This is a genomic window from Acinetobacter sp. FDAARGOS_494 (genome assembly GCF_003812225.1).
In the GTDB taxonomy this organism is placed as follows: Bacteria; Pseudomonadota; Gammaproteobacteria; order Pseudomonadales; family Moraxellaceae; genus Acinetobacter; species Acinetobacter baumannii.
Genome location: NZ_CP033866.1, coordinates 1092027 through 1553399, shown reverse-complemented (window position 1 = coordinate 1553399; position 461373 = coordinate 1092027). Strand labels below are relative to the sequence as shown.

427 protein-coding genes, 17 tRNA genes, 6 rRNA genes, 9 pseudogenes, 1 riboswitch and 1 other annotated feature (2 of these 461 running past the window's edge) are annotated in these 461373 nt (G+C 39.6%); of the genes and pseudogenes, 278 read left to right on the top strand and 181 right to left on the bottom strand.

The features are described 5' to 3' along the window. Nucleotides 1-272, bottom strand: the beginning of a protein-coding gene (locus tag EG365_RS07530; protein WP_000043211.1) for an AcfC family putative adhesin. Its footprint begins 487 nt before the window's first position; 272 of the gene's 759 nt are visible here — the first part of the coding sequence; the start codon lies at nucleotides 270-272; its stop codon lies off the left edge, out of view. A gap of 241 nt (nucleotides 273-513) precedes the next feature. On the opposite strand from EG365_RS07530, the gene EG365_RS07525 reads away from it, so the two are divergent. Beyond that, entirely contained in the window at nucleotides 514-1710 is a 1197-nt protein-coding gene (locus tag EG365_RS07525; RefSeq protein WP_000619893.1) for an alpha/beta fold hydrolase, read from the top strand. Nucleotides 1711-1779: 69 nt separating this feature from the next. Here the strand turns inward: EG365_RS07525 and phoR are convergent, their stop codons facing one another. From phoR to EG365_RS07510, 3 genes are all read right to left on the bottom strand, one after another. Beyond that, nucleotides 1780-3138 (bottom strand): phosphate regulon sensor histidine kinase PhoR, encoded by a 1359-nt coding sequence (gene phoR / locus EG365_RS07520; RefSeq protein ID WP_000273191.1) that lies wholly within the window; start codon nucleotides 3136-3138, stop codon nucleotides 1780-1782. Nucleotides 3139-3147: 9 nt separating this feature from the next. Further along, nucleotides 3148-3858, bottom strand: a complete 711-nt coding sequence (gene phoB, locus EG365_RS07515) for a phosphate regulon transcriptional regulator PhoB (RefSeq protein ID WP_000650776.1) — start codon at nucleotides 3856-3858, stop codon at nucleotides 3148-3150. Nucleotides 3859-4113: 255 nt separating this feature from the next. Beyond that, nucleotides 4114-4785: a TetR/AcrR family transcriptional regulator gene (locus tag EG365_RS07510; RefSeq protein WP_000224581.1), complete on the bottom strand. Its 672-nt coding sequence runs from the start codon at nucleotides 4783-4785 to the stop codon at nucleotides 4114-4116. Between the two features lie 196 nt (nucleotides 4786-4981). On the opposite strand from EG365_RS07510, the gene EG365_RS07505 reads away from it, so the two are divergent. Beyond that, nucleotides 4982-5815, top strand: coding sequence for an SDR family NAD(P)-dependent oxidoreductase (locus tag EG365_RS07505; RefSeq protein WP_000787758.1), 834 nt, complete (start codon nucleotides 4982-4984; stop codon nucleotides 5813-5815). A gap of 55 nt (nucleotides 5816-5870) precedes the next feature. Here EG365_RS07505 and EG365_RS07500 read toward each other — a convergent pair whose 3' ends face one another. The 5 genes from EG365_RS07500 to EG365_RS07480 form a co-directional block, all read right to left on the bottom strand. Then, complete coding sequence (locus tag EG365_RS07500) at nucleotides 5871-7238, bottom strand: MATE family efflux transporter (RefSeq protein ID WP_001135117.1); 1368 nt, start codon at nucleotides 7236-7238, stop codon at nucleotides 5871-5873. A gap of 106 nt (nucleotides 7239-7344) precedes the next feature. Next, entirely contained in the window at nucleotides 7345-8499 is a 1155-nt protein-coding gene (locus EG365_RS07495; protein WP_000939867.1) for a pyridoxal phosphate-dependent aminotransferase, read from the bottom strand. A gap of 27 nt (nucleotides 8500-8526) precedes the next feature. After that, nucleotides 8527-9837 carry a DUF445 domain-containing protein gene (locus EG365_RS07490; RefSeq protein WP_001055481.1) on the bottom strand — a complete coding sequence of 437 codons (1311 nt, stop codon included), beginning with the start codon at nucleotides 9835-9837 and terminating at the stop codon, nucleotides 8527-8529. A 13-nt stretch (nucleotides 9838-9850) separates the two neighbouring features. Further along, nucleotides 9851-10414 carry a CC0125/CC1285 family lipoprotein gene (locus EG365_RS07485; protein ID WP_000876371.1) on the bottom strand — a complete coding sequence of 188 codons (564 nt, stop codon included), beginning with the start codon at nucleotides 10412-10414 and terminating at the stop codon, nucleotides 9851-9853. 59 nt (nucleotides 10415-10473) lie between these two features. After that, entirely contained in the window at nucleotides 10474-11013 is a 540-nt protein-coding gene (locus EG365_RS07480; protein WP_000999587.1) for a DUF924 family protein, read from the bottom strand. A 168-nt stretch (nucleotides 11014-11181) separates the two neighbouring features. On the opposite strand from EG365_RS07480, the gene gshA reads away from it, so the two are divergent. The 7 genes from gshA to EG365_RS07445 all read left to right on the top strand — a co-directional run bounded on the left by gshA (nucleotide 11182) and on the right by EG365_RS07445 (nucleotide 21436). Next, complete coding sequence (gshA, locus tag EG365_RS07475; RefSeq protein WP_000082280.1) at nucleotides 11182-12759, top strand: glutamate--cysteine ligase; 1578 nt, start codon at nucleotides 11182-11184, stop codon at nucleotides 12757-12759. Between the two features lie 14 nt (nucleotides 12760-12773). Continuing rightward, nucleotides 12774-13289 carry a disulfide bond formation protein B gene (locus EG365_RS07470; protein WP_001240045.1) on the top strand — a complete coding sequence of 172 codons (516 nt, stop codon included), beginning with the start codon at nucleotides 12774-12776 and terminating at the stop codon, nucleotides 13287-13289. 165 nt (nucleotides 13290-13454) lie between these two features. After that, nucleotides 13455-16736, top strand: coding sequence for a type VI secretion system Vgr family protein (locus tag EG365_RS07465; protein WP_000898330.1), 3282 nt, complete (start codon nucleotides 13455-13457; stop codon nucleotides 16734-16736). Continuing rightward, nucleotides 16736-18772 (top strand): LysM peptidoglycan-binding domain-containing protein, encoded by a 2037-nt coding sequence (locus tag EG365_RS07460; RefSeq protein WP_062937580.1) that lies wholly within the window; start codon nucleotides 16736-16738, stop codon nucleotides 18770-18772. The genes EG365_RS07465 and EG365_RS07460 overlap by 1 nt, the downstream gene beginning before the upstream one ends. Next, entirely contained in the window at nucleotides 18769-19698 is a 930-nt protein-coding gene (locus EG365_RS07455; RefSeq protein WP_001256696.1) for a hypothetical protein, read from the top strand. The genes EG365_RS07460 and EG365_RS07455 overlap by 4 nt, the downstream gene beginning before the upstream one ends. A gap of 162 nt (nucleotides 19699-19860) precedes the next feature. Further along, nucleotides 19861-20598 (top strand): lysozyme inhibitor LprI family protein, encoded by a 738-nt coding sequence (locus EG365_RS07450; protein ID WP_001260543.1) that lies wholly within the window; start codon nucleotides 19861-19863, stop codon nucleotides 20596-20598. A 112-nt stretch (nucleotides 20599-20710) separates the two neighbouring features. Further along, nucleotides 20711-21436, top strand: coding sequence for an SH3 domain-containing protein (locus EG365_RS07445; protein WP_000410826.1), 726 nt, complete (start codon nucleotides 20711-20713; stop codon nucleotides 21434-21436). Nucleotides 21437-21501: 65 nt separating this feature from the next. Here EG365_RS07445 and EG365_RS07440 read toward each other — a convergent pair whose 3' ends face one another. Continuing rightward, nucleotides 21502-22845 carry an alpha/beta fold hydrolase gene (locus EG365_RS07440; RefSeq protein WP_001139636.1) on the bottom strand — a complete coding sequence of 448 codons (1344 nt, stop codon included), beginning with the start codon at nucleotides 22843-22845 and terminating at the stop codon, nucleotides 21502-21504. A 211-nt stretch (nucleotides 22846-23056) separates the two neighbouring features. On the opposite strand from EG365_RS07440, the gene EG365_RS07435 reads away from it, so the two are divergent. After that, a complete protein-coding gene (locus tag EG365_RS07435) occupies nucleotides 23057-23638 on the top strand; it encodes a YqiA/YcfP family alpha/beta fold hydrolase (protein WP_001021721.1) in 582 nt (193 codons plus the stop codon). Nucleotides 23639-23652: 14 nt separating this feature from the next. Then, nucleotides 23653-25536 (top strand): DNA topoisomerase IV subunit B, encoded by a 1884-nt coding sequence (gene parE / locus EG365_RS07430; RefSeq protein WP_000195974.1) that lies wholly within the window; start codon nucleotides 23653-23655, stop codon nucleotides 25534-25536. A gap of 122 nt (nucleotides 25537-25658) precedes the next feature. Here parE and EG365_RS07425 read toward each other — a convergent pair whose 3' ends face one another. Next, a complete protein-coding gene (locus EG365_RS07425; RefSeq protein WP_000605494.1) occupies nucleotides 25659-26162 on the bottom strand; it encodes an ureidoglycolate lyase in 504 nt (167 codons plus the stop codon). Further along, complete coding sequence (gene alc / locus EG365_RS07420) at nucleotides 26159-27169, bottom strand: allantoicase (RefSeq protein ID WP_000212399.1); 1011 nt, start codon at nucleotides 27167-27169, stop codon at nucleotides 26159-26161. Before alc ends, EG365_RS07425 begins: the two co-directional genes overlap by 4 nt. Before the next feature lie 199 nt (nucleotides 27170-27368). Between alc and hpxO the strand changes: the two genes are divergently transcribed. Further along, a complete protein-coding gene (gene hpxO / locus EG365_RS07415) occupies nucleotides 27369-28526 on the top strand; it encodes an FAD-dependent urate hydroxylase HpxO (RefSeq protein WP_001103543.1) in 1158 nt (385 codons plus the stop codon). Nucleotides 28527-28578: 52 nt separating this feature from the next. Here the strand turns inward: hpxO and EG365_RS07410 are convergent, their stop codons facing one another. The 5 genes from EG365_RS07410 to puuE all read right to left on the bottom strand — a co-directional run bounded on the left by EG365_RS07410 (nucleotide 28579) and on the right by puuE (nucleotide 32706). Then, a complete protein-coding gene (locus EG365_RS07410) occupies nucleotides 28579-29304 on the bottom strand; it encodes an outer membrane protein OmpK (protein WP_001176270.1) in 726 nt (241 codons plus the stop codon). A gap of 121 nt (nucleotides 29305-29425) precedes the next feature. Next, nucleotides 29426-30793, bottom strand: coding sequence for a nucleobase:cation symporter-2 family protein (locus EG365_RS07405; protein WP_001016457.1), 1368 nt, complete (start codon nucleotides 30791-30793; stop codon nucleotides 29426-29428). A 24-nt stretch (nucleotides 30794-30817) separates the two neighbouring features. Next, nucleotides 30818-31141, bottom strand: a complete 324-nt coding sequence (gene uraH / locus EG365_RS07400; protein WP_000626025.1) for a hydroxyisourate hydrolase — start codon at nucleotides 31139-31141, stop codon at nucleotides 30818-30820. Then, the gene (gene uraD, locus EG365_RS07395; RefSeq protein ID WP_000477675.1) at nucleotides 31138-31641 is read right to left on the bottom strand and encodes a 2-oxo-4-hydroxy-4-carboxy-5-ureidoimidazoline decarboxylase; all 504 of its coding nucleotides are present in this window, start codon (nucleotides 31639-31641) and stop codon (nucleotides 31138-31140) included. The genes uraH and uraD overlap by 4 nt, the downstream gene beginning before the upstream one ends. Before the next feature lie 99 nt (nucleotides 31642-31740). After that, entirely contained in the window at nucleotides 31741-32706 is a 966-nt protein-coding gene (gene puuE / locus EG365_RS07390) for an allantoinase PuuE (RefSeq protein WP_000004725.1), read from the bottom strand. Nucleotides 32707-32958: 252 nt separating this feature from the next. On the opposite strand from puuE, the gene EG365_RS07385 reads away from it, so the two are divergent. From EG365_RS07385 to dsbD, 4 genes are all read left to right on the top strand, one after another. Continuing rightward, complete coding sequence (locus tag EG365_RS07385) at nucleotides 32959-33309, top strand: HPF/RaiA family ribosome-associated protein (RefSeq protein ID WP_001019316.1); 351 nt, start codon at nucleotides 32959-32961, stop codon at nucleotides 33307-33309. Between the two features lie 158 nt (nucleotides 33310-33467). Next, nucleotides 33468-34013: an ankyrin repeat domain-containing protein gene (locus EG365_RS07380; protein ID WP_000958427.1), complete on the top strand. Its 546-nt coding sequence runs from the start codon at nucleotides 33468-33470 to the stop codon at nucleotides 34011-34013. 12 nt (nucleotides 34014-34025) lie between these two features. Further along, entirely contained in the window at nucleotides 34026-34793 is a 768-nt protein-coding gene (locus tag EG365_RS07375) for a transporter (protein ID WP_001218018.1), read from the top strand. Nucleotides 34794-34821: 28 nt separating this feature from the next. After that, nucleotides 34822-36636, top strand: coding sequence for a protein-disulfide reductase DsbD (gene dsbD / locus EG365_RS07370; protein ID WP_000733835.1), 1815 nt, complete (start codon nucleotides 34822-34824; stop codon nucleotides 36634-36636). On the opposite strand, the pseudogene EG365_RS07365 reads toward dsbD, so the two are convergent. Both EG365_RS07365 and EG365_RS07360 read right to left on the bottom strand, forming a co-directional pair. Then, nucleotides 36628-37829, bottom strand: a pseudogene (locus EG365_RS07365) (GGDEF domain-containing protein). The gene dsbD and the pseudogene EG365_RS07365 overlap by 9 nt on opposite strands. 175 nt (nucleotides 37830-38004) lie before the next feature. Beyond that, nucleotides 38005-38916, bottom strand: a complete 912-nt coding sequence (locus tag EG365_RS07360; RefSeq protein ID WP_001025106.1) for an alpha/beta hydrolase — start codon at nucleotides 38914-38916, stop codon at nucleotides 38005-38007. Between the two features lie 149 nt (nucleotides 38917-39065). Between EG365_RS07360 and EG365_RS07355 the strand changes: the two genes are divergently transcribed. Continuing rightward, entirely contained in the window at nucleotides 39066-39503 is a 438-nt protein-coding gene (locus EG365_RS07355) for a DUF2147 domain-containing protein (RefSeq protein WP_000717015.1), read from the top strand. 38 nt (nucleotides 39504-39541) lie between these two features. Here EG365_RS07355 and EG365_RS07350 read toward each other — a convergent pair whose 3' ends face one another. Together EG365_RS07350 and EG365_RS07345 are read right to left on the bottom strand one after the other, a co-directional pair. After that, nucleotides 39542-39892, bottom strand: a complete 351-nt coding sequence (locus tag EG365_RS07350) for an arsenate reductase (RefSeq protein ID WP_000913165.1) — start codon at nucleotides 39890-39892, stop codon at nucleotides 39542-39544. Between the two features lie 455 nt (nucleotides 39893-40347). After that, nucleotides 40348-41172, bottom strand: coding sequence for an exodeoxyribonuclease III (locus EG365_RS07345; protein ID WP_000612365.1), 825 nt, complete (start codon nucleotides 41170-41172; stop codon nucleotides 40348-40350). A 38-nt stretch (nucleotides 41173-41210) separates the two neighbouring features. On the opposite strand from EG365_RS07345, the gene pyrE reads away from it, so the two are divergent. Then, the gene (gene pyrE, locus EG365_RS07340; RefSeq protein WP_000211303.1) at nucleotides 41211-41861 is read left to right on the top strand and encodes an orotate phosphoribosyltransferase; all 651 of its coding nucleotides are present in this window, start codon (nucleotides 41211-41213) and stop codon (nucleotides 41859-41861) included. A 50-nt stretch (nucleotides 41862-41911) separates the two neighbouring features. On the opposite strand, the gene EG365_RS07335 is transcribed toward pyrE, so the two are convergent. Then, on the bottom strand, nucleotides 41912-44101 hold the full coding sequence (locus EG365_RS07335; RefSeq protein WP_004644127.1) for a TonB-dependent receptor: 2190 nt from the start codon (nucleotides 44099-44101) through the stop codon (nucleotides 41912-41914). A 229-nt stretch (nucleotides 44102-44330) separates the two neighbouring features. Then, nucleotides 44331-44543, bottom strand: coding sequence for a DUF1737 domain-containing protein (locus tag EG365_RS07330; protein ID WP_000781166.1), 213 nt, complete (start codon nucleotides 44541-44543; stop codon nucleotides 44331-44333). 160 nt (nucleotides 44544-44703) lie between these two features. Between EG365_RS07330 and gshB the strand changes: the two genes are divergently transcribed. The 8 genes from gshB (at nucleotide 44704) to lpxC (ending at nucleotide 53940) form a co-directional block, all read left to right on the top strand. Continuing rightward, a complete protein-coding gene (gshB, locus tag EG365_RS07325) occupies nucleotides 44704-45648 on the top strand; it encodes a glutathione synthase (RefSeq protein WP_001265488.1) in 945 nt (314 codons plus the stop codon). 237 nt (nucleotides 45649-45885) lie between these two features. After that, nucleotides 45886-46983, top strand: coding sequence for an undecaprenyldiphospho-muramoylpentapeptide beta-N-acetylglucosaminyltransferase (gene murG, locus EG365_RS07320; protein ID WP_000132431.1), 1098 nt, complete (start codon nucleotides 45886-45888; stop codon nucleotides 46981-46983). Between the two features lie 11 nt (nucleotides 46984-46994). After that, nucleotides 46995-48443, top strand: coding sequence for a UDP-N-acetylmuramate--L-alanine ligase (gene murC, locus EG365_RS07315; protein ID WP_000075472.1), 1449 nt, complete (start codon nucleotides 46995-46997; stop codon nucleotides 48441-48443). Nucleotides 48444-48480: 37 nt separating this feature from the next. Beyond that, nucleotides 48481-49407, top strand: a complete 927-nt coding sequence (locus EG365_RS07310; protein ID WP_000063661.1) for a D-alanine--D-alanine ligase — start codon at nucleotides 48481-48483, stop codon at nucleotides 49405-49407. 2 nt (nucleotides 49408-49409) lie between these two features. Continuing rightward, nucleotides 49410-50264 (top strand): cell division protein FtsQ/DivIB, encoded by an 855-nt coding sequence (locus tag EG365_RS07305; protein WP_000057903.1) that lies wholly within the window; start codon nucleotides 49410-49412, stop codon nucleotides 50262-50264. 60 nt (nucleotides 50265-50324) lie between these two features. Continuing rightward, a complete protein-coding gene (gene ftsA, locus EG365_RS07300) occupies nucleotides 50325-51587 on the top strand; it encodes a cell division protein FtsA (RefSeq protein WP_001287630.1) in 1263 nt (420 codons plus the stop codon). A gap of 164 nt (nucleotides 51588-51751) precedes the next feature. After that, entirely contained in the window at nucleotides 51752-52927 is a 1176-nt protein-coding gene (gene ftsZ / locus EG365_RS07295; RefSeq protein WP_000135734.1) for a cell division protein FtsZ, read from the top strand. Between the two features lie 110 nt (nucleotides 52928-53037). Beyond that, nucleotides 53038-53940 (top strand): UDP-3-O-acyl-N-acetylglucosamine deacetylase, encoded by a 903-nt coding sequence (lpxC, locus tag EG365_RS07290; protein ID WP_000240700.1) that lies wholly within the window; start codon nucleotides 53038-53040, stop codon nucleotides 53938-53940. Between the two features lie 97 nt (nucleotides 53941-54037). On the opposite strand, the gene EG365_RS07285 is transcribed toward lpxC, so the two are convergent. Then, the gene (locus EG365_RS07285; protein WP_000042455.1) at nucleotides 54038-54478 is read right to left on the bottom strand and encodes a DciA family protein; all 441 of its coding nucleotides are present in this window, start codon (nucleotides 54476-54478) and stop codon (nucleotides 54038-54040) included. A 107-nt stretch (nucleotides 54479-54585) separates the two neighbouring features. On the opposite strand from EG365_RS07285, the gene EG365_RS07280 reads away from it, so the two are divergent. The 5 genes from EG365_RS07280 (at nucleotide 54586) to EG365_RS07260 (ending at nucleotide 61473) form a co-directional block, all read left to right on the top strand. After that, nucleotides 54586-55278 carry a M23 family metallopeptidase gene (locus EG365_RS07280; protein WP_000557460.1) on the top strand — a complete coding sequence of 231 codons (693 nt, stop codon included), beginning with the start codon at nucleotides 54586-54588 and terminating at the stop codon, nucleotides 55276-55278. Nucleotides 55279-55528: 250 nt separating this feature from the next. Continuing rightward, nucleotides 55529-58246, top strand: coding sequence for a pyruvate dehydrogenase (acetyl-transferring), homodimeric type (gene aceE, locus EG365_RS07275; protein WP_000896433.1), 2718 nt, complete (start codon nucleotides 55529-55531; stop codon nucleotides 58244-58246). A 2-nt stretch (nucleotides 58247-58248) separates the two neighbouring features. After that, entirely contained in the window at nucleotides 58249-60228 is a 1980-nt protein-coding gene (locus EG365_RS07270; protein ID WP_001166121.1) for a 2-oxo acid dehydrogenase subunit E2, read from the top strand. 148 nt (nucleotides 60229-60376) lie between these two features. Continuing rightward, complete coding sequence (locus EG365_RS07265) at nucleotides 60377-60649, top strand: hypothetical protein (protein WP_000900286.1); 273 nt, start codon at nucleotides 60377-60379, stop codon at nucleotides 60647-60649. A 36-nt stretch (nucleotides 60650-60685) separates the two neighbouring features. Then, nucleotides 60686-60882: riboswitch (yybP-ykoY riboswitch) on the top strand. Between the two features lie 15 nt (nucleotides 60883-60897). Beyond that, on the top strand, nucleotides 60898-61473 hold the full coding sequence (locus tag EG365_RS07260) for a TMEM165/GDT1 family protein (RefSeq protein ID WP_001154984.1): 576 nt from the start codon (nucleotides 60898-60900) through the stop codon (nucleotides 61471-61473). A 59-nt stretch (nucleotides 61474-61532) separates the two neighbouring features. Here EG365_RS07260 and EG365_RS07255 read toward each other — a convergent pair whose 3' ends face one another. Continuing rightward, on the bottom strand, nucleotides 61533-63689 hold the full coding sequence (locus EG365_RS07255) for a TonB-dependent siderophore receptor (protein ID WP_000194066.1): 2157 nt from the start codon (nucleotides 63687-63689) through the stop codon (nucleotides 61533-61535). A 227-nt stretch (nucleotides 63690-63916) separates the two neighbouring features. Here EG365_RS07255 and EG365_RS07250 point away from each other — a divergent pair, with 227 nt between their 5' ends. The 6 genes from EG365_RS07250 (at nucleotide 63917) to recJ (ending at nucleotide 70628) form a co-directional block, all read left to right on the top strand. Next, nucleotides 63917-64714 carry an MBL fold metallo-hydrolase gene (locus EG365_RS07250; RefSeq protein WP_000505326.1) on the top strand — a complete coding sequence of 266 codons (798 nt, stop codon included), beginning with the start codon at nucleotides 63917-63919 and terminating at the stop codon, nucleotides 64712-64714. Nucleotides 64715-64805: 91 nt separating this feature from the next. Further along, complete coding sequence (locus tag EG365_RS07245; protein WP_000952249.1) at nucleotides 64806-65171, top strand: YkgJ family cysteine cluster protein; 366 nt, start codon at nucleotides 64806-64808, stop codon at nucleotides 65169-65171. A gap of 135 nt (nucleotides 65172-65306) precedes the next feature. Beyond that, the gene (gene guaB, locus EG365_RS07240) at nucleotides 65307-66773 is read left to right on the top strand and encodes an IMP dehydrogenase (protein WP_000956023.1); all 1467 of its coding nucleotides are present in this window, start codon (nucleotides 65307-65309) and stop codon (nucleotides 66771-66773) included. Nucleotides 66774-66922: 149 nt separating this feature from the next. Then, a complete protein-coding gene (glmM, locus tag EG365_RS07235) occupies nucleotides 66923-68260 on the top strand; it encodes a phosphoglucosamine mutase (RefSeq protein WP_000119873.1) in 1338 nt (445 codons plus the stop codon). Between the two features lie 10 nt (nucleotides 68261-68270). Next, a complete protein-coding gene (pdxH, locus tag EG365_RS07230) occupies nucleotides 68271-68927 on the top strand; it encodes a pyridoxamine 5'-phosphate oxidase (protein WP_001286115.1) in 657 nt (218 codons plus the stop codon). Continuing rightward, nucleotides 68928-70628 (top strand): single-stranded-DNA-specific exonuclease RecJ, encoded by a 1701-nt coding sequence (gene recJ / locus EG365_RS07225; RefSeq protein ID WP_000161615.1) that lies wholly within the window; start codon nucleotides 68928-68930, stop codon nucleotides 70626-70628. A gap of 44 nt (nucleotides 70629-70672) precedes the next feature. Here recJ and EG365_RS07220 read toward each other — a convergent pair whose 3' ends face one another. After that, entirely contained in the window at nucleotides 70673-71440 is a 768-nt protein-coding gene (locus EG365_RS07220; RefSeq protein ID WP_000731728.1) for a putative porin, read from the bottom strand. A 392-nt stretch (nucleotides 71441-71832) separates the two neighbouring features. Here EG365_RS07220 and prfB point away from each other — a divergent pair. The 5 genes from prfB (at nucleotide 71833) to EG365_RS07195 (ending at nucleotide 76683) form a co-directional block, all read left to right on the top strand. After that, nucleotides 71833-72928 (top strand): peptide chain release factor 2 gene (prfB, locus tag EG365_RS07215; protein ID WP_096640204.1). Its coding sequence is split into 2 segments (ribosomal slippage): nucleotides 71833-71904 and nucleotides 71906-72928, totalling 1095 coding nucleotides; the frame shifts between segments, so codons are not numbered across the junction. A gap of 199 nt (nucleotides 72929-73127) precedes the next feature. Then, nucleotides 73128-73430, top strand: a complete 303-nt coding sequence (locus tag EG365_RS07210; RefSeq protein ID WP_000350419.1) for an ArsR/SmtB family transcription factor — start codon at nucleotides 73128-73130, stop codon at nucleotides 73428-73430. Between the two features lie 28 nt (nucleotides 73431-73458). Beyond that, the gene (locus EG365_RS07205) at nucleotides 73459-74517 is read left to right on the top strand and encodes an alkene reductase (RefSeq protein WP_000819047.1); all 1059 of its coding nucleotides are present in this window, start codon (nucleotides 73459-73461) and stop codon (nucleotides 74515-74517) included. A gap of 169 nt (nucleotides 74518-74686) precedes the next feature. Then, nucleotides 74687-75979, top strand: a complete 1293-nt coding sequence (locus EG365_RS07200; protein WP_000224855.1) for a 3-deoxy-D-manno-octulosonic acid transferase — start codon at nucleotides 74687-74689, stop codon at nucleotides 75977-75979. Continuing rightward, nucleotides 75976-76683, top strand: a complete 708-nt coding sequence (locus EG365_RS07195; protein ID WP_001028413.1) for a 16S rRNA (uracil(1498)-N(3))-methyltransferase — start codon at nucleotides 75976-75978, stop codon at nucleotides 76681-76683. Before EG365_RS07200 ends, EG365_RS07195 begins: the two co-directional genes overlap by 4 nt. Here the strand turns inward: EG365_RS07195 and EG365_RS07190 are convergent. Together EG365_RS07190 and EG365_RS07185 are read right to left on the bottom strand one after the other, a co-directional pair. Next, the gene (locus EG365_RS07190; RefSeq protein ID WP_000752854.1) at nucleotides 76663-77643 is read right to left on the bottom strand and encodes a mechanosensitive ion channel family protein; all 981 of its coding nucleotides are present in this window, start codon (nucleotides 77641-77643) and stop codon (nucleotides 76663-76665) included. The two genes, EG365_RS07195 and EG365_RS07190, sit on opposite strands and share 21 nt — an antisense overlap. 112 nt (nucleotides 77644-77755) lie before the next feature. After that, nucleotides 77756-78331 carry a DUF805 domain-containing protein gene (locus EG365_RS07185; RefSeq protein WP_000457175.1) on the bottom strand — a complete coding sequence of 192 codons (576 nt, stop codon included), beginning with the start codon at nucleotides 78329-78331 and terminating at the stop codon, nucleotides 77756-77758. 294 nt (nucleotides 78332-78625) lie between these two features. Here EG365_RS07185 and acs point away from each other — a divergent pair, with 294 nt between their 5' ends. Further along, entirely contained in the window at nucleotides 78626-80575 is a 1950-nt protein-coding gene (gene acs / locus EG365_RS07180) for an acetate--CoA ligase (RefSeq protein ID WP_001002965.1), read from the top strand. 46 nt (nucleotides 80576-80621) lie between these two features. Here the strand turns inward: acs and EG365_RS07175 are convergent, their stop codons facing one another. After that, nucleotides 80622-81164: a cysteine hydrolase family protein gene (locus tag EG365_RS07175; protein ID WP_000806374.1), complete on the bottom strand. Its 543-nt coding sequence runs from the start codon at nucleotides 81162-81164 to the stop codon at nucleotides 80622-80624. A gap of 105 nt (nucleotides 81165-81269) precedes the next feature. Between EG365_RS07175 and EG365_RS07170 the strand changes: the two genes are divergently transcribed. Beyond that, on the top strand, nucleotides 81270-81683 hold the full coding sequence (locus EG365_RS07170) for an Lrp/AsnC family transcriptional regulator (protein ID WP_001019407.1): 414 nt from the start codon (nucleotides 81270-81272) through the stop codon (nucleotides 81681-81683). Between the two features lie 91 nt (nucleotides 81684-81774). Here the strand turns inward: EG365_RS07170 and sfnG are convergent, their stop codons facing one another. Both sfnG and msuE read right to left on the bottom strand, forming a co-directional pair. Further along, nucleotides 81775-82887, bottom strand: a complete 1113-nt coding sequence (gene sfnG / locus EG365_RS07165; RefSeq protein WP_000192759.1) for a dimethylsulfone monooxygenase SfnG — start codon at nucleotides 82885-82887, stop codon at nucleotides 81775-81777. Between the two features lie 44 nt (nucleotides 82888-82931). Continuing rightward, nucleotides 82932-83669: an FMN reductase gene (gene msuE / locus EG365_RS07160; protein WP_000145704.1), complete on the bottom strand. Its 738-nt coding sequence runs from the start codon at nucleotides 83667-83669 to the stop codon at nucleotides 82932-82934. A gap of 376 nt (nucleotides 83670-84045) precedes the next feature. Here msuE and EG365_RS07155 point away from each other — a divergent pair, with 376 nt between their 5' ends. Then, nucleotides 84046-84696: a response regulator gene (locus EG365_RS07155; protein ID WP_001023261.1), complete on the top strand. Its 651-nt coding sequence runs from the start codon at nucleotides 84046-84048 to the stop codon at nucleotides 84694-84696. 42 nt (nucleotides 84697-84738) lie between these two features. On the opposite strand, the gene EG365_RS07150 is transcribed toward EG365_RS07155, so the two are convergent. Together EG365_RS07150 and EG365_RS07145 are read right to left on the bottom strand one after the other, a co-directional pair. Next, nucleotides 84739-85506, bottom strand: coding sequence for a hypothetical protein (locus tag EG365_RS07150; protein WP_001026735.1), 768 nt, complete (start codon nucleotides 85504-85506; stop codon nucleotides 84739-84741). A gap of 394 nt (nucleotides 85507-85900) precedes the next feature. Continuing rightward, nucleotides 85901-89398, bottom strand: a complete 3498-nt coding sequence (locus EG365_RS07145) for a PAS domain-containing hybrid sensor histidine kinase/response regulator (RefSeq protein ID WP_001089744.1) — start codon at nucleotides 89396-89398, stop codon at nucleotides 85901-85903. Between the two features lie 183 nt (nucleotides 89399-89581). Here EG365_RS07145 and EG365_RS07140 point away from each other — a divergent pair, with 183 nt between their 5' ends. The 4 genes from EG365_RS07140 to EG365_RS07125 all read left to right on the top strand — a co-directional run bounded on the left by EG365_RS07140 (nucleotide 89582) and on the right by EG365_RS07125 (nucleotide 94626). Then, complete coding sequence (locus tag EG365_RS07140) at nucleotides 89582-89914, top strand: DUF485 domain-containing protein (RefSeq protein WP_000372818.1); 333 nt, start codon at nucleotides 89582-89584, stop codon at nucleotides 89912-89914. A gap of 1 nt (nucleotide 89915) precedes the next feature. After that, nucleotides 89916-91631 (top strand): cation acetate symporter, encoded by a 1716-nt coding sequence (locus EG365_RS07135; RefSeq protein ID WP_000871878.1) that lies wholly within the window; start codon nucleotides 89916-89918, stop codon nucleotides 91629-91631. A gap of 169 nt (nucleotides 91632-91800) precedes the next feature. Then, nucleotides 91801-92493, top strand: coding sequence for an ion channel (locus EG365_RS07130; protein ID WP_001256565.1), 693 nt, complete (start codon nucleotides 91801-91803; stop codon nucleotides 92491-92493). A 165-nt stretch (nucleotides 92494-92658) separates the two neighbouring features. After that, entirely contained in the window at nucleotides 92659-94626 is a 1968-nt protein-coding gene (locus EG365_RS07125) for a BCCT family transporter (protein ID WP_001139472.1), read from the top strand. A 58-nt stretch (nucleotides 94627-94684) separates the two neighbouring features. On the opposite strand, the gene omp33-36 is transcribed toward EG365_RS07125, so the two are convergent. Then, nucleotides 94685-95584, bottom strand: a complete 900-nt coding sequence (gene omp33-36 / locus EG365_RS07120; protein ID WP_000733005.1) for a porin Omp33-36 — start codon at nucleotides 95582-95584, stop codon at nucleotides 94685-94687. A gap of 992 nt (nucleotides 95585-96576) precedes the next feature. On the opposite strand from omp33-36, the gene EG365_RS07115 reads away from it, so the two are divergent. Next, a complete protein-coding gene (locus EG365_RS07115; RefSeq protein ID WP_000016109.1) occupies nucleotides 96577-98283 on the top strand; it encodes a GGDEF domain-containing protein in 1707 nt (568 codons plus the stop codon). 33 nt (nucleotides 98284-98316) lie between these two features. Here the strand turns inward: EG365_RS07115 and uvrA are convergent, their stop codons facing one another. Then, on the bottom strand, nucleotides 98317-101151 hold the full coding sequence (gene uvrA, locus EG365_RS07110; protein WP_000083355.1) for an excinuclease ABC subunit UvrA: 2835 nt from the start codon (nucleotides 101149-101151) through the stop codon (nucleotides 98317-98319). A 296-nt stretch (nucleotides 101152-101447) separates the two neighbouring features. Here uvrA and EG365_RS07105 point away from each other — a divergent pair, with 296 nt between their 5' ends. The 4 genes from EG365_RS07105 to EG365_RS07090 all read left to right on the top strand — a co-directional run bounded on the left by EG365_RS07105 (nucleotide 101448) and on the right by EG365_RS07090 (nucleotide 103844). After that, on the top strand, nucleotides 101448-102050 hold the full coding sequence (locus EG365_RS07105; RefSeq protein WP_000826320.1) for a TetR/AcrR family transcriptional regulator: 603 nt from the start codon (nucleotides 101448-101450) through the stop codon (nucleotides 102048-102050). A 3-nt stretch (nucleotides 102051-102053) separates the two neighbouring features. Beyond that, a complete protein-coding gene (locus EG365_RS07100; protein ID WP_001256575.1) occupies nucleotides 102054-103031 on the top strand; it encodes a zinc-binding dehydrogenase in 978 nt (325 codons plus the stop codon). Between the two features lie 65 nt (nucleotides 103032-103096). Further along, nucleotides 103097-103450: a DUF1304 domain-containing protein gene (locus EG365_RS07095; RefSeq protein ID WP_000580161.1), complete on the top strand. Its 354-nt coding sequence runs from the start codon at nucleotides 103097-103099 to the stop codon at nucleotides 103448-103450. Nucleotides 103451-103502: 52 nt separating this feature from the next. After that, nucleotides 103503-103844: a GlpM family protein gene (locus tag EG365_RS07090; protein ID WP_000263326.1), complete on the top strand. Its 342-nt coding sequence runs from the start codon at nucleotides 103503-103505 to the stop codon at nucleotides 103842-103844. A gap of 49 nt (nucleotides 103845-103893) precedes the next feature. Here EG365_RS07090 and tenA read toward each other — a convergent pair whose 3' ends face one another. Further along, nucleotides 103894-104568, bottom strand: a complete 675-nt coding sequence (gene tenA / locus EG365_RS07085) for a thiaminase II (protein ID WP_000899418.1) — start codon at nucleotides 104566-104568, stop codon at nucleotides 103894-103896. A gap of 262 nt (nucleotides 104569-104830) precedes the next feature. On the opposite strand from tenA, the gene EG365_RS07080 reads away from it, so the two are divergent. The 3 genes from EG365_RS07080 (at nucleotide 104831) to ssb (ending at nucleotide 108057) form a co-directional block, all read left to right on the top strand. After that, the gene (locus tag EG365_RS07080; protein WP_000680213.1) at nucleotides 104831-105913 is read left to right on the top strand and encodes a DUF475 domain-containing protein; all 1083 of its coding nucleotides are present in this window, start codon (nucleotides 104831-104833) and stop codon (nucleotides 105911-105913) included. Nucleotides 105914-106059: 146 nt separating this feature from the next. Then, nucleotides 106060-107424 carry an MFS transporter gene (locus EG365_RS07075; protein ID WP_000980460.1) on the top strand — a complete coding sequence of 455 codons (1365 nt, stop codon included), beginning with the start codon at nucleotides 106060-106062 and terminating at the stop codon, nucleotides 107422-107424. Between the two features lie 51 nt (nucleotides 107425-107475). Then, entirely contained in the window at nucleotides 107476-108057 is a 582-nt protein-coding gene (gene ssb / locus EG365_RS07070) for a single-stranded DNA-binding protein (protein WP_001215083.1), read from the top strand. 40 nt (nucleotides 108058-108097) lie between these two features. Here ssb and EG365_RS07065 read toward each other — a convergent pair whose 3' ends face one another. Next, nucleotides 108098-108421 (bottom strand): AzlD domain-containing protein, encoded by a 324-nt coding sequence (locus tag EG365_RS07065; protein ID WP_000082711.1) that lies wholly within the window; start codon nucleotides 108419-108421, stop codon nucleotides 108098-108100. After that, nucleotides 108418-109113, bottom strand: coding sequence for an AzlC family ABC transporter permease (locus EG365_RS07060; protein WP_000415575.1), 696 nt, complete (start codon nucleotides 109111-109113; stop codon nucleotides 108418-108420). The genes EG365_RS07065 and EG365_RS07060 overlap by 4 nt, the downstream gene beginning before the upstream one ends. A 68-nt stretch (nucleotides 109114-109181) precedes the next feature. On the opposite strand from EG365_RS07060, the gene EG365_RS07055 reads away from it, so the two are divergent. Both EG365_RS07055 and EG365_RS07050 read left to right on the top strand, forming a co-directional pair. Continuing rightward, the gene (locus EG365_RS07055) at nucleotides 109182-109730 is read left to right on the top strand and encodes a helix-turn-helix domain-containing protein (RefSeq protein WP_000081861.1); all 549 of its coding nucleotides are present in this window, start codon (nucleotides 109182-109184) and stop codon (nucleotides 109728-109730) included. A gap of 305 nt (nucleotides 109731-110035) precedes the next feature. Continuing rightward, a complete protein-coding gene (locus tag EG365_RS07050) occupies nucleotides 110036-111478 on the top strand; it encodes an amino acid permease (protein ID WP_000718861.1) in 1443 nt (480 codons plus the stop codon). A 60-nt stretch (nucleotides 111479-111538) separates the two neighbouring features. Here EG365_RS07050 and EG365_RS07045 read toward each other — a convergent pair whose 3' ends face one another. Next, a complete protein-coding gene (locus EG365_RS07045; RefSeq protein WP_001257169.1) occupies nucleotides 111539-113038 on the bottom strand; it encodes a PLP-dependent aminotransferase family protein in 1500 nt (499 codons plus the stop codon). Nucleotides 113039-113194: 156 nt separating this feature from the next. On the opposite strand from EG365_RS07045, the gene gabT reads away from it, so the two are divergent. Both gabT and EG365_RS07035 read left to right on the top strand, forming a co-directional pair. Further along, nucleotides 113195-114487, top strand: a complete 1293-nt coding sequence (gabT, locus tag EG365_RS07040; RefSeq protein ID WP_000369967.1) for a 4-aminobutyrate--2-oxoglutarate transaminase — start codon at nucleotides 113195-113197, stop codon at nucleotides 114485-114487. Beyond that, complete coding sequence (locus EG365_RS07035; RefSeq protein WP_000615682.1) at nucleotides 114484-115932, top strand: NAD-dependent succinate-semialdehyde dehydrogenase; 1449 nt, start codon at nucleotides 114484-114486, stop codon at nucleotides 115930-115932. Before gabT ends, EG365_RS07035 begins: the two co-directional genes overlap by 4 nt. A 104-nt stretch (nucleotides 115933-116036) precedes the next feature. On the opposite strand, the gene EG365_RS07030 is transcribed toward EG365_RS07035, so the two are convergent. Then, nucleotides 116037-117011, bottom strand: coding sequence for a LysR substrate-binding domain-containing protein (locus tag EG365_RS07030; protein ID WP_000912185.1), 975 nt, complete (start codon nucleotides 117009-117011; stop codon nucleotides 116037-116039). A 20-nt stretch (nucleotides 117012-117031) separates the two neighbouring features. Further along, nucleotides 117032-117658, bottom strand: a complete 627-nt coding sequence (gene ycaC / locus EG365_RS07025; RefSeq protein ID WP_000046156.1) for an isochorismate family cysteine hydrolase YcaC — start codon at nucleotides 117656-117658, stop codon at nucleotides 117032-117034. Between the two features lie 277 nt (nucleotides 117659-117935). On the opposite strand from ycaC, the gene EG365_RS07020 reads away from it, so the two are divergent. From EG365_RS07020 to EG365_RS07005, 4 genes are all read left to right on the top strand, one after another. Beyond that, nucleotides 117936-118808 (top strand): pirin family protein, encoded by an 873-nt coding sequence (locus EG365_RS07020; protein WP_000713965.1) that lies wholly within the window; start codon nucleotides 117936-117938, stop codon nucleotides 118806-118808. 439 nt (nucleotides 118809-119247) lie between these two features. Continuing rightward, nucleotides 119248-120546: an NAD(P)/FAD-dependent oxidoreductase gene (locus tag EG365_RS07015; protein WP_000350212.1), complete on the top strand. Its 1299-nt coding sequence runs from the start codon at nucleotides 119248-119250 to the stop codon at nucleotides 120544-120546. A gap of 4 nt (nucleotides 120547-120550) precedes the next feature. Beyond that, nucleotides 120551-121378, top strand: a complete 828-nt coding sequence (locus EG365_RS07010; RefSeq protein ID WP_000645077.1) for an SAM-dependent methyltransferase — start codon at nucleotides 120551-120553, stop codon at nucleotides 121376-121378. A gap of 8 nt (nucleotides 121379-121386) precedes the next feature. Next, nucleotides 121387-121809 (top strand): GFA family protein, encoded by a 423-nt coding sequence (locus EG365_RS07005; RefSeq protein ID WP_000114353.1) that lies wholly within the window; start codon nucleotides 121387-121389, stop codon nucleotides 121807-121809. 642 nt (nucleotides 121810-122451) lie between these two features. Here the strand turns inward: EG365_RS07005 and EG365_RS07000 are convergent. Together EG365_RS07000 and sxtP are read right to left on the bottom strand one after the other, a co-directional pair. Next, nucleotides 122452-122527 (bottom strand) — tRNA-Thr (locus EG365_RS07000). A gap of 124 nt (nucleotides 122528-122651) precedes the next feature. Then, nucleotides 122652-123896, bottom strand: coding sequence for a multidrug efflux MFS transporter SxtP (sxtP, locus tag EG365_RS06995; RefSeq protein ID WP_001089020.1), 1245 nt, complete (start codon nucleotides 123894-123896; stop codon nucleotides 122652-122654). A gap of 138 nt (nucleotides 123897-124034) precedes the next feature. On the opposite strand from sxtP, the gene sxtR reads away from it, so the two are divergent. Continuing rightward, on the top strand, nucleotides 124035-124955 hold the full coding sequence (gene sxtR, locus EG365_RS06990) for a multidrug efflux pump transcriptional activator SxtR (protein ID WP_000423155.1): 921 nt from the start codon (nucleotides 124035-124037) through the stop codon (nucleotides 124953-124955). Here sxtR and EG365_RS06985 read toward each other — a convergent pair. Further along, nucleotides 124952-125839: a DMT family transporter gene (locus EG365_RS06985; protein ID WP_001061068.1), complete on the bottom strand. Its 888-nt coding sequence runs from the start codon at nucleotides 125837-125839 to the stop codon at nucleotides 124952-124954. The genes sxtR and EG365_RS06985 overlap by 4 nt on opposite strands. A gap of 228 nt (nucleotides 125840-126067) precedes the next feature. On the opposite strand from EG365_RS06985, the gene EG365_RS06980 reads away from it, so the two are divergent. The 3 genes from EG365_RS06980 to EG365_RS06970 all read left to right on the top strand — a co-directional run bounded on the left by EG365_RS06980 (nucleotide 126068) and on the right by EG365_RS06970 (nucleotide 127524). Then, entirely contained in the window at nucleotides 126068-126811 is a 744-nt protein-coding gene (locus EG365_RS06980; RefSeq protein ID WP_000597383.1) for a hypothetical protein, read from the top strand. Between the two features lie 43 nt (nucleotides 126812-126854). Further along, the gene (locus EG365_RS06975; protein WP_000952854.1) at nucleotides 126855-127052 is read left to right on the top strand and encodes a hypothetical protein; all 198 of its coding nucleotides are present in this window, start codon (nucleotides 126855-126857) and stop codon (nucleotides 127050-127052) included. 76 nt (nucleotides 127053-127128) lie between these two features. Next, entirely contained in the window at nucleotides 127129-127524 is a 396-nt protein-coding gene (locus EG365_RS06970) for a hypothetical protein (RefSeq protein ID WP_000789143.1), read from the top strand. A 45-nt stretch (nucleotides 127525-127569) separates the two neighbouring features. Here EG365_RS06970 and EG365_RS06965 read toward each other — a convergent pair whose 3' ends face one another. Then, on the bottom strand, nucleotides 127570-128571 hold the full coding sequence (locus tag EG365_RS06965) for an aldo/keto reductase (RefSeq protein WP_000877475.1): 1002 nt from the start codon (nucleotides 128569-128571) through the stop codon (nucleotides 127570-127572). A gap of 111 nt (nucleotides 128572-128682) precedes the next feature. Next, nucleotides 128683-129585, bottom strand: a complete 903-nt coding sequence (locus tag EG365_RS06960) for a helix-turn-helix domain-containing protein (protein ID WP_000447716.1) — start codon at nucleotides 129583-129585, stop codon at nucleotides 128683-128685. Nucleotides 129586-130347: 762 nt separating this feature from the next. On the opposite strand from EG365_RS06960, the gene EG365_RS06950 reads away from it, so the two are divergent. Then, on the top strand, nucleotides 130348-130899 hold the full coding sequence (locus tag EG365_RS06950; protein ID WP_000792716.1) for a TetR/AcrR family transcriptional regulator: 552 nt from the start codon (nucleotides 130348-130350) through the stop codon (nucleotides 130897-130899). Between the two features lie 53 nt (nucleotides 130900-130952). Here the strand turns inward: EG365_RS06950 and EG365_RS06945 are convergent, their stop codons facing one another. Next, nucleotides 130953-131369, bottom strand: a complete 417-nt coding sequence (locus tag EG365_RS06945) for a carboxymuconolactone decarboxylase family protein (protein WP_000455802.1) — start codon at nucleotides 131367-131369, stop codon at nucleotides 130953-130955. 111 nt (nucleotides 131370-131480) lie between these two features. Between EG365_RS06945 and EG365_RS06940 the strand changes: the two genes are divergently transcribed. Both EG365_RS06940 and EG365_RS06935 read left to right on the top strand, forming a co-directional pair. Further along, a complete protein-coding gene (locus tag EG365_RS06940) occupies nucleotides 131481-131795 on the top strand; it encodes a winged helix-turn-helix transcriptional regulator (RefSeq protein ID WP_000654310.1) in 315 nt (104 codons plus the stop codon). Between the two features lie 185 nt (nucleotides 131796-131980). Then, nucleotides 131981-133354 (top strand): Shedu anti-phage system protein SduA domain-containing protein, encoded by a 1374-nt coding sequence (locus EG365_RS06935; RefSeq protein WP_000861932.1) that lies wholly within the window; start codon nucleotides 131981-131983, stop codon nucleotides 133352-133354. A gap of 135 nt (nucleotides 133355-133489) precedes the next feature. On the opposite strand, the gene EG365_RS06930 is transcribed toward EG365_RS06935, so the two are convergent. Together EG365_RS06930 and EG365_RS06925 are read right to left on the bottom strand one after the other, a co-directional pair. Continuing rightward, the gene (locus EG365_RS06930; RefSeq protein ID WP_001215532.1) at nucleotides 133490-133708 is read right to left on the bottom strand and encodes a DUF6500 family protein; all 219 of its coding nucleotides are present in this window, start codon (nucleotides 133706-133708) and stop codon (nucleotides 133490-133492) included. A gap of 27 nt (nucleotides 133709-133735) precedes the next feature. Beyond that, the gene (locus EG365_RS06925; protein ID WP_000128772.1) at nucleotides 133736-134071 is read right to left on the bottom strand and encodes a winged helix-turn-helix transcriptional regulator; all 336 of its coding nucleotides are present in this window, start codon (nucleotides 134069-134071) and stop codon (nucleotides 133736-133738) included. Nucleotides 134072-134187: 116 nt separating this feature from the next. Between EG365_RS06925 and EG365_RS06915 the strand changes: the two genes are divergently transcribed. Further along, the gene (locus EG365_RS06915; protein WP_000753358.1) at nucleotides 134188-134745 is read left to right on the top strand and encodes an NAD(P)H-dependent oxidoreductase; all 558 of its coding nucleotides are present in this window, start codon (nucleotides 134188-134190) and stop codon (nucleotides 134743-134745) included. Nucleotides 134746-134890: 145 nt separating this feature from the next. Then, nucleotides 134891-135073 (top strand): annotated as a pseudogene (locus EG365_RS19595) (hypothetical protein); the annotation flags it as partial. Nucleotides 135074-135104: 31 nt separating this feature from the next. Here EG365_RS19595 and EG365_RS06905 read toward each other — a convergent pair. After that, a protein-coding gene (locus EG365_RS06905) for an IS3-like element ISAba19 family transposase (RefSeq protein ID WP_087486619.1) occupies nucleotides 135105-136324 on the bottom strand; the annotation gives its coding sequence in 2 pieces (ribosomal slippage) (nucleotides 135105-136048 and nucleotides 136048-136324; 1221 coding nt in all). Further along, nucleotides 135933-136049, bottom strand: a sequence feature (AL1L pseudoknot). Its footprint overlaps the gene before it by 117 nt. A gap of 49 nt (nucleotides 136325-136373) precedes the next feature. Here EG365_RS06905 and EG365_RS06900 point away from each other — a divergent pair. Next, nucleotides 136374-136982, top strand: a pseudogene (locus EG365_RS06900) (hypothetical protein); the annotation flags it as partial. A gap of 133 nt (nucleotides 136983-137115) precedes the next feature. Beyond that, the gene (locus EG365_RS06895; protein WP_001017479.1) at nucleotides 137116-137457 is read left to right on the top strand and encodes a DHCW motif cupin fold protein; all 342 of its coding nucleotides are present in this window, start codon (nucleotides 137116-137118) and stop codon (nucleotides 137455-137457) included. Between the two features lie 58 nt (nucleotides 137458-137515). Here EG365_RS06895 and elbB read toward each other — a convergent pair whose 3' ends face one another. From elbB to EG365_RS06880, 3 genes are all read right to left on the bottom strand, one after another. Continuing rightward, the gene (elbB, locus tag EG365_RS06890; protein WP_000754785.1) at nucleotides 137516-138178 is read right to left on the bottom strand and encodes an isoprenoid biosynthesis glyoxalase ElbB; all 663 of its coding nucleotides are present in this window, start codon (nucleotides 138176-138178) and stop codon (nucleotides 137516-137518) included. A gap of 90 nt (nucleotides 138179-138268) precedes the next feature. Next, a complete protein-coding gene (locus EG365_RS06885) occupies nucleotides 138269-139081 on the bottom strand; it encodes a helix-turn-helix transcriptional regulator (RefSeq protein ID WP_000793079.1) in 813 nt (270 codons plus the stop codon). Between the two features lie 136 nt (nucleotides 139082-139217). Then, a tRNA-Ser gene (locus tag EG365_RS06880) sits at nucleotides 139218-139307 on the bottom strand. A gap of 118 nt (nucleotides 139308-139425) precedes the next feature. Between EG365_RS06880 and EG365_RS06875 the strand changes: the two genes are divergently transcribed. After that, a complete protein-coding gene (locus EG365_RS06875) occupies nucleotides 139426-141303 on the top strand; it encodes a potassium transporter Kup (protein ID WP_001181667.1) in 1878 nt (625 codons plus the stop codon). Between the two features lie 55 nt (nucleotides 141304-141358). Here the strand turns inward: EG365_RS06875 and EG365_RS06870 are convergent, their stop codons facing one another. Next, on the bottom strand, nucleotides 141359-141802 hold the full coding sequence (locus EG365_RS06870; protein WP_000581860.1) for a hypothetical protein: 444 nt from the start codon (nucleotides 141800-141802) through the stop codon (nucleotides 141359-141361). 255 nt (nucleotides 141803-142057) lie between these two features. On the opposite strand from EG365_RS06870, the gene EG365_RS06865 reads away from it, so the two are divergent. The 3 genes from EG365_RS06865 (at nucleotide 142058) to EG365_RS06855 (ending at nucleotide 144121) form a co-directional block, all read left to right on the top strand. Beyond that, nucleotides 142058-143137, top strand: a complete 1080-nt coding sequence (locus tag EG365_RS06865; RefSeq protein ID WP_000157128.1) for a DNA/RNA non-specific endonuclease — start codon at nucleotides 142058-142060, stop codon at nucleotides 143135-143137. 96 nt (nucleotides 143138-143233) lie between these two features. Beyond that, nucleotides 143234-143833, top strand: a complete 600-nt coding sequence (locus EG365_RS06860; RefSeq protein WP_000458293.1) for a LysE family translocator — start codon at nucleotides 143234-143236, stop codon at nucleotides 143831-143833. A 45-nt stretch (nucleotides 143834-143878) separates the two neighbouring features. Beyond that, nucleotides 143879-144121 carry a hypothetical protein gene (locus EG365_RS06855; protein ID WP_000476053.1) on the top strand — a complete coding sequence of 81 codons (243 nt, stop codon included), beginning with the start codon at nucleotides 143879-143881 and terminating at the stop codon, nucleotides 144119-144121. A 178-nt stretch (nucleotides 144122-144299) separates the two neighbouring features. Here the strand turns inward: EG365_RS06855 and aqpZ are convergent, their stop codons facing one another. Both aqpZ and EG365_RS06845 read right to left on the bottom strand, forming a co-directional pair. Then, the gene (aqpZ, locus tag EG365_RS06850) at nucleotides 144300-144989 is read right to left on the bottom strand and encodes an aquaporin Z (RefSeq protein WP_001045987.1); all 690 of its coding nucleotides are present in this window, start codon (nucleotides 144987-144989) and stop codon (nucleotides 144300-144302) included. Between the two features lie 132 nt (nucleotides 144990-145121). Next, a complete protein-coding gene (locus tag EG365_RS06845; protein ID WP_001135857.1) occupies nucleotides 145122-146126 on the bottom strand; it encodes an AraC family transcriptional regulator in 1005 nt (334 codons plus the stop codon). Between the two features lie 109 nt (nucleotides 146127-146235). Between EG365_RS06845 and EG365_RS06840 the strand changes: the two genes are divergently transcribed. Continuing rightward, nucleotides 146236-146874, top strand: coding sequence for a hypothetical protein (locus EG365_RS06840; RefSeq protein ID WP_000911628.1), 639 nt, complete (start codon nucleotides 146236-146238; stop codon nucleotides 146872-146874). Between the two features lie 41 nt (nucleotides 146875-146915). On the opposite strand, the gene hisF is transcribed toward EG365_RS06840, so the two are convergent. After that, nucleotides 146916-147674, bottom strand: a complete 759-nt coding sequence (gene hisF, locus EG365_RS06835) for an imidazole glycerol phosphate synthase subunit HisF (RefSeq protein WP_000880078.1) — start codon at nucleotides 147672-147674, stop codon at nucleotides 146916-146918. 112 nt (nucleotides 147675-147786) lie between these two features. On the opposite strand from hisF, the gene EG365_RS06830 reads away from it, so the two are divergent. The 3 genes from EG365_RS06830 to EG365_RS06820 are packed head-to-tail and all read left to right on the top strand — an operon-like array spanning nucleotide 147787 to nucleotide 149811. Next, nucleotides 147787-148737, top strand: a complete 951-nt coding sequence (locus EG365_RS06830; RefSeq protein WP_000118180.1) for a homoserine kinase — start codon at nucleotides 147787-147789, stop codon at nucleotides 148735-148737. 12 nt (nucleotides 148738-148749) lie between these two features. Then, nucleotides 148750-149379: a DUF1294 domain-containing protein gene (locus EG365_RS06825; protein WP_001205591.1), complete on the top strand. Its 630-nt coding sequence runs from the start codon at nucleotides 148750-148752 to the stop codon at nucleotides 149377-149379. Nucleotides 149380-149415: 36 nt separating this feature from the next. Then, nucleotides 149416-149811: a DUF4870 family protein gene (locus tag EG365_RS06820; protein ID WP_001088855.1), complete on the top strand. Its 396-nt coding sequence runs from the start codon at nucleotides 149416-149418 to the stop codon at nucleotides 149809-149811. Nucleotides 149812-149843: 32 nt separating this feature from the next. Here EG365_RS06820 and EG365_RS06815 read toward each other — a convergent pair whose 3' ends face one another. After that, on the bottom strand, nucleotides 149844-150746 hold the full coding sequence (locus tag EG365_RS06815; protein WP_000075487.1) for a DMT family transporter: 903 nt from the start codon (nucleotides 150744-150746) through the stop codon (nucleotides 149844-149846). 98 nt (nucleotides 150747-150844) lie between these two features. Here EG365_RS06815 and EG365_RS06810 point away from each other — a divergent pair, with 98 nt between their 5' ends. Beyond that, nucleotides 150845-151396 (top strand): helix-turn-helix domain-containing protein, encoded by a 552-nt coding sequence (locus EG365_RS06810; RefSeq protein ID WP_000083603.1) that lies wholly within the window; start codon nucleotides 150845-150847, stop codon nucleotides 151394-151396. A gap of 67 nt (nucleotides 151397-151463) precedes the next feature. Here EG365_RS06810 and hisA read toward each other — a convergent pair whose 3' ends face one another. The 5 genes from hisA to hisB all read right to left on the bottom strand — a co-directional run bounded on the left by hisA (nucleotide 151464) and on the right by hisB (nucleotide 154897). Next, nucleotides 151464-152195 (bottom strand): 1-(5-phosphoribosyl)-5-[(5-phosphoribosylamino)methylideneamino]imidazole-4-carboxamide isomerase, encoded by a 732-nt coding sequence (gene hisA, locus EG365_RS06805; protein WP_000905538.1) that lies wholly within the window; start codon nucleotides 152193-152195, stop codon nucleotides 151464-151466. Between the two features lie 94 nt (nucleotides 152196-152289). Continuing rightward, complete coding sequence (locus EG365_RS06800) at nucleotides 152290-152931, bottom strand: 3'-5' exonuclease (protein WP_001287554.1); 642 nt, start codon at nucleotides 152929-152931, stop codon at nucleotides 152290-152292. A gap of 86 nt (nucleotides 152932-153017) precedes the next feature. Beyond that, on the bottom strand, nucleotides 153018-153551 hold the full coding sequence (locus EG365_RS06795; RefSeq protein WP_029641963.1) for a DUF805 domain-containing protein: 534 nt from the start codon (nucleotides 153549-153551) through the stop codon (nucleotides 153018-153020). 135 nt (nucleotides 153552-153686) lie between these two features. Beyond that, complete coding sequence (gene hisH / locus EG365_RS06790; protein ID WP_000196734.1) at nucleotides 153687-154304, bottom strand: imidazole glycerol phosphate synthase subunit HisH; 618 nt, start codon at nucleotides 154302-154304, stop codon at nucleotides 153687-153689. After that, nucleotides 154304-154897 carry an imidazoleglycerol-phosphate dehydratase HisB gene (gene hisB, locus EG365_RS06785; RefSeq protein ID WP_000194096.1) on the bottom strand — a complete coding sequence of 198 codons (594 nt, stop codon included), beginning with the start codon at nucleotides 154895-154897 and terminating at the stop codon, nucleotides 154304-154306. Before hisB ends, hisH begins: the two co-directional genes overlap by 1 nt. A 102-nt stretch (nucleotides 154898-154999) precedes the next feature. On the opposite strand from hisB, the gene EG365_RS06780 reads away from it, so the two are divergent. From EG365_RS06780 to EG365_RS06770, 3 genes are all read left to right on the top strand, one after another. Then, a complete protein-coding gene (locus EG365_RS06780) occupies nucleotides 155000-155383 on the top strand; it encodes a GNAT family N-acetyltransferase (protein WP_001123235.1) in 384 nt (127 codons plus the stop codon). Nucleotides 155384-155488: 105 nt separating this feature from the next. Then, nucleotides 155489-155564 (top strand) — tRNA-Phe (locus EG365_RS06775). 126 nt (nucleotides 155565-155690) lie between these two features. After that, nucleotides 155691-155766 (top strand) — tRNA-Phe (locus EG365_RS06770). A gap of 169 nt (nucleotides 155767-155935) precedes the next feature. On the opposite strand, the gene EG365_RS06765 is transcribed toward EG365_RS06770, so the two are convergent. From EG365_RS06765 to ompR, 5 genes are all read right to left on the bottom strand, one after another. Further along, nucleotides 155936-156367 (bottom strand): GNAT family acetyltransferase, encoded by a 432-nt coding sequence (locus EG365_RS06765; RefSeq protein ID WP_000469965.1) that lies wholly within the window; start codon nucleotides 156365-156367, stop codon nucleotides 155936-155938. Nucleotides 156368-156497: 130 nt separating this feature from the next. Further along, a complete protein-coding gene (locus tag EG365_RS06760) occupies nucleotides 156498-158012 on the bottom strand; it encodes an acetyl-CoA hydrolase/transferase family protein (RefSeq protein ID WP_000059344.1) in 1515 nt (504 codons plus the stop codon). A 35-nt stretch (nucleotides 158013-158047) separates the two neighbouring features. Next, nucleotides 158048-158176, bottom strand: a complete 129-nt coding sequence (locus EG365_RS06755) for a hypothetical protein (RefSeq protein ID WP_085940424.1) — start codon at nucleotides 158174-158176, stop codon at nucleotides 158048-158050. Nucleotides 158177-158203: 27 nt separating this feature from the next. Then, nucleotides 158204-159661: an ATP-binding protein gene (locus EG365_RS06750; RefSeq protein WP_000051217.1), complete on the bottom strand. Its 1458-nt coding sequence runs from the start codon at nucleotides 159659-159661 to the stop codon at nucleotides 158204-158206. A 17-nt stretch (nucleotides 159662-159678) separates the two neighbouring features. Then, nucleotides 159679-160443 (bottom strand): two-component system response regulator OmpR, encoded by a 765-nt coding sequence (ompR, locus tag EG365_RS06745; protein ID WP_000060753.1) that lies wholly within the window; start codon nucleotides 160441-160443, stop codon nucleotides 159679-159681. A gap of 655 nt (nucleotides 160444-161098) precedes the next feature. Here ompR and EG365_RS06740 point away from each other — a divergent pair. Both EG365_RS06740 and EG365_RS06735 read left to right on the top strand, forming a co-directional pair. Beyond that, the gene (locus tag EG365_RS06740) at nucleotides 161099-163447 is read left to right on the top strand and encodes a Tex family protein (protein ID WP_000131196.1); all 2349 of its coding nucleotides are present in this window, start codon (nucleotides 161099-161101) and stop codon (nucleotides 163445-163447) included. Between the two features lie 302 nt (nucleotides 163448-163749). After that, nucleotides 163750-165939: a bifunctional SulP family inorganic anion transporter/carbonic anhydrase gene (locus EG365_RS06735; RefSeq protein ID WP_001111066.1), complete on the top strand. Its 2190-nt coding sequence runs from the start codon at nucleotides 163750-163752 to the stop codon at nucleotides 165937-165939. A 68-nt stretch (nucleotides 165940-166007) separates the two neighbouring features. Here the strand turns inward: EG365_RS06735 and EG365_RS06730 are convergent, their stop codons facing one another. Further along, complete coding sequence (locus EG365_RS06730) at nucleotides 166008-166898, bottom strand: SDR family NAD(P)-dependent oxidoreductase (RefSeq protein WP_001035486.1); 891 nt, start codon at nucleotides 166896-166898, stop codon at nucleotides 166008-166010. Between the two features lie 273 nt (nucleotides 166899-167171). Continuing rightward, nucleotides 167172-168449, bottom strand: coding sequence for an O-acetylhomoserine aminocarboxypropyltransferase/cysteine synthase family protein (locus tag EG365_RS06725; RefSeq protein ID WP_000221152.1), 1278 nt, complete (start codon nucleotides 168447-168449; stop codon nucleotides 167172-167174). Between the two features lie 297 nt (nucleotides 168450-168746). Between EG365_RS06725 and ettA the strand changes: the two genes are divergently transcribed. Beyond that, a complete protein-coding gene (gene ettA, locus EG365_RS06720; RefSeq protein ID WP_000090021.1) occupies nucleotides 168747-170408 on the top strand; it encodes an energy-dependent translational throttle protein EttA in 1662 nt (553 codons plus the stop codon). 42 nt (nucleotides 170409-170450) lie between these two features. Here the strand turns inward: ettA and EG365_RS06715 are convergent, their stop codons facing one another. Further along, entirely contained in the window at nucleotides 170451-170831 is a 381-nt protein-coding gene (locus EG365_RS06715) for a tetratricopeptide repeat protein (RefSeq protein WP_001056509.1), read from the bottom strand. A 342-nt stretch (nucleotides 170832-171173) separates the two neighbouring features. Next, nucleotides 171174-171866: a hypothetical protein gene (locus EG365_RS06710; protein ID WP_000278578.1), complete on the bottom strand. Its 693-nt coding sequence runs from the start codon at nucleotides 171864-171866 to the stop codon at nucleotides 171174-171176. A gap of 148 nt (nucleotides 171867-172014) precedes the next feature. Between EG365_RS06710 and EG365_RS06705 the strand changes: the two genes are divergently transcribed. The 5 genes from EG365_RS06705 to EG365_RS06685 all read left to right on the top strand — a co-directional run bounded on the left by EG365_RS06705 (nucleotide 172015) and on the right by EG365_RS06685 (nucleotide 179340). Then, complete coding sequence (locus EG365_RS06705) at nucleotides 172015-172413, top strand: cation efflux protein, CzcI-like (protein ID WP_001138085.1); 399 nt, start codon at nucleotides 172015-172017, stop codon at nucleotides 172411-172413. 54 nt (nucleotides 172414-172467) lie between these two features. Then, the gene (locus EG365_RS06700; RefSeq protein WP_004644142.1) at nucleotides 172468-173883 is read left to right on the top strand and encodes a TolC family protein; all 1416 of its coding nucleotides are present in this window, start codon (nucleotides 172468-172470) and stop codon (nucleotides 173881-173883) included. Nucleotides 173884-173885: 2 nt separating this feature from the next. Then, a complete protein-coding gene (locus EG365_RS06695) occupies nucleotides 173886-175103 on the top strand; it encodes an efflux RND transporter periplasmic adaptor subunit (protein WP_001275653.1) in 1218 nt (405 codons plus the stop codon). Continuing rightward, nucleotides 175093-178251, top strand: a complete 3159-nt coding sequence (locus EG365_RS06690) for an efflux RND transporter permease subunit (RefSeq protein WP_000353990.1) — start codon at nucleotides 175093-175095, stop codon at nucleotides 178249-178251. The genes EG365_RS06695 and EG365_RS06690 overlap by 11 nt, the downstream gene beginning before the upstream one ends. Nucleotides 178252-178383: 132 nt before the next feature. After that, complete coding sequence (locus EG365_RS06685; RefSeq protein WP_000508760.1) at nucleotides 178384-179340, top strand: cation diffusion facilitator family transporter; 957 nt, start codon at nucleotides 178384-178386, stop codon at nucleotides 179338-179340. An 18-nt stretch (nucleotides 179341-179358) separates the two neighbouring features. Here the strand turns inward: EG365_RS06685 and EG365_RS06680 are convergent, their stop codons facing one another. Beyond that, nucleotides 179359-179697, bottom strand: coding sequence for a hypothetical protein (locus tag EG365_RS06680; RefSeq protein ID WP_001200011.1), 339 nt, complete (start codon nucleotides 179695-179697; stop codon nucleotides 179359-179361). 273 nt (nucleotides 179698-179970) lie between these two features. On the opposite strand from EG365_RS06680, the gene EG365_RS06675 reads away from it, so the two are divergent. Beyond that, nucleotides 179971-180918: a hypothetical protein gene (locus tag EG365_RS06675; protein ID WP_000529524.1), complete on the top strand. Its 948-nt coding sequence runs from the start codon at nucleotides 179971-179973 to the stop codon at nucleotides 180916-180918. Nucleotides 180919-181010: 92 nt separating this feature from the next. On the opposite strand, the gene EG365_RS06670 is transcribed toward EG365_RS06675, so the two are convergent. From EG365_RS06670 to EG365_RS06635, 8 genes are all read right to left on the bottom strand, one after another. After that, nucleotides 181011-181086: transfer RNA gene (locus EG365_RS06670), tRNA-Glu, on the bottom strand. A 28-nt stretch (nucleotides 181087-181114) separates the two neighbouring features. Then, a tRNA-Glu gene (locus EG365_RS06665) sits at nucleotides 181115-181190 on the bottom strand. 134 nt (nucleotides 181191-181324) lie between these two features. Further along, a complete protein-coding gene (locus EG365_RS06660; RefSeq protein WP_004644145.1) occupies nucleotides 181325-182209 on the bottom strand; it encodes a hypothetical protein in 885 nt (294 codons plus the stop codon). Between the two features lie 118 nt (nucleotides 182210-182327). Further along, nucleotides 182328-183746 (bottom strand): amino acid permease, encoded by a 1419-nt coding sequence (locus EG365_RS06655; RefSeq protein WP_001183129.1) that lies wholly within the window; start codon nucleotides 183744-183746, stop codon nucleotides 182328-182330. A 131-nt stretch (nucleotides 183747-183877) separates the two neighbouring features. Then, nucleotides 183878-183953: transfer RNA gene (locus EG365_RS06650), tRNA-Glu, on the bottom strand. 25 nt (nucleotides 183954-183978) lie between these two features. Continuing rightward, nucleotides 183979-184054: transfer RNA gene (locus tag EG365_RS06645), tRNA-Ala, on the bottom strand. A gap of 57 nt (nucleotides 184055-184111) precedes the next feature. Next, complete coding sequence (gene gltX / locus EG365_RS06640; RefSeq protein ID WP_000868422.1) at nucleotides 184112-185620, bottom strand: glutamate--tRNA ligase; 1509 nt, start codon at nucleotides 185618-185620, stop codon at nucleotides 184112-184114. A gap of 116 nt (nucleotides 185621-185736) precedes the next feature. After that, entirely contained in the window at nucleotides 185737-186036 is a 300-nt protein-coding gene (locus EG365_RS06635) for a hypothetical protein (protein WP_000690905.1), read from the bottom strand. 395 nt (nucleotides 186037-186431) lie between these two features. Between EG365_RS06635 and EG365_RS06630 the strand changes: the two genes are divergently transcribed. The 9 genes from EG365_RS06630 (at nucleotide 186432) to EG365_RS06590 (ending at nucleotide 196006) form a co-directional block, all read left to right on the top strand. After that, complete coding sequence (locus EG365_RS06630; RefSeq protein WP_000820793.1) at nucleotides 186432-187433, top strand: sulfate ABC transporter substrate-binding protein; 1002 nt, start codon at nucleotides 186432-186434, stop codon at nucleotides 187431-187433. A gap of 222 nt (nucleotides 187434-187655) precedes the next feature. Continuing rightward, nucleotides 187656-188579 carry a 16S rRNA (cytosine(1402)-N(4))-methyltransferase RsmH gene (gene rsmH / locus EG365_RS06625; RefSeq protein WP_000018346.1) on the top strand — a complete coding sequence of 308 codons (924 nt, stop codon included), beginning with the start codon at nucleotides 187656-187658 and terminating at the stop codon, nucleotides 188577-188579. Then, on the top strand, nucleotides 188579-188911 hold the full coding sequence (ftsL, locus tag EG365_RS06620; RefSeq protein WP_000842465.1) for a cell division protein FtsL: 333 nt from the start codon (nucleotides 188579-188581) through the stop codon (nucleotides 188909-188911). The genes rsmH and ftsL overlap by 1 nt, the downstream gene beginning before the upstream one ends. Nucleotides 188912-188922: 11 nt before the next feature. Beyond that, the gene (gene ftsI, locus EG365_RS06615; RefSeq protein WP_000227936.1) at nucleotides 188923-190755 is read left to right on the top strand and encodes a penicillin-binding protein PBP3; all 1833 of its coding nucleotides are present in this window, start codon (nucleotides 188923-188925) and stop codon (nucleotides 190753-190755) included. A gap of 3 nt (nucleotides 190756-190758) precedes the next feature. Further along, on the top strand, nucleotides 190759-192258 hold the full coding sequence (locus EG365_RS06610; RefSeq protein ID WP_000218539.1) for a UDP-N-acetylmuramoyl-L-alanyl-D-glutamate--2,6-diaminopimelate ligase: 1500 nt from the start codon (nucleotides 190759-190761) through the stop codon (nucleotides 192256-192258). Between the two features lie 8 nt (nucleotides 192259-192266). Further along, nucleotides 192267-193667: a UDP-N-acetylmuramoyl-tripeptide--D-alanyl-D-alanine ligase gene (locus tag EG365_RS06605; RefSeq protein ID WP_000557517.1), complete on the top strand. Its 1401-nt coding sequence runs from the start codon at nucleotides 192267-192269 to the stop codon at nucleotides 193665-193667. Then, on the top strand, nucleotides 193668-194786 hold the full coding sequence (gene mraY, locus EG365_RS06600) for a phospho-N-acetylmuramoyl-pentapeptide-transferase (RefSeq protein ID WP_000928089.1): 1119 nt from the start codon (nucleotides 193668-193670) through the stop codon (nucleotides 194784-194786). Between the two features lie 60 nt (nucleotides 194787-194846). After that, nucleotides 194847-195179 carry a hypothetical protein gene (locus EG365_RS06595; RefSeq protein WP_000169602.1) on the top strand — a complete coding sequence of 111 codons (333 nt, stop codon included), beginning with the start codon at nucleotides 194847-194849 and terminating at the stop codon, nucleotides 195177-195179. Nucleotides 195180-195181: 2 nt separating this feature from the next. Then, nucleotides 195182-196006 (top strand): putative RNA methyltransferase, encoded by an 825-nt coding sequence (locus EG365_RS06590; RefSeq protein WP_002022249.1) that lies wholly within the window; start codon nucleotides 195182-195184, stop codon nucleotides 196004-196006. Between the two features lie 17 nt (nucleotides 196007-196023). Here EG365_RS06590 and ponA read toward each other — a convergent pair whose 3' ends face one another. Continuing rightward, the gene (gene ponA, locus EG365_RS06585; protein WP_000736667.1) at nucleotides 196024-198579 is read right to left on the bottom strand and encodes a penicillin-binding protein PBP1a; all 2556 of its coding nucleotides are present in this window, start codon (nucleotides 198577-198579) and stop codon (nucleotides 196024-196026) included. A gap of 161 nt (nucleotides 198580-198740) precedes the next feature. Here ponA and EG365_RS06580 point away from each other — a divergent pair, with 161 nt between their 5' ends. The 17 genes from EG365_RS06580 to EG365_RS06500 all read left to right on the top strand — a co-directional run bounded on the left by EG365_RS06580 (nucleotide 198741) and on the right by EG365_RS06500 (nucleotide 220275). Beyond that, a complete protein-coding gene (locus tag EG365_RS06580) occupies nucleotides 198741-199799 on the top strand; it encodes a pilus assembly protein PilM (RefSeq protein WP_004644147.1) in 1059 nt (352 codons plus the stop codon). Beyond that, nucleotides 199799-200440, top strand: coding sequence for a PilN domain-containing protein (locus tag EG365_RS06575; protein WP_000201227.1), 642 nt, complete (start codon nucleotides 199799-199801; stop codon nucleotides 200438-200440). Before EG365_RS06580 ends, EG365_RS06575 begins: the two co-directional genes overlap by 1 nt. Further along, nucleotides 200437-201177, top strand: a complete 741-nt coding sequence (locus tag EG365_RS06570) for a type 4a pilus biogenesis protein PilO (protein WP_000076099.1) — start codon at nucleotides 200437-200439, stop codon at nucleotides 201175-201177. Before EG365_RS06575 ends, EG365_RS06570 begins: the two co-directional genes overlap by 4 nt. Nucleotides 201178-201187: 10 nt before the next feature. Further along, nucleotides 201188-201715 carry a pilus assembly protein PilP gene (locus tag EG365_RS06565; protein ID WP_000695065.1) on the top strand — a complete coding sequence of 176 codons (528 nt, stop codon included), beginning with the start codon at nucleotides 201188-201190 and terminating at the stop codon, nucleotides 201713-201715. Between the two features lie 62 nt (nucleotides 201716-201777). Further along, the gene (gene pilQ / locus EG365_RS06560; protein WP_001017033.1) at nucleotides 201778-203943 is read left to right on the top strand and encodes a type IV pilus secretin PilQ family protein; all 2166 of its coding nucleotides are present in this window, start codon (nucleotides 201778-201780) and stop codon (nucleotides 203941-203943) included. An 11-nt stretch (nucleotides 203944-203954) separates the two neighbouring features. Continuing rightward, nucleotides 203955-204524, top strand: coding sequence for a shikimate kinase AroK (aroK, locus tag EG365_RS06555; RefSeq protein ID WP_000643712.1), 570 nt, complete (start codon nucleotides 203955-203957; stop codon nucleotides 204522-204524). A 28-nt stretch (nucleotides 204525-204552) separates the two neighbouring features. Continuing rightward, nucleotides 204553-205635: a 3-dehydroquinate synthase gene (gene aroB, locus EG365_RS06550; RefSeq protein ID WP_001193991.1), complete on the top strand. Its 1083-nt coding sequence runs from the start codon at nucleotides 204553-204555 to the stop codon at nucleotides 205633-205635. Nucleotides 205636-205650: 15 nt separating this feature from the next. Further along, complete coding sequence (locus EG365_RS06545; protein WP_000218808.1) at nucleotides 205651-206526, top strand: hypothetical protein; 876 nt, start codon at nucleotides 205651-205653, stop codon at nucleotides 206524-206526. A gap of 460 nt (nucleotides 206527-206986) precedes the next feature. Further along, nucleotides 206987-211462 carry a glutamate synthase large subunit gene (gltB, locus tag EG365_RS06540; RefSeq protein ID WP_001139953.1) on the top strand — a complete coding sequence of 1492 codons (4476 nt, stop codon included), beginning with the start codon at nucleotides 206987-206989 and terminating at the stop codon, nucleotides 211460-211462. Between the two features lie 69 nt (nucleotides 211463-211531). Continuing rightward, nucleotides 211532-212953 carry an FAD-dependent oxidoreductase gene (locus tag EG365_RS06535; protein ID WP_000840834.1) on the top strand — a complete coding sequence of 474 codons (1422 nt, stop codon included), beginning with the start codon at nucleotides 211532-211534 and terminating at the stop codon, nucleotides 212951-212953. Nucleotides 212954-213128: 175 nt separating this feature from the next. Then, a complete protein-coding gene (locus EG365_RS06530) occupies nucleotides 213129-214016 on the top strand; it encodes a metal-dependent hydrolase (RefSeq protein ID WP_001017314.1) in 888 nt (295 codons plus the stop codon). 130 nt (nucleotides 214017-214146) lie between these two features. Beyond that, entirely contained in the window at nucleotides 214147-214737 is a 591-nt protein-coding gene (locus EG365_RS06525; protein ID WP_000846931.1) for a LemA family protein, read from the top strand. Between the two features lie 21 nt (nucleotides 214738-214758). Next, the gene (locus tag EG365_RS06520) at nucleotides 214759-215841 is read left to right on the top strand and encodes a TPM domain-containing protein (protein WP_001246375.1); all 1083 of its coding nucleotides are present in this window, start codon (nucleotides 214759-214761) and stop codon (nucleotides 215839-215841) included. Further along, nucleotides 215835-216395 (top strand): TPM domain-containing protein, encoded by a 561-nt coding sequence (locus EG365_RS06515; protein ID WP_000258955.1) that lies wholly within the window; start codon nucleotides 215835-215837, stop codon nucleotides 216393-216395. Before EG365_RS06520 ends, EG365_RS06515 begins: the two co-directional genes overlap by 7 nt. A 341-nt stretch (nucleotides 216396-216736) precedes the next feature. Further along, a complete protein-coding gene (locus EG365_RS06510) occupies nucleotides 216737-217171 on the top strand; it encodes a pilin (protein WP_000993717.1) in 435 nt (144 codons plus the stop codon). Between the two features lie 57 nt (nucleotides 217172-217228). Continuing rightward, nucleotides 217229-218539, top strand: a complete 1311-nt coding sequence (locus EG365_RS06505) for an O-antigen ligase family protein (protein ID WP_000914629.1) — start codon at nucleotides 217229-217231, stop codon at nucleotides 218537-218539. Nucleotides 218540-218646: 107 nt separating this feature from the next. Continuing rightward, complete coding sequence (locus tag EG365_RS06500; RefSeq protein ID WP_001988049.1) at nucleotides 218647-220275, top strand: PglL family O-oligosaccharyltransferase; 1629 nt, start codon at nucleotides 218647-218649, stop codon at nucleotides 220273-220275. A 41-nt stretch (nucleotides 220276-220316) separates the two neighbouring features. On the opposite strand, the gene bfr is transcribed toward EG365_RS06500, so the two are convergent. The 7 genes and pseudogenes from bfr to gmk form a co-directional block, all read right to left on the bottom strand. Then, on the bottom strand, nucleotides 220317-220781 hold the full coding sequence (gene bfr / locus EG365_RS06495) for a heteropolymeric bacterioferritin subunit Bfr (protein ID WP_000678123.1): 465 nt from the start codon (nucleotides 220779-220781) through the stop codon (nucleotides 220317-220319). 244 nt (nucleotides 220782-221025) lie between these two features. Next, nucleotides 221026-221220, bottom strand: a complete 195-nt coding sequence (locus EG365_RS06490; RefSeq protein WP_000289091.1) for a bacterioferritin-associated ferredoxin — start codon at nucleotides 221218-221220, stop codon at nucleotides 221026-221028. A 209-nt stretch (nucleotides 221221-221429) separates the two neighbouring features. Beyond that, nucleotides 221430-221813: a RidA family protein gene (locus tag EG365_RS06485; RefSeq protein WP_000090000.1), complete on the bottom strand. Its 384-nt coding sequence runs from the start codon at nucleotides 221811-221813 to the stop codon at nucleotides 221430-221432. A gap of 120 nt (nucleotides 221814-221933) precedes the next feature. Next, a complete protein-coding gene (locus EG365_RS06480) occupies nucleotides 221934-224039 on the bottom strand; it encodes a RelA/SpoT family protein (protein ID WP_001117590.1) in 2106 nt (701 codons plus the stop codon). Nucleotides 224040-224078: 39 nt separating this feature from the next. Beyond that, nucleotides 224079-224208 (bottom strand): annotated as a pseudogene (locus EG365_RS06475) (hypothetical protein). A gap of 38 nt (nucleotides 224209-224246) precedes the next feature. Next, nucleotides 224247-224525, bottom strand: a complete 279-nt coding sequence (rpoZ, locus tag EG365_RS06470) for a DNA-directed RNA polymerase subunit omega (RefSeq protein ID WP_000135049.1) — start codon at nucleotides 224523-224525, stop codon at nucleotides 224247-224249. Between the two features lie 72 nt (nucleotides 224526-224597). Next, nucleotides 224598-225227 carry a guanylate kinase gene (gene gmk / locus EG365_RS06465; RefSeq protein WP_000015937.1) on the bottom strand — a complete coding sequence of 210 codons (630 nt, stop codon included), beginning with the start codon at nucleotides 225225-225227 and terminating at the stop codon, nucleotides 224598-224600. Nucleotides 225228-225349: 122 nt separating this feature from the next. Between gmk and ispH the strand changes: the two genes are divergently transcribed. The 12 genes from ispH to rplS all read left to right on the top strand — a co-directional run bounded on the left by ispH (nucleotide 225350) and on the right by rplS (nucleotide 236426). Then, nucleotides 225350-226300 carry a 4-hydroxy-3-methylbut-2-enyl diphosphate reductase gene (gene ispH / locus EG365_RS06460; protein WP_000407064.1) on the top strand — a complete coding sequence of 317 codons (951 nt, stop codon included), beginning with the start codon at nucleotides 225350-225352 and terminating at the stop codon, nucleotides 226298-226300. A gap of 169 nt (nucleotides 226301-226469) precedes the next feature. Continuing rightward, nucleotides 226470-226943 (top strand): pilus assembly FimT family protein, encoded by a 474-nt coding sequence (locus EG365_RS06455; RefSeq protein ID WP_001214061.1) that lies wholly within the window; start codon nucleotides 226470-226472, stop codon nucleotides 226941-226943. Next, nucleotides 226937-227497 carry a type IV pilus modification protein PilV gene (pilV, locus tag EG365_RS06450; protein ID WP_085916952.1) on the top strand — a complete coding sequence of 187 codons (561 nt, stop codon included), beginning with the start codon at nucleotides 226937-226939 and terminating at the stop codon, nucleotides 227495-227497. The genes EG365_RS06455 and pilV overlap by 7 nt, the downstream gene beginning before the upstream one ends. Then, entirely contained in the window at nucleotides 227498-228499 is a 1002-nt protein-coding gene (locus EG365_RS06445) for a PilW family protein (RefSeq protein ID WP_000079200.1), read from the top strand. After that, complete coding sequence (locus EG365_RS06440; RefSeq protein WP_000149374.1) at nucleotides 228496-229314, top strand: PilX N-terminal domain-containing pilus assembly protein; 819 nt, start codon at nucleotides 228496-228498, stop codon at nucleotides 229312-229314. The genes EG365_RS06445 and EG365_RS06440 overlap by 4 nt, the downstream gene beginning before the upstream one ends. 11 nt (nucleotides 229315-229325) lie before the next feature. Beyond that, entirely contained in the window at nucleotides 229326-233180 is a 3855-nt protein-coding gene (locus tag EG365_RS06435) for a PilC/PilY family type IV pilus protein (RefSeq protein ID WP_000768970.1), read from the top strand. A gap of 12 nt (nucleotides 233181-233192) precedes the next feature. Further along, a complete protein-coding gene (locus tag EG365_RS06430; protein WP_001046420.1) occupies nucleotides 233193-233675 on the top strand; it encodes a type IV pilin protein in 483 nt (160 codons plus the stop codon). Beyond that, entirely contained in the window at nucleotides 233672-234097 is a 426-nt protein-coding gene (locus tag EG365_RS06425; RefSeq protein WP_000788342.1) for a type IV pilin protein, read from the top strand. Before EG365_RS06430 ends, EG365_RS06425 begins: the two co-directional genes overlap by 4 nt. A 146-nt stretch (nucleotides 234098-234243) precedes the next feature. Further along, nucleotides 234244-234495 (top strand): 30S ribosomal protein S16, encoded by a 252-nt coding sequence (gene rpsP, locus EG365_RS06420; RefSeq protein WP_000260334.1) that lies wholly within the window; start codon nucleotides 234244-234246, stop codon nucleotides 234493-234495. Nucleotides 234496-234514: 19 nt separating this feature from the next. Further along, nucleotides 234515-235063 carry a ribosome maturation factor RimM gene (rimM, locus tag EG365_RS06415; protein WP_000189236.1) on the top strand — a complete coding sequence of 183 codons (549 nt, stop codon included), beginning with the start codon at nucleotides 234515-234517 and terminating at the stop codon, nucleotides 235061-235063. A gap of 45 nt (nucleotides 235064-235108) precedes the next feature. After that, the gene (gene trmD, locus EG365_RS06410) at nucleotides 235109-235849 is read left to right on the top strand and encodes a tRNA (guanosine(37)-N1)-methyltransferase TrmD (protein WP_000464598.1); all 741 of its coding nucleotides are present in this window, start codon (nucleotides 235109-235111) and stop codon (nucleotides 235847-235849) included. Nucleotides 235850-236057: 208 nt separating this feature from the next. Further along, nucleotides 236058-236426, top strand: coding sequence for a 50S ribosomal protein L19 (gene rplS / locus EG365_RS06405; RefSeq protein WP_000014562.1), 369 nt, complete (start codon nucleotides 236058-236060; stop codon nucleotides 236424-236426). A gap of 52 nt (nucleotides 236427-236478) precedes the next feature. Here rplS and EG365_RS06400 read toward each other — a convergent pair whose 3' ends face one another. Both EG365_RS06400 and EG365_RS06395 read right to left on the bottom strand, forming a co-directional pair. Next, entirely contained in the window at nucleotides 236479-237420 is a 942-nt protein-coding gene (locus EG365_RS06400) for a lipase family alpha/beta hydrolase (protein WP_085916958.1), read from the bottom strand. A gap of 114 nt (nucleotides 237421-237534) precedes the next feature. Further along, nucleotides 237535-238569 (bottom strand): lipase secretion chaperone, encoded by a 1035-nt coding sequence (locus EG365_RS06395; protein ID WP_001189447.1) that lies wholly within the window; start codon nucleotides 238567-238569, stop codon nucleotides 237535-237537. Between the two features lie 153 nt (nucleotides 238570-238722). On the opposite strand from EG365_RS06395, the gene truB reads away from it, so the two are divergent. The 3 genes from truB to EG365_RS06380 all read left to right on the top strand — a co-directional run bounded on the left by truB (nucleotide 238723) and on the right by EG365_RS06380 (nucleotide 241077). Next, nucleotides 238723-239628, top strand: coding sequence for a tRNA pseudouridine(55) synthase TruB (gene truB / locus EG365_RS06390; RefSeq protein WP_000208701.1), 906 nt, complete (start codon nucleotides 238723-238725; stop codon nucleotides 239626-239628). A 19-nt stretch (nucleotides 239629-239647) separates the two neighbouring features. After that, the gene (locus tag EG365_RS06385; protein WP_000525218.1) at nucleotides 239648-240424 is read left to right on the top strand and encodes a sulfite exporter TauE/SafE family protein; all 777 of its coding nucleotides are present in this window, start codon (nucleotides 239648-239650) and stop codon (nucleotides 240422-240424) included. Nucleotides 240425-240633: 209 nt separating this feature from the next. Then, nucleotides 240634-241077: a hemerythrin domain-containing protein gene (locus tag EG365_RS06380; RefSeq protein ID WP_001019905.1), complete on the top strand. Its 444-nt coding sequence runs from the start codon at nucleotides 240634-240636 to the stop codon at nucleotides 241075-241077. Between the two features lie 7 nt (nucleotides 241078-241084). Here the strand turns inward: EG365_RS06380 and EG365_RS06375 are convergent, their stop codons facing one another. From EG365_RS06375 to serA, 3 genes are all read right to left on the bottom strand, one after another. After that, the gene (locus EG365_RS06375) at nucleotides 241085-241945 is read right to left on the bottom strand and encodes an EamA family transporter (protein WP_001180510.1); all 861 of its coding nucleotides are present in this window, start codon (nucleotides 241943-241945) and stop codon (nucleotides 241085-241087) included. A 91-nt stretch (nucleotides 241946-242036) separates the two neighbouring features. Then, the gene (locus EG365_RS06370) at nucleotides 242037-242921 is read right to left on the bottom strand and encodes an EamA family transporter (protein WP_000098159.1); all 885 of its coding nucleotides are present in this window, start codon (nucleotides 242919-242921) and stop codon (nucleotides 242037-242039) included. Nucleotides 242922-243019: 98 nt separating this feature from the next. Next, nucleotides 243020-244252, bottom strand: coding sequence for a phosphoglycerate dehydrogenase (serA, locus tag EG365_RS06365; RefSeq protein ID WP_000077814.1), 1233 nt, complete (start codon nucleotides 244250-244252; stop codon nucleotides 243020-243022). A gap of 379 nt (nucleotides 244253-244631) precedes the next feature. On the opposite strand from serA, the gene EG365_RS06360 reads away from it, so the two are divergent. Both EG365_RS06360 and EG365_RS06355 read left to right on the top strand, forming a co-directional pair. Beyond that, complete coding sequence (locus tag EG365_RS06360; protein WP_000993504.1) at nucleotides 244632-246041, top strand: FAD-binding oxidoreductase; 1410 nt, start codon at nucleotides 244632-244634, stop codon at nucleotides 246039-246041. Nucleotides 246042-246135: 94 nt separating this feature from the next. Continuing rightward, nucleotides 246136-246504, top strand: a complete 369-nt coding sequence (locus EG365_RS06355) for a hypothetical protein (RefSeq protein WP_001189305.1) — start codon at nucleotides 246136-246138, stop codon at nucleotides 246502-246504. 45 nt (nucleotides 246505-246549) lie between these two features. Here EG365_RS06355 and EG365_RS06350 read toward each other — a convergent pair whose 3' ends face one another. Then, a complete protein-coding gene (locus tag EG365_RS06350) occupies nucleotides 246550-246864 on the bottom strand; it encodes a putative quinol monooxygenase (RefSeq protein ID WP_000955560.1) in 315 nt (104 codons plus the stop codon). Nucleotides 246865-246877: 13 nt separating this feature from the next. Next, the gene (locus EG365_RS06345) at nucleotides 246878-247465 is read right to left on the bottom strand and encodes an NAD(P)H-dependent oxidoreductase (protein ID WP_000065457.1); all 588 of its coding nucleotides are present in this window, start codon (nucleotides 247463-247465) and stop codon (nucleotides 246878-246880) included. 224 nt (nucleotides 247466-247689) lie between these two features. Between EG365_RS06345 and EG365_RS06340 the strand changes: the two genes are divergently transcribed. Beyond that, nucleotides 247690-248055 carry a hypothetical protein gene (locus EG365_RS06340; protein WP_000719498.1) on the top strand — a complete coding sequence of 122 codons (366 nt, stop codon included), beginning with the start codon at nucleotides 247690-247692 and terminating at the stop codon, nucleotides 248053-248055. Nucleotides 248056-248424: 369 nt separating this feature from the next. Continuing rightward, on the top strand, nucleotides 248425-249654 hold the full coding sequence (locus EG365_RS06335) for an MFS transporter (protein WP_000790119.1): 1230 nt from the start codon (nucleotides 248425-248427) through the stop codon (nucleotides 249652-249654). A 36-nt stretch (nucleotides 249655-249690) separates the two neighbouring features. Here EG365_RS06335 and yccS read toward each other — a convergent pair whose 3' ends face one another. From yccS to EG365_RS06315, 4 genes are all read right to left on the bottom strand, one after another. Then, a complete protein-coding gene (yccS, locus tag EG365_RS06330; RefSeq protein ID WP_001061828.1) occupies nucleotides 249691-251841 on the bottom strand; it encodes a YccS family putative transporter in 2151 nt (716 codons plus the stop codon). 193 nt (nucleotides 251842-252034) lie between these two features. Beyond that, nucleotides 252035-252610, bottom strand: coding sequence for a superoxide dismutase family protein (gene sodC, locus EG365_RS06325; RefSeq protein ID WP_001143890.1), 576 nt, complete (start codon nucleotides 252608-252610; stop codon nucleotides 252035-252037). Between the two features lie 115 nt (nucleotides 252611-252725). Next, entirely contained in the window at nucleotides 252726-253844 is a 1119-nt protein-coding gene (locus tag EG365_RS06320) for an AI-2E family transporter (protein WP_000553809.1), read from the bottom strand. Between the two features lie 122 nt (nucleotides 253845-253966). Then, complete coding sequence (locus EG365_RS06315) at nucleotides 253967-254611, bottom strand: ParA family protein (protein WP_000849145.1); 645 nt, start codon at nucleotides 254609-254611, stop codon at nucleotides 253967-253969. A gap of 158 nt (nucleotides 254612-254769) precedes the next feature. Between EG365_RS06315 and EG365_RS06310 the strand changes: the two genes are divergently transcribed. Beyond that, a complete protein-coding gene (locus EG365_RS06310; protein ID WP_000118035.1) occupies nucleotides 254770-255237 on the top strand; it encodes a Holliday junction resolvase-like protein in 468 nt (155 codons plus the stop codon). 139 nt (nucleotides 255238-255376) lie between these two features. Next, nucleotides 255377-255940, top strand: coding sequence for a hypothetical protein (locus tag EG365_RS06305; protein ID WP_000744752.1), 564 nt, complete (start codon nucleotides 255377-255379; stop codon nucleotides 255938-255940). A 49-nt stretch (nucleotides 255941-255989) separates the two neighbouring features. Here EG365_RS06305 and EG365_RS06300 read toward each other — a convergent pair whose 3' ends face one another. After that, nucleotides 255990-256523: a hypothetical protein gene (locus tag EG365_RS06300; RefSeq protein WP_000915013.1), complete on the bottom strand. Its 534-nt coding sequence runs from the start codon at nucleotides 256521-256523 to the stop codon at nucleotides 255990-255992. 15 nt (nucleotides 256524-256538) lie between these two features. Next, entirely contained in the window at nucleotides 256539-257333 is a 795-nt protein-coding gene (locus EG365_RS06295) for a class I SAM-dependent methyltransferase (RefSeq protein ID WP_000194473.1), read from the bottom strand. A 127-nt stretch (nucleotides 257334-257460) separates the two neighbouring features. Between EG365_RS06295 and EG365_RS06290 the strand changes: the two genes are divergently transcribed. The 8 genes from EG365_RS06290 to astE all read left to right on the top strand — a co-directional run bounded on the left by EG365_RS06290 (nucleotide 257461) and on the right by astE (nucleotide 269106). Beyond that, nucleotides 257461-258738 (top strand): hypothetical protein, encoded by a 1278-nt coding sequence (locus EG365_RS06290; protein ID WP_000360736.1) that lies wholly within the window; start codon nucleotides 257461-257463, stop codon nucleotides 258736-258738. Nucleotides 258739-259151: 413 nt separating this feature from the next. Continuing rightward, nucleotides 259152-260585, top strand: coding sequence for an amino acid permease (locus EG365_RS06285; protein WP_001191140.1), 1434 nt, complete (start codon nucleotides 259152-259154; stop codon nucleotides 260583-260585). Nucleotides 260586-261608: 1023 nt separating this feature from the next. Further along, nucleotides 261609-262880 (top strand): Glu/Leu/Phe/Val family dehydrogenase, encoded by a 1272-nt coding sequence (locus EG365_RS06280; RefSeq protein WP_001281781.1) that lies wholly within the window; start codon nucleotides 261609-261611, stop codon nucleotides 262878-262880. Nucleotides 262881-263024: 144 nt separating this feature from the next. Further along, nucleotides 263025-264239 carry an aspartate aminotransferase family protein gene (locus EG365_RS06275; protein WP_000437496.1) on the top strand — a complete coding sequence of 405 codons (1215 nt, stop codon included), beginning with the start codon at nucleotides 263025-263027 and terminating at the stop codon, nucleotides 264237-264239. An 18-nt stretch (nucleotides 264240-264257) separates the two neighbouring features. Next, complete coding sequence (gene astA / locus EG365_RS06270; RefSeq protein ID WP_000973732.1) at nucleotides 264258-265289, top strand: arginine N-succinyltransferase; 1032 nt, start codon at nucleotides 264258-264260, stop codon at nucleotides 265287-265289. Further along, nucleotides 265289-266758 carry a succinylglutamate-semialdehyde dehydrogenase gene (astD, locus tag EG365_RS06265; protein ID WP_000071649.1) on the top strand — a complete coding sequence of 490 codons (1470 nt, stop codon included), beginning with the start codon at nucleotides 265289-265291 and terminating at the stop codon, nucleotides 266756-266758. The genes astA and astD overlap by 1 nt, the downstream gene beginning before the upstream one ends. Before the next feature lie 17 nt (nucleotides 266759-266775). Next, nucleotides 266776-268119 carry an N-succinylarginine dihydrolase gene (gene astB / locus EG365_RS06260; RefSeq protein WP_000679445.1) on the top strand — a complete coding sequence of 448 codons (1344 nt, stop codon included), beginning with the start codon at nucleotides 266776-266778 and terminating at the stop codon, nucleotides 268117-268119. A 12-nt stretch (nucleotides 268120-268131) separates the two neighbouring features. Next, entirely contained in the window at nucleotides 268132-269106 is a 975-nt protein-coding gene (astE, locus tag EG365_RS06255; RefSeq protein ID WP_001150826.1) for a succinylglutamate desuccinylase, read from the top strand. Between the two features lie 63 nt (nucleotides 269107-269169). On the opposite strand, the gene EG365_RS06250 is transcribed toward astE, so the two are convergent. Continuing rightward, complete coding sequence (locus EG365_RS06250) at nucleotides 269170-269931, bottom strand: hypothetical protein (RefSeq protein ID WP_000783289.1); 762 nt, start codon at nucleotides 269929-269931, stop codon at nucleotides 269170-269172. 592 nt (nucleotides 269932-270523) lie between these two features. Between EG365_RS06250 and EG365_RS06245 the strand changes: the two genes are divergently transcribed. Further along, complete coding sequence (locus EG365_RS06245) at nucleotides 270524-270832, top strand: hypothetical protein (protein ID WP_000691035.1); 309 nt, start codon at nucleotides 270524-270526, stop codon at nucleotides 270830-270832. A 35-nt stretch (nucleotides 270833-270867) separates the two neighbouring features. Continuing rightward, nucleotides 270868-272223: a S8 family serine peptidase gene (locus tag EG365_RS06240; protein WP_001190932.1), complete on the top strand. Its 1356-nt coding sequence runs from the start codon at nucleotides 270868-270870 to the stop codon at nucleotides 272221-272223. 98 nt (nucleotides 272224-272321) lie between these two features. Here EG365_RS06240 and EG365_RS06235 read toward each other — a convergent pair whose 3' ends face one another. The 3 genes from EG365_RS06235 to EG365_RS06225 all read right to left on the bottom strand — a co-directional run bounded on the left by EG365_RS06235 (nucleotide 272322) and on the right by EG365_RS06225 (nucleotide 274282). Beyond that, on the bottom strand, nucleotides 272322-272753 hold the full coding sequence (locus tag EG365_RS06235; protein ID WP_001088069.1) for a hypothetical protein: 432 nt from the start codon (nucleotides 272751-272753) through the stop codon (nucleotides 272322-272324). Between the two features lie 94 nt (nucleotides 272754-272847). After that, nucleotides 272848-273267 carry a hypothetical protein gene (locus EG365_RS06230; RefSeq protein WP_000644155.1) on the bottom strand — a complete coding sequence of 140 codons (420 nt, stop codon included), beginning with the start codon at nucleotides 273265-273267 and terminating at the stop codon, nucleotides 272848-272850. Between the two features lie 148 nt (nucleotides 273268-273415). Next, complete coding sequence (locus EG365_RS06225) at nucleotides 273416-274282, bottom strand: LysR family transcriptional regulator (RefSeq protein ID WP_000350225.1); 867 nt, start codon at nucleotides 274280-274282, stop codon at nucleotides 273416-273418. A 108-nt stretch (nucleotides 274283-274390) separates the two neighbouring features. Between EG365_RS06225 and EG365_RS06220 the strand changes: the two genes are divergently transcribed. Continuing rightward, nucleotides 274391-275293 carry a DMT family transporter gene (locus EG365_RS06220; protein ID WP_001018299.1) on the top strand — a complete coding sequence of 301 codons (903 nt, stop codon included), beginning with the start codon at nucleotides 274391-274393 and terminating at the stop codon, nucleotides 275291-275293. A 35-nt stretch (nucleotides 275294-275328) separates the two neighbouring features. Beyond that, nucleotides 275329-275613, top strand: coding sequence for a YciI family protein (locus EG365_RS06215; protein ID WP_000637638.1), 285 nt, complete (start codon nucleotides 275329-275331; stop codon nucleotides 275611-275613). 52 nt (nucleotides 275614-275665) lie between these two features. Here the strand turns inward: EG365_RS06215 and glyS are convergent, their stop codons facing one another. The 3 genes from glyS to EG365_RS06200 all read right to left on the bottom strand — a co-directional run bounded on the left by glyS (nucleotide 275666) and on the right by EG365_RS06200 (nucleotide 279229). After that, entirely contained in the window at nucleotides 275666-277735 is a 2070-nt protein-coding gene (gene glyS / locus EG365_RS06210) for a glycine--tRNA ligase subunit beta (protein ID WP_000033889.1), read from the bottom strand. Continuing rightward, nucleotides 277735-278712: a glycine--tRNA ligase subunit alpha gene (glyQ, locus tag EG365_RS06205; RefSeq protein ID WP_000085212.1), complete on the bottom strand. Its 978-nt coding sequence runs from the start codon at nucleotides 278710-278712 to the stop codon at nucleotides 277735-277737. The genes glyS and glyQ overlap by 1 nt, the downstream gene beginning before the upstream one ends. Before the next feature lie 94 nt (nucleotides 278713-278806). Then, nucleotides 278807-279229 carry a hypothetical protein gene (locus tag EG365_RS06200; RefSeq protein WP_000942505.1) on the bottom strand — a complete coding sequence of 141 codons (423 nt, stop codon included), beginning with the start codon at nucleotides 279227-279229 and terminating at the stop codon, nucleotides 278807-278809. A 29-nt stretch (nucleotides 279230-279258) separates the two neighbouring features. Here EG365_RS06200 and EG365_RS06195 point away from each other — a divergent pair, with 29 nt between their 5' ends. The 4 genes from EG365_RS06195 to EG365_RS06180 all read left to right on the top strand — a co-directional run bounded on the left by EG365_RS06195 (nucleotide 279259) and on the right by EG365_RS06180 (nucleotide 283080). Beyond that, on the top strand, nucleotides 279259-279675 hold the full coding sequence (locus tag EG365_RS06195; RefSeq protein WP_000910996.1) for a lysozyme inhibitor LprI family protein: 417 nt from the start codon (nucleotides 279259-279261) through the stop codon (nucleotides 279673-279675). 109 nt (nucleotides 279676-279784) lie between these two features. Next, the gene (locus EG365_RS06190) at nucleotides 279785-281047 is read left to right on the top strand and encodes a putative DNA modification/repair radical SAM protein (RefSeq protein WP_001283774.1); all 1263 of its coding nucleotides are present in this window, start codon (nucleotides 279785-279787) and stop codon (nucleotides 281045-281047) included. Between the two features lie 2 nt (nucleotides 281048-281049). After that, nucleotides 281050-281847, top strand: coding sequence for a TIGR03915 family putative DNA repair protein (locus tag EG365_RS06185; RefSeq protein WP_000481385.1), 798 nt, complete (start codon nucleotides 281050-281052; stop codon nucleotides 281845-281847). A gap of 132 nt (nucleotides 281848-281979) precedes the next feature. Beyond that, nucleotides 281980-283080: an HPP family protein gene (locus tag EG365_RS06180; RefSeq protein WP_000111462.1), complete on the top strand. Its 1101-nt coding sequence runs from the start codon at nucleotides 281980-281982 to the stop codon at nucleotides 283078-283080. 69 nt (nucleotides 283081-283149) lie between these two features. Here EG365_RS06180 and EG365_RS06175 read toward each other — a convergent pair whose 3' ends face one another. Continuing rightward, nucleotides 283150-283404 carry a PspC domain-containing protein gene (locus tag EG365_RS06175; RefSeq protein ID WP_000013717.1) on the bottom strand — a complete coding sequence of 85 codons (255 nt, stop codon included), beginning with the start codon at nucleotides 283402-283404 and terminating at the stop codon, nucleotides 283150-283152. Between the two features lie 253 nt (nucleotides 283405-283657). Here EG365_RS06175 and EG365_RS06170 point away from each other — a divergent pair, with 253 nt between their 5' ends. Continuing rightward, nucleotides 283658-284305 (top strand): hypothetical protein, encoded by a 648-nt coding sequence (locus EG365_RS06170; RefSeq protein ID WP_000054114.1) that lies wholly within the window; start codon nucleotides 283658-283660, stop codon nucleotides 284303-284305. A gap of 72 nt (nucleotides 284306-284377) precedes the next feature. On the opposite strand, the gene EG365_RS06165 is transcribed toward EG365_RS06170, so the two are convergent. Then, entirely contained in the window at nucleotides 284378-286201 is a 1824-nt protein-coding gene (locus EG365_RS06165) for an acyl-CoA dehydrogenase C-terminal domain-containing protein (protein WP_001112081.1), read from the bottom strand. Between the two features lie 257 nt (nucleotides 286202-286458). Here EG365_RS06165 and EG365_RS06160 point away from each other — a divergent pair, with 257 nt between their 5' ends. Continuing rightward, nucleotides 286459-288762: a hypothetical protein gene (locus EG365_RS06160; RefSeq protein WP_000550355.1), complete on the top strand. Its 2304-nt coding sequence runs from the start codon at nucleotides 286459-286461 to the stop codon at nucleotides 288760-288762. Nucleotides 288763-288807: 45 nt separating this feature from the next. Here EG365_RS06160 and aroE read toward each other — a convergent pair whose 3' ends face one another. From aroE to ribA, 3 genes are all read right to left on the bottom strand, one after another. Next, complete coding sequence (gene aroE / locus EG365_RS06155; protein WP_000166019.1) at nucleotides 288808-289596, bottom strand: shikimate dehydrogenase; 789 nt, start codon at nucleotides 289594-289596, stop codon at nucleotides 288808-288810. Between the two features lie 173 nt (nucleotides 289597-289769). Continuing rightward, on the bottom strand, nucleotides 289770-290720 hold the full coding sequence (gene hemF, locus EG365_RS06150; RefSeq protein WP_001164613.1) for an oxygen-dependent coproporphyrinogen oxidase: 951 nt from the start codon (nucleotides 290718-290720) through the stop codon (nucleotides 289770-289772). A gap of 127 nt (nucleotides 290721-290847) precedes the next feature. Then, entirely contained in the window at nucleotides 290848-291450 is a 603-nt protein-coding gene (ribA, locus tag EG365_RS06145) for a GTP cyclohydrolase II (RefSeq protein ID WP_001121174.1), read from the bottom strand. A 303-nt stretch (nucleotides 291451-291753) separates the two neighbouring features. Between ribA and dxs the strand changes: the two genes are divergently transcribed. From dxs to EG365_RS06100, 9 genes are all read left to right on the top strand, one after another. Beyond that, nucleotides 291754-293658, top strand: a complete 1905-nt coding sequence (gene dxs / locus EG365_RS06140) for a 1-deoxy-D-xylulose-5-phosphate synthase (RefSeq protein ID WP_000967375.1) — start codon at nucleotides 291754-291756, stop codon at nucleotides 293656-293658. A 122-nt stretch (nucleotides 293659-293780) separates the two neighbouring features. Beyond that, nucleotides 293781-294611, top strand: coding sequence for an inositol monophosphatase family protein (locus EG365_RS06135; protein WP_000433619.1), 831 nt, complete (start codon nucleotides 293781-293783; stop codon nucleotides 294609-294611). A 409-nt stretch (nucleotides 294612-295020) separates the two neighbouring features. Beyond that, nucleotides 295021-296868 (top strand): DEAD/DEAH box helicase, encoded by a 1848-nt coding sequence (locus tag EG365_RS06130; protein ID WP_000047402.1) that lies wholly within the window; start codon nucleotides 295021-295023, stop codon nucleotides 296866-296868. A gap of 91 nt (nucleotides 296869-296959) precedes the next feature. Then, nucleotides 296960-297145: a hypothetical protein gene (locus EG365_RS06125; RefSeq protein WP_000471151.1), complete on the top strand. Its 186-nt coding sequence runs from the start codon at nucleotides 296960-296962 to the stop codon at nucleotides 297143-297145. A 126-nt stretch (nucleotides 297146-297271) separates the two neighbouring features. Further along, nucleotides 297272-298090, top strand: a complete 819-nt coding sequence (locus EG365_RS06120) for an ABC transporter ATP-binding protein (protein WP_002019647.1) — start codon at nucleotides 297272-297274, stop codon at nucleotides 298088-298090. Next, nucleotides 298087-298863, top strand: coding sequence for a lipid asymmetry maintenance ABC transporter permease subunit MlaE (gene mlaE, locus EG365_RS06115; protein WP_001091950.1), 777 nt, complete (start codon nucleotides 298087-298089; stop codon nucleotides 298861-298863). Before EG365_RS06120 ends, mlaE begins: the two co-directional genes overlap by 4 nt. Then, complete coding sequence (locus EG365_RS06110) at nucleotides 298863-299543, top strand: outer membrane lipid asymmetry maintenance protein MlaD (protein ID WP_000842362.1); 681 nt, start codon at nucleotides 298863-298865, stop codon at nucleotides 299541-299543. The genes mlaE and EG365_RS06110 overlap by 1 nt, the downstream gene beginning before the upstream one ends. A 26-nt stretch (nucleotides 299544-299569) precedes the next feature. Then, a complete protein-coding gene (locus EG365_RS06105; RefSeq protein WP_001093907.1) occupies nucleotides 299570-300211 on the top strand; it encodes an MlaC/ttg2D family ABC transporter substrate-binding protein in 642 nt (213 codons plus the stop codon). Between the two features lie 11 nt (nucleotides 300212-300222). Further along, nucleotides 300223-300510: an STAS domain-containing protein gene (locus tag EG365_RS06100; RefSeq protein ID WP_000250997.1), complete on the top strand. Its 288-nt coding sequence runs from the start codon at nucleotides 300223-300225 to the stop codon at nucleotides 300508-300510. Nucleotides 300511-300579: 69 nt separating this feature from the next. Here EG365_RS06100 and EG365_RS06095 read toward each other — a convergent pair whose 3' ends face one another. Beyond that, nucleotides 300580-301593 (bottom strand): CorA family divalent cation transporter, encoded by a 1014-nt coding sequence (locus tag EG365_RS06095; protein ID WP_000888321.1) that lies wholly within the window; start codon nucleotides 301591-301593, stop codon nucleotides 300580-300582. Nucleotides 301594-301750: 157 nt separating this feature from the next. Here EG365_RS06095 and EG365_RS06090 point away from each other — a divergent pair, with 157 nt between their 5' ends. Both EG365_RS06090 and EG365_RS06085 read left to right on the top strand, forming a co-directional pair. After that, on the top strand, nucleotides 301751-302332 hold the full coding sequence (locus EG365_RS06090) for a TIGR00730 family Rossman fold protein (RefSeq protein ID WP_001084310.1): 582 nt from the start codon (nucleotides 301751-301753) through the stop codon (nucleotides 302330-302332). Nucleotides 302333-302346: 14 nt separating this feature from the next. Continuing rightward, nucleotides 302347-302748: an NUDIX hydrolase gene (locus tag EG365_RS06085; RefSeq protein ID WP_000849701.1), complete on the top strand. Its 402-nt coding sequence runs from the start codon at nucleotides 302347-302349 to the stop codon at nucleotides 302746-302748. A 2-nt stretch (nucleotides 302749-302750) separates the two neighbouring features. On the opposite strand, the gene EG365_RS06080 is transcribed toward EG365_RS06085, so the two are convergent. After that, a complete protein-coding gene (locus EG365_RS06080; protein WP_000472273.1) occupies nucleotides 302751-303386 on the bottom strand; it encodes a ComF family protein in 636 nt (211 codons plus the stop codon). Continuing rightward, the gene (gene recG / locus EG365_RS06075; RefSeq protein WP_000204953.1) at nucleotides 303379-305424 is read right to left on the bottom strand and encodes an ATP-dependent DNA helicase RecG; all 2046 of its coding nucleotides are present in this window, start codon (nucleotides 305422-305424) and stop codon (nucleotides 303379-303381) included. The genes EG365_RS06080 and recG overlap by 8 nt, the downstream gene beginning before the upstream one ends. Nucleotides 305425-305444: 20 nt before the next feature. On the opposite strand from recG, the gene EG365_RS06070 reads away from it, so the two are divergent. Then, nucleotides 305445-306260 (top strand): NAD-dependent epimerase/dehydratase family protein, encoded by an 816-nt coding sequence (locus EG365_RS06070; protein WP_000547774.1) that lies wholly within the window; start codon nucleotides 305445-305447, stop codon nucleotides 306258-306260. 79 nt (nucleotides 306261-306339) lie between these two features. Further along, nucleotides 306340-307326: a putative multidrug efflux protein AdeT2 gene (adeT2, locus tag EG365_RS06065; protein WP_000712910.1), complete on the top strand. Its 987-nt coding sequence runs from the start codon at nucleotides 306340-306342 to the stop codon at nucleotides 307324-307326. A 43-nt stretch (nucleotides 307327-307369) separates the two neighbouring features. Here adeT2 and plsB read toward each other — a convergent pair whose 3' ends face one another. Further along, nucleotides 307370-309940, bottom strand: a complete 2571-nt coding sequence (plsB, locus tag EG365_RS06060) for a glycerol-3-phosphate 1-O-acyltransferase PlsB (protein WP_000045410.1) — start codon at nucleotides 309938-309940, stop codon at nucleotides 307370-307372. 275 nt (nucleotides 309941-310215) lie between these two features. Here plsB and EG365_RS06055 point away from each other — a divergent pair, with 275 nt between their 5' ends. Further along, on the top strand, nucleotides 310216-311088 hold the full coding sequence (locus EG365_RS06055; protein WP_000993136.1) for an acyl-CoA thioesterase: 873 nt from the start codon (nucleotides 310216-310218) through the stop codon (nucleotides 311086-311088). A gap of 106 nt (nucleotides 311089-311194) precedes the next feature. Then, nucleotides 311195-312460 carry a dicarboxylate/amino acid:cation symporter gene (locus EG365_RS06050; RefSeq protein WP_002000599.1) on the top strand — a complete coding sequence of 422 codons (1266 nt, stop codon included), beginning with the start codon at nucleotides 311195-311197 and terminating at the stop codon, nucleotides 312458-312460. A gap of 42 nt (nucleotides 312461-312502) precedes the next feature. Here the strand turns inward: EG365_RS06050 and EG365_RS06045 are convergent, their stop codons facing one another. The 6 genes from EG365_RS06045 to EG365_RS06020 all read right to left on the bottom strand — a co-directional run bounded on the left by EG365_RS06045 (nucleotide 312503) and on the right by EG365_RS06020 (nucleotide 318676). Continuing rightward, complete coding sequence (locus EG365_RS06045) at nucleotides 312503-313453, bottom strand: metal-dependent hydrolase (RefSeq protein ID WP_001989884.1); 951 nt, start codon at nucleotides 313451-313453, stop codon at nucleotides 312503-312505. A gap of 123 nt (nucleotides 313454-313576) precedes the next feature. After that, nucleotides 313577-314353: a ribosome biogenesis GTP-binding protein YihA/YsxC gene (gene yihA, locus EG365_RS06040; RefSeq protein ID WP_001254457.1), complete on the bottom strand. Its 777-nt coding sequence runs from the start codon at nucleotides 314351-314353 to the stop codon at nucleotides 313577-313579. 108 nt (nucleotides 314354-314461) lie between these two features. Further along, on the bottom strand, nucleotides 314462-314899 hold the full coding sequence (locus EG365_RS06035) for an RrF2 family transcriptional regulator (RefSeq protein ID WP_001176606.1): 438 nt from the start codon (nucleotides 314897-314899) through the stop codon (nucleotides 314462-314464). Between the two features lie 85 nt (nucleotides 314900-314984). Continuing rightward, nucleotides 314985-315749: a globin domain-containing protein gene (locus EG365_RS06030; protein WP_000188888.1), complete on the bottom strand. Its 765-nt coding sequence runs from the start codon at nucleotides 315747-315749 to the stop codon at nucleotides 314985-314987. Nucleotides 315750-315894: 145 nt separating this feature from the next. Then, on the bottom strand, nucleotides 315895-317442 hold the full coding sequence (locus EG365_RS06025; protein ID WP_000537113.1) for a helicase HerA-like domain-containing protein: 1548 nt from the start codon (nucleotides 317440-317442) through the stop codon (nucleotides 315895-315897). A 43-nt stretch (nucleotides 317443-317485) separates the two neighbouring features. Then, nucleotides 317486-318676 carry a PLP-dependent transferase gene (locus EG365_RS06020; RefSeq protein WP_000716517.1) on the bottom strand — a complete coding sequence of 397 codons (1191 nt, stop codon included), beginning with the start codon at nucleotides 318674-318676 and terminating at the stop codon, nucleotides 317486-317488. 167 nt (nucleotides 318677-318843) lie between these two features. Here EG365_RS06020 and EG365_RS06015 point away from each other — a divergent pair, with 167 nt between their 5' ends. The 30 genes and pseudogenes from EG365_RS06015 (at nucleotide 318844) to EG365_RS05870 (ending at nucleotide 335055) form a co-directional block, all read left to right on the top strand. Continuing rightward, a complete protein-coding gene (locus EG365_RS06015; RefSeq protein WP_000835293.1) occupies nucleotides 318844-319572 on the top strand; it encodes a type 1 glutamine amidotransferase in 729 nt (242 codons plus the stop codon). Between the two features lie 251 nt (nucleotides 319573-319823). Next, nucleotides 319824-320135 carry a 30S ribosomal protein S10 gene (gene rpsJ / locus EG365_RS06010; RefSeq protein WP_000070912.1) on the top strand — a complete coding sequence of 104 codons (312 nt, stop codon included), beginning with the start codon at nucleotides 319824-319826 and terminating at the stop codon, nucleotides 320133-320135. Nucleotides 320136-320192: 57 nt separating this feature from the next. Continuing rightward, complete coding sequence (gene rplC, locus EG365_RS06005; RefSeq protein ID WP_001982642.1) at nucleotides 320193-320831, top strand: 50S ribosomal protein L3; 639 nt, start codon at nucleotides 320193-320195, stop codon at nucleotides 320829-320831. A gap of 11 nt (nucleotides 320832-320842) precedes the next feature. Continuing rightward, nucleotides 320843-321445, top strand: a complete 603-nt coding sequence (gene rplD / locus EG365_RS06000) for a 50S ribosomal protein L4 (protein ID WP_001050255.1) — start codon at nucleotides 320843-320845, stop codon at nucleotides 321443-321445. After that, a complete protein-coding gene (gene rplW / locus EG365_RS05995) occupies nucleotides 321442-321762 on the top strand; it encodes a 50S ribosomal protein L23 (RefSeq protein ID WP_001058538.1) in 321 nt (106 codons plus the stop codon). The genes rplD and rplW overlap by 4 nt, the downstream gene beginning before the upstream one ends. An 11-nt stretch (nucleotides 321763-321773) precedes the next feature. After that, on the top strand, nucleotides 321774-322598 hold the full coding sequence (gene rplB, locus EG365_RS05990) for a 50S ribosomal protein L2 (protein WP_001122317.1): 825 nt from the start codon (nucleotides 321774-321776) through the stop codon (nucleotides 322596-322598). A 13-nt stretch (nucleotides 322599-322611) separates the two neighbouring features. Further along, nucleotides 322612-322887, top strand: coding sequence for a 30S ribosomal protein S19 (rpsS, locus tag EG365_RS05985; protein WP_001138119.1), 276 nt, complete (start codon nucleotides 322612-322614; stop codon nucleotides 322885-322887). 11 nt (nucleotides 322888-322898) lie between these two features. Continuing rightward, the gene (gene rplV, locus EG365_RS05980) at nucleotides 322899-323228 is read left to right on the top strand and encodes a 50S ribosomal protein L22 (RefSeq protein ID WP_001982638.1); all 330 of its coding nucleotides are present in this window, start codon (nucleotides 322899-322901) and stop codon (nucleotides 323226-323228) included. A gap of 1 nt (nucleotide 323229) precedes the next feature. Beyond that, a pseudogene (rpsC, locus tag EG365_RS05975) lies at nucleotides 323230-324046 on the top strand (30S ribosomal protein S3). Continuing rightward, the gene (gene rplP, locus EG365_RS05970) at nucleotides 323986-324399 is read left to right on the top strand and encodes a 50S ribosomal protein L16 (RefSeq protein ID WP_000941215.1); all 414 of its coding nucleotides are present in this window, start codon (nucleotides 323986-323988) and stop codon (nucleotides 324397-324399) included. Before rpsC ends, rplP begins: the two are co-directional and overlap by 61 nt. Continuing rightward, on the top strand, nucleotides 324399-324596 hold the full coding sequence (rpmC, locus tag EG365_RS05965; protein ID WP_000849928.1) for a 50S ribosomal protein L29: 198 nt from the start codon (nucleotides 324399-324401) through the stop codon (nucleotides 324594-324596). The genes rplP and rpmC overlap by 1 nt, the downstream gene beginning before the upstream one ends. Continuing rightward, a complete protein-coding gene (gene rpsQ / locus EG365_RS05960; RefSeq protein ID WP_001291845.1) occupies nucleotides 324593-324850 on the top strand; it encodes a 30S ribosomal protein S17 in 258 nt (85 codons plus the stop codon). Before rpmC ends, rpsQ begins: the two co-directional genes overlap by 4 nt. 92 nt (nucleotides 324851-324942) lie before the next feature. Continuing rightward, nucleotides 324943-325311 carry a 50S ribosomal protein L14 gene (rplN, locus tag EG365_RS05955; RefSeq protein WP_001982634.1) on the top strand — a complete coding sequence of 123 codons (369 nt, stop codon included), beginning with the start codon at nucleotides 324943-324945 and terminating at the stop codon, nucleotides 325309-325311. A gap of 9 nt (nucleotides 325312-325320) precedes the next feature. After that, entirely contained in the window at nucleotides 325321-325638 is a 318-nt protein-coding gene (gene rplX / locus EG365_RS05950) for a 50S ribosomal protein L24 (protein ID WP_001062685.1), read from the top strand. 15 nt (nucleotides 325639-325653) lie between these two features. After that, the gene (gene rplE / locus EG365_RS05945) at nucleotides 325654-326190 is read left to right on the top strand and encodes a 50S ribosomal protein L5 (protein WP_000113197.1); all 537 of its coding nucleotides are present in this window, start codon (nucleotides 325654-325656) and stop codon (nucleotides 326188-326190) included. 9 nt (nucleotides 326191-326199) lie between these two features. After that, nucleotides 326200-326505: a 30S ribosomal protein S14 gene (gene rpsN, locus EG365_RS05940; RefSeq protein ID WP_001074624.1), complete on the top strand. Its 306-nt coding sequence runs from the start codon at nucleotides 326200-326202 to the stop codon at nucleotides 326503-326505. Between the two features lie 11 nt (nucleotides 326506-326516). Further along, nucleotides 326517-326912 (top strand): 30S ribosomal protein S8, encoded by a 396-nt coding sequence (gene rpsH, locus EG365_RS05935; protein WP_000062616.1) that lies wholly within the window; start codon nucleotides 326517-326519, stop codon nucleotides 326910-326912. A gap of 13 nt (nucleotides 326913-326925) precedes the next feature. Beyond that, nucleotides 326926-327459: a 50S ribosomal protein L6 gene (gene rplF, locus EG365_RS05930; protein WP_000091932.1), complete on the top strand. Its 534-nt coding sequence runs from the start codon at nucleotides 326926-326928 to the stop codon at nucleotides 327457-327459. 14 nt (nucleotides 327460-327473) lie between these two features. Then, nucleotides 327474-327824 carry a 50S ribosomal protein L18 gene (gene rplR, locus EG365_RS05925; protein WP_001003194.1) on the top strand — a complete coding sequence of 117 codons (351 nt, stop codon included), beginning with the start codon at nucleotides 327474-327476 and terminating at the stop codon, nucleotides 327822-327824. A gap of 2 nt (nucleotides 327825-327826) precedes the next feature. Then, nucleotides 327827-328324 carry a 30S ribosomal protein S5 gene (rpsE, locus tag EG365_RS05920; protein ID WP_001141025.1) on the top strand — a complete coding sequence of 166 codons (498 nt, stop codon included), beginning with the start codon at nucleotides 327827-327829 and terminating at the stop codon, nucleotides 328322-328324. A 6-nt stretch (nucleotides 328325-328330) separates the two neighbouring features. Beyond that, a complete protein-coding gene (gene rpmD, locus EG365_RS05915) occupies nucleotides 328331-328507 on the top strand; it encodes a 50S ribosomal protein L30 (protein WP_000849088.1) in 177 nt (58 codons plus the stop codon). A gap of 3 nt (nucleotides 328508-328510) precedes the next feature. Further along, nucleotides 328511-328951: a 50S ribosomal protein L15 gene (gene rplO, locus EG365_RS05910; RefSeq protein WP_000175340.1), complete on the top strand. Its 441-nt coding sequence runs from the start codon at nucleotides 328511-328513 to the stop codon at nucleotides 328949-328951. A gap of 45 nt (nucleotides 328952-328996) precedes the next feature. After that, nucleotides 328997-330316, top strand: coding sequence for a preprotein translocase subunit SecY (gene secY / locus EG365_RS05905; RefSeq protein ID WP_002000592.1), 1320 nt, complete (start codon nucleotides 328997-328999; stop codon nucleotides 330314-330316). Nucleotides 330317-330336: 20 nt separating this feature from the next. Next, nucleotides 330337-330453 (top strand): 50S ribosomal protein L36, encoded by a 117-nt coding sequence (rpmJ, locus tag EG365_RS05900; RefSeq protein ID WP_000867907.1) that lies wholly within the window; start codon nucleotides 330337-330339, stop codon nucleotides 330451-330453. A gap of 107 nt (nucleotides 330454-330560) precedes the next feature. Further along, the gene (gene rpsM / locus EG365_RS05895; protein ID WP_000090815.1) at nucleotides 330561-330917 is read left to right on the top strand and encodes a 30S ribosomal protein S13; all 357 of its coding nucleotides are present in this window, start codon (nucleotides 330561-330563) and stop codon (nucleotides 330915-330917) included. A gap of 19 nt (nucleotides 330918-330936) precedes the next feature. Then, nucleotides 330937-331323, top strand: a complete 387-nt coding sequence (rpsK, locus tag EG365_RS05890) for a 30S ribosomal protein S11 (protein WP_001040166.1) — start codon at nucleotides 330937-330939, stop codon at nucleotides 331321-331323. 12 nt (nucleotides 331324-331335) lie between these two features. Continuing rightward, nucleotides 331336-331962, top strand: coding sequence for a 30S ribosomal protein S4 (gene rpsD, locus EG365_RS05885; protein ID WP_000135204.1), 627 nt, complete (start codon nucleotides 331336-331338; stop codon nucleotides 331960-331962). 17 nt (nucleotides 331963-331979) lie between these two features. Next, nucleotides 331980-332987, top strand: coding sequence for a DNA-directed RNA polymerase subunit alpha (locus EG365_RS05880; protein WP_000198631.1), 1008 nt, complete (start codon nucleotides 331980-331982; stop codon nucleotides 332985-332987). A gap of 18 nt (nucleotides 332988-333005) precedes the next feature. After that, entirely contained in the window at nucleotides 333006-333383 is a 378-nt protein-coding gene (gene rplQ, locus EG365_RS05875) for a 50S ribosomal protein L17 (RefSeq protein ID WP_001216380.1), read from the top strand. A gap of 181 nt (nucleotides 333384-333564) precedes the next feature. Further along, nucleotides 333565-335055: a flavin-containing monooxygenase gene (locus EG365_RS05870; RefSeq protein WP_000415125.1), complete on the top strand. Its 1491-nt coding sequence runs from the start codon at nucleotides 333565-333567 to the stop codon at nucleotides 335053-335055. 48 nt (nucleotides 335056-335103) lie between these two features. On the opposite strand, the gene EG365_RS05865 is transcribed toward EG365_RS05870, so the two are convergent. Further along, nucleotides 335104-336276: an acyl-CoA dehydrogenase family protein gene (locus tag EG365_RS05865; RefSeq protein ID WP_001190542.1), complete on the bottom strand. Its 1173-nt coding sequence runs from the start codon at nucleotides 336274-336276 to the stop codon at nucleotides 335104-335106. 187 nt (nucleotides 336277-336463) lie between these two features. Here EG365_RS05865 and EG365_RS05860 point away from each other — a divergent pair, with 187 nt between their 5' ends. The 5 genes from EG365_RS05860 to EG365_RS05840 all read left to right on the top strand — a co-directional run bounded on the left by EG365_RS05860 (nucleotide 336464) and on the right by EG365_RS05840 (nucleotide 341999). Next, nucleotides 336464-336721: a succinate dehydrogenase assembly factor 2 gene (locus EG365_RS05860; RefSeq protein WP_001288210.1), complete on the top strand. Its 258-nt coding sequence runs from the start codon at nucleotides 336464-336466 to the stop codon at nucleotides 336719-336721. Nucleotides 336722-336727: 6 nt separating this feature from the next. Next, nucleotides 336728-337117 (top strand): membrane protein, encoded by a 390-nt coding sequence (locus tag EG365_RS05855; protein WP_000607077.1) that lies wholly within the window; start codon nucleotides 336728-336730, stop codon nucleotides 337115-337117. Nucleotides 337118-337886: 769 nt separating this feature from the next. Continuing rightward, complete coding sequence (locus tag EG365_RS05850) at nucleotides 337887-338972, top strand: hypothetical protein (RefSeq protein ID WP_000049106.1); 1086 nt, start codon at nucleotides 337887-337889, stop codon at nucleotides 338970-338972. 77 nt (nucleotides 338973-339049) lie between these two features. After that, entirely contained in the window at nucleotides 339050-339616 is a 567-nt protein-coding gene (gene rrtA, locus EG365_RS05845) for a rhombosortase (RefSeq protein WP_000651538.1), read from the top strand. Nucleotides 339617-339803: 187 nt separating this feature from the next. After that, the gene (locus tag EG365_RS05840; RefSeq protein ID WP_001158906.1) at nucleotides 339804-341999 is read left to right on the top strand and encodes a TRAP transporter large permease subunit; all 2196 of its coding nucleotides are present in this window, start codon (nucleotides 339804-339806) and stop codon (nucleotides 341997-341999) included. Nucleotides 342000-342147: 148 nt separating this feature from the next. Here the strand turns inward: EG365_RS05840 and EG365_RS05835 are convergent, their stop codons facing one another. The 4 genes from EG365_RS05835 to rnr form a co-directional block, all read right to left on the bottom strand. Continuing rightward, nucleotides 342148-342579 carry a hypothetical protein gene (locus EG365_RS05835; protein ID WP_001130992.1) on the bottom strand — a complete coding sequence of 144 codons (432 nt, stop codon included), beginning with the start codon at nucleotides 342577-342579 and terminating at the stop codon, nucleotides 342148-342150. An 11-nt stretch (nucleotides 342580-342590) separates the two neighbouring features. Then, a complete protein-coding gene (locus EG365_RS05830) occupies nucleotides 342591-342800 on the bottom strand; it encodes a YheV family putative zinc ribbon protein (RefSeq protein WP_000745518.1) in 210 nt (69 codons plus the stop codon). 40 nt (nucleotides 342801-342840) lie between these two features. Then, nucleotides 342841-344895 (bottom strand): M3 family metallopeptidase, encoded by a 2055-nt coding sequence (locus EG365_RS05825; protein ID WP_000266465.1) that lies wholly within the window; start codon nucleotides 344893-344895, stop codon nucleotides 342841-342843. 133 nt (nucleotides 344896-345028) lie between these two features. Continuing rightward, on the bottom strand, nucleotides 345029-347446 hold the full coding sequence (gene rnr / locus EG365_RS05820) for a ribonuclease R (protein ID WP_000165355.1): 2418 nt from the start codon (nucleotides 347444-347446) through the stop codon (nucleotides 345029-345031). Between the two features lie 261 nt (nucleotides 347447-347707). Between rnr and EG365_RS05815 the strand changes: the two genes are divergently transcribed. From EG365_RS05815 to EG365_RS05800, 4 genes are all read left to right on the top strand, one after another. Beyond that, nucleotides 347708-347798 (top strand) — tRNA-Ser (locus EG365_RS05815). A 10-nt stretch (nucleotides 347799-347808) separates the two neighbouring features. Then, nucleotides 347809-347885: transfer RNA gene (locus EG365_RS05810), tRNA-Arg, on the top strand. Nucleotides 347886-347924: 39 nt separating this feature from the next. Beyond that, nucleotides 347925-348001 (top strand) — tRNA-Arg (locus EG365_RS05805). Between the two features lie 107 nt (nucleotides 348002-348108). After that, nucleotides 348109-348702, top strand: coding sequence for an HAD-IB family hydrolase (locus EG365_RS05800; protein WP_001046669.1), 594 nt, complete (start codon nucleotides 348109-348111; stop codon nucleotides 348700-348702). 59 nt (nucleotides 348703-348761) lie between these two features. Here EG365_RS05800 and EG365_RS05795 read toward each other — a convergent pair whose 3' ends face one another. Next, nucleotides 348762-351245: a beta strand repeat-containing protein gene (locus tag EG365_RS05795; RefSeq protein ID WP_000479338.1), complete on the bottom strand. Its 2484-nt coding sequence runs from the start codon at nucleotides 351243-351245 to the stop codon at nucleotides 348762-348764. A 591-nt stretch (nucleotides 351246-351836) separates the two neighbouring features. Between EG365_RS05795 and EG365_RS05790 the strand changes: the two genes are divergently transcribed. Then, nucleotides 351837-351913, top strand: a tRNA-Arg gene (locus EG365_RS05790). Between the two features lie 122 nt (nucleotides 351914-352035). Here the strand turns inward: EG365_RS05790 and EG365_RS05785 are convergent. Further along, nucleotides 352036-352728 carry a nitroreductase family protein gene (locus tag EG365_RS05785; protein WP_000007414.1) on the bottom strand — a complete coding sequence of 231 codons (693 nt, stop codon included), beginning with the start codon at nucleotides 352726-352728 and terminating at the stop codon, nucleotides 352036-352038. 224 nt (nucleotides 352729-352952) lie between these two features. Here EG365_RS05785 and EG365_RS05780 point away from each other — a divergent pair, with 224 nt between their 5' ends. Continuing rightward, entirely contained in the window at nucleotides 352953-353450 is a 498-nt protein-coding gene (locus EG365_RS05780) for a YcxB family protein (protein WP_000139385.1), read from the top strand. A gap of 39 nt (nucleotides 353451-353489) precedes the next feature. Next, entirely contained in the window at nucleotides 353490-354131 is a 642-nt protein-coding gene (locus tag EG365_RS05775) for a fumarylacetoacetate hydrolase family protein (protein WP_000857680.1), read from the top strand. Between the two features lie 76 nt (nucleotides 354132-354207). Here the strand turns inward: EG365_RS05775 and EG365_RS05770 are convergent, their stop codons facing one another. Next, nucleotides 354208-355002: a helix-turn-helix domain-containing protein gene (locus EG365_RS05770; protein ID WP_000747865.1), complete on the bottom strand. Its 795-nt coding sequence runs from the start codon at nucleotides 355000-355002 to the stop codon at nucleotides 354208-354210. Between the two features lie 105 nt (nucleotides 355003-355107). Between EG365_RS05770 and EG365_RS05765 the strand changes: the two genes are divergently transcribed. Next, nucleotides 355108-356022, top strand: a complete 915-nt coding sequence (locus tag EG365_RS05765; RefSeq protein ID WP_000392676.1) for a DMT family transporter — start codon at nucleotides 355108-355110, stop codon at nucleotides 356020-356022. Nucleotides 356023-356042: 20 nt separating this feature from the next. Here EG365_RS05765 and EG365_RS05760 read toward each other — a convergent pair whose 3' ends face one another. Beyond that, complete coding sequence (locus EG365_RS05760) at nucleotides 356043-357290, bottom strand: YihY family inner membrane protein (RefSeq protein WP_000893466.1); 1248 nt, start codon at nucleotides 357288-357290, stop codon at nucleotides 356043-356045. 287 nt (nucleotides 357291-357577) lie between these two features. On the opposite strand from EG365_RS05760, the gene wrbA reads away from it, so the two are divergent. After that, the gene (wrbA, locus tag EG365_RS05755; RefSeq protein WP_001183357.1) at nucleotides 357578-358171 is read left to right on the top strand and encodes an NAD(P)H:quinone oxidoreductase; all 594 of its coding nucleotides are present in this window, start codon (nucleotides 357578-357580) and stop codon (nucleotides 358169-358171) included. A 52-nt stretch (nucleotides 358172-358223) separates the two neighbouring features. Here wrbA and EG365_RS05750 read toward each other — a convergent pair whose 3' ends face one another. From EG365_RS05750 to EG365_RS05740, 3 genes are all read right to left on the bottom strand, one after another. Continuing rightward, complete coding sequence (locus EG365_RS05750; protein ID WP_000543071.1) at nucleotides 358224-358799, bottom strand: xanthine phosphoribosyltransferase; 576 nt, start codon at nucleotides 358797-358799, stop codon at nucleotides 358224-358226. A 72-nt stretch (nucleotides 358800-358871) separates the two neighbouring features. Beyond that, nucleotides 358872-359585: a DUF3108 domain-containing protein gene (locus EG365_RS05745; RefSeq protein WP_000201548.1), complete on the bottom strand. Its 714-nt coding sequence runs from the start codon at nucleotides 359583-359585 to the stop codon at nucleotides 358872-358874. 157 nt (nucleotides 359586-359742) lie between these two features. After that, complete coding sequence (locus tag EG365_RS05740; protein WP_001193958.1) at nucleotides 359743-360414, bottom strand: hypothetical protein; 672 nt, start codon at nucleotides 360412-360414, stop codon at nucleotides 359743-359745. Nucleotides 360415-360644: 230 nt separating this feature from the next. On the opposite strand from EG365_RS05740, the gene EG365_RS05735 reads away from it, so the two are divergent. After that, a complete protein-coding gene (locus EG365_RS05735; protein WP_000914776.1) occupies nucleotides 360645-361529 on the top strand; it encodes an energy transducer TonB in 885 nt (294 codons plus the stop codon). An 89-nt stretch (nucleotides 361530-361618) separates the two neighbouring features. On the opposite strand, the gene ybeY is transcribed toward EG365_RS05735, so the two are convergent. From ybeY to miaB, 3 genes are read right to left on the bottom strand one after another with little or no spacing between them, the layout of a single operon-like run. Further along, nucleotides 361619-362095: an rRNA maturation RNase YbeY gene (ybeY, locus tag EG365_RS05730; RefSeq protein WP_000703571.1), complete on the bottom strand. Its 477-nt coding sequence runs from the start codon at nucleotides 362093-362095 to the stop codon at nucleotides 361619-361621. A gap of 9 nt (nucleotides 362096-362104) precedes the next feature. Continuing rightward, nucleotides 362105-363193, bottom strand: coding sequence for a PhoH family protein (locus tag EG365_RS05725; protein WP_000122983.1), 1089 nt, complete (start codon nucleotides 363191-363193; stop codon nucleotides 362105-362107). Nucleotides 363194-363230: 37 nt separating this feature from the next. Then, nucleotides 363231-364682, bottom strand: a complete 1452-nt coding sequence (miaB, locus tag EG365_RS05720) for a tRNA (N6-isopentenyl adenosine(37)-C2)-methylthiotransferase MiaB (protein WP_000218140.1) — start codon at nucleotides 364680-364682, stop codon at nucleotides 363231-363233. A 288-nt stretch (nucleotides 364683-364970) separates the two neighbouring features. On the opposite strand from miaB, the gene EG365_RS05715 reads away from it, so the two are divergent. From EG365_RS05715 to EG365_RS05700, 4 genes are all read left to right on the top strand, one after another. Beyond that, a complete protein-coding gene (locus EG365_RS05715) occupies nucleotides 364971-366914 on the top strand; it encodes a lytic transglycosylase domain-containing protein (RefSeq protein ID WP_000792523.1) in 1944 nt (647 codons plus the stop codon). Nucleotides 366915-366971: 57 nt separating this feature from the next. After that, the gene (locus EG365_RS05710) at nucleotides 366972-367634 is read left to right on the top strand and encodes a hypothetical protein (RefSeq protein ID WP_000877281.1); all 663 of its coding nucleotides are present in this window, start codon (nucleotides 366972-366974) and stop codon (nucleotides 367632-367634) included. 211 nt (nucleotides 367635-367845) lie between these two features. Continuing rightward, entirely contained in the window at nucleotides 367846-368832 is a 987-nt protein-coding gene (locus EG365_RS05705; protein WP_000813006.1) for a malate dehydrogenase, read from the top strand. Between the two features lie 162 nt (nucleotides 368833-368994). Next, nucleotides 368995-369240, top strand: coding sequence for a DUF2789 family protein (locus EG365_RS05700; RefSeq protein WP_000462894.1), 246 nt, complete (start codon nucleotides 368995-368997; stop codon nucleotides 369238-369240). A 48-nt stretch (nucleotides 369241-369288) separates the two neighbouring features. Here the strand turns inward: EG365_RS05700 and EG365_RS05695 are convergent, their stop codons facing one another. After that, nucleotides 369289-369816, bottom strand: coding sequence for a hypothetical protein (locus EG365_RS05695; RefSeq protein ID WP_000021434.1), 528 nt, complete (start codon nucleotides 369814-369816; stop codon nucleotides 369289-369291). A 67-nt stretch (nucleotides 369817-369883) separates the two neighbouring features. Beyond that, nucleotides 369884-370489, bottom strand: coding sequence for a 2OG-Fe(II) oxygenase (locus EG365_RS05690; RefSeq protein WP_000556102.1), 606 nt, complete (start codon nucleotides 370487-370489; stop codon nucleotides 369884-369886). A gap of 117 nt (nucleotides 370490-370606) precedes the next feature. Here EG365_RS05690 and EG365_RS05685 point away from each other — a divergent pair, with 117 nt between their 5' ends. From EG365_RS05685 to EG365_RS05635, 11 genes and pseudogenes are all read left to right on the top strand, one after another. Continuing rightward, nucleotides 370607-371464 carry a 23S rRNA (adenine(2030)-N(6))-methyltransferase RlmJ gene (locus EG365_RS05685; protein WP_001109438.1) on the top strand — a complete coding sequence of 286 codons (858 nt, stop codon included), beginning with the start codon at nucleotides 370607-370609 and terminating at the stop codon, nucleotides 371462-371464. A 41-nt stretch (nucleotides 371465-371505) separates the two neighbouring features. Further along, nucleotides 371506-372339, top strand: a complete 834-nt coding sequence (gene pssA / locus EG365_RS05680; RefSeq protein WP_000180205.1) for a CDP-diacylglycerol--serine O-phosphatidyltransferase — start codon at nucleotides 371506-371508, stop codon at nucleotides 372337-372339. An 18-nt stretch (nucleotides 372340-372357) separates the two neighbouring features. Further along, nucleotides 372358-373468: pseudogene (locus tag EG365_RS05675) on the top strand (DUF6670 family protein). Nucleotides 373469-373887: 419 nt separating this feature from the next. Beyond that, nucleotides 373888-375424, top strand: a 16S ribosomal RNA gene (locus EG365_RS05670). Between the two features lie 59 nt (nucleotides 375425-375483). Next, a tRNA-Ile gene (locus tag EG365_RS05665) sits at nucleotides 375484-375560 on the top strand. 55 nt (nucleotides 375561-375615) lie between these two features. Beyond that, nucleotides 375616-375691 (top strand) — tRNA-Ala (locus EG365_RS05660). A 340-nt stretch (nucleotides 375692-376031) separates the two neighbouring features. Then, nucleotides 376032-378924, top strand: a 23S ribosomal RNA gene (locus EG365_RS05655). A gap of 185 nt (nucleotides 378925-379109) precedes the next feature. Further along, a 5S ribosomal RNA gene (gene rrf / locus EG365_RS05650) occupies nucleotides 379110-379224 on the top strand. Together the 16S, 23S and 5S rRNA genes with 2 tRNA genes alongside form the textbook arrangement of a ribosomal RNA operon. Nucleotides 379225-379397: 173 nt before the next feature. After that, nucleotides 379398-379793, top strand: a complete 396-nt coding sequence (locus EG365_RS05645; RefSeq protein WP_001198600.1) for a DUF2007 domain-containing protein — start codon at nucleotides 379398-379400, stop codon at nucleotides 379791-379793. A 170-nt stretch (nucleotides 379794-379963) separates the two neighbouring features. Beyond that, entirely contained in the window at nucleotides 379964-380527 is a 564-nt protein-coding gene (locus tag EG365_RS05640; RefSeq protein ID WP_000988422.1) for a DUF4256 domain-containing protein, read from the top strand. A 136-nt stretch (nucleotides 380528-380663) separates the two neighbouring features. Next, nucleotides 380664-381827, top strand: coding sequence for an acyl-CoA dehydrogenase family protein (locus EG365_RS05635; protein WP_001176662.1), 1164 nt, complete (start codon nucleotides 380664-380666; stop codon nucleotides 381825-381827). 31 nt (nucleotides 381828-381858) lie between these two features. On the opposite strand, the gene EG365_RS05630 is transcribed toward EG365_RS05635, so the two are convergent. Continuing rightward, a complete protein-coding gene (locus EG365_RS05630; RefSeq protein WP_000562187.1) occupies nucleotides 381859-382458 on the bottom strand; it encodes a TetR/AcrR family transcriptional regulator in 600 nt (199 codons plus the stop codon). A 186-nt stretch (nucleotides 382459-382644) separates the two neighbouring features. On the opposite strand from EG365_RS05630, the gene EG365_RS05625 reads away from it, so the two are divergent. The 6 genes from EG365_RS05625 to EG365_RS05600 are packed head-to-tail and all read left to right on the top strand — an operon-like array spanning nucleotide 382645 to nucleotide 390980. Beyond that, nucleotides 382645-384450 (top strand): acyclic terpene utilization AtuA family protein, encoded by a 1806-nt coding sequence (locus EG365_RS05625; protein ID WP_000002861.1) that lies wholly within the window; start codon nucleotides 382645-382647, stop codon nucleotides 384448-384450. 20 nt (nucleotides 384451-384470) lie between these two features. Next, a complete protein-coding gene (locus tag EG365_RS05620; RefSeq protein ID WP_000121943.1) occupies nucleotides 384471-385358 on the top strand; it encodes an SDR family oxidoreductase in 888 nt (295 codons plus the stop codon). A 2-nt stretch (nucleotides 385359-385360) separates the two neighbouring features. Beyond that, entirely contained in the window at nucleotides 385361-386974 is a 1614-nt protein-coding gene (locus tag EG365_RS05615; RefSeq protein WP_000154072.1) for an acyl-CoA carboxylase subunit beta, read from the top strand. Nucleotides 386975-387016: 42 nt separating this feature from the next. Then, on the top strand, nucleotides 387017-388174 hold the full coding sequence (locus EG365_RS05610; RefSeq protein ID WP_000673016.1) for an acyl-CoA dehydrogenase family protein: 1158 nt from the start codon (nucleotides 387017-387019) through the stop codon (nucleotides 388172-388174). Nucleotides 388175-388184: 10 nt separating this feature from the next. Then, nucleotides 388185-389021 (top strand): enoyl-CoA hydratase/isomerase family protein, encoded by an 837-nt coding sequence (locus EG365_RS05605; RefSeq protein WP_000175513.1) that lies wholly within the window; start codon nucleotides 388185-388187, stop codon nucleotides 389019-389021. Between the two features lie 18 nt (nucleotides 389022-389039). Next, a complete protein-coding gene (locus tag EG365_RS05600; protein WP_000672534.1) occupies nucleotides 389040-390980 on the top strand; it encodes an acetyl/propionyl/methylcrotonyl-CoA carboxylase subunit alpha in 1941 nt (646 codons plus the stop codon). A 102-nt stretch (nucleotides 390981-391082) separates the two neighbouring features. On the opposite strand, the gene EG365_RS05595 is transcribed toward EG365_RS05600, so the two are convergent. The 5 genes from EG365_RS05595 to rplM all read right to left on the bottom strand — a co-directional run bounded on the left by EG365_RS05595 (nucleotide 391083) and on the right by rplM (nucleotide 393843). Continuing rightward, nucleotides 391083-391739 (bottom strand): hypothetical protein, encoded by a 657-nt coding sequence (locus EG365_RS05595; protein WP_000863325.1) that lies wholly within the window; start codon nucleotides 391737-391739, stop codon nucleotides 391083-391085. A 17-nt stretch (nucleotides 391740-391756) separates the two neighbouring features. Continuing rightward, nucleotides 391757-392185 (bottom strand): ClpXP protease specificity-enhancing factor, encoded by a 429-nt coding sequence (locus EG365_RS05590; protein ID WP_000003709.1) that lies wholly within the window; start codon nucleotides 392183-392185, stop codon nucleotides 391757-391759. Between the two features lie 6 nt (nucleotides 392186-392191). Then, a complete protein-coding gene (locus EG365_RS05585; RefSeq protein ID WP_000110147.1) occupies nucleotides 392192-392845 on the bottom strand; it encodes a glutathione S-transferase N-terminal domain-containing protein in 654 nt (217 codons plus the stop codon). Nucleotides 392846-393015: 170 nt separating this feature from the next. Beyond that, nucleotides 393016-393402 (bottom strand): 30S ribosomal protein S9, encoded by a 387-nt coding sequence (rpsI, locus tag EG365_RS05580; protein ID WP_000224786.1) that lies wholly within the window; start codon nucleotides 393400-393402, stop codon nucleotides 393016-393018. Between the two features lie 12 nt (nucleotides 393403-393414). Next, entirely contained in the window at nucleotides 393415-393843 is a 429-nt protein-coding gene (gene rplM / locus EG365_RS05575) for a 50S ribosomal protein L13 (protein WP_000854895.1), read from the bottom strand. A 172-nt stretch (nucleotides 393844-394015) separates the two neighbouring features. Here rplM and pdxA point away from each other — a divergent pair, with 172 nt between their 5' ends. From pdxA to EG365_RS05560, 3 genes are read left to right on the top strand one after another with little or no spacing between them, the layout of a single operon-like run. Beyond that, on the top strand, nucleotides 394016-394999 hold the full coding sequence (pdxA, locus tag EG365_RS05570; RefSeq protein ID WP_000017232.1) for a 4-hydroxythreonine-4-phosphate dehydrogenase PdxA: 984 nt from the start codon (nucleotides 394016-394018) through the stop codon (nucleotides 394997-394999). Between the two features lie 23 nt (nucleotides 395000-395022). Beyond that, nucleotides 395023-395835, top strand: a complete 813-nt coding sequence (gene rsmA / locus EG365_RS05565) for a 16S rRNA (adenine(1518)-N(6)/adenine(1519)-N(6))-dimethyltransferase RsmA (protein WP_000284347.1) — start codon at nucleotides 395023-395025, stop codon at nucleotides 395833-395835. Beyond that, nucleotides 395836-396675: a symmetrical bis(5'-nucleosyl)-tetraphosphatase gene (locus tag EG365_RS05560; RefSeq protein ID WP_000167241.1), complete on the top strand. Its 840-nt coding sequence runs from the start codon at nucleotides 395836-395838 to the stop codon at nucleotides 396673-396675. A gap of 41 nt (nucleotides 396676-396716) precedes the next feature. Here the strand turns inward: EG365_RS05560 and EG365_RS05555 are convergent, their stop codons facing one another. The 4 genes from EG365_RS05555 to hflX all read right to left on the bottom strand — a co-directional run bounded on the left by EG365_RS05555 (nucleotide 396717) and on the right by hflX (nucleotide 399678). Continuing rightward, on the bottom strand, nucleotides 396717-397160 hold the full coding sequence (locus EG365_RS05555; RefSeq protein WP_000514366.1) for a DUF2147 domain-containing protein: 444 nt from the start codon (nucleotides 397158-397160) through the stop codon (nucleotides 396717-396719). Between the two features lie 84 nt (nucleotides 397161-397244). Further along, nucleotides 397245-397919 carry an LrgB family protein gene (locus tag EG365_RS05550; protein WP_000480818.1) on the bottom strand — a complete coding sequence of 225 codons (675 nt, stop codon included), beginning with the start codon at nucleotides 397917-397919 and terminating at the stop codon, nucleotides 397245-397247. Between the two features lie 10 nt (nucleotides 397920-397929). Further along, entirely contained in the window at nucleotides 397930-398301 is a 372-nt protein-coding gene (locus EG365_RS05545; RefSeq protein WP_000357904.1) for a hypothetical protein, read from the bottom strand. A 42-nt stretch (nucleotides 398302-398343) separates the two neighbouring features. Next, nucleotides 398344-399678: a ribosome rescue GTPase HflX gene (hflX, locus tag EG365_RS05540; RefSeq protein WP_000456884.1), complete on the bottom strand. Its 1335-nt coding sequence runs from the start codon at nucleotides 399676-399678 to the stop codon at nucleotides 398344-398346. 203 nt (nucleotides 399679-399881) lie between these two features. Between hflX and EG365_RS05535 the strand changes: the two genes are divergently transcribed. Continuing rightward, nucleotides 399882-400691 carry a lysophospholipid acyltransferase family protein gene (locus tag EG365_RS05535; protein WP_000195146.1) on the top strand — a complete coding sequence of 270 codons (810 nt, stop codon included), beginning with the start codon at nucleotides 399882-399884 and terminating at the stop codon, nucleotides 400689-400691. Here EG365_RS05535 and EG365_RS05530 read toward each other — a convergent pair whose 3' ends face one another. Further along, the gene (locus tag EG365_RS05530) at nucleotides 400692-402317 is read right to left on the bottom strand and encodes a phospholipase D family protein (protein ID WP_000079188.1); all 1626 of its coding nucleotides are present in this window, start codon (nucleotides 402315-402317) and stop codon (nucleotides 400692-400694) included. It lies immediately after the preceding gene. A gap of 106 nt (nucleotides 402318-402423) precedes the next feature. On the opposite strand from EG365_RS05530, the gene EG365_RS05525 reads away from it, so the two are divergent. Further along, nucleotides 402424-403434 carry a metallophosphoesterase gene (locus EG365_RS05525; protein WP_000267335.1) on the top strand — a complete coding sequence of 337 codons (1011 nt, stop codon included), beginning with the start codon at nucleotides 402424-402426 and terminating at the stop codon, nucleotides 403432-403434. Between the two features lie 47 nt (nucleotides 403435-403481). Here the strand turns inward: EG365_RS05525 and EG365_RS05520 are convergent, their stop codons facing one another. From EG365_RS05520 to EG365_RS05500, 5 genes and pseudogenes are all read right to left on the bottom strand, one after another. Beyond that, nucleotides 403482-403961, bottom strand: coding sequence for an OmpA family protein (locus EG365_RS05520; RefSeq protein ID WP_001097560.1), 480 nt, complete (start codon nucleotides 403959-403961; stop codon nucleotides 403482-403484). Nucleotides 403962-403975: 14 nt separating this feature from the next. Continuing rightward, a complete protein-coding gene (locus tag EG365_RS05515) occupies nucleotides 403976-405199 on the bottom strand; it encodes a diguanylate cyclase domain-containing protein (protein ID WP_002014284.1) in 1224 nt (407 codons plus the stop codon). A gap of 5 nt (nucleotides 405200-405204) precedes the next feature. Next, nucleotides 405205-405336: pseudogene (locus tag EG365_RS05510) on the bottom strand (YfiR/HmsC family protein); the annotation flags it as partial. Nucleotides 405337-405340: 4 nt separating this feature from the next. After that, a protein-coding gene (locus EG365_RS05505) for an IS4-like element ISAba1 family transposase (protein ID WP_085940413.1) occupies nucleotides 405341-406431 on the bottom strand; the annotation gives its coding sequence in 2 pieces (ribosomal slippage) (nucleotides 405341-405891 and nucleotides 405891-406431; 1092 coding nt in all). Between the two features lie 73 nt (nucleotides 406432-406504). Further along, nucleotides 406505-406897, bottom strand: a pseudogene (locus tag EG365_RS05500) (YfiR family protein); the annotation flags it as partial. Between the two features lie 542 nt (nucleotides 406898-407439). On the opposite strand from EG365_RS05500, the gene EG365_RS05495 reads away from it, so the two are divergent. The 5 genes from EG365_RS05495 (at nucleotide 407440) to rrf (EG365_RS05475) (ending at nucleotide 412776) form a co-directional block, all read left to right on the top strand. Further along, nucleotides 407440-408976, top strand: a 16S ribosomal RNA gene (locus EG365_RS05495). Nucleotides 408977-409035: 59 nt separating this feature from the next. Further along, nucleotides 409036-409112 (top strand) — tRNA-Ile (locus tag EG365_RS05490). Nucleotides 409113-409167: 55 nt separating this feature from the next. Beyond that, nucleotides 409168-409243 (top strand) — tRNA-Ala (locus EG365_RS05485). A gap of 340 nt (nucleotides 409244-409583) precedes the next feature. Further along, nucleotides 409584-412476 (top strand): 23S ribosomal RNA (locus EG365_RS05480). A 185-nt stretch (nucleotides 412477-412661) separates the two neighbouring features. Further along, a 5S ribosomal RNA gene (gene rrf, locus EG365_RS05475) occupies nucleotides 412662-412776 on the top strand. A 200-nt stretch (nucleotides 412777-412976) separates the two neighbouring features. On the opposite strand, the gene EG365_RS05470 is transcribed toward rrf (EG365_RS05475), so the two are convergent. Further along, complete coding sequence (locus tag EG365_RS05470; protein ID WP_000459659.1) at nucleotides 412977-414350, bottom strand: dihydrolipoyl dehydrogenase; 1374 nt, start codon at nucleotides 414348-414350, stop codon at nucleotides 412977-412979. Nucleotides 414351-414497: 147 nt separating this feature from the next. Here EG365_RS05470 and EG365_RS05465 point away from each other — a divergent pair, with 147 nt between their 5' ends. Further along, entirely contained in the window at nucleotides 414498-415973 is a 1476-nt protein-coding gene (locus tag EG365_RS05465; protein ID WP_000700035.1) for a hypothetical protein, read from the top strand. Nucleotides 415974-416254: 281 nt separating this feature from the next. On the opposite strand, the gene EG365_RS05460 is transcribed toward EG365_RS05465, so the two are convergent. Further along, entirely contained in the window at nucleotides 416255-416590 is a 336-nt protein-coding gene (locus EG365_RS05460) for a TIGR01244 family sulfur transferase (protein WP_001293924.1), read from the bottom strand. A gap of 192 nt (nucleotides 416591-416782) precedes the next feature. Between EG365_RS05460 and EG365_RS05455 the strand changes: the two genes are divergently transcribed. The 3 genes from EG365_RS05455 to EG365_RS05445 are packed head-to-tail and all read left to right on the top strand — an operon-like array spanning nucleotide 416783 to nucleotide 418541. Then, a complete protein-coding gene (locus EG365_RS05455) occupies nucleotides 416783-417679 on the top strand; it encodes an alpha/beta hydrolase (RefSeq protein ID WP_000543478.1) in 897 nt (298 codons plus the stop codon). Next, a complete protein-coding gene (trxC, locus tag EG365_RS05450; RefSeq protein WP_000587647.1) occupies nucleotides 417680-418117 on the top strand; it encodes a thioredoxin TrxC in 438 nt (145 codons plus the stop codon). It abuts the gene before it with no gap. Between the two features lies 1 nt (nucleotide 418118). Beyond that, nucleotides 418119-418541: an acyl-CoA thioesterase gene (locus tag EG365_RS05445; protein WP_001287657.1), complete on the top strand. Its 423-nt coding sequence runs from the start codon at nucleotides 418119-418121 to the stop codon at nucleotides 418539-418541. Between the two features lie 39 nt (nucleotides 418542-418580). Here EG365_RS05445 and EG365_RS05440 read toward each other — a convergent pair whose 3' ends face one another. Then, entirely contained in the window at nucleotides 418581-419075 is a 495-nt protein-coding gene (locus tag EG365_RS05440; protein WP_000083571.1) for a DUF4442 domain-containing protein, read from the bottom strand. A gap of 35 nt (nucleotides 419076-419110) precedes the next feature. After that, nucleotides 419111-419599 (bottom strand): YajQ family cyclic di-GMP-binding protein, encoded by a 489-nt coding sequence (locus tag EG365_RS05435; protein WP_001138893.1) that lies wholly within the window; start codon nucleotides 419597-419599, stop codon nucleotides 419111-419113. Between the two features lie 91 nt (nucleotides 419600-419690). Between EG365_RS05435 and EG365_RS05430 the strand changes: the two genes are divergently transcribed. Continuing rightward, nucleotides 419691-420005, top strand: a complete 315-nt coding sequence (locus EG365_RS05430; RefSeq protein WP_000619820.1) for a rhodanese-like domain-containing protein — start codon at nucleotides 419691-419693, stop codon at nucleotides 420003-420005. A 51-nt stretch (nucleotides 420006-420056) separates the two neighbouring features. Here the strand turns inward: EG365_RS05430 and EG365_RS05425 are convergent, their stop codons facing one another. From EG365_RS05425 to EG365_RS05410, 4 genes are read right to left on the bottom strand one after another with little or no spacing between them, the layout of a single operon-like run. Continuing rightward, the gene (locus tag EG365_RS05425; RefSeq protein WP_001043531.1) at nucleotides 420057-421928 is read right to left on the bottom strand and encodes a bifunctional tRNA (5-methylaminomethyl-2-thiouridine)(34)-methyltransferase MnmD/FAD-dependent 5-carboxymethylaminomethyl-2-thiouridine(34) oxidoreductase MnmC; all 1872 of its coding nucleotides are present in this window, start codon (nucleotides 421926-421928) and stop codon (nucleotides 420057-420059) included. Nucleotides 421929-421951: 23 nt separating this feature from the next. After that, entirely contained in the window at nucleotides 421952-422431 is a 480-nt protein-coding gene (locus EG365_RS05420; RefSeq protein ID WP_001175200.1) for a hypothetical protein, read from the bottom strand. A gap of 4 nt (nucleotides 422432-422435) precedes the next feature. Beyond that, complete coding sequence (locus EG365_RS05415; RefSeq protein WP_001115787.1) at nucleotides 422436-422738, bottom strand: YciI family protein; 303 nt, start codon at nucleotides 422736-422738, stop codon at nucleotides 422436-422438. A 34-nt stretch (nucleotides 422739-422772) separates the two neighbouring features. Further along, nucleotides 422773-423387: a septation protein IspZ gene (locus EG365_RS05410; RefSeq protein WP_000645707.1), complete on the bottom strand. Its 615-nt coding sequence runs from the start codon at nucleotides 423385-423387 to the stop codon at nucleotides 422773-422775. A 44-nt stretch (nucleotides 423388-423431) separates the two neighbouring features. Here EG365_RS05410 and EG365_RS05405 point away from each other — a divergent pair, with 44 nt between their 5' ends. Beyond that, complete coding sequence (locus tag EG365_RS05405) at nucleotides 423432-424283, top strand: PHP domain-containing protein (protein WP_001161523.1); 852 nt, start codon at nucleotides 423432-423434, stop codon at nucleotides 424281-424283. Between the two features lie 7 nt (nucleotides 424284-424290). On the opposite strand, the gene EG365_RS05400 is transcribed toward EG365_RS05405, so the two are convergent. After that, nucleotides 424291-425202: a bestrophin family protein gene (locus tag EG365_RS05400; RefSeq protein ID WP_000637023.1), complete on the bottom strand. Its 912-nt coding sequence runs from the start codon at nucleotides 425200-425202 to the stop codon at nucleotides 424291-424293. 61 nt (nucleotides 425203-425263) lie between these two features. Beyond that, nucleotides 425264-425983: a RadC family protein gene (gene radC / locus EG365_RS05395; RefSeq protein ID WP_012391988.1), complete on the bottom strand. Its 720-nt coding sequence runs from the start codon at nucleotides 425981-425983 to the stop codon at nucleotides 425264-425266. Between the two features lie 100 nt (nucleotides 425984-426083). Here radC and coaBC point away from each other — a divergent pair, with 100 nt between their 5' ends. Then, nucleotides 426084-427337: a bifunctional phosphopantothenoylcysteine decarboxylase/phosphopantothenate--cysteine ligase CoaBC gene (gene coaBC / locus EG365_RS05390; RefSeq protein ID WP_000006958.1), complete on the top strand. Its 1254-nt coding sequence runs from the start codon at nucleotides 426084-426086 to the stop codon at nucleotides 427335-427337. A 63-nt stretch (nucleotides 427338-427400) separates the two neighbouring features. Here coaBC and secF read toward each other — a convergent pair whose 3' ends face one another. From secF to queA, 7 genes are all read right to left on the bottom strand, one after another. Then, nucleotides 427401-428366 (bottom strand): protein translocase subunit SecF, encoded by a 966-nt coding sequence (gene secF, locus EG365_RS05385; RefSeq protein WP_001984787.1) that lies wholly within the window; start codon nucleotides 428364-428366, stop codon nucleotides 427401-427403. 8 nt (nucleotides 428367-428374) lie between these two features. Continuing rightward, the gene (secD, locus tag EG365_RS05380; RefSeq protein WP_001270222.1) at nucleotides 428375-430276 is read right to left on the bottom strand and encodes a protein translocase subunit SecD; all 1902 of its coding nucleotides are present in this window, start codon (nucleotides 430274-430276) and stop codon (nucleotides 428375-428377) included. Nucleotides 430277-430327: 51 nt separating this feature from the next. After that, nucleotides 430328-430657, bottom strand: coding sequence for a preprotein translocase subunit YajC (gene yajC / locus EG365_RS05375; protein ID WP_000051669.1), 330 nt, complete (start codon nucleotides 430655-430657; stop codon nucleotides 430328-430330). Between the two features lie 98 nt (nucleotides 430658-430755). Further along, nucleotides 430756-431889 carry a tRNA guanosine(34) transglycosylase Tgt gene (tgt, locus tag EG365_RS05370; protein WP_000667231.1) on the bottom strand — a complete coding sequence of 378 codons (1134 nt, stop codon included), beginning with the start codon at nucleotides 431887-431889 and terminating at the stop codon, nucleotides 430756-430758. A 175-nt stretch (nucleotides 431890-432064) separates the two neighbouring features. Continuing rightward, nucleotides 432065-432634, bottom strand: coding sequence for a LemA family protein (locus EG365_RS05365; RefSeq protein WP_000147156.1), 570 nt, complete (start codon nucleotides 432632-432634; stop codon nucleotides 432065-432067). Nucleotides 432635-432721: 87 nt separating this feature from the next. Beyond that, nucleotides 432722-433750 (bottom strand): hypothetical protein, encoded by a 1029-nt coding sequence (locus EG365_RS05360; RefSeq protein ID WP_001121095.1) that lies wholly within the window; start codon nucleotides 433748-433750, stop codon nucleotides 432722-432724. A gap of 153 nt (nucleotides 433751-433903) precedes the next feature. Further along, complete coding sequence (gene queA / locus EG365_RS05355) at nucleotides 433904-434941, bottom strand: tRNA preQ1(34) S-adenosylmethionine ribosyltransferase-isomerase QueA (RefSeq protein WP_001177145.1); 1038 nt, start codon at nucleotides 434939-434941, stop codon at nucleotides 433904-433906. A gap of 182 nt (nucleotides 434942-435123) precedes the next feature. On the opposite strand from queA, the gene EG365_RS05350 reads away from it, so the two are divergent. The 3 genes and pseudogenes from EG365_RS05350 (at nucleotide 435124) to EG365_RS05340 (ending at nucleotide 436496) form a co-directional block, all read left to right on the top strand. After that, nucleotides 435124-435210, top strand: a tRNA-Leu gene (locus EG365_RS05350). A gap of 87 nt (nucleotides 435211-435297) precedes the next feature. Further along, a pseudogene (locus tag EG365_RS19460) lies at nucleotides 435298-435438 on the top strand (phage portal protein); the annotation flags it as partial. A 122-nt stretch (nucleotides 435439-435560) separates the two neighbouring features. Beyond that, the gene (locus EG365_RS05340; RefSeq protein ID WP_000358318.1) at nucleotides 435561-436496 is read left to right on the top strand and encodes a hypothetical protein; all 936 of its coding nucleotides are present in this window, start codon (nucleotides 435561-435563) and stop codon (nucleotides 436494-436496) included. Nucleotides 436497-436686: 190 nt separating this feature from the next. Here the strand turns inward: EG365_RS05340 and EG365_RS05335 are convergent, their stop codons facing one another. Further along, nucleotides 436687-438099 carry a KAP family P-loop NTPase fold protein gene (locus EG365_RS05335; protein WP_001017213.1) on the bottom strand — a complete coding sequence of 471 codons (1413 nt, stop codon included), beginning with the start codon at nucleotides 438097-438099 and terminating at the stop codon, nucleotides 436687-436689. A 295-nt stretch (nucleotides 438100-438394) separates the two neighbouring features. On the opposite strand from EG365_RS05335, the gene EG365_RS05330 reads away from it, so the two are divergent. From EG365_RS05330 to EG365_RS05290, 9 genes are all read left to right on the top strand, one after another. After that, nucleotides 438395-438604, top strand: coding sequence for a hypothetical protein (locus tag EG365_RS05330; protein ID WP_000188210.1), 210 nt, complete (start codon nucleotides 438395-438397; stop codon nucleotides 438602-438604). A gap of 1251 nt (nucleotides 438605-439855) precedes the next feature. Then, nucleotides 439856-441124, top strand: a complete 1269-nt coding sequence (locus EG365_RS05325) for a sensor histidine kinase (protein ID WP_000194116.1) — start codon at nucleotides 439856-439858, stop codon at nucleotides 441122-441124. A gap of 68 nt (nucleotides 441125-441192) precedes the next feature. Continuing rightward, a complete protein-coding gene (gene glnE / locus EG365_RS05320; protein ID WP_000990828.1) occupies nucleotides 441193-443943 on the top strand; it encodes a bifunctional [glutamate--ammonia ligase]-adenylyl-L-tyrosine phosphorylase/[glutamate--ammonia-ligase] adenylyltransferase in 2751 nt (916 codons plus the stop codon). 24 nt (nucleotides 443944-443967) lie between these two features. Next, nucleotides 443968-444894, top strand: a complete 927-nt coding sequence (locus tag EG365_RS05315; protein WP_001046506.1) for a branched-chain amino acid transaminase — start codon at nucleotides 443968-443970, stop codon at nucleotides 444892-444894. A 67-nt stretch (nucleotides 444895-444961) separates the two neighbouring features. Further along, entirely contained in the window at nucleotides 444962-445852 is an 891-nt protein-coding gene (locus EG365_RS05310; protein ID WP_000548424.1) for a mitochondrial fission ELM1 family protein, read from the top strand. 22 nt (nucleotides 445853-445874) lie between these two features. Continuing rightward, nucleotides 445875-446903, top strand: a complete 1029-nt coding sequence (locus EG365_RS05305; RefSeq protein ID WP_000697433.1) for a glycosyltransferase — start codon at nucleotides 445875-445877, stop codon at nucleotides 446901-446903. After that, complete coding sequence (locus EG365_RS05300) at nucleotides 446900-447655, top strand: polysaccharide deacetylase family protein (protein ID WP_000989966.1); 756 nt, start codon at nucleotides 446900-446902, stop codon at nucleotides 447653-447655. The genes EG365_RS05305 and EG365_RS05300 overlap by 4 nt, the downstream gene beginning before the upstream one ends. After that, entirely contained in the window at nucleotides 447652-448416 is a 765-nt protein-coding gene (locus EG365_RS05295; protein ID WP_001033808.1) for a glycosyltransferase family 2 protein, read from the top strand. Before EG365_RS05300 ends, EG365_RS05295 begins: the two co-directional genes overlap by 4 nt. An 11-nt stretch (nucleotides 448417-448427) precedes the next feature. Further along, nucleotides 448428-449462, top strand: a complete 1035-nt coding sequence (locus EG365_RS05290) for a glycosyltransferase (protein ID WP_000706919.1) — start codon at nucleotides 448428-448430, stop codon at nucleotides 449460-449462. On the opposite strand, the gene ghy is transcribed toward EG365_RS05290, so the two are convergent. Continuing rightward, nucleotides 449459-450349 (bottom strand): glycosyl hydrolase Ghy, encoded by an 891-nt coding sequence (gene ghy, locus EG365_RS05285; RefSeq protein ID WP_000934711.1) that lies wholly within the window; start codon nucleotides 450347-450349, stop codon nucleotides 449459-449461. The two genes, EG365_RS05290 and ghy, sit on opposite strands and share 4 nt — an antisense overlap. A gap of 68 nt (nucleotides 450350-450417) precedes the next feature. Here ghy and EG365_RS05280 point away from each other — a divergent pair, with 68 nt between their 5' ends. Both EG365_RS05280 and EG365_RS05275 read left to right on the top strand, forming a co-directional pair. Continuing rightward, nucleotides 450418-451173, top strand: coding sequence for a glycosyltransferase family 25 protein (locus tag EG365_RS05280; RefSeq protein WP_000760356.1), 756 nt, complete (start codon nucleotides 450418-450420; stop codon nucleotides 451171-451173). A gap of 29 nt (nucleotides 451174-451202) precedes the next feature. Further along, the gene (locus EG365_RS05275) at nucleotides 451203-452132 is read left to right on the top strand and encodes a lipooligosaccharide outer core biosynthesis glycosyltransferase GtrOC6 (protein ID WP_000240630.1); all 930 of its coding nucleotides are present in this window, start codon (nucleotides 451203-451205) and stop codon (nucleotides 452130-452132) included. Between the two features lie 37 nt (nucleotides 452133-452169). Here EG365_RS05275 and EG365_RS05270 read toward each other — a convergent pair whose 3' ends face one another. Continuing rightward, nucleotides 452170-452388: a hypothetical protein gene (locus tag EG365_RS05270; RefSeq protein WP_001251492.1), complete on the bottom strand. Its 219-nt coding sequence runs from the start codon at nucleotides 452386-452388 to the stop codon at nucleotides 452170-452172. 202 nt (nucleotides 452389-452590) lie between these two features. Here EG365_RS05270 and EG365_RS05265 point away from each other — a divergent pair, with 202 nt between their 5' ends. Next, nucleotides 452591-453619, top strand: coding sequence for a stealth conserved region 3 domain-containing protein (locus EG365_RS05265; protein ID WP_001182449.1), 1029 nt, complete (start codon nucleotides 452591-452593; stop codon nucleotides 453617-453619). Between the two features lie 52 nt (nucleotides 453620-453671). On the opposite strand, the gene aspS is transcribed toward EG365_RS05265, so the two are convergent. Then, nucleotides 453672-455450, bottom strand: a complete 1779-nt coding sequence (gene aspS, locus EG365_RS05260) for an aspartate--tRNA ligase (protein ID WP_000986451.1) — start codon at nucleotides 455448-455450, stop codon at nucleotides 453672-453674. Nucleotides 455451-455619: 169 nt separating this feature from the next. Next, nucleotides 455620-456384, bottom strand: a complete 765-nt coding sequence (locus EG365_RS05255) for a DUF4184 family protein (protein ID WP_001116944.1) — start codon at nucleotides 456382-456384, stop codon at nucleotides 455620-455622. Nucleotides 456385-456519: 135 nt separating this feature from the next. Here EG365_RS05255 and znuD point away from each other — a divergent pair, with 135 nt between their 5' ends. After that, nucleotides 456520-458577: a zinc piracy TonB-dependent receptor ZnuD gene (gene znuD / locus EG365_RS05250; RefSeq protein ID WP_000899869.1), complete on the top strand. Its 2058-nt coding sequence runs from the start codon at nucleotides 456520-456522 to the stop codon at nucleotides 458575-458577. 75 nt (nucleotides 458578-458652) lie between these two features. Beyond that, the gene (locus EG365_RS05245) at nucleotides 458653-460116 is read left to right on the top strand and encodes a phospholipase D family protein (RefSeq protein ID WP_001218060.1); all 1464 of its coding nucleotides are present in this window, start codon (nucleotides 458653-458655) and stop codon (nucleotides 460114-460116) included. A gap of 194 nt (nucleotides 460117-460310) precedes the next feature. Here the strand turns inward: EG365_RS05245 and EG365_RS05240 are convergent, their stop codons facing one another. After that, complete coding sequence (locus EG365_RS05240; RefSeq protein ID WP_001290061.1) at nucleotides 460311-460757, bottom strand: hypothetical protein; 447 nt, start codon at nucleotides 460755-460757, stop codon at nucleotides 460311-460313. Nucleotides 460758-460921: 164 nt separating this feature from the next. Here EG365_RS05240 and EG365_RS05235 point away from each other — a divergent pair, with 164 nt between their 5' ends. Then, nucleotides 460922-461305 (top strand): RcnB family protein, encoded by a 384-nt coding sequence (locus tag EG365_RS05235; RefSeq protein ID WP_000743009.1) that lies wholly within the window; start codon nucleotides 460922-460924, stop codon nucleotides 461303-461305. 38 nt (nucleotides 461306-461343) lie between these two features. Here EG365_RS05235 and EG365_RS05230 read toward each other — a convergent pair whose 3' ends face one another. Beyond that, nucleotides 461344-461373, bottom strand: the 3' portion of a protein-coding gene (locus tag EG365_RS05230; protein ID WP_001113293.1) for a phosphate-starvation-inducible protein PsiE. The gene runs 453 nt beyond the window's last position; the window shows 30 of its 483 coding nt (coding positions 454-483); its start codon lies off the right edge, out of view; its stop codon occupies nucleotides 461344-461346.

Below are 461373 nucleotides of genomic sequence, written 5' to 3'. Positions count from 1 at the left end.
TCAGAAAAGGTATTTTCGAAATCAGACATCATGGCTTCTGAACCGCTATATATAACATCAGCATCTAGTTTCGCCTTTTCAGACCATTGAGCAGTAGGACCAGAAGTCACATGGACTGCTATACCTGTCTTATTAGTGAATTGTTTGGCAGCTTCTTTCATAGCGGGTGCTGGGCCACCCGGACCATATACATGTACGTCTGCAAAGCTATGGATGGATAGAGAACCGAGAATAAGAAAAATCAGGTAGGGTATAAATTTTTGTTTTGACATTTTAATCGCTATAGTAATTAAGAAAATATCAGCATATATTTTTTATCATTGAAATTGGATTAATTTTTGCAACGATATTTATAATACATTTCTTTAAAATATATTTTAATTAGATTTTAAGTGACTATATAAATGTAAATTATTTTGAGTTGAATATAAATATAGATAATTTTATGGTAATTTATATTTTATAAATTAATTATTTAAATAGATGTAATGTAAATAATAGAGGAGTAATCCCTTGATTAGAAAAAGTAATTCTTTATTAAAAATTTTATTTAGCAGTATTTGTTTGATATCTGGTTCTGCTATGGGTACTCCAATTACAGATTTGAGTAAGCAAATTGTGAGCGAAAAACCGGGTTCAATATTGTCTATAGCACAGCAAGATGTAACGAGCTTATTTCCTCATGCCGATCAGCATTTGTTGATCAATTATCGTAGTCGAGGTGTGAATAACGAGCCTATCGTTGCCTCAGCGTTTATTTTATTACCGAAAGGAACACCACCAAAAAATGGCTGGCCCGTACTAGCTTGGGCGCATGGTACAACAGGAGTAGCCGATACTTGTGCACCTTCGGGTGATTATGCCGGTGGACCAGTTCATTCATATCAGGAAGTTGCTTCAAAAGCGTTAGATGGTTGGCTTGCACGAGGCTATGCAGTAGTCGCACCTGATTATCAAGGTCTGGGCACTTTAGGCGCACATCCCTATATGAATGCAAAGAGCCAATTGCATACAGTAGTAGATGCAGTGCGGGCGTTACATATGCTTAAGCCAAAAGATTTTAATAAACAGTGGTTGGTGATGGGGCATAGCCAAGGCGGTGCTGCTGCTATTACCGTGGCGGCTTATGGTCAAAAAGATGCTCCCGAACTCGATTTAAAAGGGGCAATTGCTCTTGCGCCAGGTGGCTATCAATATGAAGGCATTGCAGAATATGTGTTGAGTCATCCAAACCCAGAACCAAGTGTGGCAGCATTTTTCCCGATTGTATTATTGGGAGCGCAAGCAGCAGAGCCAAGTATTATTCCTGAAAATTTAGTCAGTCCAGAAATGGGCAATGTGCTAACTCAAGCACGTAGCCGTTGCCTATCTGAACTTCAATCTGATTTGAAGAAATCTCCTTCTAACATATTTCGACCTAATACAGATTTAAAACCTCTTTTGACTTATCTTAAAGAACAGTCAATTGAAAACATGGTACCGACTGTACCGTTAATGATTGTTCAAGGTACTAAAGATCATTTAGTCGACCCTAGAGGAACATACGCTTATTACCAACAGCTATGTAAATTAAAAAAACCAACCATTTATCAAACAATTGATGGTGGAGATCATCGCGATGCACTACGTCAGAGTCATACTTTTGCCACTCACTTTTTAAATGTCATAGAGAAAAAACAGGCGAAATCTTATTGTTCAAATTTTAAATAAATAGGTTTAAATGCTACAAAAAAGCCGACTTTTCATAAGTCGGCTTTTTATATTTGAAAAAAGATGATTTTAAGTCATGTTATAGAGTCTTTCTTTTGGAAAAACTGCGGTAAAGGTTGATCCTTCATTTTCTTTAGATTGCACGTCTAAATAGGCGCCGTGTTGCATGAGTACGTGTTTTACAATCGCCAAGCCTAAACCTGTTCCACCGGTTTGACGACTACGGTCGCTGTCCACGCGGTAGAAGCGTTCAGTCAGACGCGGTAAATGTTTAGGGTTAATGCCGATACCGGTATCTTGTACGCTAAAGTAAGCATGCTCACCGTCATCGTGCCAACCAATGGTAATGGTTCCGCCTTTTGGTGTGTACTTAATGGCATTAGTAATTAAATTACTAAATGCGCTGGCAATTTCCATGTCAGAACCGATGAGGTCACAGTGGCTATCAATATGTAAATTGAGTGTATGCCCATAATCGGCATTGTAGGCCTGAGCATCATCAAATAATTGATTCATTAAGCTCGGCATTTCAATAATCTGATTTTTTGCGATTTTCTTATTATTTTCTAAATTTGATAACAGTAGTAAATCATTAACCAACGCATTCATACGTTTGGTTTGAGATTGCATCTGGTCAAATGCACGTTTCCAGCGCGGGTTAATATCTTCTTGGTCGGTAAATGTTTCGATATAACCACTCAGGACGGTTAATGGTGTGCGCAGTTCATGTGAAATATTATCGACGAAGTCTTTACGCATTTGCTCAAGATTATGCATACGAGTCACATCGTATGCCACAAGTAAGCGACTTTCCCCACCAAATCGTGTGAGCTTAACCTGTACATAACGGTCATCATCAAGATTTGAATGGAGTTTAATCCCATCGGGTGCCTGATCAATATTGTTAAAATATTCAATAAAAGTTGGCTGGCGCAAAATGGTTAATAAGTTGCGACCACGGTCAAGTGGACTAATTCCTAGTAAACGCTCTGCGGCTGGGTTCCACCATTCAATTTGATGTTGATCATCAATCAAGACTACCGCTTCGGCGAGTGCAACTAATGAAGATTGAGCGCGGTCAATAAGTCCTACCATTTCCGCTTGAACGATACGTTCTTGGCGCTGGGCACGGTAAACGTTAAATAATAATGCCCCCCAAATTCCGTTGAGGTTCGGAGGGACATCGTATGGATTATTGGCAATCCAGTCATTGACCAAATATAAAGAACGCAACTGAAGTGTAAAAAACACCACAAAGGCAATAAAAATACAGCTCCAGAAATACCCAATTCCTAAACCGACTAAACCTGCAATAATCAGGAAAAATAATAAAAGTCGTAAATCTTGTTTAGCAAACGTCCATAAACTACTGTAGCGGGAAAGCTTTTGTTCACGTACCTGTTCGGGGACGGGGTAGGGTTCATACATAAATTTTGGTTAACCTGCGGCTAAATCTGCACGTGTTGAGAAACGATAACCTGTACCACGTACAGTCTGAACAAATCGGTCTACACCAAAAGGTTCTAAGACTTTACGCAAACGACGGATATGCACATCGATGGTACGATCTTCGATGTATACATTACCGCCCCACACCTGATCGAGCAACTGGGCACGTGTATAGGCACGTTCCGGATGGGTCATAAAAAATGCAAGCAGACGGTATTCTGTTGGTCCCATATCTAAAATACTGTTACCAAAGCTTACGCGTTGGCTTACAGGATCAAGAATTAAACCATTGGCATCAATTGTTTTTTCACCGCTTAATGCATTTGCGCGGCGTAGAACAGCTTTAATACGAGAAACCAGTTCACGGGTTGAAAATGGTTTGGTCATATAGTCATCTGCACCAGCATCCAGACCTTGTACTTTGTGGTCTTCTTCACCGCGAGCGGTCAACATAATGACAGGAATTTCTGCTAAGTTTTCATCTCGTTTTAAACGGCGACATAAGTCGACCCCACTTACGCCCCCGGGTAACATCCAATCGAGCAAGATAAGCGCCGGACGTTGGTCGACGATAATTTGATGAGCCTGTTTGGCATCTTCTGCCTGTAAACACTGAAAGCCTGCCATGTCCAAAGAGGTATGGATCATTTCGCGGATAGGAAGCTCATCATCGACAATTAAAATATAGTCATCTTTCACAGCGTAATACCTTGTAGATTTTAACGGTGAACCGTTTTGTAGTTATGACAGGCTTATTACAAAGATTAATTATGACAATTTCATTGCAGAAAAGTCTATAAAAACGAATTTAGCAATAATTTGTGACAAAAATACGGCAAGCGCATGACCAAATGATGACAGGTAGGTATAAATTTTCTTAAAACCATTCAGTGTGTTACAAGCTTATCTCAAACGAGGTTTTTAAAATAAAAACAGTGTCAAAAAACTTTAATATTATTTTGAAACTTTCGCGAGCAAAGCTAAAAAAACGATACGGCAGGCCGCTAAAACTTGCTCTAGAGACTGCTTAAACCCGCCCATCACCCATCGAACGGCAATTTGTGTCACGTATCCATTTAAACCAGTAGCGATTAATGAGAGTTCATTTTCGTTATGCTGGATTTGCGGCATGGTTAGCATCACAAAAGCTTGAATCATACGATCAAACTGGGCGAGAGTTTCCTGAATGGTGGCCTGATTATGTAATTCTTGGACCAAAATTGCATCGACATATACAATACGAGCCAAACGAGGGTCGTCTTTTAAAGTACTCAGTAGAGCACGTAAACCAGCATCGACCATTTGCTCAGGGTCTGGAGCCGCTTTAATGACGGCTTGCATCAAGTTTTGCTGTAATTCTTCAATCATTTTTAAAAAGATAGTCTGGAATAAATCTTCACTCTTTTTAAATGATTCATAAAAATAACGTTCGGTGAGTTTTGCTTCTTGGCAGACATCTTTTACCGTCACGGAAAAAAAGCCAAGGGTTCCATAAGTTGCAATACCGGCTTCAATGAGTTTTTCGCGGCGTGCCTCTTTGCGCTCAGACAGAGATAACCCTTTGAACTGACGTTCTTTACTCACAGTTTTTGTTTTCTTTTTACTGGTTGAGTCGTTTGTCGCCATAAATAAATGGTTTCCTAATTTATCGGTTTTTCGGCAAATATGAGCCCTATGATAAAGCCGTCAGCAGAATTGTGCCAATCTATCTGAAATTACAGTGTACTATATTGACAATGTATATTGTCAAAATTATATTGAAAGAGTCTAAATTGCACATGCAATGAACCAGTTGTGCAAATCGAAAAACAAAGGATGGACAATGAAAAATTTTAAAAACAAAGTCGCTGCAATTACGGGTGCGGGTTCTGGCATTGGGCAACAATTAGCAATTCTTCTGGCAAAGCAGGGCTGCCATCTTTCATTAAGTGACATTAATGAAAAGGGCTTAGAGAAAACTGTTGAGCTATTAAAACCGTACAGTAACATTACTGTAACAACCAAGAAGTTAGATGTTTCTGACCGTGAGGCTGTAAGGCAGTGGGCACAGGAAACTGTTCAAGATCATGGCTGTGTTAACCTGATTTTTAACAATGCTGGTGTAGCTTTAGGCTCAACTGTAGAAGGCGCGACTTACGAAGATTTAGAGTGGATTGTGGGAATTAACTTCTGGGGCGTGGTTTATGGTACTAAAGAATTCTTACCGTTCATTAAGCAAACACAAGATGGCCATATTATTAACGTTTCCAGTTTATTTGGTTTAACAGCTCAGCCAACTCAGTCTGGCTATAATGCGACTAAATTTGCGGTACGTGGTTTTACTGAGTCATTGCGTCAAGAGTTAGATATTGAAAAATGCGGCGTAAGTTCGCTATGCGTACATCCGGGCGGTATTCGTACTAATATCGCTAAAGCTGCAAAAATGAGTGATAGCTTGAGTAGTTTGGGTATGGACCCAACTAAATCGATTCAAAACTTTGATAAGTTATTGCGTACCCCACCAGAGGAAGCAGCTCGTCAAATTTTAGATGCAGTTTTGAAAAATAAACGCCGTTTACTCATTGGTAGCGATGCAAAAATTCTGGATGCATTCCAGCGTTTATTCCCAACGGGATATCAACGTGCTTCAACCATTGTAACCAAATGGATGAAATAAGGTTTAAAAGAAAAAAGCCATCAATTGATGGCTTTTTTATAAGGTTTAATGCATTCTAAATAAGAACTTTGATCTTCTTTTTCTTCCAGATAAATTGATAATACAAGCCTTGAATAATACATAAACTGACAAATGCCAAGGCATAGGCGACCCAAATGCCTTTAAGTCCCCACATCGAACTAAACCAGTAAGCACATGGCATTTCAATAAATAAAATGGCAGAGATGTTAATCAGCATCGGTACGGTTACAGTCCCACTGGCACGCATAATTGATGCAAAAATGGCACCTGCACCAAAGAATAAAATTGCCCAAAGTACAATAAATAAAAGCTGTTGCCCTAACACCACCACAGTTGGATCTGTGATGAATAAAGCCATCAAATATTTTGAAAATAGATAGCCGAGTGCAATTAACGCACCTGTAAACAAAAAGTTCATACCTAAAGCGGTGCGTGTAACACGTGCGAGTAGGTCCGACTTACCAGCACCAATCGCTTGCGCTGCAAAGATTGAGGCCGCGATGGAGATCGAAATCGCTGGAAATTGAATATAGTTGAGTACCTGATTCACAGCACCATACGCAGCTGTGGCATGAGCTCCGAAACGGTTCACTAAACCCACAATGACTAAACCGGCCATTGAAGTGGTAATCATTTGAATACCGGTTGGAACACCTAGGTGTAAAATGATTTTACTTAATTCCGAATTATGACGAATATGTTGCAAAAGCTGACGGTTCGGCCGAAGTGGATGCTTTTTCTTGTTTAGATAAATCGCAAGAAAAATGAGAATAGCTACATAGCCAGTAATGGTCGCAATTGCCGGAGCAATAATTCCTAGAGCGGGTAAACCAAAATAACCTTTAAGCAATATCGGGGTAATGACCAAACCAATCACACTGGTTAAAGCCAGTGCAAGTAAAGGAGTAGTACTGTCTCCTACACCGCGTAAAATTGAGGTATAGATAATATAAACAAAGAGAAGAGGACTACCTGCCAACATCCATCGCACATAAGGCAAAGAGAGGTGCATCACCTTCGGATCCGTACCTAAAAGTTCTAAAATATCATGGGCAAAAAACACACCAATGATTGCGGTAATGATACCGCCAATGATGGTCATAAACAGGGTAGAACCGACCACACTTTGAACTTTTTCAATATTCTGCGCGCCCCATGCCTGCCCTACTAAAACAGTAGTACCCGTTGAAATGCCGATAATAAACGCAAGCAGTAAAAACAAAATGGGGAAAAAAACCGAGACGGCAGCAATCGCATCGACCCCCATCATTTGTCCAACAAAGATGGTGTTAATGGTACCGGACAGGTTTTGCAAGATATTGGTTGCAATCAGGGGCAATAAGAAAACAAAAAATGTTTTCCAAAGATTTTGCTGATGAATTAAAGACTGTCTTGGTGGCATGTATTCTCCATCGCCCATCTCTCTGATGAGCGGGTCGGATATTCAACTTAGCATAGTTGTAGGGAACTTCTTGTAGTATTTTTACTATGCTAAGTGACTAAATTTATTAACATTGATTCAGAATTTCTCCTGCTTTTTGCAGTGTTTCATCATTTTTTGCAAAGCAGAAACGAATTAGGCGTAAAGACTCTGGGGCTTGTTGGTAAAACACCGAAACAGGAATAGCCACAATCTTATGTTGCTCGGCAAGAAACTGGCACATTTCCACATCGTTTAAGTTAGGTCTAATCTGGCTGTAATCAAGGTTTTGGAAATAAGTTCCTTGCGATGGTTTAAGCAAAAAACGGCTATTGTGAATCGCCTGATTAAATCGGTCTCGTTTAGTCTGATAAAACTGTGAAAGTTCCTGAATATGTTCTGGGTGTTGCTGCATATATTGCGCAAGCGCAATCTGACAAGGTGTTGTGCCACAGAAATTAACATATTGATAAATCTGGCGGAACAAACGCATTAAATCAGTTGAAGCAACGCAGTAACCGGTTTTCCAACCTGTGACATGAAAGGTTTTTCCAAAAGAACCAATCACAAAACTACGTTCTCTAAGCTCAGGGAAATGCAACGCGCTAAAGTGTTGCTGACCATCAAAAACTAAGTGTTCGTAGACTTCATCAGATAAAACTACAATATTTTTATCCTGAATTAATTCAATGAGTTCTAACCAGTCTTGTTTGGACCAGATTGTACCTGTTGGATTGTGGGGAGTATTTACCACAATCATACGGGTTTTATCGTTAATTCGATCTTTAACTTGTTGCCAGTTCACCTTAAAGTCAGGTGCTTGCAAGGCAATATGTACCGCTTTACCACCTGCTAACTCGACAGAAGGTCCATAGCTGTCATAACTCGGGTCAAAAATAATGACTTCATCACCTGTGTTGATGCAGGCTTGTATGGCACAGAAAATTGCTATAGTTGCACCGGGCGTAATCGTGATTTGAGTTACAGGATCAAGTTGAAGCTGGTCACGCTGTTGAAATTGTAAAGCGAGCTGTTCACGCAGTGCGAGAATGCCATCACCAGGTGGATACTGATTGTGTCCAGCCAAAGTTGCCTGAGATAGGGCTTCGAGCAAAGCAGGGGGTGCAGGAAAATCCGGGAAACCCTGTGAAAGGTTAAGTGCACCCAAGCGCTGTGCCATTGCCGTCATCGTACTAAAAATAGTCACCCCTTGTGCGGGCAATTTGGACTGAAGCTGTAGCATATTGTTCTCTTAAGGAAATTATTAACGTTATAAAATTGATTCAATCGCTGCTCGTATTACACCTAGAGTTAAGCCGATAAATGCACCTACCACAACGCCATTCACACGAATCATGTGTAAGTCCCCACCGACTTCATTTTCAATTTTTCCAATCATTTCACGTGAGTCCCACTCATGAATGCGCTCACTCACATAGCGTATGATTTTATGGCTATATTGGTCCGTAAAGTTCATGGCAAGTCCTGTCATTTCTTTGTTGAGAACTTCACGTACTTTTACATTTTGGACAAGGTTTTCACCCAACTGCTGAATGGCAGCTCTGAGGTTCATTGCAATACCAGAGTCTTCTTTCATTAAATCTTCTTTAATGGCATCACATAAAATAGTGACAGCGCCACTAATGAAATTTAAGACTTGAGGACTATCTAGCAACGCATCTTTGCCACTATTTAGACGTTGGCTGGCAATACTCTCAGGGTTTGCCAACTCCAGCATGAGCGAGTGGGCAATAGTTTCAATTTCCTGTCGCCATGGGTGTTCATGGTCAGCCAGCATTGATTCTACTTTTTCAACCAGTGAATCAATGGTGCGCTGCTGAACATCAATACCGATCCAGCTTGCACCTTTTGCAAGAGACCAGACACCCAGCGCTTTAAACATTTTTCTTGTCAATTCGCGAGTTTTATCCGGATTTTGTACCACCCACTCATGCGCGATATCGAGACCACGTTGCAGTACATCTTGGTGGAAGTCATTTTCCAATACTGCACGCAGCATTTCACTCGCAAGTTTATTGACTTGAGTGTTACGCACCCATTGCACACTGTTGTTTTGCACGAAATTGGCAATTTGTTCTTGGCTCACAAATTCAAAAACTTTAGGTACAGTTTGCTGAATGAGTTGTACCACTTGAGTATTGTTTTGTGGACTGGCAAGCCATTGGCCAATGGCAAGACTTAAATCGGTTTTTTCTAGGCTTCGTTCGACCACCTGAGGCGACAGGAAGTTTTCCTGCACAAATCGACCCATTGATTCGGCAATACGTGCCTTATTACGTGGAATAATTTCGGTATGATCACGCAAAAACTTAGGGATGGGAAGCTTACCAAATGGGTTTCGAAACAGAACGGTAATCGCATACCAATCTGCTAGTCCACCCACTACACCAGCTTCGGCACCTAGCATTAAAATATGAATTAAGTCTGTATACTCTGGCAGAAAGCGATTGGCGATCAATAACCCAATCCACAGCACCACCACAATAATAAGTGCCATCGTAGCGAAATATTTGCTGCGCTTCAGATTGGGTGCATGGTGTACTTCTTCTGCCATATTCATACGGTCATCCTATTCATTTTTGTTTTACTGGCGGCTCAGGTGGCGGCAACAATTCTCCTGTCGGGCTTAAACCATATTTTTGTCCGATAGATTTGAGAATTAACGTTGCATCAAAGGCATCTTGAGGAGCCTGCTTTTGATCCCGATAACATTCAATAGTATACGACACTTGAACAGGGTCGATATTGACCACTTGCGGGAAATCATAGAACGGATCATGCCAGAAACCCGGATAGCGGCGGTAGTAACCATACGGGTAAAAGCTTGGTGCAGATGGGTAAACTACAGCTTGACGCGGTGGCTTTTGGCTTTGATTACTTGGGTCGTTCAGCACTTTAAAAAAGCGGAAACCTTTTTGTACTGTAGTCTGTGCTGATTTCACCAAAGTAATTTCTTCGGCTGCTCCATAGCTCATGTTTGGATCAGCCTGAAAGCTGATTCGAAACGTTTGAGCATTTAACGGATAGGCCGAAAACTGGCCAAGCTGATCGAAAGTTTTTGGTTTGCTGGGTACAGTTGAACAAGCACTTAAAGTTATGGCAGTGCCTAAAGCTAAACAAAGAGAGAGATATTTCATGGTGAACTCCCAGCTGAGCATAAAAGAATGGATGCCTCAGCATTAAAAATAGAGAAGTCTTAAAAACTACTGTTCGGTTCTAATAAAAATTCGGTTTCCTCTGGTGTTGAGACACGTCCAAGGATGGCATTGCGATGAGGATAACGTCCAAAGCGATCTATAATCACTTTATGTTTTTTCTCAAAGCTTAAATTAATTTCATTGCCGAGGCGTTGAAATAATTTTAAAGCAAACTCATGAATTAGCTTCGATTCACTATGCATAAATGGCATGTACAAAAACGAGCGCTGTTCTGGGTTAAGTTGTGCATCGAGTTGCAAGCTAATTGCTTCTTGTGACAAGGCTAAAGCAAGGCCGTCATAAGCAAAAGATTCGGGTTGATCACGATAAATGTTGCGAGAAAACTGATCTAGCACAATAATCTCTGCAAGACGACCTTCTGGTGTTTTCCGCCAAGACCAAAGTTCTGCTCGAGTTGCCTGCCGATGAACGTCTGCAAATTGATCACGAATTTTTGCGTCAAAATCCTCACTTTTTGCAAACCAGAGTGAACGGTGTTCAGGTGAAAACCAGAAGTTTAAAATGTCTTGATCGTTCATGATATTGACAACTCTTTAGCAATTATTCTTCAATAAAATCACAATTCTTTCGTGTCTTAAATAACAAGATTGTGATAAAAATTGCCAAACTGAAATGATGTGATCATATCAATAGCCGTATCATGTCACGATTTTGTATATAGTGATCTTTTATAAGCGAGCAAATGCATGAGTCAACCCACTACACCATCTCAATCAGTTATTCCTGCTTGGGTGGATTCGTCGCTACTACAAGGCATGTTACGTGGAATAGAACGTGAAAGCCTACGTATGCAAAGTAATGGGTTCTTATCACAAGAGTTACATCCAAAGGCATTAGGTTCAGCTTTAACACATCCGAAAATCACCACAGATTATTCTGAAGCGTTGATGGAGTTTATTACTTCACCACAGCCAACCATTGGTGATGCCTTGCATGAGCTCACCGATATTCATGCGGTTGTGCACCGTCATTTAGAAAATGGTGAAAAGCTCTGGCCGTTGTCTATGCCATGTATGCTAGATGACAATGAAGAACGTATTCGTCTAGCTCAATATGGCACTTCTAATATTGGCCGTTTCAAGACGCTTTATCGCCGTGGTTTAGGTATTCGTTATGGTCGCCGTATGCAGACGATTTCGGGCGTACACTATAATTTATCTTTCCCTGATTCTCTTTTTTCTGCTTTGCAGGCACATGAAACTGACGAAAAATTAAAAGCACTTAGTCTGCAAGATTATCGTAGTCATCGCTATTTTGGTTTGATTCGTAACTTTATTCGTTTAACGCCACTGGTTATGTTTTTGGTGGGTGCGAGCCCATCGGTTTGCCGTTGTTTTCTGACGGGTCATGAACATCATTTGTTGCCTTTAATCAAAGGGTCATATTATTTACCGTATGCTACAGCTCTGCGTATGGGGCGTTTAGGCTACCAAAACTCGGCACAAAAAAGTTTAGGCATTCACTATAACAATTTAACGGGTTATCTGGCCGGTTTACAAAAAGCAGTACATTCTCCATATCCGCCATTTAGCCGTTTAGGGTTAAATGATGCCTCTGGTGAACCATTGCAAATTAATGATCATGTTTTACAAATCGAGAATGAATATTACAGTCTCGTGCGTCCAAAACAAGTTCCTCAAGCGGGTGAAACACCGTCTCAAGCCTTGAAAAATCGAGGGGTGGGTTATGTTGAACTTCGTGCAGTGGACGTAAATCCATATTCGGCAATTGGCGTCAATGAAACAACAGCAGGTTTCCTTGAGGCATTAGCGCTTTATTGTTTATTAAGCGATAGTCCTGAACTGTTATGCCCTGAGCAAGATTTGATTGAGAAAAACCAGACAGAAGTGGTTAACCGTGGTCGAGCACCAAACGCAACCATTACTGATTTAAACGGGTCTTATCATATTGAAGATTGGGCACGTCAGCATATTTCTAAAATGCAGGATTGTGCTCGCTTACTCGATCAGACCTATGCAACAGATCTATACAGCTCGGCTTTGGCTGTGATGCAAGAACGTATTGATGAAGTAGATGAAACATTATCTGCTCATGTGATTGATGACACATTAAAGCATGGTGGAACCTGGAGCTTTGGTAGTCATATGGCACAGTTACATGCTGAAACTTATGAAAAGCATGAGATTAGTGCAGAGACTTTGCAATATTTTGAACAATTAGCTGTGCAATCTTTACAGCAGCAAGAACAACTTGAGCAAGATAGTCAGATCAGTTTTGATCAATATCTTGAACAATATAGATAAAAACGAGGTTTTACATGCGATTAAGTTACCGTTTGGTGAGTGGACTGCTTGTTCTGGCAAGCATTGTCGGCATGTCTTTTGCGTTGTATTTGGAACATGTAAAAGGGTTAGAGCCATGTCCGCTCTGTATTTTTCAACGTGTTGGCTTAATGGCAATGGGTTTTGTGGCTCTTATTACGTTTTTGCATAACCCGGTTTCCAATGCGATTAAACGCTTTTATGCATTTTTGGCAGGTATTGCAATTTTATGGTCAGTGGGGGTGGCGGGCCGACATGTTTGGCTACAGCATTTACCACCAGATCAAGTACCAAGCTGTGGTCCGGGTTTAAATTACCTCATTGATGCTTTACCAATGAAAACCGTTTTACAAGAGGTACTTTCTGGCTCAGGTGAGTGTGCGGCAATTGACTGGACTTTTTTAGGTCAGTCTTTACCAGTTTGGTCATTGGTCTATTTCCTTTTACTGTTATTGGTTTGTTTATGGCAGTTATTCCGTTTTTATCCAGTGTTTAAGACGGCTAAAAAGTAAGTTTAAAGTAATTAAAAAAGGCTCAACTTAAGTTGGGCTTTTTTTATAACTTTCGAATAAGTGAAAATATAAAAAAATTGATAGAAATAACGCATAATTTTGTAGACAGATAGTTCTGTTTTTTATAAAGTGCAGCCGTTTATATATCCTTATGATTATAAAAAAATGCTTTTTAATATATTTAGTGTCTTGGAAAAAATAGGGCTAAATGCTCAGAAACGTGCTATTCACGTACAATTTTCTAATGAACTACTCAATCATCAAGTATTCTTACAACGTATAGAAGGCCAACATCAGCTAAATGGTGGCCTAATGGCAGAGTTGATCTGCCTTTCAACAAATGCCCAAATTGCATTGAAGCAATTTATTGGTGTTCAAGTCGCTGTTGATCAGGTCACTGATTCGGGTCAATTGTTCCGAACTACAGGCATTGTGACTGAGGCCAGTTATGGACAAAGTGATGGCGCTTTAACGCTTTATAAGCTGACTATAGAAGATGCGACAAATTTATGGCACAAACGCCGTAATAGTCGTGTTTTTATGAATAAAAGTATCGTAGAAATTACCGAAGTTCTATTTAAAGAATGGCAAGAAAAAAGTCCACTGTTTGCTGCGAGTTTAAGTCTTGATTTGGGTGGGTTAAGTCAAAACTATGATATTCGTCCGTTCACTATGCAGCATAATGAGTCAGACTATGACTTTCTCACACGTTTGTGGCGAAGTGAGGGGGTTAGTTGGCTCATTGATGAATCAGAGCTTTTTGTCCCTCATTTTACTGCACCAATACAAGCTCAAAAACTAAAATTAATTGATGATAATAACCAATACCAAGCTTTAGCGCGTCGTAGTATTCGCTATCACAGAAGTAGCGCAACCGAATATCAAGATAGTATTACAGGCTTTGTTGCAGTGCGAAGTCTGCAACCGACTGCCGTACATGTACAGCGTTGGCAGCCCGATGCGTTAGCGCAAGAAGAGGGTAATGGTTCAGTTGTTACTACCCATACACACTCAGATAATTTTGATTCGGCCACTTTAAGTCTTGAGCAAGCATGGCACGTAAGTCCCGCCTGGATGCAAGATTTAAAAGGGGAAGATCAGGCAACCGCTTCAAGCAGTAGCCAATTAGAAAAATTAAATCAGCACTTCACCGACATGCATGCGAGTCGGGCCAAATACTTTAAAGCCTACAGTAGTGTGCGCGATACCCAAGTCGGCTATTGGTTTAATTTAAGAGAGCACCCTGAAATTGATCAGCATGAAGGAGCAGATCAAGAGTTCCTAATCATTGCTAAAAATTTCTATAACCAAAATAATTTACCTAAAGATTTACATCAGCAAGTTAGCCAGTTATTAACCCAAAGTCGTTGGGATCAACATGGGTATGATGAGATTGAGCGCCAGGGTAATGAGCTGACATTAATACGTCGTCAAATTAAAACTGCCCCTGAATATAATCCAGAACAGCATCGGCCAATAGCCTACCCACAAAGAGCGAAAGTCGTGGGACCTGAGGGAGAAACTATTCATGTCGATGAATGGGGACGCATTAAAGTACGTTTTCTATTTACTCGTAGTGATGATCATGGCCATGATGGTGGCGCAGGTAGTAATGACAATGATACCGACTCGGCTTGGGTGGATGTACTGACTCCTTGGGCAGGAGAAGGTTATGGTGCACGTTTCTTACCACGTATTGGTGAAGTGGTGGTCATTGACTTCTTTGATGGCAATATCGACCGTCCATTTGTGACGGGTCGAATCCATGAAGCACAGCGTTCGCCAACTAAATTCGATGTAAAAGGGCAGCTTCCTGATACTAAAAAGCTAAGTGGCATACGCAGTCAGGAGGTTAATGGCAGCGGGTTTAATCAATTACGCTTTGATGACACAACTGGGCAAATTAGTACCCAACTACAAAGTAGTCATGCAGCAACACAGCTGAATTTAGGTAATTTAAGCCATCCTAAAGAACAAGCGACAAGCCAAGGCCGTGGTGAAGGCTTTGAGCTTAGAACAGACGCTTGGGGAGCTGTGCGGGCGGGTAAAGGCATGCTCATTAGTACCTATGCACAAGAGCAAGCGATTGCAGACCATTTAGAGGCCGCACAAGCACAATCCTTACTTTCACAAGGCTATGAAAGCATGAAAATGCTCAGTGAAGTTGCAGCCAAGCAACAAACTGATGCTTTGAATGTAATTAATCGCTTACCCAAATTCATCCAGTCGCTTGAGTTAAAAACCACAGGGCAGGCATTAAATAGTACGGTAAACCTATTCAAAGAAGGAATTAATAACGATCCTATCCATGCCCTAAAAGACTGTGGTGGCTTTATTCAAGACATTGGTGCACTAGGAGGAAACGCAAAAGGCGTTGTAGATGAATTCAATTCTTTCTTTAGCGATGCCAAAGATGCGGTAGAAAATTTAAAAGCATTCATCGAAAACGTTGAAGAACATGGCCCTGATATTGTTAAAGGAAAACTCGCAAGTATTAAAGACCGAATTCATAAAAATCCATTTGAAAGTATTCAAGAGGTCGGGAAAGTCTTAGCAAATGTCGAGACTAAAGATTTTGATTTGATGAGTACGTGTGGAACTTTTAGTAAAGGCAGTAAATTGGAAGTATCACCTTCTAAAGCATTGAGTTCTTTACAAGGCTTTATGGAAGGTTATACCCAAGGTTTAGAAAGCAGTTCCGATACTAAACAACAAGAGCAAGGCAAGATCTTCAGACAAGCCCTTATGTTGTTAGCATCGCCAAATGGTATTGCTTTGACGACGCCTGAAAATATTATTTTGCAAGCTTCGCAAGATATTGCCGAAAGTGCCAGCGGTTCTATTAATTTAAGCGCGCAAAAAAATATTATTGGGCACGCACAAGACAAAATCAGTTTGTTTGCTGCGCAAAAGGGTTTGCGTGCTTATGCAGCGAAAGGAAAGCTCGAACTACAAGCACAAGATGACGCTATTGAAGCAATTGCGAAGAAGGTGATTAAGCTTATTTCTACTGAAGATAAAATCGAGCTTACGAGTCCAAAAGAAATTGTATTAACGGCAGGTGGTTCACAGCTCAAAATTAATGCCAATGGGGTATTTTCAACAACAGGTGGTAAATTTGAAAGTAAAGCTGGGCAGCATTTGTTTACGGGTGGGGCAAAGGTTTCAATGAAACTGCCTCATTTACCTGTTATACAAGAAGGTGGTTTTAGCCAATTATTTGACTTAAAGGATTTATCTAAAGATAATCCAAATTTAATAGGGGCACCTTATAAAATATTACTTAAGAAAACAGGTGATATATTAATGGTGGGAACAATAAATGATGACTTACAGACAGAACGAGTTTTTACTAAGGAAGAAGAAGAAATAGAGTTAATTTTATTTGAAACTAATTATACAGACTTTAATATTGAAAATTTAGATTATCTTTTTGGAGAAGAATAATGTACATAGTTAAAAAAGGAGATACATTAACATCTATTGCAAATAAAAATGGGTGCACAGTTGAGCAAATTATTAAGCTTAATAGTATAAAAAATAAAAATTTGATATTTGTAGGACAGAAATTAAAATTAAAAAATACGCCTACGCCTACGCCTACGCCTACGCCTACGCCTACGCCTACGCCTACGCCTACGCCTACGCCTACGCCTACGCCTATACAGAATTTAGGAGGTAAGGTTGGTATAGCTATAGTTAATAAAAAAGGAGAACCAATTTCAAATTTCAAATTAAAAATACAAGTAGGAAATAATATATATAGTAATCAGCTAACCAATGCGAGAGGTGTTGTAACCCTTCCAAGGCAAAAATCAGGAGAAAATATAATTATTCAAGGATGGTCTAAGACAAATAATAGCTATAAATTAATTAGTAATAGATTTATTACTGAGAATAGAAACCTTGGTATAGGTATTTCATTAGATACTATTAAATTTGAAGCAAAAACAGACAATCATAAAAAGCCTATAAATAATAATGTAAATAATAATGGCCAATCGACGACAACTAATGGAAGTAATAGTCAAAATAATCCTATAGCTAGAACTTCTGTAGAGGGATGTAGTAATTGCACAAAAATTACAGAAAATGAGCTGAAACAGATATTTACACAAGCTAATTCTAACGATATAAAAAAAATAATTGATGTTTATACGAATTTCTCAGAAAAATTTGGAATGAATAATTGTTTAAGTAAGGCACATTTTTTTGCTCAAGTTTTAGAAGAAGTGGGTAAAAAGATAGAAGTTAAGGATGGAGAAAGCTTAAATTATCACTCTGATATTCTTTTTTTGTCTTATACAAAAATAAAAAGAAAAGAGTATATAATAGAAAAAGGTAAGCGAGTTGAGAAAATGACTCATGGTGGGCCATTTTCAGCATTTAGAGGAAATAGACAGTTATGTGATAAATATGGAAGAAATGATAATCATCCTGCTGATCAAGTAATGATAGCTAATATTGCATATGCGAATAGAAATGGAAATGGTGATATTCAATCTGGTGATGGTTGGAAATATAGAGGTCGGGGAATTATACAGATAACTGGTAAAGATAAATATGATAAAATTAATAAAGCAATAAAAGATAATTATCCCAATGTAGGAATATCTATTGATGCAAATAATATTAATAATATTTATGAAGGGACATTGGCTTCAATGGCTTATTGGAAATCTTTTGGTCTATCAAAACTAGCTACACAAAAACAAGTAGATATTAGGACTCAATTAGAAGTTGTAGATTCTTTAATTGATATTATTAATCGAGATACAGCATCAAGATCAGATAGAAAAAAGAATTTTGAGTATATAACTGCGAAAGTCTTCAAGCTTAATGAATGTAAAAATTCAATTGTAGAAGCGAACTTACTAAGTAAATCTACACCTACACCTACACCTACACCTACACCTACACTGAGTAATGTTTTAAAGGAAATAAAGCAATTAGTAGATAGAAACATACCTTATTCGCAAACTGGTGCAAGAGGTGCTGGAAGTAATAAAAATGCTACCTCAGTAATTACTGCTAATGATTTAAAAGGATTAGACTGTTCAGAAACTGTTGCAATATATCTTTTAAAGTTAGGTGTTACTGATAAATTCTATTCTATACATACTGGTGTTATGCTCACTGAAAATGATTTTAGAAAGGCTATACGTTCAAATAAAATTGAGTATGTTGTTGGAAGTAAAGATCTTAATTTTATCCCTCAAATTGGGGATATATTTGTTTGGCGTAATGGTGGTGGGCACTGTGGTATAGTGTATGATGTTGATAGACAAAATGATACCGTTACTATTTTAGAGGCTATAGGTGACGTTGGAAGTGCTGATGAAAATTTTAATATAAATAATGGGGGCGAAAAAAAAGTAGGGTGTACGCGAACAGCTGTATATAGAAGATCTGGAAAAGCTTTAGCCCAGCATAGAGGATGGGTGGGATATTTTAGGCCAATTATTAGTGGAAAAAAAATATGAGAAGTAAGATATTTATTAGTGTTATTTTATTTGGCTTAAGTGCCTGTGCTGCGAAAGCAGATCAGAACCAATTAAAAGATAGAGAGTTAGATAAACTTGTTGCATGTAATGGAGGCAACACAGAATATACTAATATAGATGGTTATTTTACTATTCCAGATTTTGGTTGTCCATATGATGGTAAGAATAATAAAATTGGTAATGCTATGGTTTATCTAATTGCTCCAGATCATAATAATGATTATATACAGTTAAATAATATGAAAAATATAAAAGGAAAATATATTTATATAGTGCCTTTTAAATTTTTAAATCAAGATAAGAAATCTGGAAGTTTTTATATTGCAAAAGATAATTATAGCTACGAAGTTTATTTCAATGAAGGAGGTAAATGGGTTCGTAAACCAGATATAATTGTGAGTAATAATAAAGTTAGTGTACTTAGCGAGATAAATGGTTTTCTTAATGATAGAGCTAAATCTTTTTCAAAAAAAACAGAAAAAAAATTAAAAAAATATAAAATGGATATTAACCATGATGGAGTGGAAGATTTTATTGAAGTTGTAGGAAAAGATAATAAGCCAAGCTCAATACATATTTTAAATGGATTGGATAATTCTTTGATTTATAAGAATGATAAAATTTTTAACAACTCCTTTAATGAATGCAATTATAGTTCATTTGATAATATTTCTATTAGTAAAAATAATTTTACTTTAGAATATAGTACATGTGCAGATAGCTCCCAAATAGGATATAGATACGCCACTTTTAAAACAGATAAAAATAAAGAGCCGATACTTATACAAGATAATTACCTTGTTTCTCCTCGAGAAGAAACATCAGATAATTTTAAACCGAAGAAAGTAAATTGTCTTACAAGTTCAAAAATTACTTTTAACCAATTTAATGGTAGATGTGGTTAAATTTTAAATAAAAAGAACTATTTTTTTATCTATAATAAATAGTTCTTTTTTATTTAAACTAATTAATGATTTAATTGACAAGGTGTAGATCTGTTATGTTTAAGTAATATATGTAATTATAATAATATTTATAGGTTTTAATTTTTATTAAAAGTGTATATAGTGAGAACTAGTTTTATTAAATTTCATAATTTTTTATTGATTTTTAGCGTATGTATTACTTCAAATGCTACAGATTATAAACTAGAACAGTTAGATGAGAAAACAATATATAGTAATAGTGAGCATGAACTGAATAGTGTGTATTCAGATATAAAAGGCTATATCAGTGATAATAAAAATGAAGTTAAATATCTTGTTGATACTCAACGTTTTTGGTTGAAAAATAGAAATTTAAAATGTAATTTTAATGGAAAAGAAGCAAATAGTGGAAACTATAAATGTTTAAGTGATTTTAATAATTCTAAAATAAAAGATTTGAAAAATTCATATTTGGACCTTGATAATTTAGAAGGAAAGCTAATAAAACCATTTAGATATACAAATGGTATCATGAAAGAGTTGGAAACAGGTGGATGTTATTGTAGTGAAAGTACAATTAAGATTTTAAAAGATAAAATTTATATATATCAAGCTTGTGATCAAGGTTTAAAGGAGCCACGTATATATAATATTGTTGGTAAGAAAAAAGATAGTTTTTCTGTAGAATATCAAATTGACACTAATAATAAAGTTCCGGAATTTAATTTAGCATTTGTTACTAACGGTAAAAATGTTTGGAATATAGTTCCGAAAATTTTTAGAAAAGAAGATTTAATAAATTTAAATTTTGGAATTAATTATACAACTGATATGAATATAAAAAATAAGAAAAATGATTGTCATGATGATGAAGAGTAATTATTCTTTATTAAAATTTTGATTGCATTTGATAATGGTAATATCAGCTTAAAATTTGATATTATTAGTATTATAAAATAGAAATTCGAAGTGAATAATGAGTTTGTTCAAAATGGAAAAACATTTTAAATTTATAATTTCTACTGTTCTTATGATGGGGCCTGTAGGATCCTCCTATGCTGATTTTGGTTTTATTCAAGATAAAGATGGGTATGTGAATGTAAGGGAAAATTCAAGTTTAACTTCTAAAGTTACGTCCAAATTAAATAATAATGAAATTGTTTCTTGTGTGATGGATGAAAGAGTAAATAATTTTTGTTTAGTTAATGCAAGCAATGGTGTAACTGGATTTGTTTATAAAAATAGAATAAATAATTTTAGTGGTTACACTTCTATTAAACTATTTCAATATTCTAAAGAAAAAGCTGTTTATAATGATAAAAATATAATAGTAGAAGTGTATGCAAAAAAAGCTATTTTAGATCCTAAACTTTATAAAACTTTTAAAGGTGAATATAAGTATTTTAATAATAAAAAATTCTTTGGTACTGATGGTACTTTACCTAATAATGATTTTTTACAACTTGATAAAATCATTATTAAGAGTAAAGATAAGAAAATAGAAATTGGTAAAAATGATATAGAGCAATACTTTTTTCCTAAAAATGGTATATATGGTGACAAGAACGAGCTTGCTGATTTTAAAATATATTACTTAAATAATAATATTTTTATTTTAAATACTTTTAATAATGGTGGTGCAGCAGCATATAATATCGTTTTAAATATAAAAAATGGAAAACTAGTTGCCAATAAAGCTTGGAAGGTTGAAATTTAAAAATATTTTCTTTCTTCTACAAAAGCTAATTAATTAAAGAAGCCCAATATAAGTTGGGCCTTTTTTTACGTCTCTACAATTCCTTCTAAATCTTCGAGCGTATAGTTCGGCATATCAATAATATGGGTTTGAATACCATCTTGCACATAATCATTCACATGAGGATATAACCAGCGAGTAATCTGTTCGGCAACACTTGAGTGATACTGAATTTCAAAGTGATTTAAGCCATAAAACACCGCTTTATGTGAATCTGGAACTTTAAGCTGAAAACGTGGATTAGGATGTTCACCTAGTGCGCTTTTTACACTCACTAAGTAATCGCCAATCACGGTAAGCGCTTTATTACGCACCTTTTCAAACTCGAGTGTTCCTGCCACTAAAAAGGTATTGATATGGGAAGGTAGAGGAGCTGGAGCACGGTTGTCATCCATCATGCCAATACGGGCATCCATATATTCCCAGTCATCATCTCGAACACTACCATGGCGTAGGTCTAAAATCCCATTACTACGGATGTTAACCAGCTGACCAATTAGGCCAACAAATGGAAAAGCGCCTAGCCGATCTTGTAGTGCAAATCCAAAACGCTCAAGTACTGCACCGTGGTGGGGAGACCCAATACAGACGAGGTTTTCGACCATATGAATCCATTGGTACATATTTTGTTTACCGTAAAACAGTGCGCTACGGGAAACTAATCCACCCATGCTATGACCAATTAAATCAATGCTGGTAATTCTTGGATTACGCTGTACTAAATCTTCTAATAAATTTGAGAAACTGCGGCCATTGGCTGAAATGCGGCGGCCTGTATTGTAATTTAAATACAGCATCGTGTTGTGATCACGCTGCGCTAATAAACGCTCACCAATCCCGCCATAATGTGCATTTGACCAAGTAAGATGGTTCATGCACAAACCATGAACTAAAATTACAATACGGCCTGCAAGTTCGCCTTGTTGGATTGCACCGTAGTGGTCGTATAGAACCATTGGCAAGGCGAGGGGACTATGTTGTTTAAGTAGATAGTCTCCGAAAATACCATTTAACACTCCTACTAAAAAATGAAGGGTTGGTGTTAATGGCTTCTCATGAAGGGTTGGAAATTTTTCAATAATACGACGTAACCCTGGTGCTAAAAAACAACTACCATATTTTTGTAAGGCACCATAAGAAAACTGATATGCCTTTTGGACAGAGGGCCGTTTTTGGAAATTTTTAGCATTTTGGGCACTAATACCAAAAGCATTTTTTAATACTTCAATATTAATGACTTGTATTAATTCATGTACACCATTTAAGCTGGTACTGAACAGTTGAGCTAAACCTTCTAGTACGTCGGCCTGACTAGGTGGCGTACGATCCCATTTACAATAAGTTTCATGTAACGGTGTTAAGCTCGGCATATCTTTTCCCCATTTACGTTATAACCGACGTTTTAAGCTGTACTTTTTATGAACGGCAGCTAACGTTTCCATCTTAGTAGTTTAAATAACACATGTTTTTAAAATACTGATGAATGGTAAGTTGAGTGGTTTTTCTTGTCTGACAATAGTGTTTTTATATACAAACTGAGAACAAAAATGTGAGTTTATTCTCAATTTAGAGGGAAAATATATGAATATTATCTACCTCCATGGCTTTAATAGTAGCTCTTCTTCAATTAAAGGGCTCAGCCTTAAGCAGTATTGTAGCGAATTGGACATAAATGTGCATTTGCCAGATTTAAATAGATCTCCGGAACAGGTAGTAGCACAGGTTTCAGAGCTGATTGAGTCTTTACAAGAGGTGGCTTTAGTCGGCAGTAGTCTTGGTGGTTTTTTTGCGACATATTTTGTCGCGAAATATAATATTCCGGCTGTACTGATTAACCCTGCTATGCAACCATGGAAGCTGTTTGATGAGTTATTTCAAGTTGAAAGCATGCCTTATAAGGTGAATGATCAATGGTCAATTGATCATGTTCAGTTACGACAGTTAGAACAACTGGAACTGAAACAGCCTGTAAATGCTGACAAAATACTCGTCTTGTTGCAACAAGGCGACGAAATTTTGGATTATCGTCAAGCACAACGCTATTATAGTGCTGCAACACCATCCTCATTGATTTTGACGGATGCTCATGGCAATCATGCCATGGAAGATTTTGAAGAAAAATTACCCTTAGTGATCGAATTCTTTGCGCACACCATCAAATAAGGAAAACGTACAACGTGACACAATATACGGCTCAATCGCTTGAAGTTCTTTCCGGTTTAGACCCTGTTCGTCGTCGCCCGGGGATGTATACCGATACTTCTCGTCCTAACCATTTAGCCCAAGAAGTTATTGATAATGCTGTCGATGAAGCCTTAGCCGGTCATGCCGACAAAATCTGTGTCACGGTTTATAAAGATGGTTCATTGTCAGTTGAAGATAATGGCCGTGGTATGCCAGTCGATATTCACCCTGAATATGGCCAAAGTGGTATCGAAATCATTTTAACCAAGCTGCATGCTGGTGGTAAGTTTAGTACTGATAACTATCAGTTTTCAGGTGGTTTACATGGTGTGGGGATTTCGGTTGTAAATGCTTTATCTACACGTGTTGAAGTAGAAGTTCAGCGTCAGGGTAATTTATACCAGATGGCATTTGAGCAAGGTGAACCTGTTGCTCCTTTAGCGGTGTTAGAAGGTAAAGCACCTAAACGTGCGACAGGAACTACGGTACGTTTCTGGCCTGAAGCCAAATATTTTGATAGCCCAAAATTTGCTTTAAAAGCACTCAAACATAATTTAAAAGCCAAAGCTGTTTTAGCTGCTGGTTTAAAAATCACTTATATCGATCAAATTAATGATGAAAAAATCGAATGGCAATTTGAAAATGGCCTTGTCGATTATTTGATGGATGAATTGCAAGACCGTGAAATTCTACCAAACCCTGCATTTGTAAGCAGTGGGCAAGCAGACCGTGCTGCGTGTGAATTTGCGATTTGCTGGAATGTAGAAGGTGGTGAACAGGTTCAAGAAAGTTATGTCAACCTGATTCCAACTGCACAAGGTGGTACTCATGTGAACGGTTTGCGTTCAGGGGTGACCGAAGCGCTACGTGAATTCTGTGAGTTACGTAATTTATTACCACGTAATCTTAAACTTTCGGCTGAAGATGTTTGGGATGGCGTGAACTATATTTTATCGCTTAAGTTCCAAGAACCCCAGTTCTCTGGTCAAACCAAAGAGCGTCTTTCAAGTCGTGAAGCTGCCAATATAGTTTTAAACATTGCTAAAGATGCGTTTGCGCTCTGGCTCAACCAGCATGCTGAAATTGCCATGCAACTTGCTGAAATGGCAATTTCTAAAGCAGGGCGCCGTTTAAAAGCTGCAAAAAAAGTTGAGCGTAAAAAGATTGTTTCTGGCCCAGCTTTACCGGGTAAGTTGGCAGACTGCGTGGGCCAAACACGTGAAGAAAGTGAACTCTTTATTGTTGAGGGTGACTCAGCGGGCGGTAGTGCCAAGCAGGCGCGTGATAAGAACTTTCAAGCCATCATGCCAATTCGTGGAAAAATCTTAAATACATGGGAAGTTTCTTCAGATGAAGTACTTGCTTCTCAGGAAGTTCACGACATTGCCATTGCAATTGGTGTAGACCCGGGTAGTGATGATTTATCTGAATTACGTTACGGCAAAATCTGTATTTTGGCCGATGCCGATTCGGATGGTTTACACATTGCGACTTTGCTTTGTGCTTTATTCGTTAAACATTTTCCAGCATTGGTTGAAGAAGGGCATTTGTATGTAGCAATGCCACCATTGTTCCGTATCGACATTGGTAAAGATGTCCATTACGCGCTAGATGATGAAGAGCTTGAAACCATTTTGAAAAATGTTAAAGGCAATAAGAACCCGCAAATTACCCGATTCAAAGGGTTGGGCGAGATGAACGCAATTCAACTACGTGAAACAACAATGGATCCGAACACCCGTCGTTTGGTTCAGCTTGATCTAGATGATGCACATTTAACGGCAGGTTTACTCGACAAGCTCCTTGCAAAAAAACGTGCAGCAGACCGTAAGCAATGGCTTGAGCAGAAGGGCAACTTAGCTGATATTACTGTTTAAAAATGAATAAAAAATCCCCGCTCAATTGGCGGGGATTTTTTTGTGTAAATCTAAATTGTTGAAAATCACCACAACGGGTTCTACTATTAAATTAAAAAATAGACAGATTTGTCTATTTTAATTTAGACAGTAATTTTTATAGCTTCTGGAAATTGAAAAATATCGCAATTTGCACCGCCTCCAATTCGATCCACTACTGCAAAATCACTCGGTGCTTCAAAGGTAAGCAAAGGATGATGCCAAGTACCTGCCCGATAATTGATACTTTGCTTGCCATCCGAAACAAAAGCACATAGTTTTGAAATATCAGGAGTATTTTCATCTAAAGCAGGGGCCACAATAATTAAAAATTTTTGTTCCTGTAATGGAATGAATGCTTGAGAGCCTTTCGGATGGCGCTCTAGCATTGAAATTTCCATAGGTAACACACTGGCCTTAATATTTCGGAAAATACTAATTCCTGCCTTTGCTTCGCCTTCAATTTCAGTTTCGACGAGCGCATGGTAGCGCTCGGTGTGTGCATCATTAATATGAAAAAAATCATGCCCGTCACAACAAATGACTTCTCCGAAGGGCTGAAAGTTCTCAATGGTTAAAGGCTGAATTTGAATATTCTTCATGATCATGACTTGGCAATTTTTCCCCATAAACGGACACGGCTAATACCACCATCCGGAATCATATTAATACGGATATGCGAGACTTTTTCATGCTGTAAAATTTCATTCATATATTCATGAATATGGTCCATTTGCATAGGTTGGGCTTCAAGTAAGTAAGACCAAAACATACTTTGTGGAATCAGCTGTGCATCGGTTGCATTTTCAAGGTAGACAGCCTGAATAGAAACTTCAGCAGGAAAGTTACCTTTAAAATGCGCCGTATCAATTTCAATTTTTTCAATTTTTCCGCTTTTACCCAATGCAAGAATACACCAGTCATAACCTGGTGCACGGCGGCGTTTGGTTTCCCACCCATCGCCCATGTTGACGCCACGGCCTGGGTTAATCAAATTACGTGGATGTCCAAAGTGCGCATCGCTATAAGCAATTACACGACCGCCATTTTCTAAGGCCAATAAATCGAGAGTCTGCTCGTGGTCGGTCACCTGAATATGAACGTCACCATAAACGCGTAAACGGGCAATACCGCCATCTGGGAAAATATTGAGGCGTATATGCGTGAAAATTGCATCATTATTGACCATAAAAATATGATGTTGACTCGGCCCTAGCTCTGTATTTTCCAAAATACTCTGCCACGTTACCCCAGTAAGGTCACCATTTGGTGCATAACATGCCTCTAATGATGCAGATGCAGGATAATTTCCTGTAAAAAACGTGGTGTCGATATCAAGTGCACTGATTTTTCCACTCACACCTAGTTTCACAATACACCAGTCATAGCCTGCATGACGCTTACGGCGGGACTCCCAACCGTCCATCCATTTGCCATGATCATCAAATTTATCTTCAACAAAAATAGGTGCTTCAAATTGCAGCATACGCTTTGCTTCTGCAAAGAAATCATCTGAACACTCAATCACTTGTGCACCAATTCGGGCATCTGCCAAATTTGTTTTAGTATTCAAAATTTCAGGAAGTTCAAAAGCTGGAGCGTGCAATGTTGCCATAATGGAGTATCCGTATTTCTTGTTAAAAACATGATTTTTCATTTAAAACTGCACTCACACTGAGCGTGTTGAGATGAGTTTTATACATAAATATATAAGCATGGTGCATGCCAGTTTTGTGGAAAAGCTAAATAAATTTTGAACGATGGCATGTTTTTAGCATAAGCACCCTATAGGTGAATATCTATAGGAGCGTGTTATGAATGTGGTGATTATTGGTGCGGGAATGGGAGGTCTAACCACAGGCATTGCATTAAAGAAATTTGGTCACCAAGTTCGTATTTTTGAGCAAACTGAAAAGATTCTTCCGGTCGGCGCCGCAATTTCGCTGTGGTCGAATGGTGTGAAATGTCTAAATTATCTGGGATTAACCGAGAAAATCGCCAAACTTGGTGGACAAATGGATGACTTGGCCTATGTAGATGGTTTAACTGGAGATGTGATGACACAATTCAGTTTACGACCATTAATTGAAGAAGTAGGACAACGCCCTTATCCGGTTGCACGTGCCGATTTACAAAATATGTTAATGGATGAGTTTGGTCGAGATCAGATTTATTTAGGCAAAAAAATGGTCAGCCTTGAAGATAAAACTGATTTTGTAGAGGTTCATTTTGCTGATGGTAGCTCAACACAGGCTGATTTACTCATAGGGGCAGATGGTACGCATTCAATGACTCGGGCCTATGTGTTAGGTCAGCAGGTACAACGTCGCTATGCAGGTTATGTGAACTGGAATGGTCTGGTTGAAATATCCGAAGATTTAGCACCAGCTCAGCAATGGACGACTTATGTAGGAGAGGGTAAACGCGCGTCTCTGATGCCAGTTGCGGATGGACGTTTTTATTTCTTTTTAGATGTACCTTTACCAACAGGGTTAGAGAATAATCGAGATGAATATAAAAAACTTTTAAAACAATACTTTGCTGATTGGTGTCAACCAGTACAGCAGCTTATTGAGCGCTTAGACCCACAAAAAACCAATCGGGTAGAAATCCATGATATTGAACCGTTCACACAGTTTTATAAAGGTCGTGTGGTGATTTTGGGTGATGCTGCACATAGCACGACACCTGATATTGGGCAAGGCGGTTGCCAAGCTATGGAAGACGCGATTTATTTAGCGCGGTCTTTGCAAATTAACACCTTGGGACTAGAAGATGCTTTACGTCGCTATCAAAACAAGCGTAATGAACGTGCCAATGAATTGGTGCTTCGTGCGCGCAAACGCTGTGACGTAACGCATATGAAAGATGAAACGGTCACACAGGCATGGTATGCAGAACTACGCCGTGAACAAGGCGGACATATTATGCAGGGGATTATTAGCAATATTGTGGGTAATCCACTCGATTAAAAACAAAAACAGCAAGGATTTTCCTTGCTGTTTTATCTTCTAAATAAAAATTTTAGAAGTGGTATTTAACCAATGCACTAACGTTATTCTCGTCGGCACCTTTAATACCAAATTTGTTATTCCACACTGAATGCTCAATACCGAGGTATAGACGTGTATCAGGAGAAATGTGTTTACCTACATTCCATTTCCATTGAGTGGTCCAGTTCAACTCGCTTGCATGGTCATCTTCAGCGGTTGACCAGTCAAGGAAACCATCTACCAAGAAATCTTCAGATCCTAATTTTAATGGGATGCCGTAAACGAATGTCATTTGATAATCGTCGTCAGTTTTCTCATTATTCGCACGGTAGAAGTTTAAATTCGCATATTGGAAATATGGGATATCTAAATCAACTGCAAAACCATAAAGGAAGTTGTCGAAGTTATTGCCGTTTTGAGAGTTACTCTCCCAAGTGGTACTAATGAGCACATCTTTAATTGGGCCGTACGCCAGTTTTTTGCCAGAAACTTCACCTAAGCTTAAACGTGGTGATAACTCAAAGTAAGTACTTTTATAGTCATCTTCGCCACGCATGCGGTCCATAAAGAAAAATACATCAGCATATTTAACTTTTGCTGCATATTCCAAAGTAATCGTAGTTTCTTTGTCATCTACAACTTCATAGTTTTCACCATAAAGTCCAGTCACGCTAAAATCTTGCCAGATTGGTTTTGCCTGAACCATGGCAGTTGCAGATAACAAGGCACAAGTCGCCGCAAGTTGCTTTAATTGCATTTAAATGATCTCCCCCCAAATAAAGCACGCTAAGGATACAGGGTCTTAAGCAAAAATGAAGCCAAATTTGATCAACGATTAAAAAAAAGCCCACCGAAGTGGGGCGCTAAAAACTAACTCATTAATGTGTATTTCGTGTGTTTATTGTTTGGCTTAAATGAGGGGTACGCGAGCTGCGAAATGAAGGTAAGTGATTAAATAACAAATTCAATAAGATAGCAAAGATACAAGTCGAACTAATACCCGAATGGAACAAAGTTTGTACCCAAACTGGGAAATGAGCATAAAATTCATGGTTAATAATTGGAATCATCCCAGCTGATAAAGCAGTTGCTACAATAATCAAATTTTTCTGATCGTTATAATCAATTTTTGCCAAAGTGCGAATTCCACTTGCTGCAACCGACCCAAATAAGACCAAACCCGCACCACCAAGTACTGGCATAGGAATTGCCGCAATAAGGCGGCCCATAACAGGTAATAGACCTAAAATAATCAGAATGACTCCGCCTGCTGCCACGACAAAGCGGCTTTTGATACCTGTAATTGCCACCAGTCCAACATTTTGGGCAAAAGCACTTTGCATGAATGAACCAAAGATAGGAGCAATCGCACTTGAAAACATATCTGCACGTACACCATTGGCGATGCGTTTTGAATCGACTTGGGTTCCTACAATATCTCCGACAGCAATAATATCGGCTGTAGTTTCCGTCATAATCACCAAAGTAACGATTAGCATCGATAAAATTGCACTTAGCTCGAAAGTTGGTAAACCAAATGCAAATAAGTGTGGAAATTGCAGCCATGCGCCTGAGCTCACCTGACTAAAATCTCCAAAACCCATAAAGTAGGCAAGGGTAGTACCAGCAACAATAGCCAACAAAATTGATAAACGGCGAATACTTGCTTGTGGCAGCATATTTAGAATAATCACAATGCCTAAGGTCAGCAAAGCTAAAGAGATATTCTCGACGCTACCCCAATCAGGTGCTTTGTTGTTGCCACCCATCATCCAGCGAATCGCAACGGGTAACAGAGATAACCCAATAATCGTGATGACACATCCCGTCACAACAGGTGGGAAAAAACGAATAATTTTTGAAAAGTAAGGCGCAAGGCATAGTCCAATTAAAGATGCGGCAATAACCGCGCCGTAGACAGCAGGTAAACCACCGCCTGTAGTGATAATAGCAACCATGGTTGCCACACCAGCAAAAGACACACCTTGCACCAGAGGTAATTTTGCCCCTAGATATTTGGTTCCGATGGTTTGTATGAGAGTTGCCAACCCGCCTACAAATAAGGCTGCTGCAATGAGCATTCCGACTTGTGCTGCGCTTAAGCCAGCTGCCGTTCCAATAATCAGTGGCGGGGCTACAATGCCCCCATACATGGTGAGCACATGCTGTAAGCCGTAAGCAAAACTTTTGGAAATTCCTAAATATTCATGCTCTGGAGAAATCGCATTCTTTTGCTGATGATTCATATTTTTCTCCTATTTATATTTGAGTTAGCTGCCGCGATAAGTGGAGTAAGCAAACGGGCTGATCAGTAATGGAATGTGGTAATGCTGAGTGGTGTCTTCTATGAAAAATTGAATACAAACACGGGGAAAAAAGGTTTTGATTTGCTGTGATGAAAAATAAGGGGCAACTTCAAATTCAAGTTGATAAGCACCTTTACCTAAGTTTTTTATTCCAAAATCACTCACTCGCCCATCTTGGTTGGTAATTGCAGTCGCTATCAGTTCATGAGTGGCTGCATGAAACAACTTCACTTCGACCTGTTCCGCCGGTTTACCTAAATTCGTATCTAAAATATGAGTGCTGATCATGCTTGTACTTCCTGAGATAGACGTAATAGAGCAATTGCAGCGAGTTGCTCATGTACAATTGTTTTTTCAATAGCTAAGTTGTTTTGAAGACGTTGATGGAGTTTTTTTAAAATCTCGTTGCTACTGAGGCCTGCGGCTTTAATTAGAAAAATAAAACCAAACTTCTGCTCATACTCGATATTACCTTGCAGCAGGGCTTGTTGTGTTTGTTCATCTAAGGAAATGCCAGCTTGTTCTTGGGCTGAAAAATTTTGCTCTTTTGCATTGAGCTGTTTTTTTGCCTGTCTTTCACCAATTTTTGGATGGGTGGCTAATGCGGCCTGAATCTCTTGCCATGACCATGTGTGGCTTAATTGTTCTGCATACCCTAAAAGTACTGAAGTTGATGAGTAGGGACGTTCTGAAATAATTTTTTCGGCCCATACAGGAATATGGACGCAGTTGTTTAACAGAGTCTTGAGTTGGTCGGGTGGGGCTTGATTAAACTCGGCTAAAAACACTGTTATTCCTAAACTCATTGTCGTGATATAGAGTTTTAGCAATAACAGTGCCAAGAGTGATGTGAGATTTGCTTAAGAATTTGGAAAATTAATAATCAATTATTGATTTATGTGATTTTTATACCAATATTCTGCAATATCCTGACGGCGACATACCCAAACACGATCATGCATTTCAATATAGTCTAGGAATCTTTGTAATGCTTTAAAACGACCCGGACGCCCTAAAATACGGCAGTGCATTCCAATAGACATCATTTTTGGTGCAGTTTCTCCCTCGGCATACAACACATCAAAACTATCTTTTAAATATTGAAAAAACTGTTCTGAGCTATTAAATCCACCTGGTGAGCAGAACTTCATGTCGTTACATTCCAAAGTATAAGGAATAATCAGATGAGGTCGTGACGCACCCGCCGTATCGGTAAGTGTGGTCCAAAAAGGCAGGTCATCACCATAATAATCAGAGTCGTATTGTATTTGCGGGAACTCTGCAAGCAACTGACGCGTATTGGGGCTATCACGTCCGGTGTACCAACCTATAGTTTTATTTCCAAACAAGTTTTCTAAAACAGATAAGGCTTGTTCCATATGCTGTTTTTCGACTTCAAGATCAGTCTCTTGATAATGAAGCCAGCGATAGCCATGAGAAACCACATCGTAATCGGCCTGTTTAATTGCCTCTACAATATAAGGGTTGCGAACAAGCGCCATTGCTACTCCAAAAATGGTCATGGGGAGCTTGCGCCGTTGAAACTCATTATGAATGCGCCAAAAACCAGCACGTGAACCATATTCGTACATAGAGTCCATCGACATATGTTTGGCTGGGTAACTTGCAGCGCCAATAATCTCGGATAAAAACTGCTCTGAACCTTCGTCACCGTGTTCAATATGTTTTTCGCCACCTTCTTCATAATTCAGCACAAATTGCACGGCAACCTTAGCATTATTAGGCCATTTCACCTCTGGAGACTGTCCGTGATAACCGATTAAATCACGTGAATAAGGAGACTTTTGAATCTGCTCAATAAGTTCTGCTCCAGATAGATAAGATTCGGACACAATTGCTCTCCTTTTGTTCAATTTTTCATAAAAATTTAAAAAATCAGCTTGCATATTTTTATAGATGGACTGATATTGAAGGTATGAAGATCTTCAAAATAAATTAAAAGCAGTACGTTTAAGTCAGGAGATAACAAACCATTACACCATCAAAATGTACAATTGAAGTCAGTTCATGCATGCTTAAAACATGCCAACATAAAAAAGTTTTGCATAGAAAAGATCCACAGTAAGAAAGAGAGGATGGTATTTATGAATATTGAAATCCGCACAGATAAAAACATCCATAATAGTGAACGTTTAATTACTTATGTACGTGCAGAACTTACTCAAGAATTCCAACGTCATAGCGAACGTATTACACATTTCTCGGTTCATTTTAGTGATGAAAATGGGGACAAAGGTGGAGACAAAGATATCCACTGTATGATCGAAGCACGTCCTTCTGGCTTAAAACCAGTTGCAGTGCACCATAAAGCAGGAAATATTGACGCTTCAATTCATGGCGCGATTGAAAAGCTAAAACGTAGCCTTGAACATACCTTTGAGAAAAAAGAACACCCGAGAGGTGGTCAACCAGAATTCATTGATGATGAAGTTTAAAAAACACTAAAAAGCCCTTCGGGGCTTTTTTTATGAATACATAAAAAGTCCAATAAAAACTCTTCACAACTTTAGGTTTGCAATGCAATAGCGTTGACCTCTAAAATCTTCAGTAGAGATTAGGCATAATAGCGCTAATATATTTTTGAGAGATGGTCATGTTAACCACCCAACAGCAGGCTTTAATTAAAGCCATAGAAGAATTAGAACTCGCGCAAGTACAAAAATTACTTGCTGAGGGTCTTGATCCGAATTTCATTGATCCGGAACAAGGACCGCCAGTGTCCATTATTTGTGATGGAATTTTTAAATGGTGGGAAGACGTCTCTGAAGCGTATGAAGCGGGAACTCCATTATCACAAGAAGAAAAACAGCAAGCCCTGCAAGTTTATCTCGATATTCTTGAAGCCCTCATTCAGGCAAAGGCAAATGTTCATCTTTGGGATGCAGAAGAGTTTTATGGTCCACTATGGGATGCAGCAAGTTCAGCATGTGCACCAGCAGTTCAGCGCTTGCTAGATGAAAAAGTTGATCCAAACACACGTGATGAAGAAGGACTCACCATTTTATCTTCAATCAGTCAGTTGTTCTTTGATTGTGATTTTGATGAAATAGATTGGTCAGAAGCGCTTCAAGAAGAGCGTGAAACACTAGAGTTATTGCGCCGTCATGGAGCAAAAATGTCAAAAGAATTAACTACTTGATTGGATAATAGAATGAGAATATTTCAAATTTTAACTTTTGCTCTGACCGCCGTTGCTGCAGGAAGTACTTTTGCCGCAGAGTTCTCGTTTGATCGTCCGGGTTCAGGCTTTGGAACAGGCATTACGCCAGTTGGTAAATTAGCATGGGAACAAGGTTTACCAAGTGCAACCTATACAGAGACAACTGTTGATGGCGTTAAAGAAAAAACAGTTACTGTAAATGAGGATATGTTATTCCGTACAGGTTTAGCTGATGGTTTGGAATTGCAATTAGGCTGGCAAGGTCCGGCATGGACTCAAACTAAACGTGCTGGTAAAAAAACGGATAACTCAGGTTTTGGCGATGTAAGCATCGGCTTAAAAAAAGCGATTGATTTAAATGATGAAAATTTAACAATGGCTGTATTGGCTGAAGCTGTTATCGCAACAGGTAATGATGAGTTTACTGCCCATGACGATATATATAGTTTAAGTTCAGCAGTAGCTTATAAATATAATGATTTGTTGGATACTTCTATTACCATGCGTTATGAAGTACAAAACAGTAACTGGGCAGTGACTGCAATTCCAACCATCAATTATAAGATTGCGGGCAAACTTTCAGGATATTCTGAATTTGTTTATCGTAAAGCTGAAAGCCAAGACTACCAATATGGTTTAGGAACAGGTTTAGTTTACGCAGTAAATAACCGCACTCAACTTGATGCAAATATTGGTGTGGACTTAGAAGGTCAAGATAAGAGCTACAAAGGTGGCTTAGGCATGGCATTCTTATTCTGATCAGACTAACTTGAACTCATTATTATTGATGAAAAAGCTTATTTCTCAGGGAATTATTTATTTTCTAGTAGCCACTACTTTTGTATTAAGTCAGTTTGTCTTTGCAGAAGATAAGTTATTGTCACCCGAACAGGCTTTTTCATTTTCGGTTGAATCGCCACAACCGCATACCGCAAAGTTATCGTGGCAGATTCAGCCGAATTATTATTTATATCAGCATAAATTTACCGTACAACAGGGCAATCAGCCTTTAACTTTAAATTTGCCTAAAGCGGTTTCTCAATATGATGAGAACTATGGCCAAAGCCAAGTTTATTACCATCAAGTCAACTTCCAGATTAAAACCAAGCCTTCAGAGCACTACACAGTAACTTGGCAAGGCTGTGCCAAAGACCGTATTTGTTATCCGCCACAAACTATTAAGTTTCAAACTGACGCAGATGGTCTGGTCGGTCTGCAAAATCAGGCAGGTGCAGCACCAAAACGCTTATTAGATTTGGCAAATACACAAGCATCAAGCTCTACGGAGTCTTTAGAGAATCAGAGTTCAGCTACTCAAGCTGAAGGAGCTGCTCCAGAGATTGCCCAAGATCAGGTTTGGTCAGCAAAGTTAATTGAACACTCGCTTTGGTATGGTGTTTTATTATTTTTAGGTTTAGGCATGCTGCTTGCATTTACGCCATGCTCTTTACCAATGCTGCCGATTTTAACTTCATTAATTATCCGAGATCACAAAGGTTTAAAAGCTTGGACGATTGCACTTACTTTTGTGTGTAGTATGGCATTGGTCTATGCAGGTCTAGGCTTGATTGCTTCTTCAGCGGGTTTAAATTTCCAACGCTGGCTACAACAGCCTGCTACTCTTATTGCGTTTAGTTTGTTGTTTGTGGTTTTTGCGCTAAATCTGTTTGGGCTTTTTGAGCTTCGGTTACCGCAAACTTGGTTAAATCGCCTTGATCGTATTCAGTCTATGCAACAAGGCGGCACTTTAGTTGGTGCAGGCGTTATGGGCGTGGTTTCTGCGCTCTTGGTTGGCCCATGCATGACTGCGCCTTTGGCTGGAACTTTATTATTTATTTCTCAAACCCAGAGTCAATGGCAAGGTGCTTTGCTTTTATTCTGTCTCGGTTTTGGCATGGGAATACCTTTACTCATCGCGAGTGTTTTAGGTGCAAAGTTTTTACCTAAAGCGGGCGACTGGATGCATCAGATTAAAGTGATTTTTGCTTTTCTGATGTTGGGGTTAAGCCTTTATTTCATCCGTCCTTTATTACCAGATTGGGGGATGCAAGCACTTAGTTGTGTACTTGGGCTGGCTTTTATTATCTATGCGCTGTATCAGTTCTTTTGGAAAAAAGGGCAGTTACAGTGGCTTTATGCGCTCCTACTTTTATTGGTAACGCCATTTGTGGTTTATAACCAGTATCAACATATTCAAAATCGTAGCTTACAAAATTCTGAGCATATGGCTGAGTGGCATGTGGCGACCACGGCAGCAGACTTTCAAAAGATTTTAGCAGCAGCTCCTGCTGATCGGGCTATTGTTGTTGATGTCTATGCCGATTGGTGTGTGGCTTGTCAGCCTATTGAACATCGTATTTTAAAAGCACCTGAGGTTCAGGCGGCTCTTGCGCCTTACTATCTCATTAAGCTTGATTTGAGTCATTATGACCAATCACATGAAGCTCTACTCAAACAATGGAATATTCTTGGGCCTCCTACATATCTCTTTTTAAACAAGCAACAGCAAGAAATTCGTTCTTTACGTTTAACAGGCGCATTTAGTCAGCAAGAGCTTTTACAACAGCTGGGAAGCTTATCAAAAGCTAAAGATTCAAATTGATTTGATCTGAGGTAGTTGGTGAAAAGTGCGTACTTGATTACGCCCAGAGGCCTTTACCGCATAGAGCGCTTGATCGGCTTGTCTAATCACAAGATAGGGGTCATTTGCAAATGCGGAACTGCTGATGCCAAAGCTGGCACTTACATGAATTTGGATATTTTGATTATTGAAGATAGTCAATTCTTGTAAAGCTTGCCGGCAACGTTCGGCAATTTTTTCTGCTTGAATAATATCGGTATGAGGAAGTAATAAAATAAATTCTTCTCCACCAAATCGACCAATGATGTCTTCATTACGTAAATTTTCAGAAAGACATTGAGCAATTTCAATCAAAACCTGATCACCTTGGTGATGTCCGTATATATCATTAATTTTTTTAAAATGATCGATATCAAGAAGTATCACGGCATAATCAAATTGCTGTTCATGAAGTGCTTCAAGATGGGTGTTTAAGCTTCGTCTATTTAAGACATTAGTTAACGGGTCGATTTGGCTTAAACGTTGAATATAGGTTTCTCGTTGACGCCATTGGGTCAGCAATATTTCAAATAAAATAAAACACGCCACTAAAATGGGCATAATAAAAAACAGCATACTTCCTAGCCAAAATGGATTGGTTTGGGCATGCCGTATCGCTGTAAAATTAAATAGGGGAGCATATGAAATAACCCCCGTCATACTTAAATATGTACATACCGCTAGAATAATAGTTGCAGGTATAAAAGCGCTATAAACAATTTTTCTTTCAAATAAAACCAAACCTACAAACCTACGCCAATAGTGCCTACGTAACCCACCATTGTGGCAGGGCTGATACTACCAATTAAATATCCATCGTGGCACAACATCAACATAAAGGCTTGTACACTAATTAAAGGCACAATTTTTTGCGCCCAAGCTTGGTCTTTGTAGCGATAACAAGGAATAATGAGTACAGCTAATAAAAATAAGGTCAGTAAATTCAGCCAGATTTGTGATTCAACTAAAGATAGGTTTGCCCATTGCCAAACAGTAGGAGTAATTAAAATATAGCCTTTCCATAAAATCCAACTAAAATTCATTGCGCAGGCGAGGGTAAGCATTAATGCGCTTTTTTGTAATGGGGTCCAGTTAATAATGTGATTGTGATGGATGAAATCGAGAATCACCTGTTTTATTTTATTTATAGGACGAGTGATTAAACGAATTTTCATAATAATAAAGGAACTCCTAAATAGAGATGTCTCTTCGTCAGATCATCCTAAAGAGGGAGAGTTTGAAGGATTCATAACCTAAACATACCATGATTCATAAATTAAACCTCATGATTTGGATTGTGAAAAATAAGAAGAAGTGACAAATTTTAAATTTGTCACTTCTTCATTTTGATTACGTCTTATCAAGTTCATGAGCAAACTCAGCAATATCCGCCATCGCCTGTTTTGCTTCTTCGAACCAAGCATTAAACATTTGGAAGTTATGCCACATGCCTGTGTAAAGTTTAAAGTGTACTTTGATACCTGCTTCTTCAGCTTTCTCTCTAAAACGTTTGGCATCGTCTAATAAAATTTCTTTTGAACCAACCTGAACTAATGTTGGCGGTAAACCTTCTAAGTTATCGAAAATAGGTGAAACACGCGGGTCATCTGCCGCAATATGATTGCCAATATAATGTTGAATACCGATCTGAAGAGCTTCAAGAGAAAGTAGGGCATCATGTTTTTGGTTAAATCTTAAAGACTCACTGGTTAGGGTTAAATCTAGAAAAGGTGACAATAAAATCAGGCCACTTGGCATAAGTTCGGGTTGTTCTTTTAAACGTAAGCAAAGTGCCAAAGCCAAATTAGCTCCACAAGAGTCACCAGATAAAATAATATCTTTAGGCTGGATACCTTGAACTAATAACGATTGATAGACGTCATATAAGGCCTCAGTTGCCTCAGGATATGGATGCTCGGGTGCAAGTGGATAGTCCACATGAATAATTTGCATTTGGGTACGAGCAGCCAAATCTGTCATGAACGCATGATGTGTTTTTAAACTTCCTAAAAAAAAGGCGCCGCCGTGAATATGAAAAATAAGCTGGGTCGCTGAATCTTGAGCTTTAATTTCTTCACCCTTAATGCCAGCAAGTCGAATTGGTCGAACGGTTACATTTTTTTGTTTTGGGAATGCTCGGCAAAGTTGTTCAAGCATAGGGCGCAGAGCAGTTGGAGGTAAATTCAACTGACTTGGTTTGCGAATTGCTGTTTTAAGAAATGTTTCTGTGAAATAATATTTTAAAACATTAGGTATATTCATATAGTATCCGCTTATGTTAATTACTTGTTTCCCTATAAATTTTATTTTTCAAGGTTACAAGGTTACACGAAACAGTCACATTCAAAAATTGCAATATCGTTGCGAGTTTTGAATACTGAAGTCTTGGAAGACCCAAGGATATTACAAAAATGAAAAAGATTGCTTTAGCTTTAGGACTTGTTGGTATGGCTGCATTTGCCAATGCGGCTGACCCACTAAACGGAACGGTATGGAAAACGATTGATGACCAAACCAATAAGCCCAAAGCCGTAGTAAAATTTACGGAACAGAAGGATGGAACCTTAACTGCAACCATTCAAAACATTTTGACACCAGGTGAAGAAAACGCTTGTACAAAATGTGAAGGTCCGTATAAAAACAAACCGCTTAAAGGTGTGACCATTGTACATAATCTAAAAAATGTAGGTGGCAACAGTTATGAAAACGGTACAATTTTAGACCCGAAATCTGGCAAAACTTACAAATTAAAAGGTGAGTTGGCTGAGGGCGGTAAGAAGCTTAAATTACGTGGTTATATTGGCGTCTCAGCATTGGGCCGTAACCAAACTTGGATTCGTGCGAACTAAAAGCCTAAATAAAAAAACGAGCCATTGGGCTCGTTTTTTTATGCACTTAAGTTTTGATAGGCCGTTTCATCAAAGCCCACAAGAAACCCTTTAGAGGTCTGTAGAACTGGTCGCTTGATTAAGCTTGGCTGAGCAATTAGCGCTTCAATAAGATGATCTTCACTGCTTAAAGCACGCGTTTGTTCTTCTTCAGATAGTTTTTTCCACGTGGTACCTTTCTTGTTGAGCACCGTATCTTGTCCAATTTCTTTTAACCAGATTTTTAGAGTATCGGCATCGATCCCTTGTTTTTTATAATCGTGAAATTCGTAGCTCAAACCTTTTGCTTGTAAAGCATCAAATGCTTTTTTCATCGAGTTACAGTTTTTAATACCATAAATTTTTAACATTTTATCGGACCATGTCAAAAAGAAAGAACACACAGCCTAACCCAAAATGCATTTGAGCACTACTTTATACAGATACTTTTAAAACAAATGAAAAATAATGATTAAAACAATAAAGAATGTCATGTTATTGTCATAAGACAAGGTAATAATGAGCTTAATAAGAATAAATTAAAAACTAAAAGAACGTAGCGCAAAAAATAAGAGATAGAAAAGAGAAAACCCGCATTTAATCATCCTGATCATGCGGGTCTCATTTCAACGTCCATTGTCACATCCTTGCAAATAAACTTATCTTAAGTTTATTTTATCTTCCTACGGCGTCCTATCCTTTTGCGTCATCCTGACTGCTTCCCTGTGCCGTGGGGCTATAATGCCGTTAAACATGTGTAAGAAAAATACTCAAAAGCGACATGTGTTGTAAGCAAAAACGACAATGTAAGTGAACATGTGTTCACTTATTCTTGAATTTTATAGTCGATAATAACTGGAGCATGGTCACTAAACCATTGATCTTTATAGACCCATGCATTTACAGTGCGCGCTTTCCAGTCTGGTGAACATGCGTGATAGTCAATACGCCAACCTACATTTTTCGCACGCGCTTGTCCGCGATTTGACCACCATGAATACAATTCCGCTTCTGTTCTTACAACACGGAAAGTATCGACATAACCAAGTTCATCATAAATGTGGTCAAGCCAAGCACGCTCATGTGGTAAACAGCCAGACGACTTTTGGTTGCCAGACCAGTTTTTAATATCAATCCGTTTATGAACAATGTTGTAATCGCCACAAATAATGATGGACTTATTCTCATCACGCCATTGTTTCAAGATTTTGGCGTATTCACCTAAAAATAAATCTTTACGTGCTTGCGCTTCTTCACCACTTGAGCCTGAAGGTAAGTATAATGATGCAATATGTACGGGATGTGACAAACCTAAATCGAATTCGGCAGAAATGAAGCGGCCTTGACTATCGGCCAATTCAAACCCTAAACCATCTTTAATAGAGACAAAGGGTAAGCGGCTATAAATTGCAGTACCTGCGTAGCCTGCACGCTCTGCTGGAAAGAGATGGGTATGCCATCCCTCGGGTCTAAATTTCTCAGTCCATTGTTCATGGGTAATGCGGCTTTCCTGCATGCATACGACATCGGCATCTGATTGTTCTAACCATTCAAGTAAGCCTTTCGTCACTGAAGAACGTAAGCCATTTACGTTAATGGAAACGACTCGAAGAATTTTTACATCACTTGGATACTGATCCTTTGGTATCATGCGAAAATTTAACCTCAATTGTGAATTTGGAGCACCTCATGACAACGCCTGTGTCATTTCACCCGCAAGCATTTATCGAACTCGCATTATCACGCGGTGTGCTTAAATTTGGTGAGTTTACTTTAAAATCTGGACGCGTGAGTCCTTATTTTTTTAATGCAGGCCTACTCAACGATGGTGAAGCTTTATCTCTTTTAGCACAAGGCTATGCCGATAAATTAACACAATGTGAAAATGTTGATGTGATTTTTGGACCAGCTTACAAAGGTATTCCATTTGTAGCTGCGACTGCTGTTGCTTTATCGCAAACACATAACAAGAGCGTGCCATGGGGCTTTAACCGTAAAGAAGCAAAAGATCATGGTGAAGGCGGTGTTTTAGTCGGTGCTGCGGTTGAAGGTAAAAAAGTCTGGATCATTGATGACGTGATTACCGCAGGCACAGCGATTCGCGAAGTGGTAACGATTTTGAAAAATGCCGGTGCAACTATTGCGGGTGTGTTGGTTGCGCTAGATCGTCAAGAACGTGGGCAAGGTGAACTTTCTGCAATTCAAGAAGTTCAAAAAGAATTAGAAATACCTGTACATGCTCTTATTACCATGAAGGACTTAATGGATTATTTAGAAGCAAAAGGCGAAAAAGAAGCGCTAGCAAACATGCAAGCTTATCGCGAGAAATATGGTATCTAAAAATAAAAAAGCATACCTCTAAAATAGGGGTATGCCTTTTTAATACTTACTTAAAACTGATAATTTAAACGCAATAACACATTACGTGGTGTGCCTGGCATACTGTCCGAACGCCAGTACTCTTTATTGGTTAGGTTATTTACCGCAAGTGTGACATTCCAAGGGTCGGCACTATAGCCAATCGCTGCATCGACACGATTGAAGCCTTCCATTTTTACTTGATTATTAATATTTGGATAATAAGAACCCACATAGGTCACGCCCACCTCGGTATACCACTGCTCGGTTGGTAAATAACGAACAAATAAATTACCGGTGTTCTTAGATGTGTTTGCTAAATAGTTGCCTTCACGTTCAGGATTTTGCTTGTCTTCTTTTACTTTTGCATCGGTATAGCCATACCCACCGCGAACAAAGACATTATCAAGTACACGGCCAATAAAACTAAATTCGAGACCACGAGATTGATGTTGACCAGCAGTTGCCCATACCTCTGGTTCACTGTTAGGATTCGGTTTATAACGAATATTATTTTTACGAATATCAAAGACAGAAAATTGAGTATTTAAACGATTATCGAACCATTCACTTTTTACCCCAACTTCATATTGCTCGTTATATTGAGGCTCTTTATCCATTTTCGCGACATCGGTACTTCCAGTAACTTGGTTGACACCCATTTGTCCACCAAATGGTGCGAAGCTTTTAGAGTAAGACGTATAAAAGCTATGTTCAGGAACTGGTTGCCATACCAAGCCAACATTTGGGCTAAAAGTACTGTCTTTTACATTACGAAGTTCATTCTTAATTTTGTTAGTAGTTGAAAAGTCGAAGTAATCGTAGCGGAGTCCCATCATAAGTTTAAGTTGGTCATTTAGACCAATTAAATCTTGAATAAATACGCCGTAAGTTGTGCCTTCATTATAGTTATGCTGACTAATCTTTAATGGGCCATTGCCACGACTGTACTCTCGTTCACCAGTGATTGGATTAACGTAACCATAAATAGCTGACCCATTTTGAGTTTTATTGGCTAGACGTGGCTCTCGTTGTTCATAAGTCCAGTCTGTACCAACCATAATTTGGTGTTCAAGCTGGCCTGTCTTGAACTTTCCTTTAATATCAAATGTATTGGTGGTGGTCTTATTGCTGGTTTGTTGCCAGTAGTAAATTTGATCGATGTAACCTTTTTTTGTACAAGCCTCATTCTTTGAGTTTTTTTCATCTAAACCACAATAATTTCCAAAATAAAAGTGGTCAAAGTTCTGTTCTGCTTGTCGGTAACTTGCCGCCCAGTGGAAGTTCCAATCAGGCGCATATTCATAATTCACATCGGAGCGAACGACTTGCAAAATATCATCAACATAATCGCCGTCTTGAGCAAATCCCATTTTAATTGAAGTTCCCGCAGGCAAGTTGTCACGTGTTGGTCCACGGTCAGGAACTCGACCTAATTTGTCATAGGTATATTGTGTGGTCCAAGTCAGCTTTCCATCGTCATTTTTATAGGTAAAGCTTGGGGAAAACATCTCAATCTTATTTTCAATACCAGAGCGGAAGCTGCCTGCCTCACCATATTCTCCAGTCAAACGCACTGCTAAATTGTCATTAAGTACTTGGTTGATGTCAGCGGTTGTTCCGTAGTTATCGTATGAACCCGTATATGCGCCAACTGAACTTTTAGAGTCAAAATTGGCGAATTTACTCACCATATTTACAACCCCGCCGCCAGCACTACGGCCATATAAAACCGAAGCGGGGCCTTTTAAAATTTCTATACGTTCGATATTGGCTGTACTGCGGCGTACTTGTCCGCTTTCACGTATGCCATCACGGTAAATATCACCTGTATCAGCACCAAAACCACGAATCGTGATCCCATCACCACGCATATCGTAACTGGTTGATACACCTGGTGTACCTTGCAGCATGACGCTTAAGTCATTCGATCCATAAATTTTATATTTCTGCACATCAATGGTATCAATAGTTTGGGGAATATCTTTTTTGTCTAAACCATTACGTGTGACATTGGCTTTGTCATAGTCGATATAGCTTTTAATCGGGTCGAGCTCACTCATGGCCTCGATTTTTATGGTTGGCATGGTGGCTGCGGCTTTTGATGAGAATTCAATTAATTCCTCGGCGTTAGCACCTTGAATATTTAAAATCATTAAACTGAGTAAGCTGAGCGGGAATGAACCCTTAATTTGGGGAGATGATATAGAAATTCTTAACATAAAAATAAAATCAATTAACAAAAATAAAAGTATAAATGATAATTATAATCATTTAATTGTTTAGAATAAAAGAACTATTAACTTAAAAAATGGCATATTTATTTTTTATTAACTGATTTTTAGGAAGTTAATTAGCAAATTAAAGGACTTATTGAGTTGACTCATTAGTTTTTCTTGTTAATTAGGTTTTAGAGGGGGCTTTTTATTGATAAAAATGCCCCCTCTAAAATCACGCATTATTTTTGAGAACATCTAAAATATCCATTTCTGGATCATAATTTTCGTCAATTGTTTTGCAAATCGCTTGGCCTACAATGACTTGAGAGCCATTAAAAGTCATAGTAGGTGCTTCATAGAGCTCCCAACCATGATTAAGTGCTTTAGTCACTCGTGCACAAAAAGCAGAGTCATCAGGTCCAGTTAAATAGCGATAAAGTTTCATCTTTAGCCTTTAAAAATAATATTTTATGGGAGTAGTTTAACTGAATTTACCTTAATTCAAGATAAAGAAATAACCGATAAGGTTTTACTAAAATTAAGAAAAACGAGTGAAAAATCTCAGCTATACTCATGCTAATTTAAATTTTAAGAAGAGCTTGAGCATGCGTGTACTTGTCGTCATGGATCCGATTGAAACCGTAAATCTGAAAAAGGATTCAACCATGGCAATGTTGTGGGCGGCGAGCCGTCGTGGACATGAGTTAGGTTATGCATTACAACAAGATTTATATATCGATCAAGGTAAGGCTTACGGTCTCATCGCTCCGTTAAAAGTTTTCGAAGATTACAACCATTATTATGAGTTAGGCGAAAAGAAAAAAGAATCAATCGCGGCTTATGATGTTGTCCTCATGCGTAAAGACCCGCCTTTTGACATGAACTTTGTCTACACAACTTACGTGCTTGAACAAGCTGAACGTGAAGGTTCATGGATTATTAATAAGCCCCAATCACTGCGTGACTGCAATGAAAAATTGTTTGCTACGCAATTTCCTGAATTACAGGTGCCAACACTTGTAACATCGCAGCAGAGCTTGATTCGCGAATTTATTACCGAGCACGGTGATGTGATCGTTAAGCCACTTGATGGTATGGGTGGTATGGGTATTTTCCGTTTATACCAAGACGGTGTAAATATTGGTTCTACCTTAGAAATGCTTACGGAATTAGGCACCCGCCCAATTATGGCTCAGCGCTACATTCCTGAAATTGTAGAAGGGGATAAGCGTATTTTAATGGTAAATGGCGAGCCTATTCCTTATTGTCTGGCACGTATTCCGCAAAATGGTGAAGTGCGCGGGAATTTAGCAGCTGGTGGCTTAGGTCAAGCGCGTCCACTCACAGAAAATGACAAACTCATTGCTGCTAAAGTTGGTCCTTTCTTACGTGAAAAAGGTTTGGTATTTGTAGGTCTTGATGTAATTGGAAATTATGTCACTGAAATTAATGTGACAAGTCCAACCTGTATTCGTGAAATTGATGCGCAATTTGGTACATCAATTGCCGATGACCTATTTGATGTATTAGAAGCCAGTCGTCCAGCATAAGGGTCTAGTTCGGGTGGTTTCCTAAGCTTATTATTGGAAATCACCCGAAAATATATGTATTAATAAAATCACAATATGAAATACGCTAGCGCTTTGTAGGCATATTTTCAAAAAAGCACATCTTTCTGTTATAAACGAGTGAAATTCGCTTTTCGTTAATGAAGCTTTAGGATTAAAATAAACGGCTACAAAAATAGATGACAATTTCCATTGTTTTTTGAGTTGAAGAATTAGACCGTGACCGATTCACAGCAAAGCAAACCTAAACATGTCATGATGATGGCTGCCGGTACTGGTGGACATGTTTTTCCAGCCCTCGCCGTAGCCAAACAACTTCAACAACAAGGTTGTCAAGTTTCATGGTTAGCCACGCCAACAGGTATGGAAAATCGTTTATTAAAAGATCAAAATATTCCAATTTATCAAATTGATATTCAAGGTGTGCGTGGAAACGGAGTGATCCGTAAACTTGCTGCACCTTTTAAAATTTTAAAAGCAACTTTTAGTGCAATGCGCTATATGAAACAGCTTAAAGTGGATGCAGTTGCAGGTTTTGGGGGATATGTGGCAGGTCCGGGTGGGCTAGCAGCGCGTTTATTAGGTATTCCTGTTCTCATCCATGAGCAAAATGCGGTTGCAGGATTTACCAATGCACAGTTATCCCGTGTTGCTAAAGTGGTATGTGAAGCGTTTCCAAATACATTTCCTGCTAGCGAAAAAGTAGTAACAACCGGCAATCCGGTACGTCGTGAAATCACTGATATCTTAAGTCCAAAGTGGCGCTATGATGAACGCGAGCAAGCGGGTAAGCTGTTAAATATTTTAATTGTGGGCGGATCTTTAGGTGCAAAAGCACTGAATGAACGCTTACCTCCGGCATTAAAACAACTTGAAGTTCCACTGAATATTTTCCATCAATGTGGTCAGCAACAGGTTGAAGCAACTCAAGCTTTGTACGCAGACGCACCAGCAAATTTGACCGTACAGGTTTTGCCGTTTATTGAAGATATGGCGAAAGCTTATAGCGAAGCAGACCTGATTATTTGCCGTGCTGGTGCTTTAACTGTGACAGAAGTAGCAACAGCTGGTGTTGCAGCAGTTTTTGTACCGCTTCCTATTGCGGTGGATGACCACCAAACTGCAAATGCCAAATTTCTGGCCGATGTCGGTGCTGCAAAAATTTGCCAGCAATCGACTATGACACCAGAAGTTTTAAATCAATTGTTTACTACGCTGATGAATCGCCAATTACTTACAGAAATGGCAGTGAAAGCGCGTCAACATGCCCAACCAAATGCAACTCAGCATGTGGTTGATCTTATCCAAAAAATGTAATCGGATTTACTATGTCTCCAACAACAGCTGCGAACCAAGCAAAAAAACTGATTAAAGTGCCTGAAATGCGCCGTATCAAACACATTCATTTTGTGGGAATTGGCGGTGCAGGTATGTGTGGTATTGCTGAGGTGTTAGCTAACCAAGGATATAAAATTTCCGGTTCAGATATTAAGGCATCAAAAACCACACAACAATTAGAAGAAAATGGCATTAAGGTCTATATCGGACACGAAGCAGAAAATATTAAAAATGCAAATGTGCTTGTCGTGTCAACAGCAATTGACCCGGAAAATCCGGAAGTTAAAGCTGCCATTGAACAACGTATTCCGATTGTACGTCGTGCAGAAATGCTCGGTGAACTTATGCGTTACCGTCATGGTATTGCTGTGGCAGGTACACATGGTAAAACTACAACCACAAGTCTTTTGACGACAATGTTGGCGGAAGAAAACCTCGACCCAACTTATGTGATCGGTGGTTTACTTAACAGTACAGGTGTAAATGCAGCGCTTGGTGAAAGCCGCTTTATTGTTGCTGAAGCTGACGAATCGGACGCATCTTTCCTTTATTTACAGCCAATGGCAGCGATTGTAACCAATATCGATGCTGACCATATGGATACCTATGAAGGCAGTTTCGATAAATTAAAAGATACCTTCGTACAGTTCCTTCATAACTTACCATTCTACGGCTTGGCTGTGGTTTGTGGCGATGATGCGAACATCCGCGAGATTTTGCCACGTGTAGGCCGTCCGGTTATTACTTATGGTTTTAATGAAGATAATGACATCCGTGCGATTGATGTAGAGCAAGATGGTATGCGTTCGCACTTTACGGTATTACGTAAAGGACGTGAGCCGTTACGTCTAACCATTAATCAACCGGGTTTACATAACGTTTTAAATGCTTTGGCTGCAATTGGTGTTGCAACTGATGAAGGCGTTTCAGATGAAGCAATTAGCCGTGCATTAAAAGGTTTTAGTGGTGTTGGACGTCGCTTCCAAGTACAAGGTGAATTTGAACTTGGTGAAGGGAATGTAAAATTAGTCGATGACTATGGACACCATCCTAAAGAAGTGGAAGCTACGATTAAAGCTGCTCGTCAGAGCCATCCTGATCGTCGTTTAGTTATGCTTTTCCAACCACACCGTTACTCTCGTACACGTGATTGTTTTGATGACTTTATTGAAGTTTTATCTCAAGTCGACCAATTATTATTACTAGAAGTTTATCCGGCTGGGGAAAAACCAATTGTTGGCGCAGATAGCCGTACTTTGGCGCGTAGTATTCGCTTGCGTGGTCAGGTTGAACCGATTTTGATTGATCCGGTTGAAGGTAATTTGCAAAACATCATGCAAAATGTGTTACAACCAAATGACTTGTTATTAACGCAAGGTGCAGGTAACGTGGGAGCAATTTCAGTAGAACTTGCACAGCACCATTTGTATGTGAAATAAACAAAAAGTATTGAATTATCGGGTTAAGGATTTAAACGTGTCAAATGCTACAAAATTCGGCAAAGTTGCCGTGTTACTTGGTGGGAAATCGGCTGAGCGTGCTGTGTCTTTAGATAGTGGTCAGGCAGTTTTGGACGCTTTGTTACGTTCAGGTGTTCAGGCTGAGGCATTTGATCCGCAAGACCGTAGCGTGACTGAACTTGTAAACTATGACCGTGCATTTATTGTATTGCATGGTCGTGGTGGTGAAGACGGTCAAATCCAAGGTGTACTTGAGTGGTTGAACATCCCTTATACAGGAACGGGTGTACAAGGTTCTGCCATTGGTATGGATAAAGTCAAAACCAAGCAAATCTGGCAAGGTAGTGATTTACCAACCGCACCGTATCGCATTATTACTAAAGAAACTGACTTGGATTCAGTGATTGCTGAATTGGGGTTGCCTGTCATTATCAAGCCTGTACATGAAGGTTCAAGTGTAGGCATGAGTAAAGTTGAGAAAGCTGAAGATTTTGCGGCAGCAATTGAAAAGGCAACTCAGCATGATGCTGTAGTTATGGCAGAAAAATGGATTACAGGACGCGAATTTACGATTTCATTCTTAAATGGTCAGCCTTTACCAGTTATTCGTTTGCAGCCACCAGCAGATGTTGCTTTCTATGACTACGAAGCAAAATATCAACGTAATGATGTTGAGTATGGCATTCCTTGTGGTCTTAGCGAAACTGAAGAGAAAAAACTACAAGCTCTATGTTTACGCGCTTTCCAGGCCGTAGGTGCAGAAGGCTGGGGACGTATTGATGCAATGCAGGATGAGCAAGGTAACTTCTGGCTTTTAGAAGTAAATACTGTGCCAGGCATGACCAGTCATTCGCTTGTACCAAAGGCTGCTAAAGCAGTAGGTTATAGCTTTGATGAATTGTGTGTTGCAATTCTTGAGCAAACTTTGGAAGGTACGGCTTAAATATGGCACAACTTCCGGCATCCATGCGCCGTAAACGTGCGGCAATTACCTCCATTCATGAAAAACCGCCTACGCGCAAGCAAAAACTTGCCAATGCTGGCGGATGGGTGTTGCTGGTTATTGCCTTTTTAGTCTTGGCGGTCGGAATTTACGGACTATATAAAGTTATTACTGATGCAACTGTTGCAAAACTTGAAGTTGTAGGTTCAACAACTCCAGTTGAGACTCAGCAAGTGATGCGATATGTGCAGCCGATTGTAAAAGATAACTACTTTACATCTGATTTAGAGCAGATTCGTGATAAAGCATTAGAAATTTCATGGGTAGATCGAGTCGTCGTATCTCGTGCTTGGCCCAATGGTATTCGCGTTCGTGTTATGCCTCGACATGCTATCGCCCGTTGGGGAACAGGTCGCTTATTGAGCGATGGTGGCGATGTATTTAGTGAAGCAGAGCCGAGACTTCATCCTGAGCTTCCGTTACTACACGGTCCGGTAAGTCAGTCTAAAATGATGATGCGACGCTATAATGAAATTAATCAGTTATTCCATCCTGTTAATTTGCGTTTAAAAGAGTTATATCTAACAGAGCGAATGACTTGGTTTATGCAGTTTGACTCTGGTTTACGAATTATTGTTGACCAAGATCAAACAATGAATAAATTGCAACGTTTAAGTCATTTGGCACAATCTGACCTAAAACCTGTGTGGCCGAAAATCTCAGCCATTGATTTGCGATATCGTAATGGATTATCTATTCAATGGAAGAATGCAACCCCACCTAAAATCGTGAATGGTCAGTTTGTTGTAACGAGTGATGACACAAGCATTGCAGGTGGTACAAAAGCAAAGCCATAATACGTGGCTTTAAAATAGGCAATTTGCCTGGTATTAGACAACAAAGAAATGGTATGAGTGATGAGTGAAGCTGTTCCCTCAGTTGTTGCGATTGACATTGGGACGCATAAAGTTTCAGTTTTGATTGGAAAAATTCATGCGCCGGATAACATTCAGGTTATCGGTATGGCAACTGCTCGCAATCGAGGCATGAACAAAGGAAAAATTGTAAGTCTCGATAAAGTCATTGCTGCGATTAAAAACGCTGTTGCTGAAGCGGAAAATATGGCCGAATGTCGCATTCATAGTGCGTGGGTATCTATTCCGAGTACCGAGCTACAAAGTTTCTATGCTTCTGGACGCACACCTGTTGCTAACCCGGCACATGTGATTACAACCAATGAAGTTGTACGTGCATTAGAGTTGGCAAAAGCAAGCCATGTGACTTCTGACTATTATCTAGCGAGTGCAGTCCCATTAGGATTTGAATTAGGCGACTCATCTGAATGGGTTCAAAACCCAATCAATATGACCGCTCACAGCATGACTGGTCATTATCAGCTTATGATGATGCCGATTGCCACTATGCAAAACCTTGATCGTGCGATGAAAGGCGCGAACATTGGAGTTGAGAAAATGGTGGTTTCTTGCTTGGCTACGGCTGAGGCAAGTTTGCTTAAAGATGAAAAAGAATATGGTGTCTGTCTTGTCGATATTGGTGCAGGTATTACCAATCTGGCAGTTTATTTAGATGGCCGTTTGGCTTTAGCACGCACCTTACAGCGTGGTGGTGAGCATGTAACACGTGATATTGCTGCCGTGTTACAAACAACCACTGAAGAAGCTGAACGTATTAAGATTCTGCATGGCTGCGTTGATCTAAGTGCTGTTAAGCCTGACCATATGATTCAAGTACAGGGTATTGATGGTCCGCAAACGATTAGCCGAATTGAGTTGGCGGAAATTATTATTGCTCGTTATGAAGAGATTTTCAGCCAGATTCGCGAAGAACTCGAACAAAGCGGTGCAATCCATGGTCTATATCATGGTGTTGTATTGACTGGTGATGCTTGCCAGATTGAAGGTATGGTAAGTTTGGCGCGTCGTATGTTAGGTGTGTCTGCCCATCTAGGTAATCCTCCATTACAGGTGTATGCTGATGATCAGCATCAAGCTGCATTACGCCGCTCAATGTATGCAACAGCAGCTGGTTTACTTATGTTTAGCCAAAGTGAATTACAAGAAGCTGTTGAGGAGCCTGAAGAGGGAAATGACCGTTCGGTATGGGAACGAATGGTGAATGGCTGGAATGCTTTTAATAGCAAACTTAAAGCCATTTTTTAGGATGTATGTATTTATTGGTAGAATTGTTAGGAAGTTGTAAGAGAAAACCACTGTACTTGACAAGGTTGGTATTGCACAGCATTCTTAAAATTAGTTATTTTTGAAAATCAAGGCAGTATACGGGCTGAAGTGACTGCCATAATGTATTAGGAACCCTAAAGGTCATGGCCTCATTTGAATTTATAGAAGATGAACTAAACGATGGCAACGGTCAAGCCCGTTTCACTGTATTTGGTGTAGGTGGCGGTGGCGGTAATGCCGTTCAGCACATGGTACAGTCTGATATTCAGGGTGTTAAATTCGTTTGTGCTAATACAGATAAACAAGCACTTGACTGTATGAATGCCCCTTTCAAAATTCAGTTAGGTGAGCAAAGTACACGCGGTCTAGGTGCAGGTGCTAACCCTGAAGTAGGCCAGGTAGCAGCAGAAGAAAGCCGTGAAATTATTCGTCAGCACCTTGAAGGGACTGACATGGTGTTTGTAACCGCTGGTATGGGTGGTGGTACAGGTACTGGTGCAGCTCCGGTTGTTGCCGAAGTTGCTAAAGAAATGGGGATTTTGACTGTTGGTGTTGTAACAACTCCATTTAACTTTGAAGGCCGTCGTCGTCAAAAGTCTGCTGAGCGTGGTATTGAAGCGCTGGAAGCTCATGTTGATTCATTGATTATTATTCCTAACCAACGTTTATTAAGCGTTTATGGTGATATTTCAATGAAAGATGCCTATAAAAAGGCAGATGACGTATTGTTAAACGCTGTACGCAGTATTTTTGACCTTGTAGTTAACCGTGGTCATATTAACCTTGACTTCGCGGACTTGAAAACTGCAATGAGTACTCGTGGTTACGCAATGATGGGTGCTGGTTTGGGCCGTGGTGAAGACCGTGCGCGTCAAGCAGCTGAACAAGCTATCCGTAGCCCATTGCTTGATAATGTGAATATTATTAATGCGAAAGGCGTGTTAATTAACATTACTGGTGGTGATGACATCACATTACGTGAAACAGAAATCATTACTGACGTTGTTAACCAGATTGTTGACCTCGATGAAGGTGAAATCTTCTACGGTACAGTATTTGACCCAGATGCACGTGATGAATTACGCGTAACTGTGATTGCAACTGGTTTAACTCGTAATGCAGCTGATGCAGAGCCAAGAAAGCGTAATACAGTTAGTCATACATCAACTCAATCTGCTCAATCTGTAGATGAAGATGATGTTCCTGCAATTAATAAACGCCAAAATGCTGAAAATGACGTGAATAATGCGCCAAGTTCAACTCCGCGTTCTTCGCCAATGAGTATCCAAGATTACTTGAAAAATCAGCAACGTAAGTAATTTAGCGTATAATCTATCGAAAGGCAGTGTATAAACACTGCCTTTTTTTATTTTTGATCAATGACTAAATATGCTAACGTATAGCGGTTTTAAAAAAGAAGTTACAAAGCATGGTGAAACAGCGTACTCTCAATCGTGTGGTAAAAGCGAGTGGAATAGGTCTTCATAGCGGTCAAAAAGTGATGATCAATTTCATTCCACATACCGTGGATGGAGGTATTGTATTTCGCCGTATCGATTTGGATCCACCTGTCGATATTCCTGCTAATGCATTGCTGATTCAAGAAGCATTTATGTGTTCAAATCTTGTCACTGGCGATATTAAAGTCGGGACAATCGAACATGTGATGAGTGCGATTGCCGGTTTAGGAATCGATAACTTAATTGTGGAAGTGTCCGCATCCGAAGTTCCAATTATGGATGGTAGTGCTGGTCCATTTATTTATTTGCTCATGCAAGGTGGCTTGCGTGAACAAGATGCTCCTAAGAAATTTATAAAAATATTAAAGCCAGTTGAGGCTTTAATTGATGATAAAAAAGCAATATTCAGCCCGCATAATGGCTTTCAGCTTAACTTTACGATTGATTTTGATCATCCTGCATTTGCCAAAGAGTATCAGTCTGCAACTATCGATTTTTCTACTGAAACGTTTGTGTATGAAGTCAGTGAGGCACGAACTTTTGGTTTTATGAAAGACTTGGATTATCTCAAAGCAAATAATTTAGCTTTAGGAGCAAGTCTAGATAATGCAATTGGTGTAGATGATACGGGTGTTGTGAACGAAGAAGGATTACGATTTGCCGATGAGTTTGTTCGTCATAAAATTTTAGATGCAGTTGGTGATTTGTATTTACTTGGTCATCAAATTATTGCCAAGTTTGATGGCTATAAATCAGGACATGCCTTAAATAATCAGCTATTACGCAATGTTCAAAGCGATCCGAGTAATTATGAAATTGTAACATTTGATGACGAGAAAGACTGTCCAATTCCATACGTGAGTGTGACATAAGTCATTGTCTTTATTTGGCTATGTTATAATGTAACATTAGTAAGTGTGATTTTTATCACATATTAAGAACGATTCTAATTAAGAAATAGAAAGCTCATCATTTTTTATTGCTTGCCAAACGTAGTAAAGCTTGGCTAAGCTTAGGGTCGCTCACGAAGTCGGCGGCACTACGTAACATTTCTTGTGTTTCCGGGGGGATGGATTTAGAAGGCTCAGATGAGGTCGTTACAGGAATAGTTTTATTTCTTAAGCGAACTTGAATTCTTTGTAAGTCTTTTAATCCTTCAAGTTGAGATAATTTAGATACATATTGGCTCTGTAAATAGCTGAGTTGACTAATCATTGCCTGATTTTCACCAGTAATAATTAAAGAGCCATTTTGATAACACACGACTTGCCATTGTTCCGGTTGGGGCAATAAGGGTTGGATTATTTTCGTAAGTCTTTGCCATTGCGCGACTTGCGTTGTTAGAAACGTAAGGTTTCCTGTTTTTATGTGTTTTCCGGTTTGTTGAAAAACGTTATCGGGTTTAGACATTGATCATTCTCAAATGGTTTCTTGTCCTAATCTTAAGCGTTCATTTCAACCGATATCAAGGAAGAGATCATAAGGAACTTGAGTAAGAACAGTTTCAAGAGGTTTTTATGCACACGCGTCGTATTTTATTAGCGTTTTCACTTGCCGCTTCGGCAGCATCGGTTGCTTTTGCAGATTATCAAAATATTAACCAATCTACTGATTCAGATCGATTGGAACAGTTATCAAAAACACTATCTCAAGGCTCATATACTCATCCTGATGATTTAGATCTTCCGGCGAGTGCAAAAGTTTCAGTGACTTTACGTGAGAAAACAGTTGAACTCAACAATGATTCACTGGCAAAGAAATACGGCACTACGACAGCTAAAAACTCATTTAAAACCTCTTCTTCAAATCCTTATTCTTGGTTAGTTTCTCATCCTCTTCCTGATACAGTACGTGTTTCTTCTAACTTTGGTGGTCGTACCATGGGTGGTCGTGCAGAGCATCACGGTGGTTTAGATATGGCTGCACCAAGTGGTACACCAATCTATGCGACTGGCCCGGGTATTGTGACTAAATCAGGCTGGGGCACAGGTTATGGCCAATATGTTGAAATTAACCATGGTAATGGTTATTTAACGCGTTACGCACATGCTTCACGCTTAATGGTTCGAGTAGGTGATCAGGTTTCTGCTGGTGATCATATTGCTAATGTTGGTTGTACAGGTCGGTGTACTGGTCCACATTTACATTACGAAGTAGTTAAAGATGGTCAACGTAAGAATCCATCAACTTACTTGGCAATGTTGCCTTAATTACATTGCCTCCAAGGTCAAGGTTATTAAATTTATGAATTTGAAATTAACTTAAACCTTTTTTAACGTAATGATTGTATAAAAAAACGCCTTTATTGGCGTTTTTTTGTTATTTTGTTTACTGCTCGGTCAATGACTATTCATTCAGAAAATAATAGGCCCCCCCCACATTCACCCGTGGCAATAACTTGAAAGGGGTAAAACGTGGTAAAAATACAAAGTAGATTAGAGAACAAGGAACAGGTGAATTATGGCGTTTTACGGTGACTCCGACGCACAAGAAACCCAAGAATGGCAAGATGCATTCGATTCAGTTTTACAACACATGGGAACTGAGCGAGCGGCATTCTTGTTGGAAAAACTTTACCAACAAGCAATTGCTAAGCATGTTCCAATTCAACGTCTCAATACACCTTACTTAAATACAATTTCTGTTGAAGAGCAACCTGCAATGCCAGGCGACCAAGATATGGAACGCCGTATTCGTGCATTGATTCGTTGGAATGCCTTAGCAATGGTACTTCGCGCGAATAAAACAGGTGATGATTTAGGTGGTCACTTGGCGAGCTTCGCATCAAGTGCAACATTATATGACGTAGGTTTTAACCATTTCTTCCGCGCTAACAGTGATAACTTTGGCGGAGATATGATTTATTACCAAGGACACTGTGCTCCTGGTATTTATGCACGTTCATTCCTTGAAGGACGTTTAACTGAAGAACAGTTAAGTAATTTCCGCCGTGAAGTTGGCGGTAACGGTTTACCAAGCTATCCACATCCATATTTAATGCCTGACTATTGGCAATTCCCAACTGTATCAATGGGTCTTGGTCCAATCATGTCGATTTATCAAGCGCACATTCAAAAATATTTGATGAACCGTGGCTTGATCAAAGAAGAAGATCGTAAAGTTTGGGCATATCTCGGTGATGGCGAGATGGATGAGCCAGAAAGCTTAGGCGCGATCTCACTTGCTGGTCGTGAGAAGCTTGATAACTTAATTTGGGTAGTTAACTGTAACTTACAGCGTCTAGATGGTCCTGTACGTGGTAACGGTAAAATTATTCAAGAACTTGAATCAATCTTCCGTGGCGCAGGCTGGCGTGTCATTAAAGTAGTATGGGGTCGTCATTGGGATCCATTACTAGCTAAAGACACAAGCGGCGCATTAAAAGCACGTATGGAAGAAGCTGTTGATGGCGACTATCAACGCTATCAAGTAAAAGGCGGTGCATATACACGCGAAAAATTCTTTGGTAAGTACCCGGAAGCTGCGGAACTTGTAAAAGATTTAAGCGATGAAGATATCGATAATCTTAACCGTGGTGGTCATGACCCTTATAAAGTTTTTGCTGCATATGCAGAAGCGATGAAAGCAAAAGGTCAACCAACAGTAATCTTGGCGAAAACTATTAAAGGTTACGGTTTATCTGAAGAAATTGAAGCGGTGAACAAAACTCACCAAATCAAAAAGATGCAAATTGACTCTTTAAGATATGTACGTGACCGTTTCAATCTTCCATTCACAGATGAGCAATTAGAAGAGCTTCCATTCTATCGCCCAAGTGAAAACTCTCCAGAAATGAAATATATGAAAGCGCGTCGTGAAGCGTTAGGTGGTTACTTACCTGCACGTCGTCGTGAGAGTGAATCTTTAGCGATTCCTGATCTATCTGTATTTGATGCAGTGTTGAAAGGTTCGGGTGGCAAAGAGCAATCAACCACTATGGTGATGGTTCGTTTAATTGCTGCTTTACTTAAAGAAAAAGCAATTAAAGACCGCGTAGTGCCAATCGTTCCGGATGAAGCACGTACTTTTGGTTTAGAGGGTATGTTCCGTCAGCTTGGTATTTATGCCGCTCACGGTCAAAAATATACACCGGAAGACCAAGAGCAGTTAATGCATTACCGTGAAGCAAAAGACGGTCACATGTTACAAGAAGGGATTAACGAAGCAGGTGCGATGAGTGCATGGGCTGCGTTAGCGACAAGTTATTCAACCAATAACTTGCCAATGATTCCAATGTACATGTACTACTCAATGTTTGGTTTCCAACGTATTGGTGATATTGCATGGGCTGCGGGTGACGCACAAGCTCAAGGTTTCTTGTTAGGTGCGACTGCTGGCCGTACAACATTGAACGGTGAAGGCTTGCAGCACCAAGACGGTCATTCTCACATCTTGGCGAACACGATTCCAAACTGCGTATCTTATGACCCATGTTTTGGTTATGAGTTGGCTGTCATCGTACATGACGGTTTACAACGTATGTATGTGAACCAAGAGCGTGTGTTCTATTACTTAACGGTAATGAATGAAAACTACGAGCATCCTGCAATGCCAGAAGGCGTTGAAGAAGGCATTAAACGTGGTATGTATTTATTCGAGAAAGATGAAAAAGCAACTGTTCAGTTACTTGGTTCAGGTGTAATCCTTCGCGAAGTGATTAAAGCTGCGAAAATCTTACGTGATGAATACCAAATCCATTCAAACGTTTGGAGTGTAACAAGCTTCAATGAATTGGCACGTGATGGTATGGCATGTGAAGAATACAACCGCCTACACCCACTTGCTGAAGAAGTTAAAGAATCTTGGGTATCTAAACAATTACGTGGTACGGAAGGTATCGTAGTTTCTGCGACCGACCATATGCGTGCTTATAGTGAACAAATCCGTGCTTATCTTCCAGATGGTCGCCCATTTGTTGCATTGGGTACAGATGGTTACGGCCGTTCAGATACACGTGCGAACTTACGTAGTTTCTTTGGTGTTGATGCTGCGCACATCGTTGTTGCTACCTTGAAAAAATTAGCTGACGAAGGTGAAGTAGACGCACGTTTAGTGAAAGATGCAATTTCTAACTTTGAGCTAGATACTGACCGTCCGGTTGCATGGGCGCCGCAAGCACATCCGGAAGTTCAGCCAGTTGCTGAATACAATGAAACACAAACAGGTGAGGGGAACTAAGCATGCAAATTAAGACCCCTGATATTGGTGTAGATAAAGCAAACGTCGCTGAAATTTTAGTAAAAGTTGGCGACCGTGTTGAAGTTGACGACAGTATCGTTGTGCTTGAGTCTGATAAAGCAACTGTTGAAGTGCCTAGCACTTCAGCAGGTGTCGTAAAAAGTATCTTGATTAATCAAGGTGATGATGTGACTGAAGGTGTTGCTTTGATTGAGATCGAAGCAGAAGGTGCGGCACAAGCAGCACCGGAACCAACACCAGCTCCTGCGGCTGAAAAGCCAGCTGCTCCAGCACCGGCGCAACAAACTCAGGCTTCAGCTCAACCTGCTGCTACATCAACTGCAACTGTTGAAGTGACTGTACCTGACATCGGTGTTGAAAAAGCATTGGTTGGTGAAATCCTCGTTAAAGTGGGTGACCAGATCGATGTCGAACAAAGTATTGTGGTTGTAGAGTCGGATAAAGCGACTGTAGAAGTTCCAAGTAGTGTTGCTGGTACTGTAGAAAGTATTCAAGTGAAAGAAGGCGATACCGTTAAAGAAGGTGTTGTTCTTATTCAAGTGAAAACAGCAGCTGCATCTAATGCGCAAGCAGAAGCTCCTACTACTACACCAGCTCCAGCTGCGGTAGCAGAACCGGTTGCTGCAAAGCAAGAAACTGTGGCAGCGGCTCCAGCTCAGTCTGGTTCAGTTGATATCAATGTTCCTGACTTGGGTGTAGACAAAGCTGTTGTTGCTGAAATCTTGGTTCAAGTTGGCGATAAAGTTGATGTAGACCAAAGCCTTGTTGTTGTAGAGTCAGATAAAGCAACTGTGGAAGTTCCAAGTACCGTTGCTGGTGTTGTAAAAGCAATTCACTTGCAAGCAGGCCAACAAGTTTCACAAGGTGTATTGCTTGCAACAATTGAAGCTGAAGGCCAAGCACCTGCTGCTGCACCAGCGGCAAAAGCAGAAGCAGCCCCAGCTCCACAGGCAGCAGCACCTAAAGCAGCCGCTCCTGTTGCAACTCAGTCTGCACCTGCGGCGTCTACATCTGGTACTGATAAGTTAACGAAAGAGCAAGAAGCAGAAAACGCTAAAGTGTATGCTGGTCCTGCTGTTCGTAAGCTGGCTCGTGAACTTGGTGTAATCTTGTCACAAGTTAAAACTTCTGGTGAGCATGGCCGTGTTGTCAAAGAAGATATCTTTGCTTATGTGAAGAGTCGTTTAACTGCACCGCAAGCTGCACCAATAGCTCAAGCTACCGCTGCTCCGGCTGGATTGCCGTCATTACCTGACTTTACTGCTTTTGGTGGCGGTGAAGTGAAACCAATGACGCGTTTACAGCAAGTTTCTGTACCGCAGTTGTCTTTAAACAACTACATTCCACAAGTAACTCAGTTTGACCTTGCGGATATTACTGAGCTAGAAGCTTGGCGTGGTGAGTTGAAAGACGGCTTTAAGAAACAAGGTGTGAGCCTAACAATTTTAGCATTTATTGCAAAAGCAGTAGCTCACTTGTTGAAAGAAGAGCCTTATTTCGCGGGTCACTTAGCAGATGATCAGAAATCTGTATTGCTCCGTAATGAAATCCATATGGGTATTGCGGTTGCGACTCCAGATGGTTTGACAGTACCTGTACTACGTAATCCTGACCAAAAATCAATTAAGCAAATTGCTGTTGAATTAGGTGAGTTGAGTAAAAAAGCGCGTGATAAGAAATTAACACCGAAAGATTTACAAGGTGCTAACTTCACGATCACAAGCTTGGGCTCAATTGGCGGTACAGCATTTACGCCACTAGTTAACTGGCCACAAGTTGCAATTTTGGGTATTTCACCTGCAACGATGCAGCCTGTATGGAATGGTAAAGACTTTGATCCACGCTTAATGTTGCCGTTGTCATTGTCTTATGACCACCGTGTAATTAATGGTGCGGATGCAGCGCGCTTTACAAATAAACTTACGAAACTTCTTAAAGATATTCGTACTTTATTAATCTAATGCTTTGAAAGAACATACTAAAACCTCGCTTCGGCGGGGTTTTGTTTTAATGTCTATTTGACTTAATTTTAGGTTAATCTACAGATTAAGCAGGATTTATCGAGATTGAGGAGACATTTCTCGTTATTACATAAAGGAGAAATAGTAAATGTTGGGTTTTCTGAAAATTATGTTGCCCTTGTTGTTGGTTGTATTTTTATTGATGGGAATATGGGTCAGTATTTTGCACTTCCCTTGGGAGTGGATGACTTATGTTGTCATGGGGATTGAAGTGTTTGTCGCTACTCTGATTTTACCCCTTGAATATCAAACTGGAACAAGTAGCAGCCATATTGGTTTTATCAGTATAAGTGCTTGTCTTGCAGTGCTGTTAGGAATAGCCCGTTTATTCGTATGGACATGGGTAAAATTTTTTGCCTGAATATTTGAAAAATAGATTTAGTCGAATATAATAAGCCCATACTTCATTGGGGAGTAGCCGCTATTCACAGCAAATGTGAATAGGTGATGGTCAACATAATTGTTCAACAGAACATGGTCATCATAGCTTAAACGTCTCATCGTTCCTGAGTTGGCAAGACCTTTGATTTACCACTCTGCAATCATTTTATGATATTTGGCTAGCAGGAGGGGTAGGTCATAGGCATTTATGCTAGCCAGAGAACCGACATGCAAGAATTTCTGATTTCTACTTCGATTGTTGCCCTCGCTGAAATGGGCGATAAAACTCAATTGTTGGCACTTTTATTATCTGCTCGTTTTCGTAAGCCAATCCCTATTTTAATCGCGATTCTTTTAGCAACTTTAATTAACCATGGTATTTCTGCTGTGCTTGGGCAGTGGATTACAACGGTTTTAAGCCCTGAAATCTTAGTCTGGGTACTTGCAGTTGGTTTCATTGGTATGGCGTTCTGGATGCTTATTCCGGATGAGCTTGATGATGAAACAGCGAGTATTAATAAATGGCAAAAGTTTGGCGTTTTTGGCGCAACCTTTATTTTATTTTTCTTGGCGGAAATTGGCGATAAGACCCAAATTGCAACAGTCGCTTTAGCTGCACGTTATGACAGCATTTTCTGGGTAATGTTAGGCACAACTTTAGGAATGATGATTGCCAACGCACCAGCTGTATTTATTGGCAACAAATTGGCTGAACGTTTGTCTATTGCGCTCATTCATAAAATTGGCGCCGCTATTTTCTTCATTGTAGGTGTTTCTACGCTCGTACAGCATTATTTCTTCTAACGCATTTTAAGCTGCGAAAAAAACGCACTCGAATGGAGTGCGTTTTTTTATAGGTAATTTTAATAGTTAAATTTCACAGTAAAGTTAATTTGGCGTGGATTGCCTAGAGTTACCAAATTTTCGTTGAGAGCACCTGTATAGTAATCTTTATCAAATAAATTACGAATCGCAAGTTGGGCACCCCAACGCTCAGCATCATAACCCGCTTCGGTATCAAATACTGTATAGCCCGGAACATGCACATCTAAACCATCAACGGTTTTATAAGTTTCACCTCGGAAACCACCACCTACATACCAACCAAGTTTTGATGATGGATCAAATTTGTAACGAGCTGACAAGCTATAAGCGTGTTCAGGAATATTGTCGAGCGCTTTCCCTACATTGCTTGCATTTGCATCTTTACTAATTTCTGCATCAATTGTGTAGGTATATGCAGCCGTTAATTTTAATCCTTCTAAAATTTCTGCACTAAGTTCAGTTTCAATACCGCGAGTTAACTGTTCACCACGTTGTACTTTATAGCCACTATTCGCAGTATCAGTAACCAAAACATTCTGACGTTTTAGATCATACCAAGCGATAGCACCTTGAATTCGTTGATCGGGACTTTGTAATTTCATCCCGACCTCAACCTGTTTTCCTTTTTCTGGCTTAAATGGGTTGCTATTTACATCAGTACCACTATTTGGGGTAAATGAAGTAGCGTAGCTCACATAAGGTGCCACAATGTCATTGAGGGTATACATGACAGAAGCACTGCCCGTAAATGCATTATCTGATTGTTTACTCGCATTGCCAGTTACTAAACTTGTAGTTTGGGTTTGTGCCCAATCTTGACGTCCTGATAAGCTTAAAAGTAATTGATCATTAAGCTGAATACGGTCGCGTAAATAAAGCCCCAGATATTTGAGACGGTTGATATCACGTACATTTTGCTTCAATGTCACGTTCTGACCATAGACAGGGTTATAGATATTTAAATCACCAATATCATATTTATCATTGGTGTAATCACTTTTTTCCTGAAAAGCATCGACTCCAATATTAATGTCGTGCTGCATGCCATATAGATCAAACTGTTTATTTAAACGGTTATCGATGGCGAAGCTTAAGTTATCAATAACTTGGTGTCGGCTGTTATTTCTACGGCTGATAGTCGTGTAATCAATTTCACCTTGTTTATCTTTTGCCCAAAAGTTACTACCTGTACGAGCAAAGACTGCTTTGCCATCCATTTCGGTTTTTTGTACGGCAAAATTCTGGTTAAAGTTCCAGCCATTATCAAAAGTATGTTTAAACGTATAACCAGTGCGATAAACATCTGCCTCATATTTACCGAAATTAGGATCGCCAATATATAAACTACGATCTATAGATCCATTAGGGTTGTCTTTTAATGTACCAATTACAGGTAAACCTTGCTGACGAATATATTCGCGGTGTTGATAGCTTGCGATTACAGAGAGGTCAGTGTTATCACCGAGGTCAAAATTATAAGAAGGCGAGATATAAAAATTTTTAAAATAAACATAATCGGTTGGATCATCTTGATCAGAGATACGTCCATTTAAACGGAAAGCACCTTTTTCGCTATTGTTTGGGCTGTAGTTTAAATCGAATGTTCCTTCTTTAAGGCTGTAACTACCATAAGTCATGCTAGCACGTGCAAAGCTTTCTGCTTCCGGTCTTTTAGTCACTAAATTGACCATACCACCCGGAGCAACTAAACCGAAATTAATAGAAGCAGGACCTTTTAAAATTTGTACCTGATCCATACCAGATAGTTCGGTGGCAACATAAGTATTTTGGCCTACCCTTAAACCATCGACATACACCGAATCAGAAGAAGTTTGCCCACGGATAATGAAATCATCCCAACCGCGGCGACCAAGTTTCCCAGCTTCTACGCCTGCAACACCTTCAAGTGCATCTGCTAAAGTTCTTGCTTGTTTTTGGTCAAGTTGTTCGCGGGTGACGACAGAAACTGATTGAGCAGTTTTAAATAGAGGTGCATCTGATTTTAAAGCTGAATTTGCTTTTGTTGCGACATAAGAAGTGGGGTTTTCTTTTTGTGCTTGAATAGAAATAGTGGGTAACACATTGGTTGAATTTTGCTGTTCTGCCGGTTCTTCAGCATGACTTGTTGTCATTGAAGTAAAAATAGCAACTGCTAACAAAGTTTTTGAAGTTGAAAAAGCAAAGCGTTGAGTCATGGGAGGCCTAAACAGCACAAAAAGTAAATTTGATAATGAGAATTATTTTAATTTATTGCAGTTTAATTTTAAATAACATTATGATTCATTTATAAAATAAGAAAAGCAAAATCAATTTTAAAATATTATGAGAAAAATAGAGTAATTCATTGCATGAGTTATTGAATCCCATTATTTTATTATGGAAATAAAAATATCTAATATTTAAAGTTTTTTTGGGGAATTTTATGGGGTTTGAAAAAACAACATCACAGATATTATTTGATAATGGCGTACACAAATGTATTAGTTTTACCAGTTTGGTCAAAGGGGAAGGCATACAAGCCAATCAATTTTTAATTATTGATCATGAGCGTGCTGCCGTGATCGACCCGGGTGGTGATTTGACCTATGTTCCGCTGACAATGGAACTTAATAAATATACGCGCCTTAAAAATCTTGATTATGTGATGGCTTCGCATCAGGATCCAGACATTATCACCTCAATGCCCCGCTGGTTGGTTTATACCGATGCTAAAGTGGTGGCCTCAAGATTATGGGCACGGTTTTTACCTCACTTAAATTCATCATTTATGAGTGAGCGTATGAAAGGGAATTGGGAAGACCGTTTGATTGAGCTGCCTGATCGTGGTCAAGTGATTCAATTAGGTGAATCGAAACTTGTAATCATTCCAGCGCATTTCCTACATTCGGTGGGTAATTTTCAGTTTTATGATCCCGTGGCTAAAATTTTGTTTTCGGGCGATATGGGAGCATCCATCGTAGATGATGCAAGTCAGCCTCTAAAAGATTTTGATAGCCATGTGATGAAAATGAAAGCTTTTCATCAACGTTATATGTGTTCAAATAAAGTCATTCGCTTATGGGTCAACATGGTTCGTCAGATGGATATTGAAATGATTGTCCCTCAGCACGGTAGTCCATTTATTGGTAAAGAGATGATTAATCAGTTTTTAGACTGGATTGAAACATTGCCATGCGGTGTAGATTTAATGACAGAACAAATTTTTAGCTGTCCAACATAAAAAATAATGTTCGACATATTGAGTCCAATTTGAAATTTTTTTAGGATTTCGCGTCGCAGAAAAATTTTTGATGACGAGAATTTGAATAAAAATGTTATCTCAAGTTGCGACTCCAGATGAATGCCTACGCTGTGGGGCATGTTGTGCACATTTTCGGGTTTCATTTTACTGGGCTGAGGCCGAGTTAATGGAAGAACATCTAGTTGAACCTTTGACACCTGTCTATTCATGTATGCGTGGAACCAATCAGCCTGAGCCCCGATGTCAGGCTTTGACGGGTGAAATTGGTAAAGAGGTGGGTTGTTCTATCTATGCGGTGCGTAGTTCTACCTGTAGAGAAGTGCAGATTGCTGATGAGCAGTGTAATAAAGCTCGTTTAGCGCACCAGCTTATTCCTCTTATTCAAGTTAGCCCGGCAGATTCAGAGAATGATCACGACTATGATCAGGTGAGTTAAATATAAGCTAACACAATAATAAGTGGGAAATATTTAGAGTAGGCGAATATCTATTACTGAAAAAGGCAAAGATAATATGAAAATTGCATCGAAATTTGTTTATAATAGCTCACGGAATTTACCAGTGAGATTGTTATGCTGACCATCGTTCAAGAAGCGCTAACCTTCGATGATGTCTTATTACTTCCTGCCTACTCTACTGTTCTCCCAAAAGATGTCTCTCTAAAGACACGTTTAACTCGCGGCATTTATTTAAATATCCCATTAGTTTCAGCTGCAATGGATACAGTGACTGAGTCACGTATGGCGATTGCAATGGCGCAAAATGGTGGTATCGGGATTTTGCACAAAAACATGGATATTGCTGCTCAAGCTGCAGAAGTACGCCGTGTGAAAAAATTCGAAGCGGGTATGGTGAAAGACCCTATCACTGTAAGCCCTGAAACTACAGTACGTGAACTGATTGCAATTACCTCTGCTAATAACATTAGTGGTGTACCTGTTGTTAAAGACGGCAAGGTTGTTGGTATTGTGACAGGCCGTGATACGCGTTTTGAAACCAATTTAGAACAACCTGTTAGCAACATCATGACAGGCCAAGATCGTTTAGTCACTGTACGTGAAGGCGAGTCTAAAGAAAATATTCAAGCATTATTGCAAAAACACCGTATTGAAAAAGTCTTGGTTGTTGGCGAGAGCAACGAACTTAAAGGCTTAATTACAGTGACTGACTTCCGCAAAGCTGAGAGTTATCCAAACAGTTGTAAAGATGATCTTGGTCGTTTACGTGTTGGTGCTGCGGTAGGTACAGGTGCTGATACACCAAGTCGTGTGGAAGCATTGGTTGAAGCTGGTGTTGACGTCATTGTTGTTGATACAGCACATGGCCACTCTGCTGGTGTAATTGAACGTGTACGTTGGGTGAAACAAAACTTCCCTCAAGTACAAGTGATTGGTGGCAACATTGCAACTGGTGATGCTGCATTAGCATTATTAGATGCAGGTGCAGATGCTGTAAAAGTGGGTATTGGTCCTGGTTCTATCTGTACAACACGTATTGTGGCTGGTATCGGTATGCCACAAATTTCTGCAATTGACAGCGTTGCTAGCGCATTAAAAGATCAAATTCCTTTAATTGCAGATGGCGGTATCCGCTTCTCTGGCGATATGGCAAAAGCGATCGGTGCGGGTGCAAGTACGATCATGGTTGGTTCATTACTTGCAGGTACTGAAGAAGCGCCGGGCGAAGTTGAGTTTTTCCAAGGTCGTTACTACAAAGCATATCGTGGTATGGGTTCATTAGGTGCAATGGCGGGAGCAACTGGTTCTGCTGACCGTTATTTCCAAGATTCAAAAGCGGGTGCTGAGAAGTTAGTACCAGAAGGAATCGAAGGCCGCGTTCCATATAAAGGCCCAATGGGTAACATCGTTCATCAAATGATGGGTGGTTTACGTTCATCGATGGGTTATACAGGTTCAGCTGTGATTGAAGATCTTCGCCAAAATGCGAAATTTGTGAAAATTACTTCAGCAGGCATGTCAGAGTCACATGTTCATGATGTAACGATTACTAAAGAAGCTCCGAACTATCGTGTTGGTTAGATTTTGGTAACCAAAACAATCAAGAAAGCCGTCAGTACACTGACGGCTTTTTGTTTTTGGTGTAAAGTAAATCCGATGAAAAGAGATATGGCGGAATAGCCATATATGAAATGAGCCACGGCTGAAGTGGCGTAAAAATGAGATAAGCTATGAGTTATTTTGGAACGGATGGTATTCGTGGAAAATTTGGGCAAATGCCGATTACGCCAGAGTTTGCTTTAAAACTCGGTTTTGCTGCAGGGAAGGTATTAAAACGAACGAGTCCGAAAAATAAGCCACTTGTTGTATTAGGAAAAGATACTCGTTTATCCGGTTATATTTTAGAGTCTGCTTTGCAGGCGGGATTAAATGCTGCTGGTGTATATGTTCACTTACTTGGACCATTACCTACACCGGCTATTGCACATCTTACCCGTGCCTTACATGCACATGCAGGGATTGTTATTTCTGCATCACATAACCCATATTTTGATAACGGGATTAAGTTCTTCTCAAGTGAAGGTAAAAAATTACCAGATTCATTGCAGGAAGAAATTAATAAAGAATTAGAAAAAGATTTATTTATCGAAGACACTGCAAACTTAGGTAAAAGTGTTCGTGTGACCGATGCAAATGGTCGTTATATCGAATTTTGTAAATCTACATTCCCATATCATTTTGATTTAAATAATTTAAAAATTGTTGTGGATTGTGCTCACGGCGCTGCTTACAGCGTTGGCCCCTCGGTTTTCCGTGAACTCGGCGCTAAAGTTGTCGCTTTATACAATGAGCCAGATGGTTTAAATATTAATGAAAACTGTGGTTCAACTCATCCAGAGAGCTTACAAAAGGCGGTTGTGGAACATGGGGCTGACTTAGGTATTGCCTTTGATGGTGATGCTGACCGTGTAGTGATGGTTGATAAGTTCGGTAGCTTAATTGACGGTGACCACATCTTATATATTTTAGCGACTCAGGCAAAAAATAAGCCAGCAGGTGTTGTTGGTACGGTAATGAGTAACATGGCACTTGAAGTTGCACTTGAAAAAGCAAATGTTGGCTTTGTCCGTGCAAAAGTCGGTGACCGTTATGTGTTACAAGCCCTAGAAGAAAATGGATGGGTAACAGGTGGTGAGCCTTCTGGTCATATTCTGACTTTAGACAAGAGCACAACAGGCGATGCGATTATTGCAGCATTACAAGTGTTAACTGTGATGGTTGAGCAGAACAAAGCGCTGCACGAATTAGTTCACGACTTTAAACTGTACCCACAAGTTCTTGTAAATGTACGTTTGGAACAAATGCTTGATCCATATTCTATTCCTGCATTAGTTGCTGAGTTTAATAAAGCTGAAGAGCAGCTCAAAGGACGTGGACGTATTTTAATTCGTAAGTCTGGAACTGAGCCAGTCATTCGTGTCATGGTTGAAGGTGATAACGAGCAAGAAGTGAAAACTTTAGCTGAACATTTAGCAAATGCAGTTCGTTCACAGGCACAAGTCGCATAAGGTGTATGGCATGAGTGATGTCATTAAAGACTTAAGTGAATTGCGCTTAAGCTATGAACAAGGCGAGTTGTACGAGACTCAAGTTGCTAGCAATCCCCACGAGCAATTTCTAGGTTGGTTTAATCATGCCTTAGCAGCTAACTTGCATGAACCGTATGCAATGTCATTAGCAACTGCGAGTGCTAGTGGTCGTCCGCATGTCAGAACTGTGTTGTTACGCGGTGCGACAGAAGCAGGTTATGATTTCTATACCAACTATGACAGTCAAAAAGGTATAGATTTGGCAGAAAATCCATATGCTGAATTGTTATTTTATTGGCCAAGCTTAGAGCGTCAGGTACGAGTAGGTGGGCATGTTGTAAAAATTCCTGAACAGGAATCTACAGACTACTATCATAAACGTCCACGTGATAGCCAGATCGCAGCTCATATCAGTACCCCCCAAAGTGGCAAAATTGAAAGTCGCGAGTTGTTACAACAGCGTTTTCAAGACTTGCAACAACAAGTTCAAAGCCGTGAAGTACTCGATAAGCCGGAGTTCTGGGGCGGATATCGTCTACAGCCGGATTATTATGAGTTCTGGCAAGGGCGACCAAATCGTTTACATGACCGCTTGAGTTATGAAAAAATCGACGGTCAATGGACGTTGCACCGACTGATGCCTTAAATGACAAAAATACAAATTAAACAAAGACCTTTATTGACACGCCCTGAACAGTTTCAGGGCGTGCCTCCGTTTATTGCCGAAATTTTGGCAAGACGGGGCGTACAATCCGAGCAAGAACTAGAGTTAAAGCTTAAGAATTTACTGGCTCCTGAACTCAAGGGGTTGGATGCTGCTGTAGCATTAATGGATCAAGCCATCGATGAGCAGAAAAAAATAGTTATTGTGGGGGACTATGATGCTGATGGCGCAACCAGCACTGCTTTAATGATGCTCGTGCTTCGCGATATGGGAGCACAAGTCGACTATCTGGTACCGGATCGTTTTAAATATGGCTATGGACTTACTCCTGCCATTGCTGAGCTTGCTCATCACACCTATCAACCCGATCTATTAATTACGGTAGATAATGGAATTTCTAGCCATGCTGGTGTTGATGCAGCACATGCCCTAGGCATGCAAGTGATTATTACTGATCATCACTTAACGACTAAAGAAACACCACTTGCAGAAGCAGTTGTTAATCCAAATCAATTAGGCTGTGAGTTTCCAAGTAAGGCACTTGCCGGTGTTGGCGTTGCTTTTTATGTACTTGCCAATTTGGCGAGTCTACGCAATAGACAGGGTAAAAGCACAAGTAAAGTGACTCAATATTTAGATTTAGTCGCTTTGGGAACTTATGCCGATGTTGCTGTTTTGGATTATAACAACCGTATTTTGGTTGATGCCGGTGTAAAACGTATTCAGCAACATCAGTGTCGAGTGGGAATCTTAGCCTTACTCGATATCGCTGGTCGGGAAGCTACTTCAATACGTGCTCAAGATTTAGGTTTTGTGCTCGGACCGCGCATTAATGCTGCTGGACGTATGGAGAGTATGCGTATTGGGATCGAGTGTTTATTAGCTGACACGATGGAAACTGCATACCCCATTGCTCAGCAATTAAATCAGTTAAATATCGATCGCCGTCAAATTGAAGGGGAGATGAAGCAACAAGCTTTATCTGCTTTAGACAGTTTACAACTCTCACAACAAGATATTCCCGCGGCGCTTGTTCTGTTTGAAGAAAACTGGCACCAAGGTGTCATCGGGATTGTCGCGGGACGTTTAAAAGAACAGTTTCATCGCCCAACGATTGTGTTTGCTCCAGATGAAGATGGTATTCATATTAAAGGCTCAGCACGTTCCATTGATGGGGTGCATATTCGAGATACCATTGAACAAGTTGCCGAACAACATCCTGAGCTGGTGAGTCATTTTGGTGGACATGCGGCAGCGGCAGGCTTAACGATTCGTAAAGAAAACTTTGAAGCTTTTAAAACCGTATTTAATGATTGTGTAGCTGCTATGGATGAATCAATCTTTCAAGCGACATTATGGACCGATGGTGAGCTACCTGTCTCTGCTTTGCAATTAGATACCTTAAACTGGATTGAGCAATTAGGTCCGTGGGGACAAAAATTTCCACTGCCTCAATTTGAAGGATATTTTAAAGTTATCGATTTTCGTTGGCTCAAAGAGACACATTTAAAGCTTAGATTAGCGATAGACCAATATAGTTTCGATGCTATTGCTTTTAATGCAGCAGGTCGCTTCGAGTTTGATCCGATGCGAGACCATGTGCATTTGGTTTATGAAATAGACCGTAATGTCTTTAATGGTAATGTGAGCTTACAGCTACGCATTGTGCATTTAAATCAATAAAAAAATCCGCTCAATTGAGCGGATTTTTTTTAATCTAGGTTAGATTAGAAGCGGTATGCTGCACGAACACCATAAGTGTTGTCGTTATCACCGAATCCAACACGACCTTCAACACTTACTTGCTGATTTAAGAATTTTTTAGCATTGATACCAAATTCATCTTTATCAGTTAAGTCGTTGTTGTAGTAGTCCACACCTAAACTTAAAGTTTTATCGATGTAGTAGTCACCACGAACTTTATATTCGTCAAGGTCACCAAACGCACCATAAGCTTCAAGGTTTACGTCATGTTGACCAACTTGGGTTACATACTTAGCACGAACGGTAGGATCTGCACCGTCTTTACCGTCTTTCTCGTCGTAACCTTTAACACCTAGAGCAAGTAATAAACCAGGAGCTGGTAAATAACCTACTTCTGCAGCATAAGTAGTCACTTTACTGTCGATATTAGTGTTGTCGATTTCACGTTCGTTTCTGCCTACATCACCGCTAAGGTAAAAGTCAGAGTTAGGAACGAAGTACTCAACGCCTACGCCATATTGAGTGTCTTTTGTGCCGCTGTTATCGCCATAGTTAACATGTGCGTTAACGTTACTTGCACGGTTTAAGAATGCTGCTTCTGCAAGCGGTGCATTACGTGTTTGAACAGGGTTGAAATAATAAGTCCCATCAACACCGAATTTGCTTACGCTGCTGCCGTTATCTGGATCAAGATAATTGTAAGAACCACCAACTTCAGCTTGGTAAGCGTTTGCTGCGCCACTTACTGCAAGAGCAGATAAAAGAGCTGATGCAATTGCTAGTTTTTTCATGGAATCTCTCCCCTCTAAAAACGATTTTATAAATGTTTTGTTACAACTTTCAGTCTAGAGCAAAATCATTCACCGTCAATCTTGTCCAAGTAACTGGACTGTAACCATGTGCTTTTTATGTAACTAAATTTAATTTAATATATTGATTTTAAATAATAAAAAAACAATGTTTTATTTTATTAAAAATGAGGAGATTTTGTGTAGAAACTTAAAAATGCTGGAAAAGTACCCAATTTTGTATGGGGATGTTACGAGTTAAGCTTAAAATCTACTGAAAGAAAATTAGCAAACTTATTCATTGAAATAAGAGTTAGCGATTAAAGCAGGTTCGAAGATAACCGTAGCTATGATAAAATATTCGACTGTTTATCTGCTTTTATGGGAACACTCGCGTGGAAATTAATCCTTATCTAAACCAATTGAAAGACTTAACTGATCGTAGCCAAACACTACGGGGGTATCTTTGACTACGATCTAAAAAAAGAACGTTTAGAAGAAGTTTTACGTGAGTTAGAAGACCCTGCGATCTGGAATGATCAAAACCGTGCTCAGGCAATGGCGAAAGAAAAGGGCGAACTAGAAAACGTTATTAATGTATTAGATGGCTTATCTACACAGCTTGAAGATGCAAAAGCAATGTTGGATTTGGCTGTAGAAGCTGATGATGAAAGCTTGCTTGAAGATGTTCAGTCTGAACTGAGTACTGCTGAAGAAGAATTAGCAAAACTTGAATTCCGCCGTATGTTTAGCAATCCAATGGACCCGAATCCTTGCTATGTCGAGATTCAGGCGGGTTCAGGTGGTACAGAAGCACAAGATTGGGCTTCAATGCTATTACGTATGTATATGCGCTGGATTGAACGTCATGGTTTTAAAGCAGAACTTATGGAAGTCTCTGACGGTGACGTCGCAGGTATCAAATCTGCTACGATTCGTGTTGAAGGTGAATATGCGTATGGTTGGTTACGTACAGAATCTGGTGTACACCGTTTAGTACGTAAATCACCATTTGACAGTGGTAACCGTCGTCATACTTCTTTCTCTGCGGTATTTATTTCTCCAGAAGTTGATGACAATATCGAAATTGATATTAATCCTTCAGATGTTCGTACTGATACTTACCGTGCATCTGGTGCAGGTGGTCAGCACATTAACAAAACCGACTCGGCTGTGCGTTTGACGCATATTCCGACTGGTATTGTAGTGGCATGTCAGAACCAACGTTCACAGCATGCGAACCGTGATCATGCATGGAAACAGTTACGTGCAAAATTGTATGAATTAGAAATGCAAAAACGTAATGAAGCCGCTCAAGCACTTGAAGACTCGAAGTCTGATATTGGTTGGGGTAGCCAAATTCGTTCTTATGTACTTGATGACTCTCGAATCAAGGATTTGCGTACGGGTGTTGAAAATTCAAATACTGGTGCGGTTCTTGATGGTGACCTTGATCGTTTTATTGAAGCGAGTTTGAAACAGGGGTTATAAGAGTCTTTTGAACTTTTAATTCTGTATAACTCTTAAATTTTTAGCGATTAAAACGGCAAAGCAGTTCAGTGTTTGGAAGTTAATCGGAAAAACACGATATGAATATCGAAAAAAATAGATATGAATATCGTCAAAATACGATATTATGTTTTCGAAATGCTGAACAAAGCTTTGTTCGTTTACAAGACGTGTTGAGCCTATGGATATTGATGCAATTAGCAAAGCCCTAGCCAATCCTCTGCGTCGGCAGATTCTGCAATGGTTAAAAGAACCGGAGCATTATTTACCGGTAGAAGAGTGTGGTGGTAGTTTTGAAAAAGGGGTTTGCGCAGGTCATATTGAACGTTTGGGTAAAGTAGCTCAGTCTACAATGTCCAATCATTTGTCTGTATTACAGCAGGCGGGTCTCATTCAGGTCCAAAAATATGGACAATGGTCTTATTTTTCACGTAACGAAGCTTTGATTCAGCAATATATCGAACATTTAAAACAAACACTTTAAAACAAATAAAGTGTAAGTCGAGGCGATCATGGCTGAACTCAATACTCCCTTAACAGTTGGTGATTTTGAAATTAAAAATCGACTGGTAATGGCCCCATTAACACGTGCGCGTAGTGGCGAAAGCCGTGTTCCAAACGATTTAATGGTGGAATATTATCAGCAACGTGCAAATGCCGGTCTCATTCTCACTGAAGCAACAGTGATTGGTTCAAAAACCGTAGGTTATGCAGATACTCCGGGACTATGGTCACAAGAGCAAGCACAAGCATGGAATAAGATTATTGAAGCAGTTCATGCTCAAGGTTCAAAAATTGTAGTTCAACTGTGGCATGTGGGTCGTATTTCACATCCAGAGCTTTTAGATGGCGATATTCCTGTTGCACCGAGTGCGATTCAACCTGCGGGTGAAGTAAGTTTATTACGCCCTAAACGTCCATATGTAACGCCACGTGCGCTTTCAATTGAAGAAATTCAGGAAATTGTTGCTCAATATAAGCATTCAGCTGAATTGGCTAAAGCAGCAGGTTTTGATGGCGTTGAGCTACATGCAGCAAATGGTTATTTAATTGACCAGTTCCTTCAAAGTAATACTAACCAGCGTGATGATGAGTATGGTGGTCCGGTTGAAAACCGCGCTCGCTTGTTATTAGAAGTAGTTGATGCCTTTATTGAAGTGTGGGGCGCTGGCCGAGTAGGTGTGCATATTGCACCGCGTGGCGACTCGCATGATATGGGTGATGAAAACCCGCTAGCGACATTTGGTTATGTGGTTGAACAACTCGGCCAACGTAATGTGGCTTTCATTTTCTCTCGTGAATATGAAGCAGCTGATAGTATTAGCCCACAATTACGTAAAAAATTTAATGGTGTATGGATTGCCAATGAAAATCTGACACCAGAGTCAGCAAAACGTATCTTGCGTGAAGGTCAGGCAGATGCTGTATCTTTTGGTAAAGCATATATCGCTAACCCAGATCTATTACAGCGTTTAGAACAAGGCTTACCATTAAATGAACTTCAACCAACGACTTTATATGCTAAAGGCGCTGAAGGATATACAGACTATCCGGCTTTAGAAGCTTCATAAGTTCATAATATTATTTAAATTTACTATATGCTGAACTTGCTCTTTCGTGAGTTCAGTAAATAACTTTTCTTGTATATGGTAGAGTTTAGGTATCGAAACTCTGCCATTTTTTTTATCTATGTTATATTTTCCGCAGTTTTTTGAATTTTGACTATTTGAGGCAAACCGCTTGGCGACCCCATTTTGGTACAACACCGCACTTCATTTATTAAAACCGTTTTATCGTTGGCGGATAAAAAGACGTGCAGAAAGTCTAGAATTATATCAGCAGGAATGTCTGGAAAGATTTGGGCCGTTTGAAGCACCGAAGAATGTAAAAGCGATCTGGTTTCATGCTGTTTCAGTCGGGGAAACCAATGCTGCACAGCCCTTAATTGAATATTACCTAAAACTTGGGCAGCCAGTCTTAGTGACCAATACCACGAAAACAGGTCAGGCTCGTGCCAAGTCACTTTTTCTAAAAGAACCTTATTTAGATTTATTTCAAGCCGTTTATTTGCCTGTAGACCAGAAGCCTCTTTTAAAAAAATTTTTTGAGTTATATCAGCCAAAGCTTTTAGCACTGGTTGAAACTGAACTTTGGCCAAATTTAATCGATCAAGCCAAGTTACAGCATGTACCTTGTTTGCTGCTTAATGCTCGGTTGTCAGAAAAATCTGCAAAAGGATATGGCAAAGTCTCGGGTTTAACCGCAGGTATGTTAAAACAGCTGGACTGGGTGTTAGCGCAAGATAGTGCAACTCGTCAGCGTTATGTTGAGCTTGGTTTAGACGAACACAAAAGTCAGGTCGTTGGTAATATTAAGTTTGATATCCATGCACCAGAGGCTTTTGTTAAACAAGCTGCCCAATTGCATCAGCAATGGTATCTGGAAAATCGGCAGGTTGTGACGATTGCCAGTACACATGTACCCGAAGAACAACAAATTTTGGAAGCACTCGCACCTTATTTAAATTCAGATCGTAAGTTGGTGTGTATTGTGGTGCCTCGTCATCCTGAGCGTTTCGATGAAGTATTTGAAATTTGCCAAAATTTAAATTTAATTACGCATCGTAGAAGTATGGGCCAAAGTATTCATGCCAGCACGCAAGTTTATCTCGCTGACAGTATGGGTGAGCTCTGGTTATGGTATGCCTTAAGTCAGGTGTGTTTTGTAGGCGGTTCTTTAAATGAGCCGGGTGGTGGGCATAATATTTTAGAACCTATGGTTTTAAATGTACCTACTGTGGTTGGACCGCGTTATTTTAACTTTCAAACGATTGTCGATGAGTTCATTGATGAAAATGCTGTGCTTATTGCTCAAGATGCGCAGCAGGTCGTTGATATCTGGTTAGCATGTCTGGCAGAACCTGAGGCGACTGAAAAGTTAGTGGTACAGGCGCATAAAGTGTTGCAACGTAATCAAGGTTCCTTACAAAAACATATCGGGGTGATTAATCGCTATCTGGCCGAAAAATCATGAATATTGTTTTACTAGAGTCTGAAGATGTTCAATCGGATACATGGTCTATCCATTCAAAACGTCAATTACAGCATTTGCGTGAACATCTTGATATTACAGTCGGCCAGAATCTAAAAGTTGGTATTCGCAACGGCGCCCGTTATATCACTGAAATTGTTTCGATGAATGAGCATGAAGTCCGTATACGGCCTATTCGTGAAGAACCACTACCAGCAAAACTTCCGGTTCATTTAATTGTAGCTTTACCAAGACCTAAAGTTTTACGCCGTCTAATTATGGACAGTGTGACTTTAGGGGTTGAAAAGATAAGCCTGATTCATAGTTATCGTGTTGATAAAAGCTATTGGCAAACACCTTTTTTACAGCAAGTAGACAACTACGTTACGCTGGGACTTGAGCAAGCAGGCGATACAATTGTTCCTGAAATTCAACTCTATAAACGCTTTAAACCTTTTGTTGAAGACGTCTTGCCAAGTTTAATTACGCAGGAAACACCTGCCTATGTGGCTCATCCTTATGCTGAGCAACGTATGCCAATTAATATTAGCCATGCTTGTAGTGTAGTGGTCGGACCGGAAGGGGGATTTATTCCTTACGAAGTAGATTTGCTCATAAAAAACGGCTGCCAAGCTATGAGCTTAGGCAACCGTATTTTAAGAACCGAAACGTCTATTTCTTATATTTTAGGTCGTTTGTTTAGCTGATGTTTCAGGGTTTAAAGTTGGTGGATTAGATACCATTTTTAATTCCTGAATTGGGTAAGGAATATCAATATCATTTTCATTGAAAGCTTGTTTTACTTGAGCTTGAATATTACTAATAGATGAAGAGATATCAGTTTCAGTGGTATCAACCCACCAGCGTACAGTCAGGTTAACCGAGAAATCTGCTAAAGCTGTGACGTTAACCGAAAACGCAGGCTGACTCAGTACATTTCGGTCATTGTTAAGAATATCTAAAATAATCTGTTTTGCTTTTTGCTCATCATCGTCATAGCCAATTCCGACTACGAACTCACAGCGTCGTTGTTGATAAGCAGTATTAACAGTTAAGGCACTTGTATAAACCGTTGCATTTGGAATAACAATACGGCGACCATCCGGTGAGCGTAGGAAGGTTGCACGGATCTGGATGTCTTCTACAGTTCCTTCAAGTGAATTCACCACAATTGAATCGCCAATACGGAATGGCTCGCTCAATAAAATCAAAATACCTGAAAGTAGGTTTTGGAAAATATCTTTAAATGCAAAACCAATGGCGACCGAACCGATACCTAGCGCACTCATAAGCTGGCCTGGTGTGAACCCTGGAATCATAATGACAAGGGCTATTAAGAAACCAAAGAATAAGATCGCTGTACTACCGACACGGTTTAAAACTAAAACAAGATTTTGACGAGTATAAGAGCGATTTTCTAAGGTCTTACGAACAAAGAACTTAAATAATTTGGTCAGTAGCCAAAAAATAAGAAAAACAACAATTGCAATGCAGATATAAGGTACACGTTCCCAAAAACTATCTACGATTTTGTCGATAGTGGTATAGGCATCATGGTATTTCTCGGTATGCGCTAAAACTGTTTGAGTGGTTTTAGTACCTGCTTCTTGCAAAAGTTCGCCTGTATTTTTTGCAACATCCGTTAAGGATTTTTGTTCATCAGCCACGACAAGTCTCTAATTGAATAAATTCAGAAAGCCTTTTCAGCTTCCATCATAGTAGGAGATAAAATGTGCGCCTACTATAATGAGTTCATCTAAATAATAAAGTGTTTTTTAATTAAAAGTATTCCGTTCCCTTTTGTAAGATTTGTGTCGGGGTTTGAATAGTATCGGTACCAGAGAAGTAGTAAAAAAAGCCTGCTGTAGAAATAAGGCTAATTAAAATAGCGATTAAAATAAGCCAAGCCATCAGTTTTTCTATAAACGTTGAAGGCCGAACAGGACCATATTGATTAGTGCCCGCTGTACCAGAAGCAAGCAGTAAATAAAGCATAAAAAAGAACTGAACGACTGGAATAAATAACAGTAGTCCCATCCAGCCACTTTTATTTAAATCATGTAGGCGTCGAACGACCAAAATAATGTTGAGATAGATCAGAAATAGCCAGAAAGCCCAGACCATTAAAGCACTTATACCGGAGAGAGAGCTGTAAAACTCAAAATTAAATAGATCACTTGAAAGCTGAAAACTTCCAAGAAACGAAGCCAGTATAAAATAGCCCACGATTGTGACTAAATAAATCAGGCCATATCCACCCAAATAACTCATTCGGTTAAAGCGGCCATGAATTGAAAAAGGGCTGTCTTTAAACGGGAGTTGAGGTGGACGTGAAGAGGGAGTTTCGGCAAACATCTTATTTTATTCCTGCACTGCTTCTAAAAGCTAAAATAAACTTTGTTGATGGTCAAAACCATCAAAACTTAAAAAAATTATAAAAGTAAAAGCTATAGACAAATGTTTTAAATCAACTTAATTTTATAAAAATGTTCATAATTTCGTATGCTTGAGTAAGTGATTAATATATGACCAAAGTCGCATTGTCTAGGCTTTGAAAGAGTCATCATACTGAAAAGGCAAACAAATAAGATCCAGTAAAATAATAGCCACAGTCTCGAGATGGGATGCACAAGATCAAGGAAGTTGCGTATGAATGAGATCTATCCAGTACCAGAGGAATTTAAAAAAACTGCTCGTACTGTTGAAGCAGACTACTTTAAACGTTATCAACACTCTATCGAGAACCCAGATGAATTCTGGGCAGAGCAAGCTAAAATTGTCGATTGGATAAAGCCATTTACCCAAGTTAAAAATACCAGTTTTGACAAAGACAATTTCAAGATTGAATGGTTTGCTGATGGTGAGTTGAACGTATCAGCAAACTGCTTGGACAGGCATCTTAAAGAACACCCCCACAAACCTGCAATTATTTGGGAAGGTGACCATCCTTCTCGTCATAAAATCGTTTCTTATAAAGAGTTACACGACGAAGTCTGCCGTTTCGCCAACGTTTTAAAGAAATATGGCATTGGTAAAGGTGACCGCGTTGTGCTGTATATGCCAATGGTGACTGAGGCTGCAATTGCCATGTTAGCCTGTGCCCGTATTGGTGCGGTGCACTGCGTGGTATTTGGTGGTTTCTCACCAGACTCGTTGGCAAGTCGTATTGAAGATAGCCAAGCTAAACTTGTGATTACGGCTGACTCAAGCCTACGTGCCGGTAAGTTGTTACCACTTAAAGAAAATGTTGATTTGGCTCTAGCATTGCCGGGCACAGAGTGTGTTGAAAACGTGATTGTGGTTTACCGTAATGCAAACCCAATCGAGATGAAACCGGGTCGTGATTTGTGGTATCACCTTATTATTATGGAGGTGGATGCAAACTGTCCTCCAGAACCAATGAAGGCCGAAGACCCTTTATTTATTCTTTATACCTCTGGCTCGACAGGTAAACCTAAAGGAGTGTTGCATACTACAGGTGGTTATCTGGTGTATGTGGCGAGTACCTTTAAAGAAGTTTTTGATTTAAAACAAGATGATGTGTACTGGTGTACCGCTGATGTCGGCTGGATTACAGGCCATAGTTATCTAATCTATGGACCATTGGCAAATGGTACGACGACCTTAATGTTTGAAGGTGTGCCTCAGTATCCAACATGGGCACGTCTTGGTCATGTGGTCGATAAACATAAAGTCTCTATTTTATATACAGCGCCAACCGCGATTCGTGCCATGATGCGAGAGGGTGATTCGTATGTACGTGAAAGTAACCGTAGTAGTTTGCGTTTGTTAGGTTCAGTGGGTGAACCTATTAACCCAGAGGCTTGGAACTGGTACTACAACGTTGTTGGTGAAGGCCGCTGTCCAATTGTTGATACATGGTGGCAAACCGAAACAGGTGGTATTTTGATTGCGCCATTACCGGGGGCAACAGCTTTAAAACCCGGTTCGGCAACGCGTCCTTTATTTGGTATTCAACCAGCGATTGTCGATGGTGAAGGCAATGAACTAGAAGGCGCTGCCGAAGGTAACCTTGTGATTAAAGATTCATGGCCGGGCCAGATGCGTACCATTTGGGGTGACCCAGATCGCTTTATTGAAGCTTACTTCTCGACCTTTAAAAATACTTATTTTACAGGTGATGGCGCCCGCCGTGATGAAGATGGCTATTACTGGATCACGGGTCGTGTTGACGATGTCTTAAACGTTTCAGGCCACCGTCTAGGTACGGCTGAAATTGAAAGTGCTCTTGTATCGCATGAATCGGTGGCAGAGGCTGCTGTTGTGGGTATGCCGCATGATATTAAAGGGCAGGGTATTTGTACTTTTGTGACCCTGCAGGCGGGGGTTCCGGAATCGGAAGAACTGCGAAAAGAGTTAATTAGCTGGGTACGTAAAGTACTTGGACCAGTAGCTTCACCAGATGCACTGCACTGGGCGCCAGCATTACCTAAAACCCGTTCAGGTAAAATCATGCGCCGTATTTTAAGAAAAATTGCAGCGAATGAACTGGATAGTTTGGGCGATACCTCAACCCTAGCTGAACCTGCTGTGGTGGATCAACTGATTGCGACAGTTTATCCTGATAGACAAAAATAACGTTTTAATAAAAAAGCCCCGATAGGGGCTTTTTTATTAAGCCTGTTTAAGATTTTGCTAGAAATTCAGCAGTATTTTGTACGCTTGCAAACATACCAAGAGCAGCTAAAAAAGCAGTTTGTACATCTTCGGCTTTAACAGTTTTTCCGTTATGGCTTAAATCACGGGTCGCAGTGGCATCTCCAATCAAGATGGGTTGATAACCTAACTCTTTGGCTGCACGTGTGCCAGAATCAATACAAATATGTGTCATCATGCCTGTGATCACGAGTTGTTCAATTTGATGTGCTTTTAAAAGTTCTTTTAAATTGGTTTCTAAAAAACTGTTTGGATAATGCTTTGTCACGATTAATGAATTACTGCCAGCACTAAGTTCTGGATGAAGTAACACACCTTCAGTATTTTCTTGAAAGAAGCTGGCTTGTGGCGGGTTAATATGTTGCACATAAATAATCGGTAAACCTTTTTCATTAAAATATTGCTCGAGCTGTTTTATTTTATCGAGCGCTTGATCTGGTCCAACCAATTCCATTTTGCCATTTTTAAAATAATCATTTTGTACATCGATAACTAATAGTGCTTGTTTCATGAGAATACTCTTGTTGGTATAAGATAAAACAAGGTTATTCTCTGCCCGCAAAATCGGCTATAGTCATATGAAAGCATTATCGCCAGTTTTCTTTCGTTATGAAAAATGAATATTGAATTAGACCCTATTGATCTAAAAATTATTGCATTGCTTAAGCAAGATTCTCGCTTAACAAATAAAGAAATTGGGCAGCGTGTTCATCGGACAGGGCAGGCAGTAGGAGCGCGAATTGCTCAGTTAATAGATGCAGGCGTTATTAAAAATTACACCATTGCCGTGCAATACAGGCATAAACAATTTATTCATTTGCATTTAAATGAACTGCGCTCCTTTGAAGAAATAGAAAATTTAGTAAAGCAATATGAACAAATCGATGAGTGCTTTAAGGTTATGGGTAATGCCTGTTATATGATCGTTAGTCATTTCGAACCAGCAGAACTCAATGCTTTTATTGAAGTCCTCTCAAAATGGTGTCGTTACTCAGTTGAAACTGTTATTCGAGAAGTAGAGAAAGCTTAAAAAATAAAAGCTCCAAGCCGAGTCTTGGAGCCAATATGTCTTTATTTTTATTTATTGTTTTTATTGTCTTGCGCTGTTTTAACTGGAGGTTTTAGGCTGATTTAGCTTGAATTTCTACCTCCTTTTCCTGTTGTAGTTCTAACTGACGAACGAGCGGCAGAACTTTTTCACCAAAGTATTCCACCTCTTCAATAAAGTGTAAGAAACCTGAAAGAACCAAGTCGACACCTACATTTTTAAGCGCCACAATCCGCTCCGCAATTTGCTGAGGTGTACCAATTAAATTGGTTTTAAAGCCATCGTTATATTGAACTAAATCTTCAAAAGTTGATTTTGCCCAGTTGCCTTCTTGTTCTGGTGAAGCAGCACCCGCTTCGCGAGTTGCATCGCCAAACGCATTTACTGCTTCAGTGTTGGCTTTATCAATAATTTCTTGAAGTACCGCTTTTGCTTCTTCTTCGGTATCTCGAGCAATAATGAAAGCGTTCACCCCAATTTTAACTTGATGGTTATTGGCTTTTGCTTTGGCTCGGATATCTTCGACCTGTTTTTGAATTTCTTCGACAGTATTACCATTGGTAAAATACCAGTCAGACACACGAGAGGCCATGTCACGTGCGGCACGTGAACTACCACCTTGAAAGACTTCAATATGTGGTTTTTGCAGAGGTTTTGGTTTAAGAGTGTAGTTCTGAAATTGGTAATACTTACCATCGAAACTATAGTTATCGGTAGTCCAGATTCCTTTTAACGTGTGAATAAATTCTTCAGAGCGGACATAACGTTCATCATGCTCAGGCCATTCTTCGCCAATAGCATCAAACTCACCTCTGAACCAACCACTCACCACATTAATGGCAATACGGCCTTCGGTTAGATAATCAATCGTTGCGAGTTGTTTAGCTGCAAGTGCCGGTTTCCAAGGGCCGGGCAGAATAGCCGCAATCACTTTAAGTTTCTCAGTTTTTGCAAGTAATGCATGACTGAAACTCACAGATTCATGCTGGTTTTCTGCCCCGTACCCTGCCGTAAAACGAATTTGGGTGAGCGCATATTCAAAACCATTGTTTTCGGCAGCCTGTGCAAGTCGAACATTGTAATCATAACTCCAGTCTGTACGCTGTTCGATGTTACTTACGACAAGGCCACCGCTTACATTTGGTACCCAATAAGCAAATTTAATTGGTTGTTGTAATTGCGTCATGGTGCTCTCTCCCCATTCGTTATTTTTATTTAGCTATATTGCATTTAGGCAACATGCGTTAATGATTTACCGGACTTATGATGCAAACGAGATTCTGCTGCATCTAGATTTGGTACAGCTGCTGAAGGCAATACTTCTTCTTGCTCAATTTGCTTGTTAATACCGAGCTCTTGATTCGCTTGCTGAGATTTAGGTTTAACCACTTCAGCACGTTTACCTTTCGCTGGTGCCCATTCTAAAATTGGCAATGCACGCGCTACGGCTAGCGTAATACGGTCAGATAACTGTTCACTTTTCACCGTATATTCAGGAGTAAAGTCGCGATCTGTTGCGTATACGCCAATTGGTAAAGTTTGTGCCTGAAAGAAGCTAAACAATGGGCGAAGCTGATGCTCTAGTACGAGTGCATGACGATCACTACCACCTGATGCAGCTAAAAGTACAGGTACATCTACTAATGCAGTTTGTTCAACGAAGTCAAAAAAGTGTTTGAAAAGGCCTGTAAAAGAAGCACGGTAGACAGGCGTACCAACAATTAAGGCATCTGCTGCTTCAACCGCTGCAAGGTCATCTTGTACGCGCTGCGGAAGCTGGTTGCGATAAAATGCGCCGCCTAATAAGGGCCCGATTTCACTCAATTTAATAAAGTGAACTTTAATATCAATTGCTTCAGATAACTCATCAAGAATGGCCTGAACCAGACTTTCGGTTTTAGATGGCGTATTCAAACCACCAGAAACAGCAACAATATTTAAGGGTTTTGATGATGCGATACCAGTCATGATTTGGTTCCTAAGCCTAAAAAAGAAGATTGGACTTATTAATCAACAATGCTGGCGAACTGTAAAATAACGAAATTGGTCAACCTTATCAGTTTTAAATATAAAACCCGAATAGTTGATTTTTATTATTTAATAGCGAGTTAAATAACTGTTTTTATTTTATATAATTATTGATGATATATTTTTTAGAATAAAAATAAAGCTTATATAAAAAACAGATTAATTTTGATTAAAAGGTAAAAAACATCTGAAAATCGAAGCAAAGGTCTGTATTTAACAACATTTTGCATAAAAATGGATAAGATGAGCATATCTTTCATCTAAATAGTAGGGTTACAATAGGCCATACTTATGCTCAAGATTACTTTAATCGCTTATGAATATTTTAATCGTTGATGATCATCCTTTGTTTCGTCATGCTTTGATTCAAGCAGTACGTTATAGCCTGCCGCAGGCACAAATTCATGAAACAGCTTCGGTTGATGAGTTTTATGAGCGTTTGGAAAATGGGGCAGAACCTGATCTGGTATTACTCGATTTAAACTTACCGGGTGCTTCAGGCTTTTCGGCTCTAGTCTATGTAAGAGCACAATATCCATCTATTCCTATTATTGTGGTTTCTGCACACGAAGAAGCGTCAATTATTCAACGTGCAATTGCGCATGGTGCAATGGGTTATATTCCTAAATCGGCTCATCCAAGTCATATTGGCGAAGCAATCCGTCAAGTGTTAGATGGGGAAATCTGGCTACCGCCAAACTTGCCATCAAATATTAATCTTGATCCGAGAGCGGCAGATGAAACTGCTTTGGCTGAACGTATTCAGTCGTTAACGCCTCAGCAATTCCGAGTTTTGATGATGGTTGCAGAAGGTTTATTAAATAAACAAATTGCTTATGAACTCGATGTTTCAGAGGCTACCATTAAAGCGCATGTAACCGCTATTTTTAGAAAACTAGGCGTACAAAATCGTACACAGGCTGTATTGGCAATTAGTGCATTAAATATTGAAGATAAAAAAATCTAAAATAAAAAAGACCTCAATTGAGGTCTTTTTTATATGTTCCACTTAGGCAAGGCAATCTTGCTTAGGTGTTAGGCTGTCGCAGTACAGTGGGTTAAGAGCACATTGCAAATCATCAATTTGTTCTTGGGTCACATAGCCCTTGCTTTTTAAATATTCAGCTACACGGTCATCACGCAAGCTTAAGAAAGCCGCATCATAAACACCTAAATCAACAAAGAGAGCTGCAGTTTCTAGGCTATTGAACCGGTCAAGGAAAATATCATTGCCATACATTAAGAAGATATGGTCAAGTTTTGCTTTTTCATCTACATGCAAACGTTCAGCAAGTTGATGTGGAGGAGTCTTAATAAACAGCAAGTCAGAAAGCTCATCGAACTGAGTCATATCTAACTGGTTTTCTCCGAGTTTGACATGACCAAGCCAAGCCTTGAAAACCAGAACAGCACCACCGCGTAGAAGCATGCTCCAGATTTGATGGCGTGTTTCATGGTCAAGGTTTTCACTTTCAGCAGTAAGAACTTTTAAGAAGTTCTCTTCTTGTTGGGCTAATTTATCAAATAAACCTAAGCCTTGCGGATGATAAGCAGCAGGCGCAAATACATCAAAATTTAGATCATGAAATACATTAAGTGCGAGAGGTACAGCACACTGATAAATAGTATTGAGTGCTTTGATATGTGCTTCGCTAAGCTTGCTATGCGGAAAAATACTTTGCCAATCTAACTCAGGAAGTAAGGCATTGGCACTGTATTGACGATAAAATTGTTGAGACGAGAGTTGCCCTTGTGGGGTGTTATCAGAAATATTCATGGCAGTTATCCTTTGCATTCATTCTAGAGCAGTGAAGCTATATAGATTGGAAATCGATTTGATAATTCGTTATACAATTTAAAAATTCGTTTTGAATATTTATGTGTCATGAAGAATGCAAGTAGAATACTACTAAAGTCGTATAAGGTGATTTTTTGTAAATAATATATTATAAAAACAATGATTTATTAAATTGTAACTAAGTATACAAGTGTTCACTTACAAAAAAGGTGGGCTTTGCCATAGAAAAAAAGGTATTGGAAATTTTGGTCAATGATTTACTGGGTAAAAGTAGACTTTTTGAGCAGTTCTGCCTATTGGCTTAAATTCAGTCAAACATTTTTGCCAAGAACCGCTCCCCAAACTTATTAAAGGTTGGGGAAGCGATAAATGATTAGTCTGTCGTGCTGGCAATTTTAAGCCCAGATAACCATGCTCTTAATGAAGCAGGTTTTAACGGTTTTTTGAGTAAAACAATATTCAGTTCTTTTAATTGCTGCGGTAATTCAGGGTGCGAGTCCGCTGTAATTAAGGCAACAGGAACATCTTCTTGACGATTTTGAGTAATAAAATCAACGCCAAGTTGATTGTGGTTTAAGTGCTGGTCAATGAGCCAAACCTGAATATTCTCTTTTTGAATAATTTCTAGCGCCTGTTCAGGTTCAGTCGCTTTGAAAACTTGATAACCCCATCGTCCTAATAAACTACTCATTCCTTCAAGAATAGTTTCATCATTGTCTAGGCACAAAATACGGTAGGCTTTAGTTTTTAAAGGTACGGCTTGTACAGCTGGTGTTGCAACTTTTGGTGGCTCGACAATAGGTACTTCAATCATAAAGCATGAGCCTTTGCCCAACTCTGAGTAAACATGAACAGGGTAATTTAGCAAACCTGTCATACGTTGTACGATGGCAAGTCCTAGCCCTAAACCTTGTTCACCCCAAGGTGATAAATGCCCACAGCGCTCAAACTCTTGGAATAGCTTAATCCGTTGTTCTTCGGCAATACCAGGTCCAGTATCCCAAACCCCAATTCGAATATGTCCAGACTGCTGCGCAGAGCGGAGTACACCCACCACCACTCGACCTTTGGCGGTATAACGCAAAGCATTACTGACAAAGTTTTGGATAATACGACGAATCCACTGCGGGTCGGTATCAATCCAGAAAGACACATCGTGGACTTTCAGTGAGATATTTCGCTGAGCAGCGATCGATTTAAACTGCAACTCAAGATCACTGAGTAAATCATGCAACGGATAAGGTTGTCTCTTTGGCTGTATGGTGCCGCCTTCCAAACGCGCAATATCGAGTAGGGCAGAGAGCATACTTTCTGCTCCATAGAGTGCTCGGTCAAGTTGTTGTAGGGTCTGGCGGTCTTCTTCGGTCGAAATACTTTGCTCAAGAACGGTACTAAACAGACGAGCAGCATGCATAGGCTGTAATAGATCGTGACTTGCCGCGGCAATAAATCGACTCTTTGACATATTGGCCATATCGGCTTGTTCACGTGCAAGCTGTTGCTCAGTTAAGGCATCGGCAAGCTGTTGAGTTCTATCTTTTACGCGGGCTTCAAGCACGGCTTCGTTCGCACGGAAGGCCGTAATATCGGCAAATGTCGTTACAAAGCCTCCACCTGCGATTGGATTTCCTCGCATTTGAATTACACGGCCATCTTTACGAATACGTTCAAATTCGTGAGCACTTCCCACTTTCATCCAGTGAAGGCGTTTACGCACATGTTCTTCAACTGAACCGGGACCACATTCACCGCGTTCGGCGTTATAACGAATGAGGTCGGCAATTGGGCAGCCCACATAAACGAGGTCTTTTGGGTAACCAAACAGTTTTAAATATTGATTGTTCCATGCGACCAAACACATATTTTTATCAACCACGCTTACCCCTTGGGTCATGTGGTCAATCATGGTCATAAGAAGGTTCTGATTAAAACGTTGCCACTGCGATGCTTGGTCTAAAATATTAGCCACTTGCCCTAAAGCGAGGCCGTTATTAATCATTGCTGTTGTGAGCAACGTACGTGCAGAAGCGGCACCGATAATACCGGCCAGATATTGCTCGGTAAAACGCCACCACATGCCATTGGCAATACTATTTGGGTTGAGGGTGAGGTGATTTTGCTCACAAAAATTTTCGAACGCTTGCGTAGTGGGTTGCTCACCCGTAATTCTTTTGGCTAGGGCAAATAAATCACCCACTTTTAAGCGGGCCGCATCATGAGGAAGATAGGTTAAATCAGTAGATGTGTGCGGTGATGGTAAAGGCTTAGTTTCATAGTAGAAGAAGCTTTCTGCCTGAATTTGTTCAGCGACGCTTGGCCGATAAATTTTTGAAATCCAGATATATAAAACAATATTTAAGCCGAGTGACCAAATAACACCGTGAGTTAAAGGTGCAAATGACTCAAAACCAAATAAAGATTCCGGGCGTAGGGCATTAATGCCGAAAGGACCGAAAAGTAAAATACTTTGAGCAGTTTCCTGATAGGCTTCAGGCAAGCTACGCAAAATAGTTGGAAATAGTAATGTATAACTCCACATTAAAAATCCAATAATAAGTCCTGCATAGACGCCTTGACGGCTTCCGCCACGCCAATACAAACCACCAATCAGTGCAGGTGCAAACTGTGCTACAGCACTAAAGGCCAATAAGCCGAAAACTGAAAGTTGGTTAATGTCATTAAAGAAATGGAAGAATAAAAAGCCAAGTAGCATCACTGCAACAATACTAATACGGCGGCTAAATTTAAGAACTTTAGGTAAGTGCTTATCGTGACGTGACAGCAACTTAAATCGCCATAGAGCAGGCATAATCAAGTCGTTACTGAGCATAATAGACAATGCTACTGATGACACCAGTAACATGCCTGTTGAGGCAGAGAACCCGCCTAAAAAGGCCAGTAATGCCAGCCACTCTTGGTTATAACTTAAAGGCAATGACAGCACAGCCACATCAGGCACGGTCAGAAACTTCGGTGCAGCATGTAAAGCCCAGCTTGCAATCGGAATAATGGCAAGAATAGTTAAAATGAGATAAACCGCGAACCATTTACGGGCACCGCGAATATGCTTCTCATCGCGGAGTTCGACTACCGCCACGTGGAACTGACGTGGTAAGCAAATAATGGCTAAGCCCGCCAATAATGTTTGAATCCAGAAGGTTTCGGGTACACCAAAGAGCTGAACTTCCTGAAAAGTCTGGTTTACATCAGAGGTCATTTGGCTCAGGTTGGCCGGTGATTCAAAAATAAAAAATAAAGCGACACAAAGTAAGGCAAATAACTTCACAAATGACTCAAATGCAACTGCAAGCATGAGGCCGCCGTGTTGCTCCGTGTTTGCAATCTGCCTTGTACCAAAAATCATGGCTAAAATCGCAAGCACACTGGTGAGCAATAACACGCTGTTGGTCGTCGTATGAATATGCGAGCTTTGCTCCATAATGACCGAGGTACTTAAAGCAATCGCACGCAGCTGTAACGCGAGGTAGGGGATAATCGCAATAACGGCAAGAATAGTGACCAACGATGCGAGTACACCACTTTTACCATAGCGTGCCGCGACAAAGTCAGCGATTGACGAAATCGCATGATGCTGACGAACTCGACCTAGACGCCGCCAGATGTCATAACCAAACCAAACAAATAACAGTGGACCTAAATAAATAGGTAAGAAGATAACGCCTTCACGTACGGCAGCCCCAGTTGCGCCATAGAATGTCCAAGAGGAACAATAGACACCTAAAGTTAAGCTAAATAAAAACATACGGCCACGCGTGCTAAGACGACTGGCATGCTTCTCACCAAAAAAAGCACAGACAAATAAAAGCGCAATATAAAGAGTGAGCACCCCAATAATCAGCCAACTGTTCATATGACCTACATAAGTGAAACCTTATGCCTATCATAACCCAAGCCGAAACAAAGCTATAAATTGATTAAATTTTAACGACCAAAGTCTAAGTTACGACTGAGCTGGAATCTTGCTAACTTTAATAATGAAAAAATACATTAAAAAAAAGTGACCAAGGTTCGGCACTATGTAAGGAGTTTGGTTATGGATCAAAGCCAAGTAGAACAGATTCTACGTAATCCAAAGTTTCAAAAAATGGTCAAGAAAAAAAGTGCATTAAGCTGGACGCTCACAATCATCATGTTAGTGCTTTATGTGGGCTTTATGCTACTTGTGGGCTACAACAAAGAATTTTTGATGAGTTCCTTTAGTGGTGGTGTAACGACATGGGGGATCCCGCTAGGTTTAGGAATTATTGTTTTATCTTTCCTACTTTGTGGTGTGTATTCCTATATCGCAAATAATACCCTTGACCAATTGAGTGAAGAAGCGTTGAAGGAAGTTGAAGCCATCACGCATGAGAAAGGACTACACTAATATGAAATGGAATTCATTCAAAGCGAAAGCCTTATTGGCAGCAGCATCGCTATATTCAACTGTTGCTATGGCAAGCCCGGACTTAGGTGAAGCAGAACAGCAAGCTACCAACTGGCATGCCATTATCATGTTTATCATCTTTGTTGGCTTTACCTTGTTTATTACCAAATGGGCGGCTAAACAAACTCAATCGGCGCAAGACTTCTATACTGCTGGTGGTGGGATCAGTGGTTTCCAAAACGGTTTGGCGATTGCGGGTGACTATATGTCAGCAGCGTCATTTCTTGGTATTTCTGCAATGGTGTTTAGCTCAGGTTTTGACGGCTTGCTTTATTCACTCGGGTTCATGGTCGGTTGGCCAATCGTTTTATTCTTGGTGGCAGAACGCTTACGTAACCTTGGTAAATATAACCTTTCAGACGTAGTGTCATTCCGTCTTGAAGAAAAACCAGTTCGTACTTTAGCTGCTTTCAGCTCGCTTGTTGTAGTCGCGTTCTATTTGATTGCACAAATGGTAGGGGCAGGTCAGCTCATCAAACTATTATTTGGTTTGAACTATAACATTGCAGTTGTGATTGTCGGCTTGCTCATGATGGCATACGTGATTTTCGGCGGAATGCTAGCAACCACATGGGTACAAATCATTAAAGCAGTGATGTTATTAAGTGGTGCAACGTTCATGGCCTTTATGGTGATGAAAGCGGTTGGTTTCAGCTTTAGTAATATGTTCACCCAATCAATTGAAGTGTTCAGTAAAGTTCACGACGTAAGCTTTGAAGATGCTGCAAAAATTATGGGACCAGGTAAACTTGCCGCAAACCCGATTGATGCCTTATCTCTTGGCTTAGCACTCATGTTTGGTACAGCAGGTCTTCCACACATTCTTATGCGTTTCTTCACGGTAAAAGACGCAAAAGAAGCGCGTAAATCAGTTGTCGTTGCAACAGGTTTTATTGGTTACTTCTATCTTTTAACTTTCATTATTGGTTTCGGTGCGATCCTTTTCGTATCAAATAACCCGCAATTCCTTGATGTTGCGAAAATGGCAATGACCGGCAAACTTGAGCTTGTTGGTGGTAACAATATGGCAGCCGTGCATTTAAGTGACGCTTTAGGCGGTGACTTATTCATGGGCTTCATTTCAGCAGTAGCGTTCGCAACGATTCTTGCTGTTGTTGCTGGTTTAACGCTTTCAGGTGCATCTGCGATCTCACACGATTTATACGCTAACGTATTTAAAAAAGGTCAAACCACTCCAGCTTCAGAGCTTCGCATGTCAAAAATCGCGACGCTTGGTTTAGCAATCTTTGCCATGATTTTAGGTATTTTGTTTGAAAAGCAAAACGTAGCATTCATGGTAGGTTTAGCATTCTCTGTAGCGTGTTGTGCAAACTTCCCAATTCTTGTTCTTTCAATGTTCTGGAAAGGTTTAACAACTCGTGGTGCGGTCATTGGTGGCGTAGTTGGTCTTGTAACAGCGGTTGTACTCATTATTCTGTCTAAAGCAGTATGGGTAGATACTTTAAAAATCTCTGACACCCCAATTAACCCGTTCAATGGTCCTGCATTATTTGCAATGCCTTTGTCGTTCCTTTGCTGCTGGTTCTTCTCGGTAACTGACAGCTCAGCACGTGCGAAAAAAGAACGCGCTTCTTTCGATGCTCAATATGTTCGTTCAATGACAGGTATTGGTGCTTCTGGCGCATCAGACCACTAAAATCAAAACCACTTGAACATCTCAAAAAAGCCCTACGGGGCTTTTTTTATTTATCTTATAAAGTGTATTGAAAGAAGCTCCTTAATAAAGAACAACTTGTTTATCCTATTTTTTGTACAGTATGATTTTCTATAATCCAAAACATAATGAAAAAATGGAAAATAATTAAATGCGATCTATCATTGAATTCTGGTCGAGCTTTCGATTGTTGCCTTCTGCATGGCTGCTGTTGGTGCAATTCATTTTACTTATTCTGGCTATGCTGACTTTTGATAATGAGGCTTACAGGACCTTAACTTGGGCGCTAGGGGTACTTGCATTACTCATTATTGCTAAAGTTATTCGCCAAACACCCATGTTCACTTTTCTCGGTCTCGCATTTGTCAGTGGGGCAATTATAGCTTCGGTCTTTATTTTATTAGGCTATAGCAATTTAACCATCCAGATTTTTGCCCATAGCTGTGAAGCCTTAGCTTACTTTTCGGCTGCTTATGGTTTATTTCGCTATATGTTTGCCGACCGATATTTAACCCGCGATGAGTTGTTTGCAGCTGCCGCAGTTTTTACCTTGCTGGCTTGGGGATTTGCATTTTTATATAACATTTGTCAGTTACTCATTCCTAATAGCTTTCAAAATCCAAACCACATCCATCACTTACAAACTTGGTTAGATTTACTGTTTTTAAGCTTTAGTTTGCAGTCAGCTACGGGACTGTCTGACTTAATGCCCCTTAGTCCACCAGCACGTGTTTTAGCGATGTTACAGATGTTTTGTGGTGTGATGTATTTGGCCCTAATAGTTACGCGTTTAATCGCTTTACAATATATCAAGCACACGCCTAAAAAGAATTCTGATAAATAAAGAAGGAGGTGTTTTAATTTATTTACACCTTTGTAACTGCAATATTATTTAAGTTTATTTAAAGTATTATCGGCTTTCTCTATTGAAAGATAAAACTTTGTTCATTCCTGAATGTCTTTATTGGCTTTAAGCCTGTCATTTTCATTAAAATAACATGGAGGATTTATGCCTTCCAAACAAGCGAGTTGGTTCGCAAATGTTAATCCCAATGTCTTTTTGGGTACGGTCATTATTATTGCTTTGTTCTTAGCAGTTGTTGTGATCGCTCCGAGTTCTTTTGAACTTCTCACGCAACAGTTAAAGCAGTGGATCACTGATTCTTTTAGTTGGTTCTATGTCTTATCGGTTGCCTTCTTTCTTATCCTACTCATTTATATTGCCTGTTCTGCGATTGGACGTATTAAATTAGGCCCTGACCATAGCCAGCCCGAATATAGTAACGGATCATGGTTTGCCATGTTGTTTACTGCGGGTATGGGTATTGGCTTAATGTTCTTTGGTGTGGCTGAACCTGTCATGCACTATGTCAACCCACCAAGTGGTGAGCCACAGACAATTGAGGCAGCACAACAAGCTTTACGTGTAACCTTTTTCCACTGGGGCTTACATGCATGGGCAATTTACGCCGTGGTCGGTTTAGCATTAGCTTATTTTGCTTATCGGCATAATTTACCGCTCAAAACCCGTTCAGCACTGTATCCACTAATTGGTAAAAAGATTTATGGACCCTGGGGCGACAGCATCGATATATTTGCGACCATTGGTACAGTCTTTGGTGTAGCGACTTCTCTCGGATTTGGTGTTACCCAGATTAACTCTGGTTTACATTATCTATTTGGTATTGAGCAAAGCACCACTACTCAGGTTTTACTCATTATTTTTGTGAGTATTCTCGCTTCATTATCTGTGTTCTTAGGACTAGATAAAGGGGTCAAACGTTTATCAGAGCTAAACTTAGTATTAGCTTTAATATTATTAGTATTCGTTTTTATCGCTGGCCCTAGTATTTATTTACTTCAGACCACTATTCAAAACACTGGGCAGTATATCTCTAACCTTTTTACCATGACATTCAATTTATATGCTTATCAGCCGAATGGATGGATTGGGGGATGGACGATTTTATATTGGGCTTGGTGGATTTCTTGGTCGCCATTTGTAGGTATGTTTATCGCAAGGGTTTCACGTGGTCGTACCATTCGAGAATTTATTGTCGGGGTACTCCTCATTCCAACAGGCTTTACCATTATCTGGATGGGCTTTTTAGGAAATGCTGCGTTATTTAGCATTATCCATGAACATCAAACCACTTTGATTCAGGCTGTTCAGCAAGACTCGTCAGTTGCTCTATTTGAGTTTTTAGGACACTTGCCATGGTCAGGTGTCATGAATATTCTGGCGACTATTTTGGTGGTTTTATTCTTTGTGACTTCTGCTGACTCAGGGGCATTGGTTACTGACTACTTAACAGCAAAAACAGAAAATTCACCTACTTGGCAGCGCCTGTTCTGGACAGTACTTATGGCGGTGCTGGCTATTATTTTACTCTTGGTGGGCGGTCTTGCGGCGCTTCAGTCTTCAATCATTATGAGTGCGTTGCCTTTTACCGTAGTCATGCTGTTAATGAGTTGGGGCCTAATAAAAGCCTTGCATCTTGATGTCACTAAAATGATAGCAATTCAAGAGGCTCGCATTACACCACGCGCCATTCATAACCCTAGAAGCTGGCAGCAGCGTCTTGGTTTAATCATGCATTATCCTCATAGTGAAGAAGAGGTGAAGCAATATATTGAAAAGCAGGTTTCACGTGCTTTTGAAAATATTCAGCATGAGTTTAGACGCCGCCATCTTGAGGTGTCGATTAGTGAAGTGGAAGATGGTATGCAGCTTCGAGTCGATCATCATCATGAAATTAATTTTATTTATAAAGTTGTTTCACGTGAAACAGTACCCCCAAGTTTTTTAATTGGTCGTACAGAAGCAGAAGACGGTCAGTATTTTCAAGCCGAAGTGTTTTTAAGAGAAGGTGGACAGAACTATGATGTAATGGACTGGACTCAGGAAGATTTGATTCAGGATATTATTGATCAGTACGAACGTCATTTACATTTCTTAAATATCGTACGCAGTTAATAGCCATAAAAAAAGGACTCAATTGAGTCCTTTTTTTTAATTCAATTTCTAAATTAAATTAGAAACGGAATTTAGCATTTAAGCCGATAGTTTGTGTATCGTAGCTAGACTTTTTAACGTCAGCTTTCATGTAAGATGCACCAACTGCTAAAGCAGGAGTGATGAAGTAGTTTACGTTACCACCCCAAGCTTGGCGGAATTCACCAAGGTCATTACCTTTGATGTCAGCTTCGCCATCGTTACCAACGAAAGTAGCGCCAACACTTAACTTAGGAGTTAAGTAAAGGTCAGTTTTTAAACCGTATTGGTTTTCTTGACCGAATGCACCAGCAGCTTCAAAACCGATTGCCATGTTAGTTCCATCGATTGGACCAACATATTTAGCACGTGCTGTAACAGCATCTTGGTCGTTTTGGATAGCAGCAGTTTGGTTAACAGCAGAGTAGATACCGTTACCGATGATACCGAAGTTATCTAAAGCGAATTGGTTAGCAACACTTGTATAACCAACAGTCATTAAGAAGTTAGGTAACAACATAGCACCAACTTCTAATGCATAACGGTCACCGTTGTCATCTTTAGAGAAGTTGTTTTTACCATCAACATCAGTGTGGTTGTAAGTTGCGCTAGCATATACAGGAAGGTAAGGAGTTGGAACGTATGCCTCACCTTTAACACCGTATGTACCAATGTGGTAGTTTACGTTGTTTTGGTCATATTGTTGATAGCTATAACCTAAAGACACGCTAGAAGCTTGGTTTAAGAAAGCTGCTTCAGCTAAAGGACCCTTAGCTGTATCAACATTTTTCAAATAGAATGTACCAGCAACGTCACCAGTGAAGTTTTTATCATTTGCAGTTGTGTCAACATATTCAGATTGACCTTGAACTTCAAATTGATAAGCATGAGCACCGGTCATGGCTAATAATACAGCAGTGGCTAAACCAAGTTTTTTCATAATCATTTCCAGCATTAACAAGAGATAAAGCTGGGGTCATTGTATTGTAACAATTTATGAAGTCAATAATAGATGAAACGTAATGTTAAGGAAATTTGACACTTATGTTAAAAATGGTTAAAAAAACAACAATTGAAGTGTATTATGTCAACCTGCTAAAAAAATGAACATTAACAAGAGTCTAAACCTTAAGTTTCATAGGGAATTGACACTAAATAGTTTAAAAATAATTACATTTACAATTGGAAAAAGCGATTTTATTAATCGGTTTTAACGTTAATTTATTTGTCGACTTGTTTAATAAATAGCCACTCAAACATTATTCTTTTTTCAATTTTGCTGTATTTTGAGTAATAGTTAACACTATTTTGATAAGTTCATCTAAATAATCTATCTATTTTGAATTATTATATAATTGAATAAAGCAAAGAAAATATGTTTTTAAACTAAAAAAACGATTAAAAAATTAATTCTGATCAATTTAATCAACTTTACAAAATTAGAGATAAGTCACACAATTCAATTGCAAAGTTCACTATCTAACATTTTTAGAGTTGGAAGTGCTTTCCCAGATACGATGTGTTATCACATCAGACTTTACGAGCTCAGCTTTCCCCAAGGTTGAGCTTTTTTTTATCTATAAGAAAACATTAATATTTATTAAAAAAAATACATGAAATTTCTTCTATTGAGTGTGTATAAAAAAGAACCCAGCTGAGGGCTGGGTTTAGGATGCTGGGAGAAACATCCAAGAGGAAAAAGAAGCTAATTATAGGATTGCGAAATTTACATCATCTGTAAAATGGAGTTTTGCTATAGCCATCATTTGCTCTTTCGATCAAATTTTTAAGAAATAGAAAAGATGAAAGCGTATATTGCGTTAATCGAACTTTGTTGCTGAACTTCTGTTCAGTAAAGTGCTAGGATGCGGATTAATTACTTCATTCTATAGTAGTGATCATGGTAGGACATTTACGGAGTACCAGCTAGAAATGTCAGGATTACGTTCAGAACATATCAGTAATCGACTGTTTTTCTTCATGTTGGTCATTATTTTGTCCTTACTGTTTATGGCGGTTCCGCTTATTGTCAGCAGTTATCAAGAGTACTTAAAAACTAAACAGGCTTTGGTTGAAATTAAAAGCTTAAGATCAATTGCTGAAGTTGCAAATAAAGTCTCTAAAGAACGTGCGCCCGCAAATAAATTAATGTCGAGTAACGCTGCCGACTTTTTAAAAAATCAAAAAAACTTAAAAGAATATCGCCTCTCTGTTGATCGCCAACTTAATGAAACTATTCATATTTTAAAAGAAGAAGGTTATACCGATTTAGCAAATACTTTAGATACTAAATTTAGAGATGATTTAAAACAAGCTCGCGCTGTAGTTGACTATTATGTTGCAACTCCTGAACAAGCGAGAAGCTCTATACAATTCGATAATGCAATTTTGGCTATGTTTGGAGCTTGGGATAGCTGCCGAGAAGTTTTACAAAATTTGATGCTACAGTTAAAAAGTAAAGATAGCCAAATTAACAATTACTTTACTTTGATTGTGGTGTTGACCGATATGCGGGATCAAGCTGGTCGTACCGCATCTAATGTTATTGCGCCTGTGACCTTTAAAGAAACCATACCTAATGATAATCGGGCGCGGTCTTTGCAGACTCAGCAGCAAGCACGCTACTTATGGGCACTTGTAGACACACTACAGTCAGAGCAAGCTAAAACTCCGGAATATCATCGCCTTTACTCAAGGGTTAAAACTGAATTTTTAGATAAAGGCGTACCTATTGTGGGTCAGCTTTTAGATGAAAGCCAAAAGCACCAAGCCTATCATTTAAACGGAACAGAACTGACAGACCAAATCGTTGATAAATTTACCACGGTTATTGATTTGCAAAAGTTTTTACTTAATAAAAGCGTCTTGATTGCATCTCAAGAAAACTATTTGGCAAAAAAGAAGTTTTTCCTTACTTTGCTCATTTCAAGCATATCCTTAGCAGCTGCTTTACTTACACTAATTTATGCAAAGAGAAGGGTGTTTGAGCCTCTTATTCAGGCCCGTACCTTAATTCTTGATTTATCTCATAGCACAGATTACCCAATAGATGAGTTGAAACCTAAAAAAGGTGAATTTATTTCGTTGTTCGAAGCTATTGATCGTTTACAAAGGATGCTCAAACAGCGAGATGCTTTTGAATTCCAGCTTAAAAATATTGCTAATACAGATCCATTAACGGGTGTATCCAATCGTTTGGCTTTATCTGAGTATTTAAAAATTGTTGAGAGTTACCCTCAAAAATTTTCTCAAACTTGTTTGATGATTATTGATATTGATCGCTTTAAACACGTGAATGATCAATATGGTCATATTGTGGGTGACCAAGTGATTCGGCGTATCGCAGATCAATTAAAAGCAAATGTACGGGCTTCTGATTTAATTGTTCGTTATGGTGGTGATGAGTTTTTAATTTTGTTAGAACAAGTGCAGTTTTTAGATGCACGTCTCTTGGCCGAAAAAATTCGTATTGCGATTTCTTTAGAGGAAATTGATCTATCTGGTACACAAGAAAAATTGCATGTATCGGTCAGTATTGGGTTTGCGATTGGAGCGACAAGCTGGATGGAGTTATTAGAGAACGCTGATCGTTCACTCTTAAGAGCTAAAGCTCGGGGACGGAATGTAGTAGAGGGATAAAAAAAGCCGGAAAATAAATTCCGGCTTTTTGTTTTATTGTTTCAACATCGGTTTCAAGAAGCGGCCAGTATGGGAAATCTCGACCTCGGCTACTTGTTCAGGTGTCCCTTCAGCAATGATCATACCACCGCCCGAACCACCCTCTGGACCTAAGTCGACAACCCAGTCTGCTGTTTTAATGACATCAAGGTTATGTTCAATTACCACAATGGTATTACCCTTGTTGCGTAGCTCATGCAAAATATCGAGTAACTTGGCAATATCATGGAAATGCAGACCTGTTGTTGGTTCATCCAAGATATAAAGCGTTTTACCCGTATCACGTTTCGCTAACTCTCGAGCCAGTTTGACACGCTGTGCTTCACCACCAGATAAAGTAGTAGCCGCCTGACCTAAACGAATATAGCCTAGACCTACCTGAGTTAAGGTTTCTAAACGACGGTGAATAACTGGAATAGCACTAAAAAACTCAGCAGCATCTTCAACCGTCATTTCTAAAACATCAGAAATGTTTTTGCCTTTATAGCCGACTTCAAGTGTTTCACGGTTATAACGTTTGCCATGACAAGCATCGCAAGGTACATACATGTCTGGTAAGAAGTGCATTGCGACTTTAATCATACCGTCGCCTTCACACGCTTCGCAGCGTCCACCTTTTACGTTAAACGAGAAACGACCCGCACTATAACCACGCGCTTTCGCTTCTGGTGTTTGAGCAAATAATTCACGAATTGGCGTAAATAGACCCGTATAAGTCGCTGGATTAGAGCGCGGTGTACGGCCAATTGGGCTTTGGTCAATATCAACGACTTTATCCAGATGTTGTAGACCATCAATCGAGTCAAATTTTTCAGCTGTTAAAGTCGTTGCACCGTTGAGCTGTGTTGCAGCCAGTGGAAGTAACGTACGGTTAATCAGTGTTGATTTACCTGAACCTGAAACACCCGTAACACAAGTCATAATGCCAAGTGGGATGGTTAAATCGACATTTTTTAAGTTATGACCCGCTGCACCTGAAAGTTTAATTTTTTCTTCAGGTTTAGGTGGTTGAGTTCGTTGTTTTGGCACTTCAATTTTGAGTTTGCCTGAAAGATATTGACCTGTGAGTGAGTCGGCATGTTTAGCCAGCTCATCATACGTACCTTCAGCAATAACAACACCACCATGCACGCCAGCACCAGGGCCGATATCAATAATATGGTCAGCTGCACGGATTGCATCTTCATCATGTTCAACGACTAATACCGTATTGCCCAAATCACGTAAGCGAATTAGCGTTTGTAATAAACGGTCATTATCACGTTGATGGAGACCAATTGATGGTTCATCAAGGACGTACATGACACCCATCAAACCTGCACCAATTTGCGAAGCTAGACGGATACGCTGGGCTTCACCACCCGATAGTGTTTCGGCAGAACGAGCCAGACTTAAATAGTTCAGGCCAACACTCACCAAGAAATGTAAACGCTCACGAATCTCTTTAAAGATTTTATCTGCAATTTCACCTTTGGCACCTTCAAGGTTTATACCTTGATAGTAGCTTTCAGCATCACCAATCGACATGCGGGTAATGTCGGCAATGGTTTTATCTTTTACACGAACATGACGTGAAATTTCATTGAGACGTGAACCACCACATGCATCACAAGCTGCATTAGACAAATATTGTGCTAAATCATCACGTACATAGTTACTTTCAGTTTCACGATAGCGACGCTCAAGGTGTGGCAAAATTCCTTCAAAAGGTTGCACGCGTGTATGTTTACGGCCACGTTCATCGATATAACTTAAATCGATTTTTTCTTTGCCAGTACCTTGTAAGAATTTCTTTTGCGTGTCTTTATCTAACTGATTCCAAGGTGTATCAAGTTGAAAACCAAAATGGTCGGCAACTTTTTGCAGCATTGAATAGTAATAAGGACGTTGACGATCCCAACCACGAATAGCACCTTCACTAATTGCAAGTTCAGGGTTAGGAATGAGTTTTTCAGGGCTAAAATGGCTACGTGTACCTAAGCCATCACAGACAGGGCACGCACCAAACGGGTTGTTAAATGAAAATAAACGTGGCTCAAGCTCTGCGACTGCGCGATCACATTCAGGGCATGAGTGTTTTGCAGAAAAAACGCGATCTGGGTGTTCGCCATTCATCCACGATAAAACTGCAATATCGCCACCTAAACGTAGTGCAGTTTCAAATGATTCAGCAATACGGTTGCCTAAGTCATCACGTACTTTAAAGCGGTCAACAACGACTTCAATGGTATGTTTTTTCTTTTTGTCGAGTTCCGGTGGTGTATCAATATCAATGATTTCACCATCAACACGGGCACGAACAAAACCTTGACCTTGTAGTTGTTCGAACAAGTTGCTGTATTCACCTTTACGCTCACGAACAACAGGGGCAAGCAACATGAGTGCAGTGCCTTCCTCAAGGTTCTTTACCGCATCGACCATTTCAGAAACAGTTTGCGCAACCATAGGTAAGTCGTGTTCAGGGCAATAAGGCGTACCGACACGTGCATAAAGCAGACGCAAATAGTCGTAAATTTCGGTAATCGTACCAACCGTTGAACGTGGGTTATGGCTAGTAGACTTTTGCTCAATCGCAATGGCTGGTGATAAACCTTCAATCGAGTCGACTTCAGGTTTTTCCATTTGCGATAAAAACTGACGGGCATATGCCGAAAGTGATTCGACATAACGGCGCTGTCCTTCGGCATACAAGGTATCAAAGGCAAGAGAAGATTTTCCTGAACCTGATAGCCCCGTAATTACCACAAATTTGTCGCGTGGAATATCGAGTGACACATTTTTTAAGTTATGGGTGCGTGCGCCTCGAATACGGATATGACTTTGGCTCATAAAACATCTCAATTGTGTATTGATGAAAATTTAGGTGTTGAGTGATCAGCCGCAGGGAGGTGTGACTGGTTATAAACAACAGACCCTATATATGATAACGATTTAAAATTGTTCAAGTGGTATAAAATGATTTAAAGCGACAAATTGTGACGGTTAAACGACAAACGACAAAATTTGTTTAATTAAGCAGGTTGTATTTTTAACATTCCTCCTTCTACATTTCTACTCTAAGCAAATTTTAACCAGCAACATAATTTTACTAGACGACTGGTCTAATAGTTGTTTATGATGAATGCATGAAACGATTAAATAAAAGCGAAACTACACGACAACACATTTTAGATACCAGTTTTGAACTGGTACTACATAAAGGTTTTGTCGGTGTTGGTTTGCAAGAAATTTTAAAGGCTTGTGACGTACCTAAAGGTTCGTTCTATCACTACTTTGCTTCAAAAGAGGCGTTTGGCTGTGCGTTGCTCGAGCAATACATGGCCAATTATAAAGTCCGTATGGAACAGCTTTGGCAGCACAGTGAGCAAAGTGCCCATGCCCGTTTAATGGCTTTATGGCAGGCGTGGATTGATGATCCGGTACATGGTAGCTGGGCTGAAAACTGCTTGATTGTGAAATTGGCAGCCGAAGTTTCGGACTTGTCAGAAGATATGCGCCAAATTCTCAATGACGGTGTGCACAAACTAACCCAACGTTTGGCTTTACTACTCAAAGAAGGGCAACAAGAAGGATCAATTCCAAAACATATTGAACCTTTGAAAACTGCGCAAGTCATGTATCAGTTATGGTTAGGTGCTGCTTTACTCACAAAATTGTCGCAAGACAAAGCACATCTACATCTAGCCTTAGAAACCACCCAACAACTCTTAAAACCGATAGAGGAATAAAGCATGCGAAGTATTATCCATCGTAATTTTGGCGAACCTGTAGACGTTTTAGAGCAGGCGGATATGCCAAAGCCTGAGCCAAAAGCAGGCGAAGTGCGTATTAAAACCATCATGTCTCCGATCCATAATCATGATGTATGGACAGTACGAGGAAGTTATGGCTATAAACCAACCTTACCTGCGATTGGTGGCAGTGAGGCAGTTGGTATTGTAGATGCGTTGGGTGAAGGTGTTGAACATGTACAGGTAGGGCAACGTATTGCCGTTGCGGCTGTGCATGGCAGTTGGGCTGAATACTTTATTGCGCCAGCGCAAGGGATTATTCCACTCAATAATGAAATTGATGATGAAACAGCAGCGCAGCTGATTGGTATGCCAATTAGTGCACTCATGCTACTCGACTTTGTAAATGTTCAACCAGGCCAATGGCTCATTCAAAACACGGCGAATGGTGCAGTCGGTAAAACGGTGGCAATGATTGCACAGGCACGTGGTTTGCCTGTGATTAATCTGGTTCGTCGTAGTGATGCAATTGCCGAGATGCAAGCATTAGGTATTCAGCATGTTGTTGCAACCGATCAACCTAACTGGAAAGAGCAAGTTAAACAGATTCACGGTGACCAACCTCTAATTGCCGGTGTGGACTCGATTGGTGGAAGTGCAAGTGGTGAAATGCTGAATTTACTCAGTGAAAATAGCCTGCTCGTTTCGTTCGGTAGTATGACTGGCGAAACCATGCAGATTTCATCGGGTGATCTAATTTTCAAACAAGCGACAGTAAAAGGTTTCTGGGCGAGTGTGGTTAATAAAGAAATGCCAGCAGCTCGTAAAAAGGAACTGATCGTTGAGCTGCTAACATTAGCGACTCAGAAAAAATTAATCCTTCCTGTAGAAGGTGTATTTAGTTTTGATGAGATTAAAACTGCGGCTAAAAGAGCAACGCAAGGCGCTCGTCAAGGCAAAGTATTATTAAAGCCGTAAAACACTAAAAGATCAGTCGAGAGACTGATCTTTTTTCATGTCTTTAAAATAAAAAGGAAAATTGTATGATCGGACAAATATTCATTGCGCTTATCGCAATATTACATGTCTATATTTTAGTGTTAGAGATGTTTTTGTGGGACAAACCTTATGGCATGAAAGCCTTTGGAAATAATGCAGAAAAAGCAAAACTCACCAAAGTCATGGCACAGAATCAAGGTCTTTATAATGGCTTTTTAGCGGCGGGTTTATTTTGGTCTTTATTGGCTGATGCACCATTTGCAACATCAATTGCCAACTTCTTTTTAGGCTGTGTACTGATTGCTGGTATTTATGGTGGTCTAACTGCCAGTAAAAAGATTATTTATATTCAGGCGGTTCCTGCATTGATTGCTTTAGCCGCTGTTAATTTTCTTTAAAAAGCGCAAAATACAGCGTTTTGAAATGGAAATGACCAGATAGGATAGGCGCATGTGGGCGTTATTTTTAAAGTGTATGTTGGGGGCTGGGGTTGTCCTCATTATTTCGATTTTATCGAAAAGTAAGGCATTTTATATTGCAGGTTTAGTCCCGCTTTTTCCTACCTTCGCTTTGATTGCTCATGTTATTGTTTTTCAGCAAAAAGGGGCGGAGGCATTACAAAAAACGGCTCTGTTTGGCTTATGGTCACTGATTCCTTATGCCATTTATTTAGCTGCTGTTTATGTGCTGGCAACGCGTATGTCGATGTGGTCTTGTCTAGGAGTCGCAACGCTATGCTGGGTGGTGGCTGCGGCAGGTTTGATTTACGGCTGGCAATTGTTTCAAAGTTAAATTAAAGACTGACCATTTAATGAACTAAATGGTCAGAACTCATCTTATTTTAGATCTGATCTAAACCTAACCATTGTCTTTGATGGTAGGCACTATCCCAAAATAACCATTCAAGTTTTGCACCCATGGTATAGGCTGCATGCATTTTCTCTAAAGTATCTGCATCACAACGTGCGGCAACCTTGTCTACTGTGGCAATCACATTACGAACAGCGGTATGGAATTCTTCACCTGCGTAGGTATCAATCCATGCCTGATAAGGATTGTTCGGGACAGACTTACTCACGATGTCTTTACCGACTTCGGCATAAATCCAGAAGCAAGGTAAAAGTGCAGCAAGTACAACAGGGTAGCTTTCAGACCAAGCAGTCGCTGTCAAAAATGAAGTGTAATGATGGCCTGCCAAGGTCAATGGGGTATTTTTAAATTCTTCTTTGGTGACACCAAAGTTTTTCATAAAGTCGTCATGCAAACTGCGCTCGACCACAATTGCGATTTTCGCTGCATCTGAAAACTGCATAATATCGTCAGCATCAAAAGCTTTAGCTGCTGCAACAGCCAACACACGGCCATAGGCCACTAAATATTGAGCATCTTGAATAACATAATGACAAAAAGCTTCTTTATCTAAAGTACCGTTAGCAAGTTCCTGATTAAAAGGCAGGTCGAGAATTTTTTGATATAAATTTAAATTACGTTGCCAGAGTTCTTGAGAAAAAAGCATAAAAACATTCCATTTAAAATAAGATAGCTAAACCCGATTTTAAATCAATTTTAAAATACAAAAATAATAATGATAGATATATCGCAAGAAAATATTTAATACGATTAATAAGTTAATGAAATATTATAAATTTCTTTATTAAACAGTGAGATAAAGTAAAGTGAATAACGGCACAAAACAACATCGTTTTGTGGTTAATTATCGATATAATAGCCGCGGTTTTAAGAAAGATTAAATTTAGTTCTTGGTATAGGTCTGATCCATGAAGCATTTCCGATTTTCGATATTTTTTACGGTGGTGTGTTTAGCACTATCCGCTTACTGGGGTTTTACCCATGGACCTGAAGCGGGCGTGTCAACCATGCTTAAAGCTTTAACCATTACCGCGATTTTAGCTGTGATGGAAGTTTCTTTATCTTTTGACAATGCGGTCGTGAATGCATCGGTTCTACGTAATTGGGACCCGTTCTGGAAAATGATCTTTTTAACGGTAGGTATTTTAATCGCCGTTTTTGGTATGCGTCTGATTTTCCCAGTCGTGATTGTTGCAGTGACTGCTGATATGGGTGTTGTCGAAGTAGCCAAAATGGCACTTAATGATCCGAAAACCTACTCTGAACGTTTAATGGCACATCACGCTGAAATTTCGGCTTTTGGTGGAACCTTCCTATTACTGGTTTTCTTAAACTTCTTCTTTGATGACGAAAAAGAAACGCATTGGTTTAGATGGCTTGAATCTAAACTTGCAAGCTTGGCAAGCGTACCGGCAATGTCTGTATTTCTTGCTTTGATTGCCTTAATTGTGATGGCAGGTTATGTCGATGACCATCAACGTTTAGCTGTAACTATGGCCGGTATTTGGGGCATTGTGGTTTATATTGGCGTTGAAGTGCTCAGTCATTTGTTAGGTGGTGAGCCTGAAATTGATGAAAATGGTAATGCTGTATTACAAGATGGATCAGGCGCCGCTTCTGGTGTTGTAAAAGCCGGTTTAGGTGGTTTCTTATATCTTGAAGTGTTAGATGCATCATTTAGTTTTGATGGTGTAATTGGTGCATTTGCCATTACTAGCGATGTTGTCGTGATTATGCTCGGTCTTGCAATTGGTGCTATTTTTGTCCGTTCAATGACAGTTTACCTTGTAGAAAAAGGCACACTAGATGCCTACGTGTTCTTAGAACATGGCGCGCATTATGCGATCGGTGCTTTAGCATTCATTATGATTGCAAGTGGTACTGGCGTACATGTACCTGAAGTTGTTACAGGTTTAATTGGTGTAGCGTTCATTGTTTGGGCGGTTATCGCTTCAATTCAATATTCGAAGCGCGAGCAACAGTCGCCTTAAGCTAATTTTCAGCAAACTTCGATAAACTAAAGAGGCTAAATGCCTCTTTATTTTTTTAAGCCCAAATCGTTATTTTAAATAAGGTGTCCCGTATTTTTAGAAACGAATCGGCTTATAATTTACTTAGTTTGATAACGTGTATTGATATGATGAATGCTTTGGAACGTCGCTCAACTTTTGCCTTAAGTAGTATTTTTGCGCTACGCATGTTGGGCTTGTTCATGATTATTCCTGTCTTTTCTGTAGTTGGGCAGTCATATCAATATGCGACTCCAGCACTCATTGGTTTGGCTGTAGGTATTTATGGTTTAAGTCAGGCCATTTTACAAATTCCATTTAGCTTACTTGCTGACCGTTTTAGCCGTAAACCGCTTGTGGTCTTTGGTCTGTTACTCTTTGCTATTGGTGGTGCAATTGCCGGATTATCTGACACCATTTATGGCGTGATTATTGGCCGTGCTATCGCTGGGGCGGGTGCAGTTTCGGCAGTAGTTATGGCACTTTTAGCCGATGTGACGCGTGAAGAGCAGCGTACTAAAGCCATGGCTGCCATGGGTATGAGTATTGGCTTATCTTTTGTAGTCGCTTTTAGTCTTGGGCCTTGGCTCACAAGCCTTGTAGGTATTTCTGGTTTGTTCTTTGTGACAACCATCATGGGTTTGATCGCGATTGCGATGTTATTGCTGGTGCCTAAAGTTACTCGTCACCATCGTAATTACCAGCAAGGCTACATGGCACAGCTTAAACAAGTCATTCAAATGGGTGATTTAAACCGTTTACACGTTTCGGTTTTTGCATTGCATTTATTGCTGACCGCCATGTTTATTTATGTGCCGTCACAGCTTATTGAGTTTGCGCATATTCCTTTGGCGAGCCACGGTTTGGTGTATTTGCCACTCTTGGTTATTAGTCTGTTTTTTGCATTTCCTAGCATTATCATTGCTGAAAAATATCGCAAAATGCGCGGCATTTTCTTAACAGCTATTACAGGTATTATTGCAGGTTTACTATTACTGATATTTGGTTATCAGTCCAAATATGTCTTGCTTGCCGGCTTAGGAATTTTCTTTATTGCCTTTAATGTCATGGAGGCTTTATTACCTTCTTGGCTGTCAAAATCCGCTCCAATCCAGTCGAAAGCCACTGCTATGGGGGTAAATGCCAGTAGCCAGTTCTTAGGTGCCTTTTTTGGTGGCACACTAGGTGGTCAATTATTGATGTTACATAATACTGCGATTGGATGGAGTGTCTTAGCAGGGATTGCTATAATATGGCTGCTAATTAGTTTTGGTTTAGCTCAGCCGCGGTATTTGTCATCTATTGTGCTGCCATTGCCGCAAGTGCAACAGGTGAATGAGTGGACCACACAACTATTGGCAATTCGTGGTATCGAAGAAGTTGTGGTGATGCCTGACCAGCAAGTTGCTTATATTAAAGTCGATAAACAGTCTCTTGATGACGCTTCGCGACGTGATTTAACGCAGTTGTTCGGTAAAGAGGTAGCCATTTAAGCATAACTCTTATAAAGTAAAACATAGAAATGTATAGGATGAAGACAGCTAATGCGTGGTGTAAATAAGGTTATTTTGGTTGGTACTTTGGGTCGTGATCCTGAAACAAAAACTTTTCCAAATGGGGGCTCGTTGACCCAGTTTTCTATCGCAACAAGTGAAGTTTGGACCGATAAAAATACAGGTGAACGTAAAGAACAAACAGAATGGCACCGTATTGTTTTGCATAACCGTTTAGGGGAAATTGCTCAGCAGTTTTTACGTAAAGGTTCTAAAGTTTATATCGAAGGTTCATTACGTACACGTCAGTGGACAGACCAAAATGGTCAAGAACGTTACACTACAGAAATCCGTGGCGACCAGATGCAAATGTTAGATGCTCGTCAACAAGGTGAACAAGGTTTTGCTGGCGGTAATGATTTTAACCAACCACGTTTTAACGCGCCTCAACAAGGTGGCGGCTATCAAAATAACAACCAAGGTAGTGGCTACGGCCAAAACAATGGTGGTTATGGTGGCCAAGGTGGTTTCGGTAATGGTGGCAATAGCCCGCAAGGTGGTGGTTTCGCTCCTAAAGCGCCACAACAACCAGCATCTGCACCAGCTGATTTAGACGACGATTTACCGTTCTAATCAAAGTTTCAAAAAAGGCGAGTTTATCTCGCCTTTTTTATTATTCAATTCCAAGTAAACGTACCAGTGCCGTGCCGGCAGCTGCCAGACAAATCACCAATAAAAGCGGGGCTTTTTTCCAAACTAAGAAAAGTGCCAAACCCACCCCAAATATACGTGCGAAACCTGCGAAATGGTGACCTTCAAAAAATGTAGTGGTCACAGCAATGGCGCAGAGCAAAACGGTTGCGCCGTGTGAGAGTAAAACTTGGTATTTTTCAGAAAATGAAAACTTGGCACCTAAGTGGAAACCAGCAAAACGGATACTGTACGTACCCAGTGCGAGTAGAGCTATTCCTACAATAATCAGTAACTGTTGACTCATTTTTTTCTACTCCATATCAAGCCAAAAAGTGAAATCAGGATTGGAAGTCCTGAGGCTAAAAAAGGTGTGGTTATCAACGCTAAAGTTGATCCGGCAAATGCAGCTTTTCGAGTCACCTTATTCTTTAAAGCAGAAAAAGTAAGAGCAATTAAAATCGCTGGGAAAATCGCATCTAAGCCAAATGTTTTAGGGTCTGGAATAGCACTCCCAATAAAATAACCTGCAGTGACACCGAGCGGCCAACTGAGCATGATGCCTATACCACATAGCCAGTAAGCAGCCTTTTTGGTTTCGAAATCAGACTGTGCCATACCAAACAAAACGCTTTCATCGTTCATGATATGAGACCCAAAATATTGAGAGAATTTGCCTCGAATCAGTTCGTTGACCGCTATGCCAAAAGGCAGATGTCTTAAATTGACGAGTAGTCCTGCAATTGCAGCCGCAATCGGGCTACCACCTACCGCCAAGAATCCAATAAAAATAAATTCAGCAGTTCCCGCGAGCACAAATATGGACAGGCAAAGTGGGATCCAAAGTGCTAAGCCATAACTTGCGGCGAGTGAACCTAAGGACATACCAACGACACTCGTTGCTAAGCACACAAAGAAAATCGAGCGAGTAGTATCTTTACTAAGTTTTCTAATAAGAGCGTATGTAGTCATGGCATGATATAGCGAACGTTTTTCCATTATAATGAATAAGTCTGATTGTTTTGTCAAAACGAACGATCGTTTTTTTTATAGAACGGATAGAATGAATGTCTCAGCCAATCGAAATTATTGCCAAAGGTTTAACGCGTGAACGCCAAAGAGCAGGGCTTTCATTGGCAGAGGTTGCGCGCCGTGCAGGTGTTGCCAAATCTACACTTTCTCAATTAGAGGCAGGGCAAGGTAATCCAAGTATTGAAACCTTATGGGCACTTTGTGTTGCACTCAATATTCCATTTGCACGTTTGATGGAAGAACCGAGCAATCAAGTGCAAGTCATTCGCTGTGGCGAGGGGCCAACGGTGAGTTCGGAGATTGCCAATTACAAAGCAATTTTGTTGGCGACCTGTCCACCCCATGCGCGCCGAGATGTTTATTTATTGATTGTTGAACCGGGCGAAGATCGACTTTCAGAACCACATCCAGTTGGTTCTGTAGAACATATTATTGTAGTGGAAGGGCGAGCTTTAGTGGGTTTAATTGATGAAGCGGTTGAGCTGGGTGTTGGAGACTATATTTGTTATCCAGCCGATCAAAAACATATATTTAGAGCTTTGGAAACAGGCACAAAGGCGTTATTAATTTCTGAGCAAAACTAAAGAAATTCAATCTGATTAAAATAAAAACAAAGAGCCATTTACCAGCATCTTCTATAAAAAGGGCCAATTTTGCGTATAAATTTTGCAATTGGCTCTCTCTTTTATTACAAAAATGGCTCTCGTTTCTTGAGTGCCGAAACGACAAATTAAAGCCATTGGAAGTATGCATACGGAAGCGCCGGATAAGCTCAGTGAATTTTCTGTTTTAGGAATTGGGCAGAACGGCTAAATTTTTAGGGGATATTTTTTGGCTTCGGAGGATTTCCGAGACTAGCCGATATCCTCCATATATTAAGGAAAATGATATGGCAGCTCATCAAAATGGTTCTGAAGCCAATCACTCCCAAAGTTTAAAACATGGACTTAAATCACGCCACTTAACCATGATCTCGATTGCAGGGGTTATTGGTGGCTCTCTCTTTGTTGGCTCAGGCAGTATTATCTACAACACCGGCCCTGTAGTTTTTCTAACTTATGCTTTAGGTGGTCTACTCGTTTGGTTCATCATGCGTATGTTAGGCGAGATGGCCGTTTTAAATCCTGACAGTGGCTCTTTTTCAACTTATGCAGACCGTGCGATTGGCCGTTGGGCAGGGTTTTCAATTGGTTGGTTGTACTGGTGTACGCTGGCGATGCTCATGGGCTGGGAAGCTTATGTAGCAGGAAAAATTTTAAATAACTGGTTCCCGTTTATTCCGATCTGGGTTTATATGACCGTCGTCATTGTCGCACTGGTTGTTGTCAATTTACAAAACGTCAAAAACTATGGTGAATTCGAGTTCTGGTTTGCGCTCATCAAAGTTATCGCGATTGTTGTTTTCCTTGTGATTGGTATTTTAGCCATCATGCATTTGTGGCCTTGGGGCAATCCAGCTGCATCTGGTATAAGTAACTTAACCTCTCAAGGCTTTATGCCAAATGGTGGTTCATCAGTGATTACCGCCTTGCTTGGGGTGATGTTCGCCTATATTGGCGCTGAAATTGTTACTGTAGCAGCGGCAGAGTCTGCAAATCCATCTAAAGAAATTCGTAAGGCATCAAACTCGGTGGTTTGGCGTATTATTTTATTCTACGTTGGTTCAATGTTCGTTGCGGTATGTCTTATTCCTCACAACAATGAACTTTTGAAAGATTCAACTTGGGGAACCTATAGCGTGACTTTGTCTGCACTTGGTATTCCGGGCGCGCGCCATATCGTAAATTTTGTAGTTCTAACATCGGTATGTAGTTGCTTTAATTCAGCGCTTTACACGTGTTCACGGATGCTATTCTCGTTGTCTAAACGTGGTGATGCACCAAAAAGTTTTGGTTCTGTAAACAGTAAAAGCAGTCCTTGGGTGGGGGTGATTGTGTCATGCTTCTTCTCTGTAATTGCGGTAATTTTAACTGCAACAGAGAGTATGAATGTTTATGACTTCTTCATGCTAACAACAGGTGCAGCAACACTATATGTGTACCTGACCATTGCTTATTCTCAGCTTCGTATGCGTAAAAAATTAGAAGCTGAAGGCGTGAAGATTGACTTTAAAATGTGGATGTTCCCTTACCTAACCTATGTGGTGATCTTTGCAATTATTGGTGCAATTCTTACCATGTTGATTGAAGGTACTTATTTTAAAGAAGTGATTTACACTACAGCATTGTTCGGCATTATTGTGTTCTTCGGGTTATTGTCTGAAAAGCTAGGTTGGGGTAAAGAGCGTAGGGCGACTCATTTAACTCATAGCCATGAAGAAAAGTTAGTTTAAATTTTTAAACCAAAAGAGCCTCACAATGAGGCTCTTTTTTATTTTGCTCAGATAAAAAGATCAATTCAGTGTGGGTACACCTGCTTCACGTAAGCACTGGAGCAAGACACCAAAAGCCATCACCATGTCTTTTTCATTTACACAGGCAAAGCCCATCAGCAGTCCGCGCTCTGCATGTGCATGCGACTGCATGTAGTACTGAGACAGTGGACGAACTTTAACACCACGTTCAAGTGCAGTCGCCGCAATTGCGACATCATCGCAAGAGTTCGGTAGTTTTAAAACTAGATGTAACCCTGCCGCTTCGTCATATTCATGAATAAATTCGGGGCCAAGATAGCGTTGAATTAAGCTCACTAAGTAATCACGGCGTTTACCATAGAGCAGACGCATACGGCGAATATGAGCTTCATAATGGCCTTCACGAATAAATTCAGCAAGGGCTTTTTGCTCAAGCAAGTGCCCACCACGATAAAGCTCGGCCGCAACAATACGTAGCGGTGAAAATAACGGCTTAGGGACGACCAAATAGCCAATTCTTAAGGATGGATAAATAGTTTTACTAAACGTGCCCATATATAAAACAGGTGCGTTATTTTCTAAGCCTTGCAAAGATGGATAAGGCTGGCCCGAGAAACGGAACTCACTGTCATAGTCATCTTCTACAATCCAGCTATTGTGCTGACGTGCAATCTGAATCAATTGTCTGCGACGATCAAGGCTTAAATGTGAGCCAAGCGGATATTGATGTGATGGTGTGACAAAAATGAGTTTAGGCGGTACTGCCGGATTTTCTTCGGGAATAATGCCTTCAGCATCGACAGGCATGGGCTGAATATCGAGGCCATTAATCCGTAACGTATTACGCATTCCCCAATAAGCGGGATCTTCAATCCAGACTTTATCTCCCATATCACTCAGTGCACGTGAGACTAAATCAATGGCTTGATGAATGCCTTCGGTAATAATAATCTGGTCCGCATCGCACTGGACTGAACGCGCAACACGTAAGTAATCTGCCAACGCACTTCGAAGCTCTATGCATCCACCTGCGTTGCTATAAATCAGGCGGTTAATGTCCGGTTCGCGGCTTAAGCGTGCTTGAATACGACTAAAAATATGATGTGGAAACTCTGTAACATCGGGTGCTCCCGGAACAAAGGCTCCCCATTGATGTGGCGAGGCTGCGGCATAGCCTAATAAGTTTGAGCCACGCTGTGAGAGGGCGTAAGAACTTTGAACATTTGGGCTAGAAACTACTTTTTTCTTGTTTTGTGTATTTAAAAAACTCTCTGGTAACTTTTCGGCAACCCATGTGCCGTGTCCCGTACGGGCTTCTAAGTAGCCTTCAGCTTGTAGCTGCTCATAGGCAGTGAGCACTGTATTTCTTGAAACATGAATTTCACTGGCTAAATCGCGTGACGCAGGTAGACGAGTCTTGGGCTGGATGACTCCATCAATAATGGCACCACGCAGGCAACGGAAAAGGCGTTGATGTAGTTTCCCCTCAGTGTCCTGTTGGAGTCGTTGCAGCAAATGATCTCCAAGTAAACTACGCAATTGGCTCTCTCCTACAGTTAAAAAGTGGCTCTCGTCAGTTGGCATCAGACGAGCGAAATTACATGCATAGGCAGTCGTTGTAAAGCACCCTGAAAATTAAGCACAGGATGCAAGAAACCAAAGCTGCAACTGATGATGAAAATATGAGGGAATCAAATGGATAATCAACATTCTGCACTTAACGCACGTAAACAGCAAGCAACTCCACGTGGTGTAGGCGTGATGTGTCAGTGGTATGCGGAAAAAGCTGAAAATGCCACGCTTTGGGACAAGGAAGGCAACCAATTTATCGACTTTGCTGGTGGTATCGCGGTTTTAAACACAGGCCATCGCCATCCTAAAGTGATTGCAGCGGTGACTGAACAACTTACTAAATTTACGCATACTGCCTATCAAGTAACACCATATGAAAGCTATGTCGCTTTAGCTGAGCGTATTAATGAACGCGCGCCAATTGCTGGTCCTGCAAAGTCTGCTTTTTTCACAACAGGTGCAGAAGCAGTTGAAAATGCGGTGAAGATTGCTCGTTCTTACACAGGTCGTCACGGCATTATCACTTTTGGTAACGGTTTCCACGGTCGTTCATTTATGACCATGGCAATGACAGGTAAAACTGCACCTTACAAACGTGATTTCGGCGTAATGCCAGCGGGTGTGTTCCACGCACGTTACCCAGTACCTGCAAAAGGTATTTCAGTAGATGCGGCAATTGAAAGCGTTGAAGATATTTTCAGTGAAGATATTGCACCACATGACGTTGCAGCAATTGTGCTAGAGCCAGTACAAGGCGAAGGCGGTTTCAATGTGGTGCCAGCCGAGTTCTTAAAACGTTTACGCGCAATTTGTGATAAGCACGGTATTTTACTTGTCGCTGATGAAGTGCAATCAGGTTTTGCTCGTACTGGTAAGTTATTTGCGATGAACCATTATGAAACTAAAGCAGACCTCATCACGATGGCGAAAAGCTTGGGCGGCGGTTTCCCTATTTCGGGTGTTGTGGGCCGTGCAGAAGTGATGGATGCACCAAACCCGGGTGGTCTAGGCGGTACTTATGCAGGTAGCCCGATTGCAGTTGCAGCTGCGCATGCCGTGATTGACGCGATTGAAGAAGAAAACCTATGCGACCGTGCCAATGAATTAGGCGCTGAATTAGTTGCTACGCTTAAAGATATTCAGCAAACAACTAGCGATGTCGTAACTGATATTCGTGCATTGGGTTCAATGGTTGCAGTAGAACTTGAGACTGCTGAACAAGCAAAAGTTGTACAAAACTATGCAATGGAAAACGGGTTGTTACTTCTTACTTGTGGTAAATACGGTAATGTAATTCGTTTCTTATATCCATTAACCATTCCTGCTGAGCAATTCCGTCAAGGTCTTGATATCTTGAAACAAGGTTTTGCGACACTAAAAGCAGGTAGTGCAAAAGCAATGGAGCAATCTGCATGATTCAAAATAATTTGCAGTATTTATTAAAACATCCTGATATTTCATTAGAAGCACCTGCATCAAATGACTATATCGAGGTTAATGATGCTGCTACGGGTGAAACTTTGGCATGGGTAAAAACCTATGACCGTGCAGGAGTTGAAGCCGCAATTAACCGTTCAGCAAAAGCGCAGGCTGCTTGGAAAAAGCAAACTGCCTTGGCGCGTGCTGATGTGCTATTGGCATGGTACAACCTCATGCTTGAGCACAAAGAAAATCTGGCTCAAATCTTAACAGCTGAGCAAGGTAAACCATTGGCAGAAGCACGTGGTGAAATTGGTTATGCAGCATCATTCATTCGCTGGTTTGCCGAGCAAGCGCGTCGTATTGATGGTGAAGTCTTAACACCTACCTTGCCAAACCAACGTCTGCTCGTGATTAAACAAGCGATTGGTGTTACAGCTGCAATTACGCCGTGGAACTTCCCGGCTGCCATGATTACGCGTAAAGCAGGTCCAGCCATTGCTGCGGGTTGTTCAATGTTGGTTAAACCGGCAGAGCAAACACCGTTAACCGCCTATGCGCTTGAAGTTTTGGCGTTACAGGCAGGCTTACCAGCAGATGTTTTAATTAACATTAGTGGTGATGCAGTTGAAGTAGGTAAAACCCTGTGCGAAAGCGATATTGTTCGTAAGTTAAGCTTTACTGGTTCAACGCAAGTTGGCCGTATCTTGATGCAACAATGTGCGCCAACCATTAAAAAGCTTTCGCTTGAACTGGGTGGTAACGCACCGGTACTGGTATTTGATGATGCCAACCTTGAACAAGCAGTTCAGGGCATCATGGCAAGTAAATATCGTAACAGCGGTCAAACCTGTGTCTGCGCTAACCGTATTTATGTTCAAGATGGCATTTACGATGCATTGGCAGAGCGTTTGGTTGAAGCTGTGTCTAAGCTTAAAGTTGGCGATGGCCGTCAAGAAGGTTCAACACAAGGACCTTTAATTGATGAAGATGCAGTTGCAAAAGTTCAGTCTCATATTGCAGATGCAACTGAGAAAGGTGCAACAGTTCGTATTGGTGGTCAGCGTTCAGCACTTGGCGGTACATTCTTTGAACCGACTGTGTTAACAGGTGTAACGCAAGACATGAAAGTATCTAAAGAAGAAACTTTTGGTCCACTTGCCCCATTGTTCCGCTTTAAAACTGAAGATGAAGCAGTGGCAATGGCGAACGATACCGAGTTCGGTTTAGCTGCTTATTTGTTTACTCAAAGCACAGCTCGTCAATGGCGAGTGGGTGAGGCACTTGAGTACGGTATGGTCGGCATTAACACGGGCGCGATTTCAAACGAAGTTGCTCCGTTTGGTGGCGTAAAACAGTCAGGTCTAGGTCGTGAAGGTTCAAAATTCGGCATCGAAGAATATGTCGAAATGAAATATCTCTGCGTAGACTTATCTGAGTAAGGGATAAAGCGAGTTCGCTTTGTTCTGAACGAAAACATGCAGTTATACTGCATGTGATGTTTCACAAAAAAACCGGTCATGCCCATTCATGATCGGTTTTTTATTTAAGTCGGCAAATATCCTTCATGGCTTTCGGGTAAACGACGAAGCTCATCAATGAGGGTTTCAATGAGTTTTTCGACCACAAGGCGTTGGCCTTTTCGGGACACATAAACCAGTTGTAGCATGCCAATATTCGACTTCCAGTCAGGAAGTATATGGACCAGTGTTCCTTTACGAATTTCCGATTCAACGGTTAAAAAAGGAAGATCTGCAATACCTAAACCATCCATTACAGCATAGTAAACGCCAGCCAAGTCATTACTTTTAATTCGTGGTTGATAAGGCACATCAACCGATTCACCATTACGTATATTGCATAAATGCCAAATATAATTTTGCTTTTGTGTGCCTAAGCTAATACTTGGAAAGTCCTGTAATTCGGAATAATGCTTAATGGTGCGACCTTGCAGTAATTCAGGCGAAGCCACCAGACAATGATCGGTTTTAATCACATCACGAACAATCAAATTTGAATCTTCATTCGGTTCAAAATTGGTTCGAATCGCAAGGTCGATGTCATCATGCAAGATATCTACTCGACGGCTCGTTAGCTCAAGAGATATTTCAACTTTAGGGTAGGTTTTTAAAAACTGATTTAAAATTTTTCTAATTTGAAAATGCATCATTAAAGGCGGGCAGCTTACTTTTACCAAACCTTGAGGCTCACTTTTTTGCTTTAATAACACGTTCTCTGCACATTCAACTTGAGCAATGACTTTGCAGCATTCCTCGTAAAACTCTTGACCTAAATCGGTCACTTTAAAATGGCGGGTTGTTCTTTGAATCAGGCTGACATTAAATTTATTTTCAAGGTCAATAATGCGTCGGCTGAGCTTGGATTTACTAATATTTTCGGCCTCACTGGCAGCACTAAAGCCGCCGTGTTTCACGACCAAATAGAAATAATAAAAATCATCAAAAGAGCTTATCAATGTCCGTTCAACCCATTTAAATGTAAGATTAGAATGCTTAAGCATTCTAATCTTGGCAGTAGAACTTATTTTTGGCTAGTGTTGTGATTGTAACTTGAAATCAGGTTACGGTAGTCAGGGATATGATTTGAGAACAATGTACCCAAACCTTCAATATCATTACGCCAGTCACGGTGTAATTCACACGCCATACCGAACCAAGTCATCAGCTGAGCACCTGCTTTAGACATCCGGTCCCAAGCTGCATCACGTGTTAATTCGTTGAAAGTACCAGAAGCATCAGTAATCACGAATACTTCAAAGCCTTCTGCCAAAGCAGATAGTGCAGGGAAAGCCACACACACTTCAGTTACAACACCTGCAATAATTAGTTGTTTTTTACCAGTTGCTTTAACCGCTTTTACGAAATCTTCATTGTCCCACGCATTGATTTGGCCTGGACGTGGAATAAAAGGTGCATCTGGGTGAATTTCTTTTAACTCAGGAACTAAAGGACCGTTTGGACCAGTTTCAAAACTGGTTGTTAAAATTGTTGGAAGATTGAAGTATTTTGCTGCATTTGCAACAGCAAGTACGTTGTTTTTAAATTTATCCGGATCGATATCTCGAACTAAAGAAAGTAAACCTGCTTGATGGTCAACTAAAAGAACCGCAGCATTATCCTTGTCTAAGCGTACATAATCTTGAGCCATTTTTTATGTCCTCATGTTATCAAATTGAATAATCAAAAATTATTGAGTAGGTCATCAGTGCCTAAAATCATGCTAGATGAGTTTGTTGTCGTAATTAAGTCTAAAAAATAGGATTAAGAATTTTAAAAATAGGACGATCTCTTAAACAAAACATCAAAATTTATGATTGTCTCATAAATGCAATAATGTGTTGCTAATCCTGATCTATAAACTGCAATTATTGAGGCGTAAAATCAATCTCAGTTCAAGAAAATCCTACATATATAGGAGAGATCAGATGAAGAAATTTCTTGGTGCATATCAAAATAACCACATGCATTGGGTTGGTGATGGTTTCCCTGTATATAACCTGTTCTCTTATGACCGTTTAGGCCAAACCCTAAGCCCATTTTTGTTACTGGATTATGCAGCGCCTTATAACTTCTCACCAACCACTGAACAACAAGGTGTAGGTTCACATCCTCACCGTGGCTTCGAAACAGTTACTATTGCCTATCAAGGTGAAGTGACTCATAAAGACTCAAGTGGTGGTGGCGGAACCATTAAAACCGGTGACGTGCAATGGATGACTGCGGGTGCAGGGGTGTTACATGAAGAGTTCCATTCTCCTGAATTTGCAGAGCATGGCGGTCTTTTTGAAATGGTGCAATTGTGGGTAAATTTACCTTCGCATTCAAAAATGACCCCTGGAAAATATCAAGCCATTGAAGCTAAAGATATTCCGGACATTGCACTAGACGAGCACGGTAGTCATTTGCGTGTGATCGCAGGTGAATATGCAGATGCAAAAGGTGCAGCAACTACATTTAGTCCATTAAATGTATGGGACGGTAAATTGGTAAAAGGCCAAAAACATACCCTGTATGTACCTGAAGGGCATACTACCCTTGTTGTTGTGCTAGAGGGCGCGGTTGTGGTCAATGATACAAACCGTCTTGAAGGCAAAACCGTTGCGATTTTATCTCGTGAGGGCGTTGAGTTTAGCTTAAATGCTGAAGAAGACACTAAATTCTTGGTGTTGACTGGCCAACCACTAAATGAGCCAATCGAAGGTTATGGTCCATTTGTCATGAATACCAAAGCCGAGATTATGGAAGCGATTAACGATTTTAATCGTGGAAAATTCGGTTCAATCATGCAAGAAGGATAAATTGCTAAGCTGTACTTAATGATCTTTAAAAGCAAAGTAATAAAAAGCCCGCTATCAAGTGTGAATAGCGGGCTTTTTCGCTGTAAAGTTTCTGTTTTTATGATGGATATCATTATTGTGTCGGCATTGTTTTGTGTGATTTAGTTCTCATTATTATGCCACCATGATACCGCAAAAAATGATACTTGTAAAACGAATGATATAAATACAGTTAAATTATCTTATTTTATTTAAAAGAATTTTTTTAAATTTTTAAAAAATATAGATTTTTATACAGTCATCCTCTTTTGTAAAATTTTATGAAAAACTTTTGGGCTTACCTTTTAAAATTTTTCTATATAAATTGATGCAAAAAATAAAAATCTGGTAGTTTTTAATACGGTGTTTTTTTAGGGTATGAGTGATAATCAAAAAAATTCTCGAAAAATGGGACATCATTTTGGATATCGCAATTATTGGCAGTGGAATGGCAGGACTTGCAGCAGCAAGAATTCTGAAAGATGCAGGACATACAATCACGATATTTGAAGCACTTCCTGGCCGGGGAATGGACAGTCATAGCATTGAGTTCGATGGTGGGATTATTGATGCACCATTGCGTGTTATGAACCCGCATCTATGGAAAAATACACTCAGCCTTGCTGCACATTTAGGCATTAAAACTTTTCCGGTTCGTACCTATATGTCTTGTAGCTGGTTATTTGAAGATCGTACTGAAACATGGTTAACCACATCTCGTAGCCGTATTGGTAATTTCCCAATTATCAATAACCGTAAAGGTATCCAGCAATATGGCTGGCGTCTGGTAAAAGGGATGCTGCAATTAAAAACTGCGATTCACCAGTTCTTTAAATCTAAAAATCAAGATATTACTCTCGCTGAATTTATTAATCAGAACGATATTGAAGAAGTATTCTGGCATGGTGTAGTTATGCCGGTGCTTTATACGATTTGTACATGTAACCCAAAAACAATTGGTGATTGGCCTGCGAAAAACCTTCTTGAGTTTTTGCGTCATTTAACTGATGGTGACATGTTGTTGCGTATGAAAGGCGGTACACCTGCATTTGTAGACAGCTTAATTAAAGGCATTGATATCCATAGCGGTTCGGCAATTAAAAAAGTTGAGCTACAAGGTGAAAAAGTACTGGTCGAAAATGAAAAAGGTGACCAAGGTACATTTGACCGCGTTATTGTGGCGACGCCAACATCTAAACTTGAAGAGTTCTTAAACCCTGAACAGTTTGCAGAAGATATGAATCTGCTTAAACAGTTCCGCTTTGAACAAGGCGACTTGGTTATTCATACAGATGCAACAGTAATGCCACCACGCCGTAAAGACTGGTCAGTGCTGAGCTATATGATGGACCGTAAGTTTACTCGTCAGCAGTTTACAGTTTGGATGAATGCCGTTGAGCCATCACTAGTAGGTAAAAATCCTGTATTCCAAACTTGGCGTCCAGTAGTTGATATTGACCCTAAAAAAGTCATTTCAAAAGTGACCTTAACGCGTGCAGTTGTAGACTCGCAAACTATTGCTTTAAACAAAGAGCTACAACAACGTCACTTAGAACCAAACCGTAAAGTATTCTACTGTGGTTCATGGTCATGTGATGGTTTGCCAATTTTAGAGTCAGCAGTGACTTCTGCGATGCATATTGCTGAAATTTTGGGTGCACCTTTACCATTCGTGGGATTAAAGCCTAAGGTCGAAGTTGCCCCTGAACTCGGTTACTAAAATTGTGAAAGCAAAAGTTCGAGCAGCTCTTTCTCGACTTATCCCTCATAAATATGCAATTGATGCATCAAGTTTGGGGGATAGTGAAGAGCTTGCTTGGACAAACTTGGGTTTTTGGAAAAATACCCAAACCTACCGTGAAGCTTGTCGCCAATTGGCTGATCATTTGGCACAAGCTGTCAATTTAAATTCAAAAGATCATCTCTTAGATTTAGGTTGTGGGCAGGGTGCAAGTTTATTGCACTGGTTACAGCACTATCACCCCAAAAGCCTTAGGGCTGTTGAATTACAAGCCTCATGTGTTAATAAAATTCAAAAATTTATTCCTGAAATAAGTCAGATTTTCTGTGGTTCATTTTTAAATTTAAAACAATTTGAATTTAAACAACGCTTCGATGTGGTGCTCTGTATCGATGCGGCTTATCACAGTCATTTAAATTCATTTTTGGATTCGGTTACGCCAGTTTTAAATTCAAAAGGACGATTAGGTTTTCATTACTTGATGCGTGCCGACTCATGTCACAACATGACCATGCTACAAGAACAAAAGCATCGTTACTTACTTAAAGCCGCCGATGTAAATTGGGATGCCTTACTCACTGAAGAGATACTGAGAACTACCTTGGAACAACAAGGTTTTACAGATATTAAAATCGAAGATTTATCAGAACAGGTATTATTAGGTTTTTCACAGTATATTCAAAATCAACAAGCACAAAGCCATAACCGAGGGTTGGCAAATTTTAAAATCCAAATGACTGCAAAGTTATGCCAACAACTCTATCAAAATGGGTATGTACGTTATATTCAAATAACAGCAATAAAAAAATAGGGTGAGCCATGTCAGTTAAATATCAAGGATCATGTTTATGTGGAGCTGTGAGCTATCAAAGTGATGCAGAACCACGTTATAGTTTTAATTGCCATTGTCGAGATTGCCAAAAGGCAACAGGTTCGGCCTATGCACCAATCGCTTTTTTTCATCAATCTGAATTGAAAATAAGTGGCGAACTTAAATATTTTGAGACATTAGGTTCTTCTGGTCGTCCCATTAAAAGAGCCTTTTGCCCGACTTGTGGTTCTCAACTTTTTGGCTTACCTGAACTTGTTCCTGAAATGATTTCAATACGCGCAGGCACTTTGGATGATCCAAGTCTCTATCATCCTAAAGCGGAGGTTTTTGTGAGTCAGACCTATGCGTGGGACATGTTGAACCCAAACCTTAAACACTTTGAAAAAATGATAGAGAAGAGCAAGAAATAAGGCTTAATTAAAGAAGCCAAATATTGCCAAAGCACAGATTAAAGTAAGACTGCCAAGAGCTAAAAATAATATGGTTTTTCTAAATTTTAGCTGAGGCATTTTACTTACAAGGATAATAAGGCATGCAAGTATGATCACTAAAGGTTGAAAAAGATTTGATGGTAGATTAGACATGTCGTTCCTTGTTGTTTTTAAATTTATTTTAGAAATAAATTAATAAACTCATTATATCTTTTTCTTATTTAATTGAAGAACAGAACTTGTTTATAAATTCATATTTTTTATTTCAATGATGGGTAAATCAAGTTTTAAATTTAAAAGAACCATGTACGTTTTTTCCTACATCCATTCAGGAAATTGACGTCTTTCTATGACCTCATGAATTGCCTATGATGAACTCATCAGGAACAGGAAGTTCCAAAACGTAAAACAACAATAATAAGTTTAAGCACCAGGACGTGAGGTATTACAGGATGTATGCCTAGTAACGAAATACGAAAAAAGCCCAACAGGATGTTGGGCTTTTTTCATTTCTTATTAACGAATTTCTTTACTACCTAAGGCAGCACAGTCAAAAGGTCTATTCCAAAACCTACAGGCAACAAAAAACCCCATAAATCAAATATTCATGAGGTTTAATGATGGTGCCGGCACACGGATTCGAACTGTGGACCTACTGATTACAAGTCAGTTGCTCTACCAACTGAGCTATGCCGGCGATGTGGAGTGAATTTTACAGTTTCTTAAAAAAAATACAAGCCAAAAAATGAGCATTTAAATTTTTTCATATGATTTTTAAATACTCATCGGGTTTAGCTTAAAAAAGTTAAGGTTTTACTACATTAATGCGCTTTGGCATGTGAAGTATAAATCGCTAAAAATATTCCAATTAAAGACAAGACCACGGTTAAACCGACAATCGCACTCCAGCCACCGTGTAACCAGAACCAACCGCCCGCCGAGCCGACAATACTTGAACCCATATAGTAAAACAGTAAGTACAGCGAACTAGCATGAGCTTTCGCTTGTTTACTTTCGGTACCCACAGAACTACTCGTAAGTGAGTGGGTAATAAAGAAGCCTGTGGTAATAAATGCGATGCCAATAATAATGCCGAAAAGGGAGCTGAGCAGGGTCATGAGACTACCCATGATCATCAAGGCAAAGCCACTCATCATCATGGTTTTCTTGCCGAAGCGATCGGCTAAGCTACCTGCCAACGATGAAGACACCATACCAAAGCTATACGACAAGAAAATAAGGCTAATTTGTGTCTGGCTGAGTGAATAAGGTGCGCCGCTTAAGCGGAAGGTCGCATAGTTAAACAGGGTGACAAAAACACTGGTAAGCAAGAAACCAATGGCAAACAGGCGTAATAATTTAGTATTGCTTAAATGAGCACGCCACATTTGCATGTGAAAGCCTAAATTTAGCCCTTTTTTCTGCACAAAATTACGCGATGCGGGAAGTAGTTTTAAAAAAGCAATCGAACAAATAAAACAGGTTGCTCCAAGTAGGCCTAAGGCGGTGCGCCATGAAAAATATTCAACCAAAATACCCATACCGACACGGCCCATCATGCCACCAAAGGCCGTACCTGCAATATATAAACCCATGGTTTTACCGAGGTGTTCAGGTGCAATTTCTTCGGCAATCCAAGCCATAGTCACTGCGGGTACACCACCGAGTAATAAACCTTCTAACGCACGTGCCATGAGTAAACTGTGCCAGTTCGGTGTAAACATCGAGACAATATTTAAAATTGCTGCACACAGCATTGATGTAAAAATCACACCGCGACGGCCAATCGCTTGTGAAAAGGCACTCGATAGCACAATTGAAATTGCTAAAAAGGCAGTCGTTAATGACAGTGCTAGAGAGCTACTCGCAGGACTAATCTGGAAGCTTTGGCTAAATGCAGGTAAGAGTGGCTGTACACAATAAATTAGAGAGAAGCTAGCAAAACCTACGAGGAATAAAGCAAATCCTGCATGTTTATAAGCTTTAGTCCCTTTGTGAATCCACTCACGGGAAAGAACAGACGTTGCCTCAGTGTTTAAAGTACTGGGTGTAGATGAAGAGTTCATATCATGACCATGACAGAAAAAAGAGCAGTGCCTAAAGGCATGCTGAATCGAGAAAATTCGATAAATTAAAATTAGCAATTTAAAAGGTATTTTTCTAATATATTTAATAATGGGACACGATATGTTTTATATATAACAATGGAACTCAGGCATATACGCTACTTTTTGGCAGTAGCAGAAGAAAAAAACTTTACCAAAGCTGCGCAGCGCTTAAACATGAGTCAGCCGCCTTTAAGTATGCAAATACGAGACTTAGAAGAAGAGCTAGGTGCAGATTTATTTATTCGTTCGCCTCATGGGGTGGAGCTGACCGAAGCTGGGCTTGCCTTTTTAAATGCAATTCAGCCAGTACAGCAGCGTGTAGAAGATGCAGCAAACCTTGTTAAACAAGTGGCAAATGGCGAAGTGGGTCAATTACGGTTAGGCTTTACAGGTACTTCAATGTTGAACCCTTTAATTCCTAAATGCGTTCGCTATTTCCAGCAGCAATACCCGAAAGTAAATTTAAAGCTTGAAGAAGCCAATACCTTACTACTCATCGATTTATTGCTTGAAGACCGTTTAGATGTCGCAATTATTCGTTCGCCACGCAATATGCCGGATAGCCTCATTCTGCAAGAATTATTAGCTGAGCCGCTCATTGCTGCTTTACCTTCCGAGTCTTTTAATCTGGACGATGTATCACAAGAAATTGATTTAACTGCGCTGCGAGAGCTTGATTTTATTGTCTCGCCCCCTTCAGTGAGTGCAGGGCTTTTTGATGCGATTAAACAGGCCTGTCATGAGCATGGCTTTGAACCGAAAATTGGACAAAATGCCCCACAAATTGTGTCAATTTTATCGTTGGTGTCTGCAAATTTAGGGGTGTCTTTGGTTCCCGAGTCGACCAAACAATTGCAAATACAAGGTGTGGCTTATCGCTCTTTGAAAGCGCCTGTACCTAAGGTGGGTTTAGGGCTTGCTTATAAGAAACACGCCCCTTCACAGATGGCGATTAACTTTGCCAGTGTGGTGCAAGTGGCTTGTCACCACGCCAACGAAATAAATGAAATCAGCTAGTTTGATTTCGGCGCTCTGTTCATTAAAAAGATGCCTGAAATAATAAAAATCGCACCATATAAAAACGATAAAGTCGGCTGTTCATGAATGAAAACCCAAGCCATAAGCGCTGCAAAAATAGGTTCTGAAAGCTCGGTCACTTGTACCTTTGCGGCACTCATATAAGACAACGCTTTAGTGGTACAGAAAAAGCCGAGTATGGTTGGTAGAACAGCTAAACCAATCAAACCTAAAATGATGTCACTATTAAAAGTAATGCTATGCAAGTTTATTAAAAACGGAACTGCAAGATAAACACTACCAAACAGTAGTAAGTATTTAGTCAGAAACAGGCCGCCGTTTAATTTGAACTTTTTCACTAAAACCGAAAATAAGCCATAACCCGTACCGGCAATAGAAGCGTTGATCAGCATTAAAAGGCTATTTTCCCCTTTCCACGAAATAATGCTAATCCCAGCAACCGCCAATAATGTTCCAATAAGCGAATGAATGTAGATGCTTTCTTTTAAAATGAACCTCCCAAAAAATAGGGCAGAGATGGCAGCCGAAGCCATGAGTACCACCACCACATTGGCCGCAGCACCGTGGTTATAGGCAATAGTCTCGAAAAAGAATAGCGAGAAAATTCCTAAAAAAGCACAGATAGCAATTTGAGCGAAAACACTGAGTTTGCTTGGCGTGCTGCTAATAAATGCAATCTTTTGGCTAACAGGCACTTTAAATAAAAACACACTTAAAAAGAAAAAGGCGATAATGGTTTTTAAAAAGGCAATGTCTTGTGGGTTTAAACCACTGTGCATGAGTAATTTACTAATTACACCAATAGATGCATTTAAAGCCGCTGCACACAGTGCAAATAGGGTTCCAATAATTAAATTATTCACTCTTATAATTCTTCCTAATTTTTACGCATGCAGTCTACATTATTTTTTGGTTGAATATTCAATTAAAATAACCAGTTAAGGTTGAATATTGTCGACGGTTTATTCTGTATGGATTTAACTATTTTTATAAAAACATAAACTCTTCTAATAGACTTTTGTTTCAAATAATTGTGATTTATAGCGCCAGCTCATATTATATAATTAGTTAATTATTAAAGAATTTTAAAAATGATTAAATCGATTATTACAGGATGCGCGGTTCTTACACTTTCAGCTTTAACGATAACTCATGCAGAGTTTTCTTATGAACAAGAATTACAACAAGGCTGTAATAAAGTGAAGCAATATGCGAGCTTAGGTAAGAAAAACTACGACCAAAAACAATATAAAAAAGCGCTCGAAAACTTCCAAAACCAAGCCTCTTGGACTGCTTTTTGTAAAGCCAATGCAGACGAAACCATAGTTAAATTTACTGACCGTGATATTGAAGTTGCCAACAATAACGTGGGCTTAGCCTATGCCAAATTGGGTCAGCCACTTTGGGCAAGAGCATGGTTTATGCTTGATGAAAAATCAAAGTCTAGTCAATTTAACCTTAAGCAGTTGCCTCAACCTAAAGCATCAAATGATTTGTCGGGTGAATACGTACGTTACTCAGGTTTTGGTGAGTGGGATCACATCACGGTAAGTCGTAAACAGGGCCAATATGCCATTGGTTATTCGGGTGTTTATATGGGACTTAGAAGCTTAATTTATGGCCCAAATATGGGTGAGTTTGGCACTACAATGCCGACTAATGCCAAGCAAACCATTTATAAAGACCAAGATTGCCGTATTCAGCTCGATTTTAAATCTAATGCGAAATTAGGAAATTATATTCAGATCAAACAAAACGAGGGCAACTCGGGCTGTGGTTTTGGACATAACGTATATGCAGACGGTACTTATTTAAAAGTTGAGTCTGGAAAATAATAAATTTCTTAGTTTTATTTTTAAGATTTCAAAGGAAACTTAAATGTTAAGTTCGGCAAATATTGGCCATGGAATTATGATGGGCATTGTAATGCTCGTCAGTATCTTAGTAATTATAATTGCAGTAATTGTTGGGCTATACGGTAAAAAGCGTAAAAATAAGTCTGAGACAGAAAATATAACCTTTATCATTCTATTATGTATTGGTATAGCTGGTTTGCTCTATTCATATATGGGATAGCTGTATGTCTATACTGGAATAAATTAAAAAATATGAGTAGCGAAAAATCATAAGATTAATTTTTAGGAAGTAAATAATGAAAAACATATTTGCACCTTTACTGCTTGTTTCGACGGCTATTTTCTCTGCGCAGATTTATGCAGATGTGGAAAATACATCATGTAAAGAAGTGAAATTCCAAAAAGCCGATGAGGCGTGGAGTGGGCACTATTATTTACATGGTGTGATGGAAGTCGGTTCAGAGCTTTTACTTCAGCCAGATGGCAAGTTTCAATGGATGCTCGCTGTGGGTGCTTTAGACCAATATGCCGAAGGCACATGGTGGAAAAATGGTGGCTGTATTGGTTTAAAACCAGAGACTAAATTTAAAAAGGATTTAAGCATTTTCCCTGAAAGCCTAACGATTTCGGATAAATCCTTAGACGCGATCTGGCAGGGTGGGCGCCAGCAAGGCACATACAGCAAAGACTAAATTAAAAAGTCCGACACTGAGTCGGACTTTTTTATGGCTTATATTTTAGTGATTCACCGCAGCAAGTTGCTGAGCGTTATAGCGTGCGCCCATGTTTGGATATCTTGCAATAATCGCTTCGATTTCTGCTAAATCTGCTGGTGTTAAATGAAGGTCTACAGCACCCGCATTTTCTACAAGTCGCTCGATTTTACGCGTACCCGGAATTGGAATAATGTCGTCACCTTGCGCCAAAATCCAAGCCAAAGCCAGTTGAGCTGCTGTCGCATTTTTGCTTTGAGCAAATTCACTAAATGCTTGCGCCAAGCTTTGGTTATTTTTCCAGTTATCGCCCTGATAACGTGGTAACTGGCGACGGAAATCATTTTCGTCTAGGTTATTTACATCAAGCGTATTGGTAATTAAACCGCGCGAAAGTGGTGAATATGGCACAAGGCTAATACCTAACTCACGAATGGTTTGCAAATGGGTTTGCTCAAACTCACGGGTAAGTAGCGAATATTCATGTTGAACCGCTGCAATCGGGTGAATCGCATGTGCTTTACGAATAGTTTCAGCCGACGCTTCACTCAGTCCTAAATAACGAACTTTACCTTGTTTGACCAAGTCCGCCATTGCGCCAATGGTATCTTCAACTGGAACATTCGGGTCTATGCGGTGCGCATAATACAAATCAATCACATCTGTATTTAAGCGTCTTAAGCTGTTTTCGACCGCGACTTTAATCCACTCAGGTGAGCCGTCGATATAAGACTCTAAAGAGTTTTTCGGGTTAAGGTTATCTTCTTTATAGCGGAAGCCAAATTTGGTCGCCAAAAACACTTTGTCGCGGTGTTTTTCTAAAACTTTTGAGAGCAAGACTTCGTTTGCGCCGTTGCCGTACATGTCGGCAGTGTCCCAAAAGTTAATGCCGAGGTCTAAGGCCTTTTCTAGAGTTGCAATGCTTTGTGTGTCGTCTGAGGCACCATAGGCAAAGCTCATTCCCATGCAACCTAAACCAAGTGCTGATACTTTTTCGCCTGTTTGTCCTAAAGTTCTATATTTCATTTTTCACACTCTTTTTGCAAAATCACTTGAGTAGAAAAACTATAAAATGCTTTGGCTCAAACTGACGTATAACATTCAAACCAATAATTATAAAATTCAAACAATCTGTTTTTAGGCTACACAGTCTTCGCGGAATTTTTTAGGCGAAAAACCGGTATTTTTCTTAAAGAAATTGGTGAAATACGCTGAATATTCAAAGCCTAAGCTATAGGCAATTTCGGAAATATTCCAACTGGTGTGTTGTAACAGCGCTTTGGCTTCTTGCGTAATGCGCGAGCTAATATGCTCAGACGTAGTTTTACCTGTGGCTTCTTTTACAGCTCGATTTAAATGGTTCACATGCACAGAGAGGCCATAGGCAAAGTCATTTGCAGTTTTGAGTTTAAGCTGAAAATGGGGCGAGTCGATGGGGAACTGGCGCTCTAATAATTCAAAGAATAAATGGCAAATGCGCACCGAAGCATTACTATGTTTTTCAAACTGTTGGGTCGGTTGCATTTTCATGGCTTCATGCACAATCAGATGCAAATAATTTCTTAAAACATTGTATTTATGAATGTAGTCTGAATTTATTTCATTCATCATCTTTTTGAAAATAAATGAAATTTCTTCAACCTGTTGGTCGTTTAAAAAATATAGCGGGTCGCCATCGACTTTAAACAACGGTGAGTCCTTTAAAAAACTTTGTCGCGATTCTTGGTTTACAAACTCTTCGGTAAATAGACAAAACCAGCCTGCCTGTTCAGGCGAATTAATTTCCCATGCGTAGGGCACCATCGGGTTGGAAAACAGTAAAGCAGGGCGGTCAACTCGTATCCAGCGGTTAGCATAGTGAAGTTCACCTGTGCCTAAAACCAGTGAAATTTTATAATAATCGCGGCGGCTATAAGGCGTGAGGAACGAGCAGGCATCGCGCTGAAACACGTTAAAATGTCCAAACGAGGTTGATGGAACCGAGTAATCGCTATCTCTGGTTAAAGAAAAGCGGCGATAAAAATCATGTATGGTTTCCATGTCTTTGCCTGCGTGCGTTATCAATTTATTTAAAGTTATAAAATTCAAACTTTATTTACTGTAGCTTTTATTTATAGCGTGATCAATCGGTTCATTTAAGCGGTTTGAAAATGAACGATAAATTAACAATGAAATGACCAGACAAACTAAACTTTAAGCAAATATATTCTTAAAGCACTATGCCAATGAAAAATAAAAATAATCTTTATAAATGAATAGCCAATATCACATTGACACTCCAAAACACGCGGATTATCCTTTGCCTGCTGGCCACATTGTCAGTGGGTTTTAGCAGACCCTTTTACACAAGAGTACTAAAAGCTTGCTTTTCAGTACTGGATCCTTACGTCCCCCTTTTTTCTATGGTAGGACGGAGGGGGACGCGCTTGCGCGTGCTGGGTCCTTGTGTACCAGTCTGCTAACCCCCTTCGTTCTGCCACCATTATTTAGCAGTAATCGTGGTAGTTCTTCTTTAATACACAAGGAGTTCGCCATTATGCGTACTATTTCATCTCTCTCATTGGCAACCTTCGCCAAAATCTTTATGACTAGATCCAACTGGTCTTTAAAACGGTTTAACCGACTTTAGGTTTTAGCCCATAGGTCATTGCGACTAAAAAATCATAGCAACAATAAAACCCGAGATAGGCGAGCACACCATTTTTGTGCGGCTTTTGCATGCCTGTTTTTAGCGCTCAATTTAAGAGCGACGGCATTTCTATCTCTTTTATTTACAACAAAAAATTATTTTAAGCGATATACATGAAAAATTTAGAAGCTTCATTTAGAGCATTGCGAGTGCTCCACACGGCAAAAGATTTATTTAACCAATACGGGTTTCATAAGGTAGGGGTAGACCGAATTATTGCCGACTCCCAAATTCCCAAAGCCACCTTTTACAACTACTTCCACTCAAAAGAAAGACTCATTCAGATGAGCTTAACTTTTCAAACAGACGCTTTAAAAGAAGAGGTATTTTCTACGATCTATTCATACCGTGAACTGATGGTGTTCGATAAACTTAAGAGAATTTTCTTTTTACATGCTGACTCAGACGGGCTTTATCGTTTGCCTTTTAAGGCAATTTTTGAAATAGAAAAGCATTATCCTTCGGCTTATAAAGTGGTGGTTGATTATCGAAACTGGCTTATTCAGGAAATTCACAAACTACTTTTAACTGTAAAACCTGCCGCTACAGTTGAAGATGCGCATATGTTTTTGTTTGTGGTCGATGGCGCAATGGTGCAGCTTTTAGGCTCAAATCAAACTGATGAAAGGGAATATCTGATTGATTATTTTCTAAGTCGGGTTTGAGGGGGAAAGGCCTATAGCTAGGCCTTTTTTAAACTTAAAAATTTGTATGGGGCTTAATCGCCTAAGGTAATTCTTAATCTGTTTAATGCCCCCATTAAAGAAATACTTGCCGTTAAATCTACAATTTCTTTTTCACTAAAATGCTGAGCCAAACTTTCTCTGGTCGCTTCAATTTGTTTCGGGTCATTTAAAGAAGTAATTGCGGATGCAAACTCCAAAACGACTTTTTGTTTTTCATCGAAAGCTTTTGAATGTTTATACCCCGGTATTTGATCGATAACCTCTTGAGCTATGCCAAAGTCTCTTAACTCCTTGGAATGAAAAGCACAGCAATACGCACAACCATTGATTTGAGATACATACAACTCGGCTAAAGCAATCAGTTTTGGGTCTAAATCTGAAGATCTAATAGATGAATGAGCTGAATATAAATGCCCGATGGTTTTCTTTGAAATTTCTTTATATTCCACAGTAAATATCCGTGATTGGTTAGATAGAAGCATTATTTATAATTAGGTATAGGTTGTAAATTAGGCATTTTTTTGTTATGTAGGTATATTTATTATACTTAGTAATCATCTATGAAAGATAATATTTCTGGCTGTACAGTCGAAGAAGCCATGACTGTGTTAGGTGGTCGTTGGCGCATGCTCATTATTTCTTTTTTATTAGAAAGAACCATGCGTTTTAATGAGTTACGCAGAGCAATTCCTAATATTTCTCAGAGAATGCTAACTTTAGAGTTACGTTTTTTAGAAGAAGAAGGATTTATTTCAAGAGAAGTCTATGCAGAAGTGCCTGTTAAGGTTGAATATTCTTTAACTGAGGAAGGCCGAAAACTAGAAAAATTAGTAGATGTATTAAAAGAAATAGGTGGATGGCTTAAATCGAGATAGTTTTATTTGTTTTAAGAGGAGTTGTTTGATTATGTTAAGGGGGATTGGAGGGGAAGTTCCATTAGATTTGGGTCTAATAATGAAGGTCTTAATAATTTTAAAAATATATCTTTCATTTAATCTGTGGTTATTGTATTAAACTTAATATACATAGTGAAGAAATATAAATTTAAAGTGGTGCATATATGAAAGTTGAGTTAAAAGAATTAGGGGAGAATATTCGATTTTATATAGAAAAATATAGGGAAAACTATAAATTTTTTACATCAACACCACCTCATGGCGCTGGTTATCCAAAATTGTTAGTTTCTCCTTATTTAACGGCTAAAGAATTTGATATCTATTTGGCTGAGGATGGAGTAGTCATTAATGAAGTTGCTCCTGAACCAGATTATCAATGGTATATAGCAGGAGGTCCTGCCTTAAAAATAGATTATGAACCAACAAAAACTCCAAAACATATTATAGAATTATTAAAAAAAAATAATTTATATGGGAAACCTATTGGTATTTATAGAATAGTTTCAAAAAAATATATAAGTGCTCCTGTATGGAAAGGGATGTTTAAGAATATAGATGATCGTTTAGTTATAAAATGTGAGGAGTTAAATGTAAAACTTAATTTATTAAATATTAGTCTAAGTTTATCGCAAGTAATTTCGACTCTTACATTTGGTGCTTATGGGGAAGTACTTGATATAAAATTACCGACCTCAGCGGACTCATTTGGTATACCATTTATAATGGAGAAAATTGGTTTTTTCCCTGCTGATCTTAACAATAAAAGATTTTTTAATTATATTGAAATATATGGTCATGCCTCTTCATGTGCATGGGATGCACGTTTAATGAATCTTAGAGTTAAGAATGATTTAAGAAGAGATTTTGCTAAACATCTTGCTAATTTAGATGATAAAAAGGGAGGGGTTATTTCATTCGGTGAAAACATGGAGTGGGTTGAAAATTATACTAACAGACTATTGAATTTAGAAGTTGCAATTAATGAGTTCAGACAAGTTTTACATTTTCATTCACATGAGACAGAAGAAGTTTTTCATAAGCTTATGGAAAAGCATCCTTTATTACTTGATGTATATGGAAAAGTTGAAAGTAAACCTAAATTAGTTTATCCCGCTGGTGAGTTTTCTCCTATTGGAAAAACATATGTAGAGCCTGATTTTATAATTTCCTATTCAGATCAGTCCTATAAATTGATCGAATTAGAACGTGCTTCAAAAAATGTTGTTACAAGCCAAGGACAACCTAGAGCGGAAGTAGGACAAGCAGCTTTTCAGACAGCTGAATGGACACATTTTATTAGTGAACATTATAATTTAATTAGGAAGCAATACCCCAGTATCAATGTGAAGTGTAAAACATGTTTAATAATGAGCCGTTCGTCACAGCTCAGTTTTAAAAACTCAGTTGATATTAATCGATATAAAGAGCTAATTATTAAACAATATTCTTTAGATGAGTTTTTAACATATGACGATTTATTTGATAGAGCTTGCCAAGCTTATACATTCTTAACAGGTCTATCGCCACAAAATAATTAAATTGGACTAAATTTTTCTTGGCGCTGATTTAAGATAGTAGCTTTATATTGGATTATAAAATTCAAAAATCAACGTTTTATAATTCATGGGTCATATTTAATTAGGGCATTAACGATAATCTTTTAACTCTTTTTGTTACTGCTCGCTCAAAACTAACTGTTTAATCTTAACTGCCTTCTCGAAGTGATCTAGTTTATGCTCCATAATCCACCAATGCGCTGCTTCCATGAGTAGCTCAGGGTTATCATTCTTATTTTTAAAAAAAGCATAAAAAGACAGACCAACATTGTCTCCCTTCTTTTCAATTTTCTCGTCGCATCCCTTAATAAAAATTTCTCTTAATTCATGTCTCATATTGAGTATCACTTTCAGTCTATAAAACTAAGAATTCATATTCCGCTCGCCCCATTGGCACATCATATCCAATAAAGGAATTAAAGACTGTCCTCTTTCAGAAAGACGGTACTCAACCTTTGGGGGAATTTGAGGATATTCCTTACGAATAATCAGCTCATCTCTTTCTAACTCTTTAAGTGTATTGCTCAGCGTTCTAAATGAAATATTGCCAATACAGCGCTGCAACTCATTAAAACGCATAACAGTTTTTCCATACAGCCAATACATGATGATCATCTTATATTTGCCATTAATTAAAGAAAGGGTATAGCCAAATCCTGTTTCTTCTAATGGCGTATTTGATGGAAGGCAGTCAGTCATTTTTAAAATCTACACTATCTTTTAGTATAGTATATAACAAAAATTACCGTACTTATATTTAGGAAAGCACACTTCTATAATCGATTTATCTACTTTTCGATAAGAGTGTTTTTATAATGAAAAAGACATTAGTGATCGTTGCGCATCCTCACATAGACCAGTCTGTAATTAATAAAAGATGGGTAGAGGAGTTAGAAAAATATCCCGACCAATTTACCGTTCACCAGATTTATCAAGCCTATCCAGATGGCGTAATTGACGTTGCCAAAGAACAAGCACTTGTAGAAGAACACGAAAATTTAGTATTTCAATTTCCAGTGTATTGGTTTAACTGCCCGCCACTTTTGAAACAATGGCTTGATGAAGTTTTGGCGTATGGTTGGGCTTACGGCTCAACAGGTGACAAGCTTAAAAATAAAAAATTTATGTTGGCTGTGTCTGCAGGTGCTCAAGAAAAAGTTTATTCAGAGCAAGGCGAATATAAGCTTACGTTAGAGCAGATTTTTAGTTCTTTTGAACTCACCGCTTTATATGTTGGGGCGGTCTATCAACCGCTTTACGCATTGTATGGTTTAGACACAAACCCTTCACCAGATGATGCTATTCCAACTCACCAAGAAATAGATAACAGTGCCGTTCAGTATGTTCAGAAGTTATTAGCATTGTCTGAGTAAGTTTTAAAAGCAGGAGGCCTAAACGTAAGGGTTTGGGTCTTTTATATAGAAGATTTTTTAAAAAATTACATTAAGGTTTTAAGTTAAATATACAGTTTATTTATGATATAAATGTTCGTTAAATATAGATTAAATTTAAAAAATTATGACCGTTTTTCGCATTAAAGAAAAAGAAAATTCCCTTATAACTGAAGATGCTCATGAATTAATATGCTACGCAACAATCAGTGAAATAAACTCATGGAACGATATTGTTAACTTATATTCAGAAATTAAGCAGAAACATTTCCCTAAAAAAGTATTATTACTTTTAGAAGATATGAACCGTACCGGGTTTGTCGGAGACTTTTTTATTTAAGTTAAGCCACCTGACCTAACGGGTTAATCTTATCATAGTACATTGCTTCAAACTCAAAAGGCGATACATAACCCAGTGCACTGTGTACACGCTTTTTATTGAACCAATCTACCCAGTTTAGTGTCGCAAGTTGTACATCTGCTAAACCTTGCCAATCTGCTTTTAAATATTCAATCACCTCTGTTTTGTATAAGCCATTCACCGTTTCAGCCAGAGCATTATCGTATGAATCACCCGTTGTACCGACTGATGCTCGTAAATTTGCTGCTTCTAAACGATTGGTATAGCGAATGGAAAGATATTGCACACCTCTGTCGGAATGATGAATCACATTCTTTGGCATGCCTCGATCATGCAATGCTTGCTCTAATGCATCAAGCACCATATCTGTATTCATCCGTGTAGATACTTTCCATCCAACAATTGCTCGTGAGAACACATCAATAACAAATGCGGTATATACCCAGCCTGAATGAGTTTGAATATACGTAAAGTCACCCACCCATAGTTGGTTTGGATGATCAGCATTAAAATTACGTTTCACTAAATCATCTGCCCGTTTTTGGTCATCTCGGTTACGGGTGGTTTGTTTATTCTTACCACGCCAAACACCTTGTATACCTAGCTTTTGCATCAATCGAGCAACTGTACAACGTGCAATAACATAACCCTCACGTTTCAATTTTTGCCAAACTTTACGTACACCATATCGACCTGAACTTTCTTTCCAAATTCGTTTAATTTGTTCAGCATGATACTCATCATGTAGATCTCGTTTCGCTCGATGTTCTGGATTGTCAGTGAGATCTAAAGTTCGGTAATAGGTTGAAGGTGCAATCGGTAAAATTCTACAAATCGCTTCAACACCATATCGATCTTTATTGTTATGGATAAAATCCACCATTATTTGTGTGGGCGGTCGAGCTCCGCCTGGGCGAAAAAAGCGGCTGCTTTGCGTAGAATTTCATTGGCACGTTTTAATTCTTTAATTTCACGTTCCATTTGCTTCATTTTTTCTTGGTCAGATATCTGTTGTACTTTGGCAGGATTTAGTTGATCCAGATGCTTTAAATACCAAACACGCAATGTTTCAGGAGTACAACCGATTTTAGGAGCAATAGCTGTGATTGCTGCCCAAGTAGAAGGATAATCTTTTTCAGATTCAATTAGTAATTGAACCGCTCTTTCTCTAATTTCGGGGGTATAGTTTGGTTTTGTCATCGGGATAGTCTCTCAGAATATTGACTCTCCGACAAACCCGGTACGGTTCAATATAGGACAGTGCGAATACACGTCCATGCATGCTTCAATGGGAGAGGGGCTTTATTTTGATACCACAGAATTCGTTGAAGATGACAGTGCAGCAAGTTGGAAAAATACTCGACCTTTAGAGCTTCAATACCATATTGAACAATTATTAAAGCGAGAAAATTATATAGACTTTAATAAGTTGCCAAAAAAACTTAATTATTGTGATGAAGATCAGTCGACTCTGCTACAGATCAATGCTGAACCTGAAAAAATTTTAGATGAAGTTATTCAAGTAAAGCTAGTAAACAGTGAAACTGAAACTCAAAAATTTGCAGCATGCCTCAATGGATACTTTACTTGTGATTTGAATCCGTTTGAATCTTTTAGCCTAATTCAGCATTTAGATCAGAACTATGACTTAGAGTATGTTGGCTTAGGTGCAAGCTTATTATATTTTATTAAAACACCAGAATTTGATGCAAATAAAACTCCTCAATTGCTTAATGAGTTGAGCAACTTTTATCAATTCAACCAAACAACTCATAACCAACTAGAACAACATTTATCTAATCATGAATATCTTATTTTGCCTTATGTAGAGTCATTAGAAGTTTTTGATCTGGATTAAGGCTGATTAGAGAAATCTAATGAGTTTCTTTCTTAGGTGGGCGTTGGCTTTAAGAGATAATATTTTTAAATCGTTTGCAAAAACCAATTTTGTCTATAAGTTGAAAACACAATAAGACGTCTTTGGAAAAACTATGAATATCGCACCTTTTCCATTTCAAATTACAAATTGGGAAGAAATAGAAGTCACTGAATATAGCGGTGAAACAGGAAAAGCTTATTGGAAAACTCAATTTTTTGGTGAAGAAGGAAATAAAATAAGAGTAAGGCTTGTAGAGTACTCGGCAAATTACTTAGCTGATCATTGGTGTGAAAAAGGACACATATTATTTTGCCTAGAAGGCGAGCTAGAAAGTAGATTGAAAGACGGAAGAACATTTACTTTAACTTCAGGCATGAGTTATCAAGTAGGGGATAACTCGGAGCCACATCAGTCTTATAGCTTGAATGGTGCGAAGTTACTTATCGTTGATTAGACTTATACAAAGAACACATCAAATGAGGGATAGAAATTTCTATCCCTCATTAAACATTTTAATTTGCTAAAGCTGTCATTGTATTAACCAAGCTTGTAATACCTGCATAGATATCTTTTAAGTTAGCTTGATCATCCATATAGGCAGGGGTGGTAACAAATAAATTTTGTTTATCGACCACACAGCTTGAGGTTTGACAAACATGGTGAATTGAACCGGTTTTTTCAATTTCCTTAGCAATGTTAAGGTCAGATCCTAACGTAATAGTTGGGTGTAACTCTCCAAACGTAAGTGCCAAGAGTGCAGGGGAAATACAGATTGCCCCAATTGGTTTCTTGCTCTGATGAAACGCTTTTAAAATTGAAGCCACTGTACCATGTACTCTCGCTTCTGCTCCTTTAAAGGCAAAAGTTGATAAATTTTTAGCGACACCAAAACCACCCGGCAAAATAAGACCATCAAATTCATTTTCATTAAGTTGATCGAGTGAGGAAATTTTACCTCGGGCAATTCGTCCTGCTTCTTGCAAAATATTTCTCCGCTCAGTCATGTTTATTTCGCCACTCACATGGTCAATGACATGAAACAAAGGCTCATCAGGTGCAAAAATTTGATATTCAATATTGACTGTATCTAAAGCTAATAGGGTTAAAACAGACTCTCTAATTTCAGAACCATCTAAATAACCACAACCCGATAAAATTACTGCTACTTTTTTCATTTGCTTGCTTAAGAACCTTTTTTAAATGTGCAAAAGATCTTAAGTTTTCTTCTAAAAGTTTTTTATACGCAGATTTGCCATATATTCGCCCTAAGTGAGCATTTTGGTTTTACGTAGTTCACGTGGGGTAATTCCAAACAAATTTTTAAATTGTTCAGTAAATCGAGATTGGGATTGATAGCCACATTCAAAAGCAATATTTCCAATGCTGTTATTGGTGGTTTGAATAAGATGCAGTCCATGGCCTAGTCGAACTCTATTGCGAATATCTTGAATGCTATTTCCTTCACTTTTCAGTTTTCTTCTTAACGTTGATGAACTCATAAAAAGTTGAGCAGCGATAAATTCAGCGGTGAGTTCTGTAGACAAATGATAGGAAATCAAAGTCTGAACTCTTTCACTCAAGCTTTTATTCATGTTGAGTTTAGCGATGGCGGTATAGCCCGAATAATAAATAAGTTCTAAAAGCTCTCTTTTTCTAAATTTAAATGCAGAAGGTGGGGCAACTAAAGAGAAATCTATAAATTGATGCAGGGCACTTTCTAAAAGAGGATTCAGCTGGCCTTGAACATAGTTTTGAGAAGTACCCGTGTTTTGAGGCAAGTCATTAAAATCTTCAAAATCAAACTCGATAAGAAGAGCGAAATATTCTTCTTGATCTGGAATATTACGCATATCAATGCTGGAGCTGTTGGCTAAAAAAATAAAAGAACCAGCAACACACTTAATATTTTCAGTTTTTCCAAGTTCTTTAAATCCACTTAATACAATTATGAGTAAGGGTTTAGAAATCGGAACGTTTGTGATTTTTTGCTCTTGGTAAGCTGAATAGACGGCAAAAGGCAGGTTTAAGTTGCTATGCACGACTAGGCTTTTTTTAGCTAAAGAAATAAGATTCTTCATTGAATTTAAATATTTACTTAAATTTAGGTGTTGTGATGGATATAAAAATTATCAATATTTTTTTGGCTATTTTTAATATTTTAGCCAATAAAAAAGCTTAAACCCATTAAGTTTAAGCTTCTTTAAATTTGAATTCTGGCGGTGAGAGAGGGATTCGAACCCTCGATACGCGTAAACGTATACACACTTTCCAGGCGTGCTCCTTCAGCCACTCGGACACCTCACCAAGGCGTGCGATAGTAACTAAAAAAACGAGTCCTGCCAAGATTTAAGACGAGCTTTACAGAAAAAAAATAATAGAGGTGATAAGATTGCGCTAAAAATCATATTGGTTTAATTACACAATGCAAAATACGGCCAAAAAAGCGACCTTGCCTGCCACGGCTTTGGCAGCTCTTGGAGTGGTCTTTGGAGACATCGGAACAAGTCCGCTCTATGCCTTGAAAGAGTCCTTCCATGCAGCGCATGGGTTGGGAATTCAGCCTGAAAACGTATTAGGAATTTTATCCATTATTTTTTGGTGCTTAATGCTGATTATTAGCATCAAGTATGTCGCAATCGTGATGCGTGCAGACAACAATGGCGAAGGCGGTATCATGGCCTTACTCGCGTTGAATTTGCGTAAAGCGAAAATTGCCGACAACAAAAAAATCTACATGATTGCGATAGGCTTTATAGGGGCATCACTGTTCTTTGGTGACGGCATTATTACCCCAGCCATTTCGGTATTGTCTGCGGTCGAGGGGTTGTCTATTGCAACCGATGTGTTTGACCCGTTCATTATGCCTATTGCAATTGCCATTATCGTCACGCTGTTTTTGGTGCAAAAGCACGGTACGGCGTTTGTAGGTAAGTTTTTTGGTCCAATTACGCTTGTGTGGTTCTTATCTTTAGGAATCTTGGGTATTCACAGTGTCATCCAAACCCCTGTGGTACTAGGCATGTTTAGTCCGCATTGGGCGATCCAGTTTATCTATCACCATCCGATCATGACATTTTTTGTGATGGGTGCTGTGGTGTTAACAGTGACTGGTGGTGAAGCGCTATATGCCGATATGGGACATTTCGGACCAGTTCCGATTCGTCTGGCATGGTTCTTTGTGGTATTGCCATGCTTGGTTTTAAACTACGCAGGACAGGGCGCATTATTACTCAGAGACCCAGCGGCAATTGAAAACCCGTTCTATTTACTGGTGCCGCAGTGGGCCTTGTACCCAATGATTATTATGGCAACCATGGCAACTGTCATTGCCTCTCAAGCTGTAATTTCTGGGGTGTTTTCTCTTGCGCGCCAAGCGATTCAATTGGGTTATTTACCACGTTTAAGTATTAAACATACGTCTGAGTCCGAAGAAGGTCAGATTTATGTACCTTTCTTAAACTGGTTACTTTTAATCGCAATTATTATCTTAATTTTAATCTTCAAAACCAGCTCGAATTTGGCAAGTGCATACGGTTTGGCCGTAACTTTGACCATGCTCTGTGACACGATTTTGGTTGCCGTGTTTATCTACTCGGCGTGGAAGTGGAGTTTGCCAAAAGTGCTTCTCCTGATTATTCCGTTCTTTATTTTAGAGTCGGTATTGGTCGGTGCAACTTCACTTAAAATCTTGTCGGGCGGTTGGGTGCCATTATTGATTGGTGCGATTGCGGTGACTATTTTAATGACATGGAAACGTGGCCGTGAGCTTACTTTTGCTAAGCTTGAACACGATACTTTGTCACTCGATTTGTTTGTAAAAAGTATTGGTAATAGTGTGCACTGGGTGCCGGGCGATGCTGTATTTATGACGGGTACGCCAAATGTTGTGCCACATGCCATGCTGCATAATATTAAGCACAATAAGGTACTGCATCAGCGTAATATCTTGGTCACTGTAGTGATTGAAGATGTACCGTTTGTTGCACCTGAAGAGCGTATTACGACAGAAACCTTAGCCGAACATTTCTTCCGTATTAAAATTTTCTACGGCTTTAAAGATGAAATGAATGTGCCGAAAGCATTAATGCAAGCCTATGAACAATTAGGCCTTGAATATGACTTGATGCATATCAGCTTCTTTATTTCGCGTGATCGTATTGTTCATTCTGTGGGAGACGGCATGTCGCCATGGAGAGAAAAGCTGTTTATTTCAATGCAGCGTAATACCAGTCCGGTCAGTGATTTCTATCAAATTCCAACTAACCGTGTGGTTGAGTTAGGTAGCCAAATCGAAATATAAAATTTGATGTAATAAAAAAACCAAGACATATGTCTTGGTTTTTTTATGGCTTTGATTATTGAGCTTGTGGCATAGGTGCATCTGCTGGTAACGCCCCATCTTTTGCCATTGGGTCTGCTGACTGGTTCGGGTTAGCAGCTGGCGGTGGAGTGTTCGGATCTTGTGGCGCTGGAGCCGCTTGATTCGGTGCAGGTGGCACTGCATCAGTAGGTGCAGCTGGAGGAGCCATTTCACCGCCCGCTGGAGGTGCTGGTGGAACATCTGCCGGAATAGGAGCACCGGTAGGCGCTGCGCTTGTTGGTGCAGCAGAAACTTGCTGTACTTGTCCGCTATTGACCAAATCGCTAATAGAACCTGGTTGGCCGTTGACGGTTGTAGTCACTTTTACTTTAGATAAGCTTTCTAAAGTATCACCTGGCTGGACTGCTGGTTCAGCCAAAGCAGCCATACTACACAATCCTGTGATTACGCCAATACCAATAATCTTTGAATGGATCATTAAATGGACTCCGATTATATTTTTATCCAAATTTGTGGAGCTAACCATGTCATAAGCTATAAGTGCATTTCAACGAAAGATACGCAATTGGCGCAATTCAATAGCCAAAGGCTCTCATAATGCCAACAGACTGTTACGTAAAACCGATTAGAGTTACAAAAAAGATGACCACGTTTTAACCATTTGAAAGATAAGCGATATACTTAAAAAAGCAGGATTGTTAAGCTGCGTGTGGACAGTGGTATTGATAGAAACATGGCAAGTAAAAAACGTAGTAAAGGTACAAATTCATTTTCTCTAAGTGAGCATTTTGGCAAGATTATTCTTGCATGTATTGCAGCTGGAAGCTTTGCAATTGCTTTCGGCAGTGAAAAGATTTCACAGTGGTTTTCGCCTTTAAGTACTAACTCGACTTGTCTTAACCAGTTTTATCGTGAAGTTCCGCCTGCGTTAAATAAAGAAAGCTTAAAAAAAGACAGCTATCCGCTGTGCTTTAACGGTTTTAATGTCCTCTATTCAGGCATTTCTAAAACACCATTATGGTCGGCCGAGCATTTAGATGCAGAACGTTTAAGTGTCAAAATTAAACGTGAAGATAACTTCCATGAAGAAACGCGTGTTCCTCAAAAGCATCGGGCACTTTTAAGTGACTACCGTGGTTCAGGGTATGACCGTGGTCATATGGCACCGAATGGCGATATGCCAAATAAAGAATCACAGTCTGATAGTTTCTCGCTCAGCAACATGGTGCCGCAAGCGCCTAAAAATAACCAAGAAGTCTGGCGTAAACTTGAAGAAGCAACCCGTGCTATTGTCACCAAGCAAAAACAAGATGTATATGTCGTGACAGGACCTGTTTTTGAGGGTAAACGTCTCAAAACGATTGGGCAGGGTGTGATTGTACCTACCGCAGTTTATAAAGCGGTGTATATGCCAAAAACTGGCGCTATTGGGGCTTACTACGCACCTAACAATAACTCGCAGCAAGTGAAGGTAGTGAGTGTTTGTTATATAGAAGAAAAGCTTGGTATTAACTTATTTCCACAGCTTACAGAACAGCAAAAACGTAACGTTTATCGCTTACCGTTAACTGCTAGCCAAGTTAAACCTAACCAAAAGCTCGACTATTTGCATTGGGATGGTGAAAGCCAGTGCGAACAAGACCTAAGCGCAGAACAAATTCAAGCGTTACAAGACCAATTTAAAAAGCAAAAAACTGGTTCTTCTGAACCGATGGAAGCAAAAGTTCCAAGTATTGATGAAGAAACTAGAAATGCCATTGTGAAACAATTGGTTGAAGCCTTGGTGAACTATTTCTTGCAGATAATGAAATAAGACGCTTCTAGCACTGTTGTGAAGGCTGAAACGATACAATAAGATGAACAGACAGATCTGTCTGTTCATCTATTTATTCGAATAAGGATAATAATAATGTTTGCCTCGATGTTTCTTTTTTCTTTTGCAATGTCGATTACACCCGGTCCCGTCAATACAGTTATTTTATCGACCAGTTTAAATCATGGTTTAAAAAGATCACTTCCCTATATTTCAGGTGCCACCATTGGCTTTACCTTACTTTTGATTTTTATGGCCTTTGGTCTTCAAAGTGTATTAACTCAATTTCCAGTTGTCTTAAAAATTCTTGCAGTTTGTGGAACGCTCTTTGTGTGCTATATCGGCATAAAAATTATTCTTTCTGCTGCCAATATTTCAATTTCAAGTGCACCTGTAGGGCACATGCTTATTCCCAATTTTAAAGATGGTTTCTTATTACAGTGGCTTAACCCAAAAGCGTGGTTGGCTTGTGTGTCGGGTATTACCATGTTTACTAGCATTGAAAACCCGCAGTCGTTGCCGATCTTTATTATTATTTATTTCTTCACATGCTATGCATGCTTGTTCTTTTGGGGACTATGTGGCGATAAATTTTCAGTGGTACTGAATCAGGGCAACCGTTTGAAATATTTTAATATCCTGATGGGCGCCTTCTTAATTTTGTCGGCACTTTTAATTTTGATTGATTTTTTTTAAATTGGTCGTATTACACTGTGAAGATATAACAACGAGATAACAGCTATGTTTAAGCCATTTGAAAAGGGTACTGAGTCTTCTTCAATTGAAGATTTAACATTAGAAAATGATGTCGATTGCGTGAGTATTTATGGCAATTTGCAAATCACTAAAGACAAAGTCGGGTTAGAGCAGGCAAAGGCATTGCAGAGTTTTTTAAACGATATAGTTGCAGCTTTGGAAAAAGAAGAATTGCCTGAGAAAATTGAACGTCCAGCTGAACAAGAAATTAATAATCCGTTTTTGTAATAAATATATTTTACTCAATTTGCTATCGCGACGGCGGCACGGATGCCGCCTGTTTCACTGCGTTACATGGAAGTAACGTCAGTGAAACGAATGAGTTTTGTCACTTTTGCTCACTCAAAAGCGAGGCATTACCTATATAACTACAACTTGAGTGACCGTGGTATTTGCGGTTGTGCAGTTAATCCTTATCCCCAGCAACTACCTTATAAATAATCGCCCCAATCACAGCCCCTAAAATCGGTGCTACCCAGAACAACCACAACTGACTTAAAGCAGCCGTTTCAGCAAAGAACGCAACACCTGTACTACGTGCTGGGTTTACCGATGTGTTCGTAACCGGAATACTGATTAAGTGAATGAGTGTTAAGCCTAAACCAATCGCGATAGGAGCGAAGCCAGCAGGCGCACGGCGGTCAGTTGCTCCTAAAATAATGATTAAGAAGAAAGCAGTAAGAACCACTTCAATAATGAAAGCAGAACCTAAACCAAATTTATTTGGTGATAAGTCACCAAAACCATTGGTTGCAAACCCGCCAACACCACTAAAGCCTGCTTGGCCTTGAGCAATAATATAAAGAACAAATGCAGCAGCAGTCGCACCAACCACTTGCGCAACAATATACGGAATTAAATCTTTAACATCGAAGCGGCCACCGACCCAAAGGCCAACACTTACCGCGGGATTGAAATGTCCACCTGAGATATGCCCTAGAGCATAAGCACCTGTGAGTACGGTTAAACCAAAGGCAAGGGCTACACCTGCAAAGCCAATACCAAGTTCAGGGAAAGCTGCGGCTAAAACTGCGCTACCACAACCACCAAAGACTAGCCAAAACGTACCTAAGAATTCAGCAAAATATTTATTCATTGTGATTACTCATCTATTGATCTATTTTTTAATTAATGTGAAATACGTCACAAAAAATTAAGCATGTGACTATATGAAATTTTTGTTTTCAGTGTTGTTTTAATCAAGAAAAGATTTGTAAGTTTTGGTTGGTTATTCTTTGTTTAAAAATTGATCTCTCCACTGTTGTGGTGTTTGTTTGGTCCAATGTTTAAATGCTCTTTGGAAGGCACTTTGTTCTGAATAACAAAGTAAAAGCGCAATCTCTTGTAGGCTCAAATGCGGATCTTTTAAATATTCGGTTGCTAGCATAAACCGCACTTGTTGAACGCGCTCTTGAAAGGTGGTGTTTTGTTGTTGTAAATGTCTTTGGAGCTGTCGAACCGATAGGCCTAATTGAGCTGCAATATATTCAATTTGATACTGATTCTTTTGCAGACCAGTCAAAATTGAATGCTGTAAACGCTGATCGAGTTGGGTTGAATTGGGTAACTGTTCTAAAAGTGCTTGAGCCTGCTGAACTAATAGCTGCTGTAAGGTGTGGTCTGCACTACTAAGCGGCTTGTGAATTTCGGTAATGGGTATAAGTAACTCTGTACGGGGCTGGCTAAAACGAACGGGACATTGAAAGTACTGCTCGTAAACTCTGATATTTTTAGGGGCAGCATTTAAGAAACGTACTTCATGTAACTGCACATCTTCATGAGACATAAAAAGACGTAAGAATTGAATCACCAGTGCAATCGCGATTTCATCGGTAAGCTGGGTAGGGTGTAACTCTGGTGCCTCCCAACGAATAGAACCATATCTCCCTTGTAGCTCAACCACTAATGGGCTCCCGTCATAAATCAGACGGTGAAAGTCATGGTAACGAATTAAGGCTTCACCTAAGTTATCGCAAGAAAGAGCAAGGTAGGCAATAATGCCTAAATGTTTGGGTTGTACATATTTGGCAATTTCTAGCCCTAAACCCGGCTTCGGGTCTAGTTTATAAATCACTTCTAATAGGTCGCGCCAAACCACATAGTCAAAGCGTTCCAGATTTTGGATTTGTTCTAATTGTTCAGGAATAGCTAACTCATTGGCTTCGCAATAAGCTTTTAATAAGTGCCCCAGTCCTCCATATACCGAGCCTGTATAATTTTTTAATTGTGGCATCCTTGACCACCTCTTTCTTGTCGTGATTTGTCAATGAAACCATAAATTCTGGTCAATACCTAGCATAACGAATTTTATATGCTGAATAAAAAGAAAAAGGAGTAAAGCGATGTTAAAAGGGTTTATTGCCGGAATTGCAGTTGCCAATGCATTTGAATGGGTGGCACACAAATATATTTTGCATGGTGTGCACCGTGCCGGACAACCGCGCTATAGCCCAGTGCCGAAAAGTATGGAGTCGCATTGGGCACACCATCGTGAAGTCCGTAAACAACAGTTTCATGATGATTGTTATGTTGAGGGCGTTGGAAACTGGCGAACCAAAAATGAGTTAATTTCACTTGCCGTGGTGGCAACCGTTTCAAGTGCAATTTTCTACCCCTTTTCAAAAGGTATGGCACTTGCAGCTTGGTACAGTGCTGGTAATTATTACTATATTCATCGCCGTGCACATTTAGAGCCTGACTGGGCAAAGCGTAAAATTCCGTGGCATTACGACCACCATATGAACTCTAACCAAGATGCTAATTGGTGTGTGACCAAACCTTGGTTTGACTATGTAATGGGAACACGTGTGGTGTCTTCGGCAGATTTAAAAGAACAAAATCCTTTGGGGATACGGTTACCTACTGCGCTTGCTAGGCCACTCTCTCAAGCTGTAGAAAAAATCTTTCCAGCAAAATGGGTCGAGAAAAAAGAACAGCCTAAACTTGTTAGTGATGTAAATGCGATAGAAGGTGCTGCATAAAAAATTAAAGGGGCATATTGCCCCTTTAAATATAAATAAGCTTACAAGCGCATTTCGATACCTTGTTCAGCCAAATATTGTTTAGCTTCTGGAATCGTATATTGGCCAAAGTGGAAAATACTTGCTGCCAATACTGCATCGGCGCCACCCTGTAAAATACCATCTGCAAGGTGTTGTAAGTTACCTACACCGCCTGAGGCAATCGTTGGAATGGTCACGCGGTCATTAATAGCACGCATTAACGCAATATCGTAACCTGCTTTAGTACCGTCGGCATCCATACTGGTAATGAGTAACTCGCCCGCACCGTAGTCAGCCATTTTTACAGCCCATTCAATGGCATCAATACCCGTTGGTTTACGGCCACCGTGAGTAAAGATTTCCCATTTGTTGTCACCAGTTTTTTTGGCATCGATCGCAACCACAATACATTGTGCGCCAAAGTGCTGAGAAGCTTCTTGAACAAATTCAGGGTTAAATACGGCAGCCGAGTTAATACTCACTTTATCTGCACCTGCATTTAATAATGCGCGAATATCTTCAACCTTACGTACACCACCACCGACAGTTAATGGCACAAATACAGTCTCGGCCATACGTTCAACAGTACGGTAAGTGGTATCGCGTCCATGATGTGTAGCGGTAATGTCTAAGAAAGTAATTTCGTCTGCACCTTGTTCGTTATAGCGTCGTGCCACTTCAACAGGGTCGCCCGCATCACGAATATCGAGGAATTGAACGCCTTTAACTACGCGTCCGTTATCAACGTCTAGGCAAGGAATAATACGTTTAGCAAGCATAGCTTTTTCCAAAAATAATCGCCGTTGGTGAAAGTTCCTACACAGGCGCTACACCTTCATGGAGGGAAGAGGTATTCTATCAAACTTCACAGATGTTTTTTGCAGGTTTTCCATGTCGGTTTATACCCCGTTGAGTTTAGATGAAGTTCGCACCTTTGCTGCACCTTATGGATTAGAGGTGTTGGAGCTGAACCCAATTCAGGGAGGTATTCAAAACACCAATTATTTTCTGGTTGATGTAAACCGCAAACAATATGTACTCACCGTGTTTGAAGAGTTAGATGCACAAGGTGCAGGCGAGCTTATTCCTGTGCTTGAGCAATTAGGTACTCATGATGTACCCGTTGCTGTGCCATTAAAGCACAGCGGCCAAGCGGTTCACTTCATTGCGGGTAAGCCTGCACAAATTGCACCACGTTTAATGGGACACCATCCCATGCAAACGACAGTAGCCCAAGTTGCTGCAATTGCAGATGCACAGGCGAAGCTACATGTAGCTTTACAAGATTTTCCGCTTGAACGCGAATATCGCCGTGATCATCAATACTGGACAGGTGTTGCAGAGCAGCTTAAACCAAATATGACTCAAGATGACCAAACGTTACTTGAGCAGGTTTATCAAGCCTTTAATGCGAAAACAGCGCAGTATTCAAATCGACCGACAGGTTTTATTCACTCAGATTTGTTCCGTGACAATACTTTGTTTGAAGGCGAGCAACTACAAGGTATTCTAGATTTTTACGAGTTAAATCAAGATGAGTTGCTGTTTGATATTGCGATTACCATTAATGATTTTTGTACCGAATATCCAGCAGCGCATTTAAACTCAGACAAAGTCGACGCTTATTTAGAGGCATACCAAAAAGTTCGTGCGCTGACTTCAGATGAACTTGAATGTTTAGATGTATTCTTGGCAATGGCGGCTTGCCGTTTTTGGTCAATGCGTTTGCAAGTTGCTCAAAAAAATAAAGAAGAAGGACGTACTGGCGATGACATCTTGCAAAAAGACCCGCAAGAAATGCGAGCAATGATGCAAGACCGTTTAAGCCATGTAAAAGCATAAAAGGGAATAAAGATGCGAGATCAGGGGCGTTTAGTCGAATGGTTCGACGAAAAGGGTTATGGCTTTATTCAGCCGGATGATGCTGAAAAAGAGCGAGTCTTTTTGCATATCAAAGATTTTGCACGCCCCGGACCTCGGCCAATTATTGGTTGTGCACTGGAATATCTGGTAATCCTTGATGAACGAGGCCGTTTTCGTGCTCAGCAGGTCACTTATTTAAAGGCATCTCAAACCCGTAAGGCTTTAAAACCTGCAAAAACACAATCTTCTTTTCAGGCCAGCCCATGGTCTGCTATGCAAATGGGAATTGTGTTTTATTTCGTTTTAATGGGCATTATGAGTTTTATTCATATTTTGCCGGCTTATACCTTATTGTTTGTCTTAATGATGAATGTGTTGAGTTACTGGCTATATTCACAAGATAAAGAAGCAGCGCAATTGGGCAATCGCCGTGTTCCTGAGCAGACTTTGCACATTGTCAGTTTCTTAGGGGGATGGCCAGCTGCGTGGTGGGCACAACAAAAACTGAGACATAAAACACAAAAACAACCATTTCGTAAGATTTATTTTTGTACCATATTCTTTCATTTACTTTTGATTTTGTGGCTAATTTCTCCTTTAAACGTTTTGCGGGGATCATAAAAGTAAATTGTTTTATTAAACTTGAGAGGTATAAAAATGAATAGTTCTATCGACCAAGATCCAAATCGTACTTTAACACTTATTTTATATGTACTTTATATTGTTGCCATTTTTACAGGCGGCTTACTTGCGATTATTGCTTTAATTATTAACTATGTAAAACGCTCTGATGTGCAAGGTTCAATTTTTGCGAGCCACTTTACATGGCAAATCAGAACATTCTGGTGGTACTTGGCTTGGAATATTATTGCCTTTTTGCCGTTTATTTTCTTGTTCTTCACGGGTGAAAATACCGATTTATTTGCAGGCGTTGCTATTTCATCGACTGTATTCTGTGTGGGTGTTATCGCGGCAGCATGGATCTGGATTGTATATCGTGCAATTCGTGGCTTGATTGCGCTAAATGATAACCGTCCGATGTATCAACCTTAATAAATAAAAAAGAGAGCGTTAAGCTCTCTTTTTTATTCTCGAACTCTTTTGTTTTTCTTAATAGGCAGCTTAATTTTTAACTCACTGACTAAAACACCTAACACCACTAAAGCACCCCCAAAAAGGGCAATAACTGGTAAACGCTCACCTGCAATTCGACCAATAATGCCTGCCCAAACAGGTTCTCCTGCATAGATAATTGCAGCACGCGAAGGGTCAACCACACGTTGAGCCCAGTTCATTACAAATTGAATGAGTGCACTTGCTAAGCCTAATGCGACAGCAATGAGTACTAGAGGCCATGAAAATGCTGGAATTGTATGTTCACCTACTATAGGCATAATGGCAAAAGAAAGTAGAGAGGCGACACCAAGTTGAATAATGGTGACGCGACGCAAATTTACCTTTCCAGCAAAGTAGCTAATAAAAATAATTTCTAAGGCAATCGCAATGGCGCCGAGCACTGTTAAAAGCTGTCCAAAATTCAAGGAAATTTGCTTAAAACCATTACCCGTCAATAAAACAAGGCCAGTAAAAGCAAGAGCTGCTCCCACCCAAGTCATGATATGTGGAGTTTTTCTAAATATGAGCCACATTAAAATAGGAACAAGCGGAACATAAAGCGCCGTTAAAAAAGCTGATTCACTACTCGGAATAGTTTGCAGGCCGATTGTCTGCGTGCCATAGCCAGCTGCAATGACAAGGCCAATTACACTGCCAGCGCCCAAGTCTTTTAATGTAACGCCTTTCATGCTCTTTAATGAAATAAGTAATAGCGTTAAGGCAGCTACGGCAAAACGGCAGCCGACAAAAAACATAGGTGATGAAAAATTCAGTGCGTACTGCACAGTAAGAAATGTTCCACCCCAAATGACCGTAATCAAAATGAGAGCTAATTGAGGAACTTTGCTTGAACTCAGATAAGTTGGTGACATACTCAAACTAAAGGGAATTGTGCAATATACTGCACATATTGCGCTATTCTTCTGTTTTGTGCAATATATTGCTCAAATTTTCTTTATTCATCTATTTTATGAGCCAGTCGAGTAGCGTTTTACAACATGTAGGCACAAATATCCGTTCATTAAGAGATGAGCGCAGTTTAAGCCAACAGGACTTGGCTGATCGGGCAGGTGTAAGTAGACGTACCATTGCTGCTTTGGAAACAGGCCAAGTCAACATTAGCTTAGCTAAACTCGATGCGATTGCGGCAGTGTTGGGAGTAGATTTTAGAACAATTGTGAGTGCGCCTGAGCTAAAAGAACATGGCCTAGTAAATGCACTCGCTTGGCAAGGTGAAAAGGAAGAAAGCAAAGCAACTTTTCTTGCTTCAGTTCCTTCCCGTTCTCAAGTTGAACTTTGGACATGGTCTTTGGCTGTTGGGGAGTCTTATGTTGCCGAAGCCGATGCCGAAGGATGGCAAGAACTGATTTATGTGTTAGAAGGCGAATTGACCATACAATTTACAGACAGCTCAAAAACCATTGCGGCTGGTTCATCTTTTATTTTTGCCAGTTCAGTGACTTATACCTGTATCAATAGCGGTAGCCAAGTACTTAAATTTATTCGTAATGTGGTTTATTGATTCGAAATATATTTTCATATCAGCAATAAAAAAGAGCCTAAAGCGGCTCTTTTTTACATCTTAAAAATTAAAGACGGTTTTCATCTAACAAAAGCTGAGCTTCACGAAGGTTTAAAGTACCTTCATAAATTGCACGGCCTGTGATCGCGCCTAAAATGCCCGGTTGGCCTTTTAAGTTACGAACGTCATCAAGGTTGGTTACACCACCTGAAGCAATGACTGGTAAGCCTGAGTATTGAGCCAAGTTTACAGTTTGCTCAACATTTACACCTTGCATCATGCCGTCACGCGCAATGTCCGTGTAAACAATGCTAGACACGCCTGCATCTGCAAAGCGTTTTGCTAAATCAGTTGCTTTCACATCAGTAACGTTTGCCCAACCGTCAGTTGCAACCATGCCATTCATGGCATCAATACCGACAATGATGTGGCCTGCAAAACGTTTACAAGCTTCTTCTACAAATTCAGGCTCTTGAACGGCTTTAGTACCGATAATGACAAACGTCACACCAGCTTCCAAATAGTGTTCAATGGTTTCTAATGAGCGGATACCGCCACCAATTTGAATTGGTAATTCTGGCTGAGCTTTTGCAATCGCTTCAACAACAGGTTTATGAATAGGCGTACCTGCGAAAGCACCATTCAAATCGACCAAATGCAAACGTCGTGCGCCTTCATTTACCCAATGCTGGGCAGTTGCAACCGGATCGTCAGAGAAAACGGTATCGTCTTCCATACGCCCTTGTTTTAAACGCACACATTTACCATCTTTCAGGTCAATTGCTGGAATGATTAGCATGCTTTCGCTCCTTGCTTCATCATGTTTATGAAATTGTGCACATCTTAGCAAAGTATTGATCAATCGCTAAGCCTTAGAAAAGACTTTTATAACTTTACCCTTGAAGTGCGGTTTGAATTTTTTCAGAAATATGGATCGGTAATACTTTTCTTTTTTTAAGCTCGAGAAATACCAATAGGGCAGCATAGGCGTCAGCAGCTGCATAACTGATTTGTTGTGAAGTAAGCGGTTTTCGTGCCCAATTTGAAGTTCCAACTTTCTTCGACTTGGCAAGATACTGACCAAGTAATAGTGCTACGGCTTTTTGTACACCCATTTGTTGTTTAAAGCCAAAATGGCTAAAACCTTTAGCAAGGTCAATGCAGCTTTCAAGCTCTATGCCTTTTTTATGAAAAATATGCTTATCATTTTTAAGCCCAAACCCGACTTTAATTTGCTTCTGGTTAGATAAAATGGGCTGCAAGAATTTTAAAGTCGATGAATTGACATGAAATAAATAGGCTTTGTGTTCTGTAGCCAGCTGAATCAAATGCGGGCCAGTTGATACTTCACCTACCTGAAAAGTAGGTTTAGATTCAGAATCAAATCCTAAAAAGGTCGCTGCTTTTAATTCTTCTTCAATAGTTTTGCATTGCTCGCCATTTTCAATCACCACAATATTTTGATGGTTAAGATTTTCAAAAGGAGGGAGCTGCTGAATAGAAGTTTTATCAAGAAGGGCAGAGGCTTCAGACATATTTAACAGCGTACAAATGAATAGGGCTATTCACTTTATATATGAATAAAGCCTAGAGAACTAGGCTTTATGTACATCTTAAAAAATTATTCAGACTGAGATGGGCTACCAATTACAATACTTTCGCTTTTCTCGACATAACCTTCATAGGTTGGAGCCATAATTACGGCAATAACACCAAAAATTAATGCAAGCGGAATAAGCACAATATAAATCCAGCCTAAAACACGCTCCCAGCTTGGCGTTGGACGCTTAGGTCCATAATCATTAGGACCTTCAGTTCCTTTTGCACAGAATAAATAAATGGCAAGGCCAATATTCACGACTGGTACTAGCATCAGTAAAGAGAGCCACCCTGTATTATTGCGGTCATGCAAACGGCGGATGGTAAATACGAAGTTAATATAAATACCGACTATATAAAGAATTGCTATACAGATTAAGCCAGGCGTAGAAAAGTCTGGGGCACCTTCAGGGTTTGTAAAACCAAAAGTAAACATAATAAGTAGAATGGCGGTAACAAGGACTAGCGTAAATAAGAATGTCCAAGCTGCATAAGAGAGTCGTCCAAAACGACCATTTGCCTTAAACGGTGAATTCATTGTGTTTATCCTAATCATTTGATTTTATTTAAAAGTATAAATATTCAATATTTTGTTGAATAAAATATCATTCTATAAATGATTGGTTATTATTATAAATAAAAAAACAGATCAGGCTATCTTGACCTGATCTGTTTTAGTTTTTGAATCGAATTAAATATTCCATTCCACAAAGTTTTTCAGTAACTGCAAACCAGCAGTGTGACTTTTCTCTGGGTGGAATTGAGTCGCGAATAAATTATCTTTGTGAATTGCTGTGCAGAAGTTCACGCCATACTCACATGTAGCAGCCACAAGATTTTCATCTTTAGGTTCAACATAGTAGCTGTGTACAAAGTAGAAGCGAGCATCTTGTTCAATGTTGTTCCACATCGGGTGACTTGGGTCCATTTGATGAACTTGGTTCCAGCCCATGTGTGGGACTTTTAAACCTTCCATTTGAGGAAAGTGTTTTACTACCCCGTCAAAAATACCTAAGGCATCTACACCGCCGTTTTCTTCTGAGCTTTGTAGTAGTGCCTGCATGCCTACGCAAATTGCAAGAACAGGTTTATTAAAAGCTGCTTTGCGTACAACTTCATCAATACCTGCTTCACGCATGCCTTGCATACAGTCACGCATTGCCCCAACACCAGGGAAAACAATTTTATCGGCTTGTGCAATTAATGTTGGATCATTTGTCACATCGACGGTTGCACCTACATATTCAAGTGCTTTAGCGGCTGAGTGCAGATTACCCATGCCATAATCAAGCAATGCGATACGTGTCATTAGAGGCTACCTTTTGTCGATGCAATCGTGTTTTCAGCACGTGGATCAATTTCACATGCCATACGTAAAGCACGAGCTAGTGCTTTAAATACACTCTCGATTTGATGGTGGCTATTTTTACCTTTCAAGTTATCGATGTGTAAGGTCATAAGCGCATGGTTTACGAAACCTTGGAAAAACTCGGAAAATAAATCTACGTCAAAGGTACCAATGCGCGCACGAGTAAATGGAATATCCATAAATAAACCCGGACGACCAGACAAATCTACAACCACACGAGATAAAGCTTCGTCTAATGGCGCGTAAAAATGTCCATAACGACGTAAACCTTTTTTATCACCTAAAGCTTGTGCAAAAGCTTGTCCAAGCGTGATACCGCAGTCTTCTACGGTATGGTGATCATCAATCTCTAAGTCTCCATCACAATGAATATCGATATCAAATAAGCCATGTCGCTTGATTTGATCAATCATATGGTCTAAAAATGGAACTCCGGTGTTTAGTGTGCCTTGACCAGTACCATCGAGATTTAAACGAACTCGAATTTTGGTTTCATTGGTATTTCTAACCACTTCACTGATACGTTGCGTCATGGACACGTTCCTCAAAAAACGTCAAAAATGATTGGATGTTAACGACAATTTCGCTGTGACGAATTCGTGACAGTATCATAGTTTGCTCAGGAGGGTTAATCAATGCCTATTACCGTACATGCTTATAGTTCTCTAGATAATTCAGAGATCCGCGATCAGCTTGAGCGACTGTATGACACAAGTCCGGAGTTTGGTGACGGGCACGATGCGATTGAACAACTTGAACAAGATTTACAACAGTATACCACGCTATACACTGCCGAATTTAACACCAAAATTATAGGTGCAATCTGGTGTTCAGGACAAGGTGAAAGCAAGGTGCTTGAATATATAGTTGTACACCCTGCAAATCGTGGACGCGGAGTAGCAGAGCGTCTAGTTGAAGAAGCTTGTCGTATAGAAGAAGCAAAAGGCGTTAAAATTTTTGAGCCAGGTTGTGGTGCAATTCATCGCTGCTTAGCTCATATTGGTAAATTGCATAGCTAAAAATCTATTTTTACGACACTTGTGATTTAAAATTAAACACTTGTTACAAAAAATGCGGAAGTTGCTTGACGTCCTCCTATAAACATTGTTTAATACGCCCACTTCGGCGTGATAGCTCAGTTGGTAGAGCAACGGATTGAAAATCCGTGTGTCCCCAGTTCGATCCTGGGTCTCGCCACCATTATTTGTGTTTTCAATCCCTGATCCCATCAGGGATTTTTTTTGAGTATAAAAAATACTCATTTAAATCAAAAACTCAGGATAATTGTTGACTATTGTTCTGAGATACGGCTTAATACAGGCCATCGGCGTGATAGCTCAGTTGGTAGAGCAACGGATTGAAAATCCGTGTGTCCCCAGTTCGATCCTGGGTCTCGCCACCATATTCGAAAAAGCCCCATACATTATGTATGGGGCTTTTTTCATGCCTGTTTATTTAATAAAAATATTAAGACCTTACCTGTGTATAAATCTCATTTTATCCACAAGCAAAGAGGGTTATCCCCAATATTGCCTTAACTTTCTAAAAATGGCTCAACTGAAAACTTGTCTCTAATCGTGAGGGCTATCATTAATCAGCCGTTTTCCTAAACACACGGCTTCTACTTCGTCGTAACCGAGTTGTTCGTAAAAGTTCAACACATTCAAATTGTCTTTACGGACGAGTAATTGTAGTTTTGGGCAGCCACGAGCGATGAGGCGCTTCTCAAGCTGCTGAACAAGCGCTGTAGCGATTCCTAGGCGTTGTTGGTGGGGGTGAACAGCCAGATAATTAATCCAGCCTCTATGGCCGTCGTAGCCGCCCATAAGCGTGCCAATCAGTTGCTCATCCTTAATAGCAACGAGGAATAAATCGTCCTGCTGCGAAACTTTCCTGAAAATATCCGTTTCAGGGTTATTCCAAGGGCGAGTTAGGCCACAGCTTTCCCATAGATTGACCACATCATCCAGATCTGCATTTGTAAATTGGCGAATAATGAACATATGGATTTCTACTTTTTGTTTTGATGTATTGAAAAGATAAAATAAAAATTCGAACTTGAGCAGTAGTTTGTGAATAATTTACACAAATAAAAAAGCACCCCCGTAGGAGTGCTTAAATTAGAAGTATGGCTTAAGCTGATTTTGCAACTGGTGTTGGTTGAAGCATTTGGCCTGTTTCTTCGAAGTTTGCATGCCAAGACAATGCTTCACGAAGTAAGTGAGGTGTATGTCCGCCTTTAGCACATGCACGATCAAAGTAGTCATTTAATGCATCACGGTAAAGCGGGTGTACGCAGTTGTCGATAATAGCGCGAGCGCGTTCACGAGGTGCTAAACCACGTAAGTCTGCTAAACCTTGCTCTGTCACTAAAATATCAACGTCGTGTTCACTATGATCAACGTGACTCACCATTGGCACGATAGAAGAAATATCGCCGCCTTTAGCGATTGATTTGGTTACAAAGATTGCCAAGTGCGCATTACGAGCGAAGTCACCTGAACCACCAATACCGTTCATCATTTTAGTACCGCACACGTGAGTTGAGTTCACGTTACCGTAAATATCAAACTCAAGTGCAGTATTAATACCGATAATACCTAAACGACGTACAAGCTCAGGGTGATTAGAAATTTCTTGTGGACGAAGCACTAATTTGTCTTTGTAAGCTTCGATATTACCAAAAACTTTTTCACCACATTTTGCTGAAAGCGTAATTGAACTACCAGAAGCAAATTTCATTTTGCCTGCATCAATTAGTTCAAAAGTACAGTCTTGTAGTACTTCTGAGTACATGATGAGGTCTTCAAAATTAGAATCTTTTAAACCTGTTAGTACAGCGTTTGCAATTGAACCGATCCCTGCTTGGAGTGGACCAAGGTTCTTCGGTAAACGACCTTCAGCCACTTCTTTTTCAAAGAATGCGATAAGGTGATTGGCAATGCCTTGAGTCTCATCATCTGGAGGAGTGACTGTCGATGGAGAGTCATGTGTATCGTTAAAGACAATACCAACAATTTTCGAAGGATCGATTTGGATAGCTGTTGTACCAATACGTTCATCCACTTTTGTTAATGGAATTGGTGTGCGTGTTGGACGGTAAGTTGGAATATAGATATCGTGCAAACCTTCAAAGCTTTCGCTTAAAGAAGTGTTGATTTCAACAATTACTTTTTCGGCAAAAATCGCAAAACTTGCAGAGTTACCAACAGAAGTTGTTGGAATAATGCCACCATCTTCAGTAATCGCAATTGCTTCAATGACCGCAACATCTGGACGTTTAAGTTGCTGGTTACGCATTTGCTCAACAGTTTCTGACAAGTGTTGGTCAATAAACATGACTTCGCCGTTGTTAATTGCGCGGCGCAAAGTGTTATCCACTTGGAATGGCATACGACGAGATAAAACACCTGCTTCCGTGAGTTGTTTGTCTAAGTCATTACCTAAGCTAGCACCCGTAATTAACGTGATTTTTAACGGATTCTTTTTTGCAAGCTCTACAAGTGCTTGTGGAACAGCTTTAGCTTCACCGGCACGAGTAAAACCACTCATACCAACGGTCATTCCATTTTCGATGAATTGCGCAGCTTGTTCAGCACTGATGACCTTGTCATGAAGAGAAGCTAGGCGAATACGACTTAAAGACATTGGACATCCTCAATATTGTCAAAACATACCGGATTTTAGCTATGAAAAAATGAAAAGTGCATAGGTGTTAGGCTAAGGTCTAATTTTTTAAATAAATGTGGGTATAACTTATTTTTATGATTTTTAATATATTGATTATTATTAGCTTTTTTGAGGTTTAAAATAGCGCTTTAAATGTTCAATTGCTCAAATTAAAAGCGCTCACTTAAAGTTTGTTTGATTTTTTCTAAAGGATTGTGTGTTGTATTTTCTTCAGGGGCGGGTTTTGGAATTGGTAAAGAAATAATAACCTCTAAACCGCCTTGTTCACGATTGTGAATCTGTATTTCACCTTGGTGAATATCGACAATACGTTTAACAATGGCAAGACCCAAACCGCTTCCCTGAATCGTTCTAGCCGAGTTGCCTCTTACAAAAGGCTGCATTAATTCTTCAATTTGATCTTCTGGAATGCCTTCACCATGGTCAGCAACCGTAATTAAAATATGTTCATTTTCAACCTTTGCACTGAGTTCGATCGGTTCAGCACCATAACGCTTTGCGTTATTAATGAGGTTGGCAATAAGTCGTTTTAAAGAGAGACTGCGTGCAGGAATGATAGGAACATCCTGCATGTTAAAGCGAATATCAAGGGGTTTAAACTGAACCACCAATTCTTGTAAAAGAATATTGATATTAGTGTCTTTTAATTCCTCATCTGAACCATCGCGCATATATGAGATGAACTGATTTAGAATCGCATCCATATCATCTACGTCATAAACCAGACCTTCACGTAGAAACTCATCAGGTAGCATTTCTGCAGTTAAACGAATACGTGTAAGGGGAGTCCTTAAATCATGTGAAATTCCCGCTAGCATGATTCGTCTTTCACGCTCCGTTTGTTCAAGCGTATATACCATACGGTTAAATGCTTGGTTTACTTGGCGAATTTCTAAAGGGCCATGGTTAGTATCTAAATAAGGTGCAGTTCCAGACTTACTGTATTCGTTGGCAGCATTTTGCAAACGACGTAATGGTCGGTTCATTTGTCGAACCAAAATTAAAATAATGATGGCCGAAACTAATGGGACACCCACAACCCAGCCTACCAGTAGCTCGGGGCTATAGTTGGCATAGGTTTTTAAAGGTTCACGAACCCAGTTACCATGCATTTCTGGCGTTTGAATCCAGATACGTGGGCTAGGTTTAAATTGGAAATAGACAGTAACGTCTTTTGCGCCAATTTCATTTGCCAGTTTTTGCTCAACTTGGTTGGTAAAAAACTCGGCAATAATTTTATCGCGGACACTTGGATATTCTTTGGGGTTCGTGACATATTCAATGCCAACCCGATTGCGTAACCATGTGTCGACGTCAACTTCGCTATCGCGATGAAAAATACGAATATTAGGGTTATTTACCAGTTCTAGTTCAACTGCTAGATAGCGTGCATGTTGCTGAATTTCAGGTAAATAGAGGGTTCGCCAAAAAAACCACAATGACATAAATAAGCTAAAGAGTACCACCAGCAGTACCAAAATTGTGGTACGCATGGCCGCAGAACGTGGCTTAATCTTATCGAGAAAACGTTCCCATCGGGTCCGTTTACGCTCTGAGTACGCAACGTAGTCGGTAAAGGTTTGCGGTGGTATTGGCTCTAAACTCACTCTATTTTATCTCAAGCTTATTCAGCACCATCCGGAACAAACACATAGCCTACGCCCCATACAGTTTGAATGTAACGTGCGCGTGCCGGGTTATCTTCAATTAAGCGGCGTAGACGAGACACTTGAACATCAATAGAACGTTCCATTGCACCCCATTCACGGCCACGAGCCAAGTTCATGAGCTTGTCGCGTGTTAAAGGTTCACGTGGATGCTGTACCAAAGCTTTTAATACGGCAAATTCACCTGTAGTCAATGTAACGATTTGACCCTCACGAGTCAGTGTACGTGTAGATAAATCTAGAGACCATGGACCGAAGCTAACCACTTCAACTTGTTGGCTTGGCGCACCCGGAACTTCACGTACCTGACGACGCAATACTGCGCGAATACGTGCTAAGAGTTCATTTGGATTAAATGGTTTTGGTAAATAGTCATCTGCGCCGGCTTCAAGACCAGCAATACGGTCAGAGTCACTACCACGTGCAGTTAACATGATAATTGGAGTATCAATATTTGACTGACGTAAACGACGACAAATACTTAAACCATCTTCAACGGGCAACATAAAGTCGAGCACGATAAGTGAAAATAACTCACGTTGTAATAAACGATCCATTTGTGAGGCATCATGGGCAGTTTTTACAACAAAGCCTTTATCTTCCAAAAAACGTTGCAAGAGGGTACGTAAACGCACATCGTCATCGACCACTAAAATGCGCTCGACACGATCCGTTTCGTTATGTACGGTTTCAGGATGTTCAGCAGGTACAACTAAACTCATGATGTACTCCCTTTTAAAGTCATAATTTATATATTATTGGATCGGTTAGGCTTATTGCCAACAAGCCCTCAGTATAATGCCGATGTTCTTGTTAAGACTATGTATCAATTTGCTCAAAATTACAATTTTCGTAGGGGCTTGAAACCAAAAAACAACATCTTATGCCCATAATTTAGCAAAGCCTTAAAGAAAAACTCAAATATTTGGCTATTTACCTCTTTCTCATCGATTAAATTCTAATAAATATTTGTTTCAAATAAATTATTTTAAAAATGGGTTTTGGTTCTTAAGTTCTAACTTTTAATTTATTCATTCACGGTTTAAGTATGAGGACTTAATAATTTATTTGGAAAGATAAGAAAAACTATATTTTGAACGTCCTGGCAATGTATCAATATGTTCTTTTTCTCATAATTTATATTAAAAATTTTCTTTAATTAAAGAAGTATCTATAAATTTCATATTTTTTAAAAGGTAAAAGGCTAGCTTAAAGGCCCAAATGAGTCACAGAAAAAACTTTTTTACGGCCATAAGAATGTGAAAAATTCATAGTCAATACAAAAAAACGTTTTGAATACGCAAACAAGTGTGGATTTTATGGTCTTGGTCTTTATAATCAGTGCTTTTAAACTTTATCCTTGTGGGATCAAACACGATGACTGACTTAGTTCAGCAGTTGGCAAGTGAGCTTGCCGTACGTCCAAACCAAGTAGAAGCTGCCATCCGCTTAATTGATGAAGGTGCCAGTGTTCCATTCATTGCCCGTTACCGTAAAGAAGTAACACAAGGTTTAGATGATACGCAGTTACGCCAATTAGATACTCGTTTAGCGTATTTACGTGATTTATATGAGCGCCGTGAAAAGGTCATTCAGTCATTGCAAGAACAGAATAAATTGAATGATGACTTGTTGGCGCGGGTGAATGCAGCCGAAACAAAAAATGCTTTAGAAGAAATTTATGCGCCGTACCGTCCTAAACGTACGAGCAAATCTTTCAAGGCGAAAGAAGCGGGCCTTGGACCAATTGCCGAAAAAATTATTTCAGAACAAATTGATCCGACAGAAGCATTGGCTGGTTTTAGTCATGAAGACTATCCGGATGTTGAAAGTCAGTTAGACGCAATCCAGCATATTCTGATTGATGACTGGGCACAAAACATTCCTCTTACTACAGAATTAAAAGCGACTTTTGCAAAAACAGCAGTATTAAAAAGTACTGTTGCATCTGAAGAGAAGAAAGAAGTGGGCAAAAAGTTCCGCGATTACTTTGAATTCTCTGAAGGCCTAAACAAATTACCATCACATCGTTTATTGGCGATGTTACGTGGCCGCCAAGAAAACGTACTTGGTTTAAAAGTTGATGGTGAAGATGATGCACCACTGGCACGTATTGAAACTGAATACAACCTTGATCAGGTTCAGCCACAAACACGTCAAGATTTCTTAAAACAAACTGCAAAATTATTCTGGTTAGGTAAAGTTCGTCCTCAAATCGAGCATTCATTACTTACAGAAAAACGTCTTGCTGCTGAAGCAGAAGCAATGCAGGTGTTTGCTGAAAATCTTCGTCACTTATTGTTATCAGCGCCAGCTGGTAGCCGTACGACTTTGGGTGTTGACCCTGGTATTCGTACTGGTGTGAAACTAGCCGTAGTAAGCGAAGCTGGTGATGTACTTGCACATAGCACGATTTATCCATTTGCGCCTAAAGAAGATAAAGAAGGTTCAATTGCTGAGCTTGCACGTCTATGTCGTGAATACAATGTCGAGCTTATTGCTATTGGCAATGGTACTGCGAGCCGTGAAACAGAAGCTGTAGTAGCTGAAATGATGGCTGCAAATACAGATCTTAAATTAACTCGCGTAACCGTAAGTGAAGCAGGCGCCTCTGTTTACTCTGCAAGTGAACTTGCTGCGGCGGAACTGCCAGAGCTTGATGTTTCAATCCGTGGTGCAGTTTCTATTGCGCGCCGTTTACAAGACCCGTTGGCTGAGCTTGTTAAAATTGATCCGAAGTCGATTGGCGTAGGTCAATATCAACACGATGTGAACCAAACTGGTTTGGCAAAAACGCTTGATGCGGTTGTAGAAGACTGTGTGAATGCTGTCGGGGTAGATGTAAATACTGCTTCACCAGCAATCTTGGCTTATATTGCAGGTTTAAACAAAGCAATTGCACAGCAAATTGTTGAATACCGTAAAGAGCATGGCCGTTTTGACACACGTCAGGCACTTAAAAATGTACCGCGTCTTGGCGAACGTACTTTTGAACAGGCAGCTGGTTTCTTGCGTATCCAAAATGGTTCAGAGCCATTAGATGCATCTGCTGTTCACCCTGAAAGTTATGGTCTTGTTGAGAAAATTGTTGCAGCAAAAGCGACAACGGTAAAAGACATTATTGGCAATACCGAAATTATTCGTCAGGTTAAAGCAGAAGAGTTTGTTGATGACAAATTCGGTTTGCCAACCATTCAAGACGTTTTAGCAGAACTTGAAAAACCGGGCCGTGACCCTCGTCCAGAATTCCGCACAGCTAAATTCCGTGAAGACATTACTGAAGTTGCTCAGTTGACTGAAGGTATGCAGCTTGAAGGTGTTGTGACGAATGTGACGAATTTTGGTGCCTTTGTTGATATTGGTGTGCATCAAGATGGTTTGGTTCATATCTCTGAATTAGCCAATGAGTTCGTTTCTGACCCGCATAAAGTGGTAAAACCAGGTCAGATCGTACAAGTGCGTGTTATGCAGGTTGATGTTGAACGTAACCGTGTGAACTTGAGTATGCGTGCAGAAGGTGCGGCACCTGTGAAAGCACAGCGTCCACCGCGTCGTGAACAAAATAACGAACAGCGGTCTGAGCGTAAACCACAAGGTAAACGTCCACAACCGCGTAAAGATCAAGTTGAACGTCCGCAGCGTAGTAAGCAAGAAAAACCACAAGAGCAAAAAATTGGTGGTTTTGGTGCATTATTATTGCAAGCAGGAATTAAGGGTTCTAAATAAGAGCCTTTAGAGAACTTAAAAAAGCCTCCTAAACGGGAGGCTTTTTTATTGTTTCTAAATCGTCTTCTAAATGGCTAGTGCTATGTTTTATTAAAACCTCACGCTCATAAAGATGAGGTGAATCTTAAGATCAACAAAAACGTCGTGAAATCTACAATCAACTATACAACGTTATAGCATAACTCAACTTTAACCAGATTCAGTTGTCAGACAATATCGATAAAGCCTTGAAGTAAGTTCCTCACTTTCAGGCAGTTACATTAAAAATTGATTGTTTTTTTATATTATAAATGGTTGTTTTTATGCCGGCTTTAGAACTGAAAAATAGATTTCACGTAAACGACCTCCTTTCGGGAGTGGTCGTATTTCTCGTGGCTTTACCCTTATGTTTGGGTATTGCCTTAGCCTCAGGTGCTCCAATTATTTCTGGCATTATTGCTGGAATAGTGGGTGGAATTATTGTTGGCCTGCTGAGTGGCTCTCATATCAGCGTTTCTGGCCCAGCAGCAGGGTTGACTGCGGTCATCCTTGTACAACTCGATCAATTAGGCGGCAATTATGCCGCCTTTTTATTGTGTATTGTATTTGCAGGAATTTTACAAATTCTGTTTGGTGTATTTAAGTTGGGTTTCTTTGCCAATTTTATTCCAAACAATGTCATTTTAGGATTGTTGGCAGCCATTGGTGCCATTCTGATTGTGACACAGTTACCTTATTTATTTGGGTTGACTGATTTTTCATGGAAAGAAGTTTGGACTGCTACACCGGATACGTTTATCCAAAAATTTGATGCTGGAGCAGCATTGATTGGACTGCTGAGCTTATTTTTAATTTTAGCTTGGGACAGTAGCCCACTTAAAAAGTTAGCGTTGCCTTCTGCCTTAATTGCCGTGGTACTCGCAGCAGTTTTTAACTTTGTTTTAATAAGTATCGGTTCTTCATGGGCTGTGCAAAGTAATAATTTGATTCAACTACCAAATATATTGCAAGCACCAGAAGAGGTATTGGTTTTTCCTGACTTTAGCTATTTAGCTGAACCATTAATTTATACCGGAGCCATTACACTTGCGATCGTGGCATCTTTAGAAACATTACTAAATTTAGAAGCAGCAGATAAACTTGATCCTCAAAAGCGTTCATCTCCACCTAATCGTGAGTTATGGGCGCAAGGAGCAGGTAATATTGTGTCGGGTTTAATTGGCGGAATGCCAGTGACCTCAGTGATTGTCCGTAGTTCTGTAAATGCCAATACAGGTGCACGTAGTAAATGCTCAACCATTATTCACGGTGTGTTGTTACTGCTTGCCATTCTATTTTTTGTCCCACTCATGAACATGATTCCTTTGTCTGCACTTGCAGCAATTTTGATCGTGACTGGTTTTAAACTGACTCATCCAAAGTTATTCAAACAGCTTTACCAAAAAGGTTGGAGACAGTTTTTACCATTCATTATTACCTTGGTTGCAATCTTGCTGACAGATTTATTAACCGGAATCTTGGTGGGGCTATTTACCAGTAGTGCATTTATTTTATATGGCAACTTCAATAAAGGCGTTCGTGTTTATAAAGAAAAGCATTTACATGGAATCGTGACGCGTATTGAACTTCCTTCACAAGTGACTTTTCTGAATCGTTCCGCACTCATTTCTGCCTTGGAACATGTTCATAAAGATCAACAGTTGATTATTGATGCCACTCAATGTGATTCGATTGATCCGGATATTTATCAAGTTATTCAAGACTATCAAAATGAGACGGCAGTTAAACGCCAAGTCGACCTTAAGCTTATTGGATTTAAGCAGCACTATGAGGAGGTAGATGATGCAGTACTGGATATCTACATTAGTACGAGAGATCTACAACGTAAATTAAGTCCACAGCAAGTCATTACTTTACTTAAAGAAGGAAATGAACGTTTCGTAAAAAATGAGCGCTTGCAACGTGATATTTATCGCCAAATTCGTGTTACTGCAGATGAAGGCCAGCACCCAATTGCTGCCGTTTTGGGCTGTATGGACTCACGTGCTCCAACTGAAATGATTTTTGATGTGGGTATTGGTGATCTATTTAGTTTAAGGATTGCAGGAAATATTGCAGGTCAAAAGGTATTAGGCTCGCTTGAGTTTGCTTGTCAGGCCAAAGGCTCAAAAGTCATTTTAGTTTTAGGCCATACTGACTGTGGTGCAGTGACTAGTGCATGTCAGTTACGCTTACAGCAAAAGCAAATCTCCGATGTCAAAGAGATGCCGCATATTCAATATGTGCTTGGTCCGCTCATGCATTCGGTAGAAAGCGTATATGACATTATGCAACCCCGTGAATTAAACAAGACCTTCGTAAATCAGGTAACTGCTATGAATGTTCACTACAATATCCAATATATTATTAATAACAGTACGGTACTTAAAGACTTGCTGGATCGTGGTGAAATAGCGATTGTTGGCGCGATTTACGATGTTAAAACAGGGCATGTCGAGTTTTTAGATACGTAAATAGAACCAAATAAAAAAAGCGCCTTTCATGAGGCGCTTTTTTATTTAAGTTCGCTGAATATTTTAAATTACCAATGCTCACCTGGGAAAATGCGTGCATATGCTTTTTGCACCCAGTTAAGTTTTTCAGCTTTTTTGCCTTTTGCGGCGTCTGAACTTGGAAACAGACGGAAACCAATCGACATAAACATATTGTTAATGCCAGGGGCCACTGAATAGGTCATAGAAGCCAAACGGCCTAAGTTAGTTGCAATACGTTTTGGACGTTTCACAATTGCATAAGCAATTAAATCGGCTGCTTGCTCAGGTGAGAGAGTCGGTACATATTTATAAATCTTGGTTGGCGCAATCATTGGTGTACGCACTAAAGGCATGTAAATTGAAGTAATTGCAATTTTATGTGCATGAACTTCTGCCGATAGACAACGGCTAAATGCATCAAGCGCAGCTTTAGAAGCAACATAAGCCGAGAAGCGGGTTGCATTTGCTAATACACCAATCGAACTAATATTAATAATTTGCCCATCTTTGCGTTGAATCATGTGAGGCAAAATATTGAGCACTAAACGTACAGCGCCAAAGTAGTTCAATTGCATAGTACGTTCAAAGTCGTGGAAACGGTCATAAGACTCATGTACGGCACGGCGAATAGAGCGACCTGCGTTATTAATTAAAATATCAATATGGTCAACAGAAGCTAAAATCTCTTTAGAAACCTGATCAATCATTTCCATGTCATTCAGATCACATGGGAAAATTGATGCCTGACCGCCACGGCTTTCAATATCTGCTTTGACTTCTTCTAATGTTTCTTGAGTACGGGCAACCAGTAAAACATGCGCACCAGCGTCAGCAAGTTTATTGGAAATCGTTAAACCGATTCCACTTGAGGCGCCTGTCACTAAGATGACTTTACCTTGTACCTTTTCCTGGAACAGAGCTTCTAATTTTTTATTCACAGCATTTTACCTAAGTAGGGGCAGGGGCTATTTATTCCGGTATGTAATTTTTATTTTTACAACCGTTGGTTCATCCTGATGAACTCCTAAATATTGCCTTATCTTAATAGATGTTTAAAAATTGTCTAGTGTGTAAATATATGAAATTTAACAATTTATTTAGAGTAAAAACTCTAAATTATTACCCTAATCCATTAATTATTCTTAATAGTTAAATCACTTGAAAATAAAAAAGCCTCTATATTCCAGAGGCTTGTTAGATGAGTTTAAAATTTATACGGATGAAAGTGCTTGTTCTAAATCGGCAATGAGGTCATCAACATGCTCGATACCAATTGAAAGACGTACCATATCTTCACTTACACCAGCAGCTTTTAGTTCTTGTTCGTTGAGTTGGCGGTGAGTTGTGGTTGCAGGGTGACACGCCAGACTTTTCGCATCACCAATGTTCACAAGGCGGGTAAATAGCTGGAGGGCATCAATGAAGCGAGTACCGCCTTCACGGCCATCTTGAACCCCAAAAGATAAAATTGCAGAAGGTTTACCTTTTACATATTTTTGCGCAAGTTGATGTTGTGGATGATCTTTTAAGCCTGCGTAATTGACCCATTTTACTTTCGGATGATTTTGCAAATATTCCGCAATTCTTTGTGCATTTTCAGTATGGCGTTCCATCCGTAAATTAAGCGTTTCTAGACCCTGTAAAATTAAGAAAACACTGAGCGGGCTAATAGCTGCGCCTGTATTACGTAATGGTACAACGCGAGCCCTTGCTATATAGGCAGCTTCACCTAATGCCTCTACATAGTTCACACCATGATAGCTTGGGTCTGGCGTGTTCAATACTTTAAAACGCTCCGGATATTTACCCCAAGGAAACTTACCGCTATCGATAATCGCACCACCAATACTATTGCCATGACCACCAATATATTTAGTCAAAGAATGTATGACGATATCGGCGCCATATTGGAATGGTTTTAATAAAGCAGGGGTAGCGACTGTATTATCAACAACGACAGGTACGCCATATTCATGGGCGATTTTCGAAATTTCTTCTAGATCGATGATATTTCCAAGCGGATTGCCGATTGACTCAACAAAAACAAGTTTAGTTTTATCATCAATTAAGTTACGTAAGCTTTCAGGCTTTTGATAATCAAAAAAGCGAACTTCAATGCCTTGTTTTGGCAGGGTATGAGCAAATAAGTTGTACGTTCCACCATATAAAGTTGAGACTGAGGCAATATTATCTCCAGCTTCAGTAATGGTCTGAATTGCGTAAGTAATAGCTGCCATTCCCGATGCCAAAGCTAATGCCCCAATACCGCCTTCTAACGCAGCAAGGCGCTGCTCAAGTACGGCTGTGGTTGGATTCATAATACGGGTATAGATATTGCCTTGAACTTTTAAATCGAAAAGGTCGGCACCGTGTTGTGTGTTATCAAATGCATACGAAGTTGTTTGATAGATAGGGACTGCAACAGCTTTAGTGGTTGCTTCTGGAGTGTAGCCTGCGTGAATGGCTAAGGTTTCATCTTTATAAGTCATGATTACTTCATCTTCGTGAGTTAAATATTGAGCGAGTCTAGCTTAAAATTTATATAGAAAATTGCAGAAATTCTGGTTTGTTATCCAATTTTAGGAATATAGATAGAAAAATATACGCTGAAACGTTGTATAAATCTTATACATAAACATTTTGCAACTTATTGAAAAAGAAAATTGTTTGATAAATCCGTACGATGGAAATCATAACTTCAAGTCATTAGTGTTTTCATCGTATAATACGCGCGATTATTTTGTCGCGTCTTGCGATGTATTGGTTTTTCAATTGAGGAGTCCTGCGTGGCCCAATATATTTATACGATGAACCGAGTGTCTAAGATGGTTCCGCCAAAGCGCGAAATCTTAAAAGACATCTCTTTATCATTTTTCCCGGGTGCCAAAATTGGTGTTCTCGGTTTGAACGGTGCGGGTAAGTCTACCTTGCTTCGTATTATGGCTGGCGTAGATAAAGATTTCTCTGGTGAAGCTCGTGCACAACCTGGAATTAAAATCGGCTATTTAGAGCAAGAACCGCCACTTGATCCGACTAAAGACGTTCGTGGTAACGTTGAAGATGGTGTGCGTGAAGCTTTAGATGCTTTAGAGCGTCTTGATCAGGTATTTGCAGAATATGCAGACCCAGATGCTGATTTTGATGCGCTTGCGAAAGAGCAGGAAAAATTAGAATCAATTATCCATGCTTGGGATGCACATAACCTAAATAACCAGCTTGAAATCGCGGCAGATGCCTTGAACCTTCCAGCTTGGGATGCAGATGTAACTAAGCTTTCTGGTGGTGAACGCCGTCGTGTAGCACTTTGCCGTTTATTGCTCTCTAAACCAGATATGTTGCTTCTTGACGAACCAACGAACCATTTGGATGCAGAGTCTGTATCTTGGTTAGAGCGATTCTTAAAAGATTTCCCTGGCACAATCGTGGCGATTACGCACGACCGTTATTTCTTAGATAACGTTGCCGAGTGGATCTTGGAGCTTGACCGTGGACACGGTATTCCTTACCAAGGTAACTACACTTCTTGGTTGGAGCAAAAAAATGCTCGTTTAGAACAAGAGCAGAAACAAGAAGAATCTTTTGCTAAAGCATTGAAAAAAGAACTTGAATGGGTTCGTCAAAATGCGAAAGGTCAGCAAAAGAAAAACAAAGCGCGTATGGAGCGTTTTGAAGAGCTTAACTCACGCGAATTCCAACAGCGTAATGAGACCTCTGAAATCTATATTCCACCTGGTCCACGTTTAGGTAACAAGGTTGTTGAAGTAGAAAATATCAGCAAGTCATTTGGTGATCGTTTACTTTACGAAAACTTGTCATTTACCGTACCACCAGCAGCAATTGTAGGTATTGTTGGTCCTAATGGTGCCGGTAAAACGACTTTATTCCGTATGATGACAGGTGAGCAAAAACCTGACACCGGTACTGTAACACTTGGTGATTCAGTTAAAGTTGCTTATGTTGGTCAGATTCGTGACACTTTAGATGATAACAAAACGGTTTGGGAAGAAGTTTCTGGCGGTTTAGACATCTTGAAAGTGGGCGATTATGAAATTGCATCACGTGCTTATATTGGTCGTTTTAACTTTAAAGGCCAAGATCAGCAAAAACGCGTAGGTGAATTGTCAGGTGGTGAGCGTAACCGTTTACAACTTGCGAAAATTTTACAGCAAGGTGCAAACGTTATCTTACTGGATGAGCCATCAAACGACTTGGACGTAGAAACTTTACGTGCACTTGAAGATGCAATTTTGGTATTCCCGGGTACAGTCATGGTTGTATCGCATGACCGTTGGTTCCTTGACCGTATTGCGACTCATATCTTGTCATTTGAAGATGAACAACCAGAGTTCTATACAGGTAACTATACCGAGTTTGAAGCTTATCGCCGTGCTAAGCTAGGTGATGACGCTCAGCCTCATCGCAAGAAATACAAAAAAATTAGCGGTTAATTACTGCTAAATTTAAAAACCAGCCTAAGGGCTGGTTTTTTGTTAGAAGGCAAGTTTACTAAAAGCTTCTTGTAAGCAACGTTCAGCATCAGGATGTCCCTGACTTGCTGCTTTGTTTAACCACTTTTCAGCTTCAGTGTAGTTTTTATCTAAACCAAATTGACCATTTAAATAGCCAATACCAAGTTTAAAGGAAGCGTCAGCATTACCTCTTAAAGCTGCACGGAGGTAGCACCACATCGCATTGCGGTCATTTGGGGTAATATCTAACCAATTCTGCATACGTTCATGATCTTGTATGGCTAACTCTTCAAAGCGTAAGCCTTGTTCAATTTCATCCTCAGCTTGTGAATGCATATCGGCTGGTAAGTTTTCAAAGGCAAACAAGTGATTAAGCCCATGCTTGATTGTTTTCATATTCATGACAGTCTCCCCTTGTTCCTCAATTTGATTGAATTGACTCACACTTTTAAGCTAGTCCCTTATATGAAAATCTTATGTTATTTTTTGTAAATCTGATATAGCGCATTTGGATGAAAAATGATGAAGTTTTAGCTTACATAAAAGTTACACGTGTTTTTACGCTTAGCGAAATTTCTATAAAAGTATTGGTATACAAACGTGAAAATAGAATTTAAAAAGTTTAAGAACAAATGATTATTCAAAATAAAAAAATTGAGAAAATTTATAAATATCAAACAAAAGAAATTTTCTTAAACAAAACCAGCCTAAGGGCTGGTTTTGTTTTTAGAATGGTAAGGGTGCTTATTTAGTAAAGTCACCTCGTAAATCTGACAAGATGAGAGAAGGAGCTACCGTCACTATATCAAATGCCATCGCTAAAGGATAAAGCGCCATACGCGTTACACGTTTAAACGGATGTTTCTTGGTTATTTCATCTTTTTGTTGTAAGGCGATTGGATATGGAGTTGGAATCGTTTGTTGGACTTTTAAAGTAGGACTGGTTTGATAAATTTGGCCTTTAAAACGAATAATAGCGTAGGGATATAAAAGCTGTGTTTGGTTCTCCATAACCATAAAATGATTTTTAAACCCTAAATTTTTTAAATTTTCTTTCTGTTGATCAGAGAGTTTTGAAGCGGGAATATTGTATTGAAACTTGAGTTCACCATGAAAATGCGTAGGATCATCCATTTCAAGTAGCAGAGGAGATGGAATGATTAAAGTTCTTTGATTTACAGGAATATTTTTAATGATATTTAAAAATTCTGAACTTCCTTCGGTCATTAAATAATTAAAGTCTTGACCTATAAATACGACGCCTTGTTCTTGCTGGTTTTTAACGGCTTGCCCAAGTGCAATAATTTGATCTGTTTTTAAAATAGTTGTTTGGACCTCAGTCGTCTCATTCGGCAGGGCAGTCGATAATATAGAAGTTGCACATCCACTTAAGCCAAGACAAGTTATTAGTAGGCAAGTGGTCAATGTTTTATACATGAACATTACTCTTAAAAATTATTTTTAAAAAACTTAGGAAAGATATGGGTTAAGAATGGAACCCATAAATCAACGTTTTGTAATTTTATTACATGTAGCTCGCCTGCTATAGTTGCTTCGTGCAATTTCTAACAGCCATGGTGTACTGTTGCCACGTTCTGCAATTTTCATGTCCGTCTTATTCTGTTTGCTTATATTCCAGAGTTTATGGAATATAGCAGCGGCTTTTTGCGCGCATGAAAATCAAGAAAAAGCACTACATCATTTTGGTCATCATGCAGCTTTAAATGTATATCAAACGTCTTCTCATACCCATGTTGAACATACTGAGACTTTAGATGCTGCTCATAAAGCACCTTTAAACTTACAAGACCATCATGATCATTTACCGACATGTTTTCATGTCGTCATGACAGAAGTTGCAAAACAAGCACAAACCCCTGTTTTGCATGTTCATGAACTTTCACAAATTTATCATTGGTCCAATTCTTATCAGTCTCCACATCTTAGTGCCTTAAAACCGCCTCCTGTTTTAACCCCGCTATAGGTGGGGTAGCCAAAAAAAGCCCACCGCATCTTTTATTTATTGCGGGGCTAAAACATGTCTTCTATTTTTTCAAATCGGGTGAGCCATCCCGACTTATTGGGTTGTAACGTTAAGATAACGTTGAAAAAGGTTGTAACCATCTCAAGCCTGTCTATTGTCATGTTATTGGCGGGACAAATGGCAAATGCTGCTTCTGATATTCAACAGGGCTCTTATACCCAAAAAGCAGCTTTTAGTTTTGAACAGGCATTAGCGCGAGCACAAAGTTATCAAACTCAACAAGGTGTTTGGCAGGTACAGCAGCAAATGGCTGAGGCGCAATTAAAACAAAGTCGCTTATGGGCAAATCCAAGTCTTTCTATTGAGCAAACAGGTTTGCAGAGTGACCAAGAAAAAGAACTTGCGATAGGTATTTCTCAGCCTTTAGATATTTTTGGACAACGTAAGGCTGCGCAAAACTTAGCAAAAGTGGAAATATCAAAAATTGATTTGGCTGAGAAGCGTTATCAAGCTGAACTTGGATTAATCGTTAAATATTTCTGGTCACAAGTGGCTTTGCTTGAGCTTGAAAAGTCTCTTATTGCAGAGCAGCTATCCGTTAGCCAAGAGAACTTGTCTGCATCGGAAAAGCGTTATCAGGCAGGGGGTATTGCTCAGGTTGATGTAGATCGAGTACGTATGTCTCACTTGGAAAACCAGCGTTTATATCAGCAGGTCGATTTGAAACTACAAGTTGCTAAACAGCAACTGGCCAACTTATGGGGCGGTGATTCAAATCAGATCCAACTATCTCAAAGCTCTAATCAGCTGTGGGTATTGGCAGCGGATGTAGATACTGGTCAAGATCGGCAAAACAATTTGCTAGAGCGCTCTTTTCAACTAGATGCTCTTGCGCAGCAAGCCACTATTCAACAGCTTAAGGCAAAAGCAAGGCCACAACCTACGGTAACTTTGGGGGTGAATAACACTCGTTCTCCAGAGCAGCGTACGGAAAATCAAATCCGCTTAGGGGTGGAAATTCCTTTAAATCTTTTTAATCGTCAACAATACGGAATCAAGATTGCTCAGGCCAAACAAGAGCTGTCTCAACGACAACAGAGCTTTTATCGACAGCAGAATCAAGTGGATATTGAAACTCTGATGTCAGAGTTAAATGGCTTACATATTCAGTTCAAGCAATTAAATGATCAGCAAGTTCCTCTTGCCGTACAGGTTCAACAAAAAACATTGCAAGGTTTCCGTTTGGGTAAGTTTGCGGTTACCGATGTGCAGCAAGCCACAATGCAGTTGCAAGATGTGCGCTTACGTAAAGTCGAGCTATTAAAACAGGCTTGGCAAAATTCAATTGAAATTCAAAGTTTACGTCTTGGGCTAGAGCCAGAACAGATCATGGCGAAAGATGCCTTAATGCAACTTAATCAACGTGCTTGGCAACAAGCTCAAACATTCCCAACTCAGGCAGGAGAATAATAATGTCGGCAAATTTAAAGAAAAATTCTCAATGGCTTTGGGTTGGAGTAATTGCTGCCATTACTGCAATATTAATTGGTTTACTCGTTTTAAATTCAAAAAATAAATCTAATTCTTCGGAACCATCGGAAGGCCACGGGCATGCTGAAGAAGAGGGTGAAGAACACCATGATGAGGGAGAAAAACCACTACTACTCACTGCTCAGCAAATGCAGGAACAAAATTTAAAAATTGAACAAGCTGAACTAGGTGAAGTTCCTCAACTTCAGACTTATCCAGCCAAACTAGTAGTCAATACTGACCGCCAAGCCCATGTTTCGCCAAGTTTTAGTGGTCGTGTCGAAGCGGTATATGTTGAACTAGGACAACAAGTTAAAAAAGGCCAGGCACTTGCAAGCTTATTAGTGCCAGATTTAGTCGATCAGCAAGCCAATTTGCAAATAGCCCAGTCTAATCTTGAGTTAGCACGTCAGGACTATGAGCGTGAACGTAGCTTATGGTCTCAAGGAATTTCTGCGAAACAAGATTATCAACGAGCTTATAACGCCTATCAGCAAGCACAAATTCAGGTTAAAGCAGCTCGCTCGCGCTTAAGTGCATTCGGGGCAGGTTCTGGTTCAGCAGGGCGTTATACCTTAACAGCGCCAATTGCGGGTATCGTGAGTAATAAAGATATTGTAGTGGGTGAAAACGTACAGTTAGCAGATCAGCTTTTTATTATTAATCAGCTTGATCGGTTATGGCTGGAATTTATTTTACCAAGCAATGCAAATATCAATGTACAGCCAAATCAACAGATTGAATTTAAATCTTTACAAACTGGGAATACATTTTCTGCTCAGGTTCAAAGTTTAACAACAGAGGCAGATGCTCAGACTGGACGCTTACAAGTGCGTGCCAAAGTTTTGGCAAATAGCAGTGAGCTGCGTCCAAACTTGATGGTTAATGTTGAGCTAAATGCAGGATCAACACAAAAAGTGACTCGTGTAAAAGCGCAAGCAGTTCAACAAGTCGAAGGTAAAGACGTTATCTTTACACCAAAAATGGTCAAAACAGGTTTTGAGTTTGAACCTGTGACTGTACAGCTGGGCCAACGTTCTAAAGATGGTCAATGGGTTGAAGTTGTAAAAGGAATAAATCCAAGCCAGCGCTATGTTGCAGAAGGCAGCTTCTTACTGAAGTCCGAATTGGAAAAAGGAGAGGCTGAGCATGGACATTAATAAGCCTGAGCTGCCCAAGCCAGAAGGACTGTTTGACAGAGTTATTCAGTTTGCTATTCAAAATGCTATTTGGGTCATGCTATTTGTTCTGGCGTGGATTGGTGTTGGCATTTGGAGTTATCAAAAACTCCCTATTGATGCCGTTCCAGATATTACCAATACCCAAGTCCAGATTAATACTCAAGCCAATGGGTATACCGCTTTAGAGGTCGAACAGCGGATTACCTATCCTATTGAAAATGCGATGGCAGGAATTCCAAATCTGGAACAAACTCGCTCTATTTCTCGTTATGGGCTTTCCCAAGTCACCATCATTTTTAAAGATGGGACAGATATTTATTGGGCAAGACAACTGATTAACCAGCGTTTACAAGAAGCGGACGGCCAACTACCCGAATCAGTTGATCCTATCATGTCTCCTGTTTCAACGGGCTTGGGTGAAATTTACCAATGGGTGGTAAAAGCAAAAACAGGCGCTAAGAAAGCAGATGGCACCGCCTATACAGCCATGGATTTACGTGAAATTCAGGACTGGATTGTACGTCCTCAATTGCAGCGTGTGAAAGGCGTGGCCGAAATTAACAGTATCGGTGGCTACAATAAAACCTATATTGTGTCACCTGATTTAAAACGTTTGCAGCAGCTTCAGATTTCAATCAATGAATTTCAAACTGCTCTGCAAGAAAATAATGAAAATCGCGGTGCAGGTTTTATCGAAGAAAACGGAGAGCAACTCACCGTTCGTGTGCCGGGCATGTTAAGTAGTGTTGAAGATATTCAAAACATTACTGTAAGTACCAAAAATGGTTTGCCGATCCGCGTGGCAGATGTGGCGAATGTCTCTATTGGACACGATTTAAGAACAGGGGCTGCAACTTACAACGGTGAGGAAACCGTTCTTGGCATTGCCATGATGATGATGGGAGAAAACAGCCGTACAGTTGCTCAGGCGGTTGATGCCAAAATTAAGGAAATACAATCTACCTTGCCTAAAGGAGTGGAAATTGAGACGGTTTATGACCGGACGAGCTTAGTAAATAAAGCAATTGCGACGGTGCAGAAGAACCTTGTAGAAGGCGCGATTCTGGTTATTGTGATTTTGTTTATTTTTCTAGGAAATTTCCGCGCAGCTTTAATTACGGCTTGTGTTATTCCATTATCGATGTTGTTTACTCTGACGGGGATGGCTGAGCAAAACATTAGTGCCAACCTCATGAGCTTAGGAGCGCTTGATTTCGGGATTATTGTGGATGGCGCGGTAGTTATTGTAGAGAACTGTATTCGACGTCTGGCAGAAGCACAGCATGCTTTACACCGGCCTCTTACACGAGCTGAGCGATTTAAAGAAGTTTTCCTTGCAGCAAAGCAGGCCCGTCGACCACTTATTTTTGGGCAAATGATTATTTTGGTGGTCTATTTACCTATTTTTGCCCTATCTGGTGTTGAAGCCAAAATGTTCCATCCAATGGCGATGACAGTGGTGATGGCATTATTGGGTGCCATGATTCTTTCTGTGACATTTGTACCTGCGGCAGTTGCTCTTTTTGTTACAGGTGAAGTGAAAGAAAAAGAAACACGTTGGATGCAGCTTTTAAAGCAGAAATACCGAGATATCCTCGATCAGGCTTATCAGCTTAAGATAGTAGTTGTTAGTTTTGCATTAAGTATTTTAGTGCTCACAGGTGTGTTAGCGACCCAAATGGGTAGTGAATTTGCTCCGCAGCTCAGTGAAGGTGATTTTGCATTGCAGCAAATGCGTTCACCGAGTACTGGTCTCGAGCAATCACTGCGAATGCAGGAAAATACTGAAAAGCTCATTTTGAAAAACTTTCCAGAGGTGAAAGCTGTTTTTGCTCGAACAGGGACAGCTGAGGTTGCAACTGATGTGATGCCGCCTAATATCTCTGATGCGGTCATTTTGCTTAAACCGCATGATCAATGGCCAAACCCGAAAGAGACGCTAGCTGAGCTACGTTCACGTATGGAAGCTTTCTTGGCAACCTTACCGGGTAATAACAGTGAGTTCTCTCAACCGATTGAGCTACGCTTTAATGAGCTAATTTCAGGGATTCGTAGTGATATTGGCGTCAAGATTTTTGGCGACGATATGCAAGTACTCAATGAGCAGGCACAGGCACTCGCTCAGAAAGTGCAAAAAATTTCAGGCGCTACCGCGGTTAAGGTAGAACAAACTAGCGGTTTACCGGTGCTGAGTGTCGAAATTAATCGTCCTCTGGCCGCGCAATACGGATTATCTGCCAAAGCTATTCAAGATATTGTTGCTGCAAGTGTTGGTGGACAAAATGTTGGACAGATTTTAAAAGGCGATAGACGATTTGATTTTGAAATTCGCCTAGAAGACCAGCAGCGTACCATCCAAAACTTAGCTCAACTTCCGATTCAGTTGCCAAATGGTGGACTTATCCAACTTCAAGATGTAGCTAAAGTTGAACGTACCTCAGGCCTAAATCAGGTGGGACGTGAAAATGGGAAGCGCCGTGTCATTATTACTGCGAACGTAGAAGGCCGTGACTTAGGGTCATTTGTTCAAGAGTTAAGAACAACACTCGCAAAAGAACAACTGCCAGCGGGTTATTGGTTGGAATATGGCGGTCAGTTTGAAAATTTAGCTTCAGCTGCTGCGCGAATGAAAATAGTTGTTCCATTGGCGCTTGCTATGATTTTCATTCTACTCATGGCTGTATTCCATAATGTGAAAGAAAGCTTACTGGTGTTTAGCGGCGTGCCGTTTGCTTTGTCGGGTGGCCTGATTGCCCTTTGGCTAAGAGATATACCGCTGTCCATGTCGGCTGGTGTTGGGTTTATTGCATTATCTGGTGTCGCTGTTTTGAATGGTTTGGTGATGCTGAGCTTTATTAAAGAGCTTAGAGAAAAATTTGATATTCAAACAGCCACGTGGAATGGGGCGATCTTACGTTTAAGACCGGTACTTATGACGGCTTGTGTTGCTTCACTTGGTTTTATTCCAATGGCTTTGGCAACAGGAACTGGTGCAGAAGTTCAGCGGCCTTTGGCAACAGTGGTTATTGGTGGCATTATTTCATCTACGATATTAACTTTGGTTTTATTACCGGTCATTTATCGATGGATGAATGAAGGCAAGACGAAAAGTGTTGAGCATTCATAATGTCATCGATTTGAGATATCTTTTTTGATTACAAAATTTAAGTCGAAAAAGTGTTTGTAAGAGTTAAAGGTAATGATGTCTTCATCTTTACTTTTAACTCACCATAAAGATAAATAAAAAGGAGTCCGCAAAATGGGTGGACATCATGGTCATGATCATAGTCATGCTGTAGTGACTGAAGGTAATGCTAAAAAATTAACGATTGCCTTGGCGCTTACCACGACATTCTTAATTGTTGAGGTGATTGCAGGTTTAATCACACAAAGTTTGGCATTGCTCTCTGACGCTGCACATATGTTTACAGATGCAGCTGCTTTAGCAATTGCTTTGGTTGCCATACAGATTTCTAAACGTCCTGCCGATAATAAACGTACTTTCGGTTATCAGCGCTTTGAAATTCTGGCCGCTTTATTTAATGCACTTATGCTTTTTGTGGTGGCAATTTATATTTTATATGAAGCCTATATCCGCTTTTCGCAGCCACCTGAAATTCAAAGTGTAGGTATGCTCATTGTGGCGACCATTGGTTTGGTAATAAACCTCATCTCAATGAAAATTCTTATGTCGAGTGCCAATAACAGCTTAAATGTGAAAGGTGCTTATCTAGAAGTATTGAGTGATGCACTAGGCTCAGTTGGCGTTATTATTGGTGCAATTATTATTTACTTCACTAATTGGTACTGGATTGACACGCTTATTGCGGTACTGATTGGATTTTGGGTGTTGCCAAGAACATGGGTTTTACTTAAACAAAGTATTAATATTTTGCTCGAAGGTGTACCCGAAGAAGTCGATATTGAAAAGCTACGTGCAGATTTACTTTCATTAAATGGTGTGGAGAGTATTCACCAACTCAAAGTATGGGCAATTACGTCTAAAAATATCCATTTAACCGTGCACTTATTTGCGCCTGAAGCTGACCGTAATAAGCTCTATCAAGATGCAGTTGAAATGCTTTCTCATGAGCATGGTATTGGTGAAGTGACATTGCAAATTGAAGATGATGCTGAGATCAACTGTCAGCATATTGCTCAACATGCTTCACACGAGCATAACGATAATGACAAGATACATTCACATCAGCATTAAGCTGATGTGAATACAGTTTTAAATTTCCCACTCATGATTGCAGTCACGACATTTCCAATGTTTTTGTGACTGCATAAATGCTTGCATAGACAATTTAAAATCAGGCAAATCGCGCCAGAACATAAAACCTGCACCTACAGTAACCACAAATGCAACTACTGTTGCAATTTGAAGAGAGCTGCCTGCACCATTGCCAAAAATCCACATAAAAATACTAATCACAACCAAGAGTAAAAGTACAAAAATGGCAGGAACTAAAATCACTAAGCTTTTAGGCACAACAGGTTTAGCACTATTAACACCTTGGCTCACCGGCATAATTTTAACACTTTGACATTGAGGGCAACGATATTGCATGACAGCTCCACATTAAATTTGAATCTATTCTAACGGAAATGCAAAGAAAGAAAAAAATTTGTAGCTGATTAAAAAGTTGAGGTGAATATCCAATATAAAATACTTTTTTGAAACAATGGTATATAAAAAAATGATGATTTATGCGTACACATAAAAATTAAAATAATGCTGTAGAGCATGCTAATCTAGATAAAAACCAAGTGTGTCCAACACTGGAAATGAGCTGAAATGCTCATCAATAGGATGTGAAAGAAATATAAAAAGGAGAGGGACTTGGGTCAAGAAGATGACAATAAGTCGAAGCCTACAACGACATCAACAGTTTCAGGGAATCCTGACCCTATAAAACTGTCATTCTCACGCCGTTTGCTGCATAAAACATTACAGCATGCGCAAGACGCCGTCGGGTTTGCTAGTGATACTACACGTAATCTTGCTGAAGTTGCTGATGCAGCCTTAGATGCTTTAGATCAAGTGACATCTCATACAAAGCGTGGAGTGGTGGGCATGACTAATCTGGCAGCAGGGACTGTCAGAGATATGGTGTCTGAAACAAGTGAAACTGCAAGACAGGTTGCCTTAATCATGGCACGTACTTTTCTAGGTAAAAGTACCTTGAATTTGTATTTGCCTGAAATGCTATTAAACAGTCAAATTCGTAAACGCATAGATCGTTCGGAAATTGATGATATTAAAGTTCAATGTGGCAATGATCGGTTTCAGGTTGAAATCGATGGGCACTATCACCGTTTTCTATATCGGCTTAGTTTAGATTTTCGAGTATTGGAATGCCGCATTGGACAAGAAAAGTTCTTACGCTTACGTCAAATGGATGAAAGTCTGGATGTGCAAATACGTCATGGTGGAACATTATCGAATTGGGCGGTTCGCCGTATTGGTCGAGTAGGTTTTGAAGTGATTAATATGTTGCCTATTCCATCGCTGATTAATCATTTGATTCGTGATATTCCGGGTATTCAGCGTGATGGTCATCGCATGTGGTTCATTGACCTTGAGCAAGCAGGTTTTATTGATTTCATTAATAACCGCTCATGGATGGTAGAAAAACTTTTAAATTTAACCGACTTTAGTATTCTACCGGGACTTAATATTTTAAGAGAAAGTCGTGAGCTTGTGCAGCAACTGGTAGATCAGTTCGAAATAAAAGGGCTACGTGTTCAATCAGGCCGTCTGGAAATTCAAGTTGGAATCGCAAATTAAATAAGTGTGACGGGAAGCTGGTTTATGATCAGCTTTTTTATTGTCTAGATAAGAAAAAAGCCACTGTCGTTATGCAGTGGCTTTTTAGAATTTGGCGTCCCTACGGGGATTCGAACCCCGGTTACCGCCGTGAAAGGGCGATGTCCTAGGCCTCTAGACGATAGGGACTTATATGAGGCATACATCTGAAAAATATTGGCGTCCCTACGGGGATTCGAACCCCGGTTACCGCCGTGAAAGGGCGATGTCCTAGGCCTCTAGACGATAGGGACGTTTCAGAGGTGGGCGTATATTAGGTCGATTTAATAAAAGTGTCAAATAGTTTTCTGAAGAAATATTAAAAAAATCAGTTAAGCGCTTAAAAATAACTCAAATTGTAGAAAAAATATACGTTTATAGATATTTTTTATTGGAAAGGCTCAATAATTGTTTTTACCACAGCATGATGTTGTAAGTAGCCGACAATTTCATGAGGTTGGTTGGCAAAAGTAAAAATCTCTTGATTAATAATGGGAGGATTAAAATTAAAAGGTGCCTCACTTAATGGAAAGGCGGTTAAAAAGTCATCTTTAGAATAAAAGTTATACCAGTCGCCCTTTAAACATTTAGGACGTTCAATGGGAGTGGGGAGTTTGCTTTGTATGACGCGAAAAGAAAGAGGGGATGCTAAGGTAATAAAACGCTGTACTGAAAACTGATAGGAAGGATCTGATAATAAATGATAGGCAATTACAGAACCCAAAGAGTGGGCGACTACAATACAATCTTCATCATCATGCATTTGTTTTAAAATTCTTTGATGAACCTCATACATAAAATCAGGATTAGATAAGTACATATAAGTTTCAATCAAGAATTGCTGAATTAAGCTTTCATGTAATTTCGGAAAATTATTTAAAAGAACCACCATTTCCTTAAGAACGCGATCTTTCACCAACTGTGAAGTTAAATATAAACGCTCTGATAAGCTTTGCGCTGGTTGATCGGGTGAAAGAGGAAGGTGGGGTATAAAAGGAGTATGTTCCTTGGGTGTTGATGGTTGATGATGTAAATGGATGGGTAAATGAAAATTAAAAGTTTTTGGAAGTAAAGTATTAAGATCAAGTTGATTGGATAATTGATACTTCGTCATTAAATCGCCATAAAATGGCATATGTATATGTAGATCTCTTAAATTAACTCTACAGTGCAATTGTTTTAAGCCCAGTTTAAATACTTTTAGCCAGTGCTCTTTTAAACGATGTGCTGTGTAATTCTGCTGATTCATCCCATGGATAAATATAATTTTCATTGTATACAAGGAATTGTTTTTTAATATAAATTTAAATCTACAACGGTAGATTATATAAAGCCAGTCTCTAAGCAAAAAAAAGTGTAGCTTTTTGCTACACTTTTTAAATTACAAACACTTAAGCTTTATTTCGATAGAAAATAAAGTAGCTGAGATAGCACAAGGCAGTAAAAATTAAGCAACCTATAAAGCCAGCACGCATTTCAGGATCTGCTGCCATACTTAAACATGTAATAAAGCAGAAAAGAAAACCTAAAATTGGAACGATAGGAAATAACGGTGTTGCATATTTTAAATCGCTAACCGTATGTCCAGAACGGTACCATTGTCGACGGAAATTGAACTGGCTTAAACAAATGCTCATCCAGACAATAACCATAGTAAAAGCTGCAACACCTAGCAAGTTTTTAAAGATGGTTTCAGGAGCAAATTGCTCTGATAATAAGCCTGGAATTGCACCGAACATCGTTACAACTAAAGCAACAATAGGTGTTCCGCTTTTTGAAAGTGTTGCAAATACACCCGGAAGGAGTTTTTGCTCCGATAAAGACCACATCATACGTGAAGCTGCATATAGTCCCGAGTTTGCGGCTGAGAGTAGTGCAGTAATAATAACAAAACGGATGATGTCATCTGCATATGGAATACCGATGTAATTAAATACGGTAACGAAAGGACTATTACTTACGTTGTCACCACCTAAACCAGCAAGTTGGAAAGGAAGTAATGCACTAATTACAATAATGGTGCCTACAAAGAAGATAAGAAGACGCCAGATTGCAGCATTAATCGCTTTAGGGACATTCTGAGCCGGATCTTTAGTTTCGCCAGCAGCTACGCCAATTAACTCTGTTCCAGAGAAAGCAAAGTTAACAATGAGCATAGTGGTGAAAATAGGAAGAAAACCGTGTGGGAACCAACCTTGGGCAGTTAAATTACTAAACAATGGAGCAGTTTGAGCGCCGTGGAAAGGAATTAAGCCAAAAATTGCTAATAATCCAAGCACAATAAAAGCAATAACGGTAATGACCTTAACTAGCGCTAGCCAGAACTCTGACTCGGCAAATACTCGGGTTGAACTGATATTTAACCCGAAAATAGTTACTGCAAAAATAAGTGTCCAGATCCACATTGAAATTTGTGGAAACCATTCCTGCATAAGTAGAGCAGCGGCGGTAAACTCGGTTCCTAGCGTTGCTGTCCATGTTAGCCAGTACATCCATGAAATCATGTAACCTGTACTTGGACTAATGTACTTTCGAGCGTATGCACCGAAAGAACCCGAAACAGGCATATGTACAGCCAGCTCCCCTAAACAGAGCATGACCATGTAAGCAATTGCACCCCCAAGAATATAGGCAATAATTGCGCCAATAGGTCCAGTTTGTGAAATGACTTCCCCTGAACCCAAAAATAAACCAGTACCGATTGCTCCACCTAGCGATAACATGACAAGGTGGCGGGTACTCATGGCTCTTTTTAAAGGTGCAGTACTGTTCTGATGCTGAGCATCTAGTTGTTTGTCAGATGGCTGCATATTACACATTGAGAGAATTTGAGAAAGACGCTATTTTAGATAAAATAGACAAATGTGCAATCAAGAAGCAGTCAAAGAATAGACAGGAAGGTGACGATAGAGTCTTTAAAAGGAATTTTTAAAATAGAAAATGGCGTCCCTACGGGGATTCGAACCCCGGTTACCGCCGTGAAAGGGCGATGTCCTAGGCCTCTAGACGATAGGGACTTGATGAGGCAAACACAAAGGAGCTTGGTGGAGCCAAGCGGGATCGAACCGCTGACCTCTACAATGCCATTGTAGCGCTCTACCAACTGAGCTATGACCCCAGTTTGTGTGAGCGCAATATTAGGGTGAATGCGCTCACACGTCAATAAAAAAATGAATTAAGCTTCGCTAGTTGCTTCATTTTTCGGCAATTTTAAACTTTCATTAAGCTTTTCCCAGTTTTTTACCTCTTTTTTACTCGGTGCACCCACAATTTCTAGTGCATGTCGTAAGCGAGCAAAGGTTAAGTCAGGGCCAAGCGTAACCATTGACTGCATAACTGGTGTTGAACTTGTTGAGCCAGCAATTGCAATAAAGAACGTTGGCATGAAGTCACGTAATTTAATGCCCATTTGATTTGCCAAATCCATTAAAGTTTGACTAACTGTGTCGTTATTCCAAGTAAACTGACTTTCAAGACGCCAAATTGCGAATTGTAAACTTTGACGAACTTGCTCTTGAGTCAATTTTTTACTTTCAAACATTTCAGCCGTAATTTGTGGCATATGGTTAAAGTAGAAACCAGCCCAATTTACAGCTTCAGAAAGTAAATTAATACGTGGTTGAATAGCGGCAGCAATGTCTTCTAAAGTGCTGCGATCACTTTTCCATGTCAATAAACGGTCTAATAGTTGTCCTGGGGTTAACCCTTTAATCCATTGACCATTTAACCAATTGAGTTTTTCAACGTCAAAAATTGGTCCACCTAGTGATACGCGTTGAATATCAAAGTTATCCATCATGTCTTGTAATGTGAAAACTTCTCTTTCATCCGGCATTGACCAACCCATACGGCCTAAATAGTTGAGTAAGGCTTCTGGTAGAACGCCGATATCACGGTAGTAGTTAATTGAGGTCGGGTTTTTGCGTTTAGATAACTTCGATTTATCTGGATTACGAAGCAATGGCATATGGCAAAGCGTTGGCATTTCCCAACCAAAGTATTGGTAAAGCAACTGATGTTTCGGCGCAGATGGAAGCCATTCTTCACCACGTAATACATGGGTGATTTCCATTAAATGGTCATCAACAACGTTAGCTAAATGGTAGGTTGGTAAACCATCTGTTTTAAGAAGCACTTGCATATCGACTTGTGCCCAAGGAATTTCAACTTCCCCACGGAGTAAGTCGTTAAATTTACACACGCCTTCTTCAGGCACTTTCATACGGATAACATGAGGTTCACCCGCTTCAAGACGTCGAGCTACTTCTTCTTGAGACAGCTTTAAACCACGACCATCGTATTTTGGCGTTTCGCCACGAGCTTGCTGCTCGGCACGCATTTGGTCAAGTTCTTCTGCTGTAGCAAAACAATAAAAAGCATGACCTTTTTCAACAAGTTCTAACGCGTATTGCTTATAAATTCCCATGCGCTCTGATTGGCGGTAAGGAGCGTGAGGACCACCTACATCCGGACCTTCAGACCAATTTAAGCCTAACCAGCGTAGAGAGTCTAAAATCATTTTTTCAGATTCTGGCGTAGAGCGAAGCTGGTCTGTATCTTCGATTCTTAAAATGAATTCCCCGCCATGCTGTTTCGCAAAACACATATTGAATAGGGCGATGTAGGCAGTACCAACATGTGGGAAACCGGTAGGAGACGGTGCAATACGAGTACGAACTTTCATAGTTAATGGGTCAAAATAAAAATTGGAACTATTATAACGAAAAAGCCCAGTATTCTGACGTTTTATTTAACGACAGTCTGGGCTGAAATTGAAACGATGAGGGGTCGTTTCAAATATTAAGAAGTGTGCGGCTGGAAGATTGCCTGAACAAAACGTGAAAAACGTTCATGCTGTGCTGCAAGAAAGTTTTGAGTTGGTGTAACACGGATAGTATTAAGTACTTTTAACTCATCATCTGTTGATGGAAGTACAATAGTGTTACGTTTTTGCTGATCTAAAGCTTTTTCAATAAGTGAAGACTGTTTATCTGAAAGACTTTTACTTGGTGTATCTTTCAGTACGGCTGCTGTAGACAGTTGCGATGCAAAACTAAGCACCAAACCCAAGCTTAAAGCTTTTCCATAATGAATTTTCATTTTCTGTTCATCCCCTCAGTACATTTCGTCTATTTTTTGAGTTTAACCAAATGTAAAATTACGGTAACGCTACGATTCAAACATAAATTTTAATAAAAAAGTAGAACTATGTCACACTTTTTACAAAAAATACCTTTATTTTACGCTGGTACCTTTAAATGTAGCCTATGTGTATCCATTACGTCTCATTATTTAACAAATTAATGTGTAGATAAAGTGAAGACTATAAATAAACTATAAGAATAATTACAAAACTTTTCAAAAAGGAGAAGGAAAAATTAGAGTTAACTATATCTTTTAAAGTGATTAGTAAAACATTTATTTATATAACTATTTGATTGAAAACTAAAAAAATAAAAATATAGTAACATTAAAAGTAAAATTGGTTTTTATAAATGAAAAGAATAGCAATAATTGCAGTCGCTACATATATGGGGTTAGCAGTAAATGCTGTGCAGGCGGCGACTACATTTTTAAATGTTTCTTATGACCCAACTCGAGAGTTTTATCAGGAATATAATCAGGCATTTGGAAAGTTCTGGAAACAACGTACCGGACAGGACGTGGATTTTAAACAATCCCATGGAGGCTCAGGAAAACAGGCTCGCGCTGTAGCAACTGGTCTTGAGGCAGATGTGGTGACCTTAGCCTTAGCCAATGATATTGATGAAATTGTAAAAGCAGGCTTTATCCAGCCCAACTGGCAAAAAGAATTCCCTAATAATTCTGCACCGTATACCTCTACAGTTGTGTTTTTAGTAAGAAAAGGCAATCCAAAAAATATTCGTGACTGGAATGACTTAACTAAACCTGATGTCGAAATTATTACGCCTAATCCAAAAACGGGTGGGGCACCGCGTTGGATTTATCTTTCTGCATGGGGATATGCTTTAAAACAGCCAGGTGGAAATGATGCTAAAGCCAAAGAGCTGGTTAAAAAACTTTATCACAACGTTAAGGTGTTAGATTCGGGAGCACGAGGCTCGCTTACTACATTTGCTGAGCGTGGAATTGGAGATGTTCTACTTTCTTGGGAGAACGAAGCACTATTGGCAACGAAAGGTCTCGATAAAGATAAATATGAAATTGTTTACCCATCAATTTCAATTTTGGCAGAACCATCTGTTGCTATTGTTGACAAAACAGTCGACAAAGACGGTAACCGTACTTTGGCAAAAGGTTATCTCAACTTTTTATACTCACCTTTAGGTCAAGAGTTGGCTGCTAAACACTATTTTCGTCCTCGCAATCCTCAAGTTGCTGCTAAATATGCAGCACAATTCCCAAAAATTAAATTATTTACGATCAATGATGTTTTTGGCGGTTGGGCAAAAGCTCAGAAAACCCATTTTGCCAATGGAGCCATCTTTGATCAGATTTATGATGGAAAGCAGTAGATAAAATATTGGTAGAGTAGAATTTTAAAAATTAGTTTACTTTTTTATAGTGAAGCAAGTGAACCTGAAAAGGTGAGCTTGCTTTTTTGTTTTGCTTAAAAAATGAAAAGAAAACGGTTTTCTCTATGAAAAATTAATATTTTCCTACAAAAAGCCGTTTGGTGTTAGCCATAAACAAGGTGATAATGTGCAGTTACATTTTTACGCTATGATTTAACTCCTATGTCGCATATTTCTGTCTTACTTTTTGAGACCGTTGAAAGCTTATTGGCAGATCGCACAACTGGGGTGTATATCGATGCAACCTTTGGACGAGGTGGGCATACGCGCTTGTTATTGTCGAAACTCGATGAAAACGCCCGAGTATATGCTTTTGATAAAGACCCTCAAGCTCTGGAAGTTGCGGCTGCTTTAGCACAAGAAGATCCAAGATTTACGATTATTCATGCAAGTTTTGCTGATATTAAGGAAAAAATGCAGGAAATTGGGGTGCAAAGTGTCGATGGAATTATGGCAGACTTAGGTGTGTCCTCTCCTCAACTCGACCAGGCTGAACGCGGCTTTAGCTTTATGCAAGATGGCCCGTTAGATATGCGTATGGATAACTCTAAGGGGTTGACTGCTGCCGAATGGTTACTTGAGGTTGAAGAGGAAGATTTGGCAAATATCATTTATCAATATGGTGAAGAACGATATAGTCGCCGTATTGCTAGGGCAATTAAGCAGGCCGGAAAATTGGATACTACGGCGCAATTGGCTGAAATAGTAAAAACAGCCCATCCAAAATGGGAAAAGCATAAACATCCGGCGACACGTACGTTTCAGGCAATCCGTATTGCTATTAACAAAGAACTAGATGATATTGAAGTATTTTTACCGCAAGCTGTAGACTTGCTTAAACCAAAAGGGCGTTTGTCTGTGATCAGCTTCCATTCGCTTGAAGATCGGTTGATCAAACAGTTTATTCAAAAAGAATCAACTCTAGCAGAAGATTCTGGTTGGGGGATGCCTCAACAGCAGGTTGATACGAGAAGATTAAAGAAAATTTCACGGGTTCGTGCGAGTGAAGAAGAAGTAAAAGCGAATCCACGTTCACGTAGTGCATGGCTTCGGGTTGCTGAACGCTTGGAACAAAAAGGCGCGTAATGAAAAGCAGTGATGAAATCGAAACCACAGAAAATAAAGTGGTCAAAAAAGTTGTGGTATATGCAGTCATGGTGGCATTGGTTTTTATCAGTGCCATGATGGTGGTATTTCAAGTATTTGAATACCGTCATGATTATAGAGAGTTAAGCTCTTATATGCGTGAACGTGATGACCTCAATGCTGAATGGGGGCGTTTATTGATTGAGCAACAAACATTTGGTGCGACTGCTCAAATTGGTACACGTGCTGTGACACAATTACGAATGTTTTCGCCACCTGCTGCAGAAACGGTGGTAATTTCTTTACCGATGACCTCAGAGCAAAATAAGTAAGGCCTTGCTGTATGGTAGATAAGCGAACAAAGCAAACACGAAAAAAACAGCAGTCTATTTCGGAAAAACCAAGTCTTGCCTTTGATATGTGGCGGTTTTATCTGCTCTGGGCAGTCGTGCTACTGTGTTTTGTGGTATTAATTGCACGTGCATTTTATGTTCAAGTCATTAATAAAGACTTTTTGCAAAATAAGGCCAATGCTAATATTTTGCGTACTGAACGTATAGAGGCTATGCGTGGAGTGATTAGTGATCGCCACGGTGTACCTTTAGCGATTAGTAGTCCAATCATGAAAATTGTGATTGATCCGCGTGATTATTTTGAGACCAAGCATTTATATGATCAAATTACGGCTGAACTAAAACAAGATCCAAACAACCGTAAATTAAAACGCCAGTTACCAGATAAAAATTTAAATCTTGATGAACTTGCCGACGTGGTGGGTGTTGATCGTGCTGATCTTAAAAAACAGATGAATGCGCGTCCGCGTTCCCGCTATCTGGTTTTGAAAAAAGAAGTACCTCCTCAGCAAGCTGACCTCATTATGAAAGGTAATTTCCAAGGGGTGTATGCAGAAAAAACTTATAAACGTTATTACCCGCAACCTCAGCCAAATGCCCAAATTATTGGTTTGACCAATAGTGAAGGTCAAGGGATCGAAGGCTTGGAAATGCAGTTGAATAAGCAACTGTCAGGTGTAGACGGTGAGCAAAAAATTATTCGCGATAAGCGTGGTAACCGTTTAAAAGTTTCTGAGGTAATTCGTGAGGGTGAACCAGGTGAAAATATCACTTTAAGTATCGACTCACGTTTGCAGTACATTATGTACCGTGAATTAACGGCTGCAGGTGTGGCTAACAATGCGCGTTCAGCAACAGCAATTGCAGTTGATGTTAAAACGGGTGAAATTCTGGCAATGACCAGTTGGCCATCTTATAACCCGAATGATAAGAATGGCTTATCAAATAAAGATGCTATGCGTAACCGTGGTGCGATCGATATGTTCGAGCCAGGTTCAACCATGAAACCTTTTACTATTTCTGCAGCTTTAGAAACTGGTCAATATACGCCAAATACGATTGTAAATACCTCTCCTGGCTCAATGCGTTTAGGCTGGCATACTATTCGTGATACCCATAACTATGGGGCTTTGACCGTAAGTGGTGTCATTATTAAGTCTTCAAACGTGGGTTCTGCAAAAATTGCATTATCACTTCCGAAAGAAACTTTGCCGAGCTTCTTTAATCGTGTTGGTTTTGGTAAGCGTTCTGCAGTAAGGTTCCCTGGGGAAAGTTCAGGTCTGGTTTTACCTGTTAATAAATTAAACTCTTCTCAAATCGGGACCATGGCATATGGTTATGGCTTAAACGCGACAATCCTTCAATTGGCTCAAGGTTATGCCATGCTTGCAAATCATGGTGTCAAAATGCCATTAAGCTTGCATAAACTAGATCAGCCACCTAAAGGTGAGCAAGTTTTAAATCCGAAAATTGCCGATCAAGTTTTGTTAATGCTTGAGCAAGTGACTATGCCGGGTGGTACTGCAAAACAAGCCAATATTCCTGGTTATAGGGTAGGTGGTAAAACAGGTACTGCACATAAATTGCGTGCGGATGGTAAAGGATATTCAAATAATGAGTATCGTGCCTTATTTGCGGGTGTCGCACCAATTAGTGATCCACGTTTAGCCGTTATTGTAGTGGTGGAAAACCCACAAGGTCGCTATTACGGTGGTTTGGTTGCCGCTCCAGTTTTTGCTCGTATTATGCAAGAGTCGTTGCGCTTAATGAATGTGCCGCTTGATAAGCCACTTAATACTCCAGAAAATCCTATTCGCAGGTAAGCTATGACTGTTTCTTTTCAAGAAATTCATCCAATCGAAATTGATGCTCAATGGCCTCAACAGCCATTTCACGGCTTTAGTTTAGATAGTCGTAAAGTTGAAACGGGCCAAATTTTTATTGCTTTGACAAGTTATAGCCAGCCTGAAAAAACGCGTACATTTGCTGAAGCGGCTTTAGCAAATGGAGCGTTGGCTGTCATTAGCGAAACCGAATTAGGTGTAGCAAATGAATGGGTATGCCCTGATGTGCGTCAGCGCATGGGAGAGTGGCAAAAACGTTATTTGCAACAGGCTGATGTAGTAAAACCTTTACGGATTATAGCTGTAACAGGCACAAATGGTAAAACAACAATTTCTCGTTTAATTGCTGAGTTAATTAGTTCACAACAGCAGCGCTGTGCAGTGATGGGGACAACAGGGAATGGTATTTTACCTAACTTAACGCCTTCTACGCATACTACCCTCGACGCTCTACAGTTACAAAATGCGCTACATGATTATGCTAAACAGGGAGCAACTTTTGCTTCTTTAGAAGCAAGTTCACATGGTCTTGAACAGGGTCGATTAAATGGTTGCGATATTGAAATTGCTGTTTATAGCAACTTAAGTCGTGACCATCTGGATTATCATGGCACTTTAGAAGCTTATGCAGAAGCGAAGGCGCGTTTATTTCAGTTTAATTCGTTAAAAGTCGCTGTTATTAATTTAGATGATGCCCATGCTGACTTGATGATTAAGTCTGCCCAAAATAATCCAGCACAACCTAAAATTTTGACTTACTCACTAACTCAAAATACAGCTGATTATTACATTACCGATTTAAGCTATAGCTTGGCGGGTGCAACTTTTAATTTAGTAAGTCAGCAAGGTTCATTTGCGGTAGAAAGCCCATTATTAGGTCATTTCAATGTTGAAAATTTAATTGCCGCACTCATCGCTGCTGAGCAAGCTGGTTTCGATTTACAGGCATTGGTTAATTTTGTTCCTAAACTAATTGGTGCGCCAGGCCGAATGCAAGTTATTCGTGATGATGAGCGATTATTTGTAGTGGATTATGCGCATACACCAGATGCATTGATTCAAGTGCTTAAAACATTAAAGCGTCATGTTTCGAATCAGCTTTGGGCGGTGTTTGGATGTGGTGGTGACCGTGACCGTGGTAAGCGTCCACTCATGACTCAAGCAGCTTTAGATGGCGCAAACCCTGTTATTCTGACTTCAGATAATCCAAGAACAGAAGACCCTGAACAAATTTTTGCTGATATGAAGCAAGGAATCGATTTTTCAGGGCATCGTATGCATGAAATTCATGACCGCCGTGAAGCAATTAAATTTGTTGCAGAGCAAGCTCAAGCTGGTGACATTGTAGTGATTGCTGGTAAAGGACATGAAAATTATCAAGAAATTAATGGTGTGCGTCACTGGTTTGATGATGTGGTTGAAGTGCGTTCCGCGATTGATGCCCAACATCATACGGTAGATGCTGCTTACCCTGCACAATAGGAAAAATTATGCATACTTCAACCACCAGTACCGTGCCTTTGGAACCGTGGACAGCTCAACAATTACAACAGGCAACACAGGGTTACTGGCATAAAGACCAGATCCCTCAAACTGAAATTAAACGTATTTTGACTGACTCGCGTCATGCAGAAAGTGGGGATGCCTTTTTAGCACTAAAAGGTGAACGTTTCGACGCGCATAATTTTGTCGGGCAAGTGGCTGCAAATGGCTGCCAAGTTGCTATTGTCGAGCGGCCTATAGATGCAGAAATTGCTCAGCTTGTCGTTGCCGATACCCGTTTGGCTTTGGGGCAGCTTGGTGCGTATCGTCGTGAACAAAATGCTCAATTGAAAGTAATTGCTTTAACGGGTAGTAGTGGTAAAACCACCACCAAAGAAATGCTAGGAAGTATTTTGTCTCGTTTAGCACCTACATTGATTACCCGAGGCAATTTAAATAATGACCTTGGTGTGCCGATGATGTTGCTTGAGCTTCGAAAGGAACATCAATATGCGGTGATGGAACTTGGTGCAAATCATCAAGGTGAAATTGATTACACATCAAAACTTGTTCAACCGCATGTTGCTGGCATTTTAAATATTGGAACTGCTCATTTGGGTGAGTTCGGCGGGCGTGATGGCATTTGCCGCGCTAAATCAGAAATCTATCGTCATATTTTACCTCAGGGCGTTGCTATTGTGCCGCAACAAGATGACTTTACCGCTGAGATTCGTGAAGCAGCCAAAAGCCATCAAATCATGAGCTTTGGTGCTGGTGGTGATGTCTTTGCTACAGAGATTGAATTGTTGCCACAATCTGTCAATTTCCAGTTACATACGCCTCAAGGTTCAAGTTTTGTAAGACTGCCGTTTGCGGGTGAGCACAATGTGCAAAACGCAACTGCAGCAGTAGCATTTGCTTTGGCGTTAGGTGTTAGCTTGGAAGATATCGTAAAAGGTCTAGAGCAAGCACAAGGTGCAAAAGGTCGTTTGAATTTTATTCAAAAAGCGCCTCATTTATTTATTGATGATACTTATAACGCCAATCCAACATCTATGCGTGCTGCGGCACAAGTATTACTTCAGCAAAATGGCATTAAAGTCATGGTGATGGGGGATATTGGGGAGTTAGGTGATAGCAGTTGGCAAGAACATCACGATTTAGGTCGCGATCTTGCTGAGCTTCCTTTAGACCATATTGTTGCAGTTGGGCAGTTTGCCTCAGCAGCTCTCGAAGGCGCAGGTCTTCATTCTACTAAATTGAAAGCATTTCAGACTCAAGCTGAGGCGCTTCCATTTTTAATCAATCTAATCCAAACACATCAACCCCAGTCCATGAGTTTCCTGTTTAAAGGTTCTCGCTTTACTCATATGGAAACGTTGATGGCTGATTTGATGGAGAAACTTTAAATGCTGTTATGGTTGTTTGAACAACTTGCGGGCTATCACAGTTCGTTTCAGGTTGTTCGTTATTTAACATTACGTTCTTTACTCAGTGTATTAACGTCACTGACCATTGGTTTGGTTCTCGGACCAATCATGATTCGTAAATTACAAGCGTTAAAATACGGTCAGGCAGTAAGTTCATTTGCTCCTGAAAATCATGCTAAGAAAATGGGTACACCGACCATGGGTGGGATTTTAATTCTGCTCTCAATTGGTATTAGTACTTTATTGTGGGCTGATTTATCTAACCCTTATGTTTGGATTGTACTTGGTGTAATGGTTGTGTTCGGTGCGGTTGGCTGGGCAGATGACTGGATTAAAATTCGCTATAAAGATAATGCAGGTCTACCTGCCCGTAAGAAGTTTTTCTGGACTTCTGTCGCATCGCTCGGTGCTGGTATTGCGTTATATTTAATTGCTACCCAACAATCTAATGCAGAATACACAGCAAATATGCTGGATTTATTGATTCCTTTCTTTAAGAATCTTTCAATTCCGCTTTCTATTGTTCCTTTAGGTTTAGCATTTATTGTATTTACCTATTTAGTAATTAATGGTGCCTCTAATGCGGTTAACCTAACTGATGGATTAGATGGTTTAGCCATTATGCCAGTAGTTATGGTAGCGACGGGCTTAGGCGTATTTGCTTATTTATCTGGTGATATTCGTTTTGCCAACTATTTGCATATTCCTTATGTGAAATATACCTCTGAACTTGTGGTGATCTGTTCTGCCATGATTGGTGCAGGTTTGGCATTTCTTTGGTATAACGCACATCCGGCGCAAGTCTTTATGGGTGATGTGGGCGCTTTAGCTCTAGGCGCAATGCTTGGAACCATTGCCGTTATGGTTCGCCAAGAAATCGTATTCGCAATTATGGGCGGTGTTTTCGTTATGGAAGCGGTATCGGTATTCCTGCAAATCGGCTCATTACGAATGCGGAATAAACGCGTATTCTTGATGGCACCTTTGCACCATCACTATGAAAAACAAGGCTGGAAAGAAACCCAAGTGGTCATCCGTTTCTGGATTATTACGATTATGCTGGTTGTTTTAGGCCTAATGACCTTAAAATTGCGCTAGAACTTATTTTGGTGTCAATATAAAGCCAGTTTCTACTGGCTTTTTTTATTGGAGAGGTAAATGACAAAAGTTGCTGGTCTAGACCAATTATCTGTAATTAATCAAAAAGTAGTTGGAGAGGGCGAAGTCTTACCTCAAGTTGTGCTTAAAGATGGAAGTCAGGTGCAAACGGGAACTGTCGCGACGATGCTGCATAATATTGAACTCTATAATGCGGGGCAAAGAGGGCAAATTGAAGAAGAGTTGAAGATCGCAATTCCAACTTTAGTTAAAGTGGGCTTATTTGATTTGTTTGAAGTAGATGAATGGATTAAGGGAACAAATGCAGGCCGTACATTTGTTGGAATGCACGCTAAGGCTTATTTACAACAAAAAGAACAAGAGAATAATTAAACGTGACTACGCAAAATTTAATGTGCCCTGTGTGTCGTCAACGACTTGAGCTGGTAAGCAAAACATGGCGATGTGAACAGGGGCATAGCTATGACATTGCAAAGCAAGGTTATGTGAACTTACATGTTGTACAGCACAAACATAGTAAAAATCCGGGAGATACTACTGAGTCCGTAGATGCGCGCCGTGCTTTTTTACAAGGTGGCTATTATCAACCTTTACAGCAAGCAGTAGTTCATTTGCTGAAACAGCTTAAAGCTAAAACGGTACTTGATATTGGCTGTGGTGAGGGCTATTACACCAGTGCAATGCAACAGGTCGTTGAACAGTGTATAGGTGTAGATATTGCAAAAAATGCAGTACAACGCGCAGCAAAGTTAAATGACAAAGTGACATGGGTGGTTGGTACAGGAGCAACTTTACCGGTCATCGATCAAAGCATGGATGTGTGTACGAGTCTTTTTAGCCCGATTCCCCAAACGGAAATTCTGCGTGTTTTAAAAGATGATAGTTATTTAATTGTTGTGACTCCGGCATCTGATCATTTGTATGCGATGCGTGAGGCATTGTTTGAACAGGTTAATCCTCACACACCACAGAAATTTGTTGAACAATTGCAAGATTTATTTGAGTTGAAAGAACAGCAGGTTATTGATGCTCCTTTAGTACTTGACCAGCAGGCTTTAAAAAATCTTATTGCTATGACTCCCTATGCTTATAAGGCATCTCCAGAACGTCGTATGCAATTAGAACAGAAAGCACACTTACAAGTGACCGCATCTTTTCAAATTTATCTTTTTCAAAAGCGTAATAAAAAAGCCATCTAACGATGGCTTTTTTATTTTTACTCAATTTGATTAATCAAGTTTTCTAATTCATCTTTTTCACGCTTCGGCGCTGCCCCTTGCGAAGGTTTCATCGCTGGAGGTGTTGTCTTGGAAGGAATCACAATTTCCTCACCCGGTAAGTCATCGAAGTCATTATTGGTGGTTTTAGGTTGTGGTGGTGCAGGACGATAGAGTGGGCGTGCTAATGGAGGGGCAGCACGATAGGTTTTCTTATCGCCTACTTCAGTTGTGACTTCTTGCTTATCGCGAGAAATAGGTGCCTGAGCATCTTTTTCTAAACGAACCCAAGCAGCTGGTGTACCTTGCAATGCTTGACCCATAAAGTTAATCCAGATTGGTAGTGCAGCAATACCACCATACTCACGGCGACCAAGTGTAGTCGGCTGGTCAAAACCAACCCATGTTACAGTTACTAACTTGCCATTAAAACCTGCAAACCATGCATCTTTTGCATCGTTAGTCGTACCTGTTTTACCTCCTAAATCACTACGGCCAATCTTGAGTGCAGCACGACCTGTACCATGCTCAATTACGTCACGTAAGATATTTGCCATGTCATAAGCAGAGCTTGATTTTAAAATGCGCTGAGCTTGACGATATTGACTGTTATTTTTGTCCGTCTGTTTAAGATTAAGTTGTTTGGTTGTCTTTTCTTTCTGCTCTAGCTCTTTATTTGTAACTTCAACAACTTGATCATCTGGAGTAGTTACCTGTGCATCGTCAGTTGTCTCAGGAGCGTTAATACATGGAATACATGCATATTCTGGTTTGGCTTCGTAAATGACTTTACCGTATGCATCTTCAATACGCTGAATAAAATGCGGTTGAACGCGGTAACCACCGTTTGCGAATGTTGCATATCCAGTTGCCATTTGAATTGGTAATACTTGAGGCGTACCTAAAGCAATGGTGTAGTTACGTGGAATTTGATCCTCTTGTAAACCAAAATCCATGAATAATTGGCGAGTACGTTCAATTCCTACAGTTTGTAAGAGCCTTACTGAAACCGTATTACGAGACAAATACAAAGCACGGCGTAACGGGATCATACCTAGGTAGCGACCATCAGAGTTCTTCGGTGTCCACTTGCCAATCGTAATAGGGCTATCATTCACCATACTATAAGGTGTCATGCCACGTTCTAATGCTAAAGCATAGAGGAATGGTTTGATGGTAGAACCTGGCTGACGCCAGCCTTGTAAAGCACGGTTAAATTTTGATTGATAGAAATTATAACCACCTACAATTGCTTCAATTGAGCCATCGTTTGGGTTAATTGCAATGAGCTGACCTTGAACTTTTGGTACTTGAACTAGTGACCACGCAGTTTTAGCTTCATTTGGGCGTAAACGAACAATATCTTTAACTTTAACAATTTGAGATGCACGAGAAGGCGCTGCCCCTACGCTATTTGCATTGCGATAGGGACGGGCCCATGACATGCCGGACCATTGCACGGTTACTGTTGAGCCATCTTGCATTAATGCTTCAAAAGAGCTGCTATTTACCTTGGTGACTTGCGCCGGATAAGTGTTGGCATATGCTCTAAATTCGCTTAATGGCTTATCATGTGCTTCTGCACCACGCCAGCCATGACGACGGTCATAAGCTTCAAGACCGTCCTGCACAGCTTTTTCCGCAATCGCTTGGCGTTTCGCATTAATTGTTGTGTAGACTTTATAACCAGAATCAATTGCTTGTTCACCAAAATGTTTTACAAGCTCTGAGCGGACCATTTCACCTGCGTAGGGGTGAATATTATTTAGGTCACGGTTGGGCATATTCAAATTGATTGGCTCTGCAACGGCCTTTTGATATTCTGCTTGAGAAATATAACCAAGTTGAAGCATTCGGCCTAAAATCCAGTTGCGACGTTCAAGTGCACGCTCAGGGTTAACAACTGGATTATATTTAGATGGTGCTTTAGGCAAGCCGGCAATCATGGCCATTTGGGCAATGCTGAGCTCATTAATGCTTTTGTTGTAGTAAATCTTTGCAGCCGCTGCGATACCGTAAGCGTTTTTACCTAAGAAAATCTTATTCACATAGAGGCTCAAGATGTCTTCTTTGGATAAGTTTTGCTCAATTTTTCGAGCCAAAAAGATTTCTGTTATTTTGCGTTTTAGTGTTCTTTCTGGACTTAAATAATAGTTCTTTGCGACCTGCATCGTGATGGTTGAACCACCAGTTTGTACATCAGAACCAGTTACACTTTCACTCAAAGCACGACCTAAACCTTTAAAACTAATGCCACTATGTTCAAAGAAAGAAGAATCTTCTGCTGCTAGAAATGCATGAATAAAATTAGGAGGAATTTGTTTGTATTCAACCGGAATAGAAAGTTTACCACCGTATTCAGCAATGAGTTGATTGTCGGCTGTATAGACTTGCAATGGTTTTAAAAGCGGTGCTTTTTTTAGTGAACTCATTTCCGGAAGCGTTGGGGCAATATAGAGATACATGCCATAGAATCCCATCGGAAGTGAGACTAAGATAATAATAATGATCAAAAAAATTGGACGCACGAAGCCCAAACTGGATAGCTTTTTCATGATAAGTAAGCTTTAATAAGATCGAATACAAACTAATTGTGGTCAGTATAGCCTTTAGACATGCGGATTGTTAGATGAGATATTGTATCCGTGTAAAAATAAAGACCGAGATTATTGGTTTGTAATTTTTTTTGGGGATAAAAAAATAATAGGACAATAGTGTGCTCAGGTTATATCGTAAACCTAATAAGGGGTTAATGGGTGTCGATATTAGTTCGACTTCTGTTAAGTTGTTAGAGCTCTCTGTCAAGAACGGTAAATATTGGGTAGAAAGCTATGCTTTGATGCCTTTACCCGAAAACAGTGTAGTTGAAAAAAATATCTTAAATCCAGAAGCAGTTGCAGAGGCTTTGGAACGGGCGATGAATTTAGCAAATCCCCAAACCACTCATGCTGCAATTGCTGTTCCGACATCGACGGTTATTCATAAAACTATCGAAATGGATGCAGATATGAGCGATGACGAACGCGAAGTTCAGATTCGTGTAGATGCGGAGCAGTATATACCGTTCCCTTTAGATGAGGTGAGCCTTGATTTTGAGGTTTTGCCGGATCGTCTTACGAATCCAAATCGTGTAAATGTGCTCTTGGTCGCCACAAGAACAGAAAACGTTGAAACACGCGTTGAAGTGCTTGAATTGGCAGATTTAAATCCTAAATTGGCTGATGTCGAAAGTTACGCGGTTGAGCGCGCTTTTAGCGTGTTTGCTGATAGCTTACCGATGGGTGCAAATACCATAGGGATTTTAGATATCGGCCATACCATGACGACATTATCTGTCATGCAAAATGGCAAGATTATTTATACACGAGAGCAGGTTTTCGGCGGAAAACAACTTACGCTTGAAATTCAAAGTCGTTATGGTTTGTCTTTAGAAGAAGCAAGCAGAGCGAAAAAAGATCGTTCTTTACCAGATGATTATGAAATTGAAGTGCTAGACCCATTTCTAGATGCGGTAGTTCAGCAGGCGGCCCGCTCACTACAATTTTTCTTTTCTTCATCCCAATTTAACGAAATAGACCATATTTTGCTCGCTGGTGGAAATGCGAATATTCCAGGCCTTGCCAAGCTTTTGCAGCAAAAATTAGGTTACCGTGTCACGATTGCCAACCCGTTTTTACAAATGGGCTTTTCTCCTCAAGTCGACGTTCAAAAAATTGAAAATGATGCTTCATCTTTAATGGTGGCATGTGGCTTGGCTTTAAGGAGTTTTGATTAATGGCAACAATTAATTTACTGCCTTGGCGCGAAGAGCTGAGGGAGCAACGAAAAAAACAATTTATAACGTTATGTTTTGGGGTGGTTGTTTTGGGGATTACAACCGTATTTGGGGGATGGTTTTATTTTGACCATAAATTAGATGATCAAGAGCAAGCGAATCAGCTCATTATGAGCACAAATCAGAACCTTGATCAGCAATTAAAAACATTAAACGGCTTACAGGAACAGCGTGATGCCATTATTGAACGCATGAAGTTGATTCAAGGTTTGCAGAGTCAACGTCCAGTAGTGGTAAGACTTGTTGATGAGTTAGTTCGAGTCACACCATCAGCTATGTATTTAACGAAATTTAGCCGAACCGGAGATAAGTTTACGATTGAAGGTAAAGCTGAAAGTCCAAATACAGTAGCCGAACTACTCCGTAATCTTGAAGCATCTCCTTGGTATCGTAATGCTTTTATGAACTCTTTCTTGGCTAATGAAGAGAAAAAAGATAAGGCTGCAAGTTCTCTTCTCCCTAGGGTGGAAGACCACTATGGTAGTTTTGTTGTGACTGTCGATTTGGGGGAAATGGGCGTGACCACAACGGATGATTCTGCTAAGCCATCTACAGGTGAAAGTGTGGGGGCTGCTAAATGAGTCAAGACGAACTTCAAGAATTGTCATTAGAACAATTATCTGCAAAGAAAAAGAAATTTAATCTCGATAAATTCCTTCAGCAATTTAATACGCTGGATATGAACAACTACGGTAGTTGGCCAATATCTGTAAAAATTACGTGTTGGATTTTTATTTTCTTTGCTGTGTTAGCTTTGGGGTATTTCATTGTTATTCAACCGAAATTACAAGCTATTGATAATGCTCAAGCTCAGGAAAGCAATTTATTAAACGAATTTCGTGAAAAAGACTCGAAATTACGTAACCTGCAACAGTATCAGGTGCAACTTCAAGAGATGCAGGCAAATTTCAACCAGCAACTAGAGCAGTTACCAAAAGAAACTGAGATTCCGAGTTTAGTTGAAGATATCAACTTAACAGGAGTGAACTCTGGATTGAAATTTAAAAATATTCGCTTGGAAGATGAAGTAAAGCAGGAAATTTTTATTGAGCAACCAATTGCCATAGAAGCGACCGGGGACTATCACGCATTTGGAGCTTTTGTAAGTAGTATCGCTGCTTTGCCTCGTATTGTAACCATTCACGATTTTACTGTTGATGTATCGCCAGCTAAAGATAACAAGTCTGATATTCCTGTGCTGAACTATTCCATTAAAGCAAAAACATACCGATACGTAGGGGCAACAGATACATCGGAGCAAACAGGCAAAGCTCCAGCAGCATCTGCTTCAACGAACACTACTGTTCAGCCGAAATAGGAGAGTTATGATGAAAATTAAGCAAATTACTCTTTATGTTTTGGCGTGTGCTGTGCTTGTCGGTTGTGATTCAAGAATTGATGCAGTAAATCAGGAAATGGCCAATATTCGTAATCAGCCGCCACTCCCTATTGAACCAGCACCGATTTTTACTCCTGTACCACAATTTAATTACGCTGCTCATCAATTAAAAAGCCCATTTATGCCAAGTTCTCTAGCTGCCGAGCTCAAGATTATGGCGGGCAAACGGGTTTATCCGAATTTCTCACGTGCGCCGCAACCACTCGAAAGTTATGCACTTGAAGCTTTAAATATGAAAGGGAGCATGCGTAATAATCGAGGGCAGATATTGGCCCTGATCCAGACACCGGATCAGCAGATTGAACGGGTACAAGTGGGTAACTATATGGGCATGAATCAGGGCCGTATTACCCATATTAGTCCAACCCAGATTGATCTGGTTGAAATCGTACCGGATGGTCGAGAAGGCTATGTCGAAAGACCGAGAACCTTGGTCTTGATTGGGCCTGCACCCTAAAATTTAGGGAATAACAACGAAAAAATATTTTTAAAGATTATTTAATTGGGGATGGTCAGACAATGAATCACGTATTCCGTCAGTTTTCTATGGGGGCTGTAGCTATTGCGATTATGCAGGCTGCATCTGCACAGGTCAGCATGACCAACATTGTACCAATGCAAATTGCAGGTCAGGGCACAGAAATTAGAGTCATGTTTAATGGCTTGCCACCACAACCACAAGCTTACCAACTTGAAAATCCTTCACGTTTAATCCTTGATTTTGATAAGGCACAGCAAGGTTTAAAACAGTCTAAAATTAGTGTTGCAACTAATGAGGCTAGTTCTGTAGATGTTACTTCAGATGACCAGCGTTCACGTTTAACTGTAAACCTAAAAGATGCTGGAGCATTTACAACACGAGTAGAAGGTAATACCTTTATTTTAAAAATTAATTCTGCTCAAACAAGTAATAAGCCGCTACCTGTGGTCTCAGCACAACCACAAGGTGTTTCAAATATTGGCTTTCAACGTGGTAGTCAGGGAGAAGGTCTGGTTGTTGTAGATCTTTTAGGAAGTAATACGCCTGTAGATGTTCAGCAGCAGGGTAGTAAAGTCGTTATAAGAACAATAGGTACAAAAATCCCGACACATTTAGCACGTCGCTTAAATGTAAATGATTTTGCAACACCGGTTTCAAGTATCGATGCTTATAATGATAAAGGGGTTGGTGTAATAACTATCCAGTCCTCTGGTAGCTATGAATATATGGCCTATCAGGCAGAGAATAAGCTCACGATCAGTTTGAAACGTCCCCAAGATAAAAATGTTACCTCTTTATATAAAACGCCGAATTATTCGGGAAATAAACTTTCATTAGACTTCCAAGATATTGAAGTACGTCGTGTGTTGCAATTGCTTGCTGATTTTACAGGCATCAATATGGTAGCTGCCGATAGTGTACAAGGTAATATCACACTACGTTTAAAAGATGTACCTTGGGATCAGGCGCTTGATATTATTTTAAAAACTAAAAATCTTGATAAACGCCGTAACGGCAATGTGATTTGGATTGCTCCAGTTGCAGAATTGATTAAAGCGGAAGAAGAAGAAGCGAAAGCTGTTGCACAAAGTGTCAAACTTGCACCCTTACAGACTGAGTATATTCAACTGAAGTATGCTAAAGCTGGCGATATTATGGGTCTCATTACACAAGGCTCAAATAATAGTAATGGCTTACAGCATACTTCTGGTGGAGGGACCTCAACTTCAACCAATTTAAATACTGGAGTTGATAGTCTAGGCAATAATGTGGGGAGTTTGCTTAGCCCACGTGGCACTATTACCCAAGATGACCGAACTAATACTCTTATTATTAATGATACTGCTCAGTCAATTGATCAAATTCGTAAAATGATTGACCTACTTGATGTGCAAGTTAAACAAGTTATGGTTGAAGCACGTATTGTGAGAGCCTCTACATCATTTACCAAAGAACTTGGTGTGAAGTGGGGCATTCTGTCGCAAGGTATTACCAATAATAACAATTTGCTGGTTGGCGGTAGTGAAACAACTTTATGGAATTTACGCGAACCTAAAAAAGATGAAACTACAGGTGGGTATAAATATACGATTGAGCGCCCAGATAACTTAAACGTGGATTTAGGGGTTTCTAATCCTGCAGGAAGTATTGCTTTTGGCTTGATTAGTATGTCTGACTTTATGTTAGATCTTGAATTGTCTGCTTTACAAGCGGATGGTTATGGTGAGGTTATTTCTACCCCTAAAGTCATGACTGCCGATAAACAAACAGCAAAAGTTGCAACTGGTCAACAAGTTCCATATCAATCTACAACTAACTCTGCGGCAGGTTCAACTGCTACAACATCTTTTAAAGATGCTTTGCTGAGTTTAAATGTGACACCAAGTATTACACCTGATGGCAAGATTCAAATGAAGTTGGATATTTCTAAGGATTCTGTAGCGGGTGCGGCTCCAAATGGAGAGTTGATTTTAAATAAAAATAATATCAACACCAATGTATTGGTAGATAATGGCGAAACTGTCATTTTGGGTGGTGTTTTTGAGCAAACGACTATGAATTCACAAACCAAAGTTCCTTTCTTTGGTGATATTCCTGTTGTTGGGCGTTTATTTAGAAAAGATGTAAAGTCTGATGATAAACAAGAGTTGCTGATTTTCGTTACACCACGAATTGTTAATGACACTTTAGCGAGAAATCATTAATATATTTTTTAATGAAAGCAATTGAAATAGGTGGCGCCTTGCCAAGCAAAGCGTTTGAAACCCTACCAAATATTTATTTGGTAGGGCCCATGGGGGCAGGAAAAACAACCGTTGGACGTCATTTAGCAGAACTATTAGGGCGTGAATTTTTAGATAGTGATCATGAAATTGAGCGCAAGACAGGGGCTACTATTCCCTGGATTTTTGAAAAAGAAGGAGAAGTCGGCTTCCGTACGCGTGAAACTGTCGTTTTAAATGAGCTTACTTCACGTAAGGCATTAGTGCTTGCCACAGGTGGCGGTGCTATTACTCAGGCGCCTAATCGGGAGTTTTTAAAGCAACGTGGAATCGTTGTTTATCTATATACTCCTGTCGAATTACAACTACAAAGAACCTATCGCGATAAAAATAGACCTTTATTACAAGTTGAAAATCCTGAACAAAAATTGCGGGATTTATTAAAGATCAGAGATCCTCTGTATCGTGAAGTTGCACACTATACGATTGAAACGAATCAAGGTGCTGCACGTGATCTTGCCCAAAAGATTTTGCAACTTATTCTATCGAACAAGTTAAAATAGACGAACTGACTAGTGGTTTTATAAATTCATGCAAACTTTACATGTTGAATTAGGCGAACGCCGTTATCCTATTTTCATTGGTAGCCAACTTGACCCGGAACAATTACTAGAGCCTTATATTCATGGTCAACAGGTCATGATTGTGAGTAATGTTACGGTTGCGCCTTTATATTTAAGCCACTATCAGGAAGCTTTGGAAAGTCTAGGTAAAACGGTTGCGACCTGTATTTTACCTGATGGCGAAAAGTATAAAGATATTCAGCATTTAAACTTAATTTTTGATGCATTGCTTGAAGTTGGTTTTAACCGCGATTGTACGGTTTTAGCTTTAGGTGGTGGCGTCATTGGTGATATGGCTGGTTTTGCTTCTGCTTGTTTCCAACGTGGCGTTTACTTTGTACAGGTTCCTACGACCTTACTTTCACAAGTAGACTCAAGTGTTGGTGGAAAAACAGGAATTAATCATCCGCTTGGCAAGAATATGTTAGGTGCTTTTCAGCAACCACAAGTCGTTTTAGCTGACATGGCACAATTGAATACGCTGCCAGAACGTGAGCTTTCGGCCGGTTTAGCCGAAGTAATTAAATATGCACTTTTAGGTGATGAAGATTTCCTGGTTTGGCTTGAAGAAAATATGGATGGCCTGGTTGCAAGAGATGCTGACCTTTTAGCAGAGGCTGTTTATCGTTCATGTGCTCACAAAGCCCGCATTGTTGCCAATGATGAGAAAGAGCAAGGGGAACGTGCTTTACTTAACTTAGGCCATACTTTTGGCCATGCGATTGAGTCGTATCTAGGTTATGGGACTTGGTTGCATGGTGAAGCTGTCGCAACTGGAATGGTGATGGCGGCAGATTTATCACAACGTTTGGGTTGGATCTCAAATGAAGATGTGGCACGTACAAAAAAAATCATTCAACGTGCGAATTTGCCGATATCATGTCCACAAATTCCATTGGATGATTTCCTTGGATATATGGCTCATGACAAAAAAGTTCTTAATGGGCAATTACGTTTGGTGTTGTTAAAACAACTCGGACAAGCTGTAATTACTAAGGACTTTGATGTTGAACTTATGAAACAAGCTATTTTGGCGAATCAACACGGATAACAAATAAGGTAAAGCATGACTGTATCACGTACACTTTGGCAGAATGTTCAACAATATATCTGGTTGGTTGGTGGTATTGTCTGCTTATTCCTTGCTTTTATTTTTTGGGTCATAACCGATAATAAAAAACTGGTTGAGGTTGAAAAGTCGGCTGATTCCGATGCACCCGTACAAATTCAGCCAGAGAAAGTTGCAACCACTCCTAACTTAGGTGCTTTAGCTGACGAGGTTCGTCCACTGGATTTAACAACACGAACTGTGGCGTCAGGTGAACATGAGCCTGAGTTTCGTGGTACAAAATTTATTAATGAAAATAAAAAACAATGGACGCTTGAGTTATTCAGAGCTTCTGATGAAGACATCATTAAAAACTTTTTAAAAAGTCGTACTGATCGTAATAAGTTTATTTATTTCCGCTTAAGCGGAGAACAACAAGCAGAGCAGTATGTGTTGGCTTACGGAACATTCAAACGTTCAGAAGATGCGGTTCAGCAATTAACACAGATTAATTTGCAGTTACCTGATTCAGTTAAACCTCAGCCACAGCAGTTCTCAAGTTATGCCCCACTGGTAAATGATTTGGGGGCAGATGAGATGAAAGGTGGCAATAATCAGTTATATGAAGTTAGATTGCGTCCAGCGGCTTTGCCTAGAATTGATGAATCTTTATTAATGTCAGCTCCAGCGAGTAGTACCCTAAACACTCAGCCAAAACCTACTAGTACTAACTCGGCTACAAAAACTACTATTGTGCGTCGTGATGCGGCAGGAAATGTGGTTGATGTACAACAATCGAATTCTAATATTGATCAGCCAAATAAACCTGCGCAGACACGGGTTAATGAGAATCAACCCAAAAATGCTACAAATGAGGGCACAAGAGGGAACTAAATCACCTTAAGTTGTGCTCTAAAATAGTGCAAATATAAGGTGTATTAATATTTTTTGACCAGATGTGGTGCATATTTAGTCATTTTTTAACATGATAACGTGAATAAAATAATTATATTTATAATAAATATAAAGATTTAGGCCTATTTTTCTATTTTGGCACACTTTTTGCTTTATTGTTGTGCTTATTAATGTGCTGCAAACTATTTTAGCCTCTAAGAAGTGAATTCTATGCAGAGTCGTGGGGTCGAACTGCTTTAAAAGAGTGCGAAATAAGTCAAAACATTTTTCTAGCAAAAACCAGTGTACGTAAAAATGGAACAGCGTATATTGGCTTATCCGCCCAAAATTTTTTTTTGCGAAACATTGAGCTAACTATCGTCCATAGGCACTATCGCAAAAAGAAGTTGTTTGTTTGACGCTCGAAAGAGCCTTATTGAAAGAAGGGTACGCTATGCACATGCCATCGCCTAATACTGTAGCTCCCGCTCAAGGTTTATATCAGCCTGATGAGTTTAAGGATAACTGTGGTTTTGGACTGATTGCCCATATGAAGGGTGAATCAAGTCATCATCTAGTAGAAACCGCGATTCACAGTTTAAGTTGCATGACGCACCGTGGTGGTATTGCCGCAGATGGCAAGACGGGAGATGGTTGCGGCTTATTATTGGCGATGCCAAAGCAATTTTTCCGTGATGAAGCAAAAAAACTGAGTGATATTACACTGAGTGAAATTTTTGCTGTAGGTACGGTATTTTTAAATATTGATCCAGCATTAGCACAGCACTCTAAAAATATTTTAACGAAAGAAATTGAGTCAGAAGGTTTACGTGTACTTGCTTGGCGTATCGTTCCAACAAACAACGATGCATTGGGTGAAATCGCGCTTCAATCTTTACCTGTTTTTGAGCAAGTCATCGTGAACTGTCCAATGGGCGTAACTGAGGTTGAATTTAACCGTAAGTTATTCTTGGCGCGTCGCCGTGCGGAACAACAACTCCAAAATGATCCGTTATTTTACGTGACTACGCTTTGCTCGACAGTTATTAGCTATAAAGGCCTAATGATGCCTGCGGCGATTGCCGAGTTTTATACAGACTTGGCAGATGAGCGTTTAAAATCACATATCGTGGTATTCCACCAACGTTTCTCTACAAATACATTACCGCGTTGGCCATTAGCTCAACCATTCCGTTATCTTGCGCATAATGGTGAAATCAACACAATTACAGCAAACCGTAACTGGGCATTAGCGCGTACTCCTAAATTTGAAAACCCATTATTGCCAGGTTTGACCGAGCTTAACCCGATTGTAAACCGTACAGGTTCGGACTCTTCAAGTTTAGATAATATGCTTGAGATTCTGGTGGGCGGCGGTATGGATTTATTCCGTGCTTTACGTATGCTCGTGCCACCAGCTTGGCAGAACGTTGAAACTTTAGATGCAGACTTGCGTGCATTCTATGAGTTCAACTCTAAACATATGGAAGCTTGGGATGGTCCGGCAGGCCTCGTTATTCAAGATGGTCGTCATGCGATTTGTATGCTTGACCGTAATGGTTTACGTCCTGCGCGTTGGGTTATTACCAAAAATGATTACATTACCTTGGCATCTGAAATTGGTGTTTGGGGCTATGAGCCAGAAGATGTAGTATCAAAAGGTCGTGTAGGTCCTGGTCAAATCTTGGTTGTAGACACCCTTACAGGTAAAGTGCTTGATACTAAAGATGTTAGCAATCATTTGAAAAACATGCGTCCGTACCGTGAGTGGTTACGTGACCATGCAATTCGCTTAAATGCAAACCCGGAACTTGAAGAACAACTTGTTGATAAAGGTTTAACTGGCGATGCATTAAAAGCGGCTCAAAAAATGTTTATGGTGACATTTGAAGAGCGCGATCAGTTGTTACGTCCAATCGCTGAGAGCGGCCAGGAAGCTGTTGGTTCTATGGGTGACGATACACCAATGGCTGTATTGTCTCGTCAAGTACGTCATGTGACCGATTACTTCCGTCAACAGTTTGCACAGGTGACAAACCCGCCAATCGACCCATTACGTGAGTCAATTGTTATGTCACTTGAAACCTGTTTGGGCCGTGAGCAGAACGTATTCGAACAAGGTCCTGAGCATGCTGATCGTATCATCATCTCTAGCCCGGTTTTATCAAATTCAAAAATGCAGCAAATTCGTAGCATTGAACGTGCAGGTTATGAGGCGGTTGATATTGATCTGAACTATGCTGAAACCGAAGGTTTACAAGCTGCGATTACTCGTATTTGTGAAGAATCTGCACAAGCTGTTCGTGATGGTAAGACCTTAATTGTTTTAACTGATAAAAACATTCGTCAAGGTTATTTACCTGCAAATGCTGCGCTTGCAACAGGTGCGGTACACCATCACCTCATAAAAACTGGTTTGCGTACTGATGCAAACATTATGGTTGAAACCGGTTTTGCACGTGATCCACATCAATTTGCGGTGTTACTCGGTTTTGGTGCTACTGCCATTTACCCATACCTTGCATATGATGTAATCAATGATTTGATTGCTAAAGGTGAGCTTTTAGGTGATCCAATCCATGCACAGGCAAACTTCCGTAAAGGTATCGAGAAAGGCTTATTAAAAGTTCTTTCAAAGATGGGTATCTCGACAGTAGCTTCTTACCGTGGTGGTCAGTTATTTGAAGCAGTTGGTTTATCTTCTGAAGTTGTAGATCAATGTTTCTTAGGTGTTCCTAGTCGTATCCAAGGTGCAACATTTGTTGATCTTGAAAATGACCAGAAAAAGTTAGCGGCTACAGCTTGGTCTAACCGTAAACCAATTGATCAAGGTGGTTTGCTGAAATTCGTATTTGGTAAAGAATACCACGCGTTTAACCCAGACGTGATTAACTCGCTACATAAGGCAGTTCGTTCTGGCAAATACGAAGACTTTAAAGAATATGCCGAGTTAGTGAATAACCGTCCGATCGCGACTATTCGTGACCTGTTTAAGTTAAAAACAACCAATCCAATTCCGGTTGAGCAAGTTGAATCGGTTGAAGCTATCTTGCCTCGTTTCGACTCGGCAGGGATGTCTTTAGGTGCACTTTCTCCAGAAGCCCATGAAGCAATTGCAATTGCCATGAATACCATTGGTGGTCGTTCAAACTCTGGTGAGGGTGGTGAAGATCCTGCGCGTTACGGCACAATTCGTAACTCGAAAATCAAGCAAATTGCATCTGGACGTTTTGGTGTAACACCTGCATATTTAACTTCTGCTGAAGTCTTGCAAATTAAAGTTGCTCAAGGTGCAAAACCGGGTGAAGGTGGTCAGTTGCCAGGTGGTAAAGTGAATGGCTTGATTGCACGTTTACGTTACTCTGTTCCGGGTGTGACACTTATTTCACCTCCGCCGCATCATGACATTTACTCAATTGAAGATTTGTCGCAACTGATTTTTGACTTGAAACAAGTTAACCCGAAAGCAATGGTATCTGTGAAGTTAGTATCTGAGCCGGGTGTAGGTACGATTGCTGCAGGTGTTGCTAAAGCATATGCAGACTTTATTACCATTTCAGGTTATGACGGTGGTACTGCTGCGTCTCCGCTTTCATCAATTCACCATGCAGGTTCGCCATGGGAGCTTGGCTTGAGTGAAGCGCATCAGGCACTTCGTGTAAATGACTTGCGTGGCAAAGTACGTGTACAAACTGACGGTGGTTTAAAGACTGGTCTTGATGTTATTAAGGCGGCTATTTTAGGTGCTGAAAGTTTCGGTTTTGGTTCTACACCAATGATCGCATTAGGTTGTAAATACCTACGTATTTGCCACTTAAACAACTGTGCGACCGGTGTTGCGACTCAACAAGATCATTTACGTCAAGAGCACTATATTGGCGAACCACAAATGCTCATTAATTTCTTCCACTTTATTGCAGAAGAAACGCGTGAATGGTTGGCAGCTCTTGGTGTAGCTTCACTTAAAGACTTGATTGGCCGTGTAGATTTACTTGAAGTCTTACCGGGTGAAACAGAGAAACATGCTCATCTTGATTTAAGTGCATTATTAACTTCTCATCCTGCTGCTGAAGGTAAAGCACAGTATTGTGAAGTAGAAGGTAATGCACCGTTTGACAAGGGCGTATTGGCTGAAAGAATGGTCGAAGAAATGCTTCCTGCAATCGAGTCAAGCGCTGGTGGTCAATTCAATTTTAATGTCGTGAACTGTGACCGTTCAATTGGTGCACGTGTATCGGGTGAGATTGCTCGTCGCTATGGCAACTTGGGTATGGAAGCACATCCGGTTGTAATGAACCTAACAGGTACTGCTGGTCAGTCACTTGGTGTTTGGAATGCTGGTGGTTTGCACATCCGTCTTGAAGGTGATGCAAATGACTATGTAGGTAAAGGTATGGCTGGTGGTCGTATTTCGATCTTCCCACCAAAAGGTTCACCTTTCCAAACACAAAATACAGCAATTATTGGTAATACTTGTTTGTATGGCGCAACTGGCGGTAAGTTATTTGCTGCAGGTACAGCAGGTGAGCGTTTCGCGGTTCGTAACTCTGGTGCGTTTGCTGTTATTGAAGGTGCAGGTGACCACTGCTGTGAATATATGACTGGTGGTGTTGTGACTGTGCTTGGAAAAGTGGGTCATAACTTTGGTGCAGGTATGACAGGCGGTTTTGCTTACGTGCTTGACCTCGATAATGACTTTGTAGATTACTACAACCACGAGTTAATTGACTTAACCCGTATTTCAACAGAATCTATGGAAGATCATAAAGAATTCTTATTGCGTATTATTGACGAGCACATCAAGGAAACAGGTAGTGCTTGGGCTTATAAAATCCGCAATGAGTTCGATTTCTACAGCCGTAAATTCTGGCTTGTGAAACCTAAAGCTGCTAACTTGCAAACGCTTTTGAAAACAACACAAGCTGACCCACAATAATTCCACGACTGCAAAGACATAGGCAGGTGCGGGCAACAAGGAAATCCGCGCCTACCCACGGAGAGAGACATGGCAGAGCGCCTAAATAATGACTTTCAATTTCTGGATGTACCACGTCAAGATCCAGAGAAAAAAGATATTACTGTCCGCAAAGCAGAGTTTGTGGAAATTTATAAACCTTTTACTTCGGAAACTGTAACCAATCAGACGCACCGTTGTTTAGGTTGTGGTAACCCATATTGCGAATGGAAATGTCCTGTACATAACTACATTCCAAACTGGCTAAAACTCATTGCTGAAGGCCAAATTTTCCAGGCTGCTGAGCTTTGCCATCAAACAAATACTTTACCTGAGGTATGTGGTCGTGTATGTCCGCAGGACCGTTTGTGTGAAGGTGCTTGTACCTTAAATGATGGCTTTGGTGCAGTAACTATTGGTAATGCTGAAAAATATATCAATGACACGGCTTTTGCTTTGGGTTGGCGCCCAGATATGTCACATGTGAAGTGGACAGGTAAAAAAGTTGCAATCATTGGTGCAGGTCCAGCAGGCCTAGGCTGTGCCGACATTTTAGCTCGTGGCGGTGTTAAACCGGTGGTATTTGACAAGCGTCCTGAAATTGGTGGCTTACTAACATTTGGTATTCCAGAATTCAAAATGGAAAAAGATGTGATGAAGCGCCGCCGTGAAATTTTCACTGGCATGGGCATTGAATTCCGCTTAAATACTGAAATTGGTAAAGATGTCACGATTGATGAATTACTTGCTGAATATGATGCAGTATTCATGGGGATGGGAACTTATACCTACATGAAAGGTGGTTTCCCAGGTGAAGACCTTGACGGTGTTTATGATGCGCTTGATTTCTTAATCTCTAACGTGAACCGTTGTCAGGGATGGGAAAAGGACCCAAGTGAATACATTAGCATGGATGGTAAGAAAGTTATTGTTCTTGGTGGTGGTGATACTGCAATGGACTGTAACCGTACTTCATTACGTCAAGGTGCCCACGACGTAACATGTGCATACCGCCGTGATGAAAGTAATATGCCGGGTTCTGCACGTGAAGTAAAAAATGCGTATGAAGAAGGCGTAAAGTTCTTATTTAACCGTCAACCAATCGAGATTGTTGGCGAAAATGGTAAGGTAACAGGCGTAAAAGTGGTAACGACACAAATGGGTGAACCAGATAGTCGTGGTCGCCGTAGCCCTGAGCCAATTCCGGGTTCTGAAGAAGTTTTACCAGCTGATGCAGTTTTGCTAGCGTTCGGTTTCCGTCCAAGCCCTGCTGACTGGTTTGGTAGTGTGAATATTAATCTTGATGGTTCTGGTCGTGTTGTTGCACCTGAACAGCAGGAATTTAAATTCCAGACTTCAAACCCAAAAATCTTTGCTGGTGGTGATATGGTACGTGGTTCAGACCTTGTAGTTACAGCAATCTGGGAAGGTCGCCAAGCTGCTGAAGGTATTTTAGATTACCTTGGTGTTTAATCTAAAAAATCATTATTAAAGTTTTTGATAAAGCCTGCGATATGCAGGCTTTATTTTTTTTACCATTAGTCAGTTTGATGCTTTTGGCAAATACAATAAGCTTTTTTGCCCTGTTTAGCCCCTTAGTCGCAAGAGATACTCAAAGCTTCCTTCTTCAATACAATAGGTGTTGAATATGAATATCGCAGGTATGACGGCAGAAAAATCATATTTAAATCGTCGAAAAGCGTTGGGTATTATTGTGCGTCGCCTTGAGTTTAATCCTCAAGCTATCAAACGCTATTATTTTGCAAATTCGCCTTTAATGTCCCATTTTTTAACTGCACTCTCTTCAACATTTCCCGTAGGAGAACAGTTTTTTGTAAATAGCGTGCGTAATGTACGTGACAAAGTTTCCGATCCTCAACTACAGGCTCAGATTGCGGCATTTATTGGGCAAGAAGCAATGCATTCGAAAGCACATGGAGAGTTCAATGAGGCTTGGCGTCGTGATGACTATAATCTGGATCGCTTTCAAAACTGGTTGAATGAGCGTGACAAATATTTAAGAACAATTTCTCCTAAGCTGCAGCTAGCACTGACATGTGCATTTGAGCATTTTACGGCTTTGCTGGGGGGATATATTTTACAGCATCCAGAACTTCTAAAAACTTTGGATCAAGATGCGCTAAAGCTTTGGGTTTGGCATGCTATAGAAGAAATTGAGCATCGTTCAGTTGCATTCGATGTCTATCAACAGGTATATGGCGATGACCGTATTCGTCGTTTACTCATGCGGAGTGTTACTACAGGGTTTGCAAGTCTTGCTTTTTATGGCACTACACGGCTATTTTGGCAAGATAAATGGAAGAGCTTGCCTAAAATCGGAGGTAACTTATTTGGGCTATATTTGCTTGCTAAAATGCTTATACAGCTAACTCCTGAATATTTTGCTTATTACAAAAAAGACTTCCACCCGAGTCAAAAAGATTATGGCCATATGGTCGATTATTGGAAAAGTTATTTGGCTGATGAATATCAAATGGCAAGTTTCCAAGAGGAAAAAAATCCAAGACCAAGCTAATAAAAAACCGGATTTAAAAATCCGGTTTTTTTAAATCTATAAAATAAAAGCAACACAATAATGCCAAAATCGTCATACAATCGGGAAAAGTGGTTAAAAATATAAAGAAAAACTTGAGGATAATGTGACGATGAAAACGTTTAAACAACTTGCTATCGCGACAACACTTGCCAGTACCCTATTATTTTCAGGCTGTGGCTATAATACTTTACAGGTTAAAGATGAAGCTGTAACAGCGGCTTGGTCTGAAGTACAAAACCAATATCAACGTCGTGCCGATCTAGTTCCAAATTTGGTAAATGTTGTAAAAGGTTATGCTAAACATGAAGAACAGGTTTTAACAGAGGTCACTCAAGCACGTGCCAATGTTGCAGGCTTGAAGGTTGATAAAGAAGTATTAGAAGATCCAGCATTACTTGAAAAATATCAACAGGCACAAAGCCAGTTAACTGGGGCATTATCTCGACTTATTGCTGTTTCAGAAAACTACCCGGATTTAAAAGCCAATACCCAATTCCAAGAATTGCAAGTTCAGCTTGAGGGAACAGAAAACCGAATTGCTGTTGCCCGTAATCGTTATATTACAACTGTTCAGGACTATAACGCTTATGTTCGTCAGTTCCCACAAGCAGTAACAGCAAAAGTGATTGGCATGCATCCTAAAGCCAATTTCTCTGCAGAAGCATCTGCTCAGCAGGCTCCAAAAGTTTCTTTTGATTAATTTAAATCAAAGGAGTGCCGCATGAGAAATACTATATTGCTTCAGCCTAAGCAAATTAGGGTATTCGTTATTACCTTAATTGTTCTCTGCTGTGGTGTTCTGTTTCAGAATGCGGCTTGGAGTGAGAATAATATTGCCACTGCTACCGATGAAACGGATACGGTAGTGGCAGGCAAAATTATTCAACAGCAGCAAGCTCAAGCATCTAAGCCTCAAATAAATTCTCAGGCAGCTTCGAGTGTCACACCTCAAACGCAAGTTGCAAATGATATGGCTGATGGTGAATCAATTCGTGGTTTACCAACATTAAATCAACCTGTCATTGATCAAGCTAACGTTTTGAGTGAAACTGAAAAACAACAGCTTAGCCAGAAAATCTTAAATCTGTACCAGCAAGGTAAAGCACAAATAGGTATTGTGATTGTACCAACTACAGGTCAAGAAGATATTTTTGATTATGCTTTGCGAGTAGGTGAAAAATGGCAACTCGGTTCGAGTAAACGAGATAATGGCTTACTTATCGCAGTTGCAATTAATGACCATAGAATACAGATTCTAACTGGATACGGTTTAGAAGGGGTATTACCTGATATTGTTGCAAGTCGAATTATTCGAAATCAAATTACCCCTTATTTTAAACAAGCCCAATATGCTCAAGGACTAAATGCAGGACTTGATGAAATTGGAAGAATTTTAAATTTAGATCCGGAAGTTGCTCAGCAAGCTGCTCAAGATTTAAAAGAACGCCAACATCAAGCTGCCGAAGAACAACAAGCCAAACAAACAACGCTTACAATGGCTTTATTTATTCTTGTTGCTGGGGTTGTGGGATCATTTATTGTTGGTCGACCACTTAGCGCGTCAACAGCAGGAGTTGCGGCAGCGGTAGCTGGTTTTGTAAATGGTGCTGGCGTAGTAATGAGTTTACTACTGGGTTTTGGTATTTTCTTTTTACTCATAACTTCAATTGCCCAACTGATTTTACAGGCTATTCTGAGCGGAGCTGGTGGCGGTGGACGCGGAGGAGGCTTTGGCGGTGGTGGCGGAGGCTACGGCGGCGGCGGTGGACGTTTTGGCGGTGGAGGTGCTTCAGGCTCATGGTAACAACATCAGAAACAACCCAAATTATTACTCAGCCAAAAATTGAGGAATATGTAGAGCCAAGTTTAAAACGTTGGTTTAAGCATTTTTGTTATTTACCAGCAAGTAGCAAATATTTCTCCAAACAAGATAAACAAGCTATTGCTGAGGCTGTACAGCAAGCAGAGCATGGGCATGTTGGCGAAATACAGGTTGTCATAGAAGGCCATATCCCATGTTCACAAGCGTATAGACAAAATACCCGTTTAAGAGCCCAGCAATTATTTGCAGAACTGGGTGTTTGGGATACAGAGCTCAATAGTGGTGTATTGCTCTATTTAAATTTGTGTGAACGTACAGTAGAAATCATCTTTGATCGTGGGATTAGAAATGCAACTACTGAACAAATATGGCAGCAGATTTGTAAGTCGATTGTAGAGCAGCTTCAACAAAAGCAATATCAGAAAGCAGTAGTTACAGGAGTTCAGCAAATTGGAGAAGTGATGTCACGCTTTTACGATGAAAACATGCCAGATCAATTAAATGAATTAGGTAACGCACCTATCATTATTAATTAAATGATTGACTCAAAAATTTAGTTGTTTTTTTAAATTTTTGCTCAATAAGGTGGCTGACAAAAAATGTCACCTATTTGATTATTTTTATAGAGATTTTTATCACATTCGATATTAAAAAAATGAAATAGGCAATAAATTAATTTTTATCGGTGATTTAATTCTACTAAATTCCTAGTGACAATTTTTGTCAGTTAATTACAGCTTAAACTACTAAAATAAGGCTTTATAAATTATAAGTTTATGTTTTTTAACAATAATAAAAGTTGGCATGGTTGCTGCAATATATTTGATAGCTGAAAAGCTTATATAAAAACATACATACAATCTTTGGGGAAAAGGCTATGAATGCACAAAAAGGTTTTACATTAATCGAACTTATGATCGTGGTTGCCATTATTGGTATTTTGGCAGCAATTGCGATTCCTGCTTATCAAAACTACATTGCTAAGTCACAAGTAAGTACTGGTTTAGCTGATATTACTGCTGGTAAGACAAATGCAGAAACTAAATTAGCAGAAGGTTTAACTGCGGCATTAACTGATGTAACAACTTTAGGTTTACAACAATCTACGAATGCTTGTGCTATTACAGCCAATATTGGAACTAATGGTGCAAGTAATATTACTTGTACATTGAAAGGTACATCACAAATTAATGGTAAAAAAATTGAATGGATCCGTGATGCAGATAATGCTACAAATGGTACGACAGGTGCTTGGCGCTGTAAAACTGATGTAGCTGAAAACTTACGTCCTAAATCATGTGGTGCTTCTTAATAGTTAATTAATAAAAAGAGAGGTTGCGGCCTCTCTTTTTTATTGAAGAAAATAAATATGTTAAAGAAAAATATTTTACTGTTTGTGATAGTAATCTATCTTATTACAGCACTATTGGGATATCGAATTGGCTGGTCTGTCTTTCAATATGATGAACTTCGTTTATTGCAGTTTCCTTTAGCGTTATGTGCTTTATTAATATTAATCTCCGCAAAAAAACTAAAATACTCAATTTATAGTCAAATTAATTTTTTTATTATTGGGGTATTTATATTAATTCAACACATAAATTGGGGAATTTTTGAGTTTCAAGAGCTTTGGTCTGCGATAGCATTACTTTTTATATTTTCTGCCTTAACATATGAGTTAAGGAATATAAAAAATATAGAGCATGGTATTGCACTAATTGTAGTTACAGCAATTATTCCATGTTTATTTATTTTGATTTCTATTTTTAATTTTATTATCCATCAACAATGGTTTGATTGGCAGTTTAACTCTGGCACGATTCGGATTTATGATAGTGTTATTGTTCCCTTGTTTTTCTTCCTGATTTATCTAAAAAATAAGAAATATCCTTATATCTCTTATTTTTACCCTATAGTAATTTTCTTTTTTGCTTTAGCATGGTTTTTTGATGGAGCTAGGTCTGCTTTACTTGCGGTAATGACAGGATTGCTAGTTCTCTTTATATATTCTAAAGAAAATCGAAAGCTTATTTTGCAAAGCTGTATTTATATTTTTTTAGCTTTTTTTATTTATAAAATCACTATTTTTTTAGCTGAAAAAAATACAATGACTGTAATACGAACGGGAACATCGCTGCGCGCAGAAATGTGGAAGTTTGTATTTAAACAATGGAAACAGCACCCATTTACTGGGGTTGGTGGTGGATACTTGTCTAAAATACAGTATGCGTATGGACATCATATACATAATCTATATTTAAGACTTATTTTTGAATGGGGCATTATAGGTCTCATATTCTGTATATGGATGTTGACCCAATTAATTGGTTTATTTAAAGATAAAACTGTTTCACTAATTTTGAAAGTTGGTGTGATCGCCGTTTTAGTTGATGCAATGTTCTCAGGTAGTATGGTGTACCCAGCGTCACAAATTGCCTGTGTATTATTTATAGCTTTTACTTTTTCTCATAGAGAGTTAACTTCTAGTTCCCAATATTCTTCTAGGTCGACAAAAATACTGATTGCTTTATGGGGAGTTTTATTCTTATACATCACAATAATGTATTTAGGGCAAGATTTAACTTGTTGGAGTTGCGGAAGCTATGGAGGACGAATGGCTCCAAACTTTTGGTTTTATGGTGGTGCGGAGCACTTAGTACCAGCTTCAAAAATTCCTTAACTTTTGAAGTAAACTTTATCAAGTCCTTTTCATATAGACTTCATACATTTTTCTTTAGGGTTCCATGTATAATTTCACCCATTTCTAATAGTCTCAAACCTGTCACTATGCAAGTATTCTTTCTGTTCCTCGCAGCAATTCTATTGGGTTTCGCATGGCTATCACCATTTCACTATAACCCTTGGGTAATGTTTTCTAGTGAAATGAGTACTTTTGCGGCAGGTTTAAGTGTCTTAGCTGCACTTTTTTATCAAAATATTAAAATTCCGCGTGCACAATTATTGCTGTTGCCATTTATTTTAATTCCAGTGGTGCAGTGGGCTTTTGGTCTAGTTTTTGATTTTAGTACAGCTTTGTTAAGTTCACTTTACTTATTAGGCTTCTGGTTTATGGTTGTGGCGGGTTATAACTTGTCACTAGATCAACAAAAGCGAGATCAAATTTTTACAGGCTTTAGTTTATTACTGATTATTGTATCAATTGCGACCAGTTTTATTGCGATATGCCAATGGTTAAATATTGAGTCTCATTTTGTGCATATGTTGCATTTAATTGGTAACCGTCCTTACGGCAACTTTGGTCAACCTAACAATATGGCAACCTTTCTGATTATGGGGCTATTAGGTTGTCTATTTTTATATGAAAAGAATAAAGCAACAGTTTGGTTACTTTTCCCTTCTGCACTCATTATCTTGTTTACAATCGCTTTAAGCCAATCAAGAACGTCTTGGGTCGTTTTTCCATTTTTACTTATCTATTGGATAGTTAAACTATTTGGAAAACAAAAAAGATTTGGTTTTATTCAAGGGTTCTTGTGGTGCGCTGGTTTTTTTGTAATAGCTGGCGTGATTCTGCCATTTGCTACTAGTTTAATTGAAGCATGGTCGAGCGCTGATGTAGCCCAAGCAAGTAGTTTAGTTGAAAGAGCAAGCTCTGGATATCTACGTTTTAATATCTGGACCCAAATGCTACTTGCTGTACAGCAACATCCTTGGTTGGGGTATGGTTGGAACCAAACCAGTGTAGCGCAAATGTCAGCCTATGCTCTTTTTCCAACAACTGAGTGGACGACCAGTGCCCATAATATTTTATTAGATCTCATCATCTGGAACGGTATCCCAATAGGTATAGCCATTATTGCTTACTTTGCATGTTGGTTCCTTTGGCTAAACCAGCAGGCTAAAGAAACTATCTCAATTATTGCAATTATGATGGTGTGTACCGTACTCATTCATGCCATGTTAGAGTTTCCTCAACGCTACGCTTACTTCTTACTTACTTGTGGATTCTTATTAGGCATAATTCAGGCACAGACACCTGTACTCAAAGGTATTGTGCTCAACAAGCAGGTTCTTCGTTTAATTTGGGGAGTCAGTTTAATACTTCTGCTAGCAATTTGGCGTGACTATAATGTCTATGTCACAAATAGTAATTTGTTGTTTAAGAATAAACAGCCAAATGCTGAGGTTTTGGGAAGTAATCAGATTTTTGTTTTAACGCAGTTTGAGCAGCGTCTAAAATGGATTGAGATGAAGCCTGAAACTACTTTATCTGATGCTGATTTAGCAGTGTGGGGTAATTTTGTGAAGAATAAAGCGACGCCTTATAACTTGCGTAAATATGCCCAGCTACTTGCCTATAATGGAAAAGTAGAACAGGCCGAGCAACAAATATTTATTTTGCAGCATCTTTATCGACAGCAAATAACTTTGGCAGAGTTGTTAAAAGATAAATAAAAAAAATCCCCTTGAATACAAGGGGATTTTTTTATGAGAAATTACATTTGGCTTTGAATATAATTTTCGATACCAACACTGCCAATAAGATCAATTTGAGTATCTAACCAATCCCAATATTCTTCCTCTTTTTCTAAGATTTCTTGTACCAAATCACGCGTTACATAGTCTTGTTCTGTTTCGGCTAAAGCGACCGCTTTTTGAATTGCTTCAATATTTTCTTTTACTTTACGGATGTCGCATTGCAGAACTTCTTCTGTATGTTGACCGATATACAATTTACCTAAGTGTTGAAGATTAGGGAGACCTTCTAAAAATAAGATACGCTCAATAATTTTGTCAGCATGCTTCATTTGGCGAATTGATTCTTTATATTCGGCAGAACCGAGTTGTTCAATTCCCCAATCATTAAACATACGAGAGTGTAAAAAGTATTGATTAATTGCAGTTAAATGATGATACAGCACTTGGTTGAGCTGATTAATGACATCACGATTGCCTTTCATTGTAGCTACTCCAAAACAATTTCTGCCTTAATTCAGTTAAGGCAATCTATAAATTCATTTTAGTGAACAATCATGGATATGGCGAGTAATTTATAGAACAGCAAATGAAAATCGCAATCAAAAACAACACAATATTGGTAAATGTGAATTTCCTTCCAAAAAAAACCGCTTCAATGAGGAACATTTAACGTTCCGCAAAAAGCGGTGGAGGAGTCAATAAATTTTTGTTAATTATTAATTTTTATTATGCAGCTACAGAAATGCGCGCAGCAATTTCTGCTAATTCTTCACTAATAATAGCACGTGCTTCTGGTGCACAGCGTCCACAGCAAGTACCAAGATCAAGCAAATCGCGAATTTCACGATAGCTTTCAGCGCCATTTTCAATAGCGTCTTTAATATCCTGATCGGTAATGCCACGACACAAGCAAACGTACATGGGAGTGATCCCCAAATATAAATGCGATAATTGATATTATTGATAATTATTATCGTTTGTCAATGAAATTCATTTAAAATCTCATTTATCGTTATTGGGATTTTGGATAAAAAAATACCACCTAAGCGGAAATCTGAGAGTTACTCAGCTTTTTAAGCTGGGGTGGTATCTAATTTTAGAGCTAAATAATTTCTAGTTAATATTTTATCTTACTGATTAATAATAACAATTCCATCCATTTCAACTAAAGCCCCTTTAGGCAGGCTTGCTACACCAAGTGCAGCACGAGCTGGGTATGGTTGAGCAAAATATTCGCCCATAATTTGGTTAACGAGTTGGAAATTAGATAAATCAGTAAGAAAAATATTGAGCTTTGCAATATCTGCAAGTGTGCCGCCTGCAGCTTCACATACTGCTTTAAGGTTATCAAAAACACGGCGGATTTGAGCTTCAATACCGTCTACAAGTTCCATACTGTAAGGATCTAAACCAATTTGCCCTGATAAATATAGTGTGTTACCTACTAAAATGGCTTGAGAATATGTGCCGATGGCAGCAGGGGCATTTTCAGTATGAATGACTTGACGGGACATTTGGTTCTCCTTGATTAAATCTTTTTTCATCATAATCGATGATACGTTTTGACAAAAGTATCATCGATTTAATTGATTAGGTACTTCTAGAAGTTAGATTTTAGTAAAGCAGAACAAATTTTAGCTGACTTTGGAAATTTCCATTTGTGGAGCAGGGGCGTCTAGACGCTCAATACGTGGGAAGCCATAGTGCATTCGTAAATCACGAATGACTTTTGCAATATGTTTACGGTTGTTTACTACAATATTGACGAAAGTACGCTGTTCGTTGGAATGTACCATTTCTACCCCAGCATTATTTTTACGACATTGGTAGATGAGGTCTGATACCTGTTCATCATTCATTGCCATATAAATCGCAAGGTAAGCAGTAAAACGTACATCATCTACGTCATCTGCTTTCCATTGAAGCGGCATAATGTTTTCTGGGTGTAAATGTTGTTCATGAAGCAAATTATGACAACGAATACGGTGCACAATTAAACCACGTCGTGTTAAATGGCCTTGAATTGGATCGCCTAAAATAGGATTACAACAGTGGGCATATTTAACATCAATGCCTTCAGTTCCTTGAATTAGTCGATCTGAATTTTCTGCTCGAGGATGCTTGTCATTTGCAAACAAATGGTTAGCTACAAGTTGAGGAAGTAAATCTCCAACAGCAATTTGCTCAAATAATGCATCTTTATTATCAATATGACGCCATTGTAAAAGATCTAACCAATCTGCATCTGAAAGGTCGTTAATAGAACGATTAAAGAGTTTCAAAGCTCGTGAAAGTGCTTGGGCACCAACTAAACGTTGTTCTTCAATATCTTGGTCTTTGAGTACGTGCTGTAAAGCACGGCGAGCTTTTTGAGTATTAATAAAGCTCAGCCAATCTGGATTTGGCGTTGCTAAAACGTCAGTAATAATCTCAATAACCTGCCCACTAACTAATGGTGTAGAAAGTGGCTTAATTTCACCATCAACTTTTGCACCTACCGCATGGTTGCCTAAGAAAAGACTAGCTGAGTAGGCAAAATCAACTACTGTGGCGCCTTGTGGTAATTCATGTAACTGGCCGTGTGGTGTGTAAACCCAAATTTTTTCTTGATGCAAATAATCAAGTAAGTCATTAAAAGTCGTTTTAGCGCATTCACCATCAATGAGTGTATTTAGGTTCTGCATGGAAGCTTGAATGGCAGAGCGGCAAGTTTGTGGAGCATTTTCGCCGAGTACGACACCGAAACGTGCAGCTTTACGCATCAACTCAGTTTGAATAGTGAGCGATAACGTGGTTTTTTCACCCTTAAGCTTGATCATTAGTGACTGATTACCACCTGGTAACGGGCGGCGGATATGATCTTGATATTGGATGACCTGAAAATTTTCTTTTAATGCTGCTACTAAACGATCGCAGTCTGCAATGGATTGTAAAACGATTTCAAAGGCATGGCTATGAGTAAGTTCTTGTAAATCCATTTCATTTTTTACGAAATGGCGTAAGAGCTCAATATTATTATTTTTCTTTTTAATTCGACCTTGAATATGATAATTGTGGAGAAGCTCTGCAAGATTTTGTTCCCAGATACTTTGGTATTTACATCGCTCTGGTTTGGTTTGAAGCAACGCATTTTGAACGTTATCAAACATATCTAAATCGAGATTTTGATAACATAAATTTTCAAGGTTATCGGCCATTTCATTCATGCCGACTAATCTTGCCATCGGTACGAAAATATCAAAGGTTTCTTGAGCAATACGAGCACGTTTATCGGGACGTAAGGCGCCCAATGTGGTCATATTGTGGTAGCGATCAGCTAGTTTAATAATAATGACGCGTGGATCTTGCAAAGTAGCTTGTAGAATTTTTCTAAAAGAAGCAGCTTTATTATATTCTTTATCGCTCGACTGGCTTAGTTTGGTTACGCCATCAACAAGCTCTGCAACTGTTTGTCCAAATCGCTCAATAATATCGTCTTTTGTATATTGAGTATCTTCAATGACATCATGTAAAAGTGCAGCCATTAATGTTTCAGGATCCAGGCGCATATTCGCTAAAATACAGCTAACCGCGATAGGATGCAGAATATAAGGTTCACCACTTTTACGGGTAATACCAGTGTGTGCCAGATCTCCAAAATCGCAGGCAGCAAGCACTTTTTCGACTTCACTTACCGATAAGTAAGGGTCGATAATTAATTTGAGCTGTTGCTTGGCTTGGCTGACCTCTTCGCCTGGCATAGACCACCCTTTTTCTGTTGCTTAAAAAACTAAATCTATCTACTTCTTAATGAAAAGCATATTGCGGAACTTGTCAATTTTTTCGTTTGAAAAAGTGTATTTTTTTTTCAATGAAAATAATTGCTTTTACCAATATGTTTTAAATATGCAAAGCCAAATAAAAAACCATCGCAAAAAAACGATGGTTTTTTATAGAAACAGGAGTAATTAGAAAGAAAAACCTTCTAAATTTAAGCTGTTTGTAGAAAGGGCAAGATCAAGACTAGAAGTTTGATAATCTTGCTCACGTTGTTTAAGAATTTCTTTCGTTACGTGACCTACAGCGATTTCACGTAAAGCAACAACTGTTGGTTTGTCGTTATCCCATTCTACAGTTGGCTCCATGCCTTGACGTGCCAATTGACGAGCACGTTTACTTGCAACGAGCACAAGCTCAAAACGGTTGTCTACATGATCTAAACAATCTTCAACGGTGACGCGTGCCATAAAAGTTCTCGTTTTGGAATGGTAAATTTGAACAGACTAAATAGTATAAAAGGCTTTCGTTCCAGACTCAAGTTATTCCTGTTTTGGTTGTGGAGTAATCAAGTCTTGAATTAGATTTTGATGTCTTTTTGCCTGTTGAGATAAGACTAAACGATTTGCTGTAATGACGGCTTCAAGCTCATGTAAGGCTTTATTAAAGTCATCATTAATGATGATATAGTCGAAATTTACATAGTGCTGCATGTCTTCAACAGCACAGCTTAAGCGGTGTTCAATAACTTCAACAGAGTCTGTACCACGGTTAGATAAACGTTGACGTAAATCGAATTGAGTAGGTGGTAAAATAAAGATCTGTTTAGATTCAGGAAACAGCTTACGTACTTGCTCTGCACCTTGCCAGTCAATTTCAAGCAAGACATCATGTCCTTGAGCTAACTGTTGTTTTACGGTTGCTTGCGAAGTGCCATAGTAGTTACCAAATACTTCAGCATATTCGATAAATCCACCTTGGTTCACTTGGTCTAAAAATTCATCTTTTGTTGTGAAGTGATAGTGAACACCATCTAACTCACCTGGTCGTTGACCTCGGGTAGTATGCGAAACTGAAACATGTAAATTGCTCACACGGTCAAGTAGGGCTTTCACCAAAGATGTTTTGCCCGTTCCTGATGCAGCAGAAACGACAAACAATAGACCCGACATGATATTTTTCCTGATATGATAAAATATCTTCGCTATTGTAGTGTACCGTGCGTTTAAACTGAATAGTTTTAACTGCAAATATTTACGAGAAGTTCCCCTGTTTTATTAATTTTGAGGCTGTTATGGAAATTGTGTTAGCTAATCCGCGTGGTTTTTGTGCCGGTGTTGATCGAGCCATAGCAATCGTCAATCGGGCTTTGGAATGTTTTAATCCTCCTATTTATGTACGTCATGAAGTTGTACACAATAAATTTGTGGTAGATGACTTACGCCAAAGAGGGGCTGTTTTCGTTGATGAGCTGGACCAAGTGCCAGATGATTCTATTGTAATTTTCAGTGCACACGGTGTTTCAAAAGCAGTTCAGCAAGAAGCAGAGCGTCGAGGCTTAAAAGTTTTTGATGCGACTTGTCCATTGGTGACTAAAGTACATATTGAAGTAACTAAATATGCTCGCGAAGGGACAGAAGCTATTTTAATTGGTCATGAAGGGCACCCAGAAGTTGAAGGTACGATGGGACAATATGACAAATTAAAAGGTGGCGATATTTATCTGGTTGAAGATGAGGCTGATGTGGCAGCACTCGAGGTTAGACATCCGGAAAAATTAGCATTTGTTACGCAAACGACCTTATCTATTGATGATACAGCAAAAGTGATTGATGCTTTGCGTGCGAAATTCCCGAATATTCAAGGTCCGCGTAAAGATGACATCTGTTATGCAACTCAAAATAGACAAGATGCAGTACGTGACTTAGCTGAAAAATGTGATGTTGTGCTGGTTGTTGGCTCGCCTAACTCTTCAAATTCGAATCGTTTACGTGAGCTTGCTGAGCGTATGGGGAAAGCTGCTTATCTAGTAGATAATGCAGATCAACTTGAACAATCATGGTTCAATGATACTTGTAAAATTGGTGTTACAGCGGGAGCTTCAGCTCCAGAAATTTTAATTAAGCAAGTGATTCAACGTTTACAAGATTGGGGAGCTCAGGCGCCTAAAGAATTAGAAGGACGTGAGGAAAATATTACTTTTAGTCTTCCTAAAGAATTACGTATTCATGTGACCCAAGCATAAAATGTGACTTATTTAACATACTGATTTTAAATAGTTAAACAGATAATTGTTAACATGACAGTTATCTGTTTTTTTATACCCTTTGTCTGTTTTGTATTTGTTTTGTAATTTGTAAAAGTAAAATTTAAATAAGAAATAAAAAATTTTAGTTTTATTTGGGGTTCTGGGGATGAGGGGAATTATTCCACAAGAAGGGTTCACCTTGGTCGAGCTAATGGTGACGATTGCGGTCATGGCTATTATTGCACTGATGGCTGCACCATCAATGTCAAATTTATTAGAAAGTAAACGTTTAGATGCTAATCAAAGAGACTTAATCAACACTTTATCAGAAGCGAAAAGTCAGGCAATTTTAGGACGTCAGAATGTTTCTGTTAACTTGAACTCAACAGCTTCAAATACACCCACTTCATTAAATTGGCAGACAGCTTCTAATAATACTCTTGAGCTAAAAAATATAGCCGCTGATGGTACGCAAAGTTCTTTAACGACTACTACTTTAGCTTTTAACGCAAATGGAGTAGTGGCAAATATAACTCAAGATACGCTTTTATCTATTTGTAATTCTAGAATAAATAAAAAGAAAGTCATTATTTTGTCCAAGCTTGGCACTTTGGTTTTTAAGGCCGAGGAGAATTGTTAATGCATCACTATAAGCAAAAAGCCCAAGCTGGGGTGGGCTTACTCGAAGTTTTGGTTGCCTTAATTTTACTTGCTATTGGAGTTTTAGGTTATGTTGCCTTGCAGCTAAGAGCTATGGATGCATCTTCAGAAGCATTAAGTAAATCTCAAGCCATTCTAGTGATGAGGGGATTAGCAGAAAATATCCGTACAAATAGTACTCAAGCTAGCCAGTATCCTACATTTGTGCGTAGTTATAGCAACTATACATCTGATACTCCTGCACCCACGTCATGTTTTAACTCTCTATGTACTGCCTCCCAACTCGCTCAATTTGATGCCTATCAAGCAGCTAGAAATGCTAATCAACTGGGTATGAGAATTACGATGTCAAATTGCCCTGGCGTTACAAATACAATGGTGCAACAACGCCAGTGCCTATTTGTCTTTTGGGGTAGAACTGCGCCAGTGATTACTACAAATGGAACAAATACTAGTGTGGATGTTTCAAGTTGTATGAGTAATAACGGTGTTTACGTGAATAATTCAACTTGCTTAATGATGGAGGCATATTAAATGGCTCAATCATTTATTTCTAATAAAGAACAAGGTTTTACCTTGATTGAACTTATAGTCGCCTTAGCTTTAGGCCTAATATTAGTGGCTGCTGCAACACAGCTATTTATTGGAGGGCTTTTATCGAGCCGATTGCAAAAGGCCAATGCTGAAATCCAGGACAGCGGTATTTTTGGTTTGGAATATATGGCACGTGATATACGGCTTCTAAATTATGGAAATGTTGTAAATCCACAATTAACAGATACAACGCCTTGGGGAGGTATTGTATTAACAGGTTCAACAGCAACAAATGCCAACAATATTAATTTTATTCCAAAAGTTGATACAAATACTTATATTCCGGAAGCGTTATTAAGCCGTGGTGCAGGTGATACGGTAAGTACAGTGAATAACTACTGGAAAGGTCTTTCAAATATACAGAATAGTTCAAATGCTGAAGTACAAAGCGATCAACTGACTATTCAATTCATTGCCCCGACCAATATGACTAATTGTGAAGGTGTGAATGTGTTAGCGGGGGACCTAATAGTTCAACGGTATTTTTTACGTGTTGATAATAATGGTAGCTCTCAACAGGATTATGCACTTGCATGTGATGCGAATACCCCTGCGGTTAGTGCTACAGCGCAACCTGATATCGTTAATGGATTAGGAGATGCAGGCCAAATTATACTGCCTCGTATTGACCATTTTCATGTCTTATTAGGTGCGAAAAACGCAGCTGGTAATTTTGCTTATTACACAATTCCTCAGTATCGGGTGGCTGCACAAGCTGCTCGAGATGCGAGTCCAGCTGTGGCTGCTCCAAGAATTCTGTCAATACAAATATCGGTATTAGCCCGTTCTACAAATAATGCTCAAAATAAGGCAATAGACCCTAATCAGTCTTTTCTTATGCTAGATCAGAATGTGCATGCTGCCGATAACAGAACTCGCTTTTTGCGACGCGTATATAGCGTGACAATTGCTTTACGCAATGCAATGGGGGAAACAATATGACCCATTTAAATTATAAAAATATTAAAGGTCGATCTAAGGAAACGGGTGCCACACTTATTGTTGTACTTATTATTTTATTGATTGTTATTTCTGTCGGGGTTTTGGCAATAAGAGTAGCGATTGTTTCTCTAAAAGTTGCAACTAATAGCCAAGTTGGCCAATTAAACTTTCAATCTTCAGATACTCCGTTAGAGCTTATTGTACAGATGAACCCAACCACATTGACAAATATTACCAATGTGATTGGAGCAGCACTGAAAGCACATGAAAGTAACCCTGGTGCGGAATATAACTTTTGCTATAAACCAACTTCTACATCTGTAAGTTTTGCTCAAACTCGGGGGGCAAGTTTGCTTCGAGCTGGCAGCGCTAATAATGCTGTGGTTGAAGATGGTGGAGTAGCAGGTTTCTGCGATTTAACAAGTGACTATGGGAGTAATCGTCAAGCGGTAGTTACTCAAGTTGCTGTCAGTATCCCAACCGATGCCATGGCTGATATTCCGGGTTCAAATCTACCTCGGGACATAAATCTTTCCGAAGGAACCCAACTTCCTAAAAGCATGCTATCTACGCAACGTATCCGGGTTATTACAACAGCGTTTTTACCTGCTTATGCCTCAACTTCTTTAGAAACTCTGCAATCTGATTGCTTAAGTACGAGTTCCGCAAAAATTAGTGACAACTTTGATAGTGCATTAACGGATAAGCAAACTCTAGCTGATTGTTTGGCAAACCATAATGTACCTTTTAGTACTCAAGTTCAAGAATTTAACTATACCAATAAGCTGACTGAAATCACGGCACCAGGTTCATAATGGGGAATATCATGAAACTAAAATTGAAGAATTTTAAGCCAAATAATTTGTGGTATGCCGTCTATTCAAGCTCAATGATATTCACATGGCTAATGACAAGCTCTGTGGTGCAAGCAAGTGATTTACAAATTTATGCCTCACCTACAGCAGGTAAAAAAACAATTGTGATGATGTTGGATACATCAGGAAGTATGACCAACAATAGTTATGGTGAAAACCGCTTAGCCATGCTTAAAAATGGTATGAATGCTTTTTTGGCTAGCAATAACCCTGTCTTAAATGATACGCGAGTAGGTTTAGGAAATTTCTCGGCAAATGGTGATAGCCGAAGTGGACAAATTTTAGTGGCTGCTGCTCCTTTAGGTGATGCAAGTACTTTAAATACGGTAGGCTCACAACGTTATAAATTAAAACAAGCTGTTGCTAATTTAACTGCGGGAGGCTCAACACCTTCAGCCCACGCTTATGCTGAAGCAGCTGCTTACTTAATGGGGACAACCACATATTCAGAGACGAATTATGCTATTCGTAAAGATAGTTATATCAAACGTGTAAGAAGATCTGATAATAGAACTGAATATTCATATTGTACTAATTACCGTGATTCGCAAATTGATACAGCCAACCTATGGCAACCTTGTCGTTCAAATAGTTATTGGAGTAGCTGGTCAACAAATAATCCAGGTGTGGATAATGCTACTGCTTATGATACTTCATCTGACTGGACTTATTACTATACTTATTACTACACCACTTTTAATTATGCTGTAGCAAATGCAGATAGCGGTATTCCAAAATCTAAATCAAACGATACAGCTAGCAATCCGAATATTGTTGTAGACCGAAATGCTACTAACTCCAATGCAGTGTATCAGTCACCTTTACCTGCAGTAGCGAATCGCCAGAGTTGTGATGGGCAAGGTATTTACTTCTTATCGGATGGCGAACCGAACAATACAACAAATACACGTTCGGCAAGTGTCATGTCGACTGCTTTAGGTAGTACTTTTGGAGCTGATTTTAATTGTTCTGGAGGTTTATCTAACACTACGGCAGACTCTGGTTGGGCTTGTATGGGGGAGTTTGCAAAAAGATTATTTGATAAAACAAAGAACCCTGCCGGAGTTTCTATTCAAACAGCATTTGTCGGTTTTGGTAGTGACTTTTCTAGTTTGAGTTCTTCTGATGTAAAAAATGCCTGCCGTTTAAGTTCGAGAACCCAGTCTGACCGAAAAGGAGATGATGCGTGTTCACCGAATCAATCTACAAATGCGGTAGCTGCACCAGGTTATGGGAATGGTGGTTTTTTCCCTACTCAGAGTTCACAAGGCGTAACAGACAGCGTTATCGCATTTATTAATAATTTAGATAAAGTTCCTTTAGAACCCTTAACCACAGGTGCTATCTCAGTTCCATATGATGCATTGAATCCCAAAAATTTACAGGAATATGGTTATTTACGAGCTTTTGAGCCAAATCCAGCTAACACGTACTTAACATGGCGTGGAAATTTAAAGAAATATCATGTTGTTTTATCTGGAGCGAATGCAGGTACTTTTGAAGCTAATACTGGTGGGTTGGTTTACAACGCAACTGGGGCATTTAGAACGGGTACAAAAGATTATTGGAATAGCTCTACTTATAATGATGGAGGTAAAGTCTTTTTTGGTGGTTCATATGCAAAAGTTCCTTTACCCATTGCTGGACAACCTGAAACACGTGATGAAGAAGGAAATATCACAAAATATTATTACGCAGTACAAACTAAAATCCGCAACTTATTTACTGATGTTTCCGCCGTCGCATCAGATGGTAGCTTAACGAAAATTTCAACTTCTGGAACTAATTTGCTAAAAATTCCAGCTGCTCCACCAGAAGGAACTAATCCTTTTGATACGGTGGCTAATACAGCAAGTTATGTTTTAGGTAAATTTGATCCATCAACTGGACAAAATATTTTAAAAGCTTTTCCTATAAGCTTGAAATTAAAAATATTAAATTATTTAGGTTATTCAACAGATATTAATGCAACAACTCTGCCTTCATCTTTGGTTACATCGAATGAACCTTATTTATCGATGGGGGGAAGTATTCACTCTTTACCGGTTCAACTAACCTACAATGGAACACTAGATGATAATGGGAATTTAACATCTGCCCGAGAACAATCCATCCTCTATGGAACTATGGAAGGCGGATTACATATTGTGGATGCTTCATCTGGTATTGAGCAAATGGTCTTTGTTCCTGCAGATATTTTAAATGATTCAGTTGCTTCCAAAGCTTTAGTTGTTGGTCAAAGTGATGCTTCAGCTCCCGCTCATGGTATGGACGGAGCTTGGGTATCTGATCCAGCCTATAATATTACTACAGTGGGAAGTGGTAGCTCGGCAGTATCAAAAGTAACTGCAAAGCAAATGAATATTTATGGCGGCATGCGTATGGGAGGAAGTAGCTACTACGGACTAGATGTATTAAGCCCTACTTCACCGAAACTGCTTTTTAGAATAGGGGCAGACCAGACTGACTATAGCCGTATGGGTCAAAGCTGGTCTAAACCCGTACTCGCGAACATCCGTTATAACGGTTCTATTAGACGCGTCCTGATTGTTGGCGGTGGTTATGATCAGTGTTATGAAAAACCAAATATTACGTTGACTGACGCTTGCTTTACCAATGGAAAAGCAAAAGGAAATGCTGTCTATATTATTGACGCAAAAACTGGTCAGCGTTTGTGGTGGACAAGTGATACAGGTTCTAATACTGATAACGCCAATATGAAGCATAGTATTGTTAGCCGTATTAGTACTTTAGACCGTGATGCTGATGGCTTAGTCGACCATCTATATTTTGGAGATTTAGGCGGACAAATTTTTCGCGTGGACCTTAATAATAATCAGACAAAAACCAATTCGACCTATAGCAGTTTTGGTGTCAGAGTTGTGCGTTTAGCGAATTTAGCAACAAATGATTCAACTTATGATGGCACAAATGATTATACAGGTGGGAATGCTCCTCGTTTTTATGAGCCTCCAACAGTAACGATCCACGATTATGGAATTCACACTTTTATTACATTAGGAATTGCATCAGGAGACCGTAGTACACCTTTAGATGTTTACCCACTCACAGGTCGTGAAGGTATGACGCCTGCAAGTGCATTAAGTGGACGTCCTGTAAATAATGTATATGGAATTATTGATAGAGACTTTGTTAAAAAGAACTTAATGTCTTTAACTGATAATCAGCTTGAAACAAAAGACATTACACGGACAGGCTTAAGAAAAAATCCACAAATTCTAAGAACAGGTGAAACAAGAGTAGCACAAATTTTCTTCCCCACTACAGGAGTAGGTAAAGGTGGTTGGTATCGCTCGCTTTCTAGTACGAGTGATGGTACAGAAAAAGCTAATAATAGTTTTCGTATTAAAGGAGGACTCAAAGCTTTTGAAGAACCAATGGCAATTACGGGTAATTTAATTATTCCAGTTTATGACCCTCAAGGAACGGGAATTGTTGCGGCAGATCCTTGTCTACCTCGTGTTGTGGGAGAAACAGACCGACAAACTTATTGTTTACCATTTGGTGCTTGTCTTAATCCGGATGGAACCATTAATTCAAATAAAGAAAACCCGAGCGGGTTTCAAACAAAAACTGGTAGTAACTGTCCAGCTGGAGTCTCTGAATGTAATACAAATGTCATTGGTGCAGGTATTCGTAATATCACATTTGTTCCAAAAAGAGATGAACCTCCTGTGACTAATAGTTGTGGGAAATTACAGCTGTCTGGAAACGAGAACGGAACAGGTGAGTGGCAATGTACAAGTCATTTACTTCCTGTGCGCTGGTATGAGCGCTATCGCTAGAAGGAACAGCTTATGAATAAGTACTCTATTCTACGGTTCAATCAAGGGGTTACCTTGATTGAGCTTATGGTCGTGATTGTTATCGTTGCTATTTTTGCTTCAATTGCTATCCCTTCATATCAAAGTTATAGCCGTAGAGCTACTGCATCTGCGGCTAAAAGTGAAATTTTGAAATTAGCTGAACAATTAGAACAGCATAAATCAAGAAATTTTACTTATAGGGGTTTTACCACAACCTCTATAACCCTACCTCGCGGGGGATATACGATTCAAATTACTGATGATACGACCACAGGTAATTTATTAACAAATTCTGCTTCTAATGGTCAAACATGGGTCATTAAAGCGACAACTACAGATTCAAGAAACTTTAATTTTATTGCTAAGAATTCAGGTTTGCGTTGTCAAAGTTTAACAGCTACGGCTGTTGATAATGACTGTGGTGGAACAGTCACTTGCAATGTATGTGAAACAAATAGTGAGAATTGGCAATGAAGAATGGTTTTACTTTAATAGAAATCATGATTGTAGTAGCGATAATTGCAATTTTAGCAGCTATAGCGACACCTTCATATTTGCAATATTTACGTAAAGGGCATCGTACAGCTGTTCAATCCGAAATGATGAATATTGCCCAAACATTAGAATCAGAAAAAGTAGTTCACAATCGTTATCCGTCGAATGCGACCATACAGTCGATTTATGGTTCTAATGTGAGTCCTATACAAGGTCAGGCTCTATATAAGTTAGCTTTTGCAACTCTGAATGATTCAACTTGGGTACTTACTGCAACACCTATTTCTACTAGCTCACAAGCAGGTGATGGAATTATTTGTTTAAATGACCAAGGGCAAAAATTTTGGGCAAAAGGTGCCACAGTTTGTGCACTATCTGCTTCATCAAGTTGGACAGAGTAATTTAAATTCAAAACTGCGGATAACTCAAAATTTAATCTTTCTTTCAGGGTGAAAATCACGTAGAATGTCGCCCTCTATGAAAGGGGTTTGAAGTGTTGCCGATGGTCGGCGCAGGGATAATCCGTAAGAATTATAAGGCTTTTATCATGGTTGTTATTCGTTTAGCACGTGGCGGCGCAAAAAAACGTCCATTCTATCAAATCGTTGTGACTGATAGCCGCAATGCACGTGATGGTCGTTTCATCGAGCGTATCGGTTTCTTTAACCCAACTGCACAAGGTCAAGCAGAAAAACTTCGTTTAGACGCAGACCGTTTTGCTCACTGGGTTTCTCAAGGTGCTCAACCTTCTGAACGTGTTGCTTCTTTGGCTGCTCAAGCTAAAAAAGCTACTGCATAATTATTGTAGTAGGTAGCCCATGACACCAACACAGAATGTTCCCGAAGATCGTATTCAGATTGGACAGTTACGTTCAGCTTATGGATTAAATGGGTGGCTCTGGGTGTATTCCAATACAGAACCCATGAGCAATATGTTTGACTACTTGCCTTGGTACATCGAGACCAAGGCCGGTTGGCAAATCGTTGATGTAAAACGTTGGAAACCACATGGCAAAGGCCTGGTTGTTGCTCTAAAAGGTGTGAGTGATCGCACAGGAGCAGAAAGCTTGGTTGGCGCTAATATCTGGATTGCTAAATCTCAACTGCCGAAAGCAGATGTAGATGAGTACTACTGGTCAGATTTGAAAGGCTTAACAGTGTTAGGTCTTGATGACGACGAACAGGAAGTGAACTTGGGGCAAATTCATGAGTTGTTTGAAACTGGAGCCAATGATGTGATGGTTGTACGCGCTACACCAGACAGCATTGATTCAGAAGAACGCATGATCCCGTGGCATAAAGATGTGGTGCAACGCGTTGATCTTGAAGCTGGTCGCATTTACGTCAATTGGGGCGTAGATTATTAATCCTTTTTATAGGATTAACGCAGCAGGAAAATAGAGGAGTCTGCGGTGTTTTTTGCAGTCATTACGCTTTTTCCTGAAATGTTTGAAGCGATTACAGCCTATGGGATTAGCGGGCGTGCAGCAAAACGTGACATAGTACAAGTCACTTGTATTAATCCACGTGATTTTGCTGAAGGGAATTACCGAAGAGTGGATGAACGTCCATTTGGTGGTGGCCCTGGTATGGTGATGATGGCGGAGCCTTTGGCAAAAGCAATTAACCATGCCAAACAACTTGCTTCGCAAGCAGGATGTGTTCATGTACCTGTGGTGTATATGTCTCCACAAGGCAAAACTTTAAATGAACAGGCAGTACAGCAGTTTGTCGATTATGATGGCTTAATTGTATTGTGTGGGCGTTATGAAGGCGTCGATGAGCGTTTGATCCAGCATTATGTTGATCAGGAATGGTCAATTGGAGATTATGTCTTATCTGGTGGTGAACTACCTGCCATGGTGTTGCTTGATAGTATTATTCGCCGTTTGCCGAATGTAATGTCAGATGAGCAATCAGCGATACAGGATTCTTTTGTAGATGGTCTTTTGGATTGTCCGCAATACACTAAGCCAGACCAGTTTGAAGGTTTAGATGTTCCTGAAATTTTAAAGTCGGGACATCATGCCAATATTGAGAAATGGCGTTTTTTGCAGCGTTATCAACGAACTTTAGAGCGTCGACCTGAGTTGATTGAACAGGTTACGTTGACTAAGCAGCAAAAAAAATGGCTGTCAGATGAACAAGGGTAAGCATATTCCCTGTGTTTTTCTGAGCAAAAGATGAGAAGCTTTGCTTCGAATTAAAGCATAAGTCTATTTTTTTATAGATTTATGTGCACTTAAGGCTCTTTACGGTTGTCGTAAAGGGAAAGTTAAACGGGTTGATATGCGCTTTAGCCTCTATCCCCAGCGGAAACTCAGGCCTCTTCTGACTCCGCATATATTGGAGATTCCCACAATGAGTGGTAAACATCCTTTAGTTCAAGCTATTGAAAATTCACAGTTAAAAACTGACCTTCCTGAATTTGCTCCTGGTGACACAGTAGTTGTTCAAGTTAAAGTAAAAGAAGGTGACCGTGAACGTCTTCAGGCATTTGAAGGTGTTGTAATCGCTAAGAAAAACCGTGGTTTGAACTCTGCGTTCACAGTACGTAAAATTTCTAGCGGTGTTGGTGTTGAGCGTGTATTCCAAACTCACTCACCAGTTGTTGCTAAAATCGAAGTGAAACGTCGTGGTGACGTTCGTCGTGCTAAACTTTACTACCTCCGTGACTTGTCTGGTAAAGCTGCACGTATTCGTGAAAAATTACCAGCTCGTAAAGCGTAAGCTTATAGCGAGTAAAAAATGCGCCTTTTGGCGCATTTTTTTGTTTTAAAGCTTATAATCCTTGAAGTTTTAAACGGTTAGCATGTTGACGGTAAACCGAGACAGGGTCTGCTGCAAAAATAGAACGTATTCCCATGACCTGATTGACTTCATCTAAATGATTCCAGTTATAGTCGTCACGGATAGTTTTACCAAATTTGGCACTGCATCGAGAAACCAGCCCATCATTATCCCCAAATGGGTCAACCACTAGACTACTTCCTGTTAATGCAATATCAAAAGGATCTAATGGATTTGTGAGTGCTTTATTGCCAGAGAATGAATACATATAGATTCCTTTCTCTTGATAAGCGCCTTCACCACAAGACGTGGTAGGAACACCCATTGGAAATTGAGAATTAAACTGTGCAGAGCCTTGAGTCGATAAACTGTGGGCACCTGCTAAGGAGTCATGCGGATAACTATTTGGGTCTAGACCTCCTGCCCAAGTAATTGCTGCGGAAAACCAGTTTACTAATGTTGCCAGTCCGGATAGAGGAGTACCCTCAACATTCAGGATGACATCTGCCATTGGCGATCCTTTGTGAGGTGCACCAATAGTAGTAAGCGAAGCGACTTTTTCAGGCATGATCCCAGCGACATAGCGAATTGTAGGTCCCCCGTGGCTATGTCCGATCAAGTTGACTTTAGGCTTTCCAGTGATGGCAATAATTTCTTCTACTTGTTGGGCAAGTTGTTCTCCACGAACTTCAGTTGAGTTAAACGGAGAAACTCTTGTTGCCCAGACATTTCCTCCGTTACGTGCAAGATCAGGAAGAATCTGATACCAGTAGTCCAGACCAAGCGTATCTGTTCCAACTCGATTAAAACCCGCCATACCATGGTTAAAAACCAATGGATATTTGGTTTGTGCATAAGTCGAATAGACGAAAGAGCTTTTGACTTGCTCGGCATTTGTGGCATGGGTTGCTGAAACACTCAGTCCTGAGAGTATTGCAGCACAGAAAAATATTAAGTTCCTTTTCATTTTTTACTCACTATTTTTATTTTGTATGAGAAGCAGCTTCTACTGCTGGATAAGGTTTGGCTCACTTTGAAATAGAAAAGCCTAGTAGTTAAAGGGTAGTTCACCTCCTTGGTCATGGACTGTTTCAAAAGTTCTAAGACGAAGCTGTTCTTGCGATGAGCTAAATTGTTGTTGGCGTAGTTGTTGGATAGCTTGTTTTTTAGCGTTGTCACTCATATTGCTATGCAGGACTTCATCACGCTGATTTAAGTAGCCAGTCACTCGCTGTTGCCACGCATTACGCTGTATATCTAAAGTTTCTAATCGTTGAGTTGCCTCGGCTCCAACAAGTGCTGTACGCATTTGCCGAAGTTCCTCTGCTGAACCGTTGCGAGCTTTAATTTGTTTGGTCAGTGTGTGTAAATCATCAAGCTTTGAAAGTTCTTGTAGGTTTTCTTGCCAGTCTTCTGGTAGTTGTTCAAAGCGCTCTTTAAGTTTTTTAGCTTTTTCAATTTCGCTTAAAGATGAATCTTCTAAAATCTTCATGCGATCTAATGTGTAGTTCTGATAAATGTCTTCTGTTGAAAATAACCCTTCAATTTCAGAGGCAGAGAAGAAACGTTTTCTTATATCTTGAATTGAGCTGAAGATCTTTTGAAAATAATTTTGATCTTGTTTTTTAGATTGAGGCGGTTGAATTTGTGCAAGCTGCTCACGGTATTTTAAATAACGCGTCCACAAATCAATAATCTGTGAGCGGGCTGGCTCTAAATATTGATCTTGTATAAATTTCTTAAAATGAGTTTTAACTTGTTGTAAATTGCTCTCGCCATACTGCGTAATAAAATATTCAAAGCAGTCACGGGTTTGGCTATTCACAACTAAATGCTGTGAACTATCAATTTTTAATTGGCAGTTAACTTGAGTATCTTGCTGACTTTTACTCAAATAAGTATTTTCGTTTAATGATGAATTTAAAGTAGATTGCGAAGTAGCTACCAAACTTTTAGCTTCATCCTGATTTGGCTGAGGTGAAGTATTTTCCGAGTCTGGGCTTAGCCAATACACACATGCGATGAGGCTCAAAATAAAAAATCCGAGCACACACCACCCTATCTTTTTCTGCATCCTTTGCATAAAGATATCTTCCTTAAGTTTTCATTTGTTGTTTTTTTACTCGATCATTAATGTGCCATAAAATAAGTGAAAAGGCACCTAAATATTATGAAAATATCTTGCTGAATTTGCTAACATGTCGGCACTTTTCTCTAGCTTTGTGTTCCAGTAAAAATGACGACAAAAAATCAAAAAATTTCTCGTCGCCATATCAGTGGTGTATTTCTTTTAAATAAACCATTAGGGCTAAGTTCTAACGCTGCTTTGCAAAAAGTGCGTTGGCTTTACCGTGCCCAAAAGGCGGGTCATACTGGTGCATTAGATCCATTAGCAACCGGTTTACTTCCTATTTGTTTAGGAGAGGCCACTAAATTCTCACATTACTTGCTGGACTCGACAAAGCGTTATCAAACTACTGTTCGATTAGGCCAAACTACAACAACAGGCGATGTTGAAGGCGATATTTTACAAGAACGTCCTATCCCGGTTCTTAGCAAAGAGCTTATTGAGCAAACTTTAGAAAAGTTTAGGGGCGATATTCAACAAGTTCCACCGATGTACTCGGCATTAAAAAAAGAAGGTAAGCCGTTATATGAGCTGGCCAGAAAGGGTATAGAGATTGAGCGTGAGACACGCCCGGTTACGATTTATGCTTTAGAACTCATTGAATTTACTGAAAATAGTATCACTTTAGATGTAACTTGTTCTAAAGGAACATATATTCGTGTGCTAGGTGAAGATATTGGTGAGGTACTTGGTTGTGGTGGTCATTTAACCATGCTTCACCGTATTCAAACTGGACATTTTGAACTCATCCCAAGTTATACCATTGAATATTTGGAAAGCTTAATGGAAGAGCAAAGAGAAGCTTTGCTACTGCCCGTATATGCTCCAATTGACCATTTCTTAAAAATTCAGGTTCCCGAAGGACGGGAAAAATATTTTTGTAACGGTCTAGAAAGCAATATTGATCATTCTGCAGAAGCAGAAGTGTTGGTTTTTTCGGGTGAACGCTGTCTAGGTTTAGCTGAAATTACCGATAAAAAACGGTTGGTACCTAAACGTATCTTAAATTTGTAGTAGATGTAGAGTATAAAACATGGGCATGGAATGGGATGTTATCCTTAGTTTGATCTTTTTTGCGTTTACTGCGGGAGCAATTGATGCTGCTGTTGGTGGCGGCGGACTCATCCAGATTCCCGGGATCATGAGCACTTTTCCTAACATGTCGACTGCTACAGTGATTGGTACCAATAAAGTCTCATCCATTTTTGGTACGGCATCGGCAGCTTATACATTTGCTAAAAAAGTAAAGTTGCAATGGAAGCTTTTAGCCGTTATTGCCATTTGTGCTTTGATTAGTTCTTTCGCAGGTGCGGCTTGTTTGTCGCTTATCCCTCAATCGGTATTGCGTCCTTTCGTATTCGTGATGTTGATTGTGATTGCGATTTATACCCTAGTTAAAAAGAACTTCGGACAGGTTCATACCGAGCAAAAAATTACCACGAAAATGTTAATTTTAGCTGGTATCGGTAGTCTGGCGATTGGCTTTTATGACGGTATTTTCGGGCCGGGTACTGGTAGTTTCTTTATTTTTTTCTTCATTCGTTTTTTACAAGTCGATTTTTTACATGCTTCGGCGTTATCAAAAATCGGTAATTTTATGACTAACTTAGCTGCGCTGAGTTTCCTCATCCCAACTGGGCACGCTATTTTACATATTGGTTTGATGATGGCAGCGGCTAACGTGCTAGGTTCTATTGTTGGGGTGCGTACCGCGCTTAAATACGGTAGTGGTTTTGTACGTATTATCTTTTTAATTTTGGTGAGTATCCTGATTTGCCGTTTGGGATATCAAATGTTTGTTACAGGTTAAATAAGATAAAAGTATGAACTGTTCCTGAGGAGTGGTTCATACTTTTGTGTATCATTTAAAGCTATAAATATAAAAATCATTACAGAAACTTACTAGAAAGAAAACTGTGTAAAAAATAGTCTCATTTTAAGCTACTTAAATAATATAAATTTTGCCGTACGATAAACCTTGAAATAAAAAAGATTTTTTAACTAAAAATGAGGAAGAGAATGAATATTTTCGAAGCATTAAGAGAAAGCCACGAAAATCAACGCAACCTTTCTGAACAATTAATCCAGACACATGGTTTAACCGAAGAACGAAAAGAATTATTTGATGCATTAAAAAACGAACTTTATGCTCACTCAGTTGCCGAAGACCGTTATTTATATATTCCTTTAATGTTTGATGATGTCGGTTTGGATATTACAAGACATGCTTTATCTGAACACCATGAAATGGATGAGTTGGTCGAGCAACTTGAAAAAACGGATATGAGTAGCCCAAGTTGGTTGGCAACCGCTAAACAGTTGAGCGAAAAAGTCCATCACCACTTAAAAGAAGAAGAGCATAAGTTTTTTCAGCAAGCCGGTAAAATTCTTAAAGACAGTGAAAAAGAAACGCTAGGCAATAAATATTTAAAGGAATATAAAAAGTATAAAAAACAGCAATAAGCTACACCTATGATGCTGTTTTACTTCTTAAAGTAACCCCAATTGAAGCTAGCATTACGCAAGCTAAAGCCACCCATTGCAGCATGCTGATTTCTTCGTGAAGTAATAAGAAACCTGTTAATGCTGCCAATGCTGGCGCTAAACTTGTTAGGGTGCCATAAGTTAATTTATTAAGTTGTTTGAGTGCCATTAGGTCTAGTGCATAGGGAATAGCAGTCGCTAAAACTGCAATAACTAAGGCTTTACCCCAGTACTGTGTATCAAGTAATGCTGGGCCATTATACCAAATACCAATTGGTAATAAGGCGATGGCAGATACGGTAATCCCTATGGTTAAGGCATGCATTCCTATATTTTGAGTTACAACTTTTTGACCAAAATAAATATAGAATGCCCAACAAAGCCCTGCGCCTAAAGCACAGGCTGCACCTACGTAAGAAAAGTGGTGTTGAGTTGGATCTTGCCAAGGTACCATGAGTGCAATACCCAGCATGGCAAAAGCTACCCAGATATAATCGCTCTTTTGTTTGATAGAAACTAGGGCTAGGCCTAATGGACCAATAAATTCTAGACCTACTGCAATCCCTTGGGGCAATTTCCCAAGAGATGTGTAAAATAAGATATTCATTAACCCTAAAGATGCGCAGTACATTAATAAATCACGCCATTTTAAATAAGGTAAGCGAGACCAGATTTTCCAAGAACGGAACATAACGGCAACAATCACTGCTGCAAAACATAGTCTTAAAATAGTAACGGTAAGCGGATCTAAAGCTGCGATAAGTTGCTTGGCAAATGAAGCGCTGATTTGATACGAAACCATCGACAAAATCATATAGAGCACAGCAATAATTGGAAGATTTTGCATGGAAATACCTTAACGCTTTATTTGATATTTAAAAAAATAAGGGTGATTAATTATAGCCAATACTGGGTTTCAACTCGTAGGTTTTGCAGAATTAACTTACTGTTTTTTCACGTTGTTGTCGGGCTCTTTGGGTGGTTATGGTACAACCCACAGAAGCAGTAATAATGGTGGCGAGTGCCAACCATTGATTCCATAACAGGTATTCACCTAAGAAGATAAAACCGGAAAGTGCAGCAACAGCTGGTTCTAGGCTCATCAATGTTCCAAAACTTAAAGGTGTTAAATTGCGTAGAGCTAACATTTCTAAAGAGAATGGAAGTGCACTGGCTAAAACGGCGAGACCAATAAAATAAAAAAAGTATGGTAGTTCTATAACTTGCCCAATCGAGCCTGAGAAAAAAGTAATGGGTAAAAGTATACAAGCACCTACAGTCATGCCCAAACAAACGGTATGGTTACCTGAGATACCAGAAGGCTTTTGCCCTGCAATAATATATAGGGCCCAACAAGCACCCGCACTCATCGCAAATAGGACTCCAATCCAGTCCAAACTATGTGCTTGGTTAAAAGGAAATAATAAAATGAGACCAATAATTGCGAAAGTGACCCAGACAAAATCATATTTTTGTTTAGCATGGTAAAGGGCCACACTGAGTGGACCAATAAATTCAAATGCAACCGCAATACCAATGGGTAAACGTTCAAGCGATAAATAGAAAAGAGCATTCATGCCAGCAAGAGCAAAGCCATAGCTCAAAATAGCTTTCCATCGGACCTGACTAAAATTAATTTTCCAGATCTGAAAAATGAAAGCCAAAATAAATGCCCCGATACATAAACGCATTGCAGAAACAGTCAGTACAGGAAAGTTCTGAAACAGGACTTTAGCTAAGGATGCGCTACTTTGGACACTTAACATGGCAAGAATAAGAAAGCCCAAAGCATGAAGCTGGGATTTCTGGCTTGGACTGGACATTTTATTATTTGATCAATTGGTATACTTTTCACATGATAATGTAAATACCTATAAAAAAGCCACAGACAATGCTGTGGCTTTTAAATTTACAGTCTGTATTAGAACAATACGCGTACGCGAATTGTGCCTTCAACTTCATGCAACATATCTAAAGCTTCTTGAGAAGCAGAAGCATCTACGTCCATTACAAGGTAACCGATGTCGCCTTTAGTCATAAGTGACTGACCAGAAATGTTGATGCCTTGTTCAGCAAACAAGTTGTTGATTTTAGACAATACACCCGGTACGTTTTTGTGGATGTGTAGTAAACGGTGTTGACCCGCTGTCAATGGCAACGCGATTTCTGGGAAGTTTACCGCAGAAAGTGTCATACCCTTATCAGAGTAAGCAACAAATTTCTCTGCTACTTCTAAACCGATATTTGCTTGAGCTTCCATTGTTGAACCACCAACGTGAGGAGTCAAGATCACGTTGTCTAAACCACGAAGTGGAGACTGGAATTCTTCACCATTTGCTTTTGGTTCTTTCGGGAATACGTCAACTGCCGCACCTGCAAGGTGACCAGATTTGATTGCATCAGCTAAATCTTCGATTACTACACATGTACCACGTGCAGCATTTAAGAAGATTGCGCCTTCTTTCATTTTTGCAAATTGTTCTTTAGTGAAGAAGTTACGTGTAGACGGAACATCCGGTACATGCAAAGTCACAACATCAGCAGTTGCTAAAAGTTCATCTAAAGAACCAACTTGGCGAGCATTACCCATTGGTAATTTAGTGACTGCATCATAATAAATGACATGCATACCCATACTTTCAGCAAGAACTGAAAGTTGAGAACCGATGGAACCGTAACCCACAATACCTAAAGTTTTGCCACGAGTTTCAAAAGAACCCACAGCAGATTTGTCCCAACCACCACGATGACAAGCCGCTGACTTTTCAGGAACACGGCGAAGAAGAAGAATAGTTTCAGCAAGTACGAGCTCTGCAACCGAACGCGTATTTGAATATGGTGCGTTAAATACAGGAATACCACGTGCCATCGCTGCTTTAAGATCTACTTGGTTTGTTCCGATACAGAAACAACCTACTGCGATCAATTTATTTGCAGCTTCGAAAACTTCTTCAGTCAATTGGGTACGCGAACGAATACCAATAAAGTGAGCATCTTTAATTGCTTCTTTAAGCGCTTCGCCTTCAAGAGCAGTTTTGCGATAGTCAATGTTGGTATAACCCGCAGCGTTTAAAGTATCGACTGCGTTTTGGTGAACGCCTTCTAACAAAAGGAAACGGATTTTATCTTTAGGTAGTGAAAGATGTTGGCTCATTACGGCTCCGCTACAAAGGCCAAATTTGGTGGCGGTATAATAACATACTGGGCAGCGCTATAGATATTTCGTTTATACCATCGCCTTATGGCAATTTTATCTATGTCTAATCACTTCCATTTATGGCTTGTCGAGCGTTACAAAATATGCTTGGCCTACGTTGAGGCCCAAATTTTCCTTTAAGGCCTTATAAAAAGTGTTTTATTGGTGTTAAACATGTTTTGTAGTGACAGTATCTCTATTCTGAACTTTATCGCTTGTGCTGTTACATGTAGAATATAGGAGTTCCTTGAACATTATGGCTTTGCTCAGGTGAAAACCTAGAGAAATATGAGGTCATAGTCCCACCACAGTTTACTTCTTGCTAGGTCTGCAAACGATGAATGCTCCAGTCGCTTTAACACCTGAGTTACTCACCCAATTAACAGCAATCGTCGGTGAAAACCGTATTAAAACCGATGCTGATAGTCTCGAAAACTGGGGTAAAGATCATACCAAGCATTTTAATCCGAACCCATCGGTCATCGTTTTTCCGTCAACGACTGAACAAGTTCAGGAAGTTGTGAAGCTTGCAAACCAGTTTAATATCGCAATTACACCGTCAGGTGGGCGTACAGGACTTTCTGCTGGTGCTGTAGCAACCAATGGTGAAATTGTCATTAGCATGGACAAAATGAACCAGATTCTTGAGTTCTTCCCGGCAGACCGTATGGTTCGTGTACAAGCTGGTGTTGTGACTGAGCAATTGCAAAATTATGCAGAAGAGCAGGGTATGTATTATCCGGTTGACTTTGCGTCAGCAGGTTCTAGTCAGATTGGCGGTAATATCGGTACCAACGCTGGTGGTATTAAAGTTATTAAATATGGCATGACGCGTAACTGGGTACTCGGTTTAACTGTAGTGACAGGTAAAGGCGACATTTTACGTTTAAACAAAGGCATGATTAAAAATGCAACTGGATATGCATTACAGCATTTGTTTATTGGTGGTGAAGGTACATTAGGTTTAGTGACTGAAGCAGAAATTAAACTTGAGCGTCAACCACAAAACCTACAAGTTTTAGTTTTAGGTGTGCCTGATTTTGATGCAGTAATGCCTGTGTTACATGCTTTCCAAAAAGATATCGACTTAACTGCATTTGAGTTCTTTGGTGAGCTTGCAATGCAAAAAGTACTCGACCGTGGTCATGTTCAACGTCCATTTGAAACTCAATGTCCATTCTATGTATTGCTTGAGTTTGAAGCGCCATACGAACCGATTATCGACAAAGCAATGGAGATTTTCGAGCACTGTATGGAACAAGGTTGGGTACTTGATGGTGTAATGAGCCAGAGCCTTGACCAAGTAGAGAGCTTGTGGCGTTTACGCGAAGATATTTCTGAATCAATCGCGCCGTTTATTCCATACAAAAACGATATTTCAGTATTAATTACTCACGTACCTGCATTTATTCGTGAAATTGATGCGATTGTTCAAGAAAACTATCCTGACTTTGAAATTTGCTGGTTCGGCCATATCGGCGACGGTAACTTACACTTAAATATTTTAAAACCTGAAAACTTGACCAAAGATGAGTTCTTTGCGAAGTGTCAAGTTGTGAATAAATATGTGTTTGATACCGTTAAAAAATATGATGGTTCAATCTCTGCCGAGCATGGCGTAGGTATGACGAAAAAGCCATATTTGGAATATTCGCGCTCAGCTGAAGAAATCGAATATATGAAAGCTTTGAAAAAAGTATTTGACCCGAAAGGTATTATGAATCCGGGTAAATTATTCGATCTTTAATTAGATCTATTTTGTAGAACTACATAGTTTCTACAGAGTAACCGACAAAGGCATAGCATCATAAAGCTATGCCTTTTGTTTTTTGGTGATGAAAATGCAACGTTTATTTTTAATTTCTGCACTCTGTGCTGGACTTATGACGGGTTGTGCAACCACAAGTAAATTAATTCCTTTTGTGGGCTCAGAAACCCCAATGCAACAAGTACTTAAAACGCAACCCGAGATTGTAAAAGAGCATAACAATACTTCAGTTCAGCAGGTATTTAACCGAGTAGAATCCCCAACAGTTTCTCGCATTACTGTTATACAAACCGGTTTAATGGATGACTCTGTCTCAGCAATTCGGACGGAATATTTATTTAAATTGGTTGATGAAAAGTGGCAATTGCAAAATAAGCAAAAGAGCTACCAATGTGCAAGAGGAAAAGGTTCTAAAGGTTTCCAAACGCAGCTTTGTTCTTAAGCATAAAAAAGACGATAAATATATCGTCTTTTTTTATTTCTTAAATTATACGCCGCTTTCTAGAATTTTAATTTTGACGTCAACTACATCATCTTTGACTGCTTCATGATGCGCTTGCATATGAGGTGTAGCTAAGTGTGCTTCAAGATGAGCCACACTTTCCCATTTTTCTAACATCACAATAATGTCAGGGTCTTTGTTTTGGAAGCTCGCATTTGAAATGTGGTCAACCAAAGGTTCATAACCATGACAACCATCTTCTGCTAAAACAGTTGGAATGATTTTTTGAAATGCATTCAATACGTTTTGGCGGTGCTGTCCACCCGATTGAGTACGAATTTCCGCGATAATAGTAAGCATGGTTTTCTCCGGGTTAGGCTGCTGCAAATAGTGTGTTCAAATGTGCTTTGTATGCTTCCACATAACTATCTACATCAGGCATTTTAATTACATCATTTACAATAAATGTTGGTAGGGTGCTCATACCTAAGAACTGATTTGCTTTATGAAATGGTAAATAAACACCATCTACACCCACGCCATGGAAAAACTGATCCGCATCGTCAAATGCTTCCATTGGCGCATTCCAAGTAAGCGACAACATATATTTTTTGTCATGAATTAAACCACCTGAACCATATTTTTTTGAGGCATCAGAGCGGCTACGACCATCACTTGCATAAAGAGAACCATGACCTGTCGTAAATACATCGTCAATATATTTTTTTACGGTCCACGGTGCACCCATCCACCAGCCCGGCATTTGATAAATCACGACATCTGCCCATAAATATTTTTCTACTTCAGCTTCAGCATTGTAGTCACTATCTGCACGAGTGACTTTTACTTCATGACCTAGTTCAGTGAGATGATTCGTCGCTAATGTCGTGAGTGTGTCATTTAATTCACCATTTGAGTGGGCAAATTGTTTGGCACCATTAATGACTAAAATATTGCTCATGGGAGTTACTCTAATTCAATTCTTAAACTTGAGCGATACTTTAGAGAACTTACTCTTAAAGAAAAATGTAGTAATTGGAAAAATATTATTGATTAAAAATCATTAATCTTGGTTTGATACCTTATATTGGTTTCTTTATTTTAATGGCAAATACTTTACAAAGTTGAACGGAAAAAATTATTTGTAGCCTTTAGCATCAAGGTGAAGTTGTGGTGGAGTTGAGTATGAAAAAGATTGGTTTACTCATGATGTGTAATTTGTTGATTCTGAGTGCTTGTACACCCAATACAAATCCACCTACACCTCAAGCGAACAGTCCGATACAAGCTGTTTTGCTCGATCAACCTAATCTTTTAAATAATGCCAGTAATTTAAGTATTTCACAGCAAATGAATGCCTTAGAGGATCCTTCCAATGCTCAAGTTACTATTTTGCAGACAGAGCCGAGTGAAGATGCTGTTTCGAAAACACGTACTGAGTATTTATTAAAAAAAGATCAGACTGTTTGGAAAATCGTGAATAAAAAACAAAGTTATCAATGTACAAAAGGCGAGGAAACAGCAGACTTTCAAGTTAATCCTTGTCCTTAAAGCTGAATTACTATTGAATATGTGGATAACTTTAGGGTTATTCACAATATAAAAATGAGTTCGTCATCATTAAAATATAGAATTTAAAATTGTTGGAATTGTCCGATTGATGATCAATTTGAAAAGTGATATTGTGTCATCCGGCAATTATGCCAGATGGTAAAAATTACCGAATCTCACGTCATACATTTTTTCTCGTTTTAGACACCTTGTGAATACGGTGTTTCACATTCTAAACATGCACTCTCACGGCATATAACAACTTAACTAAAGATTGACTGACCATACTGTCATCGTCATGACTACATTATTTATTTCAATATGTAGTTGCTGAGACATAGTGGCCGCTATTTTGAAGTGTACAAACTCATGAAAAATATTCAAACGACAGCGTTGAACCGTACAACGTTGATGTTTCCTTTAGCTTTAGTGCTATTTGAATTTGCGGTTTATATTGGTAATGACCTGATTCAGCCAGCCATGTTGGCAATTACTGAAGATTTCGGTGTAAGTGCAACTTGGGCGCCGTCTTCAATGTCATTTTATTTATTAGGTGGTGCATCTGTTGCATGGTTACTAGGACCTTTATCAGATCGATTAGGCCGTAAAAAAGTACTTTTGTCTGGTGTTTTATTTTTTGCCTTGTGCTGTTTTTTAATTTTATTAACGCGACAAATTGAACACTTTCTGACATTACGTTTTTTACAAGGTATTGGGTTAAGCGTAATTTCAGCAGTGGGATATGCCGCAATTCAGGAAAATTTTGCCGAGCGTGATGCGATTAAAGTCATGGCCCTCATGGCAAATATTTCATTGCTTGCGCCTTTGCTAGGGCCTGTACTTGGAGCTTTCTTAATTGATTATGTTTCATGGCACTGGGGTTTCGTGGCAATTGCTTTACTTGCACTGCTGAGTTGGGTTGGCTTAAAGAAACAAATGCCTAGTCATAAGGTGAGTGTAACCAAACAGCCTTTTAGTTATCTTTTTGATGACTTTAAAAAGGTATTTAGCAATCGGCAGTTCCTTGGGTTAACGTTGGCCTTACCGCTTGTAGGTATGCCGCTTATGCTCTGGATCGCGTTATCACCAATTATTTTGGTCGATGAACTGAAGCTAACGAGTGTGCAATATGGTTTAGCACAGTTCCCGGTATTTTTAGGTTTAATTGTTGGTAACATTGTTTTAATTAAAATTATTGACCGTTTAGCTTTAGGTAAAACTGTCTTAATTGGCTTACCGATTATGCTCACTGGTACGCTAATTTTAATATTAGGTGTTGTCTGGCAAGCCTATTTAATTCCTTGCTTGTTAATAGGTATGACACTCATTTGTTTTGGTGAAGGAATTAGCTTCTCAGTATTGTACCGTTTTGCGCTCATGTCATCTGAAGTGTCAAAAGGAACTGTAGCTGCTGCTGTTTCAATGCTATTGATGACGAGCTTTTTTGCAATGATTGAGCTTGTACGTTACCTCTACACCCAATTTCATTTATGGGCTTTTGTCTTATCTGCTTTTGCATTTATTGTCTTGTGGTTTACTCAACCACGTTTAGCTTTAAAACGAGAAATGCAGGAAAGAGTTGCACAAGACTTACATTAAAAAAATACCGGAATTTATATTCCGGTATTTTTTATTCTATTTAATTTCATGCTCTAAAAGTTTGCCTTTTAAGCTTAAGAGTTCAGGCAAGGTTTCTAATAATAAACTCATCTGTTTTAAGACAAGTGTGTAGTTCTCTGAAAAATGTTCGTGAGTTATTAAACTTTGAATTTGCTTTAAAGTCTGTTCAAGAAAACTAAAGTTAACCGACGCTTGTTCAAATAAACTTTGTTTAAGAATTTGCTGACAATCCAGTAAAAGTTGTAATACCTGTTGATCATCAATTTTTTGTCTTTGGCTGCCTAATGCTGCGACATAACTCAACTGGCTGTGGCTATAAACCAAATAACGAAAGGCGTAATGAATCAGCTCTGGATTTGGGTTGGGCTCGGCACTTAAGCTTGAAATCATATTCGACAGTTCAATTTGCGCGTTATGTGCAGCACGGCGAATTCTACGATATTCAATGTCTTGATTTTTCCCATGCTGATATTGCTCGACAATCACATTGAAGTAATCAAAGGTGGCTTGGCTACTTTTCTTAATATTGTTTGGAATATTACGGAAGTTCCAGTCCGGCCATATAAAATTAACAGCAAGCCAAGCAATAAAGCAGCCTAATAAGGTGTCGATTAGACGAGGTAAAATAATGCTGTAACCTGCACCTTTTAAATTGAAAATGAGCAATACCATTAAGGTTGCCATCAGTGTTGCCAGCGCATATTTTTTCTGGCGTAAGTAGAAAAAGCTAACTCCACAAATAATGGTAAGAATGAGTTGACCTTCAATACTAGGAACAAAATATAAAATGGGAATACCCAATAAAACGCCGAGTAAAGTCCCAATCGTTCTAAGCTTTAAACGACTTTTGGTTGCAAAGTAAGTAATTTGGCAAACAAATAAACTGGTGAGCAAAATCCAGTAACCATGTTGGGCAAAAGGTAAGAGGGAAATGGCATAACCTGCGGCAAATACAACCGCAATTCGTACTGCATGTCTAAATAGGGCCGATTGTGGCGTCAGTTGCTGCCGAATTTTTAAAACAAGGTCTGAAAATCCTTGAATATCATCATCTAGTAAATTGAGATGTTCTTGCTTGTTCTGACTTAGCGTTTCATTAAACGGTTGAGCATATTGAAGCTGCTCAAATTGTTCATGCATTCCTTTTAAATTATTAAAAATTAGCTTTAAATTTTTAACTTCAAAATTTTGTGGATGCTGTTGTATCCAGTCTTTCAAAGAGCTTTCCAAATGGTTTAGGCCAATTTGGCTTTCTTGAGAAGACTGATATTGTTGATTATGCAAAATGCATTGGGCTAAATCATGGCAAGCTTGTGCCTGTAAGCGTAGGTTTTTCTGAAAACGAAAAATGAGATCGCTACGGCTAAAATTTTGTTGGATATGCTCGTAGTGTAAATAATTAGAAGTTGCTTGCTCGTGTATATCTCGCGCAAAAAAGTATAGGTTTAACCAGTAAATACTTTTATTACTGACTCGTGATGCCTTAAGGCGAGTCAGCAGAGAGCTGCGTATTTGGTTAAGGCTTTGCGCAACTTGTGTATTTTGTAGTGATAACTTAAATAAAAGCTGTTCAACATTTTCTTTATTATCTGGGTCGAACAACCGTGCTTTAGCTTGAAGTAAGGCTGAAATTTCTTCAAAAATTTGTGAAAGTTTATCTTGTAAAGGAAGTGTTGGTTTAAGAATAAAAAATAAAATAGAAGTTAGGCCGTACCACAACGCACCATAGACAAAATAAGTAGGCTGTTGGTACCAGTATGCATATTCTCCTAAACCAAACATACTATAAATTGAGAGTAAAATCGTACCAAAAGAAATGGTAGCGTAGCGTTGCCCTAAAGCTCCCAATAAAATGAAACAAGCACTGGAAATTGAAAGATATAAAATAAATAAAAATTTATAAGGTGCTAAAAAACCAAGAATAGTGCTGACAGTAAAAAAGAGTAGGCAGACATAGAGCAGGTTGCGTAAACGAAGACTTAAGCGATCATCAAAATCAGTAAGTGCAGCAGCAATCGCACCTAAAGTCACAGGAACGATCAGCTCATTATGACCTAACCAAAGTAAACCTAAAGTTGTGCCTGTGAGTACAATTAAAATTTGCAGGCAATAAATTAAAATTGAATTCGTTTTAAAACGATTGAATAGTTGAGTCAGGTTATTCACGGCTTTTTTCTAAATGAGAGGGTACGTGACAATTGGTATTTAAATTTTTATTACTTGAAAAATATTATGCGTTTTGTTTAAAAAAGTCAGTTTATTTTTTAAGATTTTATAATAATTAATTAGTCTAAGTTGCTTAATAAAATAGCAAAATTGTGGATATCTTTTTAGATACCCACAATTTAAAAAAAAGCACTTATTTGATTACACCACATGCGATTCGCGCTCCGCCACCACCTAGAGGCAGAGGAGAATCTGAATAGTTATCACCACCAGCATGGATCATGATAGCGCGACCTTGAATGTCAGCAAGTTTTAAACGTGGTGCAATAACAGCAGTTGTAGCTACACCAGTATTGTCAACGACTAATGCTGGTAAATCGCCTAAATGCCCGGTAGTTGGCGTACCATGATGAGGGGCTTGGTTAGGGTTATAGTGGCTACCAGCAGCTAAAGCAGCGCCTGGTTTTCCATCTTTAACAGCAGGGGCACAAGATGGATTTTCATGAATGTGGAAACCGCGAGTACCACTTGGTAAATCTGCTAAAGCAGGAGTAATGATTAAGCCCTTATCACTATCTTGAAAGCTAATCGTACCAAGTTTTTTACCTATACCATTGGCTGTCACTTCATTAACATCCACCACTTTTTTAGTATGCATTGTGGTAAGTGCATGGGCTGTATCAGATACAGTCTTACTTACCGTGCTACAACCGACCGTTAATAAAGCTGTCAGTGCACATACTGCACCAATTTTATTAAATACTGGCATTATAGATATCCTTATAACTATAAATCTGATTTTTTTATTCAAGCAAAGGTGCGTGAACCCTACAAGTTAATTTAAATAGTCACTTTGTATCTTGAAATATTTTTAAATTATTAGCTTAGTTTTTAGATGGTGGTAAATCATCATCTGAATCATAAATCATGGTTGTTTTTGGCATGGGTTCAGGGTCAATCGTCTCATGAAGCCATTCACGCCAAATCGCTAATAAAACAGCTAAAATAACAGGGCCAATAAATAGACCAACTAAACCAAAACTTGCAATACCACCCAATACACCGAACATAATCAATAAAAACGGAATTTGAGTCGCACCAGAGATTACAAGTGGACGGATCACGTTGTCTGAACTACTTACAATCAGCACACCCCATAAGATGACGCCAATAGCTTCCATGGTTTGACCTTGAGAAAACAACCATAGACCAACACCTAAGTAGGAAACAGGAGTACCAAACGGAATTAGGGCTAATAAGAACGTTGCAATGGTGAGAACCATTGGGTTAGGTACACCAGCGACGAAATAACTTAATCCAGCCAGTACTGCTTGAGCAATTGCAGTTAAACCCACGCCATACACAACGGCACGTGTTGTTTCTGAAATTGTGTCGAGATAATGATGAATACGTGGCCCAATCACCATTTCCAAGGCTTTACTCACTTGGGTTAAGATCGTGTGGCCATCACGATAAAAGAAGAAAAGACTTAAAATCGCAAAACAAAGTTTGACGATATTTTTACTAATTTCATTTAATAACACACGCCCATAACTTAAATGGCTTTGTACCCAAGCTGCAATATTCTGAATAGTACTATTAGGGTCTGTGTTAATTTCGTTGAGTGTACGAGATATTTCTTTACCAATAAACGGAAGATTACGAATAAAATCGGGAACGCTTAAATGACCTGAAAAGACTTGACGCTGTAAATCAAAATAAAGGTTGCGACCTTCATGTTGTAGAATAAAAATAGCACATGTAAATGGCACGCCAACAATTAAAATGACTAAGCTAATCATAACTGTAGCGTTTAAATTATTTCGGTTTTCACCAAAAAAATGCTGAATTCTTAAATAAATCGGCCAAGTCATGTAGGCAATAATGGCAGCCCAAAGTACAGGTACAATAAAGTACTTCAGGATGTTAAATCCTAAAAAGATCAGGATAAAAAACAGCCCAAACAATAAAACGCGCTGTAAAGTAGGAGCGTATGGATGCACGAACAAAATTCTCTAATTTTTAAAATAGAATAAGGTCATATTAACTGAAAAATGACCTGAGACAAATTTTAGGCAGGTGTGCTCATTTCTGCATCTTGCCCACCTAAAATAAAGAGATGGTTTTAGAACCACTCAGATTTATCTTCAATCAGTTTATTTAAAAGAGGCTGCCACTGGCTTTGAATTGCAATAAAGTTCTTTTGTGGTTTATCAAATACACTTAAACCTTGCATTGCTAAACTGCCATAAGCACTACGCTCTGCAATCCATGCAATAGGTTCATGTTCGATTTTTTCAAAAAATTGCTGAATATCTTTTGAGCTGGCGCTGTTCGGTTTAACTCGGTTTGCAAGTAGTAAAATTTGTACTTTACCTTTACGAATACGTTTAATATCTTGCAAATGCTTGAGAAAACGTCGTGTACTGTCGATATCGAAAAATGAAGGCTGAAGTGGAGTAATAATCGCATGGGCTTCGCTGACTAATTGTTCAGCATGATCACCTGAAAGGGCACCCGGTGCATCAATAATTAAATAGTCTAAATTTTTAGGTGCATCACCAATTGATTTTTCTTGACGCCAGTCGAGGCTTTGAATTACAGCTACGTTATCTGGACGTTGTTTTAACCATTGTAAGGAAGATTTCTGGTTGTCAGAATCTGCCAATGCTACTTTATATCCTTTTTGTGCCAAAGCTGTTGCCAACGTAATGGCTGTCATGGTTTTTCCGCATCCGCCCTTTTGATTTGCAATAAGTATCGTTTTCATAAATTCAGTTATATTCAGCAGCACACTTGTTCTACTTATACCTTAGCATCTTTTTATGTGAAGTAGATGACTGCCTTTGACAAAAGTTTAAGCTACTCCCTAATTTTAGATATGATTGCTCATCTATCGCGATGATGTGTATTTGTTAAGGAAAATTTATGTCCGTATGGCTGGCCATGCTTATTGGTGCTGGTATTGGTATTATTATCACGACGCTCATTTTATCAAATACCCGTAATGGCCGAATCAAGGCTGAATACGAGCAATATATTGCCGAGTTGGAGCTTGAGCATCAACAAGCCCTTGCCCAAGCACAAAAGAGAAGTGTGAATACGAGCCGCGCCGTATTAAAAGGAAAAATGGCAGAACAATTTGCGCCGGTCTTGCCGGAGTTTCAGTATTTGCCAAGTGATGCCAAGTTTATGGGCGACCCGGTTGATTATATTATTTTCGATGGCTATACCGATTTTCGAGATGGAGACGGAACTGCCGATGATATTCAAATTATTTTGCTGGATGTCAAAAGTGGAGGGGCACGTTTAACAAAGGGGCAGCAAGCAATTGCTCAGGCAATTAAGGAAGGGAAAGTTCGCTTTGAAACTTTAAGAATAGATTTTGAAGATTAATAATCTATTTAATTAGGCACAAAAATAGACGAAATTGATCTGTATTGTTACTAAATTCCGATATTTTTTTCATACCTTAGAGCTACCATAAAACGAAGATCTAATGAATTTGATCTAGCAATATTTGAGGTATAAAGCGATGAAAAAACAACGTTTGATGATAGCTTTGCTGGCGACTTTAGGCATGGGTTCAGCACTTGCATCAACCTCGAGTGAATACAATATTGCCAATGGCTTGCTTCCAGTTGAAAAAGATCAATCAATTTCTGTATTACAACCATTTCAGGGAAATTTTAGGATTTTAGGTTCAAAAATTTATCACAATGATGAGCAAGCCAAATTTTCACCGATTGATTATGCGGTAAGTTGGGGTTTATTTGCTCAACCTGAAATCGCGCGACATATTTCAGTGAAACAATATGACCGCTATTTAAACTGGAAAATAGCAAAACTTCCTGTACCAGCTGAGCAAGCAATGCAGATGGTATCGAATATGCACATTATTCCTGCAAACCCTGAAATCGCCCAACAAATTAAGCAAGTTAAGCGTGGTGATTTGGTTTATTTAAAAGGTGATCTGGTTGAAATCAAAGATAAAGATTTGGTTTGGAAGTCATCTTTGACCCCAACTGATACCGGCGATGGTGCATGTGAACTCTTCCGTGTTCAATCCATTCACTGGGTTGAAAAACAAAATATTTAAATTAAAAAAGCCTTCTTTATAAGAAGGCTTTTTATTGCATGCAGTTAAATTAATGCTGCTGTGAGGCTTTCCAGTACTTTAACTGATTTTGTGCTTGTAAATAGTCAGCAAGCTGTTTGACCTGCTCATCTTTACTTGCCTGCTTATCACTAAAGTTCTTTTCTTGGTTTTCCCAATATTGATAGAGTAAGCCCTGAATATAACGACCTTGTTCAGTTTTTAAATCGAGATCTTTTAACATGGTTAATGATGAACGCACGTTATCAAGTGTACGTTTTTGTTCAAATTCTGCGGTGAGTGTGCCAGCCTCATGCAATTTTGCTAACTCATTTTCCATCTCGTCACTCATTTCAGTAAAGCGGTGATCGTAATCTTCTAGTAGTGCAATATCATGAGCGTCATCCGCAGTAGCTGGGAATTTCTTCACTGGTCTTTCATTGAGTTTTTCTAAGACCTGATCGGTAGATGAACTTGTATGAGATTGTTCAGTCTTTGCTGGCTCATCTGCTTTTTTACAAGCCGTCAATAATAGGCTAGAGCTGAGCAAAGACATTAAGATGATATGAGGCGTTTTTTTTAACATAGCTTTCAACCGAACCTATTCTCTATGATTTGACGACGTACTTTTTTGAAAATGATATGCATATGTAATATATGGAAAAACAATCTGATCTTGTGGGCCTAACCCAGTAAAATCATAAACAATTTTTTCAAACTTAGCTTTGAGCTGTAGTTGATCTTTTTCAGTCATTGCTGCAATAAAACTTGTTGAAAGTAACCGTTTACTCACCACTTGTTCGACAGTACCATGCTGCGATTGCGAAAAAGTATTTAAATTGTCAAAAGTAAATAAATCTTGCTCTTCAAAAACCTTTTTCCACCTTTCACTATGGTAACGAGGTGTATCACCTTCAAGTGGTAGTAGAAAATCCGCTAAGGCTTTTACCCAGTCTGTACTTTCATCGCGCTGGTTCCAAACAAGTCCTAAATGTCCTTGAGGTTTTAATACTCGATGGATTTCGGTCAATGTTTCTATGTTGTCAAACCAATGAAAAGATTGGGCACAAATGACAGCATCAATTTGTTGGTCATTTACCGGAATATTGTGGCTAAAGGCTTGTATAGTTTTAATATCAGGATAGGCTTGCTGAAGCTGTTGTAACATCTCGCCAATTGGCTCTACTGCAGTAATATTGGCATGTGTCTGTTTTAAGTAAGGTAAGAATTTGCCAGTACCCGATCCAAGATCGATAACAGTAGAATTTTCATGGATTTGGAGCCGATCTTGTAGCCAACTTACTATTTCTACGGGATAATTTGGTCTAACTTGCTGATAAAGCTCAGCAGCAGAGCTGAAGCCTTTTTGAGCGGCAGGATGTAAGGATTGTGTCATATTTTGCGCTTTTTAATCTGACTGGCATCTATAAAATAAGATACTCCGCAATCATAAATTGGCAAAACACCTATTTTGTTTCATTTTTGACGATGTATGTGGGAGTAAATTTTCTTTCGGTGTGAGCATGGATAAGCAAATTATTTTTGAAGACGAACACATTAGAGCCATTTTTTTACAAGGCGATTCTAATATATTAGTTCTCTCTTTTGGCGATTTGATTACCCGGGCGAGTGGCTTATCTATCAATGCTGAAAAGTCTCTAATAAAGTACCAATACAGTGTTATTGGGGTGATGCCAAAACAAAAATCATGGTTCCCAAAGGCCAGTATGGTTGAGCTGGCAAAAGTCATTTTGCCTATTATTCAGCGTTTTAAAAATATTGTAGGTTATGGCGGCTCAATGGGCGGCTATGCAGCAATTAAATATTCGAATTTATTAAATATGAATCGAATCATTGCATTTGTGCCTCAGTATTCAATTGACCCTGAACAAGTTGAAGACCGACGCTATGCTGAGTTTTTCGATGCTGTCGCGAATAAAGACATGCAAATTCAGCCGCAAGATGTAGATGCAAGTCGTGAATACATTATTGTTTATGACCCTTACTTTTCAATTGATCGCGAACATTACTTAAAAATAAAAGAGATCTTACCAAGTTTACATACAATTCATTTGCCTTTTACAGGACATGAAGCTTTATCTGTATTGGCAAGCTCAAGCCTTTTACATGATTTTATTGAGCATGAATTTGATGAAACGTATTTCTATCAACAAGTTCGTAAAATCAAAAAACAAAGTAAGTTCTATTATCGTAATGTTCTTGCAAATGTGCTGACATACCATGACAGCATGTTATTGAAAATATTGCGTCAAAATGACTTTCAGTTAGATGAACGTTATTTAGACAATGCGCTTAAGCAAGCGGTCTCACGTAGTCTTATTAAAACAAAGCAAGCTACAGAGCAAGATTTTCAGAAGCTTGGAATTAAAATTCAGTATAGCCAGCAAGCTGAAAACCCTAAAAAAGGTTTTAAAAATCAATTTGAGGCAATACTAGTATTTAATTTGATTAATCTAAAGCTTGAAACCTATGCTGTAGATGTAGTGTTGGCAAACCCTTCATATTTGATTCCGATTGTGGCAGAGCACACTGGGGTTGTTCAGATTGAATTAAATAATGAACTTTATTTGTTAGGGATGAATGACCGAAAAATTATTAAATTGTTTAAACAGGGTGACGCACTCACTTCGGATATGAGTCCGTTTGTCATTAAACAATATTCTGATTTCTTTGCGTTAAGCTACAAGCAATTAAATTTAAATTGTGATGAACAAGGTGTTTGTGATTACGTTGAAGGTTCTGTTCAGCCATCTCAACAGTTTGTATTGACCAGCTACTAAGTCATTTCCTCGATTAAATAAAGCTCAAATCTTGAGATTTGAGCTTTATTTTTTGCTTAAAAAATATTTTTTTATCAATTTATTTGTATATAAAATTAAAAGTCATTATTTAAATAAATAGTGTCTCTAATTTTTAAATAAAGATAAAGCTAAAAGTAGGCATGGGGAATTAAGTGAAAAATTATTATATTTTAAAAAGTATGATTTTTTAATTTATATAAATTAAAGAAATGATGTAAGATTAATTAAAATACAATAATTATCCTAATAATTATTAATTGTTTGTTTTTAAAATATATTTTATTTGGTTGGCAAAAGATTGCTTAAAATAACTCCACTATTCAAAGATAATTGCATATTTATTTTTTTATCCTAAAATGATTTTTTACTAAATTGTCGTTACAGTTTTTTATATGCAATCATTAAATTATCGGAATAATGATGCATCGCAACATGGAAGTTCTGCACCTTTGAAACGAGCAATGAGTACTCGACATTTGGTGATGATCTCCCTTGGCGGTGCCATAGGTACAGGTCTTTTTCTTGGGTCTGGCGACGTAATCTCTCAAGCAGGTCCAATTGGCGCAATTATCTCTTATTTCTTGGGCGGTCTAATTGCCTATACCGTTATGCTGTGTCTCGGTGAGCTAGCGGTTCATGTCCCTGAGTCTGGCTCTTTTGGTGAATACGCACGGCGTTATATCGGTCCAGGTACGGGGTATATGATTACTTGGCTATATTGGCTGACTTGGACTGCAACTTTGGGGACTGAGTTTACCGCTGCGGCCCTGTTGGTTCAGGAGTGGTTTCCATCTACCTCGGTATGGGCTTGGACTCTTTTCTTTGGCGCCTTGGTTTTCTTTCTTAATGTAAGTTCAACCCGCTTATTTGCAGAGTCTGAATTTTGGTTGGCGCTTGTAAAAGTAATCACCATTATCTGTTTTATTGGTTTGGGGCTGCTTGCAATTTTCGGCTTTATTCCTTATCAGGGGCATGAAACAGCACCATTGTTCAGTAATTTGACTGCTCATGGTTGGTTCCCAAATGGTCTTTTCCCAATTTTTGCCACTATGCTTATCGTTAACTTTGCTTTTTCTGGCACAGAATTAATTGGGGTGGCGGCTGGCGAAGCTGAGAATCCAGCAAAAACAGTTCCTAAGGCAATTAATGCGGCTATTTGGCGCTTATTGATTTTCTTTGTTGGTACGATTGTAGTGATTAGTTCACTATTGCCATACCACCTAGCAGGTCTTAGTGCAAATGATGTGAGCAGTAGCCCATTTGTGACTGTATTTAATTACATTGGTATTCCGTATGCAGAGGATATTATCCGTTTCGTAATTATTACAGCTTTACTATCAGCTGCTAACTCGGGTTTATTTGCTGCATCACGTATGATGTGGTCGCTTTCAGCAAAAAATCAATTACCTAAAATTTTTGCGAAACTCACGCCGTCTGGAACACCTATTATTGCCATTATTGTGACAATGTTTGGTGCTATTCCAGGATTGCTTTCAGAACAATTTGCACCAGAAACAATTTTTAAAAATTTGTTGGGTGTTGCTGCTTTTACAATGGTTGTCGTTTGGATTGCAATTTGTATTTCGCAATTTAACTTCCGTAGACAGTGGTATAAGTCAGGAAAAACAGTAAAAGATCTACGTTTCGCTGCACCACTTTTTCCTCTTACTCCAATTGTAGGCGGGCTATTCTGTATAGTTACTTGTATCAGTATGGTATTTGATCCTTCTATGCAAGTGGGCTTTATCTGCTGCATTATTTTTATCTTGCTATGCTATGTCAGCTATTTCATCTTTTATCGTAAAAAAGATATAGCTCAAAACTAAGTCTTTTGCTTACTTGGTTGTGTTGATTGAAGGCTCCTTATGGGGCCTTTTTTCATGGGCGCAACTTGAGCTTTATATATTTTTTTTGAAAATGTTTTTTTTGTTTTGATAATAAAACCAAATATTGACACATAAATTAACCACTTGTCGGAATATTATTAATAGCTAATTATTATAAGTTTTTAAATAAGTATATGTTTATCATGGTTATTTAATAAAGAGATTGTTTAAATATTTATATATCTTTGTTTTGAATTAGAGAAACTGAATAAATATTATGAAAATTTATAGAAATTTTAAGAATTTTTTGAAATTTTTTGTTAATTAAGTCTTTGTTATTAAATGGTAATTTTTTAATCATTTTTAATTTTAATATTTTTTTAATTTCCATAAAATAAAATTATTATAGTGTAGTGTTTTTTTAGGTCTGGTTACTTTTTTATTATAAAAAATAGAGAAAATTGATTATTTTTTCTCTGCTTGTTTATTTTAAAATGTTCTAAATTAACTTGCTCTGTGCTATATTTACTTAAAGATTTTATGTCTATATGAAGGCTTGATTAACTCGCTTGAGTAGTGATGTGAAACTTGCAGTATTACTGAACAATTTTTATTTAAAAAGACTAATGGAGGGATCTATCGATTAGTCAAAAATAATTTTAGGGACTTATGGTTTTTTTGTTTCATGAACCCTAGTTCTTTTTAACTCCCAAACGGTTATGTCACCTCTTTTGTACTTATTTCCAGTCGACTTATTTGAGTTGGTTGCGGTGGAACTTTTGCTTTTATAAAGACTTTTTATAAATGGCAGATGAGGCAAAAGAATATTGTAAAAGATATCGATATATAAAAGTAAATCGTACTTTTGATATCACAAGATGGAATTTAAAAGGTCTAAAGCTTTAGAAGAGCTGAAGATTTTATAAATAAATCAAAACATTGTTATTGCAAGGTTTTGGTTGCTGAATAATAAAGACTGCAGATTTATCACATCTGAGTCTGTGTAGGTAGATAGGAAAAAAGATGTCAGATCTTTCATACGTAAACGAACATAGCGATGCATGGCAAACTTACTTGGCTCAAATTGACCGTGTAGCGCCATACTTAGAACATTTAGCTGATTATATCGATACTTTAAAACGTCCTAAGCGTGCGCTTATTGTGGACGTGCCAATTGTAATGGACGACGGTTCAATCCAGCACTTTGAAGGCTACCGTGTACAACACAACTTGTCTCGTGGTCCTGGTAAAGGTGGTGTTCGTTACCATCCAAATGTTGACTTAAATGAAGTGATGGCATTGTCTGCATGGATGACAATTAAAACTGCAGTTTTGAACTTGCCATTTGGTGGTGCAAAAGGTGGTATCCGTGTTGACCCACGTAAATTATCAAATCGTGAATTAGAGCGTTTAACTCGCCGTTATACGACTGAAATTGGTCACATTATCGGACCTCAAAAAGACATTCCTGCTCCAGACGTTGGTACAAATGCCAATATTATGGGTTGGATGATGGATACTTATTCTACTAGCCAAGGTCACACAGTGACGGGTGTTGTAACTGGTAAACCAGTTCACTTAGGCGGCTCTTTAGGTCGTGTGAAAGCAACTGGTCGCGGTGTATTCGTTACTGGTCGTGAAGTTGCTGCAAAAATCAACTTACCAATTGAAGGCGCAAAAGTTGCTGTTCAAGGTTTTGGTAATGTAGGTAGTGAAGCTGCTTTCTTATTTGTTGAATCAAAAGCAAAAATCACTCACGTTCAAGACCACACTGGCACAATTTTCAATGCTGATGGTATTGATCTTGTTGCGCTACGTGATCACGTAAATGCAAACCAAGGTGTTGGTGGTTTTGCTGGTGCACAAGCAATTGCAGATGAAGATTTCTGGACTGCAGAAGTAGACATCATTATTCCTGCTGCATTAGAAGGCCAAATTACAGTTGAGCGTGCTGAAAAACTTAAAGCTAAGTTGATTTTAGAAGGCGCGAACGGCCCGACTTATCCTAAAGCTGAAGATGTATTGGTTGAGCGTGGCATTGTTGTAGTTCCTGACGTGGTATGTAACGCCGGCGGTGTAACTGTAAGTTACTTCGAATGGGTTCAAGACATGGCGAGCTACTTCTGGAGCGAAGAAGAAATCAACGAGCGTTTAGACAAGTTGATGGTTCAAGCAATGGATGACGTTTGGAATACAGCGAACAAGAATGCTTGTACTTTACGTACAGCAGCTTACATCTTGGCATGTGAGCGTATCTTAAAAGCTCGTAAAGAACGCGGTATTTTCCCAGGCTAATCTGAGGAAACTACCTTTTAGGAAAGGTGGGCCGAGCAAATATAAAGGATGTTATAGGATTATTTGTTCGGTCCCTTTTTCTAAATGAATTAAATTAAAGACAGTAAGACAGATTAAATAAATTAAATAGATACTGAGGTAAGCATGGAACAGCCAATTTCTGTAACTCGAAGCAACTTTAATGACTGGATGGTTCCAGTATTTGCACCGGCAAATTTCATTCCGGTACGTGGTGAAGGTTCACGTATCTGGGATCAAGAAAATAAAGAATATATCGATTTTGCAGGCGGGATTGCAGTAAATGCATTAGGTCATGCGCATCCAGTGGCAGTCAATGCGTTAACAGAACAAGCAAAAAAACTTTGGCATGTCGGTAACGGTTATACAAATGAACCCGTTCTACGCCTTGCAAAACAACTCACTGAAAATACATTTGCAGACAAGGTTTTCTTCTGTAACTCAGGTGCAGAAGCGAATGAAGCAGCTTTAAAACTTGCGCGTAAAGTTGGACTCGACAGCGGTGTTGCAGGTAAAAGTGGCATTGTGGCATTTAACAATGCTTTCCACGGCCGTACTTTATTTACCGTTTCGGCAGGTGGCCAACCAAAATATTCACAAGACTTTGCACCACTTCCAAACGGTATTAGCCATGTTGCTTATAATGATTTAGAAGCGGCTAAAGCAGTCATAAATGAACAAACTTGTGCAGTAATTGTAGAGCCTGTGCAAGGTGAGGGTGGGGTTATTCCTGCTGATATCGAATTTTTAAAAGGTTTACGTGAACTGTGTGATCAGTTCGGTGCCTTACTTATTTTTGATGAAGTACAAACTGGTGTGGGCCGTACAGGTGCACTTTATGCCTACATGAACTACGGTGTGATTCCGGATGTACTTACGACTGCAAAAGCATTGGGCGGTGGTTTCCCGGTCGGTGCAATGTTAACAACTGATAAGTTTGCTCCGCATTTTTCTGTCGGTACACATGGTACAACTTACGGTGGTAACCCGTTAGCAAGTGCAGTTGCAGGTGCAGTTTTTGAGTTTATTAATACACCAGAAGTACTTGAAGGCGTGAAACACCGTCATCAATATTTCCTTGATGCATTAAATACTTTAAATGCTGAATATCAAGTATTTGATGAAATTCGTGGTCAAGGTTTATTGATTGGCTGTGTACTAAAAGCTGAATATGCAGGTAAAGCGAAAGATATTACCACATGGGCAGGCGAAGAAGGATTACTCGCTTTAATCGCAGGACCTAACGTGGTTCGTTTCACTCCTTCTCTAATTATTCCTGAACAAGATATTGATGAAGGGATTGCTCGTTTAAAAAGAGCTTTGGCAAAGTTGGCTAAATAAAAAAAAGGAAAGCTAGCCATGATGATTGTCCGTCATGCCGAGTTTCGAGACCTTGAAGATATTTATAAATTAGCAGGTAAGTCAGGTGTTGGCCTGACTTCCTTGCCACAAAATATGGATACGCTTTCGGCTCGAATTTCACGTACTCGCAATACTTTAAATGGCAATGTTCATAAGAGTGAACAGGGATATTTGTTTGTTCTGGAAGATACCGAAGCTCAACGTGTTATTGGTGTAAGTGCAATTGAGGTTGCGGTAGGTTTAATTGAACCTTGGTACAACTTTCATGTGGGAACACAAGTACACGCTTCAAAAGCACTAAATGTTTATAAGTCATTACCGACTTTATTTTTAAGTAATGACAGAACAGGAAGTAGTGAGCTCTGTACATTATTTTTAGATCCGGAACGCCGTGAAAATCAAAACGGTAAATTTTTATCGAAAATCCGTTTTATGTTTATCGCAGCATTTAAGCAATATTTTGAGAAAAAATTAATTGCGGAAATGCGTGGCTACTCTGATGAAAATGGATGTTCACCTTTTTGGGATGCGATTGGGCACCATTTTTTCAATATGGATTTCTCAACTGCAGACTATTTAAGTGGTATTGGCCAAAAAGTTTTTATTGCCGAGCTGATGCCACGTTTTCCAGTCTATGTTGACCTTTTGCCAAAAGATGCGCAAGAAGTGATTGGAAAAATGCATCCACATACTTTGCCTGCTTATCATGTGCTTGAATCAGAAGGTTTACGTTATCAAGGATATGTCGATATTTTTGATGCGGGTCCAACTATTGAAGCGAATATTGATGAGTTGCGTGCAGTCAAAGAAAGTCAACTCTTAAACGTCAAAATTACTAATGAGGCAACAGTGGGTAAAACACAATACCTTGTTGCCAATGATAATTACCACGACTATCGGGCCATGTTATTGAAGCTTGATCTCGTAGATAACACTTTAAATTTAACGCATGAACAAGCTGAAAAACTCGGTGTACAAGAAGGTCACGCTGTTCGTGTTTTATCACTAAATCCTATGGAAGTATCCTGATGTCAAACTCTTTATTTATAAACGGTGTCTGGTTACAAGGCAGCGGTACAACATTTGTAAAAACAAACCCGGTTGATAACCAAACTGTATGGTCAGGCGCTGAAGCTACGGCTAGTGATGTTGAGAAAGCTTGCCAAGCTGCTCGTACAGCATTCCCAGCGTGGGCGCGTTTACCTTTTGCTGAGCGTGTGGCGATTGTAGAAAAGTTTGCAGCTTTGCTTGAAGAAAATAAAAAGCATTTAGCGGAAGTGATTAGCCAAGAAACCAGTAAACCTTTTTGGGAAACATTAACTGAAGTTCAGTCAATGATTGGCAAGGTTGCAATTTCGATTCGTGCTTATCACCAACGTACCGGTGAAAGCTCAACTGAAATGGCAGATGGTGTGGCATCTTTACGTCACCGCCCACATGGCGTACTTGCAGTTTTTGGTCCATATAACTTCCCGGGCCACTTGCCGAACGGACATATTGTTCCTGCGTTACTTGCTGGTAACACAGTTGTATTCAAACCAAGTGAATTAACGCCTTGGACTGCTGAAGAAACTGTAAAACTCTGGCAACAAGCCGGTTTGCCAAATGGTGTAATGAATTTGGTGCAAGGTGGTCGTACCACGGGTGAAGCGCTAGCTGCCTCACATGAAATTGATGGCCTGTTATTTACCGGAAGCGCAAACACAGGTTATCACCTACACAAACAAATGGCGGGTGCTCCTGAGAAAATTCTTGCGCTTGAAATGGGCGGCAATAATGCATTGATTATCGATGAAATCGAAAATATGGATGCTGTTGTTAACCTCACTATTCAATCTGCATTTGTTTCGGCAGGGCAGCGTTGTACATGTGCGCGCCGTATCTTGGTAAAAAATAGTGCGCAAGGCGATGCATTTATTCAACGTTTTGTTGAGGTTGCTAAAAACTTAAAAGTTGGCCGTTGGAATGATGAGCAACAACCATTTATGGGCGGCGTAATTTCATCGGCTGCTGCAACAAACATGATGAATGCCCAGCAAAAGTTGCTTGAGCTTGGTGCAAAAAGCTTGTTGCCAATGACACGTCCTCAAGAAGACAGCTCATTACTTACTCCAGGCATTATTGACGTAACAGGTGTGGCGGGTATTCCAGATGAAGAATATTTCGGTCCGCTTACCACTATTCAGCGTTATGACAGTTTTGATGAAGCATTAAAAATTGCCAATGCAACTCGTTTCGGCTTGTCAGTTGGATTAGTTTCTCCAAAACGTGAATTGTTTGATGACTTACTCATTGAAGCACGTGCCGGAATTGTGAACTGGAACAAACCATTAACAGGAGCATCGAGTGCAGCACCATTTGGTGGTGTAGGAGCTTCAGGTAATCACCGTGCGAGTGCATTTTATGCTGCTGACTACTGTGCTTGGCCAATGGCTTCACTCGAAAGTGAAAGCTTGACGTTGCCAGAAAAATTATCTCCAGGGATTGTGTTGCCTTAACACTAGGGAAAGAAAAAATGAAAGGATATGAAGTAAATTTTGATGGTTTAGTGGGACCAACACATCACTATGCGGGTTTGTCTTTTGGTAATGAAGCATCGACCAAAAACCGCAATAATTTGTCTAATCCAAAATTGGCGGCGAAACAAGGCTTATTAAAAATGAAAGCTTTGGCTGATATGGGCATGAAACAAGGTGTACTTGCTCCGCATGAGCGTCCACATGTTCCGATGTTACGCCGTTTAGGTTTTACTGGAGATGACATTAGTGTTGTGGCTCAAGCAATGCGTTATTCACCAGAGCTACTGTCATCTTTAAGCTCAGCTTCTCCAATGTGGACTGCAAATGCTGCGACAGTTTCACCTTCGGCTGATAGCCAAGATGAGCGTGTGCATTTTACTGCGGCTAACCTGAACAATAAATTTCACCGTTCAATTGAAGCTGAAACTACAAGCCAAGTTTTACAAGCGATCTTTAAAAATGAACGTCATTTTGTACACCATGAAGCTTTACCGCAAGTGGCTTTGTTCGGTGATGAAGGAGCAGCAAATCACAATCGTTTAGGTGGTGATTATGCTAAACGTGGTATTCAGGTGTTTGTTTATGGTCAACAACATTTAAATAATGGCTTACCGGGACCAAAACGTTATCCGGCTCGTCAAACGCGTGAGGCAAGTGAAGCAATTGCACGTTTGCACCGTTTAGATGATGCACATACTGTTTTTGTTCAGCAAAATCCGGATGTAATTGATCAGGGCGTTTTCCATAACGATGTGATCGCGGTAAGTAACCAGCAGGTTTTATTCCATCATCAACATGCCTTTTTAAATCAAGATCAGGCCTTTGCTGAAATTCGTCAAAAAATGGCAAGCATCGGTGAAGACTTTATTTCAATTGAAGTGCCTGAAAACCGTGTGACTGTGGACGATGCTGTTGCAACATATTTATTTAATAGTCAGATTTTGACTCGTCCAGATGGCGGAATGACCATTGTTGTGCCTGAAGAGTCTCGCCAAAATGCTGCAGTGTGGAGCTATTTGAATGACATGATTCAAATGGGTACACCAATTGATGCAATTCAGGTTTATGACTTGCGTGAAAGTATGCGTAACGGTGGTGGTCCGGCTTGTTTACGTTTACGTGTAGCATTAAATGAAACCGAATTAAATGCCGTAAATCCCAAAGTTCTCATGAATGATCAATTGTTTATGACACTTAATCAGTGGGTAGATAAACACTATCGTGATCGTTTAGCACAAGAAGATTTGGCAGATCCGCATTTACTCATGGAAAGCCGTATGGCACTTGATGAACTGACTAAAATTTTAGGTTTAGGTTCGGTTTATCCTTTCCAAAAATAATGAGGAGGTGACATGCAAGATTTTCTAGCATTAACCTTACAAGGTGAGCAACCTGCAACGCGTGAGGGAAAACAAGCAAATTTTTCTTGGCGTTGGTTAGGTGAGGGACTTCTTGAATGTACACCACATGCGCAGTACGACAAAGCTGTCGTACTGTCAGCTGGAGTACATGGAAATGAAACGGCACCAATTGAATTGCTATCTCATCTTTGCACCGTTTTATTTGCCGGGCGTTTAAAGCTTGCGGTGAGATTATTGCTTGTATTGGGTAATCCCTATGCGATGCGTCAAGGCAAGCGTTATGTACATGACGATGTAAACCGTATGTTCTGTGGTGGGTATAAAAATCTGCCTGTAACTGAAGAATCTAAGCGTGCTGAGGTTTTAGAGCAGACTGTTGCCACTTTCTTTCAGGAAAGTTCGAGTCAGGCAAAACGTTATCATTATGATTTGCACACAGCAATTCGGGCTTCATTATTACCAACATTTGCTTTATTTCCATATCAAACGCATAGCTATGATGCTGATCTAACGGCAAGTCTTGAAGCAGCTGATTTGGATGCTTTGGTTTATCATAATGCGGTAGGTAAAACGTTTACCCATTTTACGAGTGAGAATTTTAAGGCGGCGAGTGCAACTTTAGAGTTAGGCAAAGCATTGCCATTTGGTCAAAATGACTTGAGTCAATTTGCTTCAATTGATGAAGTCATTCGTAACGTGGTTTCTGAGCAAGCTTTACCAGTGCGTAATAAACCAAAAATTCGTGTGTTTCAGGTATCTGACTCTTTAATAAAAAGAGATGAAGAGTTCCACATGAATTTATCTGCTGAGGCTCCAAACTTTTCAACTTTTACTAAAGGCGAAATCATTGCGACTCAGCCTTCTGGTAACTATGTAGTTGAACAAGATCAGGTCTGGATTTTATTTCCAAACCCGAATGTGAAGATCGGTTTACGTGCAGGCTTGGTTTTAACTGAAACAATCTGAATAATTAATTTTAGACAAATAAAAAAAGGGCGATGAATCGCCCTTTTTTTATTGCTAACTTAATTAGTTAGTACCGAAAAGACCTTTAATAAAAGATTTCTTTTCGCCTTTTTGTGTAGACGCTTGAGCGCCTGCATTTACGTTTGCATTTGCATTAATACCAGCAACATTAACACCAACGTTTACACCTGTTTGAGCGTTAACTCCATGAGCTGGTTGAGCTGTATTTAATTTTGCTTGAGCATCAGCTTTAGTGTCAGCAACGAATTCTTTTTGCTCAGCTTGATTTTGTGCTACACGAGCTTTAACAGCATCTACACGTGCTTGAGCATCGGCCTGTTTTTCAGCAGTAAATTCTTTTTGGTCAGCTTGTTTTTCTGCTACCTTAGTTTTTACAGCATCAAGATGCGCTTTTGTATCTGCTTTAGCTTCAACTGCTAGGTTTTTAGTGCCAGTTGCAGCCTTAGTCGCTAAATTTTTTGTACCTGTTGCTGCTTCGGTAGCAAAATGTTTAGTACCAGTTACAGCTTCACTTGCTACATGTTTAGTGCCAGTAGCAGCTTTAGAAGAAAGTTCAGTTACTTTACCTGTTGTTTTTTTTGTAGCTTTAACGGTTGTGTCAGCAGCTACGTGACCAGCATGTTTTGCTGTGTTCCCTACAGTATGTGCAGTATTTTTGACTGTATTGGCTACGCCACTAACAAGACCACCTGGTTGTACGTTGACTTGAGCAGATGCACCTGCATTAACGCCCGCACTTTGTGCAAAAATAGAGGCAGAAGCAAGTACACTTGCAGTAACGATAGCTGTTTTCATCATTTTCATTGCGATATCCTTCAAAGAATATACCCTTTTAGTGAGGTATTTCATAAACGCAATCGCATCATAGCTAAGGAAATATGAGCTTGGGAACTCACTTCATCAAAACGTTACAACAGTGTTACATTGAGTAAACAGACTAGGGATAAATTGTGAAGATTAATAAAAATTAATAATAAAGTGAAAAAGAACATTTATTTTTTAGTTATTCTTATTAAGCTGGTCCTATTTTCATCTTACAGCTTTTTAACCTTTATCTCCTAAATTTTTCTATCGTTGTTCATGTGATACATGCCTATATCTCTAAATGTGATGTAGTTCTCGTTATTTGTTAGAGGAAACGGCATAATAATTGCTTATTATGAGAATAGGGTGCTTTTTAGCACTTTTTTGAACCTTATTCTGCCAGAAATATAAACGTAAAGGGCAGAACTGTATTTTTGCTTATTCGAGAAAAGATATTTTAGCTTTTCTCATGTTTATACATTTTACGAAATAGAAATTTCACATGAAATGTAACTCAAGAAATGTCTCTTTATTTCGAATAATCAAAAGTAAATATAGATGTCTATAAACAAAAGAACAGAGATCTTAAATGATGAAAATTATAGCTTCCCTACTTGTAATAGTCGGCTTGATCGCCGTTGTTCTTTATTTCAAACCCACAAGCGGTGCATCTGATGTGTTCAATTCTGCTTTACATGAGACGAATTCACCGCAAACAGATACTTCATCTTCCCTTTCTAAACTTAAGGAGCCTACTCAACTTAAAAACGTATCTTTAAATTCAAACCACTCTCAACCGGTATCAGCAGATGCCGTTCCTTTCTATGACACAAAAAGTGATCCTTCGATTCAACCGATTGATCCAGAAAAAGATCCAGCAAATGAAATAAAAGCGAAATAAGCAAATTGTTAGTTGAAAAACTACGGAGAAAAATAATGCAAAGTAAAACGTTGTTTCTATTAGGTCTATGTACAATTTTCAGTACAACTGCGTCCGCTCTTCCTTTGGACTCCAAAGGGGCCAAACAGCGGTTAAGTCAGGCAGCAAAACAAAAAGTATTCCAAGGTAAAATAGATTTAGATGCTTTGGTTAGTAATGATTCAAACGATTTAATTGTCGAATACAATATTCCTTCATCGAGCGTACCTTCAGGTTTAGAACGGCGAAGTTATATTGCTACAAATAAAAAGAATCTTCAGACAAGGTTTAATCGTGCCGGTGGTGTACAAGTACTTCGGGATTACAATAACCTACCTTTGGCTTTTTATCGGATTAGTAACCGTGAGGCTTTAGTAGCTTTATTAAATGATCCGAACGTTAAAGCAGTTTATCCAAACCGTATTAACCGTACTACAACTACTGAAAGTTTGCCTTTGATTAATCAACCACAAGCCAATACCAATGGTTTTACGGGGGAGGGATCTAGTGTTGCTGTGCTGGATACAGGGGTAAATTATCTACATTCAGATTTTGGATGTACCGCTGTGAATACTCCATCGAGTACTTGCCGCGTGGTTTATTCTTTTGATAGTGCACCAGATGATGGCACTTTGGATGATGATGGGCATGGTAGTAACGTTTCCGCTATTGTGTCGAAAGTCGCTACTAAAACTAAAATTATTGGTATTGATGTATTTAGAAAGGTCAGATCGCAAGGTAAGTGGGTAAGCACCGCTTATGATAGTGATATTCTCGCGGGGATTAACTGGGCTGTAAACAATGCACAAACCTATAATATTAAAGCGGTGAATTTGAGCCTTGGTGTGCCGGGAGTCAAATATACCTCTGAGTGTAGCGATAGCAGTTATGGAACAGCATTTGCCAATGCGCGAGCTGCTGGCGTGGTTCCGGTTGTAGCCTCTGGTAATGATGCCTTCCCTGACGGAATTTCATCTCCTGCTTGTGTGGCAGGGGCAGTAAGGGTAGGTGCTGTTTATGATAGTAATATTGGTGGTGTGTCATGGGGTAACCCCGTGAAATGTTCTGACCCTACTACAGCAGCAGATAAGGTAGCCTGCTTTAGTAATGGGGGAAGTCTTGTGACTTTATTGGCACCGGGTGCAATGATTACCGCAGGTGGCTATACCATGGGCGGTACCTCTCAAGCGACACCACATGTGGCAGGCGCGATTGCTCTATTGAGAGCGAATAGCGTAAGTCCAACCGAAAGTATCGATCAAACTATTAGTCGGTTAAAAGCTACGGGTAAACCTATTACTGACTCAAGAACGGGCCTGGTTTTCCCACGGATTGATTTGCTGGCGGCAACCAATGGTTTAACCGTTAACTAAATAGCATATTTATAATTTTTTATTAGGTCCAAAAATTTAAATGGCTATGGCTCGTTGCAAAAGATAACTTCTGCAACGAGTTTTTTTATGAAAAAGCCTTAATCACACTTTGCTAAGTTGTCTTTACTAAAATTACTTTGAAGTTTTTTGAAGTTATTTTGAATTTCGGGATCTTGGATATTAAAAGTGGTAGAGCTTTTGGTTGTCGAATTGGTCGCTTGACTTAATATGCCAGAAGAGTCTGGATATTGTTCTGTAAATGATTGAGCTGAAATCAGACCTTTATTATTAAAAATCCAATGTTCAGTTACTTGTCCACCACCTAAATAACCCGTAAATTCAATCATACAAGCTTGCTTATCGTGTTTAATAAGCTTGGCTACATTGCCTGTGGTGGTTGGATAAGCTTCGATATTGGTATCTTGTTCTAAAACTTGTGCCTGAGGATAAGAAGAAAGAGGTGCGGTAGTTGCACATGCAGTTAATGCTAAGCAGCACAGGGTAGAAAAGAGAAGTTTTTGACTGTTCATAAGGCAGGTTCCTAGCTCTTTGTAGTGGATGTATGTCTTTTTTAAAGTGTGTTTCTTTGGAAGCGCGATATGATCGCGCTAATCTGGTTTAATCTTAATTGGCAGTCGTACTAGATTTACTTAGCTCACCTTGTTCGATTGGAATATTTTCACCGTTTCTACTGCTGGTGATATTTTGCTTAGCTTGTTCTATTTTCTGTTCAGTAAATACTTTGGCTGTATCCGTTTTTTGTTGAACAACTTCTGCTTTTTCGGCGGTAAATTCTTTCGTATCTTTCCATTTTTCACTAATTTTATTTGAAGTTTTTTCAGAAGCGCCTTGAATGGAATCTCCTAAATTTTGAATTCCTTTTCCTGTTTTGTATAACAGTACGCGGCCTAAGCTTGGATTATCGCCATAAGGCATTGTCTTAGAGGTTGCTTCATTCACTTGTTGAGGTTGAGGTGTTTCAGCAAAGAGAGATGATGAAACCAAGATAGAGCTTGTAATACATAAAATTTTTATGGCTTTCATTTTGGATTAATCTCCCCAATGACTATCAAAATATGGATAGCTGATCTTACTGTTAAAAATAAATCTTGTGCAGACATGAGATAAAACCCATACGATTCGATTACGAGAAATCATCATTTGAAGGGAATAGCATCATTACCCAAATACTTTATAAACAAAACTCAGACTTAATCAATTCTATAAACATGTCTCTCGCTTTATGGTTACTCACATTTTTATGCCAGAAAAAATGATTTTGCATAAAGGCAAGGTATTCGAATTTATAACTTTGAATATGCGCTAAATTTTTATATTGCTCATAAATACTCTTAGGCACTAACGCCACGCCAGAACCCGCACTGACACACCCAATAATGGTGGCGTAACTGGTAATACTGGTGATAGGGAGAGAGATATTCTTCAGTTTAAGCCATTCTTCAAGAGCTGCGCGGTAAGGACAGCCTTCAGTCCACATAAAAATTTCTTTACCAATCAGATCTTCTTGGCAATGAATTTCTCCTAAAGAATGAGATGCAATTAAGACCATGTCTTCTTGATAAATACTCAGTTTATTGAGCATAGGAAACTCAATATTGCCTGCAACAATTGCACCATCAAGTTTGTGCTGAGAAATATCGACTAGTAGCTGTTTCCATGTGCCAGTAATAATTTGAATAGAAACTTCTGGATAACGTTGATGATATTTTGCAAGTAAGTTAGGCAGGCGAGTTGTAGCAGAAGATTCAATAGCTCCAATTTTGAGCGGGCCAGAGGGCGGTGCATCTGGATGAATACTTCGTTTCGCTTCATCGCATAGCGCTAAAATTTTATGGCAATAATCGAGAAAGATTTCTCCTGATGGGGTGAGTTTTAAAGCTTTACCTTCACGATAAAACAAAGGTGCTCCAAGCTCTTCTTCGAGTTGTTTAATCCGTGTCGTAATATTGGATGGTACACAATGCAGTTGCATTGATGCCTTTGCCATTGTTCCGCATTCAACCACGGTTTGGAACATCTTTAACTGAGCGATATCCATGTTTTATCATTCACTTTTAATGAATATTAAACTCAATATAAGTTAATTTTATTCAACTATCCATGCGCATATGATGAAAGAGTTCCATTTCATTAGTGCAGATTTAACATGGCAATTTCTCTTGCTGCCGAAACCCAGCCTCCCGCATTTAAGCTCTACTTATGTATTGCTGTAACCGTCTTTTGTTGGGGCTATTCACCTATTGGTGTACATAGTGCTTTGCATTCATATACACCGCAGCACATTGCCTTGCTTCGCTTTTTGATTGCATCGGTTTTCTTGCTGCTTTTGGTTATGAAAAAAGGAATTCAGCCTTTAAAGTGGAAAGATGTTCCTGCACTTGCTGTATTAGGGTTTTTTTCTGTAACGCTGCATCATTTGCTGATAAATACGGGGCAGCAATATGTAACTGCTGTCGCATCTAGTATTTTGAGCCAATCTATTCCGCTATTTACCTTTATTATTTCGGTTTTGCTTTTTAAAGAACAAATCAGTTTTAAAAAGTGGTTGTGTATTTTGCTAGGGCTTTGTGGCGCCGTGTTAGTGGTCAGCGGAGATCATGGTTTTGGTATGCCGAGCCCTTATAGTTTGTTGATTGTTTTAGCTGCAATTGCATGGGGGCTTTATTTTAATTTATATAAAAAATTTGCCTTAAATTATGATGCCTTGAGCATGATGTGCTACATCATTTGGTTCGGGACCCTTCCTTTACTATTTTATAGTGCTCATTTACCTAATGAAATTTTACATGCCACTTGGCAAGCCAATATGTCGGTTGTCTTATTGGGTATTTTTCCAAGTGCGATGGCTTATGTACTTTGGGGCTATGTACTTAAAAATATGCCGTTAACGATTGCATCGAATTTTTTATATTGCTCTCCTATTGTCGCGATGAATTTGGCGGTGATTTTCTTAAATGAGAAACCATCAATGATGGTGCTGCTGGGAGGAGTAATTATTGTGGGAAGTTTAGTGTGGATGAATTGGGGGAATCGGCGTACTATCGAATAAGCTATGTCATGCGCTACTTGCTTTAAGAGAATGAGATGATTGTTGTTACTTTAACTTATAAAAAACCGTTAGCCGAAGTTGACGCTGTACTCAAAGAACATATTGCATTTTTAGATCATTACTATGAGCAAAAGAAATTTCTGGCATCAGGTCGCCGTGAAAATAGAGTAGGTGGGGTAATTTTAGTTTTAAGTTCTTCTATTCAAGAAGCTGAAAAAATTATAAAAAACGATCCGTTTTATATTCATGATGTGGCCGATTATGATTTTATGTGGTTTGAGCCATCGAAAAGTTTAGAAGAAATTAAAGAGTTTGTTTAACTCAAAAAATAAAGGGATCTATAAAAGATCCCTTTATTTCATAATAAGCTAATTAACCCTGCAACACACTCACATCAGCAACAGCAGTAAACAAGTTACGTAACTGAGCCAATAAACGTAAACGGTTTGCTTTCAGGTCAGCGTCATCTGCCATGACCATTACACCATCAAAGAATGCATCAATCGGCGCACGAAGTGCTGCAAGCTTAGAAAGGGCAGCAGTATAGTCTTTTGCTGCAAGTAATGGTTCAACCACAGGAGTCACTGCTTGAAGCTCAGCAAATAATGCCTTTTCGGCATCTTCAACCAAGTTCGCTTCAATTACAGAGCCTTCTGGTGCTGCTTCTTTTGCAAGAATATTAGCAACACGTTTATTTGCAGCAGCAAGTGCAGCAGCTTCAGGTAATGTGCGGAAGTGGTTAACAGCATTTACTCGCTTGTCAAAATCAAGTGGAGATTTTGGTGCAAGTGCTTGAACTGCTTGAAGTACGTCAACAGCAACACCTTGGTCTTCGTACTTAGCTCGGTAACGACCTTCTAAGAATGCAACCGCATCAGCACGAGTTTTGTCGTGGTCTTTAACGATATCGCCATAACCTTGAAGTGCAAGATTAACTAGCTCTTCAATCGTTACATCTAATTCATTTTCAATGATTAAACGTAAGATACCAATTGCTGAACGACGAAGTGCAAACGGGTCTTTAGAACCTGTAGGCGCTTGTCCAATACCAAAAATACCAACAAGCGTATCTAAACGGTCAGCAAGGGCAATAGTTGTACCTGTTTTGGTTTTTGGTAAAACATCACCCGCAAATTTTGGTAAATATTGCTCACCTAAAGCTTCTGAAACTTCAGTGTTTTCGCCTTCAATACGCGCGTAGTAAGTACCCGCAATACCTTGAAGTTCTGGGAATTCACCAACAAGCTCAGAGGTTAAGTCGCATTTAGCAAGTAATGCAGCTTTTTCAGCATCAGCTGGGTTTGCACCAGTGATTGAAGATAATGCAACTGCAAGTTTTGCAATACGTGTTGATTTGTCCCAAAGCGTACCAAGCTGTGCTTGGAATACCATGTTTGCTAATTTTTCTTTACGAGATGCAAGCGGTTGCTTTTGATCTTGTAAGAAGAAGAACTCAGCATCAGACAAACGAGGGCGAACAACTTTTTCGTTACCTTCAATAATTTGAGTCGGATCTTTAGACTCAATATTTGAAACAGTAATAAAGTAAGGCTGTAATTTACCTTCCGCGTTGATCAAACAGAAATACTTCTGGTTGTCTTGCATTGTCGTGATGAGTGCTTCTTGAGGAACAGCTAAGTAGCGTTCTTCAAAAGTTGCACGTAAAGCCACAGGCCATTCAACCAGACTTGTTACTTCATCAAGTAAGTCAGCTGGAACAATCGCAGTTGCATTCACTTCATCAGCTAACTTTTTCACTTGTTCTTGAATGGTTGCCTGACGCTTTTCAAAGTTCGCTACAACATATGCTTTTTCTAACGCAGCTAAATAGTCATTTGCATGCGCTAAGGTCACAGCTTCAGGTGCATGGAAACGGTGACCATAAGTCACATTACCAGCTTTGTGATCTTGAATAGTCGCCTCAATAACTTGGTCATCTTTGAGTAAGACAACCCATTTCACTGGACGTACAAATTCGGTACGGCTTGCAGCAGAACGCATGCGCTTAGCAATTGGTAAATTGTCTAACGCAGTTTGTAAAATCTGTGGAAGTAAAGCATCAAGGCTTTGACCTTTCACATCTTTTAAATAGCAAACTTTTTCAACTTTACCTGCTTGGAATGTAGAAAGCTGATCAACAGTAATGCCTTGACCGCGCATAAAGCCTTCAAGTGCTTTAGTCGGTTTGCCTTCTGCATCGTAAGCTGCTTGAACAGCAGGGCCGTCAAAACGTTTTTGTGTATCCGCTTGAGCAGCATCTACATCTACAATTTTAAGCGCTAAACGACGTGGAGCTGCATAAGCTTCAACAGATGCGAAGTCTAAACCTGCTTCATTTAAGCCTTTTACAGTTTCTGCTTGTAGTGCATCACGTAACGTTTTTAAGCTTTTTGGTGGAAGCTCTTCACAGCCAAGTTCGAATAAAACAGTATGTTTGCTCATTAGTTTTTCTCCGCCTTTGCTGCTTCACTTTCAGCTTGTGCTTTTAGCTGTGCCAATACTTCATCACGTAAATGCGGTTCTGCCATTGGGAAGCCAAGCTCTGCACGTGCTTGTACATAACTTTGTGCAATAGCGCGCGCCAAAGTACGTACACGTAAAATGTAACGTTGACGCTCAGTTACAGAAATTGCACCACGTGCATCAAGCAAGTTAAAGGTATGAGACGCTTTAACGACTTGCTCATAAGCTGGAAGTGGAAGTTTAGCTTCCATTAAACGGTTAGCTTCTGACTCGTAGAAATCAAATAGTTCAAATAGTTTGTCAACTGGAGCGTATTCAAAGTTATAAGTCGATTGCTCAACTTCATTTTGATGGAATACGTCGCCGTAAGTTACAGTACCGAATTGGCCTTTCGTCCAAACAAGGTCATAAACCGAGTCAACGCCTTGAAGGTACATTGCAAGACGTTCTAAACCGTAAGTGATTTCGCCTGTTACTGGGTAACATTCAACACCACCAACTTGTTGGAAGTAAGTGAACTGAGTTACTTCCATACCGTTAAGCCAAACTTCCCAACCTAAGCCCCAAGCCCCAAGAGTTGGAGATTCCCAGTTGTCTTCTACGAAACGGATATCGTGAGTAAGCGTATCAATCCCGATTGCTTTTAAAGAATCGAGATAAAGCTGTTGGATATTGTCTGGGTTTGGTTTAAGTACTACTTGGAACTGGTAATAGTGTTGCAAACGGTTCGGGTTTTCACCGTAGCGACCATCTTTTGGACGACGTGAAGGTTGAACGTATGCCGCGTTCCAAGTCTCTGGCCCTAAAGCACGTAAGAATGTTGCGGTGTGGAATGTTCCAGCGCCCATTTCCATGTCGTAAGGTTGTAGTACGACGCAGCCTTGTTCGGCCCAATAGTTTTGTAGGGCAAGAATTAAGCCCTGAAATGTATCAATGTGCGAGATGGCGCGACTCATGTAGCATCCACGAATTTATGAGAAAAATTGCCACTAAGTATAAGGATTTTGTGGTGGAGTGGCAAAGGCTTAATCAAGGGAATACATGATTCGGTCATTTGTTTTTCTGGCTTAGCCACTTTAAGCCTAACCAATAGCAAAAGCCTGTAAATAAGATCATCAGATAGAAACTGTAGATCTTATAAATATGCCACCAAGGGGAAGGGAATGATCCGACAAAAATCAAATGTGTAATAGGGCCAATCAAAATCCAGATCGCAGTTGTGCTGATGAAAATACTCATCAGATTTAAACGATTTTTACGGGCGAGAAAATAGGAAATGATATATACAAAAGGAATAACCAGAAGGCCATAAAAAAGTAAATAAAATAAGAAGTGGGCTAGAAAAACAACTCCAATCGAATAAAGGTTGAACTCAGCATTTAATATTATTACCCCTAAAGCAGATAAACTCAGCAATGGGATGGGTGCAAGCGCAAGTGCGTGAATAATCATTTTTTTGTTATATTGAAGCATATTAAAAATTATAGAATCGAGAATAAATTATGCTGAAATTTTGCTGCAAACTCATTGTTTTATCTAGCCTTTTTGGTAGTCCATGGTTGTATGCGCAGACCGAAGCTGACGAGCAAGACGAGTACAACCAATGTGTAGATCAGACTATTAAAGAAATGCAGCTTGAGAGTATTAACAATATGGTCGTGCATAGCTGTTCTGAACAAGCTAAAAAGACTTATGAAGAAAAAATTGTTGCTCTGATTGATCAAATTCGTACACAAAGCGAAGAATATAAACAGCCAGAACGTTACCAAGATATTTTAAAATCTCAACGACTCTGGAAAGCTTATGTAGATCAGGAATGTAATAATGCAGGCTCATACATTGGCTCACCCATGTATTCGTATTGCCCAATGCAAGAGTATGCAGCGCGTGTAAAGCAGCTTGAAGAATACGTTAATTAAGACGAATTATTTTAAACGTCACCTCATGACGCTGAGCGTATTTCACTGGATTAAATTTAAGAATGCGAAATGATATTTTTTAAACGATGCCATAAATGAGTCGTTTGATATGTCTGATCGCATTCGAGAAAAACTACAAATTCTTGCTGATGCTGCTAAATATGATGTGTCTTGTTCATCAAGTGGCAGTGATCGTAAAAACAAAAATAAAGGTCTGGGGGATGCCAGTCATTCGGGTATTTGCCATAGCTATACCGAAGATGGCCGCTGTGTATCTCTCTTAAAAATTCTATTTAGCAATGTGTGTATTTTTGACTGCGCCTATTGTGTTTCACGCCGTTCTAACGACGTCCAGCGTGCAGCATTTACGGTGCAAGAGGTTGTAGACTTAACTATTAATTTTTACCGCCGTAATTATATTGAAGGCTTATTTTTAAGCTCCGGCATATTTAAATCGGCCGATCACACGATGGAGCGCATGCTTCAAGTCGTGAAAAAGTTACGTCTTGAAGAAAATTTTAACGGTTATATTCACCTAAAAACAATTCCGGGTGCATCGCCTGAACTGATCCATGAAGCAGGTTTATATGCTGACCGGATGAGTATTAATTTAGAGATGCCGACTGAGATTGGGTTAAAAACTTTTGCGCCAGAAAAATCACATCAGGAAGTACAAAAAGATTTAGGTTTAGTTCGTGACCGGCTCATTCAACTGAAAGATGAGCGACAAATTATTAAGCACGTGCCGAAATATGTACCAGCAGGGCAGACTACGCAAATGGTTGTTGGCGCTCATCAAGAGTCAGACCAAGATGTCTTGTTTATGGCTGACAAACACTATAAAGAATTTAAACTCAAACGTGTCTATTTTTCGGGTTATATCCCAATTAATACTGAAAATAATTATTTGCCCGCAGTTGGCTCTGCACCGCCATTATTGAGGGAAAACCGACTCTATCAAAGTGACTGGCTGATGCGTTTTTACGGTTTTGAAGTCAATGAAATCGTCAATGAAAAACACCCTAACTTAGACCTTGATGTAGACCCAAAATTAAGCTGGGCTTTAAGGCATCCTGAACAGTTTCCGGTAGATTTAAACCGTGCAGATTATCAAATGATTTTGCGTGTACCGGGCATTGGTGTGAAATCGGCCAAGAAAATTGTGCAGGCTCGCCGTTTTGGGAAAATCCATATCGATTTACTTAAAAAACTCGGTGTGGCCTACCAACGAGCAAAATTCTTTATTCGCTGCGAAGACAGTCCAAAATTCCAAAAAGAGCTATCATCAAGTTTTATTCGGCAGCAGATTTTAACTCAGGGATCTTCTAAATATGTGCAGCAACTCTCGCCACAATTAAGCCTTGGGTTTTAGCTATGTTTAATGAGGAAGTAGCTTACTATTTTGATGGTTCAATGGTTGGGCTGCTGAGCTGTGTATTTCGTGCATTTCAATTTAAAGAATTACAGGTCAGGCTCTGTTTGAATGATGCAGCTCAACATGGCTTATTTGCTGATAAAATTGAGGTTTCAAATAACGAGCAACACGCCGAGCGTGTTTGGTCCGCGCTACAAAAAAAGCTTTCATCTTCTTCCTTAAAACAATTTTATTTTGCCTCTTTATCTGAATCTTTAGACGCCTATCAGCATTTATTTAATTACTGTATTTATGTGTTTAGTAGTCATTCTTCTGTAGAAAAAGATTATTCACATCCCAGTGTTTTAGCGATTGCACAGTGGACGAAAAAGGTCGGGCGTGAGAAGCATCGAATGGAGGCTTTTATTCGGTTTAAGAAAACCAAAGATGAGCTTTTTTTAAGTCTGGTTCGTCCTGATTTTAATGTCTTACCACTCATTCAGCCGCATTTTAAACGGCGTTATCAAGATCAGCGTTGGCTCATTTATGATGAGCAACGTAAATTCGGACTGTATTATGATTTACGGGAAATACATGAAGTTTCACTCGAAGCCTCAGACGTTGACCGTAATTTAAAAAATGGAATGAGTCAAAGCTTTCAGCTTGAGCTTGATGAGCAGGAAGTTTTATATGATCAGCTTTGGAAGGATTATTTTAAAAGCGTTAATATTACGGAACGCCAAAATATTAAGCTTCATGTGCAATATTTGCCTAAACGTTACTGGCGCTATTTAAATGAAAAGTTAATTGAATATTAAAATATTAAAATAGTAAGAGCACATTCAACAGGTTTTCTGATAATTGAAAGATATAATTTAAATGCACTTTATGTGGCTTTGGGCGTATACTTTTGCCCGTTATAAATAACGGCATATCCCCTAAGGTGTACTGTGAGTGTTATACAGCCAGAATGGTTACAGATTTTAAAACCGAATTTTAAGGTTTTACCCCTAAAAGAACGGTTGCTTTGTGGCGTTGGAGCGCTATGTGGTTTAGCAATTTCCTCGTTAATTAGCTGGTATGTTTTAGGCGGAATTAATGCTTGGTACATTGCACCAATGGGGGCTTCATCTGTTCTCTTATTTGCTGTACCTACCAGTCCATTGGCTCAGCCTTGGAATGTTATTGTCGGTAATACATTAGCCGGAATTATTGGGGTCGCCTGTGCACAGTGGATTCCTGATTTAACCACGGCTTTTAGCGTGGCTGTGGGTTTTGCCATATTTTTGATGATGACTACCGACTCCTTGCATCCACCTAGTGGGGCAGTTGCGATTACGGCTGTGTTGGGCGGTGCTGCTATTCATAAATTAGGCTTTTATTTCGTTTTTTATCCGGTTCTGCTCAATTCATTACTTCTACTCGGTTTTGCTGTATTTTTTAATCGATTGATTGGGCGACATTATCCGGTTACTGCACATTTAAATGAGCGTAGTAAAGATCCAACTCCCACTCAAAAAGTATCAATTCAGCCAAAAGATATTGAGTATGCGTTAGAACATCATACTGAACTGTTAGATATCAGCCAGTACGACTTAGAAAAAATCATTTTAGAAGCGCAAGAACATGCCAATGAACGTATGGTGAACCAATATACCTGTCAGGATATTATGAGCCGTGATGTGATTAAATTGCATGAAAATGATGATATTCATCAGGCATTAGATAAATTTAAACAAGAAAATCTCATGAGTTTGCCTGTAGTTAATGCAGACAACCATTTAGTGGGTACTTTGGCGTTATATGAAGTTGTGGAATGGTTTAAAGGGGCAACAGACCCAAGAAACTCATGGCAGCATTACGTAAGACAAATTATGAGTCGTCGAGTAGTTACTGTACTGCCAACTCAGCCGATTCAAGACCTTGTACCTTACTTTGTTGAGAAGTCTTTTAACTATATTCCGGTGGTTGAGGAACGAAAACTGATTGGAATCATTAGCCGTGCAGATATGATTGCGGCTTTACAACAGCAGTTAAATCGTAAATTGTAATTTTAAACATAAAAAAAGCTACGGTTGATTAGGGGATGCAACCGTAGCGACCAAAATAAACTAAGTTATTTAATGTATTTGTTCTTCTCGTACAGTGCGAACAGGTTGTTGATAACCTTGTACTTGTTCTGGCTGTTTTTTAGGAATTACCAACCATAAAACTAAGTACACTAAAATCCCTGGAAAAGCCGCGCTCATTATCGAAACTAACACGAAAATAATGCGTAATAAATTTGCATTCCAACCAAATCGTTCAGCAATACCGCCCATTACACCGGCGATCATGCTTTGTCGGTTCGAGCGATATAAACCAGAATTGGCCATCTAAGTCTCCTCAAATATATAAGTTACAAGGAATCATTTATTCACTTGGTTAATAAGAATATGGAGCCAATCCGAATGAATTAAAGGTTCACAAAACTAAAAATGGTTAAAATATGTAAATGGTTTAAATCAATGAAAGCAACATCTACTAAAATGCACTGTTTCGGGGCTGAAAGTGTTTGTAGCAGCGATGATATCGTTCCTGAACAATAAGGTTGAACTGTAGCATTGCTGTTGTATGTGAATGATGTATATGTCTTTGAAGTCGTCTGGTCTTTTAATGAAACATTTGGGTGTGGCAGCCATCTTGTGTATGGGGTTAAGTGCCTGTGATGTAAATCATGCCGACTCTAAAGATCACTCCGCGGTAGCAACGACTTCTAGACATGAAGATAGTTTGATTAAAAGCACCACTAAGGTTAAAACTCTAGATGATGCAGCGGGACGAACTTTCTTGCCTGAGGGCGTCCCAGATCAAACCTCAAAACTATCCGAAGCAGACCAACAATATGCAGGCCGTTATCATACTCGTATTTCATGTGAAGATAATTTTGCCGATTGTGAAACAGGCGAGGCAGAATATATTTTAAATTTATTACCTGATGGAACTGCGTATTGGAATGTTGTTCATTTTGGTCGTGTTGGTAGTAAAGATGGCTCAAAAAGTGCAGTCATCAATCAATTATGTCCTTCCTTGAAATGGAAGGTCGAACCTGCCGTTCATGAGTTAACGATTCAATGTCCTTTATCAGATGTTAACTTCTATTTTGATATTGATGCAAAACAAAGATTAGTCGTAAATTTAGAAAAATTATTTTATAGCGATTTTGGTAAAAACCGTGAGTTTTTGGAACAAAATTATTTTGTTCCTACAAAAGCTTATGTACTTGATAAAGAGTAAAGTCAATTTTAGCAAAATCAAAAAGAGCGCAATATCAATTGCGCTCTTTTTGATTTTAGAGTCTATACATCATTAGTAGTCGAAACTAAAGTGTTCCGCTGGTAATGAAGTCAGCGTACGAGAAGTCGTTACCATTGACTCTGCATGACCTTGAGCACGTGGTAATAAACGGTCAAAGTAGAAATCTGCAACTTTAATTTTTGCTTTATAGAACTCAGGAGTTTCTTGGCCATTACCTGCTTCTAATTTTTCAGAAGCGACAACTGCTTGTTGTGCCCAGAAATAAGCCATCATCACATAGCCTGAGAACATCAAGAAATCTACAGAAGCAGAAGATACGATGTCACGATCTTTACGTGCAGCAAGCATGATACGAACAGTTAAAGTGTTCCACTGAGCACAAAGCTTTGTTAAGTCCCAAGCAAAACGACGTAAGTATTTATTACGCGCATGTGCAGCACAGAACTTTAAGATCTCAGCAGTGTATTCACGAACTACTTTACCTTTTGAGCTTAACAACACTTTACGGCCAATCAAATCAAGTGCTTGAACACCAGTTGTTCCTTCATACAGAGTAGAGATACGGGCATCACGTACGATTTGCTCCATACCCCATTCTTTGATGTAACCATGGCCGCCGTACACTTGCATACCGTGGTTAGCAGCTTCTAGGCCAAGCTCGGTCAAGAAACCTTTTAAGATTGGTGTATAGAAACCAAGTTTATCGTCATAATCTTCAAATGCAGCTTGGTCACCGCGTGTCAAAGCATCTGTCATTTTGTCAGCAAGCTGTGCTGCGTAGTAGATCATTGAACGACCACCTTCAGCGATTGCTTTTTGAGTTAACAACATGCGGCGTACATCAGCATGGTGAATGATTGCATCAGCAACTTTATCTGGATCTTTTTTACCTGAAAGGGCACGCATAGACATACGTTCTTTGGCATATGGTAGAGCGCCTTGGAAAGATAACTCTGCATGGGCAATACCTTGAACCGCAGTACCAATACGCGCTGTGTTCATAAAGGTAAACATGGCATGTAGGCCTTTATTTACTTCACCAATGAGGTAACCTGTTGCATTATCGAAGTTCAATACAGCAGTTGCAGAAGCACGGATACCCATTTTGTGTTCGATTGAACCACAACTTACAGTATTACGTTCACCTACGCCGCCCTCCGCAGTTGGGATAAATTTAGGGACGATAAATAATGAAATACCACGAGTACCTGCTGGTGCATCTGGAAGACGTGCAAGCACAATATGAATAATGTTTTCTGTTAAATCATGCTCACCGGCAGAAATAAAGATTTTTGTACCAGAAATCTTATAAGTGCCGTCAGCTTGTGGTTCAGCTTTGGTTTTTACCTGACCTAAGTCTGTACCACATTGAGGTTCGGTTAAGCACATTGTGCCGCTCCATGTACCTTCAACAAGTTTCGGCATATACGTTTGTTTTTGCTCATCTGTACCGAATTGCAAAATAGTATTCATACAGCCTGAACTTAAACCTGGATACATGGTAAATGACCAGTTCGCAGTACCCATCATCTCTGATTTAATCAGGTTTAAAGACATTGGTAGGCCTTGACCACCAAATTCTTCAGGATAAGAAAGACCTTGCCAGCCACCCATTACAAACTGGTCATAAGCTTCTTTAAAACCTTTTGGCGTTTTAACTTCGCCGTTGTCAAAATGGCAACCTTCTTCATCGCCAGATTGGTTAAGTGGAGACAATACGTTTTCACAATAATCTGCTGCACCTTCAAGAATCATATCTACTGTATCAGGATCTGCACTTTCACCATTTGATAAAGTTTTGTAGTGAGCAGGATAGTCTAGTACTTCATTCATTAAGAAGCGGATATCGTGTAGCGGAGCTTTATATGCTGGCATGGCTTTAATCCTAATTTTGAATCATTGTGGGATTATCTGAATCGATGATTTGATTATTCACTCGCATGATAAAAATACAATGTTAATCGCACCCGAAAGGAATGTCAGAAAAGCGAATTTTGTCGAAAATAAATACACCTGAAATTATAATTTCTGCTAAAGTCGGGACTTATACTTTTATGTGAAAAAACAACTAATTTTTTTATTTTTAGCAAGTTTTGTTAAAAAGATAAAGCGATAAGGTTTTAAAAAAGGTTATGCATTTAAAATATCTCAGTTTATGTTTATTTAGTTTGGGCTTGACGGCATGTGCACAACACGGCGTGCGTCCACAGGTGGCATCTGCGAGTTTAGAGCAAAAAGCCATTCAAAGTGTTAATGCGATGTATGAATACCCAAGTTATGATTATCGCGGAAACTTTAAAATTACCGTTGATCCTTCACAAATAAAGCAAAATGTAAAAGCTGAGAATACTGCTAAGCTAGATGCTGAATTACAAAAGAAAGTTGATCAATATTTACGTGAACAAAAAGTTGCCTTAAGTAAAGCACAGAAACAAACCTTATATACGGCGATTGCAAACGAACAAGGTGATTTGGGACTGACTTCCTCAGCACGTTCTGAAAAAATTAATACCGTATTATTTAATTTGTTAAATGATCTTCAGTTTAGTTATGACGGCTCGATACATTATCGTCAAAAAATGGGTTCATTTAATTTAACTGCTAGATATGAAAAACCGACACTTTTAGTTCAGGCAAAATTGCCAATGGTGCTTGATCTTGAGAATTATAAGTTTTACATAAATTATTTTGGTTTGATGCCATATTTGGTTAATAAAGATAATCAAAATAATTTGGCTTATGTTGATTTCTCAAAATATAAAGCCTTCTTTAAAAATGTCGATAAGAAGAAATTTATTGAATACCTTAAAGCTTCAAGTGCTGTTTCATACCGATTAGCTGAACCGCAAAACCTACAACGTGTATCGTTGACTGAGGCTGATCGTAAAGCAGGGGCGGTTGAAAAAATTCGTTTAAAGACGACGGTTGAGCAACTACTTTTAGAAGTAGATTTGTTTGGGCAAGTTAATGAAAAATATCTTCAAAAAAGTGTTTTAGGTCTTGATGAGGAAAAACTTGCTGAAACGCTTGCCGCAGAGATTGCTGCTTCTGATGCGAAAAAAGGCACTGCTGGTAAAGAAGAACAAAAGGTTTCTTCTGATGACGCCGCTGCTGTTAGCCAACAGTTGTACTCCCTTGTTAATGCTCATTTAGGCAATACTTCTACTTCTGAAGATGAGGAAATAGAGTCTGCTTCTAGTGAAGAGGCGAGTGATGTAGCTGTAGCAGAGGCCGAGCAAACTTCAGAAAATGAAGAGGTAGTTGCACTGACGGAAGATCAATGTATTGAATTAAAATCACTTAAAAAACCGGTCGCTTTAGGGGATATTAATTATTGCCAAATCTACGGTATTGATGTTCTAGATCAGAGTGATACAAGTATTCAAAAAGCGCAAATCAAGTCTCGTCAGGACGCTTTAAAGCAAACTTTTGAAGCTTATAACCAAAACCAGTTTATTAATGATGAAGCATTCAAAGCTCTTTGGTTAAAACATAAGGATGAAATTGAACAAGCTTTACCGAAGCAAAGAAACCCAATCACAATTGATGTGGCTTTAGATGACAAAGGCCGTGCAGTCAATATGGATTACGATGTTGATTATACGCCAGCTGAGTTTAAGCACCGCTTCAATATTAAAGCAGATATGCAAATTCTGAATTATGGGAAAGCGACTTCAATTGATCAGCAGCAGCTTAAACAAGCTAAATCTGTGGCTGAAGCAAGTAAAGGTTCTATGCTGGAAAACTTTATTAAAGGTTTTAGTGAAAAGCTTGGGCAAAGTGATGTTTCAGAGCACCCTGTGGCCACACATAGTGATGTACAAGATTTAGATGCAAATCTGGCTGTACTTGCAGATAAAACCTATGATGCAACGCATGCTTATGATAAAACTTATAAAGCAGTATTTATTGCCAAATTGACTGCCGAAAAACCGTCATATATTAAGTATTATTCAGTTCAACAACTCCAAGAAATTGCTGAGGTTTATGCTTACTGGTTCTCTGATGAAGATACATATAATCCTCAAGGAAAAGCCTTAGAGCGTATTACCGCTTTACAGAAAAAACATCATCTTGAACAAGATGATCAGTTTGACCACGAGTTAGGACGTGCTGTAGATCATATTGTATTAACAACTATACAAGGTAAAACAGGGCGTGAAGCTTGGCAGAAGCTACAGAAGCAATATAAACAGCCAGCCCAACTTTTCTCAAAACAGTATCAGTTAGAGTTTGAAAAACAAAATGGTGTTTCTGCTGAAGAAAAGCATCTGTTATCAGAAACGGCTGATATTTTAGGGAATGTTTATGTGGCTGCTCGTAAAAAACAGCTTTCGGAAAAAACAATTCAGAACTTAAAACCTGAACATAATGAATTTATCGATTATGAAATTTTCCGTGAGGTTTATAAGCAAATGGTTGCCGCTAGAAAATAATAAGTAAGATAAAAAAGAACCTACATATGTAGGTTCTTTTTTGGTTTATAGAAAATCTTTTAATTGTGGTCGTACATTATTCCAGATAGAGAAGGCTTCAATAGCTTGGCCTACTAACATGCCAAAACCTTCCGCATAAGGCACATTACGCTGTTTCGCTTGATCAAGGAAACTAGAAGGTTTGCCATAAGCCATTTCATAGGCATATTTAAATTTTAATTTTTCAGGTAGTTGTAAAGCATCGCCTGAAAGACTTGCCGAAGTTGCATTAATCACAATATCAAAATCGCCTTCTAAATCATTTAGGGAAATTGCTTGTAATTGGGCTTGTGGAACTGCTGTTTTTAAGTCATCTACAAGTTGTTCTGCACGAGCTAAAGTTCGGTTTGCAATGACGATTTTTTTGGCACCAGCCTGTACAAGGGGATAAATAACACCACGCGTTGCGCCGCCAGCTCCTAAAATTAAAATAGTTGTATTTTCAAGATTCCATTCTAAAGCTTGAATTGCGGCAACTAAGCCTTGGCCGTCGGTATTGTCACCATGCAATTTGCCATTTTCCATCCATAAGGTATTTACAGCTTTAGCAATTTGAGCACGCTCGGTTAACACATCACATAAAGCAAAAGCTTGCTCTTTAAAAGGAACAGTAACGTTCATACCACTGCCGCCTTTTGCAAAGAAACTTCGCATGCTCGATTCAAAACCGTCAAGAGGAGCAAGCCGTTTTTGGTAGTTTAGATCAACACCTGTTTTTTCAGCGAAAGCATGATGCAATTCAGGAGAGCGTGATTGTTCGATCGGATTGCCAATTACTGCAAACTGTTTGGTCATTCTTGTATCCAAAATTTTAAAATGGCATGAAGCAGATAGAGCCTGCACTGAATATTCAGCAGGCCTCACTATAAGTCAAAATAGCACAAGAAAAAATATTTGAATGAAGGCAAATAGAAATCAAAAAAGGAGATTCTTTAGGGTGGAAGCCAAAGAATCCCCAAAACAAAAAATTAGGCGACTTTTTCTTCTAAACCTAACCAATCACGAGGTTTTAAATAGTAGTCAGTTAAACGCTTCTCTGGAGAGTCTTCATCCCATTCAGGGCGATAAGACCATGCAGCTAGATTAGGTAAGCTAACTAAAATCGACTCAATACGGCCACCTGTTTGTAATCCAAACAACGTACCGCGGTCATACACCAAGTTATATTCGACATATCTGCCACGGCGGTAAAGCTGGAACTCTCGTTGAGCTTCGGTATAAGGCTGTTCGCGGTGTTTTTCGAAAATTGGCAAGATCGCATTTAAATAGCCATTACCTACTGCTTGAATATATTTAAAGCAGGTTTCGAAATCCCAGCAATTTAAATCATCAAAGAATAAACCGCCCACACCACGTTGTTCATCGCGATGCTTTAAATAGAAATAGTCATCGCACCATTTTTTATGTTCAGCATAAACATTGTCACCAAAAGGCTTACACAGGTCATAAGCGGCTTGGTGCCAATTTAAAACATCTTGATCATCTGGATAAAATGGCGTTAAGTCAAAACCTCCACCAAACCACCAAATCGGATCTTGACCTTCACGTTCTGCAACGAATAAGCGGACATTCGCATGCGAGGTTGGAATATTCGGGTTTTTAGGGTGAATGACTAAAGACACACCTAGCGCTTGAGCTTTTGCCCCTGCAATTTGAGGGTGACGTTCTGTTGCAGAAGCAGGAAGTTTGCTAATGTTGATATGTGAAAACATCACGCCGCCTTTTTCAATCACTGTACCATTTTGCAGTACACGTGAATGGCCGCCACCGCCTTCAGGGCGCTCCCAATCATCAATGATAAATTCTGCTGTCCCACCACCAGCTTTTTCTTGTTGTTCTAAACCGGCACAAATACGGGCTTGTAAATCGAGGAGAAATTCGCGGACACGTTGAATATCTGTTGAAGTCGGATGTTGCATAATGACCCTCAAAGATGATCGAAATAGATTAGATACATCAAAACATAAATCCATAAAAAAAGTAAGGGATTTTTTCTAATTCCTGAAAAAATCCCTTAAATATAATTTTTAAATTTTGGACTCGAAATCAAAAATCATCTTTTTGGTAAAGGTGATCCATTCTTTCACGTTTGGTTTTTAAATATTGTTCATTAAAAGGGTTACGGCCGACAGTTAAAGGTACACGGTCTACGACATTAATACCTTGATCTTTGAGTGCCTGAATTTTCAAAGGATTATTGGTAATTAATTTAACTTCTTTCACTTTTAAGTGGTCGAGCATAATGCTGCACATATCGTAACGACGTGCATCGGCGGGTAAATTCAGTAGTAAATTGGCATCTACTGTATCGTGCCCCTGATCTTGCAGGGCATAAGCACGAATTTTATTGGTTAAACCAATACCGCGTCCTTCTTGGCGTAAGTATAAAATTACACCTTGTCCTGCTTCATTGATGAGTTTCTGAGTGGCTTGTAGTTGTGGGCCACAGTCACATTTCAATGATGCAAATGCATCACCCGTTAAGCATTCAGAATGTACGCGGACCAAAACAGGACCCGTTGGCGGATTTTCTAACCCTTTGGAAAGTGCCACATGTTCTTCACCTGTTACGGGATCTTGAAACACAGAAATATTGAATTCACCAAAAGCGGTCGGGAGTTTTGATGTTGCAATGAACTCTATAGGCACAGATTAACTCATCTTTTAACCGAAAACGGTTTAAAGTATAGCGTAATGCTGGGAGATTGGTCGAATTGTCATAATCATTTTGCACACTAAGGTTTTCTTTTTTGTATAAAGAAGACGATAATAGTTGATAAATAGTCAGATTATTCAGGATAATCTGCCAACCATACCCATACTGTATGAGAGACTGCTTTGCATGATCTCGTTCGCAAATGTGGCTGATTGAAGGTGACTTCATTCGATTGTATGATCGACCCATTTTGACCCAGCTTAGGATTTGCCAGGCTTATAAAGGCTTTGCCACATATGTTGTATACCGAAATTCCAACTCAACGCCCTGTTACGCCATTGTTAGATGCGATTGATCATCCTCAACAATTACGTCAGCTCGAGCATAGCCAATTACTACAAGTGGCTGATGAGTTGCGTCAATATATTTTATATGCAGCAGGCCAGAGTGGTGGCCATTTCGGTGCTAACCTCGGCGTGGTTGAGCTGACGGTAGCGCTGCATTATTGCTTTAATACACCAAATGATCGTTTAGTTTGGGATGTGGGACACCAAGCATACCCACATAAAATCCTGACTGGACGCCGTGAACAAATTACGACCATTCGCGCTAAAAATGGATTGGCTGCTTTCCCTGCCAGAGAAGAGTCTGTTTTTGATACCTTTGGGGTAGGGCATTCTTCAACTGCTATTTCAGCTGGTTTGGGTATGTCTTTGGCACGTCGCTATCAGAAAGACCCATGTGAAGTCGTTTGTATTGTGGGTGATGGTGCAATGACTGCGGGCATGGCATTTGAAGCAATGAATGATGCTGTTGCTCATGATGCAGATTTAATTGTTGTACTCAATGACAACGATATGTCGATTTCTTGCAGTACAGGTGGCTTTGCCAAACATTTAGCTGCAATTTGGGAAAAAGGTCATTTAGTTAATGTCAATGAACATGGTGAAGCTTATATCCAGCCACACCCAAAATGGACATATAACTCTCGATTACACCAATCGGCAACCGATGCGGCAGATAATTTATTTAAAGCAATTGGTTTTGATTATTTCGGGCCTTTTGATGGACACGATGTCACTCAGTTGGTTCAGGTGTTCAACGCGCTCAAAAAACGTAAAGGTCCACGTTTAGTTCACGTTTATACCAAGAAAGGTAAAGGCTTTGCTCCTGCTGAAGCAGATCCGATTACTTACCATGCGATTGGCAAAATTAATGCTGCTTCGGGCGGGAAAACACCACCAAAATACTCTGATGTGTTTGGTGAGTGGTTGTGTGATGAAGCTGCACAAGATGAGCGCTTGCTTGCGATCACGCCTGCAATGTGTGAAGGCTCGGGCATGGTTAAATTTGCTAAGCAATTTCCGCAGCGTTTCTTCGATGTCGCGATTGCAGAGCAGCATGCTGTAACACTTGCAGCAGGAATGGCATGCGAAGGGCTAAAACCTGTTGTCGCCATTTATTCAACATTCCTGCAGCGTGGTTACGATCAGCTTATTCATGATGTCGCATTGCAAAATCTTGACGTGACTTTTGGTATTGACCGTGCAGGCTTGGTTGGTGAAGATGGTCCAACGCATGCAGGTGCATATGACTATGCCTATATGCGTACTGTGCCTAATATGGTGATCATGGCACCGAAAGATGAAAATGAATGCCGTCAAATGCTTCATACGGCCTATGCCTATAATGGCCCGGCTGCGGTACGCTATCCACGTGGTGCAGGTGTGGGCGTCGAAATCCAAAAAGAGATGACTGTTCTTGAATTGGGTAAAGCTGAAATTGTTGCAGAAATTAAAGCAAACAGTGATGAGCAGATTACGGTTTTAGCATTTGGTAGTCGTGTCATGGTTGCTCTGGAAGCAGCTGAGCAATTTGCTCAAAAACATGACGTCAGTGTGTGTGTTGTAAATATGCGCTTCGTAAAACCGCTTGATGAACAAATGATTCGAGACTTGGCTGAGCATACTCATTTATTCGTGACAGTTGAAGAACACGCGATTATGGGTGGTGCGGGTAGTGCAGTGAATGAGTTTATGGCTCAAGAACAAATTGTTAAACCTATCATTAATTTAGGTCTACCAGACTCGTTCTTGCATCAGGCGACACATAATCAAATGCTACAAGATTGTGGTTTAGATGCTAAGGGTATTTTGAACTCGATTGAGCGAGCATGGCTTAAGGTAAATCAGGTGGTTTAATACCTCAATAAAATTTTTCGAAACATTTTTTCCCAAAAAGCGTATTCATTTGCTAAAATGGATACGCTTTTATGCATTATTCTTTGTCAAAATCTTCAAATTTGTATTGTAGTGGGTGTTCAATGGAACCTATGGTGGTGATGGCTGCGCGTGCGGCTCAAACAGTTGGTCAAGAGCTTTTAAAAGCGCATCAAAATCGTCATAAGCTCGATTTGCAAGTTGAAGAGAAAGGCATTGATGGTCCTGTAACACGTGTAGATCGTTATTTAGAACAATTGACGATTGATACATTACGTAAAAGTTATAAAAACCATAGCTTCTTAGGTGAAGAGTTCGGTTTGCAAGAGGGCAAAGGCCACGATGCAGACTGGTGCTGGGTGATCGACCCTCTTGATGGCACGCAAAACTTTATTAATGGTTTCCCTCATTTCTGTATTTCTATTGCTGTTCAGCACAAAGGTGTTACTCAGCACGGCGTAATTTACGATCCAGTACGTGACGAATTGTTCTCTGCAAGTCGTGGCCGTGGTGCAGTGATGAACCAGCGTCGTATTCGCGTAAATGTAAAAGACAGCCTAGAAAATACATTCTTGGCAGTAGGTCACCCTTACCGTGCTAAACGTGCTGGTGAAATTGTGTCTTATGCAGAGCAGCACTTTGCTTCATTATTAGCTGTGACTCAAGCGGGTGCTCAAATCCGTCGTGGTGGTTCAGCTGCTTTAGACTTAGCTTATGTTGCTGCTGGTCGTTTTGATGGTTTCTTTGAACTTGGTTTAAAACCATGGGATATCGCTGCTGGTGAGCTTATTATCAAGGAAGCTGGTGGTGTTGTGGTTGACGCACGTGGTGGTAATGATTCACTTGAAAATGGTCAAGTGATTGCATGCTCACTGAAAATGTTAAAGACATTAATGCAAACTGTAGTTCCTGCTTGGGACAAAGCTGCAAAATAATTTAAAAAATTATTTCTGAGTAAGACCCTCTTTTTATAGAGGGTTTTACTTTTTAATGGTCGGTAAAATACAAATAACAGTAGAAATACTGAGAAAGTTGATTAAAACACATGACTTTTAAATTCTTTCTGCTATAATCCGCCCACGCACTTAAATTTCCGTTCATTACCTGAACATTCTGTTCTATTCATTGTAAGCGCACGCTGTCCATAGAGAGGACCATTTCTTGCGCCCCAATCGCTCAGCGATTCTTCAGGTTGCGGCCGTAATCAAGCGTGCGTTTAGTCCACATCGTCGTTACTCGGATTGCTGCTGAATAATAAGATTCAGCTAATATTTGCTTTGCCGCTTTTGCCGATGTCTATTTGTATTTATTAAAAATGGAGCACCCTTTGGGGTGGAACTCTCTATGAGCAAAACTTTTGCCGAATTTTCTTTGCACGAAACCTTACAACAAGCTCTTGAAGGTTTAGGTTTTACTAACCCAACTCCTGTGCAAGAACAATCTATTCCTGCTGCTTTAGAAGGTAAAGACCTTCTTGTTTCTAGCCAGACTGGTTCTGGTAAAACTGCTGCATTCTTATTACCGACATTACATAATTTGGCAGGTCAAGATACTTTCGTTCCGTTCAAAGAACGTATGAAAGCAGTGACTCAGCCTAGCATTTTAGTTTTATGCCCAACACGTGAATTGGCTCAACAAGTTAGCCAAGACGCAATTGCTTTTGTACGTCACATGAAAGGTGTTCGTATTGCTGCAATTATGGGTGGTATGCCTTTTGGTAAACAAATTCAACAGCTTAAAGGTGCTCAAGTTGTAGTTGCGACTCCAGGTCGTTTATTAGACTTAGTTAACCGTCGTCAATTAAAGCTAGACAAAGTTGATGCTTTAATCGTGGACGAAGCTGACCGTATGTTAGACCTTGGTTTCTCTGAAGACTTAGAAGCGATCAGTGACTTGGCTGCGAATCGTGGTCAAACGTTAATGTTCTCTGCAACTTTTGCTGACCGTATTATTCGTCTTGCTGAGCGCATGATGAATGAACCTGAGCGTATTGCAATTGAAACTGGTCACAGCACCAATACTGACATCACCCAAACTTTACACTGGACAGATGGTTTCGAACACAAGAAGAAACTTCTGACTCACTGGTTGGCTGATGAAACGCTTGACCAAGCTGTTGTATTCGCGAGCACACAAGAAGATACAGATATGTTGGCTGAAGAACTTGCAGAAGCAGGTCACTCAGTTGTTGCACTTCACGGTGCAATGCCGCAAACAGTTCGTAACCGTCGTTTACGTAGTATCCGTGAAGGCCGTGCGAAAATCTTAGTTGCTACTGACGTTGCTGCACGTGGTCTTGACGTTCCAACAATTTCACACGTTATTAACTTCGGCTTACCAATGAAGCATGAAGATTATGTACACCGTATTGGTCGTACAGGTCGTGCTGGTCGTACAGGTCAAGCGATTACTTTAGCGACTTATCGTGAACGCGGTAAAATCCGTGCGCTTGAAGACTACTTAGAAGCTCGTTTAAATGTTTCTGAAATTGAAGGTTTAGAGCCATCTCCACCTCCAGCTCGTCCACGTCGTGAAGGTGGTCGTGGTGGTAACGGTGGCCGTGATGGTCGTCGTGGTGGCGGTTTCGGCGGTGGTCGTCGTTTCGAGGGTGAAGGTAACTTCAAACGTCGTGAAGGTGGTCGTGATGATCGTCCACGTCGTAGCTTCGATGATAAGCCTCGTGGTGAGCGTCCTGCTTTCGGTGGCGAAGATCGTCCACGTCGCGAGTTCAACTCAGATCGTCCACGTCGTGAAGGTGGTTTTGAAGACCGTCCACGTCGTAGCTTCGGTGGTGAAGATCGTCCACGTCGCGAGTTCAACTCAGACCGTCCACGTCGTGAAGGTGGTTTTGAAGACCGTCCAAAACGTAGCTTCGGTGGTGAAGATCGTCCGCGTCGCGAGTTCAACTCAGATCGTCCACGCCGTGAAGGTGGTTTTAACGATAAGCCTCGTTTTGATTCAAATGATGACAATCGTGGTAACCGCGTAGACTATAAACCACGTCGTGAAAACGGTTTCGGTGACCGTCCACAACGTAGCTTTGGTGGTGAAGATCGTCCACGTCGTGAAGGCGGTTTTGGTGATCGTCCAAAACGTAGCTTTGGTGGTGAAGAACGTCCACGTCGCGCAGTTCGCGAAGAACACTTTAATCAAGAATCTCGTGGTGAGCGCCGTCGTAAATTCGACCGTTAATCTTTAAGAGATTTAAAAAAAGGCCAGTTTACATACTGGCCTTTTTTATTTTTTAGTTTTGTTATAAAATAACAAAGTGTGAAACAGTTCAATGTTTATTGTAATAATGCGTAAAAGTAAGCGAAAAGAGTCGCCTTTGGCGTGGTTGAGTAAATTCTTATTTCAACGTGGTTTGCCATATCTTTTTATTGCACTTGCTTTGTGCAATGGAATCTACTTTGCCTATGCTTTATTAACTGGCCATTTCGTAGACCAGTTTCAAGTTCTCGATCAATAAATTTCTTTTCAAAATCTAGCTCATATTCCTATATTAGCTTGTTTTGCTTTTGTCAAAATTACAACAAGATTCCCAAAATTCAGTGTTATAGTATGCGGGCATAAAAGTGCAGGAATGATTGCCATTATGAATAATAAAACTCCTCTCTCGACTCAATCACTGATTGAAGTGAAAAACTTGAGTTTTAACCGAGGGGAACGCGTCATTTATGACAATATTAGTTTAAATATACGTCGAGGCCAGATCACGGCCATTATGGGACCATCTGGTACAGGTAAAACGACTTTATTACGCTTGATTGGTGGACAGCTTGTTCCTGATCAGGGCGAAGTTTTGCTTGATGGTAAAGATATTGCTCAAATGTCACGTCAGGAATTATTTGCAGCACGTGCGCGTATGGGAATGCTGTTCCAGAGTGGAGCTTTATTTACCGATATGTCGGTTTATGAAAACGTCGCTTTTCCAATTCGTGCGCATACTAAGCTTTCTGAAAATCTCATTGCAGAACTGGTCGCTTTAAAACTTGAATCGGTGGGCTTGCGTGGAACAGAACAGCTTATGCCTACTGAATTATCAGGTGGTATGAACCGAAGGGTCGCTTTAGCTCGTGCAATTGCGCTTGATCCCGATTTAATTATGTATGACGAACCTTTTGCGGGGCAAGACCCGATTGTGAAAGGTGTTTTAACACGTCTCATTCGTTCATTGCGAGAAGCTTTAGATCTAACTACGATTATTGTTTCGCATGATGTTCCTGAAACCCTATCTATTGCTGACTACATTTATGTTGTAGCGGAAGGGAAGATTCAAGGGGAAGGAACGCCAGAAGAATTACAAGCTTATGCTTCTCCATTTGTAAAACAGTTCTTAACCGGCTCGGCAGAAGGTCCGGTTGAATACCAGTTTAGCCACCAAGCTTATTTAGATAACGAGGTTCGTCCATGAATACGATTGCCTGGTTAGGTAGACTCGTTATTGAGCGGATTCGAGGGATTGGTGTTGCGGCACTGATGCTCTTACAGATTATTTTTTCATTACCTTCAGCGGGCGGTTTTGGACGTTTTGTCTATCAAATGCATCGTGTAGGGGTAATGTCTTTACTTATTATCACGGTATCAGGCTTATTTATTGGTCTGGTACTCGGATTGCAAGGCTACTCAATATTAGTCAATGTTGGTAGTGAATCAATGCTAGGCACAATGGTGTCTTTAACTTTACTGCGTGAGCTTGCACCGGTTGTTGCAGCTTTGCTCTTCGCTGGACGAGCAGGTTCTGCATTGACTGCTGAAATTGGTTCGATGAAACAAAGTGAACAGCTTGCCAGTATGGAAATGATTGGTGTTGATCCTTTAAAGCAAATCGTATCACCACGTCTTTGGGCTGGTATAGTCAGTTTGCCAATGTTAACCGTTATTTTTGCTGCGATTGGTATTGTTGGCGGTAAATTGGTTGGAGTTGACTTTCTTGGCGTTGATGAAGGCTCCTTTTGGAGTGGTATGCAAAATAATGTTCAATTTGGCCACGATGTCGTAAATGGCATTATTAAGAGCATTGTATTTGCTTTGCTGTGTACATGGATTGCTGTTTTCCAAGGGTATGCATGTGAGCCGACACCTGAAGGCATTGCAACGGCAATGACCCGCACGGTTGTATATTCTTCATTATGTGTTTTAGGTTTTGATTTCGTGTTGACTGCGGTCATGTTCGGAGGGATTTAATGAAATCACGTACTAGTGAGCTGGCCGTAGGTATCTTTGTCATTATCTTCGGTATTGCTTTATTCTTTTTAGCAATGAAAGTGAGTGGTCTAGTGGGCACGAACTTGAGCGATGGCTACACCATGAAAGCTCAGTTTGATAACGTTAATGGTTTAAAGCCTCGTGCTAAAGTGACGATGAGCGGTGTAACAATTGGCCGCGTTGATTCAATCACGCTTGATCCGGTTACACGTTTGGCTACGGTTACTTTTGATCTTGATGGAAAACTGACAAGCTTTAATGCTGAACAGTTAAAAGAAGTTCAAAAAAATGCTTTAGACGAATTACGTTATAGTTCTGATTATACACAAGCGACTCCAGCGCAACAAAAAACAATGGAACAGCAACTGATCAGTAACATGAACTCCATCACAAGTATTGATGAAGATGCTTATATAATGGTTGCAACCAATGGTTTATTGGGTGAGAAATATTTAAAAATCGTACCGGGTGGTGGTCTAAACTACCTTAAACGTGGCGATACTATTTCTAATACCCAAGGAACGATGGATCTAGAAGATCTTATTAGTAAATTTATTACTGGTGGTGGCGCAGGTAAGGTTGCCGCTGGTTCATCCTCAGCAGAAGAAAAAGCTCCTGCAAGTACTGACAGCAGTGCACAGCCGTCATTTGTTGAGTAAGAGATTATTTGAAGGAGTGGTTCCAGGTGAATACGTTGTTTAAACAAACCCTTACAGCAAGTATTTTGTCTACTATGATTGCTGGTACAGCTTTTGCTGCACCTTCAGAAGCACCACCTGACTTTATTAAGCGTGTTGCTGATGGCTTGATTTCTCGTTTAAAAGCCGATCATGCTAAATTGCAAAATAACCCAGCATTAGTAAAAACAATTGTACGCCAAAACTTAGACCCGTATGTTGATTCACAAGCGTTTACTCGTATTGTGATGGGTACTTATGCAACAAACCAATATAGTACTGCTGCACAGCGTGCTCAGTTTGAAACGAACTTCCGTAATACATTAATTGAGAATTACGGTAGTGCATTTGCTAAGTATACAAACCAAACTTACACGATGCGTCCATACAAGGCGACAGCTGGTAAAAACCCTGTTGTGACTTTAGATTTTAATCACAATGGTGAAAAAATTCCTGTGTCGTTCCAGTTGGCAGACAAAGGTTCACAATGGAAAATCCGTAACATCAATGTTTCTGGTATTGATTTAGGATTGCAGTTCCGTAACCAGTTTGCTGCAACTGTGAAACGTAATGGCGGTGATTTGAATAAAGCAATTGCTACGTTCCAACCTGATGCAGATGCTGCTGTTAATCAGAATAAACAAAAATAAGTAGGTGAAGAGTGGTTCAGTATCTTAACCAAGAGTTAGTTGTTTCAGGCAAAATTGATTTTGAAAATGCTGAACAACAATACCAAGCTGGATTGGCAATTATTAAAAAGCAAACAAGCTTTCCTTTAATTGTTGATTTAAAGCAGCTTGAGCATGGTAATACGTTAGCCTTGGCTGTTTTAGTGCAATGGCTACGTCAAACTCCACAAAAGTCTGGATTACATTTTAAAAATGTACCGGAGAAGATGCTGAAAATCATTCAAGCCTGCCATTTGCAAGAAGACCTACATTTGGTTTGATGAGCAAAGATAAAAAAGCACCTAAATTTAGGTGCTTTTTTATATACAAAATTTGCGGGGGTAATCTCTTTAAATCCATTTTTTCCAGCGGAAATAAATGATAGGTCCAATAAAGAAACCAATAATAATTAATAAAACGATAATAAAGCTGGTTGTACCGTGTGCGAAAGGAAGTACATCAGTGTTCATACCATAGATACTGGCGATTAACATAGGTGGTGCCAACATACTTGGTAATATCGAGAATCGACGGATCGTATCGTTTTGTTCAGTGTTAATAAATCCTGACGTTGTATCAAGCAAGAATCGTACTTTTTGGAATAAGAAAGCGTCATGTTCGACAAGCGAGCGAACATCTTCACTAAGTTCTCGAATATCTGCATCGTAGATATGACTGCCTAAAGCACGTGGACGAGACAAAAACGTTAAAACACGGCGCAAATCAATTAAACAGAGCTGTGCTTTTCCAAGCATGTCTTCTTGTTGTGCCAAGCGGGTAATCATGTCATCAAGATCTAAAATCTGTTCACGTTGATGGTTATTGAGAACCTCGGTTGAGTATTTTTCTAGATCCTTGTGGATATCTTCCAAGATATCCGCAAGCTCATCTAGCTTTGCTTCAAGTAAGCCCAATAAAATCCATGTTGGATCTTTATAATCCATTTCGTAGTCATTACGACGAGCTCGAGCACGAAAAGCACGAAAGGCAACTAACTTTTCACCACGTAAAGTAAATAAGCGATCTTTATGTAAGATGAATGCAACAGTCTGCACCATGGCAAGCATATGGGAAGAATCTTCGGCATCCCCATCAACCTGATAATTTTTATTTTTCGTTAAAAAATAGGTGCTGATATGCAAAATACCGTCATCATCACGGTAGAATCGAGCAGAAGATGAAATGTCTTCTAACGACTTTAGTGTAGGTAAGTTCTGATTGTAAGCATCTAAGACCCATTGTTGTTCTTCTTGAGAGGGTGCAATAAGATCAAGCCATACTAATTCGGGATGTAGATCAAATCCACCATTGATGGTGGCATCTTCCAGACTTCCGCGTTCTGTGGCATAAAAGGCTTCAAGCATGTGTCTTTTTTCCTTACGCAGTCTGATGGAAATTGATGGGTGTATTTTAGACAAGGATTTGCCGAAAAACACTTGCCAATACGCTATTTTGCAAAAAAAAACTCTGTCGATAGTCTAGTTTGTCAGCATGACAGTTCAATAAAACGGTTTTTATACTATGAATTCAATTTGTATTTTCTGTGGTTCATCTCTTGGTTCAAACCCAATCTTTCAACAAATTGCTCAATTAACCGGTGAAGCTATTGCTAAACAAGGTAAAACACTCGTTTATGGCGGTGGCCGTTCTGGTTTAATGGGTGTTGTTGCTGATAGTGCTTTGCAAGCCGGCGGGCAGGTCATTGGGGTAATTCCTCGTGCTTTAGTTGATCGCGAGTTAGCTCATCCTGGACTGACAAAATTATATGTCGTCGAAAATATGCATGAGCGTAAAACCAAAATGGCAGATCTGTCGGACGGTTTTATTGCTTTACCAGGTGGGGCAGGTACATTGGAAGAAATCTTTGAACAATGGACATGGGCACAATTAGGTATTCATCAAAAGCCGTGTGCTTTTCTAAATGTAGCTGGCTTTTATGAAGATTTGCTTAAAATGATTCAGGGAACTGTAGATAACGGATTTAGCCAAGCGCGGTTTGTTGATAAATTGATTGCCTCAGACAAAATTGAAGATATTCTTCAACAATTTGAGCAATATCAGGCTCCTGCTCCGAAATGGACAAATGCCGACGTTCAACCATAAATGAGGTTAAATAGGTGAAAACAATTACGGTCGCCGCTGCGGTGATCTTAAATGAACAAAATGAATTATTGCTTGTCAGAAAGCGTAATACACAAGCTTTTATGCAGGTAGGCGGTAAACTGGAGCCGAATGAGGCTCCGGAAAGTGCTATACAGCGTGAAATCTTGGAAGAAATAGGCAGCCCGTGTGTAATAGAACAGTTTATAGGGCGTTTTGAGACAGCAGCTGCCAATGAACCGGATCACAAGCTTATTAGCCATTTATATTTGGTTCGATTAAAACAATCCCCACAAATTGCAGCTGAAATTGCTGAAATGAAGTGGGTGAAATTTAATGATTCCGAGACAAAACTCGCACCATTAACCAAAGAAATTGTAATTCCGTGGTGTGAGCAGAACTTATCTATAACTCTATAATTTTAATATGATGTAGATGAAGCAGCAGCTAGGCAACTGGCATGAATAGATGTACACCCTAGCTGTTTTAGCGCCTGACTTAAAGCGTGAATTGAACTTCCTGTTGTGATTACATCATCAATAATCAGTACACGACGATAACGCCGTTTTTCTTGAGTGAGCGCAACAAATTGCTGTTCAATATTTTCAAATCTTTCGAGTCGAGATAATCCCTTTTGAGAATGCTCATTTAAGCGTTGTACAGGCTGCCAAACTGGTATTTTTAATTGCTTACTCAAAAGATTGGCGAGTAATAAGGATTGATTAAAACCACGTTCAGTTAAACGTTGTTTAGAAATAGGCATGGGTACAATCGCTTGTACCTTAGGAAATTTTAATTGCTGTAAAACTTCAGCAAGTAAGGTTTGGTAATGTAATTTTTGTTCATATTTAAACTGCTGAATGATCCGGTTAATTGGATAGGCGTAGTGACAGGCCACAAGAACAGACTGATCATTGCGCTGAATGGTTTGCTTAAGCCACGGTAGCTGTTCCCAGCATTCTTTACAAAGAGAGTATTTTTCCCGTGTTCCTATTTCGCAAAGTAGGCAAGGGGACAGCAACTGAAAAAGATACTGTGGGTTTAAAAACTTAAACATATGCGTATCGAGGAGCTTCAGGAAGCCAGCGCTTCAATAAGGCATCAGCTTGCTCAGGGTAATCTTTTAGAACTTGTTGTGCAACGTAGTGTGCTTGACTCAATAAATGATCATCTCGCTCTAAACGTGCGACACGGAAACCCATATCACCTGTTTGTTTTGTTCCTAATAACTCACCCGGGCCTCTTAGCTCAAGATCTTTTTCAGCAATAACAAAGCCATCATTACTTTCTCTTAAAATTGAAAGTCTTTCTTGCCCATTTTGTGAAAGTGGTGGTTTATAGAGAAGAACGCAAAAACTGGCTTTTGCACCTCGTCCTACACGCCCTCGTAATTGGTGTAGCTGTGAAAGCCCTAATCGTTCAGCATTTTCAATGACCATAATTGACGCATTGGGTACATCTACTCCAACCTCAATAACAGTTGTGGCAATTAGCAGTTGTAGTTCATTGTTTTTAAATGCTTGCATGACAGCCTGTTTTTCATCGGCTTTCATTTTGCCATGAACCAAACCAATATTAAGTTCAGGAAAGCGCTCTTTCATTTCTTGATAGGTGGCTTCGGCGGCTTGAGCATCTAAAGTTTCGGACTGTTCAACCAGAGTACATACCCAGTAGGCCTGTTTGCCTTCTCGGCAGTTTGAAGCAATTCGATGCAGTACTTCTTCACGACGATCTAGCGGAATCGTGACGGTCTGAATTGGAGTTCGACCTGGCGGTAATTCATCAATAATTGATGTATCTAAATCGCCATAAGCACTCATTGCCAGTGTTCTAGGAATTGGCGTTGCAGTCATGACCAGTTGATGTGGGGTGAGCTGTTCGGCGCCTTTATTACGTAAGGCTAATCGTTGATCGACCCCGAATCGGTGCTGCTCATCAATAATCACGAGTCCTAGTTTTGCAAACTCAACGTTATCTTGAAATAAGGCATGAGTACCCACAATCAGTTCAGCATGGCCTTCTTTAATTTGTTGCTCAGCGTGTGCCCGCGCTTTCCCTTTTTGTTTACCCGACAACCAAGCTACCGTAATACCTAAAGGTTCAAACCAGCGTTTAAAATTTAAATAATGCTGCTCTGCTAAAATTTCGGTGGGTGCCATTAAAGCCACTTGCCAATCTGCTTCTAATGCGTGACATGCTGCAACCGCTGCAACTAAAGTTTTTCCAGCCCCTACATCACCTTGTACCAAACGCAGCATAGGTTGATGTTGTTTTAAGTCGTTTAAAATTTCTTTTGATACACGTTTTTGTGCGTTGGTCATTTGAAAAGGTAAAGCTTCTAGCAGCTTTTTTGCAAGCACTTTACTACTCGGAAAAGCAGGTGAAGCAATTTGACGAATATAAGCACGTCGAGTGAGAAGACTAATTTGATGTGCGACCAGCTCTTCAAAAATAAGACGTTGCTGCGCAGGATGAGAGCCTTGAGCCAATTGGATCATATTGGCATCAACTGGTGGCTCATGAATGTAATGTAAAGCTTCTTTGAGTGCATACCCATTTGTATATTGTTTAGGGAGTAACTCGGGTAAAGCATCACTATGATGCTTCAACGCTTGTTTAACATATTCGCGTAATTTAGCTTGTGTTAGTCCATCGGTACTTGGATAAATTGCTGTGAGCTGCGTTTTTGGAAGGGGAGTATGTTCATTAATAAGTTGAATTTCTGGATGATAAAGCTCAAGCCCTCGTGCACCTACGCGAACTTCACCAAAAATACGTAAACGGTTACCAGGTTTTATTTTGTCGGTTAAATTTTTATAAATATGATAAAAGCGTAAAGTCACCTTACCAAATTCATCTTGTATTAATGCGGCCATAGATTTACGTTTACCTGGAGGGAAATCAACAGATTTGACTTCACCCTCGAGTAAATAACTACGACCAACCACCAATTGATTCATAGGAATAATGGTACTGCGATCTTCATAATCACGGGGCAGATGAAACAGCAAATCATCTGTGGTAAAAATATTTAGTTTTTCGAGTAGGGCTGCTGAAGCCGATCCAACGCCTTGTAACTGATGGACTGAAGTCATGTCCCCTCAACGAGTTCTCTATGCATATATTATTTATCGGTTATGGTAAAACATCTCAGCGTGTTGCTAAACAACTATTTGAGAAAGGACATCAAATTACCACAATTAGCCGTAGTGAAAAGACAGACCCTTATGGGACACATCTCGTACAGGATATTTTTACGCTCGATTTAAGCGAAATTGCACCTGTAGATGTAGTGTATATTTTACTTTCACCAGACGATAGTACTGTTGAAGGTTATCAGCATACTTATGTGGATAGTATTGAGCCTATTCGTCAGGCTTTAAAATCGCATCCGGTTAAAAGATTAATTGTGGTGTCATCTACGCGGGTATATGGTGAAAATTCTGGTGAAACAATTGATGATCATAGTGAGATTCACCCAAACGATGCCCAAGGGCATATCTTGCACAATATGGAATTGCTATGGCAAAAGTATTTTCCGTCACAGTGCGTGATTGTACGTCCTACAGGGATTTATGGGGCTTCTATTGATCGCCTAAAACGAATGGCTGAGCACACGCAAACCTATCCAAATATTCACTATAGTAACCGTATTCATATTGATGATTTAGCAAGGTTTTTGGCATTTTTAGCTGATTTTGAAAAACCCCATAAAAGTTATCTTGTTGCTAATAATGCACCTGTACCTTTGCATGAAGTCTTACTGTGGTTTCAAAGTCAGTTAGATTTACCGCTACTTACCTTAGATTCAGCTCATGTGTCAGGCAAAAAAATTTATGCGAAACATTTGTTTGAGACGGGTTTTCAACTTGAGCATCCAATTTGCTTTAATGACTATTTATTATGTTTAAATGCTCATGGTACAAATTAAAATTTAGACTAAACTTTAAATAACAACAGAAATACCTGATGAGGCAGTTAAATTGCCGATAAAGATAAAAAGGTTAAAAGTGAAAAAATTTTGTTTAGCTCTCTTTTTGAGTGTAACGTCAGTTACGAGTTGGGCTGGGGATCAGGTGTGGTGTGCATATGATCCAGCGGGTACCCAAGGGGATATTACGCGTCGACTAAATGACATTCGTTTATATGCTCAGCAATATCAGGTTAAATTCAAAGTCGTTAGTTATCAAAAAGAGCAGCAAGCCATTCAAGCCTTTGATGAGGGTAAATGCTCAGGCTTAGCAGCCAGTAACTTTAATACTTATCAGTATAATCATTTTATGGGTAGTACCTCAGGTATTGGTCTTATACCCAATAACCGGACTGCACGAAATCTATTGCAGCTTTTAAATCATCCTACAATTGAGAAAAGATTAATTAATAAAGACTATGAAGCAGTTGGTATGATTCCGGTTGGAACTGCAAATATGGTCATGAAAACCAAAAAAATATCAAAAGTGGCACAGCTTAGAGGTCAAAGAATTGGAGTTCTGGCCAATAACCCGCCACAACAAGCTTTGGTGAGAAGTGTAGGTGCGCAGCCAGTATATGTTGATTTATCGAATGCGATTGCGCAGTTTCGACAAAATAAAATCGATATTATGCCAGCGCCTGTTTATGGTCTTTTGCCTTATAACCTACAGAAAGATTTTGGGCCAGATACTCAGGTGATTAATTTTCCTTTGGCGTATTTCGGGGTAAATATAATTATTAAACCACAAGCTTATCCAGCCAATTTTGGACGGAAAATTCGGGCTTGGTTTGTCCAAAATAGTCAATTATTAACGAATCGAGCTATACAATGGGAAAACCATTTACCAGCCTATTATTGGGTTGACGTTTCTTTTTACGAAAAGCAGAGCTATGACATTATGGTGGCAAAAATACGCAATCAATATGTTCGCTCCGGTTATTACGATGCCTACTTTGTGGAGCTAATGAAACGCTTACGTTGTATTGATGATCCGCGTTACTTTGAATGTCCAATGAGTAGATAAAATAAAAGGCAACTTAAGTTGCCTTTTATTTTGCATGAAGACTTTAAGCTTTTTTACGTTTTAAACGGCGTTTGGCTTGCTGAGAAGCCATTGCTTCAAGAGCTTCTTTTAACTCTTCATCAGTAAAGGTTGTGATGTGTTGCAACATTTGTAATGTTACTTCATCAAGCACCAACTGTGCGCCTGCTGCCATCTGACGGAAATTATCATCAAACTCAATTTGGCCTTGGTCATTCGTTCGAATGTAGTTTTGTTGAGTTAAAACTTTGATAAAGCTTTGGAACAATGCTTTGTCAAAGAATTCAGGAGAGTTAAATTCATAAAGAACTGATAAACGTTGGCCTAATAAATGACTTAATTCTTCAACTTGTTTTGCTGAAATATTGCCTGAACCACGCTGAGTGATTAAAGCTAAAGTCATGTAATAACGTTCAAGGCTTTGTTTAACAGGTGTTGCTAATACAACAAGCTGATTATGCTCTTCAGTATTTGGTGCAGAGCTAATTAAATTGCCTTCGTCATCTTGTTGAATAAGATTTGATTGAACCAATGCATCTGCATATTGCTCAATCTGTTCTTTAAGTTCGCTACTTTTCCATTTAAGGAATAGTTCGGCTTTTAAGAATGGATAAAGTGTATAGATAACATTGCTTAAATCAGCACGGCTAATTTTCCCGTTATGTTCAACAAGAGATGCAATCAATGAAGGTAAAACGAATGCATGCAAAATGTTATTGCGGAAATAGGTGAGGAGAACCGCTTGGTTATCTTCAATCGCAATAATGTCACCAAGGGCATGCTGTACGCGCTTAATCAATTTAAGCTTTAAGCCATAAGCAATAATTTCCTTACCAGATAGCGGCGTCACTTCTGTGCGCTGATCGTAAGGGAAATTTGATGCTAAATTGCGGTAAGCTTCAAGCTGCTTAATACAGATTTCTTCATCAAGTGTATGCTTTGGTGTTGCAAGCAAGATAATTGAAAGTAAAGAAACCGGATTAATCACTACCGCACGGTTAATATTTTCTAAAATCGCATTTGCAGAACTGTTTACTGCCTCTGAAACAGCAGGTGGCACTGGGTCATCGTTCTTTTCAATATAAACGTTCTCAGCATTATGCTGTTTAAGCAAGTCATCTAGAAAAACAGGTTCACCAAAGTTAACGTGTACTTTACCGAAAATACGTTCAATTTTTCGGAGTGTTTTTAAAATACCAAAAATAGACTCGGCTTCTTTTGGCTTACCTTGCATTTCGCCTACATAGGTTGAACCTTCCATAAGACGCTCATAACCAATGTAAGTTGGCACAAATACAATCGGCTTGGCACGGCCACGTAAATGACTATGGACTGTCATTGCGAGCATGCCGGTTTTCGGTGGTAATAAGCGGCCTGTGCGCGAACGTCCACCTTCAATAAAGTATTCAAGTGGTGTGTTGCGAGAAAGAATACTATATAAATATTCTTTAAATACAGAAGTATAGAGACCATTACCACGGAAAGAGCGGCGAATAAAGAAGGCACCGCCACCACGTAAAAGCTGACCAACGAAAGGTAAGTTTAGGTTGTCGCCCGCAGCAATATACGGAACCATCAAGCCACGTTTATAAATCACATAAGACAGTAGTAAGTAGTCAATGTGGCTACGGTGACATGGTGTGTAAACAATTTCATAGTCTTTTGCAAGCTCTCGGACAGTACTGAAGTTATGAACTTCTACGCCGTCATAAAGCTGAGTCCATAGACGTGTTAACGCCAAATCTGCAAAACGTACTGCTGAGTGAGAATAATCAGATACGATTTCATTCACATAACCAATCGCACGACGCTCTGCTTCAAGCATGCTGATTTTACCGCGAATACTTTCGCGTCGAATGGCTTCTTGAACATCACGAGACTTTAATACCGACTGCATGACATTGCGGCGGTCAGATAAGTCAGGGCCTAAAACAACTTCGCGTTGGCGATCAAGGTAGTCATTTAAAGTGCTAACAATATAAGTTGCTGGTGAAAGGTTTGGATAATGCTTCTGAGCATATTCAACGAGGTCACGTAAAGACTGTGGTTCATGGAATTCCAAATAAGATTGGCGACCATGCAAACCAATATTCACAAGCTGTTTAACTGTACTTGGTGTTGCCCATGTATCTGAGAATAACAACTTAAACCAAGAGTCTTCTTTATCTGGAGAACGACCCCATAAAACGGTTACCGGAACCAGTTCTATGTCGAGTTCAGGATTTGCTTGTAAAACTTCGATTAGTTTAATTAAACGTGGCGGAAAAGCATGAGGAGGGGGATTCAGTAGGTTATTTTCATCATTGTGTTGTAAAAATAAAACTGAAGCTTTTTCCTGATGAGTACCGATGACTAATGGATCTAGCGCTGGCTTTAAATTTAAGCGGCGAGTTTCCCCATCCACCACTAAAGCATTACTGCGAGAATGATTTTGCAAGACATAGCACACTACTTTTTGGCGCTCGGTCTTCGCTTCTGTTTCTGTTGTTGATACTGGTTCAGTAGGAACTTCCCCAAGAACATGTGGTGTTACCACGAGGTCAAGTAGTTTACTCGAAAGCCGACGATACATTTGACCAAACCCACTCTTGGACATAAGAACTCCTACTTCTTAAAGACAAATCCCGGCACCAAAGGCAGAGGGTAAATATTTTGCGGTATTTATTAAAAAAAACAATATGCTATTTTCTGATAAATTATAATTCTTTTGGCATTTTTTATCGTTAAAAATCGTATTTTTAGCTGTTTTAAAGGCAATGTTTGTCAGAAGTTGACTGATTGTTCCATGTACAAATAGTTTTTTATGGCACAATAGATTCTACACATCTGTCCTTTAATACCAATTTTGCCTGCAATATGAAGGTATCTCTCATGAATGCGTTAACCCAAGAACTGGTTGAGCTGCTCACTTTAGAAAAGCTTGAAGAAAATATTTACCGTGGAATTAGCCGTAATTTGGTCGGTAAACGTGTTTTTGGAGGTCAGGTTCTCGGTCAAGCATTACGTGCTGCTTCTTACACAACTGATCGTCCTGCGCATTCTCTGCATGCCTACTTTTTATATGGTGGTGATATTAATGCTCCAATCATCTATGAAGTAGACCGTTTGCGTGATGGCAAAAGCTTTGTCAGCCGTCAAGTTCGGGCAATTCAGCATGGACGAGTTATTTTCTCGGCAATGGTGTCTTTTGCTAACCCTGAAGAAGGCTTGAACTATCAGCATCCAGAACCAGATTACCCAGCTCCTGAAGCGCTAAAATCGGAAAGTGAGCTGAAAGAAGGTATCCTGAATTTTGTACCGGAAAATGTTCGTGCAAGTTTTATGCGTGAGCGTCATGTTGAAATCCGTCCGATTGATCCAGTCAATCCATTTCAACCACAACCGGAAGCGCCTTTTAATGCGCACTATATCCGTACCCATGACCGTATTCCAAAACAGCTAGATGATATTTCATTGCATCAAGCAATTGTAGCGTTTTACTCAGACTTTACTTTGATGACAACAGCTTTAAGACCACATGGCTTAAGTTATATTTCTCCAAGTTTGCAATGTGCCAGTATTGATCATGCGATTTATTTCCATCGCCCACTTCGTGCTGATGAATGGATGCTCTATGACATGGAAGCTACAGTTAGTGCGGCTTCTCGTGGTTTAAACTTTGGCCGTATGTGGCAAAATGGCCAACTCGTATGTAGTACGGTGCAAGAGGGTTTGATGCGTTTACGGGAAATTGAAACTCAATAAATAACGATGAGCCATCTGAAAAGATGGCTTTTTTATTTTTAATTGAAACGATGTGACAAAAAATTGCTCGAATGAAAAGCAAGCTCATGTCATATTTACAAAAGGATTGCCTACTGAAAAAAATAATGTTGATATGAACTTAAATACACAAATTCTGATTGCTGCCATTTTAGGTTTAGCCTTTGGCTTCCTACTTACCATGTATCCGGACACTGCTTTTGTAAAGCACAGTTTATATGGATTAGGCATATTAAGTAGTGTTTTTATTGGGCTACTTAAAATGTTGTTGGTGCCATTAATTTTTAGCTCCATTGTGGTTGGAGTTTCAAATTTGCAGGCAGGTGGACAATTAGGCCCAGTTTGGAAAATCACATTCTTGTGTTGTATCACCACCACCACCTTGGCCTTAATTTTAGGTATTAGCTGTGCTCATTTGTTTGAGGTCGGGCGAGGTGTAGATATTTCAATTTTTCAGGCATCTATGCAAAGCTATCAAACACCAGATAGTTTAAACCCGGCAACTTTCTTCACTAATTTTATTCAAAATACTTTAATTAACCCATTTAAAGCTTTTAGTGACGGAAATGTTTTAGCTGTCGTCGTGTTTGCTCTATTTGTGGGTGTTGCTTTAGTTCATGGTGGCGAACGTTTTAAAAGTATTCGGGTATTGAGTCATCAGTTTTTTGAAATGATGATGATGCTAGTAGGCTGGGTAATGAAATTGGCGCCGTTAGGTATTTTTGCCTTACTCGCTAAATTAATGGCTACCGAAGACATTTCAGTATTAAGCCGATTGGCGGAGTTTGCTGCTGTGGTAACAGGTACTACTATTTTTCATGGCGCTGTTGTTTTACCGCTACTGCTTTGGATTTTTGGTCGTATGAGCCCTTGGACTTTCTTCAAAGGCACACGTACAGCTTTAATTACCGCATTTGCAACGAGCTCTAGCTCTGCCACTATGCCGCTGAGTATGAAATGCGCACAGGAAAACTTAGGTGTTCGTCCTCAAACTGCAGGTTTTGTGATTCCATTGGGTACACAGCTCAACATGGATGGTACAGCTTTATATGAAGCTGCTGCCGCGCTCTTTGTGGCAAATCTAGTTGGACTAGACTTAAACCTGACACAACAAATTGTAGTGTGCCTAACCGCAATGATCGCATCACTTGGAGCACCAGGAATTCCAAGTGCGGGTATGGTTACCATGATTATGGTATTACAGTCTGTGGGTTTACCTGCCGAAGCAATTGCGATTTTACTTCCAATCGATCGTTTACTCGATACGGTAAGAACGGTTGTAAATGTGCAGGGAGATATGATGATTAGTGTGGTAGTAGATCGATATACCAAAGATAAAGATATCAGTATCTAATCTCTAAATAAAAAAGCAGGATTTATATCCTGCTTTTTTATTTTAAGCTGCTTGTAATTCAGCTCTTTTGGCTGCTGGCGACTGCGATAAATAACTTACCGCATCTTCAGTGCTACCTTCTTTAACTGGATCATACCACGGCATGAGATAGTCAATTTGCTGAGCAATAAGCCAGATTGGGTTTGGTAAAACCTGATTATCTTTTCGGCTAATTTTATACCATTCTAGAGCAACCCAAGCTGGGAAAAATCTTGATTTGGCAGCATCAGCAAAACGTGGATCTTGCTTCATAATATGTGCAGCGCCGTCTACCCATAGTCCTAACACAAGCACAATTACTGCAAGACTTAAATAATAGCGCGGCATATAACCGCCTCCTAAATGGCGATATAAATCGAAAGCAACCGTGCGGTGTTCAATTTCTTCTGAACCATGCCATTTTACCAAGTCTACCATTTCTGGATCTGCGCCTAACTCTTCCCAGCGTTTGTTATAAAGCGCATATTTACCTAGGACACATGTCATGTGCTCAACTGTCGCGATAACACCTAAACGGAATAAATCCCATTGCTCTTGCAAGAATTGCGGAACTTCTTTGTCAAAAGGCTTATCTGCCAAAGCAGTAGTAAATAGATAATTCATAATGTCCAGATTTCTCTGGATATCAATATTGCGTGCACTTAAATATTCTTTATTGGCAGAAGTGTGTGCGTTTGCATGCATTGCTTCTTGGCGAATAAATGCTTGTACATCCTGTTTAAGTTTTTCATCAGTAATACGAGGTAAAACCTTGTTATAGAGCCGGCAAAACCAGAACTCTCCAGCAGGCAAGATATTGTTAATTTCATTAATAAAATAACTTGCAAACGGTTGGTTTGGAATCCAGTCTACAGGGGTATCTTTCCAGTCAAATTTTACCTTGCGTGGAAGAATTTTATAATCAATAGAAGAACCTAAAGCCTTATTCTTCAAAAAAGATAGCAATTTCATCATTTAGTCCTGATTTTTAACTCGATGAAGTTATGATGAGTATAAAAAAAGCCCCTACATTTGTGTTTAGCAATAGGGGCCAATTGAATATAAATTTAATGAAGAAATTGTATCTGTTTTGACGATTTACTCTTCTGCATCCTCATCGCTCGCTTCTGGGATTGTATCAACGTCAAATTCTGGCTGTTGTTCAAGCGTAAAGTGCAGACGTCCAGCCATCACACTTGCTAGCTCTTCTAAACCTAGTTTGTTTAATGAAGAAAAAAGCTGAATCGAGAAATCAAGCTTCATTTTTTTCAGTTGTTGTTTAACTTCAAGCAATACTTTGTTCGCTGGACCGCGGTTCAGTTTGTCTGCTTTGGTTAAAAGAATATGAACAAATAAATGGCGTGAATAAGCCCACTCTAGCATCATCATGTCAAAGTGCTGTAAAGGGTGGCGAATATCCATGAGTAAAACCAAACCTTGTAAGCTTTTACGATGGATTAGATAGTTTTCTAATTCTTTTTGCCATACACGTTTCATATCTTCCGGTACGGCTGCATAACCATAACCAGGAAGGTCAACTAAGCGTTGATCTGGGTTACCTAGGCTGAAAAAGTTAATCATTTGCGTGCGCCCAGGTTTTTTGGAGGCACGTGCAAGCTGTTTCTGGTTTGTTAATGCATTAATTGCGCTAGATTTTCCTGCATTTGAACGTCCGGCAAACGCAATCTCGTAGCCACTATCTTCAACACATAGTGCCAATTTCGGAGCACTCATTAAAAATTCAGCTTGGCGTAACCAGTTTAGAGATTGCACAGCATAGGCTGTAATCGCTGGATCCGGTTTCTTTTCATAACTGATCTTTTGCTTGGGTGCGAGTCTGGCTTTGGTGTCTTTCGATTTTTCACTACGACGCATAAAAAATAACTTTTTAAATGAGAGGGCTCGCGCCTAGTATAAAGGAGCTTGGTTATTCTTGCTAATTTTCAGTAAGCTTGCTTAAAAAGATAAATAGAATTACGGGCTCTAGAGTTGTAAAAAGGCGATAGGGGAGTGATCTGAAGCAGATTTTGGCTGTTGTAAAACTTCACCCAACGTATATTGATCTAAACTTTGATAAAAGCTTTCCAAAGCTTGATCAAGAATACCTTTCAAACCGCAATGGGAGCGTAAAACACAAGGTGGTGTATTGCATTCAACAATTTGGTGGTCACCTTGTAAAATTCGGACAATTGTTCCAAGTTTTAAATCTAAAGCTTTTGGATTTAATCGAATTCCACCACCTTTGCCGCGAATGGTAATAATCCACTCTTGTTTACCCATAAAATGGACAACCTTCACAAGATGATTTTGCGAAACATATAAATCTTGAGCGATTTCTGCAATCGTGTACGGCGCATCACTTGGACGAGCGACATACATTAATATTCGCAAAGCATAATCGGTAAATTTATTAAGTTGCATGATCACCAAAAACTAAAGGTTAGGAGGTTGATCATCTTAGCCTGAAAGTCTAAAGAATAAAACTTTCAGGCTAGAGCTTTTTAAGTTACAGCGTTAAAGGAGCTGAAACTTGTACTTGATCACCAACTCTATAGTGCTCAAGCAAAATGTTTGAAACAGAGAACTCTGTATGGTCTTCTTCTGGTTGAACATCAAAATGATAAGTATTGTCCTCTTGAGCCTCTGTGAACTTAAATGCTTTTGGTTGTTCAAGCTGTTGGTTAGGTACTTGAACTTTTACAGAAATAAAAGCATTTGCTGGGCTGGTGAGTACATCTTCATGATCAGTTGCCTTTAAAGTAAAGCGTTTGCCAGACTCAAGTGGGTCAATTTGCGTAATTTCAAATGAACGCCAGCCAGCCCATCCACCTTTCAAGCTTTCAAGTTGTTCATATTTTTGTTTTTCAACACCAATTAAGATATCTGCCAACTGTAAGTAAGCTTGTTTCCACGCTTCAATGAGTTCTGATTCAAATGGAACATTTAAAACTTCACTAATTGAATGAAGCAAGTTGTCGCCCACAATTGCATATTGATCTGGCTGAATATCTAAACTGACATGCTTAGTGGTAATGCGTTCAACCGCTTTGGCAAGCACCGTAGGATTCTCAATATTTTCAGCATACGCGAGTACAGCTGCTGCAAGAGCACGAGGTTGGCGCAGGCTGGTCTGATCATCAAGATTAAAAACATTTTTTAATTCTGGGTTGTTATTCAACATACGCTTATAGAAGTATGTAGTTAGAGTAACACCATGTTCACGCAATACAGGTACAGTAGATTTAACGAGTTCAATTTGTTGTGGAGTCATGGCTAGACCTTAATTATCTGGCTATATAAGATGTATTTAAAATACATCTTTAAAATAGTTGTAGCAATAGCTTTTTAATAAAAACCTTAAAAAATTTAAGGGATATAAAATCCCTTAAATTAATATACTGATTTAAAAATAAATTTTATTTTCCAAATAATGAGCCGAGTAGTCCCCGTACTAATTTTTGGCCAGTACTACCACCTAAGCTGCGAGCGGCACTTTTTGCAAAAGTTCCGACAATATCTTGAGTAAGTTTAGCTCTTTCACGCGCCGCACGTTCCTCTTCTTTTTGCTGTTCACGTGCTAGACGCTCTTGTTCTTTGGCTTGTTGTTTCGCTAAGGTTTCCTGTTCTTTCGCTTGCTGTTTTGCGAGTTCTGCATCTTGTTTTTGCTGTTCCCGTTCAGCCACTTTGTTTTGGAGCATTTCATAGGCACTATCACGATCTACAGCTTGTTCATAAACCCCGGCAATAATACTTTGCGAAATTAAGGTCTGACGCTCTTCTGGAGTGATAGGCGTAAATGAAGAGTAAGGAGGCATAACCCAACCACGTTCTACAATTTGAGGTGTACCTTGTTCATCTAGACAACTAATCAGTGCTTCACCTACACCGAGCTCGGTAATTGCTTCATCTACTTTAAAATCGGGATTAGAGCGGAATGTGTCTGCTGCTGTTTTTACTGCTTTTTGATCTTTAGGAGTAAAGGCACGTAAAGCGTGTTGTACACGGTTGCCGAGTTGCCCTAAAACACTTTCTGGTAAGTCGAGCGGGTTTTGGGTAATAAAATAAATTCCCACACCTTTAGAACGAATTAAACGTACAACTTGTTCAATTTTTTCTTGTAAAGCTTGACTGGCGTTGTCGAATAACAGGTGAGCTTCATCAAAGAAAAACACGAGTTTAGGTTTATCCATATCACCAACTTCTGGAAGCTGTTCAAATAATTCTGAAAGCATCCATAACAGGAAAGTAGCATATAGCTTAGGTGTATTCATGAGCTTGTCAGCCGCAAGAATATTGATATAACCATGCCCATTTGCGTCGGTTTGTATAAAGTCCAGAATATTTAAAGCTGGCTCTCCAAAAAACTGCTCTCCACCTTGGTCGGCAAGAGCAAGAAGATTGCGTTGAATAGCGCCTAAGCTGGCTGGAGATAAGTTGCCATATTCGGCTTTAAACTCAGCTGCATGTTCACTTACAAAAGTGATCATGGCTTTTAAATCTTTAAAGTCGACCAGAAGTAACCCTTGGTCGTCTGCGATACGGAATACGGCAGATAAAACACCTTCTTGGGTGTCATTTAAGTTGAGTATACGTGCTAATAAAATTGGCCCAATTTCAGAAATAGTGGTTCGAATAGGGTGGCCTTGCTGGCCAAATAAATCCCAGAAAACAACTGGATTGGCTGCAAATGGAACACTGTCGATCTGTAAAAGCTTTAAGCGTTCATTAAATTTATCCGAAGCTTCACCAGCTTTTGCGAGACTCGAAACATCACCTTTTGCGTCGGCAAGAAAGACGGGAACGCCGATTCGAGAAAAACTCTCTGCGAGCACCTTTAGGGTGACTGTTTTACCTGTACCGGTCGCACCTGCAATCAGGCCGTGCCGGTTGGCAAATTGGGAAAGTAAAACAATTTCTTTTGATGTGTCGTTAATATTTTTTGCAATAACAATCGGTGTACCCATATATTTTTATCCCTTAGTGTGAGCCACTATTGATGTTGTCGTTTTACATTTGTTTCAAAGCATTTTCGATATCTTGAATTAAATCTTGTGGATCTTCTAGCCCTATACAGAAGCGAACCAACAAACCTTGTTGTAAATGTGTATTTTCAAGTTTTCTCATCATTTTTAAATCATAAAGCATGACGAGACTCACAGGTCCTCCCCAACTAAAACCAATTTTGAATAGCTTAAGAGCATCACAAAAACGGCGTACTGCTGAAATATCATAATCAGATTTGAATACAACACTCACTAAGCCTGCACTTTTACCTGTTGAGCAAATTTCTTGCCAGTATTGATGACCAGGTGCAGCTTTATCACTTGGATGTAGAACTTGTGCAAACTGAGGTTGCTCTTTTAACCATGTCAGTAGGGTTTTAGCATTATTTGATTGTTGCTCATACCTTAATGACATATGCGCAAGACTGCGTTGAATTTGGGCGGTATCATCACCAGATACCGAAATCCCTAAAATGGCATGCATTCGGAACAAACGGTGATGTAACTTCTCATCACGAGTTACCACACTTCCCATTAAAATATCGCCACCACCACTTGGATATTTGGTAAGCGCATGAATGGTTAAATCCACTGATAAATGCTCATCGGAAAAATCAAAAGCATTAAAGGCGAGGCCAGCTCCCCAAGTATTATCTAGTGCAGTTAAAACGCCATGTGCTTTTGCTTTTTTTACTAGCGCTTTGAGATCTGGAAATTCAAGAGTGACAGAACCTGCTGCTTCTAACCATAGCAACTTGGTTTTATCAGAAGGCTGGAAACTTGAGACATCGATCGGGTTATAAACTTGAACATTAATTCCATATTGATCTTTTAAGTAGTTTAGGTGTTCCAGATTCGGACCATATATGTTGTCTGGCACCCAAACTTCATCACCTGTTGCTAGCACAGCAGAATTTACGAGATTAATCGCAGATAACCCGCTTGGAGCAAGTAGGCAGTATAAACCACCCTCAACTTGAGCAATATTATCGCCTAGTGTGAATGTCGTAGGCGTACCGTGGGTGCCATAACTATAGTCATAAGGATCGGTCCAATGACGGTCAAAAAGGTGCGAAGTTGATTTAAAAATAATAGTTGATGCACGAAATAAGGGAGGTTGCACGGTTTCAATAAATTGAGGTGCTTTTCGTGGTGCATGAATGAGTTGGGTTTGGAAATTGTTATGCTTTTTCATGGGGCGCTATACTTTACATAATGAGATTAGATTAAGAGAAAACTTACTTAACTGCTAGATTTTTGATTATTTCTAAGATGTTTCGTTACTAGTGTAACATTCATTAAAACTTGGCTTTATTTTTGCAAAGATCAAACCAACATTCTAACAACAATAGGTTTAAGCGCATGAAGTCGCATTTACGTGTTCACTATTTTCAACATATTGCTGGCGAAGGTTTTGGAAGCTGCTATTCATTCTTAAAAGCACACCATGCAACGATAACAGCTACAGAGTTTTTTGCACTTCCAGTTGATCTCCCTTTGGAAATAGAAGCATTGCCACATATTGAAGATGTGGATTTGCTACTTATTATGGGGGGAACTATGAGTGTAAATGATGAGGCAAATTATCCATGGTTAAAAATAGAAAAAAGATGGATACGTCGTTATTTGGCGGCGGGAAAGCCTGCGATAGGACTTTGTCTCGGAGGCCAACTTATTGCCAATGCACTAGGAGCCGCCGTTAGTAGAAACCGTTATCAAGAATTGGGATGGTCGACCGTACAAAGGGTGCCGAATTTACCTAAAGAAAGCTTTTTATTACCAGAAAAAATAAATGTAATGCAGTGGCATAGTGAAACTTTTGAGATTCCTAAAGGTGCGATTCATTTAGCAGAGAACTCAGTTTGTCGTAACCAGATGTACCAAATTGGTTCAAATGTTCTTGGTTTTCAATTTCATCCAGAAATGACACCGAAGGTATTAAATCTTCTTTTAGAGAACGAACAAGAGCTTTCTATTTTTAAAGGTGAGTATGTTCAATCTTTAGATGAACTACATCATTGCGACATCCAAAAGTTTGAACAAGGCAATCAACTTTTAAACAGGGCAATAGAGTTCGTGGTCAATCAATAAAAATATAGAGTTGATGAGAAAAAGGATGAATTGAGCAGAAAATAGAAAAAGAGAATTGCATAAGACTTAAACAATCGTTATAATAAGCGACCCTCAAGAAGAGGGCATTTACTGCGAAGAAAGTAGTAAATGTGCATTACAGTCGTGGCATCGATCACGACCTTGGTGATTATCACTGCCTTTGACACTTACCAGATAGGTGAGATGCGTCAAAGGTGATTCTTTATATATTTGGCTTGGAGTTTACTGGTATGTCTAACCAGAGAATTCGTATCCGTCTTAAGTCTTTTGATCATCGTCTGATTGATCAATCTGCTCAAGAGATCGTAGAAACCGCTAAGCGTACCGGCGCACAAGTGTGTGGTCCAATTCCGATGCCTACTCGCATCGAACGCTTCAACGTTCTTACTTCACCGCACGTTAACAAAGATGCGCGTGACCAGTACGAAATCCGCACCTACAAACGTTTGATCGACATCGTTCAACCTACAGATAAAACTGTTGATGCATTGATGAAGTTAGATCTTGCAGCTGGTGTTGATGTTCAGATCGCTTTGGGTTAAGGCTTTCGGTTAATTAACGATTAGTTAATTAGGCCGCTTTTTTAGAGGTTTATGCACATGGCTATTGGTTTAGTCGGTCGCAAATGTGGTATGACTCGCATCTTTACAGATGCTGGTGTTTCTGTACCTGTTACAGTCATCGAAGTCGATCCAAACCGCATTACGCAAATCAAAACACTTGAAACTGATGGTTATCAAGCTGTTCAAGTAACTACTGGTGAACGTCGCGAGTCTCGCGTAACTAACGCTCAAAAAGGTCACTTCGCTAAAGCGGGTGTTGCTGCTGGTCGTTTAGTTAAAGAGTTTCGTGTTACTGAAGCTGAGCTTGAAGGCCGTGAAGTTGGCGGTACTATTGGCGTTGATTTGTTCACAGTTGGTCAAATTGTTGACGTAACTGGTCAATCAAAAGGTAAAGGTTTCCAAGGTGGTGTTAAACGTTGGAATTTCCGTACCCAAGATGCTACTCACGGTAACTCTGTTTCTCACCGTGTTTTAGGTTCTACAGGTCAAAACCAAACTCCTGGACGCGTGTTCAAAGGCAAAAAAATGGCTGGTCACTTAGGTGATGAACGCGTAACAGTACAAGGTCTTGAAATCGTATCTGTTGACACTGAACGTTCAGTTTTGGTTGTTAAGGGTGCAATTCCTGGTGCAACTGGCGGTGACGTTATCGTACGTCCTACCATCAAGGCCTGAGGGGAAATACCGTGAATTTAAAAACTGTTTCCGGCTCTGCTGTTGAATTGTCTGAAGTAGCTTTCGGACGTGAATTTAACGAAGCTCTTGTACACCAAGTTGTTACTGCTTACTTAGCAGGTGGTCGTCAAGGTACTCGTGCTCACAAATCACGTGCAGACGTTTCTGGCGGTGGTAAAAAACCATTCCGTCAAAAAGGTACTGGTCGCGCTCGTGCGGGTTCTATTCGTAGCCCAATCTGGGTTGGTGGTGGTAAAACTTTTGCTGCTCGTCCACAAGATTGGTCTCAAAAAGTAAACCGTAAAATGTATCGCGGTGCAATGCAATGTATCTTAGCTGAACTTGTTCGCCAAGATCGCCTTGTTTTAGTTGAAGAGTTCGCTGTTGCTGCTCCAAAAACTAAAGAATTGCTTGCAAAACTTAACGATTTAAATGCAGCTCGTGCTTTGATCGTTACAGATGCTGTAGATGAGAACTTATATCTTGCAGCGCGCAACCTTCCACACGTTGATGTGGTAGATGCAACTGCAATCGATCCTGTAAGCTTGATCGCGTTTGATAAAGTTGTGATGTCTGTAGCTGCTGCTAAGAAAATTGAGGTAGAACTCGGATGAACAACGAACGTATCTATCAAGTCCTAAAAGGACCAGTCTTCTCAGAAAAGGCACAAGTTTTAGGTGATACTGCTGGTGTTCAAGTATTTAAAGTAGATATCAACGCTACTAAACTTGAAATCAAAAAAGCAGTTGAAAAACTTTTTGGTGTAGAAGTTGTTAAAGTTAACACAACTATTACTAAAGGTAAGACTAAGCGCTTTGGTCGTACATTAGGACGTCGTTCTGATGTTAAAAAAGCATACGTCACCCTGAAAGCCGGCCAAGATGTTGAAATGGCTGACTTGGGCGATACCGCTGAAAGCGCAGCGGAATAAGGACGAAAATTATGCCGATTCAAAAATGTAAGCCAACGTCTCCAGGACGTCGCTTTGTAGAGAAAGTGGTTCATGACCATCTTCACAAAGGCGCGCCTTATGCACCGTTGGTAGAAGCAAAAAAACGTACTGGTGGTCGTAATAACAACGGTCACATTACTACTCGTCACGTTGGTGGTGGTCATAAGCAACATTACCGTATCGTTGACTTTAAACGTAACAAAGATGGCGTACCTGCTGTTGTAGAACGTATTGAATACGATCCAAACCGTACAGCGCATATTGCATTATTGAAATATGCTGACGGTGAGCGTCGTTATATCATTGCGCCTAAAGGCTTACGTGCTGGTGATAAAGTACAATCTGGTAACGATGCTCCAATTCGTCCAGGTAACTGTTTACCACTTCGTAACATGCCAATCGGTTCTACACTTCATAACGTTGAACTTAAAATCGGTAAAGGTGCTCAATTAGCACGTTCTGCTGGTGCTTCAGTTCAATTGTTGGGTCGTGATGGTTCTTACGCAATCATTCGTCTTCGTTCAGGCGAAATGCGTAAAGTACACGTTGAATGCCGCGCTGTAATTGGTGAAGTTTCTAACCAAGAAAACAACCTTCGCTCATTAGGTAAAGCTGGTGCTGCACGCTGGCGTGGTGTTCGTCCTACCGTACGTGGTATGGCGATGAACCCGATTGATCACCCACACGGTGGTGGTGAAGGGCGTAACAAAGGTATTCAACCTGTAAGCCCATGGGGTCAAAAAGCTAAAGGGTACAAGACACGTACCAACAAGCGTACGACTAAGATGATTATTCGCGACCGTCGCGTCAAGTAAAGGAATCTGACTAATGCCTCGTTCTCTGAAAAAAGGCCCATTCGTCGATGCGCACTTGTTCGCTAAGGTTGAAGCGGCTGTTGCTAGTAACTCTCGCAAGCCGATCAAAACTTGGTCTCGTCGTTCGATGATCCTTCCAGACTTTGTTGGTTTAACAATTTCTGTTCACAATGGCCGTAACCACGTTCCAGTAATTGTTACTGAGCATATGGTTGGTCATAAACTCGGTGAATTCGCGCCAACTCGTACCTATCGTGGTCACGGTGTTGACAAGAAGTCTAAACGTTAATAGGTGTCATGATGGAAGTAACTGCTAAATTACGCGGTGCCGCTATCTCGGCACAAAAAGCACGTTTGGTTGCGGACTTAATCCGTGGCAAGTCTGTTGCACATGCTTTAAACATCTTGAACTTCAGCAACAAAAAAGCTGCAGTTTTAGTTAAAAAAGCATTGGAATCTGCAATTGCAAACGCTGAACACAATAACAGTTTAGATGTTGACGACCTTAAAGTTTCTACGATTTACGTTGACGAAGGCATGAGCCTTAAACGTATTATGCCACGTGCTAAAGGCCGTGCAGATCGTATTACTAAGCGTACTTGTCACATCACCGTTAAGGTAGGGGTTTGATATGGGTCAGAAGGTTCATCCAATCGGTATCCGCCTAGGTGTTGTGAAACGTCATAACGCTAACTGGTATGCGAATCCGAAACAATACGCTGAATACTTGCTTAAAGATCTTCAAGTTCGTGAGTTTTTAACTAAAAAACTTAAGAATGCGATGGTTAGCAATATTCTTATCGAACGTCCATCAGGTGCTGCTAAAGTAACAATTAGCACAGCTCGTCCTGGTATCGTAATCGGTAAAAAAGGCGAAGACATTGAAAAATTACAGCGCGAACTTACCAACATCATGGGTGTTCCAGCGCAAGTAAGCATCAACGAAATTGATCGCCCAGACTTGGACGCGCGTTTAGTTGCTGAAGCAATCGCTTCTCAATTAGAAAAACGTGTAATGTTCCGTCGTGCTATGAAGCGTGCGGTTCAAAACACTATGCGTGCTGGTGCTAAAGGTATCAAAGTTGAAGTTTCTGGCCGTTTAGGTGGTGCAGAGATCGCTCGTACAGAATGGTATCGTGAAGGTCGTGTACCTTTGCACACTCTTCGTGCGGACATCGACTATGCAACTATGCGTGCTGAAACTACTTACGGTACGATTGGTGTTAAAGTTTGGATTTTCCGTGGTGAGATTTTAGGTGGCATGAAACAAGTCATGAACCCTGCTCCTGCTGAAGAACGTCCAGCTAAACGCGGTCGTGGTCGTGGTGAAGGTCAAGAGCGTCGTGGTCGTCGCGGTGACCGTGCTGCTGACAAGGGAGAATAATCCATGTTGCAACCTAAACGTACCAAATTCCGTAAAGTGCACAAAGGCCGTAACACTGGTCTAGCACATCGTGGTAGTACAGTATCATTTGGTTCGATTGCAATTAAAGCAACTGAGCGTGGTCGTATGACTGCACGTCAGATTGAAGCTGCACGTCGTACCATTAGCCGTCGTATTAAACGTGGTGGTAAAATCTTCATTCGCGTATTCCCGGACAAACCAATTACCGAAAAACCATTAGAAGTTCGTATGGGTAACGGTAAAGGTAACGTGGAATATTGGGTTTGTGAGATCAAACCAGGTAAGATCCTGTACGAAATTGAAGGTGTGAACGAAGACTTGGCACGTGAAGCTTTTGCTTTAGCTGCTGCTAAACTTCCGTTTAAAACCACTATCGTGACTCGGACGGTAATGTAATGAAAACTAAAGATCTACGTGAAAAATCGGTAGAAGAGTTGAAAGCTTTGCTTGATGAGCAACAGCTTAACCAATTCCGTCTTCGTATGGCGAAAGCAACTGGTCAGTTGGGTAAATCGCACGAAGTGCAAGTTGCTCGTAAGACAATTGCTCGTATTAAGACACTCCTTACCGAAAAACAGGGGAACGGACAATGAGTGAAAAAACAGTCCGCACGTTAACCGGCAAAGTAGTAAGCGACAAAATGGACAAATCTATTGTTGTCCTTATCGAACGCCGCGTTCAACACCCGTTGTATGGCAAATCAATTCGCCGTTCAACTAAGTTACACGCTCATGATGAGAACAACGTTGCTAAAATTGGCGATGTTGTAACCATTAAAGAAAGCCGCCCAATTTCTAAAACTAAAGCTTGGACTTTAGTGGAAGTAGTTGAAGCAGCTGCTGAGTAATTCGACGTTCTTGTTGCATCATCGGTCAATTTCGAGTACTCTTTGAGCCTTTCGAAATTGTGACCGGTGATGCTCGGTTTTGGAGTAGGGCAATGATTCAAACCGAAACTATGCTCGACGTAGCAGACAACAGTGGTGCTCGCCGCGTACAATGTATTAAAGTACTTGGTGGTTCACATCGTCGTTATGCTTCTGTTGGCGACATTATTAAAGTTACTGTAAAAGAAGCTATTCCACGCGCACGTGTTAAAAAAGGTGACGTGATGAATGCAGTTGTAGTTCGTACTAAGTTCGGCATTCGTCGTCCAGATGGTTCTGTGATCCGTTTTGATGATAACGCTGCAGTTATTTTGAACAACAACAAAGCTCCGATTGCGACTCGTATCTTCGGACCAGTGACTCGTGAACTTCGTACTGAACAGTTCATGAAAATCATTTCATTGGCTCCTGAAGTTCTATAAGAGGCAATCATGGCTAAGATTAAAAAAGGCGATCAGGTTATCGTGATCGCAGGTAAAGAAAAAGGCAAACAGGGTACTGTTTTGTCTGTTTCTGAAGACCGCGTTAAGGTTGAAGGCCTTAACTTAGTGAAGAAGCATCAAAAGCCGAATCGTGTAACTGGCGCTGAAGGCGGTATCGTTACTCAAGAAGCTTCGCTTCATATCTCAAACGTGGCAATTTTAAATGCTACAACCCAGAAGGCTGACCGTGTTGGTTACCAAGTGATTGATGGCGTGAAAACTCGCGTTTACAAATCAACTGGTGAATCAGTGGCGGTAGCGAAGTAATAGGTTGAAAAGGCAATGGCCAGACTTAAAGCACGTTACAACGACGAACTTAAAGCGAAGTTACAAGAAGAACTTAGCATTAAGAATGTGATGGAAATTCCTCGCATCACAAAAATCACTCTTAACATGGGTGTAGGCGCAGCAGCTACTGATAAGAAATTATTAGACGGCGCTGTAGCTGACATGCAATTAATTGCTGGTCAAAAACCAGTAGTTACTCTTGCACGTAAATCTATCGCTGGTTTCAAAATCCGTGATGGTTGGCCAATTGGTTGTAAAGTTACTTTACGTGGCGACCAAATGTACGAATTCTTGGACCGTTTGATCTCTATCGCAATCCCTCGTATCCGTGACTTCCGTGGTTTCTCAGCGAAATCTTTCGACGGTCGTGGTAACTACTCAATGGGTTTGAAAGAGCAAATCGTTTTCCCTGAAATCGATTTCGACAAGATTGATCGTATTCGTGGTATGGATATTACTATTACTACGACTGCTCGCACCGATGACGAAGGCCGTGCGCTTATGCGTGCATTCGGCTTCCCGTTCAAATAAGAGGTCGATATGGCTAAGAAAGGTATGATTAATCGCGAATTGAAACGCGAAAAAACTGTTGCTAAATACGCTGCAAAACGTGCTGAATTAAAAGCTACTATTGCAAATGTAAATGCGAGCGACGAAGAACGTTTCGAAGCGATGTTAAAGTTACAAGCATTGCCACGTAATGCATCTCCGGTACGTCTTCGTAACCGTTGTGGTTTAACTGGTCGTCCTCATGGTTACTTCCGTAAGTTCGGTTTAAGCCGTAACAAATTACGTGACACAGTAATGCAAGGTGATGTACCAGGCGTTGTTAAGGCAAGCTGGTAAGGAGCGACTAAATGAGTATGCAAGATACCGTTGCCGACATGCTAACACGTGTTCGTAACGCACAAATGGCTAAGAAACAAACTGTTTCTATGCCGTCTTCTAAGTTGAAAGTTGCTATTGCAAACGTACTTCAACAAGAAGGTTATATTTCAAACGTAGAAGTTGCTCAAGAAGAGACAAAATCTACTTTGACTATTACTTTAAAATATTTCGAAGGCAAGCCAGTTATCGAAATGGTTAAGCGCGTAAGCCGTCCAGGCCTTCGCCAATACCGTGGTAAAGATAAACTTCCAAGCGTTAAGCAAGGTTTAGGTATTGCAATTGTTTCTACAAGCAAAGGCATCATGACTGATCGCGCTGCACGTGCTGCGGGCATCGGTGGTGAAGTTATTGCTTTTGTTTCTTAATAGGTGATTCCTCATGTCTCGTGTGGCTAAAGCCCCAGTAACTGTACCAAATGGTGTAACAGTTACTCAGAACGGCCGGCAGGTCGAAGTGAAAGGCAGCAAAGGTACATTGTCTTTCAACCTGCATGCGCTGGTCGAGCTAAAACAGGAAGAAGGTAAACTTCAACTTGCTCCAGCTAAAGAATCGAAAGATGCTTGGATGCAAGCTGGTACTGCTCGCGCTGTATTGAACAACCTTGTTAAAGGTGTTAGCGAAGGCTTCGAACGTAAGTTGCAGCTAGTTGGTGTTGGTTATAAAGCTGCGGTTAAAGGTACAGTTGTAAACCTTAACCTTGGTTACTCACACCCAATTGACTACGCTTTACCTGAAGGTGTAACAGCGGAAACTCCAACTGCTACTGAAATCATTTTGAAATCAGCAAACAAGCAGTTGTTAGGTCAAGTAGCGGCAGAAATCCGTGCATACCGTTCTCCTGAACCATATAAAGGTAAAGGTGTTCGTTATTCGGATGAAGTCATTCTTCGTAAAGAAGCTAAGAAGAAATAAGGCGCGAGGTTCTTATGAACGAAAAGAAACAATCCCGTTTGCGTCGTGCGAAAAGCACACGCTTGCACATCCGTGCATTGGGTGCGACTCGTTTGTGTGTAAACCGCACTCCGCGTCACATCTATGCTCAAGTTATTTCAGCAGATGGTGGCAAAGTTTTAGCGCAAGCTTCAACTTTAGATGCATCTTTACGTAGTGGTACTACTGGTAATATTGAAGCTGCGACGAAAGTTGGTGCTTTAATCGCAGAACGTGCTAAAGCAGCTGGCGTTACTAAAGTTGCATTTGACCGTTCTGGTTTTAAATATCATGGTCGTATCAAAGCCTTGGCTGATGCTGCTCGTGAAGGCGGCTTGGAGTTCTAATCATGGCAAAAGTTGAACAAAACGAAGGTCTCGTTGAAAAGCTGGTTGCCGTTGATCGTGTAGCCAAGGTTGTTAAGGGTGGTCGTATCTTCTCTTTCACAGCATTAACTGTTGTGGGCGATGGTAATGGTCGCGTAGGTTTTGGTCGTGGTAAAGCTCGTGAAGTTCCAGCTGCTATTTCTAAAGCACTTGAAGCTGCACGTCGTAACATGATCACTGTAGACCTTGCTGGTACTACTTTACAACACCCTGTGAATGCTCGTCATGGTGCAAGCCGTGTATACATGCAACCTGCTTCAGAAGGTACTGGCGTAATCGCTGGTGGTGCAATGCGTGCCGTTCTTGAAGCTGCAGGTGTACATAACGTACTTGCTAAATGTTATGGTTCTACTAACGCTGCTAACGTAGTAAACGCAACTTTTAAAGGTTTGCGTGATATGACTTCTCCTGAGAAAGTCGCTGCGAAACGTGGTAAATCAGTAGAAGAAATTCAAGGGTAATCAATCATGAAAACGATTAAAGTTACCCAGACTAAATCTTCTTCACATCGCTTGAAAAATCACAAGCTTTGCTTACAAGGTTTAGGTCTGCGTCGTATTGGTCATACTGTAGAAGTGCAAGATACGCCTTCTAACCGTGGTATGATCAACAAAGTCTACTATATGGTTAGTGTAGAGGAATAAGCCATGACTCTGCGTTTAAATGAGCTTGCACCTGCCGAAGGTGCAAAACGTGAACACCGTCGTTTAGGCCGTGGTATCGGTTCTGGCGTTGGTAAGACTGGTGGTCGTGGTATCAAAGGTCAAAAATCACGTAAAAGTGGTGGCGTTCGTCCAGGTTTCGAAGGCGGTCAAACAGCGATTTATCGTCGTTTACCTAAATTCGGTTTCACTAGCCAAATCGCTTTAAAAACTGCTGAAGTACGTTTGTCTGAGTTAAGTAAAGTGGAAGGCGATATCGTTAGCCTTGAAACTTTAAAAGCTGCGAATGTTGTTCGTCGCGATCAAATTCGCGCTCGTATCGTGCTTTCTGGTGAAATCACTCGTGCATTCACTGTTCAAGGTGTTGCATTGACTAAAGGCGCTAAAGCTGCAATTGAAGCAGCTGGCGGCAAAGTCGAGGAGTAATCTCGAGTGTCTATGTCTCCTAGTTCTTCAGGTCATGTCAACATGATGAAAGGTCAGCCATTTCACGTGAAATATCGTGAAATTATTCGCCGGATGAGTTTTCTAATCGGTGCATTGCTGGTCTTTCGACTAGGAGCGCATATTCCAGTACCAGGCATTAATAATGCTGCGTTAGAAAATTTATTTCATGCAAACCAAGGAACTATTCTTGGGCTATTCAATATGTTTTCTGGCGGTGCTTTAGAGCGAATGTCGATTCTTGCTTTAGGGATCATGCCGTATATTTCTGCATCAATTATTGTGCAGTTAATGTCTACAGTGATTCCTTCTCTCGAAGCCTTGAAAAAGGAAGGGGAGCAAGGTAAACGTAAAATTAATCAATATACGCGTCAGGGTACATTATTACTTGCAGTGGTTCAGGCAGTAGGTATGTGTGCAGGTCTTATTGGACAGGGTATTACTCTATCTAGTGGTCTTGCTTTTTATATACCAGCAGTTACATCACTTGTCGCAGGAACTATGTTCTTAATGTGGCTAGGTGAACAGATCACTGAAAGAGGTATCGGTAATGGTATCTCAATGATTATTTTTGCAGGTATTGTTGCTGGTTTGCCTAAATTAATTATGCAATCAGTATCATCTGTCGATAATGGTCAAACAAGTTTAATTGGTCTTGTTATCTTTGGTCTTTTGTCTCTTGGTGTATTGGCAGCGATTGTGTTTATTGAAAAAGCACAGCGTCGTATTCCAGTAAACTATGCACAGAAGCAGCAAGGGCGTCGTATATTTACAGCTCAGCAAACACATCTACCGTTGAAAATTAATATGGCTGGTGTGATTCCTGCGATTTTTGCGAGCTCTTTACTCTTGTTCCCAGCTAGTTTGGGTCAATGGGTAGGAAGTGCAGATCCGAATGCTGGTTTAATTAAACGTAGTTTACAAGATTTAGCTTTAGTATTGTCGCCTGGACAGCCTTTGTATTTGGTGCTCTTTGGTGCGTTAATTATCTTTTTCTGTTACTTTTATACGGCTTTAGTATTTAGCCCTAAGGAAGTATCAGAAAATCTAAAACGCAGCGGAGCTTATGTGCCTGGTATTCGCCCAGGTGAGCAAACTGCTCGTTACTTAGATCATATTCTTAATCGTTTGACGTTTATTGGTGCGATTTATATTACAGTCATTTGTTTGATGCCAATGATTCTACAAAGTTCTTTTGGTATTCCATTCTATTTGGGTGGTACCTCATTACTCATTGTAGTCGTTGTTGTTATGGACTTTATGGCTCAGCTACAAGCGCATTTAACTTCTCATCAATATGACAATCAAACATTAATGAGAAAAACGACTGCTCATCCTAAGGGATAAGCGCACTTAGAGGTTTCATCATGAAAGTACAAGCTTCTGTAAAGAAAATTTGTGGTAGCTGTAAAGTTATCCGTCGTAATGGGGTTATTCGCGTGATTTGTAGCGCAGAACCTCGTCATAAGCAGCGTCAAGGTTAATCTAATCAAGACCTGTTGATTTCAGTAGGCGAATTGGGTTAATATCCGCCCCTCAAGATTTTTGTGGGGCGGTTGATTATCTCTACTGCCTTTTTGGAGAAAAGTGAATGGCTCGTATTGCCGGTGTAAACATTCCGGATAACAAGCATGCTGTTATCTCCCTCACTTACATCTTTGGTATCGGTCGCCACACTGCTAAGAACATCTTAGCTGCAGTTGGTATTACTGAGACTACTAAGATCCGTGAGTTGGACGATGCACAGCTTGATGCGATTCGTGCAGAAGTTGCTAAGGTTCCTACCGAAGGTGACTTACGTCGCGAAATTTCCATGAACATTAAACGTTTAATGGATTTAGGTTGCTATCGTGGCCTTCGTCATCGTCGCAGCTTGCCTGTCCGTGGTCAACGCACCAAAACTAACGCACGTACCCGTAAAGGTCCGCGCAAACCGATTAAAAAGTAAGATTTCTGGAAGCTAAAAGATGGCTAAAGATACTCGCACACGCAAGAAGGTCACTCGTACCGTCTCTGAAGGTGTTGCACACATTCACGCGTCTTTTAATAACACCATTGTTACGATTACCGATCGTCAAGGTAATGCATTGGCTTGGGCCACCTCAGGTGGACAAGGCTTCCGTGGTTCACGTAAATCAACTCCGTTTGCTGCTCAGGTAGCTGCTGAAGTTGCTGGTAAAGCAGCTTTAGATTACGGTTTGAAAAACCTTGACGTCCTTGTAAAAGGTCCTGGTCCAGGTCGTGAGTCTGCGGTTCGTGCATTAGGCGCAGTGGGTTATAAGATTAACAGCATTACCGATGTGACTCCAATTCCTCACAACGGTTGCCGTCCACCTAAAAAACGTCGCGTGTAAGGAGAAACATTCATGGCTCGTTATATTGGTCCAAAATGCAAACTCTCTCGCCGCGAAGGGACAGACCTGCAACTTAAATCTGGCGTTAAACCATTTGACGTCAAAACTAAAAAAGCTAACAAAGCACCTGGTCAACATGGTCAGGCTCGCGGTGGTAAGCAATCTGAGTATTCACTACAATTACGTGAAAAACAAAAAGTCCGTCGTATTTACGGTGTGTTAGAGCGTCAATTTAGTAACTACTATAAAGAAGCAGCTCGTGTTAAAGGCGCAACTGGTGAGAACTTGTTGAAATTGCTTGAAAGCCGTCTTGATAACGTTGTTTATCGCATGGGTTTTGGTTCTACACGTGCAGAAGCTCGTCAGTTAGTAAGTCACCGTAGCATTACTTTGAATGGTCGTCGTGTAAACATCGCATCTATTCAAGTTAAAGCTGGTGATGTAATTGCGGTTCACGAAGGTGCTAAACAACAATTGCGTATTAAAAACGCGATTGAATTGGCTGCTCAACGTGGTATTCCAGCTTGGATCGAAGTTGATCACTCTAAGCTTGAAGGTACGTTTAAAGCTGCACCAGATCGTTCTGATTTACCTGCTGAAATCAACGAAAGCTTGATTGTAGAATTGTATTCTAAATAATCCTTGAGGTAGCAATAATGACGCGTACTGCAAACGAGTTTCTAACTCCGCAAGCGATCAAGGTCGAAGCGGTAAGCGGGACCTCGGCAAAAGTGATTCTGGAACCTTTAGAGCGTGGTTTTGGCCATACTCTAGGTAATGCTTTACGTCGCATTCTATTGTCTTCTTTGCCAGGCGCTGCTGTGGTTGAAGTAGAGATAGAAGGTGTCGAGCACGAGTACAGTACTTTAGAAGGCTTGCAGCAGGACATCGTCGAGCTCTTGCTGAACCTAAAAGGATTGTCTATTAAGCTGTTCGATCAAAATGAAGCTTATTTAACATTAGAAAAACAAGGTCCTGGTGACATTACTGCTGCCGACCTTCGTTTACCTCATAATGTTGAAGTGGTTAACCCAGAACATTTAATTGGTACTTTGAGTGCTACAGGCTCATTAAAAATGCGCTTGAAAGTTTCTCAAGGTCGTGGTTATGAAACATCTGACTCTCGTTTCCCTGAAGGCGAAACACGTCCTGTAGGTCGTTTACAGTTAGATGCTTCTTATAGCCCAATTAAGCGTGTTTCTTACACCGTAGAAAATGCGCGTGTAGAACAACGTACCGATTTAGATAAACTGGTAATCGATCTTGAGACCAACGGTACGGTTGATCCTGAAGAAGCAATCCGCAAAGCGGCAACAATCTTGCAACAACAAATTGCAATTTTTGTTGATCTTCAGAAAGACCAAACTCCTGTTGCTCAAGAACCTCGTGAAGAAGTTGACCCAATCTTGCTTCGCCCAGTAGATGATCTAGAGCTTACTGTTCGTTCTGCTAACTGTTTGAAAGCAGAAAATATTTACTACATTGGTGATCTTGTTCAACGTACTGAAGTTGAGTTGTTAAAAACTCCTAACCTTGGTAAAAAATCGTTAACAGAGATCAAAGATGTTTTGGCATCGAAAGGTTTACAACTCGGTATGCGTCTTGAGAACTGGCCACCAGCTAGTCTTCGTATGGACGACCGTTTTGCCTATCGTAGCCGTTAATTAAGTAGGACTATCACCATGCGTCATCGTAATAGTGGTGTGAAATTAGGCCGTACAAGCAGCCATCGTAAAGCGATGTTCCAAAACTTGGCTAATTCTTTATTTGAACATGAGTTGATCAAAACAACTTTGCCTAAAGCTAAAGAATTACGTCGTGTTGCTGAGCCTTTAATCACTCTAGCAAAAAACGATACTGTAGCAAATCGTCGTTTAGCATTTGCTCGTACTCGTAATGCTGCAACTGTTGGTAAATTATTTACCGTACTCGGCCCTCGTTACAAAGAACGTAACGGCGGTTATCTACGTGTTCTTAAAGCGGGCTTCCGTGCTGGTGATGCAGCACCGATGGCTTACGTTGAGCTTGTAGATCGTGAAGTGAACACTTCAGCTGAATAATTGATATTATTCAAAAAAGACCGGCTTTATGCCGGTCTTTTTTATTTTCCAAAAAATATAAAATTAAAAATTTGTCCCCAAGTGACATAAAAAAACGGATAAACGGTCAAACTTGACATTGTGTATTGTCAAAATTGTGATTTAATAAAGTTATATTCTCAACAATGGGTATAAAAATAAAATGGAAAAGCAAGTTGATGTATTAATCATTGGTGCAGGCATATCAGGAATAGGAGTTGCTGCCCATTTATCTAAAAACTCTCCACAACGTCAGTTTGAAATTTTGGAGCGTCGTGAATCGTTTGGTGGAACTTGGGATCTTTTCCGCTATCCTGGTATCCGTTCTGATTCAGATATGTCTACTTTTGGTTTTAACTTTAAACCATGGCGCAAAGCCAATGTTCTCGCTGATGGTGCCTCTATTAAAGGATATCTAGGGGAAGTGATTGATGAGTTTAAGTTAAAAGAAAAAATTCATTTTGGCCATCGTGTCCTTTCTGCGAATTATGATTCTGCCTTGAAAAAGTGGCATGTTATTGTCGAGGACAATAAGAAAAAACAGCAGACTTGGGTTGCTAACTTCGTTGTAGGTTGTACTGGTTATTATAATTATGACCAAGGTTACGCGCCGACTTTCCCAAATCAAGAAGCTTTCAAAGGTCAACTCATTCATCCACAACATTGGCCGGAAAATTTGGATTATAAGGGTAAAAAAGTAGTAATTATTGGTAGTGGAGCTACAGCAATTACACTGGTGCCTGCAATGTCAAAAGGTGGAGCAGGTCATGTAACGATGTTGCAACGTTCACCAACTTATATTGCTTCTGTTCCGTCTATTGATTTCATCTATGAAAAAACTCGTAGATTTATGTCTGAAGAAGCAGCCTATAAATTTACGCGTGCTCGTAATATTGGTATGCAACGAGCAATTTATGCATTGTCTCAAAAGCATCCTAAAACAGTTCGTCGTTTACTCTTAAAAGCAATTGAAATGCAACTTAAGGGTAAAGTTGATATGAAACACTTTACACCTTCATATAATCCGTGGGATCAGCGTCTTTGCGTAGTTCCTGATGGTGATTTATTCAAAATTCTTCGTGAAGGTAAGGCGAGTGTTGAGACTGATCAAATTGAAAAATTTACTGAGACTGGTATTCAATTAAAATCAGGCAAGCATCTTGATGCCGATATTATCGTATCTGCAACAGGTTTGCAGGTTCAAATCATGGGCGGTGTGCAGGCAACTATTGATGGGGAACCAGTTAAATCATCTGAACACATGCTTTATAACGGCGTGATGCTCAGCGATGTACCAAACATGGCGATGATTATTGGCTATGTAAATGCTTCATGGACATTAAAAGTTGATATTGCAGCAGATTATATCTGCCGTTTATTAAACTACATGGATAAGAATAATTATGATGAAGTGATTCCATCTGGTGATAAGAGTGTGATGGAAGAGGACACAGTCATGGGTAGCTTATCATCTGGTTATATTAGTCGTGCTGCCGACGTGATTCCTAAACAAGGTAAACAAGCACCATGGCAGGTAACCAATAATTATCTTGAAGACCGAAAATCATTAAAAAATGCAAAATTTGATGATGGTGTTCTACGTTTTCATAAGCATTCAGAAGTTACCACACGTAAACCAAAATTAGTGTCTTGATATTCGAAAATAAAAAGGAGGCTATAAGCCTCCTTTTTATAGTAAAGATTAAAGAGTTCTAGAGATTAATTCTTTCATAATTTCATTGGTGCCTGCATAAATACGGTTTGCTCGGTGGTCGATATAAGCGCGTGCAATTGGATATTCCATCATATAGCCATAACCACCATGTAATTGAAGACATTCATCTACAACTTTTGAAAACATATCTGAAATTTTATATTTTGCAGCCGCTGCAGCTTCAACACTCAATTTTTCATCGAGTTGTAATTCCATACAACGATCTAAATAGGTACGGCAGAAATCTATCTCTGTTCTAAGTTCAGCAAGTTTAAAACGAGTATTTTGGAATGCTCCAATTGGTTTGCCGAATGCTTTACGATCTTTTGTATATTGAACAGTATGTGCAAATGCCGCTTCTGCCCCGGCTTGGCAGATAATAGCAACTAGCATACGCTCCCACGCTAATTCTTTCATGAGCATGATAAAGCCCATACCTTCCATACCTAAAAGATTTTCTTTAGGAACACGAACGTTATCAAAGAAGAGTTCACAGGTATCTTGGCCTTTCATACCAATTTTGTTAAGTGGTTTGCCCTTAGTAAAACCAGCACGGTCAGCTTCGACAATAATGAGTGATAAATTGGCAGATCCTTTATCGCTATTCCCCGTTTTACAAACGACAATCGCCATATCGCATAAATAGCCATTGGTAATAAATATTTTTGAACCATTAATGACATATTCATCGCCATCAAGAACGGCTGTTGTACGAACCGCTTGCAAGTCTGAACCTGTTCCCGGCTCGGTCATGGCAATTGCGGTAACCGTCTCACCAGTAGCCATTTTAGGGAGCCATTTCTGTTTTTGCTCTTCATTACCGAAGTTATTAATATAGTTGGCTACAATGTCGGAATGCAGTGAGAAACCTGTACTTGAGTCCATCGCATAGGCTTGTTCTTCAATAAGAATCATGCTGTATAGGCGGTCGACACCTGCACCACCATATTGTTCTGGCATAGTAGTACAGAGTAAACCTAAGGCACCAGCTTTATTCCAAAGATCTCGGTCAACGTGTTGTTGTTTTTCATATTTTTCAATATTAGGTACAACTTCTTTCTCGTAGAATTTACGTACCGTTTCCCGAAAAGCTTCATGTTCTTCGTTAAATAAATGGCGAGGTAACATATTTGGAATGGGACGAATAGCACCAGATTGCATTGTATTTCTTCCTTGGTTTGGGCTTAATGTTATGAGCTAAACATAAGGGAAGCGACTAGGTCTAACAATGTGATGAATGCTCATTTATGGCGGTGAAGTGATAAGTTTGGTCAATTTGATATTTTTAGCGAACTTTCTCATGTGATCAGGTAAACTAAGCGCACTATCAACGCAGATGGGGAAATAAATGTCTGAAGAAATGACCTTGGAAGAACGTAAAGTAATCTATCGCGCACGTCGTGGTTTAAAGGAAATTGATGTCTATTTTGACCCTTATGTGAAAAATTATTATTTAAAGGCAGACCCGGCAGAAAAAGCGTTGTTTGCTGAGTTGGTAGAACAGGAAGACCCTGATTTACTAGATTGGTTTATGGAAGTATCAGAACCACCACGTACCGAATTACGTGACTTTATCTATAAATTAAAACACTATGTTCATGGTTAATTTATTTTGATCAACCATTTGAATTTTAAGCTGAAATATAGTCGTTTTTCGATTATATTTCAGTTTTTTATTGGCTTAAGCTTAGCAGTTCTATTTTATCAATTAATGCCGTTACTATGGTGGTTAGTTGTAATCAGCTTACTATTTATCAGCTTTATTTTCTTTTTAAAGCGTCCGCAGCTTGCACAAATTGCTTATTTAGATAAAAAACTATGGTCGCTTGCTTATAAGTCACAGAACACCGTTTCTCGCGTCAAAATTTTAAAAATAATTGATTGTCAGATTTTCATAGTGATCTATTTTGAAGGTCATAAAACACTAACTTCTATCATTTGGTTTGATCAAATGTCATTAGCAGAGTGGAAAAAGCTTAAAACTTTAGAAAAACTCTATTAATTGTTAGACAATTCTACATTTGTATATTTATTTAAAATTATTATTAATCAATATCTTATCTTTTATTTCTTTTTGGGAAACTGAAATTGTCTAGTTAAAATACAGAAAAAACAGCAAGAAAGTTAATTGTCGGACAATTTCTCAATATGGTTACTATTCTATCGGTTAAAGTACAAACACCAACGTAAAGTGTGTCGGAGGTCTCAAATGGAGATGCCAACATGGTCGTTCTTGGTCATTGCCATAATTATGGCGGTGGTGATAGGAAGAGCAGGAACTTTACTCAGGGAACATCTTAACCGAGTTAATCTTAGCAAAGTTAAGAGACAGAGGATGCAAAGGTCATCGATCAGTCAATAATCTAATTGGTTAATCGATTAATTTCATCAAGTGTCCAGTTTTTAACTGGGTGCGAACGTAGTAAGGAGGTCTCTCATGGAGATTTCAATGTGGATGTTTCTGTTGATTGCAGTAATTATGGCAGTAGTAGTAGGAAGAGCAGGAACTTTACTTAAGGATTATCTAGAACAACAATAATATAAGCCGTTAAAAGCTTATCCCAGTTAATAAGTAGCATGTGCTGAACCGTCGCAATGCTACTTTTTTTTGCCTAAAATTTTTGTTTCCCTGAAAAACTGTCAATTTTATCTGCTGTGAAGTGTGTCAAAGTATAAGCGCTACAATTAGAGTAATTACTCTTTTATTCAAGATATGCATCTGCTAATGTACATCTGAAAAGGAAAAAACAAATTACATCGAGGACAGGAAGATGTCTAAAGTCCAAAAAATATGCCAAGGTTTGGCGGTAAGTTTTCTTGCAGCTTCAGTTTTATCAGGTTGTTCATACGTTGTGAAAAGCGGAGCAAATGTTGCTTTAGGTTTTACGGAAAAGCACGTCGTTCCACCTATTTTGGCAATGCAAGATGCTGAAATGGTTTGTAATACTGGTAGTGCCTTAACTCCTGCAATCATGTCGACTAAAGGTATGGGGGCAGATCCTACTCGTGTTGCTGTCTTAATGTATGCTGCTTCAGGTGTATGCGCGGAAAACCAAGCATTAGAACAGGAGTTACGTTATTTGCGCGCTTCAAAAGCAGGGCAGGTAACAGAAGCTCAAGATGCACGTATTGCACAGAAGCGTTGGGCTGCAATTGCTGCTGAGCGACAATACGCAGGCTATAAGCTCTTTGCTGATCGTTGGGAATCTAAATATAAATATCATTTAGGTGATTCTTGTCCAACAATGCGTAGTGATATTGACCAAACTGTATATTTACTTGGGATGATCAGTGGTCTTCAAGCTGTGACCAACGACATTAACTCTGGCGGTTCTGTCAATGTTCCGAAAGATATTGCTGCTATTGTAGAGCGCGGTATGGTCTGCCTTGATAATCAAAAATTCTGGGGCGCACCAAATGCAACGCGCGCAGTGATCTGGACTTTATTACCAGGCGCTAATGAAGGGAAGCCCGATCCATATGAGACTTTAAAACAGTCCGTGCAAATTGGTGAACAAAAAGGTGTTCGTTTATCTCATGCGTTATATGCCGTAGCTGCTCAAGCGAGTGGTGACGATGCCAAAATCCGTGATGCATTAAAAACTTATGCTGCATCTCAAGCAGATGACAAACCAGTCAATCCGAACTTTAAGTTAATTGATAGTATGGCTGGTTTAATTGTGCGCGGTATTTCTGACCGTTACTGGACTGAGCATACTGGTGTTCGTACCGGTGATGACGGTATGTCTCATTTCTGGGATGAGAAAAACGAAGGCTCAGCTGAATTGGATGAGTTGTTTGATGGTGGAGCTGCATCGGAAGCCCCAGCTGACACAAAAACTGCACCAGCACAGTAAATAGATCTGAAGGAACTCACTCCTTACGGTTACTAACTCTAGTAATCGTAAGGAGCCTGGTTTAAAAGGAGTGTGCTATGAAAGATCATGTACTCAATAAAAAAGTGCTTTTGGTCGCAGGGTGCATTTCTGTTTCTGCATGTTTACAGGTGTTTCCGGATTATTTTATCTATTGGCGTGAAAGCTTACTCGGCGAGTTCTGGCGTTTATGGACAGCACACTGGGTACATGTCGGATGGATTCACTTTCTTTTAAATATGATGGCATTTGCGTGTTTGCCTTTCATATTTCCCCATACCAAAGTGTGGCACATTTTAAGTCTTCTTATTCTTTTACCACCTTTTATTAGCTTGGTGTTCTATTTTTATTTGCCCAATATCGATGCATATGCAGGCCTTTCTGGGGTACTCCATGGGTTATATACCGCAGTTGCTTTGGTTTACTTGCAATACCGTAAAGAAAGGAATTTTGCATTTCTGGTCTTAGGTTTAATTGTTGCAAAGTTAATTTGGGAAAATACATTTGGGCAAACAGGAACAGCACAGCTCATTGGTAGTCCAGTTTTAACTGAAGCTCATCTATATGGGGCGATTGGTGGTGCAATCTTTGGAGGATGCTATTGGCTCATACAAAGGTTCAAATAGAAAGATTGACAATACAAACTGTTAAAAAAGTGATTTTAGTCATTCTTTATTGATAAAGTTTGATGCAAATTTGATCGTTGAATAAAGGGATTGGTAGAAGGGGGATGGACGATACCCCTGACCAAGGAAATTGCATGACTCAAAGCCTTTGTTATGAGGGATTTGAGAGAACAAAATTGGAATATTTATGCAAGAATATCAAGAAAAAAGATCTGGATTAGGTCTGCTGGGTTATATCTGGAATGAATGGATCTCAACATTCATTATCCTCATTTTACTATTGATGACGCTCATAATTGGTACCGGGGAAATGATCCACGGTCAATTATTACGTATCGGGGAACGTCTTTATGGTGACCCTGCTACAGGCATGCAATATTCATTCTTGCGTGCTGAGCCTGAAAAGCCGACTTGTGATCGACATCCGAATATTGATGCTCAAGTAAAAGAGCAGATGAAAGCAAATGCATCTGATGATTTTGCGAGCTTCTTTGGTGCTGCATCGGAAAGTGATGTCCGTGCATCCTTACTGGCAGCACAGCAGCAATGTGAAGAAAAATATCAGGCTTATGACAAAACTATTAAATATATCGAAGCAAACCCGGGAGTACGTACTTATCGTGCGATCGAAACAGGTTTCTTTGGTATTTTTAAATTCGGTACAGAGAACCGTGCCATTTTACTGGTCTTTATGGTACTGATTTCAGCGATTACTGCATCATTGAAATACCACCATATTGGCTTGCGTAATCCAGCAACAAAAATAGATTACAAAGTGTATTCTCTATTTATGTTGATTGGTAATGCGCTACTGAGCTTCTCGGTCATTAGCCAGTATCGTTCAGTCATTAATTCAGGGGTAACACCTACTTATGAAACAGTAACGATTTACTGGATATGGATGATTCTGTTTGTTGTTCTGACCTTAATTAGTCTGTATCAACTATTTGTTTCACCTCCACCAAAACGTGAAGGCGGTAATATAGGTTTAGCCTTACTTTCTGTACCTTTATATGCTTATATGGCACTAATTACAGGTATTGTATTCACGTTCTTTATGGATTATCCAATGGGGCAAGGGATTTACCTTGGTTTATTGGTTGAGTTCTCGGGTATCTTCTTAAATCTTGCCTTATTTATTTGGGCGGGTATGTTACTCACGCAAACCCGTGTTATGGACTTGTTCTTAAATGTACTTCGTCCATGGAACTTGGCGCCAGAAACCTTAACTTGGTTAATTCTGATTGCTGCTGCTGTACCGACTGCTTATACCGGTGCTTCGGGGATTTTCGTTATCGCGGCTGGTGCGATTATTTATAAGGAAGTTTGGAACGCAGGCGCTCGCCGTCAATATGCATTAGCTGTATCTGCAATGTCTGGCTCCCTAGGGGTGGTTGTACGTCCATGTCTCTTGGTCGTTCTAATTGCGATGTTGGATAGTCGTCATGTTACATCTGATGAATTATTCGGACATGGTATTTATGTCTTCTGGCTAACAGCATTTATTTTCTTGGGTGTATCCCTTTTATTGGCAGAAGAAAAGTTCCGTGTGAACTCGCCAAAAGTGGCACTACCAGGTATGGCACGAGCTTTCGTACCAGTTATTCCATATATCTTAATTACTGTAGTTGTCCTTGCATTTTATAAATATGCATTAGATACAGGAATGAATGAATTTACTGCACCAGTGATTCTGCCACTCGTGCTTATTGCGATGATTCTGTACGATAAAATGGTTATGCCTAAAGAGGCACCAGCTTTAAATATTCATGAGGCGATTGTTCGTGAGCATGAAAAGAAATCACCGTTCTTACAGACTCATGATCCGCATAGTTCACAGTTCCGTCTTGGTTTTAGTGGTGCTTTACGTTTTGCGACATCAGAAACAGTGGGGCATATCGGTGCCTTAATTATTTTGATGGCATTGTCTGCAAGTGTAGGTGGTTTAATTGAACGCTCTGAAGTGGTCGAATTATTACCAACTCATTTAGGTAGTATCTATATATCACTGGCATGTATTGCACTGTTACTTGCAATTATTGGTATGTGTACAGATCCATTTGGTGCCGTAATTTTAGTGGCAGCAACTATTGCTCCTGTAGCTTACGAAAATGGTATTCATCCAATTCACTTCTGGATGATTGTATTGGTCGCATTCGAATTTGGTTATGTAACGCCGCCAGTTGCCTTGAACCATCTATTAACGCGGTTATCCGTTGGTGATGATGAGGTGAATGCTGCCGATGCAGAAGCCAAAGAGAAGTACACAAGTTTCTACTACCGATATGAACGCTGGTTATTACCAATTATTGTCTTGTTCTCATCATTGGTATTGGTAACTTATGCACCACTAATACTGAAATTATTTGGTTGGTATAAGTAATTTAAATATATAAGCCGAGCAAAAACACTCTCTTTAAGAGGGTGTTTTTTTATGTGGTAGTTATTTGAAGCATATAAATTTTTAGTAAATAAAAAAGCTAGCTCAGAGTGAACTAGCTTTTTGCATCATATCTAGAGTTAAACAAATACTATTGTTGTTTAACTTGGGCCTCAAGAAGCTTCACTTGCTCTTCTTTTAGCTTAATAAGTTGATCTGCATCAGCATGTTGAGCTTTTAATGTCGCTTCCTGATCTTGCAATTGACGATGAATGTCATTGAGTTTAGACACTTCCTCTTTAGCTAAAGATTCTTGAGCAGGAATTGGTTGTTTGAGCACATCTTCATTCACAAGTTGCTGTGAGTTAGCAGTTTGTGTTTGAACTACGGGTTCCGAGCTTTCAGATGGATTTGTAGTTTTTTCAGGAGCTGGTACCGAGGCTGGTTGTGGATCAACCATTGGCGCTGATGTTTCAGTTTTTTTGAAAAACCATTGTGCTGCGAAAAAAAGCACGACGAGAATGCTTAAGCCCCCAATTAAAATCCACAATAGTTTTGAGTTTTGTTTTCTTTGTAGTGGCATGTCTAAGACCTTTAGTCAGAACGACGAGGCTTGAACTGTATTACCCCAATTTCATCAGGTATAGCGGGCGTTTCAGGCTCATCAATATGAGTCGGACGATTTTCGCTATAACCGCATTCGATACATTCAATCCATTCGTCTTCAGCGGTGGTTAGCATGACAATCCGATCTATGGCTTCACATTTTGGACATTTAGCCCCAGCAATGAAACGTTTCTTCATCTTTATCACCCTAACCACACGATCAATTTAGGCCCATAGTTTAAGCGGTTTTGTTATCGTTCGTCCAACCTTGATGACGTAACAATGCATCAATTTTTGGCTCACGACCGCGGAAATTCACAAATGCTTCAAGAGCAGTATCTTTCCCACCCACCGCTAAAATTGCCTGACGGAATTCTTTACCCGTTTGAGTATTGAAAATACCTTCATTTTCAAAACGGTCAAAGGCATCACTTGCTAAAACTTCTGCCCATTTGTAAGAGTAGTAACCTGCTGCGTAGCCGCCTGCAAAAATATGACTAAAGCTATGCTGGAAACGGTTGTAGTCGACGGTTGGAACTACTGCATATTGTTTGCGAATATCATTTAAGGTCTGCTGAATTTGCTCACTATTCAACGCAGGAGTTTTGGTGTGAATAGTTAAGTCAAATAAGGCAAATTCAAGCTGACGTAAAGTTTGCATACCAGACTGGAAGAAACGTGCATTTAATAAAGCATCAAGTAACTCCTGAGGTAAAGTCTGCTTGCTCTCAATATGCTCACTTAAAACATCAAGACTTTCTTTATCCCATGACCAGAATTCCATAAACTGACTTGGTAACTCGACTGCATCCCAAGCAACGCCGTGAGTACCTGCAACTGAGATATTATCTACTTCAGTAAGCATATGGTGTAAGCCATGACCAAATTCGTGGAATAAGGTGATGACTTCATCATGAGTTAATAAGGCGGGCTGGTTGCCTACAGGTGGAGTGAAGTTACACACCATATAGCAAATTGGTTTTTGTAAACCATGAACAGTTTGCATACGTGAGCGGAAACCACTCATCCATGCTCCACCACGTTTCCCTGTGCGCGCATATAAATCAAAGAAGAAGCCACCAACAACTTCACCTTGGTCTTCTAACTCAAAATAACGTGCATCTGGATGCCAAACCGGAGCTTCACGTTCAACGATGTTAATACCATATAGACGCTGTACGATCTGGAATAATCCCTGAATCACTTTTGGTGCAGGGAAGTAAGGTTTTAAAGCTTCTTGTGATAAGTTGAATTGTTGTTGTTTAAGCTTTTCAGAATAGTAAGTGGTATCCCAAGGTTTAAGCTCATCAATACCATCTTGTTTGGCAATAGCTTGGAGTTCGGCAACTTCTTGAAGTGCAGGGGTACGTGCATGCTCAGCTAGGTCGACCAAAAAGTCGTGAACTGTTTTGACATCAGGAGCCATTTTGCTGGCAAGAGAATATTCAGCATAGTTATTAAAACCGAGTAGTTTTGCCATTTCTTGGCGAAGACTCAGGATTTCTTCCATAATTTTGCTGTTGTCAAATTCTGTTTGCTCAGACTGATCTGATGCACGTGTGACATAAGCTTTATAAAGCTCTTCTCGCAAGGCACGATCATCGGCATAGGTCATGATGGCAAAATAAGCTGGGAAATCTAAAGTTGCGACTGCTTGGTCAAGCTCACGCTGTTTACCGTACTGTTTTAATAACTCAACATTACTTTCCGGAAGACCTTTTAATTCGTCTTCTGTCAGTGGTTTAAAATAAGCCTGTGTCGCATCAAGTACATGGTTTGAGAAGTCAGAAGAAAGCTGTGAAAGACGTGCAGAAATTTCAGCGTAACGTTTTTTCTCTTCACCCTCTAAAGCGACACCAGAAAGTTTAAAATCACGTAAAGCGAGACGGATGGCACTTTGTTGCGCAGGGCTTAGCTTTGAATAGCTCTGACTATCATGTATGAGTTGATAGGTCTGATATAACGCCGTGTGTTGGCCAAGCTGAGTGTAATATTCACTTAAAGCGGGTAATAGTGATTGATAGACTTCTCTGGTTTCAGCATTGTTCATCACAGCATTTAAATGTGACAACACTCCCCACGATTCACTGAGGTTATTTTCAAGTGCATCAATTTGTTCAAGCACGGCAAGTTGCTGGTCTGTCTCGGATGGTGCAGCCGTAAGGGTGTTTAAAAACTCTTGTCCTGCTTGAATCGCTTGTTGAATATCTTGTTTTAAATTATCTAATGTAATTTGATCAAAGCGGGGAGTAGGTAGAGTCGCTTGCTGTAAAGTCATTGCTAATAGCCACATTATTTTTTAAACATAGTATTAGATGTAGGTATTGTTAGGCAGGAAATCAAGCTTAATTTAAAAAATAAACGTTTTAAAAACATTAAGCCCCCATTTTGGGAGCTTAATCATAATTAATGCAAATACCTATGAATTAGTCAGCCTTAGACTTGGCGTTTGACTTTTTCTTTTTAGGTTTCGCTTTTTTCTTTACTTTTTCTGGTTTGGCCTCTGCTTTTGTAGAGGTTTTCTTACCCGACTTTTTACTATATGAACTTGGTTTGCCTTTTTCCTTCTTTTTACGGACAGGTTTTTCACCATCAGTTGATACAGATGGTTTACCAAAAACTTCTTCTGTTGCTTGTGTGCTAGTTTTGGTTGTGCGTGGAGCACGACTACGAACTACACGTCCAGCATGAGTAACTTGTTTAATGAGTTGGAAATCGATTTTACGCTCTTCTAGATTTACACCAGCAACTTGAATTTTAACTTCATCGCCTAAACCGAAGACTTGACCACGATTTTGTCCAATGAGGTTTTGACTGGCTTGATCGTAAATAAAGAAATCATCGCCAAGTTGGCTAATGTGAATCATGCCATCAACATAAAGATCTTTAAGAGTAACAAATAGGCCAAATTCAGTTACCGCACTCACAATACCAATGAACTCATCACCTAAATGTTGTTGCATATAGTGGCATTTCAACCAAGTCGTTACGCTGCGGGATGCTTCATCGGCACGGCGTTCTGTTTGAGAGAAATGTTCACCTGCATCATCTAAAGCTGCACCGGAAAGTGGGTAAGGCTTTTGTTTTAGATGAGCTTTAATTGCACGATGTAACAATAAGTCCGGGTAGCGGCGAATTGGTGAAGTGAAATGTGTATAAGCTTCATAAGCTAAACCATAGTGACCTGCATTTTTGGCACCATAGTAAGCTTGCATCATTGAGCGTAATAACACGGCGTGAATGCTTGGCGCATCAATACGGTCTTTAGTTGCCTCAATAACTTTTTGATAGTCTGCCTGAGTTGGTTGGTCAGGGAAAGGTAAACCCAATAGTTTTACAAAATCTTTTACTTTTTGAATACGTGAGAATTCAGGTGCCTCATGTACACGATACAACATCGGAATATCATGTTCTAAGGCATATTCTGCTGCTGCTACATTGGCAAGCAACATACACTCTTCAATAAGCTTATGAGCATCATTACGTGTACGAGGTAAAATTTCTTTAATTCCACCTAACTCGTCAAAGGTCATATAAGTTTCAATGGTTTCAAACTCCATTGCATGACGATCAACACGTAAGTTTTTCAAAATCTGGTAAAGCTGGAAAAGTGTATTTAGCGATTTATGAATATCACGATCTTTTGGAATTGCATCAGTGGCACCTTCAAAATATTGTCCTACTTGTGTATAGGTCAAACGTGCTTTTGAATGCATGACTGCCGGATAAAATTCATAACCTGTAACACGACCCGTACGAGAAAGTTTTAGGTCACAGACCATGCATAAACGATCTACGTGTGGGTTAAGTGAACACAATCCATTTGATAATGCTTCTGGTAGCATTGGTAAAACAAAATGTGGAAAATAAACCGAAGTGCCGCGCTCTTCAGCTTCTTCATTTAATGCCGAATCTAATCGTACATAATGGCTCACATCGGCAATTGCAACGACAACTCGGTAACCACCACCAGGACGTTTTTCCGCATATACTGCATCATCGAAATCTCGCGCATCTTCACCATCGATTGTGACAAGTGCCAAGTCTCTTAAATCAACTCGACCTTCGCGATCTTGTTCAGCAGGTTCTTTGAAACTTTCAGCTTCTTTTATAACTTCATCTGGAAATTCGTAAGGCAAACCAAACTCTAAAATGGTTTGCGGAATAATAATTTCAGTATCGGCTTTATCTGCCATAGACTGAATAATATGTGCCGTTGCAAATTCTTCCCGGGTTGGGTAAGTGTCTATAGCAACACGAAGCATATCGCCGACATTTGCTTTAGCATGTTCAACTAATTCTTTTTCTAGTGGGATAGGTTGATGCTGATTTGGATTGTTAGGCTGAATAAAATATTCGCCCTCATGTACCGACAATTTACCAATTAACTGTTTTACTCGATGCTGTATAACTTCGGTAATGAAACCCCATGGTTTACCTTTGCGATCTACCGATGTCTGCCGAACACGGACCCGATCACCATTAAAGACTAAACGTAACTCACGCTCAGGTAATAACAAATCATCTTGACCATCAATATGTGCTGTACCCAAACCTTTACTATTAATATAGACAGTTGCTTCATAGGTAGGTTGGTCTGCCACCAACTGAAACTTAAAACCATCCTTCATAAGTTGGCCATCACGAACCATAGCACTTAAGCGATGACTTAAGGCTTCAATACTTTTCTGATCTTGAATATGAAAATGGTCAACAAGTTCTGCATGAGATTGCGGTGTTTGCAATTGTTCCAACGTATCTAAAATAAGAGTACGGCTTGGAATAGGATTGTCATAACGTTCAGCTTCGGCTTTTGCTTCGGGGTCAACCCAGTTTTTTGTCATGTCGTTTGGTTTCATGCTTGGCAGATAGGTTTAGCATAAGACATGCAGACCAGAACTGCACGTTCAGGTTTGCAATAATGTGTTATGCACTACTGTGTTGAAATAAAGAAATAATATCTATCTTAACAAGCGTTTGATTGAAAAAGGCGAAAAGAATACGAAAATTGTTTAAAAAATATTTAATTGAACGAAAAAACAAGAAAATTTCAGTATCATGACTTGAACAATGTAGTTTTAGTTTGTATTATGGCGGCTCGTTCCGGTGAGGTGGATGAGTGGCTGAAATCACTTCCCTGCTAAGGAAGCATACCTATTACTGGTATCGAGGGTTCGAATCCCTCTCTCACCGCCATTTACTTAATGCGCTCATAGCTCAGCTGGATAGAGCACTTGGCTACGAACTAAGGGGTCGGGAGTTCGAATCTCTCTGAGCGCACCAAGTAAAATCGAATGAATCGCTGAAAAGCACACAAGTTACGCGCTCATAGCTCAGCTGGATAGAGCACTTGGCTACGAACTAAGGGGTCGGGAGTTCGAATCTCTCTGAGCGCACCAACTTGAAGAATTAACCGCTTTTATAGCGGTTTTTTTGTATCTGCTGTTTATTAATTTTTAAAAATCTAAATTTTATAACTTTTTAATTATATTAGAGATAACGATAAATGAATCTGGCTTTATTCGATTTTGATGGCACGATCACCCATAATGATACCTTCAGTTTATTCCTTAAATTTTCTTTGAGTAAAAAAACTCAAATATTAGGTGGCATCCGTCTTGCACCTTATATAGCGGGTTATAAGCTTGGGTGGGTAACGGATAAAACGATCCGTACTAAGCTCTGCCAAGTGGGATATATCGGCTATGATGCAGCTTCTTTGATATGCAAAGGACAAGAGTTTGCTAAAAAAGTAATTCCTTCCTGTATTCGTGAAAATGCTTTAAAACGCATTCTCTGGCATAAACAACAGGGAGATCAGGTTGTTGTTGTATCTGCTTCATTAAGTGTTTACTTGGAAAGTTGGTGTAAATCTTTAGATCTGGATGTTATTTGTAATCAACTTGAAATAGATAATGGTATTTTGACAGGTTATTTTATTGATGGTGATTGTGGTTATTTAGAAAAAGTAAATAGAATAAAAAATAAATATGACTTAACTCAATATACTATAATCTATGCTTATGGTGATACACCTAATGATTATGCGATGTTGGAGTTAGCTCATAGAAAATATTATAAATGGCAAGAGATTAATTAATATTTAAAAATATATTAAAAAAGAAAGCCACTTATATAAAGTGGCTTTCTTTGTAATTATTAAACAGTATTGAATGAGTTTTCTAGGAAGTTATCAGTAAGTAATGATGTCGGTACGATCGTATGCGTTGTATTTGTTACGCTAGATACTGTAGAAGTTACACCACCGAGTAAGCTACCACCAGTCAATCCGCCTAGCAAATTAGAAATAACATCTAAACTGCCTTCACCAGTAACACCACCCGTTAAGCTTCCAACGATATCCGTTACGATACCGATAGGGTTGTCTGTACCGCCAGTAACACCACCAGTTAAACCGCCGAGCAGATCAGTGACTACGCCAAGCGGACTGTCGCCACCTACGCTACCAGTTAAACCACCGAGAAGGTCAGTGACTACACCAAGCGGACTGTCGCCGCCTACGCTACCAGTTAAACCACCAAGTAAATCAGTTACTAAACCTAGTGGGCTATCTCCGCCAGTTACGCCACCAATAGTTCCTGTTACTCCACCAATGATTTCAGTTACTAAACCAGTTGCAGTTGTACCATTTGTAATAAGCGTATCGAGAATACCGGTAGCCGATTCAGTAGCGCCTTGAATATCACCACCGACTAAATCAGACACAACTTCAAGAGCACCATTGACCGTGTCACGAGACGTTTCAAAAGTTAATGTGCCAAGGTCTGCAATTTCAGAAACTGGATGTTCTGCTTGTGGAAGGATACCGATAATTGTATCCGCAACTGTATCAATACCAGTATTAATAATTTCAGTTTTTAGGCTTTCAACGCCTTGAAGAATATCGATGCCACCTTGAACAACATCGATTACTGGAGAAATAGGAGATGTACCGCCACCAATAATACCACCGGTTACGCCGCCGATAATGTCAGTTACTACACCAAGCGGATTGTCACCACCAATACCGCCAGTAACACCACCGATAATATCAGTTACTACACCAAGCGGATTGTCACCACCAATACCGCCAGTAACACCACCGATAATATCAGTTACTACACCAAGCGGATTGTCACCACCGATACCGCCAGTAACACCACCGATAATGTCAGTCACTACACCAAGCGGATTATCACCGCCGATACCGCCAGTAACACCACCGATAATGTCAGTCACTACACCAAGCGGATTATCACCGCCGATACCGCCAGTAACACCGCCGATAATGTCAGTTACTATACCGAGCGGATTGTCACCACCGATACCACCAGTTACGCCGCCGATAGTACCTGTTACGCCACCAAGAATATCAGTAACAATTCCAGTCGCTGTTGAACCATTCTGAATAAGTGTTCCTAAAATACCAGTTGCATTTTCAGTAGCACCTTGAATATCGCCACCGACTAAATCAGAAACAACTTCAAGAGCACCATTGACCGTGTCACGAGACGTTTCGAAAGTTAATGTGCCAAGGTCTGCAATTTCAGAAACTGGATGCTCAGCTTGAGGTAATACACCAATAATAGTGTCGGCTACTGTATCAATACCAGTGTTAATAATTTCAGTTTTTAGGCTTTCAACGCCTTGAAGAATATCGATGCCACCTTGAACAACATCAATAACTGGAGAAATAGGAGATGTACCGCCACCAATAATGCCACCGGTTACGCCGCCGATAATATCAGTTACTACGCCAAGAGGGTTATCACCCCCAACACCACCAGTTACACCGCCAATAATATCTGTAATCACTTCAAGTGGGTTGCCATCAACACCGCCAGTTACACCACCGATAATATCTGTAATCACTTCAAGTGGGTTGCCATCAACACCACCAGTTACGCCACCAATAACATCAGTAACACTTCCAACCACACCAGTAACAATACCTGTAGCAGTTGTGCCATTTGTAATAAGCGTATCGAGAATACCAGTCGCTGATTCAGTAGCGCCTTGAATATCACCACCGACTAAATCAGAAACAACTTCAAGAGCACCATTGACTGTGTCACGAGAAGTTTCAAAAGTTAATGTGCCAAGGTCTGCAATTTCAGAAACTGGATGCTCAGCTTGAGGTAATACACCAATAACTGCATCAGCTACAGTTTCAATGCCTGTATTAATAATTTCAGTTTTTAAGCTTTCAACGCCTTGAAGAATATCAATGCCGCCTTGAACAACATCGATTACTGGAGAGATTGGAGAAGTTCCGCCGACAACACCACCCGTTACTCCGCCGATAATGTCAGTAACAACTTCAAGAGGGTTGCCTGTAACGCCACCCGTTACGCCGCCAATAATATTGGTTACAGTATCAATTGGGCTTGTAGAACCTACAGTACCTGTTACGGTACCAACTACATTAGAAACTAAGTCTGTGGTTGTATGTGAAACTGTATCGGTTACAGTTGAAATCACATTAGAAAGTAAGCCTGTTGTTGAAACATTAGCAATGTTGATATCAGAAACATTTACATTAACAGAGGAACCTGTGTTTACTACAGGGGTTATCGATACAATATTACCCAGGTCCTGAGTAACTTTTGATATTGAAGAGACGAGATTTTTCAGTAAGAACATGGTGGTCTATTTCCTGTGTATTTATGTATTTTTAAGTAAGTATTTATATATTGCGTTACGCAATTATTGAGATATGTATCGCAATAATTAAAAATTAGTATTGTGTAGATCTCAAAAAGTGTCAATGCATATTTCTACTCAAATAAATTGATACTTATAATATTTTGACAATTAGTTATTCTTTAGATTTAGACATAAAAATAATAATTTTTTTTATAATATATTCTTTATAGATGAATACATTTTTTCTTTATTTTTTTATTATTTTTTATGAATATTAAAGCTAACTAATTTTATTTATAAAAAGACTTTTGCATAAGTAGAAATATTTTATTTATATAATCCTGACTAAAAAACTAGACTTTTGTTTCTGCCAATTTGGCCAAAATGCCCAAATTAGATACGAGAAATAGAGAACTTTAATTGAAAAAAAATATTTCAAATACATTTTATAGGCAATCATCTCGACTTTTTTGAAGCTAATCTACTTAAATATTTCATTATGGCTAAGAACTAGACGCTTGATGACAAAAAGATGAAAAATGTCTTTCTAAAATGAAAAAACTGCGTATAATGCCCTCCATCAAGTACGCGCTCATAGCTCAGCTGGATAGAGCACTTGGCTACGAACTAAGGGGTCGGGAGTTCGAATCTCTCTGAGCGCACCACTTGAAGAATTAACCGCTAGATATAGCGGTTTTTTTGTGCCTAATTTTTATATTTTTTTTAATAAAGAAAGCTGGTACTTGTGATAACCAGCTTTAAAAAAATCTAAATTCGAAGCTATTTATTAGCCGAATGTTTTGAAGCGGCTTTCATCATCAATAAAAGCTTTTTCGCCTGCTGCGCCTTCAATAGAACCAAAAACTAGCTGAGCTCTTAGTTTCCATTCTGCTGGGATATTAAATGAGGTATTAATTTTCTCATCAATAATTGGATTGTAGTGTTGCAATGAAGCACCAATATTTTGTTCAGCTAATACATTCCAAACTGCAAATTGAGCAATTGCTGTTGAATGTTCTGACCAGATCGGAAAATTATCGGCATAAAGTTCAAATTGCTCTTGTAAGCTTTTAATAACGCTCTGGTCTTCATAAAACAGAACTGTACCTGCGCCTGCTGCAAAGCTTTGAATTTTTTGTTCTGTTCCAGATACCGCTTCAGCTGGGATAATGGTTTTTAAAACTTCTAGAACTGTATTCCAGAATTTATGATGTGATTGTCCAAATAAGATCACAGCGCGAGATGATTGAGAGTTAAAAGCTGAAGGGCTGTGTCTTATTGCTTCTTGAATTAACTTTTCAATCTCATCATTTGATTGGCTTAAGTTATTGCCAATTGCATAAATAGAGCGGCGGTTTTTAATGAGTTCTATAAAAGAGGTTTCATTTGAAGGTTCTAGCTCTTGAGCAGCTTTCAAAGCCACATCTTCTTGAGCTGTTGTTTTTTGTTTGAAGCCAAATAGTTTTGCAAAGAAAGACATGACGAATTCCACGAAAAGAGACAATAGAAGCATTCTATAAATTTAAAAATATGAAATAAGCCTTATAAATATGAATCTACGTTCTATATATGAAACGCATAAGTAGCTTGTACTAATAAAAGCTTTACAGTTAAAGCAAAAATAAAAAATCACTTTTGATTCATTTTAAAGCGTAGATGAATATGCTCTAATAGTTTCGATTTATTCAATATTGATACATTGTGATGACCGAGCAAAAAAGCGCTTTATCTTTACGTTATTATTTAAATTTAGAAGAGTCTCAAGACGGATTTGGCTTGGTGACATTCGGAAAGAAACAATTCACACGGTTTTTGACACCTGTTATTAGTATTGCAATTATTATTTGGGGCTTATATTTAGGCTTTTCAGGTGTTGGCCGCTACTATGTTGCTTTAGGCGTTTTCTTCTTGGTTATGCAAGGTCTAATGCGCTACTGGCTTTTACCTATGATGTTTAAACGTCAATTTGTACGTTATCAATTTGGTAAGAGCGAGCAAGGAATCGATTTATATCAAGATTATTTTGAGCTCTATGCTGCTGGGCGTAAACAAGCTGTACAGTATAGTGAAGTGCAGACTTTTGCTAAAGGCAAGCTGACTTATATGCTTGAGCTTAAAAATAAAACGGTCATCATTGTGCCGAAACGTGCATTTGCTCAGGCTTCAGATCAAACTATATTTGAAAATACATTTAAGAAATAAGTTATTGGAATTATTAGCCGCAACAATAAAGGAAGCTTCATGAAAACACGTCCTTCAAAAATCGTTTGTGTGGGCAGAAGTTATGCTGATCATGTAAAAGAACTGAACAATGCAATGCCAGGACGTCCGGTGTTATTTATCAAACCACCAAGTAGTTTGATTGGTTTAGATGAAGGCATTTCATGGAATCCTGCGTGGGGTAGTTGTCATTTCGAATGTGAATTTGTTTTACGCATTGATCAGCCACTAAAAGGAGAAACTGATCCGCAAAAAGTATTGCAGGCCATTGGTGCAGTGACTTTAGGATTGGATTTAACATTACGTGACTTACAAAATGAGTTAAAAGATAAAGGCCAACCCTGGGAAAGAGCAAAGGCTTTTGATGGTTCATGTGTGCTTGCAGACTGGGTAGATGTGAGTGAAATCACGGACTGGGAAGAGACTAGATTTACTTTCCATATTAATGATGAATTACGTCAAGATGGTAATACTGCTTTGCTCATGTTTAATATTGCTTATCTTTTAGTAGATATTAATCAGGTGTTCTCACTTGAGCCAGGCGATGTCATTATGACGGGTACACCCGCAGGTGTAGGGCCATTAAATGCTGGCGATCAGTTAAAAATGACTTTGAAAGGTGCTACTCAAGATTTTGTTTGGGAAACATTTGTTAAAGCATAATTTTATTTAAGTTATTAAACTTTAAACCCTATTATTAACCGGATAATAGGGTTTTTTTATTATACTCAAAATTAATTTATTGATAGAGCTTTCGGAACTGGTCTGGGGTAAAACCCATCCAACGTTTAAACATATAAATAAATGCCGATGCGCTGGCATAGCCCAAATCAAAAGCGATACTTTCTATGGTTTTTCCTTGATTAAGCATGGTCATTGCTTTCATTACTTTTAATCGTTGCCTCCATTCATGTAAAGACATTCCCAACTCTTTTTGACTGTAACGTGCCAACGTTCTTTCAGTCATATTTATTCGTTCAGCTAATTCTTGCAAGGTGCTGTTATCGGCAGGGCATTGGTGTAAATCATTTAGAATTTTTGCTAAAGCTGGATGATCTGTTGTAGGTAAATAACTACCCACTAATTCAGCCTGTATGAGTTGATCTAATAAAACTTGGAGTAGGCGTATATATTCGACTTGGGTTTCATCGTGTGGGTTTTGCCTCAAGTGATCGAGTAAAGCAGGTACAAGTGAGGAAGTTAATAATATACCAGCTTTCTGCGGTAACTTTTGGCACAGACTTTCATGAACATATAAAGTTGCATGAGTCACTTCGTTGCGGTTAATACCACTGTGTTTGGTATAAGGAGGAAGCCAAATACCATAAGGTGGCGGGGTTAAATAATTAATTTGATCAATATTAACTTCGAGTACACCACTAAACGCATAAATAAACTCACCCCATGCATGCGCATGTTGAGGATAAACCGTTTCTGCGGGTGCATTACGAACACGGAACCAAAGCAAATCAGGAATTGCGTTATGAGCCGGAATTTCCTGAAAATCCTGCACACGTTGAGCTGATTTTTTCATCTTTGAAAATTGCCTGAAATTGCTTATGTATTGTCTGTTTTTCACTATATCATCTAAATAAGACAGTTCTATAGTCAGATTTTTCGCTATAAATAAAGGTGCTAAATGGAAGAGCGCAAAAATCTGGATACCAGAGCTTCGGCTTTAATGGTGCTTTTATGTATGGTCTTAGGGCTGCAACAGGTAGTTCTGAAAATAGCAGCACCAGATATTTCGCCGATTATGCAAATTGCTTTACGTTCCGGCTTATCTGCTGTTCTAGTTTTACCTTTATTGTGGCGAGATCATTCGATTCATCTATTTTCTTATAGACAATGCAAAGCTGGCGCTCTTGTTGCTTTATTTTTTTCATTAGAATTTTATTTCGTCACCCAAGCCTTAAAGTTTACCTCTACCTCTCATACAGTAGTTTTACTGTATACCGCTCCAATTTTTGTTGCATTAGGGCTTCATTGGAAATTTCCTACTGAACGTCTGAATCGAGCGCAATGGGGTGGTATTGCTCTGGCTTTTATGGGGATCATTCTTACATTTTACCCAACAACCACAGCTACAAATGCGCCAGCTCTAGCACAAGTTTTGTTAGGCGATTTATATGCACTTATGGCTGGGCTTGCATGGGCACTCAGTACAATTATTGTTCGTTTATCTCCTTTAGCTCAAGCGCCGGCAACTCAAACATTGTTTTATCAACTATTTGGCTGTTTTGTTCTACTCTTATTAATTGCTTTTTTAACAAATCAAACAACAATTCATTTCACCACTTTAGCGATCTTAAGCTTAAGCTTTCAAACTTTAATCGTATCTTTTGCAAGTTTACTATTATGGTTTTGGTTATTAAGAAATTATCTTGCATCACGATTAGGGATATTTTCTTTTTTAACCCCATTATTTGGTGTGTTATTTAGTATTTTGTTATTAGAGGAAAAACTAGAAATTAAATTTATTTTTGGAAGTATTTTAGTGTTGTCAGGAATAGTCATCATGAGTCTAAAGCAGGGCAAAGCTAACAGCAGCTAAGCCCTGACTTTAGTTGAGTATTATTTCTCTTCGAAAATTGTTGAAAGTGGAATAGAGAGCTTTGCAGCTAAATAATCATTAGACTCTACTAAAGCTGGGCCAATTTTTTCCATCCATTCGTCATCATCATGAACATTTGATACATCCTGACGTAAAGGTAATGGATAAGGCAGTGCAGTGAAGAAGCTCCAAAAGTCGACTTGAGATAAATTGCGGACCAAAACATATTCATCTTTATCGGTACGTTTAACCAGATTTTGCTCTTCTAGTAAGAGAACATAAGCAGGCCAACGACCAACCTCACCACGACCTAAAATTTCTAATGCTTCTTTATCACTTACGCTTTCACCAAGTTTTTGCTTTTTATAGAACAATTCCAAGATGTCGAGTAGCATTAAAACCGGATGTCTTTTTTGCTCTTTGCCTGAATGAAAAGCGGTAAGAGCAAAACTCACCTCGACACCAAGCAATACAATATTCCAAGATAAGAAGACCCATAATAGGAAAATAGGTACTGCTGCAAACGCACCATATATGATTTCATAACTGGTGAAATTTGACATAACAAAGCTAAATAAATTTTTGAGTGTCTCAAATAATGCAGCACTTAAGCATGCAGCAATTGCTGCTGCATATAGGGGAACTGTGCGGTTGGGAATAGTCCAATATAAAATAAAAAAACCTAAAATTGTGAGAACAAAAGAAATAAGCCAGAGTAAAAAGGCGCCATCAAGTTGATAACCTGTGAAGTTATTGCTCAATAAATTCATGGAAGCAACAGTTGATGAAATAACAAATGCACTGCCTAAAATAATTGGACCAAGCGAAATAATGGTCCAGTAACGCATAAAGCCTACAATACCGCTACGGGTTTCTTTTACTCGCCATATTCGGTTAAAAACGGTTTCAATTGAAGTAAGCATTAAAACTGTTGTGACAAAGAGGAATAGCACACCAATTACAGTTAAATTACTGGACTTTTCGGTAAAAGCATTAAGAGCTTTATCAAAAGCAATCGTACTTTTAGGTAAAAAATTACTGTAGATTAAGTGCTGTAACTGTTGTCTGGCAGGTTCCAATGCCTTAATTGAAGAAATAATAACTAAAAATACCGTTAACATAGGTACAACGGCAAAAAGAGTCGTATAGGTGAGGGAGCCGGCTTGTTCACGGCAACGATCCGCTTCAAAACGCTTAATTACGAATAAAATAAATTGAAACCAGGTCTTGTTATAAAAAGGAAGCTTCTTCAAAAAACGTTCTAACATGCGTCATCTATCCCGATTTTTTTAATCATGATGTGGGTGATTGATATTCACCAGTGTATTCGGTTGAGAACACTATCGTTGATGTGGGTAAACTTTAACCTAAAGAATAAAAAAGTATTCTGAAAGTTCTGTATGTATCATCGTAACAAAAGGTAGTAAAAAGCTTTTACCGATATTTGTTACTGTGCCCTTAAAAATCAATCACCTCTAGAATTTCATAAAATTGGCTACGCCAAAAAAACAAAAAATACCGTATAGTGTTCTTTTTAACAAAATTCGTGAAACCGATGCAACCTTACATTCTTGTGCTTTATTACAGTAAATATGGTTCAACTAAAGAAATGGCGCACCTTATTGCGAATGGTGTTGAATCGGCAGGTGTGAATGTAAAAATTCGCACAGTACCTAATATTGCAACAGTGGTAACAGAAGCTGAGCCAAGCATTCCTGAAGAAGGTGATATTTATTGTACTTTAGAGGAACTGGCCAATTGTGCAGGCTTAGCGCTAGGGTCTCCAACTCGCTTTGGTAATATGGCAAGCGAAATGAAATATTTTTGGGATCAGACCACAAGCCTTTGGTTAAATGGTGCTTTACATAATAAGCCAGCATGCGTTTTTACTTCTTCTGGTTCAATGCATGGTGGGCAAGAAAGTACGTTATTAACAATGTTACCTCCATTATTTCATCACGGTATGATGATTTTAGGATTACCAAACTCTATTCCGGCTTTGTCGAATACTAAAACAGGTGGGACTCCCTATGGCGCAAGCCACGTGAGTGGTCCAAGACATGATCAAAGTTTAAGCCAAGATGAAAAAATTTTATGTGAAGTTCAAGGGAAGCGTTTAGGCGAAATCGTAAAAAAACTTCATTCTTAAATTTATGGCAATAAAAAAGAGCGGGTTTCCGCTCTTTTTTATTTAAACTATTTTATTCTTTTACAAAAGTTACTGTGCCATCAGCAAGTGATTGAACGCGCGCTAATGACTCAACGCGGTAACCTTTTTCAAGTAATAAATCACGGCCTGGTTGGAATGATTTTTCAATCACAATACCCACACCTACAACTTCTGCATTTGCTTGATGAATTAAGTCAATCAAACCAAGCGCAGCTTGACCATTTGCTAAGAAGTCATCAATCACTAAGGCTTTGTCGCTTGAGTTGATGTGCTTATTTGAAATGGCAATGGTACTTTCTGTCTGTTTAGTGAAACTAAACACTTTAGCGCGGTATAAATCGTCTTTTAAAGTAAGCGATTGATATTTGCGAGCAAAAATCACAGGTACACCAAGTTCTAAACCTGCCATGATTGCTGGCGCAATACCTGAAGCTTCAATGGTAATAATCTTGGTAATCCCTGCATCTTTAAAGCGAGCGGCAAATTCTTTACCAATCTGCTGCATGAGTACAGGGTCAATTTGGTGATTTAAGAAAGCGTCGACTTTCAACACTTGATCAGATAGAACGATACCTTCTGTTAAGATTTTCTGTTCTAGTGCGTGCACGGGAGAATCCTCTAGACGGATGCTTTTTAAAGCAAATGCGTATTTTAAAAAGCATCCGAAAAAATGCAAGCTTTAATTCGTTTTACCTGTATAACTTGTTAATAACAAACCATAAGATGTTTTGCCATCAATATGACTTACCTTGACTGGAAGGTAGTCTAATTTCGGAGCTAGCCAGAAAATTGTGCTGCGCTCAGGTTTCTTATGTTGTAAAACAACTTTCACGGTATCAAATGTGCCATAAGAGGTTTTAATTTTCTCGTTGCCTTGTTTAACAAAACGACGATTTTCAACTTCTTTTGCATCGGCTAGAGGGTAAGACGATTTAAGTGAACCATTTTTTAAATCTTCACGAATCTGTAATTCTGCATTCAGCTCATCAAGTACACCTGCTTGCCAAGCGAATGAGCGCGCTTTATCGTCTTTTTTCGTGCTAATAGTCTTATTGCCAGGATTAAAATTAATACTCATTGTGTTGTTATGGATCAAAATTTTACTGGTACGACTAAAGCTTTGTGAACCAATTTTACCGTTTGCAAAACTAAATTTACTTGTTTCACTTGCAGAAGCGATTCCACCTGCTTTTGCTGTGAATTGATAAGTCCAATTATTGCCTTGTTGACTCAATGCACGTGTCGCTGAACCCATACCTTTATTATTGTAGGTAAACTGATAATTTGCCTGAAATGGGCTCATGGCAAGTGCGTGGCTAGAGAAACTTGCAATAAGCAAAGTTGTCGAAATACCAGTTGCGATGCTGAATGATTTCAGAAATTTTGTTGCCATAAGTAAATATCCTTGTACAGACTGATAGGTCAGTGCTGATGCATCTATGACTTTTGCATATTATGCCTGTTGATCATGGAGAAATAATCAGGATTTATGCTAAATATGTAATCTCTTTGTGTTTTTTAACAGTGAATTTCTTTAGTTCGTACCGTTGTTATACATCTTTTTGCTGTATTGGCGTAATTTCAGTATCTCCAAGTTCATCTTCAGAATCATCATCTTGATCACGGAAAAGTAAAGCAGCCAGATTAACATTACCAAAGACAACTAATTCTGCTTCACGTACTCGTGCATAGTTGATATGAACCTTGCCTAAGGTTTCAATAATACTGGCCTTTTTAGCAAACCAACGGTTAAGGTCTAAGAAGATCAGGTCATCTTTTTCTTGGGCTACATCAAATCGCTCCAGAATCATGCCTAATGGATCTTTTTTTAGAATTTTGTGATAGTAAAAAATAGCCGCTTTTACAGCAATTTTTTGCCAGAAATTTTTATATTTAGCTTCTACAATTTGTGTGTTACTAATTTGCTCAAAAACAATAAGTTGTTGTTCTTTATTAAATTCCATCTGGATAAGTTTTAAGTCGACCGACAAAGTGGTCTCTAAACCTTTAACATGCATTGTGGCATAGAGTCTTAACCAGTCATGATAAAGATCTGCATGTAGATCATCTAAAAACTCGACATTATTAGTCACGTAGCGTTCTAAGGTGGCATTTAGAAAAGTTTGCGATAATGTAAAATCTCTTTCTTCCTCAATGAAGGCTTCAGCTTTTCGGTAGACTTTATGAAGACGTTTGACTAATGAGGAAAATAGCGTTTGCATAAAAGAACTTCCAGAAGATGATTTACTAAAGAATCCACACAATCTTTATTATGATAAAAAACAGGTTTTGATATTGCAGTGTAACAAATTTAATTGATACATTTTGACAAAATGAAAATGGATAAATATCAATATTTGAAGTGAATCACACTTTTATCCATATTTGAATATCAGTTTATGTTTTATTCGGTAATACCGTGGGGAAAAGGCATCTATATGCTTTTAAGATTATGTTGAAAAAAAGAAGTCTATCCATAGAGCCTTTTTATTATTGGTGGCAAGACCGAGTCTTTATCGCTGCAATAATATTAGCAATCTTACTGCATATTTTTGTGTTGCTCATCCATTTTGCGATGCCTGCGCCGTCAGAACAATCGACTAAAGAAATTGCAATATCGATTCGTCCTACTGAAGATGTGATCAAGCATGCAGACTTTTTAGCCCAAGCTGATCAACAAGGTTCAGGGGCTTTTCGGGAAGCTCATCGGATGTCGAGTAACTCTCCAGCGCCTATGCCAAGTGATGCTTCAACAGGAGAAGCTCAGCTAGAAACTTTAGAAAAAGTGCAGCAACAAAGAGAACTTAAATTTGAAGAAAAAGTACTCATGACTGTATTGAGTTGGCAGAAACAAGCAGAGGAGAGCCAAAGAAAAAAAGCACTTGAACAATTACAAAGTCAGTTTCAGGCAAAAGCTGCCATGGTAGCGAGTCTTGAAGCTCAGTATTTACAACGTCAGCAAGATTTTAGTCGCCAACAAAAGATAAAAACAGTAGATGGTATTCAAGCCAAGAAAGATGCGTCAGCAGCTTATCTAGATAAATTTCGTGAAAAAGTAGAGCTTTATGGCAACCGTTATTATCCAGAAGAAGCGAAACAGCAACAGTTAAAAGGTGAAGTTCGCCTTATGGTAATTTTGAATGCTCAAGGGGGAATTCGTGCAATTCGTTTGCTTGAAAGCTCAGGTCATCCAGTTCTAGATGAAGCAGCAAAGGCATCGGTACGGCGTGGAGCGCCATTTGGCCGTTTTGATGTAAATATGAAAGATATTTCAGAGCTTCGTATTATTCGTACATGGCGTTTTGATCCAGCTGAAGCTGAATTTGAAGTTCATTAATGAAAAAATGTGGATAACTTTTAGGATATCCACATTTTTAAAATGTATTAAGAAGCTGACTGCGTTCTTAATCGTGTGAGAGAATTTGATTATTCCTGATATGGGTTGGCAATATTGAGTTTAGCTAAGATTTCGATCTCTAAACCCTCCATTTCTTCAGCATCTTCATCACTTGTTTCATGGTCATAACCAAGTAAATGTAGAACCCCATGGACTAAAAGATGCGCAAAATGATTTTGTGCGGTTTTCTTTTGTTCCAGAGCCTCTTGTAATACCACTGGAATACAAATTACTAAATCACCCAACGGTAATGCGTCGAGCATTGGTAAAACTTCTTCAGGAATATCACTTGGAAAAGATAGAACGTTAGTTGGCTTATCTTTCTCTCGATATTGCAAGTTAAGTTGATGGCTTTCTTCCAAATCAACACATGCGATACCAATTTCGCAATCTTCCTTATAGCCAACGTGGCGTAAAGTTGTCTCAATAATTTTTTTGAGTTGAGCTCGTTTGAGCTCTAACTCAGGGGATTGAAAGTCTTGTTGTAAACTTAAACTGATTTTCAAAATGAATCCTTAAGCATCCTGATGTTGCAAGTCTGCTGCTGTATCGTTTTCAGCAATTAATGCTTCTTGGCGTGCTTTACGTTCAGCACGTGCTTCAGCATTAAGACGCTGTTGTTCACCATCCCAACCCTCATAAGCTTCAACAATTTTTTGAACAAGTTGATGGCGTACTACATCGCGGGAATGGAAACGGGTAATATGAATTTCTTTAATGTTCTCAAGTACGCGAAGGGCGTGTGCCAAACCAGATTGTTGGCCTCGAGGTAAATCTACTTGGGTAATGTCACCTGTAATCACTGCACGAGAGCCAAAACCTAAACGGGTCAAGAACATTTTCATTTGTTCTGGTGTAGTGTTTTGAGCTTCATCCAAAATCACAAATGAATGGTTAAGAGTACGACCACGCATATAAGCAAGTGGTGCAACTTCAATCACTTGACGTTCGATTAACTTGGCGACTTTTTCGAAGCCCAGCATTTCGTAGAGGGCATCGTAAAGAGGACGTAGATATGGGTCGATTTTTTGGGTTAAATCACCAGGTAAGAAACCGAGCTTTTCTCCTGCCTCTACCGCAGGGCGGACAAGTAAAATTCGCTGGATTTCATTACGTTCTAACATGTCCACTGCGGCAGCAACTGCTAAATAAGTTTTACCTGTACCAGCAGGGCCTACACCAAAAGAAATATCGCTTTGTAAAATACGTTGTACATAGCGTTTTTGATTGGCACCACGTGGATTAATGCGACCTTTTCGAGTCTGGAAATAGACATCCATGGGCGCATCATGCTCATCCATTTCTTCGCCAACTAGTTCGAAGTTTCGTTCAGTTTGCGAAGATTGAATCAAGAGGTGTAACAGGTCAGCACTGATTTGTTGGGACGCCTCTGTTTCTTCGTAGAGTCGTTGCAATAACGCTTCGGCTCTCCCAACAGCATCTATCTCACCATCTATGTAAAAAACATCTCCACGATGAGTAATTTTGACATCTAAACGCTGTTCAATTTGCTTAAGGTGCCCATTATAGGCACCCAAGATGCTCTTTAAACGTTCCATTGAAATTTCAGGAAATGTTACGGTACGTCGAATCGCTGCAGTCAAGAGAAAACCTTTCAGTAGACTTTAGAATACCTCTACATTACGCCACGTCAGGCTCAAGATTCAAGAGTTCACCGTAAACTAAATTTAAAGTTTTAATTTCAGTAATCTCAATCTCTGCAAAACGACCAATCCACGATGCATCGCCTACAAAAGTCACTAAACGTGTATTGTCTGCTGTACCTACTAAAATATTAGGGTCTTGATCAGATACTTTTTCAATAAGTACACGTTCAATTTTGCCAAGCATTGCGTCAGTTTTTTCAATGCTAGATTGCTTAATGACTTGTTGAACTTGTGCTAAACGTTCTTTTTTAACGTGTTCAGGGGTTGTATCTGGTAAGTCAGATGCTGGTGTACCTGGGCGTTTTGAGTAAACAAAGCTATAAGAATGATCAAAGTCTAAGTCTTTGATAAATTGCAATGTTTCTGCAAAATTTTCATCTGTTTCACCAGGGAAACCAATGATAAAATCGCTCGATAAATGCATATCAGGGCGTATTTTGCGTAACTTGGCAATCTTATCGATGTATACATCAATCGTGTGATTTCGCTTCATTGCTTTGAGTACATCATTAGATCCACTTTGTACTGGCAAATGTAAGTGTGAAACCATTTGAGGTAAATCTTCATAACACTGAATAAGTTCATCAGAGAACTCAAGTGGATGTGAAGTTGTATAACGTAAACGGCCAATACCTGGAATTTCTGCAACGAGTCGTAACAATTCAGGGAAGGTACAAATGCCGCCTTCGAATGTTTCACCACGATATCCGTTCACATTTTGACCAAGTAAGCTGATTTCACGGACACCTTTTTCAGCAAGACCTGCGATTTCTGCAAGAACATCATCAAGTGGACGTGAAACTTCTTCACCACGAGTGTATGGAACAACACAGAAAGAGCAGTATTTAGAGCAACCTTCCATAATAGAAACGAATGCTTTGAAACCTTCTACGCGTGGTTCAGGTAAGAAGTCGAATTTTTCAATATCAGGGAATGAAATATCAACGAGCTTAATTTTTTCTTTTTTCGGCTTTTCCACTTGTGCGTGATGTTGATCAAGCATTTGCGGTAAACGGTGTAAGGTTTGTGGACCAAAAATCATGTCGACATAAGGTGCACGTTTTTGAATATTGTCACCCTCTTGAGAAGCAACACATCCACCCACACCAATAACAAGATCAGGATTTTGTTCTTTTAATTTGCGCCAACGACCTAATTCACTAAATACTTTCTCTTGTGCTTTTTCACGAATAGAGCAAGTATTCATGAGCAGAATGTCTGCTTCATTAGGGTTGTTCGTTAACACATAACCATGAGAATCCCCCAAAAGGTCTGCCATACGGTGACTGTCATACTCATTCATCTGACACCCTTGAGTTTCAATATATAGTTTCTTTATTGAAACGTCAGTGGTGTGCGTTGGCTGGGTAACAGTGTTTTCTGAGGCAGCTTTGGCACCATTGGGAATGAAGGTTTGAACCGTCATGCAGGCTCCTAACAGATCGATCTAGTTAAATAATAAAATGACCCAAAACGGGTCAAACCAATCATTATAGCAGTATTTTGAGCAGAACAGATAACAATAAACTCCCATAAGCTACACATGATTTATGGAGACAAATGTCATGAATTTTAATGATGTTGAATCAGATAGTTACATAACACAACAAAAGAAAGCATGAAGAATAATTAAACTATGCCTAAAGGTGGATAGTCAGGATTTAACGCATTTATGAGACCAGGTAAAAAGAGCTCATCAAACAAGAGTCGTGTGATGAAAAATAAATATGCACATCGTAGCTGGTTAGGAGCTGTGTGTTTACTTGGTTGTTCATTATCTTATGCCGCAGAAGAACAATTTAACGATGCACTAAATGCCGCCAATAGTGGTAATACTGCATTGTTAGATCAATATCAGCTTGCAATGCAAAATGATGTGTTGGGCTACTATCCTGAATATTGGAAATTAAACACAAATTTAGGCTTTCAATCTCCGACATCAATTGTAAGCTTCGCACAGCGCTATCCACAGTCTGCTATGGCAGAAAAGCTGGCCGCGGATTATGTCGAAGAAAAAGTTAAACAAGCTGACTTTGCGTCTGCACAACCAATCTTGCCTTATGTTTCGAATCCTGACCAGGCCGAAAATTGTGCTTTAGCGCAGGTGAGAGCTAAAAGTGGTGATGCATTAGTTTTTGCTGAATATAAAGATGTATGGTTAGCCACTGAATCGCAACCAGAATCATGTATTGGACTCGGCCGTATGATGCTGTCTAGTCCATTAATGAGTGCACAAGACAAGCAGCAGCGCCTGTGGGTACAGTTACGTGCAGGTTTATCTGGACAGGCGCTTGCTACAGCACAGACTTTGGGTTTGAATTTGTCTTTGGCTCAGCTCAATCAGATTCAGGCGAATCCACTGAATTACTTATGGTCAGCACCAAAAACCAATGACGTAGATTACGCCTATTTGATTTTTGCACTAGGCCGATTAGCAAATAATGATTTAGGAAATGCTTTTGCAAATGTACAGCGAGTAGCGCAAGGTACTCCAGAGAGCGTGCAAAAGTATCTCTATCGAACCGTAGCCTATATTGGTGGAACTACGGTAATGAAGAACAACTTTAACCGTGAAGTCCTTCAATATTTTGACGCAAGTTATGGCTATCCGTTAAGTCCTGAAGAAGCTGAAATTTATGCACGACAAGCTATTCGTTTTAGTGCATGGGAAAGTTTAATTCGTGCAATTGATAGTATGTCGGTTTCACAAAAACAAGAAGATCGCTGGCAGTATTGGTTAGCGCGTGCGACAGAGCAACGTGGCGATAGTAATTCTAAGAATACGGCACAACGTATTTATAAAAAATTAGCTGAAAGTGGGGATGATTATCACAACCTTCTTGCAAAAGACCGTTTAGGCGTACGATATAATCATCAGCCGTATAATGATGAGCCAACTGCAAGTGATTTACGCCGTCTAGATCAAAATATTCACTTTAATCGTGCATTTACTTTAAGACGAATTAATGCCAACCCAACCTATACTAACCGAGAGTGGAACTGGGCTGTTCGTCAAGCATATCTACAGCATGATGATGGATTACTATTAGCGGCGGCAAAACGTGCTCATGATATGGGATGGTATGACCGCGCGATTTATGCGGCAGATCGTACAACGAATAAACATAATGATACGTATCGTTATGTGACCCCGCATAAGACCAATGTCGTAAGCCATAGTTACAATGCTGGAATTGATCCTGCTTGGGCTTATGGTTTAATGCGTCAAGAAAGCCGATTTGTTACCTCGGCACGCTCTCATGTAGGTGCTGGTGGACTTATGCAAATTATGCCGGATACGGCAAAGTTGATTGCTCGCCAGATGGGAGAAACATATAATCCGGCAGCGTTAAGTGAAATGAACACCAATATTCGTTATGGGACATTTTATTTATCGATGATTCAAGGGCAGTTAAGTAATAACCCTGTTTTAGCAACGGCAGGTTATAATGCTGGGCCGAATCGGGCAAGACGTTGGCAACCTGATTACCAACCGATTGAGGCTGATCAATATACAGAAACCATTCCATTGCTTGAGACCAGAGATTATGTCAAGCATGTCATGACGAATGCGACGCATTATGGAGTGATATTAGGTCAAGGTGCTCAATCATTAATACAACGTATGAAAGTCATTCCAACGCGATCATCACCTTAGTTTTAGATGATGAATGATGGAACATTCTTTTAATTGGCATAACCAAGTTTTAATTAAATGAAATATAGAGACCTAGGACTTCAATCAATATCGCAACTTGCATGGTGGATCATCTGTGCAAGCGTTGGTTTGTTGAGTTCTGTTTTACATGCGGAACCTGTTAACGTGCAAGGTTATGTTATGCATGTACAGATGACGCCTGCTGTTTGTGCGTTAGATCCTTCTAAACAAAAGCAGCGTAAATGTCTTGAAGGATATTCGCTTACGATTACTGGTTTAATGCCTGAAACCACCAGAACTGACTGTTCAACACAAAGCTCAGCTACACTGTCACCACTGCAAGCTAAGGTGGTCGCTCGGGTGATGCCAGACAATAATGCTCGTGTGCAACTCTGGAGAAGTGTGGGTGGCTGTGTGCCTATGAATGCAAGTCAATATTTCCGTACGATTATTAACTTTGCTGAACGTTTAAAAATACCTGCTAATCTAACCAGCTCTACTAATGTGGAAATGCAACAATCTACATTACGTCAACAATTTACCAAGCTTAATCCAAGCTTACCTCAAAATGGTATTCGCTTCACTTGTCAGCTCTCACGCTCTGATGTCGTACTAACAGAAGTTAAAGTCTGTTACACGGTAAATGGTCAATATAAGCAATGCTCAAATCACGTTGTCTCTAATTGCCCAAGCGAAATTACTATTAAAGGCAGTTATTAAGAGCAATAACCATTTCATAAAAAAATGCTGACCATACAATGAATCTATTTGTAAAGGTTAATTTGTATTTTCTATCAGACTTTTGGTGAAAATGAGTCGCTTTTACATGCATCTGCCACTTCTTTAGAGTACAATCTTTGCCGTTTATGATGATTTGGTTAAGTAGAATCGCTACTTAACCCGATTAAGGACACTCATTGGAGACAATTACATGAAGCAACCCGTTCGTGTTGCCGTGACTGGCGCTGCAGGTCAAATTGGTTACAGCTTATTATTCCGTATCGCAAGCGGTGAAATGCTAGGTAAAGATCAACCTGTTATTTTACAATTGCTTGAAGTTCCAGTTGAAAAAGCACAACAAGCGCTTAAAGGCGTAATGATGGAACTTGATGACTGTGCTTTCCCTTTATTGGCTGGCATGATCGGGACTGATGATCCTAAAGTTGCATTTAAAGATGCTGACTATGCGTTATTGGTAGGTTCTCGTCCACGTGGTCCTGGTATGGAACGTGCTGACTTGTTAAAAGTTAACGGCGAAATCTTCATTGGCCAAGGTCAAGCATTAAACGAAGTTGCTAGCCGTGACGTTAAAGTATTAGTTGTAGGTAACCCTGCAAACACGAATGCTTACATTGCGATGAAATCTGCTCCAGATCTTCCAGCGAAAAACTTCACAGCAATGTTGCGTCTTGACCACAACCGTGCGTTGACTCAAGTTGCTCAAAAAGCTGGTGTTGCTGTAGCTGACATCGAAAAATTAACAGTTTGGGGTAACCACTCTCCAACTATGTATGCTGACTACCGTTTTGCAACTGCAAATGGTGAAAGCTTAAAAGACAAGATCAACGATCCAGCTTGGAACAAAGACGTATTCCTTCCAACTGTTGGTAAACGTGGTGCTGCGATTATCGAAGCGCGTGGTTTGTCTTCTGCTGCTTCTGCTGCTAACGCTGCAATCGACCATATGCGTGATTGGGCACTTGGTACGAACGGCAAGTGGGTAACTATGGGTGTTCCTTCTGACGGTTCTTATGGTATTCCTGAAGGCGTTATGTTCGGTTTCCCTGTAACAACTGAAAACGGTGAATACAAAATCGTTCAAGGTTTAGAAATCGATGAATTTAGCCGTGAGCGTATCAACTTCACTCTAAACGAGCTTGAAGAAGAACGTGCAGCAATTGCTGACATGGTAAAATAATTCATCAGTTTGATGAGTTGGAAAGCACTCTCTTGTAGGGTGCTTTTTTATATGTGAAATTTAATAAGAACACACAAAAAACAACAAGAAAATATAAGCATAGATATGCAACTCACATCTATTGTTGTTAGATTATTGAAAAGAAGCCATGGGAGAATAACAATGTTTGAACAACAACCGACATTACAACTTTTATTTGAGCAATTGGGTTTAGATTCTGATGATGCAAGTATTGAAAATTTTATCAGAACGCATCAATTGCCGGCTGAACAGAAGTTACATGAGGCCTCTTTCTGGTCCCAAGGCCAAAGTGATTTTTTAAAAAGTCATTGGGAAAAAGATGATGAGTGGATTGTAGTTATTGATGAGCTGAATGAGCAATTACATGAAGATAGTGTGAAAAAATAACAAATGAAAAAGGCCTGTTATAGTTAACAGGCCTTTTTCATTCATAAGTTAGTGAGTTCTTAACTTAATTAAATTTTTATACCATGGTTCATGACGTACCGGATTAAATATAGGATGTTCATGAAGCAACTCAAGATCACATTGAGCGGTTGATAAATATTTTGTGAGCCAATGACGAGTTAGTGCAGACTCTTGCTGTGCTGCTGACGCATAAGCCAAGAAGAAATATATATCGCCATGTTGATGATGAGCTAGAGGTTTCAAAATTTGCTGAGCAATCAGCGCAAAGCGTTTTTCCTTATTTAACTCAAAATAAAGCATATAAGCTTTAGCTAAATGCAGCGATAGGTTTAAATACAAACTCATTGGCATTTCTTCATATTCCATACGAGCTTGTTCCAGCAAAACAATGGCTTCTTGCAAGAAGTGAATTTGTTCTTGGCGAACACGGCTTAACGTAACGAGCTGCATACGTAATTCCGCACGCTCCAAAGCAAGCTCGGGCGTATTCTCAGTTAAATAGAGTTGGTCTGTTTCACCAATTCTGGACACAATCGCTTTTGTTTCAATAGACATACGCCTTCGCCTTTTTAATCAATATCTTTTATATCGGGTCCATTTAAGAAATTTAAAGAGCTTTCTTTTAAACCCAAATTGAGTTTCCGCTACGAAGCCAAGCAGTAATAGAGAGGCGCTGCTGTTTAGAAACTAAAACCTCATGAAGCAAATTGCTCTGGAATATAACTAAGCGATTAGGCTCTGGTGTAATAATGTGCCAAATATTGTTTTTATCTTGTAAGCGTAATTGGCCACCCCAGTCATCTTGCCATTCAGGGTGTAAATAATAAACGGTAGACATAATACGATCATTTTTTTGCTGAGGGTTATCTCGATGTAATGCGTAGAATTCACCCGGGTTATAACAGGCAAAATGTGCTTCTACTTCTTTAATCCCTAAAAAGAAAGCTTGATTTAGATGCTGGCAAAATGAAGATAATGTTTCTACATGCTGCTCAGCCACAGGAAGAGATTCGTTAATCCATAAAATATGATCGCTTCGGATCGTACTCACCACACCATTTTGAATACCCGCTTCTCGAAACTCATCAAAGTGGTGGCTACACTCTTTGGCAACTTGAGTATGATATTCAGCAGAATAAGCTTGGTTCACAATTGCGAAACCATGAGCATTTAAGTCATCTAAAATCTGGTCCAGATTCCAGCAGTCAGGAAGCGGTTGAGAGTGCATATAACCTCATATCGATCGTAAGAAAATCAAGCAGCCTTATTTTAGATGATCACAACCTTACGAAAGAATATTTTTTTCATGTTAAACTAATCGTTGAATTGAGGAATTAAAGTCAACATGAATTACCGTCACCATTTCCATGCGGGCAACTTTGCAGATGTTATGAAGCATGTGCTTTTGCTACAGCTTCTCAACCGTTTAAATGCTAAAGATAAACCTTATCGTTATATCGATACGCATGGAGGTGCAGGAAAATATGATCTATCTCAGGCACCTGCACAAAAGTCAGGAGAATTCCTAACAGGTATTCATCGTCTTGTACAGCTTTCTGACATGGAAAAGCGCCAAGCTCCTGAAGCCATCCAGCAATACCTAAAACTTGTAGAAGAATTACGTGCTCAAGAAGGTAAGGGAAGTTATCCGGGCTCTCCGTGGTTTGCTTTGCAAGGTATGCGTGAAATTGATAAGGCTACAATATTTGAAATGCAGCGTGATGTATTTCAGCAATTACGCCATAACATTCATGATAAACGTGCGGGCTTGCATGAGCGTGATGCATATGAAGGCTTGCTTGCCGTAATTCCACCAAAGGAAAAGCGCGGTTTAGTGATGATTGATCCGCCTTACGAATTAGAGCGTAAGGATTTCCCGCAATTGGTTGAACTTTTACAAAGCGCTTATAAAAAATGGCCAACAGGTGTCTTCGCGGTTTGGTATCCAATTAAAGATCGCGCAATGATTGAACGTTTTGAAAAGAAAATGTTTAAAACTGGAATTCGCCGTCAATTAATCTGTGAAATTTGTGTTTGGCCAGATGACACACCTGTAGGTTTGAATGGTTGTGGATTATTAGTAATTAACCCACCTTGGCAGTTCTCCGAACAAGCAGATCAAGCCCTACAATGGTTATTCCCTCACTTACGTATGCAAGAAACAGGTGGTCATGCCGCTGTACGCTGGTTAGTGGGTGAGTAATAATTAATCTAAATCAATGCACATGTTTGGAATAGAAAATAATGACAAATGCGCCTAAACCAGAGCAAGATTTAACTCATAATGAACATTCTTTTGATGGGATTACGTTCGAAGTGGTTGAAGAAGAAGATAATCCGGAAGGACAAAAAGTGAAGCGCAGAGGTATTTACCTTTGGCCTAACTTAATCACGACAGCCGCTTTGTTGTCTGGTTTCTATTCCATTATTGCAAGTATGAATGGCGAATTTGCTCAAGCGATTTATGCCATTTTTCTTGCAGCATTATTTGATGGGTTAGATGGACGCGTTGCCAGAGCTATTGGTGCCCAAAGTGCTTTTGGTGAGCAATATGACTCTTTATCAGATTTGTTAGCATTTGGTGTAGCGCCAGCAATGCTAATGTATAGCTGGAGTCTACATGACTTAGGCCGTATCGGTTTGGCATGCTGTTTTGTTTATACCGCTTGTGCCGCGTTCCGTTTAGCACGATTTAATGTTCAGATTGGAGTGGTTGATAAGCGCTATTTTATTGGTATTGCTAGTCCACTCGCCGCGATTATCATTATTTCACTCGTATGGGTAGCTCGTGATTATCCGTTCATTTTTGATTTACGCGATATTGCTATTCAAACCATTAACGCGGTCATCATGGTGGTTGTAGGACTACTTATGATTTCTAATATTAAATATTATTCATTTAAGCAAATGGATCGTAAGCGTGTTCCTTTTGTAGTTATGTTGCCAGTAGTACTGATTTTTGCAGCAATCACTTATAATATTCCAATGGGTATTTTGATTGTATCAATCATCTATGCTCTATCAGGTTTTGTTACCACACTTTTAGCTAAAAAAAATAACGAGACCATCAAAACATAAAATTAGATGAGGTTCGGTATGCCTAAGTTGATAAGTGAAAAAAATCAATTACAGCAACTGAGCCTCAACTCAAATGGGGGAGTTGTCTATCAGCCCGCCAGAGGTTTTTTTAAAGTTGTCTATCAAGGTTTAATTCTTCCTAACCTGCCTGCACCACTTCGTTACTTTAATTACATTAGTCTAATCGGTCAGCCTAGAATCCCTCTTTGCTATAACGCAAATGGTATTGTGACTTCTGCAGTTGATACAGCAACTGTACTGGTTAGCAATAGCTTACATAGTGTAGGGCACTTAAAAACTTATTCCATTCGACGCCAATGTCAGCTTAATCCTAGTCGGTATCAATTCGATAAAACTGATCTTATTGAGTGGCAAATCCCAAGAGTTCAGCTTAGACGAATCGATTCTGAAATGAGCTGTGATTTAATCGTCCAAACTCCTTCCGACATTTCGAATTCATCAGCATTGCAGTGGGGAATATCTGACTACTGGTCTATTTTGTGCCACTGTGAAGGTGAGATTTTATATAAAGGACAGAAATATGAGGTCAATGGATTAGGCCGATTTAAACATGCTCGAGCCTTACATTTACCTTTTTTATCTTTATGTTTTTATACCTGTCAAATTATTAATTTGAATGAAACCACTCAAGTCACACTTTCTCAAATAAGAAATCAGTGGAATATCATTCTATTTTCACGTTTAGATATTCAAGAACTAGGAAAGCAGCCCGTCACGTTTACAGAAGATGTTAATTTCCACATCCACCGGGTTTATCCAAAAGTTGAAACACCGCATGGGCGAGAAATGTATTTACCACGAGAGTTTTCTTGGCAATGTAAAAAAAATGGAAAAGTTATTTTTGAACTCTATGGTGAAAGTCGTGGTGATTACAAATTTGGGTTAGCTGCTGGATACATAGGAAGTTTTCGTTATCAATTAAGTTGGAATAATCAATGTCTTCAAGGAGAAGGTGGATATTGTGAATACATTGATTGCCGACCTTTAAGATGGCAAGAAAAGAATCAAAACGAAAAAATGCTCGATAAATTGCTGCTTTTACAACCGTGTTTATATAAAAAATGAATATTTTTATCATTTTTGGGTAAAAAACGACCGCTTGATGTGAGTTGCTAGAAAAAGGGGTTGCAAAGGGAGAGAGATGGTCTATAATGCACATCCATCGGCGGTGATGTAGATAGAAACTTGTTGAAAAACAGTTACTTGTGATTAGGTTGATTGCTTTAAGTGATGAATTTGATGATGAGATGGTTTAGAGAATAAGTTTTAAAAATATCGAAATTACCTGTTGACTTTTAAGAGATTAAGAGTAATATAGCCGACCTAGCTTGCTGGTGACGAACCAGTAAGAAGATCATTAAGAGAATTGAAGAACAACTTGTGTGGATTTTTACTGATTGATTAATCGAAATAATTTTCATTGATTGATTGGTTTAAATTACTCGAAGTTTATTTGAGCGAAATTTAAGTCAGTAATTGATGAGCCAGAATTGGCACCTTGTCTATAAATAAGGTGCAAAATGATTTTAACTGAAGAGTTTGATCATGGCTCAGATTGAACGCTGGCGGCAGGCTTAACACATGCAAGTCGAGCGGGGGAAGGTAGCTTGCTACTGGACCTAGCGGCGGACGGGTGAGTAATGCTTAGGAATCTGCCTATTAGTGGGGGATAACATCTCGAAAGGGATGCTAATACCGCATACGTCCTACGGGAGAAAGCAGGGGATCTTCGGACCTTGCGCTAATAGATGAGCCTAAGTCGGATTAGCTAGTTGGTGGGGTAAAGGCCTACCAAGGCGACGATCTGTAGCGGGTCTGAGAGGATGATCCGCCACACTGGGACTGAGACACGGCCCAGACTCCTACGGGAGGCAGCAGTGGGGAATATTGGACAATGGGGGGAACCCTGATCCAGCCATGCCGCGTGTGTGAAGAAGGCCTTATGGTTGTAAAGCACTTTAAGCGAGGAGGAGGCTACTTTAGTTAATACCTAGAGATAGTGGACGTTACTCGCAGAATAAGCACCGGCTAACTCTGTGCCAGCAGCCGCGGTAATACAGAGGGTGCGAGCGTTAATCGGATTTACTGGGCGTAAAGCGTGCGTAGGCGGCTTATTAAGTCGGATGTGAAATCCCCGAGCTTAACTTGGGAATTGCATTCGATACTGGTGAGCTAGAGTATGGGAGAGGATGGTAGAATTCCAGGTGTAGCGGTGAAATGCGTAGAGATCTGGAGGAATACCGATGGCGAAGGCAGCCATCTGGCCTAATACTGACGCTGAGGTACGAAAGCATGGGGAGCAAACAGGATTAGATACCCTGGTAGTCCATGCCGTAAACGATGTCTACTAGCCGTTGGGGCCTTTGAGGCTTTAGTGGCGCAGCTAACGCGATAAGTAGACCGCCTGGGGAGTACGGTCGCAAGACTAAAACTCAAATGAATTGACGGGGGCCCGCACAAGCGGTGGAGCATGTGGTTTAATTCGATGCAACGCGAAGAACCTTACCTGGCCTTGACATACTAGAAACTTTCCAGAGATGGATTGGTGCCTTCGGGAATCTAGATACAGGTGCTGCATGGCTGTCGTCAGCTCGTGTCGTGAGATGTTGGGTTAAGTCCCGCAACGAGCGCAACCCTTTTCCTTACTTGCCAGCATTTCGGATGGGAACTTTAAGGATACTGCCAGTGACAAACTGGAGGAAGGCGGGGACGACGTCAAGTCATCATGGCCCTTACGGCCAGGGCTACACACGTGCTACAATGGTCGGTACAAAGGGTTGCTACACAGCGATGTGATGCTAATCTCAAAAAGCCGATCGTAGTCCGGATTGGAGTCTGCAACTCGACTCCATGAAGTCGGAATCGCTAGTAATCGCGGATCAGAATGCCGCGGTGAATACGTTCCCGGGCCTTGTACACACCGCCCGTCACACCATGGGAGTTTGTTGCACCAGAAGTAGCTAGCCTAACTGCAAAGAGGGCGGTTACCACGGTGTGGCCGATGACTGGGGTGAAGTCGTAACAAGGTAGCCGTAGGGGAACCTGCGGCTGGATCACCTCCTTAACGAAAGATTGACGATTGGTAAGAATCCACAACAAGTTGTTCTTCATAGATGTATCTGAGGGTCTGTAGCTCAGTTGGTTAGAGCACACGCTTGATAAGCGTGGGGTCACAAGTTCAAGTCTTGTCAGACCCACCATGACTTTGACTGGTTGAAGTTATAGATAAAAGATACATGATTGATGATGTAAGCTGGGGACTTAGCTTAGTTGGTAGAGCGCCTGCTTTGCACGCAGGAGGTCAGGAGTTCGACTCTCCTAGTCTCCACCAGAACTTAAGATAAGTTCGGATTACAGAAATTAGTAAATAAAGATTAAGATCTTGGTTTATTAACTTCTGTGATTTCATTATCACGGTAATTAGTGTGATCTGACGAAGACACATTAACTCATTAACAGATTGGCAAAATTGAGTCTGAAATAAATTGTTCACTCAAGAGTTTAGGTTAAGCAATTAATCTAGATGAATTGAGAACTAGCAAATTAACTGAATCAAGCGTTTTGGTATGTGAATTTAGATTGAAGCTGTACAGTGCTTAAGTGCACAGTGCTCTAAACTGAAATGTTGAAGTTACTAACTTGTAGGTAACATCGACTGTTTGGGGTTGTATAGTCAAGTAATTAAGTGCATGTGGTGGATGCCTTGGCAGTCAGAGGCGATGAAAGACGTGATAGCCTGCGAAAAGCTCCGGGGAGGCGGCAAATATCCTTTGATCCGGAGATGTCTGAATGGGGGAACCCACCTACTTTAAGGTAGGTATTGCAACATGAATACATAGTGTTGCAAGGCGAACGAGGGGAAGTGAAACATCTCAGTACCCTTAGGAAAAGAAATCAATTGAGATTCCCTCAGTAGCGGCGAGCGAACGGGGATCAGCCCATTAAGTTATGTGTGTTTTAGTGGAACGCTCTGGGAAGTGCGAACGTAGAGGGTGATATTCCCGTACACGAAAGGGCACACATAATGATGACGAGTAGGGCGAGGCACGTGAAACCTTGTCTGAATATGGGGGGACCATCCTCCAAGGCTAAATACTCCTGACTGACCGATAGTGAACCAGTACCGTGAGGGAAAGGCGAAAAGAACCCCTGTGAGGGGAGTGAAATAGATCCTGAAACCGCATGCATACAAGCAGTGGGAGCACCTTCGTGGTGTGACTGCGTACCTTTTGTATAATGGGTCAGCGACTTATATTCAGTAGCGAGGTTAACCGTATAGGGGAGCCGTAGAGAAATCGAGTCTTAATAGGGCGTTTAGTTGCTGGGTATAGACCCGAAACCAGGCGATCTATCCATGAGCAGGTTGAAGGTTGGGTAACACTAACTGGAGGACCGAACCCACTGTCGTTGAAAAGCCAGGGGATGACTTGTGGATAGGGGTGAAAGGCTAATCAAGCCTGGTGATAGCTGGTTCTCCCCGAAAGCTATTTAGGTAGCGCCTCGGACGAATACCATAGGGGGTAGAGCACTGTTTCGGCTAGGGGGTCATCCCGACTTACCAAACCGATGCAAACTCCGAATACCTATGAGTACTATCCGGGAGACAGACTGCGGGTGCTAACGTCCGTAGTCAAGAGGAAAACAATCCAGACCGCCAGCTAAGGCCCCAAAATCATAGTTAAGTGGGAAACGATGTGGGAAGGCATAGACAGCTAGGAGGTTGGCTTAGAAGCAGCCACCCTTTAAAGAAAGCGTAATAGCTCACTAGTCGAGTCGGCCTGCGCGGAAGATGTAACGGGGCTAAAACTATGTGCCGAAGCTGCGGATGTATACTTTGTATACGTGGTAGGGGAGCGTTCTGTAAGCCGATGAAGGTGTGTTGAGAAGCATGCTGGAGGTATCAGAAGTGCGAATGCTGACGTGAGTAACGACAAAACGGGTGAAAAACCCGTTCGCCGAAAGACCAAGGGTTCCAGTCCAACGTTAATCGGGGCTGGGTGAGTCGACCCCTAAGGCGAGGCCGAAAGGCGTAGTCGATGGGAAAATGGTTAATATTCCATTACTTCTGTGTAATGCGATGAGAGGACGGAGAAGGCTAAATCAGCCTGGCGTTGGTTGTCCAGGTGAAAGGATGTAGGCATGTATCTTAGGCAAATCCGGGGTACTCTATGCTGAGATCTGATAGCAAGCTGTACTTGTACAGCGAAGTGGTTGATGCCATGCTTCCAGGAAAAGTCTCTAAGCTTCAGTTACACAGGAATCGTACCCGAAACCGACACAGGTGGTCAGGTCGAGTAGACCAAGGCGCTTGAGAGAACTCTGCTGAAGGAACTAGGCAAAATGGTACCGTAACTTCGGGAGAAGGTACGCTGTTGTTGGTGATGGAACTCGCTTCCTGAGCTGACGACAGCCGCAGAAACCAGGCCGCTGCAACTGTTTATTAAAAACATAGCACTCTGCAAACACGAAAGTGGACGTATAGGGTGTGATGCCTGCCCGGTGCTGGAAGGTTAATTGATGGGGTTAGCGTAAGCGAAGCTCTTGATCGAAGCCCCAGTAAACGGCGGCCGTAACTATAACGGTCCTAAGGTAGCGAAATTCCTTGTCGGGTAAGTTCCGACCTGCACGAATGGCATAATGATGGCGGCGCTGTCTCCAGCAGAGGCTCAGTGAAATCGAAATCGCTGTGAAGATGCAGTGTACCCGCGGCTAGACGGAAAGACCCCGTGAACCTTTACTGCAGCTTGACACTGAACTTTGACCTTACTTGTGTAGGATAGGTGGGAGGCTTTGAAGCTGGAACGCTAGTTCCAGTGGAGCCGTCCTTGAAATACCACCCTGGTAATGTTGAGGTTCTAACTCTGTCCCGTGATCCGGGACGAGGACCGTGTCTGGTGGGTAGTTTGACTGGGGCGGTCTCCTCCTAAAGAGTAACGGAGGAGTACGAAGGTGCGCTCAGCGTGGTCGGAAATCACGCGTAGAGTATAAAGGCAAAAGCGCGCTTAACTGCGAGACCCACAAGTCGAGCAGGTACGAAAGTAGGTCTTAGTGATCCGGTGGTTCTGTATGGAAGGGCCATCGCTCAACGGATAAAAGGTACTCTGGGGATAACAGGCTGATACCGCCCAAGAGTTCATATCGACGGCGGTGTTTGGCACCTCGATGTCGGCTCATCTCATCCTGGGGCTGAAGCAGGTCCCAAGGGTATGGCTGTTCGCCATTTAAAGAGGTACGCGAGCTGGGTTTAGAACGTCGTGAGACAGTTCGGTCCCTATCTACCGTGGGCGCTGGAAATTTGAGAGGATCTGCTCCTAGTACGAGAGGACCAGAGTGGACGAACCTCTGGTGTACCGGTTGTGACGCCAGTCGCATCGCCGGGTAGCTATGTTCGGAAGGGATAACCGCTGAAAGCATCTAAGCGGGAAGCCTACCTCAAGATAAGATTTCCCTAGGACTTTATGTCCTCTAAAGAGCCGTTCGAGACTAGGACGTTGATAGGTTGGATGTGGAAGCATAGTGATATGTGAAGCTGACCAATACTAATTGCTCGTGAGGCTTGACTATACAACACCCAAGCAGTTGTATATGAAGCATCAATCGATTCTTAAGTATGCAAGACAACTTGATTTAGTTATACCTCTAGCTAAAATGAACAGATAAAGTAAGATTCAATTCAGCCCAGTCTGTTACAGATTTGGAAAACGCTTCGGCATTAAATAAGACCTAAGCAAGTATCCATAAACAGTTGTGCTGGCGACCATAGCAAGAGTGAACCACCTGATCCCTTCCCGAACTCAGAAGTGAAACCTCTTAGCGCTGATGGTAGTGTGGGATTACCCATGTGAGAGTAAGTCATCGCCAGCTCATTATTCTAAACACCCCAATCTCAAAAGAGGTTGGGGTGTTTTTTTATAGCAAGAAATCAATCAATTTTTATAGCTGGAATTTGTATCCTCAATCCTTTAAACTTTAAAATTGATTCAAATTATAAAGAAATAAAGCTAATCTAAAGTTATTTACCTCATCAAAAATTTAATATGCAATGGATCGTAGTTAAAACTTTCTCGTTTCCTTATGAGGCACAAATTGCAAAAACTCAATTAGAAGCATTTGGAATTCCTGCTTATATTGAAAATGAGCATACAATTAATATGGATTGGTTTTATTCTAATGCTTTAGGTGGAGTTCGTTTATTAGTTCCAGAAAACTATGTTGATGAAGCGAAGTTATTTCTTGAAAAAGACTTTAGTGATGAGCTTGAACAAAAGTTCGGGGAGAATAAAGAATATTGTCCTGAGTGTGGAAGTTTGGATATAGAGGTTAATACTAAAGGAAAAAAATCTGCCTTTTTAGTGTTTATGTTTTTCGGCCTACCTTTATTTTCTTTTAAAAATGGGAGTAAATGTAAGCGTTGTGGACACTTTTGGAATTAAATATATAGTAAAGGATTATTTATTATCTTAATTATGAACCCTCATGTAGAGAGATTGGATTGAGTTCTATCTCTGCAATTAATGTTTGAGGCAGAGAAGCCCTCGATATTAAACAAAGAAAATAAATTATTTTGATGGGCGTTCTGTTTAATAACTATAAGGTGTATTCAATGATGACTAAAAAACAATTGACTTCAAAACAAATAGATATGTTGCTTGAATTATTAAAAAATAGATTTGAAAAGAATATACATCGACATAAAGAAATTGATTGGACGAATGTGCGAGCTAAACTTATTGAGTCTCCAGATAAACTATGGACATTGCAAGAAATGGAGAATACTGGGGGAGAGCCAGACGTTGTAGCGTATAACAAGCAAAAAGATGAATATTTATTCGTCGATTGTTCTGCTGAAACCCCTCAAGGTCGTAGAAGCCTTTGCTATGACCGAGAAGCCTTAGAGTCTAGAAAAGATCATCCTCCTAAAAATAGCGCAATAGACTTAGTCCAAGAAATAGGGGCTGAACTCCTAACAGAAGAGCAATATCACCAATTACAACAGCTCGGGGAGTTTGATCTAAAAACATCAAGCTGGCTTGCTACTCCAGAGGAAATTCGAAAATTAGGAGGAGCTCTTTTTGCGGACCGTCGCTATGGTCGAGTCTTCATCTATCACAATGGAGCCCAGTCATATTATGCAGCTCGTGGTTTTCGCTGCTGTTTAAGGGTATAGGTCTTGCGAATCAACTCGATCGTCTGGATTTGATATTTTATGCCAAGAAAATGGAGATTCTTGCAACTTTTGACTGATGGTAAACATGACAAGATATGTTCTGGAATTAAATAAAAACATCAGGACATTTCTAAAAATGCAGCTCAATCCAATTTACTATAATGAACAACATATAGCTTTTGCCGATAATGTTCGTAGATTTGTACAAAAAGAAATGACACCTTTCGTTAATGAATGGGATGAGGCTGAGACATTCCCAAGAGAACTTTATAAAAAGGCTGCCGAAATTGGATTATTGGGTCTAGGTTTTTCAGAAGAATATGGTGGTATTCCAGATGCAGATCCATTCTATTCATTACTGGCTGGTATCGAAATGGCAAAGGCGGGTTCAGGTGGGGTGCATATCTCGCTCATGGTCCATACCATTGGCGCCCCTCCCATTCAGCACTTTGGGAGTGAGGAGTTAAAGGCTAGAGTTCTGCCAGGTATTATTTCCGGTGAGAAAATTTCGGCTTTAGCGATTACAGAACCTGGTGGCGGTTCAGATGTTGCTGCATTACAGACTAAAGCTGTCAGAGATGGGGATTATTATATTGTTTCGGGCGAGAAAACATTTATTACATCGGGAATTCGTGCAGACTATTATACAGTTGCAGTGCGTACTGATCCGACAAAAACGGGTGCAGAAGGCATTTCAATGTTACTCATTGATGCACATAGTGAAGGTATTACTAAAACGCCTTTGAAGAAAATGGGATGGTGGGCATCAGATACGGCACATTTGCATTTTGATCAAGTACGAGTACCTGCATCAAATCTACTTGGCAAAGAAAATGCCGGTTTTAAAGTTATTATGAATAACTTTAATATGGAGCGGTTTTTCTTGGGAGTAGTCGCTTATGGGTATGCATTAGTCTGTTATGAAGAAGCTTTAGAGTGGGCACAGCAACGTAAAACTTTTGGTAAGCGATTAATAGATCATCAAGTAGTACGCCATAAATTGGTAGATATGGCAACCCAACTGACCTCAACGCGGGCATTACTTGAAGAAACAGCATGGAAAATGACTCAGCCGAAGTTACAAGGACCTGAGTTGGTGGTGCAAATTTCAATGCTTAAAAATGTTGCGACTCGCACTATGCAATTTTGTGCTGATGCGGCTGTACAAACATTAGGTGGTATGGGCTTTATGCGAGGTACCAAGTCAGAACGTATTTACCGTGAAGTGAAGGTCAATATGATTGGCGGTGGTGCTGAAGAAATTATGAAAGATTTGATTAGTAAACAGCTTGGTTATTAATTCTTATAAGGTGGACTTTGAGCCACCTTTTTTATTTCAAAGCCATTTCCCAAACCATTTCCGTTAACTCATCAATTTTGACTTTACCCTCAGATTTATACCAAGTTACAGTCCATGAAATTGCACCGCCAATTAAGCGTCGCCAAATAAAAGCATCGTGTTTGACTTTACCTTGTGTGCGTAACTTTTCAATGATATCGAGCCAGATTTGCTCATATTCATTACGCATTTTTAAAAGATAATCTTGCTTTTCTTTTGATAGAGCGAACCATTCGTACACCAACACAGCCATGGCTGCACCAGTATCTCCAGTAATTGAGATCAGTTCGGCTTTAATAAGAGCACGTAATTGTTGTTCTGGGTCTGTAGATTGAGTTGCTGCATCATTTAAACGGGCAAGATTATAGATAATGGTCTGTTCCATCACATGAGCGAGGATATCATCTTTACTTTTGAAATGATGAAATAAGCTTCCCGATTGGATTCCAATAAACTGAGCAAGTTCACGAACAGTGGTTTTATCATAGCCTTGCTTATGAAAAAGATAGGCAGCACCGTGCAATAAACGGCCACGTGGACTGTCATCAAAGCAGGGGATATTTGGAATCTGTTCAATTGAGGTGGCAATCATGTGCTCAGTTTGTTCCTTTATCTAAAAGTCTATAGTGGAAATTTTCACTAAATTTCATTGCATTTCAGGTTATTTGCTGAATTTGGAAGATTTGGTCAACATCACAATAACATTTTGCGCTTTACAAACCAAGCGCTTGCTTGGTAATGTTGAGGCTGATTTTTAGACAAAATAATGAGAAATAGAATGGCAAATAATCAGCAGGATGATCATCGAGTCGTAAAAATAGGTTGTGCCTCTGGGTTTTGGGGAGATACCAATACTGCCGCTTTTCAGTTAGTGCATTTGACCGATATTAATTATTTGGTTTTTGATTATTTGTCCGAGATTACCATGTCGATTATGGCAAAAGCGAAGATGGTAGAACCGAAACATGGTTACGCTTTAGATTTTGTCAGCCGAGTCATGGCACCCTTACTAAAAAAAATTGCTGAAAAAAAGATTAAAGTGATTAGTAATGCGGGTGGTGTTAATCCATTGGCTTGTCGGGACGCATTGCAAAAAATTATTAAAGAGTATGGTCTAGATCTGAAAGTGGCTGTGGTGTTAGGTGATGATCTTTTGCCAAAACATGAGCAGCTAAAATCACAGAATATTCAAGAAATGTTTAGCGGAGAAGCGTTGCCAGAACAGGTGGCAAGCAGTAATGCTTATTTAGGCGCGGTTGCTATTCGTGACGCCTTAGACTTAGGTGCAGATATTGTGATTACGGGTCGTGTAGTTGACTCTGCTGTGGTACTTGCACCCTTACTTCATGAATATCAGTGGCCTTTAGATGACTATGACAAATTGGCACAAGGTTCGTTGGCAGGTCATGTAATTGAATGTGGAGCCCAATGTACGGGTGGTAATTTTACCGATTGGCAATTGGTACAGGGCTTCGACAACATGGGCTTTCCAGTGGTTGAAGTGAGTGAAGATGGCTCATTTGTTGTAACTAAGCCTCAAGGTACAGGTGGTCTGGTTTCTACTGCTACAGTTGCAGAGCAAATTGTTTATGAAATAGGCAATCCTCAAGCATATTTACTACCCGATGTCATTGCTGATTTCAGCCACGTGCATTTAGAGCAAGTCGGGGAACACCGAGTTCGTGTGACGGGTGCAAAAGGACAAGCACCAACTACACAATATAAAGTCAGCGCGACTTACCCAGATGGATATCGGGTTTTAGTGAGTTTCCTCATTGCAGGACGTGAGGCACCACAAAAAGCACAAGTCATTGCTGATGCGATTTTGACTAAGTGCGAACGTGTTTTAGCAATGCGCTCAGTGCCGCCATTTAGTGAAAAGTCTGTTGAAATTTTAGGTATTGAAAGTACCTATGGCGACCATGCCCAAACATTAAATAGTCGTGAAGTTGTGGTCAAAATAGCTGTAAAACACATGTTTAAAGAAGCATGTATGTTCTTTGCATCTGAAATTGCACAAGCTTCAACAGGTATGGCTCCAGCCTTGGCAGGAATTGTTGGAGGCCGACCCAAAGCATCTCCAGTGATCAAATTATTTTCATTTTTAATTGATAAAAATCAGGTGAATGTTGAAATCGATTTTGATGGCCAACGTCACGCGGTTGAAATTCCACAAGGGGTTTCTACAGAGCAATTGCTTACATTGACGGCAGGTGAAAATGCAGTTTATCAAGGAGATGAAATTGAAGTTCCCTTGATTGAAATTGCGCATGCCCGCAGTGGTGATAAAGGCAATCATAGCAATATTGGCGTGATTGCACGTAAAGCAGACTATTTACCATGGATTCGTGCAGCACTAACTGAACAGTCTGTTGCAAGCTATATGCAACATGTCTTGGATGCTGAGAAAGGGCGAGTAATCCGTTATGAGTTACCGGGTTTAAATGCACTGAATTTTATGTTGGAGAATGCCTTAGGCGGTGGTGGTGTTGCCAGCTTACGTATTGATCCGCAAGGTAAAGCTTTTGCCCAACAGTTATTGGATATGCCTGTTAAAGTTCCGGCACATCTTTTAGAAAAATAAAATGAATGGATGAAACAAAGATGAGTTATCAATCAATATTTAGACCAGATGCTTTCGCCAATAAAGTCATTATTGTAACAGGTGGCGGCTCCGGAATTGGGCGCTGTACTGCACATGAGCTTGCAGCCCTTGGCGCTCAAGTAGTGATTACAGGACGCAAAATTGAAAAATTAGAGAAAGTAAGCCAAGAAATAATAGAAGATGGTGGTTTAGTTCATTTCATTGTTTGTGATAACCGTGAAGAAGAACAAGTGAAAAATATGATTGCCGAAGTGATTGAGAAATTCGGCAAACTCGATGGTTTGGTAAATAATGCAGGCGGGCAGTTTCCCTCAGCTTTAGAGAATATTTCGGCGAATGGTTTCGATGCAGTCGTGCGTAATAATTTACACGCAACTTTCTATTTAATGCGTGAAGCTTATAACCAATGGATGGTTAAACATGGTGGCAGTATTGTCAATATGACTGCTGATATGTGGGGCGGCATGCCGGGAATGGGACATTCTGGTGCTGCGCGTTCAGGGGTTGATAACTTAACTAAAACAGCATCGGTTGAGTGGGGCAAATCTGGTGTTCGTGTAAATGCGGTTGCACCGGGGTGGATTGTATCATCCGGTATGGATAATTATAGCGGTGATTTTGCCAAAGTGATTATTCCAAGCCTTGCTGGAAATGTTCCATTAAAACGTATGGGAACAGAGTCTGAAGTTTCATCGGCGATTTGTTATTTACTCTCGGATGCCGCAGCTTTTGTGTCCGGTGTAACTTTGCGTATTGATGGTGCTGCATCGCAAGGGACACGCATGTATCCACTGGGTGAGGCGACAAATAGTGAATCTTATAATGGTTTCCATCGCGCGTTTATTCCTGAAATCTTTCAGAAAAAGACTGAGGCTGAGGAGGAGTAACAATGACAATTCTTCCATCAGAGATCGCTGTTGGTAGTGAACAGTATCAAAGGAACAAAGAGGCTTTACTTGCCCAGTTAAGTGAAGTCCGCGCTATTCAACAAAAAAGCATTGATAAATCTTATGCTGCCAAAGCGAAGTTTGACAAGAAAGGCAAGATTTTACCGCATGAGCGTGTACGGTTATTGCTCGATGCTGATTCGCCTTTTATCGAACTATGCGGTTTGGTTGGCTACAACATGCATGATGATAAAGATGGCTCCGAAGCTGGTGGTGGCGTAATTGCTGGCATTGGTTTTGTCAGTGGTGTGCGCTGCTTGGTCTCAGCCAGTAATAGTGCAATCAAGGGCGGTACCATGTCACCTATGGGTGTACAGAAAACCTTGCGCTTGCAAAAAATTGCTTTAGAACAAAAACTTCCAATGATTACGCTGACGGAAAGTGGCGGCGCCAACTTAAATTATGCTGCAGAAGTATTTACCTATGGTGGTATGACCTTTGCCAATCAGGCACGTTTGTCTGCGGCAGGTATTCCACAACTTGCAGTGGTACATGGGAATGCAACGGCAGGAGGAGCTTATCAACCAGGTCTTTCGGACTATGTGATTGCTGTACGTAAACAGACTGAAATGTTACTTGCAGGCCCACCTTTACTTCTGGCTGCCACGGGTGAAGTCGCCACAGCGGAGGAATTGGGTGGGGCTGAAATGCATGCACAGGTTGCTGGAACAGCAGAATACTTAGCAGAAAATGATGCCGATGGGATTCGACTTGCGCGTGAAATTTTTGAACACCTGAACTGGAAAGAGCAAAACAAACCAGTTGATGTGACTTATAAAGAGCCTCGTTACGATACCGAGGAACTGTTGGGTGTTATTCCAAGTGATCCTAAACAACCATTTGATATGAAAGAAGTGGTTGCCCGCATTATTGACGATTCAGATTTTCTAGAATTTAAGCTGGAATATGATGATTTAACGGTATGTGGCTGGGCAAAAATTGGTGGTTTGCATATCGGTATTATTACCAATAATGGTCCGATTACCCCTCAAGGAGCAGCGAAAGCAGCTCAGTTTATTCACTTATGTGAACAGACCAACCGTCCGTTATTATTCTTACATAACACTACTGGCTTTATGGTGGGAACCGATGCCGAGCAAAATGGCATTATTAAGCATGGCTCAAAACTGATTCAAGCGGTTGCCAATTGTACTGTACCTAAAATTTCAATCGTTGTGGCAGGGTCATATGGTGCTGGTAACTACGCAATGTGTGGTCGGAGTTTATCGCCAGATTTTATTTTTGCTTGGCCGAACTCGCATGTTGCTGTAATGGGGGCTGCACAGGCCGGAAAGGTGCTACGCATTGTGGCTGAAGGAAAACAAAAAGCTTCCGGTCAGGAACCGAATCCGCAAATGCTCGATTTTCTTGAGCAAAGTACGGCCATGAAATTAGAGCAGCAATCTACCGCGCTTTTCAATACGGCCATGCTACATGACGACGGCATTATTGACCCGCGAGATACCCGAAAATTACTTATTTTCCTTTTACAAACCATTTATGAAGCACAGCAACGCGAACTAAATCCGACCCGTTTTGGTGTGTCTCGTTTTTAATCAATCTTTACCGTAATTAAAAAAATTAATAGGAACAACACCATGAAATTTACTGCCGAACATGAAGCATTACGTCGCACAGCGCGTCAATTTGTTGAAAATGAACTGAATCCGAATATTCCAGAATGGGAAGAAGCTGGACGTTTCCCGATCCACGATGTATTTAAAAAGATGGGTGATCTTGGCCTATTGGGGATTTGTAAGCCTGAGGAAAATGGTGGTCTGGCTTTAGATTACTCTTATAACTTGGTTGTGGCTGAAGAAATTGGACGCGCAGCTTGCGGTGGTGTGCCTTTAGCCATTGGTGTACAAACCGATATGGCAACACCTGCTTTGGCGCGTTTTGGTAGCAAAGAATTACGTGATGAGTTTTTAACACCAGCCATTGCTGGAGAATATGTTGCCTCAATTGCAGTATCAGAAGTGCATGCTGGTTCGGATGTTGCTGCTATTAAAACGACTGCTAAAAAAGATGGCGATGACTATGTCATTAACGGCAGCAAGATGTGGATTACCAACTCACTGCAGGCTGATTTCTTCTGCCTATTGGCCAACACATCTGACGATAAACCTCACGTCAACAAGTCGATGATTATTGTGCCAGCAAAAACTAAAGGGATTAGTTTTTCAGAACCGTTAAATAAATTAGGCATGCGTTCAACGACCACAGCACAAGTTTATTTGGACAATGTACGTGTACCTCAGCGTAATTTGGTTGGCGTTGAAGGTATGGGCTTCATGATGCAGATGATGCAATTTCAGGAAGAGCGTTTATGGGCTTGTGCTAATGCGATTGGTGGTTTGGAAAATTTAATTCAAAAGACTATCGCCTATACCAAAGAGCGTACGACGTTTGGTCAACCACTCATTAATAACCAATATATCCATTTTCGTTTTGCCGAACTCATGACTGAAGTAGAAGCGCTTAAAGCTTTAACCTACCAAGCGTGTGAACAGCATATTGCGGGTGAAGATGTGACTAAGCTGGCATCTATGGCAAAGCTCAAAGCAGGCCGTTTAAGCCGTGAAGTTGCCGATAGCTGCTTGCAATATTGGGGCGGCAATGGCTTTATGTGGGATAACCCTGCATCCCAGCTATATCGTGATGGTCGTTTAGGCTCTATTGGGGGTGGCGCAGATGAGATTATGTTAGGGATTATCTGTAAGTTGATGGATATCTTGCCAAAAAAACAAAAATAAGGAATCAGCCATGACACTTTCAGCATCGCTTCAAGCTTTAGATATTGATGACAGTATTCAATTAGAACAAGACGGCAGTATTTTATATCTTTGGTTAAACCGACCGGAGAGCCGTAATGCCATGAACTTGAATATGGTCAATGCGATTCAACAAGTTTTTACTGCCATTCGCAATGATCTTTCAATTCGTGCAGTCATCATTCGTGGTGAAGGTGGGACTTTCTGCGCAGGTGGTGATATTAAGGACATGGCTGCTTTACGCGTTGAATCAACTAACATTGGTAGTCTACAACCTTATACTGACTTTAACCGCCGTTTTGGTGCCATGCTTGAGCAAGTTGAAGCTGCACCACAGACTGTTGTGGTCATTTTAGAAGGTGCGGTGTTAGGTGGAGGTTTTGGGCTGGCCTGTGTTTCTGATGTTGCCATTAGCCGTGATAATGCGCAGTTTGGTTTACCTGAAACTGGGCTTGGTGTGATTCCTGCTCAAATTGCTCCTTTTGTGGTGAAACGTATTGGCCTGACTCAGGCACGCAGACTGGCTTTACTCGGCATGCGTTTTGAAGGGCATACCGCACTGAGTGTCGGTGTGGTTCATCAAATTGCACATAATGAAATTGAACTTGAACAAGCTTTACAGGAAACCATTCAACACATTAAACGAGCAGCTCCTCAAGCTTCACGTGTGACTAAAGCACTGTTACATCGAACACTCAATGAACCTTTAAATGAGTTGCTAGATGATGCTGCACAGCAGTTTGCTCAAGCGGTTGGTGGTGCTGAAGGACAAGAAGGAACGATGGCTTTTATCCAGAAAAGGTTACCAAATTGGGCCGATGGATCATAAAAGATAAGGATAAAAATAATGAAATTTTCAAAAATACTGGTTGCCAATCGTGGTGAAATTGCAGTTCGAGTTATGCAAACAGCCAAGGCAATGGGTTACCAAACCTTCGCAGTTTATTCCGATGCAGACCGTAATGCTCGCCATGTGCAAGAGGCTGATGAAGCTGTTTATATTGGTGCTTCAAAAGTATCGGAGTCTTATCTCTCCATCGCTAAAATTATTGAAGCTTGCAAAAAAACAGGGGCGGATGCAGTTCACCCCGGCTATGGTTTTTTGTCAGAAAATACTGATTTTGCTCAGGCATGTATCGACAACCAGATTACATTTATTGGGCCTACCGCTTCTGCAATTGAGTTAATGGGCAGTAAACGCCTTTCAAAAATCGCCATGATTGAGGCAGGCGTCCCTTGTGTGCCGGGGTATGAAGGTGACCGACAAGATCTCGAATATTTAGCAACTCAAGCTGAGCAGATTGGTTTTCCAATTATGGTCAAAGCTTCTGCAGGTGGCGGCGGTCGTGGCATGCGTTTGGTACAGCAAGCATCCGAGTTGTTTGAGGCATTACAAACCGCACGTTCAGAAGCTGAAAATGCTTTTGGTTCTGGTGAGCTCATTTTAGAAAAAGCAGTTATTGCTCCACGCCATGTCGAAATTCAGGTTTTTGGTGATACACATGGTAATTATGTGTATTTGTTTGAGCGCGATTGTTCAATCCAGCGCCGTCATCAGAAGGTTGTTGAAGAAGCTCCCTGTCCGGTGATGACGCCTGAACTGCGTCAGAAAATGGGTGAGGCAGCCGTAGCAGCGGCAAAAGCATGTGCTTATGTCGGGGCAGGTACAGTTGAGTTTTTGCTAGATGCATCGGGTGCATTTTACTTTTTGGAGATGAATACCCGTTTGCAGGTAGAACATCCGGTCACTGAGCTTATTACAGGGTTAGATTTAGTTGAATGGCAGTTACGTGTGGCGAATGGTGAGCAGTTACCTTTAAAGCAACAGGAATTGACCTTAAATGGTCATGCGATCGAAGTGCGTTTGTATGCAGAAGACCCTCGTCAGGACTTTTTGCCACAAACAGGACAAATTTTACGTTGGAAGCCTGCAGCTTTGCCAAATGTGCGAATCGATCATGGCATGTTAGCAACTGATGAAGTTAGTCCATTTTACGATCCGATGGTAGCAAAGGTGATTGCCTATGGGAAAACCCGTGAGGATGCGATTCGCTTACTGGCTCGTGCAGTCGATGATAGTGTTTTACTTGGAGTGAATAGTAATAAACAGTTCTTGGTCAATTTACTGCGCCATCCAGTTGTTGTTACAGGGGATACCAATACTGCATTCATCCAACAGCATTTCCAAAATGATCCCAGCTTACACCATCAGGTTTTATCTTTAGAAACCTTAGCAATTGCTGCGGCATTATTTAGCCAAAGTAAAGGTACTGCAGTGTGGCAAACTGGGCTTGGTGTGCCATTACCGTTAAAATTACAAACTGCCGATCAGCAAATTCAATTGCAGCTTTCATCTGTAAATAACATATTCACGGTACAGTTCTGTGATCAAACAGTTGTTATTGATGTGCTTGAGAAAACGCCAGAGCAACTAGTTTACTTAATTGATGGTGTACGTCGCCGTGTTCAATATGTATTGGATGATGATCAGCTTTATCTAGATCGAGATAATGGCAATGTTTTGATACGCAATATGACTTACGCTGCACCAGAAGCTACCGATGTAGCGGGAGATGGCAAAATTCGAGCACCGATGGATGGGGCTGTAGTGAATATCCTGGTCAATGAAGGCGATCAAGTAGTGAAGGGCCAAACATTATTGATTCTTGAAGCCATGAAAATTCAGCAACAGATTAAATCTGATGTGGATGGTGTAGTCGCTGAAATTTTAGGTCAGCAAGGTCAACAAGTGAAAAAACGGCAAATGCTGTTTAGTATCCAAATTTAAGAGAAGAGCAATTGTGGTTACTGGTAATCACTATTGATTTATAGAAGATGATTATTTAAATCAAAAAAGGGAACATACGTTCCCTTTAATTATAAAAAAAAATTATACAAGCTGTGTATACATACAATAGAGATAGCCTAAAATAGCTAAAGCAACAAGAGGAGCGATAACTTTTGACCATGCAGGAATAAAAGTTTCGATAGGTTGCTCTTCAACATGTAAATCTTCATGATGTGGTTGGGCTTGGTGAACCATTTGGTTGAACTCCTTCATTGTTGCATCCAATGATAGCTCTTCTTGTTCAACAGGTTTAGAACCAATGAGCTCTGTTAGATGGTTTGTTGACCAAACCCAATCTTCAGCTTGGCCAGATAAATGTTCAACTTGCCCTAAAATGAGCTCTTTTAAACCACTTTGGCCGAAACCACCAGTCTCATCAAGTTGATTAAGTTCTGTTAACTGTAATGCCAGAATCTCAGAAATACTTTGCTCAAGTTCAGAATTTTTTAAAACTGACTTATTGTGTTTTGACGTAGTTAGATGACGTGCAACTTCTTGAATATACAATGGATCGGCAGTTTTGATTTCATGATAAATTTTATTGTCGTCCTGACGCCATAAGCTGATTAATTTACCAAGCGTCAATATATTCACTTCGTCAATCAGCTTATTTTTCTCATTGGCTGGATATTGATTTAAAAGCTGAGGCTTTTGAATTTTTATTTGCTCAGCAAAGTATTGGACTAAATCAAATGCCATACTTTATTCCTCTAAAATTAATCTAAAATTCTTAATGTTGGCTTTTTCTTGGTTGGTTCAGATGTTTCTTGTGTTTCTGAGTCTAACTTATCTTCTACAGGCGCTACATTGGCATATTCTTCAGGGTCAAAGAATAAACCTTGTCCATTTTCACGTGCATAAATACCTAAAACTGCTTGAATAGGTACGTAAATATCTTTGGAAACGCCGCCAAAACGTGCTGAAAATGTAATCGCATCATTGCTAATGAGTAGTTGATGTACCGCATGAGGCACAATGTTTAAAACAATTTGTCCATCTTTCACAAACTGTTGTGGTACATCAGTGTGCGGTTGTGTTGCATCAACGAGTAAATAAGGTGTGAGTTGATTGTCACAAATCCATTCATAGATTGCACGAGCAAGATAAGGACGTGTAGGGGTTAATTCAATAGTTTGCTCAGACATATCACACTATTCCATATTTAATAGTTCATTGTAACGGGTTTTCTCTTGGGGCGTCATTGATTTAACAAAAGAAGGGCGGTTAAAGATACGTTTACAATACAAAAATATAGGTCGACACTGCTGCTTTGGTAAATCAATTCCCATGCTATTAAGCCTCACAAAAATTGGAGCAAGCATACAGTCCAGAATTGAAAAATTTTCGGACATAAAATAAGGGAAATGCTGAAATAAAGGGGTAAGTGATATTAAGGTATCACGCAATTCTTTTTGTGCTTTTTGTTTTTGTTCTACATTTAACGTATCTGCATGTCTGAGCATATGATCGGCCAACTTAAACCAATCATTTTCAAGACGCCAAATATATTGGCGTTGCTCTGCACGTGCCATAGGGGCATCGGCATATAGTTTATTCTGACGATATCGGTCATCGAGATACTCAGCAATAATAGGTGCTGAAAATAATTTAAGATTTTGCTCAACCAGCATTGGCAATTGATTATAAGGATTTAAGCTTGCCAGATCTTCATCTTCGTGATCAGTTACGATTAATTGATATTTAATTTGTTTTTCTGCCAATAAAAAACGGATCCAGTGTGAACGGAAATCATCAGCATGGCTGTAAAGGGTAATTCCCTGAATTGAGGTGTTTTCGACCGACATATCACAAGGTATGGTTGTGTGAATCGGTTAGAATACTAAAAATATGCGAGGAAATCACGGTGACAAAGATAGAGTTTCATATATTTATCTGTTTCACTCATCTACAAAATGAATAAGCAATAAAAAAGCCTTGGGAAAACCAAGGCTTTTTGTCCGATTCGGTAAACGAATTAACGTTTAGAGAATTGAGGACGTTTACGAGCTTTACGTAAACCAAGTTTCTTACGTTCAACTTCACGAGCATCACGAGTAACGAAACCAGCTTGACGAAGAACAGGTTTTAAAGTTTCGTCAGCAGCGATAAGTGCACGAGTAATACCGTGACGGATCGCACCAGCTTGACCACCGATACCACCACCTTTAACAGTGATGTAAAGGTCATATTTTTCAGTAGCTTCTAAAAGCTCTAAAGGTTGACGAACAACCATACGAGCAGTTTCACGACCGAAATATTGCTCTAAAGTACGGTTGTTAATAACGAGTTTACCTGTACCAGCTGACAAGAAAACACGTGCAGTTGCGGTCTTACGGCGACCTGTACCATAATTAGTAGCCATGTGCTGTATCCCTTAGATGTCCAAAACTTGTGGCTGTTGAGCAGCGTGTGGATGCTCGCTACCAGCGTACACTTTCATCTTCTTGATCATTGCATAACCAAGAGGACCTTTTGGCAACATGCCTTTAACAGCACGTTCAAAGATTTCTTCAGGTTTGTGAGCAACTAATTTTTCGAAATTAGTTTCTTTTAAACCGCCTGGGAATTCAGTGTGGCGATAGTATTTCTTGTCAAGCGCTTTGTTACCAGTCACTTGAACTTGTTCAGCATTGATAACGATGATGTAGTCACCAGTGTCAACGTGAGGAGTATAAGAAGTTTTGTGCTTACCGCGTAAACGACGTGCAATTTCAGTCGCTAAACGACCAAGAGTTTTACCTGTAGCATCAACAACGAACCAATCGTGTTGTACTTCAGCAGGCTTTGCGCTGAGAGTTTTCATTCAAACACTACCTATTATAGTTGGTTTGAGCTAGACATCGCTCAAACAAAAAGGAGACGAGATTCTAAACGAGTTTGTTGTCAATCACAAGAAAAATCCCATATAAGCTACATAATTTTATCCCTAATCCGATGAATGTAGGATATGTTAAAATAATTCAAATTTTAGAGATGTGTCGGGGGTGATTGTGCTGCCTTTATATGTCACTTCCGGTGAACCTGCCGGTATTGGTCCAGATATTTGTTTGAGTCTGGCAAAACGGGTTGATGAACGTCCTGTTGTGGTTTTGGCTGATCGAAATCTATTACAACAACGCGCTCAAAAGCTTGGTCTGGACATTAAATTTTTAGAGTATAGCGGACAAGCTGAATCGTCTTTGCAAGGCGAGCTTTATATAGAACATGTACCCCTAGAAACTATAGTCGTTGATGGACAGCTTAATGCTGCTAATGCCGCTTATGTATTAGAGCAATTACGTCGCTCAGCTGATTATGCTATGTCTGGTAAGAGCGTCGGTGTAGCCACTGCTCCTGTTCAAAAGTCGGTGATTAATGATGCAGGGATTTTATTTAGTGGACATACTGAATATTATCAAGAATTTGCAGGTGTAGAGCGTGTTGTTATGATGCTGGCAACGAAAACGTTGCGGGTGGCTCTGGCGACCACTCATTTACCATTAAGAGATGTTGCAGATGCAATTACCAAAGAACGCTTGCATCAAGTGATTGATATTTTACTTCACGACTTAAAGACCAAATTTAAAATTAATGATCCTCGAGTCTTAGTATGTGGGTTAAATCCTCATGCAGGCGAAGATGGTTATTTGGGACGTGAAGAGATTGATACGGTCAATCCGGTACTTGAAAGCTACCGATCACAGGGAGTTAAATTAAGTTTAAGTTTGCCAGCTGATACTTTATTTACGCCCGAACATCTTAAAAATGCTGACGCTGTTCTTGCGATGTACCATGATCAAGGCTTACCTGTGTTAAAATCACAAGGTTTTGGTGAAGCCATCAATATCACATTGGGCTTACCATTTATTCGAACTTCGGTCGATCATGGTACTGCTCTGTCTTTAGCTGGGACAGGATTGGCAAAAAGCTCAAGTTTAAATGTCGCTGTCGATTTAGCTTTATCTTTGGCAGCGAGTTAAATTTTTCATGTTGGAAATGTTCTATGTATCAAATTAATGCCCTAAACCCGAAAGATGAAGGGCATAAAGCTCGTAAACGTTTTGGTCAAAACTTCTTACATGATCAACGAGTCATTGCCAAAATTGTACGCTCAGTCAATCCGCGTACGGGTGATAATATCGTCGAAATTGGTCCAGGTTTAGCTGCTTTAACTTCTCCTCTAATTGGAGAATGTGATGCATTAACTGTAGTTGAATTAGACCGTGATTTAGCTGCTGGCTTACCTGAACGCGTGCCACATCCAGAACGTTTAACTATCGTAGAAGCTGATGCATTAAAATATGATTTTAGTCAGCTTGTAAAAGATGGGCGTCCATTACGCGTTGTCGGCAATTTGCCTTATAACATTTCTACACCATTACTTTTTCATCTCTTGGAATTTGGTAGCCAAGTTAAAGACATGCACTTCATGTTGCAAAAAGAAGTGGTAGAACGTATTACTGCTGAACCGAATACAAAAGAATATGGCCGTTTATCAGTCATGATCCAATATTATTGTCAGCCTACCTTTTTATTTGAAGTTCCAGCAGGCGCATTTAACCCGCCACCAAAAGTGACAAGTGCAGTATTTCGCTTGGTTCCTTACGAACAAAAACCAATTACGGCGAAAGATGAAAAAGCTTTAGCTCGCTTGGTTGCCCACGTCTTTACTCAGCGCCGTAAAACGCTAAGAAACAGTCTTAAAGGCATGTTGGCAGAGGATGGTTTCGAGAAAGCAGGAGTCGACCCAATGGCTCGTCCAGAAACGTTAACTCTTGCAGAGTTTGTGGCTTTGGCAGATCAAATGGTGGCATAAATGACTAAGCGCTATAACTATGTAATTGGAGATGTGCAAGGTTGTTTTGAGGCACTCAAAGCGCTATTAAAAGAAATACGTTTTGACCCTGATCAAGATTTTATCTGGTTTGCTGGTGACTTGGTTGCACGTGGTGAAAACTCTGTAGGTGCTCTACGTTTTATTAAAAAACTAGCTGATCGAGGGGCTGCTGCTACCGTATTGGGTAACCATGATTTAACCCTGATTGCCGGTGCTCGTGGTCTTAAGGAAATTAAAGAAAAAGATCGCACGCAGGATGTTATTGACGCCGTGGATGGTGATGATCTTATCGATTGGTTACGTAAACAGCCGTTATGTTTATTTCCAAATGAACAAACAATACTGACGCACGCAGGTGTACCTTGTATTTGGGATGCACAAAAAACTGCTGCATTGGCAAAAGAAGTTGAGGCTGTATTGGCGCATGATGATTTATCTGTGCTAGATGCATTTTTAGCTGAAATGTATGGTTCAAAACCCGATCTTTGGACAGATGATTTGACAGGTAATGAACGTTTACGCTGTATTACCAATTACTTAACTCGTATGCGTTTAACTAATGCAGAAGGGGCTTTGGAGTTTAGTTTTAAAGATACTTTAGATGCACCAATGCCAGAAGGTTATTTACCGTGGTTTGAATTTCCAAGTAAGGCTGCACAAACCCATCAAATATTTTTTGGACATTGGGCTGCTCTAGAGGGTAGAACTATTAGTGAGCACATCCAAAATGTTGATGGCGGTTGTGTATGGGGTAAAAACTTAATTGCTTATCGTCTTGAAGATCAACAAGTTTTTTCTGTGAGCAATCCTGTTATGTAATAAAAAAAGCCGCTGAAGCGGCTTTTTTATTTTTAAGATATTTATTCTAGGCGAATCCAGATCTGATTACGGCCTAAAGCAGATACCCCAAGGTAACCGCGCATATGTAGACGTTTACCATTTGCACTGAGTTTTGCTTTTAATCCGTAAACTTTACCAGTATTTGGGTCTAGAATTTTTCCACCTGTATAGGTTGAATTATCAGTTTGCTTGAGCCCGGTTGCGATATCTAAGCCTAAAATAGGCTTATTGGTATAAGGTGCAGGACAGTTATCACAAATTTCTTTTGGCGTATAACCTGGGCGTGGTGTTATTTTTACGATTTTACCTGCATAAGTACCATTTGCCTCTTTCCGTATTTCTACATGTGCTTTAGGTGTACCTGTTTTATCATCAATCGTTTGCCAAAGACCTGTAATATCAGCTGCAAAAGTAGCTGTATTTATTCCCACTAGGAGCAAAGCTCCAACAAAAAATTTCCCCATAATCAAAAAATCCTTTTAGATTTGAAAGGTCCATCTTATTTGTAATTAATAACGGGTTCAATGTTTATTTAAACTACTTTTTAATCAGTGTATTCCAAAAGATAACATGAAGGTTGGTAGCCAAATAGCAGTAAATACACCGTTTAATGCCATACCAAATGCCGCATAACGGCCTGCTACAGGTCCACGTTGCCAAGCCTGAGCAGTTCCAATTGCATGTGCAGCTAAGCCTAGAGCTAAACCTGAAGCTCTTTCATCGTGTATATGCTTAAGTAAAAATGGTGAAAATGCTGCACCAATAACTCCGGATAAAATTACAATGAGAGTGACTAATGTCTCTGGAGCATGTAATAAGGTCGCGATGTTTAAAGCAATTGGGGTGGTTACTGCACGTGTCGCAAATGCCAAAATAGTCGGCTCAGACATATGCAGTAGGTAAGCAAGGCCCATTGGTAAAGCAACGGCACTAATGCTGGCAAAGCATAAAATACCAATCACCGATTTAAGAGGTAAATCGTCATAACGCATTGCAGCCAAAGGTATAGCTAAAGCAACCGTGACATATCCTAATAAATGGCTGAATAAATCATTTACGTAAAGTCGATATTCTTCATAGGGAACTTTCAAGATTGACAATAGCCCAATGACAATGAACATGCCGAAAACTAAAAGAGGAACTTGAGGAAAGCGGCGGTTTAATGGTTTTGCACAAAGGTAGCCAACTAAAGTGATCAAAAATCCATAAAGAATCATAAACATTTTATTCTCCTTATAACCAATGTTTTGCCATTTTTGCATAGACCCACAAGGGTATAAGGGTGCTCACTACCAAAACAAAAAGAAATAGCGGAATTTCTTTACCCATATGCACCAGCATAATTAAGGAGCCTGCACAAATGGGTAAAAAAGCAAAACCACTTTCTTTCATGACTTTATTATTAGTATCGACAAGTCTTAGCGGGATTTTCTTAAATTTACGCCAAATGAGTAAAACGATAAGTAAACTAATTAAACCTACCAGATTGCCTAACTCTGGATGACCAAAAGCACGCATAACGACGACTGAGCCTTCGCGAAAACCGATAATAAGTAGTAAGGTTCCTACCCATGCTGCCCAGTCTATACTTTTGATCTTATCCATATTTTTTATCTCTAAAAGTTTACTTATCAAGTTTTAACTGATCTAGTGCTTGATTTCAAACTCTTCCAGTGGTCTTTTAAACTGACTTGCGCGTTCACCTAATATCTCATCTATAGGGAGTTTGGCTTGGCGAATTAACTGCTCAAGCTTATGAGGTGCAATTCGTATGTCGATATGTAATAGCCCTTCATCGTCATAATGCTCAGATTGAATGACATTTAAAGCATAAAGTTGAGTACGCAATTTGCCATAAGCAGGTTTAAGTACCAATGAGAAGTGTTGAAGTTGTCCCATTAGACATTCTTGTACGGCTTGACGAAGTAAATCTAGACCTAAACCTGAATGTGCAGATACATAAACACGATCTGGAACATGAGGCTCTGAATAAATAATTTTCGCTTCTTCGCCACTCAAATCAATTTTGTTATAAACACGAAGTACGGGTGCATCCGCTCCAATTTCCTTCAATACACCTTCAACGGCTTCAATCTGGTCAAGCATGTCATGACTACTACTATCGATGACATGTAAAAGCAGGGTCGCTTCAAGCGTTTCTTCTAAAGTTGCTTTAAATGATTCGACCAAATCATGTTGTAAGTTTCGTACGAACCCTACAGTATCTGCTAGGACCACCGTACCAATTCCATCCCATTCTAGACGACGTAAGGTTGGATCAAGTGTTGCAAATAGTTGGTCGGCTGCATACACATCGCTTTTCGCTAAAATATTAAATAAGGTTGATTTACCCGCGTTGGTATAACCGACTAATGAAACAGTTGGGATCGAAGCTTTTTGTCTTGCAGCTCGACCTTGCATACGGGTTTGATGGACTTTCTCTAACTTATCTTTTAACTGGGTAATACGAACACGAATGAGACGACGGTCTGTTTCGAGTTGTGATTCACCGGGACCGCGTAAACCGATACCACCTTTTTGTTGTTCAAAATCAGCAGACCAACCACGGATTAAACGGGTTGATAAATGTTTTAACTGAGCAAGTTCAACTTGTAATTTACCTTCATGGGTCCGCGCACGCTGGGCAAAAATATCTAAGATGAGACCGGTGCGGTCAATAACGCGGCATTTTAAAATCTTTTCTAAATTACGCTCTTGGGCAGGGGTTAATGCATGATCAAAAATAACAAGACTTGCTTCTAAGTCCTGAACTTGTTCTGCAATCTCGTCAACTTTACCTGAACCAATAAAAAACTTAGGGTCCGGTTTATTACGTTGAACTTTAATGTGCTCAAGAATATCTGCACCAGCTGACTGTGCAAGTAGAGCAAATTCTTCGGCATCCAGATCATCTAATAATTGTACAGACACACTCACTAATATTGTGCGTTCACCGCCTTGATGCCGATCAACATATTCCACGTGGCTATAAATCCTGAATAAGGTAAAACTTTATTCTAGAGGAAACTTGGACAAAAGGGGAAAGGGTTTACTCTTATTCTTTAGATTAACTACAGCGCATTTTATTTTTATTTGTGTCTATCACACAGCGATGCAAGTTTATTCCGAAACGTATAGAATGGCTCGAGATGGGTATAACAATGATTGATCGTTAGTGAAATTTTATGACTCAAACGCAAAGTATAGTGAATTCAACGTTAAAGAAATTTTCAAAAATAGGTTTATACGGAAAAAAAGTTACTTCAGCGACTGCGGCAATCAGTGAAGGTTTTTACTTAGTTTATCGTCATGGACTTTATAAAGATCCAAATAACCCTGTTAACACTCGATATGTTCAATATTTCTGTCGTCGTTTATGCCAAGTATTTAATCTTGAAGTTCAAGTACATGGCACAATCCCCAGAGAGCCCGCTTTATGGGTGAGTAACCATATTTCTTGGCTTGATATCGCCGTTTTAGGTTCAGGTGCACGTGTCTTCTTCTTAGCTAAAGCCGAGATAGAAAAGTGGCCTATTCTTGGCAATTTGGCGAAAGGTGGGGGTACCTTATTTATTAAACGTGGATCAGGTGACTCCATTAAAATTCGAGAGCAAATTACCGAATTTTTAAAACAAAATATTCCAGTTTTATTTTTCCCTGAAGCGACTACTACAGATGGCCATTCTGTTAAGCGGGTTCATGGTCGTTTACTCGGAGCTGCTATCGAAGCTCAGCGTCCGGTACAGGTATGTTTAATCTGTTACGTAAACCGTCATGGTGAGTTAGATACCGTTGCACCATTTATTGGTGAGATGTCATTCGTTGAGCATATTCAACGTGTGCTAGAAATGCCGAAGGTAACAGCTCATTTACTTACACTTCCTCCTATTTCGGTAGAAGGCCATGATGTAAAAAGTTTGACTCAAGAAGTACAAGAAAAAATGGTTGAAGGATTGGCTCAATTACATAAAAAAGTACTTAAGCCAAAAATTTAATTACATAAAACCTTCGAGTGGCAGCCATGATAGTAGTTTCATGCCTGCCTTTTGCCACCATTTCATTTCTGGTTCTTTTTTATAAATTACAGGGCCTTTTGGAGTTTCCTGTTGCCAGTAAATATGATTGTTTGGATCGAGCTTTAATTTATAAGCATATTTGTTTAAGTTTTCATCCATCGTATGGTGAATTGTTTTGGCCAGTGATGGACTATCTAAAATTACGCCAATTTCAGTATTTAAATACGCCGAACGTGGGTCAAAGTTAAATGAACCAATAAAAACCTGTTCATCTAATGCCATAAGTTTGGTGTGTAAACTTGAGCGGCTTAAACCTTTCATGTTTACTTTCGCTTTAGTTGCCAGCTCATCCGTATTTTTATTTAAATCGCGTTTATCTGGAGTTGGTAAAAACTCATACAGTTGAACGCCGTTTTTCAAAAGTTCTTTACGATATTTTCCATAAAACGCATGAACAACAGCTACGTCATTTGCTTTGAATGAGTTTGTTAAAACTCGAACTTCTACACCTTCTTTAGCAAGCGTACTTAAAATTTTAGCGCCTTGCTTTTCTGGAATAAAATAAGCCGAAATCAGGTCAACATTGCTTTCTGGTTTTTCCAAATGGTTAATCAATTGGAAATTTAAATGTTCTTCTTTTTTCGCTTTTGATCTAATTTTATCAGGTGAGTCTTTCACAACCTCTGCTTTAACCCAATCAAATTTAATATTACGGTCTAACCATTTATCAAAAGCATGTGATCTAGAGGTTAAGTCAAGGAAGTTCTGAACGGTGGCTTGTTGATAATGAGCATCAAGTTGTTGTTTTAAGCTTTCATAGCGCAAACGGTGTTGTTGAGCACTGACGATACTTTGGACTGAATATGCATATTCATGATTCCAGTAGTCATCAAAAGAATTCACGATATCATCAACGGCAGCACCAACCAACATGACATCGACGTCAGAAAACTGGTAACTGTCACTGACGTTGTAATACTGATTTGTCATATTGCGCCCACCAATAAGCGCAACCTGATTATCAGCAATAAAGCTCTTGTTATGCATACGACGATTGATACGCTTTAAGTCTAAAATCATATCCATCGCGCGATATTTGCGGAAACGGTAGGGGTTAAATAATTTAACTTCAATATTTTTATGTTGAGAAAGCGCGAGTAACACGCCTTCCATCTTTTTAGCATTATTATCGTCAATTAATAAACGTACTTTAACACCACGATCAGCAGCACGAATAATTGCATGTAAAGCTAAAGCACCGACTTTATCGTTATCCCAAATGTAGTATTGTAAATCTAAAGTCTTTTCGGCTTTATCAATCAGCCTTAAGCGAGCCGCGAGTGCTTCTAAGGGATCATTTAAAAGATGATAACCCGTTAAATTCGGATTTTTTTCACGTAAAGGCGTAATAATTTTTGAAAGAGAAGTTTGAGATGTATCGATATCTCGTGCGTATTGGATTGGTTCAGGGCTATGTTTGGGTAATGTGCTACAACCTGTCAAAGCCACAGCGAAACTTGAACATACGACTATAGAAGCTTTAATCAAAAAGCCATTAGCCAGTTGATGAGTTTGAAGCTGTTTGGAATGAAAGGATTGTGCCATAATCAATACATACGATAAGGTGAGCTAGAGTATAATTCGTGCATATTGAAAGATAAATATTGAATTTGATTACTAGCAATCAATATAAGATAAGTCGAGAATCGTAATGTGGAACCCAAATTCAATCATCTTTTGTTTTTACCTTATTTTTTCAATACTTGCTCTCTGGGGAATTATTGAAGCCTGGGTTCATCAATCACGTACTGAAACGATTCATCCATTTAAAGCTTTTGTTCACTTACTTGCTTTTTATCTATCTTATCTTCTTATTCCACTTTGGTTCTTTAATTTATATGCCGGTTGGATAGGTTATTACTCAATTCATGAAACCATTTTTATCTTTTTATTAAGCGGTATTCTCATTTACGCACGTTTTATAGAGCCACATATGGTACGTGTCGATGTTCACCAATATCGTTTAAATCCAGATCGTCGTTTTGCTAAACCTGTAAAAGTCGCTTTAATTGCAGACTTACATATAGGCCTATTCTCTGGGCATGAACGTCAACTCAAAATCATTGTGAAAAAGCTTAATGAACAACAGCCAGACTTAGTAGTTGTGGCAGGAGACTGGACTTATGAGCCAGAAGATAAGCTAGTACAAGAACTGAGTGTTCTTAAAGATATTAAAGCTCCAGTTTATTCAGTTCCAGGGAACCATGACGAGCAATATCCAGGTCCGCCTATTCAACAATTATTAAAAGATGCACTTCACTACAATGATGTAATGGACATTGAAGGAAAAATTGTTGAGTTTGATGAGTTTCGTTTAATCGGGATTGGTGACTTATGGGCAGGGAAAACTGATATGCGTTCAATGCCAGACTTACCTCAAGATAAACCATGGTTAATTCTTTCCCATAACCCCGATACGGTAGATATGGTCCCTAAATTACCTAATCGCCCTTTAATGTTGTCAGGTCATACACATGGAGGGCAGGTCGAACTTCCGTGGGTAACCAACTATATTATGAAAAAAGTATCAATTTTAGGCCATAAACGTGGTTTCTATTCGCATGAACACGCCGATGTATTTGTTACCGTAGGAACAGGTATGGTTGGAATACCATTAAGATTTCGTGTACCACCTACTATTGATATTATTGAACTTGTATAAAATAAAAAAGCCAATCACAAAGGATTGGCTTTTTTATAATGGAAAATTTAAGGAATAATTACGATAGCAACACGACGATTAATTGCCCGATTTTCATTGGTTGTATTCGGTACATACGGTTGAGTTGAACCACGTCCAATAACGTAAATATTTTCCTTTTTAAAACCGTGAGTCAAGAAGAGGTTCGCCACACTTTGTGCACGTTCTTCAGATAACTTTTGGTTGTATTCAGGATTACCTACATCGTCAGTGTGACCAACGATTTTTAATTTATTCAAATCATATTTATTTAATTGATTTGCTAAACGTGTAAGCTCTGCTTCATGACTTTGTTTTAATGTTGCGTCATTAAAATCAAATAATAAGCGTTCTGGTAAACCTAGAGTCCAGCCTTCATTAGTAAGTACAAACCCTTCTTTTTTTAGCATTTTTACTTGACGATATTTCAAAGGACCAAAACTCAAGCAGCCTGCAAGCGCAATGCACAGCAATGCAATAAAGGAGAGTTTCAAAGATCTTGTATTCATAAATTAGCCTAAATTTAATTCTCTGGTTTATAAATAAACCAATGTTGCTCAGAAGTCTTAGCCTTATACATCGCTTGATCTGCTTGCATAATAAAATCTTCTGGACTAGACGCAAATTGGGATAAAGCAATCCCTACACTAAAACTGAAATAAATCGTTTGATCATTTAGATGCAAAGGTTCTTTACAGCTTTCGAGTAAATTTTCAGCAATAGATATTAAATGATCGGCATGCGTAATGGAATGCAAAATAACCGCAAATTCATCACCGCCTAAACGGGCAATAAAATCTTGATGACGTAAACGCGTTTGTAACCTTTTCGCCATCTCTTTTAAAACCTCATCACCAGCTAAATGTCCGAACTGATCATTAATTGATTTGAAGTTATTGTTATCTATAAACAATAAGGCTGACTTATTATCAAAATCCTTATCTTCAAACATATCTAATAGTATTTGATAAAAATAATGTCTATTCGGTAATAGGGTCAGCTGGTCATGATGAGCTTGAAACGATAATTTACGATTTTCCTTTTGCAGCTGATTATCCCAAATCTGAATTTCTTCAAGTAACTCATTAAAAACTGTATTTAGATCTTGAAACTCTTTAATTCGGTTATAAGGAAAACGAAGGTTATAAGCTTTTTGTTCACTCACGATTTGAGCAATATTTGTGAGTGGATAAATCGCTTGCATAATTTGACGATAAGTCAAATTCACTGACCACCACAATGCACAAACAATAAACAGCATCGCAATAGCAAGGCCGACCATAATCATCTTTAAAAATTGTAATATTTTTTCAGAGCTACCAAAAAGGGTGAGTTCACCTACATTCTGTTGATGATGATAAATCGTCAAATGTACCGGCTCATTTAAAAACCAGTGATCAAACCATTTCTCTAACACCGAAGTTTGACTCGACAACTTAAAACTTTGAGCAATCAGGTGATGTTCAGAGTCATAAATATGAATTGCTCGAATAGAGTGATCATTTGTGTATTCATTTAAGATTTGTTCGATCGTGATCTTATCGTTAAACACAACGGCAGGCTGAATACGCTCAAGAAGAGTATGGCTAAGTAATTGCAAATTTTGTTTTGCATAAGTTTCCATCGTAAAAACGGAAATTGATACAAATGTAAAAGAGCAAATAAAGAAAGTTATAGCAAAGATCGTAAATTGAGACTTTCTAAAAAGTGCATGTAGCGAAGTGGATTGATACAACTTAGATATCATAATCCTTACTCCGCGTTCTTAGCCAAGAGTAAAACCCTTGGATCAATATGGACCTTGGAATGGCTTAATGCATCTAAGTTAACTTTAAAAGTGGTGTAATTATTTTGATTATATAAACAAAAGCTCTGTACACGACAAATTTCACAGAACCCTTATCCTATCAGGGTTCTGCCTTCTTAAAATTGCCAAAATTTCCTTAAACTCTTCTTTTTTCCCAAAACCAATTAAACGCTGAATCGCCATTTGAACATAGTCTAAACCATAGCGAAATAAACTCATTGAGAGTCGTCCATGCTTCTTTATTTTTATCGCTTTTTTTTGATCATGTTGCCATTCACCCGTTAAGTAACACCAACAGAAGCTTATAGCTAACACCGCAATCAATTTTTTCACTCGTCTAGGGTCTGTCAAGCGCGTATTTTCAAGATTAAACCCGCGTCCTTTGAGACAACTGAATAAGGTTTCAATTTCCCAGCGTAATGCATAATCCTGAATAGCATTGGCATTAAACTGAGGAGAAACGACGAGTAAAAGCTCTCCATTTTCTAACTGTAGTGCACTTATATATAGTTTCACCCGACCAACCAAAATCCGTCGTTTACGACATTCAATTTGACCAACTTTAAGATGGCGAAATAAATCACTAATTTTATGATTCTTTCCTAAATGATTGGTGACAATGAAGTTTTTTTAACACGAATGCAGAAGTTGATGTCTTGTTCAATTAACCATGTAAACCACTGCTCACCGATAAACTCTCTGTCTGCGAACACATTCACAATACGGTCTTTACCAAAAATGGCTATAAAGCGTTGAATCAAAGCAATACGCTCTTTCGTATCTGAATTTCCACGTTTATTAAGCAATGTCCAAAGGATAGGTATCGCTATTCCACGATAAACGATTGCGAGCATCAGGATATTAATATTTCGTTTTCCCCATTTCCAATTGGTTCTATCTAAAGTCAGTTGCACTTGGTCGAATGAAAACATATTGAAAATCAACTGAGAAATTTGACGATAATCAAAATACTGACCTGCAAAGAAGCGCTGCATACGTCGATAAAATGATTGTGGTAAGCACTTGATGGGCAAGGCTTTAGATGCAGAAGAAAGATTACATGTTTGCTTTAAAATAATCACAAGCATGATGAGCGCAAAGCACTTTAAATGTGACTTGTTCCATTTTAGATATTTGTTTAAGATAAGATATAACTCATTGAGATGTGTCATAGTATTCGTCGTTAGAAAACAATTATTATGACATTATTTCAATGAGTTATCTATTTTTATCGTGTACAGAGAAACAAAAGATACTACCAACTTCACATTCTGGGTTATTAATACTTAAAGAAAGCAAAGAACGATATGGATAATTCTGAATTAAGTTTTGTTGCTGCTGAGGTGGTGTAGTAGAGAAATAAACAGCCTGGCAATGCGATTTAGAAAAATCTTTAGCATTAACGGTTTGTACACGATAATTATAAGATAATTGTTGAATATAAGACTGGAAGGTAGAAGTAATTGATGCATTATCAATTACGCAAAGAGTAGGCGTGCTTACATTCTCCCATTTGCTATAACTTAAAATAGATAAAGTGAGCACATAAAAGTTATGTTTTGAATTGGCATAAGCAGGCCCACTCGTAGCAAACACTACAAGTATGCAAAATAATACTTTCTTAGCGGAGTGCCACATGGTGAGTTAATGCCAAATCAATTGCACGAATAATCTATTCTACATGAAGTTGAATAACTAAAAAAAGTTTAATATCTCATCTAATATCTAGTAAAAAGCCTAAAAAACGACCGCTTGATATGAAATGCTAGAAAAAGGGGTTGCAAAGGGAGAGAGATGGTCTATAATGCACATCCATCGGCGGTGATGCAGATAGAAACTTGTTGAAAAACAGTTACTTGTGATTAGGTTGATTGCTTTAAGTGATGAATTTGATGATGAGATGGTTTAGAGAATAAGTTTTAAAAATATCGAAATTACCTGTTGACTTTTAAGAGATTAAGAGTAATATAGCCGACCTAGCTTGCTGGTGACGAACCAGTAAGAAGATCATTAAGAGAATTGAAGAACAACTTGTGTGGATTTTTACTGATTGATTAATCGAAATAATTTTCATTGATTGATTGGTTTAAATTACTCGAAGTTTATTTGAGCGAAATTTAAGTCAGTAATTGATGAGCCAGAATTGGCACCTTGTCTATAAATAAGGTGCAAAATGATTTTAACTGAAGAGTTTGATCATGGCTCAGATTGAACGCTGGCGGCAGGCTTAACACATGCAAGTCGAGCGGGGGAAGGTAGCTTGCTACTGGACCTAGCGGCGGACGGGTGAGTAATGCTTAGGAATCTGCCTATTAGTGGGGGATAACATCTCGAAAGGGATGCTAATACCGCATACGTCCTACGGGAGAAAGCAGGGGATCTTCGGACCTTGCGCTAATAGATGAGCCTAAGTCGGATTAGCTAGTTGGTGGGGTAAAGGCCTACCAAGGCGACGATCTGTAGCGGGTCTGAGAGGATGATCCGCCACACTGGGACTGAGACACGGCCCAGACTCCTACGGGAGGCAGCAGTGGGGAATATTGGACAATGGGGGGAACCCTGATCCAGCCATGCCGCGTGTGTGAAGAAGGCCTTATGGTTGTAAAGCACTTTAAGCGAGGAGGAGGCTACTTTAGTTAATACCTAGAGATAGTGGACGTTACTCGCAGAATAAGCACCGGCTAACTCTGTGCCAGCAGCCGCGGTAATACAGAGGGTGCGAGCGTTAATCGGATTTACTGGGCGTAAAGCGTGCGTAGGCGGCTTATTAAGTCGGATGTGAAATCCCCGAGCTTAACTTGGGAATTGCATTCGATACTGGTGAGCTAGAGTATGGGAGAGGATGGTAGAATTCCAGGTGTAGCGGTGAAATGCGTAGAGATCTGGAGGAATACCGATGGCGAAGGCAGCCATCTGGCCTAATACTGACGCTGAGGTACGAAAGCATGGGGAGCAAACAGGATTAGATACCCTGGTAGTCCATGCCGTAAACGATGTCTACTAGCCGTTGGGGCCTTTGAGGCTTTAGTGGCGCAGCTAACGCGATAAGTAGACCGCCTGGGGAGTACGGTCGCAAGACTAAAACTCAAATGAATTGACGGGGGCCCGCACAAGCGGTGGAGCATGTGGTTTAATTCGATGCAACGCGAAGAACCTTACCTGGCCTTGACATACTAGAAACTTTCCAGAGATGGATTGGTGCCTTCGGGAATCTAGATACAGGTGCTGCATGGCTGTCGTCAGCTCGTGTCGTGAGATGTTGGGTTAAGTCCCGCAACGAGCGCAACCCTTTTCCTTACTTGCCAGCATTTCGGATGGGAACTTTAAGGATACTGCCAGTGACAAACTGGAGGAAGGCGGGGACGACGTCAAGTCATCATGGCCCTTACGGCCAGGGCTACACACGTGCTACAATGGTCGGTACAAAGGGTTGCTACACAGCGATGTGATGCTAATCTCAAAAAGCCGATCGTAGTCCGGATTGGAGTCTGCAACTCGACTCCATGAAGTCGGAATCGCTAGTAATCGCGGATCAGAATGCCGCGGTGAATACGTTCCCGGGCCTTGTACACACCGCCCGTCACACCATGGGAGTTTGTTGCACCAGAAGTAGCTAGCCTAACTGCAAAGAGGGCGGTTACCACGGTGTGGCCGATGACTGGGGTGAAGTCGTAACAAGGTAGCCGTAGGGGAACCTGCGGCTGGATCACCTCCTTAACGAAAGATTGACGATTGGTAAGAATCCACAACAAGTTGTTCTTCATAGATGTATCTGAGGGTCTGTAGCTCAGTTGGTTAGAGCACACGCTTGATAAGCGTGGGGTCACAAGTTCAAGTCTTGTCAGACCCACCATGACTTTGACTGGTTGAAGTTATAGATAAAAGATACATGATTGATGATGTAAGCTGGGGACTTAGCTTAGTTGGTAGAGCGCCTGCTTTGCACGCAGGAGGTCAGGAGTTCGACTCTCCTAGTCTCCACCAGAACTTAAGATAAGTTCGGATTACAGAAATTAGTAAATAAAGATTAAGATCTTGGTTTATTAACTTCTGTGATTTCATTATCACGGTAATTAGTGTGATCTGACGAAGACACATTAACTCATTAACAGATTGGCAAAATTGAGTCTGAAATAAATTGTTCACTCAAGAGTTTAGGTTAAGCAATTAATCTAGATGAATTGAGAACTAGCAAATTAACTGAATCAAGCGTTTTGGTATGTGAATTTAGATTGAAGCTGTACAGTGCTTAAGTGCACAGTGCTCTAAACTGAAATGTTGAAGTTACTAACTTGTAGGTAACATCGACTGTTTGGGGTTGTATAGTCAAGTAATTAAGTGCATGTGGTGGATGCCTTGGCAGTCAGAGGCGATGAAAGACGTGATAGCCTGCGAAAAGCTCCGGGGAGGCGGCAAATATCCTTTGATCCGGAGATGTCTGAATGGGGGAACCCACCTACTTTAAGGTAGGTATTGCAACATGAATACATAGTGTTGCAAGGCGAACGAGGGGAAGTGAAACATCTCAGTACCCTTAGGAAAAGAAATCAATTGAGATTCCCTCAGTAGCGGCGAGCGAACGGGGATCAGCCCATTAAGTTATGTGTGTTTTAGTGGAACGCTCTGGGAAGTGCGAACGTAGAGGGTGATATTCCCGTACACGAAAGGGCACACATAATGATGACGAGTAGGGCGAGGCACGTGAAACCTTGTCTGAATATGGGGGGGCCATCCTCCAAGGCTAAATACTCCTGACTGACCGATAGTGAACCAGTACCGTGAGGGAAAGGCGAAAAGAACCCCTGTGAGGGGAGTGAAATAGATCCTGAAACCGCATGCATACAAGCAGTGGGAGCACCTTCGTGGTGTGACTGCGTACCTTTTGTATAATGGGTCAGCGACTTATATTCAGTAGCGAGGTTAACCGTATAGGGGAGCCGTAGAGAAATCGAGTCTTAATAGGGCGTTTAGTTGCTGGGTATAGACCCGAAACCAGGCGATCTATCCATGAGCAGGTTGAAGGTTGGGTAACACTAACTGGAGGACCGAACCCACTGTCGTTGAAAAGCCAGGGGATGACTTGTGGATAGGGGTGAAAGGCTAATCAAGCCTGGTGATAGCTGGTTCTCCCCGAAAGCTATTTAGGTAGCGCCTCGGACGAATACCATAGGGGGTAGAGCACTGTTTCGGCTAGGGGGTCATCCCGACTTACCAAACCGATGCAAACTCCGAATACCTATGAGTACTATCCGGGAGACAGACTGCGGGTGCTAACGTCCGTAGTCAAGAGGAAAACAATCCAGACCGCCAGCTAAGGCCCCAAAATCATAGTTAAGTGGGAAACGATGTGGGAAGGCATAGACAGCTAGGAGGTTGGCTTAGAAGCAGCCACCCTTTAAAGAAAGCGTAATAGCTCACTAGTCGAGTCGGCCTGCGCGGAAGATGTAACGGGGCTAAAACTATGTGCCGAAGCTGCGGATGTATACTTTGTATACGTGGTAGGGGAGCGTTCTGTAAGCCGATGAAGGTGTGTTGAGAAGCATGCTGGAGGTATCAGAAGTGCGAATGCTGACGTGAGTAACGACAAAACGGGTGAAAAACCCGTTCGCCGAAAGACCAAGGGTTCCAGTCCAACGTTAATCGGGGCTGGGTGAGTCGACCCCTAAGGCGAGGCCGAAAGGCGTAGTCGATGGGAAAATGGTTAATATTCCATTACTTCTGTGTAATGCGATGAGAGGACGGAGAAGGCTAAATCAGCCTGGCGTTGGTTGTCCAGGTGAAAGGATGTAGGCATGTATCTTAGGCAAATCCGGGGTACTCTATGCTGAGATCTGATAGCAAGCTGTACTTGTACAGCGAAGTGGTTGATGCCATGCTTCCAGGAAAAGTCTCTAAGCTTCAGTTACACAGGAATCGTACCCGAAACCGACACAGGTGGTCAGGTCGAGTAGACCAAGGCGCTTGAGAGAACTCTGCTGAAGGAACTAGGCAAAATGGTACCGTAACTTCGGGAGAAGGTACGCTGTTGTTGGTGATGGAACTCGCTTCCTGAGCTGACGACAGCCGCAGAAACCAGGCCGCTGCAACTGTTTATTAAAAACATAGCACTCTGCAAACACGAAAGTGGACGTATAGGGTGTGATGCCTGCCCGGTGCTGGAAGGTTAATTGATGGGGTTAGCGTAAGCGAAGCTCTTGATCGAAGCCCCAGTAAACGGCGGCCGTAACTATAACGGTCCTAAGGTAGCGAAATTCCTTGTCGGGTAAGTTCCGACCTGCACGAATGGCATAATGATGGCGGCGCTGTCTCCAGCAGAGGCTCAGTGAAATCGAAATCGCTGTGAAGATGCAGTGTACCCGCGGCTAGACGGAAAGACCCCGTGAACCTTTACTGCAGCTTGACACTGAACTTTGACCTTACTTGTGTAGGATAGGTGGGAGGCTTTGAAGCTGGAACGCTAGTTCCAGTGGAGCCGTCCTTGAAATACCACCCTGGTAATGTTGAGGTTCTAACTCTGTCCCGTGATCCGGGACGAGGACCGTGTCTGGTGGGTAGTTTGACTGGGGCGGTCTCCTCCTAAAGAGTAACGGAGGAGTACGAAGGTGCGCTCAGCGTGGTCGGAAATCACGCGTAGAGTATAAAGGCAAAAGCGCGCTTAACTGCGAGACCCACAAGTCGAGCAGGTACGAAAGTAGGTCTTAGTGATCCGGTGGTTCTGTATGGAAGGGCCATCGCTCAACGGATAAAAGGTACTCTGGGGATAACAGGCTGATACCGCCCAAGAGTTCATATCGACGGCGGTGTTTGGCACCTCGATGTCGGCTCATCTCATCCTGGGGCTGAAGCAGGTCCCAAGGGTATGGCTGTTCGCCATTTAAAGAGGTACGCGAGCTGGGTTTAGAACGTCGTGAGACAGTTCGGTCCCTATCTACCGTGGGCGCTGGAAATTTGAGAGGATCTGCTCCTAGTACGAGAGGACCAGAGTGGACGAACCTCTGGTGTACCGGTTGTGACGCCAGTCGCATCGCCGGGTAGCTATGTTCGGAAGGGATAACCGCTGAAAGCATCTAAGCGGGAAGCCTACCTCAAGATAAGATTTCCCTAGGACTTTATGTCCTCTAAAGAGCCGTTCGAGACTAGGACGTTGATAGGTTGGATGTGGAAGCATAGTGATATGTGAAGCTGACCAATACTAATTGCTCGTGAGGCTTGACTATACAACACCCAAGCAGTTGTATATGAAGCATCAATCGATTCTTAAGTATGCAAGACAACTTGATTTAGTTATACCTCTAGCTAAAATGAACAGATAAAGTAAGATTCAATTCAGCCCAGTCTGTTACAGATTTGGAAAACGCTTCGGCATCAAGTAAGACCTAAGCAAGTATCCATAAACAGTTGTGCTGGCGACCATAGCAAGAGTGAACCACCTGATCCCTTCCCGAACTCAGAAGTGAAACCTCTTAGCGCTGATGGTAGTGTGGGATTACCCATGTGAGAGTAAGTCATCGCCAGCTCATTATTCTAAACACCCCAATCTCAAAAGAGGTTGGGGTGTTTTTTTTGGGTAAAAAGTGGTTAGGGAATAAAAATAAACTGTGTATTATCTAGCTGAACGAATTTAGCCTCAATCAAGCAAAAATGTATCACTCAACAGAAGAAGGCTTCTTGAAGTATAAAGAGCTAACTTTGCAAGAGAACTCTCTTTTAATAATAATTATTTCAACTGTCTGCGAGCATGTTTAAGAGCAGTACGCAGGCCTTCTTCTAGTGTTGGATGATAAAAAGGTTTCTCTAAAATATCATTTAAAGTTAGCTCTTCTCCAATAATCCAGCTTAATAGATGAGCCATATGTTCTGTAGCTTCGGTAAATAACTCTGCACCAAGCAATTTCTGACTTCCTCGCTCTATATAAACTTCAATAGCACCCTTATTTTTCCCGAGTACGATAGCTCTTCCTTGTCTTTCATAAGATGCTTCACCTGTAACAAAATCTACTCCATTATCTTTAAGTTGTTTATAACTTTGTCCCACAATTGCCATTTCTGGATGACTAAATACAATTCCTAATGGAGTAAGTGTTTTAACTGCGTTTACCTGTGGATAATTCAAACAGTTATGAACAACTTTTTTACCTTCATGGGCAGCTTCATGTTGTAAAGGGGTAGAAGTGTATGCATCACCAGCAATAAAAATTGGATAGTTATCTAGTTGTTTAGTTTTTGCATTTACAGGTAGTAATTTAATATCTTTAAAAGACTTATCAATATTTTCTAACTTTAGCGTGTCAAGTAAGCTCGAACGACCTGTTGCAGATAACACGTACTCAGTCTGGATAGATTCTTCTTTTTCATTAATTTTATAATTCAATATAACACCATCAGAAGTAGATTTAACCTCATGAGGCAATGTCTCAAATAAAAAATTTAACTCTTTACTCAGTTCTTCTTGAGCGAGTTGTTGTAGCTTAGGACTAGTAAATGTCCCAATTCTTTTACTACGAGCAAATATAGTGGTTTCTACACCCAAACGATGCATGGCTTGGGCAATTTCTAGGGCAATTACTCCACTTCCAATAATAGTGATAGACTTGGGTAGGGTGTTTAATTCAAATATTTGATCTGTAGTAATAAGACGATCATCTAATTCTTGTTTCCAAGTTTGATCATAATTAGGTGTAGAGCCTACTGCTAAAATAAAACTTTTTGACTGATACCGTTTACCATTTACTTCAATAGTTTTTGCATCAATAAAATGAGCTTTACCCGAAATTTTATGTTCAGTGGGCCATTGTTCGACATCTTTTACTGTGGCCTTAGTAAAACGATCACGTAAGGTTCTCACATGCTCCATAACCTGATCAGTACTAATATCTGCTGAAGCACTCAGCCCAACCTCTTGAGCATTTTGTATATCATGCATACGGTTTGCAGTAGAGATTAAGACTTTACTTGGCATACACCCTACACGTGCGCAAGTGGTATCCCATGGTCCATCATTTATAATTAAAATATTGTTGGTATGTTTAACGGCTTCTTTGTATGCGCTAATACCAGCAGTACCTGCGCCAATGATGATAATATCGAACATTATAAATTCCAATATCTATAAGTTTTTCACTTAATAAGTTACATAATAAAACTCAATGTAATTTATGTTTACAGAGTATGGTGAATATGATTACACTAATAATATAAATAATTAAAAAATCTTATACCTTTAGGAAAGATTGGGGAAATGAAAATTATGTATAAAAAACAACTTACCTTAAAGTTGTCGGCTATTGCTGTGTCAATTATGTTAGCAAGTTGTGGCGGGGGAGGCGGTGATGGCTATTACCAAAATGGTTCATCAAATAACTCATCATCTGGAAGTAATAATAGCGGATCTCAGCAAGCGACTGCTACAGCTTTAAAGATAGAACTAGATAAATTATCAGTTGCCGCAACGAATGATACTTTAACTGTTACTGTTAGAGCTTTAGATAAGAATAAAGGCGGTGTTGCTGGTGCTAATGTCACTTTGGAATTAGATGATCCAACAAATAACGTATCTATAGAAGGCGTATCTACTCAAACTACTGATGCGGCAGGTAATGCTATATACATTATAAAAACACCAAAAACATCGAGTTCGATAAATGAGTTGGTGAAAAATGGTTTCAAATTAAAAGTCTCTACGAATAATGGTACGCTTACTCAAGAACAGACAGTGACAGTAACAGGTAGCAACAGTACTGTCGAAGCTGATACTACGAGTATTGTATTGTTTGATGCTACAAAAACCTCTCTAAATGTTAGAGGTGATCAAACAACCGTCACATTAACAGCTGTAGATGCAAATGGTGCAACTTTAGCAAACCAAGCGATTACACTTAAAGTTAGAAATTCAGTTTTAAATGGTGTCAAATTTACTCCTAATGCGACACAAACTGATGTAAATGGTCAGATCAGCTATACTTTATCTTTTAGTGAAAATCAAAGAACCTCATCATATAGTGCTGGTCAGTTCGTAACAGATGATCTTGTTTTAGAAGCAAACTTTGGCCAATCTACAAAAATTTATACTTATAAACTTGATGTGGTTAATTCTGATGTACCAGTAGCAGTAGGCGCTATTGCCGTAGCATATAATCCGACCACAATGGAAGATTCAAGTGATGGAGTCTACTACTATAAAAATATTTCAGTACAAGTGACTGATGTGGATGGTAAACCGATACCCAATCAAGATGTAGTCATGGGCGTTAATGCTCTTGCGTATTATAAGGGTCGATATGGGTTTGTTGATACTTCTAATCCAACTGATGGTAAACCAGATGAATATCTTCCTGTTATTAGAACAGCCTGTACATCACCAGTCCAAGCTGTAAATGTGAATGGGGACGTTATTAATCAATTAAAGCCGCTTAAAGAAAATTCTACAGTCCAAGTTGTATCGTATATTAACAGTGCAGGTACCGCTGCAACCAATAATAAATATACGACAGATGCAAATGGACGTTTTGATCTTAAAATTCAATATCCTAAAATTTATGCATCATGGTTAACTGTTCAGTTAACGGCTAAATCTACAGTTTCGGGAAGTTTAATTAAAGGTTCTACATCCTTAACTTTAGGTTATTTAACTAAAGATGTCAGCCTTACGGATCTTAATGGCCCAAATATGGAAAGTCCATATGGAATAGATCCAAACTGTTCAAATGGTAATTAATATAAAAAGAAGCAGCCTTTGAGCTGCTTCTTTTTTTAGAGTTGTGTTCCCATACTTACCCCGACAGTAGGGCGTACTTGCATAGATGAACATGCGCTGAGAATAAAGCAGCTTACTAATAAAAAAATCAATTTATTCATAAAATAACTAAGAAAATAAAAAGTGACTTAACAACTTTAGCTGAAGACAGTTTGTATATCTGTTGAATTGATGCAGTTGTATATTTTTTTTTATTAAAAAAAAGCTCTATCTTTAAATAAAAATAGAGCTTATGAATTTATTTAATCGTCTAACAAATCCATTTGTTTGGCTAATTGATAAAGATTATTTGAACGGTTTCCAGTACGGCAGAACATGAGGACCGGTTTTGGAAGTTCATTATAGTGATTTGCAAAAGTACGAACATCAAGTTCAGTAATTTGGCCAGCTACAACAGGCTGATAAACATAATCTAGGCCAGCTTGGCGTGCTGCTTCTTCAATTTGAGCACTGGTAGGTTGTTCTGGACCACCTTCCATGTCAGGACGGTTATTAATAATAGATTTAAAGCCTTTTTCTACAACTTGACCCACATGTTCTGGGCCAATTTGACCTGCGAAACCAACATTCTCTGACATTTCGTCACTCCAAAATTTAATAAAACCTCTTATGCTGTATCATAGCATTAAGCTTAACCTGAGATACAAGACACTAAAACGTTGTTCCTACATAGATAAAATTTATGTAAAAGAACAGCTCTAGATTTTTAAAAGGCGATCAGGATGTTTTTTGTAAATTCATTACTTCGACCATAATGCCACGGAGCACATATGCACGCTTATACGGTTGAGCCTTTATATGTTCCATGTGATCAGGAAATGATCGCAGCTGACTTTTATATTCCAAAAACAAATAATAAATCTGCGGTAATTATCATGGCACATGGTTTTGCCGGATTACGTCAATTCAAACTCATTCAATATGCCCAGCGTTTTGCTCAAGCTGGCTATGCGGTTATTTTATTTGATTACCGATATTGGGGTGGAAGTACAGGTAAGCCCCGAGAGATGATTTCTATCAACTCTCAACTAGAAGACTGGAAGACCATGATCCAATACGCTTCTACGTGTAAATTTATAGATAACCGAAGAATTGTATTGTGGGGAACATCCTTAAGTGGGGGATATGCTTTAAGCCTAGCTTCTGAATTAAAGAATATTCAGGCCATTATGGTACAAATTCCATATGTTGATGGTGCGGAAACAGCAAAATTATATCCACTACAGCGTTATCCCCAAGCTTTAAAGTTGTCGAGCCAAGATTATATGGGTTCAAAAATGGGCCTTAACCCTAAAAGGTTACCTGTGGTAGATCAATATAAATTGTGCTTTATGCCAACAGCAGATAGCTATTATGGTTATTTATCGATTGTGAATCCGGATTATTACTGGAGTGGAGAAGTCCCGGCACGCGTGTTTTTTAATTTGATGCGTTATCGCCCAATTCAACTTGTACGTCAAATTAATATTCCAGTTTTATTTATTGCGGCTCAGCATGATTCTTTGATTCCAATTGAGTCTAGTCGTGAAGCTGCGACTAATATTGCTCCTTTTGTGAGTTATCATGAATGGGATATGAAACATTTTGATATCTATCACGGTTCATGGTTTGAAAAAGCAGTGACGACCCAATTAGAATTTTTACATCAGCATATAGGAGTGATGTAAATGATTATTGTATGTGCATCGTGCGATGCAAAAAATAGAGTACCAGAGGAAAAACTTACCGCTCAACCGAGTTGTGGACAATGTCATCAGCCATTACTCCCGCTTGAGCCAATTGAGTTAAATGAACAAAACTTTAGCAACTACATCACAAATAGTGATCTGCCTATTTTGATAGATTTATGGGCAGAATGGTGCGGACCTTGTAAAATGATGGCGCCACATTTTGCACAAGTTGCAAAACAAAATCCACGTGTCATTTTTGCCAAGATTAATACCGAAGAGTCTCCTCGCTTAAGCCAAGCATTTAATGTGAGAAGTATTCCTACCCTTGTATTAATGAATAAAACCACAGAAGTTGCTCGAATGAGCGGAGCATTACGCGCGCCTGAATTGCAACAGTGGCTAGATCAACAACTTCAAACGAATTTCGGGAGCTAAGGTGTCAGAAGCTTATACCAAACCAGAAGGAATTTTATCCTTACAAACGATTGCCATGCCAGCAGATACAAACTGGAGTGGTGATGTGTTTGGTGGGTGGATCGTGTCACAAATGGACTTGGCTGGAGCAATTCACGCGGAGCGTTTTAGTCGTGGTCGCTGTGCTACGATTTCCATTAATCAGATGACCTTTTTGGTTCCGGTAAAAGTAGGCTTTGTCATTAGCTGCTATACCAAAATCCTAAAAGTGGGTAATACCTCTATTCAAATGCAAATTGAAGTTTGGGATAGCCATGATGACTCTCGTGCCCCAATTCGTATTACTGAAGGGGTCTTTACCTTTGTTGCAGTAGATGTAAAAGGCAACAAACGTCAGATTCCTGAGGAAGCGAAACAGAAATTTCTTGCCTCTCAAGAATCGTAATAAAAAAGCCCAAATTTGAATTTGGGCTTTTTTATATCTTTATTTCTTACGTTTAGGTAACCATGCCCATAACATTTGGCATTGAATCGGTTCATTACCAGCATCATCAATCACTGTAACTGGAATAACAAGTTCACCTTTCTCATGATCAGCAATATATTTTTGCTGTTCGGTAGAGAGAGTCGCTGTTGCTGTTAAACCACCTTCAACCACTTTTAAATAATCAACATGTAATGATTTGATTAATAAAATACGGTTATCTGGAATATGTAAACCCGTTAGAAAACCTGTTGCAGTTTCTGCCAAAAGCGCCATAGCCGCAGCATGGACACCTTTAATATGGTTCTGCATATTTTTTTGATTCTCTAAGCGAACCGTCACATGGTTTACATCTACTTCCAGATAGCGAATGTTTGCTGTACCCACCATTGGCACAATGCGGCCAAATGCCTTACTCCAAAGCGTACTCCGAATACCTTTAGGGAATTTTGAAGTTGCTTTTACCAGTTTTAATAGACGATTGGATTGAGACATGGGATTACCTTAATTGGGAATATCATGCTAAGACATTAATCTTTAAAGTTATTAAATTGTAATGGCAGACCAAATTGTTGTTCACGTAAAAAAGCCATCACTTGTTGTAAAGTGTCACGCTTTTTATCAGTTACACGGATTTTGTCACCTTGAATAGATGATTGCACTTTGATGCCACTTTCTTTAATGGCTTTATTAATTTTTTTTGCTGTATCAGAGTCAAGGCCATCTTTTAGTTTAATCACTTGTACAAAATTTTTGCCTGATGCTGTTGCTTTCTGTGGGTCAAGCGCTTGCACATCAATTTTACGTTTATAAAAGTGATTTTCTAACATGTTATAAACTTGTTCACACTGGAAATCACTTTCTGTACTGATTTTTATCTCTTTATTTTTTTCATTTAATTCGATAGAAACATCATGACCACGGAAGTCAAAACGTGTTGCAATCTCTTTTTGGGTGTTTTGTACAGCGTGATTAACTTCAAATAACTCTAATTCGGAAACAATATCGAAAGAAGGCATAGTTTAGACCTTTACAAAGTGAAAGAATATTTGAGATGCTAAGAGGGTTTTCTTCATTTGCCAAGTGTTGTTTACATCAAAGGAGTGCACAATGATCCGTAAACAAGAAATTACAACATTTGAGTTCCCAGAAAATGCTGTTATCTGGGATGTCCGTGATTCAAGTGCTTATGCAGAAGGGCATGTTAAAGGTGCGGTAAGCCGCCCAATTAATGATTTAAATGCTGATATTTTGAACCAGGTCGCTGCGGATCAGCCGATTTATATTTTATGTGGTGGTGGTAGCAAAGCTCCTCGTGCAGCTGAGAAACTAGAAGGCTTAGATGCCTCGCGTGAATATGTCGTGCTGATGGGAGGGACGCGTGCAGCTCGTGACGCAGGTTTACCTCTAGAGCAGGGCGCATAAAAAAAGCACCTTCGGGTGCTTTTTTATTGGGACCAAATTTTCTCAAGTGCACTATTGAGATTTAAAATAAGGTTTCTTAGGTTTAACTTTCTTTTGAAAACGTTGGGCATCTAATTTCTGTAATAGGCTTTTGGGAACAGGACAAGCTTCACCTAAAATTTGGGCCACTAAAACTTCACTACAAAGCGGCGCAAATAAAAAGCCCTTTGAGCCTAAACCTGCAAAAGTAGAAATACGGCTTTCATTCTGCATTTTTCCCACAAGTGGAAAATAATCTGGACTTTGAGCGCGAACTGATGCTCGTCCTTGCCATTGTTCGACTGGTGGTAATTGTTTTGCATAATGAGGGAAAACGCTGTGGATTAATTCAAAGTTATGCACATGGTCATCAAGCAGTACTTCTTGATCGTCTCGGTTTGGGTAGAAAGAAGCCCCTAGAATAAGTTCAGACGTATTCAGTTGCATACAATAACCGCCATAGCTATAGGCTTCGTTTAAAGGTAAGGTTGCAAAAGAATTATCAACCCAGCTCACCTGTCCACGTATAGGTTTTAATAGCGGATAATTTTCAAATAAAGCAGCACTTTCTCTGGCGCAGCACACCACGACATGATCAGCCTCTAAAGTAGTTTCATTACCACTTTTTAATTGAACTTTATTTTCAAAAGAAATAAGTGTCGTGATATTGGCAATTTTCAGTTCAATACCTGGATGTTGCAAAATCTCATCGCGTAATTGGTGCGGAGAAACTGCTCCAGCTTCGGTCAACAAAATATGTGGATAGTCTGATTCAAGTGAGCTTGTTTGCTGCGTGACAATATCAGCAGGATATTGATCAGCAAGATCGAGAAGATCTTGTGCATTTTTTAAAGCCATTTGCTGTATTTGAATGGGACGAAAGGCTTGAAAATTTTTATAGAAATTTAATGCATGTTGCCAGCTTAAAGTCATGAGATGCTCATGGCTTTGTTCAATTGGGCATAGTTTCGGATTAAGCAATGCCAACGGATTGCCAGAAGCACCTGATAACGGCACTGTACGCTCAAATAGAGTGACCTGATGCCCACGTTGAGCAAATGCCCAAGCTGTGCTTAAACCTGCAATCCCAGCGCCAATTACGGCGATACGCTGCTGAGTAAATTGGAAAGTATCTCTAACTGGTTCTAATAAAATTTCTTCACTTACAGGTGCTTTCCAAACGGCTTTAAGCATTTCCCGTTTATGCCCAAAACCGCGAGGACGAGTAATATCGACTCCGTGAGCCTTTAGCCCACGTTTGAGAATACCAGCTACACTAAATGAGGCAAAGGTAGTGCCATAGTCGGAAAGCCGAACAATATTATTTAAAACATTTTGTTCCCACATGTCCGGATTACAAGAAGGCGCAAAACCATCTAGAAACCAAGCATTCACTGCCTTCGTTTTTACCATACTTGGAAAAATATCTTGTGCATCTCCTAACCATAGGTCGATGCTGAAGCGCTCTTCTGGAAAACTTAAACGATGGCAGCCTGCAAGAGGGAAGGGATATTGCTCAATAAGTTGTTTGGAAAGCGGTCTAAGTTCATCCCATACATTTAAAGCACGAATGAGATCAGCTTTGCTTAAAGGAAACTTTTCGACGCTAATTGCATGTAAATGACTGTGGTTATTTGGACGTACTTGTTGCCATAGTTGCCAGAGCGCAAGAATATTTAAACCAGTGCCGAACCCGGTTTCTCCTACACTGAAATATTCAAAATCTTGTAAATTGGCTAATCGTTCTGATAGGTCATTGCCATTTAAAAATACATGCCGTGTTTCAAGCAGACCATTATCTTTAGAAAAATAGACATCACCAAATTGTTTGGAAATGGGAACTTCAATACCATCAATAGATTCCCAATCCAGCTCAGCAGTTTGTATACGGTTTGATTTGTTCATTCGGTTTAATAAGTCGCTCAGGATTACCACTGACGTCGACGTTTGGTGTAAACATAACTCGCAATAAAGAAGCCAAGCAGTACGCCACCTGCAAGAGTTACTGCGCCATATAAGAACATTTGAGCACTACGTTCACTTTGTAAAACTTGTACCTGAACAGACAAGTTATCGTTCTTTAGCTGCAATTCTTGGTTTTGTGCTAGCGCTTCAAGGTTTGCATGTTCTAGCTGTTTTAGACGAGATGCTTGATCTTGAACTAAAGCCTTAATTTTTGCATCTTGCTGTTGCTTGTTCTTTGCGATTTGTTCTGCTGTAAGCGGTTGTGTTGAGGTTGGTGCTGTTGTAGTCGCGGGTTTAGCTACAGTTGCAGAAGTAGGTGCTGGTTTAGCATTCTGTGTTGACGCTGCAGTTGGAGGCGTTGCTGGTGTCGCAGCAGGTTCAACTGCTCCGGCAGTTGAACATATCAAACACAAGCCAAGAAAGCTTTTGGTTGCAAGCTGCATGCGTTTACCCTTTTGGAAATGCTTTATTAAATGGTTTGACATCAACATGACTATAGATGCCTTCTTTCAAAAATGGTTCTTCTTTTAACCATTCATCTAAGGCTTCACGTGTATCAAACTCTACAATCATGGTGCTGCCATAGAAACCAGCTTGCGGGTCATTAGGGTCTTTTGGCATCGCTCCAGCAGCAACTAGACGACCTTCATCATCAAGTTTTTGCAAACGTTCGATATGTTGAGGACGTACTGCTAAACGTTTCTCTAGAGTTCCTTCGTTATCGGTACAGCTTAGAACAAAAAAAGGCATGTCATCGTATCTCTATAATCAATCCGAAACCACATTAAGCATCTGGTGACTTAAAATGTTTACGTAAAATAATGAACTGAATAATGATAAATGAAAACATGACAATCATGTCACCAAATGCAGTAAATTCACCCCAATATTTTCCGCCGTGGAATAAAAACGCAAAGAAAACATGTAAACCAGACATCACGACAAACATAGCTGCCCAAGCAAAGTTTAAATTTTTCCAACCTTTTTCGCTTAAGGCTAAAATCGGATCAAATAAACGTTGAATAAGAGGCTTACGGTCTTTACCAAACCAAGGTGAAACTAAGAAAGCACCTGCAAAAACTAGATTCAAAATAGCGGCTTTTAAGCGGATGTAAAAATCATCGCTCAACATAAGGGTAATACCACCAAAAATGACTGTCATGAACAGCACAATCCATTGCTGTTTATCCAGACGGAACTTTTGCATGATGAACAACGCACCATACACTACCAGCATTGAAATAATTAAACCGGTAGTAGCGACAAGAATATTATTATTATCAACACCGCCAGCAGACCCGATCAGTTTGAGTAAAGGATGCTGTGTATCGGCTGGATCAACTGTCTTATATAAATAAAAGAAAATAATTAATGGAACAAAGTCCAGTAGTGCTTTCATGTTAGAGTATCTGATCAGGTTTGGTGAATGGCATAGTATAAAAGATGCAAGGCATAGATTTACATACACATAGCAATATTTCTGATGGAACTTTGTCTCCGGAATTGCTAGTGCAAGCTGCTGTCGATGTGAAGTTGCATACTTTAGCGCTAACCGATCACGATACGATGGATGGATTGCAGCGTGCAAAAAATGCTGCACAACCCCATGATTTGCAAATTATTTCTGGTGTAGAGATTTCAAGCCAGTGGTCACGACCAAGCACGAAAAAAAGCTATGGCGTACATATTGTGGCTTTAAATATGCAAGATGAAGCTCCAATTTTAGAAGCATTAGAACAACAAAAAAGAATTAGAGCACAAAGGGCTGAAGTTATTTGTGAACTATTAAAAAAATGTATTGGCTTTGATATTTATCAAGATGTGCTCGATAAAGTTGAAAATCAACCAGACCGGATTACCAGAACCCATATTGCTAAAGCCTTAGTTGAAAAGAATGTAGTGAGCCGTCCTCAACAAGCTTTCGATCGTTTTTTAAAAGAAGGGAAGCGTGCTTTTGTAAAGTTTGAAGGATTGGGTTTAAAAGAAACCATTGAGGTTATTCATAACAGTAAAGGATTTGCAGTTTTAGCTCATCCAACCCGTTATGATTTATCGGCTACAAATACCCGGTATTTGATTGAGATATTTGCAAGTTATGGTGGAGATGCGGTGGAGCTGCCGCCTCCTGTAGATCCTTTATCTACTCGCCAAATGATTGATCGTATGATTGAACAGCATCATTTGGCTATTTCAATTGGTAGCGATTTTCATGGTGAAAATATGCCGTGGATTAAATTAGGAAACACCCCTAAACCAGCGAGTAACCAGCAAGGCATTTGGGAACGTTTTATCTAATCGCATTTTAGAGCAAGTTGTTATCTTGAGCTTGAATTGGAGGAGGTGTGGGCTTACCAAGTGTCCCCAAAAGCTCAATTTCGATACTACGTACCATTGCATCTAAAGGTAAATCATTACTTTGCGTGCCAAATGGTTCTTCAATTTCGGTACTTAAAGCATCAAGTCCTAAAAATGTATAAGCCAGAATTCCAACCAGTAAAGGCGTTGCTAAACCAAGCAAAGATCCTAAGCTAAACGGCAACATAAAACAGAAAAAATAAACAGTACGGTTAAGCAAAACTGAATAAGCAAACGGAATAGGAGTATTTGCAATACGGTCACAGCCAGTTTGTACGACACTTAGATCTGCAACATTCTTATTCATTTGAGCATAAATAATATCTGAAATTTCCCCTTCTTTAAGCGCTTGTAATAATTCCCATTGAATAAGGCTAAGCGTATATTGAGGTGCGTTATTTTGTTGGTAAAGTTGGGTAAGTGCTTGTTGGCTCATGCCACTGGTTTGTATTAGCTCGGTGGGGTTGGCTGTTTGACGGCGTAAACGGTCACGTAATACATTGGCAAATACAATAACGTGCTGAATGACACGTTCACGGCGGGCTTGAGTTAAAATTCGGCAGTCACGGTCGAAATGACGCGAAGTTGCAATCAGGACCCCCCATAATTTTCGGGCTTCCCACCAGCGGTCATAACATGCAGTATTCTTAAAACCTAAAAAAATAGAAAGTACGACACCAATTAAAGTAAAGCCAACTAAAGGAATTTCTGGAAAACGATAAAGGTTAATGTATTCAACCCCACCAATGATTGCCGAAATCAGCATTACTACCCCTAAAGAGGGCAAAATTTTAGGTAATATCGTCCCTCGCCAAGAGAATAAAACTTTAAAAATACTGGGCTGTTCACGAACAATCATTTTATTTTAAACGTCGCTATTTTTGTTTTGATATTCTAAGCTTAGTGAAGCTTTGTCAATATCATTGAACGGCTATTGAGGTAGGGTTGAGCAGTTGTTGTTCAGCAAATGAAAAGCTACCTTCTGGCGAGATAATAAAATGGTCCAGCAGACGAATTTCAACAAGCTGACAGGCCTGTTCAAGTTGTTGTGTGAGTTTAATATCTTCGAGAGAGGGCTGTGCGGAACCAAATGGGTGGTTATGTGCTATTACTAATTGGCAAGCGTGCTGTTGTAAGGCATAACGTAAAGTTTGATTCACTGAAACAGCGCAGTGTTGAACTGAACCAAAAAATAACTTTTTAAAATGTAGTTTTCTCAACTCGGCATCTAAGCAAAGTACCGCAAAGACTTCTTGTTTTTCACCTTTTAATTCGTAACGTAAATAATCTAGAACTAAATGAGAAGAATGAAGGCTTAGCTCAGTCTGACTAAAATGATAGTCGAGATAACGCCGTCCAAGCTCTTTTACGGCCAGTAATTGGGAATACTTGGTAGCTCCAATACCATTAAATTGAGCTAATTCATTGTAAGATGCATCGAAAACAGCGTTTAGACTACCAAACTGTTGAATCAGTAAACGTGCGAGCTCTACTGCTGAATGTTGACGTGAACCTGAGCGAAGAAAGATCGCGAGTAGTTCAGAGTCAGAAAGGCTTTGAGGGCCTTGTTGTAATAACCGTTCTCTTGGCCGTTCTTGTTCTGGCCAATTTTTAATAGAAGTATTCATATTCCCCAGCAAGATTCTGCTTAAAAATTTATTTTGTTTGCCCAATCAATCTTGGGTCTGCGCGTATTTAATGCTATTGTGAGCGCCACTGCAACAGAAAGGTATCCTGTTCGTGAGCTTTGATTTAAGTGTTATTCCTCATAAAAACATTGTTTTAGCTGTTACAGGTGGGATTGCTGCCTATAAGAGTGCCATTTTGGTCCGTCGTCTTAAAGATTATGGTTTTGACGTTCGGGTTGTGATGACACACGGAGCTCAAGCATTTATTACACCTCTAACCTTTCAGGCTCTTTCAGGAAATCCTGTACATACCGAGCTTTTAGACCCTGAGGCTGAAGCTGGAATGGGCCATATTGAATTGGCTCGTTGGGCTGATTTATTACTGGTTGCTCCAGCAAGCTGTGACACATTAGCTAAGTTTGCTAATGGTTTGGCAGATGACTTACTCAGTACTTTATTTTTAGCAACTAAAGCGCCTGTGTGGGTCGCTCCTGCGATGAACCAGCAAATGTGGGCTGCAAAAGCAACTCAGCGTAATTTGCAAACTCTGGTTGAAGATGGCGTACATGTGATTATGCCAGATGCAGGGGAGCAGGCGTGTGGTGATGTAGGCTTAGGCCGTATGCCAGAACCAGAAGAAATTGCAAGGCAAGTGGCGGGTTATTTCCATCAAGCCCAACGTGCAATTGCTGAAAAATTTGGGTTGTTGGCAGGTAAGCGAGTTGTAATTACTGCTGGACCAACCCGTGAGGCGATTGACCCTGTCCGTTATATCTCAAATCATAGTACTGGAAAAATGGGCTTTGCTTTAGCTGCGGCATGTTATGCAGCAGGCGCAAAAGTTACGTTAATTGCTGGTCCTGTAAGTTTAGATACTCCAAACGGTGTTCAACGTGTAAATGTTGCTTCGGCTCGACAAATGTTAGATGTCAGTATGGAGTCGCTTGAGACTGGCTGTGACATCTTTATTGCGACGGCGGCTGTAGCTGATTATCGCGTCGCCGAAGTGGCAGAGCATAAAATTAAGAAAGCAGGGGATGAGCTGAATGTTTCCCTTGTAAAAAATCCGGATATTGTGGCAACCATTGCAGCTCAGGAAAAACGTCCATTTATGGTGGGCTTTGCTGCCGAAACGCAGAATGTTGAAGAATATGCAGCAGGGAAACTCGTTGCTAAAAAGCTAGATATGATTGCATGTAACGATGTTTCTCGCGCCGATATTGGCTTTGCTTCTGATGAAAATGCGATGACAGTATTTTTTGCTGAAAGTTACCATATGAAAAAACGTGAGTTAGAAAAAGCATCTAAGCAAGAAATTTCTCAACAGCTAGTTGAAGCTATTTCAGATGCGTTACGCCGTAAATAATTTTTGAACCAAATAAAAAAACCGCGAATAAATCGCGGTTTTTTTATAGTCTCATTTAGACAATCAAGGGATTTCATCTTCAAATTCAGGTTTGACCTGAACAATGAAGTCTTGACGGTTAAGACCACGCCATAAGGCAAATGCTGTACCGATATAAATCGAAGAGTAAGTACCGACAAAGACACCGACAAACATTGCAACAGAGAACCAGTGTAAGCCATCACCACCCAAGAACATCATTGCAAGTACTACAAGCAATAATGTCATTGAGGTATGGATGGTACGACGTAAAGTCTCAGTTAACGCAATATCAACGATTTCACGTGGAGTCGCGCCGCGAATTTTACGGAAATTTTCACGGATACGGTCTGAAACAACGATGTTATCGTTAAGCGAGAAACCAATCACCGCAAGTACCGCAGCTAAAACTGTCAGGTCAAATGGCCATTGGAATAAAGCAAATGCACCAATAATGATGATGATGTCATGGAATAAAGACATCACGGCACCCATTGCGAGTTTGAACTCAAAGCGAATGGTGACATAGATCAACATTAAAATCAGCGCAAGTGCAACAGCGCCAGCCGAACGAACATAAAGCTCGTTACCTACCTGACCGCCTACAGAGTCCACTTTATGAACTTCTGCTGCATTGTTTGGTAATTGCACAGCTTTGGTAATGGCGTTATTAAGATCTTCAACCTTAATATCTTGTACTGGCATACGAACAAGTAAGTCTTTATTACTACCTAAAGTTTGTACTACAGCATCTTTAAAACCAGCTTTATCGAGAGCCTGAATAACTTCTGCCTGATTTGCTGGCTGAGCATAGTTAAGCTCAGCTGAAACACCACCGGTAAAGTCCAAACCTAAGTTAAGACCTTTGGTCGCAATAAAGAAAATGCTCGCTAAAGTAATAAGGATCGAGAAGATTGCTGCAGGTTTAGCAATCTTCATGAACGGGATGATTTTTGCATCATCCGGACGACCATATTGTTTTGAAGGCTGTTGAGTCACTTTAGTCATCATAGATCTCCTTAAATGCTCAACTTTTTCAAGTTACGGCGTTTACCATAAATGATTTGTACAATCGCACGCGTTACTGTAATTGCAGTAAACATTGAGCAAATAATACCGATCATTAATGTCACGGCGAAACCTTTAATCGGGCCAGTACCGATTGCAAACAGAATGAATGCAACAAGGAACGTTGTTAAGTTCGAGTCGAAAATGGTGTTATAGGCTCGATCATAACCTGCCACAATAGCCTGTTTAGGTGAGGCCCCCCAGAGCATTTCTTCTCGAATACGTTCACATATCAGTACGTTGGCGTCGACGGCCATACCAATGGTGATGACGATACCCGCAATACCCGGTAAGGTGAGGGAAGCACCTATCCAAGACATAATGGTTAAAATCATTGCCAAGTTAAATACAAGTGCAAAGTTCGCGATTAAACCAAATAGACGGAAGAACACGACCATCCAGATTGCAACAAGCAAGAAACCGATTTGCGTTGATAGTACACCTTTATCAATGTTTTCTTGACCAAGGCTTGGACCAACAACACGCTCTTCAACGAAGTACATTGGCGCAGCTAAAGCACCGGCACGAAGCATTAACGCAAGTTCAGATGCTTCTTGAGGTGAACTTAAACCAGTAATACGGAAAGTTGAACCTAAAACGGCTTGGACGGTTGCGGCATTAATCACGACAGACTCGGTATATGGTGTACGAACTTCTGTTTGAGCACCAGTTTTTGGATCTGTAACGTAGCTAATCTTTTGTTTATTTTCGATGAACAATACCGCCATGCGTTTTCCAACTGCATTACGGGTTGCATCTGACATCAGCTTACCGCCAGCACTATCGAGCGTAATATTTACTTCGGCACCACCAGAGTCTTGGCTAAAGCCAGAACTTGCATTTTGAACGCGTTCACCAGTCAAGATACGGTTACGTTGCAACAACAGTTGGCGACCACTATCTAAAGACTGATAAGCAAAAACTTCCGTACCCGGAGGTAACGGTTGACCATTATATTTACCCGTATATGGATCAATATATTGATCATTTAAGTCAGATACCAAACGGAATTCGAGGTTAGCAGTACGGCCTAAAACACGTTTAGCTTCTGCTGTATCTTGAACACCCGGTAATTCAACGACAATACGGTTGCTACCCTGACTTTGTACTAAAGCTTCTGCAACACCAAGTTCGTTAATACGGTTACGTAGTGTTGTTAAGTTCTGATTAACTGCATAAGCCTGAATTTCTTGACGACGTACATCAGTATAAGTGAGCTTTAAGATTGAACCTGTCGTGCTCGCTAATGCCTGTTGGGTATATTCATTACCATTACGGCGTAAAAAATCCATTGCTGCATCACGATCCGCATTGTCAGCAAACTGAACAGTGATCACATTATTATTTAACGCAAGATTGTTAAATTTAATTTTGTTTTCACGGAACTGACGACGCAAATCAGTGGCAGAGGTTTCCATACGTTGGGAAATGGCTTTGTCCATATCTACTTCAAGCAAGAAGTGGACACCACCACGTAAGTCCAAACCAAGTTTCATTGGTTTCGCCCCAATTTTTTGCAACCATTCTGGAGTTGTTGGTGCAAGGTTTAGGGCTACAACATATTGATCACCTAAGTCACGGCGTAATACTTCTTTTGCTTTCAATTGCGCTTCAGAAGAGCTGACACGCAAGAGAGCAGCATTATTTGTAAAAGTATTATCGTGGCTTGCAATATTTGCTGTTTTTAAAATTTGCTCTGCTTTTTGCACCACACTTTGATCAATTTGGGTACCAGCTTTGGCACCGGAAATTTGAACGGCGGGCTCATCCGGATATAGACTAGGCAGTGCGTATAATGTACTGACTACCAGAACAACCAGAATCAGTAAATATTTCCATGCAGGGTAACGCATTCGCTTTCTTCTTAAATGAAAAAGCCGTGCTAAAGCACGACTGTTTTATGATTAAAGGTTATTTAGAGTGCCTTCTGGTAATACAGAAATTACGCTGGCACGCTGAATTTTTACTTCTACACCACGGTTAAGTTCAACAACCGCATAGTCACCTTCAAGTTTAGTTACTTTGCCCATTAAACCGCCAGCAAAGACAACTTCGCTACCAACACCCAAGCTTTCGATTAAAGAACGGTGTTCTTTTGCACGTTTTGCTTGAGGACGCCAAATTAAGAAATAGAAGATTGCAACGAATACAACAATCATCAAAATGTTTGGTAAAAGGCCAGGGCTTTGGGCTGCTGCTGGAGCTGCATGTGCAGTAGAAATGAACAAGCTCATTTTAATTTCCTAAAGTTAAAAAATATGAGTCAGATACCTGACATAATCCTAATTCGTTTTGCAATTTACCTTGTCTTGAGGTTGAGCGCAAATCTCGCTTATTCATCGACAGGGCATGGTGGAACTTCTAATCCGCGGCGGGCATAAAAGTCCTGAACAAATTCATCAAAAGTGCCATTGTCTAATGCATCACGCATACCTTCAGTTAAACGTTGGTAATAACGTAAGTTATGAATGGTACCAAGCATAGATGCCAACATCTCTCCACACTTCTCAAGGTGGAACAGGTAAGCACGAGTAAAGTTCTTACAGGTATAGCAATCGCAGTGTGGGTCAAGTGGTCCTTGGTCATGACGATATTTACTATTACGAATACGTACCAGACCATCAGTGACAAAATAATGACCATTACGTGCGTTACGTGTTGGCATTACACAGTCAAACATATCGACACCACGGCGCACCGCTTCAACGATATCTTCAGGTTTACCTACACCCATCAGGTAACGTGGTTTGTCATGCGGCATCTTGTTTGGAAGATAATCTAAAACCTTGATCATCTCTTCTTTTGGTTCACCAACTGACAAACCGCCAATTGCGTAACCGTCAAAGCCGATTTCAAGTAAGCCATTTAAAGACTCATCACGTAAGTCTTCATACATGCCGCCTTGAATAATGCCAAATAACGCATTTTTATTTTTAAGTTCATCGTGGTGATGAGTCTTACAGCGTTTTGCCCAGCGCAAAGAAAGCTGTAATGATTTTTGTGCTTCTTCATGTGTCGCAGGATAAGGCGTACATTCATCAAAAATCATGACAATGTCAGAGTTCAATACATGCTGAATTTCCATTGAAATTTCAGGCGATAAAAAGACTTTTGAACCATCAATCGGAGAACGGAAAGTAACACCTTCTTCCTTAATTTTACGCATAGCGCCAAGACTAAATACTTGGAAGCCGCCAGAGTCAGTCAAAATTGGCTTATTCCATTTAATAAAGTCGTGCAAGCCGCCGTGTTGCTTGATCACTTCAAGGCCCGGACGCAAATATAAATGGAAGGTATTACCTAAAATAATTTGTGCCTGAATATCTTCAATATCACGTGGCAGCATGCCTTTGACTGTACCGTAAGTCCCCACCGGCATAAAAACAGGGGTTTCAACAACACCATGTTCTAAAGTTAAACGACCACGACGGGCACGACCCGACTGACCTAATTTTTCAAACTTCATTTAAAAATCCTGAACAATAGCAAGCAATGCCTTAGGGCAGTGCAAGGGCGAAAAAACAGTTCGCTGCTAAAAAGAGGGCTATTTTCCTTGATTCTGCGACGTAGTTCTACTACTAAATGTAGCTGACTATAAAATCGGTCAAATTTCCGGTTGACCGATTGCTTTTTTACCTCGACTAAAAGTTCGGTTTATAGTCAAAATTGTCAGTAGCCAAATTATCTCGAAAAGGACGAATTGTTTTTTTAGATAAAGTCATCGTATTGATAATATTATTTGGGAACACTTCAATCTGATTATTAAATACTTCGACGTTGCGGTTAAAAATGCTGATTGCCGCGCCGACATTTTCGTTTTGTTCCTGAATATCATCCATCATTTTGCCATAGAGCGTATCTGCTTTTAGTTCAGGATAGTTTTCAACCACGACATTTAGGCTGTGGATTAGCTCTTTGCTCATTTTTTCAATCTGTTGTAATTGAGCAATATCAGTATGATCGACATTCAAACTTAGAATTTGCTGACGTAAAGCAGTTACTTGTTCTAAAGTTGACTTCTCGAACTGAGTATATTGATTGAGTGTGGTTTCTAGTGCTTCAAGTGTTTTTACTTTCTGGCGTTCGAAATTGGCAACCTCAGCCCAAGCGCGTTTGGTCGCATTGAAATAACGCACAATGTTATTGCGAATGTGGATGCCCCAAGCAATCAGTACAACGAAAATCCCCAAGAAAATGAATAAACCTGTCATTTTTACTCCTCTTATTGTTATTCCCTCATTATGCCCTCTAACTTCTTATTTTTTTTAATAAGTTGCCAGTTCAGCAGTACGAGAGATTTATTTAATTAAATTAAGCATGAATTGCTGAAATTTTTCATATTGCGGCATAGTCATGGTACGTAAGTGACCACGTAATGCGGGAATATCATGAATTTCACTACGTTTACTGATGGTTTGAAAAAGATCTTGCTCACCGAGATAACATAATATTTGCTCTTCATGATGATAAATTAAATCCCCGCTAAAATGTTGAAAAAAATCATGAAGTTTTAAAGTTAGACTTGGACTCATTTCTTTAGCTAACTGGTGCTGGTCGGTTCCGAAAATACTCAGTTCTTGGTTAATGAGAATGTCACTACTTTGCCATTCGCTTAAGTATGGTTCAAAAAAGCGAGAACGTTGATTACTTACAGCAATACCTAAAGCTAGTATTTGAAAAATAAAAGCGCCCCATAAGTCTTTATGAATCTCTTTTACTATTTTTTTATCGCTGTTCTGGTCTTGAAGAATAGGTAAATTATTTACATAGTGGTATTTAAATAGCAGGACTTGATGATCTGTAATGCCGTCATTCCATGTTACTGAAGCAAACTCGGTAATTTCATTCGCTTCATTGCCTCGGTTAAAAAGTGGAAAGTGTTGTTTTAATTTGCTTAAGACTAAAATGGGTTGGGCTTGTATTGGAAGATAAGCTGGTAACTGCTGAAACTTTAGGCCATAACGTAAAGCAGTCATATGCTGTTCTAAATAATGAATAACTTCAGTTAAAGGTTTTTGCGGTTCATAGAGCAAATAGGCGAGGAAACCAGTTAAAAATGCCCATAATAGACTCCAACTATATTGAATATGAGGATGAAAAAAATATCCAAATAATAGCGTCGTAATACTGCAAATACTTAATAAATAAGACAGGGTATTCACAAAACGAAGGTTATGATCTTCACGCCATGGATGTAATGCGTTTAAGAGTTCTTGATCGGTTTGTGACTTTTGTCCAGCATCCCAAAGTCGGGCAATATTACGAAAGACCTGTGTATTTTTTTTACGTCTTATATGAAGTGCTTGTTGTGCGGTATCAATTGGCATGAAAGTAATGAGTTGATTATCATAAAGTGCTAACTCTAGATTATCTTTTAAATTGAAAGAGATAAATAGAAATACTAAGACTATTTTTATTTTAATTATAGATGCTGGGTTAAACCTCAAATTAACTAATAAGATTTAACCCAGCTTTAATCTTTAAACTTCTAATTTATCAATCAGCATTGCATCACCATAACTAAAGAAGCGATAGCGATCTTTAACGGCATGTTCGTAAGCAGCCAAAATATTTTCTCTATTTGACAATGCTGAAACTAACATGAGCAGGGTAGACTCAGGTAAATGGAAGTTAGTAATTAAACGGTCTACGATGCAGAACTCATAACCTGGATAAATAAAGATTTGCGTATCACCAGTCCATGCTGCGATTTTTCCGCCATGTGCTTGAGCTGCACTTTCTAAAGCACGTGTTGCAGTTGTACCCACAGCAATCACTTTATTACCGCGTGCTTTAGTTGCCAAAATTAAATCAATAGTTTCTTGAGGAACATCACACCATTCACTGTGCATGACATGATTTGTAATATCATCAGTGCGTACAGGCATAAAAGTACCTGCACCGACGTGAAGAGTCACAAACGTTTTCTTAACGCCTTTTTGGTCTAACTTTGCTAACAACTCTTCGTCAAAATGCAAGCTTGCTGTTGGGGCAGCCACACTGGCAATTTTTTCTGGATTATGGAAAACCGTTTGATAGCGTTCAGTATCAATTTCTTCTGCTTCACGATTGAAGTAAGGCGGAATAGGTAACTGACCATATTGCTCAAGTACTGGCAAGATTGGTTGTGAAAACTCAACGACAAATAAGTTTTCGTGACGGCCACGCACAATCACAGGAATATTGTCTTCACCAACAAAAAGCTCAGCCCCTGCTTTAGGTGAGTTGCTTGCTTTAATATGGCAATATGCTGTGGTGTGGTTCAGCATACGCTCAACCAAAATTTCAATCGCCCCACCTGTGGCACGTTTTCCTTTCAGTCGAGCCTTCATGACTTTGGTATCGTTGAGTACCAATAAATCGCCTTCTTCGAACAGATCAATAATATCTGTGAACATATGATCGTGATATTGGCCCTTAGCATCTAAATGCAATAAACGCGAAGCACTACGTGTTTCGAGTGGGTAACGGGCAATAAGTTCATCGGGTAGTTCAAAGGAAAAGTCAGACAGTTGCATATTTGAGAAAAAACACCGCAAAAATTGCGCCTAGTATAAACTTTTTCGCTTTTTAATGGCTGTGCTTCTGGCCTAAATCATGAAAAATGTTTAAATGATCTAAAAGTGAACGATAATATTCACTTAGGGTTTGACAAGTTTTGCAAACGCGCTAATATACGCAACACAAACATACTTCCTCTCCCGAGGTGGTGAAATTGGTAGACGCGGCGGACTCAAAATCCGCTGTCAGAGATGACGTGTCGGTTCGAGTCCGACCCTCGGGACCAAGATTCAGAATCTTATGATTCTACGAAAACCCCCTAATCTAACGGCTTAGGGGTTTTTTGTTGGGTAATTTTTAATTTTCTAAAAATTTTAGTTCAATTAAAGATGCACGTGAAACTTATTGGTATTCAGAAATTGTTCCTGAACAAACACGGATAGCCAATACCATTAATGAATGGGCAGGGGAGACTTTAGTCCAGTTTAAAAATTATGATGAAATGAAGAGTTGATTAATTTAATGATGCTTTAATCTAAATTTTCTATTTTATTGGTACTTCAATTTAATATGGTATCTAAGATACTTTATGTTAAAATAAAACAATAAAAATTTTATTATTAGTATTGGTTTTTTATGGATAAGAAGTTTGGTTATATTGTTATTGCAATAACTATTTTTATATTTGTGATTTTCGTATATGGTCTATTCCGTAATTTTATAGAAGTATCTGATAAATTAGATTTTACACCTTTAAAGTATATTGTTGGTTTTGTGTTGACACTAGTTATACTGGTATCATCTATTTCCTCATATTTGGATTCTAATAAATCTAGTTCTAATTTGTTTTATGAATTAATGTATGGTCAGAGAAAAAGAAAAATAAAGCAATATACCGAATTATTTAATAAAAGTATTGAAGAGGGGTATTACCCATTTAGTGAGAAAAATAATAATATTAATATGGAGGAGGTAACTAATGAAATTAGAAATAAAATAGAATTAGCTTCTACAGAAAGCTATTTTAAAGAATTTAAAGATAAAGTAAGAGTTGAAGCCATAGTTGATTTTTTTATACAAGAAGCTAAGGGCATAGAAACAAGAGTAAAAGGAGAAATCAACAGGTTGTCTAAAAGTGCTATTATTAATTTGTCACTAGGAATGATGCTTAGTATTGGAGGGATATTGTATCTAGGAAATTTTGTTGTAAATGTACAAAATTTTGGTAGTATTGAAGAAATGATTATAAATACTTTTCCTAAAGCCATTTTTGTTTTACTTATAGAAGTTTTTGCGTATTTTTTCTTGAAATTGTATAAACAAAGCTTAGATGATATTAAATATTATCAAAATGAGTTGACTAATATTGAGTCTAAAAATTTAGCAGTTCAAATTGCTAAACAATCTAACAATCATAAATTAATTACTATATGTATTGAAAAACTCTTAGGTACAGAAAGAAACTTTATTTTAGAAAAAGACCAATCAACAATAGAAATAGAAAAAGAGCGTATCAGTTCTAACAATACCAATAATACCTTACAGGTACTGAAAGATATTTTAAAAAAATAAAAATCAAAACTAATATTGACCCTGCAAAGTATCTAAGCTACATCGAATTTACTACTCTACTTTAGTGGTGGAGATTGGCATCTGACAAAGAACAGACAGAAAGACCGCTGCTAAAGCGGTCTTTCTGTCTGAAATTTTATTATTATCTTTAAGGGGAGAATAATGTCACTAAATTAGCTTATATCGGAAATTATCCCTCAATCATATGTACATATTTATGCCACTCATCAATTAAATCTTCGGAGCATTTATTAGTAGGGTAATAAGCATTCTTACATTCTTTATAATCATTTCTTGACGATTTAATGTGCTCTATATAGTAAAAAAATAAATCAAATAAAGATGAATTTCCATTAAAAGAGTAAACATGATAATCAAGATAGTCACAAAGCTTAGCAGCTTCACTTCGCTCTCCGCTCCTATTTAGAGCGTATTGACGAAATCTTATTTGATGGAAATTAAGGTGTAATTCATAGAAGTGTTCAATAAAATTTATCTCTTTATATGTTTCAATTAATCTCATTTCAGAATAAATTAAAAATAAAAAAAGAAATAATTTCTTTCGATTGTCTAAATTTTCTTTTAATAATGAAAATTTATTAATAATTCGTATAAGTTGTCGTGGGTTGGGAGAATAAATTTGACATAAATTCATGTAAATATGAATTTCAGTATGATCAAGTAATAGCTGAAAGTCCTGATTATAGTTTTTTAAAATTTCAGAATATCTATTGCCATCTAAATCTCTACTTTTTAACATTATAGAAAAATCAATAAATTTTTCTAAATAATTAGCTGTATTTGAGAATCCATAAAAGTTATTGATCGATTCTTCTAGTTGAGTTTTATTAATAGCAAGAATGAATACAACTTTTGGGATATCAAAAAAATGTTTGATGCGTTCAATAAGACGAATCGCAAATTCTGGCTTACAACGGTCAAGTTCATCAACAATAAATACTAAAGGTTTATCTAATTTAGACGTTATTTTTGCTAAAGCTTCTTTAAAGTATTGTAAGGATTGCTTTTCTTTATCGTAGTTTTCAACTTGTGCTGAAAGATGCTCTTGTAGTTTTTCATTGAGAAGTTTTGCAGCTTCTTTTCCAAAATCATCAGCAGTTTTAAGTTTTTCTACGGTTTCAGCTACAGGTTTAGCCAAGGCGCCCATACCTACAAGTGATGTAGTAAGGTACCAAAGTAACATTGGTAAGTTAGGAAGAATTGCTCTATAAGCTTTTCCTATAGTTTCTTTAATTGTATCTATGTTTGTTTCTTCATTTTCGAGACAATTAGCAATTTCCATGGAAATAGTTAAAAAAGGATCATCAATATAATCTTGATTAAAAGCATTCAAATAAATAACTTTAAAATCGTTTTGTTCTAATTTTGCTTTCCAATTTTTAACAAACCAGGATTTACCCGCTCCCCATTCAGCGTCAATAGCAATAGTTGCCCCAACAGTTATACGTGAGACATGATCTGTTAAACGACTTGCTAATGCTTCACGTCCCCAAAAATCATTTTCAAATGGTATTTCAATTTTATCAGAAATGTCTTTAATGAGTTTATAAGAGGTATCTTCGGAATTAGCTGCGATATTCAAAGTTTTAAGCCTATTATTTATTATTGACGGCTAATAGTATCTAAGCTACTCTAAATTTACCACCCACATGGTGGTCGAGTTTGGTCGCTCGTTTAGAAACATATGGTAGACAACCGCTACTAGCGGATTTTTTTTTGTCTATAATTCGGTGCACCCGTTGTTATGGTGGATCGGATGGGGAGGCTAACGCCTGCCGTTTTACCTGTGTTTCACGGTCGACCAACCCCGTTCGGTCTGCCACCCTAGTTTGGTCGCTGGGATGGCATAGAAAAACCAAACACAGGTGAATAGAACTATGACTCCATTATTAAAAGCTGGTAACAAGCCAGCCAGTCCAGAAGACTTACTTCAAACAGTCAATGACTCTCTTTCTAAACTAGAACACTACCTATCAGCTCTTTCACGCATGCACTTTGACAATGACCTAACAAGTGATGAGTTCAACGCCATCATGTGTGGGTTACACCTTCAGGTCCACGAGATCTGCCAGCAAATCAAAGCCTGACTAAAATCTGAGGGGAATGGGCCGAAGTTGCTCATTCTCCTTCAGCGCGGGCGGTTGTCCCCCCACCACACCTGGGCAGTAAATATGTCGAATACTCTACAAAAATTCAGTCACCCACAATTGTGGGTAAAACGGCTGTAGATAAGGCCTACTTTCGAGCAAAACACCACAAAATTGATTCTGCATTTTTCTACACGGTTACCTCAAATTTCTACAGAAAGAAAATCATTGAAAAGTCACGGTCAAAAACAGGCTTTTTAAAATCAAAATAAAAAATCTGAAATTAGGTAACACACACCTAAAACTATACTTAAGCACATGAAATATTTAAGAAAAAGTTGTCACAAAGAAAGGTAACATTAGGGAACAGATTAGGTAACACAGTCATTAAGTTATTGATAAGTATAAATATATTTAGTAACGCTCTGTTACCTGAAAAGTGGGTAACTTGTTGTCACCTAGATGTCACTTAAATGTCACTTTATAAAATTAATAAAAAGATTATATTATTCATATATTTAAATACTATTTTCCAAATCTGTTACTTTTGTTACCTGATTTTTTTGTCATTAGAAATTTTGAGTTTCCATCAATTTAGCACTTCTTCTGATGCTTTATAAAAATCACCATAAATCGTACCTTCTTCCACATTTACCCACATATTTTTGATTAAACCTCTGTTATTAAAATCTTTTCAGACCCCGACCCTCGGGACCAAGATTCAGAATCTTATGATTCTACGAAAACCCCTAAACTGACGGTTTAGGGGTTTTTTGTTGGATATAAAAAGTTCCTAGACTTTAAGAAATTATGAGCTACTTGCTTTGGTTCCGAGGGTCGGGATCAAATCGCTTATAAATTTAGAGCTATTAAAGGTTTTTTAATTTTTCAATTCAAGCAGACTTTATTTAAATATGAAATGCATTTGATAAAAGCAAAATTTGAGTCGAAGTTAAGGTTTCATATTTTATAAGATGATTTAAGCTAATTTTTATCTCTTTTCTAGCTAATTTTGACTTCCTATTTCTTATTACTTACAACTCTTTCTTTCAAAAAAATTGTTGTATTTTTCTAAAGCATACCCACTTTATGTATCTGAAAACCTTTAATTGAAACTTCACATTTCTATTTCGAAAAGAAAGTTGCTCTTTTAATGTACTGTGTTAAAGTTTGTAGTAGATCATAATGATTATAAGTACATTCTTCAAAAGAGCGGTTCCGACCAACAATGACAAAATCTGTGAGGCGGGCATGACACAGCGATTAGAACTACATCAGGTAGAGCAGTTAACAGCTTGTAAAATATCACTATTACTTGGATTAAATGCCGAGCAGAATTATATTGAGCAATTTTTCCGGTTTAGTCTTCGCCTGTTGAAGTGTCAAAAAGCTTTGCTTACTTTTAATCAGGAACCTTATTTTTGGCATCATTGCCCGGATGGCATGACTGCAATTTCCTTTAAACCTTCAAGACACCTAAAACAATGTTTTGCTAAACAACAGGTGATTCATCACAATCATCCTTCTTATCAAAATTTAATCAACTATTTAAAAGAGCTAAATATTGAATGTGGGCGTGCCTTAGCTGTCCATTTAGTGCAGCCTGATCAGACCTCTATGGGATTTGCAGTTTTCTTCGATGACGATGAAACTTGTTTTGAAGATGATCAAATTCAGTTGCTTCTCGATTACTGTTCTAGCTTTATGCAACAAGTCGAGTTGAAATTTAATTATGAAGAATTAAATGAACTCTATGAGCAGCAAGTCGCGCTGAACTCGAGTAAAACAAAGTTCTTTTCTATTATTTCGCATGACTTGCGGGCGCCGTTTCATGGCTTGTTAGGTTTCTCCGAAGTGTTAGCTAAAGAACGTGAAACACTGGATGAGTCGAGTATTCAAAATATTGCTGATTATTTATACGACACTTCTCAATCGACCTATAACTTACTTGAAAGTTTGCTGACATGGGCAATGGCCGAAGGTGGTCGCTTTGTTTATCACCCAATTAATTTTAAGCTTAGACAAGTGAGCAATATTGTTTGTGATGTGCTGCATACTTTGGCTTTAAAGAAAAATATTGAATTGGTAAATGCGGTTTCCGAAGATTTAAAAATCTATGCCGATATCAATATGATGACTTCCGTGATCCAAAACTTGGTGTCAAATGCATTGAAATTTACCGATGTTGACGGTTCTGGAAAAGTATTCATTGAAGCGAAGCAGGTGGGTACAAATGTCGAAATCACTGTACGTGATACAGGGCTTGGCATGACTGAACAGCAAATGGCAAATTTATTCCATCCGCGTATTACGGCAAGCTTTAAAGGCACCGCTGGGGAAAAAGGTGCGGGTTTAGGTTTGAGCTTATGTAAGCGTTTTGTCGAGATTAATCAGGGGAAAATTAGTGTAACCTCCCAAAAAGGAGTGGGAACGACATTTAAAGTTTTATTACCTTCTGCTCAAGAAGTTCCTGAACATCATGTAGAACAACAAAATACATCTGAAGCAAAATTGGTTTAATCCCTTTTCCTACTACTACTTGAACTGCTATAACTAAAAAGAGAGTCTGAGGAAAAGAGCTTTTTTATATGAATGCGGAGCAGTTACAAAAAACATTGCGTGCCAGCCAATATGCTGAACAAGTTTTAGGATTACATCAGGCTGTTTTAGAACAAGATTATCAAATAGATCAATTTGCTGCACCGCTCTCAACAGAACAAATTTACCAACTTGTAGACATCACGCTTGATGGAATTGGCGATGAAATAACTTGGATGCGTGCGCTTCGTATACTGCGCAGTCGTTTAATGTTTCGCTGGATCTGGCAAGATGCCAATCAACTGACGGATGTCGTTACACTTACTCGTGAACTTTCAGACTTTGCCGATGCAAGTATTTGTGCCGCAAAGGCTTTTGCTCGTGTTGCATTGGTTGCTAAACACGGCGAACCATTAAGTTATTCAGGCAAAGTTCAAGATTTGATTGTGGTTGCCATGGGTAAGCTTGGGGCACAGGAATTAAATCTATCAAGTGATATCGACCTGATTTTTGCCTTTGATGAGCAAGGCGAAACCAACGGTCGTAAATGTATTGATGTACAGCAGTTTTGTATTTTGTGGGGACAAAAACTTATTTATTTACTTGAACATATCACCGCAGATGGTTTTGTGTTTCGAGTAGACATGCGCTTACGGCCTTGGGGAGATGGCTCTGCATTAGCGATTAGTCATGCAGCTTTAGAAAAATATTTAAGTCAGCATGGCCGTGAATGGGAACGTTACGCATGGATTAAGGCACGCGTTGTCACTGGGGGTAAAGAAGGGCAAGACTTATTAGAAATGACACGTCCTTTTGTATTCCGCCGTTATGTCGATTACACCGCTTTTGCTGCCATGCGCGATATGAAAGCGATGATTGAGCGCGAAGTATTACGCCGGCATATTGAAGATGACATTAAACTCGGGGCAGGCGGTATACGCGAAATTGAGTTTATTGTTCAGGTGTTCCAGCTTATTTACGGCGGTTCTAAACGTGAGCTGCAAGACCGTCAATGTTTAGTTAGTCTTGAACATATTGGTGAGGCAGGCTTGTTAGAAAAACAGGCCGTACAAGAGCTTGAAGATGCTTACCTATTCTTACGCCGTGTTGAACATGCAATTCAAGCCTTGAATGATCAACAAACGCAACTATTACCAGAAGAAGCAGATTTACGACAACGCATTATAGATACTTTGGGTTTTACGAGTTGGAATGAATTTATTGATGTTCTTAACGAGAAACGCCAAAAAGTAAAAGTTCAGTTTAAGCAGCTCATTGAAGACACAAGTTCCAATGCAGCTACCGAGAACTTTGGACAGTTAGAGCAGCAGCTAGATGAAGTGTTAGATGATAATGCAAAAAATCTGATTCATGAGTTCTGGCATGGTCATGCACTTAAAAAACTTCCTTCCAATGCCGTGCAGCGTTTAAAAACATTTTGGCCCCATTTAATTGAAGCCATTTTACAGTCTGAACAACCACAAACTGCATTATTACGTTTAATGCCACTGATTGAATCAGTCATGCGTCGAACCGTCTATTTGGTAATGCTGATTGAAAGTAAAGGGGCATTACAACGCTTAGTAAAAATGGCGACAGTGAGCCCGTGGATTTGTGAAGAGTTAACCCAATATCCTGTATTGCTGGATGAGTTCTTGTCGATGGACTTTGAGTTACCAAAGCGTAAGGACTTGGAAGACTCATTACGTCAGCAATTACTTCGTATCGAAATTGATCAGGTCGAAGATCAAATGCGGGTACTTCGCCTATTTAAAAAGAGTAATGTGTTAACGGTCGCTGCAAGTGATGTGTTAGCTGAAAGTCCTCTTATGAAGGTCTCTGATGCTTTGACAGATATTGCAGAAGTCAGTGTTAATGCAACTCTTAATTTAGCTTATCAGACTGTAGCAAAACGTCATGGTTACCCAAAAGATGTCGAGGGAAAACGTTGTTCACTCGATTATAAAGCCTTTGCCGTTATTGGTTATGGCAAGGTGGGTGGCATTGAACTGGGCTATGGTTCGGACTTAGATCTTGTCTTTATTCACTATCTAGATGAACAAGCCGACACGGATGGTACTAAGTCAATAACAGGTTTTGAGTTTGCCATGCGTGTCGCTCAAAAGTTTATGTCTTTAATCACCACTCAAACGCTTGATGGCCGCGTTTATGAAATTGATACACGTTTAAGACCTTCAGGTGAGGCTGGTTTATTGGTGACAAGCCTGAAAGCCTATGAGCATTATCAGTTGAAAAGTGCATGGCTTTGGGAGCATCAGGCATTAGTTCGTGCACGTTCTATTGCAGGTGATGAAGCGCTTTGCCAAAAATTTGAAATATTTCGCCGCGAGATATTGACTCAATCTAGAGATGAGGCTTATGTTCGTGAAGAAGTGCTGAAAATGCGTCAGAAAATGAAAGACCACTTAGGTTCATCTTCTGAACAAAAAAAACATGGTATTTTTCATTTAAAACAGGACGCAGGTGGTATCGTAGATATCGAATTTATGGCACAGTATGCTGTACTTGCATGGAGCGGGACGAAACCCGATCTCGCCCATTATTCTGATAATGTAAGAATATTAGAAGATGCTGCTAAAGCAGACTGCTTATCCAGTGAAGATGCCACAGCATTAATTCGAGCCTATCTTAGTGAACGTGCCGAAAGCCACCGCTTAGCCCTTGCGAATCAATCCATGCAAGTAAGCGCAGCGGACTGGCGTAGTACCCGTGCGGTCGTTTGCAATTTATGGCAAAGATTAATAGACCCAACCGCCTCGGTTGAGTTGGATAGTGAATGATTTTATAACAATTTGGAGTGTTCCATGAATTTGGCTGATCGTGATGGTTTTATTTGGCAAGATGGACAATTAATTGATTGGCGTGATGCAAAGATTCACGTTTTAACCCATACTTTACACTACAGTATGGGTGTGTTTGAGGGTGTTCGTGCTTATGAAACTCCTAAAGGTACTGCAATTTTCCGTCTTCAAGACCACACAAAACGTTTGTTAAATTCAGCAAAAATTTATCAAATGAAAGTGCCGTATGATCAAGCAGCGCTTGAACAAGCACAAATCGATGTTGTTCGTGAAAATAAATTAGCTTCTTGCTATTTACGTCCACTGATCTGGATCGGTTCAGAGAAACTTGGTATTGCAGCAACAAATAACACTATTCATGCCGCTGTTGCAGCATGGGCATGGGGTGCATATCTTGGTGATGAAGCAATGGCGAAAGGTATTCGCGTTAAAACTTCATCATTTACTCACCACCATCCAAACGTGACCATGTGTAAAGCAAAAGCATCTGGTAACTACACGTTGTCAATTCTTGCTCACCAAGAAGTTGCACATTCTGGTTACGATGAAGCAATGCTTATGGATCCACAAGGTTATGTGTGCCAAGGTTCTGGTGAAAACGTATTCTTGATTAAAGATGGCGTTTTACACACTCCAGATATTGCGGGTGGTGCACTTGACGGTATTACACGCCAAACCGTGATGACGATTGCTAAAGATCTTGGTTATGAAGTTGTTGAGCGTCGTATTACGCGTGACGAATTCTATATTGCCGATGAAGCATTCTTCACAGGTACTGCTGCTGAAGTAACACCAATTCGTGAATACGATGACCGTCAAATCGGTGCGGGTTGCCGTGGCCCAATTACCACTGAAATCCAAAAGACTTTCTTTGATGCAGTTCAAGGTAAAAATCCAAAATATGAACACTGGTTAACTTACGTAAAATAAGTTAATCCGTTAACATGAAAAGGCGAACGTTGGTTTCGCCTTTTTATTTTTGGGTTAGGGAGCTTTTATGCATATTGTCTATGTCTCTGATGGTAAAGCAGGGCATCGCTCACAAGCTTTAGGCTTGTTTCAGGCGATGCAAAGACAGCAGGCAAATGCAACTTTTGAAGAAGTCTCTATTAATGACTTGCCTGTTATGTCCTTAATCAAAGCGCTTTTTTCTTCAAAAAAATCTCTATTTCAACAGGCGCCCGATTTTATATTTGGTGTTGGAAGTCATACGCATTTTCGTGTCTGGTTGCTCGGTAAAATTTTCAAAAAGGCTAAGACCATTATTTTAATGAAGCCGAGTTTGCCTATTGGTTGCTTTGATTATGCTGTGATGCCAGAGCACGACGGTATTCCTGCGAATAATCGAGTGATTGTTACGCGTGGGGCATTAAATCCTATTCGTAATGAAAAACGCCATCAAGCTTCTAGAATTTTAATTGCATTAGGCGGTTCGTCAAAACGGCATCAATGGAACCAAGAAAAAGTATTATTAAGCGTGCAAAAGATTGTTGAGAATAATCCGGATGCCGAAATCATTCTAACGACTTCACGTCGAACACCAGCAGAGTTTATTGATATTTTAAGACAACAAAGTTTTGCCCAGCATTTACAAATATTTCCGGTTGAGCAAACACCTCAAGGCTGGATTTTTGAAGAGATGCAAAAAGCAGAAGCTGTATGGGTAACAGAAGATAGTGTTTCTATGGTTTTTGAAGCACTTACCGCGGGTTGTCGCGTAGGGGTCATAGCAATCGATCGGTTGAAAGACGATAGAATTACGCACTCGATTGATCAAATGATAGAATCACAACTAATTTCACAGAATACTTGTGTCGTACAGTTGCCACAACCTTATGCTTTTAAAGAAGCAGACCGTGTAGCAACATATCTTTTAGCGAAAAATTAAATTTTTTATTTTGAGTAAATAAATGAAAATATTGCATATTGCAAATTTTGGCTTTAATAAACAAGGCGCACATTTTTACTGCACAGACCGTAAAATTTCTGCCGGATTAATTGAAAATGGCCATTTCGTTTATGATTTTAGTTTCCGTGACATGGCTCGAATGGGAACAATCTTTAAAACCAAAAAATTAGGGGCAAAGTGGGCCAATAAAGAAGTACTCAAAGTTGTTAATAATATTGAACCTGATTTGGTATTGATTGGTCATAGCGATTTGATGAGTCCAGATGTTTTAAGACAGATTAAAGAGTCTTACCCCAATACTAAAATTGCATTTTGGTATGTTGATCCGCTTTATCTTGAAAACAAACTCGACTTTGTCAAAGCATTTTCACCTTATCTAGATGCTATTTTCTGCACAACAGGTGGAGAATATCTCCAAAAGTTAAAACAGCCTCATTTAAGTGTGGCTTATATGCCGAATGTTGGTCATCGCAATGTAGAAACACTACAGCAATTTTCAAACTCAAAAACTGACAAAACTTTTATTTTCTGCGGTGTTGTTTATAAAGAGCCTGAGCGCGAGAAATTCTTAAAAGATTTAGCAGAGGCTTTGCAACAAGGCCATGTAAATTATCAATATTATGGTTGTTTTGAACAGCCAGGTGTATATGGTAAGGCTTATTATAAGGTTCTGTCTGAAACAAAAATGGGGCTCAATTACTCACGCCGTAATGATGTAACCTTATATAGCTCTGATCGTATTGTTCAGCTGACTGGTAATGGTTTACTTACCTTTAGCCCAAGAATTCCAGGCTTTGAGAAACTCTATACTGAGCAGGAAGTGGTTTACTTTGATGATCAGTTTGACTTGGCCAAAAAGATCCAATTCTTTGATCAAAACCCAGAGCAAGCTGTAAAAGTAGCGAAAGAGGGCTGGGAGAAAACACGTAAATCTTTCAATGCTAAACGCATCACCCAATTTATGGTTGAGGTGACGTTTAAACAGCCCCTTTCAGAAGATTATGAATGGTCACATGAGGTTTATGCATGATGTGGTTTTTGTACGTTGCGGTGGGCCTGCTAGCACTTGCTGCACTGTTATATGTGCTGGGTAATTATACATTCTGGCTTCCGTTTCGTTCGAGTAAACTACCTCGCATTGTGATGTTACATCAGGTCACACCTAAAGATGCTGCTTCTGGTATGAATATGCCTCCTGAAAAGTTTGAACAACTCTTAACGCTATTAACGCGTAAAGGGGCTATCTTTTGCTTTGTTTCTGAGCTTGAACAATATCGTAATCAAAAGAATGTGGTTGCTTTAAGTTTTGATGATGGATTTATGGATAATTATCTTTATGCCTATCCACTACTAAAAAAATATAACGCGAAAGCAACTATTTATTTGGCAACGCAAATTGAAGGTATTGAAAAGCTTACTCATGAGCAAATCCATGAAATGGCTAACTCTGGTTTAATTGAATTTGGTGCGCATACTCAACATCATGTGAACTTACTTAAACTTGATGACCAAACCGCTTATGACGAAATGCTTCAGTCTAAGCGTGATGTTGAAGCATTAGTTGGGAAGTGCCCGAGTTTTGCTTATCCATTTGGTCGATTTAACGAAAAGCACCAGAAAATGGCCCAAGAGATTGGCTTTAAAAATGCAGTATCGACTCGTAAAAAAATCGAAGCATATGAAGCAGATAATCAATTTAATATTCCACGTGTCAGCACGCATGGTGCCATGAATGCTTTACAGATGCGTATCGCCCTTGCTAAAGGACGTTATAAGTTATGAATAAAATTCCATGTAGTGTTTATATTGTCACTTTAAACTGTGGTGCTTGGTTAGAGCGAACTTTACAAAGTGTCAGTGAGTTTGATGAAGTCATTATTTTAGACTCGGGCAGTACTGATAATACTTATGAAATTGCAAAGCGTTTTGAAAATACGCAAATTTCTCACCAAGACTGGCAGGGTTATGCTGGGCAAAAAAGTTTAGCTTTAGCTAAATGCAGAAATGATTGGGTACTTAATTTAGATGGGGACGAAGTCTTATCTGAGGAGTTAAAGCAAGAAATTGTTGAGACCATTCAACAGAACAAGCTTGATGCATTAATCACCCCAATTAATGATGTATTTTTAGGTGTTCCGAACAGTAAACATACTAAAAAACATGCAAAAGTGCGTTTTTTCCGTAGGTCTAAAGGGCATTATGACCTTGCCAATAAAGTCCATGAAAATGTGATCGTAGATGGTGAATCTCAACGTGCTCAACACGATATTTACCATTATGGTGAGTCGAGCATTTTCGTTAAAGTCGAAAAAAATAACCAATATTCCAACTTAAAAGCATTAGAGAAATACCAAAAAGGAAAGTCTCCAAGCATTGCAAAATTGGTTTTGGTGATGCCAGTGACTTTTATGAAGTCTTATTTTATTCGCCGTAGCTTCTTAAATGGTTGGCGTGGTTTCGTAAATAGTATGATTAACGCATTTTATGCATTTCTAAAAGAAGCTAAGCTTTTTGAACAGACCATGAATAAAGATAAAAAATAAGTAGGCAAGCTATGAAAATTGTTCAGGTATTGGCAACTAGCGGTGGAGTTGGTGGATTAGAGCAGCACACTTTTAACCTTGTTAATGAGCTTGCTTTAAACCATGAAGTACATGTGATTGCACATCCTTGCTATGTAGACAAGTTTAGCCAACAAGTACATTTTCATGCTATCGATTTTGCCCGTAGTCGTTGGAATATTTTTTTACTTTGGCAACTTAAAAATCTTATTCAACAAATCCAACCCGCTATTGTTCATGCACAAGCAGGAAAAGCGGCTGAGTTGATTGCCCGCATTAAGCCATTTTTATCTGGTCCAAAGTTTGTAACGACTGTTCATGGTACTAAAAAGAATAAGTCTGCTTATTTAGCAGGTGATGCAGTTATTGCGGTGAGCCAAGCGCTCACGCAAGGCATTCCAGAGTCTAAAGCACACGTAGTTTATAACGGGGTATATCCTCAGCCCGTACTTACAACTGAAAATAAAGAAAAATTGCTTCAATCGATTCAAAAAGATTTTACTGAGCTAGACACAAGCAAAAAAGTTGTTATGTGTATTGGACGTCTAGAACCAGTAAAAAATATCAGTTTATTGATTGAGTCGATGCAACAGATTGATGCCAATTTATGGATTGTTGGTGACGGTTCACTTCGAGCAAGTTTGGAAAAGCAAGTCAGCGAATTGAACATGCAAAATCGGGTCGCTTTTCTTGGGTTTAGAACTGATGCGCGTGATCTGGTACAACTGGCTGATATCGTGGTTTTATCATCAGATCGTGAAGGTTTTCCACTTGTTATGGTCGAGGCTTTACAGGCCGATAAAGCAATGGCTTCAACCAAAGTGAACGGTGTGATCGAGTGGTTGCCAGAGCAATATCTAGCCGAAATTGGAGATACTCAAGGTTTAGCAAAAGCGATTGAATATGCCCTTCAATCTGAGGCTCAAAATGACTTCAGCCCACTATATGCAAAGGCCAAGGCTGAACTGACTGTACCAGCCATGGCTGAGCAGACGCTTAATATTTATAAAGGCCTGCTGAAAACTTAATTATTTTTTGGTGTAAGGCGGATGGCATCAAGTACGACGAAATTATCTTCGAAATTAATAGTATGGCAACCGTCATCTGCTTGATTCCAGTCTGGTAAAACTACTTCTAGTAATTTTTCTTCATAAGCTGCTGGACTAAGCTGAGTAATCGCTTTTAATTCGATATTGCCGCCATAACGTTTTAAAGAATCTTGGCTTGGCCGAACCAGTTGCCCTTTGTAAACAAAAGGTTTGCCCGCCATACGGAACTGCTGACTTCCTCGGCACACTGGGTTCATTGGGTGCTCTTGCCAGTTAGGATTTAAAATATCTTCGGTAAAGAACAAATCTAAACGGTCACCAAACTTTTTACAATCACGACGCGTTGAGGTAAAAAGATACCATAAGCCCTCATGGTAAAAAGGGGTGCTATCAACCGCTTCAATATTTTCCATTAGGTTAGAATGCTTCTCCCATTTCATTGGAAAATCAGTACATTTCCAGAGTTCAATAGTTTTGTTGGCAGAAGACTCTGGAATCATGTACCAAGTGCTATCTATTTTAAATACGCAAGGATATGAGAGGTGGTAATCGAGTTTTAAAATAGTTTCGGGCGGGGTGTAAGTGCCATCCTTAAAGACTTCTAAAACTGAAAGAAAGCCCACCGGATGTTGATCATCCACCTCTTCAAAGAAAATAAAATGTCGTCCATTTTCATGAGCATAAAAGCTATCGGCAAAGGTAAACTTTCCAGGAGAATGGATTTCAAAGAGAGAATCTAATTGCTCAAGTGTTGTAAAAGGTTGTTCTAACCAGCCAAAACGCATATACCAATGAGAGTCAAAAGTTTTTGCTTTTTTTGCTTGTTGGTACTTGTACCATTTTTTTTGGATTAGGCGATTTAGCATTAAATTTTACACTCGATATAACTATAATTAGATAGACTATCCCTGACTCATTTTAACATTTGAATGAAATGAAAAAATATTTAATCAGTATTGAATCTACGAATAGTGAACGTTTAAAAAAGTTGTTCTCTCAAGCAACATTTTATAAATATCGAGATGAATTTAAACAATTTGGGGTAATTGGGAAAAATTTAAGTGTTAGTGAGTATTTTCAACAAGGGGTAGCAGGCAAGAAGAAACCGATGACGCCTGGTGAACTAGGCTGTGCCATGTCTCATATTGCTGCATTAAAAGATTTTTTAAGCTCTGATGAAGAATATGCCATTATTTTTGAAGATGATGTAATCGAACGTTTTGAAATTGATTTTCAAGATTTAGAAAAACTCATTCGTTCTTTGAATTTTGGTCCTTGCTTTTTCCTAAGCTTGGGCGGTATTCAAATGAAAATATGTAATCGGGTTCGAGGAAAACTTTTACCTGAAGAATTGTATAACCAAAAAATTCTTAAAGTGGATTACGATTATCTTGAAAAACTTGCTTATGCTTATGCATATGTTGTAGATCGTAAAATGGCACAGATGTTGGTCGACTATCATCAACCGATAAAAATTTACGACCATTGGCAAGACCTTGTAGGGCGTGGTGAATTTAGTTTTTATGTCAGTTTCTTATTCGATCATCCCATTATTGAGAACAATGATGCTTTAAGCTATTTGGAGAAGGAAAGAAGCTTAGTCGGTTCGCATTCTCAAGACGATAGTGATTTTTTGCGATACCTTAGAGTTAAATTAAAGAAATATATACTTAATAAATATATAATTTAGGTGTCTCTTTCGTTTTTATTATTAATTTTATGGTTAAGCAAAAAAATATTATTATTGGGTCAGCTACAGGATACAACGCTGACCTGATCTCTTCTTTTGTATATTCTTTGGGAAAGACAGACTTTGATGGCATATTGACTTTAATTATATATAAAGAGCAAATGACAGAGTTTGTGAATGCATTCTCAGACGTCAAAAATTTTAAAATTGAATTTAAAGTTTCAACTATTGGTAAATTTAAATCAAAGTCAAAGTATTCAGGTATTTATAAATATAAATTTGTGAAAAATATCTTTAAGAAAATTATTGACTTAACCGTAAACGAAGAAAAACCCGAAACAAAGATAAAAGGCCTTAAAATCACAGGTTATCCTCATGTGAGCCGTTTCTTTGAATATAAAGAAATTCTAGAAAATCATCCTGATGCTTCACATGTATTGCTAACTGATGTTCGAGACGTTTTTTTCCAAAGTAATCCTTTTAAGAATCTTAGCAAAGGTTTATTTGTCGGAATGGAAAATCCAGACTTTACGATAGGTACTGAGCAATATAATCAAAAGTGGATTTTGGATGCATACGGAGAGAGTTTTTATAATCTTGCAAAAGATGAGCAAGTCTCTTGTTCTGGCGTTACTATTGGGGATCATGAATCAATTAAAGTCTATATCAATAAAATGATTGAAGAATTCTGTAAACAGCCATATCAGAAAATGTCTAACAGAATTTATGATCAAGCCATGCATAATAAATTATTAATTACTAATGAGTTGGCAGAGGTAACTCGTTGTCAGCCATTTGAATCTATTATTGTAACTCTTGGATTATATCCAATAGAGCAAATTTCTATTAATGATCAAGGTTTTATTATTAACCGTAACCAAGAAATCATTCCTATTGTCCATCAACATGACAGACATGCGGAACTGATTCAGTTATGTGATAATTATATTGGAAAATAAATTTAAGATTTTCTAAATGTTAGGTCAGATGCGGATATTAATTTTTATCCGCATTTCCTTTTAAGACCATATAAATCAGCGCAACAAAAATAAGTAATGCACCGACTAAACTACTTACGCAGAAATAAAGAATACGTTGATTTGTTGTAAGGTTAAATAATTCATTCGCAAGGATATAGCGCATGAAAAACCATTGTGCGAGAGAAAATACAATCACGACTAAAGCATGTCGACGAACGTCAGGACGCATTGCCATAATCAATTACCATGGGAGAAAGAGAACAGTTATTATGCCATTTGCCTACTATCATCTCAATAGAGCCTTAATTAAGCTAATTGCATAGAAAAATTAAAATTATGGAGGGATTGTGAAGTTTTATTAACATTAATAAACCATGATTTCCTTTTTTATAGAATTTTATCTAGTAAATTACTGCATTTATTTGGATAGATGTTTAATGCAGCCGATCGATTTTGTAATGATTTGGGTGGACTCAACCGATACGAAATGGCAGCAGCAATATATATATTATAAATCCAAAGAAACAAAAACCAAGATTGATGAGCTCGTTGATCAATGTCGTTATCGTGACTGGAATAATCTTCATTACTGGTTTAGATCTGTTGAGAAATTCTGTCCTTGGGTAAGGAAAATTCATCTTGTAACCTGTGGTCATTTTCCCGAATTTTTAGTCAAAAATCATCCCAAATTAAATTTAGTTACTCATGATCAAATTATAGAACCTCATTGTTTGCCTACGTTTAATTCACATGCGATTGAAATCAATATTCATAAAATAGAAGGCTTGGCAGAACACTTTGTTTATTTTAATGATGACACCTTTATTAATAGCCCTTTAGAACCAGAGTTCTTTTTTAAAAATGGTTTACCTTGTGATGGTATTCAATTACAACCTTTGATGGTGGTGGGGGAAGAGAACTTTTTAGGCGCAGTTGCTTTGACGGATGTCGCAATTATTAATAAATATTTTGATAAGAGAAAACTCTTTCGGAGTAATCCTTCTGCACTTTTTAATCATCGATATTCGATAAGTAATAATTTGGGCAATTTTTTAAGCTTATATAATCGAAAATTCTCAAGCTTTTATAGTACTCATTTACCCCAACCGTTTCTAAAATCGGTGTTTGAAGAAGTTTGGAGAAACGAAGAGAGCTACTTAAAAGAAGTATCAAGTCATCGATTTAGACAACCTTTAGACGTTAACCAATACCTATTTCGATTATGGCAGTTATGTTCGGCTCGTTTTTACCCAGTAAATATATTTCAGCGTGGGCAGAACTTTAATTTAAGAATACAAAATCTTCCTGAAATTAATCATGTTATTAAGAATGAGCAACTTCCACAAATTTGTCTAAATGACGATGAACACGTGGTTGATTTTGAAAAATTAAAAACAGAAATTATCCAAATTTTTGAGCAAAAATTTAATACGGTTTCGAGTTTTGAGAAAAAGATAACACATTAAAATTTTCTTAATAAAAAACCCTGCAATTGCAGGGTTTTTTATTAAAGAGCAATTAAGCTTCTTTCTTTTGTTGTTCACGTAAGCGGATGCCCAAGTCACGAAGCTGGTTTGCTTCAACAGGAGCCGGTGCTTGAGTAAGTGGACATTCAGCAGTTTTCGTTTTAGGGAACGCAATAACATCACGAATTGAAGTCGCGCCAGTCATAAGCATTACTAAACGGTCAAGACCAAATGCCAAACCACCGTGAGGAGGTGCACCGTAACGAAGCGCATTGAGTAAGAAGCTGAATTTTTCTTCTGCTTCTTCATCGGAAATACCAAGCGCTTCAAAAATCGCTTTTTGCATTTCTAATGTGTAAATACGAAGTGAACCACCACCAACTTCAGTACCGTTTAATACCATGTCGTAAGCAACAGAAAGTGCTTCGCCTGGATTGCTCTTCACGTCTTCTACGCTAGATTTAGGTAATGTGAATGGATGGTGAACAGAAGTCCATTTGCCATCGTCAGTTTCTTCAAACATTGGGAAGTCAACAACCCAAAGTGGAGCCCACTCACAAGTCGCAAGGTTCAAGTCATGACCGATCTTGACACGAAGCGCACCCATTGCATCATTTACAATTTTAGCTTTGTCCGCACCAAAGAATACGATATCGCCATTTTCAGCGCCAACACGTTCAAGCAATTGCATTACGATTGGTTCGATGAATTTAACGATAGGAGATTGAAGGCCTTCAATTCCTTTTTCGATTTCATTGACTTTAATGTATGCTAAGCCTTTTGCACCGTAGATACCGACAAATTTAGTGTATTCGTCAATCTGACTACGTGTTAATGAACCTGCGCCCGGTACACGAAGTGCTGCAATACGGCCTTTAGGGTCTTTAGCTGGACCTGCAAATACTTTGAACTCAACTTCTTGCATTAAGTCTGCAACATCAACGAGTTTTAACGGAATACGCAAGTCTGGTTTGTCAGATGCATAATCACGCATTGCTTCGCTGTATGGCATACGGCGGAATTTTTCAAATTTTACGCCAAGCAAGTCGTTAAATAATTTAACAGTCATACCTTCCATCAAATCCATAATGTCATCATCGTTTAAGAACGATGTTTCAATGTCGATTTGAGTAAATTCAGGCTGACGGTCAGCACGTAAGTCTTCATCACGGAAACATTTCGCGATTTGGTAGTAGCGATCAATACCACCAACCATCAACAATTGTTTGAATAATTGTGGGGATTGTGGAAGGGCATAGAAGCTACCATTTTGTACACGGCTTGGTACTAAATAGTCACGCGCACCTTCAGGGGTTGCACGAGTTAAAATTGGAGTTTCAACGTCTAAGAAACCATGATCATCTAAATAGTTACGAATCAAGTTGGTTACTTTAGAACGGAAGCGTAAACGCTCTAACATTTCTGGACGACGGATGTCCAAGAAACGATATTTTAAACGGTGTTCTTCTGACACGTTAATAGTGTCATCATTTAATGGGAATGGTGGAGTTTCAGATGCAGCAAGAACTTCGATTTCTTTGCCTAAAACTTCGATTTGACCACTCACCATATTTGGGTTTTCAGTACCTTCATAACGGCGACGAACACGACCTGTAATTTTTAATACATATTCAGAACGTGCTTTATCTGCAGTTGCAAATGCTTCTGGAGTATCTGGGTCAATAACCACTTGAACGAGACCATCACGGTCACGCATATCAAGGAAAATAACACCGCCATGGTCACGGCGACGATGTACCCAACCGCATAATGTAACGGTCTGGTCGATTTGGGCTTCAGTTAAAGAGCCACAGTAATGAGTTCGCATCATGATGAAGATTATCCAAACTATATTGGCTGAAAAGACGGATGCGTAAACCGCGCACCGTCAAAAAATAAGTTTTCGATTATGCCCTGTTGAATGGCATGCCACAAGAACTAGATCAAAAAACAGCTATAATTTAGCTAAAAATGAGCAATTTGGCAGCAAGTTTAGCTATTTAGCCCATTCTTTGTTGTCGATCTAAAAATAAGAATAATAGACATCCTAAACTAAACGTACTTAACCAACCTTGCATAAACTCATTAATAGAGCGGCCAGTAAAATAATAGGTATCAGAATGCCAAACCTCATGGGGAATATAACGGGCATAGTCCCAAAATGAAAATAAGCCTAAAAGTGTAGATAAAGCAAATAAACACCAAGCAAAAATTTTAATTTTATAATTTACTTTCCAATGCTGTTTATGGCGCTGATAGTACTGAATACTCATCCAGCCTAAAAAAGGTAATGCCAGAGCAGAAGAACCGAGTTGAAGAAGGCGATGCAATGGATAAGGGCGGCCAAACAAGTGAACAGTTTGCGATAAAAAGTCTTGAAATATAAAAGTTCTAAAGTCTGAGTGGGTAAGCCCATCCCAAATGAGATGTGTTGCTATACCAATGAGTAGAGCAATTATGATTCCAATAAAAAAGCTAAAAAAAAGTCTAAAAGAATCTAGTTTTAAATCGTGTTGGATACCAAAAAAACGGTAAAGCACAGGTCGGTAAAGTAAATACCAAATGGCAGAGAATAATAGCCCTAATGCAAGGTTAGGGTAGAAAAGCCCCTTCCATTGATGAGTCAGCATACCTGATTGCATTGTAAATAAGCGGTAAAGATCGGGCGTCATACTGCCAATTGCTAAGGCGGCAATGGGCAACGTGTTTCGGCTCAATTTAGCAAGTGGAGGGGCGATAACTGCATGGGAGATTGTAAAAGGCATTAGAAAAGAAAGCTTCTCACATCATCAAAAAGTTGAGTCTATCGAAACATGTCATTAGCGAATGTTTTTTATTGCAAAACAACTGAAATGTTATAATATAACAAAACAAAAGGCGTACGATTAGAGACTCACCTCATGTTGTTCTATAAAAATATTTTGACCTTATCCATTTTGGCTGCCATATCCATACCTGTATTTGCAGCAGAAAATGAAAATGTTGAGAAGTTAGAAACTATCCGCATCAAGGCACACCCACTTGAGCAAACTTCAAAAGATTTTGCAGTCGCAGATACTGTAGTTGACCAAAAGCATTTGACTGAAGGGGCTGCCACTATTGGGGATGCGCTCAATAGTGAGGTGGGGATTTATGCGAATCAGTTTGGGGCTGGTTCAAGTCGCCCAGTGATTCGTGGCCAAGATGGGCCACGTGTTAAAGTTCTTCAAAATTCATCTGAAAATGTGGATGTCTCAACTTTGTCTCCTGATCATGCTGTAACAGTAGATCCAGTTCTTGCAAAACAAGTTGAAGTGATTCGTGGACCCTCTACTTTATTGTTTGGTGCGGGAACTGTTGGTGGTTTAGTCAACGTTATTGATAACAAGATCCCTACACAAATGCCTGAAAATGGTTATGAAGGACAAGTTGGCTTACGTTACAACACTGGAAGTGATGAAAAGCTGGCGAGTGCTGGGGTAACTGTAGGGTTGGGAAGCCAAGTTGCATTACGTGTTGAGGGGTTAACACGTGATGCGAATAACTATATTGCACCAAACTATATTCATGAAGGTGAAAAAGAGCGCCGTGTAGACAATACCTTTGCACAAGGTGATTCAGTGAACGTGGGGTTGTCTTGGATTTATGATCGCGGTTATACGGGTATTTCGTATAGTAACCGTCGAGACCAGTATGGTTTACCGGGGCATAGCCATGAATATGAGACCTGTCATATTCATGATCTAAGTTTACATTGTGGAGACCATGACCATGAAGGGCATAGTGATGAAGAAGCTCATGACCACGAGCATGAACATGGCGGTCCATGGATTGACTTAAAGTCTGAGCGTTATGATTTTAAAACCGAGTTAAACGATCCATTTGCAGGCTTCCAAAAGTTACGTGCCCAAGCGAGCTATACAGATTATCAGCATGATGAAATTGAAGAAGGGACAATCGCGACTCGATTCCAAAACAAAGGTTATGATGGGCGTATTGAGTTAGTACATAATCCTATTGCTGATTGGGAAGGGGTAATTGGTACCCAGTTAGGCCAACAAAAACTAAATTTAACTGGTGAAGAAGCATTTATGGCACCGACCACTACCAAAAAGTGGAGTGTTTTTGCTTTAGAACACAAACAATGGAAGGATGTTCATTTTGAACTTTCTGCTCGTGCAGATCAGCAAGAAATCGATGTAGATGATAACTCTAAACAAGATTTTGACGGTTCTGCTTTTTCTTATGCTGGTGCTGCCAACTGGGAGTTTGCGCCAAATTATAAGCTTTCATTTGTAGCATCACACCAAGAGCGGCTACCTCTTGCTCAAGAGTTATATGCAAATGGTGCCCATTTTGCGACCAATACTTATGAGTTAGGAAATGATCAACTCGGTAAGGAAAAATCAAATAATGTTGAGTTAGGTTTGCATTTTGATCATGACAAACTTGATTATCATCTTCATGTTTACCATAACTGGTTTGATGACTACATCTATGCGCAAACTCTTGACCGTTATAAAGACTTCCGTTTAGTTCAATACACTCAAGATAAAGCTCGTTTCTATGGTGCAGAGGGTGAAATTGGTTATCAAATTACGCCAATATACAAGATCAGTGCTTTTGGCGATTACGTGCGCGGTAAGATTGATGCCGAGGGCAATGCTCCACGTATTCCGGCTGGTCGTTTAGGTACTAAAGTTGATGCAGATTTTGGTGATGGTTTTAGTGGTTCTGCTGAGTACTATCATGTCTTTAATCAAGATAAGATTGCGGCTTATGAAACCGAAACAGAAGGCTACAACATGCTCAATTTAGGGGTAGCATACTCTGGACAATATGGTGCAAAAACAGATTATCGCGTTTATTTAAAAGCGAATAACTTGTTAGATGACACGGTTTATCAACATGCGTCGTTCTTATCAAATATCCCGCAAGTTGGACGTAACTTTACCGTCGGTGTAGATTTTAGTTTCTAAGGCTTCAACACGAAACTAAACTTGAAAAATCAAGCCAAAAGACCTAATTTGAAACTATCAAGTTAGGTCTTTTTTATGCGTATTTTTCAGCGAATTCATCAAAAGTTAAATTGGTCAGGACGTCGTTATATGGCGGTCATACTTTGCGTTGTTGCTATTGCATATCTTGCATCGGCAATTTATCACACAGTGAAACCATTGCCGCAAGGAATTAACTTTAGTGGCAAGCTCAGACATGCCGATGTTAAATTTTTAGCCGATAAAACGTATATTGATGCGAATGGGCAACAACAGGTTGATCAGCACATCTTTGATGAAATCTTGAAAATGATTGATGAGGCAAAAACCACAATTGTGGTGGATATGTTCTTGTTTAATTCAGAAGTGGGTGACTCGAAACTCAAGCAAAGACCATTGATGCAAGAGCTCACTGATGCACTAATTAGTAAGAAAAGACAGAACCGCCAAATTCAGATCGTTATGATTACCGACCCGATTAATTCGGTATATGGTGGACTAAGCCCTGAACACTACCGTCAATTACGCCAAGCTGGTGTTGATGTCATCGAAACGAATCTGGCACCTTTACGTGCTTCTAACCCATTCTGGTCAGGGTTTTGGTACATCTGTTGCCAAAATATTGGCAATAATCCAGAGAAAGGCTGGTTACCCAACCCATTTGGCGATGAAAAAATTACGCTACGTAGTTATTTGAACTTATTTAACTTTAAAGCAAACCATCGTAAAACTGTTGTCGTTGATACCGATGCGGGTTGGAAGTCATTGGTGACCTCAGCAAATCCGCATGATGGTAGTTCGCGCCATTCTAATGTGGCATTGGTGGTAAATGGAGCCACAGCTGCTGATGTACTTCAAACCGAAGCTGCTGTTGCGCAAATGTCAGGAAGTAGTTCACCATCACTTATTTTAGGCGATTTTGAAAAAGACGTTAGCAAGCCTCAAATTCAAGTGCTAACTGAAGGGGCAATCTATGAAGCTGTATTAAAATTAATTAATACGGCTAAACCTAAAGAACATCTTGATTTAAGTATGTTCTATTTGTCTGAACGTAAGATTATTAAAGCTCTAAAAAGTGCCCAAGAACGTGGCGTTATTGTTCGTGTTTTACTCGATCCAAATAAAGATGCGTTTGGTAGACAAAAGAATGGTATCCCAAACCGTCAGGTAGCGTCAGAGTTACATGCTGCTGGCATTCCAATTCGTTGGTGTGATACTCATGGCGAGCAGAACCATAGCAAAATGATCTTGAAATATAATGCTCAACAAGCTGAGTTAATTGTAGGATCTGCCAATTTTACAGCCCGTAATTTAAAAAATTATAACCTTGAAACGGATATGTTGGTTGTAGGCAAAGTTCAAGATCAAGTCTTTAAAGACGCTCAGAATTACTTCAATACTTCGTGGTCAAACCTACAAGGTAGACAGATGAGCGTGGATTATGCGAAGTATGCCGATGAGTCTAAAGTGAAGTATTGGATTTATCGTTTTATGGAATGGTCAGGATTATCGACTTTTTAATCACTATCTTGAAGTTTTCCAAAAAGTAGCAAGGTGATTGCCGACATGAATGTCGCCGTTTCACTGTGTTGCAGGGAAGCAACATCAGTGAAACAAAGGTTTTTGTCACTTTTGACCTCTCAAAAGTGAGGCATTAGCTTATACAAAAGACATTCAAATATTATTGTAAGTAAGGGCTGTGCCATAAGTCCGAGTTAAGGCGTAGGCGGAATCAATTGATCCAAAGCCTTATCATCTAACTTCTCTATTTCACTCAAATCCGTCTTAATTTTCCACTGCGACTCATCATCTACAGGATTCGGCAAACGCGCTTCAAGCCAATCACAAACCACATCTGGAGAAAACTCAGGGTGATTACACTGAATAACCCATGATAAAAAATCTTTTGCTTCACCATTCATGTAAGGTGGTGGAGATACAGGAAAGAATAAAGTAGGTAAACGCTCATTCGTCGACAGGTAATTTAAAACATGCCCGAGTTCTTGAACGGTTTGCCATGCGAGAGGGTGTTCTACATCAATACTGAACTTAAACCACCAAGCGTGTTCGCCATCTGCTCCATGAGCCATGATACGGGCTTCTTGTACACTTGGAACTTTGCAGAAAAATTGATGAAGACGTTCAAAACTGATTTCAGACACAGCAATTGACCTAGCTTGAAAAATGCTAATGGTAGCACAGATACAGATTCTTCATATTTTCTTTATAGTCATTACAAACAATATCAATCAAAGCCATTTTATTCATGGTTTCTCCTTGACTCTCTCTTAATCTAGCTTCAGATCAAGATAAAAAGGAATACTCCATGAAAAAGCCTATTGTTCTCGTACTTTCAACATTAATGTTGGGTATGTCGGCAACTGCGATGGCCGATTCAAATCATCGTTGGGATAACTATCACGGTAAAGACCATAATCGCTATGAACAGCGTCATGATTATCGTTATGACCACCGCAATGATCATAGAGCTCCTGTTTGGTCACACTCTGAGCGTGGCAACCATTATGGCCGATATGTAGCCTTTAAGCGCGGTGATCGTATTCCTGTGGAATACCGTAATAGCCGTTATTATGTCTCAGACTGGCGTGCACATCGCTTATATGCACCACCACGTGGATACCACTGGGTGAAGACTCCTAACCAATACTTATTGGTTGACTCGAAACATCACATTTATCGAGTTCGTTAAACGTAAAATAAAAAAATGGCCCGCTTGAGGCCATTTTTTTATGCCAACTCGTCATCTTGCGGTTGGGG

What these genes read in the sequence shown, in the direction of transcription:
- EG365_RS06715 (WP_001056509.1), bottom strand. Translation starts at nt 170,831, where the DNA reads ATGAATATGAAAACAATCAAGCATGGGCTTAATCACTTGTTTGCCTTT.
- EG365_RS05310 (WP_000548424.1), top strand. Translation starts at nt 444,962, where the DNA reads ATGCATATTGTCTATGTCTCTGATGGTAAAGCAGGGCATCGCTCACAA.
- EG365_RS06020 (WP_000716517.1), bottom strand. Translation starts at nt 318,676, where the DNA reads ATGAAAAAGCATAACAATTTCCAAACCCAACTCATTCATGCACCACGA.
- tenA (WP_000899418.1), bottom strand. Translation starts at nt 104,568, where the DNA reads ATGCTTTTTTCTCAAGAACTCTGGCAACGTAATTTAAATTTATATCAA.
- rplS (WP_000014562.1), top strand. Translation starts at nt 236,058, where the DNA reads ATGAGTGGTAAACATCCTTTAGTTCAAGCTATTGAAAATTCACAGTTA.
- EG365_RS07470 (WP_001240045.1), top strand. Translation starts at nt 12,774, where the DNA reads ATGCGATTAAGTTACCGTTTGGTGAGTGGACTGCTTGTTCTGGCAAGC.
- EG365_RS05275 (WP_000240630.1), top strand. Translation starts at nt 451,203, where the DNA reads ATGGTTAAGCAAAAAAATATTATTATTGGGTCAGCTACAGGATACAAC.
- EG365_RS07155 (WP_001023261.1), top strand. Translation starts at nt 84,046, where the DNA reads ATGAATATTTTAATCGTTGATGATCATCCTTTGTTTCGTCATGCTTTG.
- EG365_RS07455 (WP_001256696.1), top strand. Translation starts at nt 18,769, where the DNA reads ATGAGAAGTAAGATATTTATTAGTGTTATTTTATTTGGCTTAAGTGCC.
- EG365_RS07060 (WP_000415575.1), bottom strand. Translation starts at nt 109,113, where the DNA reads ATGGAAAAACGTTCGCTATATCATGCCATGACTACATACGCTCTTATT.
- EG365_RS07055 (WP_000081861.1), top strand. Translation starts at nt 109,182, where the DNA reads ATGTCTCAGCCAATCGAAATTATTGCCAAAGGTTTAACGCGTGAACGC.
- rpmJ (WP_000867907.1), top strand. Translation starts at nt 330,337, where the DNA reads ATGAAAGTACAAGCTTCTGTAAAGAAAATTTGTGGTAGCTGTAAAGTT.
- rplE (WP_000113197.1), top strand. Translation starts at nt 325,654, where the DNA reads ATGGCCAGACTTAAAGCACGTTACAACGACGAACTTAAAGCGAAGTTA.
- EG365_RS06015 (WP_000835293.1), top strand. Translation starts at nt 318,844, where the DNA reads ATGAAGTCGCATTTACGTGTTCACTATTTTCAACATATTGCTGGCGAA.
- EG365_RS05430 (WP_000619820.1), top strand. Translation starts at nt 419,691, where the DNA reads ATGATCCGTAAACAAGAAATTACAACATTTGAGTTCCCAGAAAATGCT.
- EG365_RS05800 (WP_001046669.1), top strand. Translation starts at nt 348,109, where the DNA reads ATGAATCTGGCTTTATTCGATTTTGATGGCACGATCACCCATAATGAT.
- EG365_RS06825 (WP_001205591.1), top strand. Translation starts at nt 148,750, where the DNA reads ATGCGAGATCAGGGGCGTTTAGTCGAATGGTTCGACGAAAAGGGTTAT.
- EG365_RS05340 (WP_000358318.1), top strand. Translation starts at nt 435,561, where the DNA reads ATGGATAAGAAGTTTGGTTATATTGTTATTGCAATAACTATTTTTATA.
- EG365_RS05610 (WP_000673016.1), top strand. Translation starts at nt 387,017, where the DNA reads ATGAAATTTACTGCCGAACATGAAGCATTACGTCGCACAGCGCGTCAA.
- EG365_RS07210 (WP_000350419.1), top strand. Translation starts at nt 73,128, where the DNA reads ATGGATATTGATGCAATTAGCAAAGCCCTAGCCAATCCTCTGCGTCGG.
- pilQ (WP_001017033.1), top strand. Translation starts at nt 201,778, where the DNA reads ATGAATCACGTATTCCGTCAGTTTTCTATGGGGGCTGTAGCTATTGCG.
- guaB (WP_000956023.1), top strand. Translation starts at nt 65,307, where the DNA reads ATGCTGACCATCGTTCAAGAAGCGCTAACCTTCGATGATGTCTTATTA.
- rpsD (WP_000135204.1), top strand. Translation starts at nt 331,336, where the DNA reads ATGGCTCGTTATATTGGTCCAAAATGCAAACTCTCTCGCCGCGAAGGG.
- EG365_RS05625 (WP_000002861.1), top strand. Translation starts at nt 382,645, where the DNA reads ATGGCAAATAATCAGCAGGATGATCATCGAGTCGTAAAAATAGGTTGT.
- EG365_RS06070 (WP_000547774.1), top strand. Translation starts at nt 305,445, where the DNA reads ATGCATATATTATTTATCGGTTATGGTAAAACATCTCAGCGTGTTGCT.
- EG365_RS06895 (WP_001017479.1), top strand. Translation starts at nt 137,116, where the DNA reads ATGAATATCGCACCTTTTCCATTTCAAATTACAAATTGGGAAGAAATA.
- EG365_RS06840 (WP_000911628.1), top strand. Translation starts at nt 146,236, where the DNA reads ATGTTAAAAGGGTTTATTGCCGGAATTGCAGTTGCCAATGCATTTGAA.
- EG365_RS07405 (WP_001016457.1), bottom strand. Translation starts at nt 30,793, where the DNA reads ATGAATCATCAGCAAAAGAATGCGATTTCTCCAGAGCATGAATATTTA.
- EG365_RS06820 (WP_001088855.1), top strand. Translation starts at nt 149,416, where the DNA reads ATGAATAGTTCTATCGACCAAGATCCAAATCGTACTTTAACACTTATT.
- EG365_RS06520 (WP_001246375.1), top strand. Translation starts at nt 214,759, where the DNA reads ATGAGAAATACTATATTGCTTCAGCCTAAGCAAATTAGGGTATTCGTT.
- rplC (WP_001982642.1), top strand. Translation starts at nt 320,193, where the DNA reads ATGGCTATTGGTTTAGTCGGTCGCAAATGTGGTATGACTCGCATCTTT.
- EG365_RS06630 (WP_000820793.1), top strand. Translation starts at nt 186,432, where the DNA reads ATGAAAAGAATAGCAATAATTGCAGTCGCTACATATATGGGGTTAGCA.
- EG365_RS06485 (WP_000090000.1), bottom strand. Translation starts at nt 221,813, where the DNA reads ATGTCCCGTCAAGTCATTCATACTGAAAATGCCCCTGCTGCCATCGGC.
- EG365_RS06480 (WP_001117590.1), bottom strand. Translation starts at nt 224,039, where the DNA reads ATGCCAGGCGAAGAGGTCAGCCAAGCCAAGCAACAGCTCAAATTAATT.
- omp33-36 (WP_000733005.1), bottom strand. Translation starts at nt 95,584, where the DNA reads ATGAAAAAACTTGGTTTAGCCACTGCTGTATTATTAGCCATGACCGGT.
- EG365_RS06175 (WP_000013717.1), bottom strand. Translation starts at nt 283,404, where the DNA reads ATGGCCAATTCTGGTTTATATCGCTCGAACCGACAAAGCATGATCGCC.
- EG365_RS06860 (WP_000458293.1), top strand. Translation starts at nt 143,234, where the DNA reads ATGTTTGCCTCGATGTTTCTTTTTTCTTTTGCAATGTCGATTACACCC.
- EG365_RS06845 (WP_001135857.1), bottom strand. Translation starts at nt 146,126, where the DNA reads ATGCCACAATTAAAAAATTATACAGGCTCGGTATATGGAGGACTGGGG.
- EG365_RS05460 (WP_001293924.1), bottom strand. Translation starts at nt 416,590, where the DNA reads ATGTCAGAGAATGTTGGTTTCGCAGGTCAAATTGGCCCAGAACATGTG.
- astA (WP_000973732.1), top strand. Translation starts at nt 264,258, where the DNA reads ATGATGATTGTCCGTCATGCCGAGTTTCGAGACCTTGAAGATATTTAT.
- mraY (WP_000928089.1), top strand. Translation starts at nt 193,668, where the DNA reads ATGCTGTTATGGTTGTTTGAACAACTTGCGGGCTATCACAGTTCGTTT.
- EG365_RS05455 (WP_000543478.1), top strand. Translation starts at nt 416,783, where the DNA reads ATGCACGCTTATACGGTTGAGCCTTTATATGTTCCATGTGATCAGGAA.
- trxC (WP_000587647.1), top strand. Translation starts at nt 417,680, where the DNA reads ATGATTATTGTATGTGCATCGTGCGATGCAAAAAATAGAGTACCAGAG.
- EG365_RS06570 (WP_000076099.1), top strand. Translation starts at nt 200,437, where the DNA reads ATGAGTCAAGACGAACTTCAAGAATTGTCATTAGAACAATTATCTGCA.
- EG365_RS07445 (WP_000410826.1), top strand. Translation starts at nt 20,711, where the DNA reads ATGGAAAAACATTTTAAATTTATAATTTCTACTGTTCTTATGATGGGG.
- aqpZ (WP_001045987.1), bottom strand. Translation starts at nt 144,989, where the DNA reads ATGAATAAATATTTTGCTGAATTCTTAGGTACGTTTTGGCTAGTCTTT.
- EG365_RS05280 (WP_000760356.1), top strand. Translation starts at nt 450,418, where the DNA reads ATGAAAAAATATTTAATCAGTATTGAATCTACGAATAGTGAACGTTTA.
- EG365_RS05305 (WP_000697433.1), top strand. Translation starts at nt 445,875, where the DNA reads ATGAAAATATTGCATATTGCAAATTTTGGCTTTAATAAACAAGGCGCA.
- rplF (WP_000091932.1), top strand. Translation starts at nt 326,926, where the DNA reads ATGTCTCGTGTGGCTAAAGCCCCAGTAACTGTACCAAATGGTGTAACA.
- EG365_RS07460 (WP_062937580.1), top strand. Translation starts at nt 16,736, where the DNA reads ATGTACATAGTTAAAAAAGGAGATACATTAACATCTATTGCAAATAAA.
- EG365_RS06285 (WP_001191140.1), top strand. Translation starts at nt 259,152, where the DNA reads ATGCAATCATTAAATTATCGGAATAATGATGCATCGCAACATGGAAGT.
- EG365_RS06865 (WP_000157128.1), top strand. Translation starts at nt 142,058, where the DNA reads ATGGCAAGTAAAAAACGTAGTAAAGGTACAAATTCATTTTCTCTAAGT.
- glyQ (WP_000085212.1), bottom strand. Translation starts at nt 278,712, where the DNA reads ATGAGTCGCGCCATCTCGCACATTGATACATTTCAGGGCTTAATTCTT.
- EG365_RS07170 (WP_001019407.1), top strand. Translation starts at nt 81,270, where the DNA reads ATGAATATTGAATTAGACCCTATTGATCTAAAAATTATTGCATTGCTT.
- EG365_RS07100 (WP_001256575.1), top strand. Translation starts at nt 102,054, where the DNA reads ATGCGAAGTATTATCCATCGTAATTTTGGCGAACCTGTAGACGTTTTA.
- EG365_RS06430 (WP_001046420.1), top strand. Translation starts at nt 233,193, where the DNA reads ATGAATAAGTACTCTATTCTACGGTTCAATCAAGGGGTTACCTTGATT.
- EG365_RS07260 (WP_001154984.1), top strand. Translation starts at nt 60,898, where the DNA reads ATGCAAGAATTTCTGATTTCTACTTCGATTGTTGCCCTCGCTGAAATG.
- EG365_RS06515 (WP_000258955.1), top strand. Translation starts at nt 215,835, where the DNA reads ATGGTAACAACATCAGAAACAACCCAAATTATTACTCAGCCAAAAATT.
- EG365_RS05415 (WP_001115787.1), bottom strand. Translation starts at nt 422,738, where the DNA reads ATGCCTTTTTTTGTTCTAAGCTGTACCGATAACGAAGGAACTCTAGAG.
- EG365_RS05595 (WP_000863325.1), bottom strand. Translation starts at nt 391,739, where the DNA reads ATGGCATTTGATTTAGTCCAATACTTTGCTGAGCAAATAAAAATTCAA.
- EG365_RS05880 (WP_000198631.1), top strand. Translation starts at nt 331,980, where the DNA reads ATGACGCGTACTGCAAACGAGTTTCTAACTCCGCAAGCGATCAAGGTC.
- EG365_RS06360 (WP_000993504.1), top strand. Translation starts at nt 244,632, where the DNA reads ATGAATGCTCCAGTCGCTTTAACACCTGAGTTACTCACCCAATTAACA.
- rplV (WP_001982638.1), top strand. Translation starts at nt 322,899, where the DNA reads ATGGAAGTAACTGCTAAATTACGCGGTGCCGCTATCTCGGCACAAAAA.
- rpoZ (WP_000135049.1), bottom strand. Translation starts at nt 224,525, where the DNA reads ATGGCACGCGTCACCGTTGAAGATTGTTTAGATCATGTAGACAACCGT.
- rnr (WP_000165355.1), bottom strand. Translation starts at nt 347,446, where the DNA reads ATGACAAAAAACTGGGTTGACCCCGAAGCAAAAGCCGAAGCTGAACGT.
- uvrA (WP_000083355.1), bottom strand. Translation starts at nt 101,151, where the DNA reads ATGAGCCAAAGTCATATCCGTATTCGAGGCGCACGCACCCATAACTTA.
- EG365_RS06970 (WP_000789143.1), top strand. Translation starts at nt 127,129, where the DNA reads ATGAAAAACATATTTGCACCTTTACTGCTTGTTTCGACGGCTATTTTC.
- rpsJ (WP_000070912.1), top strand. Translation starts at nt 319,824, where the DNA reads ATGTCTAACCAGAGAATTCGTATCCGTCTTAAGTCTTTTGATCATCGT.
- EG365_RS05255 (WP_001116944.1), bottom strand. Translation starts at nt 456,384, where the DNA reads ATGCCTTTTACAATCTCCCATGCAGTTATCGCCCCTCCACTTGCTAAA.
- EG365_RS06170 (WP_000054114.1), top strand. Translation starts at nt 283,658, where the DNA reads ATGTCTTTGAAGTCGTCTGGTCTTTTAATGAAACATTTGGGTGTGGCA.
- EG365_RS05400 (WP_000637023.1), bottom strand. Translation starts at nt 425,202, where the DNA reads ATGATTGTTCGTGAACAGCCCAGTATTTTTAAAGTTTTATTCTCTTGG.
- EG365_RS06800 (WP_001287554.1), bottom strand. Translation starts at nt 152,931, where the DNA reads ATGTCTGAAGCCTCTGCCCTTCTTGATAAAACTTCTATTCAGCAGCTC.
- EG365_RS05515 (WP_002014284.1), bottom strand. Translation starts at nt 405,199, where the DNA reads ATGATATCTAAGTTGTATCAATCCACTTCGCTACATGCACTTTTTAGA.
- znuD (WP_000899869.1), top strand. Translation starts at nt 456,520, where the DNA reads ATGTTGTTCTATAAAAATATTTTGACCTTATCCATTTTGGCTGCCATA.
- EG365_RS06370 (WP_000098159.1), bottom strand. Translation starts at nt 242,921, where the DNA reads ATGTCCAGTCCAAGCCAGAAATCCCAGCTTCATGCTTTGGGCTTTCTT.
- EG365_RS06280 (WP_001281781.1), top strand. Translation starts at nt 261,609, where the DNA reads ATGTCAGATCTTTCATACGTAAACGAACATAGCGATGCATGGCAAACT.
- EG365_RS07195 (WP_001028413.1), top strand. Translation starts at nt 75,976, where the DNA reads ATGAATATTGTTTTACTAGAGTCTGAAGATGTTCAATCGGATACATGG.
- rplW (WP_001058538.1), top strand. Translation starts at nt 321,442, where the DNA reads ATGAACAACGAACGTATCTATCAAGTCCTAAAAGGACCAGTCTTCTCA.
- aroK (WP_000643712.1), top strand. Translation starts at nt 203,955, where the DNA reads ATGAAAGCAATTGAAATAGGTGGCGCCTTGCCAAGCAAAGCGTTTGAA.
- EG365_RS06200 (WP_000942505.1), bottom strand. Translation starts at nt 279,229, where the DNA reads ATGCTTCAATATAACAAAAAAATGATTATTCACGCACTTGCGCTTGCA.
- EG365_RS05850 (WP_000049106.1), top strand. Translation starts at nt 337,887, where the DNA reads ATGTCTAAAGTCCAAAAAATATGCCAAGGTTTGGCGGTAAGTTTTCTT.
- astB (WP_000679445.1), top strand. Translation starts at nt 266,776, where the DNA reads ATGAAAGGATATGAAGTAAATTTTGATGGTTTAGTGGGACCAACACAT.
- EG365_RS05785 (WP_000007414.1), bottom strand. Translation starts at nt 352,728, where the DNA reads ATGTCTTTCTTTGCAAAACTATTTGGCTTCAAACAAAAAACAACAGCT.
- EG365_RS07150 (WP_001026735.1), bottom strand. Translation starts at nt 85,506, where the DNA reads ATGAATATTTCTGATAACACCCCACAAGGGCAACTCTCGTCTCAACAA.
- EG365_RS05615 (WP_000154072.1), top strand. Translation starts at nt 385,361, where the DNA reads ATGACAATTCTTCCATCAGAGATCGCTGTTGGTAGTGAACAGTATCAA.
- EG365_RS05685 (WP_001109438.1), top strand. Translation starts at nt 370,607, where the DNA reads ATGAATTACCGTCACCATTTCCATGCGGGCAACTTTGCAGATGTTATG.
- sxtP (WP_001089020.1), bottom strand. Translation starts at nt 123,896, where the DNA reads ATGAACTCTTCATCTACACCCAGTACTTTAAACACTGAGGCAACGTCT.
- EG365_RS05770 (WP_000747865.1), bottom strand. Translation starts at nt 355,002, where the DNA reads ATGAAAAAATCAGCTCAACGTGTGCAGGATTTTCAGGAAATTCCGGCT.
- mlaE (WP_001091950.1), top strand. Translation starts at nt 298,087, where the DNA reads ATGAATACGATTGCCTGGTTAGGTAGACTCGTTATTGAGCGGATTCGA.
- bfr (WP_000678123.1), bottom strand. Translation starts at nt 220,781, where the DNA reads ATGAAAGGCAATCGTGATGTCATTAATCAGCTCAACCAAGTGCTGTAT.
- secY (WP_002000592.1), top strand. Translation starts at nt 328,997, where the DNA reads ATGAAAGGTCAGCCATTTCACGTGAAATATCGTGAAATTATTCGCCGG.
- EG365_RS06610 (WP_000218539.1), top strand. Translation starts at nt 190,759, where the DNA reads ATGACTGTTTCTTTTCAAGAAATTCATCCAATCGAAATTGATGCTCAA.
- EG365_RS05740 (WP_001193958.1), bottom strand. Translation starts at nt 360,414, where the DNA reads ATGCAAACGCTATTTTCCTCATTAGTCAAACGTCTTCATAAAGTCTAC.
- EG365_RS06385 (WP_000525218.1), top strand. Translation starts at nt 239,648, where the DNA reads ATGGGCATGGAATGGGATGTTATCCTTAGTTTGATCTTTTTTGCGTTT.
- EG365_RS07505 (WP_000787758.1), top strand. Translation starts at nt 4,982, where the DNA reads ATGAAAAATTTTAAAAACAAAGTCGCTGCAATTACGGGTGCGGGTTCT.
- gabT (WP_000369967.1), top strand. Translation starts at nt 113,195, where the DNA reads ATGGATAATCAACATTCTGCACTTAACGCACGTAAACAGCAAGCAACT.
- gmk (WP_000015937.1), bottom strand. Translation starts at nt 225,227, where the DNA reads ATGTCGGGTCTATTGTTTGTCGTTTCTGCTGCATCAGGAACGGGCAAA.
- EG365_RS05700 (WP_000462894.1), top strand. Translation starts at nt 368,995, where the DNA reads ATGTTTGAACAACAACCGACATTACAACTTTTATTTGAGCAATTGGGT.
- EG365_RS07125 (WP_001139472.1), top strand. Translation starts at nt 92,659, where the DNA reads ATGCCTTCCAAACAAGCGAGTTGGTTCGCAAATGTTAATCCCAATGTC.
- EG365_RS06350 (WP_000955560.1), bottom strand. Translation starts at nt 246,864, where the DNA reads ATGCTTACTATTATCGCGGAAATTCGTACTCAATCGGGTGGACAGCAC.
- EG365_RS07035 (WP_000615682.1), top strand. Translation starts at nt 114,484, where the DNA reads ATGATTCAAAATAATTTGCAGTATTTATTAAAACATCCTGATATTTCA.
- rsmH (WP_000018346.1), top strand. Translation starts at nt 187,656, where the DNA reads ATGTCGCATATTTCTGTCTTACTTTTTGAGACCGTTGAAAGCTTATTG.
- EG365_RS06830 (WP_000118180.1), top strand. Translation starts at nt 147,787, where the DNA reads ATGTCGGTTTATACCCCGTTGAGTTTAGATGAAGTTCGCACCTTTGCT.
- yihA (WP_001254457.1), bottom strand. Translation starts at nt 314,353, where the DNA reads ATGCGTCGTAGTGAAAAATCGAAAGACACCAAAGCCAGACTCGCACCC.
- EG365_RS05520 (WP_001097560.1), bottom strand. Translation starts at nt 403,961, where the DNA reads ATGAATACAAGATCTTTGAAACTCTCCTTTATTGCATTGCTGTGCATT.
- hisH (WP_000196734.1), bottom strand. Translation starts at nt 154,304, where the DNA reads ATGACACGTATCGCATTGCTTGATTATGGCATGGGTAATCTGCACTCA.
- EG365_RS07095 (WP_000580161.1), top strand. Translation starts at nt 103,097, where the DNA reads ATGATCGGACAAATATTCATTGCGCTTATCGCAATATTACATGTCTAT.
- EG365_RS07305 (WP_000057903.1), top strand. Translation starts at nt 49,410, where the DNA reads ATGGCACAACTTCCGGCATCCATGCGCCGTAAACGTGCGGCAATTACC.
- EG365_RS06935 (WP_000861932.1), top strand. Translation starts at nt 131,981, where the DNA reads ATGAAAGTTGAGTTAAAAGAATTAGGGGAGAATATTCGATTTTATATA.
- EG365_RS06445 (WP_000079200.1), top strand. Translation starts at nt 227,498, where the DNA reads ATGGCTCAATCATTTATTTCTAATAAAGAACAAGGTTTTACCTTGATT.
- EG365_RS07185 (WP_000457175.1), bottom strand. Translation starts at nt 78,331, where the DNA reads ATGTTTGCCGAAACTCCCTCTTCACGTCCACCTCAACTCCCGTTTAAA.
- EG365_RS07335 (WP_004644127.1), bottom strand. Translation starts at nt 44,101, where the DNA reads ATGTTAAGAATTTCTATATCATCTCCCCAAATTAAGGGTTCATTCCCG.
- aspS (WP_000986451.1), bottom strand. Translation starts at nt 455,450, where the DNA reads ATGATGCGAACTCATTACTGTGGCTCTTTAACTGAAGCCCAAATCGAC.
- rplX (WP_001062685.1), top strand. Translation starts at nt 325,321, where the DNA reads ATGGCTAAGATTAAAAAAGGCGATCAGGTTATCGTGATCGCAGGTAAA.
- EG365_RS05315 (WP_001046506.1), top strand. Translation starts at nt 443,968, where the DNA reads ATGAATTTGGCTGATCGTGATGGTTTTATTTGGCAAGATGGACAATTA.
- EG365_RS05795 (WP_000479338.1), bottom strand. Translation starts at nt 351,245, where the DNA reads ATGTTCTTACTGAAAAATCTCGTCTCTTCAATATCAAAAGTTACTCAG.
- rpmD (WP_000849088.1), top strand. Translation starts at nt 328,331, where the DNA reads ATGAAAACGATTAAAGTTACCCAGACTAAATCTTCTTCACATCGCTTG.
- EG365_RS07140 (WP_000372818.1), top strand. Translation starts at nt 89,582, where the DNA reads ATGGATCAAAGCCAAGTAGAACAGATTCTACGTAATCCAAAGTTTCAA.
- EG365_RS06930 (WP_001215532.1), bottom strand. Translation starts at nt 133,708, where the DNA reads ATGAGACATGAATTAAGAGAAATTTTTATTAAGGGATGCGACGAGAAA.
- EG365_RS06695 (WP_001275653.1), top strand. Translation starts at nt 173,886, where the DNA reads ATGTCGGCAAATTTAAAGAAAAATTCTCAATGGCTTTGGGTTGGAGTA.
- astD (WP_000071649.1), top strand. Translation starts at nt 265,289, where the DNA reads ATGTCAAACTCTTTATTTATAAACGGTGTCTGGTTACAAGGCAGCGGT.
- secD (WP_001270222.1), bottom strand. Translation starts at nt 430,276, where the DNA reads ATGCGTTACCCTGCATGGAAATATTTACTGATTCTGGTTGTTCTGGTA.
- EG365_RS07355 (WP_000717015.1), top strand. Translation starts at nt 39,066, where the DNA reads ATGAAAAAGATTGCTTTAGCTTTAGGACTTGTTGGTATGGCTGCATTT.
- EG365_RS06230 (WP_000644155.1), bottom strand. Translation starts at nt 273,267, where the DNA reads ATGAAAGCCATAAAAATTTTATGTATTACAAGCTCTATCTTGGTTTCA.
- EG365_RS05860 (WP_001288210.1), top strand. Translation starts at nt 336,464, where the DNA reads ATGTCTGAAGAAATGACCTTGGAAGAACGTAAAGTAATCTATCGCGCA.
- rpsH (WP_000062616.1), top strand. Translation starts at nt 326,517, where the DNA reads ATGAGTATGCAAGATACCGTTGCCGACATGCTAACACGTGTTCGTAAC.
- rplO (WP_000175340.1), top strand. Translation starts at nt 328,511, where the DNA reads ATGACTCTGCGTTTAAATGAGCTTGCACCTGCCGAAGGTGCAAAACGT.
- EG365_RS07465 (WP_000898330.1), top strand. Translation starts at nt 13,455, where the DNA reads ATGCTTTTTAATATATTTAGTGTCTTGGAAAAAATAGGGCTAAATGCT.
- EG365_RS06965 (WP_000877475.1), bottom strand. Translation starts at nt 128,571, where the DNA reads ATGAAATATAGAACTTTAGGACAAACAGGCGAAAAAGTATCAGCACTT.
- EG365_RS06760 (WP_000059344.1), bottom strand. Translation starts at nt 158,012, where the DNA reads ATGTCTTTAAGTCGTATTCGCCTAGCTTCTCTTCATGACAAGGTCATC.
- sfnG (WP_000192759.1), bottom strand. Translation starts at nt 82,887, where the DNA reads ATGACGCAATTACAACAACCAATTAAATTTGCTTATTGGGTACCAAAT.
- plsB (WP_000045410.1), bottom strand. Translation starts at nt 309,940, where the DNA reads ATGTCCAAGAGTGGGTTTGGTCAAATGTATCGTCGGCTTTCGAGTAAA.
- EG365_RS07500 (WP_001135117.1), bottom strand. Translation starts at nt 7,238, where the DNA reads ATGCCACCAAGACAGTCTTTAATTCATCAGCAAAATCTTTGGAAAACA.
- EG365_RS05420 (WP_001175200.1), bottom strand. Translation starts at nt 422,431, where the DNA reads ATGCAGCTTGCAACCAAAAGCTTTCTTGGCTTGTGTTTGATATGTTCA.
- EG365_RS06685 (WP_000508760.1), top strand. Translation starts at nt 178,384, where the DNA reads ATGGGTGGACATCATGGTCATGATCATAGTCATGCTGTAGTGACTGAA.
- rpsM (WP_000090815.1), top strand. Translation starts at nt 330,561, where the DNA reads ATGGCTCGTATTGCCGGTGTAAACATTCCGGATAACAAGCATGCTGTT.
- EG365_RS06500 (WP_001988049.1), top strand. Translation starts at nt 218,647, where the DNA reads ATGCAAGTATTCTTTCTGTTCCTCGCAGCAATTCTATTGGGTTTCGCA.
- EG365_RS07205 (WP_000819047.1), top strand. Translation starts at nt 73,459, where the DNA reads ATGGCTGAACTCAATACTCCCTTAACAGTTGGTGATTTTGAAATTAAA.
- ompR (WP_000060753.1), bottom strand. Translation starts at nt 160,443, where the DNA reads ATGAGTTTAGTTGTACCTGCTGAACATCCTGAAACCGTACATAACGAA.
- EG365_RS05535 (WP_000195146.1), top strand. Translation starts at nt 399,882, where the DNA reads ATGACTCAAACGCAAAGTATAGTGAATTCAACGTTAAAGAAATTTTCA.
- EG365_RS05265 (WP_001182449.1), top strand. Translation starts at nt 452,591, where the DNA reads ATGCAGCCGATCGATTTTGTAATGATTTGGGTGGACTCAACCGATACG.
- EG365_RS05550 (WP_000480818.1), bottom strand. Translation starts at nt 397,919, where the DNA reads ATGTTTATGATTCTTTATGGATTTTTGATCACTTTAGTTGGCTACCTT.
- aceE (WP_000896433.1), top strand. Translation starts at nt 55,529, where the DNA reads ATGGCGTTTTACGGTGACTCCGACGCACAAGAAACCCAAGAATGGCAA.
- EG365_RS06455 (WP_001214061.1), top strand. Translation starts at nt 226,470, where the DNA reads ATGAGGGGAATTATTCCACAAGAAGGGTTCACCTTGGTCGAGCTAATG.
- EG365_RS07130 (WP_001256565.1), top strand. Translation starts at nt 91,801, where the DNA reads ATGCGATCTATCATTGAATTCTGGTCGAGCTTTCGATTGTTGCCTTCT.
- EG365_RS06080 (WP_000472273.1), bottom strand. Translation starts at nt 303,386, where the DNA reads ATGTTTAAGTTTTTAAACCCACAGTATCTTTTTCAGTTGCTGTCCCCT.
- EG365_RS07090 (WP_000263326.1), top strand. Translation starts at nt 103,503, where the DNA reads ATGTGGGCGTTATTTTTAAAGTGTATGTTGGGGGCTGGGGTTGTCCTC.
- gshA (WP_000082280.1), top strand. Translation starts at nt 11,182, where the DNA reads ATGAGTCAACCCACTACACCATCTCAATCAGTTATTCCTGCTTGGGTG.
- EG365_RS06355 (WP_001189305.1), top strand. Translation starts at nt 246,136, where the DNA reads ATGCAACGTTTATTTTTAATTTCTGCACTCTGTGCTGGACTTATGACG.
- rplM (WP_000854895.1), bottom strand. Translation starts at nt 393,843, where the DNA reads ATGAAAACTCTCAGCGCAAAGCCTGCTGAAGTACAACACGATTGGTTC.
- EG365_RS06530 (WP_001017314.1), top strand. Translation starts at nt 213,129, where the DNA reads ATGAATATCGCAGGTATGACGGCAGAAAAATCATATTTAAATCGTCGA.
- acs (WP_001002965.1), top strand. Translation starts at nt 78,626, where the DNA reads ATGAATGAGATCTATCCAGTACCAGAGGAATTTAAAAAAACTGCTCGT.
- EG365_RS05745 (WP_000201548.1), bottom strand. Translation starts at nt 359,585, where the DNA reads ATGGCAACAAAATTTCTGAAATCATTCAGCATCGCAACTGGTATTTCG.
- EG365_RS06545 (WP_000218808.1), top strand. Translation starts at nt 205,651, where the DNA reads ATGACTGTATCACGTACACTTTGGCAGAATGTTCAACAATATATCTGG.
- EG365_RS07425 (WP_000605494.1), bottom strand. Translation starts at nt 26,162, where the DNA reads ATGATCATGAAGAATATTCAAATTCAGCCTTTAACCATTGAGAACTTT.
- EG365_RS06700 (WP_004644142.1), top strand. Translation starts at nt 172,468, where the DNA reads ATGTCTTCTATTTTTTCAAATCGGGTGAGCCATCCCGACTTATTGGGT.
- EG365_RS05290 (WP_000706919.1), top strand. Translation starts at nt 448,428, where the DNA reads ATGAAAATTGTTCAGGTATTGGCAACTAGCGGTGGAGTTGGTGGATTA.
- EG365_RS07385 (WP_001019316.1), top strand. Translation starts at nt 32,959, where the DNA reads ATGAATATTGAAATCCGCACAGATAAAAACATCCATAATAGTGAACGT.
- EG365_RS07080 (WP_000680213.1), top strand. Translation starts at nt 104,831, where the DNA reads ATGAAGCATTTCCGATTTTCGATATTTTTTACGGTGGTGTGTTTAGCA.
- EG365_RS06915 (WP_000753358.1), top strand. Translation starts at nt 134,188, where the DNA reads ATGAAAAAGACATTAGTGATCGTTGCGCATCCTCACATAGACCAGTCT.
- EG365_RS06375 (WP_001180510.1), bottom strand. Translation starts at nt 241,945, where the DNA reads ATGCAAAATCTTCCAATTATTGCTGTGCTCTATATGATTTTGTCGATG.
- hisF (WP_000880078.1), bottom strand. Translation starts at nt 147,674, where the DNA reads ATGCTTGCTAAACGTATTATTCCTTGCCTAGACGTTGATAACGGACGC.
- EG365_RS05865 (WP_001190542.1), bottom strand. Translation starts at nt 336,276, where the DNA reads ATGCAATCTGGTGCTATTCGTCCCATTCCAAATATGTTACCTCGCCAT.
- EG365_RS06160 (WP_000550355.1), top strand. Translation starts at nt 286,459, where the DNA reads ATGCATTTAAAATATCTCAGTTTATGTTTATTTAGTTTGGGCTTGACG.
- EG365_RS05235 (WP_000743009.1), top strand. Translation starts at nt 460,922, where the DNA reads ATGAAAAAGCCTATTGTTCTCGTACTTTCAACATTAATGTTGGGTATG.
- glnE (WP_000990828.1), top strand. Translation starts at nt 441,193, where the DNA reads ATGAATGCGGAGCAGTTACAAAAAACATTGCGTGCCAGCCAATATGCT.
- EG365_RS06395 (WP_001189447.1), bottom strand. Translation starts at nt 238,569, where the DNA reads ATGCAAAGGATGCAGAAAAAGATAGGGTGGTGTGTGCTCGGATTTTTT.
- EG365_RS06095 (WP_000888321.1), bottom strand. Translation starts at nt 301,593, where the DNA reads ATGCTTGAAGCCTTTTATGCCACAGAACGCGGAAGTCTGGAAGATGCC.
- EG365_RS06795 (WP_029641963.1), bottom strand. Translation starts at nt 153,551, where the DNA reads ATGATTAGGATAAACACAATGAATTCACCGTTTAAGGCAAATGGTCGT.
- EG365_RS06030 (WP_000188888.1), bottom strand. Translation starts at nt 315,749, where the DNA reads ATGACTCCACAACAAATTGAACTCGTTAAATCTACTGTACCTGTATTG.
- EG365_RS06505 (WP_000914629.1), top strand. Translation starts at nt 217,229, where the DNA reads ATGTTAAAGAAAAATATTTTACTGTTTGTGATAGTAATCTATCTTATT.
- EG365_RS07020 (WP_000713965.1), top strand. Translation starts at nt 117,936, where the DNA reads ATGAAGAAATTTCTTGGTGCATATCAAAATAACCACATGCATTGGGTT.
- EG365_RS06660 (WP_004644145.1), bottom strand. Translation starts at nt 182,209, where the DNA reads ATGAAAATTATATTTATCCATGGGATGAATCAGCAGAATTACACAGCA.
- EG365_RS07435 (WP_001021721.1), top strand. Translation starts at nt 23,057, where the DNA reads ATGAATATTATCTACCTCCATGGCTTTAATAGTAGCTCTTCTTCAATT.
- EG365_RS05835 (WP_001130992.1), bottom strand. Translation starts at nt 342,579, where the DNA reads ATGCCACTACAAAGAAAACAAAACTCAAAACTATTGTGGATTTTAATT.
- ispH (WP_000407064.1), top strand. Translation starts at nt 225,350, where the DNA reads ATGGAAATTGTGTTAGCTAATCCGCGTGGTTTTTGTGCCGGTGTTGAT.
- EG365_RS07145 (WP_001089744.1), bottom strand. Translation starts at nt 89,398, where the DNA reads ATGAACAGTTGGCTGATTATTGGGGTGCTCACTCTTTATATTGCGCTT.
- glyS (WP_000033889.1), bottom strand. Translation starts at nt 277,735, where the DNA reads ATGAGCAAACATACTGTTTTATTCGAACTTGGCTGTGAAGAGCTTCCA.
- EG365_RS07480 (WP_000999587.1), bottom strand. Translation starts at nt 11,013, where the DNA reads ATGAACGATCAAGACATTTTAAACTTCTGGTTTTCACCTGAACACCGT.
- ycaC (WP_000046156.1), bottom strand. Translation starts at nt 117,658, where the DNA reads ATGGCTCAAGATTATGTACGCTTAGACAAGGATAATGCTGCGGTTCTT.
- EG365_RS05830 (WP_000745518.1), bottom strand. Translation starts at nt 342,800, where the DNA reads ATGAAGAAACGTTTCATTGCTGGGGCTAAATGTCCAAAATGTGAAGCC.
- hpxO (WP_001103543.1), top strand. Translation starts at nt 27,369, where the DNA reads ATGAATGTGGTGATTATTGGTGCGGGAATGGGAGGTCTAACCACAGGC.
- EG365_RS07285 (WP_000042455.1), bottom strand. Translation starts at nt 54,478, where the DNA reads ATGTCTAAACCCGATAACGTTTTTCAACAAACCGGAAAACACATAAAA.
- EG365_RS06975 (WP_000952854.1), top strand. Translation starts at nt 126,855, where the DNA reads ATGTTAAGTTCGGCAAATATTGGCCATGGAATTATGATGGGCATTGTA.
- queA (WP_001177145.1), bottom strand. Translation starts at nt 434,941, where the DNA reads ATGCAACTGTCTGACTTTTCCTTTGAACTACCCGATGAACTTATTGCC.
- EG365_RS07380 (WP_000958427.1), top strand. Translation starts at nt 33,468, where the DNA reads ATGTTAACCACCCAACAGCAGGCTTTAATTAAAGCCATAGAAGAATTA.
- EG365_RS06940 (WP_000654310.1), top strand. Translation starts at nt 131,481, where the DNA reads ATGAAAGATAATATTTCTGGCTGTACAGTCGAAGAAGCCATGACTGTG.
- EG365_RS07050 (WP_000718861.1), top strand. Translation starts at nt 110,036, where the DNA reads ATGGCAGCTCATCAAAATGGTTCTGAAGCCAATCACTCCCAAAGTTTA.
- EG365_RS05410 (WP_000645707.1), bottom strand. Translation starts at nt 423,387, where the DNA reads ATGAAAGCACTACTGGACTTTGTTCCATTAATTATTTTCTTTTATTTA.
- EG365_RS05530 (WP_000079188.1), bottom strand. Translation starts at nt 402,317, where the DNA reads ATGGCACAATCCTTTCATTCCAAACAGCTTCAAACTCATCAACTGGCT.
- EG365_RS05585 (WP_000110147.1), bottom strand. Translation starts at nt 392,845, where the DNA reads ATGTCGGTCGAAAACACCTCAATTCAGGGAATTACCCTTTACAGCCAT.
- rplP (WP_000941215.1), top strand. Translation starts at nt 323,986, where the DNA reads ATGTTGCAACCTAAACGTACCAAATTCCGTAAAGTGCACAAAGGCCGT.
- EG365_RS07115 (WP_000016109.1), top strand. Translation starts at nt 96,577, where the DNA reads ATGTCAGGATTACGTTCAGAACATATCAGTAATCGACTGTTTTTCTTC.
- EG365_RS07265 (WP_000900286.1), top strand. Translation starts at nt 60,377, where the DNA reads ATGTTGGGTTTTCTGAAAATTATGTTGCCCTTGTTGTTGGTTGTATTT.
- EG365_RS07255 (WP_000194066.1), bottom strand. Translation starts at nt 63,689, where the DNA reads ATGACTCAACGCTTTGCTTTTTCAACTTCAAAAACTTTGTTAGCAGTT.
- hemF (WP_001164613.1), bottom strand. Translation starts at nt 290,720, where the DNA reads ATGCAACATCCGACTTCAACAGATATTCAACGTGTCCGCGAATTTCTC.
- EG365_RS05245 (WP_001218060.1), top strand. Translation starts at nt 458,653, where the DNA reads ATGCGTATTTTTCAGCGAATTCATCAAAAGTTAAATTGGTCAGGACGT.
- EG365_RS06855 (WP_000476053.1), top strand. Translation starts at nt 143,879, where the DNA reads ATGTTTAAGCCATTTGAAAAGGGTACTGAGTCTTCTTCAATTGAAGAT.
- EG365_RS06310 (WP_000118035.1), top strand. Translation starts at nt 254,770, where the DNA reads ATGTCCGTATGGCTGGCCATGCTTATTGGTGCTGGTATTGGTATTATT.
- EG365_RS06950 (WP_000792716.1), top strand. Translation starts at nt 130,348, where the DNA reads ATGAAAAATTTAGAAGCTTCATTTAGAGCATTGCGAGTGCTCCACACG.
- ftsL (WP_000842465.1), top strand. Translation starts at nt 188,579, where the DNA reads ATGAAAAGCAGTGATGAAATCGAAACCACAGAAAATAAAGTGGTCAAA.
- recJ (WP_000161615.1), top strand. Translation starts at nt 68,928, where the DNA reads ATGACAAAAATACAAATTAAACAAAGACCTTTATTGACACGCCCTGAA.
- EG365_RS06250 (WP_000783289.1), bottom strand. Translation starts at nt 269,931, where the DNA reads ATGAAAATGATGAAAACAGCTATCGTTACTGCAAGTGTACTTGCTTCT.
- wrbA (WP_001183357.1), top strand. Translation starts at nt 357,578, where the DNA reads ATGCAACCTTACATTCTTGTGCTTTATTACAGTAAATATGGTTCAACT.
- EG365_RS07330 (WP_000781166.1), bottom strand. Translation starts at nt 44,543, where the DNA reads ATGAAACTTTATCGCTATTTAACTGGACCTGATGACTCTGCTTTTTGT.
- EG365_RS06315 (WP_000849145.1), bottom strand. Translation starts at nt 254,611, where the DNA reads ATGAAAACGATACTTATTGCAAATCAAAAGGGCGGATGCGGAAAAACC.
- EG365_RS07360 (WP_001025106.1), bottom strand. Translation starts at nt 38,916, where the DNA reads ATGAATATACCTAATGTTTTAAAATATTATTTCACAGAAACATTTCTT.
- recG (WP_000204953.1), bottom strand. Translation starts at nt 305,424, where the DNA reads ATGACTTCAGTCCATCAGTTACAAGGCGTTGGATCGGCTTCAGCAGCC.
- EG365_RS06345 (WP_000065457.1), bottom strand. Translation starts at nt 247,465, where the DNA reads ATGAGCAATATTTTAGTCATTAATGGTGCCAAACAATTTGCCCACTCA.
- EG365_RS05605 (WP_000175513.1), top strand. Translation starts at nt 388,185, where the DNA reads ATGACACTTTCAGCATCGCTTCAAGCTTTAGATATTGATGACAGTATT.
- tgt (WP_000667231.1), bottom strand. Translation starts at nt 431,889, where the DNA reads ATGAAGTTTGAAAAATTAGGTCAGTCGGGTCGTGCCCGTCGTGGTCGT.
- EG365_RS06035 (WP_001176606.1), bottom strand. Translation starts at nt 314,899, where the DNA reads ATGCAACTTAATAAATTTACCGATTATGCTTTGCGAATATTAATGTAT.
- rpsP (WP_000260334.1), top strand. Translation starts at nt 234,244, where the DNA reads ATGGTTGTTATTCGTTTAGCACGTGGCGGCGCAAAAAAACGTCCATTC.
- alc (WP_000212399.1), bottom strand. Translation starts at nt 27,169, where the DNA reads ATGGCAACATTGCACGCTCCAGCTTTTGAACTTCCTGAAATTTTGAAT.
- EG365_RS05765 (WP_000392676.1), top strand. Translation starts at nt 355,108, where the DNA reads ATGGAAGAGCGCAAAAATCTGGATACCAGAGCTTCGGCTTTAATGGTG.
- astE (WP_001150826.1), top strand. Translation starts at nt 268,132, where the DNA reads ATGCAAGATTTTCTAGCATTAACCTTACAAGGTGAGCAACCTGCAACG.
- EG365_RS06535 (WP_000840834.1), top strand. Translation starts at nt 211,532, where the DNA reads ATGGCAGAGCGCCTAAATAATGACTTTCAATTTCTGGATGTACCACGT.
- EG365_RS05715 (WP_000792523.1), top strand. Translation starts at nt 364,971, where the DNA reads ATGAAAAATAAATATGCACATCGTAGCTGGTTAGGAGCTGTGTGTTTA.
- EG365_RS07135 (WP_000871878.1), top strand. Translation starts at nt 89,916, where the DNA reads ATGAAATGGAATTCATTCAAAGCGAAAGCCTTATTGGCAGCAGCATCG.
- EG365_RS07065 (WP_000082711.1), bottom strand. Translation starts at nt 108,421, where the DNA reads ATGAGTCAACAGTTACTGATTATTGTAGGAATAGCTCTACTCGCACTG.
- EG365_RS07250 (WP_000505326.1), top strand. Translation starts at nt 63,917, where the DNA reads ATGGGGTTTGAAAAAACAACATCACAGATATTATTTGATAATGGCGTA.
- gltX (WP_000868422.1), bottom strand. Translation starts at nt 185,620, where the DNA reads ATGAAAGTTCGTACTCGTATTGCACCGTCTCCTACCGGTTTCCCACAT.
- EG365_RS07485 (WP_000876371.1), bottom strand. Translation starts at nt 10,414, where the DNA reads ATGAAATATCTCTCTCTTTGTTTAGCTTTAGGCACTGCCATAACTTTA.
- EG365_RS05635 (WP_001176662.1), top strand. Translation starts at nt 380,664, where the DNA reads ATGCAGCTCAATCCAATTTACTATAATGAACAACATATAGCTTTTGCC.
- rpmC (WP_000849928.1), top strand. Translation starts at nt 324,399, where the DNA reads ATGAAAACTAAAGATCTACGTGAAAAATCGGTAGAAGAGTTGAAAGCT.
- EG365_RS06680 (WP_001200011.1), bottom strand. Translation starts at nt 179,697, where the DNA reads ATGCAATATCGTTGCCCTCAATGTCAAAGTGTTAAAATTATGCCGGTG.
- yajC (WP_000051669.1), bottom strand. Translation starts at nt 430,657, where the DNA reads ATGAGCTTGTTCATTTCTACTGCACATGCAGCTCCAGCAGCAGCCCAA.
- pyrE (WP_000211303.1), top strand. Translation starts at nt 41,211, where the DNA reads ATGACAACGCCTGTGTCATTTCACCCGCAAGCATTTATCGAACTCGCA.
- EG365_RS06510 (WP_000993717.1), top strand. Translation starts at nt 216,737, where the DNA reads ATGAATGCACAAAAAGGTTTTACATTAATCGAACTTATGATCGTGGTT.
- EG365_RS06295 (WP_000194473.1), bottom strand. Translation starts at nt 257,333, where the DNA reads ATGACACAATCCTTACATCCTGCCGCTCAAAAAGGCTTCAGCTCTGCT.
- EG365_RS05435 (WP_001138893.1), bottom strand. Translation starts at nt 419,599, where the DNA reads ATGCCTTCTTTCGATATTGTTTCCGAATTAGAGTTATTTGAAGTTAAT.
- EG365_RS06765 (WP_000469965.1), bottom strand. Translation starts at nt 156,367, where the DNA reads ATGTTCATTATTCGCCAATTTACAAATGCAGATCTGGATGATGTGGTC.
- aroB (WP_001193991.1), top strand. Translation starts at nt 204,553, where the DNA reads ATGCAAACTTTACATGTTGAATTAGGCGAACGCCGTTATCCTATTTTC.
- EG365_RS07350 (WP_000913165.1), bottom strand. Translation starts at nt 39,892, where the DNA reads ATGTTAAAAATTTATGGTATTAAAAACTGTAACTCGATGAAAAAAGCA.
- EG365_RS07280 (WP_000557460.1), top strand. Translation starts at nt 54,586, where the DNA reads ATGCACACGCGTCGTATTTTATTAGCGTTTTCACTTGCCGCTTCGGCA.
- sxtR (WP_000423155.1), top strand. Translation starts at nt 124,035, where the DNA reads ATGGAACTCAGGCATATACGCTACTTTTTGGCAGTAGCAGAAGAAAAA.
- rplN (WP_001982634.1), top strand. Translation starts at nt 324,943, where the DNA reads ATGATTCAAACCGAAACTATGCTCGACGTAGCAGACAACAGTGGTGCT.
- EG365_RS05360 (WP_001121095.1), bottom strand. Translation starts at nt 433,750, where the DNA reads ATGCCAATTGATACCGCACAACAAGCACTTCATATAAGACGTAAAAAA.
- elbB (WP_000754785.1), bottom strand. Translation starts at nt 138,178, where the DNA reads ATGAAAAAAGTAGCAGTAATTTTATCGGGTTGTGGTTATTTAGATGGT.
- EG365_RS06980 (WP_000597383.1), top strand. Translation starts at nt 126,068, where the DNA reads ATGATTAAATCGATTATTACAGGATGCGCGGTTCTTACACTTTCAGCT.
- EG365_RS05465 (WP_000700035.1), top strand. Translation starts at nt 414,498, where the DNA reads ATGAAAATTATGTATAAAAAACAACTTACCTTAAAGTTGTCGGCTATT.
- EG365_RS05645 (WP_001198600.1), top strand. Translation starts at nt 379,398, where the DNA reads ATGCAATGGATCGTAGTTAAAACTTTCTCGTTTCCTTATGAGGCACAA.
- EG365_RS06225 (WP_000350225.1), bottom strand. Translation starts at nt 274,282, where the DNA reads ATGGATATCGCTCAGTTAAAGATGTTCCAAACCGTGGTTGAATGCGGA.
- EG365_RS06810 (WP_000083603.1), top strand. Translation starts at nt 150,845, where the DNA reads ATGAGCCAGTCGAGTAGCGTTTTACAACATGTAGGCACAAATATCCGT.
- EG365_RS06380 (WP_001019905.1), top strand. Translation starts at nt 240,634, where the DNA reads ATGAATATTTTCGAAGCATTAAGAGAAAGCCACGAAAATCAACGCAAC.
- EG365_RS07510 (WP_000224581.1), bottom strand. Translation starts at nt 4,785, where the DNA reads ATGGCGACAAACGACTCAACCAGTAAAAAGAAAACAAAAACTGTGAGT.
- EG365_RS07105 (WP_000826320.1), top strand. Translation starts at nt 101,448, where the DNA reads ATGAAACGATTAAATAAAAGCGAAACTACACGACAACACATTTTAGAT.
- EG365_RS06090 (WP_001084310.1), top strand. Translation starts at nt 301,751, where the DNA reads ATGAATTCAATTTGTATTTTCTGTGGTTCATCTCTTGGTTCAAACCCA.
- aroE (WP_000166019.1), bottom strand. Translation starts at nt 289,596, where the DNA reads ATGACCAAACAGTTTGCAGTAATTGGCAATCCGATCGAACAATCACGC.
- rpsE (WP_001141025.1), top strand. Translation starts at nt 327,827, where the DNA reads ATGGCAAAAGTTGAACAAAACGAAGGTCTCGTTGAAAAGCTGGTTGCC.
- rpsK (WP_001040166.1), top strand. Translation starts at nt 330,937, where the DNA reads ATGGCTAAAGATACTCGCACACGCAAGAAGGTCACTCGTACCGTCTCT.
- EG365_RS06120 (WP_002019647.1), top strand. Translation starts at nt 297,272, where the DNA reads ATGAATAATAAAACTCCTCTCTCGACTCAATCACTGATTGAAGTGAAA.
- EG365_RS05630 (WP_000562187.1), bottom strand. Translation starts at nt 382,458, where the DNA reads ATGATTGCCACCTCAATTGAACAGATTCCAAATATCCCCTGCTTTGAT.
- secF (WP_001984787.1), bottom strand. Translation starts at nt 428,366, where the DNA reads ATGATGACTAAAGTGACTCAACAGCCTTCAAAACAATATGGTCGTCCG.
- EG365_RS07410 (WP_001176270.1), bottom strand. Translation starts at nt 29,304, where the DNA reads ATGCAATTAAAGCAACTTGCGGCGACTTGTGCCTTGTTATCTGCAACT.
- EG365_RS05760 (WP_000893466.1), bottom strand. Translation starts at nt 357,290, where the DNA reads ATGTTAGAACGTTTTTTGAAGAAGCTTCCTTTTTATAACAAGACCTGG.
- EG365_RS05640 (WP_000988422.1), top strand. Translation starts at nt 379,964, where the DNA reads ATGATGACTAAAAAACAATTGACTTCAAAACAAATAGATATGTTGCTT.
- glmM (WP_000119873.1), top strand. Translation starts at nt 66,923, where the DNA reads ATGAGTTATTTTGGAACGGATGGTATTCGTGGAAAATTTGGGCAAATG.
- EG365_RS06275 (WP_000437496.1), top strand. Translation starts at nt 263,025, where the DNA reads ATGGAACAGCCAATTTCTGTAACTCGAAGCAACTTTAATGACTGGATG.
- EG365_RS05775 (WP_000857680.1), top strand. Translation starts at nt 353,490, where the DNA reads ATGAAAACACGTCCTTCAAAAATCGTTTGTGTGGGCAGAAGTTATGCT.
- EG365_RS06925 (WP_000128772.1), bottom strand. Translation starts at nt 134,071, where the DNA reads ATGACTGACTGCCTTCCATCAAATACGCCATTAGAAGAAACAGGATTT.
- EG365_RS05470 (WP_000459659.1), bottom strand. Translation starts at nt 414,350, where the DNA reads ATGTTCGATATTATCATCATTGGCGCAGGTACTGCTGGTATTAGCGCA.
- EG365_RS07495 (WP_000939867.1), bottom strand. Translation starts at nt 8,499, where the DNA reads ATGCTACAGCTTCAGTCCAAATTGCCCGCACAAGGGGTGACTATTTTT.
- EG365_RS05840 (WP_001158906.1), top strand. Translation starts at nt 339,804, where the DNA reads ATGCAAGAATATCAAGAAAAAAGATCTGGATTAGGTCTGCTGGGTTAT.
- EG365_RS06340 (WP_000719498.1), top strand. Translation starts at nt 247,690, where the DNA reads ATGAAAAAGATTGGTTTACTCATGATGTGTAATTTGTTGATTCTGAGT.
- EG365_RS07345 (WP_000612365.1), bottom strand. Translation starts at nt 41,172, where the DNA reads ATGATACCAAAGGATCAGTATCCAAGTGATGTAAAAATTCTTCGAGTC.
- serA (WP_000077814.1), bottom strand. Translation starts at nt 244,252, where the DNA reads ATGAGCCAACATCTTTCACTACCTAAAGATAAAATCCGTTTCCTTTTG.
- EG365_RS06525 (WP_000846931.1), top strand. Translation starts at nt 214,147, where the DNA reads ATGAAAACGTTTAAACAACTTGCTATCGCGACAACACTTGCCAGTACC.
- EG365_RS05695 (WP_000021434.1), bottom strand. Translation starts at nt 369,816, where the DNA reads ATGTCTATTGAAACAAAAGCGATTGTGTCCAGAATTGGTGAAACAGAC.
- EG365_RS06335 (WP_000790119.1), top strand. Translation starts at nt 248,425, where the DNA reads ATGAAAAATATTCAAACGACAGCGTTGAACCGTACAACGTTGATGTTT.
- EG365_RS07220 (WP_000731728.1), bottom strand. Translation starts at nt 71,440, where the DNA reads ATGAAAAAACTAGCAATTGCATCAGCTCTTTTATCTGCTCTTGCAGTA.
- pdxH (WP_001286115.1), top strand. Translation starts at nt 68,271, where the DNA reads ATGAGTGATGTCATTAAAGACTTAAGTGAATTGCGCTTAAGCTATGAA.
- pssA (WP_000180205.1), top strand. Translation starts at nt 371,506, where the DNA reads ATGACAAATGCGCCTAAACCAGAGCAAGATTTAACTCATAATGAACAT.
- lpxC (WP_000240700.1), top strand. Translation starts at nt 53,038, where the DNA reads ATGGTGAAACAGCGTACTCTCAATCGTGTGGTAAAAGCGAGTGGAATA.
- miaB (WP_000218140.1), bottom strand. Translation starts at nt 364,682, where the DNA reads ATGACGGTTCAAACCTTCATTCCCAATGGTGCCAAAGCTGCCTCAGAA.
- EG365_RS07005 (WP_000114353.1), top strand. Translation starts at nt 121,387, where the DNA reads ATGTCAGTTAAATATCAAGGATCATGTTTATGTGGAGCTGTGAGCTAT.
- EG365_RS07490 (WP_001055481.1), bottom strand. Translation starts at nt 9,837, where the DNA reads ATGAATATGGCAGAAGAAGTACACCATGCACCCAATCTGAAGCGCAGC.
- ftsI (WP_000227936.1), top strand. Translation starts at nt 188,923, where the DNA reads ATGGTAGATAAGCGAACAAAGCAAACACGAAAAAAACAGCAGTCTATT.
- rpsQ (WP_001291845.1), top strand. Translation starts at nt 324,593, where the DNA reads ATGAGTGAAAAAACAGTCCGCACGTTAACCGGCAAAGTAGTAAGCGAC.
- EG365_RS05780 (WP_000139385.1), top strand. Translation starts at nt 352,953, where the DNA reads ATGACCGAGCAAAAAAGCGCTTTATCTTTACGTTATTATTTAAATTTA.
- EG365_RS05405 (WP_001161523.1), top strand. Translation starts at nt 423,432, where the DNA reads ATGCAAGGCATAGATTTACATACACATAGCAATATTTCTGATGGAACT.
- EG365_RS05705 (WP_000813006.1), top strand. Translation starts at nt 367,846, where the DNA reads ATGAAGCAACCCGTTCGTGTTGCCGTGACTGGCGCTGCAGGTCAAATT.
- EG365_RS06165 (WP_001112081.1), bottom strand. Translation starts at nt 286,201, where the DNA reads ATGCCAGCATATAAAGCTCCGCTACACGATATCCGCTTCTTAATGAAT.
- EG365_RS07270 (WP_001166121.1), top strand. Translation starts at nt 58,249, where the DNA reads ATGCAAATTAAGACCCCTGATATTGGTGTAGATAAAGCAAACGTCGCT.
- EG365_RS06245 (WP_000691035.1), top strand. Translation starts at nt 270,524, where the DNA reads ATGAAAATTATAGCTTCCCTACTTGTAATAGTCGGCTTGATCGCCGTT.
- hisB (WP_000194096.1), bottom strand. Translation starts at nt 154,897, where the DNA reads ATGACGCAACGTATCAGTGAAGTGGTTAGAAATACCAATGAAACCAAA.
- rpsI (WP_000224786.1), bottom strand. Translation starts at nt 393,402, where the DNA reads ATGGCTACTAATTATGGTACAGGTCGCCGTAAGACCGCAACTGCACGT.
- EG365_RS06190 (WP_001283774.1), top strand. Translation starts at nt 279,785, where the DNA reads ATGTCTGATCGCATTCGAGAAAAACTACAAATTCTTGCTGATGCTGCT.
- EG365_RS06605 (WP_000557517.1), top strand. Translation starts at nt 192,267, where the DNA reads ATGCATACTTCAACCACCAGTACCGTGCCTTTGGAACCGTGGACAGCT.
- EG365_RS06875 (WP_001181667.1), top strand. Translation starts at nt 139,426, where the DNA reads ATGCAAAATACGGCCAAAAAAGCGACCTTGCCTGCCACGGCTTTGGCA.
- EG365_RS06780 (WP_001123235.1), top strand. Translation starts at nt 155,000, where the DNA reads ATGCCTATTACCGTACATGCTTATAGTTCTCTAGATAATTCAGAGATC.
- EG365_RS06435 (WP_000768970.1), top strand. Translation starts at nt 229,326, where the DNA reads ATGAAACTAAAATTGAAGAATTTTAAGCCAAATAATTTGTGGTATGCC.
- dxs (WP_000967375.1), top strand. Translation starts at nt 291,754, where the DNA reads ATGTTGTATACCGAAATTCCAACTCAACGCCCTGTTACGCCATTGTTA.
- EG365_RS07375 (WP_001218018.1), top strand. Translation starts at nt 34,026, where the DNA reads ATGAGAATATTTCAAATTTTAACTTTTGCTCTGACCGCCGTTGCTGCA.
- EG365_RS06575 (WP_000201227.1), top strand. Translation starts at nt 199,799, where the DNA reads ATGGCAACAATTAATTTACTGCCTTGGCGCGAAGAGCTGAGGGAGCAA.
- EG365_RS06290 (WP_000360736.1), top strand. Translation starts at nt 257,461, where the DNA reads ATGGATAAGCAAATTATTTTTGAAGACGAACACATTAGAGCCATTTTT.
- dsbD (WP_000733835.1), top strand. Translation starts at nt 34,822, where the DNA reads ATGAAAAAGCTTATTTCTCAGGGAATTATTTATTTTCTAGTAGCCACT.
- EG365_RS05690 (WP_000556102.1), bottom strand. Translation starts at nt 370,489, where the DNA reads ATGCACTCTCAACCGCTTCCTGACTGCTGGAATCTGGACCAGATTTTA.
- ponA (WP_000736667.1), bottom strand. Translation starts at nt 198,579, where the DNA reads ATGAAAAAGCTATCCAGTTTGGGCTTCGTGCGTCCAATTTTTTTGATC.
- rpsS (WP_001138119.1), top strand. Translation starts at nt 322,612, where the DNA reads ATGCCTCGTTCTCTGAAAAAAGGCCCATTCGTCGATGCGCACTTGTTC.
- EG365_RS05560 (WP_000167241.1), top strand. Translation starts at nt 395,836, where the DNA reads ATGACTAAGCGCTATAACTATGTAATTGGAGATGTGCAAGGTTGTTTT.
- EG365_RS05710 (WP_000877281.1), top strand. Translation starts at nt 366,972, where the DNA reads ATGAAATATAGAGACCTAGGACTTCAATCAATATCGCAACTTGCATGG.
- EG365_RS06870 (WP_000581860.1), bottom strand. Translation starts at nt 141,802, where the DNA reads ATGATCCATTCAAAGATTATTGGTATTGGCGTAATCACAGGATTGTGT.
- EG365_RS06960 (WP_000447716.1), bottom strand. Translation starts at nt 129,585, where the DNA reads ATGGAAACCATACATGATTTTTATCGCCGCTTTTCTTTAACCAGAGAT.
- EG365_RS05270 (WP_001251492.1), bottom strand. Translation starts at nt 452,388, where the DNA reads ATGGCAATGCGTCCTGACGTTCGTCGACATGCTTTAGTCGTGATTGTA.
- phoR (WP_000273191.1), bottom strand. Translation starts at nt 3,138, where the DNA reads ATGTATGAACCCTACCCCGTCCCCGAACAGGTACGTGAACAAAAGCTT.
- rpsN (WP_001074624.1), top strand. Translation starts at nt 326,200, where the DNA reads ATGGCTAAGAAAGGTATGATTAATCGCGAATTGAAACGCGAAAAAACT.
- sodC (WP_001143890.1), bottom strand. Translation starts at nt 252,610, where the DNA reads ATGCCAGTATTTAATAAAATTGGTGCAGTATGTGCACTGACAGCTTTA.
- EG365_RS06815 (WP_000075487.1), bottom strand. Translation starts at nt 150,746, where the DNA reads ATGTCACCAACTTATCTGAGTTCAAGCAAAGTTCCTCAATTAGCTCTC.
- EG365_RS06130 (WP_000047402.1), top strand. Translation starts at nt 295,021, where the DNA reads ATGAGCAAAACTTTTGCCGAATTTTCTTTGCACGAAACCTTACAACAA.
- EG365_RS06735 (WP_001111066.1), top strand. Translation starts at nt 163,750, where the DNA reads ATGCCGGCTTTAGAACTGAAAAATAGATTTCACGTAAACGACCTCCTT.
- EG365_RS06725 (WP_000221152.1), bottom strand. Translation starts at nt 168,449, where the DNA reads ATGACTTATAAAGATGAAACCTTAGCCATTCACGCAGGCTACACTCCA.
- rrtA (WP_000651538.1), top strand. Translation starts at nt 339,050, where the DNA reads ATGAAAGATCATGTACTCAATAAAAAAGTGCTTTTGGTCGCAGGGTGC.
- msuE (WP_000145704.1), bottom strand. Translation starts at nt 83,669, where the DNA reads ATGACTGGTATCGCATCATCAAAACCCTTAAATATTGTTGCTGTTTCT.
- EG365_RS07245 (WP_000952249.1), top strand. Translation starts at nt 64,806, where the DNA reads ATGTTATCTCAAGTTGCGACTCCAGATGAATGCCTACGCTGTGGGGCA.
- rplR (WP_001003194.1), top strand. Translation starts at nt 327,474, where the DNA reads ATGAACGAAAAGAAACAATCCCGTTTGCGTCGTGCGAAAAGCACACGC.
- EG365_RS05545 (WP_000357904.1), bottom strand. Translation starts at nt 398,301, where the DNA reads ATGGATAAGATCAAAAGTATAGACTGGGCAGCATGGGTAGGAACCTTA.
- EG365_RS05365 (WP_000147156.1), bottom strand. Translation starts at nt 432,634, where the DNA reads ATGACAGGTTTATTCATTTTCTTGGGGATTTTCGTTGTACTGATTGCT.
- ghy (WP_000934711.1), bottom strand. Translation starts at nt 450,349, where the DNA reads ATGCTAAATCGCCTAATCCAAAAAAAATGGTACAAGTACCAACAAGCA.
- EG365_RS05825 (WP_000266465.1), bottom strand. Translation starts at nt 344,895, where the DNA reads ATGTGGCTATTAGCAATGACTTTACAGCAAGCGACTCTACCTACTCCC.
- EG365_RS05295 (WP_001033808.1), top strand. Translation starts at nt 447,652, where the DNA reads ATGAATAAAATTCCATGTAGTGTTTATATTGTCACTTTAAACTGTGGT.
- EG365_RS05735 (WP_000914776.1), top strand. Translation starts at nt 360,645, where the DNA reads ATGTTGAAAAAAAGAAGTCTATCCATAGAGCCTTTTTATTATTGGTGG.
- EG365_RS06425 (WP_000788342.1), top strand. Translation starts at nt 233,672, where the DNA reads ATGAAGAATGGTTTTACTTTAATAGAAATCATGATTGTAGTAGCGATA.
- EG365_RS06125 (WP_000471151.1), top strand. Translation starts at nt 296,960, where the DNA reads ATGTTTATTGTAATAATGCGTAAAAGTAAGCGAAAAGAGTCGCCTTTG.
- EG365_RS05325 (WP_000194116.1), top strand. Translation starts at nt 439,856, where the DNA reads ATGACACAGCGATTAGAACTACATCAGGTAGAGCAGTTAACAGCTTGT.
- EG365_RS06710 (WP_000278578.1), bottom strand. Translation starts at nt 171,866, where the DNA reads ATGTATAAAACATTGACCACTTGCCTACTAATAACTTGTCTTGGCTTA.
- EG365_RS06110 (WP_000842362.1), top strand. Translation starts at nt 298,863, where the DNA reads ATGAAATCACGTACTAGTGAGCTGGCCGTAGGTATCTTTGTCATTATC.
- EG365_RS06240 (WP_001190932.1), top strand. Translation starts at nt 270,868, where the DNA reads ATGCAAAGTAAAACGTTGTTTCTATTAGGTCTATGTACAATTTTCAGT.
- rplQ (WP_001216380.1), top strand. Translation starts at nt 333,006, where the DNA reads ATGCGTCATCGTAATAGTGGTGTGAAATTAGGCCGTACAAGCAGCCAT.
- ssb (WP_001215083.1), top strand. Translation starts at nt 107,476, where the DNA reads ATGCGTGGTGTAAATAAGGTTATTTTGGTTGGTACTTTGGGTCGTGAT.
- gltB (WP_001139953.1), top strand. Translation starts at nt 206,987, where the DNA reads ATGCCATCGCCTAATACTGTAGCTCCCGCTCAAGGTTTATATCAGCCT.
- EG365_RS06185 (WP_000481385.1), top strand. Translation starts at nt 281,050, where the DNA reads ATGTTTAATGAGGAAGTAGCTTACTATTTTGATGGTTCAATGGTTGGG.
- EG365_RS06565 (WP_000695065.1), top strand. Translation starts at nt 201,188, where the DNA reads ATGAAAATTAAGCAAATTACTCTTTATGTTTTGGCGTGTGCTGTGCTT.
- EG365_RS06595 (WP_000169602.1), top strand. Translation starts at nt 194,847, where the DNA reads ATGACAAAAGTTGCTGGTCTAGACCAATTATCTGTAATTAATCAAAAA.
- EG365_RS05425 (WP_001043531.1), bottom strand. Translation starts at nt 421,928, where the DNA reads ATGAACAAATCAAACCGTATACAAACTGCTGAGCTGGATTGGGAATCT.
- EG365_RS06740 (WP_000131196.1), top strand. Translation starts at nt 161,099, where the DNA reads ATGACTGACTTAGTTCAGCAGTTGGCAAGTGAGCTTGCCGTACGTCCA.
- EG365_RS06690 (WP_000353990.1), top strand. Translation starts at nt 175,093, where the DNA reads ATGGACATTAATAAGCCTGAGCTGCCCAAGCCAGAAGGACTGTTTGAC.
- EG365_RS06215 (WP_000637638.1), top strand. Translation starts at nt 275,329, where the DNA reads ATGATTGTTGTTACTTTAACTTATAAAAAACCGTTAGCCGAAGTTGAC.
- ftsA (WP_001287630.1), top strand. Translation starts at nt 50,325, where the DNA reads ATGAGTGAAGCTGTTCCCTCAGTTGTTGCGATTGACATTGGGACGCAT.
- EG365_RS05525 (WP_000267335.1), top strand. Translation starts at nt 402,424, where the DNA reads ATGTGGAACCCAAATTCAATCATCTTTTGTTTTTACCTTATTTTTTCA.
- EG365_RS06885 (WP_000793079.1), bottom strand. Translation starts at nt 139,081, where the DNA reads ATGAAGAATCTTATTTCTTTAGCTAAAAAAAGCCTAGTCGTGCATAGC.
- EG365_RS05590 (WP_000003709.1), bottom strand. Translation starts at nt 392,185, where the DNA reads ATGTCTGAGCAAACTATTGAATTAACCCCTACACGTCCTTATCTTGCT.
- EG365_RS06195 (WP_000910996.1), top strand. Translation starts at nt 279,259, where the DNA reads ATGCTGAAATTTTGCTGCAAACTCATTGTTTTATCTAGCCTTTTTGGT.
- murC (WP_000075472.1), top strand. Translation starts at nt 46,995, where the DNA reads ATGTCTCCAACAACAGCTGCGAACCAAGCAAAAAAACTGATTAAAGTG.
- EG365_RS05300 (WP_000989966.1), top strand. Translation starts at nt 446,900, where the DNA reads ATGATGTGGTTTTTGTACGTTGCGGTGGGCCTGCTAGCACTTGCTGCA.
- uraH (WP_000626025.1), bottom strand. Translation starts at nt 31,141, where the DNA reads ATGATCAGCACTCATATTTTAGATACGAATTTAGGTAAACCGGCGGAA.
- EG365_RS06135 (WP_000433619.1), top strand. Translation starts at nt 293,781, where the DNA reads ATGGAACCTATGGTGGTGATGGCTGCGCGTGCGGCTCAAACAGTTGGT.
- rplB (WP_001122317.1), top strand. Translation starts at nt 321,774, where the DNA reads ATGCCGATTCAAAAATGTAAGCCAACGTCTCCAGGACGTCGCTTTGTA.
- EG365_RS06490 (WP_000289091.1), bottom strand. Translation starts at nt 221,220, where the DNA reads ATGTACGTTTGCTTGTGTCGTGGCATTACCGATCAGGATATTAAAGAC.
- EG365_RS06305 (WP_000744752.1), top strand. Translation starts at nt 255,377, where the DNA reads ATGAAAAAACAACGTTTGATGATAGCTTTGCTGGCGACTTTAGGCATG.
- EG365_RS06440 (WP_000149374.1), top strand. Translation starts at nt 228,496, where the DNA reads ATGACCCATTTAAATTATAAAAATATTAAAGGTCGATCTAAGGAAACG.
- EG365_RS05600 (WP_000672534.1), top strand. Translation starts at nt 389,040, where the DNA reads ATGAAATTTTCAAAAATACTGGTTGCCAATCGTGGTGAAATTGCAGTT.
- EG365_RS06635 (WP_000690905.1), bottom strand. Translation starts at nt 186,036, where the DNA reads ATGAAAATTCATTATGGAAAAGCTTTAAGCTTGGGTTTGGTGCTTAGT.
- EG365_RS07175 (WP_000806374.1), bottom strand. Translation starts at nt 81,164, where the DNA reads ATGAAACAAGCACTATTAGTTATCGATGTACAAAATGATTATTTTAAA.
- EG365_RS06300 (WP_000915013.1), bottom strand. Translation starts at nt 256,523, where the DNA reads ATGTTAAAAAAAACGCCTCATATCATCTTAATGTCTTTGCTCAGCTCT.
- EG365_RS05870 (WP_000415125.1), top strand. Translation starts at nt 333,565, where the DNA reads ATGGAAAAGCAAGTTGATGTATTAATCATTGGTGCAGGCATATCAGGA.
- EG365_RS05440 (WP_000083571.1), bottom strand. Translation starts at nt 419,075, where the DNA reads ATGTCTCAATCCAATCGTCTATTAAAACTGGTAAAAGCAACTTCAAAA.
- EG365_RS07440 (WP_001139636.1), bottom strand. Translation starts at nt 22,845, where the DNA reads ATGCCGAGCTTAACACCGTTACATGAAACTTATTGTAAATGGGATCGT.
- EG365_RS05330 (WP_000188210.1), top strand. Translation starts at nt 438,395, where the DNA reads ATGACTCCATTATTAAAAGCTGGTAACAAGCCAGCCAGTCCAGAAGAC.
- EG365_RS05620 (WP_000121943.1), top strand. Translation starts at nt 384,471, where the DNA reads ATGAGTTATCAATCAATATTTAGACCAGATGCTTTCGCCAATAAAGTC.
- rimM (WP_000189236.1), top strand. Translation starts at nt 234,515, where the DNA reads ATGACACCAACACAGAATGTTCCCGAAGATCGTATTCAGATTGGACAG.
- rsmA (WP_000284347.1), top strand. Translation starts at nt 395,023, where the DNA reads ATGTATCAAATTAATGCCCTAAACCCGAAAGATGAAGGGCATAAAGCT.
- EG365_RS06235 (WP_001088069.1), bottom strand. Translation starts at nt 272,753, where the DNA reads ATGAACAGTCAAAAACTTCTCTTTTCTACCCTGTGCTGCTTAGCATTA.
- EG365_RS06220 (WP_001018299.1), top strand. Translation starts at nt 274,391, where the DNA reads ATGGCAATTTCTCTTGCTGCCGAAACCCAGCCTCCCGCATTTAAGCTC.
- EG365_RS07075 (WP_000980460.1), top strand. Translation starts at nt 106,060, where the DNA reads ATGATGAATGCTTTGGAACGTCGCTCAACTTTTGCCTTAAGTAGTATT.
- hisA (WP_000905538.1), bottom strand. Translation starts at nt 152,195, where the DNA reads ATGCTAATCATTCCAGCAATTGACCTGAAAGATGGTAAATGTGTGCGT.
- EG365_RS06025 (WP_000537113.1), bottom strand. Translation starts at nt 317,442, where the DNA reads ATGGGTACACCGATTGTTATTGCAAAAAATATTAACGACACATCAAAA.
- EG365_RS07030 (WP_000912185.1), bottom strand. Translation starts at nt 117,011, where the DNA reads ATGCTTAAGCATTCTAATCTTACATTTAAATGGGTTGAACGGACATTG.
- EG365_RS06655 (WP_001183129.1), bottom strand. Translation starts at nt 183,746, where the DNA reads ATGCAGCCATCTGACAAACAACTAGATGCTCAGCATCAGAACAGTACT.
- EG365_RS06045 (WP_001989884.1), bottom strand. Translation starts at nt 313,453, where the DNA reads ATGATGAAATTGCTATCTTTTTTGAAGAATAAGGCTTTAGGTTCTTCT.
- EG365_RS06055 (WP_000993136.1), top strand. Translation starts at nt 310,216, where the DNA reads ATGAATGCGTTAACCCAAGAACTGGTTGAGCTGCTCACTTTAGAAAAG.
- truB (WP_000208701.1), top strand. Translation starts at nt 238,723, where the DNA reads ATGACGACAAAAAATCAAAAAATTTCTCGTCGCCATATCAGTGGTGTA.
- gshB (WP_001265488.1), top strand. Translation starts at nt 44,704, where the DNA reads ATGCGTGTACTTGTCGTCATGGATCCGATTGAAACCGTAAATCTGAAA.
- EG365_RS05555 (WP_000514366.1), bottom strand. Translation starts at nt 397,160, where the DNA reads ATGGGGAAATTTTTTGTTGGAGCTTTGCTCCTAGTGGGAATAAATACA.
- ftsZ (WP_000135734.1), top strand. Translation starts at nt 51,752, where the DNA reads ATGGCCTCATTTGAATTTATAGAAGATGAACTAAACGATGGCAACGGT.